The sequence below is a fragment of the Actinoplanes oblitus genome (assembly GCF_030252345.1).
Taxonomy (GTDB): Bacteria; Actinomycetota; Actinomycetes; order Mycobacteriales; family Micromonosporaceae; genus Actinoplanes; species Actinoplanes oblitus.
In genome coordinates, this window is record NZ_CP126980.1 from 5,658,506 (window position 1) to 6,116,306 (window position 457,801).

General features: G+C 72.1%; 412 protein-coding genes, 3 pseudogenes and 3 riboswitches (2 of these 418 cut by a window edge). Of the genes and pseudogenes, 205 read left to right on the forward strand and 210 right to left on the reverse strand.

The annotated features are described in order from the left end of the window. The 4 genes from Actob_RS25555 to Actob_RS25570 form a co-directional block, all read right to left on the reverse strand. Positions 1-3,081, reverse strand: partial view of an AAA family ATPase gene (locus Actob_RS25555; protein WP_284914352.1) — the 5' portion only. Its footprint begins 1,107 nt before the window's first position; 3,081 of the gene's 4,188 nt are visible here — the first part of the coding sequence; its start codon is at positions 3,079-3,081; the stop codon falls past the left edge of the window. A gap of 38 nt (positions 3,082-3,119) precedes the next feature. Then, entirely contained in the window at positions 3,120-3,407 is a 288-nt protein-coding gene (locus Actob_RS25560; protein ID WP_284914353.1) for a putative quinol monooxygenase, read from the reverse strand. A 1-nt stretch (position 3,408) separates the two neighbouring features. Then, positions 3,409-3,882 (reverse strand): SRPBCC domain-containing protein, encoded by a 474-nt coding sequence (locus Actob_RS25565; protein ID WP_284914354.1) that lies wholly within the window; start codon positions 3,880-3,882, stop codon positions 3,409-3,411. Between the two features lie 100 nt (positions 3,883-3,982). Continuing rightward, the gene (locus Actob_RS25570) at positions 3,983-4,336 is read right to left on the reverse strand and encodes an ArsR/SmtB family transcription factor (RefSeq protein ID WP_284914355.1); all 354 of its coding nucleotides are present in this window, start codon (positions 4,334-4,336) and stop codon (positions 3,983-3,985) included. A gap of 444 nt (positions 4,337-4,780) precedes the next feature. On the opposite strand from Actob_RS25570, the gene Actob_RS25575 reads away from it, so the two are divergent. The 4 genes from Actob_RS25575 (at position 4,781) to Actob_RS25590 (ending at position 10,045) form a co-directional block, all read left to right on the forward strand. Then, complete coding sequence (locus Actob_RS25575) at positions 4,781-7,549, forward strand: S8 family serine peptidase (RefSeq protein WP_284914356.1); 2,769 nt, start codon at positions 4,781-4,783, stop codon at positions 7,547-7,549. A 303-nt stretch (positions 7,550-7,852) separates the two neighbouring features. Further along, the gene (locus Actob_RS25580) at positions 7,853-9,055 is read left to right on the forward strand and encodes an MFS transporter (protein WP_284914357.1); all 1,203 of its coding nucleotides are present in this window, start codon (positions 7,853-7,855) and stop codon (positions 9,053-9,055) included. 7 nt (positions 9,056-9,062) lie between these two features. Continuing rightward, positions 9,063-9,200 carry a hypothetical protein gene (locus tag Actob_RS25585; RefSeq protein ID WP_284914358.1) on the forward strand — a complete coding sequence of 46 codons (138 nt, stop codon included), beginning with the start codon at positions 9,063-9,065 and terminating at the stop codon, positions 9,198-9,200. Between the two features lie 311 nt (positions 9,201-9,511). Next, entirely contained in the window at positions 9,512-10,045 is a 534-nt protein-coding gene (locus tag Actob_RS25590) for a putative immunity protein (RefSeq protein ID WP_284914359.1), read from the forward strand. A 49-nt stretch (positions 10,046-10,094) separates the two neighbouring features. Here the strand turns inward: Actob_RS25590 and Actob_RS44105 are convergent, their stop codons facing one another. The 3 genes from Actob_RS44105 to Actob_RS25600 form a co-directional block, all read right to left on the reverse strand. After that, positions 10,095-10,235: an SEC-C metal-binding domain-containing protein gene (locus Actob_RS44105; protein ID WP_407653392.1), complete on the reverse strand. Its 141-nt coding sequence runs from the start codon at positions 10,233-10,235 to the stop codon at positions 10,095-10,097. Between the two features lie 122 nt (positions 10,236-10,357). After that, entirely contained in the window at positions 10,358-11,362 is a 1,005-nt protein-coding gene (locus Actob_RS25595; RefSeq protein ID WP_284914360.1) for an NADP-dependent oxidoreductase, read from the reverse strand. A gap of 25 nt (positions 11,363-11,387) precedes the next feature. Then, positions 11,388-11,540: a hypothetical protein gene (locus Actob_RS25600; RefSeq protein WP_284914361.1), complete on the reverse strand. Its 153-nt coding sequence runs from the start codon at positions 11,538-11,540 to the stop codon at positions 11,388-11,390. A 178-nt stretch (positions 11,541-11,718) separates the two neighbouring features. On the opposite strand from Actob_RS25600, the gene Actob_RS25605 reads away from it, so the two are divergent. The 3 genes from Actob_RS25605 (at position 11,719) to Actob_RS25615 (ending at position 14,222) form a co-directional block, all read left to right on the forward strand. Then, positions 11,719-12,576, forward strand: coding sequence for an aldo/keto reductase (locus Actob_RS25605; RefSeq protein WP_284914362.1), 858 nt, complete (start codon positions 11,719-11,721; stop codon positions 12,574-12,576). A gap of 130 nt (positions 12,577-12,706) precedes the next feature. Next, the gene (locus tag Actob_RS25610; RefSeq protein ID WP_284914363.1) at positions 12,707-13,036 is read left to right on the forward strand and encodes an ArsR/SmtB family transcription factor; all 330 of its coding nucleotides are present in this window, start codon (positions 12,707-12,709) and stop codon (positions 13,034-13,036) included. 157 nt (positions 13,037-13,193) lie between these two features. Beyond that, entirely contained in the window at positions 13,194-14,222 is a 1,029-nt protein-coding gene (locus tag Actob_RS25615; protein ID WP_284914364.1) for a cation diffusion facilitator family transporter, read from the forward strand. Positions 14,223-14,707: 485 nt separating this feature from the next. Here Actob_RS25615 and Actob_RS25620 read toward each other — a convergent pair whose 3' ends face one another. From Actob_RS25620 to Actob_RS25645, 6 genes are all read right to left on the reverse strand, one after another. After that, positions 14,708-15,850: an acyl-CoA dehydrogenase family protein gene (locus Actob_RS25620; RefSeq protein ID WP_284914365.1), complete on the reverse strand. Its 1,143-nt coding sequence runs from the start codon at positions 15,848-15,850 to the stop codon at positions 14,708-14,710. Position 15,851: 1 nt separating this feature from the next. Next, positions 15,852-17,810 carry an acetyl/propionyl/methylcrotonyl-CoA carboxylase subunit alpha gene (locus Actob_RS25625; protein WP_284914366.1) on the reverse strand — a complete coding sequence of 653 codons (1,959 nt, stop codon included), beginning with the start codon at positions 17,808-17,810 and terminating at the stop codon, positions 15,852-15,854. Next, positions 17,807-19,381, reverse strand: a complete 1,575-nt coding sequence (locus Actob_RS25630) for an acyl-CoA carboxylase subunit beta (RefSeq protein WP_284914367.1) — start codon at positions 19,379-19,381, stop codon at positions 17,807-17,809. Before Actob_RS25630 ends, Actob_RS25625 begins: the two co-directional genes overlap by 4 nt. A gap of 73 nt (positions 19,382-19,454) precedes the next feature. Then, positions 19,455-21,260 (reverse strand): acyclic terpene utilization AtuA family protein, encoded by a 1,806-nt coding sequence (locus tag Actob_RS25635; RefSeq protein WP_284922385.1) that lies wholly within the window; start codon positions 21,258-21,260, stop codon positions 19,455-19,457. Between the two features lie 147 nt (positions 21,261-21,407). Next, positions 21,408-22,040: a TetR/AcrR family transcriptional regulator gene (locus tag Actob_RS25640; protein WP_284914368.1), complete on the reverse strand. Its 633-nt coding sequence runs from the start codon at positions 22,038-22,040 to the stop codon at positions 21,408-21,410. 55 nt (positions 22,041-22,095) lie between these two features. Next, a complete protein-coding gene (locus Actob_RS25645) occupies positions 22,096-22,827 on the reverse strand; it encodes a YqjF family protein (protein WP_284914369.1) in 732 nt (243 codons plus the stop codon). A 277-nt stretch (positions 22,828-23,104) separates the two neighbouring features. On the opposite strand from Actob_RS25645, the gene Actob_RS25650 reads away from it, so the two are divergent. After that, on the forward strand, positions 23,105-23,536 hold the full coding sequence (locus tag Actob_RS25650; protein ID WP_284914370.1) for a universal stress protein: 432 nt from the start codon (positions 23,105-23,107) through the stop codon (positions 23,534-23,536). 192 nt (positions 23,537-23,728) lie between these two features. On the opposite strand, the gene Actob_RS25655 is transcribed toward Actob_RS25650, so the two are convergent. Next, positions 23,729-24,715, reverse strand: coding sequence for a phosphotransferase family protein (locus tag Actob_RS25655; protein ID WP_284914371.1), 987 nt, complete (start codon positions 24,713-24,715; stop codon positions 23,729-23,731). A gap of 937 nt (positions 24,716-25,652) precedes the next feature. On the opposite strand from Actob_RS25655, the gene Actob_RS25660 reads away from it, so the two are divergent. Continuing rightward, positions 25,653-26,333: a hemerythrin domain-containing protein gene (locus tag Actob_RS25660; protein ID WP_284914372.1), complete on the forward strand. Its 681-nt coding sequence runs from the start codon at positions 25,653-25,655 to the stop codon at positions 26,331-26,333. A 230-nt stretch (positions 26,334-26,563) separates the two neighbouring features. On the opposite strand, the gene katG is transcribed toward Actob_RS25660, so the two are convergent. The 4 genes from katG to Actob_RS25680 all read right to left on the reverse strand — a co-directional run bounded on the left by katG (position 26,564) and on the right by Actob_RS25680 (position 30,999). After that, positions 26,564-28,801 (reverse strand): catalase/peroxidase HPI, encoded by a 2,238-nt coding sequence (katG, locus tag Actob_RS25665; RefSeq protein WP_284914373.1) that lies wholly within the window; start codon positions 28,799-28,801, stop codon positions 26,564-26,566. Further along, positions 28,798-29,229 carry a Fur family transcriptional regulator gene (locus Actob_RS25670; RefSeq protein ID WP_284914374.1) on the reverse strand — a complete coding sequence of 144 codons (432 nt, stop codon included), beginning with the start codon at positions 29,227-29,229 and terminating at the stop codon, positions 28,798-28,800. Before Actob_RS25670 ends, katG begins: the two co-directional genes overlap by 4 nt. 74 nt (positions 29,230-29,303) lie before the next feature. Then, positions 29,304-30,062 carry a DUF899 domain-containing protein gene (locus Actob_RS25675; RefSeq protein WP_284914375.1) on the reverse strand — a complete coding sequence of 253 codons (759 nt, stop codon included), beginning with the start codon at positions 30,060-30,062 and terminating at the stop codon, positions 29,304-29,306. Between the two features lie 28 nt (positions 30,063-30,090). Then, positions 30,091-30,999, reverse strand: coding sequence for an RNA polymerase subunit sigma-70 (locus Actob_RS25680; RefSeq protein WP_284914376.1), 909 nt, complete (start codon positions 30,997-30,999; stop codon positions 30,091-30,093). A 35-nt stretch (positions 31,000-31,034) separates the two neighbouring features. Between Actob_RS25680 and Actob_RS25685 the strand changes: the two genes are divergently transcribed. The 8 genes from Actob_RS25685 to fxsT all read left to right on the forward strand — a co-directional run bounded on the left by Actob_RS25685 (position 31,035) and on the right by fxsT (position 41,029). Then, complete coding sequence (locus Actob_RS25685) at positions 31,035-32,018, forward strand: BtrH N-terminal domain-containing protein (protein ID WP_284914377.1); 984 nt, start codon at positions 31,035-31,037, stop codon at positions 32,016-32,018. Between the two features lie 60 nt (positions 32,019-32,078). Then, positions 32,079-32,249, forward strand: coding sequence for a hypothetical protein (locus tag Actob_RS25690; protein ID WP_284922552.1), 171 nt, complete (start codon positions 32,079-32,081; stop codon positions 32,247-32,249). Continuing rightward, a complete protein-coding gene (locus Actob_RS25695) occupies positions 32,206-34,380 on the forward strand; it encodes an FxsB family cyclophane-forming radical SAM/SPASM peptide maturase (protein ID WP_407653717.1) in 2,175 nt (724 codons plus the stop codon). Before Actob_RS25690 ends, Actob_RS25695 begins: the two co-directional genes overlap by 44 nt. Before the next feature lie 187 nt (positions 34,381-34,567). Then, the gene (locus tag Actob_RS25700; RefSeq protein ID WP_284914378.1) at positions 34,568-34,969 is read left to right on the forward strand and encodes a hypothetical protein; all 402 of its coding nucleotides are present in this window, start codon (positions 34,568-34,570) and stop codon (positions 34,967-34,969) included. 70 nt (positions 34,970-35,039) lie between these two features. Then, entirely contained in the window at positions 35,040-35,474 is a 435-nt protein-coding gene (locus Actob_RS25705; protein ID WP_284914379.1) for a hypothetical protein, read from the forward strand. An 82-nt stretch (positions 35,475-35,556) separates the two neighbouring features. After that, positions 35,557-36,186, forward strand: coding sequence for a TIR-like protein FxsC (locus tag Actob_RS25710; RefSeq protein ID WP_284914380.1), 630 nt, complete (start codon positions 35,557-35,559; stop codon positions 36,184-36,186). Beyond that, on the forward strand, positions 36,183-37,175 hold the full coding sequence (locus Actob_RS25715) for a TIR-like protein FxsC (RefSeq protein ID WP_284914381.1): 993 nt from the start codon (positions 36,183-36,185) through the stop codon (positions 37,173-37,175). The genes Actob_RS25710 and Actob_RS25715 overlap by 4 nt, the downstream gene beginning before the upstream one ends. Beyond that, positions 37,175-41,029 carry an FxSxx-COOH system tetratricopeptide repeat protein gene (gene fxsT / locus Actob_RS25720; RefSeq protein WP_284914382.1) on the forward strand — a complete coding sequence of 1,285 codons (3,855 nt, stop codon included), beginning with the start codon at positions 37,175-37,177 and terminating at the stop codon, positions 41,027-41,029. The genes Actob_RS25715 and fxsT overlap by 1 nt, the downstream gene beginning before the upstream one ends. Before the next feature lie 248 nt (positions 41,030-41,277). On the opposite strand, the gene Actob_RS25725 is transcribed toward fxsT, so the two are convergent. From Actob_RS25725 to Actob_RS25745, 5 genes are all read right to left on the reverse strand, one after another. After that, a complete protein-coding gene (locus tag Actob_RS25725; RefSeq protein WP_284914383.1) occupies positions 41,278-42,198 on the reverse strand; it encodes an alpha/beta fold hydrolase in 921 nt (306 codons plus the stop codon). 468 nt (positions 42,199-42,666) lie between these two features. After that, positions 42,667-43,443: an LPXTG cell wall anchor domain-containing protein gene (locus Actob_RS25730; protein WP_284922387.1), complete on the reverse strand. Its 777-nt coding sequence runs from the start codon at positions 43,441-43,443 to the stop codon at positions 42,667-42,669. Positions 43,444-43,644: 201 nt separating this feature from the next. Beyond that, positions 43,645-44,040, reverse strand: coding sequence for a GNAT family N-acetyltransferase (locus Actob_RS25735; RefSeq protein ID WP_284914384.1), 396 nt, complete (start codon positions 44,038-44,040; stop codon positions 43,645-43,647). Further along, the gene (locus Actob_RS25740) at positions 44,037-46,856 is read right to left on the reverse strand and encodes an FAD-binding and (Fe-S)-binding domain-containing protein (RefSeq protein WP_284914385.1); all 2,820 of its coding nucleotides are present in this window, start codon (positions 46,854-46,856) and stop codon (positions 44,037-44,039) included. The genes Actob_RS25735 and Actob_RS25740 overlap by 4 nt, the downstream gene beginning before the upstream one ends. A 96-nt stretch (positions 46,857-46,952) precedes the next feature. Next, a complete protein-coding gene (locus tag Actob_RS25745) occupies positions 46,953-50,168 on the reverse strand; it encodes an NACHT domain-containing protein (RefSeq protein ID WP_284914386.1) in 3,216 nt (1,071 codons plus the stop codon). Positions 50,169-50,246: 78 nt separating this feature from the next. Here Actob_RS25745 and Actob_RS25750 point away from each other — a divergent pair, with 78 nt between their 5' ends. Beyond that, positions 50,247-51,287, forward strand: a complete 1,041-nt coding sequence (locus Actob_RS25750; protein WP_284914387.1) for a hypothetical protein — start codon at positions 50,247-50,249, stop codon at positions 51,285-51,287. Positions 51,288-51,376: 89 nt separating this feature from the next. Then, the gene (locus Actob_RS25755) at positions 51,377-52,255 is read left to right on the forward strand and encodes a patatin-like phospholipase family protein (RefSeq protein ID WP_284914388.1); all 879 of its coding nucleotides are present in this window, start codon (positions 51,377-51,379) and stop codon (positions 52,253-52,255) included. 25 nt (positions 52,256-52,280) lie between these two features. Here Actob_RS25755 and Actob_RS25760 read toward each other — a convergent pair whose 3' ends face one another. Together Actob_RS25760 and Actob_RS25765 are read right to left on the reverse strand one after the other, a co-directional pair. Next, a complete protein-coding gene (locus Actob_RS25760) occupies positions 52,281-52,940 on the reverse strand; it encodes a response regulator transcription factor (protein ID WP_284914389.1) in 660 nt (219 codons plus the stop codon). Continuing rightward, positions 52,937-54,208 carry a sensor histidine kinase gene (locus Actob_RS25765; RefSeq protein ID WP_284914390.1) on the reverse strand — a complete coding sequence of 424 codons (1,272 nt, stop codon included), beginning with the start codon at positions 54,206-54,208 and terminating at the stop codon, positions 52,937-52,939. The genes Actob_RS25760 and Actob_RS25765 overlap by 4 nt, the downstream gene beginning before the upstream one ends. A 128-nt stretch (positions 54,209-54,336) precedes the next feature. Between Actob_RS25765 and Actob_RS25770 the strand changes: the two genes are divergently transcribed. From Actob_RS25770 to Actob_RS25795, 6 genes are all read left to right on the forward strand, one after another. Continuing rightward, positions 54,337-54,897 carry a hypothetical protein gene (locus tag Actob_RS25770; protein ID WP_284914391.1) on the forward strand — a complete coding sequence of 187 codons (561 nt, stop codon included), beginning with the start codon at positions 54,337-54,339 and terminating at the stop codon, positions 54,895-54,897. Next, positions 54,894-55,982, forward strand: coding sequence for a hypothetical protein (locus Actob_RS25775; RefSeq protein ID WP_284914392.1), 1,089 nt, complete (start codon positions 54,894-54,896; stop codon positions 55,980-55,982). Before Actob_RS25770 ends, Actob_RS25775 begins: the two co-directional genes overlap by 4 nt. Continuing rightward, on the forward strand, positions 55,979-56,665 hold the full coding sequence (locus Actob_RS25780; RefSeq protein WP_284914393.1) for an ABC transporter ATP-binding protein: 687 nt from the start codon (positions 55,979-55,981) through the stop codon (positions 56,663-56,665). Before Actob_RS25775 ends, Actob_RS25780 begins: the two co-directional genes overlap by 4 nt. After that, entirely contained in the window at positions 56,662-57,846 is a 1,185-nt protein-coding gene (locus tag Actob_RS25785; RefSeq protein ID WP_284914394.1) for an ABC transporter permease, read from the forward strand. The genes Actob_RS25780 and Actob_RS25785 overlap by 4 nt, the downstream gene beginning before the upstream one ends. 105 nt (positions 57,847-57,951) lie before the next feature. Then, positions 57,952-58,641 (forward strand): hypothetical protein, encoded by a 690-nt coding sequence (locus Actob_RS25790; RefSeq protein WP_284914395.1) that lies wholly within the window; start codon positions 57,952-57,954, stop codon positions 58,639-58,641. Positions 58,642-58,684: 43 nt separating this feature from the next. Then, a complete protein-coding gene (locus Actob_RS25795) occupies positions 58,685-59,272 on the forward strand; it encodes a pentapeptide repeat-containing protein (protein WP_284914396.1) in 588 nt (195 codons plus the stop codon). 141 nt (positions 59,273-59,413) lie between these two features. Here the strand turns inward: Actob_RS25795 and Actob_RS25800 are convergent, their stop codons facing one another. Beyond that, positions 59,414-61,627: a hypothetical protein gene (locus Actob_RS25800; RefSeq protein WP_284914397.1), complete on the reverse strand. Its 2,214-nt coding sequence runs from the start codon at positions 61,625-61,627 to the stop codon at positions 59,414-59,416. Between the two features lie 677 nt (positions 61,628-62,304). Between Actob_RS25800 and Actob_RS25805 the strand changes: the two genes are divergently transcribed. The 3 genes from Actob_RS25805 (at position 62,305) to Actob_RS25815 (ending at position 64,638) form a co-directional block, all read left to right on the forward strand. After that, positions 62,305-62,721: a YciI family protein gene (locus Actob_RS25805; protein ID WP_284922388.1), complete on the forward strand. Its 417-nt coding sequence runs from the start codon at positions 62,305-62,307 to the stop codon at positions 62,719-62,721. 12 nt (positions 62,722-62,733) lie between these two features. Continuing rightward, positions 62,734-63,891, forward strand: coding sequence for an RNA polymerase sigma factor (locus tag Actob_RS25810; protein ID WP_284914398.1), 1,158 nt, complete (start codon positions 62,734-62,736; stop codon positions 63,889-63,891). A gap of 93 nt (positions 63,892-63,984) precedes the next feature. Continuing rightward, entirely contained in the window at positions 63,985-64,638 is a 654-nt protein-coding gene (locus tag Actob_RS25815; protein ID WP_284914399.1) for an HAD family hydrolase, read from the forward strand. A gap of 50 nt (positions 64,639-64,688) precedes the next feature. On the opposite strand, the gene Actob_RS25820 is transcribed toward Actob_RS25815, so the two are convergent. Then, entirely contained in the window at positions 64,689-65,057 is a 369-nt protein-coding gene (locus Actob_RS25820; protein ID WP_284914400.1) for a hypothetical protein, read from the reverse strand. Positions 65,058-65,242: 185 nt separating this feature from the next. Between Actob_RS25820 and Actob_RS25825 the strand changes: the two genes are divergently transcribed. Then, the gene (locus Actob_RS25825) at positions 65,243-65,986 is read left to right on the forward strand and encodes a L,D-transpeptidase family protein (protein ID WP_284914401.1); all 744 of its coding nucleotides are present in this window, start codon (positions 65,243-65,245) and stop codon (positions 65,984-65,986) included. Here Actob_RS25825 and Actob_RS25830 read toward each other — a convergent pair. Then, entirely contained in the window at positions 65,973-66,911 is a 939-nt protein-coding gene (locus Actob_RS25830) for an ArsR/SmtB family transcription factor (RefSeq protein WP_284914402.1), read from the reverse strand. The two genes, Actob_RS25825 and Actob_RS25830, sit on opposite strands and share 14 nt — an antisense overlap. 63 nt (positions 66,912-66,974) lie before the next feature. Here Actob_RS25830 and Actob_RS25835 point away from each other — a divergent pair, with 63 nt between their 5' ends. The 7 genes from Actob_RS25835 to Actob_RS25865 all read left to right on the forward strand — a co-directional run bounded on the left by Actob_RS25835 (position 66,975) and on the right by Actob_RS25865 (position 74,975). Next, positions 66,975-68,213: an MFS transporter gene (locus tag Actob_RS25835; protein ID WP_284914403.1), complete on the forward strand. Its 1,239-nt coding sequence runs from the start codon at positions 66,975-66,977 to the stop codon at positions 68,211-68,213. Beyond that, positions 68,210-68,842 (forward strand): TetR/AcrR family transcriptional regulator, encoded by a 633-nt coding sequence (locus Actob_RS25840; RefSeq protein WP_284914404.1) that lies wholly within the window; start codon positions 68,210-68,212, stop codon positions 68,840-68,842. The genes Actob_RS25835 and Actob_RS25840 overlap by 4 nt, the downstream gene beginning before the upstream one ends. An 87-nt stretch (positions 68,843-68,929) precedes the next feature. After that, positions 68,930-70,711: a flavin-containing monooxygenase gene (locus Actob_RS25845; RefSeq protein WP_284914405.1), complete on the forward strand. Its 1,782-nt coding sequence runs from the start codon at positions 68,930-68,932 to the stop codon at positions 70,709-70,711. A gap of 555 nt (positions 70,712-71,266) precedes the next feature. Continuing rightward, positions 71,267-71,797 carry a hypothetical protein gene (locus tag Actob_RS25850; protein ID WP_284914406.1) on the forward strand — a complete coding sequence of 177 codons (531 nt, stop codon included), beginning with the start codon at positions 71,267-71,269 and terminating at the stop codon, positions 71,795-71,797. 437 nt (positions 71,798-72,234) lie between these two features. Then, positions 72,235-72,651 (forward strand): hypothetical protein, encoded by a 417-nt coding sequence (locus Actob_RS25855; protein WP_284914407.1) that lies wholly within the window; start codon positions 72,235-72,237, stop codon positions 72,649-72,651. Positions 72,652-73,145: 494 nt separating this feature from the next. Continuing rightward, the gene (locus Actob_RS25860; RefSeq protein ID WP_284914408.1) at positions 73,146-74,348 is read left to right on the forward strand and encodes a hypothetical protein; all 1,203 of its coding nucleotides are present in this window, start codon (positions 73,146-73,148) and stop codon (positions 74,346-74,348) included. Positions 74,349-74,678: 330 nt separating this feature from the next. Further along, entirely contained in the window at positions 74,679-74,975 is a 297-nt protein-coding gene (locus Actob_RS25865; protein ID WP_284914409.1) for a hypothetical protein, read from the forward strand. 271 nt (positions 74,976-75,246) lie between these two features. Here the strand turns inward: Actob_RS25865 and Actob_RS25870 are convergent, their stop codons facing one another. Together Actob_RS25870 and Actob_RS25875 are read right to left on the reverse strand one after the other, a co-directional pair. Continuing rightward, positions 75,247-75,900 carry a hypothetical protein gene (locus Actob_RS25870; RefSeq protein WP_284914410.1) on the reverse strand — a complete coding sequence of 218 codons (654 nt, stop codon included), beginning with the start codon at positions 75,898-75,900 and terminating at the stop codon, positions 75,247-75,249. Between the two features lie 172 nt (positions 75,901-76,072). After that, entirely contained in the window at positions 76,073-76,945 is an 873-nt protein-coding gene (locus Actob_RS25875; RefSeq protein WP_284914411.1) for an alpha/beta hydrolase fold domain-containing protein, read from the reverse strand. Positions 76,946-77,093: 148 nt separating this feature from the next. Here Actob_RS25875 and Actob_RS25880 point away from each other — a divergent pair, with 148 nt between their 5' ends. Then, the gene (locus Actob_RS25880) at positions 77,094-77,546 is read left to right on the forward strand and encodes a lamin tail domain-containing protein (RefSeq protein ID WP_284914412.1); all 453 of its coding nucleotides are present in this window, start codon (positions 77,094-77,096) and stop codon (positions 77,544-77,546) included. 45 nt (positions 77,547-77,591) lie between these two features. On the opposite strand, the gene Actob_RS25885 is transcribed toward Actob_RS25880, so the two are convergent. The 5 genes from Actob_RS25885 to Actob_RS25905 form a co-directional block, all read right to left on the reverse strand. Beyond that, complete coding sequence (locus Actob_RS25885) at positions 77,592-78,497, reverse strand: carbohydrate ABC transporter permease (protein ID WP_284914413.1); 906 nt, start codon at positions 78,495-78,497, stop codon at positions 77,592-77,594. A gap of 14 nt (positions 78,498-78,511) precedes the next feature. Further along, on the reverse strand, positions 78,512-79,405 hold the full coding sequence (locus Actob_RS25890; protein ID WP_284914414.1) for a carbohydrate ABC transporter permease: 894 nt from the start codon (positions 79,403-79,405) through the stop codon (positions 78,512-78,514). A 31-nt stretch (positions 79,406-79,436) separates the two neighbouring features. Beyond that, complete coding sequence (ngcE, locus tag Actob_RS25895; protein WP_284914415.1) at positions 79,437-80,873, reverse strand: N-acetylglucosamine/diacetylchitobiose ABC transporter substrate-binding protein; 1,437 nt, start codon at positions 80,871-80,873, stop codon at positions 79,437-79,439. Between the two features lie 51 nt (positions 80,874-80,924). After that, positions 80,925-81,929: a MurR/RpiR family transcriptional regulator gene (locus Actob_RS25900; protein ID WP_284914416.1), complete on the reverse strand. Its 1,005-nt coding sequence runs from the start codon at positions 81,927-81,929 to the stop codon at positions 80,925-80,927. 506 nt (positions 81,930-82,435) lie between these two features. Then, positions 82,436-82,780, reverse strand: coding sequence for a hypothetical protein (locus Actob_RS25905; RefSeq protein ID WP_284914417.1), 345 nt, complete (start codon positions 82,778-82,780; stop codon positions 82,436-82,438). Between the two features lie 243 nt (positions 82,781-83,023). Here Actob_RS25905 and Actob_RS25910 point away from each other — a divergent pair, with 243 nt between their 5' ends. The 3 genes from Actob_RS25910 (at position 83,024) to Actob_RS25920 (ending at position 86,855) form a co-directional block, all read left to right on the forward strand. Continuing rightward, positions 83,024-84,220: an FIST signal transduction protein gene (locus Actob_RS25910; protein ID WP_284914418.1), complete on the forward strand. Its 1,197-nt coding sequence runs from the start codon at positions 83,024-83,026 to the stop codon at positions 84,218-84,220. A gap of 82 nt (positions 84,221-84,302) precedes the next feature. Continuing rightward, entirely contained in the window at positions 84,303-86,039 is a 1,737-nt protein-coding gene (locus tag Actob_RS25915) for a putative bifunctional diguanylate cyclase/phosphodiesterase (protein WP_284914419.1), read from the forward strand. A gap of 66 nt (positions 86,040-86,105) precedes the next feature. Beyond that, complete coding sequence (locus Actob_RS25920; RefSeq protein WP_284914420.1) at positions 86,106-86,855, forward strand: discoidin domain-containing protein; 750 nt, start codon at positions 86,106-86,108, stop codon at positions 86,853-86,855. On the opposite strand, the gene Actob_RS25925 is transcribed toward Actob_RS25920, so the two are convergent. Further along, positions 86,812-89,508, reverse strand: coding sequence for an ATP-binding protein (locus tag Actob_RS25925; RefSeq protein ID WP_284914421.1), 2,697 nt, complete (start codon positions 89,506-89,508; stop codon positions 86,812-86,814). The two genes, Actob_RS25920 and Actob_RS25925, sit on opposite strands and share 44 nt — an antisense overlap. A 282-nt stretch (positions 89,509-89,790) precedes the next feature. Here Actob_RS25925 and Actob_RS25930 point away from each other — a divergent pair, with 282 nt between their 5' ends. Together Actob_RS25930 and Actob_RS25935 are read left to right on the forward strand one after the other, a co-directional pair. Beyond that, the gene (locus Actob_RS25930; RefSeq protein WP_284914422.1) at positions 89,791-90,129 is read left to right on the forward strand and encodes a VOC family protein; all 339 of its coding nucleotides are present in this window, start codon (positions 89,791-89,793) and stop codon (positions 90,127-90,129) included. A 228-nt stretch (positions 90,130-90,357) separates the two neighbouring features. Next, positions 90,358-91,203 carry a PHP domain-containing protein gene (locus tag Actob_RS25935; RefSeq protein ID WP_284914423.1) on the forward strand — a complete coding sequence of 282 codons (846 nt, stop codon included), beginning with the start codon at positions 90,358-90,360 and terminating at the stop codon, positions 91,201-91,203. Between the two features lie 188 nt (positions 91,204-91,391). Here Actob_RS25935 and Actob_RS25940 read toward each other — a convergent pair whose 3' ends face one another. Then, positions 91,392-92,351, reverse strand: coding sequence for a helix-turn-helix domain-containing protein (locus tag Actob_RS25940; protein WP_284914424.1), 960 nt, complete (start codon positions 92,349-92,351; stop codon positions 91,392-91,394). A 65-nt stretch (positions 92,352-92,416) separates the two neighbouring features. Between Actob_RS25940 and Actob_RS25945 the strand changes: the two genes are divergently transcribed. After that, the gene (locus Actob_RS25945; RefSeq protein ID WP_284914425.1) at positions 92,417-93,385 is read left to right on the forward strand and encodes an aldo/keto reductase; all 969 of its coding nucleotides are present in this window, start codon (positions 92,417-92,419) and stop codon (positions 93,383-93,385) included. 426 nt (positions 93,386-93,811) lie between these two features. Here Actob_RS25945 and Actob_RS25950 read toward each other — a convergent pair whose 3' ends face one another. Next, positions 93,812-94,432, reverse strand: a complete 621-nt coding sequence (locus Actob_RS25950; RefSeq protein WP_284914426.1) for a hypothetical protein — start codon at positions 94,430-94,432, stop codon at positions 93,812-93,814. 189 nt (positions 94,433-94,621) lie between these two features. Between Actob_RS25950 and Actob_RS25955 the strand changes: the two genes are divergently transcribed. Next, complete coding sequence (locus tag Actob_RS25955; RefSeq protein ID WP_284914427.1) at positions 94,622-95,095, forward strand: SRPBCC family protein; 474 nt, start codon at positions 94,622-94,624, stop codon at positions 95,093-95,095. Here Actob_RS25955 and Actob_RS25960 read toward each other — a convergent pair. Both Actob_RS25960 and Actob_RS25965 read right to left on the reverse strand, forming a co-directional pair. Next, the gene (locus Actob_RS25960; protein ID WP_284914428.1) at positions 95,092-95,754 is read right to left on the reverse strand and encodes a hypothetical protein; all 663 of its coding nucleotides are present in this window, start codon (positions 95,752-95,754) and stop codon (positions 95,092-95,094) included. The two genes, Actob_RS25955 and Actob_RS25960, sit on opposite strands and share 4 nt — an antisense overlap. A gap of 711 nt (positions 95,755-96,465) precedes the next feature. Further along, on the reverse strand, positions 96,466-97,389 hold the full coding sequence (locus tag Actob_RS25965; protein ID WP_284914429.1) for an RDD family protein: 924 nt from the start codon (positions 97,387-97,389) through the stop codon (positions 96,466-96,468). 83 nt (positions 97,390-97,472) lie between these two features. Here Actob_RS25965 and Actob_RS25970 point away from each other — a divergent pair, with 83 nt between their 5' ends. Beyond that, positions 97,473-98,459 carry a stage II sporulation protein M gene (locus Actob_RS25970; protein WP_284914430.1) on the forward strand — a complete coding sequence of 329 codons (987 nt, stop codon included), beginning with the start codon at positions 97,473-97,475 and terminating at the stop codon, positions 98,457-98,459. A 50-nt stretch (positions 98,460-98,509) separates the two neighbouring features. On the opposite strand, the gene Actob_RS25975 is transcribed toward Actob_RS25970, so the two are convergent. From Actob_RS25975 to Actob_RS26000, 6 genes are all read right to left on the reverse strand, one after another. Further along, positions 98,510-99,826, reverse strand: coding sequence for a DUF58 domain-containing protein (locus tag Actob_RS25975; RefSeq protein WP_284914431.1), 1,317 nt, complete (start codon positions 99,824-99,826; stop codon positions 98,510-98,512). Beyond that, entirely contained in the window at positions 99,823-100,785 is a 963-nt protein-coding gene (locus Actob_RS25980; RefSeq protein ID WP_284914432.1) for an AAA family ATPase, read from the reverse strand. Before Actob_RS25980 ends, Actob_RS25975 begins: the two co-directional genes overlap by 4 nt. After that, complete coding sequence (locus tag Actob_RS25985) at positions 100,782-102,086, reverse strand: DUF4350 domain-containing protein (protein WP_284914433.1); 1,305 nt, start codon at positions 102,084-102,086, stop codon at positions 100,782-100,784. Before Actob_RS25985 ends, Actob_RS25980 begins: the two co-directional genes overlap by 4 nt. Continuing rightward, positions 102,083-102,748 (reverse strand): DUF4129 domain-containing protein, encoded by a 666-nt coding sequence (locus tag Actob_RS25990; RefSeq protein WP_284914434.1) that lies wholly within the window; start codon positions 102,746-102,748, stop codon positions 102,083-102,085. The genes Actob_RS25985 and Actob_RS25990 overlap by 4 nt, the downstream gene beginning before the upstream one ends. After that, positions 102,745-103,602, reverse strand: a complete 858-nt coding sequence (locus Actob_RS25995) for a hypothetical protein (protein ID WP_284914435.1) — start codon at positions 103,600-103,602, stop codon at positions 102,745-102,747. The genes Actob_RS25990 and Actob_RS25995 overlap by 4 nt, the downstream gene beginning before the upstream one ends. Positions 103,603-103,724: 122 nt before the next feature. Beyond that, entirely contained in the window at positions 103,725-104,990 is a 1,266-nt protein-coding gene (locus Actob_RS26000; RefSeq protein WP_284914436.1) for a hypothetical protein, read from the reverse strand. Between the two features lie 133 nt (positions 104,991-105,123). Here Actob_RS26000 and Actob_RS26005 point away from each other — a divergent pair, with 133 nt between their 5' ends. The 5 genes from Actob_RS26005 to Actob_RS26025 all read left to right on the forward strand — a co-directional run bounded on the left by Actob_RS26005 (position 105,124) and on the right by Actob_RS26025 (position 108,329). Then, positions 105,124-106,260 carry a sensor histidine kinase gene (locus Actob_RS26005; protein ID WP_284914437.1) on the forward strand — a complete coding sequence of 379 codons (1,137 nt, stop codon included), beginning with the start codon at positions 105,124-105,126 and terminating at the stop codon, positions 106,258-106,260. Further along, entirely contained in the window at positions 106,257-106,913 is a 657-nt protein-coding gene (locus Actob_RS26010; RefSeq protein WP_284914438.1) for a response regulator, read from the forward strand. The genes Actob_RS26005 and Actob_RS26010 overlap by 4 nt, the downstream gene beginning before the upstream one ends. A gap of 9 nt (positions 106,914-106,922) precedes the next feature. After that, positions 106,923-107,240, forward strand: coding sequence for a hypothetical protein (locus Actob_RS26015; protein WP_284914439.1), 318 nt, complete (start codon positions 106,923-106,925; stop codon positions 107,238-107,240). Between the two features lie 379 nt (positions 107,241-107,619). Next, positions 107,620-107,799 (forward strand): hypothetical protein, encoded by a 180-nt coding sequence (locus Actob_RS26020; RefSeq protein ID WP_284914440.1) that lies wholly within the window; start codon positions 107,620-107,622, stop codon positions 107,797-107,799. Next, the gene (locus Actob_RS26025) at positions 107,796-108,329 is read left to right on the forward strand and encodes a flavoprotein (protein ID WP_284914441.1); all 534 of its coding nucleotides are present in this window, start codon (positions 107,796-107,798) and stop codon (positions 108,327-108,329) included. Before Actob_RS26020 ends, Actob_RS26025 begins: the two co-directional genes overlap by 4 nt. A 138-nt stretch (positions 108,330-108,467) precedes the next feature. Here Actob_RS26025 and Actob_RS26030 read toward each other — a convergent pair. Next, positions 108,468-108,945: pseudogene (locus Actob_RS26030) on the reverse strand (NF041680 family putative transposase); the annotation flags it as partial. Between the two features lie 163 nt (positions 108,946-109,108). Here Actob_RS26030 and Actob_RS26035 point away from each other — a divergent pair. Together Actob_RS26035 and Actob_RS26040 are read left to right on the forward strand one after the other, a co-directional pair. After that, entirely contained in the window at positions 109,109-109,747 is a 639-nt protein-coding gene (locus Actob_RS26035) for a hypothetical protein (protein ID WP_284914442.1), read from the forward strand. Positions 109,748-110,246: 499 nt separating this feature from the next. Then, a complete protein-coding gene (locus Actob_RS26040; protein ID WP_284914443.1) occupies positions 110,247-111,011 on the forward strand; it encodes an HAD-IIA family hydrolase in 765 nt (254 codons plus the stop codon). Here Actob_RS26040 and Actob_RS26045 read toward each other — a convergent pair. Further along, entirely contained in the window at positions 110,996-111,652 is a 657-nt protein-coding gene (locus tag Actob_RS26045; protein ID WP_284914444.1) for a response regulator transcription factor, read from the reverse strand. The genes Actob_RS26040 and Actob_RS26045 overlap by 16 nt on opposite strands. Then, positions 111,649-112,683 carry a sensor histidine kinase gene (locus Actob_RS26050; protein WP_284914445.1) on the reverse strand — a complete coding sequence of 345 codons (1,035 nt, stop codon included), beginning with the start codon at positions 112,681-112,683 and terminating at the stop codon, positions 111,649-111,651. Before Actob_RS26050 ends, Actob_RS26045 begins: the two co-directional genes overlap by 4 nt. Before the next feature lie 86 nt (positions 112,684-112,769). Here Actob_RS26050 and Actob_RS26055 point away from each other — a divergent pair, with 86 nt between their 5' ends. The 3 genes from Actob_RS26055 to Actob_RS26065 all read left to right on the forward strand — a co-directional run bounded on the left by Actob_RS26055 (position 112,770) and on the right by Actob_RS26065 (position 115,777). Continuing rightward, positions 112,770-113,489 (forward strand): ABC transporter ATP-binding protein, encoded by a 720-nt coding sequence (locus tag Actob_RS26055; protein ID WP_284914446.1) that lies wholly within the window; start codon positions 112,770-112,772, stop codon positions 113,487-113,489. Beyond that, on the forward strand, positions 113,486-114,979 hold the full coding sequence (locus Actob_RS26060) for a DUF1349 domain-containing protein (protein ID WP_284914447.1): 1,494 nt from the start codon (positions 113,486-113,488) through the stop codon (positions 114,977-114,979). The genes Actob_RS26055 and Actob_RS26060 overlap by 4 nt, the downstream gene beginning before the upstream one ends. 105 nt (positions 114,980-115,084) lie before the next feature. After that, on the forward strand, positions 115,085-115,777 hold the full coding sequence (locus Actob_RS26065; protein ID WP_284914448.1) for an ABC transporter permease subunit: 693 nt from the start codon (positions 115,085-115,087) through the stop codon (positions 115,775-115,777). Positions 115,778-116,296: 519 nt separating this feature from the next. On the opposite strand, the gene Actob_RS26070 is transcribed toward Actob_RS26065, so the two are convergent. Together Actob_RS26070 and Actob_RS26075 are read right to left on the reverse strand one after the other, a co-directional pair. After that, on the reverse strand, positions 116,297-116,701 hold the full coding sequence (locus Actob_RS26070) for a RidA family protein (protein ID WP_284914449.1): 405 nt from the start codon (positions 116,699-116,701) through the stop codon (positions 116,297-116,299). A gap of 276 nt (positions 116,702-116,977) precedes the next feature. Then, entirely contained in the window at positions 116,978-117,646 is a 669-nt protein-coding gene (locus tag Actob_RS26075; RefSeq protein ID WP_284914450.1) for a maleylpyruvate isomerase family mycothiol-dependent enzyme, read from the reverse strand. Between the two features lie 178 nt (positions 117,647-117,824). Here Actob_RS26075 and Actob_RS26080 point away from each other — a divergent pair, with 178 nt between their 5' ends. From Actob_RS26080 to Actob_RS26095, 4 genes are all read left to right on the forward strand, one after another. After that, on the forward strand, positions 117,825-118,958 hold the full coding sequence (locus Actob_RS26080) for an endonuclease (RefSeq protein ID WP_284914451.1): 1,134 nt from the start codon (positions 117,825-117,827) through the stop codon (positions 118,956-118,958). A 106-nt stretch (positions 118,959-119,064) separates the two neighbouring features. Continuing rightward, on the forward strand, positions 119,065-121,938 hold the full coding sequence (locus Actob_RS26085; RefSeq protein WP_284914452.1) for a CHAT domain-containing protein: 2,874 nt from the start codon (positions 119,065-119,067) through the stop codon (positions 121,936-121,938). Beyond that, complete coding sequence (locus tag Actob_RS26090; RefSeq protein WP_284914453.1) at positions 121,883-124,057, forward strand: COG1361 family protein; 2,175 nt, start codon at positions 121,883-121,885, stop codon at positions 124,055-124,057. The genes Actob_RS26085 and Actob_RS26090 overlap by 56 nt, the downstream gene beginning before the upstream one ends. Positions 124,058-124,078: 21 nt before the next feature. Beyond that, positions 124,079-125,947 (forward strand): WD40 repeat domain-containing protein, encoded by a 1,869-nt coding sequence (locus Actob_RS26095; protein ID WP_284914454.1) that lies wholly within the window; start codon positions 124,079-124,081, stop codon positions 125,945-125,947. Between the two features lie 91 nt (positions 125,948-126,038). Here Actob_RS26095 and Actob_RS26100 read toward each other — a convergent pair whose 3' ends face one another. Further along, positions 126,039-127,097, reverse strand: a complete 1,059-nt coding sequence (locus tag Actob_RS26100; RefSeq protein WP_284914455.1) for an adenosine deaminase — start codon at positions 127,095-127,097, stop codon at positions 126,039-126,041. 246 nt (positions 127,098-127,343) lie between these two features. Here Actob_RS26100 and Actob_RS26105 point away from each other — a divergent pair, with 246 nt between their 5' ends. The 3 genes from Actob_RS26105 to Actob_RS26115 all read left to right on the forward strand — a co-directional run bounded on the left by Actob_RS26105 (position 127,344) and on the right by Actob_RS26115 (position 134,528). Beyond that, positions 127,344-127,871 (forward strand): DUF6998 domain-containing protein, encoded by a 528-nt coding sequence (locus Actob_RS26105; RefSeq protein WP_284914456.1) that lies wholly within the window; start codon positions 127,344-127,346, stop codon positions 127,869-127,871. Between the two features lie 334 nt (positions 127,872-128,205). Beyond that, positions 128,206-128,580 carry a VOC family protein gene (locus tag Actob_RS26110; RefSeq protein ID WP_284914457.1) on the forward strand — a complete coding sequence of 125 codons (375 nt, stop codon included), beginning with the start codon at positions 128,206-128,208 and terminating at the stop codon, positions 128,578-128,580. A gap of 155 nt (positions 128,581-128,735) precedes the next feature. Continuing rightward, the gene (locus Actob_RS26115; RefSeq protein ID WP_284914458.1) at positions 128,736-134,528 is read left to right on the forward strand and encodes a trypsin-like peptidase domain-containing protein; all 5,793 of its coding nucleotides are present in this window, start codon (positions 128,736-128,738) and stop codon (positions 134,526-134,528) included. A 3-nt stretch (positions 134,529-134,531) separates the two neighbouring features. Here Actob_RS26115 and Actob_RS26120 read toward each other — a convergent pair whose 3' ends face one another. The 4 genes from Actob_RS26120 to Actob_RS26135 all read right to left on the reverse strand — a co-directional run bounded on the left by Actob_RS26120 (position 134,532) and on the right by Actob_RS26135 (position 137,245). Beyond that, positions 134,532-135,035, reverse strand: coding sequence for a hypothetical protein (locus Actob_RS26120; protein ID WP_284914459.1), 504 nt, complete (start codon positions 135,033-135,035; stop codon positions 134,532-134,534). Between the two features lie 162 nt (positions 135,036-135,197). Then, positions 135,198-135,995: a class I SAM-dependent methyltransferase gene (locus Actob_RS26125; protein WP_284914460.1), complete on the reverse strand. Its 798-nt coding sequence runs from the start codon at positions 135,993-135,995 to the stop codon at positions 135,198-135,200. Beyond that, on the reverse strand, positions 135,992-136,480 hold the full coding sequence (locus Actob_RS26130) for a peptide deformylase (RefSeq protein WP_284914461.1): 489 nt from the start codon (positions 136,478-136,480) through the stop codon (positions 135,992-135,994). The genes Actob_RS26125 and Actob_RS26130 overlap by 4 nt, the downstream gene beginning before the upstream one ends. A 21-nt stretch (positions 136,481-136,501) precedes the next feature. Then, complete coding sequence (locus Actob_RS26135) at positions 136,502-137,245, reverse strand: SDR family oxidoreductase (RefSeq protein WP_284922389.1); 744 nt, start codon at positions 137,243-137,245, stop codon at positions 136,502-136,504. Between the two features lie 82 nt (positions 137,246-137,327). Here Actob_RS26135 and Actob_RS26140 point away from each other — a divergent pair, with 82 nt between their 5' ends. Further along, positions 137,328-137,801, forward strand: a complete 474-nt coding sequence (locus Actob_RS26140) for an RrF2 family transcriptional regulator (protein ID WP_284914462.1) — start codon at positions 137,328-137,330, stop codon at positions 137,799-137,801. A gap of 239 nt (positions 137,802-138,040) precedes the next feature. Here Actob_RS26140 and Actob_RS26145 read toward each other — a convergent pair whose 3' ends face one another. Next, on the reverse strand, positions 138,041-138,367 hold the full coding sequence (locus tag Actob_RS26145) for a DMT family transporter (RefSeq protein WP_284914463.1): 327 nt from the start codon (positions 138,365-138,367) through the stop codon (positions 138,041-138,043). After that, on the reverse strand, positions 138,361-139,026 hold the full coding sequence (locus Actob_RS26150; protein ID WP_284914464.1) for an FMN-dependent NADH-azoreductase: 666 nt from the start codon (positions 139,024-139,026) through the stop codon (positions 138,361-138,363). The genes Actob_RS26145 and Actob_RS26150 overlap by 7 nt, the downstream gene beginning before the upstream one ends. A 109-nt stretch (positions 139,027-139,135) precedes the next feature. Here Actob_RS26150 and Actob_RS26155 point away from each other — a divergent pair, with 109 nt between their 5' ends. Beyond that, positions 139,136-139,693, forward strand: a complete 558-nt coding sequence (locus Actob_RS26155; RefSeq protein WP_284914465.1) for a TetR/AcrR family transcriptional regulator — start codon at positions 139,136-139,138, stop codon at positions 139,691-139,693. 184 nt (positions 139,694-139,877) lie between these two features. Here the strand turns inward: Actob_RS26155 and Actob_RS26160 are convergent, their stop codons facing one another. From Actob_RS26160 to Actob_RS26170, 3 genes are all read right to left on the reverse strand, one after another. Then, positions 139,878-140,657: an AAA family ATPase gene (locus Actob_RS26160; RefSeq protein WP_284914466.1), complete on the reverse strand. Its 780-nt coding sequence runs from the start codon at positions 140,655-140,657 to the stop codon at positions 139,878-139,880. 358 nt (positions 140,658-141,015) lie between these two features. Continuing rightward, a complete protein-coding gene (locus Actob_RS26165) occupies positions 141,016-141,555 on the reverse strand; it encodes a sigma-70 family RNA polymerase sigma factor (RefSeq protein ID WP_284914467.1) in 540 nt (179 codons plus the stop codon). Between the two features lie 156 nt (positions 141,556-141,711). Next, complete coding sequence (locus tag Actob_RS26170) at positions 141,712-142,938, reverse strand: chorismate-binding protein (protein WP_284922390.1); 1,227 nt, start codon at positions 142,936-142,938, stop codon at positions 141,712-141,714. Between the two features lie 122 nt (positions 142,939-143,060). Between Actob_RS26170 and Actob_RS26175 the strand changes: the two genes are divergently transcribed. Beyond that, positions 143,061-143,261 carry a DUF5999 family protein gene (locus tag Actob_RS26175; protein WP_189335706.1) on the forward strand — a complete coding sequence of 67 codons (201 nt, stop codon included), beginning with the start codon at positions 143,061-143,063 and terminating at the stop codon, positions 143,259-143,261. A gap of 89 nt (positions 143,262-143,350) precedes the next feature. Here the strand turns inward: Actob_RS26175 and gcvP are convergent, their stop codons facing one another. Beyond that, positions 143,351-146,158 carry an aminomethyl-transferring glycine dehydrogenase gene (gene gcvP, locus Actob_RS26180; RefSeq protein ID WP_284914468.1) on the reverse strand — a complete coding sequence of 936 codons (2,808 nt, stop codon included), beginning with the start codon at positions 146,156-146,158 and terminating at the stop codon, positions 143,351-143,353. Between the two features lie 77 nt (positions 146,159-146,235). Beyond that, positions 146,236-146,326, reverse strand: a riboswitch (glycine riboswitch). A gap of 51 nt (positions 146,327-146,377) precedes the next feature. Here gcvP and mgrA point away from each other — a divergent pair. Further along, positions 146,378-147,373 carry an L-glyceraldehyde 3-phosphate reductase gene (gene mgrA, locus Actob_RS26185; protein WP_284914469.1) on the forward strand — a complete coding sequence of 332 codons (996 nt, stop codon included), beginning with the start codon at positions 146,378-146,380 and terminating at the stop codon, positions 147,371-147,373. A 26-nt stretch (positions 147,374-147,399) separates the two neighbouring features. Here mgrA and Actob_RS26190 read toward each other — a convergent pair whose 3' ends face one another. Continuing rightward, entirely contained in the window at positions 147,400-147,588 is a 189-nt protein-coding gene (locus tag Actob_RS26190) for a hypothetical protein (protein ID WP_284914470.1), read from the reverse strand. A gap of 897 nt (positions 147,589-148,485) precedes the next feature. On the opposite strand from Actob_RS26190, the gene Actob_RS26195 reads away from it, so the two are divergent. Both Actob_RS26195 and Actob_RS26200 read left to right on the forward strand, forming a co-directional pair. Beyond that, positions 148,486-149,187, forward strand: a complete 702-nt coding sequence (locus Actob_RS26195; protein WP_284914471.1) for a nucleotidyltransferase domain-containing protein — start codon at positions 148,486-148,488, stop codon at positions 149,185-149,187. After that, positions 149,177-149,974, forward strand: coding sequence for a nucleotidyltransferase domain-containing protein (locus Actob_RS26200; RefSeq protein WP_284914472.1), 798 nt, complete (start codon positions 149,177-149,179; stop codon positions 149,972-149,974). Before Actob_RS26195 ends, Actob_RS26200 begins: the two co-directional genes overlap by 11 nt. On the opposite strand, the gene Actob_RS26205 is transcribed toward Actob_RS26200, so the two are convergent. Further along, on the reverse strand, positions 149,929-150,378 hold the full coding sequence (locus tag Actob_RS26205) for a hypothetical protein (RefSeq protein WP_284914473.1): 450 nt from the start codon (positions 150,376-150,378) through the stop codon (positions 149,929-149,931). The two genes, Actob_RS26200 and Actob_RS26205, sit on opposite strands and share 46 nt — an antisense overlap. Before the next feature lie 129 nt (positions 150,379-150,507). Continuing rightward, a complete protein-coding gene (locus tag Actob_RS26210; RefSeq protein WP_284914474.1) occupies positions 150,508-151,362 on the reverse strand; it encodes a class I SAM-dependent methyltransferase in 855 nt (284 codons plus the stop codon). 48 nt (positions 151,363-151,410) lie between these two features. Here Actob_RS26210 and Actob_RS26215 point away from each other — a divergent pair, with 48 nt between their 5' ends. Next, on the forward strand, positions 151,411-151,974 hold the full coding sequence (locus Actob_RS26215) for a helix-turn-helix domain-containing protein (protein ID WP_284914475.1): 564 nt from the start codon (positions 151,411-151,413) through the stop codon (positions 151,972-151,974). A 39-nt stretch (positions 151,975-152,013) separates the two neighbouring features. Here Actob_RS26215 and Actob_RS26220 read toward each other — a convergent pair whose 3' ends face one another. Beyond that, positions 152,014-152,385, reverse strand: coding sequence for a VOC family protein (locus Actob_RS26220; RefSeq protein WP_284914476.1), 372 nt, complete (start codon positions 152,383-152,385; stop codon positions 152,014-152,016). A 252-nt stretch (positions 152,386-152,637) separates the two neighbouring features. Between Actob_RS26220 and Actob_RS26225 the strand changes: the two genes are divergently transcribed. The 4 genes from Actob_RS26225 (at position 152,638) to Actob_RS26240 (ending at position 155,671) form a co-directional block, all read left to right on the forward strand. Continuing rightward, complete coding sequence (locus tag Actob_RS26225) at positions 152,638-153,276, forward strand: hypothetical protein (protein ID WP_284914477.1); 639 nt, start codon at positions 152,638-152,640, stop codon at positions 153,274-153,276. A 529-nt stretch (positions 153,277-153,805) separates the two neighbouring features. Continuing rightward, the gene (locus tag Actob_RS26230) at positions 153,806-154,147 is read left to right on the forward strand and encodes a hypothetical protein (protein WP_284914478.1); all 342 of its coding nucleotides are present in this window, start codon (positions 153,806-153,808) and stop codon (positions 154,145-154,147) included. Positions 154,148-154,165: 18 nt separating this feature from the next. Beyond that, on the forward strand, positions 154,166-154,816 hold the full coding sequence (locus tag Actob_RS26235) for a nucleotidyl transferase AbiEii/AbiGii toxin family protein (RefSeq protein WP_284914479.1): 651 nt from the start codon (positions 154,166-154,168) through the stop codon (positions 154,814-154,816). A gap of 9 nt (positions 154,817-154,825) precedes the next feature. Further along, entirely contained in the window at positions 154,826-155,671 is an 846-nt protein-coding gene (locus tag Actob_RS26240; protein WP_284914480.1) for a hypothetical protein, read from the forward strand. On the opposite strand, the gene Actob_RS26245 is transcribed toward Actob_RS26240, so the two are convergent. Together Actob_RS26245 and Actob_RS26250 are read right to left on the reverse strand one after the other, a co-directional pair. Continuing rightward, entirely contained in the window at positions 155,629-156,876 is a 1,248-nt protein-coding gene (locus Actob_RS26245) for an MFS transporter (protein ID WP_284914481.1), read from the reverse strand. The genes Actob_RS26240 and Actob_RS26245 overlap by 43 nt on opposite strands. Then, positions 156,867-157,361, reverse strand: coding sequence for a MarR family winged helix-turn-helix transcriptional regulator (locus Actob_RS26250; RefSeq protein WP_284914482.1), 495 nt, complete (start codon positions 157,359-157,361; stop codon positions 156,867-156,869). Before Actob_RS26250 ends, Actob_RS26245 begins: the two co-directional genes overlap by 10 nt. A gap of 119 nt (positions 157,362-157,480) precedes the next feature. Here Actob_RS26250 and efeU point away from each other — a divergent pair, with 119 nt between their 5' ends. The 3 genes from efeU to efeB all read left to right on the forward strand — a co-directional run bounded on the left by efeU (position 157,481) and on the right by efeB (position 161,048). After that, positions 157,481-158,314, forward strand: coding sequence for an iron uptake transporter permease EfeU (gene efeU / locus Actob_RS26255; RefSeq protein ID WP_284914483.1), 834 nt, complete (start codon positions 157,481-157,483; stop codon positions 158,312-158,314). Between the two features lie 7 nt (positions 158,315-158,321). After that, positions 158,322-159,461, forward strand: coding sequence for an iron uptake system protein EfeO (gene efeO / locus Actob_RS26260; RefSeq protein WP_284914484.1), 1,140 nt, complete (start codon positions 158,322-158,324; stop codon positions 159,459-159,461). A 312-nt stretch (positions 159,462-159,773) separates the two neighbouring features. Further along, positions 159,774-161,048, forward strand: a complete 1,275-nt coding sequence (gene efeB / locus Actob_RS26265) for an iron uptake transporter deferrochelatase/peroxidase subunit (RefSeq protein ID WP_284914485.1) — start codon at positions 159,774-159,776, stop codon at positions 161,046-161,048. Between the two features lie 180 nt (positions 161,049-161,228). Here the strand turns inward: efeB and Actob_RS26270 are convergent, their stop codons facing one another. After that, on the reverse strand, positions 161,229-162,125 hold the full coding sequence (locus tag Actob_RS26270) for a M56 family metallopeptidase (protein WP_284914486.1): 897 nt from the start codon (positions 162,123-162,125) through the stop codon (positions 161,229-161,231). Positions 162,126-162,150: 25 nt separating this feature from the next. After that, a complete protein-coding gene (locus Actob_RS26275; protein ID WP_284914487.1) occupies positions 162,151-162,735 on the reverse strand; it encodes a PadR family transcriptional regulator in 585 nt (194 codons plus the stop codon). 50 nt (positions 162,736-162,785) lie between these two features. Here Actob_RS26275 and Actob_RS26280 point away from each other — a divergent pair, with 50 nt between their 5' ends. From Actob_RS26280 to Actob_RS26295, 4 genes are all read left to right on the forward strand, one after another. After that, complete coding sequence (locus Actob_RS26280; RefSeq protein WP_284914488.1) at positions 162,786-164,180, forward strand: FAD-dependent monooxygenase; 1,395 nt, start codon at positions 162,786-162,788, stop codon at positions 164,178-164,180. Between the two features lie 140 nt (positions 164,181-164,320). Continuing rightward, on the forward strand, positions 164,321-164,686 hold the full coding sequence (locus Actob_RS26285) for a BlaI/MecI/CopY family transcriptional regulator (RefSeq protein WP_284914489.1): 366 nt from the start codon (positions 164,321-164,323) through the stop codon (positions 164,684-164,686). Positions 164,687-164,740: 54 nt separating this feature from the next. After that, positions 164,741-167,227, forward strand: coding sequence for a DEAD/DEAH box helicase (locus Actob_RS26290; protein ID WP_284914490.1), 2,487 nt, complete (start codon positions 164,741-164,743; stop codon positions 167,225-167,227). Positions 167,228-167,316: 89 nt separating this feature from the next. Continuing rightward, positions 167,317-168,525, forward strand: coding sequence for a helix-turn-helix domain-containing protein (locus tag Actob_RS26295; protein WP_284914491.1), 1,209 nt, complete (start codon positions 167,317-167,319; stop codon positions 168,523-168,525). Positions 168,526-168,736: 211 nt separating this feature from the next. On the opposite strand, the gene Actob_RS26300 is transcribed toward Actob_RS26295, so the two are convergent. From Actob_RS26300 to Actob_RS26315, 4 genes are all read right to left on the reverse strand, one after another. Further along, entirely contained in the window at positions 168,737-169,690 is a 954-nt protein-coding gene (locus Actob_RS26300; RefSeq protein WP_284914492.1) for an S-4TM family putative pore-forming effector, read from the reverse strand. Between the two features lie 171 nt (positions 169,691-169,861). Continuing rightward, complete coding sequence (locus Actob_RS26305) at positions 169,862-170,077, reverse strand: hypothetical protein (protein WP_284914493.1); 216 nt, start codon at positions 170,075-170,077, stop codon at positions 169,862-169,864. A 13-nt stretch (positions 170,078-170,090) separates the two neighbouring features. Next, positions 170,091-170,654, reverse strand: coding sequence for a hypothetical protein (locus Actob_RS26310; RefSeq protein WP_284914494.1), 564 nt, complete (start codon positions 170,652-170,654; stop codon positions 170,091-170,093). Positions 170,655-170,691: 37 nt separating this feature from the next. Next, the gene (locus tag Actob_RS26315; protein ID WP_284914495.1) at positions 170,692-171,837 is read right to left on the reverse strand and encodes an AEC family transporter; all 1,146 of its coding nucleotides are present in this window, start codon (positions 171,835-171,837) and stop codon (positions 170,692-170,694) included. Positions 171,838-171,910: 73 nt separating this feature from the next. Here Actob_RS26315 and Actob_RS26320 point away from each other — a divergent pair, with 73 nt between their 5' ends. Both Actob_RS26320 and Actob_RS26325 read left to right on the forward strand, forming a co-directional pair. Beyond that, entirely contained in the window at positions 171,911-173,827 is a 1,917-nt protein-coding gene (locus Actob_RS26320; RefSeq protein WP_284914496.1) for a DUF6461 domain-containing protein, read from the forward strand. Positions 173,828-174,089: 262 nt separating this feature from the next. Further along, positions 174,090-174,899, forward strand: coding sequence for an SAM-dependent methyltransferase (locus tag Actob_RS26325; protein WP_284914497.1), 810 nt, complete (start codon positions 174,090-174,092; stop codon positions 174,897-174,899). 58 nt (positions 174,900-174,957) lie between these two features. Here the strand turns inward: Actob_RS26325 and Actob_RS26330 are convergent, their stop codons facing one another. Further along, positions 174,958-175,782, reverse strand: a complete 825-nt coding sequence (locus tag Actob_RS26330; protein WP_284914498.1) for a phosphotransferase family protein — start codon at positions 175,780-175,782, stop codon at positions 174,958-174,960. Between the two features lie 148 nt (positions 175,783-175,930). Beyond that, a complete protein-coding gene (locus Actob_RS26335) occupies positions 175,931-176,275 on the reverse strand; it encodes a cupin domain-containing protein (RefSeq protein ID WP_284914499.1) in 345 nt (114 codons plus the stop codon). Positions 176,276-176,322: 47 nt separating this feature from the next. On the opposite strand from Actob_RS26335, the gene Actob_RS26340 reads away from it, so the two are divergent. Further along, a complete protein-coding gene (locus Actob_RS26340; protein ID WP_284914500.1) occupies positions 176,323-177,072 on the forward strand; it encodes a TetR/AcrR family transcriptional regulator in 750 nt (249 codons plus the stop codon). Positions 177,073-177,609: 537 nt separating this feature from the next. On the opposite strand, the gene Actob_RS26345 is transcribed toward Actob_RS26340, so the two are convergent. After that, positions 177,610-178,686, reverse strand: coding sequence for an FAD-dependent oxidoreductase (locus Actob_RS26345; RefSeq protein WP_284914501.1), 1,077 nt, complete (start codon positions 178,684-178,686; stop codon positions 177,610-177,612). Between the two features lie 82 nt (positions 178,687-178,768). Between Actob_RS26345 and Actob_RS26350 the strand changes: the two genes are divergently transcribed. The 3 genes from Actob_RS26350 to rox all read left to right on the forward strand — a co-directional run bounded on the left by Actob_RS26350 (position 178,769) and on the right by rox (position 183,720). After that, positions 178,769-179,410: a TetR/AcrR family transcriptional regulator gene (locus Actob_RS26350; protein ID WP_284914502.1), complete on the forward strand. Its 642-nt coding sequence runs from the start codon at positions 178,769-178,771 to the stop codon at positions 179,408-179,410. A gap of 376 nt (positions 179,411-179,786) precedes the next feature. Next, on the forward strand, positions 179,787-182,063 hold the full coding sequence (locus tag Actob_RS26355; protein WP_284914503.1) for a putative bifunctional diguanylate cyclase/phosphodiesterase: 2,277 nt from the start codon (positions 179,787-179,789) through the stop codon (positions 182,061-182,063). Positions 182,064-182,310: 247 nt separating this feature from the next. After that, the gene (gene rox / locus Actob_RS26360) at positions 182,311-183,720 is read left to right on the forward strand and encodes a rifampin monooxygenase (protein ID WP_284914504.1); all 1,410 of its coding nucleotides are present in this window, start codon (positions 182,311-182,313) and stop codon (positions 183,718-183,720) included. On the opposite strand, the gene Actob_RS26365 is transcribed toward rox, so the two are convergent. After that, positions 183,681-184,379, reverse strand: coding sequence for a TetR/AcrR family transcriptional regulator (locus tag Actob_RS26365; protein ID WP_284914505.1), 699 nt, complete (start codon positions 184,377-184,379; stop codon positions 183,681-183,683). The genes rox and Actob_RS26365 overlap by 40 nt on opposite strands. 161 nt (positions 184,380-184,540) lie before the next feature. On the opposite strand from Actob_RS26365, the gene Actob_RS26370 reads away from it, so the two are divergent. Further along, entirely contained in the window at positions 184,541-185,707 is a 1,167-nt protein-coding gene (locus tag Actob_RS26370) for an alginate lyase family protein (RefSeq protein WP_284914506.1), read from the forward strand. 51 nt (positions 185,708-185,758) lie between these two features. On the opposite strand, the gene Actob_RS26375 is transcribed toward Actob_RS26370, so the two are convergent. Then, entirely contained in the window at positions 185,759-186,001 is a 243-nt protein-coding gene (locus Actob_RS26375) for an aldo/keto reductase (RefSeq protein WP_284914507.1), read from the reverse strand. Between the two features lie 142 nt (positions 186,002-186,143). Continuing rightward, the gene (locus Actob_RS26380) at positions 186,144-187,328 is read right to left on the reverse strand and encodes an MFS transporter (protein WP_284914508.1); all 1,185 of its coding nucleotides are present in this window, start codon (positions 187,326-187,328) and stop codon (positions 186,144-186,146) included. Between the two features lie 279 nt (positions 187,329-187,607). Between Actob_RS26380 and Actob_RS26385 the strand changes: the two genes are divergently transcribed. Next, a complete protein-coding gene (locus tag Actob_RS26385; RefSeq protein ID WP_284914509.1) occupies positions 187,608-188,045 on the forward strand; it encodes a MarR family winged helix-turn-helix transcriptional regulator in 438 nt (145 codons plus the stop codon). Here the strand turns inward: Actob_RS26385 and Actob_RS26390 are convergent. Continuing rightward, positions 188,023-188,190 carry a hypothetical protein gene (locus Actob_RS26390; RefSeq protein ID WP_284914510.1) on the reverse strand — a complete coding sequence of 56 codons (168 nt, stop codon included), beginning with the start codon at positions 188,188-188,190 and terminating at the stop codon, positions 188,023-188,025. The two genes, Actob_RS26385 and Actob_RS26390, sit on opposite strands and share 23 nt — an antisense overlap. A gap of 106 nt (positions 188,191-188,296) precedes the next feature. Beyond that, the gene (locus Actob_RS26395) at positions 188,297-189,094 is read right to left on the reverse strand and encodes a cyclase family protein (RefSeq protein ID WP_284914511.1); all 798 of its coding nucleotides are present in this window, start codon (positions 189,092-189,094) and stop codon (positions 188,297-188,299) included. A 240-nt stretch (positions 189,095-189,334) separates the two neighbouring features. Here Actob_RS26395 and Actob_RS26400 point away from each other — a divergent pair, with 240 nt between their 5' ends. After that, positions 189,335-190,084, forward strand: coding sequence for an SDR family oxidoreductase (locus tag Actob_RS26400; protein WP_284914512.1), 750 nt, complete (start codon positions 189,335-189,337; stop codon positions 190,082-190,084). 1 nt (position 190,085) lies between these two features. Beyond that, on the forward strand, positions 190,086-190,793 hold the full coding sequence (locus tag Actob_RS26405; RefSeq protein ID WP_284914513.1) for a histidine phosphatase family protein: 708 nt from the start codon (positions 190,086-190,088) through the stop codon (positions 190,791-190,793). 405 nt (positions 190,794-191,198) lie between these two features. On the opposite strand, the gene Actob_RS26410 is transcribed toward Actob_RS26405, so the two are convergent. Continuing rightward, positions 191,199-191,522 carry a hypothetical protein gene (locus Actob_RS26410; protein WP_284914514.1) on the reverse strand — a complete coding sequence of 108 codons (324 nt, stop codon included), beginning with the start codon at positions 191,520-191,522 and terminating at the stop codon, positions 191,199-191,201. A 297-nt stretch (positions 191,523-191,819) separates the two neighbouring features. Here Actob_RS26410 and Actob_RS26415 point away from each other — a divergent pair, with 297 nt between their 5' ends. Then, positions 191,820-192,014, forward strand: a complete 195-nt coding sequence (locus Actob_RS26415; RefSeq protein WP_284914515.1) for a hypothetical protein — start codon at positions 191,820-191,822, stop codon at positions 192,012-192,014. A 216-nt stretch (positions 192,015-192,230) separates the two neighbouring features. Next, positions 192,231-192,533: pseudogene (locus Actob_RS26420) on the forward strand (transposase family protein); the annotation flags it as partial. A gap of 69 nt (positions 192,534-192,602) precedes the next feature. Here the strand turns inward: Actob_RS26420 and Actob_RS26425 are convergent. Continuing rightward, positions 192,603-193,871, reverse strand: coding sequence for an MFS transporter (locus tag Actob_RS26425; protein ID WP_284914516.1), 1,269 nt, complete (start codon positions 193,869-193,871; stop codon positions 192,603-192,605). A 445-nt stretch (positions 193,872-194,316) separates the two neighbouring features. Beyond that, positions 194,317-196,086: a serine/threonine-protein kinase gene (locus Actob_RS26430; protein ID WP_284914517.1), complete on the reverse strand. Its 1,770-nt coding sequence runs from the start codon at positions 196,084-196,086 to the stop codon at positions 194,317-194,319. Positions 196,087-196,422: 336 nt separating this feature from the next. Between Actob_RS26430 and Actob_RS26435 the strand changes: the two are divergent. From Actob_RS26435 to Actob_RS26455, 5 genes and pseudogenes are all read left to right on the forward strand, one after another. Next, positions 196,423-196,533, forward strand: a pseudogene (locus Actob_RS26435) (IS5/IS1182 family transposase); the annotation flags it as partial. 321 nt (positions 196,534-196,854) lie between these two features. Further along, positions 196,855-198,060, forward strand: a complete 1,206-nt coding sequence (locus tag Actob_RS26440; RefSeq protein WP_284914518.1) for an FAD-dependent monooxygenase — start codon at positions 196,855-196,857, stop codon at positions 198,058-198,060. A gap of 103 nt (positions 198,061-198,163) precedes the next feature. After that, positions 198,164-199,321 (forward strand): LLM class flavin-dependent oxidoreductase, encoded by a 1,158-nt coding sequence (locus tag Actob_RS26445; protein WP_284914519.1) that lies wholly within the window; start codon positions 198,164-198,166, stop codon positions 199,319-199,321. 29 nt (positions 199,322-199,350) lie between these two features. Then, on the forward strand, positions 199,351-200,988 hold the full coding sequence (locus Actob_RS26450) for an NAD(P)/FAD-dependent oxidoreductase (RefSeq protein WP_284914520.1): 1,638 nt from the start codon (positions 199,351-199,353) through the stop codon (positions 200,986-200,988). A 298-nt stretch (positions 200,989-201,286) separates the two neighbouring features. After that, positions 201,287-201,577 (forward strand): DUF1330 domain-containing protein, encoded by a 291-nt coding sequence (locus tag Actob_RS26455; RefSeq protein WP_284914521.1) that lies wholly within the window; start codon positions 201,287-201,289, stop codon positions 201,575-201,577. Positions 201,578-201,702: 125 nt separating this feature from the next. Here Actob_RS26455 and Actob_RS26460 read toward each other — a convergent pair whose 3' ends face one another. Both Actob_RS26460 and Actob_RS26465 read right to left on the reverse strand, forming a co-directional pair. Next, the gene (locus tag Actob_RS26460) at positions 201,703-202,530 is read right to left on the reverse strand and encodes a MerR family transcriptional regulator (RefSeq protein WP_284914522.1); all 828 of its coding nucleotides are present in this window, start codon (positions 202,528-202,530) and stop codon (positions 201,703-201,705) included. 239 nt (positions 202,531-202,769) lie between these two features. Next, positions 202,770-203,681: a LysR family transcriptional regulator gene (locus Actob_RS26465; protein WP_284914523.1), complete on the reverse strand. Its 912-nt coding sequence runs from the start codon at positions 203,679-203,681 to the stop codon at positions 202,770-202,772. A 78-nt stretch (positions 203,682-203,759) separates the two neighbouring features. Here Actob_RS26465 and Actob_RS26470 point away from each other — a divergent pair, with 78 nt between their 5' ends. Then, positions 203,760-204,539, forward strand: a complete 780-nt coding sequence (locus Actob_RS26470; RefSeq protein WP_284914524.1) for an NAD(P)-dependent oxidoreductase — start codon at positions 203,760-203,762, stop codon at positions 204,537-204,539. Between the two features lie 3 nt (positions 204,540-204,542). On the opposite strand, the gene Actob_RS26475 is transcribed toward Actob_RS26470, so the two are convergent. Continuing rightward, complete coding sequence (locus Actob_RS26475; RefSeq protein WP_284914525.1) at positions 204,543-204,731, reverse strand: hypothetical protein; 189 nt, start codon at positions 204,729-204,731, stop codon at positions 204,543-204,545. Continuing rightward, complete coding sequence (locus Actob_RS26480; RefSeq protein WP_284914526.1) at positions 204,728-205,600, reverse strand: helix-turn-helix transcriptional regulator; 873 nt, start codon at positions 205,598-205,600, stop codon at positions 204,728-204,730. Before Actob_RS26480 ends, Actob_RS26475 begins: the two co-directional genes overlap by 4 nt. Positions 205,601-205,703: 103 nt before the next feature. Between Actob_RS26480 and Actob_RS26485 the strand changes: the two genes are divergently transcribed. Continuing rightward, positions 205,704-206,693 carry an aldo/keto reductase gene (locus Actob_RS26485; protein WP_284914527.1) on the forward strand — a complete coding sequence of 330 codons (990 nt, stop codon included), beginning with the start codon at positions 205,704-205,706 and terminating at the stop codon, positions 206,691-206,693. 34 nt (positions 206,694-206,727) lie between these two features. On the opposite strand, the gene Actob_RS26490 is transcribed toward Actob_RS26485, so the two are convergent. Next, positions 206,728-208,065, reverse strand: a complete 1,338-nt coding sequence (locus Actob_RS26490) for an AI-2E family transporter (RefSeq protein ID WP_284914528.1) — start codon at positions 208,063-208,065, stop codon at positions 206,728-206,730. A 110-nt stretch (positions 208,066-208,175) separates the two neighbouring features. Continuing rightward, a complete protein-coding gene (locus Actob_RS26495; protein WP_284914529.1) occupies positions 208,176-208,847 on the reverse strand; it encodes an alpha/beta hydrolase in 672 nt (223 codons plus the stop codon). Between the two features lie 54 nt (positions 208,848-208,901). Between Actob_RS26495 and Actob_RS26500 the strand changes: the two genes are divergently transcribed. The 4 genes from Actob_RS26500 (at position 208,902) to Actob_RS26515 (ending at position 212,246) form a co-directional block, all read left to right on the forward strand. Continuing rightward, on the forward strand, positions 208,902-209,843 hold the full coding sequence (locus Actob_RS26500; protein WP_284914530.1) for a helix-turn-helix transcriptional regulator: 942 nt from the start codon (positions 208,902-208,904) through the stop codon (positions 209,841-209,843). A 35-nt stretch (positions 209,844-209,878) separates the two neighbouring features. Continuing rightward, a complete protein-coding gene (locus Actob_RS26505; protein WP_284914531.1) occupies positions 209,879-210,601 on the forward strand; it encodes a histidine phosphatase family protein in 723 nt (240 codons plus the stop codon). Further along, positions 210,585-211,427, forward strand: coding sequence for an NAD(P)H-hydrate dehydratase (locus tag Actob_RS26510; protein WP_284914532.1), 843 nt, complete (start codon positions 210,585-210,587; stop codon positions 211,425-211,427). The genes Actob_RS26505 and Actob_RS26510 overlap by 17 nt, the downstream gene beginning before the upstream one ends. An 84-nt stretch (positions 211,428-211,511) precedes the next feature. After that, the gene (locus tag Actob_RS26515; protein WP_284914533.1) at positions 211,512-212,246 is read left to right on the forward strand and encodes an L-type lectin-domain containing protein; all 735 of its coding nucleotides are present in this window, start codon (positions 211,512-211,514) and stop codon (positions 212,244-212,246) included. Between the two features lie 66 nt (positions 212,247-212,312). Here the strand turns inward: Actob_RS26515 and Actob_RS26520 are convergent, their stop codons facing one another. Beyond that, complete coding sequence (locus tag Actob_RS26520; RefSeq protein WP_284914534.1) at positions 212,313-213,482, reverse strand: zinc-dependent alcohol dehydrogenase; 1,170 nt, start codon at positions 213,480-213,482, stop codon at positions 212,313-212,315. Continuing rightward, the gene (locus Actob_RS26525; protein WP_284914535.1) at positions 213,479-213,907 is read right to left on the reverse strand and encodes a hypothetical protein; all 429 of its coding nucleotides are present in this window, start codon (positions 213,905-213,907) and stop codon (positions 213,479-213,481) included. Before Actob_RS26525 ends, Actob_RS26520 begins: the two co-directional genes overlap by 4 nt. A gap of 80 nt (positions 213,908-213,987) precedes the next feature. On the opposite strand from Actob_RS26525, the gene Actob_RS26530 reads away from it, so the two are divergent. Further along, positions 213,988-214,338 carry a hypothetical protein gene (locus tag Actob_RS26530; protein ID WP_284914536.1) on the forward strand — a complete coding sequence of 117 codons (351 nt, stop codon included), beginning with the start codon at positions 213,988-213,990 and terminating at the stop codon, positions 214,336-214,338. A 9-nt stretch (positions 214,339-214,347) separates the two neighbouring features. After that, positions 214,348-215,373 carry an NAD-dependent epimerase/dehydratase family protein gene (locus tag Actob_RS26535; RefSeq protein WP_284914537.1) on the forward strand — a complete coding sequence of 342 codons (1,026 nt, stop codon included), beginning with the start codon at positions 214,348-214,350 and terminating at the stop codon, positions 215,371-215,373. A 64-nt stretch (positions 215,374-215,437) separates the two neighbouring features. On the opposite strand, the gene Actob_RS26540 is transcribed toward Actob_RS26535, so the two are convergent. From Actob_RS26540 to Actob_RS26555, 4 genes are all read right to left on the reverse strand, one after another. After that, a complete protein-coding gene (locus tag Actob_RS26540) occupies positions 215,438-216,649 on the reverse strand; it encodes a JmjC domain-containing protein (RefSeq protein WP_284914538.1) in 1,212 nt (403 codons plus the stop codon). Further along, positions 216,646-216,909, reverse strand: a complete 264-nt coding sequence (locus tag Actob_RS26545) for a BatC protein (RefSeq protein ID WP_284914539.1) — start codon at positions 216,907-216,909, stop codon at positions 216,646-216,648. The genes Actob_RS26540 and Actob_RS26545 overlap by 4 nt, the downstream gene beginning before the upstream one ends. 104 nt (positions 216,910-217,013) lie before the next feature. Continuing rightward, entirely contained in the window at positions 217,014-217,295 is a 282-nt protein-coding gene (locus tag Actob_RS26550) for an STAS domain-containing protein (RefSeq protein ID WP_284914540.1), read from the reverse strand. Between the two features lie 118 nt (positions 217,296-217,413). Beyond that, positions 217,414-218,412 (reverse strand): LacI family DNA-binding transcriptional regulator, encoded by a 999-nt coding sequence (locus Actob_RS26555; protein WP_284914541.1) that lies wholly within the window; start codon positions 218,410-218,412, stop codon positions 217,414-217,416. 113 nt (positions 218,413-218,525) lie between these two features. On the opposite strand from Actob_RS26555, the gene Actob_RS26560 reads away from it, so the two are divergent. The 3 genes from Actob_RS26560 to surE are packed head-to-tail and all read left to right on the forward strand — an operon-like array spanning position 218,526 to position 221,611. Beyond that, positions 218,526-219,749, forward strand: a complete 1,224-nt coding sequence (locus tag Actob_RS26560) for an MFS transporter (protein WP_284914542.1) — start codon at positions 218,526-218,528, stop codon at positions 219,747-219,749. A 21-nt stretch (positions 219,750-219,770) separates the two neighbouring features. After that, positions 219,771-220,463 (forward strand): alpha/beta fold hydrolase, encoded by a 693-nt coding sequence (locus Actob_RS26565; RefSeq protein ID WP_284914543.1) that lies wholly within the window; start codon positions 219,771-219,773, stop codon positions 220,461-220,463. Next, positions 220,463-221,611 carry a 5'/3'-nucleotidase SurE gene (gene surE, locus Actob_RS26570; protein ID WP_284914544.1) on the forward strand — a complete coding sequence of 383 codons (1,149 nt, stop codon included), beginning with the start codon at positions 220,463-220,465 and terminating at the stop codon, positions 221,609-221,611. The genes Actob_RS26565 and surE overlap by 1 nt, the downstream gene beginning before the upstream one ends. 144 nt (positions 221,612-221,755) lie before the next feature. Here surE and Actob_RS26575 read toward each other — a convergent pair whose 3' ends face one another. Beyond that, positions 221,756-222,829 carry a hypothetical protein gene (locus tag Actob_RS26575; protein WP_284914545.1) on the reverse strand — a complete coding sequence of 358 codons (1,074 nt, stop codon included), beginning with the start codon at positions 222,827-222,829 and terminating at the stop codon, positions 221,756-221,758. A 105-nt stretch (positions 222,830-222,934) separates the two neighbouring features. On the opposite strand from Actob_RS26575, the gene Actob_RS26580 reads away from it, so the two are divergent. Further along, positions 222,935-223,891 carry a GlxA family transcriptional regulator gene (locus Actob_RS26580; RefSeq protein ID WP_284914546.1) on the forward strand — a complete coding sequence of 319 codons (957 nt, stop codon included), beginning with the start codon at positions 222,935-222,937 and terminating at the stop codon, positions 223,889-223,891. Between the two features lie 146 nt (positions 223,892-224,037). On the opposite strand, the gene Actob_RS26585 is transcribed toward Actob_RS26580, so the two are convergent. Continuing rightward, positions 224,038-225,492, reverse strand: a complete 1,455-nt coding sequence (locus Actob_RS26585) for a nitrilase-related carbon-nitrogen hydrolase (RefSeq protein WP_284914547.1) — start codon at positions 225,490-225,492, stop codon at positions 224,038-224,040. Between the two features lie 110 nt (positions 225,493-225,602). Between Actob_RS26585 and Actob_RS26590 the strand changes: the two genes are divergently transcribed. The 5 genes from Actob_RS26590 (at position 225,603) to Actob_RS26610 (ending at position 230,225) form a co-directional block, all read left to right on the forward strand. Beyond that, on the forward strand, positions 225,603-226,796 hold the full coding sequence (locus Actob_RS26590; RefSeq protein WP_284914548.1) for a sensor histidine kinase: 1,194 nt from the start codon (positions 225,603-225,605) through the stop codon (positions 226,794-226,796). Beyond that, the gene (locus Actob_RS26595; protein ID WP_284914549.1) at positions 226,796-227,452 is read left to right on the forward strand and encodes a response regulator; all 657 of its coding nucleotides are present in this window, start codon (positions 226,796-226,798) and stop codon (positions 227,450-227,452) included. The genes Actob_RS26590 and Actob_RS26595 overlap by 1 nt, the downstream gene beginning before the upstream one ends. Before the next feature lie 19 nt (positions 227,453-227,471). After that, positions 227,472-228,041, forward strand: coding sequence for a DUF1349 domain-containing protein (locus Actob_RS26600; protein WP_284914550.1), 570 nt, complete (start codon positions 227,472-227,474; stop codon positions 228,039-228,041). A gap of 11 nt (positions 228,042-228,052) precedes the next feature. Continuing rightward, the gene (locus Actob_RS26605; protein WP_284914551.1) at positions 228,053-229,018 is read left to right on the forward strand and encodes a S1 family peptidase; all 966 of its coding nucleotides are present in this window, start codon (positions 228,053-228,055) and stop codon (positions 229,016-229,018) included. Positions 229,019-229,487: 469 nt separating this feature from the next. Then, positions 229,488-230,225: a maleylpyruvate isomerase family mycothiol-dependent enzyme gene (locus tag Actob_RS26610; protein WP_284914552.1), complete on the forward strand. Its 738-nt coding sequence runs from the start codon at positions 229,488-229,490 to the stop codon at positions 230,223-230,225. Between the two features lie 200 nt (positions 230,226-230,425). Here Actob_RS26610 and Actob_RS26615 read toward each other — a convergent pair whose 3' ends face one another. Further along, positions 230,426-230,833, reverse strand: a complete 408-nt coding sequence (locus tag Actob_RS26615) for a DUF6069 family protein (protein ID WP_284914553.1) — start codon at positions 230,831-230,833, stop codon at positions 230,426-230,428. A 132-nt stretch (positions 230,834-230,965) separates the two neighbouring features. Here Actob_RS26615 and Actob_RS26620 point away from each other — a divergent pair, with 132 nt between their 5' ends. The 7 genes from Actob_RS26620 to Actob_RS26650 all read left to right on the forward strand — a co-directional run bounded on the left by Actob_RS26620 (position 230,966) and on the right by Actob_RS26650 (position 237,394). Further along, positions 230,966-232,126 (forward strand): sensor histidine kinase, encoded by a 1,161-nt coding sequence (locus Actob_RS26620; protein ID WP_284914554.1) that lies wholly within the window; start codon positions 230,966-230,968, stop codon positions 232,124-232,126. Between the two features lie 219 nt (positions 232,127-232,345). Next, complete coding sequence (locus Actob_RS26625) at positions 232,346-233,008, forward strand: response regulator transcription factor (protein WP_284914555.1); 663 nt, start codon at positions 232,346-232,348, stop codon at positions 233,006-233,008. Positions 233,009-233,426: 418 nt separating this feature from the next. After that, positions 233,427-233,933: an SRPBCC family protein gene (locus Actob_RS26630; RefSeq protein ID WP_284914556.1), complete on the forward strand. Its 507-nt coding sequence runs from the start codon at positions 233,427-233,429 to the stop codon at positions 233,931-233,933. Continuing rightward, positions 233,930-235,105: a zinc-dependent alcohol dehydrogenase gene (locus Actob_RS26635; RefSeq protein ID WP_284914557.1), complete on the forward strand. Its 1,176-nt coding sequence runs from the start codon at positions 233,930-233,932 to the stop codon at positions 235,103-235,105. Before Actob_RS26630 ends, Actob_RS26635 begins: the two co-directional genes overlap by 4 nt. A 102-nt stretch (positions 235,106-235,207) precedes the next feature. After that, a complete protein-coding gene (locus tag Actob_RS26640) occupies positions 235,208-235,507 on the forward strand; it encodes a hypothetical protein (RefSeq protein WP_284914558.1) in 300 nt (99 codons plus the stop codon). A 212-nt stretch (positions 235,508-235,719) separates the two neighbouring features. Next, complete coding sequence (locus Actob_RS26645; protein ID WP_284914559.1) at positions 235,720-236,295, forward strand: class I SAM-dependent methyltransferase; 576 nt, start codon at positions 235,720-235,722, stop codon at positions 236,293-236,295. An 82-nt stretch (positions 236,296-236,377) separates the two neighbouring features. Next, entirely contained in the window at positions 236,378-237,394 is a 1,017-nt protein-coding gene (locus Actob_RS26650; protein WP_284914560.1) for an enoyl-CoA hydratase/isomerase family protein, read from the forward strand. A gap of 63 nt (positions 237,395-237,457) precedes the next feature. Here Actob_RS26650 and Actob_RS26655 read toward each other — a convergent pair whose 3' ends face one another. Beyond that, complete coding sequence (locus tag Actob_RS26655) at positions 237,458-237,919, reverse strand: nitroreductase family deazaflavin-dependent oxidoreductase (RefSeq protein WP_284914561.1); 462 nt, start codon at positions 237,917-237,919, stop codon at positions 237,458-237,460. 166 nt (positions 237,920-238,085) lie between these two features. Between Actob_RS26655 and Actob_RS26660 the strand changes: the two genes are divergently transcribed. Beyond that, positions 238,086-239,204: a GH12 family glycosyl hydrolase domain-containing protein gene (locus Actob_RS26660; RefSeq protein ID WP_284914562.1), complete on the forward strand. Its 1,119-nt coding sequence runs from the start codon at positions 238,086-238,088 to the stop codon at positions 239,202-239,204. Between the two features lie 38 nt (positions 239,205-239,242). Here the strand turns inward: Actob_RS26660 and Actob_RS26665 are convergent, their stop codons facing one another. The 4 genes from Actob_RS26665 to Actob_RS26680 all read right to left on the reverse strand — a co-directional run bounded on the left by Actob_RS26665 (position 239,243) and on the right by Actob_RS26680 (position 242,712). Then, a complete protein-coding gene (locus Actob_RS26665; protein ID WP_284914563.1) occupies positions 239,243-240,544 on the reverse strand; it encodes an L-serine ammonia-lyase in 1,302 nt (433 codons plus the stop codon). A gap of 27 nt (positions 240,545-240,571) precedes the next feature. Beyond that, positions 240,572-240,931, reverse strand: coding sequence for a glycine cleavage system protein GcvH (gene gcvH / locus Actob_RS26670; protein WP_284914564.1), 360 nt, complete (start codon positions 240,929-240,931; stop codon positions 240,572-240,574). Positions 240,932-240,944: 13 nt separating this feature from the next. Next, entirely contained in the window at positions 240,945-241,979 is a 1,035-nt protein-coding gene (gene gcvT, locus Actob_RS26675; RefSeq protein ID WP_284914565.1) for a glycine cleavage system aminomethyltransferase GcvT, read from the reverse strand. 32 nt (positions 241,980-242,011) lie between these two features. Continuing rightward, a riboswitch (glycine riboswitch) is annotated at positions 242,012-242,091 on the reverse strand. Positions 242,092-242,095: 4 nt separating this feature from the next. Further along, positions 242,096-242,200, reverse strand: a riboswitch (glycine riboswitch). A 53-nt stretch (positions 242,201-242,253) separates the two neighbouring features. Further along, a complete protein-coding gene (locus tag Actob_RS26680; protein ID WP_284914566.1) occupies positions 242,254-242,712 on the reverse strand; it encodes a MarR family winged helix-turn-helix transcriptional regulator in 459 nt (152 codons plus the stop codon). A 319-nt stretch (positions 242,713-243,031) separates the two neighbouring features. On the opposite strand from Actob_RS26680, the gene Actob_RS26685 reads away from it, so the two are divergent. After that, a complete protein-coding gene (locus Actob_RS26685; protein ID WP_407653397.1) occupies positions 243,032-244,459 on the forward strand; it encodes a methyl-accepting chemotaxis protein in 1,428 nt (475 codons plus the stop codon). Positions 244,460-244,503: 44 nt separating this feature from the next. On the opposite strand, the gene Actob_RS26690 is transcribed toward Actob_RS26685, so the two are convergent. The 4 genes from Actob_RS26690 to Actob_RS26705 form a co-directional block, all read right to left on the reverse strand. After that, positions 244,504-245,058 (reverse strand): RICIN domain-containing protein, encoded by a 555-nt coding sequence (locus Actob_RS26690; RefSeq protein ID WP_284914568.1) that lies wholly within the window; start codon positions 245,056-245,058, stop codon positions 244,504-244,506. A 181-nt stretch (positions 245,059-245,239) separates the two neighbouring features. Further along, entirely contained in the window at positions 245,240-245,734 is a 495-nt protein-coding gene (locus Actob_RS26695) for a hypothetical protein (protein ID WP_284914569.1), read from the reverse strand. Between the two features lie 24 nt (positions 245,735-245,758). Then, on the reverse strand, positions 245,759-246,760 hold the full coding sequence (locus Actob_RS26700; RefSeq protein WP_284914570.1) for an alcohol dehydrogenase catalytic domain-containing protein: 1,002 nt from the start codon (positions 246,758-246,760) through the stop codon (positions 245,759-245,761). 205 nt (positions 246,761-246,965) lie between these two features. Continuing rightward, entirely contained in the window at positions 246,966-247,661 is a 696-nt protein-coding gene (locus Actob_RS26705) for a hypothetical protein (protein WP_284914571.1), read from the reverse strand. A gap of 356 nt (positions 247,662-248,017) precedes the next feature. Between Actob_RS26705 and Actob_RS26710 the strand changes: the two genes are divergently transcribed. The 5 genes from Actob_RS26710 to Actob_RS26730 all read left to right on the forward strand — a co-directional run bounded on the left by Actob_RS26710 (position 248,018) and on the right by Actob_RS26730 (position 252,296). Beyond that, a complete protein-coding gene (locus Actob_RS26710) occupies positions 248,018-249,118 on the forward strand; it encodes an alpha/beta fold hydrolase (protein WP_284914572.1) in 1,101 nt (366 codons plus the stop codon). 47 nt (positions 249,119-249,165) lie between these two features. After that, a complete protein-coding gene (locus Actob_RS26715; protein ID WP_284914573.1) occupies positions 249,166-249,897 on the forward strand; it encodes a hypothetical protein in 732 nt (243 codons plus the stop codon). Then, a complete protein-coding gene (locus tag Actob_RS26720; RefSeq protein WP_284914574.1) occupies positions 249,897-250,886 on the forward strand; it encodes an LLM class flavin-dependent oxidoreductase in 990 nt (329 codons plus the stop codon). Before Actob_RS26715 ends, Actob_RS26720 begins: the two co-directional genes overlap by 1 nt. A gap of 9 nt (positions 250,887-250,895) precedes the next feature. Further along, positions 250,896-251,471 (forward strand): Clp protease N-terminal domain-containing protein, encoded by a 576-nt coding sequence (locus Actob_RS26725; RefSeq protein ID WP_284914575.1) that lies wholly within the window; start codon positions 250,896-250,898, stop codon positions 251,469-251,471. Between the two features lie 93 nt (positions 251,472-251,564). Further along, a complete protein-coding gene (locus tag Actob_RS26730; RefSeq protein ID WP_284914576.1) occupies positions 251,565-252,296 on the forward strand; it encodes a DUF7873 family protein in 732 nt (243 codons plus the stop codon). 393 nt (positions 252,297-252,689) lie between these two features. Here Actob_RS26730 and Actob_RS26735 read toward each other — a convergent pair whose 3' ends face one another. Then, positions 252,690-253,049: a VOC family protein gene (locus Actob_RS26735; RefSeq protein ID WP_284914577.1), complete on the reverse strand. Its 360-nt coding sequence runs from the start codon at positions 253,047-253,049 to the stop codon at positions 252,690-252,692. 54 nt (positions 253,050-253,103) lie between these two features. On the opposite strand from Actob_RS26735, the gene Actob_RS26740 reads away from it, so the two are divergent. Further along, positions 253,104-254,102 carry a helix-turn-helix transcriptional regulator gene (locus Actob_RS26740; RefSeq protein WP_284914578.1) on the forward strand — a complete coding sequence of 333 codons (999 nt, stop codon included), beginning with the start codon at positions 253,104-253,106 and terminating at the stop codon, positions 254,100-254,102. Here Actob_RS26740 and Actob_RS26745 read toward each other — a convergent pair. Beyond that, entirely contained in the window at positions 254,008-255,066 is a 1,059-nt protein-coding gene (locus Actob_RS26745; RefSeq protein ID WP_284914579.1) for a lysylphosphatidylglycerol synthase transmembrane domain-containing protein, read from the reverse strand. The two genes, Actob_RS26740 and Actob_RS26745, sit on opposite strands and share 95 nt — an antisense overlap. Positions 255,067-255,144: 78 nt before the next feature. On the opposite strand from Actob_RS26745, the gene Actob_RS26750 reads away from it, so the two are divergent. Next, positions 255,145-255,729, forward strand: a complete 585-nt coding sequence (locus Actob_RS26750; RefSeq protein ID WP_284914580.1) for a TetR/AcrR family transcriptional regulator — start codon at positions 255,145-255,147, stop codon at positions 255,727-255,729. Here the strand turns inward: Actob_RS26750 and Actob_RS26755 are convergent. Continuing rightward, positions 255,713-256,348, reverse strand: a complete 636-nt coding sequence (locus Actob_RS26755) for a YbhB/YbcL family Raf kinase inhibitor-like protein (RefSeq protein ID WP_284914581.1) — start codon at positions 256,346-256,348, stop codon at positions 255,713-255,715. The two genes, Actob_RS26750 and Actob_RS26755, sit on opposite strands and share 17 nt — an antisense overlap. Before the next feature lie 113 nt (positions 256,349-256,461). On the opposite strand from Actob_RS26755, the gene Actob_RS26760 reads away from it, so the two are divergent. The 4 genes from Actob_RS26760 (at position 256,462) to Actob_RS26775 (ending at position 259,800) form a co-directional block, all read left to right on the forward strand. Further along, positions 256,462-257,310 (forward strand): helix-turn-helix transcriptional regulator, encoded by an 849-nt coding sequence (locus tag Actob_RS26760; protein WP_284914582.1) that lies wholly within the window; start codon positions 256,462-256,464, stop codon positions 257,308-257,310. Positions 257,311-257,458: 148 nt separating this feature from the next. After that, positions 257,459-258,526: a hypothetical protein gene (locus Actob_RS26765; RefSeq protein ID WP_284914583.1), complete on the forward strand. Its 1,068-nt coding sequence runs from the start codon at positions 257,459-257,461 to the stop codon at positions 258,524-258,526. Positions 258,527-258,692: 166 nt separating this feature from the next. Next, positions 258,693-259,175 carry a hypothetical protein gene (locus Actob_RS26770; protein WP_284914584.1) on the forward strand — a complete coding sequence of 161 codons (483 nt, stop codon included), beginning with the start codon at positions 258,693-258,695 and terminating at the stop codon, positions 259,173-259,175. Positions 259,176-259,380: 205 nt separating this feature from the next. Continuing rightward, positions 259,381-259,800: a hypothetical protein gene (locus Actob_RS26775; protein ID WP_284914585.1), complete on the forward strand. Its 420-nt coding sequence runs from the start codon at positions 259,381-259,383 to the stop codon at positions 259,798-259,800. A 202-nt stretch (positions 259,801-260,002) separates the two neighbouring features. Here the strand turns inward: Actob_RS26775 and Actob_RS26780 are convergent, their stop codons facing one another. From Actob_RS26780 to Actob_RS26790, 3 genes are all read right to left on the reverse strand, one after another. After that, a complete protein-coding gene (locus tag Actob_RS26780) occupies positions 260,003-260,803 on the reverse strand; it encodes a DUF4352 domain-containing protein (RefSeq protein ID WP_284914586.1) in 801 nt (266 codons plus the stop codon). Further along, positions 260,800-261,897, reverse strand: coding sequence for an SPFH domain-containing protein (locus Actob_RS26785; RefSeq protein ID WP_284914587.1), 1,098 nt, complete (start codon positions 261,895-261,897; stop codon positions 260,800-260,802). Before Actob_RS26785 ends, Actob_RS26780 begins: the two co-directional genes overlap by 4 nt. A gap of 247 nt (positions 261,898-262,144) precedes the next feature. After that, positions 262,145-262,426, reverse strand: a complete 282-nt coding sequence (locus Actob_RS26790; protein WP_284914588.1) for a sulfurtransferase TusA family protein — start codon at positions 262,424-262,426, stop codon at positions 262,145-262,147. A gap of 334 nt (positions 262,427-262,760) precedes the next feature. Between Actob_RS26790 and Actob_RS26795 the strand changes: the two genes are divergently transcribed. Genes Actob_RS26795 through manD form a run of 6 tightly spaced genes read left to right on the forward strand, consistent with a single transcriptional unit; the run spans position 262,761 to position 268,930 of the window. Next, positions 262,761-263,750: a LacI family DNA-binding transcriptional regulator gene (locus tag Actob_RS26795; protein ID WP_284914589.1), complete on the forward strand. Its 990-nt coding sequence runs from the start codon at positions 262,761-262,763 to the stop codon at positions 263,748-263,750. Between the two features lie 12 nt (positions 263,751-263,762). Next, a complete protein-coding gene (locus Actob_RS26800) occupies positions 263,763-264,971 on the forward strand; it encodes an ABC transporter substrate-binding protein (RefSeq protein WP_284914590.1) in 1,209 nt (402 codons plus the stop codon). Next, complete coding sequence (locus Actob_RS26805) at positions 264,968-266,011, forward strand: ABC transporter ATP-binding protein (protein ID WP_284914591.1); 1,044 nt, start codon at positions 264,968-264,970, stop codon at positions 266,009-266,011. The genes Actob_RS26800 and Actob_RS26805 overlap by 4 nt, the downstream gene beginning before the upstream one ends. Further along, positions 266,008-266,895 (forward strand): ABC transporter permease, encoded by an 888-nt coding sequence (locus Actob_RS26810; RefSeq protein WP_284914592.1) that lies wholly within the window; start codon positions 266,008-266,010, stop codon positions 266,893-266,895. Before Actob_RS26805 ends, Actob_RS26810 begins: the two co-directional genes overlap by 4 nt. Further along, positions 266,892-267,725: an ABC transporter permease gene (locus Actob_RS26815; protein WP_284914593.1), complete on the forward strand. Its 834-nt coding sequence runs from the start codon at positions 266,892-266,894 to the stop codon at positions 267,723-267,725. Before Actob_RS26810 ends, Actob_RS26815 begins: the two co-directional genes overlap by 4 nt. Continuing rightward, on the forward strand, positions 267,722-268,930 hold the full coding sequence (gene manD / locus Actob_RS26820) for a D-mannonate dehydratase ManD (protein WP_284914594.1): 1,209 nt from the start codon (positions 267,722-267,724) through the stop codon (positions 268,928-268,930). The genes Actob_RS26815 and manD overlap by 4 nt, the downstream gene beginning before the upstream one ends. A gap of 26 nt (positions 268,931-268,956) precedes the next feature. Here manD and sigJ (Actob_RS26825) read toward each other — a convergent pair whose 3' ends face one another. Continuing rightward, positions 268,957-269,811, reverse strand: coding sequence for an RNA polymerase sigma factor SigJ (sigJ, locus tag Actob_RS26825; protein ID WP_284914595.1), 855 nt, complete (start codon positions 269,809-269,811; stop codon positions 268,957-268,959). 386 nt (positions 269,812-270,197) lie between these two features. Between sigJ (Actob_RS26825) and Actob_RS26830 the strand changes: the two genes are divergently transcribed. Then, positions 270,198-270,728: a hypothetical protein gene (locus tag Actob_RS26830; protein ID WP_284914596.1), complete on the forward strand. Its 531-nt coding sequence runs from the start codon at positions 270,198-270,200 to the stop codon at positions 270,726-270,728. A 36-nt stretch (positions 270,729-270,764) separates the two neighbouring features. On the opposite strand, the gene Actob_RS26835 is transcribed toward Actob_RS26830, so the two are convergent. Continuing rightward, complete coding sequence (locus Actob_RS26835; RefSeq protein WP_284914597.1) at positions 270,765-273,548, reverse strand: ATP-binding protein; 2,784 nt, start codon at positions 273,546-273,548, stop codon at positions 270,765-270,767. An 89-nt stretch (positions 273,549-273,637) separates the two neighbouring features. Here Actob_RS26835 and Actob_RS26840 point away from each other — a divergent pair, with 89 nt between their 5' ends. After that, positions 273,638-274,432 carry a class I SAM-dependent methyltransferase gene (locus tag Actob_RS26840; RefSeq protein WP_284914598.1) on the forward strand — a complete coding sequence of 265 codons (795 nt, stop codon included), beginning with the start codon at positions 273,638-273,640 and terminating at the stop codon, positions 274,430-274,432. 101 nt (positions 274,433-274,533) lie between these two features. On the opposite strand, the gene Actob_RS26845 is transcribed toward Actob_RS26840, so the two are convergent. Further along, complete coding sequence (locus Actob_RS26845; protein WP_284914599.1) at positions 274,534-275,256, reverse strand: MBL fold metallo-hydrolase; 723 nt, start codon at positions 275,254-275,256, stop codon at positions 274,534-274,536. Between the two features lie 46 nt (positions 275,257-275,302). On the opposite strand from Actob_RS26845, the gene Actob_RS26850 reads away from it, so the two are divergent. The 3 genes from Actob_RS26850 to Actob_RS26860 all read left to right on the forward strand — a co-directional run bounded on the left by Actob_RS26850 (position 275,303) and on the right by Actob_RS26860 (position 279,708). Further along, a complete protein-coding gene (locus Actob_RS26850; protein WP_407653398.1) occupies positions 275,303-275,899 on the forward strand; it encodes an ABATE domain-containing protein in 597 nt (198 codons plus the stop codon). 129 nt (positions 275,900-276,028) lie between these two features. Next, positions 276,029-276,829: an ammonia-dependent NAD(+) synthetase gene (nadE, locus tag Actob_RS26855; RefSeq protein WP_284914601.1), complete on the forward strand. Its 801-nt coding sequence runs from the start codon at positions 276,029-276,031 to the stop codon at positions 276,827-276,829. 53 nt (positions 276,830-276,882) lie between these two features. Then, positions 276,883-279,708: a PAS domain S-box protein gene (locus tag Actob_RS26860; RefSeq protein WP_284914602.1), complete on the forward strand. Its 2,826-nt coding sequence runs from the start codon at positions 276,883-276,885 to the stop codon at positions 279,706-279,708. On the opposite strand, the gene Actob_RS26865 is transcribed toward Actob_RS26860, so the two are convergent. Then, on the reverse strand, positions 279,668-281,608 hold the full coding sequence (locus Actob_RS26865; protein ID WP_284914603.1) for a LysM peptidoglycan-binding domain-containing protein: 1,941 nt from the start codon (positions 281,606-281,608) through the stop codon (positions 279,668-279,670). The genes Actob_RS26860 and Actob_RS26865 overlap by 41 nt on opposite strands. Positions 281,609-281,917: 309 nt before the next feature. On the opposite strand from Actob_RS26865, the gene Actob_RS26870 reads away from it, so the two are divergent. From Actob_RS26870 to Actob_RS26880, 3 genes are all read left to right on the forward strand, one after another. Then, positions 281,918-283,723 carry a right-handed parallel beta-helix repeat-containing protein gene (locus tag Actob_RS26870; protein ID WP_284914604.1) on the forward strand — a complete coding sequence of 602 codons (1,806 nt, stop codon included), beginning with the start codon at positions 281,918-281,920 and terminating at the stop codon, positions 283,721-283,723. Between the two features lie 214 nt (positions 283,724-283,937). Then, positions 283,938-284,735, forward strand: a complete 798-nt coding sequence (locus Actob_RS26875) for an SDR family oxidoreductase (RefSeq protein ID WP_284914605.1) — start codon at positions 283,938-283,940, stop codon at positions 284,733-284,735. Between the two features lie 9 nt (positions 284,736-284,744). Beyond that, positions 284,745-285,761 (forward strand): 5'-3' exonuclease, encoded by a 1,017-nt coding sequence (locus tag Actob_RS26880; protein WP_284914606.1) that lies wholly within the window; start codon positions 284,745-284,747, stop codon positions 285,759-285,761. Here Actob_RS26880 and Actob_RS26885 read toward each other — a convergent pair whose 3' ends face one another. Then, positions 285,762-286,871 carry a carboxylate-amine ligase gene (locus tag Actob_RS26885; protein ID WP_284914607.1) on the reverse strand — a complete coding sequence of 370 codons (1,110 nt, stop codon included), beginning with the start codon at positions 286,869-286,871 and terminating at the stop codon, positions 285,762-285,764. Next, positions 286,844-287,122 carry a hypothetical protein gene (locus Actob_RS26890; protein ID WP_284914608.1) on the reverse strand — a complete coding sequence of 93 codons (279 nt, stop codon included), beginning with the start codon at positions 287,120-287,122 and terminating at the stop codon, positions 286,844-286,846. Before Actob_RS26890 ends, Actob_RS26885 begins: the two co-directional genes overlap by 28 nt. A gap of 110 nt (positions 287,123-287,232) precedes the next feature. Between Actob_RS26890 and Actob_RS26895 the strand changes: the two genes are divergently transcribed. Beyond that, positions 287,233-288,066 carry an alpha/beta fold hydrolase gene (locus tag Actob_RS26895; RefSeq protein WP_284914609.1) on the forward strand — a complete coding sequence of 278 codons (834 nt, stop codon included), beginning with the start codon at positions 287,233-287,235 and terminating at the stop codon, positions 288,064-288,066. A 3-nt stretch (positions 288,067-288,069) separates the two neighbouring features. On the opposite strand, the gene Actob_RS26900 is transcribed toward Actob_RS26895, so the two are convergent. Continuing rightward, complete coding sequence (locus Actob_RS26900; protein WP_284914610.1) at positions 288,070-289,593, reverse strand: fatty acyl-CoA synthetase; 1,524 nt, start codon at positions 289,591-289,593, stop codon at positions 288,070-288,072. Between the two features lie 108 nt (positions 289,594-289,701). On the opposite strand from Actob_RS26900, the gene Actob_RS26905 reads away from it, so the two are divergent. Continuing rightward, complete coding sequence (locus Actob_RS26905) at positions 289,702-290,217, forward strand: hypothetical protein (protein ID WP_284914611.1); 516 nt, start codon at positions 289,702-289,704, stop codon at positions 290,215-290,217. A 215-nt stretch (positions 290,218-290,432) separates the two neighbouring features. Next, complete coding sequence (locus Actob_RS26910) at positions 290,433-290,981, forward strand: hypothetical protein (RefSeq protein ID WP_284914612.1); 549 nt, start codon at positions 290,433-290,435, stop codon at positions 290,979-290,981. A 189-nt stretch (positions 290,982-291,170) separates the two neighbouring features. Here the strand turns inward: Actob_RS26910 and Actob_RS26915 are convergent, their stop codons facing one another. Further along, positions 291,171-292,124 (reverse strand): ArsR/SmtB family transcription factor, encoded by a 954-nt coding sequence (locus Actob_RS26915; RefSeq protein ID WP_284914613.1) that lies wholly within the window; start codon positions 292,122-292,124, stop codon positions 291,171-291,173. A 55-nt stretch (positions 292,125-292,179) separates the two neighbouring features. On the opposite strand from Actob_RS26915, the gene Actob_RS26920 reads away from it, so the two are divergent. Beyond that, positions 292,180-293,382, forward strand: a complete 1,203-nt coding sequence (locus tag Actob_RS26920; RefSeq protein ID WP_284914614.1) for an MFS transporter — start codon at positions 292,180-292,182, stop codon at positions 293,380-293,382. On the opposite strand, the gene Actob_RS26925 is transcribed toward Actob_RS26920, so the two are convergent. From Actob_RS26925 to Actob_RS26945, 5 genes are all read right to left on the reverse strand, one after another. Further along, positions 293,371-294,141 (reverse strand): SIMPL domain-containing protein, encoded by a 771-nt coding sequence (locus Actob_RS26925; protein WP_284914615.1) that lies wholly within the window; start codon positions 294,139-294,141, stop codon positions 293,371-293,373. The genes Actob_RS26920 and Actob_RS26925 overlap by 12 nt on opposite strands. Before the next feature lie 78 nt (positions 294,142-294,219). Beyond that, the gene (locus tag Actob_RS26930) at positions 294,220-294,711 is read right to left on the reverse strand and encodes a DUF3253 domain-containing protein (protein WP_284914616.1); all 492 of its coding nucleotides are present in this window, start codon (positions 294,709-294,711) and stop codon (positions 294,220-294,222) included. Between the two features lie 29 nt (positions 294,712-294,740). Then, positions 294,741-295,646: a MerR family transcriptional regulator gene (locus tag Actob_RS26935; RefSeq protein WP_284914617.1), complete on the reverse strand. Its 906-nt coding sequence runs from the start codon at positions 295,644-295,646 to the stop codon at positions 294,741-294,743. Positions 295,647-295,655: 9 nt separating this feature from the next. Next, complete coding sequence (gene eno, locus Actob_RS26940; RefSeq protein ID WP_284914618.1) at positions 295,656-296,915, reverse strand: phosphopyruvate hydratase; 1,260 nt, start codon at positions 296,913-296,915, stop codon at positions 295,656-295,658. Positions 296,916-296,950: 35 nt separating this feature from the next. After that, positions 296,951-297,388: a PPOX class F420-dependent oxidoreductase gene (locus Actob_RS26945; protein WP_284914619.1), complete on the reverse strand. Its 438-nt coding sequence runs from the start codon at positions 297,386-297,388 to the stop codon at positions 296,951-296,953. A gap of 167 nt (positions 297,389-297,555) precedes the next feature. On the opposite strand from Actob_RS26945, the gene Actob_RS26950 reads away from it, so the two are divergent. After that, positions 297,556-298,503, forward strand: coding sequence for a hypothetical protein (locus Actob_RS26950; protein ID WP_284914620.1), 948 nt, complete (start codon positions 297,556-297,558; stop codon positions 298,501-298,503). On the opposite strand, the gene Actob_RS26955 is transcribed toward Actob_RS26950, so the two are convergent. After that, on the reverse strand, positions 298,473-298,967 hold the full coding sequence (locus Actob_RS26955) for a MarR family winged helix-turn-helix transcriptional regulator (RefSeq protein WP_284914621.1): 495 nt from the start codon (positions 298,965-298,967) through the stop codon (positions 298,473-298,475). The genes Actob_RS26950 and Actob_RS26955 overlap by 31 nt on opposite strands. Before the next feature lie 178 nt (positions 298,968-299,145). Between Actob_RS26955 and Actob_RS26960 the strand changes: the two genes are divergently transcribed. The 3 genes from Actob_RS26960 (at position 299,146) to Actob_RS26970 (ending at position 301,772) form a co-directional block, all read left to right on the forward strand. After that, the gene (locus tag Actob_RS26960) at positions 299,146-300,537 is read left to right on the forward strand and encodes an MFS transporter (RefSeq protein ID WP_284914622.1); all 1,392 of its coding nucleotides are present in this window, start codon (positions 299,146-299,148) and stop codon (positions 300,535-300,537) included. 7 nt (positions 300,538-300,544) lie between these two features. Next, on the forward strand, positions 300,545-300,883 hold the full coding sequence (locus Actob_RS26965) for a cyclic-phosphate processing receiver domain-containing protein (protein ID WP_284914623.1): 339 nt from the start codon (positions 300,545-300,547) through the stop codon (positions 300,881-300,883). 745 nt (positions 300,884-301,628) lie between these two features. Next, entirely contained in the window at positions 301,629-301,772 is a 144-nt protein-coding gene (locus Actob_RS26970) for a hypothetical protein (RefSeq protein WP_284914624.1), read from the forward strand. Between the two features lie 42 nt (positions 301,773-301,814). Here Actob_RS26970 and Actob_RS26975 read toward each other — a convergent pair whose 3' ends face one another. After that, positions 301,815-302,474, reverse strand: coding sequence for a VOC family protein (locus Actob_RS26975; RefSeq protein WP_284914625.1), 660 nt, complete (start codon positions 302,472-302,474; stop codon positions 301,815-301,817). A gap of 101 nt (positions 302,475-302,575) precedes the next feature. Between Actob_RS26975 and Actob_RS26980 the strand changes: the two genes are divergently transcribed. The 4 genes from Actob_RS26980 to Actob_RS26995 all read left to right on the forward strand — a co-directional run bounded on the left by Actob_RS26980 (position 302,576) and on the right by Actob_RS26995 (position 309,729). Beyond that, a complete protein-coding gene (locus Actob_RS26980) occupies positions 302,576-303,289 on the forward strand; it encodes an RlpA-like double-psi beta-barrel domain-containing protein (RefSeq protein ID WP_284914626.1) in 714 nt (237 codons plus the stop codon). A gap of 132 nt (positions 303,290-303,421) precedes the next feature. Continuing rightward, positions 303,422-304,918: a hypothetical protein gene (locus Actob_RS26985; protein ID WP_284914627.1), complete on the forward strand. Its 1,497-nt coding sequence runs from the start codon at positions 303,422-303,424 to the stop codon at positions 304,916-304,918. 486 nt (positions 304,919-305,404) lie between these two features. Continuing rightward, positions 305,405-309,433: a SpoIIE family protein phosphatase gene (locus tag Actob_RS26990; protein ID WP_284914628.1), complete on the forward strand. Its 4,029-nt coding sequence runs from the start codon at positions 305,405-305,407 to the stop codon at positions 309,431-309,433. After that, positions 309,430-309,729, forward strand: a complete 300-nt coding sequence (locus tag Actob_RS26995) for an STAS domain-containing protein (RefSeq protein WP_284914629.1) — start codon at positions 309,430-309,432, stop codon at positions 309,727-309,729. Before Actob_RS26990 ends, Actob_RS26995 begins: the two co-directional genes overlap by 4 nt. Positions 309,730-309,839: 110 nt before the next feature. On the opposite strand, the gene Actob_RS27000 is transcribed toward Actob_RS26995, so the two are convergent. From Actob_RS27000 to Actob_RS27020, 5 genes are read right to left on the reverse strand one after another with little or no spacing between them, the layout of a single operon-like run. After that, positions 309,840-311,420: a TRAFAC clade GTPase domain-containing protein gene (locus Actob_RS27000; protein ID WP_284914630.1), complete on the reverse strand. Its 1,581-nt coding sequence runs from the start codon at positions 311,418-311,420 to the stop codon at positions 309,840-309,842. Further along, a complete protein-coding gene (locus tag Actob_RS27005) occupies positions 311,420-313,834 on the reverse strand; it encodes a GTPase-associated protein 1-related protein (protein WP_284914631.1) in 2,415 nt (804 codons plus the stop codon). Before Actob_RS27005 ends, Actob_RS27000 begins: the two co-directional genes overlap by 1 nt. Beyond that, positions 313,834-315,036 carry a TRAFAC clade GTPase domain-containing protein gene (locus Actob_RS27010; RefSeq protein ID WP_284914632.1) on the reverse strand — a complete coding sequence of 401 codons (1,203 nt, stop codon included), beginning with the start codon at positions 315,034-315,036 and terminating at the stop codon, positions 313,834-313,836. Before Actob_RS27010 ends, Actob_RS27005 begins: the two co-directional genes overlap by 1 nt. Before the next feature lie 9 nt (positions 315,037-315,045). Further along, positions 315,046-317,694: a hypothetical protein gene (locus Actob_RS27015; RefSeq protein ID WP_284914633.1), complete on the reverse strand. Its 2,649-nt coding sequence runs from the start codon at positions 317,692-317,694 to the stop codon at positions 315,046-315,048. Positions 317,695-317,708: 14 nt separating this feature from the next. Then, positions 317,709-319,313 carry an Hsp70 family protein gene (locus Actob_RS27020; protein WP_284914634.1) on the reverse strand — a complete coding sequence of 535 codons (1,605 nt, stop codon included), beginning with the start codon at positions 319,311-319,313 and terminating at the stop codon, positions 317,709-317,711. Positions 319,314-319,506: 193 nt separating this feature from the next. On the opposite strand from Actob_RS27020, the gene Actob_RS27025 reads away from it, so the two are divergent. Beyond that, a complete protein-coding gene (locus Actob_RS27025) occupies positions 319,507-324,840 on the forward strand; it encodes a tetratricopeptide repeat protein (protein ID WP_284914635.1) in 5,334 nt (1,777 codons plus the stop codon). Here Actob_RS27025 and Actob_RS27030 read toward each other — a convergent pair. Next, positions 324,835-326,439 carry an Hsp70 family protein gene (locus Actob_RS27030; RefSeq protein WP_284914636.1) on the reverse strand — a complete coding sequence of 535 codons (1,605 nt, stop codon included), beginning with the start codon at positions 326,437-326,439 and terminating at the stop codon, positions 324,835-324,837. The genes Actob_RS27025 and Actob_RS27030 overlap by 6 nt on opposite strands. 60 nt (positions 326,440-326,499) lie before the next feature. Here Actob_RS27030 and Actob_RS27035 point away from each other — a divergent pair, with 60 nt between their 5' ends. The 3 genes from Actob_RS27035 (at position 326,500) to Actob_RS27045 (ending at position 328,441) form a co-directional block, all read left to right on the forward strand. Beyond that, entirely contained in the window at positions 326,500-327,000 is a 501-nt protein-coding gene (locus Actob_RS27035) for a toll/interleukin-1 receptor domain-containing protein (RefSeq protein ID WP_284914637.1), read from the forward strand. Between the two features lie 35 nt (positions 327,001-327,035). After that, positions 327,036-327,518 carry a RipA family octameric membrane protein gene (locus tag Actob_RS27040; RefSeq protein ID WP_284914638.1) on the forward strand — a complete coding sequence of 161 codons (483 nt, stop codon included), beginning with the start codon at positions 327,036-327,038 and terminating at the stop codon, positions 327,516-327,518. A 158-nt stretch (positions 327,519-327,676) separates the two neighbouring features. After that, positions 327,677-328,441 (forward strand): hypothetical protein, encoded by a 765-nt coding sequence (locus Actob_RS27045; RefSeq protein ID WP_284914639.1) that lies wholly within the window; start codon positions 327,677-327,679, stop codon positions 328,439-328,441. Here Actob_RS27045 and Actob_RS27050 read toward each other — a convergent pair. Together Actob_RS27050 and Actob_RS27055 are read right to left on the reverse strand one after the other, a co-directional pair. Continuing rightward, complete coding sequence (locus Actob_RS27050) at positions 328,404-328,574, reverse strand: hypothetical protein (RefSeq protein ID WP_284914640.1); 171 nt, start codon at positions 328,572-328,574, stop codon at positions 328,404-328,406. The two genes, Actob_RS27045 and Actob_RS27050, sit on opposite strands and share 38 nt — an antisense overlap. Positions 328,575-328,757: 183 nt before the next feature. Further along, positions 328,758-328,937, reverse strand: coding sequence for an antitoxin (locus tag Actob_RS27055; protein ID WP_284914641.1), 180 nt, complete (start codon positions 328,935-328,937; stop codon positions 328,758-328,760). Positions 328,938-329,125: 188 nt separating this feature from the next. Here Actob_RS27055 and Actob_RS27060 point away from each other — a divergent pair, with 188 nt between their 5' ends. Continuing rightward, on the forward strand, positions 329,126-329,818 hold the full coding sequence (locus tag Actob_RS27060) for a hypothetical protein (RefSeq protein ID WP_284914642.1): 693 nt from the start codon (positions 329,126-329,128) through the stop codon (positions 329,816-329,818). Positions 329,819-330,070: 252 nt separating this feature from the next. Here Actob_RS27060 and Actob_RS27065 read toward each other — a convergent pair whose 3' ends face one another. After that, on the reverse strand, positions 330,071-331,714 hold the full coding sequence (locus Actob_RS27065; protein WP_284914643.1) for an alkaline phosphatase family protein: 1,644 nt from the start codon (positions 331,712-331,714) through the stop codon (positions 330,071-330,073). A 273-nt stretch (positions 331,715-331,987) separates the two neighbouring features. Here Actob_RS27065 and Actob_RS27070 point away from each other — a divergent pair, with 273 nt between their 5' ends. After that, a complete protein-coding gene (locus tag Actob_RS27070; protein WP_284914644.1) occupies positions 331,988-332,596 on the forward strand; it encodes a hypothetical protein in 609 nt (202 codons plus the stop codon). Between the two features lie 422 nt (positions 332,597-333,018). Here the strand turns inward: Actob_RS27070 and Actob_RS27075 are convergent, their stop codons facing one another. Beyond that, positions 333,019-333,552, reverse strand: a complete 534-nt coding sequence (locus tag Actob_RS27075) for a hypothetical protein (protein ID WP_284914645.1) — start codon at positions 333,550-333,552, stop codon at positions 333,019-333,021. Positions 333,553-334,044: 492 nt separating this feature from the next. Between Actob_RS27075 and Actob_RS27080 the strand changes: the two genes are divergently transcribed. Further along, positions 334,045-335,592: a UxaA family hydrolase gene (locus Actob_RS27080; RefSeq protein WP_284914646.1), complete on the forward strand. Its 1,548-nt coding sequence runs from the start codon at positions 334,045-334,047 to the stop codon at positions 335,590-335,592. A gap of 2 nt (positions 335,593-335,594) precedes the next feature. Here Actob_RS27080 and Actob_RS27085 read toward each other — a convergent pair whose 3' ends face one another. Next, entirely contained in the window at positions 335,595-337,010 is a 1,416-nt protein-coding gene (locus Actob_RS27085) for a class I SAM-dependent methyltransferase (RefSeq protein ID WP_284914647.1), read from the reverse strand. Between the two features lie 115 nt (positions 337,011-337,125). Here Actob_RS27085 and Actob_RS27090 point away from each other — a divergent pair, with 115 nt between their 5' ends. Further along, complete coding sequence (locus Actob_RS27090) at positions 337,126-338,568, forward strand: dolichyl-phosphate-mannose--protein mannosyltransferase (RefSeq protein ID WP_284914648.1); 1,443 nt, start codon at positions 337,126-337,128, stop codon at positions 338,566-338,568. A 633-nt stretch (positions 338,569-339,201) separates the two neighbouring features. Here the strand turns inward: Actob_RS27090 and Actob_RS27095 are convergent. Together Actob_RS27095 and Actob_RS27100 are read right to left on the reverse strand one after the other, a co-directional pair. After that, on the reverse strand, positions 339,202-340,410 hold the full coding sequence (locus Actob_RS27095) for a hypothetical protein (protein ID WP_284922391.1): 1,209 nt from the start codon (positions 340,408-340,410) through the stop codon (positions 339,202-339,204). Between the two features lie 33 nt (positions 340,411-340,443). Continuing rightward, positions 340,444-341,403 (reverse strand): LacI family DNA-binding transcriptional regulator, encoded by a 960-nt coding sequence (locus Actob_RS27100; protein WP_284914649.1) that lies wholly within the window; start codon positions 341,401-341,403, stop codon positions 340,444-340,446. A 64-nt stretch (positions 341,404-341,467) separates the two neighbouring features. On the opposite strand from Actob_RS27100, the gene Actob_RS27105 reads away from it, so the two are divergent. Beyond that, positions 341,468-341,896, forward strand: a complete 429-nt coding sequence (locus tag Actob_RS27105; protein ID WP_284914650.1) for a response regulator — start codon at positions 341,468-341,470, stop codon at positions 341,894-341,896. Positions 341,897-342,109: 213 nt separating this feature from the next. Then, a complete protein-coding gene (locus Actob_RS27110) occupies positions 342,110-343,456 on the forward strand; it encodes an FAD-dependent oxidoreductase (protein WP_284914651.1) in 1,347 nt (448 codons plus the stop codon). 39 nt (positions 343,457-343,495) lie between these two features. On the opposite strand, the gene Actob_RS27115 is transcribed toward Actob_RS27110, so the two are convergent. The 6 genes from Actob_RS27115 to Actob_RS27140 form a co-directional block, all read right to left on the reverse strand. Then, complete coding sequence (locus tag Actob_RS27115) at positions 343,496-344,227, reverse strand: glycoside hydrolase family 25 protein (protein WP_284914652.1); 732 nt, start codon at positions 344,225-344,227, stop codon at positions 343,496-343,498. Positions 344,228-344,402: 175 nt separating this feature from the next. Then, on the reverse strand, positions 344,403-345,311 hold the full coding sequence (locus Actob_RS27120; protein WP_284914653.1) for a GNAT family N-acetyltransferase: 909 nt from the start codon (positions 345,309-345,311) through the stop codon (positions 344,403-344,405). A 284-nt stretch (positions 345,312-345,595) separates the two neighbouring features. Continuing rightward, positions 345,596-345,799, reverse strand: a complete 204-nt coding sequence (locus Actob_RS27125; RefSeq protein WP_284922392.1) for a cold-shock protein — start codon at positions 345,797-345,799, stop codon at positions 345,596-345,598. Between the two features lie 115 nt (positions 345,800-345,914). Beyond that, complete coding sequence (locus Actob_RS27130) at positions 345,915-346,553, reverse strand: class I SAM-dependent methyltransferase (protein WP_407653718.1); 639 nt, start codon at positions 346,551-346,553, stop codon at positions 345,915-345,917. A gap of 145 nt (positions 346,554-346,698) precedes the next feature. After that, complete coding sequence (locus Actob_RS27135; RefSeq protein ID WP_284914655.1) at positions 346,699-347,862, reverse strand: class I SAM-dependent methyltransferase; 1,164 nt, start codon at positions 347,860-347,862, stop codon at positions 346,699-346,701. A gap of 49 nt (positions 347,863-347,911) precedes the next feature. Then, on the reverse strand, positions 347,912-349,150 hold the full coding sequence (locus Actob_RS27140) for a saccharopine dehydrogenase family protein (RefSeq protein ID WP_284914656.1): 1,239 nt from the start codon (positions 349,148-349,150) through the stop codon (positions 347,912-347,914). Between the two features lie 116 nt (positions 349,151-349,266). On the opposite strand from Actob_RS27140, the gene Actob_RS27145 reads away from it, so the two are divergent. From Actob_RS27145 to Actob_RS27170, 6 genes are all read left to right on the forward strand, one after another. After that, positions 349,267-350,028: a TetR/AcrR family transcriptional regulator gene (locus tag Actob_RS27145; protein WP_284914657.1), complete on the forward strand. Its 762-nt coding sequence runs from the start codon at positions 349,267-349,269 to the stop codon at positions 350,026-350,028. 22 nt (positions 350,029-350,050) lie between these two features. Then, positions 350,051-351,025 carry a hypothetical protein gene (locus Actob_RS27150; RefSeq protein WP_284914658.1) on the forward strand — a complete coding sequence of 325 codons (975 nt, stop codon included), beginning with the start codon at positions 350,051-350,053 and terminating at the stop codon, positions 351,023-351,025. A gap of 54 nt (positions 351,026-351,079) precedes the next feature. Then, a complete protein-coding gene (locus tag Actob_RS27155; RefSeq protein WP_284914659.1) occupies positions 351,080-352,978 on the forward strand; it encodes an acyl-CoA dehydrogenase family protein in 1,899 nt (632 codons plus the stop codon). A 66-nt stretch (positions 352,979-353,044) separates the two neighbouring features. Continuing rightward, entirely contained in the window at positions 353,045-353,905 is an 861-nt protein-coding gene (locus tag Actob_RS27160; protein WP_284914660.1) for a CYTH domain-containing protein, read from the forward strand. Between the two features lie 95 nt (positions 353,906-354,000). Then, the gene (locus tag Actob_RS27165) at positions 354,001-355,617 is read left to right on the forward strand and encodes an alpha/beta hydrolase (RefSeq protein WP_284914661.1); all 1,617 of its coding nucleotides are present in this window, start codon (positions 354,001-354,003) and stop codon (positions 355,615-355,617) included. 20 nt (positions 355,618-355,637) lie between these two features. Beyond that, positions 355,638-356,234 (forward strand): hypothetical protein, encoded by a 597-nt coding sequence (locus tag Actob_RS27170; protein ID WP_284914662.1) that lies wholly within the window; start codon positions 355,638-355,640, stop codon positions 356,232-356,234. Positions 356,235-356,421: 187 nt separating this feature from the next. Here Actob_RS27170 and Actob_RS27175 read toward each other — a convergent pair whose 3' ends face one another. The 5 genes from Actob_RS27175 to Actob_RS27195 form a co-directional block, all read right to left on the reverse strand. After that, positions 356,422-357,459, reverse strand: a complete 1,038-nt coding sequence (locus Actob_RS27175; protein ID WP_284914663.1) for a CHASE domain-containing protein — start codon at positions 357,457-357,459, stop codon at positions 356,422-356,424. After that, a complete protein-coding gene (locus Actob_RS43920; protein ID WP_328518390.1) occupies positions 357,444-358,136 on the reverse strand; it encodes a DUF6232 family protein in 693 nt (230 codons plus the stop codon). The genes Actob_RS27175 and Actob_RS43920 overlap by 16 nt, the downstream gene beginning before the upstream one ends. A gap of 564 nt (positions 358,137-358,700) precedes the next feature. Then, a complete protein-coding gene (locus tag Actob_RS27185) occupies positions 358,701-360,050 on the reverse strand; it encodes an MFS transporter (protein ID WP_284914665.1) in 1,350 nt (449 codons plus the stop codon). Between the two features lie 95 nt (positions 360,051-360,145). Further along, a complete protein-coding gene (locus tag Actob_RS27190) occupies positions 360,146-362,071 on the reverse strand; it encodes a helix-turn-helix domain-containing protein (RefSeq protein ID WP_284914666.1) in 1,926 nt (641 codons plus the stop codon). 30 nt (positions 362,072-362,101) lie between these two features. Next, positions 362,102-362,227 carry a hypothetical protein gene (locus tag Actob_RS27195; protein ID WP_284914668.1) on the reverse strand — a complete coding sequence of 42 codons (126 nt, stop codon included), beginning with the start codon at positions 362,225-362,227 and terminating at the stop codon, positions 362,102-362,104. An 84-nt stretch (positions 362,228-362,311) separates the two neighbouring features. On the opposite strand from Actob_RS27195, the gene Actob_RS27200 reads away from it, so the two are divergent. Together Actob_RS27200 and Actob_RS27205 are read left to right on the forward strand one after the other, a co-directional pair. Next, positions 362,312-364,627: a putative bifunctional diguanylate cyclase/phosphodiesterase gene (locus Actob_RS27200; RefSeq protein ID WP_284914669.1), complete on the forward strand. Its 2,316-nt coding sequence runs from the start codon at positions 362,312-362,314 to the stop codon at positions 364,625-364,627. Positions 364,628-364,831: 204 nt separating this feature from the next. Beyond that, a complete protein-coding gene (locus Actob_RS27205) occupies positions 364,832-365,056 on the forward strand; it encodes a hypothetical protein (protein WP_284914670.1) in 225 nt (74 codons plus the stop codon). Between the two features lie 19 nt (positions 365,057-365,075). On the opposite strand, the gene Actob_RS27210 is transcribed toward Actob_RS27205, so the two are convergent. The 3 genes from Actob_RS27210 to Actob_RS27220 are packed head-to-tail and all read right to left on the reverse strand — an operon-like array spanning position 365,076 to position 367,641. Beyond that, a complete protein-coding gene (locus Actob_RS27210) occupies positions 365,076-366,308 on the reverse strand; it encodes a hypothetical protein (protein WP_284914671.1) in 1,233 nt (410 codons plus the stop codon). 16 nt (positions 366,309-366,324) lie between these two features. Continuing rightward, positions 366,325-366,966: a ThuA domain-containing protein gene (locus Actob_RS27215; protein WP_284914672.1), complete on the reverse strand. Its 642-nt coding sequence runs from the start codon at positions 366,964-366,966 to the stop codon at positions 366,325-366,327. Positions 366,967-367,017: 51 nt separating this feature from the next. Beyond that, positions 367,018-367,641, reverse strand: a complete 624-nt coding sequence (locus Actob_RS27220) for a TetR/AcrR family transcriptional regulator (protein ID WP_284914673.1) — start codon at positions 367,639-367,641, stop codon at positions 367,018-367,020. Positions 367,642-367,795: 154 nt separating this feature from the next. Here Actob_RS27220 and Actob_RS27225 point away from each other — a divergent pair, with 154 nt between their 5' ends. Further along, positions 367,796-369,211, forward strand: a complete 1,416-nt coding sequence (locus Actob_RS27225) for an NAD(P)/FAD-dependent oxidoreductase (RefSeq protein WP_284914674.1) — start codon at positions 367,796-367,798, stop codon at positions 369,209-369,211. A gap of 316 nt (positions 369,212-369,527) precedes the next feature. Here the strand turns inward: Actob_RS27225 and Actob_RS27230 are convergent, their stop codons facing one another. The 4 genes from Actob_RS27230 to Actob_RS27245 all read right to left on the reverse strand — a co-directional run bounded on the left by Actob_RS27230 (position 369,528) and on the right by Actob_RS27245 (position 374,827). After that, positions 369,528-369,911 carry a TIGR03668 family PPOX class F420-dependent oxidoreductase gene (locus Actob_RS27230; protein WP_284914675.1) on the reverse strand — a complete coding sequence of 128 codons (384 nt, stop codon included), beginning with the start codon at positions 369,909-369,911 and terminating at the stop codon, positions 369,528-369,530. Then, complete coding sequence (locus Actob_RS27235; protein WP_284914676.1) at positions 369,908-370,738, reverse strand: LLM class F420-dependent oxidoreductase; 831 nt, start codon at positions 370,736-370,738, stop codon at positions 369,908-369,910. Before Actob_RS27235 ends, Actob_RS27230 begins: the two co-directional genes overlap by 4 nt. A gap of 44 nt (positions 370,739-370,782) precedes the next feature. Beyond that, the gene (locus tag Actob_RS27240; RefSeq protein WP_284914677.1) at positions 370,783-373,035 is read right to left on the reverse strand and encodes a putative bifunctional diguanylate cyclase/phosphodiesterase; all 2,253 of its coding nucleotides are present in this window, start codon (positions 373,033-373,035) and stop codon (positions 370,783-370,785) included. A 181-nt stretch (positions 373,036-373,216) separates the two neighbouring features. Beyond that, on the reverse strand, positions 373,217-374,827 hold the full coding sequence (locus tag Actob_RS27245; RefSeq protein WP_284914678.1) for a methyl-accepting chemotaxis protein: 1,611 nt from the start codon (positions 374,825-374,827) through the stop codon (positions 373,217-373,219). 253 nt (positions 374,828-375,080) lie between these two features. On the opposite strand from Actob_RS27245, the gene Actob_RS44110 reads away from it, so the two are divergent. Then, entirely contained in the window at positions 375,081-375,260 is a 180-nt protein-coding gene (locus Actob_RS44110; protein WP_407653400.1) for a DUF6886 family protein, read from the forward strand. 10 nt (positions 375,261-375,270) lie between these two features. Here Actob_RS44110 and Actob_RS27255 read toward each other — a convergent pair whose 3' ends face one another. Next, positions 375,271-376,572 (reverse strand): hypothetical protein, encoded by a 1,302-nt coding sequence (locus Actob_RS27255; protein WP_284914680.1) that lies wholly within the window; start codon positions 376,570-376,572, stop codon positions 375,271-375,273. A 207-nt stretch (positions 376,573-376,779) separates the two neighbouring features. After that, the gene (locus tag Actob_RS27260) at positions 376,780-377,820 is read right to left on the reverse strand and encodes an aldose epimerase family protein (protein WP_284914681.1); all 1,041 of its coding nucleotides are present in this window, start codon (positions 377,818-377,820) and stop codon (positions 376,780-376,782) included. A 49-nt stretch (positions 377,821-377,869) separates the two neighbouring features. Between Actob_RS27260 and Actob_RS27265 the strand changes: the two genes are divergently transcribed. Beyond that, positions 377,870-378,877, forward strand: a complete 1,008-nt coding sequence (locus Actob_RS27265; protein WP_284914682.1) for a zinc-dependent alcohol dehydrogenase — start codon at positions 377,870-377,872, stop codon at positions 378,875-378,877. Here the strand turns inward: Actob_RS27265 and Actob_RS27270 are convergent. From Actob_RS27270 to Actob_RS27305, 8 genes are all read right to left on the reverse strand, one after another. Next, the gene (locus tag Actob_RS27270; RefSeq protein WP_284914683.1) at positions 378,865-379,437 is read right to left on the reverse strand and encodes a hypothetical protein; all 573 of its coding nucleotides are present in this window, start codon (positions 379,435-379,437) and stop codon (positions 378,865-378,867) included. The genes Actob_RS27265 and Actob_RS27270 overlap by 13 nt on opposite strands. 79 nt (positions 379,438-379,516) lie before the next feature. Further along, positions 379,517-384,055: a HAMP domain-containing protein gene (locus tag Actob_RS27275; RefSeq protein ID WP_284914684.1), complete on the reverse strand. Its 4,539-nt coding sequence runs from the start codon at positions 384,053-384,055 to the stop codon at positions 379,517-379,519. Between the two features lie 247 nt (positions 384,056-384,302). Further along, positions 384,303-384,773, reverse strand: coding sequence for a hemerythrin domain-containing protein (locus Actob_RS27280; RefSeq protein ID WP_284914685.1), 471 nt, complete (start codon positions 384,771-384,773; stop codon positions 384,303-384,305). 304 nt (positions 384,774-385,077) lie between these two features. Then, the gene (locus tag Actob_RS27285) at positions 385,078-385,464 is read right to left on the reverse strand and encodes a TipAS antibiotic-recognition domain-containing protein (RefSeq protein WP_284914686.1); all 387 of its coding nucleotides are present in this window, start codon (positions 385,462-385,464) and stop codon (positions 385,078-385,080) included. Positions 385,465-385,613: 149 nt separating this feature from the next. Beyond that, entirely contained in the window at positions 385,614-386,171 is a 558-nt protein-coding gene (locus Actob_RS27290) for a GNAT family N-acetyltransferase (RefSeq protein WP_284914687.1), read from the reverse strand. 168 nt (positions 386,172-386,339) lie between these two features. Continuing rightward, positions 386,340-386,690 (reverse strand): DoxX family protein, encoded by a 351-nt coding sequence (locus tag Actob_RS27295; RefSeq protein ID WP_284914688.1) that lies wholly within the window; start codon positions 386,688-386,690, stop codon positions 386,340-386,342. Between the two features lie 83 nt (positions 386,691-386,773). Beyond that, positions 386,774-387,571 carry an RNA polymerase sigma factor SigJ gene (gene sigJ / locus Actob_RS27300; RefSeq protein ID WP_284922393.1) on the reverse strand — a complete coding sequence of 266 codons (798 nt, stop codon included), beginning with the start codon at positions 387,569-387,571 and terminating at the stop codon, positions 386,774-386,776. 192 nt (positions 387,572-387,763) lie between these two features. Next, positions 387,764-387,976, reverse strand: coding sequence for a hypothetical protein (locus Actob_RS27305; RefSeq protein ID WP_284914689.1), 213 nt, complete (start codon positions 387,974-387,976; stop codon positions 387,764-387,766). Positions 387,977-388,017: 41 nt separating this feature from the next. Here Actob_RS27305 and Actob_RS27310 point away from each other — a divergent pair, with 41 nt between their 5' ends. Continuing rightward, positions 388,018-388,317, forward strand: coding sequence for a YbiU family protein (locus tag Actob_RS27310; RefSeq protein ID WP_284914690.1), 300 nt, complete (start codon positions 388,018-388,020; stop codon positions 388,315-388,317). Positions 388,318-388,378: 61 nt separating this feature from the next. Then, a complete protein-coding gene (locus Actob_RS27315; protein ID WP_284914691.1) occupies positions 388,379-388,702 on the forward strand; it encodes a hypothetical protein in 324 nt (107 codons plus the stop codon). A 69-nt stretch (positions 388,703-388,771) separates the two neighbouring features. Here Actob_RS27315 and Actob_RS27320 read toward each other — a convergent pair whose 3' ends face one another. The 3 genes from Actob_RS27320 to Actob_RS27330 all read right to left on the reverse strand — a co-directional run bounded on the left by Actob_RS27320 (position 388,772) and on the right by Actob_RS27330 (position 391,496). Beyond that, the gene (locus tag Actob_RS27320; protein ID WP_284914692.1) at positions 388,772-389,341 is read right to left on the reverse strand and encodes a DUF305 domain-containing protein; all 570 of its coding nucleotides are present in this window, start codon (positions 389,339-389,341) and stop codon (positions 388,772-388,774) included. Positions 389,342-389,403: 62 nt separating this feature from the next. Then, positions 389,404-390,750, reverse strand: a complete 1,347-nt coding sequence (locus tag Actob_RS27325) for a copper amine oxidase (protein ID WP_284914693.1) — start codon at positions 390,748-390,750, stop codon at positions 389,404-389,406. 17 nt (positions 390,751-390,767) lie between these two features. Then, positions 390,768-391,496, reverse strand: coding sequence for a hypothetical protein (locus Actob_RS27330; protein WP_284914694.1), 729 nt, complete (start codon positions 391,494-391,496; stop codon positions 390,768-390,770). 163 nt (positions 391,497-391,659) lie between these two features. Between Actob_RS27330 and Actob_RS27335 the strand changes: the two genes are divergently transcribed. Next, on the forward strand, positions 391,660-393,087 hold the full coding sequence (locus Actob_RS27335) for a GGDEF domain-containing protein (protein ID WP_284914695.1): 1,428 nt from the start codon (positions 391,660-391,662) through the stop codon (positions 393,085-393,087). 215 nt (positions 393,088-393,302) lie between these two features. After that, entirely contained in the window at positions 393,303-393,464 is a 162-nt protein-coding gene (locus Actob_RS27340; RefSeq protein ID WP_284914696.1) for a hypothetical protein, read from the forward strand. On the opposite strand, the gene Actob_RS27345 is transcribed toward Actob_RS27340, so the two are convergent. Continuing rightward, positions 393,461-393,787 (reverse strand): TraR/DksA family transcriptional regulator, encoded by a 327-nt coding sequence (locus Actob_RS27345; protein WP_284914697.1) that lies wholly within the window; start codon positions 393,785-393,787, stop codon positions 393,461-393,463. The two genes, Actob_RS27340 and Actob_RS27345, sit on opposite strands and share 4 nt — an antisense overlap. Positions 393,788-393,915: 128 nt before the next feature. Here Actob_RS27345 and Actob_RS27350 point away from each other — a divergent pair, with 128 nt between their 5' ends. Beyond that, positions 393,916-394,578 (forward strand): hypothetical protein, encoded by a 663-nt coding sequence (locus Actob_RS27350; protein WP_284914698.1) that lies wholly within the window; start codon positions 393,916-393,918, stop codon positions 394,576-394,578. A 51-nt stretch (positions 394,579-394,629) separates the two neighbouring features. Here the strand turns inward: Actob_RS27350 and Actob_RS27355 are convergent, their stop codons facing one another. Together Actob_RS27355 and Actob_RS27360 are read right to left on the reverse strand one after the other, a co-directional pair. Then, positions 394,630-396,111, reverse strand: a complete 1,482-nt coding sequence (locus Actob_RS27355) for a non-reducing end alpha-L-arabinofuranosidase family hydrolase (protein WP_284914699.1) — start codon at positions 396,109-396,111, stop codon at positions 394,630-394,632. Between the two features lie 35 nt (positions 396,112-396,146). After that, positions 396,147-397,442, reverse strand: coding sequence for an endo-1,4-beta-xylanase (locus tag Actob_RS27360; RefSeq protein WP_284914700.1), 1,296 nt, complete (start codon positions 397,440-397,442; stop codon positions 396,147-396,149). Between the two features lie 384 nt (positions 397,443-397,826). On the opposite strand from Actob_RS27360, the gene Actob_RS27365 reads away from it, so the two are divergent. Together Actob_RS27365 and Actob_RS27370 are read left to right on the forward strand one after the other, a co-directional pair. Further along, positions 397,827-399,350 carry a sigma-70 family RNA polymerase sigma factor gene (locus Actob_RS27365; protein ID WP_284914701.1) on the forward strand — a complete coding sequence of 508 codons (1,524 nt, stop codon included), beginning with the start codon at positions 397,827-397,829 and terminating at the stop codon, positions 399,348-399,350. A gap of 299 nt (positions 399,351-399,649) precedes the next feature. Continuing rightward, a complete protein-coding gene (locus Actob_RS27370) occupies positions 399,650-401,074 on the forward strand; it encodes an FAD-dependent monooxygenase (protein ID WP_284914702.1) in 1,425 nt (474 codons plus the stop codon). 76 nt (positions 401,075-401,150) lie between these two features. Here Actob_RS27370 and Actob_RS27375 read toward each other — a convergent pair whose 3' ends face one another. The 6 genes from Actob_RS27375 to Actob_RS27400 all read right to left on the reverse strand — a co-directional run bounded on the left by Actob_RS27375 (position 401,151) and on the right by Actob_RS27400 (position 409,220). Continuing rightward, positions 401,151-402,041, reverse strand: a complete 891-nt coding sequence (locus tag Actob_RS27375) for a S1 family peptidase (protein ID WP_284914703.1) — start codon at positions 402,039-402,041, stop codon at positions 401,151-401,153. Between the two features lie 136 nt (positions 402,042-402,177). After that, positions 402,178-402,843: a potassium channel family protein gene (locus Actob_RS27380; RefSeq protein WP_284914704.1), complete on the reverse strand. Its 666-nt coding sequence runs from the start codon at positions 402,841-402,843 to the stop codon at positions 402,178-402,180. Beyond that, on the reverse strand, positions 402,836-404,383 hold the full coding sequence (locus tag Actob_RS27385) for a TrkH family potassium uptake protein (RefSeq protein ID WP_284914705.1): 1,548 nt from the start codon (positions 404,381-404,383) through the stop codon (positions 402,836-402,838). The genes Actob_RS27380 and Actob_RS27385 overlap by 8 nt, the downstream gene beginning before the upstream one ends. 134 nt (positions 404,384-404,517) lie before the next feature. Next, positions 404,518-406,065, reverse strand: a complete 1,548-nt coding sequence (locus Actob_RS27390; protein WP_284914706.1) for a helix-turn-helix domain-containing protein — start codon at positions 406,063-406,065, stop codon at positions 404,518-404,520. Positions 406,066-406,510: 445 nt separating this feature from the next. After that, the gene (locus tag Actob_RS27395) at positions 406,511-408,496 is read right to left on the reverse strand and encodes a cellulase family glycosylhydrolase (RefSeq protein ID WP_284914707.1); all 1,986 of its coding nucleotides are present in this window, start codon (positions 408,494-408,496) and stop codon (positions 406,511-406,513) included. A 220-nt stretch (positions 408,497-408,716) separates the two neighbouring features. Beyond that, on the reverse strand, positions 408,717-409,220 hold the full coding sequence (locus Actob_RS27400; RefSeq protein ID WP_284914708.1) for a MarR family winged helix-turn-helix transcriptional regulator: 504 nt from the start codon (positions 409,218-409,220) through the stop codon (positions 408,717-408,719). 59 nt (positions 409,221-409,279) lie between these two features. Here Actob_RS27400 and Actob_RS27405 point away from each other — a divergent pair, with 59 nt between their 5' ends. Next, positions 409,280-410,869: an MFS transporter gene (locus Actob_RS27405; protein WP_284914709.1), complete on the forward strand. Its 1,590-nt coding sequence runs from the start codon at positions 409,280-409,282 to the stop codon at positions 410,867-410,869. Between the two features lie 44 nt (positions 410,870-410,913). Beyond that, positions 410,914-412,059: a polyprenyl synthetase family protein gene (locus Actob_RS27410; RefSeq protein ID WP_284914710.1), complete on the forward strand. Its 1,146-nt coding sequence runs from the start codon at positions 410,914-410,916 to the stop codon at positions 412,057-412,059. Between the two features lie 155 nt (positions 412,060-412,214). Here the strand turns inward: Actob_RS27410 and Actob_RS27415 are convergent, their stop codons facing one another. From Actob_RS27415 to Actob_RS27435, 5 genes are all read right to left on the reverse strand, one after another. Continuing rightward, entirely contained in the window at positions 412,215-412,868 is a 654-nt protein-coding gene (locus tag Actob_RS27415) for a fasciclin domain-containing protein (protein ID WP_284914711.1), read from the reverse strand. Between the two features lie 164 nt (positions 412,869-413,032). Further along, positions 413,033-413,824, reverse strand: a complete 792-nt coding sequence (locus Actob_RS27420; protein WP_284914712.1) for a hypothetical protein — start codon at positions 413,822-413,824, stop codon at positions 413,033-413,035. Then, positions 413,821-414,459, reverse strand: coding sequence for an RNA polymerase sigma factor (locus tag Actob_RS27425; RefSeq protein WP_284914713.1), 639 nt, complete (start codon positions 414,457-414,459; stop codon positions 413,821-413,823). Before Actob_RS27425 ends, Actob_RS27420 begins: the two co-directional genes overlap by 4 nt. Beyond that, positions 414,456-415,613: an acyltransferase family protein gene (locus Actob_RS27430; RefSeq protein WP_284914714.1), complete on the reverse strand. Its 1,158-nt coding sequence runs from the start codon at positions 415,611-415,613 to the stop codon at positions 414,456-414,458. The genes Actob_RS27425 and Actob_RS27430 overlap by 4 nt, the downstream gene beginning before the upstream one ends. A 65-nt stretch (positions 415,614-415,678) precedes the next feature. Next, positions 415,679-416,875 (reverse strand): glycosyltransferase 87 family protein, encoded by a 1,197-nt coding sequence (locus Actob_RS27435; RefSeq protein WP_284914715.1) that lies wholly within the window; start codon positions 416,873-416,875, stop codon positions 415,679-415,681. Between the two features lie 198 nt (positions 416,876-417,073). On the opposite strand from Actob_RS27435, the gene Actob_RS27440 reads away from it, so the two are divergent. Then, entirely contained in the window at positions 417,074-417,430 is a 357-nt protein-coding gene (locus Actob_RS27440; protein WP_284914716.1) for a DUF6578 domain-containing protein, read from the forward strand. A 20-nt stretch (positions 417,431-417,450) separates the two neighbouring features. On the opposite strand, the gene Actob_RS27445 is transcribed toward Actob_RS27440, so the two are convergent. The 4 genes from Actob_RS27445 to Actob_RS27460 all read right to left on the reverse strand — a co-directional run bounded on the left by Actob_RS27445 (position 417,451) and on the right by Actob_RS27460 (position 424,224). After that, complete coding sequence (locus tag Actob_RS27445; protein WP_284914717.1) at positions 417,451-418,695, reverse strand: flavin monoamine oxidase family protein; 1,245 nt, start codon at positions 418,693-418,695, stop codon at positions 417,451-417,453. A 201-nt stretch (positions 418,696-418,896) separates the two neighbouring features. After that, on the reverse strand, positions 418,897-422,154 hold the full coding sequence (locus Actob_RS27450; protein WP_284914718.1) for a TIM-barrel domain-containing protein: 3,258 nt from the start codon (positions 422,152-422,154) through the stop codon (positions 418,897-418,899). Between the two features lie 103 nt (positions 422,155-422,257). Continuing rightward, positions 422,258-423,457: a serine hydrolase domain-containing protein gene (locus Actob_RS27455; RefSeq protein ID WP_284914719.1), complete on the reverse strand. Its 1,200-nt coding sequence runs from the start codon at positions 423,455-423,457 to the stop codon at positions 422,258-422,260. A 197-nt stretch (positions 423,458-423,654) separates the two neighbouring features. After that, positions 423,655-424,224, reverse strand: a complete 570-nt coding sequence (locus tag Actob_RS27460; RefSeq protein WP_284914720.1) for a TetR/AcrR family transcriptional regulator — start codon at positions 424,222-424,224, stop codon at positions 423,655-423,657. Positions 424,225-424,351: 127 nt separating this feature from the next. Between Actob_RS27460 and Actob_RS27465 the strand changes: the two genes are divergently transcribed. After that, positions 424,352-425,845 carry an MDR family MFS transporter gene (locus tag Actob_RS27465; RefSeq protein ID WP_407653719.1) on the forward strand — a complete coding sequence of 498 codons (1,494 nt, stop codon included), beginning with the start codon at positions 424,352-424,354 and terminating at the stop codon, positions 425,843-425,845. Positions 425,846-425,977: 132 nt separating this feature from the next. On the opposite strand, the gene Actob_RS27470 is transcribed toward Actob_RS27465, so the two are convergent. Next, on the reverse strand, positions 425,978-426,361 hold the full coding sequence (locus tag Actob_RS27470; protein WP_284914722.1) for a MerR family transcriptional regulator: 384 nt from the start codon (positions 426,359-426,361) through the stop codon (positions 425,978-425,980). A gap of 93 nt (positions 426,362-426,454) precedes the next feature. Between Actob_RS27470 and Actob_RS27475 the strand changes: the two genes are divergently transcribed. Then, a complete protein-coding gene (locus Actob_RS27475) occupies positions 426,455-427,162 on the forward strand; it encodes an SDR family oxidoreductase (protein ID WP_284914723.1) in 708 nt (235 codons plus the stop codon). Positions 427,163-427,266: 104 nt separating this feature from the next. On the opposite strand, the gene Actob_RS27480 is transcribed toward Actob_RS27475, so the two are convergent. The 3 genes from Actob_RS27480 to Actob_RS27490 all read right to left on the reverse strand — a co-directional run bounded on the left by Actob_RS27480 (position 427,267) and on the right by Actob_RS27490 (position 432,686). Next, complete coding sequence (locus Actob_RS27480) at positions 427,267-428,328, reverse strand: spore photoproduct lyase family protein (RefSeq protein WP_284914724.1); 1,062 nt, start codon at positions 428,326-428,328, stop codon at positions 427,267-427,269. 173 nt (positions 428,329-428,501) lie between these two features. Next, positions 428,502-429,134: a TMEM175 family protein gene (locus Actob_RS27485; RefSeq protein WP_284914725.1), complete on the reverse strand. Its 633-nt coding sequence runs from the start codon at positions 429,132-429,134 to the stop codon at positions 428,502-428,504. A gap of 144 nt (positions 429,135-429,278) precedes the next feature. Next, on the reverse strand, positions 429,279-432,686 hold the full coding sequence (locus Actob_RS27490; RefSeq protein ID WP_284914726.1) for a discoidin domain-containing protein: 3,408 nt from the start codon (positions 432,684-432,686) through the stop codon (positions 429,279-429,281). A 358-nt stretch (positions 432,687-433,044) separates the two neighbouring features. On the opposite strand from Actob_RS27490, the gene Actob_RS27495 reads away from it, so the two are divergent. Next, positions 433,045-433,524 carry a DUF305 domain-containing protein gene (locus Actob_RS27495; RefSeq protein WP_284914727.1) on the forward strand — a complete coding sequence of 160 codons (480 nt, stop codon included), beginning with the start codon at positions 433,045-433,047 and terminating at the stop codon, positions 433,522-433,524. A 617-nt stretch (positions 433,525-434,141) separates the two neighbouring features. Here Actob_RS27495 and Actob_RS27500 read toward each other — a convergent pair. Next, positions 434,142-435,530 carry a DUF1996 domain-containing protein gene (locus tag Actob_RS27500; RefSeq protein WP_284914728.1) on the reverse strand — a complete coding sequence of 463 codons (1,389 nt, stop codon included), beginning with the start codon at positions 435,528-435,530 and terminating at the stop codon, positions 434,142-434,144. 167 nt (positions 435,531-435,697) lie between these two features. Between Actob_RS27500 and Actob_RS27505 the strand changes: the two genes are divergently transcribed. Both Actob_RS27505 and Actob_RS27510 read left to right on the forward strand, forming a co-directional pair. Further along, positions 435,698-436,729: a LacI family DNA-binding transcriptional regulator gene (locus Actob_RS27505; RefSeq protein WP_284914729.1), complete on the forward strand. Its 1,032-nt coding sequence runs from the start codon at positions 435,698-435,700 to the stop codon at positions 436,727-436,729. An 802-nt stretch (positions 436,730-437,531) separates the two neighbouring features. Beyond that, a complete protein-coding gene (locus Actob_RS27510; protein ID WP_284914730.1) occupies positions 437,532-438,062 on the forward strand; it encodes a flavin reductase family protein in 531 nt (176 codons plus the stop codon). 141 nt (positions 438,063-438,203) lie between these two features. Here Actob_RS27510 and Actob_RS27515 read toward each other — a convergent pair whose 3' ends face one another. The 7 genes from Actob_RS27515 to Actob_RS27545 form a co-directional block, all read right to left on the reverse strand. Continuing rightward, on the reverse strand, positions 438,204-439,001 hold the full coding sequence (locus Actob_RS27515) for a DUF2267 domain-containing protein (RefSeq protein ID WP_284914731.1): 798 nt from the start codon (positions 438,999-439,001) through the stop codon (positions 438,204-438,206). A 286-nt stretch (positions 439,002-439,287) separates the two neighbouring features. Next, the gene (locus tag Actob_RS27520) at positions 439,288-439,962 is read right to left on the reverse strand and encodes a DUF6766 family protein (protein WP_284914732.1); all 675 of its coding nucleotides are present in this window, start codon (positions 439,960-439,962) and stop codon (positions 439,288-439,290) included. Between the two features lie 82 nt (positions 439,963-440,044). Beyond that, entirely contained in the window at positions 440,045-440,440 is a 396-nt protein-coding gene (locus Actob_RS27525) for a hypothetical protein (protein ID WP_284914733.1), read from the reverse strand. Between the two features lie 118 nt (positions 440,441-440,558). Next, the gene (locus Actob_RS27530; RefSeq protein ID WP_284914734.1) at positions 440,559-440,975 is read right to left on the reverse strand and encodes a CBS domain-containing protein; all 417 of its coding nucleotides are present in this window, start codon (positions 440,973-440,975) and stop codon (positions 440,559-440,561) included. Between the two features lie 70 nt (positions 440,976-441,045). Continuing rightward, positions 441,046-441,648: a DUF3618 domain-containing protein gene (locus tag Actob_RS27535; RefSeq protein ID WP_284914735.1), complete on the reverse strand. Its 603-nt coding sequence runs from the start codon at positions 441,646-441,648 to the stop codon at positions 441,046-441,048. Next, on the reverse strand, positions 441,624-442,040 hold the full coding sequence (locus tag Actob_RS27540; protein ID WP_284914736.1) for a phage holin family protein: 417 nt from the start codon (positions 442,038-442,040) through the stop codon (positions 441,624-441,626). The genes Actob_RS27535 and Actob_RS27540 overlap by 25 nt, the downstream gene beginning before the upstream one ends. After that, positions 442,037-442,813, reverse strand: coding sequence for a hypothetical protein (locus Actob_RS27545; RefSeq protein ID WP_284914737.1), 777 nt, complete (start codon positions 442,811-442,813; stop codon positions 442,037-442,039). Before Actob_RS27545 ends, Actob_RS27540 begins: the two co-directional genes overlap by 4 nt. Positions 442,814-443,008: 195 nt before the next feature. Here Actob_RS27545 and Actob_RS27550 point away from each other — a divergent pair, with 195 nt between their 5' ends. Further along, entirely contained in the window at positions 443,009-444,424 is a 1,416-nt protein-coding gene (locus tag Actob_RS27550; RefSeq protein ID WP_456319228.1) for an MFS transporter, read from the forward strand. Positions 444,425-444,535: 111 nt separating this feature from the next. On the opposite strand, the gene Actob_RS27555 is transcribed toward Actob_RS27550, so the two are convergent. Next, positions 444,536-445,558 carry a GGDEF domain-containing protein gene (locus Actob_RS27555; RefSeq protein WP_284914738.1) on the reverse strand — a complete coding sequence of 341 codons (1,023 nt, stop codon included), beginning with the start codon at positions 445,556-445,558 and terminating at the stop codon, positions 444,536-444,538. A 91-nt stretch (positions 445,559-445,649) separates the two neighbouring features. Between Actob_RS27555 and Actob_RS27560 the strand changes: the two genes are divergently transcribed. From Actob_RS27560 to Actob_RS27575, 4 genes are all read left to right on the forward strand, one after another. Beyond that, positions 445,650-445,946: a chorismate mutase gene (locus tag Actob_RS27560; protein ID WP_284914739.1), complete on the forward strand. Its 297-nt coding sequence runs from the start codon at positions 445,650-445,652 to the stop codon at positions 445,944-445,946. A 120-nt stretch (positions 445,947-446,066) separates the two neighbouring features. Then, positions 446,067-447,374, forward strand: a complete 1,308-nt coding sequence (locus tag Actob_RS27565; RefSeq protein ID WP_284914740.1) for a radical SAM protein — start codon at positions 446,067-446,069, stop codon at positions 447,372-447,374. A 298-nt stretch (positions 447,375-447,672) separates the two neighbouring features. Further along, positions 447,673-449,163 (forward strand): glycoside hydrolase 5 family protein, encoded by a 1,491-nt coding sequence (locus tag Actob_RS27570; RefSeq protein WP_284914741.1) that lies wholly within the window; start codon positions 447,673-447,675, stop codon positions 449,161-449,163. 27 nt (positions 449,164-449,190) lie between these two features. Continuing rightward, positions 449,191-449,823 (forward strand): class I SAM-dependent methyltransferase, encoded by a 633-nt coding sequence (locus Actob_RS27575; RefSeq protein WP_284914742.1) that lies wholly within the window; start codon positions 449,191-449,193, stop codon positions 449,821-449,823. A 22-nt stretch (positions 449,824-449,845) separates the two neighbouring features. Here the strand turns inward: Actob_RS27575 and Actob_RS27580 are convergent, their stop codons facing one another. Continuing rightward, a complete protein-coding gene (locus Actob_RS27580) occupies positions 449,846-451,111 on the reverse strand; it encodes a PQQ-dependent sugar dehydrogenase (RefSeq protein ID WP_284914743.1) in 1,266 nt (421 codons plus the stop codon). Between the two features lie 219 nt (positions 451,112-451,330). On the opposite strand from Actob_RS27580, the gene Actob_RS27585 reads away from it, so the two are divergent. Continuing rightward, entirely contained in the window at positions 451,331-451,987 is a 657-nt protein-coding gene (locus Actob_RS27585; RefSeq protein WP_284914744.1) for an AbfB domain-containing protein, read from the forward strand. Positions 451,988-452,117: 130 nt separating this feature from the next. On the opposite strand, the gene Actob_RS27590 is transcribed toward Actob_RS27585, so the two are convergent. Then, on the reverse strand, positions 452,118-452,837 hold the full coding sequence (locus Actob_RS27590) for a hypothetical protein (RefSeq protein WP_284914745.1): 720 nt from the start codon (positions 452,835-452,837) through the stop codon (positions 452,118-452,120). Positions 452,838-453,191: 354 nt separating this feature from the next. Then, positions 453,192-453,803 (reverse strand): hypothetical protein, encoded by a 612-nt coding sequence (locus tag Actob_RS27595; protein WP_284914746.1) that lies wholly within the window; start codon positions 453,801-453,803, stop codon positions 453,192-453,194. Between the two features lie 171 nt (positions 453,804-453,974). Between Actob_RS27595 and Actob_RS27600 the strand changes: the two genes are divergently transcribed. The 3 genes from Actob_RS27600 to Actob_RS27610 all read left to right on the forward strand — a co-directional run bounded on the left by Actob_RS27600 (position 453,975) and on the right by Actob_RS27610 (position 457,085). Then, positions 453,975-455,552 carry a sulfatase family protein gene (locus Actob_RS27600; RefSeq protein ID WP_284914747.1) on the forward strand — a complete coding sequence of 526 codons (1,578 nt, stop codon included), beginning with the start codon at positions 453,975-453,977 and terminating at the stop codon, positions 455,550-455,552. 61 nt (positions 455,553-455,613) lie between these two features. After that, positions 455,614-456,036 carry an integrase gene (locus tag Actob_RS27605; RefSeq protein ID WP_284914748.1) on the forward strand — a complete coding sequence of 141 codons (423 nt, stop codon included), beginning with the start codon at positions 455,614-455,616 and terminating at the stop codon, positions 456,034-456,036. 107 nt (positions 456,037-456,143) lie between these two features. Beyond that, entirely contained in the window at positions 456,144-457,085 is a 942-nt protein-coding gene (locus Actob_RS27610; RefSeq protein WP_284914749.1) for a phosphotransferase, read from the forward strand. A gap of 31 nt (positions 457,086-457,116) precedes the next feature. On the opposite strand, the gene Actob_RS27615 is transcribed toward Actob_RS27610, so the two are convergent. Together Actob_RS27615 and Actob_RS27620 are read right to left on the reverse strand one after the other, a co-directional pair. Further along, positions 457,117-457,491, reverse strand: a complete 375-nt coding sequence (locus tag Actob_RS27615) for a hypothetical protein (RefSeq protein WP_284914750.1) — start codon at positions 457,489-457,491, stop codon at positions 457,117-457,119. Between the two features lie 54 nt (positions 457,492-457,545). Beyond that, a protein-coding gene (locus Actob_RS27620) for a nucleoside hydrolase (protein ID WP_284914751.1) crosses the window boundary here: on the reverse strand, positions 457,546-457,801 show its final stretch. The gene runs 620 nt beyond the window's last position; only the last 256 of its 876 coding nucleotides appear in the window; the start codon falls outside the window, past its right edge; the stop codon is at positions 457,546-457,548.

Sequence of the window (457,801 nt, forward strand, 5' to 3'; positions counted from 1 at the left end):
CAGGGTCTCGGCGCCGAGGGTCACGGCGCAGACGCCGTTCACCGGGGAGTCGTGGCCACGCAGGCATCGTCGTTCCCGGCCGGTCGCCGGGTCCCACAGGCGGACGGTGCGGTCGTTGCTGACGGTGGCCAGCAGGTGGCCGACGGGGCAGACGTCGTTCACCGCGGCGGTGTGGCCGGTCAGGCGCAGCAGTTCGGCGCCGGTGGCGGGGTCCCAGATCCGGACGGTCCGGTCCTCACACGCGGTCGCGAGCCGGTCGCCGATCAGGCAGAGCGCCTTTATCGTGCCGGAGTGGCCGGTGCAACGGGTCCTCTCGTCGCCGGTCATCGGGTCGAAGGTGCGCAGGACGCCGTCGTCGCCCGCGACCGCGAGCCGCTGGTCGCCGTCCACGGTGAGGGCGCGGATCGCCTTGACCGCCGCGGTCCGCGCGCTGAACACCCGCTGCTGGGTACCGGTCAGCGGGTCCGAGATCCGCACAGTGCCGTCGTCGGCCACGGTGGCCAGCAGGTTACGGCCGTCCAGGGTCACCGGGCAGAGCGCTGTCACGGCGCCGGTGTGCCCGTGCAGCCGCTGCTCTTCGGTGCCGGTAGCCGGGTCCCAGAGCCGCACCGTGCGATCGTGGCTCGCCGTGGCCAGCACGCTCCGGCCGTCCACCGCCAGCAGGCACACGTCGTTGACCTGGTCGGTGTGCCCCTCGAAACTCATCCGCTCGATCCGGCGCGGCACCGTCGCCCACCGGCCGCGATAGGGCGCCGGCTGCCCGGCGAAGCCCGGCGGCGTCCCCTCGAAGGCCTGGGTCACGCTGAACATCGCGGCCCGCTCGGCCGGACCCGCGCTGATCGCCTGCGGGGTGAGGCGCAGCATCCGGGCACGGGCCGGGCCGGCCGCCGTGGTCGCCGGGATCAGCCGCAGCAGGTCGGCGTGCAGCAGGTACCCGTCGTCGGCGACCAGGTCGTCGACGAGGCCGGCCCGCTGGGCGTGCCCCGGCAGCGACCGCAGCAGGTAGCGCGGCGCGTTCGCCCAGCCGACCGCCCGGCCGTGGGCCAGGAAGGCCCGGGTCAGCTGCCTCTCGTCAAGCGCCACCCCGGCCCCCCGGTCCCGCAGCAGGGCGTCGTTGAGTGCCTGGTGGAACAGCCGGAACGTCGGCTCCTCCCCCGCCGCCGACGTCTCCACCAGGAAATTCGCCGCCGCGGACCGGGCGAACCGGTCGAGCACCGGCTCGCTCACCCGCCCACCGAGCGACTCCACAGCGACCTGCCACAGGGTCGCGGACCAGCCGGGCGCCTCCGCGTAGGCGAGCGCGGCGAGCAGGGTCCGCGCCGGTGTCCCGCCGACGGCCGGGAGCCGGGCCAGGTAGGAGTGCAGCGCGTCGTCGACGCCGGCGCTCAACCGGATCGTCGCCGGATCGGCCGGACGGGTGTCGTAGAGGACGCGCATCCGCGCTTCCAGGCCGGCGACGAGGAAGTTCCCGTCGGCGAGCCGGGCGATCCGATCGGCCACGAGCTCGGTCACCGGGCTGGCGGCGTACGGATTCCCCGGTCGTCGCAGCGTCGCCAGGGTGTAGTCGCGCAGGTCCGCGAACGCGAAGTGGTCCCGGTCGTCCAGGTCGATGATCTCGGCGGCCGCTCCCAGCCGGCCCAGCAGGTCACCCTCCGGGTCGTGTCGCCGGGTGCCGAGCACGACCTGGACGCCGGTGGTGTGCTGGACCAGCGGCAGCGCGATCCGGGCCAGTATCGCGCGGGCCTCGGCCGGGCTGCTCGCCTCGTCGACCGCGTCGATCACCAGGTTGAACCGCTCGGTGCCGGGGGCCAGAGCGGTCACCAAATCGTCCACTTCGTCGGGCAGCGGCGCGGAGACGGCGCGGGCGATCTCCCGGGCGACCTCCAGTGCGGTCTTGCCCTTGGCGTGCACGGCGCAGCCCACCGAGCCGACCGTCGCGGCGACCGCCCGGTCGTCGGCGGGGAGCTCGGCTCGGTAGCCGGCGTCGGCGGTGGTGACCACCCGGGCGAGCACGGCTGACTTGCCGGCGCCGGGTGAGCCGGTCACCACCAGCACCCGGTGGTCGGAGGCCGGGCGGTCCAGCCAGCCGACGATCCGGCGCAGGGCCGTCTCGCGACCGCGGAAACGGTGGCCGGGTTCGGCTTCGGTGGTGACTCCGCGGGAGCGGGGCCGCCAGTGCCGGCCGGCCTCCCGGTCGTCGGCGAGCCGCCAGCCTTCGCGGTTCGCCCGGCTGCGGTCTTCCGGGTCGCGGATCTCTCGACCGCCGGCTCCCTGGCGGCCGCTTTCCCAGTCGCTTCCCCAGCCGTCACTCTCCCAGGCGCTTTCCCGGCCACCGCCTCCCCCGCTCTCGCCTCCCGTGGCGTGGCCTTCTTCGCCGCGGCCTTGTTCGGCGTGAGTTTCTCGGACATGGCCTGGCCGGACCGCGAGTTGCCGGTTCCACGGCTCGGACTCCGGTGCCGACCAGTCGGCGAGCACGCGCAGCCGCTCGTCCGGCAGGAAGGCGTCGATCTGGGCCACGGTCAGCGCCTGCGCGTCACCACGCCGGTCGCCGCGAGCCAGCGCCCGCCCGACGATGCCGACGACCGCCTGGTAGTCGGGCACCCACAGGCCGGCGCCGCTGAACCCCTGCTCCACCGGATAGGGCGAGTCGGTGTCCAGCCGCACGCAGCCGTATCCCAGCTGGGCACCGACCCGGCCGCTCGCCTCGTTGCCGTGCAGCCTGCTGGTGACCGGGAAACCGAACGCCCACCAGCGCAGCCCGGCCAGCGCCTCGGGCGCGGGCCGTTTCAGCCGGGCCGGAACGACCGGCAGATCCTCCGCGAAGTGCAGCACCGCCACATCGGCGATCTCGTGGTCACCGGCGTCGTGAACCACCCGGCGCACCCGGCGCCGGGTCCGCCACGCCGACCCGACCTTGGGAAAGGACACCCACAGCGCGTCGAGCGGCGCACCCTGCCCCAGCACCACGTGCGCGCAGGTCAGCGCCCGGCGCGCGGAGATCGCCACCGCGGTGCCCAGCGGCGCGGTCCCGGTCTCGGCGGCGTGCACCGCCAGCGTCCACGGATCCGCGACGCCCGGCATCGCCACATCGTAACGGCGCTGTCCACCATGGGTGATGCTCAGGCGACCTGCGGGAAGAACTCCAGCGAGTGTTCCCGCCGCTCCCACTCGGCGAACGGCACGTCGGCGATCGCCCCGCCCAGCGTCGCCATCCCGGCCTGCAACGCCTCCAGCGACGACCAGATCGAGACGGCGATGATCCGGCCGCCGTCGGCGTCCTCGAAACCGCCGATCTGCTCCAGCCCGGGCACGCCCGCTGACGCCGCGCGCATCCGGTCCATCGCGGCCACCAGATCGTCCCGGTGCTCCGGCTTCGGATAGTGCACCGCCTGTGCGAGAAAGCGCACGTCAAGCTCCTTCCACAGTTTTCGCGAAGAGTTCCAGAATGGTCTTCCAGCCGGCCGAGTAGCCGCCGGGGACCGACGTAGCGGCGGCCAGCTGCTCCTCGGTGAGCCGCTCCCAGCCGCGGTGTTCCAGGGCCACCCGGGTCAGCGCCGGGCCCAACTCGGTGAACGCCAGCTCGACCTCGGTGACGGCGGGCAGAATCGTCCAGGTCATCGCGAACCGTTCCGGCGGCTGCCAGAGGATGACCTCACCCCAGTCGACCCGGGTGCCGTCCGCCCACGTCTCGAAGACGCGGCCGCCGAGCTCGCGCTCGAAGGTCACCGCGACGACCTTCTCCTGACCCAGGGAGAGCGGGCGGGCCGGCCACCAGGCCCCGATGTCGCGGACGAACACCTCGAAGGTGTGCGCCCGGTCGCTGCGCACGATGGTCTGCTGCCGGATCGGTGGACGCCTCAGCGGGCGAACATTGTCGGACACGGAAGGATCATGGCAGGCCGGCGCCGCGATCAGCCCGACGTCACTGGCGGCATTCCTGCCGTTCATCGGGCCACGTCGCTCCGGGCGGCTCGCCGCCCGGTCAGGCCACGTCCGACGACGCGCCGGGCGCGCCGGCCGCACGCTCGGCCTCGACCAGTCGCCGGCCGACGTCGAGGGCGTCGCCCCACATCTCGTCGAGGAACTCGCGCAACCCGGCCAGCCCCTCCGGTCGTGCCCGGTAGAACCGCCGGGTGCCGGCCCGCCGCTCGCTGACCAGGCCGGCGTCCTTCAGCACGGTCAGGTGCTGGCTGATCGCGGTCCGGGTCACGTCGAAGGCCGCCGCGATCTCCCCGGCCGCCAGCTCGTCGGCCACGACCAGGCGAAGGATCGCCCGCCGGCGCGGCTCGGCCAGCGCTCGCAGCGCGTCGTCGACCTGCGACTCGTCCCCGGCCACCCGGCCACCTCCATCGTCCCGCCCCGCTAGTGCTCACCCCGATGATCTCGGTAAACGCCACCGGACGTCCACGACCGCCTCCTCCCGCCCTCGACCACACCGCATACGTTAGTGATGACTAACGTTAGTGTCAACTGACATTTCAGGAACGGGGCGTGCGCGGGGTGCCCGCCCTCGACGCCTTCGACGGCCGCCTCACCGCAGGCCGCAACCGACCTGCACCATGACCGAGTTACACCGTTTTCTTTCTCGACAGCCCCCGACGAGGCCCCCGCTGGCCGCGCTGCTGGAGGCGCGCGAGCGGATCACCTACCCGAAGTAACCGACCGCAAGGTGTCGATTACTGATCGCAATGCGGCTAGCATCCACAGGCATCGCATCGATGCCTGTCATTGGGGGGCAGTGGCATTGAACAGTCCCAGCAGACGAACACTCCGGCGTGCGGTGACGGTGCTCGCGATCGGCGCGACGGTTACCGCCCTCGCCGCACCGGCCGCGAACGCTCAGGCACCGGCCGGCCCGGACGACCGGTCCTACGCCCAGATCAACGCGCTCCAGCAGCTCAAGAAGTCGCTGACCGCGACGGAACGCAAGCTCGACAGCCGGCTCGCCATCGAGCTGCGTAGACGGGAGAGCAAGGTGGCGGCGGGCGCGCTGCCGAGGCTCACCACCGGTGTCGAGGTCAGCAGGTCCGGCACCACCCAGGTCGAGATCCACGCCGGCCGGGTCGACAGCGGCCTGCTCACCCGGCTGCGCCAGGCCGGCGCGGCCATCCGCTTCTCGTCACCGAGGACCGGCACCGTGCTGGTCGACGCGCCGCTGGCCGCACTGCCGGTGATCGCCGGCTGGTCGGACGTGACCCGGGTCGGCCTCGAACACGGGGCGATCACCGGGCACGAGACCGACCCGGCCACCCGGAACCAGTCGAAGGAGGCGAAGGAGAAGGAGCAGCAGGCGAAGGCCGCCGCGATCGCCGCGGTCGGCGAGGTGGTCTCCGAGGGCGACCGCACCCACGCGGCCGACACCGCCCGCAAGAAGTACAAGGTCACCGGCACCGGCGTGAAGGTCTGCGCGCTCTCCGACGGGGTGAACTCGCTGACCGCGTCGCAGGCCGGCGGCGAGCTGCCGCCCGACGTCGACGTGCTGCCCGGTCAGGAGGGTGACGGCGACGAGGGCACCGCGATGCTGGAGATCATCCACGATCTGGTGCCGAACGCGCAGCTCGGCTTCGCGACAGCGTTCAACGGCGAGGCGAGCTTCGCCGAGAACATCCGGGCGCTGCGCTTCACCGCGCACTGCGACATCATCGTCGACGACGTCGTGTACTACCACGAGAGCCCGTTCCAGGACGGCCTGCCGGCACAGGCGGTGAACGCGGTGACGGCCGACGGCGCGTTCTACTTCAGCTCGGCCGGCAACGAGGGCAACACCCTCGACGGCACCTCCGGCAACTGGGAGGGCGACTTCGTCGACTCCGGCCGGGGCATCGGCAAGTTCGTCGGCCAGGCACACGACTTCGATCCGGGTCCGGGCGTGCAGGTGCTGAACCCGCTGTCGCGCAACAGCAACGGCGTGGTCACCACGCTGTGGTGGGCGGACCCGCTGGGCGGCTCGGCCAACGACTACGACCTCTACCTGCTCGACTCGGCCGGCAACGTCACCGACTTCTCGCAGGACACCCAGGACGGCAATGACGACCCGTTCGAGATCCTCGCCACCGACGACGTGGCGATCAACCAGCGGCTGGCCGTGGTGAAGTACTCCGGCGCGGCACGCTACCTGCAGCTCACCGCGTTCCGGGGCCGGTTCACCGACTCACCGGACGGGCAACTCAAGGGATTCTCCACGCCGGGCGTGCTACGCGGGCACAACGCCGCCGAGCAGGCGTTCGCGGTGGCCGCCGCTCCGGCGCACGACCCGCTGCCGTTCGACCTGGAGGCCGGCGACCCGCCGAACCCGGCCGGGCCGTACCCGAACGTGTTCACCAAGCAGACCAAGCCGGAACGGTTCACCTCGGACGGTCCGCGCCGGATCTTCTACCGGGCGGACGGCACCCCGATCACGCCCGGTGACTTCACCTCGACCGGCGGCGTCGTCCGCGACAAGCCGCAGATCACCGCTGCCGACGGCGTGCTGACCTCGGTGCCGGACTTCGCGCCGTTCTTCGGCACCTCGGCGGCCGCGCCGCACGCCGCCGCGATCGCCGCGCTGGCCCTCTCCGGCAATCCGGGGATGACCAACGCCGAGATCCGCGCCGCGCTGACCGGTACCGCGCTCGACCTGGCGCCGGCCGGCTACGACGTGCGTACCGGTTACGGCGTGATCCGTGCCGACCTGCTGCTGCGCAACACCGGTGCGACACCGCAGCCGCTGGTGAGGGCCGGGACACCGGCGGTCACCGAGACCACCGGCGACGGCGACGGTTACCTGGAGCCGGGCGAGCAGGGCACCGTGGCGCTGCCCGCGGTCAACGTCGGCGACGGCACCGCTACCGGCGTCAGCCAGGTGGTCGACCCGGACGACGCGCGGGTGACGGTGACGCCGCGCGCCGCGTCGTACGGAACCATCGCCGCCGGCGCCGCCAAGACGAAGAACTTCAAGATCAAGCTGGCCGCCGACTATCCGCTCGGCCGCCCGGTGTCGTTGCGGGTGAAGACCACGTTCGCCGGTACCCTGTCGCCCACGACGAGCACGGTGTCGGTGCCGACGGGGCATCCGACGCCGGCGCGCGACTTCGCCTACAGCGGCGCGCCGCTGGCGATCCCGGACAACAACCCGGCCGGCGCCAGCGCCACGGTGGACGTCAGCGGCGTCGGCGTCGCCTCCTCGCTGACCTTCTCCATCGACGGCGGCACCTGCACCACCGACGCCGCGGCGACCACCGTCGGCATCGACCACACCTGGGCCGGTGACCTGATCGGCACGCTGACCGCGCCGGACGGCCGGACCGCGACGCTGTTCAGCCGCCGCGGCGGCAACGGCAACAACCTCTGCCAGGTCGTCTTCGACGACGCCGCGACGACCCCGTTCGCCTCGGTCACCGCGGACAACGCGCCGTTCACCGGCACCTGGAAACCGAACGAACCGCTCTCCTCGCTGCGGGTCTCCCCGGTCGACGGGACCTGGACGTTCAAGGTCGCCGACTACGCCAACGGTGACGTCGGCTCGATCCGCGCCTTCGCCCTGCACATCGCCGGCTTCGAACCGGCCTGACGGATCCGGGCCGGGCTGCGGTTTTCCGCGGTCCGGCCCGGCGGCCGGCCGCACACCCCGGACGGCGGTGCTGCTCATACCCCGTCGGCGCTCACGTCGAGGACGGTGTCATCACGCGGTACTGGATGCGGATCGATCCGGCCGGCCTCGCTCACCAGCAGCCGAGCATGGTGCGACAACGCCACGGCTGTACCGCACTGTAGGCAGTCGGCACGGTGACGACGATTTGACGGCACCGATAATCTGATCCTCCGTACCTCGAGTCGGGAGGGGCCCTGTCCCTCACGACTGGAGGATCCGCGCATGCGCCGGGCCGACGCCCTCTCCTTCCTGCTGTTCACCGTCTTCCTCGACATGCTCGGGCTGGGCCTGATCGTGCCGATCGTGCCCGCCCTGCTGACCGAGCTGACCGCCGATCCGGGCCGGGCGGTCCTCTGGTCCGGGCTGCTCGGCACCACCTTCGGGCTGCTCCAGTTCGGCGCGTCACCGCTGCTCGGCCGGCTCGCCGACCGCTACGGTCGCCGCCCGGTCCTGCTGCTCTCGCTGGCCTGCCTCGGCGTCGACTGGCTGGCCCACGCGCTGGCCGGCAGCCCGTGGACGCTGCTGCTCTTCCACGCCGTGGCCGGGGCCTGCGCCGGCACCGGGACGGTGGTCAACGCGTACCTCGCCGACGTGACGCCGCCGGAGGGGCGGGCCCGGGCCTACGGTCTGGTGGGCGCCGCCTTCGGCCTCGGGTTCGTGGCCGGTCCCACGATCGGTGGCCTGCTCGGCGCTGTCGACGTCCGGCTGCCGTTCTTCGCCGCGGCCGCCCTGTCGTTCGCGAACCTCGCCTACGGCCGCCTGATCCTGCCGGAGTCCCGCCCCGGCGACCGCACCACCCCGCTCACCGCGCGCACCACCAACCCGCTCGGCGCGATCGCCGCGCTCCTGCGCCGCCCGGTGCTCGGCCGCCTCGCCGGTGCCCGGCTCTGCGCCGACCTGGCCCGGATGATCCAGCAGGCCACCTGGGCGTTCTTCCTGACCTATCGGTTCGCCTGGACCACCACGCACGTCGGGCTGGTGATCGCCGCGAGTGCGCTGGCCGGCGCGCTCTTCCAGGCCCGGGCGGTCGGCCCGATCGTCCGCCGGCTCGGCGAGAAGCGGACCGCCGTCGCCGGCGGCCTGCTGAGCGTCACGGTCTTCGCCGGTACGGCCTTCGCGTCCACCCCCTGGCAGCTCTACGTGCTGCTGGTGGTCGGCGTGCCCGCCTCGGCCGGCGGCGCGGCGGCCCAGTCCTGGATCTCGGCCACGGCCGGCGCCGGCGAGCAGGGCACGGTGCAGGGCGCGCTGTCCGCGATCGGGGCGGTGGCCGAGACCGTGGTGCCACTGGCGGCGGGTGCTGCTTTCGGGGCGCTTCTCGCGTACGGAAAACCGGGTTTGATCTTTGTGGTGGCCGCGGCCTGCGCGGCGACAGCGACCTTGCTGCTCGCCACGACCTCGACGGAGCGGCCACCGATCGGCGCATGATGGTGGCATGCGGGACAGCGAAGCCGCCGGCGACGCCGACATGAAAGCCGTGTCGGCGGCCACCTACGCGTCCACCGCCGGCTACTTCGACGCGCCCCCGGTGCTCGGCTTCGACCTCTCGGAGCCGGCACTCGCCAGGGCCTGATCAACGCTGCTCTACGCCCTCGCCGGCTCTCGCCATTCCTTTGGAGATCACCTTCAAGATCTTCATTTGCGCAGGTCCGCTGGGGTACGGATCGCATGCTCCCGCGCGGGCCGAGGGCGGCGATCTGGCCGCTGCGCGTCCACAGCGATCGCCGCCCTCTTCACTGCCCGTGGCCACTGACGGTCAATTCCACAACCCTCGCGGTCCCGGGACAGGGCGTGCTCGCCGTGGCTTCGGGGCGCTCATCCGTCTCGCCGCTCGAACCGCCGTCTCGGGCTCGCGGGTGGAACCGGTATTGAAGGATGGGCGGCATGACGGACGATGCCGCGATCGCACTCAGCCTGTCCGAACTCCGAGAAGTCACCGGCTTCGCTGTCGCCTGCGCGCGCCCGGCCCTGGAGATCTACGAGCGCGAGCACCCGGACGACCCCCGGCCCCGAGCCGCGATCGAGGCCGCGCGGGGTTTCGCCGACGGCGCCAAGCGGACGAAACTCCTGCGCGACTGCGCCTTCGCCGCCCACCGCGCCGCCCAGGAGTCCCGTGACCTCGGCCGTGCCGCCGCCCATGACGCCGCCCGCGCGGCCGGCCACACCTGCGGCGCCGCGTTCCTGCACCCGTTGTCCAAGGCCACCCAGGTGATCCACATCCTGGGCGCCGCGGGCAGTACAGCCCGCGCCTGCGAACTGTCCACCGGCGACCCGGCCGCCGCCCTGGCCCACCTCACCCGGTCCGCCGAACTGGCCTCACCGGCGGTGATCGACGTGCTGAAGCGCTACCCACCCGCCCCGGCCGGCGGCGGCCGAGTCGGCGAGCTGATCCGCCACCTGGACGCCACCCTCCGCTGAGTCCGGCTGCCGGGCGACCCGTTGCCGGATCGCCCGGTTCAGCCGTCAGTCACGGACGTAATAGTGGCCGTTGGTGTCGTCGAATCTGCCGTCGGCGCGGCAGCACCTGCGGAAACCGCCGCCCGGAACCGCACGGACACGGGTCTTTCCCACCGAGTTTCTCGATGAGTTCCTTGCCCTGACCGATCACCCGGTCGCCTCGCTTGACCTGGGTCTCGCTAGAGGGAACCCCCGGCGGCGCTTGCTGGTCGGCTCAAAAGGAAATCTCGTCGCGGTACATGATGGCCTCCTCGTTCGCTGATCGCAGGCACGTTAGGCGATCCCCACGCCGTCCCGCGACCGATTTTCACGATGCCGGCCCGCATCGACGACCAGTGCCACCTTCCCCCGCACATGACCGGTCTCGACCAGCCGATGCGCGTCCGCGGCCCGGCTCAGCGGCACCGTCTCCGCCACCTCGACGCGAAGCTGCCCCGCCGACCACAGCCGGGTCAGCTCGTCCAGCTTCGCCACCGACCGCTGGGTGCCGATCCGGCGGATACCGAGCTCCGCGGACCGAGCCCAGTCAGCGATCGTCACGATCCGCTCCGTCCCGCCAAGCAGCTCCACCGAGGCGTCCAGCGCGTCACCACCGATCGCGTCGAGCACACAGGTGACACCCTGGGGTGCCGCCGCCCGCACCCGGTCGGCCAGTCCCGGCCCGTAGGTGACCGGAACCGCACCCAGCGACAGCAGATATTCATGGTTGCGCTCGCTGGCCGTACCGACCACCCGCGCCCCGCGGGCCACCGCCAACTGGACGGCGAACGATCCCACCCCGCCGGCCGCCGCGTGAATCAGCAGCGTGTCCCGCGGCCCGACGCCCAGCTCGTCAAGCGCCGTGTACGCCGTCTGCCCGGAAGCCGTCAGCACCCCCGCCTCCGCCCACGACATCTTCTCCGGTTTCCGGCCCACCTGGTCGGCGGCGACCACTACCGCGTCGGCGTACCCCTCCAGCGTGAGAAAAGCGATCACCTCGTCCCCCGCCGCGAAGTCGGTCACCCCGTCGCCCACCCGCTCGACAACCCCCGCCACCTCGTTGCCGAGCCGGATCGGAAAGGGCAGCGGCCGATACTTCGCGAACTCGCCCCGCCGGGTGGCGCAGTCGACCGGCTGCACCCCCGCCGACCGCACCCTGATCAGCACCTGCCCGGTACCGGGCACCGGGTCGGGCACCTCCACGAGACGTAGCACCTCCGGTCCCCCGAACTCGTCGAACACCACGATCTTCGCCATCTGCCCTCCACCGGCGCAGCCCTCGTCCACGGTCGGCAGCACCGTAAAACCTCAACGCCGGTTGAGCTCAAGGGACAAATCGCCAGTACCGGTGCGCGTAGAAAACGGTCAGGCCCAGACCCCCGGTGATCGCCACGGCGAGGACCGCGGCGGCCGGCACCCGGCCGCTGATCCGCCCGCCGGCCCAGCCACCGCTCACCGCGCCGATCAGCACCGCCACGATCCCCCGTCCCCACGAACACGGTGACCGCGGCCAGGCCGGCCGCCGACGCGAGGATGTTCTTGCGGGCGTTGACCCGCCGCGCGCCGGTGACCGGCCCGAGCGCGAGTACCGCCACTGCCGCACCATCCGGCCTCCCCTTTAATGACAGATGCGACCATCGACGAAGGGAACCACCATGACCGTCGCTGACAGCGGCAGCATCTCGCTCGGCGGGAAGACGGTGCACCGCCTGGGCTTCGGCGCGATGCGGATCACCGGGACCGGGGTCTGGGGACCGCCGCGGGATCGGGACGAGGCGATCCGGGTGCTGCGGGAGGCGGTCCGGCTCGGGGTCACCTTCATCGACACGGCCGATTCGTACGGGCCGGAGGTCTCCGAGGAGCTGATCCGCGAGGCACTGCACGACGGCCGGGGTTACGGTGCCGTGGTCGTCGCCACCAAGGGCGGTTTCACCCGCCCCGGACCCGGCCAGTGGGTGGCCCGCGGTGACGCCGGCTACCTGCGGCAGTGCCTGGAGGGCTCGCTGCGCCGGCTCGGCGTCGACACCATCGACCTGTGGCAGCTGCACCGGATCGACTCGCGTACGCCCCGCGCCGAGCAGTTCGCGGCACTCCGGTCGTTCCTGGACGAGGGCCTGGTCACCCAGGTCGGGCTCTCCGAGGTGGACATCGAGGACGTACGCGAGGCGCAGGCCGCCGGGGTGCCCATCGCGTCGGTGCAGAACCGGTACAACCTCGGTGACCGGCGCGCCGAGCAGCTGCTGGACTTCTGCACCGAGCAGGGCATCGCCTTCATCCCGTGGGCCCCGGTCGACGCCGGTGCCCTCGCGCGGCCGGGCGGTCCGCTCGACCGGGTGGCCGCGGCGCACCCGGGCGTGACCACCGGCCAGTTGGCCCTGGCCTGGCTGCTGCGCCGTTCGCCGGTGATGGTGCCGATCCCGGGCACGTCGTCGGTGGCACACCTCACCGAGAACCTGAAGGCCGCCGACGTACACCTGACCGACGAGGAGTTCGCCTCGCTCACCGCTGCCTGACAGCTCCGCACCCAGCGGCCGGCCGTCTCTCCGGGCGCCCGTTCGGTACCGGCTCGATCCGCCAGCCCGGCTTCACCCGATCGTGAGTTCAGTCGATGCTGAATACAGACTCTGCTGTACTCTCGGTCGGGTGGAGGCGGTAGCCCATGCCGAGGTACTGGCCAGATTCGGTCACGCGCTGTCGGACGCGACCCGGACCCGGCTGCTGCTCGCGCTGCGCGACGCGCCCGGCTACCCGGCCGAGCTCGCCGACCTGCTCGGCGTGACCCGGCAGAACCTCTCGAACCACCTCGCCTGCCTGCGCGGCTGCGGCCTGGTCGTGGCCGTCCCGCAGGGCCGCCGGACCCGCTACGAGCTGGCCGACCCGCGGATCCGCCACGCGCTCGACGACCTGCTCGGCCTGGCCCTGGCCGTCGATCCGGCCGCCTGCCCGGCCCCCACCGGCCAGGATTACCACTGATGACCACGGCACACGGAACGAAACCGGCTCATCAGCGCGGCACACGGATCGCGACCGACCCGATGAGCACGGCACATGGAGCGAAACCGGCTCATGAGCGCGGCACACGCAACGAGACCGAGCCGACGAGCACGGCACACGGAGGGGAACAGGGCTGATGGGCGGCCAGCACGGGCACGATGGACACGGCCACGGTCAGCACGGGCACGGGCACGGGCACGGGCACGAGCACGGCGGGCATGGTCATGGACACGGCGGGCACGGTCACGGGGTTCGCGCCGACGCCGACCGCCGCTGGCTGGTCGGCGCGCTCGGCCTGATCACCGTCTTCATGGCCGGCGAGGTGGTCGTGGGCCTGATCGCCGGTTCCCTGGCGCTGCTCTCCGACGCCGCGCACATGCTCACCGACGCCGCGGCGATCGTCCTGGCCCTGATCGCGATGCGGCTGGCGGCCCGCCCGCCGCGCGGCGGTTTCACCTACGGCCTGAAGCGCGCCGAAATCCTTTCCGCCCAGGCCAACGGCCTTTCCCTGCTGCTACTCGGCGGCTGGCTGGCCTACGAGGCCGTGCACCGCCTGATCGACCCGCCCGAGGTGGCCGGCGGCCTGGTCCTGGCCACCGCCGCGGTCGGCGTGGTGGTCAACATCGCAGCCGCCTGGTGCCTGTCCCGCGCCAACCGCACCAGCCTCAACGTCGAGGGCGCCTTCCAGCACATCCTCAACGACCTGTTCGCCTTCATCGCCACCCTGATCGCCGGCGTGATCATGGTGCTGACCGGCTTCACCCGCGCCGACGCGATCGCCTCGCTCATCGTCGTGGCCCTGATGGCCGTAGCCGGCGTCCGCCTGCTCCGCGATTCCGGCCGGGTCCTGCTGGAGGCCGCCCCGCCCGGCGTCGACGTGGACGCCATCGGCGCCGAACTCGCCGCCGTCCCGGCCGTCACCGAGATCCACGACCTGCACCTGTGGCAGATCACTTCCGGTCAGACCGCCCTGTCCGCCCACGTCCTGGTAGCCGACCACGCCGACTGCCACCACATCCGCCACACCCTGGAATACCTCCTCCGCGACGGCCACCAGATCCGCCACACCACCCTCCAGGTAGACCACGCCGCCGACGCCTCCCCCCACCCCGAACCCCACTGCGACGAGTCCCACGGCCCGACCCACCGCAGCACCCCCGCTTGACCCCTGCCACGGCCCTGACCAGCAATAGCCAAACCCGGCTGGCCCGCACGGCCCCTTCCCGCACCCCGACACCACCACCACAACCAGCCGCGAACCCCCGGCTGGCACCCACGGTGCTATCCCGGGCCCCGACACCACCACCACGACCAGCCGCAAACCCCCGGCTGGCACCCACGGTGGTATCCCGGGTGCGGATAGGACCGTCAGGACGAGCCGGGCGGTGCGGCGCCGGGCGGGTGGCGTTGGCGGGCGTGGGGCGTACCGGGAATGTCGGACATCGATCGGCAGCGGGCTGCGGACCGTAAGGCATCGGGCACTGGATCTGGCCAGGATGGCGGCGGACCGCGACTGGCGGCCGAGACCGTGACCAGCAGCCCTGTGGCCTGGCAGACAGACCGGAACCAACCACGGACCTCGAGCGACCGACCAGAGCCGCACCCGGCTGCACGGGCGGCGCCGGGCGGGATGGTCCGCCTGAGGTGGGGTCAGTAGGAGCGGGGCAGGCCGAGAGAGAACTGGGCGACGAAGTTGAGGGCCATCTCCCGGCTAACCGGGGCGAGCCGGGTCAGGCGGGACGTCGCGAGAGCCTGGACCAGGCCGTACTCGTTGGCGAGGCCGTTGCCGCCGTGGGTCTGGATGGCCTGGTCGACGGCGGCGCAGACCGCCTCGCCGGCCGCGTACTTCGCCATGTTGGCGGCCTCGCCCGCGGCCTTCAGGTCGCCGGCGGCGTGCAGGGCGGCGGCCTTCTGGGTGAGCAGGCGGGCGGCCTCGATCTCCACGTGCAGCTTGGCGAGCGGGTGGCTGATCGCCTGGTGGGCGCCGATCGGGACGCCCCAAACCTGGCGTTCGCCCGCATAGCCGACGGCCTTGCGCAGGGCCCAGCGAGCCATGCCCGTCGCCGACGACGCGGCCATGATGCGTTCCGGGTTGAGGCCGGCGAAGAGCTGATCGAAACCGGCCTCCTCGCTGCCGATCAGCGCGTCCGCGGGCAGCCGGACCTCGTCGAGGAAGAGGGTGAACTGGTCCTCCGGGGCGACCAGCCCCATGTCGATCTTCTGGTAGCTGAAGCCGGGGGCGTCGACCGGCACCATGAACAGCGAGGGGCGCTTGCCGACCCGGGCCACCACCAGGACGTAGGACGCCTCGTCGACCCCACTGATGTAGGTCTTCCCGCCGGTGAGGATCCAGTCGTCGCCGTCCCGGCGGGCCCGGGTGGCGATCTGGTGGGTGTTCGATCCGGCGTCCGGTTCGGTGATGCCGAAGACGTAGGTGGCCGAGCCGTCGGCGATGCCGGGCAGCCAGCGCCGCTGCTGCGCCTCGGTGCCGAACTGGGCGATCACCGTGCCGACGATGGCCGGCGAGACCACCATGAGCAGCAGCGGACAGCCCGCGGTGGCCAGTTCCTCCAGGACCGCGGCCAGGTCGCCGATCTCCCCGCCGCCACCGCCGTACTGTTCCGGAATGGACACCCCGAGGTAGCCGAGGGCCGCCGCCTCCTGCCACAGCTCGGTGGTCTTCCGGCCCTCCCGGGCAGCCGCGTAGAAATAGGACTCGCCGTATTTCTGGCCCAGCCGGGCGACGGCCTCGCGCAGCTCCCGACGCTCCGCGGACTCGACAAAAGCGGTCATCTCAACTCCTGGACGACGAGGGATCGACGGACGGCGGGGAGGCATCGTCAGCCCGGGACGGGGGCGAATCGGCGACCGGGGAGGACGGCTCGCCGGTGGCGTCGATCACGGCGAGGACGTCACCGGCGGCGACCTGCCGCCCGACGACCGCGCTCAGCGAGGCCACCAGCCCATCCCCCGGAGCGGTCAGCGTCTGCTGCATCTTCATGGCCTCCAGGACCACGACCGGATCCCCTGCCGCCACCGCCTGACCGGGTTCCACGTGCACCGCCACCACCAGCCCCGGCATGGCGGCCAGGAGCGATCCGGCGGCCAGTTTCCCCGCCGGATCGGTGAAGAGCGGTACGTCTCGCAGGTCGAACGACCCGCCCGGCCCGTCCACGTCCACCCCGCCGTCGACCACGCTCACCCGGTAGCTCTCCCGGACCCCGTGATCGTCCAGGACCACCCGGTCCCCGTCGGCGGCGAGCACGCTCACCCCGGGCAGCCAGGACGACTCCAGCCGGCCACCCCGCGACCGGTAGCCGACCGCGTACTCGACAGGCCCGCGCCGATAGGTCCGCACCCGCTGCTGGCTGGGCACGTTGCGCCAGGCCGCCGGGATCCGCGCCTGGACGTTCCCGGACACCGCGGTCCGGACCGCCGATCCCACCGCCGCCGCGAGAGCCGCTTTCCGGACCGCGTGGTCCTCACCGCCGTCGATCCAGTCGGCGAGCCGGCGGTCCAGCAGCGCGGTGTCCACCCGACCGGCCACGAAATCGTCGTCCCGCACTATCGCGCGCAGCAGATCCAGGTTCGTGGTGAGTCCGTGGATCACTCCGCGCCGCAGGGCGTCGCCGAGCAGCCGGATCGCCGACCCCCGGTCGGGCCCATACGCCACGATCTTGGCGAGCATCGCGTCGTACCGGATGCCGACCTCGCTTCCGGCCGCCACGCCGGCATCCACCCGTACGCCGGGGGTGTCGAAGTCGAAGGCGCGGATCCGGCCGGTCTGCGGGGCGAAGTCACTCGCCGGGTCCTCCGCGTAGAGGCGAGCCTCGATGGCGTGGCCGGTCGGAGGCGGCGGCGCGTCGCCCAGTTCCCGGCCCTCGGCGATGGCCAGCTGCCAGGCGACCAGATCGAGACCGGTCACCGCCTCGGTGACCGGGTGCTCCACCTGGAGGCGGGTGTTCATCTCCAGGAAGAAGATCCGATCGCCGTCGACGAGGAACTCGACGGTGCCGGCACCCTGGTAGTCCACCGCCTCGGCGGCGTTGCGCGCGTGCCGGTGCAGCGCCGCCCGGGTCTGGTCGGACAGCCCGAACGCCGGCGCCTCCTCGATGATCTTCTGGTGCCGGCGCTGGACCGAGCAGTCCCGATCGCCGACCACCCAGATGCGGCCGTGCTGGTCGCCGAGCACCTGCACCTCGACGTGCCGGGCCTGCGGCAGGTACGGCTCGGTGAACACGGTCCCGTCGCCGAACGCCGAACGGGCCTCGGCCTCGGCCGCCGCCAGCGCGGCCTCCAGTGCCCCCGCCTCGGTGACCACCCGCATGCCACGCCCTCCGCCACCGGCCGCCGCCTTGATCAACAGCGGGTAGGCGCCCCCTTCGAGGACCGGGACACCGGCCGCGGCGACCAGCTTCTTGGCACGGATCTTGTCGCCCATCGCCTCGATCGCGTCCGGGTCGGGACCGATCCAGATCAGCCCGGCGGCCAGCACGTCGCGGGCGAAGGCGGCGTTCTCGGAGAGGAAGCCGTAGCCGGGGTGGACGGCGTCGGCACCGGCCCGGCGCGCCGCCTCGATGATCTGGGCTCCGTGCAGGAAGGACTCGATCTCGACGGCGACGTCGGCTTGCCCGACATGCAGGTCGGCGAGCTCGGCGTACACACCGACGGTCTCGATGCCGAGCGACCGGCAGGTCCGGAAGATCCGCAGGGCGATCTCCCCGCGGTTGGCAACCAGCAACTTACGGATCACAGCCGGAACACCCCATACCCCTGAGCACCCCGCACGGGCGCGTTGTGGATGACGGACAGGCAGATGCCGAGCACCGTCCGGGTGTCCCGGGGATCGATCACCCCGTCGTCGTAGAGCATCCCGGACGTGACGTACGCCAGCGACTCCCGCTCGATCTGCGCCTCGATCGCCGCCCGGGTCCGCGCGTCCGCCTCCTCGTCGAACGGCCGCCCGCTCGCCGCGGCCGCCTGCCGGGACACGATGGACACCACCCCGGCGAGCTGGGCCGGCCCCATCACCGCCGATTTCGCCCCGGCCCAGCTGAACATGAACCGCGGATCGTAGGCACGCCCGCTCATCCCGTAGTTCCCGGCGCCGTACGACGCGCCCATCACTATCGACAGGTGCGGCACCGCCGAGTTCGACACCGCATTGATCATCTGGGCGCCGTGCTTGATGATCCCGCCCTGCTCGTAGTCCTTGCCGACCATGTAGCCGGTCGTGTTGTGCAGGAACAGCAGCGGTGTGTCGCTCTGGTTGGCCAGCTGGATGAACTGGCCGGCCTTCTGCGCCTCCTCGCTGAACAGCACGCCCTGCGCGTTCGCCAGGATCCCGATCGGGTAGCCGTGCAGCCGCGCCCAGCCGGTCACCAGGCTCGTCCCGTACAGCGGCTTGAACTCGTCGAACTCGCTTCCGTCGACGATCCTCGCGATCACGTCGCGCGGGTCGAACGGGATCTTGAGATCGGCCGGCACGATGCCGAGCAGTTCCTCGACGTCCAGGACCGGCTCCGGGTAATCGGTGGACGGCGCCGGGCCGAGCTTGCGCCAGTTCAGCCGGCGCACGATCTGACGTCCGATCCGGATCGCGTCGTGCTCGTCAACAGCGAGGTAGTCGGCCAGCCCGGAGATCCGCGCGTGCATCTCCGCGCCGCCCAGCGACTCGTCGTCCGACTCCTCGCCGGTCGCCATCTTGACCAGCGGCGGCCCGCCGAGGAACACCTTCGCCCCGCCGGCCACCATCACCACGTAGTCGCTCATCCCGGGCACGTAGGCGCCGCCGGCCGTCGAGTTCCCGAACACCAGGGCGATCGTCGGGCGTCGATCGGCGCTCGCCTCGGTCAATCCCCGGAAATGCCTACCGCCCGGAATGAAGATGTCCTTCTGGGTGGGCAGATCGGCGCCACCGGACTCCACCAGGTTGATCGTCGGCAGCCGGTTCTCCGCGGCGATCTGCGCGGCCCGGAAGCTCTTCTTCAGCGTGACCGGATTGCTGGACCCGCCGCGCACCGTCGGATCGTTCGCGACGATCATGCATTCGACGCCCTCGACTACGCCGAGCCCGGTCACCACCGAACCGCCGACCGCGAAATCGGTGCCCCAGCCGGCCAGGGGGCTCAACTCCAGGAACGCCGAGTCCGGATCGATCAGCAATTCGATCCGCTCGCGCGCCGTCATCTTCCCGCGCCCATGGTGGCGGTCGACGGCCTTCGGCCCGCCTCCGGCCAGGGCCTGGGCATGCTGCCGGTCCAGGTCCGCGACCCGCTCCAGCATCGCTTCCCGATTCTTCTGGTACGCCGGGGGCAGGCTCATTTCCGCATCCCGGCGTCTTTTCGGTACGTCAGCGGCAGGCTCACTCCGGCATTCCCCGCATTCTTTCGGTACGTCATCCGAGCAGTTCCGTGGGTATGTCGGCGGTCCGGGCGCGCAGCCATTCGCCGACCGCCTTGGCCTGGGGGTCGAATCGGGTGGACGCGGCCACCCCGTCACCGAGCAGCCCCTCGATGACGATGTTCAGCGCGGCCAGCCGGGGCAGTCGATGCACTGTCAGGTCGAGCCCGGCCGCCTCCGGGAGCAGCGCCCGCACCCGGTCGGCGTCCAGCCACCCGGCCAGCCATTCATAGGCGTCCCGCCGGTGCGGGTGCTCGGCCGGCACCCAGACTCCGACGTTCGCCGTCCCGCCCTTGTCGCCCGAACGCGCGTACACGAGCCGGCCCAGCGGCACCGCCGTAGTCCCTCGGCTGGCCCGCACGGTGGTATCCGGAGACGGGACACCACCACCAGCACCAGCCGCCGAACCCGAGCTGGACGCCACGGTGGCATCCCCGGGCGGGACACCACCACCAGCACCAGCCGCCGAACCCGAGCTGGCCCTCACGGTGGTGTCCCGGGGCGGGACACCACCATCAGGACCAGCCGCCGAACCCGAGCTGGACGCCACGGTGGTGTCCCGGGGCGGGACACCACCGTCGGGACCAGCCGCCGAAGGTGGGGTGATGTCGAGGCGGGTGCCGTCGGGGAGGACGGCGACGTGCGGCACCTCGGACTGCGGGAGGTAGGCGGCCTCGAAGACGCCGAACGGGGTGGCGGCGCTGGGCGGGGCGGTCACGTGGAAGCCCGGGTAGGAGGCGAGGGCCAGTTCGACGGCGGCGTTGCTGAACGCGCGGCCGACGACCTCCGGGTCCGGGTCCTTGACGTGACAGCGCAGGATCGCGGACGCCTCGGCCTGGGTGGCCGGGTCGGGACGGTCGGTGCGGGCCAGGTCCCAGGTCAGCTCGGCGGGCCGGGTGGTCAGGGCCGCTGCGAGCTGCCGCCGGACCCAGGCCGCCTTCTGCTCGATGTCGAGTCCGGTGAGGACGAACGAGACGGAGTTGCGGTACCCGCCCAGCCGGTTGATCCCCACCTTGGTGGTGCTGGGCGGGGCCGCACCGCGTACGCCGAAGATCTTGACCTGGTCCGGAGCGTCCTGGACCAGGTGGACGGTGTCGAGGCGGGCGGTGACGTCGGGGTGGAGATAGCCCGGCGAGTCGATCTCGTAGACGAGCTGGGCGGTGACCGTGTCGACGGTGACGGCGCCACCGTGGGCGGGGTGCTTGGTGATCCGGACCGTGCCGTCCGCGTCGATCTCGGCGATCGGGAAGCCCAGTGGGCGGCTCAGGTCGAGCCGGGTGAAGCCGCTGAAGTTGCCGCCGGTGGCCTGCGTGCCGCACTCCAGTACGTGGCCGGCGACCACCCCGGCGGCGAGTTCGTCGAGGTCGTCGCGGGTCCAGCCGAACTCGGCGAGGGCCGGTCCGAGGGTGAGCGAGGCGTCGGTGACCCGGCCGGTGACGACGATGTCGGCGCCGGCGCGGAGGGCTTCGGCGATGCCGAAGGCGCCGAGGTACGCGTTGGCCGTGATCGCCCCCGGCCAGGCGAGCTGGTCGCCCTCGACGTGGGCGACGGTGAGGTCGGGGGCGAGGGCGCGGATCGCCCGGGCCAGGGCGGCCGGGTTGAGCCCACCGGCGTTGCTGACGATCCGGACATCGCTCGACCTGATCGTGTCGAGGCAGTCGGCGACCTGGTGCCGGAACGTCTTGGCGTAGCCCAGATCCGGGTCCTTCTGGCGATCCCGGCCCAGGATGAGCATGGTCAGCTCGGCCAGGTAGTCACCGGTCAGATAGTCGAGCGGGCCGCCGTCGAGCATCTCGCGCATGGCCGAGAGCCGGTCGCCGTAGAAACCGGAGCAGTTGCCGACGCGGATCGTTCGCACGCCGCTCTCCCCACTCGCCCGGCCGCCGGCTCGATGCCCTCGCCGGCGGCACATGTGATGGGGGCCACGTTAGGCAATCTGACAAAATTGTCAAGGACGGCCGCGCAGGCCGATCGCCGCGGCCCACAGCTTCGACATGTGGTTGACCACCTCGTCCTCGTCGAGCGGCTCGCGCAGCGAGTAGATGACGTGCGCCATCTGCTCGACCATGGCGCCCAGCACGATCGCGGTCAGCCGGGGGTCGAGCTCCGGGTCGGCCAGGCCCGCCTCCTGCAGGCGGCGCAGGCCCTCGGCGCCCCGCCGCACGTAGAGCTCGCGGACCTCCAGGAGCAGCCGCCGCAGCGTGTCGTCGGAGTCGGCACCCTGCTCGACCAGGCGCAACACCCGGGAGGCGGTGCGCCAGGCCCGCAGGTAGCCCCGGTTCGACTCGACGATCCGGGTGTACGGATCGTCGGCGGTCGCCGGACCCACCAGGCTCTCGGTGAACATCTCCTCGGCGACCGTCCGGACGATCAGGCGCAGCAGATCGTCCTTGGACTCGAAGTAGGTGTAGAACGTCCCGTAGGAGACCCCGGCAGCCTGCGCCACCTGCTCCGGCGTGAAAGCCGGCCAGCCCCGGGTCTCCAGCAGCCGCCGGCCGGCCGCCAGCAGCGCGTCCCGCGTCCGGCGCCCACGGGCGGTGACCGGCGCGGTCGGCGCGGGGTTGGTGCGTGATCGGCCCATGGCGACCATCATCGCTCCCCATCGAGGGCCGGCGCTCCGTACCGCGGTCACGCCGTCATCGAGGGGCGAACGGGCCGAAGACCACCGGGACACCCGGCGAGTAGAGGACGCTTACCGGCGGCGTGTCGATGCCCGGCAGGCAGGCGGCCGCCAGCAGGGAGTCGTCGAGGTCGAGCAGCTCGGCCCGGTGCAACGGCCAGCGCGGGTGGTCGTTGGCCAGGTGCCGGGTCCGGCCCCAGGCGCGGGTGTGCAGACCCCACCGCGCCGTCAGGAAATGCTCCAGCGGCGTCGGCTCGGCGATCGGCTCACCGACCCGGATCCGGATCCGGGTGGCCGCGCCGCGCGGGCCGGGCCAGCGACGCCGGGAGACGTAGGCGAGTTCGTCACCCCGGCGGGTCAGTCGCATCCGGGCCCACATGTACGGCAGGCGCAGACCCGCCCGCGCGACCAGCACCGGGACCAGCCGTTCCGCCTCCAGCGACCGGAACACCACCGCCCGCCGGCCCTCGGCGTCGACGCTGTAGAGCCGGACGTTCGTCTCGCAGAACGTGCCCAGATACGGAACGGCGGGTCCGCCCAGGAACCCGATCCGCTCCATCCGGAACCCGATCAGCCCGGCATAGGTCACGCCGTCGAGCACGTCCGGCACCGTGCCCGGCGGCAGCAGCGGCGCGACCCGCTCCGGGTCCACCGGCCAGTGCAGGAAGGCCAGGTCGGTCCAGCGCTGCCCGAGCACGGCCCGGGCCACCGGCCGCACCGTCTCCGTGGTGATCTCCTCGACGCTCACCCTTCCAGGATCACACCTGGTCGGAAGCGGGCCCGGACCGCCCGGGCCGGCCGGAAGCGGCTCGGCCGGGCCGGGCGACGTCGCCACGAACGGGCCTTTCGGCCCCTACAAGCCGGGCTGTGGTCGGCGGAAGATGGCAATGGGGCGGATTCGTACCGCTTCCCATCGGTCGAGAAACCGTGGGGTGATCACTGTGCGTAGCACGATCTCCGGTAACCAGCTCGATTGTCTTGCCGCGGCGGTCAGCCTCCGGCTGCCGCCAGGGGCGAGACGGGCGATGCGGACAGACGCCTTCCATGGCGCGGTCGACATCATCGGTACGGCGGATCGCCCCGGTCACGTCGTCGCGGCGGCCATCGCCGACGACGACGCCCGGCACACCGTGCTGGAGTACGCCGCCGAGCGGGCCCGCGACCTGGGCCTGCCGCTGCGCGTGGTGCACGTCTGGGACGGCCACCGGAGATATCCCGACCTGCTGCTGGACGCCGCCCTCTACGACGACCTGGACGCTACCACGGCGGCGGGCGCCGAGCGGGAGATCTGCCACGACCGGCATCCCGCGCACGCGCTGTCCGCGGTGAGCCGGGACGCCGCGCTGATGGTGGTGGCGGCGACCGGCGACCCGGGAGCGTCACATCCGCTGGGCGCGACGACGGCCGGATTGATCGGGCACACCGCCTGCCCCCTGACGATTGTGCTGCCCACCTGATCGCGACGGACCGGACGGCCCGCTTCCCCGCGAAGCGGGCCGGCACCGGTCGACAGCCGATCCAGCCCGGGGCGGCCCACCGGGTCCGGCGGGCCGCTCCGGGACGACGGTGGCCACGACGCACCTGATCGCCAGCGGTTGATCACCGCTCCTGGCGGCAACGTAGAACCCGGCGACGGCACGACGAACGATTCAGCGCGGCGCGCGATCAAACAGGGCCATTGTCTCGGCCAGGCGCTCGCGGGCCCAGTCGTAGTTCCCGGTGCCGGGGAAGTTCCGGTACGCCGTCTCGATCGTCATGATCAGCGCGAGGTAGAGGCAGTACAGCCGACGCCGGACGCGCTCGCCGTCGGTGGCCGGGCCGCGGCCGTACCCGCTGATGAACGCGCTGGAGTCCCCGTACGCCGGCACCTCGCTGCCGGTGAACCCGGCCTCGATCAGCGGGTCCCCGAAGAACGCCCGCTCGTGATCGATGATCGCGACGATCCGCCCGTCCCGGACCATCACGTTGTTGTCCCACATGTCCCATTCGACGAACCGGGGCTCGGTCACCTCGTCCAGGCTGCCCGCGTGGTCGGCGATCACCTGGCGCACCGCGGCGTAGTCGTGGCCGAGGTCCACGCCGCGGCGCTCGCCGTCGTCGAGCACCCCGCCGATCATGCGCAGGAAGGCGGCTCGCCAGGTCGGGTCGCCGGGGCCGGCGAGCGGGCCGAAGTGGTCGCCGCGGATGCCGTTCAGCTCGCGGTTGAGCGCGCCGAGTGCCTCGTCGAAGGCGGCCCGTTCGGCGGGCGTCCGCACGCCGCGCAGCATGCCGAGGTTGTCGGCGTCGACGTACTCCATGAAGAAGTAGTCGGCGTCGCACAGCTCACGGCTGGTGTCGGCGAAGTGCACCGCCGGCACCGGCACGCCGGTCCGGCTCCGGATCAGCTCCAGGGCGGCCAGCTCGGTCGCCATCGCCCCGCGCTCGTAGGTCATCACCTCGACGGCCGGCGGGGGCGCGATCTTGAGAACCACCTCCCGGCCGGAGCGCAGCCGGATCCGGTACGCCACGTTGAACCAGCCATGCGCCAGCTCGTGGATCGCGCCGTCCTCGGCGGGCACCTCGGCCGGGCCGTACGCGCGCTCGACCATCGCCCGCAGCTTGGCCGGCGACTGCCGGTTCTTCGTGATGCTCTCCATAGTGGTCCCCCTCGGCGTGAGAGCGCTCTCCACCCGGCAGCCAAGGTAACAGGGCTCAGGTGCGCCGCCGGAGGGCCGCGCCGGCTGACCGGCGCACCGGACGGCCTCCGGACATCGGCGGCGCCCGGCGTTGACCGTGATCACGATCAGGATGCCGAGCCACTCGTGCGGACGTAGCCGCTCGCCGAGCAGGACCCCCGGCCCGGCGTCGCCTACCGCACGCTCCGCCACGCCCCCGATCCCGGTCCGGCTCGCCTGGTGGCGCGACAACCCGCTTGGACGATCTGATCACCCTTGGCGAGGGGTTTATCGGAAACAAATCCATTTTGTACGCCTGGGGCTCCGACAACCGCAGCAGCCCCGTCCCGTGACTAAGCGCGCGGTGGTCCCGGGGCCGGGCCGCGAGGCCGTGCCGGGCTGAGCTCGCGAGGCCCGCTCGCCGGCCGGGCCGCGAGGCCGTGCCGGGCTGAGCTCGCGAGGCCCGCTCGCCGGCCGGGCCGCGAGGCCGTGCCGGGCTGAGCTCGCGAGGCCCGCTCGCCGGCCGGGCCGCGACGCGCGCCCCGGCCGGCGGCGCAGGTGCGGCACGGCCGGGTCGGAGCGCGAGCCGGTCTGAGTGCGAGCCGGGTCAGAGCGGGAGCCGGGGCGTGGGCGAGAACCGGGGCGTGGCTCGGGCGGGCAGTCACGGGACGGGCTGTGGGCGTACCGGAAATCGGGGACAGCGGGCCTCGCGCGGGTCGGCGGACCTGGACGTCGAGCGGTCCGGCGCGGTGCGGGAGCCGGCCGGCGCACTGGCCGACTGGGTGGATCTTGTATCGCTGTGGCGGATGGCCGGGCGCGGTGCCGGGTGGGAGGCTTCTGCGCCGACCGATGACCCGCACGAAGGTCGACCGATGACCCACATGAGGGTCGACCGATGACACGCACGAGGAGAGTGGCAGTGGCGCAGAGCCGCGAACGTCCGGACACCAACGAGATGGTGATCGTGCATCGGGTGTACCGGCGCGAGTTGCGCCTGCTGCCGCCCCTGGTCCTCGGCGTGGCGGCCGGCGATCGGGCCCGGGCCCGCGAGCTGGCCGAGCACTGCCGTTTCCTGACCACCGCGCTGCACCATCACCACAGCGACGAGGACGCGCTGCTCTGGCCGTGGCTCACCGGCGCGGCCGAGGTCAGCGCCGAGGTGACCGAGCGGATGCAGCGTCAGCACGACCGGGCCGCCGCGCTGCTGACCGAGGTCGAGCAGCTGGCCCCGCGCTGGGCCGCCGACGCCGACCCGGCCGTGCGCCACGAGCTGGCGCAGGCTCTCACCGCGCTGCACGCCGTGCTGGTCGAGCACCTGGACGACGAGGAGGCGAACCTGCTTCCCCTGGTCACCGAGTACATCACCGTGGCGCAGTGGAGCGAGCTGAGCCGCCGGGGCCGGCGCAGCATGCCGATGCGTCAGGGCTTCGTCTTTCTCGGCCTGATGCTGCAGGACGCCTCGCCGGCGGAGCGGGCGGGCATCCTCGCCCAGATGCCGGCGCCGGTCCGCTTCCTCTTCGCGCGGATGGGGCTGCCCGCCTACCGGCGCTACGTCAACCGCATCCACCACACTGTGCCCGGGTGGGTGCTGAGCAGCTGAGGCCAGCCGGTCAGCGGCCAGACGCGGGGGCCGGGGCGTCGCGGGCCAGGTAGATCCGGGACCAGTGGCCGGGGAACTGGTGACTGTTCCAGGTGACATGGTCGTAGAGCGACATCAGCTCGTGCTCGCCGCCGTGGCGGTGTCCCGGCGCCGAGCGTGAACCGTACCCCGGGGGACCGTGGACCGGCGACGAGCCCGGCCGCGGTGGCCGGGCTCGTCGACGACACGGATCAGGCGAGGTCGAAGCGGTCCAGCTCCATGACCTTGACCCACGCCGTGACGAAGTCCTTGACGAACTTCTCACGGGCGTCGGTGCTCGCGTAGACCTCGGCCAGGGCCCGCAGCTGCGAGTTGGAACCGAAGATCAGGTCGACCGCGGTGGCGGTGTACTTGACCTGGTCGGTGGCGAGGTCACGGATCTCGTAGACGTGCTCCCGCTGACCCGACGCCTGCCACCGGGTGCCCGGGGAGAGCAGGTTGGTGAAGAAGTCGTTGGTCAGCACGCCCGGCTTGTCGGTGAGCACGCCGAGGTCGCTGCCGCCGACGTTGTTGCCGAGCACGCGCAGGCCACCGAGCAGGACGGTCATCTGCGGCGCGGTCAGGTTCAGCATGTACGCCCGGTCGACCAGGAGCACTTCCGGCTGGGTCTTCTCGCCCGGCCGCAGGTAGTTGCGGAAGCCGTCGGCGCGCGGCTCGAGGACCGCGAACGACTCGACGTCGGTCTGCTCCTGGGTCGCGTCGGTGCGGCCCGGGCGGAACGGCACGGTCACCTCGACGCCGCCGTCCCGGGCCGCCTTCTCCACCGCCGCGGAGCCGGCCAGCACGATCAGGTCGGCGAGCGAGATCTTGGCGGTGCCGGACGCGTTGAACTCCTGCTGGATCGACTCGAGCTTGGCGATCACGTCGCCGACGCCCTGGTTGACCTCCCAGCCGCGCTGCGGCTCCAGCCGGATCCGGGCGCCGTTGGCGCCACCGCGCTTGTCGGTCGACCGGTAGCTGGCGGCCGACGCCCACGCGGCCTGGACCAGCTGCGAGGTGGTCAGGCCGGAGGAGAGCACCTTCTCCTTGAGCGCGGCGATCTCGGCGTCGCCGACCAGCGGGTGGTCGACCGCGGGTACCGGGTCCTGCCACAGCTGCGCCTCCGGCACCCACGGGCCGAGGAAGCGGGAGACCGGGCCCATGTCACGGTGCAGCAGCTTGTACCAGGCCTTGGCGAAGGCCAGGGCGAACTCGTCGGGGTGCTCCAGGAACCGGCGGGAGATCTTCTCGTACGCCGGGTCGACGCGCAGCGACAGGTCGGTCGTCAGCATCGTCGGGCGGTGCTTCTTCGCCGGGTCGAACGGGTCCGGGATGATTTCGTCGGTGGTCTTGGCGACCCACTGCTTCGCGCCGGCCGGGCTGGTGGTCAGCTCCCACTCGTACCCGAAGAGGATCTCGAAGAAGCGGTTGCTCCACTGGGTCGGCTTGTCGGTCCAGGTGACCTCGAGGCCGCTGGTGATGGTGTCGCCGGCCTTGCCGCTGCCGTGCGTGCTCAGCCAGCCCAGGCCCTGCGCCTCGATCGGCGCGCCCTCCGGCTCCGGGCCGACGTGCGCGTCGGCCGGGGCGGCGCCGTGCGTCTTGCCGAACGTGTGACCGCCGGCGATGAGGGCGACGGTCTCCTCGTCGTTCATCGCCATCCGGGCGAACGTCTCGCGGATGAAGTGGGCCGCGGCGGCCGGGTCGGCGTTACCGCCTGGGCCCTCCGGGTTGACGTAGATCAGGCCCATCTCGGTGGCGCCGACGCCCTCGATCATCGTCTTCTCGGACTCGTAACGCCCGGCCAGCCAGGTGTCCTCGGGTCCCCAGAAGATCTCCTCGGGCTCCCAGACGTCCTCCCGGCCGAAACCGAAGCCGAAGGTCTTGAAGCCCATCGACTCCAGGGCCACGTTGCCGGCCAGCACCAGCAGGTCGGCCCAGGAGATGCGCTGGCCGTACTTCTGCTTGACCGGCCAGAGCAGGCGGCGGGCCTTGTCCAGGTTCGCGTTGTCCGGCCAGCTGTTGAGCGGGGCGAAGCGCTGACCGCCGTCACCGGCGCCGCCACGGCCGTCCTGGATCCGGTACGTGCCGGCGGCGTGCCAGCTCATCCGGATCATCAGGCCGCCGTAGTGCCCGAAGTCGGCCGGCCACCAGTCCTGCGAGGTGGTCAGCACCTCGGTGATGTCACGCTTGAGCGCCTCGACGTCGAGCGTCGCGAACTCCTTGGCGTAGCTGAAGTCCGGCGCCAGCGGGCTGACCTTGGACGAGTGGGAGTGCAGCACCGACAGGTCGAGCTGGTTCGGCCACCAGTCGCGATTGGTGTGCGGGCGCTTGGACGCCTTCGGGGTCGGCGAGTCGATAGCCGGGTTCTCGCTCTCGCTGCCTTGCGCGGTCGCCGAGTCGTGTGCCACCGGACAACCACCGGTCGCCTTGGGGTCTTGGATGTCGCTCATGAGATTCCTTCCGGACGGGTCACGCAGTCGGGGCAGGTGCCCCAATAGACGACTTCCGCCTCGTCGATCACGAACCCGTGGTCGTGCGAGGCGGTGAGGCAGGGGGCGTGGCCGACCGCGCAGTCGACGTCGGCGATCGCGCCGCAGGAGCGGCACACGACGTGGTGGTGGTTGTCCCTCACCCGCAGTTCGTAGCGGGCGGTCGCACCGGCGGGCTGGATGCGGCGCACCAGCCCACTGCTGGTGAGCGCACGCAGCACATCGTAAACCGCCTGGTGGGACACCGTGGGGTGATCAGCGCGCACCAGCGCGATCACCCCGTCGGTGTCGACGTGCGGGTGATCGCGCAGCGCGGTGAGCACCGCCAGACGCGGTCGGGTCACGCGCAACGAGACCGCCCGAAGCTGCGCCTCGAAGTCGGCCGTCATGCCGAAGACCTTAGACCCGCTTTCTGGAATCGATCAAGTTTCCGCGTGCTTTTGTGGTGTGTCGCTTCTGACGCTCAGTCGAAGTTCGGCACCGCACCCCGGGACGCGCCGGACCGCCCCTTCGGTTCCTCCCAGTCCTCCTGCCGGCCGAGCGCCGTCATGTCCAGGAACCCGTACGAGCCGCCGGTCTGCTCGGTGCCGCGGGCGAACGTCGAATACGTGTGGAACACCTCGTCGCCGACCCGCAGGAAGCAGCTCATCCCGGGCTGCTCCATCGGCATGCCGGCCGGGTCGAGCAGCCAGTCCTGCCCGGCCGCGCGCAGCTCGTCAGCGGTGCGGTAGTTGAACTCGACGGGGGTCACCGACGCGTCGATGGTGACGTGGAAGTCGTAGTTGAAGTCCGAGCCGAAGGACGAGTGCAGCGGGATCGACCAGCCGCGCTTGGCCCGGTACGCCTGCAGCTTGGCGAGCGGGGCACGGGCGATCACGGCGTACGACGTCTCGCGCGCCGCCAGGTGCCGCAGCAACCCGTCGTTGACCTCGTCGAGCGCCGCCGTGCAGCTGCCGCAGCCGTCCGCCCAGTCCGGGTGGAACATGAAGTGCTGCACGATCAGCTGACGGCGCCCGCCGAACAGCTCGGCCAGGGTGCGCGGGCCGTCCGGCCCGTCGAAGGTGTACTGCTTCTCGATCCGTACGATCGGCAGCTCACGGCGCCGGGTGTTCAGCGCGTCCTTCGCCCGGACCGCTTCCTTCTCGGCGGTCAGCAGCGCGCGTCGGGCGGCCGTCCACTCGTCGCGGGACACGATCGGCGGGAGGTTGTTTGTCGTCGTCATACCCGTTGGACGTCGGCGGCGGCCGGAATCATACGGTCGGCAGGCCGAAAACCGGGAAGAGGCGAACGTCCAGGAACGTGTGCAGCCCGGCGATCCGGTCGCCGCGCACCTCGATCAGCTGGATCGCCCAGGGCCGCCAGCGGTCCCCGTGCCGGCGGTAGTGGCCGTGGCCGGGCATCGCGTTCCCGGTGATCGGCAGCAGCCGGGAGTCGCGGCACTCGTGGCCCGGGCCGAGCAGGAACCGGCCGATCTCGCCGGCGCCTCGGATCCAGGCGGCGATCGGCGGCATGGTCTGCACCGCGTCGTCGTGCAGCAGCGTGACGAGAGCGTCCACGTCGTACCGCTGGAAGGCGTCGGCGTAGCGGGCGACCAGGGCTTGCTCGTCACCGCTCACCGCGCTCCCGGTGGCGGCCCGGGCGGCCAGGGTGGCCCGGGCCCGCAGCAGCATCGCGTTGACAGCGCCGGTGCTGGCGTCGAGCAGCGCCGCGACCTCGGCGGCCGGCCAGGCGAGCACGTCGCGCAGGATCAGCACCGCCCGCTGCCGGGCGGGCAGGTGCTGCAGCGCGGCGACGAAGGCCAGCCGGATCGTGTCCCGGTCGGCGACCACGTCGCCCGGGTCGGTGGGCAGCGGGGTCAGCCACAGCTGGCCGGCCGGCTCGGCCGGGGAGAAGGCCTCGACCGGCGAGGCCGGTCCGAGATCGATCGGGACCGCGCGGCGACCGCGCTCGCGCAACAGGTCGAGGCAGACGTTCGTCGCGATCCGATAGATCCAGGTCCGCAACGTGGAGCGGCCCTCGAAGCTGCCGGCCCGGCGCCACGCCCGCAGCATCGTCTCCTGTGCCGCGTCGTCGGCCTCGAACGCCGACCCGAGCATGCGGTAGCAATACCGGACCAGCTCGGGACGCAGCTCGGCGAGGTGGTCGGCCACCGCGGTCATCCGCCGATCCTATCCGGACCGCTATCGTGGCCCGTGTGATCGTCGACGGGGTGGACTTCCCTGGTGGCCGGCACTGCGAGACGACAGCGCTCGGGGCGCTGCTGGGCCACGCGGGGCTGGTGCTCTCCGAGCCCATGCTGTTCGGGCTCGGCGAGGGGCTCGGCTTCGTCTACTGGGACGCCAAGAACATGGACTTCCCGTTCCTCGGCGGCCGGTCCAAGCCGATGGAGATCACCCGGACCGTCGCCGCCCGGCTCGGCCTGGACCTGCGGGTCGCCGAGACCTCCTCGGCCGGCCGGGCCTGGCGCCAGGTGGCCGACGCGCTCGACGCCGGCCGTCCGGTCGGCCTGCAACTGGACTGCTATCACCTGGACTACTTCACCACGAAAGTCCACTTCGGCGGGCACGTGGTCGCCATGTACGGCTACGACGACACCGTGGCCCACCTGATCGACACCGCCCAGCAGGGCGGCGCGGTCACCACCTCGCTGGCGAGTCTGGAGCTGGCCCGGGCCGAGCGGGGCCCGATGACCGCCCGGCGGCTCTCCTTCACCGTCGGCGCCCCGGCCGGCCCGCCCGACCTGGCCGCCGCGATCCGCACGGCGATCCGGCAGAACGCGCGGACCTTCCTCGACCCGCCGATCGCCAACCTCGGCCACCGCGGCATCGCGAAGACGTCGGCGCAGGTCAAGAAGTGGCTCGACCGGTCCACCGACCCGGCCCGTGACCTGCCGCTGGCAGCCGCCCTGATGGAGCGCGGCGGCACCGGCGGCAGCCTGTTCCGGGCCATGTACCGCGACTTCCTCGCCGAGGCCGCCACCCTGGTCGACGACGACAACCTGCGCCACGGCCAGCGGCTCTATGCCGAGATCGCGCCACTCTGGAGCGAGGTCGCGGCGCACCTCACCACCGCCGGCGAGACGGCCGACCCGGCGTACCTGGCGGAGGCCGCGAAGATCCTCGCCGACCTGGCGATCCGGGAACGCGAGGCCATGGAGACGCTGGCCCGGATCCGCTGACAACGGGTCGACGGGCTTCTATTGTTGGGCTGTCGTCGCCAAGTCCGCTGGGGGCAGCACGTGGATCTCATCGAGGATCGTCGCCGGGACCTTCCACCGTGGGAGGACCTCCGTCGCACGCCGCTGGGCAGCATCGATCCCGCGCGCGCCGCCCGGGTGGCCGAGGGCGAGAGGCGGGAGGAGGCGGATCACGGCCGGATCGACGCGGCGCTCTTCGGCTCCTCCATCTAGCCCGATCAGCCAATACGTTCTGAAGATCGCCAGTCGCTGCGACCTGAAATGCGACTACTGCTACGTCTACGAGCACGCCGACCAGGGCTGGCGCCGGCAACCGTCGTTGATGGACCCGGCCGTGGTGCGCACGGTGGCCCGGCGGATCGCCGACCACGCGGAACGGCACCGGCTGCCCGCGGTCCGGGTGGTGCTGCACGGCGGGGAGCCGCTGCTGGCCGGGGCGGCCCGGCTCGACGAGATCGCCACCGAGTTGCACGGGACCATCGGCCCGCGGCTCGACCTGCGCATGCAGACCAACGGGGTGCTGCTCACCGAGGAGATCTGCGCGGTGCTCCGCGCGCACCGGATCCGGGTGGGCGTGTCGCTGGACGGCGACGTGACGGCGCACGACAGGCATCGCCGTTTCGCGCACGGCGCCGGCAGTCATCGGCACGTCCGGCGGGCATTGGCGCTGCTGCGTGCCGACGAGAACCGGGACTGCTACGCCGGGCTGCTGTGCACCGTCGATCTGCGCAACGATCCAATAGCCGTCTACCGGGCCCTGCTGGCGGAGAGCCCGCCACGGATCGACTTCTTGCTGCCCCACGCGACCTGGGAGACGCCGCCGCCGGCCGGCCCGACGTCGTACGGGAGATGGTTGTCGGCGATCTTCGCGGTCTGGACCGAGGACGGCCGGCGGGTGCCGATCCGCCTGTTCGACGCGCTGCTGGCGCCGGGCGAGGCCCGGACCGAGGCGGTCGGCCTGGGCCCGGCCGACCTCGTGGTGATCGAGACGGACGGCTCCTACGAGCAGGTCGACTCACTCAAGGTGACCTATGACGGAGCGGCAGCGACCGGCCTGGACGTCTTCACGGCGACGGTCAACGAGGTGGCCGCCCACCCGATGATCGCGATGCGGCAGACCGGGCTCGCCGGGCTGAGCGCCACCTGCCGGGCCTGCCCGGTGGTCGACCGCTGCGGCGGTGGCCAGTTCACGCACCGTTTCCGCAGTTCCAACGGGTTCGACAACCCGTCGGTCTACTGCGCCGACCTGCAGGAGCTGATCGGCTTCATCGTTGACCGGGACGGGCTGGCCGGCTGGGTGCGGGACGAGCTGGCGAGCGGGGCGGGCGGCGCGGCGGCGGTAGGGCAGCTGCCGCCGATCCACGAGGCGATCACCCGGGCCCGGGTCGTCACACTGGGTAGCGGCGGGGCGGACGGCTGGGCGGAACTGGTCGCGCTGGACGAGGCGGCGCCGGACGCCGTCCGGGAGGTGCTCACCCATCCGTTCGTGCGGCGCGGCGATGTCGCGTACCTCAAGAATGTCGCGGTGTCGGCCGCGATCCGCGCCGGAGCCGAGATCGAACTGGCCGTCGAGAGCCGCGACGGCCTGCTCTTCCTGCCGACTCTCGGCGCGCTGCGCCGGCCGGGCACCGGCACGGTCCGCACGTTCGCCGGCGGCTTCCGGGCCGGCGACGTGACGGTCCGCCTGGCCGAGCCGCCGCCCGCGTGGCTACCGACGCGCCGGCTGGCGATCGGCTTCGGCATCGAGGTGGTGCTGGAGGACAGCGATCCGCTGCGCGGCAGCGGGCTGGCCCTGGCCGGGCGGCTCGACGACGCCGCGGCGGCGGCCTGGCAGCAACGGCTCGAAGGCGCGCTGGCCGGCCTGAACGCCGACGCGCCGGACTACCTGCCGGGGATCGCCGCCGCCCTGCGCGCGATCGTGCCGCTCGCCCCGGACGGCACCGGCAAGCAGCGGGCCGGCTCGGCGCGCACCGCGTTCGGCGCGGTGGCCGCCACCCCGGAGGAGCCGGACGCGCTCGCGCTGCTGCTGGTCCACGAGGTGCAGCACCTCAAGCTCGGCGCGATCCTGGACGTCTGCCCGCTGTTCGACCCGCGCGACCCGACCCGGATCGCGGTCCGGTGGCGCGCCGACCCGCGCCCGGTCGAGGGCGTGTTGCAGGGCAGCTACGCGTTCCTGGCGGTCGCCGACGTGTGGCGGCGGCGCGGCGACGGCGGCCGCTACGCGGAGATCCGTGGCTGGCTGGATGCGGCGCTCGACGCGCTGCTCGCCGGCTCGTTCCTGACCCCGGCCGGCGTCCGGTTCGTCACCGGCATGCGCGCCACAGTGGATGACTGGTCCATTTGATCTCGTCCGGACTTAACAATCGTTAATTGCGTCCGAATAGTAACTCGAACAACTGTGACAGTGTGCACATCATCCAGTGTGGAATGAATGATATGGTCCCTCTCGCCGGACGGTGACGACCTCTTCCGCCCGGCTTCCACAAATGCCACGGGAGGACCCTCGTGGCCGTTCGCAAAGGAATCATCACATGTTCAAAATCGCTCAGGCCGGTATCGCTGCCGGCGTGGCGGCGGCCGTGCTCGCTCCGGGTGCCGCCCAGGCGGCGACCGCCCGCGACACCACCGCACTGCTGGGTACGTACGGTTTCGGCCGCGCCCAGGTGATCGGTGAGGCCGGCGTGGCCGCCGGCGTGTGGCGCTCCTTCTCGGTCCGCACCGGCTTCGCCGGCGACGATCTGACCGTCACCTACCAGCGCCGATTCACCCCCTCCCCGGTGGAGAGGCAGGTGTACACCGCCGCCTTCGACGCGGTCGCGGACGCGCAGGCCGAGTGCCTCGGTGTCGGCGCGGACGGCGTGGCCCGCAAGGTGTGGGTGTCGTTCCGCTGCCAGACCGGCTTCGTGCCGAGCTACACCCTGTACGTGCGCTGACGCGTCTCGCACGAACCTTTTCCCGGCGCTTCCGCCGCATTTCCGCATACCTTTTTCCAGGAGTACATAAATGAATAAGATCGCCATTGGTGCGCTCGGCGCCCTGGCCGGTGCCGGTAGCGTCCTCGCGATGACCTCGCCGGCCGCGGCGGCCGGTAACACGATCGACCTGGCCGCGGGTGGCGCCACCGCATACGGCAGCTACAACCTCATGATGAGCATTCCCGAGCGGCCGGTTCCGCCGATCAAGGTCGACGGCACGCTGGCCATGAACCAGCGCGGTCAGTGCGCCGTCGTGCAGATCGCCGGCAATGGCCCGGCCGACGGCATCGAGTGGCGCACCCTCACCAGCCTGTGCCACCCGGGCAAGACCAACTTCGCGGCCACCTCCGGCTACCTGTGGGGTGGCTTCCAGCCGGAGCTGCGGTTGTGCGTCGGCGCCACGGTCAAGCGCGCCGAGCGGGGCCACGACTGCGACGTCCACGTGCCCACCGCGGACAGCTGAGCCCGGGCCGGCCATCCACACCACTGTGGATGGCCGGCAACGGCTATGGTGGATCTCCACCGTGACCGTGGGGAGGCGGAGCGTGACGTCGGCCCGCGAACCGGTCTTCTTCATCAGCTACGCACACCGGCCGCGCCGCCGCCGGCGGCCGGAGAACGAGATCGACCCGGTCGAGGAGTTCTACGCGGCGCTGTCCGAGCACATCTACGAGCTGGTCGGGCTGCGGGTCGGCGCCGCCGCCGGGTTCATGGACACCGACATGGACGGCGGCCAGCGCTGGTCGGCCGAGCTGGCCTACGCCATCGGCCACTGCCAGGTGCTGGTCCCGCTGCTCTCGCCGAACTATCTGACCAGCGAATGGTGCGCCAAGGAGTGGCGGGCGTTCCAGCGGCGGCCGCACCGCTCGATCCCGGGCACGCACCCGACGCCGGGCTCGCTGCCGGTGATCCCGGTGCGCTGGGCGCCCGTCGACGTGTCGAGCCTGCCCGCGGAGATGCGCGCGGTGCAGGTCTTCAAACCGGCGAAAGTGCCCGCGCAGATGGCACAGTCGTATGAGGACGAGGGTCTCTACGGCCTGTTGCAGACGGGCGAGCAGGGCCGGGAGGCGTACACAACGGTGGTGTGGCGGCTGGCGCAGCGGATCGCGCTTGCCTACGGCACCCACCATGTCGAACCAGACGAGGACGTCGACTTCGGGGAGGGCGCCCCGTGATCTTCTTCGTGAGTCACGCGCACGCGGTCCGGGTGGCCGGGCTCGCGCGGCCGGACTCCGATCCGTGGGTGAGCCGGTTCTTCGGCGATCTGGCCGCCGCGGTCGGCGAGGACGGTTTCTACGACGGGCTGCTCGACCCGGCCCAAGATCGAAAACAGCAGCTCGGCGCGGCGCTCGGCACCGCCCAGGTGTTCGTCCCGCTGTACTCGCCGCAGTACTTCGGCAACTCGTGGGCGACAGCGGAGCTGGCCTCGTTCCGGCATCGGCTGCGCCGGCTCGGACCGGCGGAGGCGGCCCGGCACGTCGTCCCGGTGGTGTGGACCCCGCTGCCGCCGTGGGAGCACCGCCCCGAGGTCGACGAGGCCTTCACCGTCGTCGGCAAGAACACCGACTACGCCGAGAACGGGCTGCGGGCCCTCTGCATGCTCAGCCTCTACCGCGCCTCCTACCAGACGCTGGTCAGCGCGTTCGCCGAACGGATCGCCCGGGTGGTCCGGGATTCGCCGCTGCGGCCGTCGGCGCCCGGGCCGCTGGATCCGCGGCCGGTCGACACCGGCGAGCCGGCGCTGGTGGTCTCGCTGCTGGGTGTCGCGCCGGAGGTCGGCGACCGGCTGATCGAGGTGGCCGAGCGGCTCGGCGTGCCGGCCCGGATCCTCCCCCTCGACCAGTCCGCGCGCCGGCCCTGCGTGCTGCTGCTCGACGCCGCGACCAGCCCGGAGACGGTCCGCGACACGGTCGCCGGGCTGCCCCGCTGGGTGATCCCGGTGGTGCTCGCGAGCGCCTCGGCGCCGACCCGGGCGATCACCGGTATCCTGCGATCCGCCGGGCTGCCGCAGGTCAGCCCGCTGCGGGCGACGGGCGAGTTCGACCGGAACGCTCCGCTGCTGGTCACCGAGGCCCGCAAGCAATATCTACGGTACGGCCCGGTGGTCACCGCGCCCGGCGGACCCCGGCCCAGCCTGCGCCGGAACAACGACTCGCGGGGGTAATGGTGGATCGCGAAGGCCGGATCGTCACGTTCTACTCGTACAAGGGTGGGACCGGACGGACCATGGCACTGGCCAACGTGGCCTGGATCCTGGCCGCCAACGGCCACCGGGTGCTCGCCGCCGACTGGGACCTGGAGTCGCCGGGCCTGCACCGGTTCTTCGCCCCGTTCACCACGCCCGAGCAGGTGGCCACCACCCGCGGCGTGATCGGGCTGATCACCGAGTACCAGTGGGCGACGCTGCCGCGGGACGAGGGCGGCAACGGCGTACCGGCCGCCGACCGTCCGGACGACTGGTACCGGGAGTACGCCCGCGCCGAACGCTACGCCTTCTCGATCAACTGGACGTTCCCCGGCGGCGGCTCGCTGGACCTGCTGCTGGCCGGGCACTCCAGCCTGGAGTACGAGGCGAGCCTGGCCGGGCTGAACTGGGAGGACTTCTACAACCGGCTGGGCGGTTCGCTGTTCTTCGACGCGCTGCGCGAGGACATGAAGAGCCGCTACGACTACACGCTGCTCGACTCGCGGACCGGCCTGAGCGACGTGGCCGACATCTGCACGATCCACCTGCCCGACGTGATCGTCGACTGCTTCACGCTCAGCGACCAGGGCATCGACGGCGGCGCGTCGGTGGCCGCGCAGATCCGCACCTACGACGACGAGCGCACCCGGCGGATCCTGCCGGTGCCGATGCGGGTCGATCACGGCGAGCAGTCCAAGGCGGACGCCGGGCGGGCGCTGGCCAAACACCGGTTCGCGCGGCTGCCCGCCGGGATGACCGAGGACGAGAGGCGCAATTACTGGTACGAGGTGGAGGTCCCGTACCGGACGTACTACGCGTACGAGGAGACCCTGGCCACCTTCGGTGACGAACCCGGTAATCCGGCCAGCCTGCTCTCCTCGTACGAGCGGCTGACCGGCTACCTCACCGACGGCCGGGTCACCAGGCTGCCGCAGCTCGACCCGGCGCTGCGCCGGCAGGTGGTGTCCCGCTTCGAGCGCAAACCGGCCCTGATCGAGGAGACCCTGGTGCTCCGGTACGCCGCCGAGGACCAGGTCTGGGCCGAATGGGTGCTGGCGGTGTACTCGGCCGCCCGGCTGCGGGTGCTCGACGGCGGCGCGTTCCCGCCCGACCCGGGCGCCCGGGAGGTGGTGCTCTACTCCGACGACTACCGGGGCACCGGCGACCGGTCCGCGGTGGCGCTCTGCGTCGGCGACACCACCCCGGCGCACGACGAGTTCGAGGCCTGGGACTCACTGCGGGGGCACTCCGCCACGTCGGCGATCGAGCGGACGCTGCGGCTGGTCGGCGCGGACCAGCGGGGTGCCGGCGACTGGCAGGCGACCCTGCCGCGCTTCCCCGGCGAACTGCCCGAGGTGCTCAAGGCGCCGGTCAAGAATCCCCGCTTCACCGGCCGGGACCGGGAGCTGCGCCGGGTCCGGGAGGCGCTGAAACGCTCGGCCGGCACCCCGGTGGCGCTGGTCGGCGGCGCCGGCGTCGGCAAGTCGCAGCTGGCCATCGAGTACGCGCACCGGTTCCAGGGCGCCTACGACGTGATCTGGTGGGTGCCGTCCGACCCGCCGCAGTTCGTCGACACGATCATCGCCGACCTGGGCGCCGAGCTGAACTACCCGCGCCGGGCCACCGTCGGCGACAGCGCCGGCCTGGTGGTGCGCCGGCTCAGCCGGGGCGGCACCCGGGAGGGCACCCCGCTGCGCTGGCTGCTGATCTTCGACAACGCCGACCGGTACGCCGAGATCGAGAAGTACCTGCCACGCGGCAGCGGCCACCTGCTCGTCACCAGCCGCAACGCCGAGTGGGGCGATGTCGCGCACGTGCTCCCGGTGGACGCGTTCACCCGCGCCGAGAGCATCCAGCACCTGCGGTTCCGGGTCGGCGAGCAGGCGCTCAGCCGCGGCGACGCGGACCGGATCGCCGAGGCGGTCGGTGACCTGCCGATCCTGATCGTGCTGGCGGCCGCCTGGCTGCACGACACCGGGCGCTCCCCCGAGGCGTACCTGGCCGGCCTGGAGAGCCTCGGCACGGTCCGGCACGACGCCACCGCCGTGTGGGACGTCATCCTGGAACGGCTGCACACCACCTCGCCGGGCGCCTACCGGCTGCTGCAGCTGGCCTCGATGCTGCAACCGGAGATCTCGCTCGGGCTGCTCTACAGCGAGGAGGTGGCCCGGGTCATCGCCCGGCACGACCCGGAGGTGGCGCGGCAGCTCGCCGACCGGATGACCGAGCACGACATCACCTCCGCGCTGATGCAGCCGATCAACCGGCTGTCACTGGTCAAACTGGAACCGGAGCACCAGCGGGTCACCGTGCACCGGCTGTTGCAGAGCGCGCTGCGCGACCGGATGACCCCGGACCAGCTCGCCGAGGTGCGGCACTCGGTGCATCGGGTACTGGCCAAGGCCCGCCCGGCCGGCGAGGTGGAGGATCCGGCGCTGTGGGAGAGGTTCCGGCTGCTCTGGGGTCACCTGGACGGGTCCCGGCCGGAGGAGTGCCCGGACGACGACGTACGCCAGCTGGTGATCGACCGGGTCCGCTACATCTACCTGGTCGGCAGCTTCGAGCAGGGCCTGGACTACGCGGTCCGCGCCGACCAGGCCTGGTCCGAGCGGCTCGCCGCGCTGCCGGAGGACGACCCGGACCGGCACCCGCTGCTGGTCCGGCTGCTGCACCTGCGCTTCCACCGGGGCAACCTGCTGCGCAGCCTCGGCGAGTTCGAGCAGGCCCGCGACCTGGACCGGGAGACCCTGCGAGCGCAGGAGCGGCTGATCGGGGAGAACCACCCGTACACCCTGTTCACCGCGGGCAGTTACGGCGCCGACCTGCGGGCGCTCGGCGAGTACCAGGAGGCCCTCGACCGCGACCTGCGCACCCACGGGCTGTCGGCGGACCGCTTCGGCGAGGACAACCGGCGCACCCTGGCCTTCGCCAACAACCTGGGCACCTCCTACCGGCTGACCGGCGATTTCCAGCGCGCCCTGGAGATGGACCGGACCACCCAGCAGCGGATGGCCCAGGTGCTCGGCGAGGACCACCCACGCACCCTGCTGGCCGGCAACAATCTCGGCCGTGACCTGCGCGAAGCCGGCTCATACCACGAATCGGCGGACCGGCTGCGGGATGTCCGGCTCGGCTTCGAGAAACTTTACGGCCAGCACTCCCGCGACGCCCTGGCCGTGCAGGCCAACCTGGCGGTGTCGCTGCGCTGCGCCGGCCACCTCGACGAGGCCCGCGAGTTGCTCGACGAATCCTACGAGCGGCTCACCACGATCCTCGGCCCGGACGGCGCGGAAACCCTGCTGACCCGGCTGAGCCGGGCCGCGAACATGCTGCTCACCGACGATTTCGCGACGGCCCGGGCCGAGTTCGAGAAAACCGAGGACCTGCTGGTACGCCGGTTCGGCTCGGACCGGCATCCGTACGTCCTGATCGGCCGGGTCAACCTGGCCGTGGCGCTGGGCGAGGCCGGCGCTGTCGAGCTGGCCCTGCCGATCGCGGCGGCCACCGTGGCGGCACTGCGCGTCACGCTCGGCGCGGACCACCCGTCGACGATGGCGGCGGAGAACAACCTCGCGGTCTTCCAGATCGAGTCGGGCGACCGGGAGCCCGGCCGGGAGTTGCTGGCCGCGACGGTGGACCGGATGGTGCCCCGGCTCGGTGAGTCGCACCCGGACACCGCCCTGACCCAGGCCAACCTGGCCCTGGTCGGCGGCACCGACCACCTGCCGGCCCTGCACCGCCTGGCCGAGCGGGTCGGCTCCGACCACCCGACGGTCCGTTCCCTGCAGCGCCGCCGCCTCGTCTACCGCATCCTGGACCCGCACACCTACTGACCTGGAGCGGCTCGGCGGGATCCGGCACGGTCTACCGTGGTCTCGTGAGTGATCTCGAGGAGCTGCTGGCCGTGGTGGGGCGGACATCGCCGAGTTCACCGCGGTCGACGGGACCGGCGTGGTGCTCGGCGTCGCGTCCTACCGCCCGCTCACCGAGCTCGACCGTCGCGACGGTTTCCCGGACGAGTCCTTCTGGACGGACCTGCCCTGACCGGGGACCGGCCGACGCGCGGGGACGCCGGCGGCGGTCAGGGGGTGGCGAGGCTCGGGATCGGGGTGCGGCCGGCCAGCCAGCGCAGCGTGCGCGGCAGCTCGGGCATGGCGTCGAAGTGGGCGGCGCCGGGGCGGACGTCCAGCTCGGCGGTGCCGATCTGCCGGGCCAGGTACTCCGAGTGGACGGCGGGGGCGAAGGTATCCTCTCCCCCGTGCCAGACCCGGACCGGGGCGACGATGGCGCGCAGGTCGACCTTCCAGTCCCGGCGCAGGGCCAGGAGGTCGTCGATCCAGCCGTACGGCCCGTTCTTGATCGCGTCGCGATAGGACAGGCGGAGCTGGCGGCGCAGGGCGGCGTCGCTGACCACCCGCTGGTCGGCGATGGTCATCTGCTCGGCCAGCAGGCCGAGCAGATGATCCGGGTCGGTGCGGATGCCGGAGGCGCGGCGGCGGATCTCCGACTCCAGCTCCACCGGGTCGGTGAGGACGCGGCCCATCTGCTCGCGGTTGTCCTCGTTCATCCCGTCGAACCAGCCGGGGGCGCCGGCCGGGGCGAGGCTGACCAGGACCGCGACCCGGGTGATGCGGTCGCGCAGCTCCGGGTCGGCGGCACAGGCCAGGGCGTGCGGCCCGCCACCGGACCGGCCGACCACGGCGAAGCGCTCCAGGGCCAGCTCGCCGGCGATGGCGCGGACGTCCTGGGCGGCGTGCGCCACGTCGCGGCCCTGGACGCGCTCGGAGTCGCCGTAGCCGGGACGGTCGTAAGTGATCAGGCGGATGCCGAGGCGGTGCAGGACGATGCCGCGCGGGCGAGGGCCGAGCCGGCTGCCGGGGGTGCCGTGCAGCAGGACGACGGGGAAGCCGTGCGCCGGCCCGAGGGTCTCGAAGGCGATCCGCCGGCCGTCCGCGGGACGGGTCACGAACCGGGGCACAGACGCGGCGTCGGCCACCGTCACCCGCCTTCCCTCGGTCTCGACGACCTATGAGCCGGCGACCGGGGCCGCCGCTGACGACGTCTGAGCCTAGACCGCCGGTCCCCGGTGCGCCATGCGGTCCGGCGATCAGGTCGCCGCCGAACCACTCTGACCAGTGGCGATACCACCCGAAAGAGGTTCGGCTCGAAGACGCTGACCGTTCGGCTGGCCGCCCAGTTCAGCGCGGCCGGCGCCACCGGCTCGCCGGCGACCACTTCGGTGCCGAGCCGGCGCAGCGAACTCCCGGGACACCGACCAGCCGCGCGCGGTCGTCCGGGCATGCCGGCCGGTGGCTCGGTCGGCTCCATGATGGTTTTGGCGGCCCCGCGAGGCGCGGCCTGCTGGCGACGCGGGCGAACGACTCGGTCGCGCCGCGCGAAGCCGCCACGGCCTGCGCGGCACGGCGGGCGCCCGGCTCGACGAGGCGTCAAGCCGGGCGTGGCGTGTCCGCTAGGCCACGAAGCGGGAACGGCGGCGGCGGCCGATCAGGTAGCCGGCGCCGCCGAGGAGCAGGAGGGCGCCGCCGATGCCGGCCACGGTCCCGGTCGCGGCACCGGTCACGGGCAGCCCGTCGCCCTCACCGTCCTCGCCGCCGGAGGCGCCCGCGCCGGTGGAGGCGGTGCTGGAGGCGCTCGGGCCGGTGGAGGCGGTGCTGGAGGCACTCGGGCCGGTGGAGGCGGTGGCGACCGGGGTGACGCTCGCCGAGGCGCTCGGGGTGGCGCTCGGCGACGACGTGGGCTGGGCGGCGCAGTCGAGCGCACGCGCGGCGTACAACCCGTCGTTCAGGTAGGTCAGGAAGTCATCGATCGTCCCGGCGTCGAGCGCCTTCTTCGCGGCCGCCTGCACGTTTTCGCCGGCGTCGGTCAGCGTGCGGAGCACCGAGACCCGCAGATCCGTCAGCCAGGCGCTCCGCAGGTCCGTCTTGAGGAACGCCCGCAGGTCATCGGCGGTGCCGTCGAGCCGCTGCTGCATCACTGTCGGCAACACGGGCAACGACTCGGCACGTGCCGCGGCCATGATCTGGTTGGCGCGAAGCCGGACCTCGGTATCGGTGGCGGTATCCAGGTCGATCGTGGTGACGATCGTGCGCAGATCCTTGAACACTTTGCGGTCGGCGGTCTGGCAGGCCTGGTCGAGTCCGGACGGCTCAACCTGCGCCACCGCAGGTGCCGCTGGAATCAGGAAGGCCAGCGCCACCAGGACACCGGCCGACGTCTTCCCTCGCATGTGGATCGTCCTCCCCGTTGCCAGCAAAAGCACGGAGATACTACAGACGGTCAGCGGACGGGTCAGCAAAGGTGATCTTTCCCGCAGGCGCCGGATCGCTGGGGGTCGCGGTCCGATTGCTTTCGGTACGGCGGGAGCGCTCACCGCGTACCGAAAGCAGACGGACCGGACCCGGAGCGGGCCTCGCGCGGACCGGCGGCCTCAGAGGGGTTTGGTGCAGAGCACGTCCGGCATCGGCAGGTAGCCGAGCGCCTGCCAGAAGCGCAGACCGGCCTCGTTGTCCGGCATCACCAGCAGGTTGACGCGCGGACAGCCGAGCGCGCGGAAGCGGCCCTCCAGCTCGCGGACCAGCGCGGCGGCGATGCCCTGCCGGCGGCGGGCCGGGTCGACGGCGAGCCGCAGGATCCAGCCGCGCCGGCCGTCCCAGGTGCCCAGCACCACCCCGGCCACCCGGTCGCCGTCCACCGCGACCAGGAACAACTCGGGGTCACGGGCCAGCTTCAGCTCCAGCTCGGCGCGCGGGACGATCTCGCGGGCGGCCGCCGCCCAGACGGCGGCGACCGCGGCGTAATCGGTCCAGCGGAAGGTGCGGATCATCGGTTCTTCTCGGCGAGGGCGTTCGCCAGCAGCTGGACCAGGTGCACGCCGGAGACGCCGGCCAGGTCGTCGGCCTGGGTGCGACAGGAGAACCCGTCGGCGAGGAAGACGTCACCCTCCTCGGCCTGCTCCAGCGCGGGCAGCAGCTGCTGCTCGGCGACCTGCACGGACACCTCGTAGTGCCCGCGTTCCACACCGAAGTTGCCGGCCAGGCCGCAGCATCCGCCGAGCCGCTTGACCGTGGCGCCGGCGTTCTTCAGCAGCTTGGCGTCGGCCTCCCAGCCCATCACGGCATGGTGGTGGCAGTGCGGCTGGGCGACCACCCGGACCCCGGCCAGCGACGGCGGCGTCCAGTCCGGGGTGGCGGCGAGCAGCTCGGCGACGGTCTTGGTGGCGGCGGCCACCTCGCGGGCCGCCTCGTTGTCGACCAGTTCGACGGCGTCGCCGCGCAGCACACCGGTGCAGGACGGCTCCAGGCCGACGATCGGGATGCCCTTCTTGACCGCCCGGTGCAGCTCGTCGACGGTGACGCCGAGGATCCGGCGGGCCGCGTCGAGCTGGCCGGTGCTGATCCAGGTCAGGCCGCAGCAGGCTTTCCTGCTGGTCACCTGCGGCGCGTAGCCGGCGTCGACGAGCAGGTCGACGGCCGCCTGGGCGATCTCCGGCGCGAAGTGGTCGGTGAAGCTGTCCACGAACAGGATGACCGGCTTACCGGTCCGCACCGGCTGGAAGGTGGACTTGAACGTCTTGCCGGCGAAGGTGGGGATCGATCGCCGCGCGTCGACACCCGCCGCGTACAGCGCCAGGCTGCGGATGCCCGGCAGGCTGGTCATCAGGTTCGCCAGGCGCGGCATCCGGGACGCCAGCCGGGACCAGCGCGGCAGCCAGCCCAGCGAGTAGTGCGAGCGCGGCCGGGCCCGTCCCCGGTAGCTCTGGTGCAGGACCTCGGACTTGTAGGCGGCCATGTCGATCCCGGTCGGACAGTCCGACGCGCAGCCCTTGCAGGACAGACAGAGATCAAGGGCGTCGTGTACGGCCTCCGCCCGCCAGTCCGGCGCCAGGTCCCCGTCGAGCATCTCCTGCAGCACCCGGGCTCGTCCCCGGGTCGAGTCCTTCTCGTTCTTGGTGGCCAGGAACGACGGGCACATCACCCCGCCGAGCACCGTCGTGTCGACCCGGCACTTGCCCACCCCGGTGCACCGGTGCACGGCCTGGTTGAAGTCCCCGCCGTCGTGGTGGTACGCCAGCGCCAGCGGCACCGTCACCTTCCGCGCCTGCGACACCCGGATGTTCGCGTCCACCGGGTCCGGGTCCACCAGGTTGCCCGGGTTCAGCAGGTTGCCCGGGTCGAAGGTGTGCTTGATCTGCCGGAACAGGCTCATCGCGGCGGGCGAGTACATCCGGCCGAGCAGCTCGCTGCGCGCCCGCCCGTCGCCGTGCTCGCCGGAGAGCGACCCGCCGTAACTGACCACCAGGTCGGCGGCGTCCTCCAGGAACGCCCGGAACTTGCCCGGCCCGCCCGGCTTGTCCAGCGGGAAGTCCAGCCGCACGTGCACGCAGCCGTCGCCGAGGTGCCCGTACGGCATCACGGACAGGCCGTGCCGCTCGCACAGCGCGTCGAAGTCCCGCAGGTACGCCCCGATCCTGGCGGGCGGCACCGCGGCGTCCTCCCAGCCGGCGTGCGCGGGCAGCCCGCTCGGCGCGCGCCCGGCCAGCCCGGCGCCGTCCTCGCGGATCTTCCAGAGCGGCGCGGCCCGCGCGGTGTCCTCGACGATCACGTGGTCGATCGCCCCGGCCGCCGCGACGAGGCCGGCCACCCGGTCGCGGACCTCCGCCAGGTCGTCGCCGGCGATCTCCACCAGCAGCCAGGCGGTGCCGCCGGGCAGGGGCGGGACGGCGTCCGGGCCGCGCCGGCTGCGCACCACGTCGCAGATCCGGTGGTCGAGGCCCTCGCAGGCGGTCGGCGTGAACTCCAGGATCGCCGGGATGACGTCGCCGGCGGTGCCGAAGTCGGGGTAGCCGAGCACCACCAGAACCCGGTGCGCCGGGTCGGCGACCAGCCGGACGGTGGCCTCGGTGACGATCGCCAGGGTGCCCTCGCTGCCGACCAGGAACTCGGTGAGGTTGAACCCGTTCTCCGGGAGCAGGTGCTCGACCGCGTAGCCGGAGACCTGGCGGCCGAACGTGGCGAACTCGGTCCGGCCGACAGCGAGGTTCGCCCCGATCAGCTCGCGCAGCGCGTCCACCGTCTTGTCGGCGCCGCGCGGCTCGGGCCCGGTGACCAGCCGCTCGCCGTCGATGGTGAACGCCGTGAGCGCGACAGTGTTGTCCGAGGTCCGGCCGTAGCCCAGGGTCCGCGAGCCGCACGAGTTGTTGCCGATCATCCCGCCGATCGTGCAGCGGGTGTGCGTCGACGGGTCCGGCCCGAACCGCAGACCGTACGGTTTCGCCGCCGCCTGCAGCACCGCCTGCACGGTGCCGGCCTGCACCCGGGCGGTCCGCGTCTCGGCGTCGATCTCGAGGACCTTGTTCATGTGCCGGCTGAAGTCCAGGATCACCCCCGGCCCGATCGCGTTGCCGGCCACCGAGGTGCCCGCGCCCCGCGCGGTGATCGGAATACCCAGCTCGCGGCAGACCCGCAGGGTCGCCGCCACGTCGTCGTCGTGGCGCGGCCGCACGATCGCCTGCGGCACGACCCGGTACAGGGAGGCGTCGCTGGCGTACGCCGAACGGTGCGCCGCGTCGGTGAGCACGTCGGGGACGCCGGCCCGCGCCAGGGCTTGGACGAGGTCGGTCGAGATCGCTGCGGTTGTCACGTATCAGGGCAATCTGTCGGCGGGTAGCGGGGCGGCTCGCACATTACCGACATGCTAGGTCCGGGCGGCGGCGGCTTCCCGCAGCTCGGGACTAGGTCACACCACGATCGCGCGGATCCGGCGGTTGACATCGGGGCGCCGGTTCGCATGCTGCTCCAGGAGCACGCGGGCCTGCTTGGCGTCGATCCGCGGGTGGATCAGCCCGAGCTCGGCGAGCCGGATCGCGGCGTCCAGCTCGACCTCCGCCCACTCCGTGGCGGGGTGGCTCTCCAGATACTGCACCAGCAAGGGAGCCAGCTGAGCGCCTCCGACCGAGTCCAGATGCGCCAGGAGGCAGCTGACCAGTTCGGTCCGATAATGCATCAGATCGACCGGAAGCCGGGAGAGGATCCGAACGATGTCGGTGGCGGTGAGCTCCCGATCGCGTTCGATGCGATGCAGAACGAGGTCGAACCAGCAACTCTCGAAGTCGGCTTCCTGGAGGCAATGCCGATAGCGCTCCGCCCGGTCTGCCACCGGTTCGGAAGACCGGCTGATCAACAGCAGCATGTCGTGCATCAGACTCGTCATCCGACCACGCGCACCCGGCCCGAAAATCATCCCACTGGCGACGCCGAATTGCTTCCGCACGAGCGGTTCCACGGCATGGTGCCGCATGTCGCCGGCCGGGTCGCAGATGAAATGGGCCTCCTGCCCCGCAGGGTGGAGCACATTGCCGGCTACCCAATAATCGTTGACGTCCGGGTCGCCTTCGCCGATGACCCACGCCAGGTCCACCGTAGGGAGGTCAGCCGGGTCGCCGTCGAACGTGAGCTCGATGTCCCGCTCGCCGCCGGAGCCCACGCGTTTCACCACCACCAGGTCGAGCAGCCCGGCCCAGCCACTCGCGGCGTCCTGCGACTTCCAGAGCAGCGCCATGTCCCGCCAACCCCCAATGGCCTCCGCATCCATGGTCTCGAACAGCGATCCGGCCGTCACGTTCTCCCCACACAAGGCCAGGAGCAGTAGGTTCGCGGTATAGGTAGCGATCCGGGAGGGGACCGTCAGCGAGCGCGGCTGATAGCCGCCGAACCCCCGCGGATCCCTCGGCTGCGGCGCCGCCCGGAACAGGTCGACCAGCAGCGCGGTCCACTCCGCCCGGGCAACGGCCGGCTTGGCCAGGACCATGCCGTGCAGGAACACCACCATCTGCCGCCGATCCGCCAGCGGCGCCCAGGAGAGCAGCGCGTGCAGCAGGTCGTCGTCGACCGGTTTGCCGCCGGTGAGGAAGGTGACGCCGCGCCGCGCGGCGACCATCTCGTCGACGATGTTGTGCAGGAGCCGGGCCACCAGGTACTCGCCGAACGTGGCGTGCAGGAACTCGTAGGTGCCGAGCCGCACCCCGTCCCGATCGGCGCCGGCGCGGTGCACGAAGTAGAACGAGCCGAGCGCCTCCTCCACCGCGCTCTGCCGCGCTCGCAAGCCGGCCGGGAGCGGCACCAGCCCGGGAGCGACGGGTGCCGGGAGAGCCTGCAGGTCCTTGGCCAGATCCTCCGCGGTCACCCACTGCGCGCCGCGGTTGAACATCGCGAAGGCCACCACGCTGAGCCGGTACAGCTGGGCCTCGACCAGCTGCGCACGCTCCCGCGGCGGCAGCCCGGCGCCCAGCTTGTCCACCTCCCGGCGGGCGAAGCGCTCCAGCAACCGCTCGTACAGCTCGTCCGGTCGCAGCAGGCCGGCGTCGCGCAGCGCGTTGCCCTCCGCGTCGTAGAGGGCCAGCATCAGCAGCAACAGCGGCTGCTCGGCCAGATGCCGATAGCGCAGCACGGTCGGCAGGTCCAGCGGCGCTTCCCCGCCCGCGAAACGGCCGGCGTTCGTCCGGTTCCAGACGTCGAGCCAGGCGGCGATCCGGTGCTCGTCGAAGGGCTCCAGCCGGACCGCGACGGTGCCCTCGCTGGGCTGCGCCCGGTCCGCGACACTGGTCCGGCTGGTGACGATCACCGCGACCGGCCGGCCCTGGTCCATCTCGCGGCGCTGAAACGCGGTGACCCGGCTCAGATAGTCCGTCTGGCTCACCCCGGTCGCCTGGAGCAACTCGTCGAACCCGTCCAGGAGGACCAGCGGCAGGGCGTCGCCGGACGACCTGCTCAGCGCCGGCCACGCCAGCCGCTCGCCGGTGGCGTCGCGGATCGCCTGCTCGATCTGGTCCTGCAGGTCGGCCGAGGCGGACACCGTCCGCAGCGGCACCAGGACCGGCAGGAACGCGCTGGCCGGCAGCTGCCCGGCCAGCAGCTTGCTGAGCACCGACTTGCCAGAGCCCGGGTGGCCGAGCACCAGGAGCGGCGCGGCGGCCGCCTCCGCCGAGGTGAGGTGCCCGGTCAGAAAGGACAGCAGGTCATCCCGCACCGGCTGCCGCTCCCACCAGGTCTCACTGCTCAGTGGCATGCTCCCGGCGACGACGCAGGCCCGGTACAGCTGCGGCAGGAAGGCCTCCGCCAGCGAGGGCATGCGCAGCCCGGTCGGCATGTCGTCGGACGGCCGGTCGAGCGCCGTCGCGTAGGCGCGGGACAGCTCGGCGCGGCGCTCGTCGGGCACGCGGCCGTCGGCGAGCCGGTCCAGCACGGCGCGCAGGCCGGCCAGCGCGGTGGTCGCCTCGCGCAGCCCGGCGCGGGTCGCGTTGTGCTCGCGCATCCCGGCCCAGAACGCCACCTCCGGGAACTCGGCCGCCAGTCGCCCGAGCAGGCTGTCGTACCGGTCCACGGCGACGCTCGGCACGCTCACCAGCGCCTGCAGCGCCAGCTCCTGCTCGCGGCCGGACAGTCGTTGCCAGACGGCGAGTCCCTTCAGGAAGTCGCCGGCCTTGCCGGTCATCCGGTGGTAGTGGTCGGTCAACTGCCGGCGGAACTCCTCGTGCGGCTCGGCGGCGCCGGGCACCGGCGCCGACCAGCCGGCATGCCACCCGGCGCCGGCGGCAGTACCCAGCGAGCGCTGCTCCTCGGCGGTGAGCTCCAGATCCCGGTACTCGACCACCAGTTCCGTCGCGGCGAGCGCCTCGAAGTAGGCGGTGACCGCCAGCACGGCGTGGGCCGCCCGGAGCCGCTCGGTCCGTTCCCAGCGGGACAGTTTCGAGCGGCGTTCGACGAGTCCGGTCACCAGTCTCTCGGCGACCTTGCTCAGCTCGGCCTTCGCGTCGAACCAGCCGAGCAGGTCCCGGAACGGGCCGATGGCCGCCAGCAGGCCGGCCCCGAGCAGCGTGTCCAGGAGCTTGACCCACCTGTCCCGGTCACCGCCGAGCAGCTTGACGGCGTCGTCGTAGCTCACCTCACGTCCCACCGGCGCAGTATCCCAGCGACTGTCCACCGTGCTCGGCGCGGCCGCGGTGCCCGGGCCGTACGAAAATCGATGTTGGTGATGCGTCAGCCGGTGGGTGGCGGCCGCGTGGTCGAATGGGGCATGCTGCTCGCCCCGATGCTCGCGGCCGCGGTGGCGGCCGGCCCGGTCTGCCAGGTCGACGACAAGCGGTTGGACGAGGTCTCCGGGCTGGTGGCGACCGATGCCGGATATGTGATGGTCAACGACGGCGCCGACGAGGCGTCGCATCGGAAGATCTTCTATCTGCGGCCGGACTGCTCGCTGCGGCGCACGGTGTCCTATCCGTCGCGGCCGCGGGACACCGAGGACCTGCAGCTCGGGCGGGACGGGACGCTGTGGGTGGCGGACATCGGCGACAACGGGCAGAACCGGGACACCGTCGCGCTGTGGAGGCTGGCGCCCGGAGCGTCGAAGCCGAAACTGTTCCGGCTCTCCTACCCGGACGGCGCGCACGACGCGGAGGCGCTGCTGATCGGGGCGGACGGCACACCGGTGGTGGTGACGAAGACGCCGGGTTCGGCCGGGATCTACGTGCCGGAGGGCGCGCTGCGGTCCGGCGGGACCACGCCGCTGCGCGCCGCCGGCAGCGTGTCGGTGCCGATGACCACCACCAGCAATCCGTTCTCGCTGCCCGGCCGCTTGGTGATCACCGGGGCGGCGAGCAGCCCGGACGGGTCGCGGGTGGTGCTGCGGACCTATGCTGACGCTTTCGAGTACGACGTGAGCGGCGGGGACGTCGTCAAGGCGCTCACCACCGGGACGCCCCGGCAGGTGGCGCTGCCGGACGAGCCGCAGGGCGAGTCGGTGGCCTACACGGCCGACGGGACCGCGCTGCTGACCATCTCGGAGGGCTCGAAGCCGACCCTGTTCCGCCATCCGCTGCCGGCCGCCCCGTCGCCCGCCGCCGCGGGCTCGTCCGCGTCGCCGGCCGCCGCGTCGTCCCCGGCCGGCAAGCAGCCGAGGACCGTGGTGAAAGCGGCCGACGACAGGCCGAACCGCCTGCCGATCCTGCTCGTCGTGCTGGCCGGGACGGCCGTGATCCTGGCGGCGGCCGTCCTCCTCCGTCGCCGCCGCCGGTGAGCCGGGCCGCTCGGCGACGTCACGACGAAACGTGCGGCTAGCCCGACGCCCCTTTCCTCCGGCGCGTTCGCTGGCTACCGTTCTGGATCATGACAAGGGCTCTCGTTCTCGGCGGCGGCGGCGTGACCGGCATCGCGTGGCATCTCGGCCTGCTCTGCGGCCTGCAGCGGGCCGGCGTGTCACTGACCAGCGCGGACACGATCATCGGCACGTCGGCCGGCTCGGTCGTCGGCACGCTGGTGGCGGCCGGCATCGACCTGGAGGCGGCGGTGGCCCTCCAGGAGGTCCCGGCTCCGCACCGGTCCGGCGGTGACGGCGGCGCCGGCGGTGACAACCGCGGCGCTACCGGCGGTGACAACCGCAACGGCGGCAGCACCGGGCGGTGGCTGGCCGCGATGGCCGTGCTCGCCGACCCGTCGGTGCCCGCTCAGCAGGCCCGCGCTCAGGTCGGCGCGATGGCCCTGGCCGCCGGCACGCCTCCGGAGCAGTCGTTCCTCGCGCAGATCGAGGCGATCCTGCCGGTGCGCGACTGGCCGGACCGCGACCTGCGGATCACCGTCGTCGACACGGCCGACGGGCGGGACGAGGTGCTGACCGCCGAGTCGGGCGTGCCGCTGCTGAGCGCCGTCGCCGCGAGCTGCGCGGTGCCCGGCCTGATGTCGCCGATCACCATCGGCGACCGGCGTTACATGGACGGCGGGGTCCGGCTCGGGGCCGGCGCCGACCTGGCCGCCGGCGCGGAGCGGGTGGTGGTGATCGCCCCGCTCGCGATGCTCAGCCGCGACCGGATCGTCACCGAGCTGGCCTCGACCGGCGCCGCGAAGACCCTGCTGATCGAGCCGGACGAGGCCACCCTCGAGGCGTTCGGCGGCAACTTCATGGACCCGTCCCGGCGCGCCCCGTCGGTCCGCGCCGGGTTGGCCCAGGCCGAGGCCATCGCCGACGCGGTACGCGCGGTCTGGTCCTGACCGGCCGCGGGACGAGCGGCCGGGCTCACTGGGTCGTGTCGGCCAGGCCGCACTCGTAGCCGAGGATCACCGCCTGCACCCGGTCGCGCAGGTCGAGTTTGCCGAGGATCCGGCCGAGGTGGGTCTTGACGGTGCTCTCCGACAGGACCAGGGTGGCGGCGATCTCGGGGTTGGACAGCCCGCGGGTGACCAGGGTGAGCACCTCCCGCTCGCGGCCGGTGAGCGCGGCGAGCCGCCGGTCGGCGGCGGCTCGCGGCGGCGTGCTGCCGAGGTAGTGCGCGATCAGCCGCCTGGTCACGCTGGGCGCGGCCACCGCCTCGCCGGCCGCCACCACCCGGACCGCGGAGACCAGGTCGGCGGCGAGGGCGTCCTTGAGCAGGAAGCCGCTGGCCCCGGCGCGCAGGCCGGCCAGCACGTACTCGTCCAGGTCGAAGGTGGTCAGGATGAGGACCCGGGCCGGGTGCGGGCCGGTGCGGATCCGGCGGGTGGCCTCGATGCCGTCCAGGCCGGGCATCCGGACGTCCATCAGCACCACGTCGGGCCGGGTGCGGGCGACCACGTCGAGGGCCTGCGCGCCGTCGGCCGCCTCGCCGACCACGTCGATGTCGCCCGTCGCGTCGAGCACCAGCCGGAAACCGGTGCGCACCAGCGTCTGATCGTCGACGAGCACCACCCTGATCCTCATGGGCTCACCGGCAGCGACGCGCCCAGCCGGAACCCGCCGCCCGGCCCGCGCCCGGTCTCCAGCGCCCCGCCCAGCATGCCGACCCGCTCGGCGATCCCGTGCAGCCCGCTGCCGTGCCCGTCGGCGCCGGCCGCCGGCCCGGGGCCGTCGTCGAGCACCTCGACCCGCAGGCAGTCCGGCTCGAAACGCACCCTGACCTCGGCGGCGGCGTCCGGGCCGGCGTGTTTGAGGGTGTTTGTCAGCGCCTCCTGCACGATCCGGTACGCCGACAGGTCGACGGCCGCGGGCACCACCTCGGGCACCCCGTCGATGTGCAGGTCGATCCGCATGCCGGCGAGCCGCAACTGGTCGACGAGCGCCGGCACCGTCCCGATCCCCGGCAGCGGCGCCAGCCCGGCCGGCTCCGCCCGGTTCGCGGCCAGCAGCCGGCGCATCTCGGCGAGCGACGACCGGCCGGTCTCGATCACGTGCCGGAGGGCGGTGGCGGTGCTCTCCGGATGCCGGTCCAGCGCGGCGGCCGCGCCCTGCGCCTGGACCACCATCACCGACATGCCGTGCGCGACCACGTCGTGCAGCTCCCGGGTGATCCGGGCCCGCTCGGTCGCGACCGCGAGGGCGGCCCGCTGCCGCTCCTCCCGGGCCAGGTCGGCGGTGCGCTGCTCGACGGCGGCCAGATGCGCGCGGCGGCTGCGCATCCCGTCGCCGACAGCGAACGCGGCGACCATCAGCAACCACAGCTCCAGCACCGCCTGACTGCTGTCGATCATCGCGTTCGCCCACATCTCGGCGGGGGTCACCGCCATCGTTTTCGCCGCCTTGTCGGGCGCCTCGGTGGTCATCACGACCTTCTGCGCCTTGCCGTTGCGCAGCGCCTCGCTGTCGGTGCGGACCCGCCCGCCCAGCATCGCCGCATAGGTGAGCAGCATGACGACGAGCAGCACGCTGAGCGCCACCCGCCGGCGGCGCACGGTGGCGGCCACCGTGTAGACCACCAGGGGCAGCGCCAGGTCGAGCAGCTGGAACTTGGTCTGCATCAACAGGTGGCCGAACGCGCCCGCCCCGGTGAGGGCCAGTGCCAGGACGGGGCGCGGCTGGCGGATCAGCAGACCGGCCATCACCAGCCCGGCGAGCACCCACCAGGCGGTCCCGCTGGGGCCGCCCCCGCTCGACTTCTGGTCGTCCAGAAATCGGGGCACGTAGGCGGGCCCCAGGGTCAGCAGCAGCAACGCCAGCGCGAGGGCGGCGTCGGTAAGGAATCGACGCGGCACGCTCCCATCGTAGGAAGTCGCGCGGCGGAAAGCGTCAGACCCAGGTCGTACATCAGCGGTACCACCGGCGGCCGAAGCACCGACCGCGGTCCGACGAGATCGATCATCGGGTCGGCCACGGTGAAGCCATGACCAGAACGAAGTCCAGATTGCTTCTGTGCGCCTTGGTCGTGGCCGGGATCGCCGGCTGCGACGCCGGTGGTCCGGCCGTCTCGCCCAGCGCCTCGGCCTCCGGGAACCGGCAGCAGCTGCTCGCGCTCGGCCAGGAGTGGGTGCGGTGCCTGCGCGACCACGGCCTGACCCGGATGCCCGACGTCGAGCTCAGCCAGGAGGGCTACCTCCAGTTCCCGGCCGTCGACGGCTACAACTGGAAGGAGGACCTGCGCACCCACCGGGACATCATCAACGCCTGCCAATCGATCGAGGACCGGTACCCGCCCAACGCGTTCCGCCCGCGCCAGCAGTTCTCCGCCGACGATCTGCGCAAGCTCGCCGCGTATGCGAAGTGCGTCCGGGAGCACGGCGTGCCGGACTTCCCCGACCCGAACGCGGCAGGCGAGTTCGACGTGACCGGCACCTCGCTGGAGCACGGCATCCCGGGGCGGTTGCGGGACCAGGCGGACGCCGCCTGCCACACGATCTGGAGTGGCGACGTCCGGGTCACCGGTGGCACCGGGGGCAGGAAGTGAGCCGCCGGGCTGTCGCCATCGCGATCGCGGTGACCGCTCCGCTGGCGGCCGGGGTGGCCTATGCCGTGCACGCCGGTCCGGGACCGTCCACCCCGGCCGCCGCCGAGGTCGCCACCGGCACCGCCGAGGTCACCCGGGGCACCCTGGAGCAGACCGTGCAGATCGCCGGCGAGCTCGGGTACACCGGGTCGTACCGGGTGGATCATCAGGGCCCGCCAGGCCTGCTCACCGCCTCGGCCGCGCCGGGCGCGACCATCGGCCGCGGCGGCATCCTCTTCCGGGTGTCCGACGATCCGGTTCGCCTGCTGCTCGGCGCGGTGCCGGCCTACCGCGATTTCCGGTACGGCATGAGCGACGGTCCCGACGTGCGCCAACTCGAGCGCAACCTGGTGGCGCTGGGTCTCGACCCGGACCGCGAGATGACCGTCGACAGGCATTTCAGCGCGGCCACCGCGCGGGCCGTCCGCCGCTGGGAGGCGTCCTGGGGGCGCGAGTCGTGGCAGCGCACCGGCCGGCTCACCCTGGGCCAGGTGATCTTCCTGCCCACCCCGCTGCGGGTGCTCACCCAGCCGGCCCGGGTCGGCGCCGCGGTGGGTGCCGGCACCGGCGTGCTGACCGGCACCTCGACCAGCCGGGCGGTGATCGCTCAGCTGCCGGTCGCCGACCGGGGTGGTGTGCACGTCGGCGACCGGGTCGAGGTCGGCCTCCCGGACACCGAGCCGATCCGCGGCCGGGTGACCCAGATCGGTCAGGTGGCGAGCACCCCGCCGGGCACCGCCGGACCGGACCAGCCACCGGACCCGGACGCGGCGACCGTCCCGGTCACCGTCACGCTCGCGCTACCCCGCGACCTGAGCCTGAGCCAGGCCCCGGCGACCGTCGACGTCGTCGGGCGTACCCGGGACCACGTGCTGCTGGCGCCGATCGCCGCGCTGCTCGCCCGGCCCGGCGGCGGGTACCAGGTCCGGCTGGCCGGCGGCGCGCTGACCGAGGTACGGCTCGGCGCGTTCGACGAGAGCAGCGGCCGGGTGGAGATCGAGACCGGTCTCACCGAGGGACAGTCCGTGGAGGTGCCGGCCGCATGACCACCGTGCTGGAACTCCGGGACGTACACAAGGTCTACCCCGGCACGCCGCCGGTGGAGTCGCTGCGCGGGGTCACCTTCGCGGTGCACAGCGGCGAGCTGGTCGCCGTCGCCGGGCCGTCCGGCTCCGGCAAGACCACGCTGCTCAACCTGGCCGCCGGTCTGGACCGGCCGACCACCGGCTCGGTACGCATCGGGGGCGAGCCGGTGGAGAAGCTGCGCGACCGGCAGCTGTCCGGGGTGCGCGCGCACCGGCTGGGCGTCGTCTTCCAGCAGTTCGTGCTGCTGGAACGACTGACCGCCGCCGAGAACGTGGCCACCGGCCTGCTCTATCGCGGGGTGCCGGCCACCGAGCGGCGCCGCGCCGCCGCCACCGCCCTGGACCGGGTCGGGCTCGCGCACCGGGCCTCGTTCCGGGCCGCGCACCTGTCCGGCGGGGAACGCCAGCGGGTGGCCATCGCTCGCGCCCTGGTCGGCCGGCCCGCCGTGGTGCTCGCCGACGAGCCGACCGGCAATCTCGACTCGGCGTCCGGCGCCGGGGTGGTCGAGCTGCTGCACGAGCTCAACGCGGACGGCGTGACGATAGTGGTGATCACTCACGACGAGCGGATCGCGGCGGCCATGCGCCGCCGGGTGGAGATCCAGGACGGCCGGGTGGTTCGCGACTCCGGGGGTGTGTCGTGAGGTCACGGTTGCGGCCGGCGGATCTGCTCCCGGTCGGTACGGTCGGGCTGCGGTCCCGGCCCGGCCGGACGGCGCTGTCGGTCCTCGGGGTGGCGATCGGGATCGCCGCGATGGTGGCGGTGCTGGGCGTGACCCGGTCCAGCCAGGCGGACGTGCTGGCCGAGATCGACCGGGTCGGCACGAACCTGCTGACGGTGGCGAACGGGAAGACGACGCGCGGGGACGAGGCGGAGCTGCCGGCGACGGCGGGGACGGCGGTCGCGCGTACCGAAGGGGTGTCGTCCTCCGCGGCGACCGCGACCCTGCCGGTCCGGGTCTACCGCAACGACCGCATCCCGTCCGGCCGCACCGGCGGCCTGTCCGTCCGGGTGGCCGAGCCGGCGCTGCTGGACACCCTGGACGCGACGCTGACGCGCGGCCGGTTCCTGGATCCGGCGCTGGTCCGCTATCCGGCAGTGGTGCTCGGGCACTACGCGGCGTCGGTGGTGGGGATCCGCGACGTCGGCGGGCAGCCCCGGGTGTGGCTCGGCGAGCGGTGGTTCACGGTGGTCGGCGTGCTGGCGCCGGTCGAGCTGGCACCGGAGCTGGACGCGGCGGCGCTGATCGGGGCGCCGGTGGCCGCCGCCGACTTCGGGTACCGGGGGCACCCGACCCGGATCTTCGTGCGGGCGCAGACCTCGCGGACCACCGAGGTGGCCGGGCTGCTCGGCCGGGCGGCGGATCCGGCGCACCCCGAGGAGGTGGCGGTGAGCCGGCCGTCGGAGGCGCTCACCGCGCGGATCGAGGTGGCCGGCGGGACCACGGTGCTGCTGCTCGGGCTGGGCGCGGTGGCGCTGCTGGTGGGCGGGATCGGGATCGCCAACGTGCTGGTGATCTCGGTGCTGGAGCGGCGTACCGAAATCGGATTGCGCCGGGCTCTCGGAGCCACCCGCGGGCATGTCGGCGCGCAGTTCCTGACCGAGTCGCTGCTGCTCGGGGCGGGTGGCGGCGGCGCCGGGGTGGCGCTCGGGACGCTGATCACGTTCGCCATGGCGTCGGTCCGGGGCTGGCCGACCCTGGTCCCGGCGTGGGCGGTCGGGGCCGGACTGGCCACCGCCGTGCTGATCGGTGGCTGCGCCGGGCTGTACCCGGCGATGCGGGCCGCCCGGCTGTCACCGACCGAGGCGCTGCGCACCATGTGATCGACGTGGCACGGATCGGGGAGGGAGCGCTCCCAAATCTTGCCTAGAGTCTCTGACGAGGCGGTCCGATGGGGACGACCGCCCCTGACAACGACGGGGAATCCTGTGTTGAAACGAGCCGGCCTGTTCATGTCCGTCGCCGTCGGCGCTCTGGCGCTCACCGCGGCGTGCTCCAGCTCCGACTCCACCGCTGCCGGGTCCACTTCCGGCAGCAGCGCCGCCGCGGGAAGCGGCGCGGCCACCACAGCGGCCGCCACCGAGGCGGCCACCGGCGCCACCACCGCGCCGGCCCAGGGCACCCCGGTGAGGACCAAGGCCACGCCGACCAGCGACCCCGGCGACGGGGACATGCTGGCCGGGCTGGGCGCCGACGCCGACTGGAAGAAGTTCATCGAGAAGTGTGACGCCCCGCAGAAGGTCATGATCCAGAAGGTGGTGACGGCCGACGTCAACGGAGACGGCACCTTCGACGCGCTGGTCGCGCACGCGTGCTCGCCGATCACCTCCTACTGGCCGACCGTGGTGGACGTCTTCGACGGCGCGTCCTCCTCGTCGAAGCCGAAGCGGCTCGGCACCCTGCTGCAGGACGTCGGCCCGGACGACATGCCTTACCTGGACACCCTCAAGGTGCGCAAGGGCGTCGTGACGATCGAGGCCTACGGCGTCGACAAGGAAACCGACGCCTCGTGTCCGAGCATCTACTACACCTACGAGTACAAGTACACCGGCGCCAAGTTCGCCCGGATCAGCCGTGGCGCCGGCAACGCCAACCACTGCCCGGACATCAAGAACTGACCTCGTCGCGGTGGTGTCGGACCCCGGCCTTAGGGTCGGGGTCATGGCTTCGAGCACGGTAACCACCGCGGACTGGGACGGCGGCGTCGGTGAGCGCAAGGCGCACGACGGGGTCGCGTTCGTCGATCTCGACTTCTGCGAGATCACCCTGCAGGGCGTCGAGTTCACCGGCTGCACGTTCCGCGACGCGCGGTTCAACTGCGCCGAGCTCACCGACGTCGCGTTCGTCAACTGCACCTTCTCCGGGTGCAACTTCTTCGACGCCACGTTCACCGGGTGCAAGCTCACCGGCAGCGTGTTCGAGCGGTGCGAGTTCGAGCTGCTCACCGCCGACGGCGGGGACTGGTCGTTCGCCGTGCTCCGGCGGGCCGAGCTGGGCGGCGCCACCTTCACCGGGGTGCGGATGCGCGAGACCGACCTGACCGGCGCCCGCTTCATCGGCGGCACGCTGCGGGGCGCCGACCTGTCCGGCGCGCTCCTGGAGGGCGCCGACCTCACCCGGTGCGACCTGCGCGGCAGCGACCTGTCGGCCCTCGACCCGGCGCGGACCCAGATCCGCCGAGCCGTCATCAACGCCGACCAGGCGGTGACCATCGCCATGGCGCTCGGGCTGGAGATCCGCGACGCCTGAGCTGGTCGTGCCGCGGCCGGCTCCGGCCCGTTGTCGTCGGGGCCCGTCCGATCTGGCCGTGACCGGCGCTTGCGGTCGGCGGCAGGTCAGTGCGGCGAGCCCTCTCCGCCGCGAGGTGCCGCCGAGCCCGGTGGCGGAAAGTCAGCGTCCATGGGCGGCCACGGCACCGCACGCGTGCCGTTCGCGCCCGGCTGGTGCGTGCCAGACGTGATCGTCGCTCAACTCGCCGAGACGAGCAGGATGCGATCGGTTCGCACGACGAGGACCCGGCCGTCCTGGCTGACGGCCAACGCCTCGCCCCCGTAGGCCGGATCGAACGAGTCCATCACCAGACGTCGGCAACGTGACTGTTGGCAGCGCCACAGCACCTGTTGCCAGCGTTCGGGTTGCTCCGATGCGGCCTGCTCCGCTCCGGCCTCGGTCCCGATGGTGAGGTGCGCCCCCGGCCGGCGGGTCATCGCCGGTTCGGCCGCCGTGGCGTAGACGCGGTCTCCGGCGACTGCCACCGCCCGACCACCAGGGGATCCCGTTGCTCGACAGCGGCACCAGCTGTTCGCCGATACGCACCGCGTCCGGCTGGAAGGTGACCAGCGGTTCAGCGGAGGCGGCCGGGGCCACCCACGTGCGGCCCGGCTCGCCCGCGAAGACCCAGGTGCTCCGGGCCTGGGCGCAGGTGACCGGATCGCACGTCACCAGCGCTGCCTCGACCCCGGTCCGGATGGTCGCGAGCGGGCGGCCGTCGGCGCCGATCGTCAGCCGTACGCGCCGCCGGCCGTCGGGGTTGTCCTCCACGATGCGTTGCATGGTGCCGCCGTCGAATCGCTGCGGCTTCGGGCACCCCACTTGCGCGCACCGGATGAAGGAGATCCGGTAGGTGGCCTTGCCGGGTTCGTCGTCGTCGGAAGGCGTGGCCAGGACGAACCAGATCGCCTGGTCGGGTGCGATGGCGACGGCGAGTTCCGGCCAGGTGACGGGTTCCTTGGCCGAGGTGCGGGCGGGCAGCCAGGCCTGGCTGCATCCGGCGCGGGTGCAGCGCCCATAGTTGATGAACGGTCCGCCGTCCTCAGCTCCACCGGTGAGGTTCGCCGACACCACGGTGGCGCCGTCGGCGCTGATCGAGGCGTCGCCACGTCCGTCCATCACGAGCGGTGCGCCGTTGTGGGCGATGTAGCTGTCGCACACGTCGTTGTCGCAGAACCGGGCTCCGGTGGTGGTTGCCATCACCGGGTGCTTCCCGGCTGGCCAGGCGATCGCCGCCACGCCGCCCGGGGCGTCGGGGTGTGAGCGCACCGTCGGTGCACCGAACGGGTTCGCCACGGCGATGCCCCACGGGGCGAGCACCGCGATCGCCGTCGCCGTGGCCGCGATCGCCAGCCCCGGCAGGCGCATCGGCCCGCCGGACAACGCTCCCAGCCGGGCGTCGCCGGCCGTCGACCGGCCGGACTCCCGGTCGCCGGTCCGCACCGGGTCGCGTCGCTGCGGGCAGAGGTGCGCCAGGATGCCCGCCTGCATGGCGATCAGTGCGATCAACAGCACGGCGTCGATCGCCTGGCCCACGACGGGCACGCGCACATCGCCGCCGATCCGGTCGGCCAGATGTGCCAGGACCAGCGGAACGGCGACTCCGCCCAGCAGGAACGCTCCGGCAGTGCCCGCCACCCGCCCAGTGGTCACCGCCCCACCGGGACCGCCGATGAGATGCGACAACACGCCGATGAGGATCCGCGCCGCCGCTACGCCCGCCACCGCCAGCGCGCCGACGACCAGGACGAGGCCGGGCAGGCCGCCACCGACCGCCACGGCGACACCGGCGGCCGCCCACAGCAGCGCGAAGGCGAGGACGGCGGCAGCGCACATGCCGGCGGCGAGCGCCGGGAGGTAGCGGACCGCGGCGACGATCGCCTCGAGCGAGCGTACGGTATGTCCGCGCTCCGCCCCGATCAGGGCAAGCGTCGCGGCGGGAAGCGCGAGCAGCCAGAACATCGCGATCAGGCCGAGCCTTGCCCAGGCCAGGCGAGCACCCTCCGAGCTGTCGATCACCAGGAGACCGTTGGTGACCATCGCATGCCCGCGGCCCAGAAGCAGGTCCGCCAGAGCCAGCCCGATCAGGGTGGGCGCCAGCAGTGGCAGCACTACCATGAGTAGCCGCCGCCGATGTTCCGCGGCCCGGCGGTAGCCGGCTCCGGCGTTACTGACCAGCCCTTTCAGAGCACGCGACGATGATGACACAGCGTGCACGATAGCTGCTTTGATCTTGCCAAGACCCTGGCCGACAAGGTGATCATGGGTGGCCGTCAGGGCGTGAGATGGTCGCATCGTCCGGCCGACGCCGCGGCGCTGCCCGCCCCACGTCACCCGGTATCCGGTGCACGACTGGCAGAAGTCCTACCCCGGCGAGACCGCTGTCGTCGCCCCCGAACAGGTGCCGGGTGCCTACCCTCCGACTCCCGGCACTGACTGATCGCGCAGTGAGCTTCGATCGGTTTCATCGCGAGCTGGGCCGGCCGCCAACACCAACGGCCGAGACTGGAGCGTGACGGCGGCCAAGCGAATCGGCGCGCACGATCAGCGGCAGTTAGGTGCGGTGCGCGAGGCGTGCCCGGGTCCGACAGCGCCTATTCAGGTTGCCGTTCGCGCATCACGCGTACGACCGCCCCGTTACACCAGGCCGACCTCGCTGATCAAGCGCTGGCCGACCGACTCCGCGCATGGCTCGCCATCAAGCCGCGCTTGGTGTGAATCCGTCCCGGCACAGCGCGGATGCCGCCGGTCGACGAGGACAACGACTGGTCGCGAGGCATATTCGCAAGCTGCTCCACCGAGTCAGGCGGGCTGCCCCACATCAAGCCGGAGGTCGAAGAACAGACTCAGGTCACTGTCACCCACTTTTGCGTACGCCCGGTGCCGCTCCGGGCGTACGCAAAAAAGGTTGTGGAAGATTGTCGTGGGGATGTCGAGAAGCCGTGGCGGGCTCCGTCCTGGGGGTGAAGGCGGCGACAATGGGTCGCACCGGAACCGAGGAGACGATCATCATGGCGAAGTACCTGCTGCTCAAGCACTACCGCGGCGCTCCGGAGGCGGTCAACTGCGTGCCGATGGAGAAATGGACGCCGGAGGAGATCTCGGCGCACATCACGTACATGAACGACTTCGCCGCGCGGCTGGAGACGACCGGGGAGTATGTCGACGGGCAGGCGCTCGCGCCGGAAGGGACCTGGGTGCGGTTCGACGGCGAGGGGCGCCCGCCGGTGACCGACGGGCCGTTCGCCGAGACGAAGGACCTGATCGCCGGGTGGATGGTGATCGACGTGGACAGCTACGACCGGGCCGTCGAGCTGGCCGGGGAGCTGTCGGCGGCGCCCGGCGCCGGCGGCCAGCCGATCCACGAGTGGCTGGAGCTGCGGCCGTTCCTGTCCGAGACACCGAATGCCGACGCCGACTGCCACTGATCGACCGTCACCGTGGATGACCTCCTGCTCCGGAGCCTCATCCCGGGTGTCCTCGGGATCCTCGTCCGCCGCGGAGCCGACTTCGCGGCGGCCGAGGACGCCGTGCAGGACGCCCTGGTCGAGGCGATCCGGGTGTGGCCGGCCGACCCGCCCCGGGATCCGAAGGGCTGGCTGGTCACCTCCGCCTGGCGCAAGTTCCTCGACGCGACGCGGGCGGACACCGCCCGGCGGCGCCGTGAAGGCCTGGCCGACGAGGAGCCGGCGCCCGGCCCGGTGTCCGGGGTGGACGACACGCTGCAGCTGTACTTCCGGTGTGCGCACCCGTCGCTGACACCCGGGTCCGCTGTGGCGCTCACCCTGCGGGCGGTCGGCGGGCTGACCACCCGGCAGATCGCCGAGGCCTACCTGGTGCCGGAGGCGACGATGGCCCAGCGGATCAGCCGGGCCAAGCGGACCGTCTCCGGGGTGCGCTTCGACCAGCCCGGTGACGTACGGACCGTGCTGCGGGTGCTCTACCTGGTGTTCAACGAGGGGTATTCGGGGGACGTCGACCTGGCCGCCGAGGCGATCCGGCTCACCCGCCAGCTGGCGGCCGCCGTCGACCACCCCGAGGTGGCCGGGCTGCTGGCGCTGATGCTGCTGCACCATGCCCGGCGGGAGGCGCGGATCGGGGCGGACGGGAGTCTGGTGCCGCTGGCCGAGCAGGACCGCGGCCGGTGGGACACCGCGATGATCGCCGCCGGGGTGCGGATCCTGCAGGCGGCGCTGGCCCGGGACCGGCTGGGCGAGTTCCAGGCGCAGGCGGCGATCGCGGCGTTGCACGCGGACGCCCGGACGGTCGCCGAGACCGACTGGGTGCAGATCGTCGAGTGGTACGACGAACTGGCGAAACTGACCGACAGCCCGATCGTGCTGCTCAACCGGGCGGTAGCTGTCGGCGAGGCGGACGGGGCGCGGTCCGGGCTGGCCGCGCTCGCCGCGCTGGACGAGACACTGCCCCGGTACGCGGCGGTGGCGGCGCACCTGCACGAACGCGACGGGGATCTGGCGACGGCGGCCCGGTGGTATGCCGAGGCGGCCCGCAAGGCGTCCAACATCGCCGAGCGCGACCACCTGACCCGGCAGGCCGCCCGGCTCAACTCCCGCGGCGGACAGCCGCCCGGTGCCTGAGCACAGGACGGGCACCCGCCGGGCCGGTGCGCATCTCACCCGGGCCGGGTGCGGCCGGTGCGTCGGTCGCCGGGCGGACCGTAGGCTGGCCGGGTGATCCAAGCAGTGATCGTTGACGTGGACGACACCCTCTGCCTGACCGAGGCGGCCTCCTTCGACCTGGAGAACGAGGTGCTCGCCCAGCTGGGCCGCCCGCCCATGTCACGCGAGGTGCACTTGGCCACCTGGGGCGAGAAGCTGCTGGACGCCATGCCACACCGCTCCCCCGGCCTGGACCTGGACCGGTTCGCCAAGCTGTTCCCGGTCCACCACCGGAAATACCTGGCCGACGGCCGGCTCGACGTGATCCCGCCGGAGAACCTGGCGGCCCTGGACCGGCTGGTCCTCGGCGGCCGCACGATCATGCTGCTCACCTCGCGAACCGGCGAGGAGGTGGCGCACCTGCTCGAACCGGACCACCTCCTGGCCGGGCGGGTCACCAGCGCCTACCACCAGGACAACACCCGCTTCCACAAGCCGGATCCGCGGGTCTTCGACGAGCTGCTGGCCGAGACCGGGCTGCGCCCGGAGCAGTGTGTCTACGTCGGTGACTCGCCGGGCGACGCGCTGGCGGCGGGTGGCGCCGGCATCCGATTCGTCGCCTGCCTGCAGAGCGGCGTCCGGCGCCTCGACGAGTTCGACCCGCGGCACGTCACCGCGGCCGTCGACAGCTTTCCCGAGATCGTCCCGGTGATCGAGGGTCTGTGATCCGGCGGCGACCGCGCCCACCGAGGTGAGCGCGGTCCGCCGGAACTCGGTCAGCCGCAGTTCGAGGCGACGCACACCGTGACGACGTCCAGGTCGAGCGACTTGCCGAGGTTGGTCAGGTAGAACCCGGCGACGGCAGTCTTGATCACCGTGATGTCCACGCCGGCGTTGTTCAGCACGTTCTGCAGCCCGACGAGCTGGCTGCCGCTCAGCACGCTCACGTCACCCACGTTCACCGTGACGTTGTTGCTGTTCACCGTGCCGACGCAGGTGACCTTGTGGTCCTTCCCGCCGCCCTGGTTGGTGCAGGTGTAGTTCTTGTTGCCGTTCCCGCTGGAGGCCAGCGCGGCGGTGGCGGGGGCGGCGAAGCCCATCGCCAGCGTGCCGACGACGAGGGCCAACTTGATCGAGTGCTTCATGGGGGGTCCTTCCGCAGAACGAATATGAAAAAAGTCCGCAAATGCTCGCTTTACGGACGAAACGGAACTATGCCAGCACGGCGCACGGCGTCCGGGACGTGGCGGCGCGCCACGCCGCGGGTCCCGCTTCCGGGTGACGCCGGCCGTCCCCCCACCGGACACGGCGAACAGGTAGCGTGGGCCCGATGAAGCGGGCGGCGATGCTGGCACTGGTGCTGCTGGCCACGCTGCTGCCCGCCGCGCCGGCCGCCGCCTCGGTGCCGGACCAACTGGCGCACGTCGGCAACGCCCGGCAGCTGATCGTGGTGACCGGCGGGAGCTGGTCGTCGACCCACGCGACGCTGCGCGCCTACCAGCGCGGATCGGACGGCAAGTGGCGGCAGGTGTTCGCCGCGATGCCGGCCCGCAGCGGCTACGGCGGCTGGGTGTGGGCGGCGCAGCGCGTGCAGGACACCGGGACGACGCCGGCCGGCACGTTCACCATCACCCGGGCGTTCGGGGTGCGTGCCGATCCGGGGACGCGCCTGCCGTACCGCCGGGTCGACGCGAACGACTACTGGGTCGGCGACCGCCGGGACCCGCAGACGTACAACGTCTTCCAGCCGTCCGCCTCGCCGCACCGCACCTGGCGGATCTCCCAGGCGGAGCGCCTGGCCGCCTACCCCACCCAGTACGCCTACGCTGCGGTGATCAACTTCAACCGGCCGGCCGGCGTGCACTGGAACGCCACGCTCGGCGAGTACGTCACCGGGACGCCGTCGCACGTCGGCCGCGGCTCGGCGGTCTTCCTGCACGCCAGCGGCAAGGGCTCGACAGCGGGCTGCGTGTCGGTGAGCCGGACGAACCTGGTCCGCCTGCTGAAGTGGCTACGCCCGGCCCAGCACCCGCGCATCGTCATGGGCCCCGCCTCGGTGATCAACCAGGCGTGACCAGCGCGTCGCCGCGCGCGGTGCGCAGGTAGTAGACCTGCCGCCCGGACCTCTGCCGGACGGCCAGCCCCGCGGCGACCAGCCGGGCCAGATGGGCGGAGACGCCACCCGGGGCCAGCCCGGTGCGCCGGGCCAGCGAGGTGGTCGTCGACGGCGTCGCCAACTCGGTGAGCAGCGTCGCCCGGGCCCGGCCGAGCACCGCCGCCAGGTCGGCCGCCGGTGGATCGTCGTGCCACATCGCGCCCACCCCACGCGCCGGATAGCGCAGCACCGGCGCCCACGGCTCGGCCGCCTTGACGAAGACGTTCGGCCAGGCGAACAGCGACGGCACGAGCACCAGACCGCGTCCGCCGAGCCGGTACCCCACGTCCAGGGCCGGCCGGTCCACCGACAGCACGTCGTCCGACCAGGAGACCGCCGGGTCCAGCTCGCGGAACATCGCCTGTGGACCGGCGTCGGCCAGCCGCCGGGCGCGGTACATCACGTCGCCCTCGAGGATCCCGCGCATCCTCGGCCAGTACGGCGCGAGCGCGCGCTCCCAGTACCACCGCATCTGGTCGGCGATGGCGTCCGGAGTCACCGCCGGCGCGCGTTCGCCGAACACCGCGGCCAGGTCCTCCCGCACCGTCGCCGCCGGGGTGGCCCGCACCGCCGCGAACTCGGCCGCCGGCTCGGCCACCGGCGACAGCGGCGCCGGTGCCAGGAATCCCGGCAGCTGCCGCCGCGGGGTGATCACCAGATCGCGAAGCTCCCGCAGCTCGGGGGCGGCCAGCACCGCCTCCCGGTGCCGGGTCATCCATGGCAGGTGCACCGCGTGCGCGCCGGGGTCGCGCAGCACCCGCAGGCTCGCCACCACCTCCCAGGCGGGCGAGATCCCGAACCGGACCCCGGCGAGATCGGCCGGCGACAGCGACATGCGCAGCATCGAGGATTCACTCTAGACCGAATCGTTGGGCCCGGCGGGCCGCCGCCCCCGAAGCTGCCCGGCATGTCACGTGACTTCACCCGATTCCTGGTCGCCGCGGTCGCCGCCAAGTGGGGTGTCAACCTCGCCAAGGTGGCCGTCCCGCTGATCGCGATCGCCTCGCTCGGTGCCGGGCCGGGCGAGGCCGGTGCGCTGGCCGCCGCCGGGACCGCGCCGTTCCTGCTGATCGGGCTGCCGGCCGGCGCCTGGCTGGACCGGATCGCCCGCCGCCCGGTGCTGGTCGCCATGGATCTGCTCCGGTTCGGCCTGCTCGGCTCGGTTCCGGTGGCGGCCGCGGCGGGCCTGCTGTCGTTGCCGTACCTCGGGCTGGTGGTGTTCCTCAACGGCGTCGCGACGGTGTTCTTCGATCTGGCCGCGCAGAGCCACCTGGCCGACCTGGTCGACGACCGTGGGCACCTGGTCGCGGCCAACGGCCGGCTGGCCACCGTGGACCAGCTGGCGTTGATCGGCGGCCCGGCGCTGGCCGGCTGGCTGATCGGCCGGTCCACCGCGTCGGTGGTCCTGGCCGCCACCGCACTCGGCTACCTCTGGTCGGCGCTGTGGATCCGGCGGATCCGGCGGCCGGAGCCGCGCCCGGCAGCGGTGGCTCGCCGCTCCCTGGTCGCCGAGGTCCGGACCGGCCTGTCGTTCGTCCGGCGGAACCGCACCCTGCGGGCCATCGCCATCGCCGGCGCCCTGGTGAACTTCGCGACCTCGGGCACCGTGGCGATGCTGCCGCTGCTGCTGACTCCGGAGCGCACGCTGAGCCTCTTCCTGAGCGCCGGCGGCCTCGGTGGCCTGCTCGCGGCCCTGACCGCGAAGCGGTTGTCGAAGGCCTGGGGCCCCGGCCGCTCGGTGCTCGCGATCGGACTGGCCATCGTGCCGGCCGCGCCGCTGCTGCCGCTCGTCGGCCGGCCGGTCCCGTGGCCGCTCGCCGCGCTCGCCTGGGCGGTGGTCATCTTCAAGATCGGTTTCGACGGTGTGGTGCTGACGTCGTTCCGGCAGCTGGTCACCCCGCCCGGGCTGCTGGGCCGGGTGAACGGCACCCTTCGGGTGATCTTCAGCGGCGCGCTGACGCTCGGCGCCGCGACCGCCGGACTGGTCGGCGACCACGCCGGTCCGCGCGCCGCGCTCGCCGTGGCCTGCGCCGCGCTCATGCTGGTCTGGGTGCCGATCCTGCGGTCCCCGATGCGCGCGGCGACCGCCTGGGAGAGCGCCTCTATCCTGGACCGATCACCCATCGCGATTGAAGGCGGACGATGAGCGGCCACGGGGTACGCAGCAGGCAGGTGGAGGAGACCCGTGCCCGCATCCTGCGCACCGCCGAGCGCCTCTTCGCCGAGCACGGCGTCGCCTCGGTGTCCAACCGGCAGATCAGCGAGGCCGCCGGGCAGGGCAACAACGCCGCCGTCAACTACCACTTCGGCACCAAGTCCGACCTGGTCCGGGCGATCGTCCGGCGGCACGCGGGGCCGATGGAGGAGATCCGCCGCGGGCTGCTGGAGCGGCACGCCGGCAGCACCGAGGTGCGCGACTGGGTCACCTGCGTGGTCCGCTCGATCACCGACCACCTGACGGCACTGGGCAGCCCCAGCTGGTACGCCCGGTTCGCCGCCCAGCTGATGACCGAGCCGACCCTGCGCGAGCTGGCCGCCGCCGAGATCGCCGAGGCGCCGATGTTCCTGGCCGTGCTCGACGCGCTGCACCGCTGCCTGCCCGATCTGCCGGACGAGGTGCGCCGCGAGCGGGACGACATGGCACACACGTTGATCCTGCATTTCTGCGCGCAGCGTGAGCGCTCCGGCACCACCGAGTGGTCGTCGACGGCGGCCGCGCTGATCGATGCGGTGGACGGCCTTTATCGCGCTCCCAGCCATCAGTCAGTGCCCTAGATCACAACTTAGGTCAAGCAGTTGCTTTAAATTCGGGCCTTCGGTTGGCTACCCCGTACCGGACGAACCCCGTGAAAGGGCCCACCCATGTCCCCCACCCCCCTTAGCGGTCAGCCCCACCGTTACCGGCCCGCGGAACTCGACGCGCTGCGAGCCCGGTACCAGCACGAACGCGCCCGCCGGATCCGGCCGGAAGGCACCGCGCAGTACCGGCGGGCGGCTGGCGAGTTCGGTTACTTCGCGAAGGATCCGTACACCCCGTGGGCCGAGCGGGAGGCCAAGCACGACCGGGTCGACGCCGTCGTCATCGGCGGCGGCTTCGGCGGCCTGCTCACCGGCGCCCGGCTGCGGCAGGCCGGCGTCCAGGACATCCGGGTGATCGACGAGGCGGGCGATGTCGGCGGCACCTGGTACTGGAACCGCTATCCGGGCATCCACTGCGACATCGAGTCGACGGTCTACATGCCGCTGCTCGAGGAGGTCGGCTACGTCCCCCAGTGGCGCTACGCCCCCGGCGAGGAGATCCGGCAGCACTGCATCGCGATCGCCGAGAAGTTCGACCTCTATACCGGCGCCCTGTTCCACACCAAGGTCATCGAGCTGCGCTGGGACGACGAGACCACCCTGTGGACGGTGAAGACCGACCGCGGCGACGAGTTCCAGACCCGGTACGTGACGGTCTCCTCCGGCACGCTCACCCAGCCGAAGCTGCCCGGGGTCCCCGGCATCGAGAAGTTCGCCGGACACACCTTCCACACCAGCCGCTGGGACCAGCACTACGACCTGACCGGCAAGCGGGTCGCCGTGATCGGCACCGGCGCCACCGGCATCCAGGTGATCCCGCACGTCGCCGAGGCCGCCGAGCATCTCTACGTCTTCCAGCGCACCCCGTCCACCGTCGACGTCCGCGGCAACCGGCCGATCGACCCGGAGTGGGCCGCCACCCTCGAGCCCGGCTGGCAGCAGGAACGCCTGGACAACTTCCTGACCATCGTCACCGGCGGCCACGCCGACCAGGACCTGATCGACGACGGCTGGACCGCCACCGCCAAGCTGCAGCGTCAGCTGCTCACCGGCACCCTGGACAGCACCATCTCCGCCGAGGAGCGCGACTACCTCGACGAGCTCGCCGACTTCCGCAAGATGGACGAGATCCGGGCCCGGGTCGACGAGATCGTCGAGGACCCGGCCACCGCCGAGGCCCTCAAGCCGTGGTACCGCTACATGTGCAAGCGGCCCACCTTCAGCGACTTCTACCTGCAGACCTTCAACCGGCCGAACGTCACCCTGGTCGACACCGCCGACTTCGGCGGCATCACCGCGATGACCGACTCCGCGGTGGTGGTCGGCGAGCAGGAGTACGAGGTGGACTGCGTCATCTTCGCCACCGGCTTCGAGGTGGGCATCTCCGGCGTCGTCTCCGGCACCCTGCCGGTCTACGGCCGCGACGGCCAGCAGCTGCTGCACTACTGGGCGCGCGGCCCGCGTACCCTGCACGGCTTCTACACGCACGGCTTCCCGAACCTGTTCCACCTCGGCTCCCTGCAGAACGCCGCAGCCGTCAACTTCGTCCACGTCCTGCAGGAACAGGCCACCCACATCGCCGCGGTCATCGCCGAGGCGGACCGGCGCGGCGCCCGCCGCGTCGAGCCCACCCTGGAGGCGGAGGAGGGCTGGGTCGCCACGATCCGCGAGACGGCCCCGGACAACTTCACGTTCCAGGCGGAGTGCACGCCGGGCTACTACAACGGCGAGGGCAAGCCACGCCCGGTCAACAACTCCTTCGGCCCCGGCCCGGTCGTCTTCCACGACCTGCTGCGCACCTGGCGCGCCGAAGGCGGCATGGACCAGGTCCTCGCCACCGACTGACCCGCTGCGACCTCCGGCGCCGCCTCCTTCGGCGCCGGAGCCACCCCTTTTCGTACGATCTCGGGCGACCACAAGCGCAGCAGCCCGGTCCCGTGGCTGAGCGCACGGTGATCCCGGCGCACGACCGCGAGGCCGCGCCGGGCTGAGCTCGCCAGGCCCGCTCCAACCCCGGACCCGGCCGCGGCGCCGGCCCATCGCGCGACGGCCGATTCGCCGGCAGGGTGCTATGTCTACGTCGCATCCACGGCGAAGCCCGCACTCCCTGCGATAGGTTCGGAATGCTTCAGCTCGCGCGATTGGGCGTTGGCTGGAGCCATCCTTCATACGCCCATCCCACTCGCATTGATCGGCGTCGTAATGAGCGCTGCGATCGTCGCAGGCGTCGTGGCCACCACCAACCGGCTACGGTGGTCGGCACTGCCGTCGCCTGGACAGCACGGCCGGTGACTGCCGGAATGATCACGCTCCTGCACGCCTACCGCAGACTCCCGTGACGCGACTGCCGCCGTATTCTGACCTGCCGCTGGTATCGCGTGCGAACGATCGGATGCGAGCTTGTCGCTCAAGTTGAGCGCGGACGTAAGCGACGGCTTGGACCTCCTGACGCTTCAGTGTGTGCGTATCACCGGGACGAGTAAGGGGAGCTTCATGGCTGACGACATACCGCAGGAGGACGAGGCGGCCCTCGCCGAACTAGCCGGTGCAGTAGGGAGCTTCCTGTCCCTGGTGGGATTCGACCCCGCGCTGTTATTGGAACCGGCGGACAAGCCGCGACTCGGCGGGCGTCCCGGTCTCTACGTCGAGGTCGACGCGCTCACAGGCGGCGCCGGGGTTTATGTCGGATGGCACAACTCCAAGGACCTGACCGAAGCGGTCATTCAAGCCGCCCGGCGGGGGGATCTTGCCGATCCGGTGCTTCCTGTTCACGGCGACGCGCTCAGGATCATGTTCGAGGCGCTTGTCGAACTGCTGAGCACCGCGGGCTTCGTCGTTTCGGAGGCGGAGGGATACCGCGAATACCAGGTAAGAGTCGAAGGGATCGCTGGCGACATCCTTGAGACGGTAAGGCGGTGCCGCGGGAACTGAGCAACCGCATCGTGACAACGGTTCGGTGGGCGGAGCCATCCGCGATCCGGCGCAGTACGGCCCCTTCGGCAGTGCAAGCTGGAGGCGAGCGACCCGGGCTCGGTTCATCTCTCAGTGGGACCTGGCGGCTTGCGCGGCCTCCGGTATGCGCCGGTATGCCGGGGCCCGGGCGTGCCGCGGACAGCCGGGGCCGTCCCGGAACGCTCCGGTATTGTCCTCGCTCGTTGCGACGAACGGGGACGGCAGTGAATGTGGCACGGTGGAAGTGGGTTCCGGGACTACTGGTCCTGGCGTTGGCCGGATGTTCTTCGAGCACCGCTGCCGCGCGGACCGAATCGGCTCCGGTCCGGGTCTGGCATGACGTCACTGCCGCCTGCCCTACCCTGACGTCTCCGCCGTACGGCATCGATGCGACAGGCAAGCGGTCACCAGCATATGTGGCGCCCGGCGAGCAGCAAGCCATCGATCGGGTGGCTCCCGGTGCGACGTTCGAGCACGCCGTCTGCCGGTATTCGGATCCAGCCTTCGATCGTCCCGGCGCCAAAGCCGACTGGAAGATATTTTCCGGTGGGGCGGGAATGACGCAAGCGAAGGAGTTCTTCGACAGGGAACGGGCGGCGGCAACGGGGTTCGGCGTCGACTACGCCGACGTGCCGGGCCTGAAAAGCGAGGCTTTCGCCTGGTATTACCAGCCGGAATTGTACGTGGCGGCGCGCTCGGGTAACGCGTACGTCGTGGTCCTGACGACGCCGGGCCCGGAGGCCGCCAAGGATTTCGACAAGCTGCAGCCCCTTCAGCAGCAGGTGCCCGCCCTCACCACGATCATGAAGGACGTGCTGACCGCTCTGCGGTGAACGGCTCCGGAGGGTGTCGCCACGATCCGCGAGACGGCCCCGGACAACTTCACGTTCCAGGCGGAGTGCACGCCGGGCTACTACAACGGCGAGGGCAAGCCACGCCCGGTCAACAACTCCTTCGGCCCCGGCCCGGTCGTCTTCCACGACCTGCTGCGCACTTGGCGCGCCGAAGGCGGCATGGACCAGGTCCTCGCCACCGACTGACCCGCTGCGACCTCCGGCGCCGCCTCCTTCGGCGCCGGAGCCACCCCTTTTCGTACGATCTCCGGCTCCCGCGGCCAAGCGCACGGTGCACCGTTGACTCGCCTGTACCGCCGAACTCATCGGGACCGCTACCTCAGGCGTTACTGCGGCCGATCCCACCGCGCGTTGACCTGGCCCGCAGCGTCTTGGGGCCGACGACTCGACTTCGGCCCGGGATCGGCGTGGCCTCGCTAAGGTCGAAAGGTGCGTCGTTCCGAAGCGGCGGGATGCCCGTGACACGATCACGAGTGCTTGTTGCTGTCGTCGTGGGCGTGCTGGCGGTGGCCGGCGTCACTATGCGAGTTCTGACCGCTGCACAGCGGGGCGCCGCGCGTCATGCGATTGGCGAATCCGATACGACGATATCGGGGACCGCCTCCCACGGCGCGGCCGCGAACTCCGATGCGGCGACGCTGTGGGAGGCGATCCCCGGCGCGTTCGGCGCCCCGGACGGCGCGACCGCCCAGGTGATGTCGCTCGTCAGGCACGAAAACTGCTTCACCGCGATGGGCGCCGTGCGTACGGCTCGTTCCTCGAACATCGCATCCTGGACCAGCAGCGACGATTGCCGTTCCTCGCGGCTGGCCGGGTCCGGCACAGCGCTGAAGCCACCGGTCAAGGAAAGGCTGCTCGGCGTGGTGGACGCGAACGGCACTGATCTGTGGCACGGCGAAGCCTTTGCCGTGATCACCGATCGGGAGCGACCCCACGGTTACCTCCTCAAAGGGCACCCCGGTGTCTGGACGGAAGAGGACTTGCCGGCTGACGCGACCGCGGCGCCCACCGCCATGGGGCCGGACAATCCATTCCTTCTGCTCGCCGGCCGCCGGAAGAATGGCTTGGCAACCTGGCTGTACTCCGGTTGGGGCTGGAATTCCACGCCGCTGCCCGCCCCGGCCGGCGCCGTACCGTTGAGCGCCGCCGGCATGCCCCGCCTGGCGGACACCGTGATCCCACCGGCCACCGTCATCGTCGGGCGTGCCGGGCCACATGCGGCCATCTGGCACAGTCCACCCGGCGGTCAAGACTGGCAGTATCACGAACTCACCGAGGCCCGCACTCTCACCAGCGTTGTCTTCAACGGTGTGGAACTCGTTGCCACCGGCACCGCATCAACTGGTGGTCCCGTCGTCCTCACCTCGACCGACGGAGTGTCCTGGAGCCAGGATTCCCATCCGCTCCCGCTCGGTCTGCTGCGACCGTTCGGTTCCTTGTTCACGACCGCCGCGCCCTCGTCGGCTTTCGTTCTGGGCGGACCGGCGGAGCCACCGCCACCCGTCTACGCCGTCAGCGAGACCCAGAGCGGCTGTGGCGCGGTGTACCAGCGCAGCAGCACCGCCTGGATCGAGGAACCGCTCGGGTGTCATGGCGCTCCCACCTCGCTGTTACGGCTCAGCGACGGCCGACTCGCCGCGGCCGGCGCCACGACGCTGTGGCTGCGACACAGCTGAGCCGGGCCAATTCGACGTCGAGATTTGACCGGCATTTGAGCAATGACGCATCGCCCGTTGTCTTCGCCGCCGGCACTGGTGGTACGTCAGATCCGCGCCAGTGGCCGGGGGTAGCTCCGGGCTCCACCAGGAAGATACGCACTGGACGGATCGTTCTCACCGCACGGTGAACGCCACGCGACGTCCGGATCCGCCGCGATCCTCGCTACGTGAACTCGGGTGCCATCCTCTTCCGTCCGCTCGGTGCCAAGAAGTATGAGGACCCGGTAGACAAAGCCTGGCCCGCCGCGACGTTGCCCCAGAGCCGGCAACTCCGCGAGGATTGACCGAGTGACGCAGACGGAGGTTATCGACGCTGTAGCCGCACTTGGCCGTCGGCGACTCGCTGACGGGGCCGATGTCGATGAGGTACTCGCCTTCTTTCAGGCAGAGGGGCTCGGCATCATCGCCGCGATCCGGGCAACCCACCTCGCCCTTGACCTCACCCTGGTGGACGCTCGCGATCTGGTGGAAAGTGCGCAGCCTTATAACAGCAAGTATCCGGCCGCCGCGAACTGGCATCAGGAGGTGCTGCAACGCCTGCAGCATGCAGTTAGTGCGCTCCGCGAAGGGAAACTTGATCAGTAACGACACGGCCAGGCGGCTTCGAAGAATCGGCTGCGCGTCTCCGAAGTTGGTATCCAGGGCACCGAGCCACTACGACGCCGATGCCCTCTACTACCGTTAAGCGAATAAACCGGGCCTACCTTGACGACCCTCGCTAGGGTCTACCGCTATGGGCGCGATCAAGCCGTGGCATCTGCTCTTTTGTCTCATCGTCGTGTTGATGATCGTTGGAGTGACAGCGGCTCTCATCAGCGCGGGACGAAGGAAGTAGCCCCGTTCCGGTCGATGCCGGTCAGAACAACGCGATCTGCCCCGGCATCGGCTCATCCGGGTGGGTCGAGGGCGTCGCTGTCACCGGCGGCTCGGGAACTCTCGGGTGGGCTGCTTCCTCGGCCTCCTCAAGCCAGGCCAGCATCGGCCGCAGACGGTCGCCCTGCTGGTTGAGGGGTCGATAGCCACTGTCCGCGGCGGCGGCTTGCAACGATCGCAGAAGCGCGTCGTCAACTGGAGGCAGTCCGAGGGCGCTACGCAGGCGGTCACGGTCGGCGTCGAGTTCCGGCCGGTATTCGCGGATCTCGTCGTCGGTGCGACCGAGAAAGTCGTTCAGATCCCGGCCGTCGTTCCGCTCGGCGGGAATCGTGGTGGCGTCGTGCAGGCTGGAGACGCCGACAACGAGGGTCAACGCATCCCGGAGACTTCTCGCCACGAGCCCGCCCTCGCCTTCCGAGCCGACATAAAGCACCGGCCGCACTTCTCCCGTGCCGACGAGGAGAAAGGACCCGCCGGTACCGTCGCCGGCGATCGCTTCCCACGGCTCCCCGCTCGCCAGCGTCACCGGCTCGATCGGTCCGTCTGCGGCTCGTGCCACTTCGAAGTCGAACAGAGTGAGCAGATCGGCGATCCACGGAGTGCCATGGATCGTCTCGAGCAGCCTGCGTTCCGTCACGCCACCTTGATATGAGAACATGGCTGAGCTGCTGTTCAACGTAGTCTCACGCCGTGCACAGGGCGCTCCTGATCTCGCGCCGCCTCCGGCACTGTCGTCAACCGCCACGCGCCGTGGCCGTCCCCGGTGACGCCCCGCTCTGGCGGGCGCTGGCACCGGTCCGACCAGAAGCTCAGGAATTGCGCTTGATGTGGGCGACGACGGCGTCCCGGCCGGGGCCCGCCTCGGGGACCGGGAGCAGCGGATAGACGTGCAGCGCGCCGGGCTCCTCGTGGTAGTCGAGAGCGACACCGGACGGCAGCCGCTCCCGCAGCGTCCGGCAGTCGGCGAGGGTGATGTCCCGGGTGCCGACCAGGATCTGCACCGGCGGCAGCACGGACAGGTCGCCGTGCAGCGGGCTGATCCGCGGGTCCTTCAGGTCCAGCCCGTGTGCCCAGGCGGCGGCCATCGGACGCAGCCCGGGCCGGACTAGCCACGGGTCGAAGGGCTGGATCGCGTCGATCCCGGGGTTGTCCATCGCCAGGTCCAGCCAGGGTGCCAGCAGGGTGAGCCCGCTGATCCCGGCACCGCCGGTTGCCTGCGCCACCAGCAGCGCGAGGCCGCCGCCGGCCGAGTCCCCGGCCAGGTAGCAGCGGCGTCCCTCGGCGACGAGACCGGCCACCACCCTGGTCACGAAGTCGAGGGCTTCGAGCCCGTGGTGCGCCGGCGCCAGGCCGTAGATCGGGACGTGCACGTCACAGCCGGTACGCGCGGCGATCTCACCGATCAGCGACCAGTGCTCCCCCACGATCTCACTGGTGTAGGCGCCGCCGTGCAGATAGACCACAGCTGTCGCGCTGGGCGCCGGCCCCGCGTGCACGGTGTGCACGTCGAATCCGTGTTCCCGCGAGCTGGTGACGGTGCATCGTCTCGTCAGCCGGGCCGGTGGGGCGGACGGGCCCTTGGGCCGGGCCAGGGTGCGCCGGCCCGCGGCCTCGGTGGCGAACTTCCGCCGGTACGCCAACCGGGTGAACAGTCCCACGCCGCGCATCTGCCAACTCGACATCGGACGACCGTGCCACCCCGTCCGCCCGTGATCAAGTAGCCGAACGGTCAGCCTGATCCGGCCCGACACACCACTGTTTCCCATTCTTCCCGGCCACGGGTACCACCAGAATGGTGCCGCCACCGACCATTCCGGAAAGGGATTCTTCATGCGCAGAACGCTGGGCACGATCAGTGCGATCGCCGTCGCCCTGGGCGGCAGCCTGTTCGCCGCCGCGCCCGCCGAGGCCGCACCGTCACTGCGGTTCGACTACGCGCGGTACGACTCGCCGGGCACCGACAACCGCAGCAACAAGAGCTTGAACGCGGAGTGGATCTCGCTGGTCAACACCGGCCGGACCGCCGTCAGCCTGAAGGGCTGGAAGATCGTCGACAGGTCGCGGACCTACACGTTCGGCAACGTCACGATCGCCGGCAACGGCGGGAAGGTCACGCTGCACACCGGCAAGGGCACTGACACCAGGACGCAGCTCTACTGGGGTTCCGGCAACTACGTCTGGAACAACACCGGCGACACGGCCACGTTGAAGACCAAGGCCGGCAAGACGCACGACACCTGCACCTGGAAGAAGAAGACCGGGCGCACCGGAGTCGCCTGCTGACCGAGGTGGCCGGCGGCCCGCTGGGGGCCGCCGGCCGATCCGGAGTTACTTGACCGCGCCGGCGGTGAGGCCGGCCTGGATCTGCCGCTGGAAGACCGCGTAAACGGCGATCATCGGCAGGATGGAGAGGGTGAGCGCGGCGAACAGGGTGGACCATTCGGCGTGGTAGCCGGCCTGGGTGCTGATGTTGGCGATGCCCTGGGTCAGGACCCATTTCGAGTCGGCGCCGGCGCCCTGCATGATCACGACGGGGAGCAGGTACTGGTTCCACTGCCCGACGATGTTGAAGATGGTGATGCTGATCAGCCCGGATTTCGCCATCGGCATCATGATCTGGAAGAACCGGCGCAGGTGTCCGGCCCCGTCGACCAGGGCGGCCTCGTCGATCTCGTGGGGCAGCGTCTTGAAGAACGCGACCAGGAAGAACACCGTGAACGACAGCGAGTACGCGATGTAGACCAGGATCAGCCCGGTGAAGCTGTTGAGCAGTCCCAGGCTCTGCACGATGCCGAACAGCGGGGCCAGCGCCATGAACGTCGGGAACGCCAGCCCGGAGACGAACAGGTAGTAGATCGCCCGGTTACCGGGGAACTTGTAGCGGGCCAGCACGTAGGCGGCCATCGCGCCGAGCAGCATCGTCCCGGCGGTGCTGATCGCCACCACGAACACGCTGTTGAGGAAGTACTGCCCGATGTGCGCCTCGCTCCACGCGTCGGCGTACGTGCTGAACGAGAACGACTCGGGTAGCGCGAACGGCTTGCCCAGGAAGATCTCGGTGTTGTTCTTGAACGAGGCCAGCACGACCCAGAGCAACGGCCCGGCCGTGGCCAGAGCCCACAGGAACAACGCGACGTGCGCGACCCCGTTGAGCGGGTTGATCCGGCGCTGCCTGTCGGCAGCCGGGACGGGCTTGGTGGTGGTCGCGGACTTCTCAAAAGCCAAGTTGGTCATCTCAACGTCTCCGCTCAGGCCGCCACGGCGTCGCGGCGGGTGACCCGCAGGGTCAGCGCGGCGAACGTCAGGGTCAGGAAGAACAGCACCACGCCGAGCGCTGACGCGTAGCCGGCCTGCGAGTTCTGGAACGCGTTCAGGTAGATCTGCATGCTCAGCACCTGGGTGCTGTTGTTCGGCCCGCCGTGGTTCACCGACATGATGTTGACCAGGGCGAACGCGTCGAACGCGGCGATACCCAGATAGACCCAGGCGACCTGCAGGGTGTCCCACAGCAACGGCAGCGTGATCTTGAAGAACAGGGTGACCTTGGTGGCCCCGTCCAGCGCGGCGGCCTCGTAGATCTCCTCGGCGATCGAACCCATCCCGGCGGAGAACAACACCACGTAGAACCCGACCGCCTGCCACACCAGGACCACCAGGATGCAGGTCAGCGCCCAGCGTTCGTCGGCCAGGAACAGCCACGGCGTCCACGACTGCGGCAACAACCCGTTGATCATGCCGGACTTGTCCGACCCGAACACCCGCCCGAAGATCACCGCCACGATCGCCAGCGCCAGCAGCTGCGGGAAGAAGAAGATCACCCGGTACACCTTCGAGCCCCACACCCCACCGGCCTTCTTACCACCGGAATTGAGCAGGAACGCGAAGAACAACGCCAGAGCGATCGTCACGATCGGCATCACGATCAACAGGTACAGGTTGTGCCGCAACGCGATCCAGAACACCGAGTCGTCCCACAACTTCTGGAAGTTCTCCACCCCGATGTACGTGAACCCGCCGTAACCCGACCAGTCGGTCAACGACAACTGGAACATCTGCAGATACGCGCCGACCACGAACACCAGGTAGAGCGCCAGCGGCACGACAAGGAAACCGATGATGAAGGGATACTTGCCGTGCCGCATGACGCCTACCTATCTCTTACCGACGGATATTTCAGGAGCGGGTGAACTTGGTGATCGACGAGTCCTTGGCGACGGCCTGCGAGGCGGCCTCCATGGTGTCGCAGAACTTCTGCGCGTCGCCGCCCTTGAACATCAGCTGGTTGGCGGCCTCACGGGAGGCGTCGTCGAGCTTCTTGTACCAGGTGTCGAACAGGTAACCCATGAACACGTCCTGGCCGGCCTTGCCCAGCGCGTCGTTCGCGGAGGTCAGCCCGGGGCTGATGGTCACCCCGTCGGCCGCGCCGGCGACCACGGTCAGCGACTTGGTCAGCTTGGTGAACTCCAGCGCCGCCTTCTTCGACAGCATGGTGCGCAGGTACTCCTTGCCACCCTGCGGGTTCTTGCTCTTGGCCGCCGCGAAGTAGATCTCACCGGCCGCCGCGTTGATCGCCGCCGCCGGCAGCTTGTCCGACGCGGTGACCGACGGGTACGTCATCATCGCGTACTCGAAGCCGGCCGGAGTGCTGGCCGCCTGCTCGTTCTCCAGCCACGAGCCGCACGGGTAGAACGCGACCTTGTCCTGGTTCTGCTGCAGCTGCACCTCGGTGTGCTTCAGACCCAGGAAGGAGGGGTTGATGTACTTCTTGCCGATCTCACCCCACGCGGCGGCGGCCTGCTTGACCGCGTCGTTGGTCCACGCACCCGGCTTCAGGTTGTCGATGTCCTTGAGCACCTGCTCGGTGCCGATCTTCGCCGCCGACGTCATGATCGCCCGGACCATGTAATACGACGCGTTCGCCCCCGCGTACCCGAACGGGGTGATGCCCGCCGCCTTGATCTTGTCGAGCAGCGCGGTGAAGTCCGCCCAGGTCGTCGGGATCGTCCAGTTGTTCTTCGCGAACAGCTTCTTGTTGTACCAGAGCCCGAAGACCGTGAACGAGTAGTTCACCGCGAACGGCTTACCGTCGTAGGTGCCCTGCTGCACCGCACCCGGCACCAGCGTCTCGGCCACCGTCTTACCGGCGATGTCCAGCGACGGCGCCGCGAACAGATCCGACAGGTCAGCGGCCTGCCCGGCCTTCACGATCGCACCGAAGTCCATGATGTCCGAACCCGAGTTGTTGATCATGTCGGGCGCGGTACCGGAGTTCAGCCGCGGCTTGATCGTGGTAGCGACCTGCTGCGTCGCCGAGTAGGTCACCTTCGAGTCCGGCCACTTGCTGTTGTACAGCGGAGTGTCCACATCGGTGGCGTACTTGGTACCGAGACCACCATCGAAGATCACGATCTCGATACCGGCCTTCGGGTCGATACCCAGCGGATTGTCGGCCGACTTGGTGCCGGTCGCCTGCTTGGTGTCGTCACCGTTGTCGTCCGAGCCCGCACACGCGCTCAGAAAGCTCACACCGGGCGCGGCGACCAGACCGACGGCGGCGGCACGGCGCAGCAGGGTACGGCGGTCCAGCTCGGACTTCGTTATCTCAGACATCGGTGTCCTTTCAGGAAGGGTGGGCGAAAAGGGTGCTGAGTTGCGAGGTGGCTATGGCGCGCTGCCCTTGGCCGCCTTGTGGCCCTGCACCGCCTGGGCAGTGCGCTGGAAGGCGGCATGGGAGCGTTCGTGGGTGCGCTGGGCGACGGCGACGTAGACCAGGTCGCAGACGACCAGTTGCGGGTGCCGGGCGGAGAGCGCGTCCGGCCGGAAGGTGGTCGCCTGGGTCGCGGTGACCAGGACGATGTCGGCGAGCTCGGCCAGCGGCGAGCGCGGGAAGCTGGTGAGCGCGATGGTGGTGGCGCCCCGGCTGCTCGCCTCGGCGAGCAGCTCGATCGTCTCGCCGGTCTCGCCGCTGTGCGAGATGCCCAGCGCCACGTCGCCGGGTTTCGACAGGGCGGCGCTGGCCAGGCCGTTGTGGGTGTCGGTCCAGGCCCACACCGGGATACCGATGCGGTGCAGGCTGAACTGCATCTCCTCGCCGACCAGCGCGCTGCCGCTGGCGCCGAAGATGTTCACCCGGCGCGCCCCGGCGATGGCCCCGGCGGCCCGTTCCACCTCGGCCAGGTCGAGCAGGTTCGCGGTGTCGTGCATGGCCTGGGTGTCCGCCGCCATGATCTGCCCGAGCACCCGCTCCAGCGGGTCGTTGGGCTGGATCTCGCGGCCGATGTCGACGGTCCAGCCGGCCGAGCGGGCCCGCCCGGTCTCGGCGGCGATGCCCAGCCGCAGGTCGGCGTAGCCGTCGAAGCCCAGCGCCCGGCAGAAGCGGGTCACCGTCGCCGGTGACGTGCCGCTGCGCTCGGCCAGCTCGACGATCGTCGCCCGGGAGGCGGCCGCCGGGTCGGCGATGACCTGCTCGGCCACCCGCTTCAGCGCGCCGGTGAACTCCGGCAGCAGCGTGCGCAGCCGGACCAGCACGCCGTCCGCCGACGAGTGCTCGAGGTTCATGTTGCCGAGGAGGCTCATAGTCGTCCCGTTGCCTGCGAGGCCCTGATCGCGAACCACCGAGTCGGCGACCGCAGTCGACGCGGTGCCGTCCATCTCCGGCTCAGCCATCAGACACCCCTTCAGGACTGAGTGTTAACTGTCGCGGTAAAAGTTCTTACTGACGGCCCCTACCTGTCAAGACTGCGGGCGAAATTTTCAAACCGTTATCTGTTCCGGCGCTGCACAGCGCGCCAAACACCGCCAGTTCGCCGTAGTTTGCCACGAAACCCGAGTTCCAGCCGGGTCACACCGGTACACGGCCTACCGACCGATATGCCCGGTGACCCGCGTCTCGTCGCGAACGCCCGGTGACCTCGCACTGACCCCGCGCCGCCGGAGACCTCGGCGTAACCTGCGAAACGATCGAGAAAAGAATTCTTATCCGCGCCGAGACACGGACGGCGCGCGGTCCGCTTCTGCCCGATTCAGAGCTATTTGGGTACACCCACCGCGCCCGCCCTCGGCAACCCGCCCGTCCCCACCCGTCCGCGCCGCGGTCCGCTCGGGACCGGACCGCGGCGCGCCACCGGCCCGGCGGGGCGGGCAGCCGGCCCAGGGCGTACCGGAAAGGGGTTTCAGGCGATGGCGACCGTCCAATTCTCGCCGTCGTCGGTGCCGCTGCACGGATTGAAGTCGTGGGCACCGGTGACGCAAACGCGGAATGTGACCCTCCGGCCCGCACCGAAATGGTGTTCGAAGCGCACCGGGATACCGCTCTTCGCGACGCCCTCGTGGGTGCCGGTCTGCACCGTCCCGTTCACCCGCACATAGCGATATTCGACATACGGGCGATCGGTGGTGGCCCGGGCGACCACGGTGAAAGCGTCACTACCAGCGTCGAAGCTCGCCTCGGCGAGCAGTGCGCTGTCCGGGTCGAAGACCTGGGCGGTGGCCGAAACCGCGGACGGCGGGAATCCCATCGCTGCCACGATCGCGGTGAGCGGAACCAGGCTGTTCATTGCTACCTCCGCTGGACGGGCCGGTGCGACGCGGCCTTTCTGCCATGTCGCCCAAATCGGAGGTGACTATTGCGTACCCGCGAGTAGCCGGGAAAAACACGAAAGACGCTCACCAATTTCGGCGACGGCCCGGGAATGCCCGCGCCGGCCGGCGATGCCGGCGCCCGGCTCAACTCGCCGGTCGGGCGGCCGATGTCCAGGGGCATGAAGCACGTCAGCAGCGCCGGGCCGGGAGTCCGCTGGTTCGGCACCGGCTACAGCACCCTCGCCGACCCGGCCGCGGCCGGAGCCCAGGCCGCCACCGAGGCGCTGGCCGGGCGGGACCCGGCGGTGGTGTTCGTGTTCTGCTCGATCGGCTACCAGGTGCCGGAGCTGTTCGACGCCCTGCGCGCGCAGGTCACCGCGGACACGGTGATCGTCGGGTGCAGTACGTCCGGGCAGCTCGCGGACGGGCGGGTGGACCTGGCGGGGGTGGCGATGGCGGCCTGGGGCGGCGAGGGCTTCGCCGTGCGTACCCAAGTCGCCCGAGCCGCGAGCACCCGCCTCCGTGCGGCGGGCGCCGACGCCGCCGCCTGCCTCGCCGGCGTGGACGGCGAGCATCAGGCGCTGCTGTTGATCGGTGACGGGCTGACCGGCAACCAGCACGAATTCGTGCGCGGGGCGTTCTCCGTGGCCGGCGCCGCCGTGCCGCTGGTCGGCGGGTGCGCCGCGTCGAGCTTCACCGCGGTGCGGACCTATCAGTTCCACGGCGGCCGGGACGGCGTGGAGATCATGTCGGACACCGTGGTCGGCGTCGCGATCGGCTCGTCCGCGCCGCTGGGCGTCGGGATCGCGCACGGCTGGCGCAAGGACGGCGACGCCATGGTGATCACCAGCAGCCGCGACGGGCGGGTCCTGGAGTTCGACGGCGAGCCGGCGCTCGACGTCTACCTGCGCCGGCTCGGCCTCGACGAATCGGTGCTCGACGACCGGGACGGCTTCCAGGCGCTGGCCTTCCACCACCCGCTCGGGCTGTCCCGGCGCACCGCCGAGGACATCCGGGTGATCCACGGCGGGGACCGGGCCGAACGCTCGCTCCGCTGCCTGGCCGACGTGCCGCAGGGCGCGCTCGCCTGGCTGATGAGCGGCGATCGGGACGCGCTGCTGGACGGCGCGGCCGAGGCGACCGGGCAGGCGCTGGACGCGCTCGGCGGGCGGCCGGCGCTGGGCATGCTGGTCTTCGACTGCGCGGCCCGATGGATCAAGCTGGGCGACGACGGCGTGCGACAGGAGAACGTCGAGATCGGCAAGCGGCTGGACGGTGTGCCGTTCGCCGGCTTCTACACCAACGGGGAGATCGCCCGGATCCGCGGTGCGCTCGGCATGCACCAGTTCACCGTGGTGACCCTGGCCCTGGGATGAGCCGCGGCCCGCAACCGACGATCCCGGCCCGGCCGGATGACAGCCACCCCCGCACCACCAGTCCAGCCCGAGGAAAGGCGCGATGAACCACTGGTCGACCCACCAGCTCACCGAATTCTTCGCCGCGGTCTGCGCACCGCAGGACGAGCATTCGGCCGTCACCGTCGCGGTGGAGCGCGCTGCCGAAGTGCTGGAGACCGAGGTCGGCGCGGTGCTGCGCGATGGCCGGGTGCAGGTTGCCTGGGGCGCCAACCGCGACCGGCTGGACGGCCTGCTGTCCGGAGAAGGTTGCCCGGCGACACTCACCCTGCCGGGCCTGTCGGCGCTGCACGTGACGAGTGCCGGGTTCGGCACCGAACCGGGCGGCGCGCTGCTGGTCGCCCGGGCGAGTGATCCGCTCGACCCGCAGGAGCGGCAGCTGCTGCAGGCCATGGCGCAGACCCTCGGGCTGGCGCTGGCCAACATCGGGCTGCTCTCGGCGGAGCGCCGGCTGCGCGAGGAGCGCGAGCGGGAGGCGGCCGAGCGGCTGGCCCTGGTGGAGTCGTTGCGCGAGGCCCGGCACGACTCGCTGACCAGCCTGCCGACCCGGGTGCTGTTCCTGGAGATGCTGGCCGAGAAGCTGCACGCCGGGCAGCCGACCAGCGTGCTCTTCATCGACCTGGACCGGTTCAAGGCGGTCAACGACAGCCTCGGGCACCGGGCCGGTGACGACCTGCTCGGGCTGGTGGCCGGCCGGGTGCGCGGCTGCCTGCGCCCGTCGGACACCGCGGCCCGGATCGGCGGCGACGAGTTCGCGGTGCTGCTCGGCGACTGCCGGGCCGAGCAGGCCGTCCCGGTCGCCCAGCGGCTGATCGACGCGATCAAGCAGCCGTTCGTGGTGAGCGGGCAGGAGGTCTTCATCGGGGCCAGCATCGGGATCGCCGCCGGTCCCGGCCCGGCGCCCGGTGACCTGCTCGGCAACGCGGATGTGGCGATGTACCGGGCCAAACAGGAGGGCCCCGGCAAGGTGGTGCTCTTCGAGCCGCGGATGCACGCCGACGCCCTGGCCCGGCTCACCCTCAACGGCGACCTGCAGCGGGCGCTCACGCTCGGCGAGTTCCGGCTGCAGTACCAGCCGCTGATCTCGCTGGACAGCGGCCGGCCGGTCGGCGTGGAGGCCCTGGTGCGCTGGCAGAACCCGGAACGCGGATACGTCTCGCCGGCCGACTTCGTGCCGATGGCCGAGGAGACCGGGCTGATCAGCGACCTCGGCCGGTGGGTGCTGCACACCGCGGGCCGGCAGGCGGCCGCCTGGCGGCGCACCCGGCCCGAGCTGGGGCTGAACGTCAACGTGTCGGGGCGGCAGCTGACCGACCCGCAGTTCGCCGCGGACGTGGAGCGGATGCTCACCGAGTGCCGGCTGCCGCCCGCCGCGGTCACCCTGGAACTGACCGAGTCGGTGCTGATGAGCGACCCGAAGACGGCCATCGCCTGCCTGCGGGACCTGCAGGATCTCGGGGTGGACGTGTCCATCGACGACTTCGGCACCGGTTACTCGTCGCTGTCCTACCTGCAGCGGCTGCCGGTCGACGAGCTGAAGATCGACAGGGCGTTCATCAGCCGGGAGACGCCGACCAAGGCCGATCTCGCGGTGATCCGCACGATCGTCGAGCTGGCCCGGACCCTGGATCTGCGCACGGTGATCGAGGGGATCGAGACCGCCGATCAGCGCGACGCGATGCGCCGGCTCGGCTGTGACCTGGGGCAGGGCTACCACCTGTGCCGGCCGGTGCACCCCGAGGACCTGCTGCGCAGCATCGATCCGCCGCTGGTGGCCTGACCGGGTCCACGAACGGGCGACGCATAGGTCAAGATACTCACCGTCGAGTGAGTACAGGGGGCGTGCGTGACCGAATTCGACAGCCAGCGGCGGGGGCCGTCGCGGGCGGACAACCTGCGGCTGACCAAAATGCCGCAGCGGCCACCCCGGCCGGTGCCGGGATATCAGCCGCCCGTGGCGCCGCCGCCCGTGGTGCAGCCGCCCGCGGTGGCGCCGCCCGCGCCGCCCCCGGCGCCACGCAGGCGCCGGGGCTGGCTGGCCGGGCTCGTGGTGCTGCTGCTGGCGGGCGGCGGCGCGGTGGCGTACCGGAAGCAGTCGGAGGCGGCCGCACGTCCCGCGCCCGCCGTGACCACCGCATCGCCCTTCCCGGCCGGGCCGGAGCCGCGACCGTCGGCGGTCTCCCGGAGCCCCACCGGGAAGATCAACCCGGACGGGGTGAACCTGGCCCTGCACGCGGCCTGCACGGCCTCCGGTATCGAGAGCGACTCCTGGCTGCCCACCTTCGCCTGCGACGGTGACCCGGCCACCCGCTGGTCGAGCGCCTTCGAGGAGAAGCAGTGGCTGCGCGCCGACCTGAAGCGCCGCTGGGAACTCACCACCGTGACGCTGAAGTGGGAGCGGTCCTACGCGGTCGGCTACCGCGTCGAGACCTCGCTGGACGGCAAGAGCTGGGAGAAGCTCTACGCCACCGCCAAGGGCAAGGGCGGCACCGTCAAGATCCGCGCGAAGGGCCGGGTCGCCCGGTTCGTGCGGATGTTCGGCGTCAAGCGGGTCAGCCGGTACGGGTACTCGCTGCTGGAGCTGGAGATCCGCTGAGTCGCCGGGAGCGGGCGGCCTGGTAGGCACACCCGGCCGCCTCGAACGCCGCCGCCGTCGCCCGCACCCCCGCCGGGTCCCCGGCGAGCAGGGCGCCGGCCCGGTCCACCAGGGCCGTCGCGACCGGGTTGCCGGCCACCGTCCGCCGGGCCGCCGCGATCCGCGCCGCCGCCCGCGGGTGCCCGCTCAGCACGGCGGCCTCGGCGCGCAGCGCCACATACCAGTGCAGCCAGATCCAGGTGACCCACTTCCACACCTCGTCCGGCTCCGGCTCGAGGCGGTCCGCGGCCTCGGCGACCCGGTCCCGGTCGAGCAGCACGATCGCGTCGAAGACCGCGCCGTAGCCGTACGTGTACTCCGCGGTCACCCCCATCGCCGCCAGCACGGCGAGCCACCGCTCCCGCTCGTCCCGCTCGCCGCGCAGCCCGTGCACCATGGCGACCGCGGCGGCCGCCGGGGCCAGCGCCGACTTGGCCGGGCGACCGGCCCGCTGCCAGGACTCCAGGAACCGTTCGCCGTACCGCAGCACCGCGCCGGTGTCGCCGGCGAGGGCCTCGGTCACCACCAGCCAGCAGGTGCCCCGGTGCCCGACCTCGCTCATCAGCGGATGCTCGGCGAGCTGCCGGCCGGTACGGCGGGCACCGGGCAGGTCACCGGCGCCGAGCGCGGTCTCGGTGGCCATCCCGAGCGCGTCGAGCAGCTCGTGCGAGGCGGCCGGGGTGTCCGGCGTGGCGGCCAGCAGGACGATCCGCCTGCGGGCGGTGGCAGCGGTGCCGAACGTGTCGCCGGCCCAGCACCGCGCGCCGATCAGCGCGTCCAGCGCCGCCGACTCGGCCAGCGGGTCGCCGAGCTGGTGGGCGAGGTCGACGGCCCGCTCGGCCCGGGCCACCGTCTCCGGTACGGCGTTGTCGGCCGGCCCCTGCGCCGCCCCGAACGCGTCGCTGAGCACCCCGGCCTCGGCCAGCGCCACGGCGGCCCGGGCGGCCGGGTCGTCGCCGGCCAGCCCGCGCGCCCGCTCGACCAGCTCGATCGTCTCCTGGCGGGCCGGCAGGTGGTCGAACTTGCCCCAGAACCGGTGCGTGGTGGTGGCCGCCGTGGCCAGGTCCCGCGCGGCGGCCGCCGGGTCCGGGGTGATCTCGGCGGCGGCCAGCAGGTAGCGGTAGGCGTCGTCACCGCGGATCCGGCAGCCGGCGACCGCGGCGGCCTGCCGGAACATCTCGGCGGCCTCGGCCGGGTCGGTGGCCAGCGCGGCGGCCTGCTCGAACCGGATCTGCGACTCGGCGGCGAGCTTGCGGGCGAAGGTGAGCTCGGCGAGCTTGCGGGTCAGCGGGTAGTCGTCGGACCAGGCCTGGGCGGCGCGCAGGTCGTCGGCGACGGCGTCGAACCGGACGCGCCAGCCCTCCGCGAAACCCCGTAGTTCGTCGGCTTGACGCTCGCACCACCGCAGGTGCCGGGCACGGGCTTCGGCGAGCTCCCCCATCGCTGTCAACTGCTCGGTCCCGTACTGCCGGATGGTCTCCAACAGCCGGAACTCGGTCCCGGACGACGATGGCAGGACCACGAGGAGGCTCTGCTCGGCCAGCCGGGCGAGCCCATCCGCCGTCGCACCGGCCACCTCGGACGCCGCCTCCCGGGTGAACGGCGCGACGAACACCGACAGTCGCCGCAACAGCGCCCGATCCGCCGGGGCGAGCAGCGCGTGACTCCAGTCCAGCGCGGCGCGGACCGACCGGTGCCGCTCGTCGGTGCGCGAGCCGCCCTCCAGCATCCGCAGCGGATCCGCCAGCCCCGCGGTCAGCCCGTCCAGCCCCAGCGTCGGCCAGCGGGCCGCGGCGAGCTCGATCGCCAGGGCCATCCCGTCGAGGCGGGCGCAGAACGCCGCGATCGGGTCGCGCAGCGCGTGGTTGGGCGGCCAGCTCGCGGCGGCGGCCCGGTCCATGAACAGCGCCACCGCGTCCGACTCGCCACCACCGTCCAGCGACAGCGGCGGCACCGGGTAGACCCGCTCGAACGGCACCATCAGCCGGGCCCGGCTGGTCGCCAGCACCGTGACGCGCGGGCAGGTGGACAGCAGTTTCTCCAGGAACGGCGCCACCCCGTCGCGGACCTGCTCGCAGTTGTCCAGCACGAGCAGCACGTCCCGGTCGGCGAGGGCGTCCACCACCGACTCGGTCATCGCCCGGCCCAGTTGCTCGCCGATGCCCATCGCGGCGGCGACGGCGGCCGCCACCACGCACGGGCCGGGGCCGGTTACCGGAACCAGGTCGACGAACCAGACGCCGTCGGGATGATCCCCGCCGATCTCGGCGGCCACCGCCAGCGCGAGCCGCGTCTTGCCCACCCCACCCGGGCCGACCGCGGTGACCTGCCGATGCGTGGCGAGCATCCCGGCGAGCGCGGCACGCTCCGCGGCCCGGCCCACGAACGAGGTCAGCGGCGTCGGCAGCGGGTTTCTCGGCGCCCCGCCCGCACCGGCTCGCCGGGCCAGGGCGCGCCGGTCGGCGACGTCCAGCTTGCGCAGCAGGGCGGAGACGTGGCTCTCCACGGTCCGCACCGAGATGAACAGCTTCGCCGCGATCTCGGCGTTGCTCAGGTGCCGGCCCACCAGGGTCAGCACCTCGGCCTCGCGGGACGAGACGTCTGCGGCAGTCATGGGTGCCATTATCGATGCCGGCCTCCGTGGCCGGTACCGACGACCGCGCCCGGCCGGCACGGCCACCATCGGGGCACACTGCTCGGCGGGCCGCTGGTCGCGGTCCTCGGCGGGCGGCTCACCCCGCTGGTGTCCGGGCTGCTCACGGTGCTGCTCGGGGTGGGCGTCGCGGTCGCCGTCCGTGGGCTCTCCGTACGGCGTTCCGTGGTCACCACTGATGCGCGAGAGGTGCACTGAGCGGGAAGCTGAGTGCACCGGACGACGACGACTCAGGGAGTGACGATGAACAAGGGAATCAAGACCGTACTGCACACGGTGTCCGACCTGGACGCGGCGAAGACGCTCTACACCGCCCTGCTCGGTATCGCCCCGCAGACGGATACCTCGTACTATGTCGGTTTTGACACCGATGCTCAGCACATCGGCCTGCTCCCGGCGAAGGACGGCGTCACCGCGCCGGTCGCCTACTGGGAGGTCGACGACATCGAGGCGAAGCTGACCGAGCTGACCGCCGCCGGCGCCACCGTCAAGGAGAAGGCCCACGACGTCGGCGGCGGCCGCCTGGTGGCCACCGTCACCGACCCGGACGGCAACGTCCTCGGCCTGCTCCAGGACAGCTGACCGCTCCCGGGTGACCCCGCTGCCGGGGTCACCCGGGCCCGGTAGGTCGCCGGTGATCCGGGCTGGGCTCAGACGTCTGGCGTTCCCTGCTCCTGCTGTCCGTTATCGATCAGCTCGTTGAGACCGATCTCGCTTGGGCGGCGGTAATCCCGGCCGCCCGCGTCCACGCCCTCTCCCCGTGCCGCCCACCGCCGCCGCCGAGGGGCCGGTCCGGCTAGCGTGATCGGCATGGCGATGCCGGCGGACAGTCATGTGCACACCGAGTTCTCCTGGGACACGCGGGTCGGTTCGATGGAGCGCACCTGCGAGCGCGCCGTGGCGATCGGGCTGCCGGCGATCGCCTTCACCGAGCACGTCGACCACACCCGGTGGACCGTGCCGGCCACCGGGCCCTACGCCAGCGACGAGTTGCGCGCCGCCGCCGACCCGGACGGCATGATCACGCCGCCGGCCTTCGACGCGCTCGGTTATCTCGAGACGATCGACAGGTGCCGCACCCGGTTCCCGCAGTTGCGCATCCTCACCGGCATGGAGGTCGGCGAACCGCACTGGCACGCCGCGCAGTGCGCGAGAATCCTCGCCACCGGCACCTTCGACCGCGTTCTCGGCTCGCTGCACTGCCTGCCGGACGGCGCCGGTTTCGCCGAGCCGTGGGCGTTGTTCCCGCACCGCGACCCCGCCGACCTCGTCCGCGAATACCTCACCGAGATCCCGGAAATGGTCGCCGGCGACCATCCTTTCACCGTTCTGGCGCACATCGACTATCCGCTGCGCTTCTGGCCCGCCGACCGTTCCGGACCATTCGACCCGATGCCGTTCGAAGAGCATTTCCGGTACGCCCTGCGCGCCACCGCCGCATCCGGTCGCGCCCTGGAAATCAACACCCGGATCCCGCTCGACGCGACGATTCTGCGCTGGTGGCACGAGGAGGGCGGGGAAGCCGTCACGTTCGGCAGCGACGCACACCAGCCCGACCTGATAGCCCACGGCTTTCCCGAGGCCGCCGCGATGGCCGAGGCGCACGGCTTCCGCCCCGGCTCCCGTCCCTACGATTTCTGGCCGCGAACGAACTGATCCCGGTATCGACCGGCGGATCTCACCGGTGCACCCGCCGCGCGCCGGGCGGCCCGGACCGGAGGCGGGCGTCGCGAGCTCAGCCCGGCACGGCGTCGCGGTCCGGCACCGGGACCACCGCGCGGCTGGCCACGGGACCCGGCTGGTGCGGTCGTGGTGGCACGAGAGCGTACGAAAAAAGGTGTCTGTCAGCCTTCGGTGAGCTGGTGGCCCAGGTGGGTGTGCTGGTAGTGCAGGCGGCGGCCGGTGCGGTGCGGGGTGATCAGGCCGGCGTCGCGCAGCGTGGTCAGGTGGTGCGAGGCGGTGGCCGGGGCCAGGCCCAGGAGCGTGGCCACCTCGCCGGTGGTGGCCGGCGTGGCGAGCAGGGTGAGGACGGCCGCGCGGGTCGGGCCCAGCAGGGCGGACAGCGCGGCGGACGGCTGCGGGGGCGGGGACCAGAGGTTGCCGTAACCGGTGGGGGCGTACCAGAGGGAGCGGCCGGTTGTCGCGCCGGTCATGGCGTAGACGTGGGGGCCGGCGAAAGCGGTCGGGAGAAGCGTCATCTCCCGCGTGTCGGCGGACCACTCACCCGACTTGTCTGGATATTTGAGGAGGAGGGCGGAACCGTCCCAGTCCAGCCTCGGGTGCAGACCGTCGAAGATCGCCCGCGGGCTGCGCTCGGCCGCGACCCGCACCCGGGTGGCGATCTCCGCCTCCGCCGTGGCCCGCAACCGGGACCACACCGGGGCGATGGCAGCGGCGTGATACTCGCGGATCTCCCCCAGCAACCCGGTCAGCGCCACCGCCGGCGCCTCCGCGAACCGCCGGACCACCGGCGGCCCCTCCCCCGCCCAGCCGGCCGTCACCTGCTCCGCCACCTGATCGAGCGGTGTCGCGGCGATCACCGCCAGCTCGTCGTCGAGCGACGGCCGGGCGACCGCCGGCACCGGGGTCAGGAAATCCGGGGCGTGACCGCGCGGACCGCACAGCACGGCACGTAACGCCGGCAGCGCCCGCATCGTCGCGGCGGTCCGGACCGACCAGTCCGGGCGCAGCCACCCGGCCGGGCCGCCACGCAGCGCCAACACGCTCGCCACCAGCTCCGCCATCGGCGAGTGCGCGAACCGCAACCCGGCCAGGTCGGCCGCTCCGAACTCCCACGCAATCACCTCACCATTCGAGCACGGTCGAACCAATACCGGCCGGCGGCCCGGCCCGCCTACCGTCCCGGGCCATGGAGTACACCCGTCTCGGCCGGACCGGCCTGACCGTCAGCCGGCTCTGTCTCGGCACCATGAACTTCGGCTGGCAGATCGACGAGGAGGCCGCCCACGAGGTGCTCGACCACGCGTTCGGCGCCGGGATCACGTTCGTCGACACCGCCAACATGTACGGCAGGGAGGACGGCGACGGCCTCAGCGAACGGATCATCGGCAGCTGGCTGGCGAAGACCGGCAACCGGGATCGGACGGTGCTGGCCACCAAGGTCTATGCGCCGATGTCCGACGACCCCAACGACCGCGGCCTGTCCGCCCGCCACCTCATCGCCTCCTGCGAGGCGTCGCTGCGCCGGCTCGGCACCGACTGGATCGACCTGTTCCAGATGCACCACATCGACCGCGGCACGCCGTGGGAGGAGATCTGGCAGGCGATGGAGACCCTCACCAGCCAGGGCAAGATCCGGTACGTCGGCTCGTCGAACTTCGCCGGCTGGCACCTGGCCCGCGCGCAGGCCGCCGCCGATCGGCGCAACTTCCTCGGGATCGTCTCGGAGCAGTGCAAGTACAACCTGCTGACCCGGCATGCCGAGCTGGAGGTGCTGCCGGCCGCCGCGGAGCTGGGCATCGGGGTCCTGCCGTACTCGCCGCTGCACTTCGGGGCCCTCTCCGGCGCGCTGCGCAAACAGCGGGAGGGGGTGCCGGGCCGCAGCGTGCTGCACGCGGCGGACCGTGTCGAGCCGCATCGGGCCGCGATCCGGCGGTTCGAGGAGTTGTGCGCGGAGCTGGGACGGGAACCGGCGGCGGTGGCGATCGGCTGGCTGCTGTCCCGGCCGGAGGTGACCGCACCGGTCCTCGGGCCGCGCACGCCGGCGCAGCTGGACGTCCCGGTGGCGCCGCTGGCGGCGGACGTGCTGGCTCGGTTGGACGAGATCTTCCCGCCGGTGGGGAAGGGTGGGCCCGCCCCGGAGGCGTGGGCTTGGTAGGCGGACGGCTGCACTGATCGGGGGATCGTCGCCCGCCTCGCCGAGCTCCGCCGGGCTGGTGCTCACGGCCCTGTCCCGGGCTGGGAAGGAACCGTGAGCACCAGCCGCACAGCCTGGCTGGCCGTGACGGTGCCATCGCGGGCCCGGAAGCAACCATCAGCACCAGCCCACACAACCCAGCTGGCCGTGACGGTGCCATCCCAGGCCCGGAAGCAACCATCAGCACCAGCCCACACAACCCAGCTGGCCGTGACGGTGCCATCCCAGGCCCGGAAGCAACCATCAGCACCAGCCGCACAACCCGGCTGGCCGTGACGGTGCCATCCCAGGCCCGGAAGCAACCATCAGCACCAGCCGCACAACCCGGCTGGGCGTGACGGTGCCATCCCGGGCGGGGAAGGGGCCGTGGGCGCCAGCCGGGGCCTGTCAGGTGTATTGGGCGGCTGGGCGGCGGGACGGCTCCGCCTCGGTGCTGCCCTCGGGACGCCGGAGCGTGCGCCCGTCGGCCGGCGCCACGACTCCGCTGGTCCAGAGCGCGGGCGAGGCCGGTGCCGGGGGTGCGCTGCCGATCGGCGTCACGACCGCAGGTGCCACGACCGCGGGCGCCACCACTGCGGGCGTCACGACCGCAGGCACCACCACTGCGGGCGTCACGACCGCAGGCACCACCACTGCGGGCACCACGACCGCAGGTGCCACGACCGCAGGTGCCACGACCGCAGGTGCCACGACCGCAGGTGCCACGACGGCGGGTGCCACGACCGCGAGGGCCGAGACCTCGCGTACCGGTGAAACGAGCGGGGCATCGGCGGCGGCGCGTGCCGACCACGTGACGTGCTCACCCTCGACCCCCGCCGACGACCCGCCGTTCTGGTGACGGTGCCCGGACGCCAGCGTGGACCGGGCGGCTGCCGTGCGTACGCCAAGGGTCTCCGAAGCGACAGTGACCCGCGCATCGGTCACGGCCTGGGCCGGCGCCGCCGCCAGGCCGCTCATCGCGAGTCCGGTGGCGGCGGCGACAAGTACGGACAGGGAACGCTGGCGCATCGGGCCCTCCTGGGAACGAACCGGTGAGGAACCCACGATCGCCACGCCACCTGTGTCCCCGCTGTGCCATCCGGAGCGATCCGTTGTGAACCGACGGGGAGCCGCCGGGGCTGCTCAGTGTCCGAATCCGCCCATGCCAGTTCATCATCCTTCGAGGAATGGCGAGCAACGGCGAGGAGAGGGTGGGCCATGGATCTGGTCACGGGTGCCGAGGTGTCGATCGCGCGGGTGGTGGCGGTGCCGCGCGAGCGGATGTGGGAGCTGATCACCGCGGTCGGGCGGATCGGCGAGTGGAGTCCGGAGACGGTCCGGATCGACGGGCCGGCGGCGCTGGTGCCGGGTGCCCGGTTCGTCGGGCACAACCGCTATCCGGACGGCTTCGTGAGCACGGTGACCTGCGAGATCACGGTGGTGGAGCGGCCGGCGACGTTCGCCTACGCGGCGCTGGACGACGACGGGCTGGCGGCCTCGCTGTGGCGGTACGAGCTCACCGACGGCGAGCAGCCGGGGACGACGCTGCTGCACCAGACGTTCCGGCACGGGCCCGGCAACACCGGCATGCGGGTCGGGGCCGAGGCGGACGAGCGGGCACTGGACCGGCGACTGACCGGGCTGTGCGGCAACATGCTGGCCACCATCGCGGCGATGACCGCGATGGGTTAGGGCGCGGCCAGGGCCGCCGTCACCAGACGGAGGTCGTCGTCCGGGAGGCCACCCCTCTTGCGTACGGCGTACTCGCCGTCGCAGACCAGAACGTCACCGTCCGGGCTCCACCGAGCGGGGTTGTCGAGGATCTGCCGGGCCGCCTCGCTCGCCGCCGCCGAAGCGCCGCCGCCGACCGCGAGGAACGCCGCGGCGACCCGCTCGGCGGCCTCCGGCGGGGCGTCCGCGTCACCGAACGCCGGCAGCGCCAGCAGCAGCCGCTCCGGCGTCGTGCCGATCCTGTCGAACTCCGCCCAGGACAGCCCCGGCCCGTAGCCGTGCCCCTCCCGGGCGGCGACCGAGATGGCCCGCCCGGGGGTCAGCACCACGTAGTCGTCGCCGCCCTCGAAGTCGTGCCCGTGCCAGATGACCTGCACGAACCGGTCACTGATCGGGATCACCGGCCAGCGCTCGGCGGCCCGCAGCTCGTCGTCCAGGGCAGCGATGTCGTCGTCCTCGCCGCCGAACAGCTCGGCGATCAGCTCCGACTCGGCGCACCCGTCGAACATCGCGAGCCAGAAGACCCGCCGCCGCACCAGGTCGGTGCCGTCGGTCAGGATCGTCGCGGGGACACCGTCGTATCGCCGGACGTAGTCGGCGGCCTGCTCGTCAGTCAACATCAACCGAAGCCTACGGCCTGCCACACACCCCGGTCGGCAACACATCGCGCGCACCCGGTTTCCGTTCCGGTCCGCGGTCCGCAAACCCCCTTTTCCGGTACGAAGCGGCCCGGTCCCCAAACGCAACAGCCGCGCTCCGCGTCCTCACAACGCGGACTCCGAGCTGTGGTCCGGACCGCCCCGCGCGCCCCGGCCCCGGCCCCGGCCACACCCGCCCCAGACCGTGCCGCGCGTCCCGACCCGCGACCCGGACCGCAAGGCCGCGCCCGCCCCAGACCATGCCGCTACCCACTGTCGCCGACTGACCCGCCACGATCTGTCGTCGGCCGACCGCGACGATCTGTCGCCGACCGGCCCGCCTCGGTCTGTCGTCGGCCAGCCCGCCAGGGTCGGAGCGCGCGCCTCGGACCGCGGCACAAACGGCCTCGCGTGCCGGACCGGGCCGGGGCCGTGGCGCGCGTGGCGGCCCGGACCACAGCTCGGAGTCCGCGTCGCGAGGACACGGGGCATGGCTGTTGCTTTCGGCGACCGGACGCTTCGTACCGAAAAGGGGTTTCCGGCAATGCGATCCGGCCTGTCAGCGGACAGCGGGACGAGGCGGGGTCGGCCCGTCAGCGGGAAGCGAGGCGGATGCGGGAAGCCCGGATGCGGGAAGCCCGGATGCGGGAAGCCTGAACACAGGAAGCCTGGACGCGGAACTCCTGGAGATCGTTAGCGGGCGGGTGAGGCTGGGCGGACCGGTACGCCCGGGAACGGGCTCCGGCCGGACCGGCCGAAGCCCGGCAGGACCCGCTCGGTGACCAGGCGTCCGGCGGCCAGTTGGGCGGCCGAGCGGCGGCGGCGTTCGGCCAGCACCGCGCAGAGGAACAGCCACGGCGGGGTGTTCGGCGGCGGGGGCGGGGTGACCCGGGTGCCGAGTTCGTGCGCGAGCATCCGCAGCAGGCTGCTGTTGTAGGGCTCGCTCAGTTCGGGAGCGCGGGACAGGTACTGCCGGACCTGGGCGGCGAGCTCGTCGTCGACAGCGGACAGGTCGGCGGTCGCCGCCCATCCGGCGAGGGCGGCCGGCATGCCCGGGACGAACCGGAACGGCACCGGGCGGCGCTCGTGCACGACCAGGGTGCCGGCCGCCAGGTCGCCGAGGCGGCGGCCCTTGTCCGAGGCGATCATGGTGATCAGGCTGCCGGCCCAGGTGAGGAACGGCAGGAGCAGGCCGGGCCACTCGACGGTGAGGCCGATCAGCGCACGGGTGAACGCGTGGCGTACCCGGATCGGGCCGCCGTCCTCGCGGATCACCCGCAGCCCCATCGCCATCTTGCCCACGCTGCGCCCGTTGGTCTTGGTCTCGACGAAGGTCGGGAACGCCAGCAGCACCACCACGATCACCATCGTCATGACGGCACCGACCAGCGCGTCGTCGACCAGGCTGTCCGGCAGCACGGCCAGCACCACGCCGGCCACCAGCGACACCATGCCGGAGACCATGCCCAGCATCAGGATGTCGATCCCCAGCGCGATCGCCCGGGAGCCGAGCCGGGCCGGCCGCAGGTCGAGGGCGACGGCCTCGGCGGTGACCAGGCCGGTGCCGGCCGGCGACACGTCCGCGGTGGGCGGCACGGCGGGGAAGTCGGCGTTCACGCGGACAGTCAACACCACCGGGGCCAGGCCGGGAACACCGCGTCCACTACGCTGCCGTCAACGAGAACGGCGGGGGCGGCAGCATGATGGATCTCGACGCTTATGTCACCGAGCGCGGCGGCGAATGGCACCGCCTCGAGGTGCTGTCGACCCGGCGTGACCTGACCGCGGCCGAGGCCGACGAGCTGGTCGTGCTCTACCAGCGGGCGGCCACCCACCTGTCCGTGCTGCGCACCCGCAACCCGGATCCGATCGTGCTGGCCGAGCTGTCCCGCCTGGTGCTGGCCGGCCGCGCCGCGGTCACCGGCAGCGGCGGCCGGGTCTTCTGGCGGCCGGTCGCCGAGTTCTTCGTCTACCGTTTCCCCGGCGCGCTCTACCGGACCCGCCGCTGGTGGGGCACTGTCGCCGTGCTGCTGGTCACCGCCTGCGCCGCACTGGTCTGGTACCTGGCCGCCAACCCGGACGTGCTGGCCCTGTTCGCCAGCGACGCGGAGGTGGACAAGGTCGTCGACCAGGACTTCGTCGGCTACTACAGCGAGTATCACGCGCAGAACTTCGCCCTGCGGGTGTGGACGAACAACGCCCTGCTCACCGCGCAGTGCCTGGCCGCCGGGGTGCTGATCCTGCCGGTGTTCTACCTGCTCGCGTCGAACCTGCTGAACACCGGCGTGGTCGGCGGGATGATGGTCAGCCAGGACGCCGGCGACACCTTCCTGACCTATCTGGCCCCGCACGGCCTGCTGGAGATCACCTGCCTGTTCGTCGGTGCCGGGGTGGGCCTGCGGCTGGGCTGGTCGTGGATCGCGCCGGGCCCGCTGCGCACCCGGCGGGAGTCGCTGGTCGCCTGGGCGCGGGAGGGCATGGTGGTCGCTGTCGGCCTGGTGCCGACCCTGGCGGTGGCCGGCACCCTGGAGGCGTTCGTGACCCCGTCGGGGCTCCCGGCGGCCGCCCGGATCGGCATCGGCGCCGTGGTCTGGCTGGGATTCCTGGGGTACGCCCTGGTGTGGGGCCGCCTCGCCAACGAGCACCGGCCGGCCGGCCCGGACACCGCCGACCTGCCGACCGCCTAGCCCGTGTTTCGGAGTCCGGCCGCAGCCCCGGTCGGACTCCGAAACACGGGCTAGAGTCGCCCGCTCGCCTTCAACAGCAGGTAGACGTCGGCGACCTGGCTGGCGAACGAGTCCGCGTCGGCGTCCACCACCGTCGCGCCGGAGCGGGCCAGCACGTCCCGGACCCGGTCCCGCTCGTGCAGCACCCGCTCGGCGGCCGCGGCGGTGTGCACGTCGGTGGCGGTCACCGTCTCCCCCAGCAGGGCGAGCCGGGCGACCGCCGGGTCCCGGACACCGGCCACGATCACCTTGTGCCGGGCGGCGAGCCGCGGCAGCACCGGCAGCAGCCCCTCGATCATCGGCGCGGTGTCCAGCGCCGTGAAGATCACCACGAGGGAGCGTTTCCGGTCACGGCGCAGCAGTTCCCGGGCGAGCAGGGCGAAGTCGGTCTCGGCCAGCGCCGGTTCCAGCGACGCCATCGCGTCGATCAGCCGGGGCAGCTGGGTGCGGTGCCCACCGCCCTCCACCCGGGTGCGCACCGCGCTGTCCAGGGCGATCAGGTCGACCCGGTCGTCGGCGCGGGCGGCCAGCACGGACAGCAGCAGCGCCGCGTCGATCGAGGCGTCCAGCCGGGGTGCGTCGCCGATCCGGACCGCCGAGGTACGACCGGTGTCCAGCACGCAGATGACCCGGCGGTCGCGTTCCGGCCGCCAGGTGCGCACCACCACGTCGTGGTGCCGGGCGCTGGCCCGCCAGTCGATGGAGCGGACGTCGTCGCCGATCACGTACTCCCGGAGCACGTCGAACTCGGTGCCGTGGCCGCGGCCCCGGGTGACCACTGTCCCGTCCAGCACCCGGATCCGGGCGAGTTTCTCCGGCAGGATCCGCCGGGACGGGAAGCGCGGCAGCACCCGCAGCGTCCACGGTGGCGTGACCCGCTCGTTCCATGCCCGTCGCCGCTGCCGGTAGGCGAAGCCGAGCGGCCCGTACGACCGCAGCGTCACCCGCACCGCCGGCCGGTCACCGTGCCGCGTCGGGGTGAGCGTGGTGGTGACCACGTGCGACGCCCCCGCTGCCAGCTCGACGTCGTGGGCGAGCGGCCCGGCCCCGGCCGACGGCACCCAGCTGTCCCGCAGGCGCAGCCGGATCGACCGGCTGCCGTCGTTCGTCACGGTCAGCGTGGTGGCGGCCGCGTTGCCGAGCCACACCGTCCGGTCACCGTCGCGGCGCAGCCGCACCCCGGTCAGCGAGCCTGCCACGCCCAGGTCGATCAGGGCGAGCCCGATCGCCAGGGCCAGCACCCCGCCGACGGCCAGCCACGGCGCCGGCAGCAACGCGGGCAGCGGCAGGCCGGCCGCCAGCAGGAGCGCGAAACGCCTGGTGATCATCGCGGGGACGGCACCGCGGCGAGCACCGCGGCCAGCACCGACTCGACGGTGACGCCGTCCAGCTCGGCGTCGGCGCGCAGCCGGACCCGGTGGCGCAGGGTCGGCAGCGTGTAGCCCTTGACGTCGTCCGGCACCACGTAGTCGCGCCCGTTCAGCCAGGCGTGTGCCTTCGCGGTGGCCAGCAGCGCTGTCGCGCCGCGCGGGGAGGCGCCCAGCTCCAGGGCCGGCGCCACCCGGGTGGCCCGGCACAGGTCCACGATGTACGCCAGCACCGGGTCGGCCACCTGCACCCGCTGCACCGCGGCCCGCCCGGCGGCCAGGTCGGCGGCGCCGGCCACCGGGGTGACCCCGGCGGCCTTGAGGTCGCGCGGGTCGAAGCCGTGGTGGTGGGCGCGCAGCACGCTCAGCTCGGCGTCCCGTTCGGGCAGCGGGACGACCAGCTTGAGCAGGAACCGGTCCAGCTGGGCCTCGGGCAGCGGGTACGTGCCCTCGTACTCGATCGGGTTCTGGGTGGCGGCGACCAGGAACGGCTGCGGCAGCGGACGCGGGGTGCCGTCCACGCTGACCTGCCGCTCCTCCATCGCCTCCAGCAGCGCCGCCTGGGTCTTCGGCGGCGTCCGGTTGATCTCGTCGGCGAGCAGCAGGTTGGTGAAGACCGGGCCGGCCCGGAAGTTGAACGCCGCGGTCCGCGAGTCGTAGACCAGCGAGCCGGTGACGTCGCCGGGCATCAGGTCGGGGGTGAACTGGACCCGCTTGGTGTCCAGGTCGAGCGCGGTGGCCAGGGTCCGGATCAGCAGGGTCTTGGCGACGCCGGGCACGCCCTCGAGCAGTACGTGGCCACCGCAGAGCAGCGCCACCAGGACACCGCCGACAACCGCGTCCTGGCCGACGACGGCCTTGCCGACCTCGGCGCGCAGCCGGCCCAGGGCGAGGCGGGCTTCTTGGGCATCGGGGGTCACGGCTGGTCTCCTTCAAATCCGGTGATCTCGCGTACCAGGTCCTGCACGGCGATCGCGGCGGCGATCAGCTCGTCGTCATCGTCCGGGTGCAGGCCGGCGAGGATCTCGCGCACGTCGTCCGTCTGCAGCCCGGCGTGCTCGGCGATGTCCGTGATGGTCGCCTCCGGCGGCAGCCCGAGATGCTCGGTGATCCGGCGCCGGGCGGCGGCGCGCAGCACGTCGAGCGACGCGTCGCGGGCCCGGGCCCGCTGGTAGAGGCGGGCGTGGCCGAGCATCGTCTCGTTGGCCGGGACCCGGGACGGCAGCGGCTCGGCGACCGGCGTGCCCAGCCGGCGGGCGGCGGCGATCGCGAAGGCGAGCAGCACCAGCGCGAGCAGCACGAGGGTCGCCCAGAACGCCGGCGGGAACGCCTCGGCCAGCGGGTTCGGCTTCTGCTGCCCGGCCTCGGTGGGCTGCTCGTCCGGGTCGTCGTAATAGTCGTCCGGGTCGAACGTCGCGGTGCGGCTCGCGCTCTCGGACGGCGTCGGCACCTCGGTCGTCCGGCGCGGCGGCGGGCTGAACGTCGGCGGCACCTCGCGCTGGTGCGCGTCCAGCCAGACCACCCGGGCGGACTGCGAGAGCAGGCCGACGGCGAGGGCGTTGTTGCCGTGCTCGGCGATCCGGTCGTTACGGAACGGGTCGGCGGCACCGACCAGGGTGACCAGGACGCCGTGGCTGCTGACGGTGACCAGCGAGTCGTCGTAGCAGTTCGACGCGAGTCGCGGGGCGAACCACACGTGGCGCACGGCGGCCGGGCCGGCCCGGCCGGCGAGCGGATCGGCGCAGCCCGGATCGGTGACCGCCGTGGTCCACCGGCTGCCGGCGACCGCCACCGGCCAGCTGCTCGACCTGAGCGCCTGGCCGGTCGGGGCCACCACGACCACCCGGGTGCCGGTCGGCATGGCGCCGGAGCCGCTGAGCCGGCGCAGGTCGACCAGTCCGGGCGTGCTGACGAAGAGCGTGGCGGGCTGGTCGTCGCTCCACAGTTTCCGCAGCGCGTCGGTGGTGGTGGTGACGCGCTGGACGGTCACGCCGCCGTCGCGCAGCCGGCCGGCGAGCACGGCGGAGCCGATCCCGGCGTCGCTGACCGGGGACAGGAACGTGGCGTCGTCCGGATCCGGCTGCTCGACGGCGTGCACGATCACGGTGCCGGTGAGCAGGACGAGCAGTGCCAGGAACGGAATGGCGAGACGCAGCCAGCGCCGGTCCCGCGGCGGTTTCGCGACGGCCTCCGGGCGTACGTCGCTCGCGGTGGCGGTCATCGGTGCCCTCCCGGCGGTGTCGTGAGGGCGGCCCGCACCTCGGCGGTGAGGGCCCGCATCCGCTCGTCGTGGTCACGGCGCGCGTCGCGGCGGCCGTACCAGATCTCCGAGAAGATCTCCGTGGCGCCGCCGAGCGGCGTCCCGACCACCGGCCGGTTGGTGGCGGCCGTCGCGGCGAGCTCGGCCGCCGTGGTGCCGGGCTGCGGCGTGACCACGCCGGCCCGGGTCAGCTCGGCGACGGTGTCGCGCAGCCGTTCCCGGATCGCCTCGGCATAGCGCCCCTCGGCGGCCAGCCGGTCGGCCAGCGACAGGCCACCGGCCGGCGTCGGCGCCGGCGTCTCGGTCTCCTGCTCGTCGGCCGGCTCGGTGACCACCGGGGCCGGTTTCGCCTTGGCCTTCGGCTTCTTCTCCCCGCGGCGCTGGCGCCACTTCGGCAGTCGCCATTTCGGCAGGCGCAGGCGCGGCAGTCGCCACCGGGGCCACCGCAGGCGCAGCCGGATCCGCGGCCGGCGCAGGCGCGGCATCCGCCGCGGGATCCAGCGGGGGAAGAAATACCAGAGGAGCGCGATCAGGCCGGTGACCGCGATGAGGATCACCAGCACGACCGGGATCGGCACCCTGTCGAACACCCGCCCGAGGAACTCGTCGTAGGACCTGGTCATCGTGCGACCACCAGCAACGCCGCCTCGTCCTCGCCGCGCGACCGGCTGCGGTTCAGCGCGATGTCCAGGCCCTCGGTCCGGATCCGGGCCTCGATCAGCAGCACCGCGTCCAGGCAGGCCAGTGCCGCGTAGGCCACCGTGTTGGCCAGGGCCCAGGCGAACGTGACAGCCCAGCCCAGCCAGGACGGCCGGGAGAACCCGAGGATCAGCCCGGCCACCGCCATCCAGCCCACTCCCAGCGCGAACCGGATGCCCAGCCAGACCAGGAAGCCGAGGATCCGGATCCGGGCGACCCGCATGCCGCGCACGGACAGCCGGACGGAGCGGATCAGCGCCATGACCGGGTTACCCACCCGGTCCATCGTGAGGATCACCGTGGCCAGGCCGAACAGCCCGTAGAGCAGGACAAAACCGATCAAGCCGGCGTACGCCGCGGGCCAGGCGACCGCCGTCAGCAGCACGGCGATCACCAGCGCCCGCCCCGGGCGGCTGCGCCGCAGCACCTGCCGGTGCGACATCGCGCGGCCGAGCAGCGCCGGACCGGCGGCCGCACCCGCGAACGCCCCGAGCAGCGCGATGATGCCGGCCTCCAGGGCCAGGCTGGTCGCGATGCTCGGCCACCACACCCCGGAGCCGGACTCCGTCCAGTTGTAGATCGCCGGAAGATGCTCCCGGGAGCCCACGATGGTCAGCGCCCACTGCTCGCCGGCGGCCAGCACCGCGGCAGCGACCAGCAGCGGCAGCGCCCGCTGCCGCAACAAAGCGACCGCGCCGTCCAGCGACTCCCCCACGGTCGTCGCCCGCAACGGCAGGATCGCCGGTATCCGGCGCGGTCCCGCCGCCTCTCCCCGCATGGCGGGCAGATTAGCCGACCGGTACGACAGACCGCCGCCCGGAGTGAGCAAACCTGTCCATGCCCGGTGCGGCACCGTTCCCGCCGGTGCTGCCCACCCCCCGGAGGGCAGCACCGGCCGTCTCAACCGGCGACCGGGACCGGAACGGCCGGGGCGCGTCCGGGCTCGCGGGCCATCAGGGCGAAGCCGGCGAGCAGCAGCAGCGGGCCGGTCACCCCGATCGGGCCGAGGCCCAGGCCGAGGAAGGCCGCCACGCCGGCGACCACCAGCGCCGCCTGCCACCAGCGGGCGACCCGGCTGACCGCCGCTCCCACCGCCACCGTGACCAGGCCGAGCAGGCTCAGCACCAGGCTCGGCAGCGCCCAGCCGAACGTGAACGACGGGTAGCCGCCGACGGTGTCGGTGACCCGCTTCGCGATGTCCGCGCCGTAGGCCTGGTGCGCGGCCAGGTCGGCGCTGTCGCCCAGCATCAGGCCGCTGAAGTTGATCAGGGCGAGCACGGTGACGCCCGCCGCGAACCGGGTGAAGCGGTTGGCGCGGGCGGCGAGGAACAGCACCGCCGGCACGAACAGCACCCAGCCCAGGTGCAGCAGCAGCGCGCTGACCTGAGTCAACGTCGGGTGGCCGGCGAAATCGCCGCCGGCGTCCGGGACGGTGGCCATGCCGGCCGCGAAGGCGAGCGGGGCGGCGTACACGCAAGTCCTGCCGACCGCGCGCCGGAAGGCGCCGAACGAATCCGGCCCGGCAGCGGCCCGCGGTCGCACGAGGCGCCAGGCCGCCACGCCATAGGCGCCGATCAGCACTGCCGGACCGAGCAGATTGACCGGTACGGGAGAGATCGCGAACGCCAGATACAGCGCGGTCCCGGCCAGCGCGGCCCCGGCGGTCCACCAGTCGATCACCCGTCCCCGGGCGGCCGCGATCGGCGTCAGCACCAGCGCCAGCCCCCAGCCGAGCAGGCCCACCCACTGCCAGCCGGCGGTCGTGACGGTCAGCGCCGCCAGCTTCGGGTCGAAGAGGGCCACCTGGGCGTCCGGCAAGTTCTGCTCCAGCGCGAGCAGCACGAAGTCGTTGGCCATCAGCGCGGCGAACGTGGTCAGCCCGAGAATCGTCGCGACCCAGGCGATCCCGGCGAGCACCGCGCCCCGCTGCCGGACCGGGGCGAGCAGCCCCAGGAAGCCCGGTACGAACAGCACCCACGCCCAGTGCAGCAGAAGCGAGTGCCACTGCACCGCGTCCGGGTGCTGCCGGTAGATCCCGTAACCCTGGTCCTCGCCGAGCGCCGGGTCCACCCCGGTCGCCACGGTCAAGGCGATCGGCGCGGCCACCAGGCACACCGCCGCGGCTTTCCGCCACATGATCGTCATCCCCCTCGTCGTCATGGACATCGGCGGCTGACGTTACGAAGCGGCGGGCGCGGCGTCGTCCGTACCGGCGCCGATCCGGCCTCCGCCGCGCGGCGGACCTGACGTCATCCCGCGGGTGGGTCCGGGCGGACGGCCCGGCCCGTACGGTCGACGCGTGACTGATCGACTGGCCCGGATCCGCCGGAGTGACGTGGCGCTGGCCGCCGGTTTCGCGGCGTTCGCGCTGACCGAGGAACTGCTGATCCGGATGCCCGGCGACTGGTGGCCGTTCGCGCTGGCCGCGGCGGCCCTGCTGATCCTGTTCCGGCGGCAGTTCCCGCTGCTGGTGATGGTGCCGAACGCGATCAGCGTGCTGAACATGTTCTACGTCCCGGCGACCGTCGGCGGGGAGCGGACCGTCAACTTCCGGCTCTGGGAGCTGGTCTCGATGATGATCGCCACCTACACGGTCGGCCGGTGGGTGCCGCCGCCCGGCCGGTCCCGGCGCGGCATCCTCGGTCTCGGACTGGTCCTCGCCACGGCGGTGCTCTACCTGTGGAACAACGACGAGGACCCGATGGCCGGCGTCCTCTTCCCGCTCGCGCCCTACGCACTGGGCGTGGTGGTCGCGGCGCAGTCCCGGCGGCTGGCCGACACCGCGGCGGCCTGGGCCGAGCTGCGCGAGCGGCAGGCCCGCGAGGCGGTCATGGAGGAGCGCGTCCGGATCGCCCGCGAGCTGCACGACATGGTCGCGCACAGCGTGACGGTGATGGTGGTGCAGGCCGGGGTGGTCCGGCGGCGGATGGAGGCCGGGCTGCCCGTCGACCCGGAGCTGCTGCGCGGCGTCGAGTCGGCCGGCCGGGAGGCGGTGGTGGAGCTGCGCCGGACACTCGGGTTGCTGCGCGGCGAGGGTGACGCGCTGGCGCCGGTCGGGCTGGATAACCTGGACGAGCTGATCGGGCAGTTCAGGGAGGCCGGGCTGGCGGTGACCGTCCGCCGGGCCGGGCAGGCGGTGCCGCTGCTGCCCGCGGTGGACCTGTCGGCCTATCGGATCGTCCAGGAGGCGTTGACGAACGTGCTCAAGCACGCCCCGGCGGCCGCCGCCGAGCTGACCGTCGACTATCGGGCGGACGGGCTGCGCCTGACCGTCACCAATCCCGGGCCGGTGGTCGCGGCGCCTCCCGGGGGCACCGGGCACGGGCTGATCGGCATGCGCGAGCGGGCCATGCTGTTCGGCGGCGAGCTCAGCGCCGAGCCCCGCCCGGACGGCGGCTTCGCGGTGCACGCCACGCTGCCGGTGCTCGCCCGATGACGATCAGCGTGGTCATCGCCGACGACCAGCGGATGCTGCGGGCCGGCCTGCGCATGGTGATCGAGACCGAGCCCGACCTGAACGTCGTCGGCGAGGCCAGCGACGGCGCCGAAGCGGTGGCGGTGGCCCGCCGCCTGCGCCCCGACGTGGTGCTGATGGACATCGCGATGCCGCGCCAGGACGGCCTCACCGCCACCCGGACCCTGCTGGCCCAGCCGGACCCGCCGCGGATCATCGTGCTGACCACCTTCGACACCGACGAGAACCTGCACCGGGCGCTGCGGGCCGGTGCGAGCGGCTTCCTGCTCAAGGTCTCCTCGCCGGAGCACCTGATCACCGCGATCCGGGTGGTGGCGGCCGGTGAGGCACTTCTCGACCCGGCGGTCACCACGCGGGTCATCTCGGCCTTCGCGGACCGGCCCGGCCCGACACCGCCACCGGAGCTGGGCGAGCTGACGCCGCGGGAGGTCGACGTGTTGCGGCTGATGGCCCGGGGGATGTCCAACGGGGAGATCGCCGCCGCGCTCACGGTCGGGGAGGCCACGGTGAAAACGCACGTCGCCCGGGTGCTGATGAAGCTCGGGTTGCGGGACCGGGTGCAGGCGGTCGTCTACGCGTACGAGTCCGGGTTGATCCGTGCGGGCCGGTCGTAACCCGTGCCGATGTCACGACTCTTCCACGTCAGCTCGGTCCTCAATCGCGACTCCATCCGCCGGCACGGTCTGGACTGGACCCGGATGGGCGCGGCCCGGAATATCGCCGGCAGCCGGGCGCCGGAGGTCGAGGGCTGTTTCCTTTGCGACGAGGCCACCACGACGTTCTTCATCCGGATCAACAACACCGGTGGGCCGGTCGACGTGTGGGCGGTCGACGGGGTCGGCGAGGAGCAGCTGGTCACGTCGCCGGAGGGCTTCGAGTACTACCCGGGCCGGATTCCCGCCCAGCAGGTCACCCTGCACCGGCCGGACGTCCCGGCGTGATCCGACAGTCCGGCTTGTCGACGTGACGAAGGCACAGGTTGTGATCAGGGAACCGGTGTATCGCCGACGGGCTCCGGCTACCGGACACCGCTCGCATGAGGCTCGGTCTAGCGCCGCGCAGCACCTCGGCCCGGGATTGTTCCGACTCCGACGCGACGGGCGCGGTCAACGCGCCGCGTAGCGTGGAGAGAGATCCGCGGCCGGAGGAGGACAGCGCCGTGCGACGTCGCGAGTTCGTCGGCCTCACCGGGGCCGCCCTCTTCGGCGCCATCCTGGCGGAGACCGAGCCGACCCCTACGCCCGCCGCATCGACCTCGACGCCCTGCCGATCAACGAACGCAAGGCGGTCCTCCTGCTCGACGTCACCCGCGCGTTCCTCATGTGGGGCAAGCACGAACAGGCCCTCCACACCATGCGGGCCGCCGGCCGGATCGCCCCCGAAGAAATCACTGGCTGCCCGCGGATCCACAAACTCGTCGGCGACCTGGTCGCCACCGCACCGATCACGGTCCGCCGCGAGGCTCGCGAGTTCGCCGGCGCCTACGGGATCGCCGCATGAGCACCGATAGCAAGGTCCTCTACATCATCGTCTGCGCCGCCGGCCCCGCCGGCGAAGTCGGCCAGTTGGTCAAGCTCGCTCACGACGACGGCTGGACCGTCCACATCATCGCCACGCCCGCGGCGCTCGGATTCATCGACGTACCGACTCTCGAGAAGCAGACCGGCCATCCCGTGCGTAGTCAATATCGAGCGCCCGGCGAGCCGCGGTCGCCGCGGGCAGACGCTATCATCGTCGCGCCGGCCACCTATAACACGATAAACAAGTTCGCCCAGGGCATCGCCGACACCTACGCCCTGGGAGTACTGGCGGAGGCACCCGGCCTGAATATTCCCGTCGTGATGCTGCCCTTCGTCAATAGCGCCTTGGCAGGACGAGCAGCATTTCGCCGAAATGTCGAGCAACTTCGCTCCGAGAAAATTCGCGTGCTCTTCGGCCCCGGGGAGTTCGAGCCGCACTCCCCCGGATCGGGGGACGGCCACCTGGACACCTATCCCTGGCATCTCGCCTTGCGAAACGTCTGGGATTGACGCCATAGCATCACACCCCTTCGACACCGCGGGTAAGCGTAGATCCCAAGTCTGGGATAATCGATGGCCGACAGCTGGGACTGGACCTTCCCTTACGAGTGGGTCCCAACGTTGAAAAACGTCCTCTAATCTTGTGCTTCAACCCGTCCGGCGAGGCTTGATGTCCTTATTGTGGTGGGCCGGCCGCTGATGTGCCTGGCCGGTGACCAGTATGAGTCCCCCGCAGTAGCCGGTCGCGGCGTGCCGGTTACGGGAGCCGGGCGGCCGTCCGGGACCGGGCCGGCTCGGTTAGATGCACGCGCTGGTGAGCCGCTGGTCGCGCGCAGGTTCGGAAACCCCCGCCGCACCCGGGCCGAGGCCAGCCGCTTCGGCGCCATCGGGCGTTCCCAGGGCCGGCGTAAGTCCTGGGCGAGGGACCCCGGGCCAGGCGCAGCTGAGTATGTGCGGCCAGCACCAGCCAGGTCCAGCGGTCGGCGGCGGCCGGCTCGCGGACTTGTGGTGCGGTCCGGCCGAGGGTCTGTTCGAGCAGGCGGAAGGTGTGCTCGATGTCGAAGCGGCGCAGGAACGCCTGCCAGCACCGGTCGACATCAGCATCGGTGGCGTCAACCTTGGACCACCCGCCAGCACATCGATCGCTTCCGCCTGTCCGTCACGAACGCACCACCGACGATCGATTAGAGCGGATGCGGCCTTACGGACCGACGTGCACTCGCGCCGGTCGCACGCCGGCGAATTGACGCCGGAGCAGCGAGCTTCCCGGATGTGCTCTACTGCCCGATGTGAGAAGACGGGTAAGCCTGGTCCTGAGCGTCGCGTTGCTGCTGGCCGGGGCTGGTGGAGTGGCGAGCTGGCGGTGGTGGCACCACCGTGCGCCGTATGGGCCCGAGGCGCTCGACGCTCAGGCGACGCTTCAACTCGTCGACCAGGCGACCGCCGACGCCGCCCTGCGGCCCAGCAATGCCGAACAGGCCGATGCCGGAGACCAGATCTTCCTCGGACGGGTTACATGGAGTCGGCCGTCTGACCCCCAGAAGGGCGGCTCTCTTCGCATCATTGTGCTCGACAAACGTAGTCACCTGCCGCCCGGCTTCATCGCGGCGACCTCCGCTTTGCCCGACGCCGTCAGTACCGGCTCGGATGGAGCCTTGGACCTCGCCGAGCAGCGCTACGCCTGGTTACGAGGTGCTGGTACGCGGGAAGTCAATGAGCAGTCGTGGAGTTCCGGTAGTGCCATCTACGTGGACTCGGTAGACGCGTCCCCCGTAACCTTCCAGTTCGTTCTCCGCTCGGCGCGACCGGGAACACCGCCTGAGCAGATGGTGGCGACGGGGCCCGCTGAGGTCGAGGACTTATTGGTGGCCCTGATCAGCGTGGGGCCTGACGGGCAAGTCTACTGGGCACAGCGACTGCTGAACTGACGCAAGTCATCCAAGCCGCCGCTACGGCAAGCTCCTGGAAACAACCAATTGCTTCAGTGGGTTGAATGGCAAGCCAATCGGCTGAACAACTTCAAGGAACAAGCTGGACTTGGAGTTCAACCTGGCCGCACGAGCACTTCGAGATAATCAACCAGGATGGTGGCTCGATGTACGGCGGTTACGTGTGCGCTCGCGTAAGCAAGATCCTGCGCAATAACGATGAGCTATCAAGGGATGAAGTACTCCACATTGGGCAGACGTTCGGGCCGTACGTTTCCCACTCAGGCAGACCGGCGGCCTACTTGCCTTAGGTCTCGAGGCCGTATCAATTCGTCGCCGGAAATCTTCCAGCGCGAGGCGAACCCTTGCACCAGCCGCAACGAGACCGCCCATGCGAATAGGCTGTCATGGATCGAGGTGCCGGGCGAGCGCGGCACGGGCCGGCCGCGCTCGGCCTGCTGGCGGCGGATGCCCGCGGCAGGACCGGTACGCTGCGCCGATGAACTCGCTGGTGATCCTGCTCGATCTGGACGGGACGCTGGTGGAGCGCGGCCGTCCGGTCCCCGGCGCCGCCCACGCGATCATGGAGCTGCGCCGGGCCGGCCACACCGTGCGCGTCTTCACCAACACCGACTCGCGGGGCGAGGCCGCCCTGGTCAAGCAGATCCGCCGGATGGGCATCCCGGTGGCGCTCGGCGAGGTCTTCACCCCGGTCGTCGCCGCGCTGCGGGTGCTGACCCTGGCCAGCCGGGTGCTGGTCCTCGCCGACCGGGCCGTGCGCGACGAGTTCCCGGCACAGTCGGACAACAGCAGGCCCACCCACGTCATCGTCGGCGACTGCCGGCAGACGCTGAGCTACCCGGTGCTGGACGCCGCGTTCCGGGCGGTTCGCGACGGTGCCGAGCTGCTGGCCCTGCAGGGCGGGCGCTACTTCCGCGCCGCCGACGGTGACCACCTGGACACCGGCGCGATCGTCGCCGCCATCGAGTACGCCACCGGCAGCAAGGCCCGCCTGCTCGGCAAACCCAGCCCGGACTTCCTGCGCCTGGCGGCCGGTGACGTCCCCGCCGACCGGCTCTGGGTGGTCGGCGACGACCGCACCACCGACATCCTGATGGCCCATCGGGGCGGCGCCACCTCCGTCCAGGTCCGCACCGGCAAGTACCTGGACCAGCAGGCCGCCGAGGGCCTGGCCGAACCCACCCACGTGATCGACTCGATCGCCGGCCTGCCCGCGCTGGTCGAGGCTCAGGCGATCCGGTAACCGACTCCGGGCAGCGTCACGATCGCCACCGGCTCACCGAGTTTGCGCCGCAGCCGCCCGACGGTCACCGTCACGGTGTTCGTGAACGGGTCGGCGTTCTCGTCCCACACCTGCTCCAGCAGATCCTCGCTGCTCAGATAGCCCGGCGCCGCCCGCATCAGCGCTTCGAGAACCGCGAACTCCTTCACCGACAGCGGCAGCCCGACCCCGGATCGCGACGCCGTCCGCCGGATCGGGTCAAGTTCAAGATCATTGACACTCAGCGTACGAGGATGAGCGGCCGGCCGCCGTCGCGCCAGTGATCGCACCCGCAACACCAGCTCGGGAAAGTGGAACGGCTTGGCCAGGTAGTCGTCGGCGCCCAGGGTCAGCCCGCGCACCCGGTCGTCGGCGGACCCGGCAGCGGTCAGCATCAGCACCATCGCCCGCGGCGCCCGGCCGGTGATCATCTCGCAGAGGGTGTCGCCGCTCAGCCCCGGCAGGTCCCGGTCGAGCACCACCACGTCGTACGTGTTGACGTCCAGTTTCGCCGCGGCGGCCAGCCCGTCGAGCGCCACGTCGACGGCCATCCCCTGATCGCGCAGCCCCTCCGCGACCACCTCGGCGAGCGCCACCGCGTCCTCCACCACCAGGATCCTCACGGCAGCCGGATCTCCACCCGCAGCCCGCCCTCCGGCCGCGCCCGCAGGCCGAGCGACCCGCCGTGCGCGGACGCCACCGCCGAGGCGATCGCCAGGCCCAGCCCGGTGCCGCCGCCGGTCCGGTCCGCGCCGAGCCGCCGGAACGGCCGGCCGAGCGTCGCCACCTGCCCCGGGTCGAGAACCGGCCCGTCGTTCTCCACCACCAGCTCCCCGGGGGCCAGGGTCACCCGCATCCACCCGCCGGGCTCGTTGTGCCGCCGCGCGTTGTCCACCACGTTCGACACCATCCGGGCCAGCAGCACCGGGTTGCCGACGGTGCGGAAGTCGGTGCCCTCCACCGGCACCCCGGCCGGGATCAGCGACCGCACCGCCACCGGGGTACGCCCGTCGAGCGCCCCGTGCTGTGCCCTGGCCAGCACCAGCAGCCCCTCCAGCAGCCGTTCCAGCTGGTCCAGCTCGTTTCGCACCCGCCCGGCCAGCCGTACCACCTCGACCGGCGGCGCCGGCTTGGCCTCCGCCACGTCGATCGCCGCCCGTACCGTCGCCAGCGGTGTCCGCAGCTCGTGCGACGCGTCGGCGACGAACCGCCGCTGCGCCGCGAACGCCTCCTCCAGCCGGCCGAGCAACTCGTCGATGGTGTCGGCGAGCGCCTTCACCTCGTCGGCCGGCCCGGTGACGGCGAGCCGCGAGTGCAGGTTGTCGGCGGTGATCCGCCTGGTCGCCGCGGTGATCCGGCGCAGCGGGCGCAGCACCCGCCCGGCCGCGGCCCGGCCCAGCGCCAGCGACACCAGCAGCATGACGGCCAGGGCGACGAGCGCGCCGACCGCGAGCTGGCGGCTCTGCGCCGCCGAGGCGGAGGCCAGCTCCTCCTGCAGCCGGGCGATCTGCTCGGCCGGCGGGACACCGGTGCCCTGCGGCGCCACATGCGTGGTCCGGCTGATGCTGAACGCCGCGGTGATCGCGAGCAGCCCGGCCCCGGAGATCAGGAACAGCACGCCGTACAGAAGGGTGAAACGCAGCCGGACGCCCATCCGCCCAGCATGCCCCGCCCGGCATAACAGCGGGATGACAGCCTTCGTCGCGCCCCGGTTAGGCCCGGCTCCGTAGAACTTCCGGCATGACAGCGACCATCGAAGTGAACGGACTACGCAAGCGGTTCGGCACCGCGCTCGCCCTGGACGGGATGACGTTCGCGGTCCGGGGCGGTCATGTGACCGGGTTCGTCGGCCCGAACGGCGCCGGCAAGTCGACGACGCTGCGGGTGCTCACCGGGCTGGACCGGCCGGATGCCGGGACCGCGACGATCGGCGGCCGGCGGTACGCCACGCTGGCCAGGCCGCTGCGCCACGTCGGCGCGCTGCTCGACCCGCACGCGCCGCACCCGTCCCGGACCGGCCGGAACCACCTGTTGTGGCTGGCCCGTTCGCAGGACCTGCCGGCCGCCCGGGTGGACGAGGTGCTCGCCCTGACCGGTCTGGCCGACGCGGGACGGCGCCGGGCCGGCGGCTACTCACTGGGCATGCGGCAACGCCTCGGGATGGCCGCCGCGCTGCTCGGCGACCCGCCGGTGCTGCTGCTCGACGAGCCGTTCAACGGGCTCGACCCGGCCGGGATCGTGTGGATGCGCGACCTGCTGCGCGAGCTGGCCGGGCAGGGCCGGGCGGTGCTGGTCTCCAGCCACCTGATGAGCGAGCTGCAGGACATCGCCGGGCACGTGATAGTGGTCGGGCACGGCCGGGTGATCGCCGCCGCCGAGGTGGGCGAGCTGCTCCACGCGTACGCAAGCCTCGAAGCGGCCTATCTGACGCTGACCGCGGGCGTGGGAGGCATCCGATGATCCTGCGTGCCGAATGGGTCAAGTTCCGCACCGTGCCGGCCTGGATCGGTGGCATCGCGGCCGCCGGGCTGATCGTGGTGGCGCTCGGCTGCCTGGCCGCCGCCGGCACCCGGATGTCCTGCATGGACGGGACCCGCGAGGTGGCCTGCCCACCGGTGCCGGCCAGCCGGGACGGCATCGCGGTCGAGGACCAGTTCACCTTCACGCACCGCGCGCTCACCGGCGACGGCGCGATCACCGCGAAGGTCGGCGGCCTCGACGGCATCATCACCTACCCGCCGCCGAACCACGACGAGTTGGTCGCCGGGGTGGCGCCCTGGGCCAAGGCCGGCCTGCTGATCAAGAACGGCACCCGGCAGGGCGCCGACTACGCGGCGGTGATGCTCACCGGCGAGCACGGCGTCCGGATGCAGTCCGGTTTCACCGGCGACAAGGCGGCCGCCCACCAGCCGCCCACCCGGGAGGCCTGGCTGCGGCTCACCCGGCACGGCGACGAGATCACCGGCTACGTCTCGGCCGACGGCGTCACCTGGCAGAAGATCGATACGGTACGCCTCGACGACCTGCCCGACACGGTGCGGATCGGCCTGTTCGTCACCTCACCGAGCGGGATCAGCGTCGACGACAGCGCGCGCGGCGGGCACACCGTCGCCGCCCGGTTCACCCAGGCCAGTGCTCAGTTCTCCCACGTCGACCCGGGTGGCGGATGGACCGACACGCTGGTCGGCTACACCTCGTACCGCACCACCTGGCAGCTCACCCACCCGCCCGGCCACACCGAGTCCGGCGGCGTGCTGACGGTCACCGGGACCGGCGACATCGCGCCCGCCAAGGAGGGCGGCATGCCGATCAGCTTCGTCCTCACCGGGGTCTACGCCGGCCTGCTGCCGCTGATCCTGGTGGCCGCGCTCTGCGGAACCGCCGAGTTCCGCCACGGGATGATCCGGACCACGCTCGCCGCGATGCCCCACCCGATCCGGGTCTCCGCCGCCAAGGCCGGCGTGATCGGCGCGGTGTCGCTGCTCGCCGGCCTGCTGGCGGTCGGCGTGACGGTGGCCGTTACGTCGCGCATCCTGCACGCCCACGCCGTGGTGTCCCTGCCCGTACCGTGGCTGACCAGCTTGCGAGTCACCATCGGCACGGCTCTGCTGTTGTCACTGGCCGCCATTTTCGCGTACGCCCTGGGCGCCCTCGTGCGCCGAGCCGTCCCCGTGGTGGTGGCTGTGACCGCTCTGCTGATCGCTCCCCCGATCCTGGCGGTCACCTCGGTGCTTCCGCCCGGCGCCGGAGCCTGGCTGCTGCGCTTGACCCCGGGTGCCGCCTTCGCCATCCAGCAGGAGGTTCCGGCGTATCCGCAGCTGTCCCGCCCCCAGACGGTCTTCGACGGCTACTTCCCGCTGTCGCCTTGGCTCGGGCTGGGCGTCCTGGCCTGCTACGCCGTGGTCGCCCTGGCCGCCGCCACCTGGCGCCTCCGGAGGGCCGTCGCATGAGGGCCGCCCCGACTTTCACCGCAGCCTCCGTCCTCCCCAGCCGGGCCGTCGCATGAAGGCCGCCTCGACCTTCACCGCGGCTTCCCTCCCCAGCCGGACCGTCGCATGAGGGCCGCGCTGCGAGCCGAATGGGCCAAACTGCGCACCGCGCCCGCCCTGCTCATCCCGCTGACCCTCACGATCCTGCTCACCGCCGCCGGCGCGGCGCTCGGCGACCGCGGGATCGACCCGGTCCAGCTACGCCTGCTGGGTGTCCGCCTCGGACAGGCCGCCGTAGCCGCCGCCGGCGTCCAGATCCTCGCCGGCGAATACCGGACCGGCCTGATCCGAGCCACCCTGCTCGCCGTCCCCCGCCGCCTCGCCCTGCTCACCGCCAAGGCCACCCTGCTCACCGCCGCCGTGGCTCCCGCAGCCCTACTCGGCGTGGGCGCTGCCGTGCTGACCCTGCCGCCCACCACGCCGATGCTCCGGGCCGCCGCCGAGTCGGTCCTCTACCTGATCCTGATCGGACTCCTGGGCCTGGGCATAGCCGCCACCGTCCGCAGCTCCGCGGTGGCGGTCAGCATCGTCCTGGCGCTGCTCTATCTCATGCCGATGCTGCTCCAGATCCTTCCCGACCCGGACTGGCAGCGCGCTCTCTACCGGCTGACGCCCGCCACCGCCGTCCAGGCCCTCACCACCACTGTCGACAACGCGTCCCTGTCGCTGTCCCCGTGGTCGGCCCTGGCCGTGGTCGCCACCTGGACCACCGTCGCCCTCGTCACCGGCGCCCTGACCTTCCACCGCCGAGACGCCTGACCCTCCCCCGCGAAGTCCCCCGCGCGGGCCGGTCCCCGGGCGTGGGTGGTCCCCCTCGCGGGGCGGTCCCTCGCGGGGGCGGTCCCTCGCGGGGGGCAATCCTCCGCCCAACCAAGCGCCGCCCGGTCCCGGACCCAGCTGGCGCTCAGAATCGCCTCAACAGTCCCGAGACAACCACCAGCACCAGCCGACTCTCCACGGCTGGTCACCACGGTTGCCTCAAGACACCCGAGACGACCACCAGCACCAGCCAACCCCCACAGCTGGCCACCACGGTTGCCTCAAGACACCCGAGACAACCACCACCACCAGCCGACTCTCCACGGCTGGTCACCACGGTTGTGTCGAGGCACCCGAGACAACCACCACCACCAGCCAACCCCCACAGCTGGCCACCACGGTTGTGTCAGGGCGCTTGAGACAACCACCAGGACCAGCTGGGGCGATGCGACAGCGGGTGCCGGTCTTCCGCACGGGCGCGGAGCAGGGCGTTGCCGGCGTCCAGATCTGGAGTGCTGGCTAGTCGCGCAAGGCGGCGGTGAGGTCGACCTCGACGAGCTGGCCGGTGTAGCCGAGAGCGGCCACGCCGACCAGGGTGCTGGCCGTGGTGAAGGCCGGGGCCAGGTCGGACTCGTTCAGCTGCTGCCAGACCGCGGACAGGACACCGCTGTCCGGGCTGACCACATAGATGACCGAGCGGACCACGTCGGCCGGGGTGGCGCCGGCCGCTGACAGGACAGCCAGCGAGTTCGCGATCACCTGGGCGGTCTGGGCGGCGTAGTCGCCGTCCGCCCCGACCATCCTGCCGGACAGGTCGAGCGGGCACTGGCCGGCCAGATGCGCCAGTCGCCCCGCCTCGGTGATCGTCACATGGCTGTAGCCGGCCGTCTCGTGCACCGATGCCGGATTGATCTTCTTGAGCATCCGGCCAGCATGGCGACCACGCCGCCCACCCGCGACCGATTAAAACCGGCATACCGGCCAACGCCGAGCGGTCACGACGCGCTTGGAAGCACCGCCGGTCACCGCGCAAGCCACCCGACAGCACCGCCGGTCACCGCGCAAGCCACCCGACAGCACCGCCGGTCACCGCGCAAGCCGCTCGACAGCAGAGCCGCTCAACAACAGAGCCGCTCACAGCACAAACCGCCCGACAGCACCGCCACTCACGGCGCAAGCGGGCGGGGAGCGCCGCCCGGGTCAGGGGACGAGCGGACCCGGCAGCGCCGCCCGGGCGGCCGCAGCGTCGCCGGACAGCTCGGACCAGGGCTTCCTGTTCCACAACGCGAGCATCAAGTCAGGCGCCGGACCGCGCAGCTCGACCACCGGCTCCCCCGGCCCGAACACCCACGAACGCCCGAGGTCATCAGCGGTGAACCGGACCGCCGCCGCCGGCTCAGCCATCCGCCCCAACTTCACCTGGCGCGGCGCGAACGTGTCGAACACCTCGGCCACCCCGTCGCCGCAGAGCTCCGGGTCGAGGCGGCTCGGGATGCCCAGCGCGTGCTGCGCGTCCCACCGGTGCACCAGCGTCTCCAGCCACCGGCGCCGCCGCCAGAAGCCCACGGTGCAGGGCGGCCAGAACGTCCACGCCTCGGTCGCCGGGTCCACGCTCAGCGCCTCGACCAGCCGGCGCGACGTCTCCGCCACATGGGGCGCGATGTCCTCGGGCGCGGGCGGGCTCGCATGACGCCCGTGTCGCTCCCGGACGGCCGCGACCACCCACAGGTTGCCCTCGGCGACGTGCGCCGCCAGCTCGCGCAGCGTCCAGTCCCCACAGTGCTCGACCGGCGCGCTCAGCTCACCGCCCAGACACTCCTGGAACAGCTCCAGCTCCTCCCGGAGCAGCGCCAAGTGATCGATCTGCATGGCCGGGACTCTACCGCCACCCCCCGACAGAACCGGGCCTCCCCGGATCAAAGGGCTTTCCGGTACGCGATGTAATCGTCCGACGTCGACGAATATGACTCAGGTGGTATGGCGGTGCCCCACGCCGGGTCACGCAGACTCAGGGCTGTCTAGACAACTCGGTGAACGGAGCACCCCCATGCCCGTACGTCGTCCCCTCCCCATCCTGCTGTCCGTGCTCGCCTGCCTGCTCGCGCTGGTCGCGGTGCCGGCCTCGGCCGCGAGTTCGCTGACCGTGGCGCAGGCGATCGCCGGACAGAGCGGTACCGGCACGGTCCTCGGCTACATCGTCGGCGAGCCGACCGCGACCAGCACGGTCCGGTTCGGTGACTTCACCGGCGACACCGCCCTGGCCATCGCCGACAGCAGGACCGAGAGCAGCACCGCCAGGATGCTCTACGTCCAGCTCACCAGCTCCTACCGGTCGGCGTTCGGCCTGCTCAGCAACCCCTCGCTGATCGGCCGGCAGCTGACCGTGACCGGGACGCTGACCGCGTACTTCTCGCATCCCGGCCTGAAGTCGCCCTCGGCGATGTCGCTGGGCACCACCCCGACGCCCGCGCCCACCCCGTCCGGCAGCACGGACGCCTACTACGCCACCGCCGCCGGCAAGTCCGGGGCGAGCCTCAAGGCCGCGTTGCACACGATCATCTCGACCGGGGTGACGAAGCTGTCCTACGACGCGGTCTGGGACGCGCTCAAGGTCACCGATCAGGACCCGGCCAACTCGTCGAACGTCATCCTCGTCTACTCCGGGCTCAGCCGCGCCAAGTCGCTCAACGGCGGCGACACCGGCGACTGGAACCGCGAGCACGTCTGGGCCAAGTCACACGGCGACTTCGGCACCGCCGCCGGGCCCGGCACCGACCTGCATCACCTGCGACCGGAGGACGTCACGGTCAACGCCCTGCGCGACAACAAGGACTTCGACACCGGGGGCAGCGCGGTCAGCGGCGCCGCCGGCAACTACACCGACGCGGACTCCTGGGAGCCGCGCAACGCGGTGAAGGGCGACGTGGCCCGCATGATCTTCTACATGGCGGTCCGCTACGAGGGCGACGACGGCTGGCCCGATCTGGAGGTCGACGACTCGGTCACCAACGGCACCGATCCCTACCTCGGGCGACTGTCGAAACTGCTGACTTGGAACGCGCAGGACCCGCCGGACACCTTCGAGAAGAACCGCAACCAGGTCATCTACGCGTCCTACCAGCACAACCGCAACCCGTTCATCGACCACCCGGAGTGGGTTTCCGCCATCTTCGGCAGTTGACCGGCCCCTGACCGGATGGCGACAGAACACGTGGGCCGCCGTCCCCGCTTCCTAGCCTGGTGGCTACCGGCGATGGTCCGGTCAGGACCGATGGCGAGGTGACGCCATGGAACTCGAGGTTCCCCGCGTCTGGCTCCGGCTCAGCTTCGAGCTGCAGGTGGATGGGCAGTTCGCGGTCGGCGTCACCGACCACCGCGGCCGGCGTGTCACACCTCCACGGCCGGGTCGCGGGGCGTACGGCTGGGACGACGTCTCGATCCCCGCGACGGAGCTGACGCCGCCACTGGTGCTCCGGCGCCCCACCGCGGTGTGGCGGATATTCCGGGACGCGGTGGGGGCGTTGCCCGACTTCCGTACCGGAAGCTCCTCCCCACCCGCTCTCCCGATCTTCGTGTCGGTCCCCCGGGAACTCGCGCTCATCCGCTCCGACGTGCTGGTGTCGCAGGTTCTGCCGCCGTCGAACGAGCCGCCACGGTGGGTCGCTGTCCACGATCGCCCGGCGTTCGGGCAGGTCGCGCCGTTCGTGCTGCCGCTGACGATCGTCGGTGTTGGCGAGCGAGGCGCCGACGCGCTGCGGCGGGTCGAGCAGACACCCTGGTCCAGTCCGGACGAGTCGCTGCAGGCGCACCTGGCCGACATCACCTGGCTGGACGAGCCCGCCGACGTGATCCGCCGCCAGCCGGAGGGCGACGTCGACGTGCTCGTGCTGGACGCCTACGACGCCCGGGCGCTGACCGCCGCGGGGTCCAGTGCGGGGATACGCGCGGCCATCGTGCTCGGGGCCGGCCCGGCCGCGGCGCACACCGACCCGGAGAGTGTGCTGCCACTGGCCCGCAGCGTGATCACCGTGGCGGGGCCGCCCGACGCCGTCCAGCTCGACATCATCGCTCTGCTGCTGCGAGGCGTGAGCCGCGACCTGCCCCTGCACGAAGCCGTCCGCGAGGCCGCAACCCACCACGACGCGCAGGGTCGCGTGATCGCCCTGTCGGCCTCGCCCGATGCCCTGCACGACCTGCGCCTGACGGCGGCCTGGGACAGTGTCGAGGGCAGCGTCGTGGCCCTGTCCGGGACGATCGGCGCCGGCACCGGAAGCACCACGGTGGCGTCGATGTTCCCGCCCGAGCAGCACGAGCTCGGCAGGTCGCTGATCGCGGACGTCGACGCCGCCCGCCACCTGGAGTTCAGCTTCACCGGGGAGGCGCACGGGCTGATCCCGCTGGCGATCGCGCGCAAGGCCGTGGCCGACGCCGAGCGGGCGGCCCGCGAGCTCGCCTCGGCCTTCGCGCCCGGAACGGATCCGACGGTGACCCGGGACGGTGTCCGGGTGGTGAACCTGGGACTGCGCCGGCGCGGCGATCAGGTCGGCCCGCCCGGCGTGCGCACCAGCTACGTCGAGCACGTGTGTTCCCTCGCGGCGGGGCAACGGTACGACCTGGAGGTGCAGATCGGCGCCGCCTGGCCGCAGAGCCTGGTGGTCGGCGAGCTGCCCTCCGTCGACATGTTGCTGCCCGACGACCGTCGCGGGCACGACCTGCACGTCGCCGTCTTCACCGACACGATGACGGTGGTGGGCGAAGCGACCCGGGTGCTGCGGCTGCCGCCGTCCGGGCCCTCCCCGGTGCTGACCTTCCCGCTGGTGGCCGGGGCGGCCGGCCCGGCGTGGGCCCGGGTGAGCCTCTACCACCGGGACAACCTTCTGCAGACTTTCCGGCTCGACCTGCTCGTCGAGGAGGCGGAGCGGACGCACCCGGGCATGGTGGCCTCGGCCGGCCTGCAGCACAGCGCCACCCGGGACTGGGGGAACCTCGGCGCACTCGGCCGGCGTGCCCTGTCGCTGACCGTCAACAGTGACGGCGCGCGGGGCCATCGGCTGTTCGTCAAGGGCGAGGACCTGGCCGTGACCCTGCCGATCGACCACGACCGCGGCGAGGAGGTCGCCCGGGAGGTACGGCAGATCCTCACCGCCAACGTGAACCGCGCGATCTCCTCCGCGGAGGCCCTCTGGCGCCTCGCCGTGCGGGGCAGCGACTTGTTCACCTTCCTGTTCGACCGCCTCCGGGAGGAGGCCGACGCGCTGGCCGCGGTGTGCCGGCGCGAGGACGAGACGCTGCAGATCATCCGCGCCGACCCGGCCGAGTCGGTGCCGTGGTCGCTGGTCTACGACTGGGATCTGCCGGACTTCCGCTACGGCGACGAGTCGCCGCCGGTCTGCTTCGGCCGCACCGAGGAGGGCCGGCGCTGCACGCACCACTCCACCGACGGCGTGGTCTGCGTGTACGGCTTCTGGGGCATCCGCCACCACGTCGAGGAGCTGCTGGCCGCGCCCCGCGAGACCGACCTGCCCGGTACGCTGCGGATCACCGAGCCGAGCGTGCTGGTGGCCCTCGGGGTGGATCCCGCGGCGACCGGCGACCTCGTCGGCCGGCTGTCGGCGGTCTTCCCGCCACCGAGGGTGCGGCACCTGGGCAGCACCGATCGGCTGCTGGACAGCCTGTTCAGCGCCGATCGCCCGGCGGTGGTGATCGTGCTGGGCCACCACAAGACCACCGATGTGGTGTCGGAACCGGTGGGCTCGCGGATCGCCCTGCGGACGGCGGACGGGTGGCTGCAGGCCAAGGAGATCACCCGGCGGCGCAGGCAGAACGGCTCCTGGCAGCCGCCCCAGTCCATCGTGATGCTGCTGTCCTGCGGGTCCGCGGCGCCGGCGCCGACCGCGATGAGCAGCTTCCTCGCCGCCCTCAACGGGGTGGGCGCCGGTGCGGTGCTGGGGACCGAGTGCGACGTCTATTCCGATCTCGCCGCCGACTTCGCCATCAACGTGCTGGCCGCCCTGGCCGGCGCCGAGCCGATCGGCCGGGCCCTGCCGTTCGCCGGAGCCGTCCGCGCCGCCCGGCACCGCATCGTCATCGACAAAGGGGACGCCCGTGGCCTCGCTTTCGCCGCGTTCGGGCCGGCCGAGCTCGCGCTGGTGCGTCAGTAGGCCCGGCCGGATCACCGGCACGATCCTGCTCGTCCTGGCGCTGGCCGGCGGGCCGCTGCTGGATGTTCCCGCAGCCGCGGCGGCCGACCTGATCGTGGTCAGCGACGGCACGACCGCCACGCTGCCGCCGAGGGCTTCGGCGATCGTCAGTTTCCCGCTGACCGCTGCCCCCGGTGTGCCGCTGGATCCCGCGCCCGAGGTCGCGGTGCAGCGGGTCCTGCTCGACAAGGAGCAGCTCGACGTGGCCGGCGCCGTCGAACCATGGATCACCGCCGCGGTGCCGGCCCTGGAACTCCGGGTCAGCACCGACCGGCTGGCCACACCCGGCGCGTACGAGATCCTGCTCTCGGTGACCCGCGGCGACCAGCGGCAGCTCGTCACGGTGACCCTGACCCGCCCGCCCGGCCGGGTGGTCACCCCGGCGACGGTCACTGTCAAACGGACCCTGCCGTTGCTCCCGGGCGGTACGACCGAGGAGCGACTGCCCCGGCTGACGGTGTTCGCCGCGTCGGGGACCCGGCTCGTCACCATGTCCGCGTTCCAGGTGGAACCGGACGACCCGCAGATCCGGGTCGGCACCGTCGCGGTTCCCGTCGAGCCGGGCGGCCACACCGACGTGCCGTACACCGTCGCCGGGACCGCCGGCCCCGGGACGGTGACCCGTACGGTGCAGATCTCCTCACCTCAGCTGAGCGACCCGGTCCCGGTCACCTTCTCGGTGACCACCCGGCGTCATCCCGGCCTCATCGCGGTGTTCCTGATCCTCGGCGTGCTGCTCGGTCTCGCCGTGCGGACCCTGCTTCCGCGAGCGGCCGCGTGGCGGGCCCGGGAGATCGACCGCAGGCAACTGGAGGCGGATCTGACCAGCCTCGCCGGACAGTACCCGGACGAGGAGTTCGGCGCCTTCCTCGCCGAGCGCCGAGCCGCCCTGCACGCGGCGCGCGGCGCCGGGGTGACGACCACAGCCGCCGCGATCCGCACCGCTGTCGCCCAGCGGCTGGAGGCGTTGCAGGCCGAGCTGACCGGGCTGGACGATCGGTACCGCGCCCCGGCGACGATCCTGCGCTCCGACTGGAGACTGCCGGCGAGCCTGGCCGATGGCGTCGGCGCGGCGCGCGCCGCCCTGGCGCGAGCGGACGCCGCCCTGGACGCCCGCAACCGGGGCGGCGCGCGGGACGCGCTGACGGACGTGGACCGGGCGGTCGACGACCTCGTCCGCGAAGCCGGCGACTGGGGTGCCCTGGCACTCGCCGGGCTCACCGACCTGGCGAACGCCCTCGGCGACCGCGACAAAGGGTCGCTCGGACAGCTGCGGACAGCCGTGCTGCTGGCCCGGAGCGGCGTGCCCGTGTCCGCCGTGGCCAGTCCCGCGACCACGGCGGACCTCGCCCGGCGCCTGCGCGAGGCGGACCAGACCGTGCAGCGCTTCGCGGCCCTGCGGCCCTACCTCAACGGTGTCGCCGAGGAGGCCGACCTGCTGGCGAAGACGCTCGCCGAGCACCAGCAGGACGTCGCGGACCTCACCGCGGCGACGCGGTCGGCTCGCGCCGGGGCCCGCGCCGCCGGCGACGACCCGGCCACGGCGGCGGAACCGCTCGCGCGGGTGATCTCCGAACTCGTCACGGCCGAGCAGGACGCCATCCGGCGTCCGCTGAGGGCCGCCCAGGAGCCAGCCGTGGACGCCATGCTGGCCAGCGGGGACATGGCGGGCGCGCTGCAGGTGGTACTCGGCAAGCTGGGCACCACGACGGCACCGACCAGTCCGGTGCTCCTGGGCGACGAGGCCACCACGATCATGGCGGCGACGCGTACGGTCTCCGAGGCCACGCCGGTGCCCCAGCCGCGGCTGGCGATCCTGCCGAACCGGTCCCCGGCGAGGGACCGGTGGAACGCGGCGAGCCGCGGCATCGTGCTGGCCGTCGCCGGGGCGGGCGTGCTGCTCGTGCACACGCTGGTCGCCGTGGCGATCGTGCTGCTCGTCGGCTACGGGCTGTTCCTGTCCAGCTGGACGGGAACGCTCAACGACGTGACGACGATCCTCGTCTGGGCCTTCGCCGTCGACGTCTCGATCGCCGGCCTCAGCGCTCTGCTGACTCCCACCCCGGCGAGGGCCGGATGACCGGAATGCTTTGATCTATCGATGATCGACGGGGACGGCATCATCGAGTACGGGTCGGCGGCGTTCCGGGCGGAGCACTGGCTGGTGCGATTCGTCGGTACCGACGACGGGCGGACGCTTCTGGCGGTCGACCACGGACGGGTCGACGTGATCGACATGGCAACCGGCGCGGTGACGACCGGGCCCCGGGTCAAGGCGGTGACCACCCACGCCGATGTGGTGGCGGTGGCGCCGGCGGACCGGCCGGACACCGTCACGCTGCTGACCCTGCCGGAGCTGACGCCGCGGGCGGAGTTCGACGCCGGCGGCCCGGTGTACCGGCTGGCGATGAGTGGCGGGACGATCGCGGCGCTCACCGCCGAGCCGTACACACTGGCCCTGATCGTGGACGGCACCACGCACCGGATCGACCTGCCCGACGAGGCGACCTGCCTCGCCCTGTCGCCGGACGGGACGCTGGCCGCGGTCGGGACGAACAAGGGTCGTACCGGGAACGTGCTGCTCGTGGACGTGCCGACCGGGACTGTCCGGCACACGCTGACCGGGCCCCGCGCGCCGGTCACCGCGGTGGCCGTCTCCGCGGCGCACGACGTGGTGGTGGCGGCGGCCGGGCCGCGGGTGCTCGGCTGGACGCCGAGCGCGAAGAAGCCGAAGGCCACGAGCCTGTGGGTGTCGCCGAAGGACGGCGCGTCGCTGGCCGGGATCACCCCGTCCGGGCGGCTGATCGCCTACTCCTGGAAGGGGTCGACAGCGGCCGTCGATCCGTCGACCGGGACCGTCGACTGGGAGATCGACTCGTACGGCCCGGTTCTGGTCCACGGCGAGCGGGTCGTCTCGGTCCGGTTCGGCGACTGCCGCGAGCTCGACCCGTCGACCGGGGCGGTGCGGCACACCTGGACGCACCGCGGATACATGACCCGGTTGTCCGCCGTCGGCGACACTGTCGTCGGAAGTGGCCGGGACTCCCGCCCGATGCTGTTGCGGCCCGGTACGACAGAGGTTCCCGAGTTGGGCGACGGGCACTCCCGGTCCGTCGTCGCCGTGTCGTTCGACGGCGACCGGTTCGCCACGACCGGCGAGGACAACCGGGTCTGCGTGTGGCAGCGGGGCCGGCCGGCACCGCTGTTCACCGCGACGATCGACGTGCCGACCGTCGCCCGTTACCACGGCGTCGCGCTGGACGGCGGGACGCTGTTCGCCGGCGACCGGGAACGCCTGCTGCGGTTCACCGTCGGTGACCCGGAGCCAGCGGCCCGCAGCGAGCGGCTGGACGGCAACGTGGTGGCCGCGGCATCGCTGACCGACCGGGGCGAGGTGCTGGTCGCCTGCTCGAAGGGGTACCGCAACGGCGTGTTCTACCGGCTCGACGCGCTGACCCTGGAGGTCCGCGCGCAGGCCAAGGCGCCGTACGTGCTCGGGACGATCGCGTACACGCCGGGGTCCGCCACCTTCGACCTGCGCTGGGCGACCGGGTTCCGGACCTACGAGATCAAGGGATTCGCCGAGACCGGCGGGTGCGAGCACGGCGGCTACCGCTCGCGGCTCTACGTGACACCCGACCACACGCTGCTGGTCACCCTGGACAGTCGCGAGGAGACCGCGACACTGCGGGTGCTGGACATCGCCGCGCGCACCGAACTGCACGACGCGATCACCATCCCGGCCGTGACCGGCGACGCCTGCATGTCCGCCGCCGGCCTGCTGACGACCGGGCACGCCGACGCGGTCCGCCTGTGGGACGTCCGGTCCGGCACCCTCGCCGGCGTGCTGCCGTTGCGCACGCCGGCCGGCTGGGGCGCCGCCGTGCGCTGGACACCCGGCGAGACCGCGGTGCTGGTCAGCCACTCGTCCGGCGGCCTGCAGGAGGTGCCGGCCTCGGTGATCGGGTAGGCGGCACTGCTCCCGCCGCGATGTCGGCCGCCATGACCAACGAAGACGGATACGGGATCGCGTCCCCTGCCCTTGTCGTGACCGGCGGCAGTCAGCGCGAGCCGCCCGCTGACGCGTCGCGGGAGAAACCGGTGACGTAGGCGTCGATCTCGGCCAGTACCGCCCTCTTGCCCGGGTCGTCGAGGAACGAGTACCGCACGGCCTGGCGGGCCAGTTCGGCGACCCCGCGCTCGTCCAGGCCGAGGAGCTCCGCGGCCACCTGGTACTCGCGGTTCAAGGTGGTGGCGAACATCGGCGGGTCGTCGGAGTTGATGGTCACCGGGACACCCGCCGCCACCAGCCGCGGTAACGGATGCTCGGCCAGCGACGGCACCGAGCGGGTGCGGACGTTGGAGGTCGGGCAGACCTCCAACGCGATGTCGTGCTCGCGCAGGTGTGCCATCAGTTCGGGGTCTCCGGCCGCCGCGATGCCGTGGCCGATACGTTCCGCGCCCAGGTGGCGCACCGCTTCCCAGACGGACTCCGGCCCGGTCGACTCGCCGGCGTGCGGGACGCTGCGCAGCCCGGCTGCCCGGGCGGCGGCGAAGTGGCCGGCGTACCGGGCGCGGGAGATGCCGGCCTCCGGGCCGCCCAGCCCGAAGCTGACCAGCCCGTCCGGGCGCTGCTCGAGTGCCACGTCGAGGGTGACGTCGGCGCCCGTCATGGTCGGCTCGCCGGGGATGTCGAAGCACCAGCGCAGCTGGATGCCGTGGTCGCGGGCGGCCCGCAGCCGGGCGTCCTCCACCGCTTCGCAGTACGCCTCGGCCGGGATGCCGCGCGCGATCGACGAGTACGGGGTCAGCGTCAGCTCGGCGTACCGCACCGACTGGGCGGCGAGCCCGGCGCCGATGTCGTAGGTGAGCGTGGCCACGTCCGCGGCGTCGCGGATCAGGTCCACCACCGACAGGTACACCTCGACGAAGTGCGCGAAGTCGGTGAACGTGAAGTACTCGGCCAGCAGCGCCGGGTCGGCCGGCACCGCTGTGCTCCCGGCGTGCCGCTCGGCCAGGCCGGCCACGGTCCGCGGTGTCGCCGACCCGATGTGGTGGACGTGCAGTTCCACCTTGGGCAGGCCGGCGATGAAGTCGGTCAGGTCCGATGCCACGTGCATGACCCCCAGAACGAACTCGGCCGCCGGGGGCGGACACCTCCCAGCGGGAGGCGCCCTTGCGACAGTGGAACGAGCCGAGCGTGGCGGATCATCATCCGTCGCAGCGCCTCTCGACCCGCCCCGGCACGCTAACAAGACCACTCGGCCCCGACAACCCCGTTCCACCCAGCCCAATCGGGACGACGGGACGCGCGGCCGAGAAATCCGGGACCGCTTCCGCTCTCGGGCTGACGGTACCGTCAGCCGATGGATGACAGGTTGGCGAGCCTGGCCGCTCTGCTCCGGGACCGCGATGACGTCGAGCAGCGGATTGCCGGGATCACCCAGCGGTCCGCACGGCAGGGCGACGTCGGGGAGTTCATCGCGGCGTGTGTCTTCGACATCGAGCTGGCGCCGTCCGCGGTTCAGGCCGGTCACGACGGGTGGTTCCGTTCCGGCCCTCTCGAGGGCCGCACGGTGAACATCAAGACGTACGGCAGCGCGGCCGACGGGATCGACATCAGCTCACACTCTTGCGATTACTACCTCGTCCTGAGCGGACCGCCGAAGCCGGCTGGGGCCGTCTCGCACCGTCGCTGGTCGATCTGGGCGGTGTACCTGTTCGACAGGCAGCGGCTGCTCGCCGAGTTCACCGACCGCGGCGTCAAGGTCGGTGTCGCGACCAGCGTACGGGCCGGGGACCTGACGGCCGCCCGGCTCTATCCCGTGCCAGGCGAGAACGCCCCGTTTCACCTCACCGCCGAGCAGCAAGCGACGCTGGCGTTGTTCACGTGAGGGGCAGGCGCAAATGTCCCCGGCGGCGGGCCCGTCCGCCGAAGGCTCGCTGACCAGGTAGACGAGCGGTTGATCGCGCCCGGTCCCGACAACCCCGTTCCCGATCAACCCCATTTCCGGTACGGGTGGGAGCGCCCCGCCGTACCGGAAATGGGGTTGATCCGGATCGTCGAAATGCTGATAGGGTTCCGGGCGTGAACACCGGACCGGCCTCGAGCCACGCACGGATTGGCGACCCGGTGGATCGCTGACCGCCCCTCGATCGGCACGCGGACCGCCGCGACGACAGGACTCCCCCTGTCGATGTCGATTACGAAGTGCGAGGTCAGCTCCATTGTCAGCCACCTTCAATCACACCATCATCGCGTCCCGGGACCGTGCCGAGTCGGCGCGTTTCTATCGGGAGCTGCTGGAGGCTCCGGCGGCTCCGTCGTGGGGGCCGTTCACCAACATTCAGCTCGACGACGGGGTGCTGTTGCAGTTCGCCGAACCGCCGGTGGACATTCAGATGCAGCATTACGCGTTTCTGCTGGACGACGACCTGTTCGACAGGGCATTGGCCCGGCTGCGGGATTCCGGGATCGAGCACTGGGCGGATCCACAGATGCGCCGGCCCGGGGAGATCAACAATGAGCACGGCGGCCGGGGTGTCTATTTCAAGGATCCCGCCGGTCACGCGGTCGAACTGATCACCCGCCCCTATCTCTGACCGGCCGTCGCCGGGGGCCACGCCGGCGATGGCCGGCGTGGCCCCCGGCGGGTCGGCTCACCGGCCGGGTGTCGGATCAGCGGCCGATGCCTCCAGCAACCCCGCGGCCGGGGATAGCGTCTCCTCGATCGGCCGTCTCGGCGAGGAGGCGCGGCATGAGCAGCACCGGGCATCCGGCCCGCGCCCGGCTCGCCGAAGTGCTGGTGAACCGGGCCGACGGGTTCGCCCGGCGCGGCACCGGATACCTGGTCGCGCCCGGCCTGGTCCTCACCGCGGCGCACGTGGTCGCGGGCGCGCGGACTGTCGCGGTGTGGCTGGGTTCGCCCCGGGAGCTGGAGACCGCCGACGGCATCGGCGTCGACCTCGCCGCGACGCTGCTGGACCCGGAGGCGGACCTGGCGCTGCTGCCGCTGTCCCGCTCACCGGCCGGCGTCGAGCCGGTCCTGCTGGGCCGGCTGGACCGGGAGCTGCCCGAGCCGGTCCCGGCGGTGTTCGCCGGGTTCCCCCGTTTCAAGGTGCGTCCGGCGCCCGGGCGTCCCGGGGTGCTGCTCCGCGAGTTGCGGCTGGCGACCGGCTGGATCAACCCCGGTTCGGACGCCAAGACCGGCACCCTGGAGCTGGCCGTGCGCGAGCCGCCCGCGGAGGACCCCCAGCCCCGGGAACATTCGCCCTGGGAGGGCATGTCCGGCGCGGCCGTCTGGGTCTCCGGCCGGCTGATCGGGGTGGTCGGCCAGCACCATCCGGGCGAGGGGCTGGCGGTGCTGACCGTACGCCCGCTGACCGCGCTGTTCGACGGCCCGGACCCGGACCGCTGGCGGGCGGCGTTGCCCCAGCTCGGCCCGTCCGCCGCGGAACTCTTCCCGGCCACGCCGCCGGCCGCCCGCCACCTGAAGTTGCGCGGCGCCAGCGACCTGATCGCCGAGTTCATGCCGCCGGTGCTGATCGGCCGGCAGGCCGAGCTGGACGAGCTGGCCGGGTTCGCCACGTCCGGGCGGTGGCGGTGGGTGCGGGGCGAGGCCTTCACCGGCAAGAGCGCGCTGCTGTCCTGGTTCGCGCTGCATCCGCCCGAGGGCGTCGACGTGGCGGCGTTCGCGCTGCGCAGCACTACCGCGCAGGCCGACGCGGCCACCGTGCTGAGCCTGCTGAACCCGCAGCTCGCCGCCCTGGCGATGCGGCCGGACCCGAAGGAGTCGGGCGTCGTCTGGGAGCGGACGCGCGAGTTCCTCACTCTGCTGGCCGAGGCCGGCGAGGCCGGCCGGCAGCGTGGGCGGCGGCTGCTGGTCCTGATCGACGGGCTCGACGAGGATCTGACCCGGGAGAGCGGGCTCGCCGTCGCCGCCTGGCTGCCCGACGAGCGGACCCTGCCGGCCGGCGCCTGCCTGCTGGTCTCCAGCCGCAGCGGGGTGGCGGTGCCGGTTCCCGCCGGCCATCCGCTGTGGAACGCGGTCACCGTGCTGGAGCCGTCCGAGGTGGCGGCCGACATCGAGCAGATCGCCGCGCGGGAGATCAGGCAGGTCCGGCAGGGCCGGGACGAGACCACCGCGCTGCTGGGCTTCCTGACCGTCGCGTACGGCGGGTTGAGCCCGGCCGAGCTGGCTCTGCTGGTACGCCGGCGCGGCGGTGGCCCGCTCGACGCCGTCGCCGTGTCCGACCGGCTGGAGGGGCTGCTGGGACGGACCGTGTCGCGCACCCAGGACCCGGACGGGCTGGCCGCGGACCTCCGGGTGTTCAGCCATGCCGCGCTCCGCGGTGGCAGCGCCCGGCAGCTGGCCGGGGTGCTCGACGATTACCGGCACACCATCGACGAGCTGGCCGCCGAGTACCGGGAGCGGGGCTGGCCCGGGGACACGCCACGGTACCTGCTCCGGGCGTACCCCAGGCAGTTGGTTGTCGAGGCCGACGGCCTCCCGCCCGGTGACCAGCGGCGCGCGAGCATCGTGGCGATCCTGACCGCGCTGGTCGACTCGCCGGCGCGGGGCGCGCGGCTGCTGGAACGCATCGGGCATCCGGCCGCCCACAACGACGAGATCACGGCCGTGCAGGAGCTCTTGCTGCGCTCGGCGGAACCGGGCGAGGCGCTGCTCCGGCGGCTGCTGGCGCTGTCGCTGGCCCGGCACCCGATCGCCGGCGGCATGGCGAAGGTGGCGCGCGAGATCGCGCCGATCTGGGTGCGGACCGGGCGGGCGCGGCCGGCGCACGCCTTCGCGCGCGCGGTCCAGGACCGCGTGGAACGGGACTTCGCGCTGCGGGCGGTGGGGGTCGCCGCCGCCGGGCAGCCCGGCGAGCTGGCCCTGGCGCTGGAGGTGGCCGACGAGCTGCGCGGACGCGACGAGGCGTTGCAGGTGCTCGCCGCGGCGGTGGCGGCCGAGGCCCGGCGCGACGTCGGCGCCGCCGTGCTGTTGGCGCAGTCGGCCGGCAGTCCGGTCGCGTGCGTCGATGTGCTGACCCGGGCAGCGGGTGAAAACGACAAAACCGACACAGCTTCGCGTACGGCGTTGTGCACGGCCGCCCGTGGCCACGCGGAGGCCATCCGGTCCACAGCGGACCGCGCTCGGGCGCTCGCCCTGGTCGCCAGAACCGACCGGGCGGCGGCCCGGGAGATCGCGGCGCGGGCGCTGGTGCTGGCACCGGCCGTGCCCGACCCGCACGAACGGCGCGGGCTGGTCGCCCGCCTGATCTCCGCGGTGTTCCCTGGCCCGGGGCATCCGGACCCACCAGAGGTGATCGGCTGGGTCACCGAGCCGGGCGGCGATCCGGCCGGCACCGCGACGTCGCTGGGCCTGGTGCTGAACGCCTGGGCCGAGACGGGTCTCGTCGGGCCGGGCGAGGCGGCCGTCCGGCAACTGCTGGTGCTCGCGCTGCAGTGGGCCGGCACCCAGGAAGATCATCACACTGCCGCGGTGCGGCTCCTGGAAGCGACCGGCGACGACATCGACCCGGCCGTCATGGCGCACACCCTGACGCTGGTGGAGAGGGACCGGGCGCTTCAGGAGGCGGTGACGGCGGTGCTGGCCGAGCCGTCCGGCCCGGCCGTGGCCGAACTCCGCGACCGCGTCGCCGCCGTGACGGCGCACGCCATGGCGCACCCGGATCCGGCCTCCGGGCAGGGCTCCGTCGTCGGCATGGTGCTCAGCCTGCATCTGCGGGGGCTGACCGCCGAGGCCGAGCGCTCACTCGCCGCGCTGCCGCCCGACCTGCGGGCGGTGTGCGCCCACTACCTGGCGGTCCGGCTCGCGGAGGACGGTGACTTCGCCCGGGCCACCGCCGTGGCCGGGCTGGGCGACGACCGGCCGACCCGGGCGGCGACGCTTGCCGAGATCGCGGTCCGGGTGGCCCGTACCGGCGCCGCGGAGGCGGCCGTCGAGCTGCTCGCGCAGGTGCCGGAGCATCGCGCCGCGGCGTTGCTCGCGCTGGTCCCGGAGCTGCCGGACGGTTGCCCGGCGCCGCTGCTGGTGCGCTGCGCCGGCGAGGCCGCCGCCGTACTCGGCGAGATCGCGGACGCCGAGGCCGCCGCGGAACAGCTGGCCCGGCTGGCCGCCCGGCTGGCCCGCGCCGGGCAGGCCGGGGCGGCGATCGACCTGGTGGCCGCCGCCGCTCCCGAGGAGTACGACACCTGGACCCTCGTACTGGCCGGGATGCTCCTGTGCCGGGACGGCCACCGAGATGACATCACCCCGTTCGCCGAGGCGGTGCCCGTCCCCGCCCGCCCGCGCGTGCTCGGCGGTGTGGCCGCTCAGTTCCACAAGGACTACGCGCAGGACGAGGCCAGGGCGTACGCGGCGGCCGCGGCCCGCGCCGCCCTGGCGCTCGGCGACCCGGAGCGGGTCCAGCAGTCGCTCGCCGAGGTCGCCGGCCAGTGGTCGGAGGTGATCCTCGGTGACGACCTGCGGATCGCCGCCGCCGACGTGCTGATCGACGAGCCCGAAGAGCTGTTCTGGGCGTTCCTCGGCGGCATCGCGGAGCCGGAACCGTGTGAGCCGGTGCTGAACCACCTGATGGGTGTGGAACTGCGGCGCGACCAGCACGAGGACGCGCTCGCCACGGCACAGGCCCTGATCGAGGTGGCCGCCGCCGGCGACCGCGCCGCGTCCCGGTGGCACCAGCTGAGCAACCTGGGCGTGCTGGCCCGCGATGGCTGGCTCACCCCGATCCTGGCCATGATCGCCGAGCTCCCCGACCCCGCCGTCCGCGTGACGATCTATGCGCGCCTGGCGGGGTCGGCCCCGCTGGCCGGCGACCGGGACGCACTGCGCGCGATAGCCGCCGCCTATCGCGCGGCGCCGCCGACCGTCGAGACCGACGAGTTCTACGGCAGCCGGTCGCTGGTGCACACCCTGGCCACGCACGGCGCGACGGAGGACGCGCTGGCCGTCGCGCGGGTCTCCGACCGGCCCGGTGAGCTGCTCGCCCTGGTCGCCCGGACACTGCTCGACCAGGATCGGCCCGACGAGTCCGCCGCCGCGGTCGCCGAGGCGGTCCACACCACCGGCCGCAGCCGGAAACCGCAGCGCGAGGCCGACCTGGTGCTGGCGGTGACCGACACCCTGGTCGCGGCGGGCTTCACCGATCGGGCCGGGACGGTGCTGGAACGTCTGCTCACCGACCGGCCGGACTGGTTCGAGGCGCACGACCGGGTGCGACTGCTGGCCCGGGCGGCGGCGCTGCTGGCCGGCCGGGACCGGGCCGAGGCGGCCCGGAGCTACGCCACCGAGGCCGTGACCGCGGCCCGCGACGCCGCCGACACGAGTGGCTTCCTCCGCATGCTCGGCTGCACGGCGGGCGCCGTCGCGCTCTCGTCGGCCGGGCTCGACGGAGCCGAGGACCTGGCGGCCATCGCGGCCGAGGCGGCCGCCGACGCGGGAGACCTGTTGCTCTTCCAGCAACACGTCGCCGGCTGCGTCGCCGAGCTGGCCGGGGCCGGCCTGCTCGGGGCGGCCGCCGCGATGGCCCGGAGCATCCCCGACCTGGACCTGCGCTGCGACGCGTTCGCCGAGGTCGGCACCGGCCTGGCCGGGCGCGGCGACGCCACCGCGCTGGGCTCGCTGATCGCCGAGGTGGCGGCTCTGGGCGACACTGCGGCGGTCACCCTCACTGTCGCCTGGCTGACCGGTGAGAGTGGCGCGGCCGAGGAGGCGATCGCCGTCCTCCGGTCGTGCCCGGCGCCCGCGGACCGGGCCCGTGGACTGGCCGGGTTGCTGCACACCGCCGCCTTCGCCGGCTCGCCGCCGGAGCGCGCCGAGCTGATCACCGCCGAGGCGGACCGGCTGCCCGGGCAGTCCGCGGCGGTCTTGTTCGGACTCGCCCGCCAGCTGGTCCGCAGCGGCATCTCCGCCACCGCGACGGTCGATCGCGCGGTGGAGCTGGCCGGTGCGGACGCCGCGGAGCGGCTCATCGAGTACGCGGACGGACTCGGCGCGGACGGCCGGCGCGCGGCGGCCGCTGACGCCGCGCGGCGGGCCGTCGCTCTCAGCCCGGCGGACCGGCCGGAGGTCCGGGTGCGCGCTCAGCTCTGCCGGGCGATCTGGCGGTCGGCCGGTGGAGCGGACACCGCCGCTCTCGTACCGGAAGTGCACCGCCTGGCGGTCGGCACCCTGCTGGACATCGCCGCCCGGCTGCGGAAACTGGGCCGCGTCGAGGCGTCCGCGCCGTTCGTCGGCGCCGCGCTGGCCGACAGCTTGGTGACACCCGAGCGGCTGTGCGCACACGACCTGCCGGACCTCGCCCTCGACCAGCTCCTGGCCCGGTCCGGCGCCGGGCCGTCCGCCGACGAACTGACGGTGGTCGTGCGCACCGCCCGGGAGATCGGCGACACCGGTACCGCCGGACGGGCGATCGCCCGGCTCGTGGTCTCCCCCGAGTTCCGGGAACATCTGCACCTGCTGCCGGGCGAGATCCTCGCGACGGCGATCGACGACGGGCAGCTGACGTTCGGTCCCGCCGGAGCCTGACGCTCAGGACCGCTCGCGGACCCGGTCGTTCATCTCCGGCTGCAGGGTGGCGGCGTGGTTGTCGTCGAGGATGGCGTCCCGCAGGCGCTCCGGGAAGATCCGCTCGATCTCCGGGCCGTAGAGGGCGCCGTCACCGGGGGCTTCGGCGGTCGGCGGGTCGGTGAGGTGCACGGCGACCGGCAGCAGGCTCGACGACGGGACGTCGCCGCCGTAGGCGCACATGGCCCAGACGTAGACGGCGCGTGCCTGGGCCGCGGCGGTCAGCGTGGGCGGGTCGGCGCCGACGACCCACACGCTGCACGCCCGCTGTTCGCCGGCCGGACCGAGGTTCGGGACGGCGATCCGTTCGACGGTGTCCCGGGCGGTGATGGCCAGATCGGTACGGACGGCCGCCGGGAAGTCGTCCTCGCCGCTTCCCAGTGTCGTGAAGAAGTAGATCCCCGCACCGGCGGCGAGCACCGCGGCCGTCGCCGCCGCCAGCCAGCCGATCCTGATCTTGGTCATCATGAGCGCAGCCTAGAGGGCCGGCTCAACGCCGAAGGCCCGGCATGAGGTCACCCGGCGAGGACGGCCCGCCAGCTGGCGGCTCAACCCCGGGACCCGGCGTGAGATCACCGCGCGAAGACGGCCCGCCAGCTGCCGGCTCAAACCACGGGACCCGGCGTGAGATCACCGCACGAAGACGGCCCGCCAGCGGATCACGAGCCGGGAGTCCGGGGCCGGTAGCTCCTCGACAGCGACCTGGCGCAGGCCGGGGGTGGCGAAGGCGTCGATCTCGGCGCGGGTCAGAGGCCAGGGCGGCCCGTCCCCCGGGCTGTCGGTGGCCGCGGCGGCGAGGATCAGCAGGGTGCCGCCGGGTGCGACGAACTCGCCCACAGTGGCGATCGCCCGGGCGCGGATCCCGGCGGGCAGCGCCTGGACGTTGTTGCTCTCCAGCACCAGGTCGAACGCCCGGTGCCAGTCCGGTGGCGGGTCCAGCAGGTCGGCGACGCGATAGTCGACAGGCGAGGCGGGGTGCCGCTGCCGGGCCAGGGCGATCGCCGTCTCCGAGATGTCGAAACCGGTCACCGCATAGCCCCGGGTGGCGAGGTACTCGGCGTCGCGCCCGGGGCCGCAGCCGACGACCAGCGCCCGCCGCCCCTCGCCCGGTGGCAGCGGGAAGTCGCGCAGGTTGACGCTGGCGGCCGCGACGTCCCACGGCACCCTCGCCCGGCCGTCCCGCGCCTCGGCATAGAGCCGCTCGAACCAGCCGGTCGCATCGCCCGCCGCCAGCGACTGTGCGGCGAACCGCCGGGTGTCGGTCGCCGGGTCCGATCGCGCGGGGACGGGCCGGGCGCTCGCGGACGGGACGGTGACCGGGCCCTCGGCGACAGGCCGGGCGCTCGCGGGCGCGGCGGTGGCCGGGCCCGCGGGTGCCGGGCCGGGCTGCGGTGTGGCCGGCGACCGGCCGGGATCGGCGGTGGTCATCGGGGGACGACTCGGCGGAGCTCGCGGAGGGCCTGGCGGCGGACGTCGCCGGTGAGGGTGTCGATGTAGAGGCGGCCGTCGAGGTGGTCGGTCTCGTGCTGCAGGGCCCGGGCCAGGAAACCGGTCCCGTGGATCACCAGCGGCTCGCCGTGCTGGTCGAAGCCGCGGGCGGTGACCGCCATGGCGCGTTTCGTGGAATAGCCGAGACCGGGCAACGAGAGGCAGCCCTCCTCGTCCTCCTGCTCGCCATCGAAATCGGAGAGCACCGGGTTCACCAGGTGGCCCACCTGGCCCGCCACGTGGTAGGAGAACACCCGCAGGCCGACGCCGATCTGCGGGCCGGCCACTCCGGCGCGGCCCGGCTCCCGGACGGTGTCCTCCAGGTCCCGGACGATCTCGCGCAGGCTGGCGTCGAAGTCGGTGACCGGGTCGGCGGGCGTACGCAGTACCGGATCACCGTAGAGCCGAATCGGCCGAACTGTCATGCCTGAAACCTTATCTGGTCGTTACGCCTGCCGGCTCAGCCACTCGTCGAACGTGGTCGGCATGAGACGCGCGTCCGGCCCGGGGAGCAGCACGTCGCCGGCCATCGACACGTCGAACAGCGACGACCAGGTGGGGATCAGGGTGACCGCCCGCCCGCGAGCGGTGTTGGTGCGCCGGGCCATGTCCACCAGGTCCTGCGTCTGCGGCCCGGCGACGTCGCGGTAGCGCCCCAGCGGTGCGCCGGTGGCGATCTCGGCGAGCACGGCCGCCACGTCCTCGGGCGCGATCGGCTGCACGAGCAGGGGTGCGATGGTGGCCGCGCCGTCCCGCTCGGTCCAGCCGGCCACCATCGCGGCGAAGTCGTGGAACTGCGTCGCCGGGACGATCGTCCACGGCACCGGCCCCTCGCTGACCAGACGCTCCTGCTCGCGCTTGCCGGCGTAGTGCGCGTTGCCCTCGACCCGGTGCACGCCGACGATCGACAGCAGGACGTGGTGCCGCACCCCGGCGCGCCGGGCGGCGGCGAGCAGGTTGCCGGTGGCAGCACCGAAATAGGCGACGGCCTCGTCCCGGTCGCCAGCCGGGCCGTTGGTGACGTCGACGACCGCCTCGACACCGGTCAGGGCGGCGTCCAGGCCGTCGCCGGTGAGCAGGTCCACGCCGAGCGATCGGCTGATCCGGACCACCTGGTGGCCGGCCCGCTCCAGGGCGGCCACGGTGAGGGCTCCGATGTTTCCGGTCGCTCCGGCGACGGCGATGCGCATGCTGGTCATGACGCTCTCCTTTCTCCACCGGTAACCTATCTCGGACAATGCAGATCCGCAATATCTGCGATAGAATCACCTCATGAAACTGCCGGTGAGCACCGAGTGGCTGTTGCACTGCGCCGCGTCGCTGGCGCAGTTGGAGGCGGGCGCCACCGCGTCGGCCACCCAGCTCGCGCAGTATTTCGACGTGCCGGCGGCCTACCTCGCCAAGCAGCTCCAGTCGCTGGTCCGGGGTGGGGTGCTGGCCGCGACGACCGGGCCGCGCGGCGGGTTCCGGCTGGCCCGGGACGCCGCGCGGATCACTCTGCTGGACATCGTCGAGGCGGTGGACGGCGCCTCGGATCCGTATGAGTGCCGGGAGATCCGGCAGCGGGGTCGCGGCGCGTTGAGCCCGGAGGAGTGCCGCAGCCCGTGCATCCTGGCGCGCAAGATGGCCGAGGCCCACGACGCCTGGCGGCAGAGTCTCGCCGCGACCACGCTGGCGGACATCGTCGCCGCGATCCCGGCGTCCGCCCCGGCCCGCACCCGGGCACGGCTGACCGGGGCGCCCTGACACTGCCTCCCGTCCGGGCCACCGTCGCCGCACCGGGCCCGGCCCACCGGCCGTGACACCGCTCCCCGCGCGAGCCACTGTCACGGCACCAGGCCCGGCCCACCGGCCGGAACACCACTCCTCGCGCGAGCCACTGTCACGGCACCGGGCCCGGCCCACCGGCCGAACGAGTGCGAGACGCCGGTACCGCCCGGCCACGTCGCACACCGCTCGACCGGCAGGCCACCCCTGGGGGCCGGTCAGCCCTCCGGGGTGACCGCCCGGGACAGGGCGACCCCCGCCACGATCAGGGCCAGGGCCGCGACCCGCCCGGGCGTCAGCGGGTCCTTGTGGACGATCACGCCCAGGGTGATGGCACCGACCGCGCCGATGCCGGTGAACACCGCGTAGGCCGTACCGACCGGCAGGCCCTTCATCGCGAGCGACAGCAGGTAGACGGCCACGGCGGCGAGCACGAAGCAGACCAGGGTCGGGACCAGGCGGGTGAAGCCGGCCGTCGGTTTGATGCTCTGGGACCAGGCGACCTCGACCAGGCCGGCGACGATCAACAGGAGCCAGCTCACCATTCCCCGCCGATCTTCCGGGCCGCGGTCAGCGCGGCCGAGCGGGACACCTCGTGCGCGTCGCGCCGGCCGGCCAGTGCGGGATCGACGCGGGCGTTGACGAGTTCGGTGCCGAGGAAGGCCATCGCCGCGTCCGGGACGGCGAAGTGCCCGGTGAAGAAGTCGCGCAGGTACCGCTCCTGATGATCCACCGGGTGGCGCGGGGTGCCGGGACCGTACGCCCCGCCGCGCGCGTAGGCCACCACGAATCGGCGCCCGGCCAGCGACATCTTCGGGAACGTGACCTGGTCGATCCACGCCTTGAGCGACGCCGGGATGCCGAAGTTGTACATCGGCGTGGCGATCAGCACCGTGTCGGCGGCGACCAGTTCGGCCAGCAGCGGTTCGACGATCGCCCAGGCCGCTGCCTGCTCCGGGGTGCGCACCGCCTCGGCGTACCGGGCGATGTCGGTGATCTGGTGGGCCAGCACGTAGTCGCACAGCTCGGTCCAGGCCTCGTCGATCTGCGGCACCGGGGTGAGCGCGAGATCCCGGTGCAGATACCGGCCGCCGGGATGGGCCGAGCGCCAGGCTTCGGCGACGGCGTCACCGACCTCCCGGCTGAACGAGCGGCGCCGGGCGCTCGCGTCGAGGTGCAGCAACGTCGGAGTGGCTGAGGGCATGTCGGCTCTCCTGACAGACGGTCGTCTAACCGGACACGGCGTCCAGTTATTTGACCCTAGCAACTGGACGGCGTGTCCGGTTATTCCGGGGGTGCCGTAGGCTGTCGTGGTGGAGACGAGGGAACGCGCGGACGCGGCCCGCAACCGGGCCAAGGTGCTGGCCGCGGCGGCCCAGCTGTTCGCGGCCGGGGATTCCCGGGCGGTCACGATGGAGGACATCGCCCGGGCTGCCGGGGTCGGCCGGGGGACGCTCTACCGGCGCTACCCGGATGTGGCGTCCATCGCGGCGGCCCTGCTCGACGACCACGAGCGCACGGTGCAGCAAGCTCTGATCCGGGGCGAGCCGCCGCTGGGCCCGGGCGCGCCGCCGCACGAGCGGCTCGCCGCCTTCTTCGGGGCCATGGTGGACCTGCTGGAGCAGCACAGCCACCTGGTGCTGGGCGCGGAGGCCGGGCCGCGCCGGTTCGCGGTCGGCGCCTACGGATTCTGGCGGGCCCACGTCGTGGCACTGCTGAGGCAGGGCGGCGTCGCCGATCCGGACGCGCTCGCCGACACCCTGCTCGCGCCGCTCGCGCCGGAGGTCTTCCGCCACCAGCGCGCTCAGGGCATCAGCACCGACCGCCTCAAAGCCGCCCTGACCCACCTCGCGGCCGCCGCCACCCGCTGACCGACATCCCCAGGGCATCAGCACCGACCGCCGCAAGACCGCACTGACCCACCCGCCGAACCATCAAGGCGGAGGCGAACTGAGGCGGCTTAGCCGCCTGGCCGCGATCGACCCGAGGGTACGGGTGAGGCGAGCACAGCCACAAAGGCCGGCTCAGCCACGCAGCGGCAGTGCGCCGAACCGGCTAGGCAGCTGGCCGGGCAGGCTGGGCGGCGGGCCGGGCAGGCTGAGCAGCGGACCGGGCAGGCGAGGCGGAACCGATACCGACGGCGGGCGCGCCGACGAGGCCGGCGAATGAGACGCCCGCGGAAGCCACCGGCTGCAGGCCGTCGAAGCGGATGGCGGTCAGGTCGGAGGCCACGGAGCGGTCGATGACAGTGATGGTGGCGGCCTCGCGGTGGATCCGGTGTGCCGGGTCGGCGACGTCGGTGAGCAGCCGCTGCCAGTTGCGGTAGTGCTGGGCGAACGACGACCGCCGCACCTTGCGCCGGCGGGCTTCCTGTCCGGCGAGGGCCTCCGACGCGGCCACGTCCAGCAGCAGCAGGTGGGTCCGCCGCCCGGCTCGGGTCGCCGCCGCGGTGATCAGTTTGCGGACCCAGGACCGGGTACCGCTCTCGTGCACCACGATCGACTCGTCGCCGCGCAGGGCCCGGAACAGCCGCACGTAGTGGGCGGCGTGCACCAGCGGGCGCCAGTAGCGGTACGGCACCGCCCCGAAGTACGGACTCCACTCGACACGTGCCCGCTCCGAGTCCAGCAGCCGCACGCCGGGCCGCGGGAAGAGCCGCTTGAGCAGCGTGGTCTTGCCCGCTCCGGGAACCCCCGCGACGACCAGCACCGAGCGCGCCGGGTAGTTCAGCTCACCGACCCGCCGGCCACGAAGGTCGCGCGCACCGGCCGGAACGAGGACGCCTCCGGCAACGGCGGCCGGGTCGAGGTGAAGAGGGTCGGCGAGGGCGGTCATCGGTCTCGGTCCAATCCCGCCGCGGCAGGAACCGAACTCCCGACATGGCACCGAGACCCCGGCCCCTGTCCCGGCGACAACGTCACCTGCAGGGCCGAAGGTCTGGTCCACCCCGGGAAACCCCGAGGCCCGGCCGCCGGGTGCCCGAAGGCTCCAGGATGTCGAACGACCGGCGAAGGACTACTCCCCTTCGCCGGAAATACTACCGCTCCCCCGCAAGCCCCCTCATGCTGCTAAAAGAGCGGGCCGCAGGCGCCCGCCCGCACTCCTCACACCGCGAAAAGAGCGGGCCACAGGCGCCCGGCCCGCACTCCTCACGCCACGAAAAGAACGGGCCACACGCGCCCGCCCGCACTCCTCACGCCGCGAAGAGGGCCGTCCGCTCCCGCGACAGCACCTGCTTCAGCTTCATCAGCGACCGCCGGGTCTGACTCTTCACCACAGTGATCGGCACATCCAGCTCCGCCGCCACCTGCTCGACGCTCTGATCGGCGAAGTACCGCAGCAGCACTATCGTCCGGTCCCGGACCGGGAGCCGCCCCAGCGCGTCCAGCATGGTGATCCGCAGGTCCCGGTCCACCGAGTAGGACGGCTCCCGCAACTCCCCCGGCACCACTTCGGTGGAGCTGCGGCGGCGGCGATGGTCGAGGTACGTGCGCAACAGCACCTTCTGGGCGTACGCCGAAAGGTTTTCGCTGCCGGCGGCCCGCTCCCAGCTCAGGAACAGCTTGGTCAGCGTGGCCTGGGTCAGGTCCTGGGCCAGGTGCCAGTCGCGGCAGAGCTGGAACGCGGTGCTGTGCAACCGCGGCGAACTGTCCGACGCGAAACGCGTGAACTCCTCGGTCGTCGCGGGCGCACGGCCGGGGGCCGGGGCCGGTGGGTCGAGGAGTTCAAGCATGACCAGGGTGTCGCCTTCTCTGCAGCCACCGTGGCGGGCATCGCCACAGTGGACCGTCTCTGGTGAAACGCGTGCGCCAAGGTACGCGTTCCTCCCCCGTTGGTGGGGGAGGACGCCGAGAGTGGCACGCAATGGGTAGAGAAGGCTCGGAAGCCACTATGTGCCGGCTGTGTCACCCATCTCCAGCGCCGCGCGCAGCGGCCCGGCCTTCGCCGCCGCCTCCGCCACCTCGGCCTGGGGATCGCTGTCGGCGGTGATCCCGCCGCCGGCCCACGCGTGCACCCGGGTCCCGTCGACCGCCACGGTCCGGATGCTCAGGCCCAGGTCGAGGTGATCGTGACCGATCCAGCCGAGGGCGCCCATGCTCACCCCGCGCCCGACCGGTTCCCGGGCCGCGATCTGGTCGAGCGCGGCGAGCTTGGGCGCGCCGGTGACGCTGCCGCCGGGGCAGACCGCGCGGAGCAGTTCGGCGAGCCCGACGTCGCCGTCCAGGGGCGCCGAGACGACCGATTCGGCCTGCCAGAGACCGCACCATCGGCGGACCGCGAACAGCTCGTCGACGCGCACCGGCCCGGTACCGGGCAGCCGGGCGAGGTCGTTGCGCTCCAGGTCGACGATCATGACATGCTCGGCGCGTTCCTTGGCCGAGGCGAGCAGTTCCCGGCGACCGGCCGCGGTGGCCGGGCGGGTGCCCTTGATCGGCCGGGTCAGCACCCGCCCGTCGCGCACCTCGACCAGGGTCTCCGGGGAGGCGGTGGCGAGCGCCCAGCGCCCCGCGGCGTCGCCGAGGACCCCGCCATACTTCGCGCCGGGCAGGGCCGCGACGCGGCGCAGGGCCGCGGTCGGATTTCCGACGTACGGCGCGCAGGCGTGCCCGACGACGTTGACCTGGTACACGTCGCCCCGCCCGATCGCCTCGCGCACCTGCTCAACGGCGTCGGCGTGCTGCTCCGGCGTCCAGCTCGCCCGCCACGGGCCGAGTTGCCAGCCGGTTTCATGCTGGGGTGAACCGGGAGCACCCCGGCCGGCGTGTACCCAGACGACGGCGTACACGTCCGGGACCACCGGGACCGGACTGGCGGCGCCGGACGTGGCGTTGATCATCACGCATCCGGCATCGGCGGATACGTAGAGCGACGCTCCACAGATATCGGAATGGCCATCCGGCCGAGATTTGTCAGCCGAACGGCCGAGGTTTCGCACCGCGAGTCCGTTGGCGGCCAGGAACCCGGTCAGAAGCTCGGCAGGGTCACCGGAATCACTCCGGTACCACTGGAAGACACGTAACGCATGGTGACGGGCACGGCAGGCGGTCGGAGCCGCCGGCGGAGCACCGAGAGGAGGTACCGGAGAGTGGTCACCGGACCCCTGCGCGTGGACCATCGATACGGCGAAACCGCGGGCCGACGCCGTCACCGCTGTGAACCGTTTTCGTTCGATCTGAGGTAACGTTCGAGCCCGACTTTGTGAACCTTCACACAGCCCCCGACCGGAGTAAACCCAAGATGTGCCAGCACCGAACCCCCTGCCCTCCAGCCGACGCGATCGATCGTGAGGCCGCCCGCACCGTGGCGACCTTCTGCGAACAGGGCTGGAGCCTGCTCTGCAACGGCGTCATCGTCTTCGAGGACACCGGAGAGCTGCTTCCGGACGGTACGACGATCGAGCCGCACCGCGGCCCGGCGGTCCACGCCCTCGCCGCGTAATTACTCAGCGTAACAAAACGACCGCCCGGTTGGCCAACGACGGCGCAGGCCGCGATCCGAAGACCGCGACCTGCGCAAGACCACCGGCGTCAGCTCTCGAACGCCTCCGGTGAGGGGCAGGAGCAGACGAGGTTCCGGTCCCCGTACGCCCCGTCGATGCGGCGCACCGGCGGCCAGTACTTCGCCGTCCGGTCGACGCCCTCCGGGAACCCGGCCACCGAGCGCGGGTACGGGTGCGACCACTCGTCAGCGCTGACCGCCGAGGCGGTGTGCGGCGCGTTCGCCAGCGGGTTGTCGTCCCGGGGCCAGACACCAGCCGCCACCTGGTCGATCTCCCCCTTGATCGCGATCATCGCGGCGCAGAACCGGTCCAGCTCGGCGAGGTCCTCGCTCTCGGTCGGCTCCACCATCAGGGTGCCGGCCACCGGGAACGACATGGTCGGCGCGTGGAAGCCGTAATCGATCAGCCGTTTCGCCACGTCGTCCACGCTGACGCCGGTGGCCTTGGTGATCGGCCGCAGGTCGAGGATGCACTCGTGGGCCACCAGGCCGTGCTCCCCCGCGTAGAGGACCGGGTAGTGCTCACGCAGCCGGGACGCCACGTAGTTGGCGGCGAGCACCGCTGTCGCGGTGGCCTGGGCCAGGCCGTCCGGGCCCATCATCCGCACGTAGGCCCAGGAGATCGGCAGGATGCCCGCCGAGCCGTGCGCGGCGGCCGAGACGGCGTGGTGGTCGCCCGGCTCCAGCGGGTTGCCGGGCAGGAACTCGGCGAGGTGGGCACGGACCGCGACCGGGCCGACGCCGGGGCCACCGCCGCCGTGCGGGATGCAGAACGTCTTGTGCAGGTTCAGGTGCGACACGTCGGCACCGAACTTGCCCGGCTTGGCGAAGCCGACCAGGGCGTTCAGGTTGGCCCCGTCGACGTACACCTGGCCGCCGGCCTCGTGCACCCGCTCGCACAGCTCGGCGATGCCGGTCTCGTAGACGCCGTGGGTCGACGGGTAGGTCACCATGATCGCGGCCAGCGAGGACGCGTGCTTCTCGATCTTGGCGGCCAGGTCGGTGAGGTCGACGTTGCCGTTCTCGTCGCAGGCCACCACCACCACCCGCATGCCGGCCATCACGGCGCTGGCCGCGTTGGTGCCGTGCGCCGAGGACGGGATCAGGCAGACGTCCCGGTCCGCCGCGCCGCGCGAGCGGTGGTAGCCGCGGATCGCCAGCAGCCCGGCCAGCTCGCCCTGGGAGCCGGCGTTGGGCTGGACGCTCACCGCGTCGTACCCGGTGATCTCGGCGAGCCAGCCCTCCAGCTGGGCGACCAGCCGCTCGTAGCCCTGCACCTGGCCGACCGGCGCGAACGGGTGGATGTTCGCGAACTCCGGCCAGGTGACCGCCTCCATCTCGGTGGTGGCGTTCAGCTTCATCGTGCACGAGCCCAGCGGGATCATGCCGCGGTCCAGCGCGTAGTCCCGGTCGGAGAGCTTGCGCAGGTAGCGCAGCATGCCGGTCTCGGAGTGGTGGGTGTTGAACACCGGGTGGTGCAGGTAGTCGCTGGTCCGGGCGAGCGGCTTGGCACCGCAGGCGGCCGGCTCGGCGACGGTGGCACCGAAGGCGGCGAGCACCGTCGCGACGTGCGCCGCGGTGGTGGTCTCGTCGCAGGCGATCGAGACCCGGTCCGCGTCGACCAGGCGCAGGTCCACGCCGTCTGCCGCGGCAGCCGCCACGATCGACTCGGCACGGCCCGGCACGACGGCGGTGACGGTGTCGAAGAACGCCTGGTGGGCGACCTCGACGCCGGCCGCGGCGAGGCTGCCGGCCAGGGTCAGGGCGTGCTCGTGCACCCGCTTGGCGATCGCCCGCAGGCCGGCCGGGCCGTGGTAGACCGCGTACATGCTGGCCATCACGGCGAGCAGGACCTGCGCGGTGCAGATGTTGCTGGTCGCCTTCTCCCGGCGGATGTGCTGCTCACGGGTCTGCAGCGCGAGCCGGTAGGCGGGCGCGCCGTCGGCGTCCTTGGACACCCCGACCAGCCGGCCGGGCAGGCTGCGCTCCAGGCCGCCGCGCACCGCGAGATAGCCCGCGTGCGGGCCACCGAAGCCCAGCGGTACGCCGAACCGCTGCGTCGTGCCCGCCGCGATGTCCGCCCCGATCTCCCCCGGTGCCCGCAGCAGCGTCAGGGCGAGCAGGTCCGCGGCGACGGTGACCAGGGCGCCCTTGGCGTGCGCGGCCTCGATCAGGGCGGCGTGGTCACGCACCGCGCCGGACGCGCCCGGGTACTGCAGGTGCAGGCCGAAGTACTCCTCCGGCAGCTCCCCGGTGTCCAGGTCGACCAGCTCGACCTCGATGCCCAGCGGTTCGGCACGGGTCCGCAGCACGGCCAGGGTCTGCGGGAAGGTGTCGGCGTCCACCGCGTACACCAAGCTCTTGACCTTGGAAGCGCGGCGCGCGAGCGTCATGGCCTCCGCGACCGCGGTGGCCTCGTCGAGCATCGACGCGTTCGCCGTGGTGAGCCCGGTCAGGTCGGTGACCATGGTCTGGAAGTTGAGCAGCGCCTCGAGCCGGCCCTGGCTGATCTCCGGCTGGTACGGCGTGTACGCGGTGTACCAGGCCGGGTTCTCCAGCACGTTCCGCTTGATCACCGCGGGCGTGTGGGTGCCGTAGTAGCCGAGCCCGATCATCGGAGTGACCAGCGAGTTCCGCGCGGCGATCGCGCGCAGCTCGGCGATCGTCTCCTCCTCGGAGGCGCCGGCCGGCAGATCGAGCACGCCACGGAACCGGATCGACTCCGGGACCGCGGCGTCCATCAGCTGATCGAGAGACTCGTACCCAACCGCTTTCAGCATCTCCGCCTGCTCATCGGCCTGCGGGCCGATGTGCCGGTGGGTGAACGACGACGTCATGGGCGACTCCAAGGCTCGAGAAGGCTGACAAAGCCCTCCCCCTCTGTCATACCCACGAACGGGGCACTTCAGAGTCGCCTGCCCGCGCGGTCCGTTTGCCTGTAGAGATTCCGGGGAGGAGTTGCCCCTTCGGCGCCTGGATGTGCAGGTCTCTCCCGCGCGGCTGGCCCCCAACCTACCAGTGGCACTGGTCAAGATCGGAATGCCTAGGCTGGGCGTGTGACGTATTCCGCTGCTCTTGATCGTTACGAGTCCATGACCTATCGCCGCGCCGGGCGCAGCGGGCTCAAGCTGCCCGCGATCTCGCTGGGCCTGTGGCACAACTTCGGCGACACCCGGCCCGCCGACCGCCAGCGCGACATCGTCCGCCGCGCCTTCGACCTCGGGGTCACCCACTTCGACCTGGCCAACAACTACGGCCCGCCGCCCGGCAGCGCGGAGACCAACTTCGGCCGGATCCTGGCCACCGACCTCAGGCACCACCGCGACGAGCTGATCATCTCCAGCAAGGCCGGATACACCATGTGGGACGGCCCCTACGGCGACTTCGGCTCGCGGAAATACCTGGTCAGCTCGCTGGACCAGTCGCTGAAGCGGCTCGGCGTCGACTACGTCGACATCTTCTACCACCACCGGCCCGACCCGGACACCCCGCTCGAGGAGACGATGGCCGCACTGGACCACGTGGTGCGGTCCGGGAAAGCGCTCTACGTCGGCCTGAGCAACTACCGGGCCGAACAGACCGCGCGGGCCGCCGCGATCCTGCGCGAACTGGGCACGCCGCTGCTGATCCACCAGCCGTCCTACTCGATCCTGAACCGCTGGATCGAGCACGACAACCTGCTCGACACCCTGCAGGAGGCGGGCGCCGGCTGCATCGCGTTCAGCCCGCTGCAGCAGGGCCTGCTCACCGACCGCTACCTCGACGGCATCCCGGACGACTCGCGGATCCGCACCAGCGTCTTCCTCAACGAGGAGGCCCTGGACGCCAAGACACTCGGCCGGCTGCACGCGCTCAACGACATCGCCAAGCGGCGCGGGCAGTCCCTCGCGCAGCTGGCCCTGGCCTGGGCGCTGCGCGACCAGCGGATGACCAGCCTGATCATCGGCGCGTCCAGCGTCCAGCAGCTGGAGAACAACATCGCCGCCCTGGACAACCTGTCGCTCTCCGACGCCGAACTCGGCGACATCGACGGCACCGTCCTGGACCTCTAGCCCGACGTCACCGGCCAGGATCACCGTCAACAGAGGGCATTGTCCTCGGCCTCCAGCACGACCGGGATCACGTCCAACAGACGGCACCGTCCCTCCACCACGACCCGGATCACCTGCAACAGACAGCGCCGTCCCTCCACCACGACCCGGATCACCTGCAACAGACAGCGCCGTCCCTCCACCACGACCGGCGCCAGTGTTGTCCGGGGTCGCATTCAAGAGATTGCCGACTCGGGCCGCGCTGATCACTGATCGTCGCTCCCGCCAGGGACCCTTCCGGGCCGGGCTGGCCGCTGCGCGTCCAGAACGCCCGGCCCGGAAGGGCGACGCCCGCGGGTGGTCCCGGAAAACCCACCCCAGCTCCCCCTGACCGCGTCCTCCCGAGATCGAACCGGAGCGCACCCGACCTCGCGGCCGACCGGGTCACGGTCCGCGATCCAGGTCGCGGCCGGCGGCTGGCACCCACGGTGGTGTCCGGGCTCGTGACACCACCGTGAGGACCAGCCACACCCACCAGCTGGCGCTCACGGTGGTCTCACCAGCCCGCACACCACCACCACGACCAGCCGGGAACCCGGGGCTGGCACCCACGGTGGCCTCAACAGCCCGGACACCACCACCACAACCAGCCGCGAACCGGAGGCTGGCACCCACGGTGGCCTCAACGGCCCGGAGACCACCACCACAACCAGCCGCGAACCGGAGGCTGGCACCCACGGTGGCCTCAACAACCCGCACACCACCACCACGACCAGCCGCGAACCGGAGGCTGGCACCCACGGTGGCCTCAACAACCCGCACACCACCACCACAACCAGCCGCGAACCGGAGGCTGGCACCCACGGTGGCCTCAACAACCCGGAGACCACCACCACAACCAGCCGGGAACCCGGGGCTGGCGCTCACGGTGGTCTCAGCGCGCTGGACGGGACTGGACACCACCGCTCGGAGCAGCTGGGAGTGGATTTGGCGGCTGGGTCGGTTGTGGTCGGGCGAATCTGGAGGTGGAGCGCAGGCGGGAACGGGTCGTGACTCGGCGCCAGGCATCGAGGGCGATCTCCGGCCCGGAAATGAGGCGCGGGTGGCGGGCCGGTTCAGTAGCGTTCCCGGGCATGAGCGAGCTGGTCGAGAAGCACACCATCCTGGGTGTGGTGGTCGGGTCGCGGGCCTACGGGCTGGACGGGCCGGACAGTGACCACGACCGGCGCGGGGTGTTCGCGGCGCCGACCCGCGACTTCTGGCGGCTGGACAAGCCGCCGACACACGTCGACGGACCCGCCGAGGAGCAGTTCTCCTGGGAGGTCGAGCGGTTCTGCACGCTCGCGCTGCAGGCCAACCCGACGGTGCTCGAGGTGCTCTGGTCGCCGATCGTCGAGCGGATCACCCCGGACGGCGAGGAGCTGCGCGGCATCCGGGCGGCGTTCCTGTCCCGGCGGGTGGCGGCGACCTACGGCAACTACGCGCGGGACCAGCTCGACAGGGTCGCCGCGCGGCGGGCACGGACCGGGCAGACCAACCACAAGCAGGCCATGCATATGATCCGGCTGCTCATGGCGGGGGCGCACGTGCTGCGTACCGGGGAGGTGCTGGTCGACGTGCGGCACCTGCGGGACCGGCTGCTCGCCGTCCGGCAGGGGCTGGTGCCGTGGGACGAGGTGACCGCCTGGGCCGGCACGCTGCTCGCCGACCTGGCCGCCGCGGAGACCGCCACCGGGCTGCCGGAACGGCCGGATCGGGACCGGGTGGACGAGCTGCTGGCCGGTATCCGGGAACGCGGGCTCATGGCGTACGGAAAGAGGATCGATGACCACTGAGGTGCCGGACTGGGCGGCGGACGCCGCGCGACAGCTGCCCTATCCCCTGATCTTCTGCACCGTGAGCGGCGCCCACCTGTACGGTTTCGCCTCCGTCGACTCGGACCTCGACCTGCGCGGCGCGCACGTGCTGCCGGTGGCCGAGGTCGTCGGCCTGCGCACCGGCCCGGACACGCTGCGGCGCGGCGGTGTCCGGGACGGCGTCGAGCTGGACGTGGTCTCGCACGACCTGCTGAAATTCGCCAAGCTGCTGAACAGCCGCAACGGGTACGTCCTGGAGCAGCTGCTGTCGCCGCTGGTGGTGGTCACCTCGCCGCTGCACGCCGAGCTGGTCGCGCTGGCCCCCGAGCTGATCACCCGCAACCACACCTACCACTACCTGGGCTTCTCGCACAGCCAGGAGAAGCTGTACGCCAGGACCGGGCAGCTCAAGCCGGCGCTGTACACGCTGCGGGTGCTGCTCACCGGGATCCACCTGATGCGCACCGGCCGGCTGGAGACCGACCTGCGGATCCTGGGCGCGGACCTCGACTACGTCCCGGACCTGATCGCGGCGAAGCGGGCGGCCGAGCACGGCCCGTTCCCGGCGGGTGCGGCCGACCGGCTCGCCGCCGACATCCCCCGGCTGCGCGCCGAGCTGGAGGCCGCCCGGGACGACTCGCCGCTGCCCGAGCGCCCGTCGTACGCCGCTGTCGACGCCCTGCACGACCTGGTGGTCCGCACCCGCCTGGGCGGGCCGGCTCAGACCCGGGTGAACTCCATCACCCAGTTGGACTCCCAGGTCTGACCGCCGTCGGCGGAGAACTCCTGCTCCCACCGCGCGGAGGTGGGCGTGATGCCGGACCAGACGAAGTGCGCCTTGATCGGCTTGCCCTCGTGGGTGTCGTCACCGTAGAAGTCCCCGCGGCCGTCGGCGAATCGGCCGGTGACCGGCGGGTACTGCCGGCCGGTGCGGCTGCTGGACCAGTACAACGACCACTCCTCGCGCTCGACGTCGAACAGCCGCAGGGTGAACCCGCTGCTGCCCAGCGTCGGGAAGACGATCTCGTCGATGTTGCCGCCACCACCGAAGATCGACTGACTGGTCGAGGTGCCGGGGAAGGTGATCCAGTCGGTACTGCCGGCGAAGAGGGTGGTCAGCCGCCGGTTGAGCACTGTCCAGGAGCCGATGAGGAAGTCGAAGTCGTTCATGCCAATGATCATGAAGCGCTATCCCTGACATCCTCTGTCAGTAACTGTCTCAGTGATTAGGCCGGTAGCCGGGGTGCTGCCTTGGCCGCCAACTCGGTGCGCGCCAGGCCCTGGAGATCGGCTGCCGGGTCAGGGACGGCGGCCGATCCAGACGTCCCGGGTGGCGCGGACCACCAGGTCGTCACGGCCGGGCAGGCCGGCCACTATGTCGTCGAGGGCGGCCACGTCAGCGGCGCTCAGGCGGTCGGCGAGGCGGTCGCGGGTGCGTTCCAGGGTGACCTGCCCGTACCGCCTCGCCGTGGCGGACAGCGGAGCGGGCAGCTCGATGGCGAACCGCCGCTCACCGACCAGCTCGAAACCCGCGTCCTTGAGCCGGGCGCCCCAGTCCAGGCCCATGTGCATCCCGGCCTCCAGCCGCAGCCGGCCGAGCTCGGCCTGGCAGCGCTCCTCCAGCGCCGCCCCGGCCGGGTCGGTCAGGAACCGCGGGAACCCCTCCAGCTCGGTGATCATGAAGACGCCGCCCGGGCGGAGCACCTCGCGGACCTGCCCGAGCGTGCGCGCCGGGTCGGCCAGGTGGTGCATGGCGGCGGACGCCCACACCAGGTCGGCCGGGCCCAGCTCGGGCCAGTCGCCGTCGAGGTCGGCCCGCACCGTGCGGACCCGGTCGGCGACGCCCGCCTCGGCGGCCCGCTCGCGCAGCCGGGCCTGCATCGCCTCGTCGACGTCGACGGCGGTCAGTGTGGCACCCGGCAGCTGCCGGGCCAGGGCGATGGTGCCGGTCCCGGTGCCCGCCCCGAGGTCGACGACGCTGGCGCCGGCCGGGACGAGCCGGCCGGCCCAGCCGATGACCTCGCGGTAGTAATCCGCCAGCACCTCGGCGTCGAGATCGAGCATCTCGGCCATCTGCCCGCCGTCGCCGTGCCCGTGCCCGTGCCCGTGCCCGTGCCCGTGCTGGATGTTCCCGTGACCGTGTTCGTGTGCCATGACCCGAACGCTAGCGCGTTCTTGCGCTACCGGCATACCATCTTGCGTATGACGCAAGACGGCGAACTCGACGCCCTGGTCCGCCAGCGGATCCGCAGTCTCCGGGTCGCCCGCGGCTGGTCCCTGGACGAGCTGGCCTCCCGCGCCTACCTCACCCCGTCCACCCTGAGCCGCATCGAGACCGGCCACCGCCGGATCGCCCTCGACCAGCTCACCGCCATCGCCCGGGCCCTCAGCACCACCCTCGACCAGCTCGTCGAGTCCGGCCGCGACGAGGACGTGGTGATCCGCCCGCACCACGACGAGCAGCGCGGCATGACCACCTGGCTGCTCACCCGCGACACCGCCCCGGCCGGCATGACCGTCGCCAAGCTGCGCGTCGACCGCCCGGCCCCCGCCGACCTGCGCGTGCACCCCGGCCGCGACTGGTTCGTGGTCCTCTCCGGCACCATCGTCCTGCGCCTGGCCGAGCGCACCATCACGGTCCGCGCCGGCGAGGCCGCCGAGTTCTCCACGATGGTCCCGCACGCCTTCGGCTCGGCCGGCGGACCCGCCGAAGTCCTCTGCATCCTCGACCAGGAGGGCGAGCGCTCCCACCTAGGCCCGAGATGACCCGCTTTCGGTACGCCCACAGCCCGCCCCGCCGTCCCCTCAGTCGATCGGCGGCGCCCAGCCGGGCCGCCGGATCAGGCAGAACGGATGCCCCGCCGGATCGGCGAACACGTCCTCCCCGGCCAGCCGCACCGCACCGAGCGCGACCACCGCCGCCCCCGCCACCTCGACGTCGTCCACCATCACGTCCACGTGCATCTGCTGCGGCACCGCCGGATCCGGCCAGGTCGCCGCCCGCTGGTCCGGCGCCCGCTGGAACGCCATCCCGGACGTGGTGGTGTCCGCCGACACCACCACGAAGTCCCCGTCGTCGTGGGTGATCGGCTCCCCGAGCACCGCACTCCAGAACCGCGCCAGCCGCCGCGGATCCGGGCAGTCGACGATCAGATGGTGCCGGCGTCCGACAGGCATGACAAACCACCCCTCACCCGGCTCCACCGGTGTTCCGGATCATCCGCCGCAACACCTCGAGCGCTGTCCCGTAGCCAGCATCCTCGATCCCGCCGTGGATCCGCGCGTCTGTCCGCCTCGGTCGGCCACAGCCGGCCCGCACCGTCCAGCCCGCTCGATCAGGGTCTCCGCCTTCGCCGCCAGATCATCCGCCGTCGCGTAGGTCAACAACACGACAGCCGCCAGGCGCGGCGCCGGGTTCAATCGACCGTCATGGACTACTACCTGCTTGCCGGGGACGGGATCCTGGTCGAGGAGTTCGCCTACGGCGAGGACCACGTGACGGTCGGGCTCGGCGGCGCGATGTGGACCGCCGGGAGCGGTGGCTGGCGCGGCGCCGGATCGTTCGGCACGGCCTTGCGTACGGACGAGCACCTGCTCGCCACGGTCACCCCGGTGGACCGCGACCGCGCCGCGCAGGTGTACCGGGGCCTCGCCGGCCGGCCGCTGCCCGCCGAGGACTCGCTGCGCGGGCACTTCGGCGACTGGGTGCGCTTCGCGACGACGGCCCCGTTGCGGTTGAGCCTGGACGACACCCCGCCCGGATTCGCCGAGAAGCGCGTCTATCGCGTGCTGTTCGCCAAGGAACCGCGCGACGCCCACCTCGCCGACCTGAACGCCACCTGGCCCGGCACCACCGACGGCGGCATCCCGGGCGGCCGCGGCCGGGCCGGCAACGACCTGTTCGCCTGGCACCTGCGCCGCGTCGGCAGCGGCATCGCCTGGGGCCTCGACGTCACCGTGCTGCTGGCCGGCGACAGCCCCGCGGTGGTCGGCGAGGTCCTGCGCAAACTGACCGCCGACGTACGCCGCCGCGGCCTGGTCCCGCTGGCCACCGAACGATTCGCCTGACTACGGCACCGTTCCCGAGGCCGCCACCGGGTGCACGGCGGCTCGCAGCCACAACGGCGAGTGGTGCGACAGACTCCGCAGTCGCCTCCGGACCGGCCACCTCCGGGCCGCTGGCCGGCCCTCGGTGCCAGGCTCGGTGCTGGAGCGGCAGTGGGCGGCGAGGCCGGACTCGGCCCTCGAAGCGGGCACCTCCTCGCGAAATCGTGTCACATCGGCGGCACGTTGACTTCGGGGGTATCAATGGTCGCGAATGCGATTCCTGCCGGGAACGGTGCCTTACTGAACGCGCGTCCGGCGACCACGGATGCGCCACCGGTGAAACCGGCATCCGGTGACCACCGCCTCAGCCCGGCGGCGGCGAGTCGGTAGTGACCGGCGGCGGTCCGGGCTTGCTCGGCGGGGCGCTTGCCAGGGCGTACAAAAAATCGACCGGAAGAACGGCGTTCCGTGAGTTTTCGCACGCGCTCTTTTGCATCCTAGGAATCTAGGAGCTTGCTTTCCTGCCGGTATGACGGTTTAGGCTGGGCGCATGTCCGCGAGCGCCGCCCCCGTCGTCCACCTGGCCCGGCCGCACCGGCCGGTCGTCGTGGCCGGCACGCTCGCCGAATTGCGCGGGCCCACCTGCGGGCTGGTGGAGTTGCCGTTGCGATTGTGGTGGCATCCGCAGCGCGCGTTCGATCTGGGGCAGCACACGATGCTCCTGTGGATGTATGAGAATGTGCTCCGGGAATCGATCCGGGTCGACGAGTTGCGCGCCTTTCTGGACGGCGCGACGCTGGTCCGGGTCTGGTCCGAGCTGAATCTTCCGCGCGCTGTCCGGGCGGCGTGGGAGGCCCGGCATCCGCGGCTGCGCGCCCGCCTCGCCGCGTGAATAGCCGGCCGGATTGAGGTGACCAGTTCCAGCGTCGACGACTTCTACCGCGATGTCGCGCGGATCGCCCTGGCTGTCGCCGACAAGCACCGGTTCGTCCTCGGTGGCGGCGTCGCCTGGCTGGTCAACGGCCTGGTCGCCCGCCCCACCGAGGACATCGACCTGTTCACCGACACCGAGGGCGCGGTGCTCGCGGCGGCCGGCGAGGTGGTCGCGGCCCTGACCGAGGCCGGCTATCGGGTGGTCCGCGAGGAGGGCGACGAGTTGTTCGCCGGGATGGACGCGGACATCCAGGAGTTCCTGGTGGCCGGCGAGCACCGGGCCCTGCGGCTGACGCTGTGCCGGCTGGACCGGCGGCGCACCCCGGTGGTGATGGACCTCGGTCCGGTGATGCACCTGGACGACCTGGTCGCGACGAAGGTGGCGGCGCTGGTCACCCGGCGCGAGGTCCGTGACTACATCGACGTGGCGGCGGCGCTGGAACGCTATCCGCTGGAGCGGGTGCTGGAGCTGGCCTACGCGGCGGATCCGGCACTGGAACCGGAGGAGATCGCCGACGCCGGCCGCTACCTGGATCGGCTCGACGACGTCCGGTTCACCCTGTACGGCCTCGATGCCGGAATGATCGCCCAGCTACGAGAGCGCCTCGCGGGCTGGCCGCGGGCATAGTGTGGCCGGGTGCCCGCGAACACCTGGAACTTCCGCTCGCTGCGCGGCATCCGCCGCCCGCCGAGCGAGTCCGGCACTGCCGAGTTCGACTTCGGTGACGGCCCGCGCCGGGTGGTGCCGTGGACCGCGACCCTGGACCTGCGCGGCCTGACGCCGGCGTCCGGGCCGGTCGACTGGACCGCCCTGGACCACCTGCCCCAGTTGCGCGGGGTCACCTGGTCCGGCCCGGATCGCGGCCTCGCCGGCGCCCTGGCCGGCCGCCCGCGGATCACCTACCTGGACTGGTTCGACGCGCGGGGCGAGGTGGACCTGCGGGCGACGGCGGTGGCCCGGCTCCGGATCACCGGCCGCGAGCTGGGCGCCGTCCGGCTGCCCGCCTCGGCGACCAGTCTGCTGCTCCAGGAGCTGCGGCCGGACCTCGAGGTGGCGGCTCACGACGACGGGCACGGGCTCGCGCTGAACCTGACGAGCGCCGCGGAGCTGGTCGTGCCGCCCGGCGTGCGGCGGGCGCCGGAGGTCCGGCTCAACGTCGGCGGCGAGTTGTCGGTGCGGCAGCTGGAGCAGTTCACCGACCTGCGGCAGTTGACCGTCGACTTCGAGGCCCCGCCGGGCCGCCTGACCGGCCTGCCGCTGCTCGCCCGGCATCCGGGGCTGCAGCGGCTGTGCCTGATCAACGCCTGCCGTCTGGACCCGGCGACGTTTCCGGACCTGCCGGCGCTCCTCGAGCTCGAGGTGATCGGCACGCGCGCCGAGGTCGCCGCCGGCCTGGGCGAGCGGTTCCACGGCGCGACGCTTCCCGAGTTGACGATCCGCTACGCCCGGTCCGGCGAGAGCCGCTCGGCGCCGGAGGCCTGACGCCGGCCGCCACCCGCGGCCAGCGCCGTGACCGCCAGCACGCACAGCACGCCCCCGCTGGCCAGCGCCACCGGCCCGGACGTCAGCCGGGCCACCAGCCCGGCCCGCATGTTGCCCAGATCCGGCCCGGCCTGCCCGACGATCTGCTCCGCCGCCGCCACCCGCCCGAGCAACCCCGCCGGCGTGTGCAGCTGCACCACGGTCCCGCGCGAGACCACCGCCACGGTGTCCGCCGCCCCGGCCACCACCAGGCAGCCGAGGCCCAGCCACGGACCGCCGGCCAGCCCGAACAGGGCGAGCGCCGCACCCCACACCGCCGACGCGCCGAGCATCACCGGCTGCGGCCGGGCCAGCCCGGAGTACGTCCCGGACAGCGCCGACGCGATCAGCCCGCCCACCGCGATCGCCGTCAGGAACAGCCCGAACGTCCGCGGATCGCCGTCGAACCAGGTCGTGTTCATCAGCGCGAACAGGCTGATCGGCATCGCCAGCACGGTGGCCGCCAGGTCGGTGAGCAGCGCGGTGCGCACCACCCGGTGCCCGGCCAGGAACCGCAGCCCGTCCGCCACCGCGCGGGCCCCGGAGACCGCCGGCCCGCCGGCCGGTGGCAGCGCCGGGAGCCCGCGCACGCCGACGAACGCCAGCCCGAAGCTCACCGTGTCCACCAGGTAGCACCCGCTCACCCCGGACCAGCCCAGGACCAGCCCGCCCACCGCCGGCCCGACCAGCATCGACGCCTGGAACGACAGGTGGTTCAGCGCGAGCCCGGCACCCAGCTGCTCCCGGCGCAACAGGTGCGGCAGATAGCTGCGCGCGACCGGTCCCCCGGCCGCCCCGACGCAGGACTGCACCGCGACCAGCACCAGGACGACCATCACCGGCGCCGGTCCGAGGAGGCCCTGCACGGCGAGCAGCCCGGTGCAGGCCGCGCAGCCGGCGGTGGTGAGCAGGGCGAGCCGGCGACGCTCGGCGCGATCCGCGAGGGCACCGGCGAACAGGCCGAACACCACGACCGGCAGCGCCTGGGCGAGCCCGACCGCGCCGGTCCAGACGGTGCTGCCGGTCTGCTGCCACACCTGGTACATCACCGCGACCAGCGTCATCTGGCTGCCGAACCCGGAGAGCGTCGTCCCGATCCAGAGCCGCCGGAAGGCCGGCGAGGAGCGCAGCGGCCGCAGGTCGAGCAGTGCGCCGGTCACCGCCACGCCGGGTCACCGGCCAGTTTCCCGGCGATCCGGTCCCGGAAGCTCCGGCGCCGCAGCACCTCCTCGATGTCCCGCACCACCCGGGTCATCGGGTACGGCAGTTCCGCCTCGATCTCGGCCACCGCCGCCTCGGTGGCCCGCCACTCCGCCGCCAGCCGCCCGACCACACCCGCCGCCTTCTCGGTCAGAGCCACTTTCTTGGTACGCCCGTCCGCCCCCGCCGCGGTCCGCACCCATCCGGCCGCGCGCATCGCCGACACCTTCTGGCTCAGCGCCGAGTGGGTCCGCCCGACCGCCGCGGCCAGCTCGCTGATCGTCATGGGCCCGTGCACGTGCAGCTTGATCAGCTCTTTCACCCAGACGGGTTTGAGTCCGTCGAGGTTCGCCTCGGCGTACAGACTCGCGATGTCCGCGTCCAGCGCCGCCTGCAGGTCCCACAGCGAGCGCCAGACGGCGTGCTCGGTCGGGTCAGCGAATTCGGTCATGGCCAGACTGTAACAGCGCTTATATAAGTGCTGTTACGACCAACTGCGATTTGACATCTACAAGTCAGTAGAAGAATGATGCGGGTACGAACTTAGGTTTGGCTAACCTTTGGAGCTCCATGACCGCCATCTACCTCATCGGCCTCCGCGAGGGCTTGGAGATCACTCTAGTGGTTTCCATCCTCGTGGCCTTCCTGGTCAAGAGCGACCGCAAGCCGATGCTCCGCCTGGTGTGGGCCGGCGTCGCGTTGGCGGCCGCCCTCTCGGTCGGCTTCGCCGTGCTGCTGCAGCAGGGCATCACCAAGCTCAGCTCGACGCACCAGGAGCTGTTCGAGGCGATCGCCTCGTTCGTGGCGGTGGCCTTCGTCACCTGGATGATCTTCTGGATGCGCCGGATGGCCCGCTTCATGGGCCGGGAGCTGCGCGGCAGGATGGAGGCGGCGATCGAGGTCGGCCCGGCCGCCGTCGCCGGGGTGGCCTTCCTCGCGGTGATCCGTGAGGGCCTGGAGACCTCCATCCTGTTCTACGCGGCCGCCCAGGGGGCCGCGGACAGCGCCCGCCCGCTGATCGGTATCAGTCTCGGCCTGCTCACCGCGGTGGTCCTCGGCTGGCTGCTCTACATCAGCGCGGTCCGGATCAACCTGTCCACGTTCTTCACCTGGACCGGCGCGCTGCTGGTGCTCGTCGCCGCCGGCATCTTCAAGTACGGCTTCCACGACCTGCAGGAGTCCAACGTCCTGGGCGGCCTGGACCACCACGCGTTCGACGTGACGAGCGCCTTCCCGCCCGCGGCGTGGTACTCCGAGCTGCTCCGCGGCATGGTCAACTTCACGCCGGCGCCGACCGTCGTCGAGACGGTCGCCTGGCTCGCCTACGGGATCCCGGTCCTCGTGCTCTTCCTCTGGCCGGCTCGCAAGCCGGCGCCCGCCCCCGCTCCCACCACCGCCTCCTAGGAGACCGATGCACCCCGCACGCCTTATCACCGCCGGAGCGGCCGCCGCACTGCTCCTCACCGCCTGCGGCGACAAGGAAGCCGACACTCCGGCCGGCAGCGACAACGCCTCCGGCAAGATCACTGTCGCCGCCTCGGACACCGACTGCAAGGTGGAGCGGACCAGCTCCGACGCGGGCACGGTCACGTTCAGCATCACCAACAAGGGCTCCAAGATCAACGAGTTCTACGTCTACGCCGCCGGTGACCGGATCATGGGCGAGATCGAGAACATCGCACCCGGCCTGTCCCGTGACCTGATCGTCGAGCTGCCGGCCGGCACCTACGAGACCGCGTGCAAGCCCGGCATGATCGGCAAGGGCATCCGCGGCGCGTTCCAGGTGGCCGGCTCCGCCGCGCCGCTCACCGAGGACGCCAAGCTGGCCCAGGCCGCCAAGGACTACCAGCGCTACGTGAAGAGCCAGACCGGCGCGCTGATCGAGCAGACCACCGCGTTCGTCACCGCGGTCAAGGCCGGCGACGTGGCGAAGGCCAAGTCGCTCTTCCCGATCGCCCGCACCTACTGGGAGCGGATCGAGCCGGTCGCGGAGAGCTTCGGCGACCTGGACCCGAAGATCGACGCCCGCGACGGCGACCTGGAGCCGGGTCAGCAGTGGACCGGCTTCCACAAGATCGAGAAGGACCTCTGGGTCACCAAGGACATCAGCAAGGACGGCCCGGTCGCCGACCAGCTGCTCAAGGACGTGCAGACCATCGTCACCAAGGCCGAGTCGGTGACGTTCTCCCCGGTCGAGCTCGCCAACGGCGCCAAGGGCCTGCTCGACGAGGTCGCCACCGGCAAGATCACCGGCGAGGAGGACCGCTACTCGCACACCGACCTGTGGGACTTCGCCGCCAACATCGAGGGATCGCAGGGTGCCATCCAGGCGCTGCGCCCGGCCCTCGAGGAGCGGGACCCGGCGCTGGTCAAGACCCTGGACGCGAACTTCGCCAAGGTCGAGGCGTCGCTCGCGAAGCACCGCGCCGGCGACGGCTGGAAGCTGCACAACCAGCTCACCCAGGCGGACCTCAAGGAGCTGAGCGACAACATCAACGCGCTCGCCGAGCCGATCAGTAGGGTGGCTGCTCTTGTTGCCGCCAAGAAGTAGTAGCGGCGGTCTTCAGGCATGAGGTAGCTGGGAGCGGGGCGTCTCGCCCCCAGCTTGCCCCAAGATCAAATTCAAGAGAACGATGACTCGGATCCGCGCTGATCACAGATCGTCGCTCCCGCCAGGGACCCTTCCGGTCTGAGCTGGCCGCTGGCGCGTCCAGAACGCTCAGCCCGCAAGGGCGACGCCCGCGGGTGGTTGCGACGGGCCAGATCAGGACCCAGCGGCTGGGCGTGCCGGGTCAGCCGCGAGGCACCGCGGGTGATCACGACAGCTACCTCCGAACCCCCCACTGCACGAAAGGCTTGTGAGATGGAACGGCGCAAAGTCCTCGGACTGGCCGGCGCGGGCGTCGCCGGCGTGGCCGCCGCCGGCGCGGGCGCGCTGGCCCTGACCCACAACGACGCGGCACCCACCGCCGGTTCCCTCGACCTGGTGTCCGAGACCGGCGGGGCGATCCCGTTCTACGGGGCGCGGCAGGCCGGGATCGTCACGCCGGCGCAGGACCGGCTGCACTTCTGCGCGTTCGACGTGATCACCGACGACCGGGCGGCCCTGGTCGAGATGCTCCAGGACTGGACCGCGGCGGCGGCCCGGATGACACAGGGGCGGGATGCCGGCACGTTCGGCGCGGTCGGCGGCTCGCTGGAGGCGCCGCCGGACGACACCGGCGAGGCGCTGGGACTGCCCGCCTCCGGGCTCACCCTGACCATCGGGTTCGGGCCGACGCTGTTCCGCAACGCCCAGGGCAAGGACCGGTTCGGGATCGCCGCGAAGCGCCCGGCCGCCCTCGCCGACCTGCCGAAGTTCCCCCGGGACACCCTGGACGCGGCGATCTCCGGCGGCGACATCGGCGTGCAGGCCTGCGCCCACGACCCGCAGGTCGCCGTGCACGCCATCCGCAACCTGGCCCGGATCGGCATGGGCAAGGTCAGCGTCCGCTGGTCCCAGCTCGGTTTCGGCCGCACCTCGTCGACCTCCACGACCCAGGCCACCCCGCGCAACCTGTTCGGCTTCAAGGACGGCACCCGCAACCTCAAGGCCGAGGAGCCCGCGCTGCTCGACGAGCACCTGTGGGTCCAGCCCGGCGACGGGCCGGAGTGGATGACCGGCGGCTCCTACCTGGTCACCCGCAAGATCCGGATGCTGGTCGAGACCTGGGACCGCTCACCGCTGGCCGAGCAGCAGACCATCATCGGCCGGGACAAGGGCGAGGGCGCCCCGCTGACCGGCAAGCAGGAGCACGACGAGCCGGACTTCGCCGCCCAGGACGGCAAGGGTCAGCCGGTCATCCCGATGGACTCCCACCTGCGCCTGGCCCACCCGGACCAGAACGGCGGCGCCCGTCTGCTGCGCCGCGGCTACAACTTCGTCGACGGCTCGGACGGTCTCGGTCGCCTGAACGCCGGCCTGTTCTTCATGGCCTACCAGCGCAACCCGCACAAGCAGTTCGTCCCGGTCCAGAACAGGCTGGCCAAGCAGGACGCCCTCAACGAGTACATCCGCCACGTCTCCAGCGGCCTGTTCGCGTGTCCTCCCGGGCTCCCCGCCGCCGACGACTACTGGGGCCGCTCCCTCTTCGCCTGATCTCCGCGAAGCCGCCCGATCGCCGTCGCCGTCGCCAAACCCGCCGCCCCGGCGCCGTCGCCGGACCCGCCGCCCGATCGCCGTCGAGCGGCTGGCCGCCGCGCGCGGGTGGCCGCCGCAGCCGGGTGCGCGGGACGGCCGGGTGCGCGGGACCGCTGTTGGCGTACCGGAAAATGGGGTTCAGCGGAGCGCGGCGTGGAGGAGTTCGACGAGGTCGAGGGCGGCTTCGCCGGTCCAGATCACCGAGCTGACCGCGACGGCGGCGGGGAGCAGGAGGAACAGCGGCGGAGCGGGGCGCGGCTGGGGGCGGAGCAGGTGCGCGACCCGTTTCGGCACGACGCCACCGGGGACGGCGGCGTGCAGGGCCGCGGCGAACGGGCTGCCGGCGCCGCCCAGGGCCGCCACGCCGATGGCGTGGGCCAGGGTCCGGCGGCTGCCCAGGGAGGCGGCGGCGCACTCGTCGGCGGCGCGCTCGATCAGGTAGTCGACGTGCTTGCCGACCCACCAGAGGGCGGGATGGGCGGCGACGGCCAGCTCGGCGAGGCGGGCCAGGCGGTGGTGGTGCTCGGCGAGGTGCGCGTTCTCGTGGGCCAGCAGGGCCTCGAACTGCGGCTCGGTGAGCAGCCCGCGCATGCCGGTGGTGACCACCACGTGCCCGGGGTTGCCCGGGACGGCGAAGGCGCGCGGGGCGTCGTCGGGGAGCATGACCAGGCCGCCCGGACCCGCGGCGGGGACCATGGCCAGCACCCTCCGCTGCCGGCGCCAGCGGAGGGTGACCGCCACGGTGACGGCGACCAGCAGGGTCAGGCTCAGCCACGGGACCCACTCGACGCCGGCGGTGTCGGCGGCGACGACCGCCGCGGACCAGCCGAGACGGTGGCCCACCGCGGGGACCTGGGCCAGGGCGTGCGCGGCGAGCAGGAGCAGGTTCACGGTGCTGGTCGCGGCGACGGTCACGGCGGACCAGGCGACCACCGACGCGGCCCGGCCCGGCGGGAGCCGGTCGGCCAGCAGGCGCACCACCAGCACGGCCAGCGGCGGGACGACCACCACCGACCACAGGAAATGATCGAACACCTCGCTACCTCCCCCGCCGATCGTCTCACCCGGGCGCGGACCCCTGGTGCGCACCCGGGCCGGCATCGACGATCACCTCCGCGGACTCACCGCCGAGCTGACGCAGCGCCCAGCGCGCCCACTCCCGCTGCGCCTCCGCCTGGTACCGGCCCAGCTCCATCGCCAGCCGGCCGAACCGCAGGCCGCCGCGCGGATGCCGATCGGCGTCGGCCGCCTCGGCCAGCGCCCGCAGCTCCGCGGCCAGCCGCTCCGCCTCGGCCAGCTGATCGAGCACCATCGCGCGGGCCTGGGCCGGCTCCAGCGCCGAGATCAGGCACAGCCGCAACGCCTGCTCGTCCCGGACCGCCCGCTCCTTCGGCGGGGCCAGCAGCCACTCCCGCAGCGCGGCCCGGCCGGCGTCGGTGATCGCGTAGGTCCGCCGGCCGCGGGCACCCTCCTCCACCACCTCGACCAGGCCGTCCTCGGCGAGCCGGGCCAGCTCGGGATAGATGTGGCTCTGCCGGGCCGTCCACGCGTAGCGCTGCAGCGACCGCTCGAACCGCAGCGTCAGCGTGTATCCACTGGCCGGCCCGTCCTCGAGCAGGCCGAGCATCGCGAATCGCAGTGACACAGTTGCGCTCCCCTCTAGACACCTACAAATGTACAGGTACGTTTGAAGGCATGGATAACGTGGACGTACTCATCGTGGGTGCCGGTCCCACCGGCCTGACCCTGGCATGCGACCTGGCCCGGCAGGGTGTCGCGAGCCGCGTCGTCGACCAGTCCGCGCAGCCGGGCGCCGGCGGCCGGGGGTTCAGTCTCAAGCCGCTGTCGCTGGCGGCCCTCGACGACCTGGGCCTGACCCGGGCGATCACCACGGCCGGGTTCGTCGAGCGACGGACGCGTTTCCATCGGGGCACCCGGCGCCTGTTCGAGCTGGACACGCCGCCGGCGCCGGTGACCGTCGAGCAGCCGTACCCCAATGTGGTGGCCCTTCCGCAGTGGCGGACCGAGGCCATCCTGCGGGAGCGGCTGGGCGAGCTGGGCGGCAAGGTGGAGTTCGGGATGCGGGTGACCGGGCTGGCCGGCGGCGAGGTGACCTTCGCGGGCGGTGAGCGGGTGCGGGCGCGGTTCGTGGTCGGCGCGGACGGCGGGCGCAGCACGATCCGCCGGGAGCTGGGCATCCCCTTCACCGGGCGGACCGACGAGGACACCCGGGCGATGATCAGTGACGTCCGGCTGGACGGGCTCGACCCGGCCGGCGGGGTGCGCATGTGGCTCTCGCCGGACCGGGGCGTCGCCCTGCTCCGGCCGGTTCCGGAGACCGGCGTCTGGCAGGCGGTGGTGTCGCTCGGGCGGGATCTCGCCGGCGACGAGGACACCCTGCGGCGGCTGCTGACCGAGCGCACCGGGCTGCCCGGACTGCGCGTCACCGAGGTGCTCTGGCACTCGGTGTGGCGGTACAACCTGCGGATCGCCGACCGGTTCCGGGCCGGCCCGGTGTTCCTGGCCGGGGACGCGGCGCACGTGCACAGCCCGTTCGGCGGGCACGGGATGAACACCGGGATCCAGGACGCGTACAACCTGGGGTGGAAGCTCGGGATGGTGGTGCGGGGGCTGGCTCCGCAGGGGCTGCTCGACACGTACGAGAGCGAGCGGATGCCGGTGGCCCGGGCCGTCCTCGCGGACAGCGATCGGCGGATGGGCGGCATGATGAGCTGGCGGTTCGCCCGGCCGCTGGCCGGGCCGCTGCTCAGGGCCGGGTTCGTCAGGCAGCAGCGGAAGACCCGGCGGGACCACCCGGTCTATCCGGCCGGTCCGCTGATCGGCGAGGGCGGCGGGGCACCGGCGCCGGACGGGGCGCTGCCGACCGGTGCCCGGCTGTTCGACCTGTTCCGCGGGTCGCACTTCACCGTGCTCGGGCCCGGGCCGGTGCCGGGGCTCGACCCCGCGCTGGTCCACGTGCACCGGGTGGCCGGGGACTTCCGGGTGGTGCGGCCGGACGGGTATGTCGCGCTGACCTCGCCGACGGCCGGGCCGGTCCGCGCGTATTTCGCTCGGTTCGCCGCCGGGTGAGCGCGACGGGCGCACCGGACGCCGGGCCCGCGCCCGGCCGGCTCGGCGATGACCGGCCGCAGCAAAGGCACGGGCCCGGCCATCGCATGCGGAACGAATACGGAATCGGGTCGCACGGCACCACTCGATATTGTCGGGACGTGAGCGAGACGCGCGGCCGCCGCCGGCCCGGCCAGCTGGAGACCGAGATCATGACCGTGCTGGGCCGGGCCGACCGTCCGCTCACCCCCGGCGAGGTGCGTGACCTGCTCGATCCGACCGGCGAGCTGTCGTACAGCACGGTGGTCACCACGCTCACCCGGCTCTACGAGAAGGGCTCGGCGTCCCGGCACCGTGACGGCCGCGCGTTCCGGTACGGCGCGCCGGACGGCCCGGCCGGGCTGGTCGCCGACCGGATGTCCCGGCTGCTGGCCGTCGAGGCGGATCGGGCGTCGGTGCTGCGGCGCTTCGTCGGCAACCTGGACGCGCGGGACGAGCAGCTGCTCCGCGATCTGCTCGGTGAGTGACGGCAACCTCCCCTTGACGCGGGCTCGCCGGGGAAATGACAAACTTGCAGGATCATGACGCTGACCGATCGCCTTCCCGGCACCGCCGAACCCGACGCCGTCTTCGAAGCCTTCCAGGCCTGGGTGCGGGAGCAGGGCCTGACCCTGTACCCGCACCAGGAGGAGTCGCTGATCGAGATCGCGACCGGATCCAACGTCATCCTGAACACCCCGACCGGCTCCGGTAAGAGCCTGGTCGCCGCCGGCGCGCACTTCGCCGCCCTGGCCGACGGCCGCACCACCTTCTACACCGCGCCGATCAAGGCGCTGGTGAGTGAGAAGTTCTTCGCGCTCTGCGAGATCTTCGGCGCGCACAACGTCGGCATGCTGACCGGCGACGCCAGCGTCAACGCGGACGCCCCGATCATCTGCTGCACCGCCGAGATCCTGGCGAACCTGGCGCTGCGCGAGGGCGCCCGGGCCGACATCGGCCAGGTGGTGATGGACGAGTTCCACTTCTACGCGGAACCGGACCGCGGCTGGGCCTGGCAGGTGCCGCTGATCGAGCTGCCGCAGGCCCAGTTCCTGCTGATGTCGGCCACCCTCGGCGACACCACCCGGTTCGTCGACGACCTGAGCCGGCGTACCGGGCGGGAGACGGCGGTGGTCAGCAACGCCGAGCGTCCGGTGCCGCTGATCTTCTCGTACGCGATGACCCCGCTGCACGAGACGATCGAGGAGCTGCTCTCCACCAAGCAGGCGCCGGTCTACATCGTGCACTTCACCCAGGCGGCCGCGCTGGAACGCGCCCAGTCGCTGATGAGCATCAACATGAGCACCCGCGAGGAGAAGGACAGGATCGCGGCGGCGATCGGCGGGTTCCGGTTCACCGCCGGGTTCGGGCGCACCCTGTCCCGGCTGGTGCGGCACGGCATCGGCGTGCACCATGCCGGCATGCTGCCGAAATACCGCCGGCTGGTGGAGACCCTGGCGCAGGCCGGCCTGCTCAAGGTGATCTGCGGGACGGACACTCTCGGCGTCGGGATCAACGTGCCGATCCGCACGGTGCTGTTCACCGGCCTGTCGAAGTACGACGGCGTGAAGACCCGGCTGCTCAAGGCCCGCGAGTTCCACCAGATCGCCGGCCGGGCCGGCCGCGCCGGGTACGACACCATCGGCACCGTCATCGTGCAGGCCCCGGAACACGTGATCGACAACGAGCGTGCCCTGGCCAAGGCCGGCGACGACCCGAAGAAGCGGCGCAAGGTGGTCCGCAAGAAACCGCCGGAGGGGCAGATCGGCTGGGGCCGGCCCACCTTCGACCGCCTAGTCGAGGCCGAGCCGGAGCCGCTGACCTCGTCCTTCCAGGTCTCGCACGCCATGCTGCTGAACGTGCTGGCCCGCGGCGACGACCCGTTCGAGGCGATGCGGCACCTGCTCACCGACAACCATGAGGACCCGGTGGCGCAGCGCCGGCACATCCGCCGGGCCATCGCGATCGCCCGCGCGCTGATCGCCGGCGGTGTCATCGAGCGAACCGACGCCGGCGCCTACAAGCTGGTCGACGACCTGCAGCTGGACTTCGCGCTGAACCAGGCGCTGTCCCCGTTCGCCCTCGCCTGCCTCGAACTGCTGGACAAGGAGGCGCCGGAGTACCCGCTGGACGTCGTCTCGGTGATCGAGTCGACGCTCGAGGACCCGCGCCAGGTGGTCTCGGCGCAGCGGCAGAAGGCGCGCGGCGAGGCGGTCAACGCGATGAAGTCCGAGGGCATCGAGTACGAGCAGCGGATGGAGCTGCTCGAGGACGTCACCTGGCCGCAGCCGCTGCGCGAGCTGCTCGAGGCGGCCTACGAGACGTACCGTCGCGGCCATCCGTGGGTCGGCGACTACGAGATCAAGCCGAAGTCCGTGGTCCGCGACATGTTCGAGCGGGCCATGACGTTCACCGAGTACATCTCGTTCTACGGCCTGTCCCGCTCCGAGGGGCTGGTGCTGCGCTACCTGGCCGACGCGTTCCGCGCGCTGCGCCAGACCGTCCCCGAGGACGCCCGCACCGAGGAGCTCGGCGACCTGATCGAGTGGCTAGGCGAGCTGGTCCGCCAGGTCGACTCCAGCCTGCTCGACGAGTGGGAGCGGCTGCGCAACCCGGGCGCCGTGGTCGAGGAGGTCCGGATCGACGACAAGCCGCCCGCGGTGACCCGCAACGTGCGCGCGTTCAAGGTGCTGGTCCGCAACGCGATGTTCCGCCGGGTCGAGCTGGCCGCCCTGGGCCGCTACGACGAGCTGGGCGAGCTGGACGGCGAGTCCGGCTGGACCGCGGAGCGCTGGCGCAAGGCCATCGAGGAGTACTTCGACGAGTACGACGAGATGGGCACCGGCCCGTCCGCGCGCGGCCCGGCGTTCCTGCACCTCGACGCCGGTCCGGCGGTGTGGACGGTCCGTCAGGTCTTCGAGGACCCGGACGGCGACCACGACTGGGGCATCGACGCCACCGTCGACCTGGCCGCCTCCGACGAGGCCGGCAGCGCCGCCATCACCATCCTCGCGGTCGGCCCGCACTAGGCTTGCGGTCCGCCGCTTGCCGGTACGGCCGGCGCGCGCTGGTACCGGCATGTACCAGTGGTGGCGCCCGCCGGTCGTACCGTCGTCGCATGACGCCACGACCGACGCCGGACCCGAGCATCGGGGAACGCATCCGGGATCGCCGCCTGCGCCGCGGCTGGAGTATCCGCTACGCCGCCAGCCGGGCCGGCGTCTCGCACGCCACCTGGAGCCGGATCGAACGGGGGCGGCAGGCGGCGGACAACCGGTTCGTGCTGGCCGACCTGGCCACCGCCCTGGAGTGCTCGCCGGCCGAGCTCGCCGGGACCTCGGTCCCGGCCGGTGACCGGGCGGCGGTGGCAGCGCACGCCGCCGTGCACGGCATCCGGCAGGCCCTGGTCGACCTCGACCTGTCGGCGCCCGGGCCGTCCGCGCCGCCGCCGGACCTGGCCGCGCTGGCCCGGACCGCCGAGCTGGTCGACGACCTGCGCCGGTCCTGCGACTACGCGGGCGCCGGCCGGTTGATCCCGGACCTGCTGCGCGGCCTGCACGCCGCCACCGCCCTGGACGACCGCGCCCGGGCCCTGCGCCTGCTCTGCGAGGTCACCTTCATCGCCTCGTCGGTGCTGCGCAACCTCGGGCATCCGGCGGAGGCCTGGCTGGGCGCGGAACGCTGCCGTGACGCCGCCGACGCCACTCGCGACCCGATCCTGCGGGGCTACGCGGCGTACGCCCGGGCCAGCGCCGCCAACGCCTGCGGCTCGTACGACCGCGGGCTCGCCCTGGCCGAGCAGGCCGTCGAGGCGTTGCGTCCGGACACCGCCCGGCCCGGCGGCGCCGCGATGCTCGGCTCGCTGCAGCTGATCTGCGCCTACGCCAGCCGGGGACGCAGGCGCCTGGACGACAGCCGCGCCTGGTGCGCCGAGGCCGCCGAGCTGGCCCGGCGGACCGGCGAGACCACCACGCTGGGCCTCTACTTCGGTCCGACGAACGTCGGCATCTGGCGGATCGGCATCGAGACCGACGGCGACGACCCGGTCCGGGCCGCCCGGATCGCCCGGGACACCGACCCGGCGGCGCTGCCGGTCGGTTTCCGGCAGGTGTTCTACTACGCCGACACCGCCCGCGCCCTGGCCCGGCTGTGCGGGCGCGACCGCGAGGCGATCCGCTTCCTGCTCACCGCCGAGCGGGTGGCCCCGCAGCACGTGCACACGTCGTCACTGGTCCAGGAGACGGCACGCGCCCTGCTGGACCGCTCCCGCCGCCTGGCCGGCGGCACCGAGCTACGGGCCTTCTGCGAACGCCTCCAGATCGGCTGACCCGGCTTGCCGCCACCCGGGTTCCGGTTTTCGTGACCACCCGCGGACGTCGCCCTGGCGGGCCGGGCGTTCGGGACGCGCCAGCGTCCTGCCCGGCCCGTCAGGGTCCCTGGCGGGAGCGACGATCGGTGATCAGCGCGGATCCGAGTCATCGATCCTCCGAAGGTGATCTCGGCAGGAATCCGGGTGAGCCGGAGCGGGACGCCGGCGGTCACGACTTGTCGGGTGTGCGGGGGCGGGCGCGGACCTGCAGGCCGGCCGCGAGCAGGGTGTTGCGGGCCTCGGCGAGGCCGGCCGAGAAGTCGCTGCAGTCCTGGGCGTAGTAGCGCTGGAAGAACCAGCGCGGAACCCGTGGAGCGCGGCGGCGGGAGAGGAAGAGCTGGTCCTGGACCTGGCGGGCCATCCGGCAGAGGTCGCGGGCGACTTCCGGGTCCAGGCCGGCGTGGGCCAGCTGGGCGCAGCGGGCGCGGGAGTAGGCACAGACCCGCTTGCGGTCGGCGGCGACCGTGCGCTGTTCCCGGAAGGTGTCCCAGCCGAGCATGAACATGCCCAGCGACGGCACGCACCACTGGACGAACAGGTCGGTGATCGTGGAGTTGCGCAGCATCCCGGTGATCAGCCCGAGCAGCGCCCAGCCGATTATCGCGAGCATCACCATCTGGGCGTACCGGCGGCGGACCCGGCTGCCCCAGGCGAGGTTCTGCTGCTGGCGGGCGAGCACGTCGAAGGGCCGGGGCAGGTTCGGCATCTCGTGGTGGTCGCGGGGCGGGTCGCCGCGGTACCGGCTGCTCAGGTGCCGGACGTCCTCCGGGGAGATCTGGTCGCCGGCCAGGATGCAGTTCCACGGCAGGTGGAAGAAGCGCACCTCGAACGCCTCCTGCAGCAGCGCGGACCGCAGCAGCTCACGGTCCGCCCAGGAGGCGAGGCCCAGCGAGTACGCGAGAGCCCAGAGCACCCCGATGACGGAGAGGACGACGCTCAGCGGCTTCCCGGTGACCGCGCCGACGAAGACGGCGAACAGGCCGGTGGCGGCCAGCCCGGCGGAGATGACGACGCGCAGCGCGGCGAGGCGTCTGACCCGGGCGTGCGAGACGGCTGTCGCGCGCAGGAGGTGACTCAGCGTGGGGTCGATCGGGCGCTGGCGCACCGGTCGGCGATCGGTCATGACTGTCACCGCCTCGGACAGTGACGTCGGGTAGGGAGTTCCCTGGGGAACGATGCCCAATGTTATCGCGAAATGGACCGACGATTGTCTATACCAGCAGCTCACGTGCGATATACGGATATTTAGCGCACGGTTGTCAACCAGCTACGCACGGTGAGCGTCGCGCGTACGTCATCCTCGTTGTAGCGAAGCAGCCGCACGGTCGCCGACGCGGGCCCGCTGGTGCCATTCCTGGCACTGACGGCCGACCGGATCGTCGTCCCGCCAGCGGAAACCGGCGCCGTGCACGGCGACCGTCTTCAGCCCCACGCCGGCACGTGACTCGACGGCGGCGCGCACGGCACGCGCCGCGTAGCCGCCGAGCAGCACCGGCCGACCGTTGATCATGCGCGATGCCGGATCACTCGCCGTCGTCCGGCTCGTCGACCCCGGTGATCGACACCAGACTGACCGGTACGCCGGCGCGGGTGGCCCGGTTGACCAGCTCCTGGCCCAGCGGGGCGTCCTCGCCGGCCGGGCAGCGCCACCAGCCGCTGACCTGGTCGGTGCCGGGGAACAGCATGCCGCAGGTGGTCCAGCCGCCGGCGAACGGGAACGAGCGCAGCGCCCGGGCCAGCCGGTCGACCGCACCGGAACTCAGCCCCGGGACCTTGAGGGTGGCCAGGACCAGGCGTTTCTCCGGCAGGTCGGCCTCCGAGTCGGTGAGATCGAGGGCGTCGTGCTCGTTCAGCACGGCGGCGGCGATCCGGTGCATGCCGTCCAGGATCTCCCGCGCCGCCGGGTCGACCAGGATCGGCTCGGCGAACCCGCCGTGCAGCACCAGCTCGGCCCGCAGCAGCTCGACGACCTGGGCGCTGTCCGGGTCGGCGAGGAGGCCGGGAACCGCCCGTTTCCAGGTCACGCCACCGAAGGCGGGCCGGAACGCGGCCAGCACCTCGGTGAGCGGCATCCGGCGTACGGTCACTGGCGAAATGGTGCCACGCGCGGATTGACCTGCCTATTCACCGAAGGGTGAACAACAGTGTCGCCAATAGGACCACCGGTGCGCAGAGCATCGTGGTGAGCAGGATGGTGTCCCGGGCCAGGACCAGGCCGGTGCCGGACCGCTGGCCGTACAGGTAGACGTTCTGGGCGGTGGGCAGGCAGGCGAGAACGGTCACCGCGTACGTCTCCTCCGGCGACAACCGCAGGCCGGCGGCGAGCAGGACAGCGAACAGCGGCATGGCTGCGGATTTGAGCAGGACGGCGGTGACTGTCGCGGCGCGGTCCGGGCCGGGGGCCAGCACGCGGCGGCCGGAGAGCGACATACCGAAGGCGATCAACACCATCGGTACGGCGGCGTTGCCGATGGTGATCAGGGGGTTGAGGAGCGAAGCGGGGAGGTGCAGGCCGGTCAGGGAGACGATGGCGCCCAGGAGCACCGCGACGATCATCGGGTTGCGCAGTGGGGTGGTCACGGCGTCCCGGAGGGAGGCCCGGCCGGTGCTGGAGAGGTCCAGGAGGGTCAGGGCGATCGGGGTGATCACCAGGAGTTGCAGCATGATGATCGGGACCACCAGGGCGGCGTTGCCGAGGATGTAGGTGGCGATCGGGATGCCGATGTAGTTGGCGTTGACGTATCCGGCGGACAGCGCGCCGATGATGCGCGTGCCCTGCGCGGTTTTTTCACCTTTTCCGCCGTCGCTCGCGCCCCCTCCGCCCTTCTCACCGTCCCTCGCGTCTTCCGCGCCGCCGCTTGCGGGCTGGCCGCCGCCTCTCGCGGGCCGGCCGCCGCCCTCGCCGCCCCTCGCGGTCCGCCCGCCTTCCCCGCCGCGCCTCGCGGCCTGGCCGCCTTCCCCGCCGCGCCTCGCGTTCTGTCCTTGGTCCCGGCTGTCACTTGGGTTCCTTTTGGCGGCCTTGATCGACAGCGGGTGGAGGACGAAACAGATCAGGGCGGCGCCGGCCGAGACCAGCAGCGGCCCGCTGAACAGCGCGGTCAGGTCGGCGCCGGCCACCCCGGTGAAGAGCAGGCACGGATTGAGCACCAGCCAGACCACCCGGGCCAGCACGGTCTCGGCGTTCGCCGGCAGGTCCGCCCAGCGGCGCAGCCCCCAGCCGGCCGCCACGATCACCCCGATCAGCAGGAATCCGGAGAGCGCCGCCAACATGATCAGCGACGCTATCGGGCGACCGCTGGCCGAATCGACTTCGGGGTACGGCGCTCGGTCGTACGGTGACCGGGTGGGGGACGAGGCGGCGGAGTACTACGACCGGATGCTGGTGGACGCGGAGTGGGGTGAGGCGTTCTGCCTGACCTTCGTCCGGGGGCTCGACGACGCCGCGCTGGTCACCGCGTTCGGTGGCGACCCGTCGACGATGCTGTCGCAGGCGGAGCTGGCGCAGATTCTGGACACTTTTCCGTACGGCGAGGAGCCGGCCACCCTGGTGGTCGCCACCCTGGGCGAGTGGCGGATCGGCATCGAGATCAACGGCTGCCAGGGCAACCGCTCGGAGGTGCTGCGCCGGGCGGCCGCCGCCGGTGACGGGGTCGCGCTCAGCGTGTACCGCAACGTCAACGGGCGTTCCGAGTTCTCCTATGTCCGGCACGACAGCACCCAGGTGGTGATCGACCAGATCCGGCCGGAACGGCGTACCGGCGAGAATCCGGGGCTGCTCGACGAATACCTGGACGGGCTGCCCTTCGGGTACGAGGACGACCTGATCCCGGAGGCCGCCGGGCTGGCCCTGGCGGAACGGCTCACCGGCGTCCGGCTGCCGTTCGACCTGATGGAACGGGACCTGCCCGGGGCGGTGCTGGCTCTCGTACCGGACGACCTGGTGCCCGAGGGCGGCCGCGGGCTGGCCGCTCTCGAGCACCCCTTCGTGCAGCGGATGCTGGCCGCGCCGACGTGCGAGAACGTCCCGGCGATGGTCGCGTTCCGGGCCCGGCTGATCGCCGAGGACGCCGGGCTGCTCGGCGAACCGGTGATCAGTGAGGTGCTGGCCGCCCTGGACGCGAACCGGGAGGTCGGGCCGGAACTCCGAGCCCGCCTGCGTGAACTGCACGAACGGGTCGGCGACGAACTGGGGGCGATGAAAGCGGTCCAGGACATCGCGGCCGCCGCGATGCCGGCCGAGGATCCGCGGGACCGCTTCGGTACGACGTATGCGCTGCGGGACAGCGATCGCAGCCTGCAGGCCGTGGTCCTGAGGCGCTGCGCACTGCGGGCTCTGCGGGAGAGGCCGCCTGTCCCAGCGTTCTTCGCGACGTCCGCCTCTGTTCACGGCACCGCCGTCGGTCACGGCACACCCTCCCACGCCACACCACCACACCCGGCCGGCCGCAGCACGCCCTCCCCTGCACCCGCACACAGCACCTCGACGCACCCGACCGGTCAGGGGACCGCCTCCCCGGCGCCGGCCCACAGCACCTCGACACACCGCACACCTTCACCCACACCGGCCGACAGCACCTCGACACACCGCACACCTTCACCCACACCGGCCGACAGCACCTCGACACACCCGACCGGGCGCGACGCACCCGGCCACGCCGCATCATCGAGCCCGACCGGCCGCAGCATGCCCTCCCCTGCACCCGCACACGGCACCTCGACGCACCCGACCGGTCTGGGCACGCCCGCGCCTGCGCCGGCGCACAGCACGTCGAGGCACTCGGCCGGTCCCGGGCTCGGCTCGACCGCGGCCTACGGGGTGATGGCGAAGGAATTCGCCAGCTGGGACGCGGAGAAGCAGCGGGCCGCGGCACGCTGGCTGGCACGGCGGGCGTTCGAGGCGGCGGGCTTGGACAAGCTGGACTGGGCGCGGCCGGCCCTGGAAGCTCTCGACCGCGGAGACCCGCTGCCGTTCCCGGACAGGCACGCGGTGTTCCGGCTGATCTCGGCAGCCGCGCTGGTGACCGCGACCACCGGCCTGCCGCTGGACCAGGTGGGCGACCGCTTGACCGAGACGCAGCGCGCCGAGCTGCGCGAACGCATCGATCGCGCCCCCATGGCGGTGATCACCATCTTCAACACCGTGCACCCCGACCCCGCCAAGGCTCTGACCGACACCTTCACCACCGCCCTGGAAACCTTCGACGGCCGTGACGAAGACCTGACAACCGAACTCCGCACCCGCTTCGGCGCCACCACCTGATCACTTCCCGAACCCCTCCACACCACATCCCCGCCGCAGTCCTCTCGCCGCCGTCGACAGCTCCGCGGACGTCACCTCTGCCGTACCTCTTCTTCTCGGCCGGCTGGCCTTCGTTGAGCCCTGCCCTGCGCCCCCAGCTGGGCCTTCTTCTGCTGTGATCGATCTGTCCATTCCGGATTGAAGATCGAGTACTACGATGCGGACAGATCCCGGCCGAGCGCGGCCCGGATCGGCACGTTTCGCTCGCCCGAAGGAGGCGTCGGTGGCTGACCGGCGACACGCACTGGACCGGATCGACACGACCGTGGCGCATCCGGCCCGGCGCTACAACTACCTGCTGGGCGGGAAGGACAACTTCGCAGCGGACCGGGCCTCGGCCGAGGCGATCGAGGCCGCGATGCCGACGATCCGCTTGGCGGCCCTGGAGAACCGGGCCTTCCTGCAGCGTGCCGTGCAGTTCCTGGCCGAGCGCGGCATCCGGCAGTTCCTGGACATCGGCACCGGAATCCCGAGCGCGAACAACACTCACGAGGTGGCCCAGCGCATCGACCCGGCGGCCCGGATCGTCTACGTCGACAACGACCCGATCGTCCTCACCCACGCCCGTGCCCTCCTGACCAGCACCTCGGAGGGCACGACCGCCTACATCGACGCGGACCTGCGCGAGCCGCAGAGCATCCTCGACGACCCGGAGTTGCAGGCGACTCTCGACTTCACCCGGCCGATGGCGGTGATGCTGGTAGCCGTCCTGCACTTCATCCGCGACGACGAGGACCCCCAGGGCATCGTGGACACTCTCATCGACGCCCTGCCCGCCGGCAGTTACGTAGTCGCCTCCCATTCCACCTGGGAATACCTCCCGTCTGAAGCAATCGAGCAGCTCGAAGCCGCCAACCCCGACGGCCGCTTCCGTGCCCGCACCGGCGAACAGCTGGAGAAACTCTTCTCCCGCCTGGACCTCATCGAGCCCGGTGTCCAGTCGGTGTCCCAGTGGTGGTCCGAGCAGGCCACCCAGCCCCGCCCTCCGATCGAGGACGTAGCCTTCAACGCCATCGTCGGCCAAGTCCGCTGAGCCGAAATCCCGACCACAGTCAAGCCGAGATCGGCGCGCCCCATCCAGCGGCCAGAACTCAACTCGGGAAAAGCCACTCCAGGGCCGTGAGGGACTTCTCGACATAGCGAAACTTTTCGGTCTCGACGCCGTAGGCGAGGTCTTCGAGAACCCCGCACCGCGCGTAGAAAACGGCCCGCTCCGTCAACCTCCGATCCGTCGCGCACAGTGCGGCCGGCCCGAGGTCCCGATAGAGCCGACCGTGATCACAGGCCGGATCGACCAGGGCGGCGTCAGCCCAGTCGATGACGCCGGTGACCTTGCCGGAGTCGTCGGCCAGGACGTGCTCGATGCCGAGGTCGTTGTGGGAGAACACGAGCTGATGATCGTCAATCGGTGGCTCGGCACGCAGAAACACCTCGATCCTCTCGCGGTAGACCTCCGGCACATGCGCGGCGACGGCTGGATAGAGCGCAGCCGCCTCCCGTAACCACTCCCCCAGCGGCTCCTCGTCGGGGAGGGCCCCGGCCGGCCGGACGGCATGCAGTGCGGCGAGCAACTCACCGAGCACGGCGACGATCGGTTCGGCGTGCGCCATGCGGAACCCCTGTGGCAGCTCCAACAACGGCACACCGGGAAGCTTGTAGTAGGCCAGGCAGCTGCGCTCCGGCAGTACAAAGGCTGGACTCGGCACCGCAACGGTTGCGACCGCCGCGACCGCAGCCAGGATGCCTGCCTCGCGCGCCGTCCCCTCCGGGTCGTGGGACCTGCGAACGCGTACGATCAGGTGGCCGTTGATCTCGAAGGCATAGTTGTCCAGCCCGTCGCCGAGCGGCACCACCGAGTCGATCTCGTAGTCGGGCATCCCTAAGCCGACGATATCGCGAACCTCCGCCTCGTCCATGGACTCATCGTGGCAGGACCAACCCGCCGAAGCGGTGCCTAGTGGTCCCGCCTGCGAGACGGTCCACCGCGCGACTTGTCGTGCACACCGACAGCGCTCCATGGCCTTCCCGTGCGACCGGCTCGACCGCAGCGGCCGGGCGAGGCACTCAGGTGGCCTGTGGCCCCAGCACGCTGGGGCCGGGAACAGGTGCCGGCTCTTTGAGCTCGACGAAGATCGAATGGGTCGCCGTGTCGCCGATGTTGAGCCCGGCATGCTCCTGCGCGCCGAGCCAGCGCACCACCCCCGCCGGCAGCTCCACCTCGACCTCCTGGTCACCGTTGCTGATCCGCCGGCGGAAGGAACTCAACGTGAACATCACGCTGTCGGGATGGCGATGCGGGTGGGTCTGATCGCCGGGAGCGTCCCGGTACTCCAGGACTCGGACCCGCTCATTTTCGAAGACCACCTTGTAGAACTCCGGGTCGGTGACGGCCGGGTCTTCGGCGCTCATGGCATCCTCCTTGGCTTCGTTCGTGGGATTACGGTACCATCATGGGCATGGCGATGCCATATGAGACGACCGGCCGGACCCGGCAGAAATCACGCACCCGACAGGCACTGATCGACGCGACCCGCGAGCTGCTGGCCGGCGGACAGACACCCCGGGTGGAGGACGCGGCTGCTCACTCGGGCATCTCCCGCACCACCGCTTATCGCTATTTCGCCAACCAGCGCGCACTGCTGCTGGCCACCCAGCCGGAAATCCATCCGGACACGCTGCTCGGCCCGGAGGCGCCCACCGATCCGCGCGACCGGCTGGACGCCTTCATGGCCGCCTTCAGCCAATACAACTTGCAGTGGCAACCCCAGCTCCGATCCGCCCTGCGCCTCTCCCTGGAGCCCACCTTTCGTGGAGCCAGCCATGAGCCATCGACAGCACCATCACCCCCGAGCCAACCGGCCCCTCCGGCGCACGACGCCGCGGCCACCGAGCCCGGGCGACCGCTTCTCCGGCAGGGCCGGGCCGTCGCCTGGATCGAGGACGCGCTCGCCCCACTGGAGCACAGCCACCCGCGCGTCGACCGCCATCGGCTCGCCATCGCCATCCGGTCGGCCACCGGCATCGAGTCGTTGATCTGGCTGCAGGACGTCGCCGGCCAGAGCCCGGCCGAGGCCGCCGAAACGGTCCGCCACACCGCCCGGGCGCTCCTCGACGCCGCGTTGCGCCAGAGCCTCGATCACGCGGACCCAACACCCGAAGCCGCTGATGCCGCAGGCAAAGGCGCTCCCTCTTCACGAAGCAGGTGAAGGCGCTTCCTCATGACAAGATCTGTCGGTGTAGCTGGGGTTTCCCGGGGCGATGTCCGAGCGGCGGGTGCGGCACCTGGGCGGTGAAGGCGGCTGGCACGCCTGTGGGTTTCGCGCGGCGCGCTGTCGGCCGGCTGATCCTGCCGGTGGGCCGACCTCACGCCACGGGGCCGGTCGCCGGAGGACAGCCGACACACACCCGGACCGCGCACGGCACGCTGCCAACCGGCCGATCCTGCCGGTAGGCCGACCTCACGCCACGGGGCCGGTCGCCGGAGGACAGCCGACACACACCCGGACCGCGCACGGCACACTGCCAACCGGCCGATCCTGCCGGTAGGCCGACCTCACATTACGAGGCGGCCATCGGAGGACGGCCGACACCGCATCCGGACCGCGCGGCGTGCTGCCGACCGGCCGATCCTGCCCGTGGGGCGCTCACACAACGAGACGGTCGCCGGAGGACGGCCGACACACACCCGGACCGCGCGCGGCACGCTGCGAGCCGGCCGAGCCTGCCGATGGGCCGACCGCACGCTACGGAGCGGTCATCTGGGCGATCATGCGGACCGACTGCTCGACGGTGTCGAAGCCGCGCGGGAGCATCACCTTCTCGTAAGCGGCCACGGCTTCGAGCAGTGGCTTTCCGGCGAGCAGCTCGCCGGCGAGGGTGGCGGCGTCCTGCAGCGCGGTGTTGGCACCGACCCCGCCGGCCGGCGGCATGGTGTGCACGGCGTCGCCGAGCAGGGTCACCGGGCCGGTGGGCCAGGCGTCGACACGGTCACTGGCTCGGATGGCGATCGGGAAGAAGGAGGTGCTGTCGGCGTACGCAATGATCTTCTGAATCTCCGGGTGCCAGTCGGCGGTCGCGTCGGCAACGGTCCGCCAGAGTTCCGCCGAGTCGTGCTGTCGCCGGTCGAAACGGTCCGCGGCCGCGACGAGGGCGATCATCAAGTAGCCGGGGCGGCCGTCGCGGAAACGCATCGGTGCGAAGCCGGCGCCGAAGCCCTTCCGGTCGGCGACCCAGCAGAAGCCGCGCTCGAAGTCCGGCGGAAGCGGCGCCCCGGGCAGCGGCATCCGGCCATAGACGCAGCGGATGCCGAGGTCCCGCGGCGCCACCCCGGGCAGAAGTCGCCGGCGCACCGCGGAACCGACACCGTCCGCGCCGACCAGCAGGTCTCCCTCGTCGAAGCCGATGCTCACCCGGCCGGCCGGAGTGATCTCATAGCCGGTCACCGGCCGGCCGAAGAACACCACTTCCTCCAGGCCGGTGAGCAGGCCCTGCCGGAACGCGTCCCGGTCCACGTTGGTGAGTTCGCTGTCCGGAACGCCGGGGAACTCCTGAGCGTGCACCTGGCGCAACTCGTGCGTGAAGGAGGCGACCAGGTCGCCGTTGACGCCGCCGGTGTCACGCACCCGGTCGAGCACCGCGGTCGGCAGGCAGGCCCGCAGACCCGCGTTCCCGTTCGGGTCGACGTGCAGCCGATAGCCCTGGTTGCGGCTGCGCGGGCTGGGCTCCCGCTCGTAGACGGCGACGTCGAGGCCGCCCTGTCGTAGTGCCTGGGCGAGTGCGAGACCACCGATCCCGGCGCCGCTGATGAGGATGCGCGTCATGCCGGGCACGGTATCAACCAGATGCATGATTCTGTCAATCAGATGATTACTTGACTGTCTCAAGCGGCTGTATGATCAGCGCGTGCCGTCATCAAGTCCGCGCAGGTCACCCGGCGCGCAGGAGCGTCAGCGCGATCCCGAGCGCACCCGGCAGCGGATTCTCGAGGCCGCCTCCGCCGAGTTCGCCGAGCATGGCTACGCCGGCGCGCGCACCCGGGCGATCGCCGCCCGCGCCGGGGTCAACCAGCAGCTGGTGTCGTATTACTTCGGGGGCAAGGAAGGCCTGTACCGGGCCATGTCCGAGCAGTGGGAGCGGCGGCGGGCGGAGCTGTCCCCGCCGGGCGTCTCGCTGCCGGAGCAACTGCGCGCCTACGCCCTGGAGGCGCTGCGCAGCCCGGAGGGTGTCCGGATGTTCGCCTGGAGCGGCTTGCAGTATTCCGGGCCGGAGCAGGACCCGGACCGCGAGTCGCGGACCCGGATGCTGCAGGGCGGCGTCGACCATCTGCGCGCCATGCGGGCGGCGGGGCGGTTGCCGGCCGAGGTGGATCCGGCCTGCCTGCAGGTGATGCTGATGGCCGCGTGCATGGCGACCACCACGCTGCCGCACGTGATCGAGGGGCTGTGCGGGACGGATCCGCGGTCGCCGGAGTTCGTCGAGCACTTCGCCGATCAGGTGGCGGTGATGGCTCGCCTGCTGGGACTGGACGAGGCTCCGGCGGGCTGAGTCCGGCCGAATCGCCGCCAACCCGGCCAAACCTGGGCACTTCACGCCCATAATCGAACGCGGGACGAAGATCACTGGCGGCCTGAGGGAGAGACGCGCGGAAGAGGCGACGCCCGAAGAAGCCGCACAGAGGAAACGGCACAGAAGAAGCAGCACGGACGAAAGGGCACGGAAGGGACCGCGCCCAAGAAGCGGCTGGCCAGAAGCGGCACGGGAGGAACCGCGCGGACGGCAGCCGCGAGAGAGGACGCGGAAGCAGGCGAGGACCGGCTGCCGAGACCGGCAAGGTTTCCGGAACGGTGCGGAATCAGGGCGAGTCCTCAGCACGGTCGGCGGCTGACCGATCACCGAGCATGGTGGCGAAGTGAGGAGGACGATGATCAGCCGCTCGGCGATTGCTCGTCTGGCCCGCTCGGCCGGCTTCCTCATCGGTCTCCTGGTGCTCGTGACGAGCGTGGTGACCAGCGTGCTCGCGGCCCGCGACAAGCAGGCCACGGCGCAGGACCATACCCTCGACCTCACCCTGGAGCAGCAGACAGCGGCGGTCCGCAACTACTTCGACCAGTCCCGGGCGATCGCCCAGATGCTCGCGGACAGCCCGGTCTTCATCGACTTCTACCAGGCCCCGGGCACCAACCAGCAGAAGATCGCGGCCGGCGGCCCGCTGCTCGACCGGGTCAACGACACGCTCGCCTACCTGGAGGAGCTGTATCCGGGGCGGATCAGCGAGGCCTGCTTCGTCGACCGGGACGGCACCCAGATCGCCCGGGTCGTCGACGGCTATCCGACCGATGCCAAGAATCTGCGGAAGAACGAGCAGAAGGCGTCGTACTTCGCGCCGACGATGGCGCTGGGCCCGGCCCGGGTGTACCAGACCCGGGCGTACCAGTCGCCGGACACCGGGCGAGCGGTGATCTCGAACTCGATCCTGCTGACCGCGTACGGCCACACCGGCATCGTGCACTTCGAGACCAGCCTGGACAGCTTCCGGATGCCGGCCACCACCGGCGACCGGACGGCGTCGATCGTGGACGCCGAGTCCGGGCAGGTGTTCGTCGACTCCCGGGCCGCGTCCACGATCACCGGGAACGCCGACCAGACGTTCGTGCCGCTGGCCAGGGCGGGCAAGCTGAAGGGCACCACCACGCTGGACGGGCGGCGGGTGGCGTACCAGCGGATGCCGGCGACGCTGAACAACGCGAACGACTGGTACGTGGCGGTCTCCGCCCCGGCGGCCGGCGGCGGCTGGACCCGGGGCTTCAGCGTCTGGTCGCTCTCGCTGCTGCTCGGCGCGCTGCTGACAATCCTGGTGTCCGGGCTGAGCTGGCGCAGCCACTCGCTGTCGGTACGCCGGGCCGCCTCCCACGACGCGCTGACCGGCCTGCCGAACCGGGAGAAGTTCACCGAACGTACCCGGAACGCGTTGCGCGGCGGCCGGCCCGCCGCCGCCCTGATCATCAACCTGCAGGGCTTCCGCAACGTCAACGACGTCCTCGGGCACCGGCACGGCGATCTGCTGCTCACCCAGGTGGCGCAGCGGCTCACCGACGCCGCGCCGGCCGGCGCCGCGGTGGCCCGGATCGGCGCCGACGACTTCGCGGTGCTGCTGCCCGGCGACGACCTGGCCACCGCCCGGGGTACCGCCGAGAAGCTGCTCGCCGCGCTGCACCGGACGTTCCTGATCGACGACTTCCAGCTGGACGTGGAGGCGAACGCCGGGCTGGCCGCCGCCCCGGAGCACGGCACCGACGCGGAGACCCTGCTGCGGCACGCCGACGCGGCCCTGCACCTGGCCCGCGAGCAGGCGGCGACAGTGCAGGAGTACGACGCCGCGCACGACACCGGCGCCGACCACCGCCTGGAGCTGCTCGGCGACCTGCGCCGGGCGATCGGCGACGACGATCAACTGTCGCTGCACTACCAGCCCAAGGTGTGCCTGGCCACCGGCCGGGTCACCGGGGTGGAGGCGCTGATCCGCTGGCAGCACCCGAAGCTGGGCCGGATGGCGCCGGACCGCTTCATCCCGATGGCCGAGTCGACCAGCCTGATCCGGCCGCTCACCGCCCACGTCCTGGACATGGCGGTCCGCCAGGCGAGACTCTGGGCTGACCGGGGCACGCCGCTGCCGATCGCCGTCAACCTGTCCACCCGCTGCCTGCTCGACCCGGGCTTCGCCGGGCAGGTGTTCGGCCTGCTGTACCGGACCGGGCTGTCCGCCGCACTGCTCAAGCTGGAGATCACCGAGAGCGTGGCGATGGCTGATCCGGATCGGGCGCTGACGGTGCTGCGCGCCCTGCACGACGCGGGCATCAGCCTGTCCCTGGACGACTTCGGCACCGGGCACTCGTCGATGGCGTACCTGCAGCGCCTGCCGGTCGACGAGCTGAAGATCGACAAGTCGTTCGTGCAGGCCATGGCGGGCAGCCGGGCCGACGAGGTGCTGGTCCGGACCGCGATCACTCTCGGCCACAACCTGGGGCTGTCGGTGGTCGCGGAAGGCGTCGAGGACGAGGCTGCGGTGGTGGCGCTGCGCGCGCTGGGCTGCGACATCGCCCAGGGTTACCACTACGCCAGGCCGATGCCGCCGGGCGAGTTCGACAACTGGCTGACCACTTACACCGAGTCGCTCTCGGCGCTGACCGCGGGCGGCTGACGGGCCGCTTCCCGCCCCGCTCACCCCGATTTCCGGTACGCCACGCGCATCCGCCGGGCGGCGCTCCGAGGTGGCGCGCGGCTCGTCACGTCGTACCGTGAAAGGGCGGACCGCCGGAAACGCGGCCATTTGGTTTCCCGCCACCTTAACCGTAGCTCGGGAATGGGGGCTTGCGGCAAGGCCCCCTCGGTGGCGGAGAATCGCCGGCTGTACGGCAATTACGGCGAAACAGCGATGGGGGTTCTTCGTGATTGACGTGATCATCGCCGGCGGTGGTCCGACCGGCATGATGCTCGCGAGTGAGCTGCGACTGCACGGCGTGCGGGTGGTCGTGGTGGAGAAGGAGATCGAGCGGCCGCCGCACGTCCGCTCGCTCGGGCTGCACATTCGCAGCATCGAGATAATGGATCAGCGGGGCCTGTTGGAACGATTTCTGGCGGCCGGGCGGCAATATCCGCCGGGAACCGGATTCGGTGGCGTGCACAAACCGGCGCCGGAACGGCCGGACACCGCGCACGCCTTCACTCTCGGCATCCCGCAGCCGGTGACGGACCGGCTGCTGGCCGAGCACGCGGCCGAGTCCGGTGCGGAGATCCGGCCCGGCTGCGCGCTGACCGGGCTGCGCCAGGACGACTACGGGGTGACCGCCGAGCTCGCCGACGGCACCGAGCTGCGCGGTTCCTTCCTGGTCGGCTGCGACGGCGGCCGCAGCACGGTGCGCAAGCTGCTCGGCGTCGAGTTCCCCGGCGAGCCGTCGCAGACCGACGCGCTGCTCGGCGAGATGGAGCTGACCGCGCCGGCCGACGAGGTGCTCGCGGTGATGACCGAGGTCCGCAAGACCGAGTTGCGGTTCGGCGCCGGGCCGAGCCGGGACGGGCTGTACCGGGTGGTGGTCCCGGCCGCCGAGGTGGGTGCGGCGCAGCCGACGATGGAGGAGTTCCGGCGGCAGCTGCGGGCCTATGCCGGTACCGACTTCGGGGCACACTCGCCGCGCTGGCTGTCCCGGTTCGGCGACGCGACCCGGCTGGCCGCGGCGTACCGGACCGGCCGGGTGCTGCTCGCCGGCGACGCGGCGCACGTGCACCCGCCGCTCGGCGGGCAGGGGCTCAACCTGGGCGTGCAGGACGCGGTGAACCTGGGGTGGAAGCTGGCCGCCGAGGTGGGCGGGTGGGCGCCGGCCGGGCTGCTGGACACGTACCACGCCGAGCGGCATCCGGTGGCGGCCCAGGTGCTGGACAACACCCGGGTGCAGTCCGAGATGCTCAACAGCGCGGCGGTTCGCCGGTTGATCGGCCGGTTGATGGACTTCGACGACGTCCGGCGATACCTGTTCGGACAGGTCAACGCGATCGACATCAGGTACGACCTCGGCTCCGATCACGACCTGGTCGGGCGGCGGCTGAAGGACGTACGGCTCAAGCACGGCCGGCTGTTCGAGCTGATGCGGACCGGCCGGGGTCTGCTGCTCGACCAGACCGGACAGTTGTCGGCAGCGGGGTGGACCGACCGGGTGGATCACGTGGTGGAGGTCAGCGAGGAGCTGGACGTACCCGCCGTCCTGTTGCGACCGGACGGGCACGTCGCCTGGCTCGGCACCGAGCAGGACGAGCTGGCGGCTCAGCTGGCTCGGTGGTTCGGCAGCGCCGGTACCCCCTGAACGCCCTCCACCAGCACGTTGAACGCCCAGGCCAGCCGCTGCTCCCCGGTCCCGGAGAACAGCTCGTCGCGGGCCTGGGCGATGTGCGGGAACTCTTGCTCGGACGCCTCCCGCAGCTCGGTCACCAGCATCCGGTGCTCGTCGTCGGCGTCCGCCGCCTCGCCACGCGTGCCCTGCTCGGCGGCGGTCGCGGTGCCGAGCTGGAGCAGCAGGTCGACGCCCCAGGCGGCCTGGCCGACCGGCACCCCGCCGGCCCGCAGCAGCCCGAGCAGGGTCTCGATGAGCCGCACGTAATGCGGGCCGGACGGGCGCAGGGCCAGCACCGAACGGGCCAGGCTCGGCCACGCGATCAGCAGCCGGGTGTAGGCGGTCATCAGCTCGACCAGCTGGTCACGCCAGCGAGCCGGGTCGGGAGGCGGCAGGGTGAGGTCGGCGAGCAGCTCGTCGAGGATCGCGCCGTGCAGCTCGGCGGTGTTCCGCACGTAGACGTAGAGTGACGCCGGGCCGGTGTCCAGCTCGGTCGCCAGGCGGCGCATGGTGAGCCGTTCCAGGCCCTCCTCGCGCATGATCCGCAGCGCCACGGCGACCGCGCCGGCCCGGCTGAGTGGGGGTTTCGCGGGCCGGTCACGCCGGCTGACCGGTTCACGCCGTGGACTCATAACGCGATCGTACCGAACACGTTCGTACGCCGCCAGCTGGTTACTCTTCGGGTAGTTGACAATTCCGTCGCGCCCGGCGACAGTCTTCCGGCACCCCGGAAGATCACACAGCTTGGAGCACCTGGATGGCACGCCGCCCGATCGCTGTTCTCGCAGGTGCGGTGGCAGCCACGCTCCTCGCCGCCGGGATCGGCACCGCTGACGCGGCGACCACCACCGGCATCGCCGCACCGGCCGCCGGGACCGGCTTCCACCACCCGGGGGTCCTGGTCAGCCAGGCTCAGCTCGACTTCGTGAAGGGCAAGGTCAAGGCCGGCGCCCAGCCGTGGAAGAAGGCCTATGACGCGATGATGGCGAGCCCGTCCGCGTCTCTGGACTACACGCCGACGCCGGTCAAGGTGGTGGAGTGCGGGCCGTACTCGCAACCGGACGTCGGCTGCGGCGCCGAGCGCCGCGACGCCTTCGCGGCCTACACCCTCGCGCTGGTCTGGTCGCTGACCGGCGACGATCGGTACGCCAAACGCGCGATCACCGTCATGGACGCCTGGTCGGGGACCATCACCGCGCACACGAACAGCAACGACGCGCTGCAGTCCTCGTGGAGCGCGTCGGTCTGGCCCCGGGCCGCCGAGATCATCAAGTACCGGTACCGGGCCTGGCCGAACGCGGCCCGCTTCGCCACCATGCTGCGCGCGGTCTACCTGCCGATGGCGCAGGCCGACCGCTCGTCCTGGAACGGCAACTGGGAGCTGACCCAGCTGGAAGCCACCGTCGGGATCGCTGTCCACCTCGACGACCGGGCGCTCTACGACCGGGCGATCGCCCGGTTCCGCAAGCGGGTCCCCGCCTACATCTACCTGACCTCGGACGGCGCCCTCCCGAAGCCGCCGCCGACGACCACCATCGACACCCGCGCCGAGATCGTCAAGTACTGGTACGACCAGACGACGTTCGTGGACGGGATCGCGCAGGAGACGTGCCGCGACTTCACCCACACCGGTTACGGGGTGGCCGCGATCAGTCACATCGCGGAGACCAGCCGGATCCAGGGCCGCGACCTCTACCCCGAGGTGAAGGACCGGCTGCGCCACGCCATGGGATTCCTGTCCCGCTACGCGACCGGCGACCTGCCGGCCTGGCTGTGCGGCGGCAAGGTGGCGAACCGCTGGGTGGGTCCGGTGACCGAGGTCGGCTTCAACGCCCTGCACAACCGGATGGGCGTCCAGATGCCGGCCACCGAGAAGCTGACGTTGTCGCAGCGCCCGGCCGGCGACAACAACCTGATGTCCGCCTGGGAAACCCTCACCCACGCGAACAACCCGGCGTGACGTCCGGGCACCGGCACCCGCCGCCGGCTCGGCCGGCGACGGGTGGGTGGGTCAGCCGTTGAACCTGGCGGGGTGCGGGCCGGTGCGGCCGTCTCGCTCCAGGGCGTCCAGGGCGTCGAGTTCGGCGCCGGTGAGAGTGAAGCCGAAGACGTCGGCATTGGCGGCGATGCGCGCCGGGGTGACGGACTTCGGGATGACGATGCGGCCCTGCTGGAGGTGCCAGCGCAGGACCACCTGGGCCGGGGTGACGCTGTGCGCCCCGGCGGCGGTCACCACCGCCGGCTCGGTCAGCACGGCGCCCTGTCGGCGTCCGGGATCTGGAAGACGCCGAAGCCCAGCTGCGGGATCTCGACGCCGTTGTTGAGCGTGACGGTGGGGATGTCGGTCATTGTTGTCCTTCGACGCTGGATCGGGGGGTACGGGAACGAGTCGCGGATCAGTGGGACGTGGAGAGGAGTTCCCGCGGAGCGCTGTTGAATTCACCGCCGGGGAGGCGGGTTGCCAGGGTGTAGACGAGCAGGGCCGCCAGGGTGACGGCGGCACCGGCCCACAGCGGGGAGCGGTAGCCCAGGCCCGCGGTGATGGTCAGGCCGCCCAGCCAGGCGCCGAAGGCGTTGCCCACGTTGAAGGCGGCGATGTTCGCCCCGGAGGCCAGCGCCGGGGCGTGCGCGGCGTGCCCCAGGATGCGCATCTGCAGGCCGGGGACGGTGGCGAAGCCGAAGCCGCCCATCAGCAACAGGCCGGCCACGGCGGCGACCGGGCTGCCGGCGGTGAGGGCGAACAGGGCCAGGACCGCGGTGAGGCCGGCCAGCAGGACCAGCAGGGTGACCGGAAGGTTGCGGTCGGCCGCGCGGCCACCGGCGATGTTGCCGGCGAACAGGCCCACCCCGAAGACGATCAACAGCCACGGTACGGCGGCGGCCCCGAACCCGCTCACCCCGGTGAGCGTGTAGGCCAGGTAACTGAAGGCACCGAACATGCCACCGAAGCCGAGGACGGTCACCAGGATCGACAGCCAGACCTGGACGCCGGCGAAGATCCGGAACTCGCCGAGCAGGCTGCCGCCGCGCGGGGCGGGGGTGGCCGGGGTCAGCGCGGCGATGCCGATCAGGGCGAACACCCCGACGCCCGCGATCGCCCAGAACGTGGCGCGCCAGCCGGCGGCCTGGCCGAGGAAGGTGCCGAGGGGCACGCCGAGCACGTTGGCGACGGTCAGGCCGGTGAACATCATCGAGATGGCGGCCGCCTTGCGGTCGGCGGCGACCAGGTCGGCGGCGACCACCGAGCCGATACCGAAGAACGCGCCGTGGCAGAGGGCCGCGAGGATCCGGCCGAGCAGCATCAGACCGTAGGTCGGCGCGATCGCGGAGAGCAGATTCCCGGCGATGAACAGGACCATCAGGGCCAGCAGCGCGCGGCGGCGGTCGATCCGGCCGAGGGCCGCGGTGAGCACTATCGCTCCGACGGCCACCGACAGGGCGTACCCGGAGATGAGGCCACCGGCGACCGCCTCGGAGACCCGGAAGTCGGCAGCCACCTCGGGTAGCAGACCCGCGATGACGAATTCGGTCAGGCCGATGCCGAAGCCGCCGATGGCGAGGGCATACAGGGCGATGGGCACGAGGACTCCTCCAGCGCGGGTCGAGATAGGCCGCTCACGCAATAACCAGCGCGTGCATTAGTTGCAAACGCAACGGTGTTGATAGTTGCAGGCGCGGTATATCGGCGCAAGGCGGTGTAGGGTGAGGAGCGTCTCGGCGGGCCGGAACCGACGGCTCGGACTCGATGGTGAGACGGCTTCGACCGGTCAGCGAGACGGCCCGGATCGACGGCGAACGGGAGTCACCCGGGGCGTCGACGGGCGGCCGGGACGCGGCCGAGGAATGCGCGGGGAGCGACGATGGGCATCGGTAACGACGCGGTGGAGATCCGCGCGCAGGGCTGGCGCCGGCTCGCCGCGCTGCACGGCCTCATCGAGACAGCGCTGGAGAAGGAGTTGCAGGCCACTCACCGGTTGTCGGTGGTGGAGTTCACGGTGCTGGACGCGCTCAGCCGGCAGGACGGCTGGCACATGCGGATGCAGCAGCTGGCCCGCGCCGCCGCCCTGTCCAGCAGCGCGACCACCCGCCTGGTGACCCGCCTCGAGGACCGGGGGCTGCTCACCCGGATCCTGTGCGCCGACGACCGCCGCGGCATCTACACCGAGCTGACCCCGGCCGGGCAGCGGCTGCTCGCCGAGGCGCGACCGGCCCACGACCGGGCGCTCGAGGAGTCACTCGCCCAGGCGGAGCGACTCCCCGAGCTGGAAACCTTGGTCACCGCGTTGCATCAGGCCTGAAGGGCGACGCCGGGTCCGGCTCCTCCTCGTCGGGCCGGTGTCCCGGGGCCGGGACGCTCTCGGGCTTCTCGTGGGCGGGCAGGTCTTGCAGGTCGATCGGGCGTTCGATGCCCGGCCGGCCGGCGGGTTCCGGAACGGTGGTCATGACAGCCTCCTGATCATCACCGGTCGGGTACCCGCCGGACCGGCCGGCTATGCCAGGCGCGGCGCGCGACTTCCGGGCCGCCCGGCCCGGGACGCTCCGGGCGCGATCACCAGGTGGCCAGGACGCGCGCCTGCCCGCCGGACCCGCCCTCGTACGGAATGAGGCCGACGAAGATGGTGGCGCCGCGGCGCGGCAGGTGCCGCAGGTTGGCGAGGTTCTCGATGCCGTAGCGGTCGGCGCCGGTCAGCGCCAGGTGGGTGTCGAAGGTGGTGGAGACACCGGGGTCGATGCTCAGCGTGTCGACACCCAGCGAGCGGATCCGCCGGTGCCGCAGCAGCCACTCGCACGCGTCCACGCCGAAGCCGGGGAAGTGCAGGGTGCCGGCCGCGTCGGTGCCGCGGTAGGCGTCCGGGTCGCCGACCTTGGCGCCCCAGCCGGAGTACATCAGCACGGCGGCGTCGTCCGGGATCCGGCCGTACCGGCGTTCGAAGGTGCGCAGGTCGTCGACGGTGACGACGGTGTCCGGGTGCCGTGCGGCGCGGGCCGCGATGTCGATCACGACCGCCGGCAGGACCAGCTCGGCCGGGCGCAACTCGGTGGAGGTACGGCCACCGGCGGTGAAGTGCGCGGGCGCGTCGACATGGGTGCCGATGTGCTCGATGAGCCGCCACTCCTGCATGTAGTAGCCGTCGGCCGGGATGGTGGTGACGGTCCGGCGGACCGCCTCCTCCCCCGGGCTGAACGCCGGGAAGGCCGGGCCCAGCGGGTAGGTGAGGTCGTGCGGGCCGCGCCCAGCGGCGGCGGCCGGGGCGGGCTCCCCGACGGCGACCGCCGCCGCGACGCCCGCCCCGCCGAACAGCGCCGCTCGGCGGGTCAGTCCGTGTTTGCCCGGCTCGGTGCACATGTGTCAGCTCCCTCGACTCGGCGTCAGGTCCGCCCCTCATCGTGCACATCGGACGGCCGCCGCGGGAGCCCACGGCGGAAACCGGTCACTACCGGGCGACCGGCCTGGGCCTGTTCCCGCTGCTCGGTTACGGCAGCTGAGCGTGTCGGTGGTCCCGGTCCGGCGGGTGCTGGTCGTCATCCCGCGCCCGGAGTGCCACCCGGATCTTGCGTTTTCCGAGGCAGCCCCTACGGTGTCGGCATGCCACAAGGAGTTGTGCTGATCACCGGGGCCAGCGCCGGCCTCGGCGAGGAGATGGCCCGGCAGTTCGCCGCGCTCGGCTACGACCTCGCGCTCTGCGCCCGCCGGACCGACCGCCTGGAACGGCTGCGCGACGAGGTGACCGCCGCGTACCCCGGACGGCGGGTGAGCGTGCGGGCGCTGGACGTGACCGAAGACGACGCGGTGTTCACCGTGTTCCAGCAGTTCGCCGACGAGTTCGGGACGATCGACCGGGTGGTCGTCAACGCCGGGCTGGGCAAGGGCGCGCCGCTGGGCACCGGCCGCTTCGACGCGAACCGGGCGACGGCGATGGTCAACTTCGTGGGCGCGCTCGCCCAGACCGAGGCGGCGCTGCGGATCTTCCGTAGCCAGCAGCGGGGCCATCTGGTGTTGATCTCGTCGATGTCCGCGCTCCGCGGCATGCGCAGGTCGATGACCACCTACGCCGCGACCAAGGCGGGCGTGGCCGCGATCGCCGAGGGCGTCCGGTCCGAGCGGGTGCCCGGCGTGGACGTGTCGGTGATCTACCCGGGCTACATCCGCTCGGAGATGAACGAGCACGTCACGCAGAAGACCCGGTTCATGGTGGACACCGTGACGGGCGTGCGGGCGATGGTCGCCGCCATCGAGAAGCGCAAGGTCAAGGCGTACGTGCCGGCCTGGCCCTGGGTGCCGATCGGGGTGGCGATGCGGTTGTTGCCGCTGTCCGTCGTACGGAAAATGGTGTGAAATGGGTCGTCTCCTCCTGATCCGGCATGGTCAGGCGTCCTTCGGCGCCGACGACTACGACGCGCTCTCCGATCTCGGGCACGAGCAGGCGCGCACACTGGGGCGGGCACTCGCGGCCCGGGGCGCCAAGCCGGCCCTGGTGCTGCACGGCACGATGCGGCGGCACGCGGAGACCGCGGCCGGGGTGCTCGACGGGCTCGGCGCGGCGGTGCCGATCACTACCGACCCGGGGTGGAACGAGTTCGACTTCCAGCACGTCGTGGAGATCCACCGGCCACTTTACCGGGACCGGGCCGCCATGATGGCCGAGCTCGGCCTCGCCGAGCGGCCCGACCGGGCGTTCCAGGAGGTGTTCGACGCGGCGACCGCGCGGTGGTCGTCGGGCCAGTTCGACATCGAGTACGCGGAGTCGTTCACCGGCTTCCGCAACCGGGTCGCGGGCGCGCTGACGGCGGCCGCGGACCTGTTGCGGCAGCACCGCGACATGGTCGTGGTGAGCTCCGGCGGACCGATCGCGATGGTGTCCGCGCTGCTCACCGCGGGGCTGGACGCCCCGGCGGGCACCCTCGCCACGGTGTGGGCGGCGCTGAACCGGGTGTCGGTGAACACCGGGATGACCAAGGTGATCTCGGGCCGGAGCGGGTTGTCGCTGTCCACCTTCAACGAGCACACCCACGTCGAGTTGCCGGGTCTGCTCACCTACCGCTGACCGGCACTCTCCAACCCGGTTACGCGAGTTCGATTCGCGTCGCCCGCTCCAAGTACACCCTGCTCAGCTACGGCGTGCATCCCTGGCGGAAATCTGAAGACACCAGCTTGGCGTCCAGCGCCTTCGTCATCTCTACGAGGCGGTCAGCGTTGCACCGGCGACAGCGCGGCGTCGGGCGCGACTGCGCTGGCCGACTCGCTCGGCCCTCGTCATGGGCCGGGCGTCTGTGGCCGCCTGAAGCTTCTCTTAGGTCGCCGGTGCCCTGGTGTCGTCCGGGTGCCGTCAGTGCATAGGTGGCCCCATCCGTGACGGCCGCAGAACGCGCGTGCGGCAGCGGTCTTGACGAGGTTGATCGCCATAGCCATCTCAATCTGCGGCTTCACCTCAACCAGGACGCAACGGTCCTCATCCGAGCGCCTGCAGGGTTCGAGCGGCGTCGCCGTGCAGGCCGAGCCGTTCGGTGACGATGCGTCGGCTGCGCGCGGTGCCAAGCCCGCCAATGGCCGCGGCGATCAGGTCCCGGACAGCGATGACAGCATCGGGTTCTGCGCTGGCCAACGGGATCCAGGTGAGAGCGGCTGTGCCGCCTCCGTCCCACGCGCATTCGCGCACCCACCGGGCGAGGAGCAGTTCCCGGTACGTCGGTACCGCTCCTCGCCTGCGGCGTGCAACCACGGTTCGGCATCGGAGGACGAGCGGAAGGTCTTGAAAATCGAGATGGGCGTCCACGTGTTCGCATGATCGAACGACGCGTGAGCTGAGAACCCGCATCGTCATCATCGGCGGCAGACGAACGAATCTCATCCTCGACCTCATACCGATAGGGCGACCACCGTTCATTCTGATAGGCGACCACCCCTCAGAATGAACGGTTACTTGCAAGTAATGCCAAAAAGCCGAACCGTTACCTGCGGGAGCTCCAGGCGCTATTGACGCTCGCTCGCCGTTACGCGATCCTGCGGAGCAGGGCGGAGTAACCAAGATGGATCTCTCTAAAGGAAAGATCCATCTGGGAAGGGTGTCCGTATGAACTCCGCCATTCGCACACTGTGGTTCGCGCTCATGATTCTGGCAAGCGTGGTGATCGGCTCAGCGGCCGGCCTGCTAGCCTGGGTCGGCGGTGACACCGTCGCAACGGCCATCCTCAAGGGTGGCGGCAGTACCGGAGGCTCACTTGCTTTGATGCTCGCATTATTCCGTTTCCTCGAAGCCGGAAAATAGGGAGCGCTGCCCGGCTTCCGATGGCACTTGGATCCGCCGATCCACTCAGGCTTAGCGAGGCTGGCTGATCCAAAACGGCAGTTCGGGGCCATTGCCGACTATGGGGTTTCTGCACGTGCAACTTGCAGCCCATACCGGCGCACGAGCGGCAGGCGGGGCGGAGGCGGCAGGAACGGCCATGGGGACAGGCTGTGTCCAAACCGCCCCGGAACCCGGCGGGTCGCCGACCAGAAGCCGTACTACTCCGGAAAACACCAGCGTCACGGTGTCAACGTGCAGGTCATCGCCGACGCGGCCGGGCGCCTGGTATGGGCCTCGGCCGCGCTGCCCGGCGCGACCCACGACCTTACCGCTGCCCGCACCCACGGCATCATCGAGGCGCTGACCAGCGCCGACGTGATGACCTTCGCCGACAAGGGCGATCCTGGCCAAGCTCGCTGCTGCCCGCGCCGAACGACCGCGATCGCGCGGGCCATCCTCGTTCTGCACCACGTCGAAGCCAACCGATACGCAAGATAAAGGGCTCAATGTCGACGCAGCAGCTCACCACCCGCTTCTCTGCAAGGCTCGGGGCTGCAGTGCAGGCCGTCACCGACTCTCATTTGCGACAGCGCTCCATGTATCTGGCGGTCCCAGTGAACGGACAACGGGACTCACCAAGAGCGGGACAGTGCTGAGAAGGATCAGCACAACCCCGAAAAGTGTTGCGGCCCGACCGCCGGCAGATCCGACCAGCACTCCAGCTATGACCGGAGCTACGGGTGATGCGACGTTGCTGATGAATCCGGCGGCTGAGTTCATCCTCCCTTGGAAGCCGTCAGGTGTCGTGGCAGCCAGGAAAGACGAGACCCCCGCGTTGTTTGCCGGGAGCAGAACCATCCCGCCTGCCAAGAGAGCTCCGATGATGACTACGTTGTGCGCCCATGCCATGGGGGCGATAACGGCCGCGATGACCAGCGTCGCTGCGATGGTCATCGCACCGGTAGGGACGCGGCGTATGAGTATCGGTGCCAGCATCGCGCCCAGCAGACCCGCCGTGGCGGCGATCGCTTCCACCGTACCGATCGCAGCCGGGTGGACCCCGGCTCGGACCAGGCGCAGCGTCACACTGACGAAGACGAACGTAACCGCGAAGTTGAAGATCGCACCCCAGATCATCAGGGTTCGTATGCCGATGTTGCGCCACACGAAGCTCAGGCCTTTGCCTAGTTCGCGGGCGAACGAGCTGTCGCCGGCGTTCGCCGGCGCCGGCAGCGCCGACCGGAGCTGGGAGATGGCTAGCGCCATCAGGCAGTAGGAAGCTGCGTCTACGAGAAACGGCAGTCCACGTGCAATCGAGAACAGGGCACCACCCAGGGGCGGCCCACCGAGACTGACGGCATGTTGCCGCGCTTGCAAACGCGTATAGGCTAGCGGGAGCTGTTCCGACGGAACCACCGCCCGAATCGCAGCCGATGCCGCCGGGTCGAGGAATGCGCTGACAACCCCGCTGGCAAACCCACCTACGACCAGGTGAGGCATCGTCAGGGCATGCGAGAGCGTCGTTATGGCCAGACTGCTGAAGACGGCGAACCCGGCAAGATTTCCGACGACGAGCACGCGTCGACGCGGCCAGCGGTCCACCAGAGCTCCGGCAGGAAGGCCAGCTACTACCTGTCCCAGCAGCATCGCTGCGCTAGCGAGGCCCGCCTGCGCCGCCGAACCGCTGATGGCATATCCCACCAGAGGGAAGACCAACAGGCTCATCGACGACCCGAGATCTGATACAGCCTGGCCGCACCAGAGGATCGTGAAGTCGCGGTTGCGTCGTAGCTGTGACCCGCCCTCTGTCCCTCGCTCGCCGCTACCCGACTCCACGTTTTGCGCTCCCATCTCCCGCGAACAGCCGGATCAGCCGTTCGACGACCTGCCCAGCGGAAACGCGTCTTCACCACCACCCCGCGGAATCTCGCCACGGGTTACAGACAGTCGCTCCAAGCCGACTTTGCAGATCAGCTTGCCTGAATAGAAGACGTCGGTCGATGAGTGTATGGCTTCGGGGAAACGCGACTGAACCCATGCCAACCCGCGCCTGGGTGCGAGGGAGTGACCGCCACCCTCACGACCTGGAAAGTACTGGTTAACCCCTGCCGCTATATGGCCCCGCGGCCGCGATCGTGCTGGCGTCCCTCGCTCTGCACGACTTCGAGGCCAACCGCTACCCAGGTTGAAGATGGCTCACTGAACCTCTTTCATCCTGCGAGCGGCCTGCCCGGTGACCCCACCAGGTTGATCGGCGTGATGGATGTCGTGGCCGGGCCGTTCACCTCACCCGGATGATCTCCAGGTTTCGCAGGGCGACCTGGTAGGGCGCCTCGCCGCCGGCCGCGTCACCGAAACCACCGATCACCACGTTCCCGCCGCCCGGGGGTACGCCCTTCGACAAGTCGACGACGGTGACCTCGTGAGCGTCCTGAAAGAGGGTCGCCGTGTCCCCCTGGATCTCGACGGCGAGACGGTGTGGCTCGCCCAGCCGTGTGCGCTCGGGCAACAGATAGGTGCCCAGCTCCTCGACGCTGTCGCCCTCATACCAGGAGAAAACGTATCCGTGGGCGCACACGTTCACCCCATAGGCGCCGGGCCCGGTGTCGAGGAAGTGCACCGCGGCGCAGCTCCCCGCCGTGCGCAGGACCACCTCCACCGAGATCCGGTGCGCTCCGGCGAAGGCCTGCGGCGTCCATCCGCATTCGAAGGTGCCTTCTCGTTGCACGGTGACCACCAGCGCGCCGGCGTATCGGCACGAGGTCCTGCCGTCGCTGCGCGTGGGGATCATCTTCGGCCGGGTCAGCGGATCCGCCACGGCGGCGTCCGGCGCGAACCGGAACGGTCGTGCGCTGGGCGGTGCCGATGCCGCTCCGCCCGATGCGGTGCTGATCGGGCCGGATGGCCGCGGCGGCAGCGGAGAGGCGCTGGCGCCCGGGGAAGGAGAGAGCGCGGTCGCCGCGGTGCGGTCGTCGAGGCGCGCGCGCAACGTGAACCCGAGCGCCGCCATGCCGACCACGGCGGCCAGCAGGGCAGCGAGCAGCTTGCCCCGGCGATGGCGGGACGCCGGCGCGGGGCCGGGATCGGCAACCGGCCGGGGGCTGATCACCGGAGGCAGCACGTCGGTACAGGTGGTCTGCACCTCCTGGGCCGCGTCGCGCAGGGCCGGTTGTGCCACCATGGCGGACTCGGCGACCGTGGCGATGCTCAACAACAGGTCCAGCAGTTGCCGAGCGTCCGGCCGGTCGGCCGCCCGCTTCTGCAGCGCCGCCTCCACGAGTTCACGGAGCGGCCGGTCAAGGCCGGTCAGGTCGGGCGGCCCAGTCATGATCCGGGTCGCCGTCGCCAGTGGCGTCCCCCCGTCGAACGGGCTGCGTCCGGTGCCGGCGTACGCCACCACCGCACCCCAGGCGAAGATGTCCGCGGCCGCCGTCAGCGACTCGCCGGGTGCGTTCTCGAACCGTTCCGGCGCCATGTACGCCACCGTGCCGACCATCTGATCGGTCAGCGTGTGCTGCGTGGAGGCCTGCATCGCCCGAGCGATGCCGAAGTCGATGACCTTCGGCGTGCCGGGCGGCAACAGCACGTTGGCCGGTTTCAGGTCCCGGTGGATCACTCCGGCGGCATGGATCGCGGTCAGCGCGGTGGCCACCCCGATCGCGACCCCGTGCAGGTTCGCCGAAGTCAACGGCCCGTGACGGCGAACCACGTCGGCGAGGCTCGGCCCGTCCACATACTCGATCACCAGGTACGGCGGCTCGTGGTCCGGGTCGGCGTCGAGCACCTCCGCGGTGCAGAACGGCGGCACCTGCCGCGCCCGTTGCACCTCAGTGCGGAATCGGCGACGGAACACCTCGTCGGATGCCAGCGCGGGACGCACCACCTTCACCGCCACCAGCCGGCCCTGACCGCTCTCGGCAAGGTAGACGGTGCCCATGCCACCGGCCCCGAGACGGCCGATGATGCGGTAGGCACCCACGCGCTGCGGGTCGCCGACGCCGACCGGTTCGGCTCGGGGGGTGGACGCCCCACCGGAGTCCTTTCTGGCCATCAAACTACAGACACCCCGCTCGATCGCTTGCCGACAATGCGCCCGGACGCGAGCAACGCACCCCGCCCGGCTGGCGGCGGTGTGCTCGCGTCGCGCTGCCACGCCTCTGGAGACGGGCAGACTGCCATGATCGGCTACTCCCGAATCGGCCCTCGCACTGGCCGGGGTGTCACGGTGCCCGGCTCCGCCACTTCGTGAGTCAGTTGACGGCGAGGGGTCGGGTCTGCCGCACCGATAGGTGACATCTGAGATGGCTTGCCGGTGACGGCAAGCTGGAAGGATGTTGCTGTGCCCAGGCCCTATCCTCGTGAATGCCGCGACGCGGGGCGGTAATCGATGAGGGCGATGCTCAAGGTAAGACAGCAAATCGACCAAAAGAGGCGGCTGAACCCGGGCCGCCAGGCCCTGCTCGCCCTGGCCCACCTGCGCAACGGCGACACCTACACGGCGGTCCAGCATTCCAGCAGGCGATCCGTTGCGGGGTTCCGGGAGAGTTCGCCGGGCGTAGTGGCTGGTTCTGGCGGCGGAAGGTGGAGGTGTGGAAGCGCCGGCGGTGACCGCGATCAGATCGTCCGGGCTGGGCACCGGCGCACCGCTCCGCCGGCGTGCGGGGTTGCGGCCGGGGCACTGGCGACGGCCGCGCGAAACTCGTCCCCGGCGTAGCGATCAGTTCCTGGCCGCGCTCGAGTCTGAATGTTCGTATGGGGCGGATCGGGGGCCCGGGCCGTCCCGGCATCATCGACTCACATCGGACCGGTAGGGGGCGTCATGAGCGATATCAGGGTGTTGGTGGCGGGGGCGAGCATCGCGGGGCCGGCGCTGGCCCACTGGCTACGCAGGCGCGGGGCCGAGGTGACCGTGGTGGAGCGGGCTCCCGAGTTGCGTCCCGGCGGACAGGCGGTGGACGCCCGCGGGGTGGCCAAGGAGGTCATCCGGCGTATGGGGCTGGACGCGCCGGTGCGCGCGGCCCGCACCGAGACCGCCGGCGCGCACACGGTCGACGTCGACGGGACCGTGCTGGAGACCTTCCGCGCCGAGGACAACGGCGGCGACGGGTACATCTCGGAGATCGAGATCCTGCGCGGGGATCTGTCCCAGGTGCTCTACGACGACACCCGGGACGGTGTCGAATACCTGTTCGGCGACCGGATCGCCCAGCTCACCCAGGACGCGGACGGGGTTGAGGTCACCCTGGCCGGCGGCGACCGGCGGCGCTTCGACCTGGTGATCGGGGCCGACGGGCTGCACTCGTCGCTACGGGCGACGGTCTTCGGGCCGCACGAGCGGTTCGTCCGTCACCTCGGCCTGGTGCTGGCCTTCTACAGCGTGCCCAACGAGTTCGGGCTGGACCGCTGGCTGATCGACTACCAGGACCGGGGGTCCGGGCGCTCCGCCGGGCTGCGGCCCGTCCCGGACGCCACCCGGGCGATGGCCATGCTCTCCTTCCCCGCGCCCGGCTTCGACATCGACTACCGCGACGTCGCGGCCCAGAAGGACCTGCTGCGTGAGCGGATGGCCGGCCTGGGCTGGCTGACCCCGCGCATCCTCGCGCACCTCGACGACACCCCGGACTTCTATCTCGACCAGGTCGCCCAGGTGGTGATGGACCGCTGGTCCAGCGGTCGGGTGGGACTGCTCGGGGACGCGGCGTTCTGCTCGTCGCCGTTCTCCGGCGGAGGGACGGGGCTGGCCCTGGTCGGGGCCTACCTGCTGGCCGGCGAGCTGGCCGCCGCCGGGTGGGACCCGGCAGCCGGGTTCGCCGGCTACGAGCGGCGGATGCGCCCGTTCGTCGAGGCCAACCAGGAGATCGGCCGGCTGCACGTGCAGAGCCGCGCGATCCCCGAGCCGGACGCCGAACCCGCCCCGGAGCCGGACATGGAGGCGATCATGGCGCTCGCCGAACGCGCGATCGGCGGCGTCGACCTGCCCGATTACGCGGGGGTCCCGGACTCCGGAGCCCACGCCCGGCCGTAGGACGTCCGCGGTACCGCATCCACCCTCGTCAGCGTCTACAGTGGGCGTGTCCGTGCAGGCCGGAGCGCACTGGTGGCGGGGGCGAGGCATGAGATTCGGGGCGTTGCTGTTTCCGTTCCACCACCCGATGGAGGATCCCACCCTGCAACTGGAGGGTGATCTGGAGCTGGCCGAGCACTGCGACCGGCTCGGGTTCGACGAGTTCTGGTTCGGCGAGCATCACTCCGGCGGCTGGCAGATCATCGCCTCGCCGGAGCTGATGATCGCGGCGGCGGCCCAGCGGACCCGCCGGATCCGGCTCGGGACCGGGGTCGCGACGCTCTCCTACCATCACCCGTTCCTGTTGCTGGACCGGATCGTGCAGCTCGACCATCTGACCCGGGGGCGGCTGATCTTCGGGGTCGGCTCGGGCGCGCTGCCGCTGGACGCCACGATGATCGGGCACGACCCGATGCAGGCCCGGCGGATGATGGCGGAATCGCTGGAGGCCATCACCGCCCTGCTCCGGTACGACGGCCCGGTCACCCGCAAGACCGACTGGTTCGAGCTCGACCAGGCGACGTTGCACCTGCGGCCGTACCAGTGGCCGCTGGACATCCGGGTCGCCGCGTTCAAGTCGCCGGCCGGCCCGCGGCTGGCCGGGCGGTTCGGGGCCGGCCTGGTCTCGTTCGGCGCGTCCGCCGCGATCGGTACCGGCTCGGAGAACCCGTTGCGGACCGCCGCCGAGATCGCCGACACCGAGGCGCGGCAGGCCGGGCTGCGGTTCGACCGGAGCCGCTGGTCGGTGATGAGCCTGATGCACGTGGCCGAGACCGAGGCGCAGGCCCGGGCCGAGGTGCGGTACGGCCTGACCGAGTACATCAAGTACATCCGGCAGATCCTCCCGGTGAACGTACCCGTCGACCTGGACGACCCGGACGCGGTCGCCGACGTGCTGATGACCACCGGCACCGCGGTGATCGGCACGCCGGAGCATGCGATCCGGCACATCGAGAGGATGTGGGAGCTCAGCGGCGGCTTCGGCACCTTCCTCATCGAGCAGTCCGACATCGCCGACCCGGCGGCCACCCGCCGGTCGTACGAGCTGTTCGCCCGCCGGGTGATCCCCTATTTCACCGCCTCGACCTGGCCGCGGCTGCGGGCCTACCAGGCCGAGCTGCAGTCCGGCGGGCTGACCCGCCGGACCATGGCGGCCGCCCAGGCCAAGGCCGGCGTGGAGTACTCGCACGAGGTCGCCGAGCGCCGGGAGCCGCCGGCATGAGCAGCAGCCAACCGGAAGGTGGAGCAGGCATGGACAGGCGCGTCGACGTGACGGTTCTCGGCAGCGGGATCGGTGGCAGCACGGTGGCCGCCGTCCTGGCCCGGCTCGGCGTCTCGGTGGCGATCGTGGACGCGGCGCGGCACCCGCGGTTCGCGCTCGGCGAGTCCACCATCGGCGAGACGTCGTTCCTGCTCCGGCTGCTCGCCGCCCGCTACGACGTGCCGGAGCTAGCGCACGTGTCGACCAGCGGCGGGATCGCCGAGCACGCCAGCCGCCGGTGCGGGATCAAGACCAACTTCGGGTTCGTCTACCACCGCGAGGGGCGGCTGCAGGAGCCGTTCGAGGTGACCCAGTGCAGCGTGTCCGAGGGACCGTTCGGGCCGGAGTCGCACCTGATGCGCGCCGACATCGACCAGTACCTGTTCGAGGCGTCGCAGCGGTACGGCGCGCTCGCCCGGGAGGGCGTCCGGGTCCGGTCGGTGGACATCCGGCCGGACGAGGCGGTGGTGGCGCTGGACAACGGGGAGACGCTGCACAGCGACTACGTGATCGACGCGACCGGGCGCACGTCGGTGCTGGCCGAGGCGTTCGGGCTGCGCGAGGAGCCGTGCCGGTTCCGGACGAACTCGCGGACCATCTTCACCCACCTGCGCGGGGTGGCGCCCTACGACGCGGTGACCGAGTCCAGCGGCCAGCCGAACCGGTGGCACGAGGGCACCCTGCACCACCTGTTCGACGGCGGCTGGATGTGGGTGATCCCGTTCGACAACCGGCCGGGCAGCGAGTCCGACCTGGTCAGCGTGGGCCTCAACCTGGACGCCGACCGCTGGCCGCGACGCGAGGGCGTGACCGCCGAGCAGGAGTGGGCGGAGTTCCTGGCGCGCTACCCGTCGATCGGCAGGCAGTTCGCCGGCGCCACGCCGGCGTTCCCGTGGATCTCCACGGGGCGCACCCAGTTCTCCTCGTCCCGCACGGTCGGCGACCGCTGGGTGCTGATGAGCCACGCGGCCGGGGCGATCGACGCGCTGTTCAGCCGGGGCATGGGCAACACCATGGCGGTGATCGAGGCGTTCGTGCCGCGGTTCCTGGAGGCGCGGGCGGCCGGGGACTACTCGGCGGCCCGGTTCGAGTACCTGGAGACACTGAACCAGAGCATCCTGGACAACAACGACAAGCTGATCGCCGGGTCGTACATCGCCTTCCGCGACTTCGACCTGTGGCGCGCCTGGTCGAAGATGTGGTACCTGGCGTGGAACCTGGGCGTGCTGCGGGTCGCCGGGACCTATTACCGATTCCTGGAGACGGCCGACCCGGCGCTGCTGGAGCGGCTGCACCAGGGGCCGGTGCCCGGCTCGTTCTGCCCAGAGCTGCCGAGTGCGCAGGAGCAGTTCGACGCCTGCTTCGACGTGCTGAGCCGGGTCCGGGACGGGGTGCTCGCGCCCGTCGACGCGGTGCCGGAGCTGGCCTTCATCCTCGGCGACGGCGAGGCGTCGCCCTCCCCGCTCAACCTGCACGACGTGCTGCGGCGCTGGCACGACGGGTCGATGGAGACCCAGCGGCTGATCTACCAGTGGGGACGGACGGCCGCGCCGCTGCCGCTGCGCCAGTACTTCGACTACGACCGCGCCACCATCGCCAAGGCCGCCGACCTGGTCCGCACCTTGTGACGGGCCGCTTTCCCGCACGGTCCGCGCCCACCTCCCGGCCCCGCCGCCGATTTCCGGTACGCCATCAGCACCCGTCCCCCGGCAGCGTGGTCGTGTCGCCCGGTGGCGGCTCGTACAGCGCGGCGGGTGCGGCCGAGTCAGGAGACCCCACCCGCCTGCACAGTCGCTCCAGCGAAACGACACCGGTGCCACTGACGCCGTGCCGGCCGGTCTCGAGCTCGCCGCCGCCCCGCAGGTCCGATGTGACTCGCGAGATGAGCACTCCCGCGAATAGCTACCGGCCGGTAACATAGGCCGGGTGACGGTATACGCGATCGCCCAGCTCACCATCCACGACCGCGACGGCTACGGCCGCTATGTCGCGGCCTTCATGCCGATACTGCAGCAGTACGGTGGTCGGCTGCTCGTCGCCGATGAGCATCCCGAGATCGTCGAGGGGCAGTGGGACGGCGACAAGGTCGTCGTCGTGGCGTTCCCGGATCGCAACGCGCTCGACGCCTGGGCGAACTCTGCGGAGTACCGGCAGATCTCGAAGGATCGGCTCGCCGCCACCGACGGCGTCGTGCTGGCCGTGCGCGGCACGAGCTGAGCCAGCGCGCCCCGGTGCTGGTGGAGGGTGGCTGCCGTGCACCTGATCACCGGCGGTTGCTGCCGGACACCGGCGAGCAGGAGGTGGCGGCACGAGCGGATGACGGCACCGCGTCGAGGCGTGGTTCAGGGGATGGGAAGCGTGTCGATGTCGGCGACGACGATCTTCCGGTCCTCGGCGTCACCGACGGTCTCGGCGAGGGCGATCGCTCGGCCGCGCGCGTCACGCGCCGCCTCGAAGTCGCCCGCGACGGCCTGCGCCCGGGCCAGGCCCTCGTAGGCGCTGGCCACGAGCCACACCTCCATCCCGGGGCGGTCGGCGTACTCCAGGCACCGGCGGGCGTGGTAGAGCGCCGGCTCCGCCCGTCCGAGCGTGGCGTAGACACGGGCGCACTGCCACTCGCCGATGGCCCGGTTCTGGTCGTCGCCGACGTTGTCCCAGTGGAATCGCGACGCGTGCGCCATGTGGATCATTCGCTCGTCCTCGTCGGCCGAGCGGGACTCCTTCGCCAGCAGCGTCCAGGTGTGATTGAACAGCGTCCGGGCCAGCTCACGCTCGTCGGGGATGCTCGGCGGCTGGGGCTCTGTCATCGCCATGATGACTCCTCGTTCGTAGTGGAGTAGGTGGTCGAGGGAGTGCAGGGCCCGCCGGATCCGGTCGTCGCGAGCCTGCAACGCGGCACGGTGCCGGGTCAGCAGACGTCGCGCCTCGTCCTCGCCCGCCCCCGCCAGCAGAGCCCGGATCGCTTCCAGCGGTACGTCGAGGGCGCGCAGCCGGGCGATGGTGACGGCCGTCGCGAGCTGATCCTCGGCGTACCACCGATAGCCGTCCGCCGAGACCACCCGCGGCGCGAACAAGCCCAGATGGTCGTAGTGCCGTAGCGCCTTCGTGGTGAGCCCCGTCCGGCGGGCGACCTCTCCGACCGACAGCATCCCGGCCTTCCGCTCTCCCATGCCGTTCAAGGTACGAGATTGCCGCGTGGCAAGGTCAACACCGCGGTTCCCGGAGCCGGCTTCCGCCATCGCGCTGCCGCTGGGTCGAGGGCGGCCACGCAGCCGCGGGCCGAAGTCGTTCGCACCGACCGACACGCTGTCGCGCACCGGCGGGCCGGTGAAGACCCTGGTCGGACTGTCGCGGGCTCCGGAGCGGCGCGGGCACGCCGGACACCCGGCCAGCGGGGCCACGTCGATGATCAGTTGCCGGCCGGCCGGTGCAGGTCGCGGGCGGCATCGTCCAGGTGGGACAGGAAATGCGTCACGGCGGGCGGGCGGGTCCGGCCCGCCGGCGTGGCGGCGTAGATCTTCCGCACCGGCTCGTCGTCCGGGTGCAGGCGCAGCAGCACGAGGTCGGCCGGGGCCATGCGGGCGGCCAGCGCCGGGACCAGGGTCACGCCGAGGCCGGCCGCGACGCAGCCGAACTTGCCCGTCCACTCCCCCACGACGATGTCGATCCGGGGGTCGAAGCCGGCCGCGGCGCTGCCACCCAGCAGCGTCTCCGCGGCCCGCGGGGAACTGGCCACGAACGACTCGCCGGCCAGCTCGGCGAGCCGGATCGTGCCGCGGCCGGCCAGCCGGTGCTCGCGGGAGACCGCGACCAGCATGCCCTCGTCGAGCAGGTGGTGCAGGTCGAACCGGCCCGGGTCGGGCAGCCCGGCCGGGGCGGTGCTGACGATCGCGAGGTCGGCGTCACCGGTGGCCAGCCGCTCCAGCAGCGCCGGGGAGAAGCCCTCCACCAGGGAGACCGTCACACCGGGGAACGCGGCTCGGAACGACGTGACGGCCCGGGGCACGACCGCGGCGACGGCGGTGGCGAACGCGCCGACCCGCAACCGCCCGGCCGCCAGGCTCTCCAGGTCGCCGACCGCCTGCCGGGCCACGGCGAGCCGGTCGAGGACCGCCTCGGCGTGCGGCAGCAGCGCGCGGCCCGGCTCGGTGAGCGCGATACCGCGCGGCAGCCGGTCCAGCAGGCGGGCGCCGACCTCGGCCTCCAGCGCCGCGATCTGCCGGGACACCGCCGACTGGGTGAACCGGAGGCGGCGGGCGGCAGCGGTGATCGAGCCCAGGTGCGCGACAGTCCGGAACACCTCGAGCAGTTGCGTCTCCACAGAGGCATGCTAGTTGAGCATGGCAGCCATGCGAGACAGTCGTTTGTCGCATGGCTGCGGCGCTCCTAGGTTCGAGGCATGGAAAACATCGCGGTGCTGGGCACCGGGCGGATGGGGAGCGCGACGGTGCGCCGGCTGAGCGCGGCGGGATATCCGGTGACGGCCTGGAACCGGGACCCGGCGCGGGCCGAGGCGACCGGCGCGAAGGTGGCGCGGACGCCGGCCGAGGCGATCGCGGGTGCCGATGTGGTGATCACGATGCTCACCGACGGGGCGGCCGTCTCGGCCGTGCTCTTCGATTCCGGGGCGACGCTCCGCCCCGGGACGGTGCTGGTGCAGATGTCCACGATCGGGCCGACGGCCACGGGGACGATCGTGGACCGGCTGCCGGCCGGCGTGTCGTTCGTGGACGCGCCGGTGATGGGCAGCGTCGACGCGGGCGCGGCCGGCACGCTCGTCATCCTCGCCGGTGGCGCCGTCGACGCGGCCGAGCCGGTGCTGCGGCACCTGGGCACGGTCCAGCGGTGCGGTCCGGCGGGGGCGGCGAGCGCGATCAAGGTGATGCAGATGACGGCGGCGCTGACCGCCATCGGGGCGCTGCACGACACCCTGGAGGTGGCCGCCGGGCTCGGCATCGACCGGGCGGCGGCGCTGGACCTGCTGGCCGCCGGGCCGCTCGCCGGTGCGCTGCGGCGGGCGACGAGCACCACCGCCGACTTCCCGGTCGCGCTCGCCGCCAAGGATCTGCGCTTCGCGTACGGAAAGACGCCTGTCGTCGAGGCCACCCTGAACCTGCTCGCGGCGGTGCCGGACCAGCGGGCCGACGTGTCCGCACTGATCAACCCGGGGCCAGGGTGAGGCTCACTCTCGACAACCGTCAGACGACAGCGGCGAAAGGCCGCACCAGCCGGTCGCGGACGGCCTGCTCGCGCGGGTCCGCAGCCGGGATCCGGCGGGAAACTCCGGCGTGACGGTGACCGCCGCCCGCACCGGGATGTCGTCGTCGCCAAGCCGCTCGTCGTGGTGACAGGGCACCAGGATCGCCGTCACCCGGACAGCTGAGCAAAAGCGGCGGACGCCGGCTGCCCCGGAAACTCCTCGACGCCCAGGACGCGGAGCAGGTCCAGGCGCTCCCGGGCGTCGTCGTCCGCCGGGGTCAGCACCACGAGCTGCTGGCCCAGGTCGGGCGTCACCAGGGTCTCGCAGTCCATCAGCATGCCGCCCACGCGTGGATGCACCAGGGTCTTGCGGTCGGCGCGGCGGACACCCACCTCGTGCGCGTCCCAGCGCGTACGGAAATCCGCACTGGCCTCGCGCAAGCGGGCCAGCAACCCGGTGACCAGCGGATCCTTCGATCGCCGGCCGACGACGGCCCGCAGGTCGGCGACCAGCTGCCGGCTGTGCCGCTCCTGCTCGGCGGGCGGGTGGACGGCACGCACCCCGGGCTCGGTGAACCAGCGGTAGATCAGGTAGCGCCGGTCGCCGGTGAGCCCGGTGTGGTCGCCGGTGAGCAGGATCGACATGCGGCTCTGGGCGAGCACCTCGCCCAGGTCGGAGATGACCATGGCCGGGGTGTCGCCGAGCAGGTCGAGCATCCGGACCAGGCCGGCGCGGGCCAGGCGAGCCACCCCGTCGGCGGGCGGCGGCTGATGGCCGGCCAGGTGGAACAGGTGAGCACGCTCGTCCTCGGACAGGCGCAGGGCCCGGGCCAGGGCGGTGAGCAACTGGATCGACGGCTGGCTGCTGCGGCCCTGCTCCAGGCGCACCACGTAGTCGACGGACATACCGGCCAGCATCGCCACCTCCTCGCGGCGCAGGCCCACGGCGCGGCGCCGGGGCCCGGCCGCGATGCCCGCCTCGGCCGGGCGGATCGCCTCGCGGCGGCGGCGCAGGAAGTCGGCGAGTTGCTCACGCTGCATGCGGTCCATCCTGCCCCGGCCCCGGGCGCGGGGACAGGGAGCGGCGCTCCCACGACAGGCGCTCCGCTCCCGCCCGAGCGGCGACCGGCGCAGGGTGATGGCCATGCAGACACGAACTCTGGGCACCACCGGACCGGCCGTCTCCGCGCTGGGTCTGGGCACCATGGGCATGTCCGGCGGGGCCTACGGCGCCGCCGACCGCACCGAGGCGATCGCGACGGTGCACGCCGCCCTGGACCGGGGCGTCACTCTGATCGACACCGGCGACCACTACGGCGCCGGGCACAACGAGATGCTGCTCGCCGAGGCGCTGCGCGGCCGGGACCGGGACGACTACGTGCTGAGCGTCAAGTTCGGCGCGCTGCTCGGCCCGGGCGGCGGCTTCCACGGCCAGGACAGCCGGCCGGTGGCGGTGAAGAACTTCCTGATCCACTCGCTGACCCGGCTCGGGGTCGACCACATCGACATCTATCGGCCGGCGCGGCTCGACCCGGCGGTGCCGATCGAGGACACCATCGGGGCGATCAAGGAGATGATCGACGCGGGCTACGTGCGGCACGCCGGGCTCTCCGAGGTGGGTGCCGAGACGATCCGCCGGGCACACGCGGTACACCCGATCGCCGACCTGCAGATCGAGTATTCGCTGGTGTCGCGCGCGGTGGAGACCGAGGTGCTGGGCACGCTGCGGGAGCTGGGGATCGGGATGACCGCCTACGGCGTGCTGAGCCGCGGGCTGATCTCCGGGCACTGGACAGCGGCCGGCCCGGGCGACCACCGGGGCCGGATGCCGCGTTTCTCCGGTGCGAACGCGGCACACAACCTCGCCCTGGTGGAGGCGTTGCGACAGGTCGCCGAGGCGACCGGCCGCACGGTCGCCCAGCTGGCCATCGCCTGGGTGGCGGCGCAGGGCGACGACATCGTGCCGCTGGTCGGCGCGCGGACCCGGGAGCGTCTGACCGAGGCGCTGCCCGCCCTCGACCTGGGGCTGACAGCGGCGGACCTGGCCGCGATCGAGCGGGCCGTCCCGAAGGGCGCGGCCCGCGGCGATCGCTATCCGGCGGCTCTCATGACAGCCGTCGGCGTCGGCAACTGAGGATCCGGCCCGCTTTCCGGTACGCCCACCCGGGTCAGCCCCGCGCCGGGGCGACCGAGGTGTCGGCCGGCGGCGGGGTGGCCGGATCCACGCTGCGCTCGGTCGCCTCCACGGCGTCCTTCGCCTCCGCCGCGTCGTCGTCGGTGGGTTCGGTGCCCGGCGGCTCCCGGTCGGGTGTCGGTTCGCCGGACGGGTGCTGGGCGAGGTAGCGGATCGCGGTGTTCAGCACGGCCAGCAGCGGCACCGCGATCAGCCCGCCGACGATGCCGGCCACCACCACGCCGGCCGCGATCGCCAGGATCACCGCGAGCGGGTGCAGCGCCACCGCCCGCCCCATGATCAGCGGCTGCAGGACGTGGCCCTCCAGCTGCTGGACCGCGATCACCACGGCCAGGATGCTGATCGCGGTGACCGGGCCGTTCGCGACCAGCGCGACCAGCACCGCTACCGCGCCGGTGACCGTCGCGCCGACCACCGGGATGAACGCGCCCAGGAAGATCAGGGCGGCCAGCGGGACGGCCAGCGGGACGCGGAAGACCAGCAGGCCGATGCCGATGCCCACCGCGTCGATGAAGGCGACCAGGACGGTTCCGCGGGCGTACGAGATCAGCGTGTGCCACGCGTAGTGCCCGGCACGTGCGGTCGGCACCCGGGCGTCGCGCGGCAGCAACCGGCACAGGAACGACCAGATCTGGCCGCCGTCGCGCAGGAAGAAGAAGAGCGTGAACAGCACCAGGAAGAAGCCGGTGAGCACCTCCCCGAGGGTGGTGGCGGTGCTCAGCGCGCCGGTGGTGAACGAGCCCTGGTGCGCGCTGAACTGCTCGCGGGCCTTCTCCAGGTATTGGTCCAGCTGGGCGTCGCTGATGTGCAGCGGGCCGCGCTGCAGCCAGCGCTGCACCTCGGCGAGGCCGCCCTCGACCCGGGTGGAGAGGTCGTCGAGCTGGCTGATGAAGGTCCGCACGATCAGGCCGAGCCCGCCGAAGACCAGCACCAGCGCGGCGATCAGCACCAGGCCGGCGGCCAGCGACCGCTTCATGCCGTTGCGCATCAGTGTCGCGCTGAGCGGCTGGAACAGGGCGGCCAACAGCAGGGCGACGGCCACCGGGATGAGCATCACGTGCAGCAGCGCGACGACCCGCAGGAACAGGTAGGAGGCGACGACGAAGAGGATGAAGCGCCAGGCCCAGGCGCCTGCCGTACGCACCCCGCGGGGCAGCACGTCGGCGCTGCTCGTCTGGTGGTTGACCACCACGACGGGTGTGGTGGTGTCCTGCAGTTCCGGGCCGACCGTGAACGGCGGCGGAACGTTGCGACTGGCCGCCGAGGCCAGTTTCGCCCGGGCGCGTTCCCGGACGGTGCTTGTCCAGCTCATCGACTTCCCCTTCGGTTGCTGCTCGGATGCCCGGGGGAGCGTCGTTTCATGCATGATCAACCACTTCGAGGCCGGTGCGCCGGCGGGCACCGGCCTCGCGTGGTGCCGGGTCAGAGGGTGGCGAGCAGGGCGGCCAGTTCGGCGGGGCGGGTGAGCATCGGCCAGTGACCGGAGGCGATGTCGAGCATGTCCAGGTGCTTGACCCGGGCCAGCTCGGCGACGTCGCCGGCGTCGATCCACTCGCGAGCCTGGGCGGGGGTGTACTCCGGGCAGATCAGGGTGACCGGTACGTCGTACCGTCGCTCGTCGGCATAGCGCACCGTGCCGCGCGCCACCGCCTCGGGCACCGGGACGGCCGCGTCGGCGAAGGCCCGGCGGCCTTGCTCGTCCAGGTCGGCGGCGTCGGCGCCGTCGAACGGGGCCCAGCCCGGGAACGGCATGACGCCGTCGGCGATCGGGAAGAAGTCGGCGTAGGCAGCGCCGTCCGCGCCCGGAAAACCGCCGATCATGGCGACCCGTGCCACCCGGCCGGGGCGGGCGTCGGCGGCCAGCCAGGCCAGGCCGCAGGCTGCGGAATGCCCCACCACGGTCACCGGGCCGGGGGCCGCGTCGACCGCCGCCAGCACCGCGGCGAGCTGGTCGGCCAGGGTGGCCTCCCGGCCGGTCGGCAGGTGCACCGGCACCGCCTCGCGGCCCCGCGCGTCCAGCCCGGCGATCACCTCGGTCCACACCGACGGGTCCAGCCACAGGCCACCGACGAGAACGATTCGTTCAGCACTCATGGGAAGCCAACCTAGAGGCTGTTCCGGACGATCGGCTTCCGGTACGTTCGGCGCGTGCCGACCGGATCCAGCCCCACCGCGCGGGCGCTGCGCACCCTGGAGATCCTCCGGGCGCGGCCCGGGACGACGGCGGAGCAGCTGGCCGCCTCGCTGGCGGTGACCGAGCGGGCGGCCCGGCGCTACGTCGAGATCCTGCGGGAGGCCGGCATCCCGGTGGAGTCGGTGCGCGGGCCGCACGGCGGCTACCGGCTGGGGCGCGGGACCCGGCTGCCACCCGTGGTGTTCACCGAGGAGCAGGCGCTCGGCCTGGTCATGGCGGTGCTCGACGCCAGCAACGCCGACGAGCTGGTCGGCGCGGCGCTCGGGAAGGTGATCCGGGCGTTGCCGGAGGGGATCGGGCGGCAGGCGGCGGCGCTGCGGGCGTACGCCGCGGTGGCACCCGATCCGCGAGCGGCCCGGACCGATCCGGCGACCGCGAGCGCCCTGGTCTCGGCAGTCGCCGAACGGCGGCGCGTGCTGGTCACCTACCGCCGGGAGAGCGGCGGTGAGTTCGACGCCGAGGTCGACCCGTGGGCGGTGGTGGTCCGCTTCGGCAGGTGGTACCTGCTGGGCCACTCGCATCGGGCGGACGCCGTCCGGACCTACCGCGTCGACCGGATCCGCACGGTCCACCGGACACCGCACCGCTTCACCCCGCCGGACCCCCTGGATCCGGTGGCCACGTGTGAGGAGAACCTCGGCAAGGGCTGGCGGTACCCGACCCGGGTGCTGTTCCACGCACCGGTCGAGCGGGTCGCGCCCTGGATCCGGCCGCCGATGGGCACCTTGGCCGCCGACGGTGCCCGCTGCCTGCTGACCGGCAGCACCCGCAACCCGGCGATGTACGCGCAGGAGTGGCTGGCCGCCGTCCCGTGCGAGTTCACCGTCGAGGACGGCCCGGAGCTGCGCGCGGCGGTGGCCGCCGTGGCCGCCCGCTTCGCCCGCGCGATCCGGTAGGTTGCCCGGCGCGCAGCTGGGTATAGGCGGGTGCCATGGGGCAGTTCGCGTGGCTGGGCATCGTGCGGCACGGGCAGAGCGTCGGCAACATCGCCGCGGCGCAGGCGGAACGCGCCGGCGCCGAGGTGATCGACCTGGCGGATCGGGACGCGGACGTGCCGCTCTCCCCCACCGGGCGGCACCAGGCGCAGGCGGTCGGCGCGTTCCTCGCCAAGCAGGACCGGCCGCCCGAGCTGGCGCTGGTCTCGCCCTACCTGCGCGCCCGGCAGACCGCCGAGCTGGCCCTGGCCGACACCCGGATCCCGATGGTCGTCGACGAGCGGCTACGCGACCGCGAGCTGGGCGTCCTCGACCTGCTCACCAACGCCGGGGTGCGCGCCCGCTTCCCGGACGAGGCGGTGCGGCGGGCGCATCTGGGCAAGTACTACTACCGGCCGCCGGGCGGGGAGAACTGGGCCGACGTCCAGCTGCGCCTGCGCGTCCTGCTGCGGGAGCTGCGCGAGGACCATCCGGGCGGCCGCATCCTGCTCTTCGCCCACGAGGCCACCGTCTGGCTGGTCCGTGCCCTGGCCGAGGAGCTGGCCGAGCCGGAACTGATGGCGCTGACCCGCAACGAGGCGATCGCCAACTGCTCGGTCAGCTCCTGGTGCGGTGACGGGGTCAGCCTGTCACCGGAACGCTTCAACGACGTCGCGCACCTGGAGGACCACGGCGCGCCGCCGACCGAACAGGAGGAAGTCCGTGCCGAGCCGGCCTGAGATCATCACTCCGCGGCTGCTGCGGGAGTGGCCGCTGCCCGATCCGGACGGCGGCAAGGAGGCCCGCGGCACAGTGCTGGTGGTCGGCGGTTCCCGGTTCAACCCGGGTGCGGTCCTGCTGGCCGGTGAGGCGGCGCTGCGGGCCGGCGCCGGGCGGCTGCAACTGGCGGTCACCGACGAGACCGCGATCCCGCTGAGCATCGCCGTACCGGAGGCCAAGGTGGTCGGCTTCCCGTCCGGCGGCCGGTCGCTGCCCGAGCAGGTGACCGAGCTGGCGGCGAAGGCCGACGTGATCCTGATCGGTCCGGGGCTGGACGACATCGAGCAGACCGACGCGCTGATGCGGCAGGTGCTGGGCGCGGCGGGCCCGGAGACCGGGGTGACGCTCGACGCGTACGCCCTGGGCGCGCTCAGCAAGGATCCGTCCCTGCTGCGCCAGCGTCGCGCGGTGCTCACCCCGAACCTGACCGAGGCCGCTCACCTGCTGGGCCGGGAGCCGGGCGACGACCTGGCCGCCGCGAGCCGCGCGCTGGCCGACCGGTACCGCGCGGTGGTCTCGCTGTTCGGGCACATCGCCGAGCCGGACGGCCGGGTCTGGCGGGAGGAGAGCGCCGACGCCGGCCTGGGCACCTCGGGCAGCGGCGACGTGCGCGCCGGGATCGTCGCCGGGCTGCTCGGGCGGGGCGCGGAGCCGGCCCAGGCGGCGTGCTGGGCCGCTTTCGCCCACGCGGTCAGCGGGCAGCGGCTGGCGCCACGCCACGGCCGTACCGGGTTCCTGGCCCGCGAGCTGGTCGACGAGGTGGCCTTCACGCTTGCCACGATCTGACCAAACAAAACGTCCGGAAAAAACACAGCGGATTATCGTACGTTCGTCCGGAACCCGATTATCCCCGGTGTTCTACTCGACTCCATGCGACGCACTTGGAAGATCTGTGGCGGCGGGGCGTTGTCCGCCGCTTTCCTGTTGATGACCGCGACGCCGGCGATGGCCGATTTCGAGTACCCGACGTTCGGCGACACCGGCTCGCTGAGCGTGAACGGCAGCGCCGCGGTGGTCCGGGCCGGTCCCGGGCGGGTGCCGGTGCTGCGCCTCACCGACGGCGGGTACGAGCAGATGGGTTCGGCCTGGGTCAACGACAAGGTCGACGTCACGAAGTCGTTCGACACGACGTTCGAGGTGCTGCTGGACGGTCGTGGCATCGGCGCGGACGGCATCGCGTTCGTGCTGCAGGCGTCCGGGCCACGGGCGCTCGGCGGCTGGGGCGGCGGTCTCGGATATCGCGGCCTGAAACGCAGTGTCGCTATTGAATTCGACGATTATCAGAATGGTCCGGACCCGAGCGACAATCACGTCGGACTGGTCGTGAACAACAATCCCGATCATCACCTCGCCACCGCCGCGGCACCGGTTCCGCTGTTCGGGGCGCCGTTCCGGGCCCGGGTCGTCTACGACTCGCCGGCGCGGAACCTGCGGGTGTACCTGGGCGGGCCGGGCGGCGAGGCGGAACCGCACCTGATCCTCGACCGGGCCGTGGACCTGAGCCGGTATGTCGGCTCGCCGACGGCCTGGGCCGGGTTCACCGGCGCCACCGGCAACGTCGGGTCCACCCAGGACATCCTGTCCTGGTCGTTCAGCACCCGATAGCCGTCGTTCAGCACCCGAGGGACACCGCGGGCCCCGGCCGCCGGTCGCGGCCGGGGCCCGCGAGGCTCAGGGCAGGAAGACGGCGCGGACGCAGTCGTCCTCCTTCTCCTTGAAGATCCGGTAACCCTCCGGTGCCCGGTCCAGTGGCAGCACGTGAGTGGCCAGGTGCTCGGTCACCAGCTCACCCTTGGCCATCCGGTCCAGCAGCATCGGGATGTACCGCTGCCCGTGCATCTGCGCACCGCGTACCGTAAGGCCCTTGTTCATCAGGGCGCCGAGCGGGAACTTGTCGACGAATCCGGCGTAGACCCCGAGGACGAACACCGAGCCGCCCTTGCGGCAGGCGTGGATCGCCTCGCGGACCGCGATCGGCCGGTCGGTCTGCAGCCGCAGCTGCTGCTTGATCTGGTCGTAACCGAAGTGCGGGCCGGGCGCGTGCGCCTCCATGCCGACCGCCTCGATGCAGACGTCCGGGCCCCGGCCGCCGCTGCGCTCCCGCAACTCCCCGGCGACGTCGGTCCTCTCGTAGTTCAGCGTCTCCGCGCCGACGTGCTGCTCCACCTGCCGCAGCCGGTTGTCCAGGCGGTCGATGACGATCACCCGGTCGGCACCGAGCAGCACCGCGGCCCGGGCGGCCATCTGCCCGACCGCGCCGGCTCCCCAGACGGCCACCACGTCACCCGGCTTGACCCCGGACAGGTCGGCGCCCATCCAGCCGGTCGCCGCCGAGTCGGAGGCGAACAGCGCCCGTTCGTCGCTCACGCCGTCCGGCACGGTGAACGCGCCGACGTCGGCGAACGGCACCCGGATGAACTCGGCGTGGCTGCCCGCGTTGCCGCCCATCGCGTGCGAGTAGCCGAAGCAGCCGCTGGGCGCGTGGCCCCACAGCGTCTCGGTGATCGCCGGGTTGGTGTTGCCGTTGTCGCAGAGCGAGTAGAGCTTCTGGTCGCAGTACCAGCAGCTGCCGCAGGCGATGAACGACGAGACCACCACCCGGTCGCCGACCCGGTGGTTGCGCACGTCCGGCCCGGTCTCCACCACCTCGCCGAGGAACTCGTGCCCGAGCACGTCGCCCTTCTGCATGAACGGGATGTACCCGCCGAGCAGGTGCAGGTCGGAACCGCAGGTCACGGTGCGGGTCACCTTGACGATGATGTCGCCGGGGTTGCGCAGCTCCGGATCCGGGACGGTACCGACGGCCAGCTTGTTGACGCCCTGCCACTGCAACGCCTTCACAGCAGTCCTCCCTCGCGGCCGTGCCGGGTGGCGGCCTGCAGCGGCCGGTTCAGCGGCGTGGTCTCGGTGGTCGCCGGGCCGGAGGGCAGCAGCACGTCACCGGCTTCCAGCAGCGACCGCGTCTCGCGCAGGGCGCGGCGCACCTCGCCGTCGGTGACCGGCGAGCCGTCCGGCACCCGCACCGAGATCTCGGTGCCCCGGTCCCCCGGCGCGGCGGCCAGGCTGATCTCCACCTGGTGCGCGATCTCGCGCAGCGAACCCGGCAGCTGCGTCGCCTCCAGCTCCGGCAGTGGCTTGTAGACGGTCACCACGTGCCGGCGGCGTGCCCCGGACGCGGGACCGCGCCGGCGACGGGCCGCGACCACCGTCGCGGCTCCGGCCGCGAGCGGCCCGATGATCAAGAACGCTTTTCGTGTACGACCCATGGGTCCCGCTTACCTCAGGAGCCCCGCGCTAAACCGGCGACCGGTTTGCGCCGGCCGATACGTGGTAAACGGGGAGTGCCATGCCGAACCTGACACACATCGCCGCCGCGGCTCGCGCCGGCTGGGGCTGCGCCCTGCTGCTCGCACCGGAAACCCTGCTACGGCTGGGCGGGCGGCCGGCGCCGGCCCCGGCGCTGACCGCGCTCGCCCGGGTGCTCGGCGCCCGCCAGATCGTCCAGGCGGCCGTCCTCACCGCCTGGCCGGCCGGGGCGGTGGCCCGGTGCGGCGCCGCCGTGGACGTCCTGCACGCGACGAGCGATCTCGGGTACGCCGCGGCGTCACCGCGCCACCGGCCGGTCGTCCTGCTCGACGCGGCCATCGGAGCCGGTCTCGCGGCCGCCGGACGCCGGCTCGCGGCCCGCACCGGGTAGGCGGCGGGCATGCGGATCGTGGTGACCGGCGCGAGCGGGAACATCGGCACCGCCCTGCTGGGCTGGCTGGCCGCCCGCCCCGAGATCACCGCGATCGCCGGCATCGCGCGCCGGGTGCCGCCGGCCGGGGCCGGGCCACCCTACGACCGGGTCAGCTGGCACCCGGTCGACGTGGCCGGGCCGGCCGCCGCCGGCGAACTGGCCGGCATCTTCCGGGGCGCCGCCGCCGTCGTGCATCTGGCCTGGCACATCGTCGGCGGCCACGATCGCCGGGCGCAGGCGCGCACCAACCGGGTGGGCTCCGCCGCGGTGCTGGCCGCCTGCCTCACGGCCGGGGTGCCGCACCTGGTGCACCTCTCGTCGGCGGCCGTCTACTCGCCGCGGACCGGGGACCTCGCGGTACCGGAGAGCTGGCCGCGGCGGGGCTGCGAACGCTCCGCCTACAGCCGGGACAAGGTGGCCGTGGAGGACCTGCTGGACCGGGTGCGGGCGGAACGGCGCGACCTGCGGATCACCCGGATCCGGCCGCCGGCGGTGCTGCAACCGGCCGCGGCGGGTGATCTGGCACGGCTCGCGCTGGGGCGGCTCGCCCCGCTGGCCGAGCCACTCGGCGCGCGGGCGGTGGTGCTGCCGTTGCCGGGCTCGGCGACGCTGCAGGTGGTGGCGGCGGCCGACGTCGCGGACCTGATCGGGCGGGCGGTGCTGGCTCGGGCGGCCGGCGCGTTCAACGTGGCCGGCGAGCCGGTGCTGAGCGCGCGGGTGCTGGCGCGGCTGCTCGGCGGCCGGCATCTGCCGACGCCGCGTGCGGTGGTGCGCGGGCTGCTCGGCGCCGCGTGGTGGCTGCGGGTGCAGCCGCTCGACGCGTCCTGGGCCGACCTGCTGCTGGACACCCCGTTGCTGGACTGCGCGCGGGCCGGGGTGGAGCTGGGCTGGCGGCCCCGGCACGACGCCCGGCTGACGGTGGTCGCGACGCGGCGGGCGATCGCCGGGGGTGCGGGGACGGCGAGCCCGCGGCTGCGCCGGGCCGGCGGATGAGCGGCGCGTCCCGCCGCGGGGGGCTCGCCGGCGCGTACCGGCCTCGGGCTTGTCCTGTCCTCCGTCACTCACCGGGGACGGTTATGCCCTCCTTGAGCAGGCGGCGGACCAGGACCAGACGGTCGTCGTCGTCGGCCAGCGGCAACTCGCCGACCCGGTGCGGCCGGCCGTCGAGGACCAGGCGCAGGGCCGGCTCGCAGTAGGCGGGAAGGCGCAGGCTCCGCCCGGTCAGCCGGAGGATCACCTCGTCACCCGCCTGTTCCAGATCCCAGCGCAGCCCGGGCCGGACCCGGACCTCGTCGTGCGGACCGAGCGCCGCGGCGAAGTCGAGCTGGGCGAGCGGACTGAGCGGCGCCGGGCGCGCCTGCGGCCAGGACCGCTCGCGGAGACGTCCGGCGATCGCCACCGGGTCCGCGGTGGGCAGCCAGGCGCGCAGCGCGTCGACGGTCGCGGTGAGCTCGGCGGCGACGGTTTCCGGGTCGGTGAGATCTTTCCCGTACGGCAGGCTCGCCCGCAGCCGCGGATCGCCGGCCGCCGCCGTGAGCAGCTCCTCGACCAGCGCGTACCTGGTCAGCCCGCGAATACCGACGGTCAGGTGCAGCGACCGGGAACCCTGCGCCCGCGCCGAGTGCAGCCACCCGCGCGGCAGGTAGAGCGCGTCACCGGGACGCAGCACCACGTCGAGAGCCGGTTCGCCCTCGGCGGTGGCGGCCACCTCGTCGGCGCGCCCGCCCCACGGCTGCTCCTCCAGCGGATCGGGGAGCACCGGCGGGTGCACGCACCAGCGCTTCTCCCCCTCGGCCTGGAGGACGAACACGTCGTGGGTGTCGTAGTGGGTGGCGAAGCCCTGGCTGTCCGGGGGCGTCAGGTACGCGTTGACCTGCAGGGGGCGGCGGAGTTCGGCGCCGAGGCCGGCGGCCAGGTCGACGATCGGCGGCCAGAGGCGGTGCAGGCCCTGCAGGACCAGGGTGGCTCCGTCGGCGTACAGGCGCATCACCTGCTCGTCGTGGACCTGGTCGGAGATCTCGGCGCCGGCGCCGCCGGAGCCGGTGTAGCGGGCGGCGGGCAGCACCTTGCCCTGCCGGGCCACTCGCAGGAAGGGGGTACGCAGGCCGCGCCGGCTCAGCAGTTCGTCCACCGCCGCCGCGGAGAGCAGGCCGCGGAAACCATCCGGGCCGCCGAGGTCGGCGGCCCGGGACAGCAGGGGCTGACGACCCCAGTAGGTCGCCGCGAACGCATCCCGGCCGACCGCGACGACCTGGCTGAGGACCGTCATCCGGCCGCCGGGCCGTCGGCGGCTCCGTCGTGGCCGGCCGGGTTGGCGCCGCCGTCGGCCGGGCCCTCGCCGGCCGCACCGCCGTCCGCGCCACCGTCGACCGCGTTGGGGTTCGCACCGCCGTCGGCCGGGCCCTCGTTACCCGCGCCGCCGTCCGCGCCGCCGTCGCGGCCGACCGGGTTGGCGCCGCCGTCCGCCGGACCCTCGCCGTTCAGGCCGTCCGGGTCCGAGCTGATGATTTCCTGATCACTGAGTCCCATGACCGGTCGATGTACCCCGGAAGATCGCTGTTAATCCATCACTTCCGGGCCGCCGAAGGTTTCCAGAACGCGGCTGATCCGGAGCAGCTGGTGCACGAGCGGGCTCACGTGGTGATGGTGAACCGGCAACCCGCCGCCCCCGCCCACTCGTGACACACCAGCAGGGCCCGGATCCCCGCCGCGTCGAGAAAGCGCAGCCCCCGGGCATCGCACGTGATCGCCCGCCCGGGATGCTCGCGGACCGTCGCGCGGATCGCGTCGGAGAACCCGCCGACCTCCTCACGGTCCAGCTCACCGTGCAGAGTCAGCCGCACCGCACCGCCGTCGTCGTCGAGCGCCCGCACCCGCAGGGTGTGAACCGACTCGCCCAGGCCGGAAGAGTTCATCACCGCTCCTACCGCGTCGGTTCGTCCGGTGCCCCGCGTCGCTGACGGCGCGACCGAATTATCCGCCGGGACGGAGATCCACGGGCCCGTTACGCCGGATCGCCGCGGCGCGGGCCCGTCAGGTGGACTCGCGGACGATCAGCCGCATCCGTACGGCGCCCACCACCCCGGGCTCGGCCGGCTCCTCGACCAGCCGATGCACCAGCGCGGCCAGCTCGTCGGCGGAGCCGGGCTCGATCCGCACGGAGGTGAGGGCGGGCCTGGCGATCCGGGCCGGCAGCAGGTCGTCGGCGCCGGCCACGGCCACCGACCCGGGCACCTCGAGGCCGACCTCCTGCAGGGCCCGGACCAGCAACAACGCGTACTCGTCGTTGTAGGCGAAGACGCCGTCGAAGCCGGGCCAGGCGCGGGCCAGGGCGAGCGCGTCGTCCCAGTCGTAGCGCAGCGGCACCGGCGTCACCTCGGCCCCCGGTCCCCCGGCGGCCTGGCGTACGCCGGCCAGCCGCTCCGCGGCGAACACGTCGAGGCCGCGCTCGCCGGGCATCAGCACGGCCAGGCGGCGACGACCGCGCTCGATCAGATGGGCGGCGGCGAGCCGGCCGAGCTCGTCCTGCCGGAAGATCATCGTGTGCGCGCCGGGCACCGGCTCGCCCCCGGTCGCGATGACGGCACGCACCCCGGCGGTGCGCAGCAGCTCGACCGCGGCCGGGGTGAGCCCGGGAACCGGCGCGAGCACCGCGGCCGGCCGCATCTCCGCCCAGACGCGCGCCACCTCGACCGGGTCGGCGCCGCGCCCGCCGTGCAGGACCAGCGTGTAACCGTGCTCGTGCAGCGCCAGCTGCAGCTCGTCGAGCCAGTCGCTGACCAGCCGGCCGATCGCGGCCTGGCTGGCCGGCATCAGCACCAGGTTGCTGCGGCCGGCGCGCAGGGCGCGGGCGGCGGCGTGGCTGACATAGCCCAGCTGCTCGGCGGCGGCGCGGACCCGGGCGCGGGTGGCGTCGCTGACCCGGCCGGGCTCGGTGTCGTTGAGGACGAACGAGACGGTGGCGCGGGAGACCCCGGCCAGGCGTGCGACGTCGGCGCTGGTCGCGCGTGCGGGATGGGGGCGTCCGGGCATCGTCCGACATCGTGTCACGCCGAATCCCCTCTAGCGCCGCGGGGGCAAGCTGTGTGAACATTCGCGTTACACGAGTAACGTTACACGTGTAACCACGATGGGTGGTCGCTTCCATGAACCTCACCGCAACCGCAACCGCAACCACATCCGGCATCCGCCGCGGCCTGCTGCCGCTGCTGCTGCTCGGCAACGTCGCCATGTACACCGTCTACCTGGGCATCGGCGGCGTGCTGGTGCCCGCCCAGGTGGCGGCCATCGACCCGGTGCACAAGGTGACCAGCCTGGGCCTGGTCGCCGGCGTCAGCGCCGTCTTCGCCACGCTGTTCAACCCGATCGCCGGGGCGCTCTCCGACCGCACCGGCCGGCGCAACCCGTGGATCCTCGGCGGCGGCCTGGCCGCGCTGGGCGTCTTCGTCCTGCTCGGCCACGCCGGCACCGTGCTGCTGGTGACCATCGGCTGGTGCCTGGGCCAGGCCGCGATGAACGTCTACCAGGCGGCGCTCACCGCGGTGGTGCCCGACCGGGTGCCGGCCGCCCGGCGCGGCGTCGCCTCGGCAGTCGTCGGGCTCGGCGTGCCGATCGGCGGCACCGTCGGGGTGGCGATCGCCTCGGCCACCGTCGGCACCCCGAGCACCGGATACCTCGTCCTCGGCGTGGTCGTCGCCGGCGCCGCGCTGGCCTTCACGCTGTTCGCCAGGGAGCGGCGCGCCGAGCCGGCCCCGGTGGCCGGCCTGGGCGAGCAGGTCCGGGTCTTCCTGTCCTGTCTGGCCCACCACGACTTCCGCTGGGCGTTCATCGGGCGGGCGCTGCTGGTGCTCGGCTACTTCACGGTCAGCGCGTACCAGCTCTACATCCTCACCGACCACATCCGGCTGCCGGCCGGGCTGACCCCGGCCGGGGCGGTCGCCGTGCTCACCCCGATCGCGATGGGTGCCATGGCGCTCGCCACCGTCGCCGGCGGGGTGCTCTCCGACCGGCTCGACCGCCGGAAGATCTTCATCGGGGTCTCGGCGGTGCTGGCCGGGCTGGTCATGCTGATCCCGCTGGCCAGTCCCACCTGGACCGGCATGCTGCTGTTCGGCGCGCTGAACGGGCTCGCCTTCGGCTGCTTCATGGCTGTCGACACCGCCCTGGTCACGCTGGTCCTCCCCCGGGCCGAGGACGCCGCCCGCGACCTGGGTGTCCTGAACATCGCCAACGCCGGTCCGCAGATCATCGCGCCGTTCGTCGCCTCGATGATCGTCACGGCGGCCGGTTACGGCGAGCTGTTCCTGATCGGCGGCGTGCTCTCGGTGCTCGGCGCACTCGCCATCATCCCCGTCCGCAGCGTCCGCTGAACCACGCACAAGGAGATCGTCTTGCAGCTCAACACACGCACCTGGGGTGACGGCGGGAAGACCGCCGTCCTGGTGCACGGCATCATGTCCGACTCGCGCGCCTGGCACCGGGCCGGCCCCCGCCTCGCCGCGCTCGGCTACCGGGTGACCGCTGTCGACCTGCGCGGCCACGGCGCCAGCCCGCGCGGCTCGTACCACCCGAAGGACTGGGCCGACGACCTGGCCGACACCCTGCCCGGCCACATCGACCTGGCGATCGGCCACTCGCTGGGCGCGGTGTCGCTGAGCCTGGCGGCGGACCGGCTCGACTGCGACCGGATCGTCTACAGCGACCCGGCGTGGCTGGCCGACCAGCTGGACCCACCCCTCGACCCCGCCGTCTTTCGCCGGTTCAAGCACGCGACCCGGGAGCAGATCGCGGCGCTCAACCCGCGCTGGGACGACACCGACATCGACATCGAGCTGGCCACCCTGGCCGTCTGGGACGACACCACGGTGGACACGGTCGGCGAGGCCACCGGGATCGGGGCGCCGGCCCATCCGCGGGTCCCGTCCCTGGTGCAGGTCGCCGAGCAGGGTTTCGGCAACCGGCCGGAGCCGATCGCCGCGATGCGCGAGGGCGGCCTGACCGTCCGCGTCGTCCCCGGCGTCGGGCACACCATCCACCGCGACGATCTGGACGCCTTCTTCGACTCGATGCGGGGCTGGCTGTGATGCGCGCGGCCGCGGCCGTGCTCACGGCCACCCTCACCCTGGCCACCGCGGCACCCGCCGAAGCGGCAGGCCCGGCACCGCTGCGGATCCCGGACACCGGCATCCGGGCCGCAGACACCACTGGAACAGCCCACCCCGCACCACCGCGCATCCCCGACACCGGCATCCGGGCCGCGGCCACCACCAGAACAGCCCACCCCACACCGCGCACCCCCGACACCGGCATCCGCGCCGCGGCCACCACCGGAACAGCCCACCCCACACCGCGCACCCCCGACACTGGCATCCACACCGCAGCCACCGCCGCACCGGCGGGGACAGCCCGTCGCGCACCGCTGCGGATCCTGGTCACCGACGACGACGGCTACACCGCACCAGGCATCCGCGCCGTCGCCGCCGCTCTGACCGCGGCCGGTCACGACGTCACCATCGTGGCCCCGGCCGCGAACAACAGCGGGGTCGGGACCAAGCAGGGCTACGGCCCGGCGATCCGTGCCTGGCAGGCCGAACCGAAGGTCTGGGCGGTCGACGGCACCCCGGGTGAGGCCGTGCTGTTCGGCCTGCACCAGGTCTTCGGCACCAACCCGCCGGACCTGGTCGTCTCCGGCGCCAACTTCGGGCCCAACGTCGCGGCAGTCGCCAATCACTCCGGCACGGTCGGCGCGGCGATCACCGCCCTCGACTACGGCATCCCGGCCATCGCGGTCTCCACCGACCTGGACCTGAGCGGCGACCCGCAGCCCACGCTGCGCGCGATGCCGTTGGCCGCCGCCTTCACCGTCCGGCTCGCCGACCATCTGCGGTCCCGCTCCGGTCGCGGCCCGCTGCTCCCCGCCGGCCTGGGCCTGAACGTGAACTACCCACTGGTCGGCGACGGTTCCCGTCCCGCCCGTGGCGTCGAACTGACCCGCCAGGACCACCAGCCGGTGTTCCGCCCGGCCTACACCCCGGACGGCGCCGGCCAGTGGAAGGTCACGGTCACCATCGACGCCGCCGCGGCACCCCGCGGCACCGACCTGCACGCCCTCCTCGCCGACCACATCTCGATCGCCCCGATCACCGCGGACTGGGATGCCTCCCCGTCCCGCTCGACTCTCGACCTGAAGCCGCCGGCAGCTCTAAGGTCGCTGGCGGGACTCACGAGCTGAGCCGGATGAGTCGCACGGCCCTCCGGTCTCCACCGGAGGGCCGGTGCCCCACCCACCTCCCCGAGGTTCGCGGCCCGCTCACGGTCCGCCCCCACACCGGCCCGCCATTTCCCGGTACGCCCACCGCCCCGCCATGACCGGTCCTCAGCTGAACCATCCGTGGGTGAACAGCCGAAACAGGCTGGGCCAGAAGGTCCAGAACTCGGGGTACGGCCCGTCGCCGCCGCCGGAGGCGAGGGCGGCCAGCAGCAGGAGCGTGATGGGAAGGAGAACCACCAAGGGCAGGCCCACGACGCCGATGACGAGCCCGGCACGACGGCGGCCCAGGACAGCGCCGGTCGCCGCGCCGACAATCGCACCGAGCCCGGCGCCGAGCAGGGCACCGTAGCCGGCGGCGGTCGTCGACCGGTAGATCGTGAGCGTCGGCCCGAGGTCGTGGGTGTAGGCGATCACCAGGTCACCGCGCCGGGCGTTCCAGTTGTCGCAGAGGTAGCCGTCGACACGGGAGAAGTCGGTCCAGCCGTGCGCCTCGGCACCGGCCCGGGCGGCCTGGTCGTGATCGCACTTGACCTCGCTCTCGAAGCCGGTCTCCGCGTAGGGAATCTCCACATAACCTGAACCCGATTCGTCGTCGCCGAGGGGCGAGCCGTAGCGGTAGTCGCGGCGGTCGATCTCGCCCGCCGGCGCCACTCCAGGAATGATCTCCTGGGCCAGGCGCACGGCCGCGGCGTCGTCAGGCAGCGGCCCGTAATCGCGCCCGGCGATCCACGATCCCCCCACCGCCCCGAGGATCGCGGCCAGCAGCGCACACATCACCATCGCGCTGATGCGCAGCCCTCGACCCGCACCCTCGCTAGCACCGCCCGCCGAACCACCACCCTCCGCATCGCCGCGCTCGGACTCGCCACGCCCCGAATCACCGCGCTCGGCATCGCCGCCCTGGGAACCACCGCGCTCGGCATCGCCACCCTGAGAACCACCGCGCTCGGCATCGCCGCCCTGGGAACCACCGCGCTCGGCATCGCCGCCCTGGGAACCACCGCGCTCGGCATCGCCGCCCCGAAAACCACCGCGCTCGGCATCGCCACCCTGGGAACCACCGCGCTCGGCATTGCCGCTCTCAGGGCCACCGCTCTCAGAACCACCGCGTTCCGCGTCGCTCGTCGTGTCGCCGGCGCCCGCACTGTCCTCGGCGTCGCCGTGGCCCGCATCGCTCATGGCGTCAGAATGTAGACGATCTTGAGCGCGGCGGAGGACCGTGAAGCTGGCTCGATCGCCCATCTCCGCCCGGTTCTGGCCGTCCGGCGGCATAGGGTGACCGCCATGCACATCGTCGCCGTGCTCGCGCTGGACCGGGTGATCCCGTTCGACCTGGCCACGCCGCTCGAGGTGTTCAGCCGGGTGCGGCTCCCGGACGGAAGCACACCCTATGAGGTGCGCATCTGCGCGGACGCCGAGACGGTGGACACCGGAGCCTTCACCCTGCGCGCCCCGTGGCCACTGGACACGCTGCTCCACGCCGACACGATCATGCTGCCCGGGTGTGCCGACGGCGCCGCCGCCGTACCGGAAAGGGTGGTGTCCCATCTCCGCAAGGCGGCCGAAGGGGGTGCCCGGCTCGCGTCCATCTGCGCAGGCGCCTTCATCCTGGCCGCGACCGGGCTGCTCGACGGGCTGCGCGCCACGACCCACTGGCGGGCCGCACCGCTCCTGGCCGCGAGGCATCCGCGGATCGAGGTCGATCCCGGGGTGCTCTACGTGGACAACGGTCGGTTCCTCACCTCGGCGGGCGCGGCGGCCGGCCTCGACCTGTGTCTGCATCTGATCAGGCAGGATCACGGCTCGGCGGTCGCGGCGGACGCCGCCCGCCTGTCCGTGATGCCGCTCGAACGCGAGGGCGGCCAGGCCCAGTTCATCGTGCCGGAGCAGCCCCCGACGCCGCGCGGCTCCACCCTGGAACCGCTGCTCCGGTGGATGCAAGAGAACACCGACGTCGAGCTCACCCTGGGCGACGTCGCGGCACAGGGCGGGATGAGCGTCCGCACGCTCAACCGCAGGTTTCGTGAGCAGACCGGCACCACCCCTCTGCAATGGCTGCTGCGCGCCCGGATCCGCCGCGCCCAGCACCTGCTGGAGGCAACCGACGAGCCGGTCGAACTGATCGCGGGCCGGGTCGGGTTCGGATCGCCGACCGCCTTCCGCGACCGTTTCAAACGCATCGTCGGCACCAGCCCGCAGACCTATCGCGCCGCGTTCCGCCGCAGCGATCCGCAGACCTGAGACGCCACGCCCCGACGGCGTACGGTAAGTCATGGGTCGCAGATCGATGCTCATCGCGCTGGGCGCGGTCATCGCGCTCTGGCTCGTCGCGGTGATCGCCCAGGCACTCACCGGCTCGGCGACGCGGACGCAGGCAGCCCTGGCAGTCATCTTCCCCGGCCTGTACCTTGGCCTACTCGCGGGTCCTCGCCCATCGCCCCGGGGAAAAGTCGTCCTCGGCGCGGCAGTCCTGCTGATCGCCGCCGGCGCTCTGATCCTCCTCGCCGGAACCGATCTCTGACCGGCCACAGTGCCACCGGGAACAGAACCAGGGCCAGCATCACGAACCAATCTCCGGTACGCCCATAGACCGTCCCCACCACCCCCGGCGTAACCGTCACCAGCAGCTCCGCGTCCCCGGTCGTGACCTCGCCGAGCACCCGCCCGGTGGCGTCGCTGACCGTGAGCCGCCCGAAATCGGCAGCCCGCACCACGGTCATCCCGCTCTCCACCCCGCGAACCACCGCCATCCGGCTGTGCAACCACCCGTCCCCGCCGAAGTCGAGCGCCGGGACGAGCAGCATCGTCGCGCCCCGCGCCCGATAGCGCCGGACCAGCCCGGGAAAGTCGAGGTCCTTGCAGACGGCCACGCCGCGCCGGCCGACGACCAGGTCCTGGTCACCGGCCGTGAACCAGTCTTCCAACCCGCGGATCAGATGCTGTTTCGTGTACGTCCGACCCGTCCCGCCCAGCACGAAAGCGACGTTGCGCCGAGTGTCCCCCTCGGTGAGCACCGCCCCGACGATCACCTGGACACCGCGGTCGGTGACCGGCCGGAAAGCGTCCTCCAGCTCCTTCCGTGAGCCGACGCCGAAGACCTTTTCGGGCAGCACGACGATCGTCGCGCCCCGGGCGGCCAGGCTCTCGGCACGCGCCAGGTACCGGGTGAGCAGGTCGGGCGCCGCATCGAGAGCCATCCCGTCCTCGGGTTGCTCCAGCGCGACCAGCCCGACCGCCAACCTCTCCCCCGCGCCGGGACGCCGGTTCAGCGACCAGGTGGCCCACCCGCCGGCGCTGACCGCGAGGACGAGCAGACAGGCGACGGCGGCCTTCGGCCGGGTGAGCAGCGCGGCCAGCGCGATCGGCACCGCTATCAGTAAGTAGGAGACACCCCAGACGCCGGTCAGCGAGGTCAGCTGGATGACCGGGCGGACGCCGGCCTGGGTGTAGGCGAGACTCCACCAGGCCCCGTTCGGCATCAGGACCGACACCAGGTATTCGCCGAGGACCCACAGGGCCGGGACGGCGAGGACGGCGGTCACCGTCCGGCCACGACGGAGCAGCCCACCGGCCAGCAGCACGGTCCCGGCGGCCAGCGCGGTCCCGTAGATCACGAACCCGATCACCACCGGCAACGGGATCCGCAGCGTGCGCAGGTAATAACCGGCCATCGCCAGCTGGCCGATCGGCCACGCGACAAGGGTCGCGGTCAGGGCCTTTTTCGGTACGCCGAGCAGGAGCAGCGGCACCGGCGCCAGCCAGGTCAGCACCGGAATGGGGTGCAGCCCGAACCCACCGAGCCACAGCAGGCCGCTCAGCGCGGCGGCAGTCATCGTCACCATGGCACCGAGCCTCCGGCGGATCGCGGGCCGGCGGATCGCCGTACGGGATGGGTTCGATCTGGTCCCGTGGAGGGAGGCGCGGCGACCGCGCCGCGGACGATACTGCCGACGTGAAGCGATACCTCGATCTCGCCGGCACCGATCTAGCGGGCACCGATCTAGCGGGCACCGATCTGGGCGGCACCGATCTGACCGGCACCGATCTCGCCGTCACCGTGGCCGCGGTCGCCGCGACAGTGCTCCCCGCCCTGGCCGGCGGTCCCCACGCCTGGTGGGTGCTGCCGCTCGCACTCGCCTCGTCGGTGCCGGTGCTGTGGCGCGGCCGCGCGCTCGTCCCGGTCAGCCTGGCCGTGGGCGTGGCGACCACGCTCTCCGCCTCGCTCGGCGCTCCCCCACTGCTGCCGGTCGGGCCACTGGTCTGTCTCTACACGTTCGCGGCGCGGGCGTCGCTGCCGCTGCGGCTGCTCGGCATCGGCGTCACCGCCGTGGGCCTGCTGATCTCGGTGCTCTTCCCGAAGCCGGACGTCGAGGTGCTCCGTTACCTCGCTGTCGCCTTCATTTTCGCGTACGCCCTGGGCACGAGCGCCCGCGCGCGGCGGCACCAGGAGTTCGCGCTGGTGGAGCGGGAAAGACGGCTCGCCGGGGAGCGGACGGCGGCGGTGGAGCGGGAGCGCCGGCTGGCCGGCGAGCGGGAGGCGGCAGTGCTGCGGGAGCGCACCCGGATCGCGCGGGACCTGCACGACATCGTGACGCACGCGCTCGGCGTGATGGTGGTGCAGGCCGAGGCGGGACCGGTGGTCATGCGCAGGGATCCCGATCGGGCCGAAGCGGCCTTCGCGGCGATCGCGGCGACCGGCAGAGACGCCGTCGGGCAGCTGCGACGGGCGGTCGGTGGCCTGCGTGAGCCCGCCGACCGGCCGCTCGACCAGCCCGGGCTCGCGCAGTTGCCGACCCTGGTGGATCGGGTCCGGGCAGCCGGGATCGTCGTCGAGCTGAACGTCGTCGGGATGCCCGTCGTGCCGCCCGCCGATGTCGGCGTGGCCGCCTACCGGATCGTGCAGGAGTCGCTGACCAACGTCGTGCGCCACGCGAACGCCCGGTCGGTGCGCGTCGCCCTGCAATATCTGGCCAGTTCGCTGAGGGTGTCGGTGACCGACGACGGATACGGATCGGACACGGTGGACCCGCCCGGTTATGGGATCGTCGGGATGCGGGAGCGCGCCCAGGCGTGCGGCGGCTCGCTGCACGCCAGGATGATCGAGGGTGGCTTCGAGGTGGCGGCAACCCTGCCGGTGGACGCCTGATGCCGCGCGTGCTGATCGCCGACGATCAGGACCTGTTCCGGTCCGGGTTCGCCATGATTCTCAACAATGAGCCGGACATCGAGGTGGTCGCCGAGGCCGCGGACGGTGCGGCGGCGGTGCGGGCCGCGGTCGAGCACGCGCCGGACGTGGTGCTGATGGACATGCGGATGCCGATCCTCGACGGTGTCGCGGCGACCCGGCAGGTGTGCGAGCTGACCGCCAGCCGGGTGGTGGCGCTGACCATGTTCGACACCGACGAGTACCTGTACTCGGTGCTGCGCGCCGGCGCCAGCGGGTTCCTGCTCAAGGACACGCCGCGAGCCGAGCTGGTCCAGGCGGTGCGGGTGGTCGCCGGCGGGGAGTCACTGCTCGCACCGGCGGTGACCGCGCGGGTGCTCGGCCAGCTGCACCGGCGCGGCACCCCGGATCCGGGCCTCGCCGCCGCGGTGACCGGGCTGACCCCGCGCGAGACCGACGTGCTGCGGCTGATCGCCGGTGGCCTGTCCAACGCGGAGATCGCCGCGCACCACCACCTCAGCGAGCACACCGTGAAGACCCATATCGGAAACCTGTTCGCGAAACTGAGCCTGCGTGACCGCGCACAGGCAGTGATGGTCGCCTATGAGTCAGGTCTGGTGACCCCCGGCTCGGCATGATCACGCATAGAGTGACGTGATGCCGAACGGGATGTCCTGGCTCAACGAGCCGCCACAGTGGTCCGATCGGGACGGCGTGGTCCGGGTGGTCACCGGGCGCGAGACGGACTTCTGGCGCAAGACGTTCTATGGGTACGTGACCGACAACGGTCACTTCTACCACCGGCCGGTCAGCGGCGACTTCACCGCCGAGGTGACGGTGGCGGCCGGGCACTCGGCACGCTTCGACCAGGCCGGGCTGATGCTGCGGGCCGACGAGCGGACCTGGCTCAAGTCCGGGCTGGAGGTGACCTCCGGGGCGGTGCAGCTGAGCACCGTGCTGACCCGCGACAGCTCCGACCTGTCGGTGGTGCCGCTGCCCGGTCACCACGGTGAGCTGACGCTGCGGCTGACCCGCTTCGGCGACGCGGTCTGCGTGCACCGCCGCGACGGCGCCCGCGGCTGGGAGCTGGTCCGGCTCGGTCACCTGGACCTGCCGGAGACCGTCGAGGTGGGCTTGATGTGCTGTTCGCCGGAGCGGGCGGGGCTGGAGGTGGCCTTCCGGGACTTCCGGGTCGGGGAGCCGATCCCGAGGGACGGGCTCGAATAGGGCGCGGCCTCATGCGGCAGTGGACCCTCGTCCTGTTCTCGCTGATCGCGTGGCTCACGCTGAGCTGCCCGGCACAGCCGGCGCACGCCATCGCGAACGGCACCGCCGTATCGCCCGGGAAGTACGGGTTCGCGGTCAAGCTCACCGACTACGACATCCCGGTGAAGGGTGGCGGCACCCGGGACAGCTCGTGCTCGGGCGGCCTGATCGCGCCGCACTGGGTGCTGACCGCCGCGCACTGCTTCCGGGACGTCAACGGCAAGCGGGTCTCCCGGCCGGTGGCCCGCAAGACGGTGGTGACGCTCGCCGGAAGCAAACAAACCGCCCAGGTCATCGCGGTACGCCAGAGCGGGACGGCGGACGTGGCGCTGGCCGAGCTCGACGTCGCGATCACCGACGTGCGGCCGTTGCGGCTGGGCCGACACGCACCGGAGGTGGGATCGAGCGTGCGGCTGGTGGGGTACGGGTTGCTCCGGGCCGGGACCACGAAGACCCCGGACCGGCCGCGGACCGGGGTGTTCCGGGTCAGCTCGGTCAGTGAGCTGGAGATCGGGATGTCCGGGGTGCGGCCGGAGCGGACCACCAGCCCGTGCGAGCACGACTCGGGTGGCCCGTACTTCACTGTCGCCGAGGACGGGACGGCCACCGTCGTCGGGGTGGTGAGTCACGGGCCGGACTGCCCGCATACCGGGGCCGACCAGGCGGGACGGGTGGACGCGGTGGCCGGCTGGATCCAGTCGGTGATCGGGAAGGACAAGGCGGCCACGACGAAGCCACGCCCGGACGCCCGGTCGGCGAAGCCCGTGGCGGGACCGCCGGAGCCGGTCGCGGACGGGATCCCGGCGTCCTGGAAGTTCGTCGGGGCGGGGGTGGTGACGCTGCTGATCGTGGTGGGGTTCGGGCGGCTGGCAGCGGGGGATGGCAGCTGGCGGCGAGGGACCCGGCGGCGGCGCGGGACCCGGCGTCGGCGCGGGTAGAGGTTTTGGCCGCTTCGACCTCGGTTCACCCGGTATCGGGCCGGCGCCTCGCCCGGTGCGGGGTTCGTCCTCGCCCGGTGCGGGGTTCGTCCCCGCCCGGTATCGAGGTCGCGCCTCCCCGGTAGCGAAGTCGCGCCTGGCTCGATATGGGGCGGCGCCTGGCCCGGTCTCGCGGTCGGCGCTTCACGGCGTGCCGGAAAGCATCTTCGGGTTATGCAGGTGGCGTGCCGCGGCCTGCCGGAAAACAAGCCCGGTTATGCAGGGTGGCGTGCCGCGGCGTACCGGAAAGCAACTACGGTTTCGCGGGGCGGCGTGCCACGGCGTACCGGAAAGCAACTCCGGTATTGCGGGGCGGCGTGCCGTGGCGTACCGGAAATCGGTGACCGGATGGCGAGGCGGTCTCGCGCCGGTCGATGGGTTTGCCCGGTGCGAGGTGCGTTTTCGCTGGAAGGCCGTAGCGTCAGGTGACATGGCGGATGTCATTGACGATCTTGAGGCGGAGCAGGAGACGCTGGCGGCCGTGCTGAGCGGCCTCTCGGCGGCGGACTGGCATCGGGCGTCGGCGGCTTCCGGGTGGACCGTGGCGGATGTGGTGCTGCACCTGGCGCAGACCGAGGAGGCGGTGGCGGCCAGCGCGGACGGTGACGCGCGGGCGATCGACTGGCGGCGATTCGGCTCGACCGTCGACTCGGCGATGGGTGCGATGGTCCGGGCGCAGGCGGGTCCCGGGCCGGAGATCTTCGCGCGGTGGCAGGCCGCGCGGCAGGAGTCGGTCCGGGCGTTGCGGGCGGCGGATCCTCGGCGGCCGCTGCGGTGGGTGTCGGCCTCGCTGAAACCGCGGACGCTGGCCACGACGCGGCTCGCCGAGCACTGGGCGCACGCGCTGGACATCGCCGGGCCACTGCGGATCGATTATCCGGACACCGGCCGGTTGCGGCACGTCGCATGGCTCGGGTTCAGCACTTTACCGTACGCGTTTCACCTGGCCGGACGGCCCGCGGTGCCGATCTTCTGCGATCTGCGGGGGCCGGACGGGGCGCGCTGGGTCTACGGGGATCCGGCGGCGGAGTCGTCGATCGCCGGGGCGGCGGGGGCGTTCTGCCGGGTGGGGGCGCAGCGGCTGGCGCCGGGGGCGTCCGGGTTGCAGACTCGGGGGCCGCATGGGGCTGAGGCGTTGCGGTTGCTGCGGAACTACGCGGTCGTGTGAGCCGGGCGGGCGTCTTCTGCGCTGCTGACCTGTCTGATCAGGCCCGGCCGATCGTCCTTCCGCTCGCGCCATTCCTTTCCTTTGCCGGCTGCTCTTTTCCGCGGCCGGTCACTCCCGTCCTGGGCCCGCCGCTCCGTCCTGGGGCAGGCCACTCCGTCCTCGGCCGGCCGCGCTTTCGCTGCGGCCGGCTGCGCGGGTCATCAGCAGTGGCGGCGGCCGGGGAGGCCGAGGATCAGGGCCAGGCCGACGGTGAGGTGCATGGCGGTCAGTGCCAGGCGGGTGCCGATGCCGATACCCGCGAGCGGACCGGCCAGGGACAGCACCAGCAGGATCGACGTGATGATGCGGTAGGTCCGGGTGGGGTGGCGGACCGTACGCTCCAGGACGGCGAGCAGCGCCCAGGCGGCCAAGCCGGCGAACAAGGCGGTCACCGCGACGGCGACCGGGCCGACGTGCTGGACCGTGCCGCCCTGGCGGACCAGGAGGTCGTGACCGGCCCACGGGTCGTTGACGGCCCAGAGGAGCAGGGCCCCGGCGGTGCCCGCCGCGACGGTGATCAGGCGGCCGGTGCGACGGTTGGTGGCGGTCTGCTGCGTGTTCGATGTCATGCCGATGAGGTTCGCGGATCGGACCGGGTGCCCACATCGGACCGCCGATGTGCTGAGCTCTACCTTTCGATAGAGCGGACCACCAACTTTTGATGGTGTCGGCGGCCGACCGGCGGCCGATAGCCTCGCCGAGTGACCAGCCTTTCCCCTGCCGAGCGACCACCACGGGCCGCCGCTGCCGCCGCGCTCCTCGGATCCTCCGGGGTGCTGATCGCGGTGTCGATGCTCGCCTGGTGGGCGGGCCGGCCGGCCGGCCCACTGCTCGGGCTCGACCTGGCGGCCGGGGTGCTGGGCTGCCTGCTCACGCCGCTGGTGCTGTGGCGGCCGGTCGGCGCCACCGCGGTGCTCTCGCTGCTGGCCGCCGTCTCGCCGATGGCCACTCCCCCGGCCACCATCGGGATGCTCCAGGTGGCCCGGCGGCGGCGCTTCCCGGTGGCCGCCTCGGTGGCCGTGGGCGGCGTGGCCGCGCACGCGATCCAGGGCCTGTGGCGTTCCAACGGCGGGATGGCCTACGGCTGGTGGCTGGCGCTGATCACGTTCGCCTATGGTGCCCTGCTCGGCTGGGGCCAGTGGGCGCGGGCCCGGGCCGCTCTCATCGGCTCGCTGCGGGAGCGGGCCCGGCGCGCCGAGGCGGAGCAGGGTCGCCGGGTGGCCGAGGCGCGGATGCTGGAGCGCCGCAAGATCGCCCGGGAGATGCACGACGTGCTCGCCCACCGGTTGTCGCTGCTGGCCACGTTCGCCGGCGCGATGGAGTACCGGCCGGACTCCTCTCCCGAGCAGCTCTCCCGCGCCGCCGGCGTGGTGCGGGACGGGGTGCACCAGGCGCTGGAGGAGCTGCGCGAGGTGATCTCCCTGCTCCGCGACGACGTGCCGGACGGCGACGGCGTTCATCCGCAGCCGGTGCTCGCCGACGTGCCGCGGCTGGTCGCGGAGTCCCGGGAGGCGGGGACCGAGGTGCTGCTGCACGACGTGGTGGACAAGCCGGGAGCGGCGCCGCCCGCGGTGGCCCGGACCGCCTACCGGGTGATCCAGGAGGGCTTGACCAATGCCCGCAAGCACGCCGCCGGCCAGCCGGTCCAGGTCGATCTGCGGGGCGGTCCCGGCGCCGGCCTGGAGGTCGAGATCCGCAACGCCCTGACCCCGGACCGCCCCGCGCCACCCGGCTGGTCGGGCGGCGCCGGCCTGGTCGGCCTCACCGAGCGCGTCCAGCTCGCCGGCGGCCGGCTCGACCACCAGGCGGCCGCCGGCGAGTTCCGCCTGCACGCGGCTCTCCCCTGGCCGCTCACCAGCTGACCGGCGATCCGGTCCGCGGAGCGATCCAGCCACACTGGCTGACCGGCGATCCCGGTCCGCGAAGCGATCCAGCCACACTGGCTGACCGGCGGTCGCCGGGCTGGTCGTTGATGGTGGATCCGGGCAGCGCCGGCTCGGACCGGGCAGCGGGACCGACTCTGGCGCTTGTCCTTCCGCGTGACCCCGGGCCGGGTGGAGCGGGATGGCCCGGTGGATAGCATGACGGGCGTGGATCGACCGGTGCGGGTGTTGGTGGTGGACGATGACGCGCTGGTGCGGGCCGGGCTGACCATGATGCTCGACGGGGCGCCGGGGATCTCGGTGGTCGGCGAGGCGGACGACGGGGACCGGGTGCAGGCGGCGGCTGACGCGCACGCTCCCGACGTCGTACTGATGGATCTGCGCATGCCGCGCGTCGACGGGATCACCGCGACCCGGCGGTTGCGTTCGCGGCAGCGGCCGCCGGAGGTGATCGTGCTGACCACGTTCGACACCGACGAGAACATTCTGCACGCACTGCGGGCCGGCGCCAGCGGCTTCCTGCTCAAGGACACCCCGCCGGCCCGGATCGCGGAGGCGGTTCGTCAGGTGGCGGCCGGTGAGCCGATCCTGTCGCCGCGGATCACCCGCCGGCTGATGGACCGCGCGGCGACGCAGGCCGGGGCGTACGCCCGGGCGCGGGCCACCTTGGCGGCGCTCAGCCCGCGCGAGCACGACGTGGTCGTCGCGGTCGGCCAGGGCTACAACAACGCCGAGATCGCCACCGAACTCGACATGACCCTGGCGACGGTGAAAACCCACGTCTCCCACATCCTGACCAAACTCGACCTGGACAACCGCACCCAGCTGGCCCTCCTGGTCCACGACGCCGGCCTCGTCTGACCGAGGCCGCGGCCGGTCGGCGCCACCGGGCGTGCCCAACCACGACACCGGCCCAGTCGTCGGCAGCCCAGCCCCGACCCCGATGCCGGGATCGGCTATGCCCGCAGGGTGTCGCGGGGCGAGGTGCCGTATCGGGAGCGGTATTCGGCGGCGAAGCGGCCCATGACGGTCACTCCTCCACATCTCGCGGGCTGCCGGCGGTTTGGACGGATTCTCGGGGGTATCCGCCCGTGTACAGGGCCGCGCGGTCACGGGCACTGCTCGCCTTGACCGGCGCCGTCGCAGGATCACCATGACCGACCTGCTGACCGCGGTGCGGGTCGCCCGAACCGAGGACATCGGTTCCATGCCGGCGGTGCCGGGCGCACGTAACGGAGGATCTATGGAATTGACAGCAACGACCACCATTCGCAAACCCGTGTCGGAGGTGTACGCGTTCTGGCGCGATCTGGAGAACCTTCCGACGTTCATGGCGCATCTCGAGCAGGTCCGTGCCACCGGTGACCGGACGAGTCGGTGGACCGCCGAGGCTCCGTTCGGCAAGGACGTCGGCTGGGACGCGGAGATCCTCGAAGAGGTGCCCGGCGAGAAGCTCGCGTGGCGGTCGACCGGAGACGCCGACGTGCCGAACGCCGGCACCGTCCGCTTCCTGCCCGCCCCCGACGGGGTGAGCACCGAGGTACACGTCGTCCTGGTCTACGACATCCCGGGCGGCACGATCGGCAAGGCGGTCGCCAAGTACTTCGGTGAGGAACCGCACCAGCAGCTCGACGATGACCTGCGCCGGCTCAAGCAGGTCCTGGAGACCGGCGAGGTGGTCCGGTCCGACGGCGCCCCCTGGGGCAAACGGGCCCGTAAGGAGTTCCCGCAACGCCCGGCGCAGCCGCTGTCGGACGCCGAGCTGGCGAAGGGAGCGGACGCGTGAGGGCGAACACCTGGGCGGGCCGCAACAAGGTCGAGGTCCGTGACGTGCCGGACCCGAAGATCCTGAACAAGCGTGATGCCATCGTGCGGATCACCTCCACCGCGATCTGTGGCTCGGACCTGCACCTGGTCGACGGGTATGTGCCGACGATGCAGGACGGCGACATCATGGGTCACGAGTTCATGGGTGAAGTGATCGAGGTCGGCCCGGGCGTCGACCCCGGCCGGCTGCGTGTCGGGGACCGGGTCGTCGTGCCCTTCCCGATTGCCTGCGGCGCGTGCGCGGCCTGCGCCGCGGAACTGTACTCCTGCTGCGAGAACTCCAACCCCAACACCGGGATCGCGGAGAAGATGTTCGGTCACCCGACCGCCGGGATCTTCGGCTACTCGCATCTGACCGGCGGCTTCGCCGGCGGCCAGGCGCAGTACGCGCGGGTGCCGTTCGCCGACATCGGCCCGCTGAAGATCGAGTCCGATCTGACCGACGAGCAGGTGCTGTTCCTCTCCGACATCCTGCCCACCGGCTACATGGGCGCCGAGATGTGCGACATCCAGTCCAGTGACGTGGTGGCGGTGTGGGGAGCCGGCCCGGTCGGCCAGTTCGCCATGGACAGCGCCCGGGTGCTGGGCGCCGCGAAGGTCATCGCCATCGACAAGGAGCCGTATCGGCTGCGGATGGCCGAACAGGCCGGCCACATCCCGGTCAACTTCGACGAGGTCGACGTACGGTCGCGGCTGCTGGAACTGACCGGCGGGCGCGGACCGGACAAGTGCATCGACGCGGTGGGCCTGGAAGCCACCCACGGCAGCGCGCACATCGCCGCCTACGACCGGATCAAACAGGCCGTCCGGTCGGAGACCGAGCGCCCGCACGCGCTACGCCAGGCGATCATGTCCTGCCGCAGCGGCGGCGTGGTCTCCGTCATCGGCGTGTACGGCGGCCTGCTGGACAAGTTCCCCGCCGGCGCCTGGATGAACCGGTCCCTGACCCTGCGCACCGGCCAATGCCACGTGCAGCGCTACATGAAGCCGCTGCTGCGGCGCATCGAACGCGGCGAGCTCGACCCGACCCGGATCATCACCCACACCCTGCCGCTCGACGAGGCGGAACGCGGCTTCGACATGTTCAAGAACAAGCAGGACGACTGCGAGAAAGTAGTCCTCAAACCCTGACGGTCACCCGCACCCGGCCGGCTGGCGGCACGGTGGGTCCGCGTGTCCCTCTCGTCCTGCCAGTCGCCGGGTCCGGGATGCCGGGCGTTCTAGAGTGAGGGGATGCCGGAGGAGGCGCGGCGCCGGTTCCGGGTGCGGCTGGCGGTGAGGTACGTGGGCGGTTCGCTGCCCACGGACGATCTCGCGGCCTTCGAGGCGGCGCTCTCGAGGTCCCTCGAGGGCTTCACCCTGCGGGTCGCGGACGGACTCTTCGACTCGGTCGAGATCTTCGCTGAGGTCCGTGCTCCCACCTCTGTCGATGCCGCCGCGAGACTGGACCGGGCCGTCGACGCCGCCCTGTTGCGGACCGGCTTGTTCGAGCGGTTCGACGTCTCCGGCAAGTCTCTGCACGTCCACGCGTAGCGGGCGGAGCTGCCGGTGCCCAACGAACGTCAGATCACCCGCTGGAACGGCGACACCGCCCGCCGCTGGCTGGCCGAACGGGAGCGCCACGCCACCCTCCGCGAGCCCCTGCTGCCGCACCTGCTGACAACGGTCCGTCCGGGTGAGCGGGTGCTCGACGTGGCTGCGGCTGCGGGGACACCACTGTCGCCCTGGCCGGGACCGCCGCGGAGGTGCTCGGGCTGGACGTCTCCGAGCCGCTGCTGGCGATGGCGCCGGTCCGGGACGGCGCGCGCTACGAACTCGGCGACGCGCAGGTCCATCCGCTGCCGCCGGGCCATTTCGACGTGGTGATCAGCAGTTTCGGGGTGATGTTCTTCGAGGATCCGGTGGCCGCTTTCGGCAACCTGCGCTCCGCGCTGCGCGCCGGTGGGCGGCTCGCCTTCCTCTGCTGGCAGGACGCTCTGGTGAACGAGGTGTTCGCGATTCCGCTGCGGGCCTTCCCGGCAGGCGAGGTGACCGTCGCGGACCCGTTCGCCGATCCGGCGTGGATCACCGGGATGCTGCGCGAGGCCGGGTTCGCCGGGGTACGGGTGACCGACGTCCGGGAATCCGTCCGGCTGGGCGACGACGTGCGCGACGTTCTGGCGTACGCGAAACGGGCCACCATGCTCCGGGATCTCCTGGACGTGACAGCGGACCGGGACCACATTCTCGCCGCGGCCGCGGCGGGGTTCGCCGCCCGCGAGCGTCCGGACGGCGTCTGGGTGGAGGCCGCCGCCTACCTGGTCACCGCCACCGCCGACTAGCTGTGCCCGTGTTTCGGAGTCCGGCCGAGTGCGCGGCGGTGGAGGTGGCATCGGCCGGCGACTGATTTGAGATGATCACCGGATGAGCAGCTCACCCGTGATCGCCGAGGTCCGCGGCCACCTGGGCCACCTGATCCTGAACCGGCCGCGGGCGATCAACGCCCTCACCCCGGAGATGGTCGCGATCATGCGGCGGTCGCTGGCCGCGTGGGCGACCGACGAGCGCGTGCGGACCGTGCTGATCAGCGGGGCGGGCGAGCGCGGGCTGTGCGCGGGCGGCGACATCCGGGCGATCCACGCCGACGCGGTCTCCGGCGGTACCGGGTCGCTGGATTTCTGGGCTGACGAGTATCGGCTGAACGCGACGATCGCGGCGTACCCGAAACCGATCGTCGCCTGGATGGACGGCCTGGTGATGGGCGGCGGCATCGGGGTGTCGGCGCACGCCTCCACGCGTCTGGTCACCGAGCGGTCCCGGCTGGCGATGCCGGAGGTCGGTATCGGCATGCACCCGGACGTCGGCGGCTCGTGGCTGCTCTCGCACGCGCCGGGCGAGCTCGGCACGCACCTGGCGCTGACCGGTTCGCCGGTGGGCGCGGCGGACGGGATCGCTGCCGGTCTCGCCGACCACTTCGTGCCGTCGGCACGGTTCGCCGAGCTGGCCGAGGCGCTCACCACGCGGCCGGTCGACCAGGTGCTCGCGGCGTTCGCCGAGATGGCGCCGGCCGGCGAGTTCGCGGGCGCCCGCGGCTGGATCGACGCCTGCTACCGCGGCGACTCGGTGAGCGCTGTCGTCGAGCGGCTGGCCCGGCACCCCGAGCCGGGCGCGCAGGCCGCCGCCAAGGAGATCGGCACGCGCTCGCCGACCGCTTTGACGATCACGCTGCGGTCGTTGCGCAGTGCCGCCGGGCTGCCGGATCTGCGGGCCGCGCTCGATCAGGAGCTGCGGCTGTCGGCGGCGATGCTGCGGCTGCCGGACCTGGCCGAGGGGATCCGGGCGCAGATCATCGACAAGGATCGCCGGCCGCGCTGGCAGCCGCCGACCCTGGCAGAGGTGCGGCCGGAGTCGATCGACGCGATCTTCGAGCAGCGGGACTAGCGGCCGGCCGGCGCGGAGAGGCCAGCGGCGGGACGACACGGCCGGCAGACGCGGCGGGACGACCTAGCGCGGGATCAGGCGGAAGACCCGGATCGTCCGGTGCGAGGCGGTCTCCCGGTAGCGCCGATACCCCGGCCACTGGTCGACGAACGCCTGCCACAGCCGCTCCCGATCCTCCCCGGACGCCTCCCGCGCCTCGACGGCGATGTCCCGCCCGCCCAGGGTCACCGTCGCGTGCGGCTGGGCGGTCAGGTTGTGCACCCAGCCCGGCGCCTTCTCGCCACCCCAGTTGGAGCCGACGACGACGTACGCCTCCCCGTCGGCCACGAACTGCAGCGGACTCTGCCGCGGCTCCCCGCTGCGCCGCCCCACCGTGGTCAGCAACAGCCCGGGCGCCATCCCGAGCGCCACCACGCGCCCCCGGGTCGCCCGGCTCAGCCACCGGTCCATCGTCACCACACGCCGCGCGACAGGCGTGAAAAAGGGCGCGTCGCCGACCGCCCGCCAGAACTTCCGCCACACCACGCGGAAAGCCTATGCAATCGCCCCGTGGCCTCGGCGGCGGCCCGGCGGAAACCCGCTCCGGGGTTCCGGAACCAACAGCAAGGACAGTTCAACTTTCGACACAGGTCAATGTGTTGTAACGTCCGCTGGGAGCGCTCCCACCTTCGCTCACAGAAGGAGTTCCCCCATGTCCCGTTCCCTGCGCGGCCTGATCGCCGCGGGCCTGCTGGCCACCGCGGCCATCGCCGGAGTCGTGGCCGCCGGTCCGGCCCAGGCCGACACCCAGATCTGCGACCAGTACGGCTCCACCACCATCGGCGGTCGCTACGTCGTGATGAACAACCGCTGGGGTACCAGCGCCCAGCAGTGCATCAACGTCACCAGCACCGGCTTCGCCATCACCAGCCAGCAGGGCGTCGGCAGCACCAGCGGCGCCCCGGTCTCCTACCCGGCGGTCTTCTACGGCTGCCACTACACCAACTGCTCGCCGGGCACCAACCTGCCGATGCAGGTCAGCCAGATCAGCAGCGCGACCAGCAGCATCAGCTACAACTACGTCTCCGGCGCCACCTACGACGCGGCGTACGACATCTGGCTCGACCCGTCGCCGAGGAAGGACGGCGTGAACGCCCAGGAGATCATGATCTGGTTCAACCGGCAGGGCTCGATCCAGCCGATCGGTTCCCGGACCGCCACCGCCACCATCGGCGGCCGCACCTGGGAGGTGTGGACCGGCAGCAACGGTTCCAACGCCGTCGTCTCGTACGTCGCGCCGTCACCGATCACCAGCTGGAGCTTCAGCGTCCTGGACTTCATCAACGACACCAAGACGCGCAGCTCGGTCACCAACTCGTGGTACCTGACCAGCATCCAGGCCGGCTTCGAGCCGTGGATCGGCGGTACCGGCCTGGCCGTCACGAACTTCTCCGCAGCGGTCAACGGGGGCGGCAACCCGTCCACCCCACCGTCCAGCCCGGCGCCCGGTTCGGCGGCCTGCCGGGTCACCTACGCCACCAACGTCTGGAACACCGGCTTCACCGCCGACGTCACGGTGGCCAACACCGGGAACAGCGCGATCAACGGCTGGTCCCTCGGCTTCACGCTGCCCGGCGGACAGTCCATCACCGGCTCCTGGAACGCCACGCTGAGCGGCTCGTCCGGCGCGATCACCGCGCGCAACGCGAGCCACAACGGCAGCATCCCGGCCGGCGGCAGCACCTCGTTCGGCTTCCAGGGCACCTACAGCGGCTCGTTCGCCAGCCCGTCCGCGTTCACCCTGAACGGGACGGCCTGCTCCCGGGCCTGATCCGGGTCACCCGGTCCGGCAGCGATGCCGGACCGGGTTCAGCACTCGATGACGTTGACCGCGAGCCCGCCGCGCGACGTCTCCTTGTACTTGATCTTCATGTCGGCGCCGGTCTCCTTCATGGTCTTGATGACCTTGTCGAGCGACACGTGATGCCGGCCGTCCCCGCGCAGCGCCATCCGGGCCGCGGTGACCGCCTTGACCGCCGCCATCCCGTTCCGCTCGATACACGGGATCTGCACCAACCCGCCCACCGGGTCGCAGGTCAGCCCCAGGTTGTGCTCCATGCCGATCTCGGCGGCGTTCTCCACCTGCTCCGGCGTCCCGCCGAGCACCTCGGCCAGCCCGGCCGCCGCCATCGCGCACGCCGAGCCGACCTCGCCCTGGCAGCCGACCTCGGCACCGGAGATCGACCCGTTCTCCTTGAAGAGCAGCCCGATCGCCCCCGCCGTCAGCAGGAACCGGACCACGCCCTCGGGCGAGGCACCGGGCACGAAGTCCATGTAGTAGCTGAGCACCGCCGGGATGATCCCCGCGGCGCCGTTGGTGGGCGCGGTCACCACGCGACCTCCGGCGGCGTTCTCCTCGTTGACCGCCATCGCGTACGCCGTCAGCCACTCCATCGCGTGCACCTGCGGATCACCGGCGGCACGCAGCTGGCGCGCGGTCGCCGCGGCCCGGCGCCGCACCTTGAGGCCGCCGGGCAGCACCCCCTCGGCGTCCAGTCCCGCGGTGACGCACTCGCGCATCACCGCCCAGATGCCGAGCAGCCCCTCGTGCACCTGGTCGGCGGACCGCCAGGCCTCCTCGTTGGCCAGCATGATCCGGGAGATCGACAGTCCGGTCGTCCGGGTCAGCTCCAGCAGCTCCGCGCCGGAGGCGAAGGGATGCCGCACCACCGTCGCGTCCGGAGTCGTCATCGACGACACGACGAACCCGCCGCCGACCGAGAAGTACTTCTTGCTGAACAGCTCGGCACCGGCGGCGTCCAGCGCCGTGAAGATCATCCCGTTGGGGTGCTCCGGCAACGCCCGCCGGCGGTGCAGGACCAGGTCGACGTCGAGCGACCCGATCCGGCCGTCGGACGGCGGTTCCAGGGCGGTGTCGACGGTTTCCGGGTCGTGCCCCATCAGGCCGAGCAGCACCGCCCGGGGCGTACCGTGCCCGTGCCCGGTGGCGCCGAGCGACCCGAACAGCTCGGCCCGCACCGCCGCCACCCGCGGGTCGAGATGCGCGGTGAACATCCGGGCCGCGCGCATCGGTCCCACGGTGTGCGAGCTCGACGGCCCGATCCCGATCGAGAAGAGGTCAAAGACGGAGACAGCCACGGCCCCGCCCATCGGCGCGCGACCCGGCGAGCTGAGGCATCACGACGCCTCCCCCGCGACCAGCGCCTCGTACTCGGTGTCGGAGAGCGTCTCCGGCGTCCCGCTGACCCGCAACCGGTAGAGCCAGCCCTTGCCGTACGGGTCCGAGTTGATCAGTGCCGGGTCGTCGACGACCGCCTGGTTGATCTCGACGATCTCGCCGTCGGCGGGCGCGTAGACCTCGCTCACCGATTTCGTCGACTCGATCTCGCCGGCCGGGTCGCCGGCGCTCACCACGGTGCCCACCTCGGGCAGCTCGACGAAGACGACGTCACCGAGCGCGTCCGCGGCGAACGAGGTGATGCCGACGGTGGCGATCTCCTCCTCGGTCAGCCATTCGTGATCCTTGGTGAACCGCATCAGTACGCCCCCGTCACCGCTTGTAGAAGGGAAGTTTGACGATCTCGGCGTCCTCGCGGGTGCCGCGGACGTCGACCACCACCGCCGTCGTGCCGGTGGCGACGTAGGCCATCGCGATCGGGTGGCCGAGCGTCGGCGACGGCGCCCCGCTGGTCACCTCGCCGACCTTCGCCCCGGTCACCGCGTCCAGCACGGCGTGCCCGGCCCGCGGCGACCGCCGGCCCCGGGTGACCAGCCCGACCAGCTCGGTGTCGGGGACCACCGCCCGCAACGCCGCCGCGCCGACGAAGTCCGACTTGTCCAGCGCGACGATCCGGCCCAGCCCGGCGTGGAACGGCGTGGTGCGTACCGTCAGCTCGTGACCGTAGAGCGGCATCCCGGCCTCCAGCCGCAGCGTGTCCCGGCAGGCCAGCCCGGCGGGCTGGGCACCGGCGGCCGCCGCCCACGCCCAGATCGCCTCGGCGTCCTCGTTGGCGCAGTAGATCTCGAACCCGTCCTCGCCGGTGTACCCGGTCCGCGCCAGCAGCACGTCCTTCCCGGCCAGCCGCTCCGCCTCGATCCCGTAGTAGCGCAGCTCGGGGTGCTCCCCGACGATCTTCACGGCGTCCGGGCCCTGCACCGCGAGCAGCGCCCGGTCGAGCGCGGTGATCGTCACCGCGTACCCACCGGAGTACTCGCCGAGCATGGCCAGCACGATCGGCGCGTTGGCGGCGTTCGCCACCACCAGGAACCGCTGCGCCTCCAGCCGGTAGACGACCAGGTCGTCGAGCACTCCACCGTTGGTGTGGCACAGCATCGTGTACTTGGCGCGCCCCACGGCGATCGCCGACAGCCGGCCGACCAGCGCGTAATCCAGGAAGGCGGCGGCTTCCGGCCCGCTGACCTCGATCTGTCCCATGTGGCCGAGATCGAAGAGACCAACCGATTGGCGTACGGCGTGGTGCTCGGCGACGTCACTGCCGTACCGGACCGGCATCTCCCAGCCGGCGAACTCGGTGAACGAGGCGCCGAGGCGCTGGTGAACGTGGTGAAGCGCGGTGCGTCGCAACGGGGAGGCTCCTCGGCAGTCGGCCTCCCTCGCTCTGTCATGGGGCCTGAGAGGTTCACCGCCGGGGCGGCTTGCACCTTGGGCGCAGCTCACGGGAGCTGACTTTCCAGAGTCGCCTGACCGTTGCGGTACGTGGGCCTGAGAGATTCTTGAGGGAGATTTGCTCCTTCGGCGACCCGCCCGCCGGTGATGGCGAGCGAGTGCTCTCCCGCAGCGGTGTCGCGGCGAAGTCTTCTTTTGTGTCTGACGAAGCTATCAGGCCCGGCCGGGGCCATCAAGATCCACTGATCGTGTCGCCCTTCTCCGCCGCCGCGGCCAGCCGGCCCAGGGCCGGCAGCGCCGAGAGGATCGTCTCGCAGTCGGCCGGGTCCAGCCGATCGAAGAGCCGGTCCAGGGTCTGCGCGTAGTGCGTGTAGGTGCGGGCCACCACGTCCCGCCCCGCCTGCGTCACCCCGACCAGGACGCCGCGCCCGTCGTTCGGGTCCGGCACCCGCTGGACCAGCCCGGACTTCTCCATCCGCCCGATCAGCTGGGTCATGCCGGGCTGTGACGCCCGGGTCAGCTTGGCCAGGTCGGTGACCCGCCCCGGGCCGGCGTCGGCGAGCCGGCGCAGCACCGAGAGGGCGATCGAGCTGGGGTTGTCCGGGCTCTCCAACTGCCGCAGGAACCGGACCAGCTGCGCGAGCACCGGCAACAACTGTGATCCACGACTCTCGTCGCCCACCATCTGCATAACCTCATTATGGAACTACTGTCGACACCCTCCCCATCCTTTCCTACGCGGAGCCGGACCGGCGAACACGGCTCCCGGCCTGTCGCCGTCCCGCCGGCCGGCGCCGGCGGTTGCGTCCGGGCGCCGGGGACGACCGCCCGGGCCAGCCGAGCGGCCGGCGCGCCGGCCGCCGAAACGCCCACTCCACACGCCGGTGATTCCCGGTCGTTCCGGGGTCAGGGCGGGACGACGGCTGCCGATAGGGACGGTGGATCCCGTGTGCGGGCGGTCACGACGGTGTTGCCGCCGGCCGGGAGCATGGGGGTTAACGGTGCGCTGGTTGAACGATCTGTCGGTACGCCTGAAGTTCTACGCGGCGGTGCTGGTCGCAGCGCTGGCCGCGGTCGCGGTGGGCGTGCTGGGCCTGTCCCGGCTGAGCGCGACAGCCGACGCGGCGGAGTATCTGTACAGCCAGAACCTGGTACCGATCGCCCAGCTCGGCGAAGTCGGCCAGGGGGTGCAACGCTCCTGGAGCGGCCTGATGCAACTCCTGGTCAGCCACGACGCGGCCGCGATGGCCGAGGACAAGCAGGCGATCGCCGAGGCGGACACGGCGACCGACAAGGCCTTCGCCGACTACACCGCCACCGACATGACCGGCCGGGAGGAGGCGGTCGGACGGTTCCGCACCGCGCTGGCCGCGCTGCGCAAGGCGCGGGACGAGCAGATGGCGCCGCTGGCCATCGCCAGCGACCTCCGCGGGTTCGAGAAGGTCCGCGACGCGGCGGGACGGCCGGCGCTGGACGCCGCGGAGGGCGCCCTGTCCGATCTGGTGGCCATCGAGACCCGGGTGGCGCGGGAGAAACGCGCCGAGACGGCAGCCTCGTACCGGAGCGCGCGTACCCAAATGATGGTGTTTCTGGTCATCGGGGTCGGCCTGTCCCTGACGCTGGCGACGCTGGTGATCCGCGGGATCATGAGCACGCTGAGCGCGGTGGGCCGGGTCAGCCGGGCCCTGGCCACCGGTGACCTGACCGTCGCCGCGGCGGTCACCGGCCGCGACGAGGTGGGCCGGATGGCCACCGAACTGGACACCGGCATCGCCTCGGTGCGGAGCAGCGTGGACCGGATGGGGCAGCTGGCGGTCACCCTGTCCTCCGCCTCCGACCAGCTGTCCTCGATCAGCGTGCAGTTGCAGTCCGGCGCGGCCGACGCGGCCGAGCGGGCCAACACCGCGATGGCCGCCTCCGAGGAGATCAACACCGGGGTACAGACGATCGCCGCCGGGGCGGAGCAGATGAGCGCGTCGATCGCCGAGATCGCCTCCAGCGCGGCCCAGGCGGCCGAGGTGTCCCAGCAGGGCACGTCGGTCGCGCAGCGGACCACCGCCCAGGTGGCTGAGCTGGGCGAGGCCAGCGCGGAGATCGGCGACGTGGTCCGCCTGATCACCACGATCGCCGAGCAGACCAACCTGCTGGCACTGAACGCGACGATCGAGGCGGCCCGGGCCGGCGAACTCGGCAAGGGCTTCGCCGTCGTGGCCGGCGAGGTGAAGGACCTGGCCCAGCAGACCGCCACCACCGCCGAGATGAGCCGTTCGGTGGCGGAGGCCGCGACCAGCAGCGGCGAGGTCGCCCGGACCGTCTCCGGCGTGGCGGAGGTCGCCTCCTCCACCGCCGAGGCGGCCCGCTCCACCCAGCAGGCGGCGGCGAGCCTCACCGGCATGGCCACCGACCTGACCGGCCTGGTCGGCGCGTTCCGCTACTGACGGGGACGGCCCGGCCGACCTGGCCGGGCCGTCGTTCGCAACGGTCAGCCGAGGCCGATCCGCCAGCTCTGGGCAAGGGTGCCGTTGCAGGTGAACAACTGCACCGCCAGACCGGGCGACCCGGACGCGCCGGGCACGTCCAGGCAGAAGTTGTTGGTGGTCCGGCCCACCCAGGTGCGCAGGACGACGTTGCCGGGCACGGCACCGGTCGCCACCCACTGGGCGTTGCTGGCGGTGCGCCCGCTGCCGTCGGTGATGGCGCAGTTGCCGGCCACCACGATCCCGTGATCGATCGGTATGTCACCGACCGAGATGCAGCCGGCGCCGGCGCCGTTGACGAACCAGTACCGGCCGCCGCCGTTGCCGAGCAGCGTCCAGGCCTGGTCCGGCTTGCCGGTGCAGGTCATCTGGAGGATCCGGCTGTCGAAGCCGGCCTCCGGCTGCAGGCACAGGCCGTTGCCGGCGTTCTTGACGGGATGCTGTTCGCCGGCGAACTGGGCACTGGCGCCACCCGAGACCACGAGCAGCCCCACCGACGCCATCACCAGCACCAGCACCAGACGAACCGTTCCCCGCAGGCTTGCCACCATGGATGTCACTACCTCTCCGAGTCGGGAATGCCCTCGAAGGTAGGCGCGGATCCGCGGTCCCCGGATCGGTGAAGTCACGGACTTTTCCCGGTGCCGGCACCTATGTTCCGGTCCGGCTCGCCCGGCAGGAACAGCACACCGCTCCCGGTGAGCCCGGCGACGGTGGGCGTGTGGCAGCCTTGCCGCCCGCTCAGCGGGGACTGATCGTGGTCCGCCCGCCCGGCGCCCCGTACAACCACAGGGTGCCCGGCGGCGGCGCCGGCAGCGTGCCCCGCAGCAGCGCGGCGAGCGCCTGGCCCAGCTCGGCGACCGGCCCCACGTCGTACGCGTGGTCCCCGCGGAAGACCAGATGCCAGTCGTCGGCCTGGCCCGGCGTGCGCGGCAGCCGCTCCAGCAGCCGGCTCGCGGTCTCGTCGAGCAGCTCGGCGAACTCCTCCCACTGCCCGGTGTCCAGCCCCAGCGCCACGTCGAAGAAGAGGTCACTGACCATCGCCTGCGTGCGGATCTCCTCCACACGGGCGTCCCACCAGCCGGGGCGGCGCTCGGGCGGGATGCCCTCGACGTCGCGCAGGAGCTGACCGAGCAGGATCGCGAGGGCGCCGTCGTACGCCCAGATCTCCCGCCGCGGATCCGGTTGATCCGGCGGCGGCGCACCATAGCAGCCGATCGACCTGGTTTTGCTCACCTATTCATGGTCGCTTATTCCCGGTCACGGCACGAGGATCAACCGGATCGGATTACCCTCCTTCTCGTCCAGTTGACGCACCGCGTCGGCGGCCTGGGCCAGCGGCACCATGCCGCTCACCGACCGGGAGAACTCCACCCGGTTGAGGGCGAACAGCGACAGCAGCTCCAGCACGTGCTCCGGCCCGGAGCCGTAGTGCCCGCGGATCTCCTGCTCCAGGTAGCTGAACCGGGTGCCGTCCGGGATGGTCAGCGGCTGGTCGGTGAGCCCGACCAGGGTGAGCCGGCCACCCTTGGAGAGCGTCCGGGCGGCCTGCGCCCGGACCGCCCCGACCCCGGCGAAGTCGAACGCGTGCGCCAGCCCCACCCCGCCGGTGGCCTCGGCGACCAGCGGGCCGAACTCCGGGTCGCCCGGGTCGAGGGCCAGGTCGGCGCCGAACTGCAGGGCCCGCTCCCGGGCGCCGGGCAGCGGGTCGACCGCGATGATCGGCGCCGCGCCGATCACCCGGAGCAGCTGCACGGCGTGCGCGCCCAGCCCGCCGACGCCCCACACCCCGACCGCCCGGGCCGGCTGGACCGCGGCGGTGGTGGTGATCGCCGCCCACGGGGTGGAGACCGCGTCCGGGATGAAGCAGGCCTGCTCGAACGAGAGCGTGTCCGGGATCGGCACCACGGTGCCGGCGGTGGCCACCGCGTACTGCGCCCAGCCGCCGTCGTAGTCGACGCCGCGGGTCAGCACGGTCCCGCCGCTGAGCTCGCCGGCCTGCAACAGCACCCGCTCCCCCACGGTCAGCCCGGTCACCCCGGCACCGACCTCGTCGATCACCCCGGCCGTCTCGTGCCCGAGGGTGACGCTGTCCCCGGCGAGGTGCAGCGGCTTGAGCATGCCCTGGATCAGGTGCACGTCGGAGAGGCACACCCCGGCCGCCCGTACCGCGATCCGGACCTGCCCGGGCCCGGCGTGCGGCTCGGCCACCTCCTCGACGGCGAACTTCCCGGTCGACACGTTCAGACGGCCAGCCAGCATTCCGATTCCTCCACCTTTCGGCATTCAGTGCTCCAAGGCGTATCACGAAACGCACCGATTCCGGGTGCGGACCGCCCGGCGACACCATGGATCATCCACGACGAGGGCGAGCTTCTCGCCGTGCGGGCATGCCGGGCGATCCGCGAGGACGGCTACGCCGCTGTCGAGCCGTTCCCCGACGACCCCGGCCACCTTCCGCCCACGGTCATCCGCCCCGCAGCCGCCACCGTCTCCCGGCGGTTGTCGCCGCCACGGTCGCCGCCGCGGCCCAGGCGAGCAGGATCGCCGGCATCACCAGGGCGGTCCGGCCGCCGTCGGCGATCAGCGACACCGCCACCGGATGGCTCGACGGCGGCGCGACCACCCCCACCCCGAGCAGGGCCGTGGCCGGCTGGCAGAGGAATGCCGCAACGACGGCGAGCAGTGCCCGTCGCCGCGTCAGCCCGACGATCGCCGCCCCGATCAGCGCCCACAACGGGAAACAGACCACGCTCGCCAGCAGGCACCAGCGCACCGCGGGTTCGGAGAGCATCGTCGGGTCGGGCGCCACGCTGGGGTACCCGTGCGTCCGCAGCTGTCGCAGCCCGGCCGCGATCGCCACCACACCGGTGGCGAGGCCGAGCAGCACTCCGGCCAGGACCGCCCGGGCGACCGCCGCCGGACGGTACGTCCCCGAGCGTGCGACCAGCCAGGCCCCGCCGAGCGCGGCGAGGAACTGCCCGAGCCAGTGACCGGCCGTGTAGACGTGCGCCGCCAGGTCCCGGTGATACTCCAGGCGTTCCGCATCGGACTGCGGATCGTAGTAGGCGAAATACTCCCCGATCGCGACACTCAGCGGCGTCACCAGGGCCGTCCACACGAGCAGTCCTCCGGCGGCCGCCAGCGGAACCCATCGACGCATGCCGACCAGCCTGCCGCACCGCCACCAGCCGCCGCCACGGCTCCCGGCGGCCTCGTGACACCTGACCTGAGGCGGGTGTCATCCACGGGAAGGCACCGGCATCGGGACGCAGACGACGTCCGGCCCCAAGACCCCATCGTCACTCTCGACGACTCGCGGCACGGAAGGAGGCGGGCCGCAGGGCGGCCGAGCTGCCCTCGGACGGAAGCACCGTAACCGCGAGCGCAAGTGACACCATCAGGACAGGCGAGTCGCCTCGCCCTGCTACCGACGGGCTCGGTCGGTGGATCCGGACCTCGCCGATCGCCTGTGGAAGCCGGCCGAGCCGGTGCTCCGAGGTGTGCCATGCTGGGCGGGTGAGGCAGGTGGTCCGGTTCGCCGCCACGCCCGCCGGCCGGGTCGCCTACGCGGTCACCGGCAGCGGGCCTCCCCTGCTGTGCCTGCCCGGCTGGGTCTCGCACCTCGGCCTGATGTGGGAGGTCCCCGAGCACCGCCGGTTCGTCGAGGCGCTCTCGCGGCACCACACGGTGATCCGGTTCGACCGGATCGGCTGCGGCCTGTCCGACCGCGAGCGCACCGACTTCAGCCTGGAGTTCGAGCTGGCCACGCTGAAGGCGCTGACCGGGCACCTCGGGCTGGACCGGTTCGCGCTGTTCGGCACGTGCGAGAGCGGACCGGTGGCGGCGGCCTTCGCGGCCGCGCAGCCGGACACGCTCACCTCGCTGATCCTTTACGGGACCTGCGCGCGCGGCAGTGACCTGGCGCCCGGCGACGTCCGGCGGTCGGTGCTCGGCATGGTCCGGGCGCACTGGGGGCTCGGTTCCCGGGTGCTCGCCGACATCTGGTTCCCGGCGGCGACGCCCGAGCTGAGCGACATGTTCGCCAGGATGCAGCGGGCCGCCGCGACGGCGGAGACGGCGGCGGCGCTGCTGGAGATGTTCTATCGGTTCGACGTCACCGACGTGCTGCCCGAGGTCCGGGTGCCGACCCTTGTCGCGCACCGCCGGGGCAGCCGGGCGGTGCGCTTCGAGCTGGGCCGGGAGCTGGCCGCGCTGATCCCGGAGGCCCAACTGGCCGCGCTCGACGGCCGGATGCAGCCGATCTACGCGCAGGACCCGGAGGCCGGCGCCGCCACGATCGCCGAGTTCCTGGGCGTGCCCACCACGCCGCTGACTCCCCCGGCGCCCGCCACCACCCCGCTCACTCCATCGCCGACTCCGCCGGCATCCGAGACCACACCGCGGGCGGCAGTGGGCACCCGGCCGGGGAGAGTGCCGCTGACCGCCCGGGAGTTCCAGGTCGCCGACCTGATCGCGGACGGCCTCACCAACGCCGAGATCGGCCGCCAGCTGGGCGTCTCGGCGCGGACCGTCGACGCGCACGTCGAGCACGTCCGCACCAAGCTCGGTGTCCGCGCCCGCGCCCAGATCGCCGTCTGGGCCCGGCAAAACGCCTAGGTGTTATCGCCGATTCGCACACCGCCGCGCGCGCCTAGCGTCGGCGCATGCCCACTTACGACATCGTCATCGACCCGGCTTTCCAGGGGCCGCCCGGGTCCGCGCACGGCGGCTACGCCTGCGGCATCCTCGCCGCTCACCTGCCGTCCGACGTGGAGATCACGCTACGCCGCCCGGTTCCGGTCGGCGCACCCCTGCGGTTGACCGTTCACGATCAAACCCTTGACCTGTACGACGGGAGCGCGCTCCTGGCGGAGGGCCGCACCACACAGGCCGATTTCGGTACGCCGGAACCGCCCACGTACGCCGAGGCGCTCGGCGCGAGCGTGGCGTTCCCCGGATTCGGTGCTCACCCGTACCCCGGATGTGTCGGTTGTGGGACCGCCCGCACCGATCCCACGGCCTTGCGGATCTTCCCCGGGCCGGTCCCGGGCCGCGATCTCGTCGCCGCCGTCTGGCATCCGGCGGAGGTCCGGCCGCCGCTGCTCTGGGCCGCCCTGGACTGTCCGGGCGGCTGGGCGGCGGCCCACCTCGGGCAGCTCACCGGCCCCGCGGTGCTCGGCCGGATGACCGCCCGGCTGGCCGCGCCGCTGGTGCCGCAGCCGGCCTACATCGTGGTCGGCTGGCTGGCGGCGGCGCAGGGGCGCAAGGTGATCGCCGGCACCGCCCTGTTCTCCCGCGACGGCGTCCTGCACGGCGCCGCCCGGCAGACCTGGATCAGGCTCGCCGGGCAGCTGCCGGCTCCCGGTCCGGCCCGGACCGGGGCGCGGGCGGCGTGATGCGGCGCGGGATCGGCTTCACGCCGATGGAGGTCCGGCGGGACGTGCTGCTGCGGGCCGCGGCGCTCGCCGACGAGCTGGGGTTCGAGGTGTTCTCGGTGGCCGAGGGGTGGGGGCTGGACGCGGCGGTGCTGCTGGCCGAGCTGGCCGTCCGAACCCGGCGGATCACGCTGGTCGCGGGGGTGCTGTCGGTGTGGAGCCGGTCGCCCGGTCAGCTCGCGATGACCGCCGCCACGCTGCACCGGCTGTCCGGCGGCCGGTTCGTCCTGGGCCTGGGGGCCAGCAGCCCGCAGCTGGTCGAGGGCTGGCACGACGTGCGCTACGCGCGGCCCGCCGCGAAGTTGCGGGAGGTCACCACGCGGGTGCGCGCCCTGCTCGGCGGCGAGCGCGCGACGGTGTCGGCAGTGCCGGCCGCCCGGCCGTTGCGGCTGGGCCAGCGGCCGGTGCCGGAGCTGCCGATCTGGCTCGCCGCGAGCGGACCACGGACCATCGCGATCGCCGCGGAGCTCGCCGACGGCTGGTTCCCGCTCTACCTGCGCCGGGATCGGATCCGCGCGTTCGCGCCGGATCGGCCGGTGACCGTGGCGGCCGGACCGTTCGCTGTCGTCGACCCGGACGTCGCCGTGGCCCGGGAGGCGGTCGCCACCTGTACCGCGACCTACCTGTCGGCGATGGGCGACATCTATCCACGGCTGGTCGCCTCGCAGGGGCTGGCCGACGAGGTGGACACGGTCCGGTCGACACGGACCGTCCCGCCGGCGCTGCTCGACGAGTTCACCGCCTACGGCCCGGCGAAGGAGGTCCGGGAGCGGCTCGCCGACTGGGACGCCCTGGCCGGCGTGACGATCGTGGTGCTGCCGCCGGGCCTGCCGTGGCCGCTGATCGAGGCCACCATCCGGGCCGCCGCACCGGACGCCGGAACCCCCGCGGCGTGCCGAACCTCAGGCGCCGGGGCCGGCTGCCGTGCCGGTGGGGCGGACATGTGCTAGACCGGTCCCATGCCGCCGCATCCAGAGTGGACCGGACTCGCCCGCCGGGTCGCGGACCGTGCCGGGCAGGAGGCGGCGTCGCGCGGGCACCGGGCCGTGCGCTCGGAGCACTACCTGTTCGCCCTGCTGGACGTGGACCGCACCGCGGGGATCCTGCCGGCGCTGATCCTCGAGGATCTCGACGTGCCGGTCGACCGGCTGCGGCGGCGGCTCGACGAGGTGCTGCGCACCCGGCTGCCGGACGGATCGGACCTGCCCGGGATGCTGCTCGCCGCCACCGCCGAGGCCGAGTTGCTCGCCAGCGACTATCTGGGCGCCGAGCATCTGCTGCTGGGCGTGGCGGTGGTCGGTAACGGCGTCCTGGCCGAGTTCGGCGGCACGCCGGAGCGCATCCGCGACGGGCTCGACCGGGTCCTGCGGTCCTATGGTGGCGGGCCCCGGCTGGTCACTCCGCCGCCGGAGATCCGGGACCTGGACGAGTTGCGCGCGCCCCGGACGGAGGCGGCGACCGGCGAGGTGGAACGGCTACGGGGCGAGGTGCGGCGGCTGACCGAGCTGCTGCGCGCGCACGGCATCGAGCCGTGAGAGCGGTGCTCCGGGCGGACCGCCAGGCGAGCGGAAAACGGGTCGGAGAAAGGAAAGGGGGCTGCTAGGGTTCGCGGCGGAAAGGGGAACACCGTGCCCAGACTCAATCAGATAATCGCCGTGGAGAAGGGCGTCAAGAGCAAGGCGTTCGCCGATCTGAGCGACGCGCACCACGCGGTGCAGAAGACCGCGCCGCTCGCCGGTATCTCGCGGACCTATCAGCCGAAGGACGAGGAGGGCGAGCAGCTGCCCGCCGAGTCGACCCGGGTGCAGATCAAGGCCGAGGAGATCCTCCGGGATGTGGCGACCACGCTGACCCGGCTCTTCGACGTGACAGCGACGAAGGACTGGACGAACTGCGTGGCCCGCGCCGATGTGGTCGTCGACGGGCGCACCATCGCCAGTCAGGTGCCGGTGACCTATCTGCTGTTCCTCGAGAAGCAGCTCGTGGACCTGCACACCTTCGTGAAGAAACTGCCGGTGCTGGACGCCGCCGAGCACTGGGTGCGCGACGATTCCACGGACAGCTGGCGGACCGATCCGGTGCGTACCAACCGCACCAAGAAGGTGCCGCGCAACCACGTGAAGGCCGAGGCCACCGAGAAGCACCCGGCGCAGGTCGAGGTGTATTACGAGGACGTGACCGTCGGTTACTGGACGACGGTGAAGTTCTCCGGGGCGCTGCCGGCCAAGCGGGTCAACGAGATCCTGGACCGGGTGATCGCCCTGCAGACCGCTGTCAAGTTCGCGCGCGAGGAGGCGAACAACACCGAGGCGACCGACCAGCGGATCGGCGCGGCCGTCTTCGGTTATCTCTTCGGATGACACAGACTCCCCCGTGGGAGCGCGGGGGTGCGCCACAGAAAGGCGCGAAAGCTGACAGCTGAAGCTGAAGCTGATGACGCCGGTGACAGTGCGGGTTCAAATCCCGCCTCCCGCATTCGCGCGGGGGTAGCCCAATCTGGCAGAGGCAGCCGGCCTGAGACTCAGATTCTCGCTCCAACGTCAGCATTCTCCACTGATCACCAGATCGACCGGGCAGGGACGACGACACCGGATGCCGGTTCAACTCCGGCCCGCCACGCTTCGAGTGGCGGTAGTTTAAAGGCAAAACCCGGTGTCCTGACGAATGATCCACGCCCTTAAACGTGCTGGTGTGTGCAATTCAGTGGTACTCGGAGTCCCGGCGGATGGCCATTCCGCCGGGACTCGCCACATCTACGCGAACCGTGCCCGGGCGGCCGGGGTGACCGGGGTGAAGACGTTCACCAGGTGGCCGGCCGGGTCACGCAGCAGCATCGACCGGTTACCCCACGGCATGGTGGTGGGCGGCATGAGCAGGCCCTCCCGGTGCTCGACGGCGTCGACGTCGGCCACCAGGAACTCCAGGATCTTCTCGTCCGGCTCGACGAAGGCCGGCACGGTGCCGGCTCCGGCGATGGCGAGCCGGGCGGCCCCGGTGCCGAGCTCGGCGAACTCGGGGGTGAGGCGGGTGGCCTCGATGCCGGTGAGCCGCTCGTAGAAGCCGATCAGCAGGTTGACGTCGGTGGTGATCACGCGGGTGGAGACGAAGTTCATGCGGTGCACGCTAGAAGCGATACCGGACAGGATCCGCCCGGTATTTTGGCCGATGTGACCAGGCCTACCGCTCGCGTGCTGACCCTGCTGGAGCTGCTGCAGTCCGGCGGGCTCCGGACCGTCGGCGATCTGGCGTCCCGGCTCGGCGTCGACGAGCGGACCGTCCGGCGGTACGCGGCGCATCTGATCGACCTGGACATCCCGGTGGAGGCGGTCCGCGGCCGCCACGGCGGATATCGTCTGGCCCGCGGCCACCGGCTGCCGCCGCTGATGCTCTCCGACGACGAGGCCCTCGCCGTCCTGCTCGGCCTGACCAGCCAGGCCGGTGGCACCGCCGGCGAGACCGCGGCCGCCAAGCTGCGGCGGGTGCTGCCGGTCCGGCTGGCCCGGCGACTCGACGCGGTGCCGGCGTCGCTCGCCTTCACCGGCCCGCGGCCGGCCGCGCCGGACGGGGCCGTCCTGCTGCCGCTGGCCGCCGCGGTCCGCGACCGCCAGCCGGTCCGGCTGACCTACGCCGATCGCGGCGAGCGGATCTTCCACCCGTACGGCCTGGTCGTCCACTCCGGCCGGTGGTATGCGGTCGGCCTCGACCCGGCCGCCGCCGAGGAGCGCACGCTGCGCCTGGACCGGATCGCCGACGTGCGTGGCCTGCCCGGCACGTTCGACAGGCCGGCCGAGGTGGACCCGGTCGATCGCCTGCTGACCGGTTTCGCCACCGCGGCCTACCGCCACCGGGTCCGGCTGCGGATCCGGGCCACCGTGGCGGAGATCCGCGCGGCCTTCCCGGCCGGCGTGGCCGTCATCCACGAGGAGACCGCGCCCTGGCTCCGGGTCGAGCTGCGCGCGGAGAACCTGGACTGGATCCCCGCGCGGCTGGCCGGTGTGGATCGCCCGTTCGTCGTCGATCATCCGGCCGAGCTGCGTGACCTGGTCGTCGCCCTCGCCGACCGGCTGGCGGTCAGCGCACGACGGTCAGCTGCCGAGGCCGAGCCGGTACCGGGGCCGGGAGGTACCGCGGATCGGCCGGAGCACGACGCAGGCCCAGGTAGGTGAGCAGGCCGATCGGGAGGATCAGCCAGAAGGAGACCAGGCGATAGGCCAGGACGGCGGCGGCCGCGGCGGCCGGGGTGGCGCCCAGGCTCAGTGCGGTGACCAGGCTGGCCTCGACGAAGCCCAGACCGCCGGGGCTGAGCGGGATCTGCCGGACCACCTGGGCGACCAGGTAGGCGGCGCCGATCGCCCGCCAGCCGGCCGGCAGGCCGCAGGCCTGGGCGGCGGCGATCAGGCAGCAGGCGTCGGCGGCCCAGTTGAGGGCGGACCAGAGCAGTGCCGCGAGCCCGTCGCCGGGGCCGATCGAGCGGGCCGCGACCACCGCCGACGCCCATTCGCGCCGGAGGCGGGCGACCAGAGGCGGGCCGGTGACGGGCCGCGGACGGTCCAGGTTCGCCGACGGCCCGGTACGCACACCCGCCCGCACCGCCGTGACCAGCGCGGAGACCAGGACCGCCGCGGCCGCCAGCGCCTCGTAGGAGGCGGAGTGCCACCAGCTCACGACGGCGGCCGGCCCGAACGCCAGCGCGCAGACGGCGAGCAGCCCGGCCATCGAGGCGAGCAGGGACAGCACGGTGACCGTGGCCGCGGTGGTGCCGGTGGCGCCGCGTCGGCGGTACTGCTGGACGGCGTAGGCGGCGGACACCGCCGAGCCGGCGGGCAGCGCCAGGCTGATCGCGGAGCGGCTGTAGGTGATCGCCACGGCGGCCCGGCGGGAGACGTCCACGCCGGCCGCCCGGAGCAGGTGGCGCTGCTGCATCGCGAAGGCGGCCTGGGAGATCAGCTGGGCGGCCAGGGCGGCCGTCGCCCAGCGCCAGTCCGCCGTACGCAAGATGTCCCAGATGGTGGCCGGGTCCGGAAGGTGGCCGCGGACCGTGAGCCAGGCGGCGGCCCCGGCGGCCGGCAGCACGGCGAACCGGAACAGCCACCGCCGACGCCGGTCCACCGGCTCCCCTGCCACGCTCACGCACCCAGCTTCGCCTAAACCTGCACAACAGGCAAGTTTGCACTTTGAGAAGTGGATCACCGCGATTAGGGTTGCGGTGTGGAGGAGAACCTCGGGTTGCGCGAACGCAAGAAGATGGCCACTCGGATGGCGCTGCACGAGGCGGCGGTCCGGCTGGCCGCCGAGCGTGGGGCGGACAACGTCACCATCGACGCCATCGCGGAGGCGGCCGGCGTGTCCCGGCGCACGTTCACGAACTACTTCGCGAACAAGGAAGAGGTCTTCTACTACCGGGACGCCTACCGGATGAGGCGGCTCTGCGAGTCGATCCGCCGGCAGCCGTCGGCCGATCCGTGGACGGTGCTGACCGGCGCCGCCCTGGAACTGCTGACCGAGGCGTCGGCGGAGACCGACACGTCGTGGATCACCGAGCGGCGCCGGCTGTACCAGGACCCGAACCACCTGGCGCACCAGATCGCCGCCTACACGGCTATCGAGCGGGAGCTGGCCGCGGAGATCGCCGAGCGGCTCGGCGGGACCGACGCGGAGCTGCGCGGGCGGGTGTTCGCCGCGAGCTTCATGACCGCGCTGCGGACCAGCGTCCAGTACTGGACCGACCATCCGGAGACGTCCCTGCCGGAGACGTTCCGGAAGGTCGTGGCGCTGGTCAGCGTTTCGCGGTGACGGTCATCCGGCCGAACGCCAGGATGTGCTCCCGCATCGTGAACGCGGTCACCACCGGCGGGGTGGCGGCGGGCAGGTTCAGGGTGGGCACGTCCAGGGCGTACACGGTGATCTCGTAGCGATGCGCGATGTCGCCGACCGGCGGGCACGGGCCCAGGTAACCGGTGATGCCCGCGTCGCCGGTCCCGGCCACCGCGCCGGCCGGGACCGTGGTGTCCAGGCCGCGGCTGGTGGCCGGGACGTCCCACTCCAGCCAGTGCCAGAAGCCGCTGCCGGTGGGCGCGTCCGGGTCGTACATGGTGACCGCGAAGCTGCGGGTGCCGGCCGGCGCCCCGGACCAGGCCAGCCTCGGCTGCGCGTTGCTGCCGCCGCAGCCGAAGACGTTGGCCAGGTCCCCCGCCGGGAAGCGGGTACGCAGGTCGGGGCTGGTCACCCGGAAACGCCCGGCACCGGCCGGGATGCCGTCGCGGACGCGGTGGTAGCCGAACTCCGTCCGGGCGTCGTCCCGGACCTGGTGGTGGGCGGCCGCCGCCGGGGCGTCGTCCCGGACGTGGTGGTAACCGAAGGTGCCGGCGGCCAGGGCCGCGGCGCTGACGATGGTTGCTGCCGTTCGCATCATGGTGTCGACGATCGGCGCGCCGGGCGGCCGGTGGGAGGCCGTCGCGAGCCTGGTGTTCCGAGTACCAGGATCAGCCGTCGACATCGGCCGGCCGCGCGCCGAGGATGGACGGCATGACGGTGGGTGAGCGGCGGATCGAGCTGGCCGGGTTCCTGCGGGCCCGGCGCGAGCAGCTGACCCCGGGCGATGTCGGGTTGCCGGTGGGACCGCGGCGGCGGACCCCGGGACTGCGCCGGCAGGAGGTCGCCCAGCTCGCCGCGGTGAGCGTGGAGTGGTACACCCGGCTGGAGCAGGGCCGGGTGGGCGTTCCGGGCGTCACGGTCCTCGACTCGCTGGCCGGGGCGCTGCGGCTGACCGACGCGCAACGCCGGCACCTGCACCTGATCGCCCGGGGCGAGGCGCCGGCCCGGCGTCACGAACCCGCCCCGGTCCGCCCCTCGCTGCGGGCGGTGCTGGACGGGATGCCGCTGCTCCCGGCGTACGTGGTCGACTTCCGGTTCGACGTGCTGGCCCACAACGCCGCGGCGGCCGCGCTGTTCGGCGCGGAGTTCGGCACCGGCCCGACGGCGAACACGGCGCGCGCGCTGTTCCTGGACGAGCCGATGCGTGCTACCCAGCTGGACTGGCGGCGGATCGCCCGGGAGATGGTCGGCAACCTGCGCGCCAACCTGGCCCGGCACCCCGGCGACGCCCGCCTGCGGGAGGTGATCGACGAGCTGGGCCGGGCCAGCGCCGACTTCGCCGGCTGGTGGCGCGACCAGACGGTGAGCGAGCGCACCCACGGCCGCAAGCGGATCCAGCATCCGGAGGCCGGGCTGCTGACCGTCTGCTACGACGTGCTGGGCAGCCCCGACGGCAGCGACCAGCACCTGTTCACCATCACTCCCGAGGGAGCCGCGGACGAGCTGAAGCTGCGCGGGTTGATCACGCGTTACAGCCGTTTCCGGCTGGCCGCAATGTAGGCCGGTACAACGGAAAATGAGAGGTGCGAGGCCGCCGGGTTAACGGCGAAAACCGTTCCGGAAATAGCGATCTTGAGGGTCTCCCGGCCATTTGCGCCGGGCCGTTCTTGTGCCACCCTGATGGGCCGGAACAGGGGCAGGGAGAAGCATGACCAGACGCGTCTTCGTACATGTCGGAGCGCCGAAGACCGGCAGCACGTTCGTCCAGAATGTGCTGTGGAACAACCGGGAGACCCTCAAGCGCGCCGGAATTCTGCTCCCGGCGACCCGCGGCCAGCAGGATCAGGCGATGACCGACCTGCGCGAGGTCCCCTGGCGGGACAAGGACGCCACCTGGACCTGGGACATGCTGGTGGAGAAGGCCGCCAAGTGGTCCGGCGACGTGATCATCACGAACGAGGGGCTGGGCGGGGCGACCCCGGCGCAGGCCGCCCGGGCGGTCCGCAGCCTGGCACCGGCCGAGGTGCACGTCGTAGTGGTCGGCCGGGACCTGTGGCGGACCCTGCCGTCGATGTGGCAGGAGAACGTCAAGTCGCGCAGCGTCGGCAGCTTCGAGAACTTCCTCAGCGCCATCCAGCGAGGCAAGAACGACGCGTTCTGGAACCACACGGCGAACCGGATGCTGCGGCACTGGGGCGATCAGGTGCCGCCGGAGCGCCGTCATCTGATCACCGTGCCGCCGCCCGGTTCGCCGTACATGCTGCTCTGGGAGCGGTTCGCCGGCGTGGTCGGCATCCCGGACGGGCTCTGCCGGATAGAGCAGGAGCCGGCGAACCAGTCGCTGGGGGCCGCCGAGATCGAGCTGCTGCGCCGGCTCAATCGGCAGCTCGGGGACCGGTTTCCGTACCGTACGCCGTACCGCCGGTTCGTCCTGCGGCATCTGGTCGGGCCGGTGCTCAAGCAGGGGCGCAACGAGCTGCGCTTCGGCATCGGGATGGACCGTGCCGAGTGGATCCTGGACCTGACCGAGGAGCGGATCAAGGAGCTCGAGGAGTACCCCTGCGACGTCGTCGGCGACCTCGGCGAGCTGCGGCCAGTCGACCTCAAGGAGACGGTCTCGCCGGACGACGTGACCGAGGCGCAGATGCTGGACGCCGCGATCGAGGCGCTGATCGGGATGATCGAGTATTCCGACGGGCTCTACGAGCGCGCGCACCGCGACCTGGTCACCCGGATCAAGGGGCGGGTGGCGCGGCAGGTCGGCTTCAGACGGTGATCGCAGTGCGATGACGATGAGTAGCCGGCCACCGGGTTATAAAAATGCGGTGGCCTGCGAAAAGCACGCATGCCGACGTCCAGCCGCGCAGATCGGGCGTTCTGTGCATCACAGTCAGCTACCCCGGACCGGCAGTTGCCACCAGCAGCCGGTAGCCTCCGGCACCATGCGTGGATCCACCATCGCAGCTGTCGCCACGTGCACCCTACTGGCGATCACCGGCTGCGCTAAATCCGAAGACAACGCTCCCGTCGCCACCGCGGCCGGCGCTGCGAACACGGCCGGCCTCGACCAGGGCACCGCCGCCGCCTGCACCCTGGCCGACCAGGCCACCAAGGGTCAGGACGGACGGGACCTGGACCTGGCCACCGCCAAGGACATCGTGACTCTGGGCAACACCTCGAAGAGCACGATCATCACGGCGGCCACCGACGTGCTGAGCGCCAGCCTGTCGAAGGCGCAGGCGGCGGCCGGGAACCCGGACGAGGCGGTGCTGGTCGCCGAGGTCAGTTCGTCGATCCTGAAGTTCCAGACGGCCTGCCAGGACACCGACGCGGTCAAGGCCAGCATCACCAAGGAAAGCAAGAACGCCGGCGGTACCGGCGCGACCAGCGACAGCACGTCGGTCACCAACGACAAGGGCAAGTGACCGGTTCCCGCCCGCCGGGCCGGGGCGCCGTTCGCTCGGCGATCCCCGGCCTGCCTCATCTCCGCTCCCACCTTCCGGCGGCCTGACCGACCCGACAGGCATCGACATCCGCCGATCATTGCCGACTTTCCGCCAGCAGGGGGATTCCCGGCGGGACGGCGCGGCTTAACGTCACCGCCAGAGCTCCCGTGCGGAAGGACGAGCCATGCCACTGTTCGGCAGGCGGAAGCCGGCGGCGGAGCCCGCGCCGCGGCAGCAGACCGTCGACCATCGGGCTCTCGACGAGGCGCAGGACGACTTCTCGGCCCGGTTCCGGGCGTGGCTGGAGTCGGCGGCTCAGGCCCAGCTGGCCACCGGGGCGGACGCGCTGACCGACGAGATCATCGGGCGGGTGGGCGAGGTACCGCAGCCCGGCGGCGCGGCGCCCCTCAACCGCCTGCAACAGATCTCGCTGCGGTCGTTCGCCCGCACCTACGCCACGCGCCTGGTGGAGAACCGGCGGATGACGGCCATCGTGGCAGCCGCCGACACCGAAGGCGACGACCCGGCGACGGGCCGGCTGCTCGACGCCGCGGCGGACTTCTGGGACGCCGTGGAGGCGAAGGTCGACCAGAGCCTGAGCTGACCCGGCCGGCCGGTGGCCGGCGTGGTGCCCGGTACGAGCGCGAGGCTTCCCGGCCTCCTCGGATTCCGCGCCTGGCTTGCGCTGTCATCTGCTACCGCCGCGCCGTCGAGCCGAACCTGTCGACCAGCAACAACCCCGAATGAGACGCGGCTGTTCGCCACGGCTCCGCCCTGCTGGGGGCAGCAGGGCGGAGCCGCGCCGACTACTTGTCGATCTTCACCTTGACGATGGCGTCGGACAGAATCCCGTCGGAAAGTTGCAGGTAGGCGAATTTCGAGTCGGTCGGAACGTCGTAGACGAGGAAGCTGTCGACAATCTTCCCCGGATCGATCGGCTTGCTGAGGTCGTCGGTGTCCTTGTTCAGGTACCACTCGGCGCTGGTGTTCCTGCTGAAAATTCGTTCGGTGGGGCTGGAGGCCTCGAGGTCGAACGTGGGATAGGTGTCGGTCTTGTCCCCGACGTTCCTCACCGAGAAGCCGAGTACGCAGAACTTGCCCTCGGCCTTGATGACGTCGCTCTCGTCCCAGCTGGTCGCCGGGTCGTCGGCCTTTCTCGTCATCGACTGCTTCGTGCAGTCGACGCTGCGGACCGTCGCCTCGAATCCCTTGACCCGTGCGGTGGCTCCGACCTCCACCTCCCGAACTTCCTTCGCGGCGGGCTCAGACGAGTAATCCGAGGACGAGCTCGCGAAGACGGAGAAGATCGGGATCATAACGGCCAGCATGAACGCCAGGATTGCCCCGCCGACGATCAACGCGATCCTCTTCTGGCGGCGGGCCATCTCCGGCGTGACTTCGATGAGCGGCCGGTTGCTGGTGATGGTGACGCGCGGCAGGCCGGTGGCGCCCGCACCGAGGGGCCAGCCGGTCTGCGAGCCCGGCATGGGCGTCTCCCGCCGGCAGTAGGGGCACCGCATGACACCCGCGTCGTAGTCGACCTCCATCGCCGCGCCGCAGGACGGACAGGTGGAGGACACGTCGGCGGTCTTTCCCGGGGCGGTCATCGCGGCATCGGGGGCGGCGTGGTGGCGAACAGGGCGGCGAGCTCGGGCTGGTCCCCGGCCGGTGCCCAGTGGGCCATCCCGGCCCGCCACACCAGCGTTTCCCGCGCGATCGCGCCGGCGCCCACCCGCACTCCGAGGGTGCCGAGCTCGAACGGCCCCTGCTGGCTGCCGTCCAGAGCCACGTACCACTGCGTGGTCACCGGCAGCGGCGGTGGTTGCACGGGCATGGCGGGTTGAGCGACGGCGCCGGCCGCCCCGCCCAGACGCTGGCCGAAGAGCATCCCGACACCCATTCCGGTGCCCATCCCGGCGGCACCGGGGTTGCGGGCGGCGTCCTCGATCGCGTTGGCGGTCTGGAACGTCGTGTATCGCTGCAGGTCGCCAAGGATGCCCATCTGGGTACGCCGGTCGAGTGCCTGCTCCACTTCGGGCGGCACCGAGATGTTCCGGACGATCACGGCCGGGATCCCCAGTCCCATCGGGGCGACCTGCCCGGCGAGCGCATCGGTGAGTTGCGCGCCGATGGCCTCCTGCTGGGCCGCCATGTCGAGCAGGGACACGTTCGCGGCGGCGAGAGCGGAGGTCAACCGGCTCAGGATCATCTGCTGGAGATAACCGGCGACCTCTTCGGTACGGAATTCCGGATCGGTGCCCACCAGTTCGGTGAGGAGCAGGCGCGGGTCGGTGATGCGCAATGCGTACGCGCCGTGGGCCCGCAGCCGCACCATGCCGAATTCGGGGTCCCGGACGATGACCGGGTTCTGGGTGCCCCATTTCAGGTCGGTGAACTGCCGGGTGTTGACGAAGTACACCTCGGCTTTGAACGGCGACTCGAATCCGTGCTTCCAGCCCTTGAGGGTGGACAGCACGGGGAGGTTCTGGGTGGTCAGAGTGTGCGTGCCGGGGCCGAAGGCGTCCGCGATGGTGCCCTCGTTGACAAGGACCGCCACCTGCGATTCGCGCACTACGAGGCGGGCATTCATCTTGATCTCGTTGTGGTACCGCGGGAATCGCCACACGAGCGTGTCGCGGCTGTCATTCAGCCACTCGACGATATCGATGAATTCGCCGCGTATCTTGTCTACCATCGACATTCCGGACCTACCCGACATCCCTCAAGCCGGCCGGTGCTCGGCCCGCATCATCCGGGCCGGATGGTATCAATCCAGATCAACATACTTACTTTCGTCCCCGCGCAGCGCGGGAGGACGGGTGGGCGGAGACCCTAGCCCGTCTCGCCGGAGAGGTCGTCGAGCCGCAAGGCCCCATCGAGACCGAAGCAGCCCGACGCCTCACCGACGAACTGAACCAGGAGTAGCCACCCGGTCACCCAAACACGCCTCAAGTGACCGGTCGCCAGGGCCGGCGGGCGTCGGTGGCCCGGGCGGTCGCCGAGACCTCGACCGCGTAGGTGGGGCGGTCGCCGGGCACCGGGCCGAGATAGCCGTGCCCGGTCAGGTGGCACCAGGCCGGCAGGTCCAGGGACGCGGCCGGATCGGTGGCGATCAGGTGCACTGTGGCGCCCGGCGGCAGCGTCGCGATCAGCTTGCGCAGCTCGATCAGAAGGACCACGCAGCGCCGGTCCCCGCCGTCCAGCACCACCGGATTCACCTGGGCATCCACCCGACAACCTCCCTCGACTCCACCCGATCATCCCGGACCGCCGCGCCGCTGGCTCGCACTCCGGCGCGAGCGGCGCGGACCACGCGCGGCAGCGGTTTCCCGGTGGCCGGCTCACGGATCGAGGACATCGGCGAAGTATCCCGGACACCGGGCGACGGTCGGCGGCCGGATCCGGCGGATCGGTGCGCGCCCGACGCCCCGGCCGAGCGCGCACCGGGCGGCCGGCTGCCGCCGGTCCGCGCGAACCCGTGGCGCTACGTCTTGACAATTTTCTGGAAACGTTTTCAGACTGAGCTTCATTGATCGATCGTCGTCGAAAGATCAGGGGTCTGGCGTGGCGGTGACCATCAAGGACGTCGCACGGCTCGCCGGGGTGTCACAGTCCTCGGTGTGCCGGGCGCTGGCCGATCCCGCACGGGTGCGGCCGGAGACCCGCGACCGGGTGCAGAGCGCCGCGAAACAGCTCGGCTACCACCCGAACCGGGTGGCCCGCAGCCTGATCACCGGGCGCACCGCGAACCTCGGCGTGGTGCTGCCGGACCTGGCCAACCCGTTCTTCCCGACCGTGGTGAAGGCGATCCAGACGCGGGCGCGCCGGTTCGACTACGCGGTCTTCCTCAGCGACACCGACGAGGACCCGGCAGTCGAGGTGCCGGCCATCCGGGCCCTGGCGATGCAGGTCGACGGGTTCCTGCTCTGCTCGCCGCGGGCGCCCGACGACGACCTGCGGCCGTTCGCCCGGGAGAAGCCGATGGTGGTGCTGAACCGGCGGATCACCCCGCTCCCGTCGGTCACCGCGGACAGCGCCGACGGGATGCGGCAGGCGGTCGCGCATCTGGCCGCGCTGGGGCACCGGACCCTGGCGTACGTCGCCGGCCCGCGCACCTCCTGGTCCAACCGCGACCGGCAGCGGGGCCTGCGCGCCGCCACCACCGCCCACGGCATCCGGCTGGTCGAGGTCGGCAACGTCGCACCCACCGTGGACGGCGGGGCGGCCGCCGCCGACCTGGTCCTCGCCGCCACCGGGGTCACCGCGGTCCTGGCCTACAACGACCTGGTCGCGCTCGGCCTGCTGCGACGGTGCCACGCCCGGGGTGTCCGCGTCCCGGAGCAGCTCAGCGTCGTCGGCTTCGACGACATCCTGATCGCCGGGCTGCTCGCCCCGCCGCTGACCACCGTCGCGATCGGCAAGGAGCGGATCGGCCGGGTCGGGGTGGACCTGCTCCTGGAGTTGATGACCGACCCGGATCACCGCGGCACCGCCAAGCGGGTGCTGCCCACCCAGCTCATCGTGCGTGGTTCGACGGGCCCCGCCGTCTCGTGAAGGAGAACCCCGATGTCTCCCAGCCGCCGCCAACTGCTCACCCTCGGCGCCGCCGCCGTGACCGTCGCCGCCTGCAGCCCGCCGGGCAGCGACACCCCGTCCGCCGGCGCCAGCGGCCCGATCCCGGACAAGCCGTCCAAGGCGGTCACCCTCAACATCCTGGACGTGGCCGGCAACCTGCAGCTGACCCAGGGCATGATCGACGACTTCGTGGCCCGGAACGGCGCCGTGGTCGAGCGGGTCACCTATCAGAAGGCGACCGCCCCGGAGCTGGTCGGCAAGATCAAGGCGCAGCAGGCCGCCGGCCGGGTGGACGTCGACCTGGTGCTGACCGGCGTGGACGGCCTGGCCGGCGGCATCGACCAGCAGCTCTGGGTGCCGCTGCTGCCGGATTACGCGAGCCGCCTGCCGGCCATGAAGGACTACCTGGCCGGCGCGGCCGCCATGCAGAAACTCGCCGGCCAGTACGGGGTGACCGTCACCTACTACCCGTCCGGCCCACTGATCGAGTACCTGCCGGCCAAGGTCGCCACCCCGCCGAGGACCGCGCCGGATCTGCTCGCCTACGCCAAGGCCAATCCGGGCGCGGTCCAGTACGCCCGCCCGTCCAACTCCGGCCCGGGCCGCACCCTGCTGATGGGCCTGCCCTACCTGCTCGGCGACGCCAACCCGAAGGACCCGATCAACGGCTGGAACAAGACCTGGGACTACCTCCGGCAGCTCGGCGAGTCGATCACCCTCTACCCGTCCACCACCAGCGAGACGATGAAGAACCTGGCCAACGGATCCGCGAAGATCATCGCGTCGACCACCGGCTGGGACATCAACCCCCGGGTCCTCGGCACGGTGCCCAGGGAGGCGGCGATCGGCACCCTCACCGGCTTCCACTGGGTCACCGACGCGCACTACGCGGCCATCCCGAAGGGCGTCGGCACCGACAAGCAGGCCGCCGTGCTCGCCCTGCTCGCCTGGATGCTCACCCCGGAACAGCAGGCCAAGGCGTACGACAAGGGGTACTTCTATCCCGGCCCGGCGATCGCTGACGTGCCGATCACCATGGCCCCGCCGGAGAGCCAGCAGGCCATCAGGGACTACGGCCGCCCGGAGTACGCCGGGCTGATCGCGAAGAACCCGATCGAGGTCCCGCTCGGCGCCGCCGCACTGGTCGCCGCGTTCGACCGCTGGGACCGCGAAATCGGCGGCTCCAAGGTGAAGAAATGACGGGTTTCGCGACGCTGCGGCTGGACGGGGTGACCCGGCGGTTCGCCGGTACCGACGCCCTGGCGGGCCTGGATCTGGAGATCGAGCGGGGCGAGTTCGTGGCGCTGCTCGGACCGTCCGGCTGCGGCAAGTCGACAGCGCTGAACTGCCTGGCCGGGCTGCTGCCGCTCAGCGACGGGAGCATCTGGCGGGACGGGACCCGGCTGGACACGCTGCCCCCGGAACGCCGCGGGTTCGGCATGGTGTTCCAGAACTACGCGCTCTTCCCGCACCTGTCCGTACAGAAGAATGTCGCCTTCGGTCTCCGGATGCGCGGCGTGCCGCGCGCCGAGACGCGCCGCCGCACCGACGCGGCGATCCGGCTGGTGCACCTCGAGGAACACGCCCGGAAACTGCCCGGCCAGCTCTCCGGCGGGCAGCAGCAGCGGGTCGCCATCGCCCGGGCCGTGGTGATCGAGCCGGCGCTGGTGCTGATGGACGAGCCGTTGAGCAACCTCGACGCGAAACTGCGGCTCGACATGCGCTCGGAGATTCGCAAACTGCACCAGGATCTCGGCCTGACCACCGTCTATGTCACCCACGACCAGGAGGAGGCGCTCTCCATGGCGGATCGCCTGGTGGTGCTCCGGGCCGGCCGCGTGCAGCAGATCGGCACCCCGGAGGAGGTGCACGACCATCCGGCGAATCGGCACGTCGCCGATTTCATCGGCTTCCGCAATCTGCTGCCCGGCACGTTCCGGGCGGGCACCGCCGAGATCAACGGCTTGACGGTACGCGCCCCCGGCAGTCCCGTCGGCCCGCTCCGCGACGGCGACCCGATCGTGGCGGCGATCCGTCCCGAGGACATCGCCCTCGGCAGCGGCGTCGAGGCGACCGTCGAGGTGGCCGAGTACCACGGCCGGGAGATCGCCGCCGAGGTCCGCACCGCCGGCGGCCTCGCCCTGCATCTGCGCACCCCGCGACGGCTGGCCCCGGGCGACAAGGTGGCCGTCACGCTGCCCGCGGAGAAACTGCTGATCTTCCCGGGCGAGGACCAGTGACCGCCTCGACGCTCGCGGTCCGGCACCGGCTCGCCGAGCGGGGCGTCGACCGGCAGCTACTGCTCCTGGTCCCGGCCACGGTGTTCGTGGTGGCGCTCTTCGTCTACCCGTTCTGCTACGGCATCGCGGTGTCGCTGCAGCCGGCCCAGGGTGGCGCGCTCGCCGCCTACCGCACCTTCTTCACCGACGCCTACCAGCGCGACACGATCGGCACGACGCTCGCCATCGCGCTGCCGGCCGCGCTGATCAACGTCCTGGCCGCGGTGCCGATCGCCTACCGGATGCGCGGGCGCTTCCGCGGCAAGCGGCTGCTCACCACGGCGCTGGTGGTGCCGATCACGCTCGGCACCGTGCTCACCGCCGAGGGCCTGCTCAATTTCCTCGGCCCGACCGGCTGGTTCAACCGGCTGCTGCTCGGTGCCGGACTGGTCGACCAGCCGGTGACGCTCACCCACAACTACTGGGGGGTGTTCTTCTCGCTGGTGATCACCGGGTTCCCGTTCGCGTTCCTGCTGGTGCTCTCCTACCTGTCCGGCATCGATCCGAGCCTGGAACGGGCCGCCGCCACCCTCGGCGCCGGCTGGGCGCAGCGGTTCTTCCGGATCACCCTGCCGCTGCTCGCGCCGGGCCTGGCCACCACGTTCTGCCTGACCTTCGTGCTCGCCTTCAGCGTCTTCCCGTCGGCGATCCTGGTCGGCGATCCGGCCGGCAGCACCCGGGTGATCAGCATCGCCGCCTACGAGGCCGCCTACGTGCACTACGACTACGCCGCCGCGTCGGCCGCCGCGATCGTGATGGGCGCTGTCGAACTCGTCGTGATCACCGTCGTGCTCGGGCTGCGCAGCCTGCTTTACACCGGTTCGACGGCGGGAGGCAAGGGATGAGACGCCGCATCGTGGCCAGCCCGGGCGCCTGGGTGGTCTGGGGCCTGGTGGCGATCTTCTTCGCCGCCCTGGCCGGGGTGATCGGGTCGGTGGTGGTCAACTCGTTCGGGGTGCGCTGGTTCGACACCTGGCTGCCGCCGGACTACACCACCCGGTGGTACGGCCAGGCCTGGACCGACTTCACCCTGCTGCCGGTGCTGACCGTCACGCTCGTCGTCTGCCTGCTGGTCGCCGGGATCTCCGTGCTGGTCGGCGTGCCGGCCGCCTACGTGCTGGCCCGCCGCCGGTTCCCCGGCAGCCGGCTGATGTACCTGCTGTTCCTGCTGCCCATCCTGATGCCGCCGATCACCTACGGGATTCCGCTGGCCACGGTGCTCTACAAGTACGGGCTCGCCGGTCACCTGTCCGGCGTGGTGCTGGCGAACCTGGTGCCGTCGGTACCGTTCGTGATCCTGACGATGACGCCGTTCATCGAGCAGATCGACCCGGCCGTCGAACGGGCGGCCCGGATGTGCGGGGCACGCACCCGGCACGTGTTCGCCTCGATCCTCGCGCCGCTGCTGGTGCCGGGCATCCTGGCGGCGTCGATCCTGGTGGTGGTCCGCACCGTCGGAATGTTCGAGCTGACCTTCCTGACCGCCGGACCGGACTCGCAGACCCTGGTGGTGGCGCTGTTCTACTCGATGTCGGCGGCCGGGATCCGGGCGCAGCAGTCGGTGGACGCGATGGCCGTCATCTACTGCGTGATGATGCTGGTCCTGCTCGTCGTGGCGTTGCGGTTCGTGAATCCGACGCAGCTGGTGGCCCGGGTCAAGGAGGACCCGGAGTGAGGATCACCGAGGCCCGGGTGATCGTGACCTGCCCCGGGCGCAACTTCGTCACCCTCAAGGTCGTCACCGACGACGGGGTGACCGGGGTCGGGGACGCCACGCTGAACGGGCGGGAGCTGGCGGTGGCGGCGTACCTGCGGGAGCACGTCGTCCCCGCGCTGATCGGGCGGGACCCGGCACGGATCGAGGACACCTGGCAGTACCTGTACCGCGGGGCCTACTGGCGGCGCGGACCGGTGACGATGACCGCCATCGCCGCGGTGGACACGGCACTGTGGGACATCAAGGGGAAGGTGGCCGGATTGCCGGTCTACCAGCTGCTCGGCGGGCGGTGCCGGGACGGGGTGACCGTCTACGGCCACGCCAACGCGGCCACCGCCGAGGACCTGATGCCGGAGATAGCGCGCTATCTGGGCCTGGGATATCGGGCGGTCCGGGTGCAGACCGGGGTGCCGGGGCTGGCCGGGGTCTACGGGGTGGGCCGGCCGGGTGCTGTCTACGAGCCCGCCGAGCCGGGCGTTCCGGCGGAGACGGTCTGGGACACCGCGCGGTATCTCGACCACGTCCCGCGGGTCCTCGCCGACGTGCGCGCCGAGTTCGGGCCGCACCTGCGGCTGCTGCACGACGTGCACCACCGGCTCACCCCGATCGAGGCGGCCCGGCTGGGCAGGAGCCTCGAACCGTTCGGGCTCACCTGGCTGGAGGACCCGGTCCCGGCCGAGCTGCCGGACGGCTTCCGGCTGATCCGGCAGCACACCACCACCCCGCTCGCGGTCGGCGAGGTGTTCACCTCCATCTGGGACTGCCGGGAGCTGATCACCGGACAGTTGATCGACTACATCCGCACCACGGTGGTGCACGCCGGCGGGATCACCCACCTGCGGCGGATCTTCGACCTGGCCGCGCTGCACCACGTCCGCAGCGGCTCGCACGGCGCCACCGACCTGTCCCCGATCTGCCTGGCCGCCGCGCTGCACGTGGACCTCGCCATCCCGAACTTCGGGCTCCAGGAGTACATGCCGCACAGCCCGGAGACCGACGCGGTGTTTCCGCACGGATACCACTTCGCGGACGGCTACCTGCATCCGGCCGAGACTCCGGGGCTGGGCGTGGACATCGACGAGGAGCTGGCGGCACGCCATCCGTACCGGCCGGCCTCGCTACCGGTGAACCGGCTGGCCGACGGGACGCTGCACGACTGGTGAGGCGTACCGGAAACCGGTCTTGATCCTCAGAGCCAGCGGCGCAGCTTCTCCGGGTTGCGGACCGACCAGATGCGCCTGATCCGGTCGCCGTCGACCTCGAAGGCGATAACGCCGGTGGTCACGCCGTCGTGCTGGGTGATCAGGCCGGGCTCGCCGTTGACGGTGCCCTCCAGCAGCCGCAGGGCCGGCGCGCGCTCGGCCAGCCCCGCCGCGAACCGGGCGATCTGCTCGCCGCCCTCGATCGGGCGCAGTGCCGCCGTGACCAGGCCGCCGCCGTCCGCGACCAGCACCGCGCCCGGGTCGAGCAGCCCGAGCAGGGCCTCGATGTCCTTGGCCTGCCAGGCCCGCTTGAAATCACGGACCACCCGAGCCTGCCCGGCCGCCGGGGAAACGGCCGGACCGGCCGCGGCGATCCGGCGGCGGGCGGACGAGGCCAGCTGGCGGCACGCCGCCGGACTTCGCCCGGCCACCTCGGCCACCTCGGCGAACGAGTAGCGGAACACGTCGTGCAGGATGAACGCGACCCGCTCGGCCGGGGTCATCGCGTCCAGGACCACCAGGAACGCCATGCTGACCGACTCGTCCAGGGTGATCCGGTCGGCCGGGTCGCTGCCGTCCGGCTCGGGCACCGGCTCCGGGATCCACTCGCCGACGTACCGCTCCCGGCGGACGCGCGCCGAGCGCAGCTGATCCAGGCAGATCCGGCTGGCGACCTTGGTCAGCCAGGCGCCCGGTACGCCGATCGCCGCCTGATCCGCCGCGGACATGGCGTACCAGCGGGCGTACGTCTCCTGGACCACGTCCTCGGCGTCGGCCAGGGAGCCGAGCATCCGGTAGGCCACGTTGATCAGCTGGCCGCGTTCGTTCTCCGGGTCGCGCATGCCGTTACGACGAGACAGGCGGCGACGATGTGAGGCCGGACGTTCCGGCGTGCTGTCTCGCCGGGGCGCACATGGAGATCACCGCACACCTGCCGGAGCCCGCCGTGCTCCTCCCGGGGCGGGGCGGGCGGACCATCCCGGCGATCACCATCGGGCTGGTGCGTCCGCGGGTGGGGAAGCTGGTCGGCACCACGGATCACACCCTGCGGCAGACCGGAAGGCCGCGCAAGGCCCGGAGATGCCGGTGGCGCCGATCGACACGCCGATGCCCCGGGAAACGACCGCGTTGGCATGTTTCCGTGATTCGCCGATCCGGCCGGGTCAGCATGCTGTTGATCGTCCGGCACGACACGGGAGGCCGGATCGCCATTCGGGGGAGAAGAATCGTGAACGTTCGTACGCCGCTCGTCGTCGCCGCTGTGGCCGCCGCTGCCCTCGCGGGCTGCTCGAGCACCGAGAGCGGCGGCAGCGCGGCCCCGGCCGGCACCGCCTCCGCCGCGGGAGCGGCCAGCACCGCGCCGAGCCCGCTGGCGAGCAGCCCGCCGGCCGGTGGCACCGCCGTGGGGTCCTCGGCCGCGCCGGTGCACAGCACCCGCACCGCTGCCGCGCCGGTCCACAGCACCCGCACCGCTACCGCGAAGCCGGCCGCCGGCGGCTGCCCGCCGTCGGAGGCGACGCTGCTCAAGGCGCTGCGCTCGAGCAAGGTCGGTGACGCGCTCGCGCCCACCGACACTCTCACCGACATCACCTGCTACCAGGGATACGCGCTCGGCCAGACCCATCCGAAGCAGGCCGACGACGCCGAGGTGGTCTTCCACTACACCGGCGGCGCCTGGCACGCGGTCAACGGCGGCACCTCCGACTACTGCGACGGTGTCGTCCCGGCGGCCGTCCGCCCCCACCTCGAGCACTGCTGACCCGGTCGGGCGATGTCCGGCGCGGGGACCGATGCGTCAGTCCGAGCCGGGCAGGGAGGTGGCCAACTGGGCTCGGCTGCTCACCGACAGCTTCTGGAAGATGTGGGTGAGGTGGGTCTCCACGGTGCGCCGGGTCACGTAGAGCTGGTCGGCGATCTCCCGGTTGCTGTGGCCCAGGGCGGCGAGCACCGCCACCCGGTGCTCGGCCGGGGTGAGCGCGCCCGGCCCGGTCGCGACGCTGCGCCGCGGGCGGCCGCCGGCGGCGAGCAGCTCCTGCCGGGCGCGGGCCGCGATCAGCCGCATGCCGCCGCGGTCGGCCAGGTCCAGGGCCCGGACCAGCGGTTCCCGGGCGGCGACCCGCTGGTTGGCACGGCGTAGCGCGCCACCGAGCTCGACCAGGACGCGGGCGTGTTCCAGCCGGGCCGGAGAGCCGGCGAGCAGGTGCGCGGCCTGGGTGAGCAGCGGCACCGCGTCGGCCGGCGAGACGGTACGGGCCAGGGCGCGCAGGCCGGCACCGCGGGCGCCGGGCAGGCCGGCACCGGCGGCCAGGTCCAGATGCTCCTCGGCGAGGCGGCGGGCCGCGGCGAGATCGCCGAGGGCGGCCAGGGCGGCGCTGTCGTCGACCCGCCAGGCGGCCAGGCCCGGATGGCGCGCGTCCAGCGCCCGCCACGTCTCGGCGGCCGCCAGCAGATCGCTGTGCGCCTCGGCCGGGCGGTGCCGGGCCAGCCACAGTCGTGCCCGGCGCTCCAGCAGCATGCCGGTCCGCAGCTTGCCCGGCACCGGCTCGCCCGCCCCGAACCGGGCGGCGGCCGCCAGCGCCGCCTCGGCGCCGTCCAGGTCGTCCGCCTCGACGAGCGCCTCCAGCAGCGGGAACAGCGTCCACACCAGGCCGGGCGCGGGCGGGTTGGCCAGTTTGAACTCGAACGCGAACCGGGCGTCGGTGACCGCCTCGCGGACCCGGCCGGCCTGCACCAGCACGTGTGCCCGGACGAAGCTGCCGTGCGCCAGCGCGGTCATCCACCCGCGCGGCCGGGCCACGTCGATCAGCTCGTCGCACAGGGCGCGTACGGTGTCCAGCTCCTCCACCGCGACCAGGTCGAACTTCAGCACCGTCGCGAGCAGCGAGTCGGTCTCGGCGTCCAGCGCGGTCCGCAGCATGGCGATCACCTCGCCGGCCGGCCGGCCCCGCAGGATCGCCAGGTGCCCGCGGTGCACGGCCCACAGCGGCAACCCGCCACCCCGGGCGGTACGCTCCCGCGCGTCACCCACCTCGGCGGCGTCCAGCCACGCGTTGCAGACCAGCTCCGCCGCCAGCCGTTCGAGCAGTTCCGGATCGGCGCCGCCGGCCCGGTCCAGCACCTGCCGGGACAGCTTCAACGCCTCGTCGGAGTACCCGGCCAGCCCCAGCGCCCGGGTACCGGCCAGCGCGATCCGGGCCCGCTGATCCGGGTCGTCGGCCAGCGCGACGGCGTCGGCCAGCAGGTCGTACGCCTGGGGTTTGACCTGCTCGGCGGTGACCAGGCCGAGCTCGCTGAGCAGCTCCGCCTCGTCGTAGGTGGCGATCGGCGGCTCCGCCAGCGCCCGCCGCAGGAACGTCGCGGCACTCTGTGGCGCGCCCCGCCGCCACGCGCGGCCGGCCGCCGTGCGCAGCGCGGTGACCGTCGCCGGCTCCCCCGCCGGTTCGGTGCGCAGCAGGTGCAGCGCCACCGTCTCCGGGTCGGTCCGCTCCCCGGCCAGCAGCCGCGCCGCCCGGCCGTGCCACAGCGCGCGTTCCCCGGGCGGCAACCCGGTGTAGAGGGCCGCCTCGACCAGCGGATGCACCAGGGCGTACCCGTCCGCGCCGCCCTCGACCAGGCCGGCGTCGCGCAGCCGGTCGGCCAGCCGGCAGGCCCGCGCCTGGTCCAGCTCGGCGAGGTCGCGGGCGTGCCGCAGCTTCGCGCCGCGGCCGAGCACGGCGAACGCCCGGGCCAGGTCGGCGGTGCCGGCCGGCAGCCGGGCCAGTTGGCGGTCCACGGCCCGCGCCACCTGGTCCGGGCCGAAGCCGCTGAGCCCGGCGGCCACGTCCGCGGTGGGTTCGACGCGCTCGGCGGCCAGGTGGTCGAGCAGCGCCCCGAGCAGGAAGGGGTTGCCGGCCGTCGCGGCGTGGCAGGCCTTGGCGAACGCGACGCCGGCGGTGGGCAACCGCCCCTGGACGATCGCCTGGACGGTGGCCGGCTCCAGCGGGCTGGGCCGCACCGGCGCCCCGCCGGCGGCGAGCAGCTCGGCGAGCAGGTCCGGTTCGGCCGGCGGCTCGCCGGAGCGGACCGCGCACAGGATGCCCAGCGGCAGCCCGGCCAGCCGCCGGGTGAGCTGGCCGAGCCAGCGCAGCGACGGCGCGTCCGCCCAGTGCACGTCGTCGACCAGCAGCAGGGTGGCGGCACGGGCGGCGAGGCCGCAGGTCAGCCAGGTCAGCCCGTGCGCGGCGGCGTGCATGGCGTCGCCGGTCGGCGCCGGGGTGGCCGCGTCCTCGTCGAGGGCCCGGCGGGCCGGGGCGGCGGCGCCGACGGCCAGCGCGTCCCACTCCGGGCTCTGCCGGACCGGGGCGAACAGCTGCCTGGCGATCCCCCAGCCGGCGTCGTGGTCCAGCGGGCCGCCCCACGCGGACAGCACGCGCAGGCCGGCGGCGGCCGCGCCGGAACCGGCGGCGGCCAGCAGACTCGACTTGCCGATCCCGGCTGGGCCCTCCACGACGATCACGGCGCCGGTCCCGGAGCGCACTTGGGCGAGCCGGTGGTCGAGCATCGCCAGCTCCGCATCGCGTTGCAACAGCACGCGCGGCATCCGCCGACCGTACGTCGTGGTGCCGCCACGCGAAACCTCGTGGTCGGATCCACGATTCAACGCACCAGGTGAATCCGCAGCATGAGGACATGGAAACCACCGAGTACGCACTGGGGCGCACGCCCGCGGAATACGAACGGGTCCGGGCGCAGGCCCGGCTCTGGGAGCCGGACACCGCCCGGCTGCTCGACCGGCTCGGCGTCGGCGCCGGGGCCCGCTGCCTGGACGCCGGCTGCGGTCCGGGCGAGACAATGCGCCGGCTGGCCGAGCGGGTCGGCCCGACCGGCGAGGTGACCGGGATCGACCTGGACCCGGGGATGGCGGCGGCCGCCGAGTCCTACACCGGCTGCCGGGTGCTGCGGCACGACGTCACCAAGGACGAGCCACTGCCCGGCGGACCGTACGACCTGGTCTACGCGCGGTTGCTGCTGTTCCACACGCCGGATCGGGAGGCCGCGCTGGCCCGGTTGTGGGCGGCGGTGGCGCCCGGCGGGCATCTGCTGGTGCAGGACTACGACATGCGTACCGCGGGCGTCGTCCCGTCGCTGGGGATCGTCGAGCGGATGACCGGCCTGGTGATCGAGGCGTTCGGGGCGGCCGGGTGTGACGTGCGGGCCGGCAGCCGGTTGCCGTACCTGATGGCGCGCGCCGGGGTGGGCGCGCCGGACGGCACCGACGTGGCCGGCCGGCTCGTGCCGATGGCGGTCGGCACGCCGGTGCTGGAGAGCGTCTTCCGCAGCCTGCTGCCGGTCGCCGTCGCCAACGGGCTGATCACCCGGGCCGAGGCCGAGCGGTCGATCGAGGCCCTGCACGCCGAGGCCGCCGCGCACCCGGACCGTTCGGTGCTGCTGCCGCTGCTCAACGGGGCCTGGAAACGGCGATGAGCGAGGCTCGGGACGGGCCGGGGTCCGCGCCCTCCGAGGCCGCGACACCACCGAGGCGATCAACCCGGACGTCGATCGCCCGGCCGGCGCGCCGCCCCCGGTCAGCCGAGCTGGACGCGGTCCGCCAGCCCGGCCGCGGTGAACGCCTCGGCCAGCGCGTCCCGGCCCTCGGTGAAGTGCGCCCAGCTGTCGAAGTGCACCAGCACGATCTGCTCGGCGCCGAGGATCCGGGCGGCCTCGGCGGCCTGCTCGCTGTCCAGGGTGAGCAGCGCACCGTCGAACAGGCCGGTGCGCACCGCGCCCGCGAAGATCAGCGCGGTGCCGATCGGGCCGAACCGCCCGGCGATCTCCCGGACCCGCTCCAGCGACGCGTTGTCGCCGCTGACGTAAACCGAGGGCAGGCCTTCCCCGGTGAGAACGAAACCGGTCACCTCGCCGGTGATGGGCTCGCAGCCCTCGGGGCCGTGCCGGGCCGGGACGGCGGTCACCGTCACCGCGCCCAGCTTGATCGACTCCCACGGGGCCAGGCCGCGGGCGGTGCCGCCGAGCCGCTGGGCGCCGTCCGGCGTGGTCAGCGTCAGCGGGACCTCGGCGAGCAGGGCGCGGCCGGCGTCGTCGAGGTTGTCGGCGTGCTGATCGTGCGAGAGCAGGACCACGTCGATCGGCTCCGCCGGGCGGCCCGACGGCGGGGCGAGCTTGGTCAGCTTGGTGCCGCTCGGCGAGACGTAGTCGCCGGGCTGGTCGAACGTCGGGTCGGTGAGGAAGCGGAGGCCGCCGTACTCGAAAAGGGCTGTCGGGCCGCCGAACGTCTGCACAGTGATCATCGTCAACCTCACGGATAGATGTGTTGTCATTCGTGAGGCTAGGCGTTTGTCACGGATAAAAGCAAGCGGTAACGTGAGGTCCGTGATCGACGCCGCTCCGGGAGCCGACCGGCACCCCGGCCTGGACCTGGCCAACAGCCGCCTGGTCGCGCCCGGAAACCAGGTCACCGATCTGCTCGACGGTCCCGAGGCGGCCACCCGATGGCTGATCGATCGCGGACTCGCGCCGGCAGACGCCGTGCTCCAGGAGATCTGTGCGGGCCGGTTGCGCGCGATGCGGTCGCAGATCCGGGCGCTGCTCACCGCGCGGGTCGCCGGGGCCGCGCCGCCGGCCGAGGCGCTCGCGGCGGTCAACGCGGCGATGACCCGGGTGCCGACCGCCGCCGAGCTGCGCTGGGACCCGGTCCGCGGCCTGCACCGCGCCACCCCGCACCCGACCGACCAGGTGGTCGACCGGGCGCTCGGCACGCTCGCCGCCGACATCGCCGACCTGCTCACCGGCGCCGACGCGGACCGCCTGACGGCGTGCGACTCGCCGCCCTGCCGGCGCTTCCTGCTGCGCAGCGGCCGCCGGCAGTTCTGCTCGATCCGCTGCGGCGACCGCGCCCGGGCGGCCCGCGCCTACGCTCGCCGCCCCCGCTGACTCGCCGACGGTGTGTTGCCGGGGACGGCGTGCGCCGCCCGGGTCCCGATGGCACGCTGATCGGGAGGCCGCCGCCCGCCGCGGACCGGCCCGCCATCAACCGTTCATCACCTTCGACGGAGCCCGCCGATGATCGCTCAGGAACTGCACGTCAACCCCGTCTTCGACGCCGCCCAGGAGATCGAGCGCCGGGTCGCGTTCCTGGCCGAGGCGCTGACCAGCACCGGCACCCGCGCGCTGGTCCTCGGGATCAGCGGCGGCGTCGACTCGTCCACCGCCGGCCGGCTCTGCCAGCTGGCCGTCGACCGGGTCCGGGCGAGCGGGCACGACGCGGAGTTCATCGCGATGCGCCTCCCGTACGGCGTGCAGCACGACGAGCAGGACGCGCAGACCGCCCTCGCGTTCATCAAGCCGGACCGGGTGCTCACCGTCGACGTCAAGCCGGCCGCCGACGCCGCGCTGCGCAGCCTGCTCGACGCCGGGCTGACCACCCGGGACGAGGCCGAGCAGGACTTCATCCTGGGCAACATCAAGGCCCGGGAGCGGATGATCGCCCAGTACGCCGTCGCCTCCGCCACCCGGGGCCTGGTGATCGGCACGGACCACGCGGCCGAGGCGGTGACCGGCTTCTTCACCAAGCACGGGGACGGCGCGGCGGACCTGGTACCCCTGGAGGGTCTGACGAAGCGGCGGGTCCGCGCCGTCGCCGCGGCCCTGGGCGCGCCGGACTCGCTGGTCAAGAAGATGCCGACGGCGGACCTGGAGACGCTGCGGCCCGGCATCGCCGACGAGGAGGTGCTCGGCTTCTCCTACGACCAGATCGACGATTTCCTGGAGGGCGAGCCGGTGCCGTCGGCGGTGGTCCGCGCGATCGAGGAGCGTTTCCGGCTGACCGCCCACAAGCGTGCCCTCCCCCGCGGCCCGCACTGAGCCCAACGGCGGATCGGGCTCACGGTTCGCGGGAAGCGGCCGATGGGTGCGATATGAGTGTGGGGTTCCGGGAGCGGCTGGACAGCCAGTCTCTGGAGCTGCTCGCGGACGCCTTCGGCCGCAGCCCGGTGCCCAAGCTCGTGCTCGGTCTGGACCCGCGGCAGTACTGCCGGTTCCATACCGTCAACGACGCCTTCTGCGAGCTGGCCGGTTACCGCGCTGACGAGCTGATCGGCCGGTCCTTCCTGATGGTGCTGGACGAGGGGCCCGGTCCGGTGCTGGCCGCGTTCGCGTCGATGGTGCGCGGCGAGCGGGACGTGGTCGCGATGGAGCGGGTGCTGGTCCGCAAGGACGGCGCGCGGGTCCGGGTGGTCACCCAGAACGTGCTGGTCCGGGACCGGGCCGGCCGGCCGTTCCTGGTGGCCGAGGTGGTGGCGGGCGGCAGCCGCCCGGCCCCGGCCGCCGGTGCGGCTCCGGACCGGGAGATGGCCCGGCTGCGCCGGATCCTGGCGGTGCAGCGCGCGGTCACCGCGGCGGCCACCGACCGGGACTCGGCGGTGCGGGCGGTCGCCGATCAGGTGGTCGAGTTGTTCCCGGCGGCCGACGGGGCAGCGGTGGAACTGGTCGAGGGCGATCAACTGACCTACGTCGCGACCGCCGGGACGCTGGCCCCGTTCGCCGGCACCCGGATCCCGCGCACCGGGTCGCTGAGCGGCATCGCGCTGAGCACCGACGCCCCGGCGCACTGCCCGGACACCGGTCACGACCCGCGGGTCGACCGGGGCATGTGCGAGCGGCTCGGGATCGGCGCCATGCTGCTCGCCCCGCTGCACGCGGAGAACCACGTGGTCGGTGTGCTCAAGGTGTCGGCCGGCACCGCGCACGTCTTCGACGACACCGACGAGCAGCAGCTCGCCCTGCTCGCCGAGAGCCTCAGCGCGGCTCTGCAGCACGCCGACGACGCCACCCGCAACGCCGAGCTGCTCGCCGAGCGCACCCGGGCGCTCACCGAGCTGTCGATCAGCGAGCAGCGGTTCCGGCTGGCCTTCGACAACTCGCCGCTCGGCCTCACGCTGTGCAGCCTGCGGCCCGCCGACTTCGGACGGTATCTGCAGGCCAGCCCGGCGATGACGACGATCACCGGGTACACCCCGGCCGAGCTGACCGGGATGACCTTCGCCGACCTCACCCACCCGGACGACCTGCCGGGCACCCGCGATCACGCCCGCCGGTTGCTCGCCGGCGAGCTCGACGCGGTCAGCCTGGAGCGCCGCTACCTGCACAAGGACGGGCACGTCATCTGGGTGACGCTGCGCGTCGCGGTGGTCCGCGACGAGCGCGGCGAGGCCCAGTACGCGGTGGTCCAGGTCGAAGACGTCACAGCGGCCCGCGAGGCGGACGCCCAGCTGCGCCGCTCGGCCCGGTTGTTCGAGCTGATCCCGGCCGCTGTCATCGTCCGCGACCTGGACGGCACGATCCGCTGGTGGAACGACGGCGCGACCCACCTGTACGGCTGGCCGCTGACCGCGGCGGCCGGCAAGTCCGCCCACCGGTTGCTGCACACCACTTTCCCGTACGCGGGGGGCGCCGCCGAGCAGGAGGAGGCGCTGCGCCGCGACGGCTACTGGAACGGCCACCTGGACCACATCACGGCGGACGGGCGTACCGTCAATGTCCTGAGCCGACAGGTGCTGCACCACCCGGACCCGGACCACGCGCAGGTCCTCGAGGTGAACTCGGACGTGACGGCGGCCCGGGTCGCGGAGCAGGCGCTCGCCGAGAGCGAGGCGCGGTTGCGCGCGCAGTTCGCCAACACCGGCGTCGGCCAGGTCATCTCGGCGCTGGACGGCACCCTGATCAGCGCGAACCGGGCGTACGCCGCGATGATCGGCCGCACCCCGGAGGAACTGGTCGGGCGGCACGACCACGACCTGGTGCACCCGGACGACCTGGTCGTGCGGCGGCGGCTGCTGGCCGGCCTGTTCGCCGGGGACAGCGACGCGTACACCACCGAGGTGCGGCTGGCGCACGCCGACGGGCACTGGGTGCCTGTCGAGTGGACGATCTCACTGGTCCGCGACCCGGGCGGGCATCCGAAGCTGATGGTCGGGGTGCTCACCGACATCACCGCGCGGCGCGCCGCCGAGCAGGCCCGGGACGCGGCAGCCGCCGCCCTCGCCGAGCGCAACACCCAGCTGGAGGCCGCCAACCAGCTGAAGCTCGACATCATCGGGATGCTCGGGCACGAGATCGGCAACCCGCTCACCTCGATCCGCGGCAACGCCGAGATCCTCACCGACGACTGGGCGGCACTCTCCGACGAGCGCCGCGGCCGGGCCATCGACGCGATCGCCAGGCAGGCCGGCCGGCTGGACGAGATCGTCCGGGAGGTGCTCGCCATGGTGACCATCGAGACCGGCACGATTCGCGCGGACCGGCGGCTGCTGCGCGTACGCGAGGAGATCGGCCGGGCGCTGTGGGCTGTCGACGGCGCCGAGTCGGTACCGGTCGACGGCCCGGACGCGCCGGTGCTCTGCCACCCCGGGCACCTGCAGCAGATCCTGGTCAACCTGCTCTCCAACGCCCGCAAGTACGGCGGCGGCGCCACCGCGGTCCGGGTGTCACACCCACCGGGCCTGGTGGAGATCACGGTCGAGGACGACGGTCCCGGTGTCCCGGAGGAGTTCCGGGACCGTCTCTTCGAGCGGCTGGCCCGCGCCGACCGGGACGCCGCCGCTGTCAACGGCACCGGCCTGGGCCTGTACATCGTGCGCGGGCTGGCCCAGGCCAATCACGGCGACATCCGCCACGAGCCGAATCCGGCCGGTGGCTCCCGGTTCATCCTTTCGCTGGAATCACCAGGGTCTGCCCCGGAGTGATGCGGTCCGGGTCGTCGATCACGTCCCGGTTCGCCTTGAAGATCGCCGGCCACTTCGCGGCGCTGCCCAGCTGCGCCTTCGCGATGCCGCTCAGGGTGTCGCCCTTCTTCACGGTGTAGAGCTTCGGGATCGTGCCGACCGGCTTGGTGGGCGGCAGGACGAGCACCTGACCGGGAACGATCTGGTTGGGGTTGCGGATGGTCGCCCGGTTCAGCAGGTAGATCTGCGGCCACCGGTCGGCGTCCCCGAGCTGCGCCTTGGCGATGCCGCTGAGCGTGTCGCCCTTCTTCACCTTGTAGGTGCGCGGCGGCGGCACCTTGCCGGGCAGCACGCCGGCGAAGCGCAGCAGGTCGGCCAGCTCGAAGGTGCCCTCCTTGGCGGCCGGCAGGTGCGGTTTCCACCCGGCCTGCCGCAGGATCGAGTCCTGGCTGCGCCGGACCAGGCCGATCAGCACCTCGGCGACCAGCGTGCTGCCGACCGGGCCGAGCCGCTGCCCGTTGTGGAAGTGCGCCGCCTCGGCCAGCACGTAGTACCAGAGCGGGGTCCGCGACTCGAAGCCGCCGGCGGTCACCGCGGCGGCCTGCGCCGGGCCCACCGCCGCGATGATCTCGTCCTTGCTGAGCACCGGCAGGTCGAGCAGCTGGGCCACGGCCTGGCCGGTGGGCAGCCGCATCCGGTAACCGCGCAGCAGGTTGCGCACCGGCAGCCGGGCCGCGTCGGGCGGCGTCTCGGTCGTCCCGGCCAGCGTCTGCAGCGCGAACAGCGCCTGGTCGTCCTTGGTGGCGATGTTGGTGTCGAGCCGGCGGGCGTTCGACACGTTCGGCCCGGTGCCGGTGAGGTTCTCCCACTCGATGATCCAGTTCTCCGGGACCGTCTTGTTGGCCGGGCCGCCCACCTCGCCGCTGAGCGCGGTGAAGGTGAACAGCAGCTGCAGGCTGGCCGGCACCCCGCCGTGCAGGTTGAAGTTGAGGTTGAAGTTGTAGGCGGCGCGGACCATCGTGTGCCCGATCCGGTAACCGGCGAAGGAGAACTCCAGCGGCATCCGGAACGGCTCGGCGGCCGGGTTGAACCAGCGGTTGCCGTGGTTGACGATGTCGTCCACGACGGCCGGCTCGGCGATCCGCTTGAGGAAGTCGTGCACCACGATGTGCTGGTAGTGCTGGCGCAACGTGCGGCTCGCGTCGTTGAACGACAGCCCCTGGGCGACCAGCGCGTTGTGCGCCTTGAGGAAGGCGACGTGCAGCTGGGCGACGATCAGGTTCTCGTCGTTGCGCGGGTCGCCGATCAGGGCGGCCCGGTCGTGCTCGATGTCGCCGGGCGCGGCGGGCTCGCGGGGTAGGTCGTTGTCGTCGGTCTTGCCCGGCGGCCGCTTGAACGGCGGCTGCGAGTTGTTCTTGAGCGTGGTGACGGTGCCCAGCTTCATCTTCGCGGCGTTCTTCGGATCGCGGGGAGCGGGCGCGCCGTAGACGCTGTCCAGGTCCAGGTTGCCGGTCCGGATGTTGCGGACGGCGCCGCGGATGTCGGCCAGCGACAGCGGCGTCATGCTGTCGGCGAGCAGCTCGGCCACCGTCGCGGAGCCGGACTCCAGGGTGATGTCGTGGTCGACGAACTGCCCGAAGTAGGTGTACGCCGCCGGGATCGGGCTGTCCGCGCCGGGCGTGTCGACGTCGACCATGCTGGCGCCGAGCTTCTTGAGCAGGTCGGGCATGGTGGCGGTCTGCGGCAGCAGGTTCGCGTCGTCCTCCTGCAACGTGGGGAACAGGAAGTCGAAGCTGTGCGTGTCGATCGGTGTGGTGAGCGCGAATCGGGCCGGCGACTGCGCGGTGAACTGGGCGAGGTCGCCAGCGGCCTGGTTGAGTTCCTCTTCGGTGACCATCCGTCCGTGCAGGAGACGTGGCATGGGGCCGTTCCCCTTCCCCGTGAGAAGTAGTGGCATTGACCTGCGACGATCCTGGCCACCATAGGCCCGGTCACCCGGGCGAGTGAGTCGGAAACCAGACAAAAATCGTGATCAGGATATTCACGACGATCCGCCGGGCCGCCGATTCTGCAACAAACCTGCAAATGAGAATCGTTGACGCGCGTCTCGTGACGGTGAGAGATTCGAATGCGTCCCCGAAACCGCCGGCTCGCCATCCCCATTTGTTGCCGCAAATAAAGCGACCCGCGAATTGCCGGCGGCATCTCTTTGTGCAAGGAGATAAATCGCATGGCACCATCCGTACGCGCACGCCGGTTGGCCGGTGCGAGCGCGCTGATCACCCTGGTCATGGCGGGTCTCGCGGTGGCCGTGGGCACCGCCGAGGCGGCCACCCTGTTCAGTGCCGACTTCGAGTCCGGATCGGCGAGTGGCTGGTCGAAATCGGGCGGCACCTGGTCGATCGTCACCGACGGCAGCAAGGTGTTGCAGCAGTCCGACACCGGTAGTGAGCGGGCCCGCGAATTCGGTGGCACCACCTCCTGGACGAATTATTCGGTGCAGGCGCGGGTCAAGGCGACGGCGTTCGGCTCCAGCAGCGGGGTGGTGGCGCTCACCGCCCGGGCGGCCGGAGCCACCAAGATGTACCGGCTGTCGCTGACCGCCGCCGGCCGGGTGCAGCTGGAGGCGATGAACGGCAGCAGCGTCACGGTGCTCGCCGGCCGCGCACAGACCGTCTCGACCAGCACGTTCTACACGCTGCGGCTGACCGTCGACGGCAGCACGATCAGTGGCTCGATCGACGGCACCAGCGTCGGATCGGCCACCGACTCGACGATCACCGCCGGGCGGATCGGGCTGCTCACCGAGTACGCGTCCGGCCGCTTCGACGACGTCGTGGTGGACGACGGCGGCAGCACCACGCCGACCAGCTCGCCGACGGCGGGACCCAGCTCGCCCAGCCCGTCCACATCGCCCAGCCCGTCCACGTCGACCAGCACCCCGCCGGTCACCGGGGCGCTCTACGTGTCGCCGAGCGGCACCGACGGCGCGGCCGGCACCCCGTCGGCGCCCACCACGCTCCCCTCGGCGATCAGCCGGATCGGCGCGGGCGGCACCATCTACCTGCGCGGCGGGACCTACTCGTACGCGCAGACGGTGAGCATCGCGCCCGGCAACAACGGAACGTCGGGCGCGCCGAAGACGATCTCGGCGTACCCCGGCGAGGTTCCGGTGCTGAACTTCTCGGCGCAGAGCGAGGACCCGGCGGCCCGCGGGCTCGTGGTGAACGGCAACTACTGGCACCTGTACGGCATCGTGGTCGAACGCGCCGGCGACAACGGCATCTTCGTCGGTGGCAGCAACAACGTCATCGAGCGCGCGGTGACCCGGTTCAACCGGGACAGCGGCCTGCAGATCTCCCGGATCGCGTCGGACACGCCGAAGGCGCAGTGGCCGTCGAACAACCTGATCCTCACCTCGGAATCGCACGACAACGCCGACTCGGACGGGGAGGACGCCGACGGGTTCGCCGCGAAACTGACCGTCGGCACCGGCAACGTGTTCCGCTACACGGTGTCGCACCACAACATCGACGACGGCTGGGACCTGTACACCAAGACCGACACCGGGGCGATCGGGCCGGTCACCATCGAGGACTCGCTCTCCTACGACAACGGCACGCTGACCGACGGCTCGCAGGCCGGCGCCGGTGACCGCAACGGCTACAAGCTGGGTGGCGAGGACATCGCGGTGAACCACGTGGTGCGGCGCAGCATCGCCTACCACAACGGCAAGCACGGGTTCACCTACAACAGCAACCCGGGCTCGCTGACCGTCTCGAACAACCTGAGCATCGACAACGGACAGCGCAACTTCAACTTCGACGCCGGCACCTCGGTGTTCCGCAACAACACGTCCTGCCGGTTCAGCAGCGGCACCAACGACCGGATCGTCGGCGACGCGGACAGCTCCAACCAGTTCTGGTCCGGTACCAACGGCTCCCGCTGCGCCACCTACAGCGGGGCCCTGGCCTGGTCGTTCTCCTCCAGCGGCGCGCTGCTGGTGACGATCGGCGGCCGGCCGGTGTCGCTGTAGTCCGACGCGACGGCCGGGCCGGCGCGAGCCTCGCGCCGGCCCGGCCGGTCAGCCCGTCCTCGCCGGCAGGTCGACGACCTGGCCGGCCGGCGGCGCCCCGATCTCCGGGAAGTCCGCGCCGAACCCGGTGAACATCACGGTGTCGGCGCCCTGGCCGCCCATCTTCACGCGTGGATCTTTCCATGCGTGCCGTGACACCCGTTATCTTGCTCGGATGGAACGCACCGCCCTCGTCACCGGAGCATCCTCGGGCATCGGCCTGGCCACCGCGGCCGCCCTGGTCGCCCGGGGCTATCGCGTGCTCGGCACCAGCCGGCACCCCGACGCGATCGAGAAGAAGGTGGCCGGGGTCGAGTACCTGCCGCTGGACCTGACCTCCGACGAGTCGATCGAGGCGCTCGCGGAACCGCTGCGGGGCGTCGACGTGCTGGTCAACAACGCCGGGGAGAGCCAGTCCGGGCCGTTCGAGGAGCTGCCGATGGACGCGCTGCGCCGGCTCTTCCAGGTGAACGTGCTGGGTCCGGTGCGGCTGGCCCAGCTGGCGCTGCCCGGCATGCGGGAGCGGCGGTACGGCCGGGTGGTGATGGTCGGCTCGATGCTGGCGTCGTTCCCGCTCGCCTACCGCTCCTCCTACGTCGCCACCAAGGCCGCGATCAAGGGTTTCGCGAACGGCGCCCGGCACGAGTACTCGCCGTACGGGGTGTGGCTGACCACCGTCGAACCCGGCTCGATCAACACCGGCATCAGCGAGCGCCGCACCAGGTATCTCGCCGAGGACTCGCCGCACCGGGCCGACTTCCAGCGGATGCTCGCCGCGCTCGACCGCAACGAGAAGGCGGGCGTGTCCGCCGACCGGGTCGCGGCCACCGTCGTCACCGCTGTCGAGGCCGGCCGGCCCCGCCAACGGTACGCGGTGGGCAGCAACGCCCCGTTCGTCTTCGCCCTGCGCCGGGTGGTACCCGCCGGGCTGGTGGAGAAGATCACTCACCGTAAGCACGACCTGAGCCGGTAAGCTTCTCGGGTGCTGCGTACGGGTGGGTTGTTGCTGGTCCTCGACGGGAACAGCCTGCTGCACCGGGCGTACCACGCCAGTGACGGCTCGCCGGAGCCGGCGCCCGCGCTGCGCGGCCTCGTCGGCTACCTGGCGCGCGCCGCCGCCCACCTGCGCCCGGACGCGGTGCTGGTCGGCTTCGACTGCCCGCTGGACTCGGCCCGGCGCACCGATCACCCGGACTACAAGGCGCACCGCCCGGCGAAACCGGCCGAGCTGACCCGCCAGCTGGCGATCGCCCCCGACCTGTTGCGGGCCGCCGGGGTCGGCACTGTCGTCCCGCCGGCCTACGAGGCGGACGACGTGCTGGCCAGCAGCGCGACGCTGGCCCGGGAGCGGGGCTGGCGCTCGGTGCTGATGACCAGCGACCGGGACGCGTTCGCGCTGATCGACGAGAACACCTCGGTGCTGCGGGTCCGCAACGGTGGCTTCGACCGGTCGGTGCTGGTCGACCACGAGTCGCTGCCCGCGATGTACGGGGTGCATCCGTGGCAGTACACGGATTTCGCGGCGCTGCGCGGGGACCCGTCCGACAACCTGCCCGGGGTGCGGCGGTTCGGGGCACGGACGGCGGCCCGGTTGCTCGCGGCGTTCGGGTCGGTGGACGCGGCGTTCGAGGCGGGTGCCGATGCCGTACGCGAAGTCGTCGGCGAGCTCGCCGCGGCGGCCCTGAGCGAACCCGCGGCCCGGGTGATCGTCGATCGCAACCGCGGCCTGATGCGGATGCGGCGGGACCTGCCGGTCCCCAGCCCGGACTCGGCCCGGCTGCCGCTGGACTACCTGGTGCTCCGCCGCGCCCTGCGCGAACACGGCATCAATCTGGGGCCGTCGCTGTGGGCGCTGACCGGCGGCGACGCGCCGAGCATCCCGGCCCAGGCGGAACCGGAGCCGGAGCCCGCCTGGGCCGCCGTGCTGCAGCCGCGCGTCCTGCGCGGGTCGATGTCCGGTCGTCGCGATCCGACGCCGGGCCAGACCGCCCTCTTCTGATCAGTCGGTGGCCGCGGCCGCCAGCCGGTCCAGCATCCCGGACAGGCCGGCCCCGGCCAGCAGGCGGCGCTGCCGCGCGGCGCCGGTGCCCTCCCGGGCGACCCGGTCCAGCCCGGCCGTGACCAGGTCGAGGTCACCGTGCCGGCGCAGCGCCGGGCCGATCCGGTCGACCAGCTCGGCGACCGCGTCCCAGGCCGGCCGTGCCCGGCCGGTGACCGGATCCAGCAGGGTGCCGTCCAGCCCGGTCCGGGCCGCGTTCCAGTGCGCCGCGCCGAGCAGCACGTCCGGCACCACCGGTGCCGGGGTGCCCCGCTCCGCCGCCCGCGCCGCGGTGTCCACCAGGCCCCGGACCAGCGCCGCGACCAGCACGGTGTCGGCCGCCTGCGGGCAGACGTCGGCGATCCGGACCTCCACCGTCGGGAACGACGCCGACGGGCGGGCCCACCAGAGCACCATGGTGTCGTCCATCATCGCGCCGGAGGCGATGAGCGCCTCGACCGTCCGGCGATAGTCCGCGGCCGACCGCAGGTGCGGCCACGGCCCCAGGCTCGGCCAGCGTTCCAGCTGCACGCATCGCCAGCTCGCGCAGCCGGTGTCGGCGCCCTCGAAGACCGGCGAGTTCGCCGCCAGGGCCTGGATGATCGGCAGGTCGCCGCGCAGCCGGGTGCAGACCTCCACCGCGAGGTCCTCGTCCGGCACGCCGACGTGCACGTGGCAGCCGCACACCGAGGGGTCACCGGCGATCGGCCCGTAGTGCCCGGTGATCGCCCGGAACCGGGGGTCGTCGGCCGGCTCCGGGAACCGCTCGGCGACCGGGGTGGCGCCGATCGGCACCAGCACCGCGCCGGCCCCGTGCGCCGCCTCGGCCACGCTGCGCCGGTTCGCCAGCAACTGGCCGGTGAGCTCGGTGGTGGCGGTGCAGACGCCGGTGACCATCTCGACCATGCTGGGCCGGAACTCGCGCCGGCTGCGCCGCCGGACCGGCTCGGGCAGGCCGGCCAGCACCTTCTCGGCGACCGGCAGGTTCTCCCCGGTGTTCGGGTCGAGCAGCAGGAACTCCTCCTCGACGCCGACGGTGAGCGCTACGGCCGCGGCGCGGTCCGGGTCCACGAGCGCTCCCCCCGTCGAGTGGTCGCCGCCACGCAGCGCGGGCAGATGTGGCGCACCTGGTCCGCAGCGGTCACCTGGTCGGTCCGCCGGAAGTCGAACCGCACGTGCGGGAACCGCCGCAGCCGGGTCCGGCTGAGCGCCAGCCCGCACAGCGTCTGGTTGAGCCCGGGCGTCCACGCGTGCACCTCGCCACCCGGTTGCCGGACGCCGTCGTCGTCGACCCACTCACTCGATGCCGCCACCGATGCCATGGTGGCCGCTTGCCCACCGTGGCCCGGGATACACCTGTTCCGCACCGGCCGGGCGCTGGCGACGGCGCGGACCGATTGCTAGCCTCGCGGTGACGAACGGGGGCTCGCCCATGCGCAACGTCACGCTCTCCGCCGGCACCGTCGAGTACGACGACACCGGCGGCGACGGCCCGGTACTCGTCTTCCTCACCGGCATCTTCGTCGGCGTGACCCTCTGGCGCCACGTCGTGGCCGACCTGCGGACCGGCCACCGCTGCCTCGCCCTGGAGCTGCCGCTCGGCGCGCACCGCGTCCCGATGAACCCGGACGCCGACCTCAGCGCCCCCGGCCTGGCCCGGCTGGTCGCCGAGTTCCTCGACCGGCTCGACCTGCGCGACGTCACGCTGGTCGGCTGCGACTGGGGCGGCGCGCAACTGGTCGCCGCGCACGGCCTCGGCAAACGCCTGGCCCGCCTGGTGCTGCTGCCGCAGGAGTCGTTCGAGAACTATCCGCCCGGCCTGCCCGGCCGCACCCTGTACCTGTCGTCGAAGGTGCCGGGCGCGACCTTCCTGGCCTTGCAGGCGCTGCGGATCCGCGGCCTGCGCCGCGCGCCGACGAACTTCGGTCTGATGTCGAAACGCCCGGTCCCGCACGACGTCATGGACGCCTGGTTGCGGCCGTCCCTGACGTCCGGCGCGATCCGGCGAGACCTGCGCGGCTATTTGCGTACGACGCGGCGCGCCGAATACACGGATGCTGCCGCCCGGTTGTCCACCTTCGACCGCCCAGCGCTCGTGCTCTGGGCGCCGGAGTCGACGATGATGGTCCCGGCGAACGGGGCCCGGCTGGCGCAGGCGCTTCCGCGGGGCCGCCTGATCGAGGTCCCGGACAGTTACACCCTGATGCCGGAGGACCAGCCGCGGGCCTGCGCCACCCACATCCGGGAGTTCGTCGCCGGCACCTGACAGTCACACCTCGGGCCGGCCGACCGCCGAGGCGGTACCGCCGAACCGCTGGCGCAGTTCCCGTTTGAGCAGCTTGCCGGAGGGATTCTTGGGCAGGGCCGGGACCAGGTGCACCGCCTTGGGCACCTTGTGCGCGGAGAGCCGCTGCCTGGCGAAAGCGATCAACTCGGCTTCGGTCACCTCGCCGCGCGGCACCACCACCGCGGTGATCGCCTCGATCCAGCGCGGGTCGGGCAGCCCCACCACCGCTACCTCGGCGACCCCGGGATGGGTGTAGAAGACGTCCTCGACCTCGCGCGAGGCGACCAGGACACCGCCGGTGTTCACCACGTCCTTGATCCGGTCGACGACGAACAGATAACCCTCCTCGTCGACCCGCACCAGGTCGCCGGAGTGGAACCAGCCGCCGGTGAACGCCTCGGCGGACTCCGCCGGCTTGCCCCAGTAGCCCCGGCACAGCTGCGGCGACCGGTAGACGACCTCGCCCAGCGCCACGTCGTTCATCTCGGTGTCGACGACACGCGCCTCGACGAAGAGCACCGGCCGGCCGATCGAATCCGGTCGTTCGGCGTGCTCGTCCGGCCGCAGCACGGTGGCCAGCGGGCCGATCTCGGACTGACCGAAGCAGTTGTAGAAGCCCACCTCGGGCAGCAGCTCCTGCCATTTCCGCAGGACCGGCACCGGCATGATGGAGGCGCCGTAGTACGCCTTGCGCAGGCTGCTCAGGTCGGCCTCGGCCACCGCCGGATTATTGCCGAGCCCGACCCAGACGGTGGGCGGCAGGAACAGCGAGGTGATCCCGTCGCGCGGCACCCGGCGCAGGATCTCGTCGGCGACCGGCGCCTCGATCAGGTGGTTGGTCATCCCGACGGCCAGGCCCGGCATCAGGAACACGTGCATCTGCGCCGAGTGGTACAGCGGCAGCGCGTGCAGCGGCACGTCGTCCGGCCGCAGGTCGAGGGCCGCGACACAGGACGCGTACTCGTGGACCAGCGCCCGGTGGGTCAGCATCGCGCCCTTCGGCTGCGAGGTGGTCCCGCTCGTGTAGAGCAGCTGCACCAGGTCGTCGTCGGCGACCCCGTCCTCGTGATGCACCGGGCCGTCCGGATCTCCCGCCCAGGCCAGCACGTCGTGCAGGGTCCGGCGCGGCAGCCCGGCGAGTTCCTCCTCGATCGCGTCGAGCACGGCGGCGAGCGCCACGTCACCGAAGACGGCGGCGGGCTCCGACTGGGTGAGCAGGTACGCCAGCTCACCACCGGTGGTGTTGAAGTTGACCGGCACGTGCACCAGGCCGGCCCGGGCGCAGCCGAGGAAGAGCAGCAGGTAGGCGTCGGAGTTCTTGCCGTACGCCGCCACCCGGTCGCCGTGGGACAGCCCGAGCGCGAGCAGCCCGGCGGCCACCCGGCCGGCCGCGGTGTCCAGCTCGGCGTAGGTCCACGACCGGTCACCGAAGGTCAGCGCCACCCGGGCCGGGGTGCGTCGCGCGCTGCGCTCGATGATCCGTCCGACGGTGCTGGGTTGATCCATGACTCACCCTGCCCCGCGATCGGGCGCCCGCACAAGCCCTCGGCCGGCGGCCCGGGACCATCGGTGATCGCGTATGCTCCGGCGAACTTGATCTTGAGGGCGGGGCGCGTGCATCCGGTGCTGGCATTCCTGATCCGTTACGGCCTCGCCGCGACGGCCGCCTGGGCGACCTTCGTCGCCGAGGCGGTGCTGCTGCTCGCCGGCCTGCTCGCCTGGTCGTTAGGGACCGATCAGGGCATCGGCAGCCCACTGGGCGGGCCGCTGCTGGTGCTCGGGGCGGCGGTCCTCGGGGCCGGCGCGGCAGCCGCCGTCTGCGTGCCGGCCACCATCGCGGGCGAGCTCACCGCGCGCGGCCGGCACTGGGTGCTGCTGCCGCTGACCGCGGTGGGCGCTGTCGCGGTGCTGCTCGCGCTGATCGAGACCGCCATCGTGGCGCTCGCCGGGCCGGCCCCGGCACCGGTCCTGGTGAGCTGGCTGGCCGGGTGGGGTCTGCTGCTGGCCGGGGTGGCGCCGGCGACGCTGGTCTGCGCCGGCGCGAGCGCCGGCGTGGGGCGGCTGCTCGCCCGGCGGGAGCGGCGACGCGCCGCCCGGGCCGCCCTGCTCCCCGCCGTCCACTGGCGATAGGCATCCCGACCCAGCCGGATCGACCTCAGTCGAGGTGGCCGGTGAGGTAGGTCAGGGCGGCCGCGGCGTCGCCACCCTCGCCCTGCCGCCGGCGGAAATCGGCGGCAAAACCGGCCAGGGCGGCGAGGGGTCGTGAATGCGGCGGTCGTGCGGGGTGACCGGGTCGGCACCGATAACCGCTGGCGCGCGGACGGGCCGGCACGCCAGGGTAAGCCGTGATCACCATTCAGCGGATCCGGGTGCGGTGGAGCGCGGCGGCCCGTGGCGCGCCGCAGGCGAACGCCCGCCGGGGCCGGTGTGGCCCGGCGCCGCTTCCGGCGTCCACGCCCGCCGATCGCCTGATCGTCCACGATGTGCTCGCCGATGAGGCTGACCACTACGTGGCTCGTCACCGCGTGGTCGGCGGTGACCTCGATCGGGCCGGCGACCTCGATCTCTGGCTGTCCGGCCGGGATGCGACGCTGATCGTCGACCGGTTGCCGGGCAGAGCCGCCCATCCGAGGCAGAGCGGCCCCGCTCGTCTCTTCGTGCTCGGGCCGGGCGAGGTCGGCCGCTACCGGGCGAACTTCCGGTTCACCCACACCACCTGCCCGTGCGATCCGAGCTGGTATTACGAGGACTGGCTGGTGCTCGTCGCCAACGGCGAGATGCCCGCCGACGGGTTCCTCGCCCGCCGCCCCGACCACGACGTGGACCACCGCGTCCACCTTTACGGCGGATCGAGACGGCCGGGCCGGCGGCGATCCGGTCACCGCACCGGCTGACCGGTCCGCACGGGCCGGCCCGCCCGGTCAGGCGCGGCGGGTCATGGACCGCACCGGCTGACCGGTCCGCACGGGCCGGCCCGCCGGGTCAGGCGCGGCGGGTCCAACCCGGCGGGTCATGGGTGGCTATTCCGGGCGCGCTGCCGGGCCGCGTCGACTGCCGCTGGTGTCCGCACGGTCCCGATCCTCTCAGCCGGCCAGGAGGCGGTCGGCGAGGTCCGAACGCCGATAGAGGACGGACCGCCCGTGCCGCGCGCTGACCAGCAGCCCACCGGCCCGCAACGCCCGCAGGTGCTGGTTGACAGCGGTCACCGTCACGCCGAGCCGGGCGGCCAGCTCGGTGGACGACGCCGGGGTGGCCAGCTGCACCAGCAGGCCCGCCCGATGCGTGCCGAGCAGGCCGGCCAGCGCGCCCGGCGCGGGCAGCGGCTGCGGCTCCCACAGCGTGCCCAGCCCGCGCGCCAGGTAGATGACCATCGGGGGCTCGGCGGGCAGGATCGGGGCCGAGGCGCTGCTGGTCCACATCGACGGGACCAGTGTCAGCCCGCCGGCCGCCGGCCGCGTGTAGTGCACCTGCGACCGGACGTGCACCTCCACCGTGTCCCCGCGCAGCCGCACCCGGCCGGCCAGCCCGGCGAACATCGCGGCCAGCCCGTGCTGCGCGATCTCCCGCCCGCGGAAGGTGACGTCGCCTTCGAGCAGCGCCCGCATCCGCGACCAGTGCGGTGCGAAACACGCCTCCCAGTATCCGGTCAACGCGTCCAGGATGCGGTCCAGGACATCAGCGCCGCGCAGCGGCGCCGGCAGTCTCCCGGGTCCGTGCAGCAGCCGCAGGTCACGATCGACAACCCCGTTTCCGGTACGCCGGATCGCCGCCAGCTCGTCCGCCAGTCGCGTCAGCGGCGACCACGGCCGGGGTGTCAGGAAGTCGGGCGTCCACAGGTCGTCGTTGACCAGGCAGTCCAGCAGCTCGGCGTCGAGCCGCCCGCGCACCCGCCGCATCTCGCGGATCCACGGCAGGTGCAGCGGGTACCGGCCCGGATCCCGCCACGCGTGCAGCGACAGCACCAGCTCGTTGAGCGGCGAGATCGCGAACCGCACGCCGCCCAGGTCCGGCCCGTCGAGCCGATAGCGCACCACCATGAAGCAGAACGCTACATCGCTGGTGACCGCCGCCCGCGGCTGACAGAACTGGCGGGTGACCCTCACTGCCACACGACTCACCGGCCGCAGCCCGGTGGAGCGTGCCCTGACCCTGTCCATCGCCGCGGCCTCGCTGGCCAAGGGCGTGCTGTTCGGGGTCAGCGCGCTCTTCTTCACCACCGTGATCGGGCTGTCCCCGGCCATCGTCGGCATCGGCCTGACGGTCGCCGGGGTGGCCGGGATGGCCGCCGCCTTCGGGTCCGGCCACCTCGCCGACCGGGTCGGGGCGCAGCCGGTTCTGGTCGCCGCCACCGTCGTCCAGTCGGTGGCCCTGGCGGCGTACTGCTCGGCCGGCTCGGCGCTCACCTTCACGCTGATCGCCGGCGCCGCGGCCGGCGCGCAGGGCGCCCAGCGCACCGCCCAGGCCACCCTGCTCGCGGTGCACTTCACCGGCCCGGACCGGGTCACCGTGCGGGCCCGGCTGCGGGTGGTCACCAACGTGTTCGTCGGCGTCGGCTCGGCGCTCGCGGCCACCGCCCTGGCCGCCGGCACCCCGGCCGCCTACGTGATCGCCATGCTCGCCGCGTCCGCCCTGGTCCTGGGCTCGGCCATGCCACTGCGCGGCCGCTTCGCGCCGCCCGCCCCGGCTCCGGCACGGCCCGCCGCGACGCCGCCGGGCCGCTCCCCGCTGCGCGATCTCCGGTACGTCGGCATCGCCGCCCTCTACGGCGTGCTCACCATCCAGTTCGGGCTGCTCACCGTCGGGATGCCACTGTGGGTCACACTGCACACGCGGGCGCCGGCCACCGTCGTCGCGCTGCTGCTGGTGCTGAACACGGTGCTGGTCGCGGTGTTCCAGGTGCCGGCGGCGCGCCTGGTCAGCGGCGTGCGGGCGGCCGGGCGTACGGTAGTCGTGTCCTCCGGTTTCCTGGTGTTGACCTGCCTTTTCTACGCCGGCGCGGGACCGGTGCCGAGGCTCGCCGCGATCGGGCTGCTGCTGCTCGCGGTGGTGGCGGCCAGCGTCGCGGAAGTGCTCTCCGAGGCGGGCGCCTGGTCGCTGGCCTTCGACCTCGCCGACGCGCGCCAGCCGGGCGCCTACCAGGGCATCAGCCAGACCGGTTTCGCGGCCGGCGGCATGCTCGCGCCCGCGGTGGTCACCTCGACGGCGATCGCCCACGGCACGCCGGGCTGGCTGCTGCTCGCCGCCGTGTTCCTGGCGGCCGGCGCCGGCACCTACGGGCTGGCGTCACACCGCTGACCGGGCCGGCTGCGGGCCGAGCGCCCATTCGACGGTGACGGTCACCGCGAGCTGCTGCCGGCCCGGCTCGACGGGCATCGCCGCGTCCGCCGCCGGCACGCTGTACTGCACCGCCGAGCCTCGGTAGCTGGGCGTCTCCTCGCTGACCCGGAGGACCCGGCCGAGCGGGCGACCGGCCTCGCGGGCGTACAGGTCGGCTTTGGCGCGGGCGTCGGCGAACGCCTTGCGGCGCGCCTCGACGAGCAGCGCGGTGTCGTTCTCGATGGCGAACGACATCCCGTTCAGCCGTGCCGCGTCACCGCCCGCCGTGACGGCAGCGGAGATCGTCGCGCCGGCCGCCCCCAGGTTCCGGATCTTCGCGGTGAGCCCGTGGGTCACCGTGTAACCGGTGATCTCGTTGTGCTCGTTGCGCTTCACGCTCACGCTGACGTCCGAGGTCTGCATGTCGGCCTTGGCCACCCCGCCGCGGACGAGCGCGTCGCGCATCCGGGTGGCCGCCGCGGCGGCGCGGTCCAGGGCCTCGGCGACCGTGCCGGCGGTCGCCTCGACAGCCAGGTTGGCGGTCAGCGTGTCGGGCTCGCCGAACACCTCGCCCGTGCCGGTGACCAGCACGCTCTCCCAGGCGGGACGGTCGGCCGCCACGGTTGCCGCGGTACCGGCCGAGGCGGCTGCCGGGCCGGCCGGCAGGAGCGAGGACGAGGGCACCGCCAGAGCCAGCAGAGCGACGACGGCCGGTACGGTGACGCGTGATTTGCTCATTTTCCTACCCTTTGCAGCGCTCCGTTTCCTCCCATCTAATGCGGAATCACCGGGCCTTGCCCCATAATCCGGGGAATCTCACCAGCCGGCGCCGCGAGCGAGGCGGACCGGCCCGGTCGCGGTGGCCACGTCGACGTCGGCGCCGCGCTGCCGGACGACGATGGTCCCCTCCCCCGCGAGTTCGGCGGCCACCTCCCGGACGACGCCCATCAGGTCACGCCACGAGGCACCGCCGACGACCCGGGCCGCCTCGCTCGGGCAGATGCTGCTGTCGGCGTGGCGGTGCCGCAGCAGCGCCCTGATGGTCGCGGCCAGCCGCACCCGCCGGCCCTCGGGGGTCGGCTCCCACCACGGTTCGCCGCGCTCGCCCAGCGCCACCTTGGCGTCCCGCACCCGCGGACGGGCCGCGCCCGGGTCGCCGCGGACCAGCCGGCGGGCCGCCATCAGCTCGTCGACCAGTTCCTGACGCAGCGGCTCCGGGATGGTCGGATCGGTGGCCCGCCATCGCCGCCCGGCAACGATCAGGTAGCGGCCGTCCGCCGTCAGCGTGCCGTCGTCTCGCGAGCCCATGCGGCAATCGTTCCCGCGATCGGCCCGGATCAGTCCCGGTTTCCGTCCCTGACCGCCTTCCTGGTGAGCCAGGACATCACGTCCATGGCGTGCGACGGCGGGTCCGGGATCGGGTGGAAGACGTGCTCGACCACGTCGTCCGACACGATGAGCGTGAGGCGGTCGTAGAGCACCAGGTCGCCCGAGGCCAGGGTGGGCAGGCCGGTGGCGGCGGCCAGGGTCAGCTTCGGGTCGGGGATCAAGGGGTACGGCAACCGCAGCCGATGCGCCAGCTCCCGCTGGTACCCGGTCGACTGCGCCGACAGCCCGTAGACCCGGGAGGCGCCGGCGGCCAGCAGCTCCGCGTGGTGGTCGCGCAGCCAGATCGCCTGGTCGGTGCTGCCCCGGGCGCCGTGCACCTCGAGCAGCCCGCGGGGCAGGTCGACGCCGGGCCGGCCGGTGAGCGGGTAGACGAAGATGACCGTCCGGCCCGGCCCGAGCGCGGCCAGGTCCACCGGCCGCCCGTCGCTGGCGTAGAACCGCAATGCCGGCAGCCCCGTGCCGACCAGGCCGGCCAGGCCGGCGCCACCGGACGGGACGCCGGTCACCACCGACCGGGCCGCCTCGTCGATCCGGGCGTTGAGCGCGTCCCGCTGCGCGGTCAGCTCCCCGATCCGCCGCTGCAGCCCGGTCACCGTGCTCCGGAACGTCGCCAGGGTCGCGGCACACACGTCCTCGGTGCCGTCGGCGATCGACTCGACGAACGGGCGGGTCTCCTCGACGGCCAGCCCGAGCGCCATCAGCTCACGGATCTGGGCGACCTGGCGCTCGGCGATCGGGTCGTACTCCCGGTAACCGTTGCTCAGGCGCCGGGGCACCACCAGGCCCACCGACTCGTAATACCGCAGCGCCCGGATCGTCGTCCCGGTCCGGCGCGCCAGCTCACCCACCCGCATGCGCAGACCCTAAACCCGGACCCTCAGGTACGGGTCAAGCGTGGCCCGCTCCCCCAGCTCCTCCTCGATCCGGATCAGCTGGTTGTACTTGGCCGTCCGGTCACTGCGGGACAGCGAGCCGGTCTTGATCTGCCCGCACCCGGTGGCCACCGCCAGGTCGGCGATCGTGGTGTCCTCGGTCTCCCCGGAGCGGTGCGACATCACCACCCGGTAACCGGCGGCCCGCGCGGTGCCTACCGTGGCCAGGGTCTCGGTCAGCGTGCCGATCTGGTTCACCTTGATCAGGATGGCGTTGCCGACGCCGTCCGCGATGCCCTGCCGGAGCAGCGCCTCGTTGGTGCAGAACACGTCGTCGCCGACCAGCTGGCAGCGCCCGCCGATGGCCCGGGTGAGCGCGACCCAGCCGGCGTGGTCGTCCTGCGCCACCCCGTCCTCGATCGACACGATCGGGAACGCGTCGACCAGCCCGGCCAGGTAGGCGACGTGCTCGCCCGGATCCCGGTGCAGGTAGCGCCCGCCCTGGTAGAACTCCGAGGCGGCCGGGTCGAGCGCGATCGCCACGTCGGCGCCGGGCCGGTACCCGGTCGCCGCGATCGCCTCGGTCACGAACGTCAGCGCCTCCTCGGCGGTCCGCAGGTCCGGGGCGAAGCCGCCCTCGTCGCCCACGTTGGTGTTCTGCCCGGCCGCACGCAGCGCGCCGCGCAGCGCGTGGAAAACCTCCGACCCCATGCGTACGGCCTCGGCGAACGTCCCCGCGCCCACCGGGACGATCATGAACTCCTGGAAGTCGAGCGGATTGTCGGCGTGCGCCCCGCCGTTCACGATGTTCATCAGCGGCATCGGCAGCAGGGTGGCGTCCGCTCCGCCGAGGTATCGATACAGCGGTTGCCCGGCACTGCCGGCCGCGGCCCGGACCAGCGCCAGCGAGACGCCGAGCGTGGCGTTGGCGCCGAGCCGCGACTTGTCAGCGGTCCCGTCCAGCTCGATCAGCACCCGGTCGGCACCGGCCTGGTCGGTGGCGTCGTGTCCCTTCAGCGCCGCGGCGATCTCGGTGTTGACCGCCTCGACCGCCCGCCGCACCCCCTTGCCGTGGTACCGCCCGGGATCGCCGTCCCGCAGCTCGACCGCCTCCCGGGTACCGGTCGAGGCCCCGGACGGCACTGCCGCCCGCCCCCTGGTCCCGTCCGCCAGCACCACGTCGACCTCGACGGTCGGGTTTCCGCGGCTGTCGATGATTTCCCGGGCGTGCACACTGCTGATCGCGTTCATGCGACGGACGCTAAACCCGTACCTCCGGGTACAGGTCAATCGAACTGGAGCGACTGTCCGTAGACGTGCGTCACCTTGAGGGCCAGCAGCACCCGGCGGTCGGCGACCATCACCGCGCGGTACTCGTCCCAGTCCGAGTGCTCCCCGGCGGCCCGCCGGTAGTAGTCGACCAGCGCCTCGACCTCCGGGCCGTGCGGGTCGTCGCCGGGCCCGATGAGCGTGGCGTCACCGTCAGCGGTGGCCCAGGCCCGGCCGTCGGCGCTGGTCACCTGGATCGAGGCGCGCGGGTCGCGGCGCAGGTTCGCGGTCTTGGCCCGGCCCTCGGTCATCGAGACGTAGATCGTCCCCTCGGCCCGGTCGTAGAACGGCAGGATCGGGGACAACTGCGGACGCCCGTCCCGCCGGATCGTGGCGAGAATGCCGAGCCGGCTCTCCGCGATCAGGGCGTGCGGGTCGAATGCGGTGGTCGTCATGACTGTCGCCAAGTCCCTTCCGGTCACCGGTATTCCGGAATCCGACCGGTCGCCGCGCGCTCGCGGCACCGGTTCGACACGGCATCCTGACCGTCTTGCGCCGCGGGGACCGCGGCTGAACCGCGAATCCGGCGCCGCCGCGGCATCGGCGCGGATAGCCTCGGGCGGTGTATTTCGTCTATCGGTCGCACTACGAGGGGCCGCTGAGCAAGCTGGTGCGGCGCCTGCCCGATGCCACGGTGCTCGACTGGTTCCGGCGGCACTGGGCGCGGAACGAGCACTCCGGAATGATCGCGGCCGAGCTGGGCGCCGACGTCCACGGCCTGCGCACCATCTTCGACGCGGCCCGTGAGCACCGGCTGCCGCGCCCGGAGACGACTGATCAGTTACGGGCGCTGCTGCACCGGCACCTGCACGTCGAGGGCGACACCGACTACATCCGGATGGACGAGCACAGCCTGCGGGTGCGTACCGACGACGGCGTGGTGGAGCTGGCCTACTACTTCCTGGACGACCGGGTCGTGGCCACCGCCGCGGACCGGCTCGCCTACCTGCTGCACGAGTCCTGGCCGCTGCCCGACGACGCGGAGAAGGAGCCGCCGGGCCCGCCGACGACGTACGCCACCTTCCTCACCTACTACGACGGCGCCAGCCTGGAGTGCGCCGACCAGGTGGTCTTCCCCGGCATCGAGCTGGCCGAGCTGGCCGCCCACCTGCCGGGCGCGGCGCGCCGGAGCTGGCCGCCGGAGCTGCGGGTGCTCGCCGCCCTGCGCGCGCCGGGCGAGACGGCCCTGCTGCCCGCCCTGCGCCGGGCGAACCTGTGGCCGGGCTTCGGCCGCGGCGCCGGCGATCCCTGGCCCGACGACCTGGACGCCCTGGACGACCCACACCGGGCGGCCCTGTCCCGGATCGGCGACCCGGTGTTCGATGCCGGTCGCCGCCCGGACGCCTCGCTAATCCAGGTCGGTGGTCACCTGGCCCAGATGGCGATGCACTGCAGCGACACTCTCGGCTTCCAGCAGTGGTACCTGTTCGACAGCCTGTGGGTCGCCTCGCACCCCGACCTGGCCGCCTCGCTCACCCATTACGCCACCGACTGGGATCCCCTGTCCTGATCCGGCTCCCGGCGTCCGCCCCGGCGACGGGCGCCGCGGGCGTCGACGTTGTCCGCCATCGCGGTCAGCAGGCCGGGCAGCCCGGCCAGGGCCGGGGCGGGCAGGCCGGCCACGGTCTCCTCGGCCAGCTCACACCACAGTCGCCTGACCTGCTCGGCCAGGGCTCGCCCGCGGTCGGTCAGCTCCACGACGCTGGCTCGCTTGTCGGCGGGCGCGGCGGTGCGACGCAGGTGGCCGGAGGCTTCCAGCTTGCGGGTCATCAGCGTGACGCTCGGCGGCTCGACGTTGAGCGCCTGGCTGAGCTGCGCCTGGATCATCGGACCGGTACGGGCCAGTTCGAGCACCACCGCCTCCTGGCCCGGGTGCAGGCCGAGCGGCACCAGCAGCTCCGCGATCCGGGCTCGGTGACGCAGGCTCAGCAGGCGGATCGCCTGGTTGACGGCGTCGGCTTGGTCGAAGTCCACTGCCGCTCCTCCCTTGACGGGATTCGTTATGCGGATAACGTTATGCGCGTAACCAATTCTACGGCATGCCCGGGAGGCATCCCATGCCAGTGACCGTCGACGTCGTCCACTTCAGGCCCCCCATCGCTGGCGCCCGGGAGCGGCCGCAGCCGGGGCCCGCGGCGACAGTGCGCGGCGCATGATCACCGACAGCGCTGTGGCCGGGCCGCCCGGCACGCGGAACGGCCGGCTCGTCCTGGCGCTCGCCTGCGCCTGCCAGTTCATGGTCATCCTGGACGCGTCCATCGTGAACGTCGCGCTGCCCGCCGTCGATCGCGACCTGGGCTTCGCCGGCACCGGCCTGACCTGGGTGGTCGACGGTTACCTGCTCGCCTTCGCCGGGCTGATGCTGCCCGGTGGCCGCGCCGCCGACCTGTTCGGCCCGCGCCGGATGCTGACCACCGGCCTGCTGCTGTTCGCCGGCGCGAGCCTGGCGGGCGGGCTGGCCGCCACCCCGGCCGTCCTGGTGACGGCCCGCATCGCGCAGGGTGCCGGAGCCGCCCTGCTGGCCCCGGCCATCCTGGTCGTGATCAACACGCGCTTCCCCGCGGGGCACGCCCGGGCCCGGGCGTTCGGCGCCTGGTCCGCCGCCGGCGGGGTGGGTGGCCTGGCCGGCGCGTCGACCGGCGGCCTGCTGACCAGCGGGCTGTCCTGGCGCTGGGTGTTCCTGATCAACGTGCCGATCGGGGCGGCGCTGATCGCGCTGGCCCTGACCGCGCTGGCCGGTACCGCCGTCCGGCGGGAACCGCTCGACCTGATCGGCGCGCTCTGCGGCACGGCGGGCCTGGCCGCGCTCATCCACGGGGTGATGTCCGCCGCCGGCCACGGCTGGACGGCCCGCCCGGTCGCCGGGCCGATCGCGGCCGGCCTGCTCCTGCTGGGCCTGTTCGTCGTCGTCGAGGCGCGCGTCGCCACCCGTCCAGTCCTGCCCCTGCGGCTGCTGCGGATCCGCGGGGTGGCGGTCGGTGCCGTCCTGCTCCTGCTCTTCGGCACCGTCGCGATCGCCATGTGGTACTTCACCGCCCTGTTCCTCCAGGACGTGCTGGGCTACCGCCCGCTCGCCGCCGGCCTCAGCCAGACACCGGCCGCGCTGGCCTTCCCGCTCGTCGCCCGGCAGGCCGCCGGGCTGCTGCCCCGCCTCGGCTCCCGGGCCATGGTGCTGGCCGGCTGCGGCCTCTTCCTGGCCGGGTTCGGCTGGCTGTCCCGGGCCGGCACCGGGACCGGTTACCTCGCCGGCGCACTGGGCCCGACACTGTTGATCGCGGCCGGCATCGGGCTGGTCTTCCCGGCCCTGATGGCCACCGCCACTACCGGCGTCCCGGACGGCGACACCGGGATCGCCGGCGGGATCGCGGCCACCGCCCAGCAGGCCGGCGCGGCCATCGGCCTGGCGGCCCTGGCCACCGCCGCCGGGTCTGCCGCCCCCTCGGCGTACCACCGGGTCTTCCTCATCGCGGCCGGGGTGTCGGTGGTCATCGCGCTGGTGAGCCTGCTGCTGCCGGGCAGGCGCCGAGCGCGGGCCGCCCGATAATCGTCGGATGATGGTGTTGATCGACGACCTGCGGTCGTTCGCTGACGGCAGGACCGCCGAGGTCGCCCGGACCAGCGCGGCCGGCGTGGCCCTGCTCGACCGGCTCCGGGAGCAGCGGATCGACGAGCTGTGGCTGGACCACGACCTCGGCGACGACGACACGATCTGGCCGGTGGTGGCGGTGCTGGAACGGGCGGCCTTCGAGGAACGGCCCTTCGACATCGGGCTCATCCTGATCCACTCGGCGAACCCGGGCGGCGCGGCGAAGATGATCCAGTCGCTGCGCCGGTGGGCGTACCCGGTACGGCTGGCCACCGGCTCCGCCGCGGTCGGTTACCTGGGCTGATCGTGCCGGCCGCCAGGTTCCGTCTCTCGAATCATGGGCGCCGGTCGTTGAGCTGGTGTGGTGCTCCGACGAGGCAGGAATGGGCCGGCGGTGGTGGCGTGATCACCGGCAGGCCGTCCGCGACCTGCCGAGTCCAGTACACCACCACCCATTGTCGCGCGACAGCTGACGTGCGTACAGTTGTCGCATGCCATCCAGCACATCGGGGAACGCGCGGACAACGAAGGACACGGCCCGCACTCCGGCTGACAACCGCCCCGAGATACCGCGACCACGAGAAGCCACCCGGGACTACGACGGCCTGTACAAAGGAGCCGCACCACCGGATCCACCAAACCGTGGTATGGCCCGCCGGCGGCGGCTACCCCGGCTCCTTCCAGCGCGATCACCTGCGCCTGGAATACCACTCGGTGAACGTCCCCGACGACCTCGACCCGGACACGCTACTGCGCAGCCCCCCTGGCCCCGCTCGCCCTCTGGTCGAGCCGGCGCCCACCCGACGTAGCCGACCGGGTCGCCGACCGGATCGCTGAACTGACCAACCCCGAAGAACGACTCGTCCTGATCGACTTGAGCATGCTCGCCGAGCACACCATCGCAGCTCAAGTAGTCAACGCGTTGAGGAGCAAGAGTATGAAATTCAACCTGGCAGAAACCGAAACCGGCCGCGAGATCGCCCAGGAAAACCGAGAACGCGGACGCGAGGAGGGACGCGAGGAAGGACGGGAGCAAGGACTGCCGTTCGATGGAACTCTTCCTCCAGACCCGCTTCGGCGACTTCCCCGGCCTGGACGACCTGGCGCGAAAACTCGTGACCGACGACCACACGACAAACGTGGCACGCATCCTGAACGGCGCCTCCCTGGAGGAACTCCAGCAGTCCCGATGACCCACCATGCCAGCACGTGATCCGGGACCCAGCCTGGATCAGCTAGTGGATGAGGCAGAACGGGTGGCCGGCCGGGTCGGCGAAGACCTTGAAGTGCTCGGCGCCGGCGTCGAGGGAGCGCGCGCCCAGAGCGATCGCCCGGGCCTGCGCGACGGCCAGGTCGGTGGTGAGCAGGTCGAGGTGAGCCTGCTGGGGATGCGCCGGGTCCGGCCATCGCGGCGCCTGGTACCCGGTGACCTGCTGGAACCGGAGGATGGCGGGCACCTCACCGAGCAGCCCGGCATAGAAGCTGGCCAGCGCCCCGGCGTCGGGCGCGTCGACGGTCACCGTGAACGGGACGGTGGTGTCCGCGGCGCACAGGTCGAACGGGTGGCCGGCCGGGTCCACCAGGGTGATCGCCCCCGGCACGTCGGCGAGCAACCGGGCACCGAGGCGGATCGCCCGCTCGGCCGTCGCGCGCGGGTCGCCCAGCCGCAGGTCCAGGTGGAACTGCTGCGGCCGGTCCTGCCCCGGCCAGCGCGGCTGCACGTGATCGGGGGCACGCTGGAACTCGAACTCCTGCCCGCTCGGGTCGCGGATCCCGAACCGGTCGGCGTCCTGCCGCACCACGTCCCACCCGGTCAGCCCGGCATAGAAGGCCCCGACCGCGTCGATGTCCACCGCGTCGAAGATCACCAGGTCGAGCCGGGCCACCGCATCCATCGGTCCATCCTGCTCCTGGGCCGCCGTGCGGGTGACACCGCACCGGCGGTGATCGGCCGTTCCGGCGGTCCGGGCGCGGCGGGCTTGGCATGCTGGACGGGATGCGGGCCTGTCTGATTCTCGCCGTCGCGGCGCTGGCCGGCTGCGGCACGGCGCCGCCGCCCGTCCCGCCGGCGACGAGCGCCGCGTCACCGGTCCCGTCGGCCCCACCGGCCCCACCGGCGACGACGGCCGTCCCAGGCCGGACCGCGAGCACACCGGTCAGTCCGGGCACCCGGGTCAGCACCGGCTGGGAGATCACCGTCTACTACACGGCCGTCGAGCGGTTCCACACCGGCGAGCCGACCGAGGTCGTCGGCTGCCCGGAGCTGGAATGCGCGCACGGCAACACCCGGCTCGGCGCGTTCCCGGCCGACTTCGTCCAGGCGGTCAAGGACGAGGGGACCGGGCGGACCACCGCGGGGCAGTACCTGAACTGGTCCTATGACGTCGGCTTCTGGTTGGACTCGGCGCCGCGCGACACCGACGGGGACCGCCTGACGCCGTTCGTCTCGGCGGCCGCCGACCCGAACGTGCTGCCGCCCGGAACCCGGTTCGGCATCAGCGCCTGCGGCCGCCAGGACGACGGCTCGGCGCCACCGGCCGCGATCTGCGCCGCCCTGCGCGCGGCGGCCTGGGAGATCACCGACGAGTTCACCCCGGGGCTGGGCGGCTCGCACCACATCGACGCCTACATCGGCCCGGAGACCGGCCCCGGCTTCACCGACTCCCCCTGGTACCTCACGCTCACCGGCGCCCAGCTGACGATCGATTGAGAAGGACCGGAGACCCGCTTACGGTACGCCGTGAGCAGCCGTCCGCTGAAGGTGTCAATTCGAGGACCGCCCGGTATCTGCCGGGCGGGGAACCGCTCCGTACCTGGTAGCTACCAGCACAGAGGAGCGACCATGACCGAACTCGTTGACGCCCGCCTGGTGTCCGGCGCGAACCCGAACGCCGGGAGCGACGACGCCGCCAAGGGCACCCAGCAGGACATCTACTTCTTCACCTCGATCGAGGACTTCCCACCCGGGATCGGCGACCTGAGCCTCACCCACGACGACGCGCAGGGCTTCTACGACTACGTCAAGCAGTTCAACACGCCGAACGGCTGGTACCGGGACGGCAACGTCGGGCAGTGGATCTACGAGGAGACGTACGACAACTGGCAGGACGACTACGGTTTCGACGCCGCGAAGGTGGTCTACCACTCCGGGCACGGCGGGATGGCGAGCGACGGCGTCTTCTCCATCCCGGTCGGCAACGACTGGGGTGGCGACCATTGGACCAGCTCCACCGACATGCGGCTGGGCAACGAGTACGCCCGCTACGTCTTCTGGTCCACCTGCGAGTCGGTGCGGGTCAAGGCCGGGCACAGCCCGATGCGCACCTGGTCGGCCGCGAACCTCGGCCTGCGGATGATCTTCGGGTACGAGACGACCAGCGTGGACAACGGCAACTACGGCCGGTTCCTGTGGGAGGAGTGGAACAAGAACAACAAGTCGTTCAGCACCGCGTTCCTGGACGCCTCCTGGCGGATCAGCCACCACCAGGAGCCGGCCGTGACCGCGTGCGGCGCGACCCAGGCCGAGGCCACCGACCGGCTGTTCAACGAGCGCCTGTTCGACGCCGGCCGGGCGAACACGTCCTGGTGGTGGTGGCGCTGGTACGACATGACCACGCTGCGCGCCCGCACCCTGGACGTGCCGACCGGCACCAGGTCGGCGAAGCTGGGGCCGGCCGGGGCGCACGACCTGGCCGCCGCCTGGACCGACCGGTTCGGCGGCTCGGCCAAGGTGGTGCTCGGCGCCAACGGCGCCCGGGAGATCACCCTGGCCGCGCCGGCGGACACCGACCGGGAGCTCACCGACGACGAGGCGGTGGCGGTGGCTCGCCGGGCCATCGAGCAGTACCGGCTCGCCGAGCACGCCGACCTGGCGGTCGACCACATCCGTTACGACAGGCACGCCGGCGGCTCCGCGTCCGAGCAGGTCGCGCCGCGGATCCGGGAGCGTTCGGTGGGCTTCGTCCAGTTGATCGACGGGACCCCGGTGGTCAGCCCGGACCGGGGCCGGCTGCAGGTGCGGGTGGACAACGAACGCACCGTGACGGGCGTCGTCGACTCCACCCGGCCGGTCGCCGACCTGCGCGACGCACCGGCCGCCCCGCCCGGCGGCACCGGCCGGGACGTCGAGGAGCTGTTCGGCGCGGCGCTGCAGCGACGGCTGCGCCGGGCCGCGTCGAGCGGACGGGTGCCGAGCGCGGTCCGCCCGGTGCCGGAGTCGTCGGAGGTCGGTTACGCGGTCCGCGGCGACAACGCGGTGCTGGTGGCGCGCCGGGAGGTCGAGGTCGACTTCGGCGGCGGGCTGAGCAAGCGCTACGTCCTCGAGGAGCCGATCTCCTGACCTGATCAGTCGGGCACGTCGACGGGTTCGACGATGTCCCCGGTGTCGGGCATGCCGGTTCTCACGATGCCCTCGGTGCCGGTCCGGTGCCACCCGCGGTGGTCGCGGAACCGGATCGGCACCCCGCCGTGCGGGGCGGCTGCTCATGGCGTACCGGAAATCGCACCGAGCCGGACCGGCAGCGGTCCGCGAGCTGCCGGACGGGTCGGGTTCGGTGATGCCCAGCGGCGGAACGTCGCGGACGCCACATCGATAGGATCGGTCCGTGCGCGGTCGCGCACGTCGACGGTGGCGCGCCGCACGGTTCGGCCGGCCGCCGGCGGGGGTATGAGGACGCCATGCAGCGGCACGGGCTCACGTGATCACGCCGGAAGCGGTCACCCGTGCGATGGACCGGATCGAGGCCAGGGTGATCGCGGAACGGGATGTCGTGGTGTCCCCACGACGGGTCGCCCGCGGCACGACGGGTAGGGGGAGACAGCAGAGGTGAGCGACGTCTTCGCCGCGGACGCCGAAGTCGGACGGGATCTCGCCGCGGTCGATTGGGCCCGCACCCCGGTCGGAGCACCTGACGAGTGGCCGCAGAGCCTGCGGACCGCTGTCAGCATTCTGCTGTCGTCGCGGTTCCCGATGTGGATGGCGTGGGGTCCCGAGCTGACTTTCTTCTGCAACGCCGCCTATCGCCGGGACACGCTGGGCCGCAAGTACCCGTGGGCGCTGGGCCGGCCGGCCAGCCAGGTGTGGGCGGAGATCTGGGGCGACATCGGCCCGCGCATCCAGAACGTGCTGGACACCGGCCACGCCACCTGGGATGCCAGCCTGCTGCTGTTCCTGGAGCGCTCCGGCTACCCGGAGGAGAGCTACCACACCTTCTCCTACAGCCCGCTGCACGACGACGACGGCGTGCTGGCCGGTTTCCTCTGCGTGGTCAGCGAGGACACCGACCGGGTGATCGCCGAGCGGCGGATGGCGACGTTGCGTGACCTCGGCTCGGACCCGAGCGTGATCCGCACCGAGCACGAGACCCTGGCTTTCGCCAGCCAGCAGCTGGAGCGGAACCTGCGCGACCTGCCGTTCACCCTGACCTACCTGTACGACGAGGACGGCCGCCCGCAGCTGCGCTCGGTGTCCGGCATCGCGGCGGACCACCCGGCGGCGCTCGCGATCGGCCAGGCGGCACCGGAGCCGGGCCTGCTCACCCTCGATCACCCGGACCTGCCGGCCGGCGACTGGGCCGACCCGCCCCGGCAGGCGCTGCTGGTGCCGTTGGTGCGGCAGGGCGACGCGCCGTACGGCTTCTTCGTCGCCGCCCTGAACCGCTACCGCCCGGCCGACGACGCCTACCGGGGTTTCGTCGAGCTGGCCGCCGGTCACGTGGCCGCCGGGATCGCCGGTGCCCGCAGTTACCAGGCGCAGCAGCGGCGCGCCGAGGAGCTGGCCGAGCTGGACCGGGCGAAGACCACGTTCTTCTCCAACATCAGCCACGAGTTCCGCACCCCGCTCACCCTGATCATGGGGCCGCTGGACGAGCTGCGGAGCCGGCTTGCCGGCGCCGACCAGCAGATCCTCGACGAGCTGGACGTGATGCACCGCAACGGGCTGCGGCTCGGCAAGCTGGTCAACGCGCTGCTCGACTTCTCCCGCCTGGAAGCCGGCCGGATGCGGGCGCACTTCGAGGCGGTCGACCTGTCCGCCACCACCGCCGAGCTGGCCAGTGTCTTCCGCTCGGCGATCGAGCGGGCCGGCCTGATCTTCGAGGTGGACTGCCCGCCGCTGCCCGAGCCGGTGCTGGTCGACCGGGGCATGTGGGAGAAGGTGGTCCTCAACCTGCTCAGCAACGCGCTGAAGTTCACCTTCGAGGGTGCCATCCGGATCACCGTGCGCGCCTCGGCGGACCACCGGGCGGTGATCACCGTCGCCGACACCGGCATCGGGGTGGCGCCGGAGGAGATGCCCAGGCTGTTCGAGCGCTTCCACCGCATCGACAACGCCCGGTCCCGCTCGCACGAGGGCAGCGGCATCGGGCTGGCCCTGGTCAAGGAGCTGGTCAGCCTGCACGACGGCACGATCACCGCGGACAGCACGCCGGACAAGGGCACCACGTTCACCGTGCGGCTGCCGTTCGGCTCCGGCGCGGTGGTGGAGCCCGGCGCGGCGACCGCTGTCTCGGCCACCGCCGAGCCGTTCCTGCAGGAGGCGAACCGCTGGCTGCCCGGCGACCCGCCCCTGGAGGCACCCGTCCCGAGCGGGGCCGGCGGTGCCGCGGCCGACGTCGTGGTGGCCGACGACAACGCCGACATGCGGGACTACCTGGGCCGGCTGCTGCGCTCGGCGGGCCACCGGGTCACCGCCGTCGCCGACGGCCGGGCCGCCCTCGACGCGATCCGCGCCGAGGCGCCGGACCTGGTGGTCAGCGACGTGATGATGCCCCGGATGGGCGGCCTGGAGCTGGTCACGGCGCTGCGCGCGGAGAGCCGTACGGCGGGCGTCCCGGTACTGCTGCTCTCCGCCCGGGCCGGCGAGGAGGCGTCCATCGAGGGTCTCGAGGCCGGCGCCGACGACTACCTGTTCAAGCCGTTCTCGGCGGCCGAGCTGCTGGCCCGGGTGCGCGCCAACATCGAACTGGCCCGGCTGCGCAACCACCACTCCCGGTGGCGGACCGCGCTCGTCGACTCGTTGCAGGAGGCGTTCTTCGTCTGCGACGAGGACGGGGCGGTCATCGAGATCAACACCGCCTTCACCGACAAGCTCGGCTTCGGCCCGGAGGGTCTGCCCTACGCCCCGGTGCATCCGTGGTGGCCCGACCCGGTCACCGACGCGGACGCGTACGCGCAGGTCCAGGAGTCGTTCGAGCTGCTCCTGCAACAGCGCCACGGCGACTACACCATCCCGGTACGGCACCGGGACGGTCACACCCTGTGGGTGGCGGCCGCGTTCAACCACGTGCGCGACCCGGAGAGCGGGCGCGGGGTGATCGTCGGGACCTTCCGTGACGTCACCGACGAGCACTACGCGATTCAGCGGGAGACCGCCCTGGCGTCGCTGAGCGTGCGGCTCTCCGCGGCGGACCACCTGACCGACGCGGTGACCGGGGCGCTCGACCAGCTGCGGGAACTGTGGCAGGCGTCGTACGTGCTGGCCGCGGTCTTCGGTGAGGCCGACGAACCCACCGTGACCAGCACCGACCCGGACCTGACCTGGGCCGGCCTGCCGCAGGACCGGCTGCTGAACCTGAAGGACAAGCCGCTGCTCACCCCGGTCACCGAGGACAACTCGGGTGCCGGGATCACCCTGGAGCACCCGCGGGGCACGATGGTCGTCTGGGTCCAGCTGAGCCGGCGCCGGCCGTTCACCGAGCAGGACCAGACGCTGCTCGCGCTGCTCGCCGGGCACCTGGCCCAGGGGCTGCGCCGGGTGCACCAGATCGACCAGCAGCGGGAGACCGCCCTGGCGCTGCAACGTGCCATCCTCGGCCCGGCCCAGCTGCCGGCCGGGTTCGCGGTCCGCTACGAGCCGGCCACCCGCCCGCTCAAGGTGGGCGGCGACTGGTACGACACCATCCCGCTGCCGGACGGCCGGATCGGTCTCGTGGTCGGCGACTGCGTCGGGCACGGCCTGCAGGCGGCCACCGTGATGGGCCAGCTACGCTCCGCCTGCCGTGCCCTGCTGCTGCAGAACGGCAGCCCGGCGCAGACCCTCACCGCGCTCGACCGGTTCGCCGCTCTGCTGCCCGGGGCCAGTTGCGCCACAGTGTTCTGCGGCGTGCTCGACCCGGCCAGCGGTCACCTGCGCTACTCGGCCGCCGCGCACCCGCCACCGATCGTGGCGCTCGCCGACGGCACCATCCACCTGCTCGACCAGGGCCGGTCCCGGCCGATCGCGATCCGTCCGGACCAGCCCCGGCACGAGGCCGAATACGATCTGCCGCCGCGGACCACGCTGCTGCTCTACACCGACGGCCTGGTGGAACGCCGCCGGCAGCCGCTGACCACCGGGATCGAGCGGGCGGCCGAGGCGGTCCAGCTGGGGCGGCGTACCCCGATCGAGGATCTGGCCACCGAGGTGATGGAACGCCTCGCCCCGGCCGGTGGCTTCGACGACGACGTGGCGCTGCTGCTCTACCGCCAGCCCGGCCCGTTGGAGATCGAGTTCCCGGCCGAGTCGTCCCGGCTCGCCTCGATCCGCACGGCGCTGCGCGGCTGGCTGGACCGCTGCGGGGTGGACGGGGTGACAGCGCAGAACGTCCTGGTGGCGGCCGGCGAGGCGTGCGCCAACGCGATCGAGCACGGGCACCGCGACCTGGCCGGTGGACTGATCAGGTTGCGTGCCGCGGCGACCGCCGACGCGCTGCGGCTGATCGTCACGGACACCGGCCGCTGGCGGCTCCCCCAACCGGACGACAGTCCGCACCGCGGGCGCGGCATCATGCTGATGCGGGCATTCATGGGTGAGGTCACCATCACCACCGGAGCCGCCGGGACCATCATCGACATGCAGACGAGGATCGCGTCATGACCACCGCGCTCACGCTGACCACGGGCCAGGACGCTGCCGGTGCACTCGTGCTCACGGCGGTCGGGGAGATCGACATGAGCAACGCGGAGACGTTCGCGGCGGCGCTCGGCGAGGCGGTCACCGACGACGGCCGGCCGGTGCTGGTCGATCTCACGGCGGTGGAGTACCTGGACAGCGCCGGTCTCGCCACGCTCTTCCAGCACGCCGGGCGGATCGAGGTGGTCACCGGTCCGCTGCTGGCGCCGCTGCTGACCGTTTCCGGTCTCGGCGACCTCACCACGGTCCGCGGTAGCTAGCCCGGCTCAGAACCTGCGATACACCAGGAAGCCGGCGAACAGGACGACCAGCAGGCCGAGCAGGGCCCAGACCACGAGGAGGGCGAGTCGCCAGCGCCGGTACACGTCGTTCACAGCCGCACCTTCCGTTCGGCGAGCAGCCATTTCACGAACGTCTCGACGCTCGGCGACACCGCGGGCTGGTCCAGGCGCGCGTCGGTGAGGAAGTAGCGGGCGCTGTGGAACTCGTGGCCGATCGCGCGCACCAGGTTGCCCTGTTCCAGCGGGCCGGCCAGCCAGTCGCGGATGGAGTCGTTGGCTCCGACCCGCGCCGCCTTGATCTGCTCCTCGATGAGGTCCGCCTTGGTCACCACCACGGCGACGCGGGCCTTCTCCGTCTCGGCGCGCATGCCGTGCAGCGCCGGCACGGTGCCCTCGAAGACCGACATCGGTGAGGTGGCCGCCCGCATCGGCTCCAGTGCACGACGCTGCTCCTCGCCGAGGGACTCCCACAGCTTCGGTATCGACAGGGGGTCGACGACGAACACGATCACCGGCCGGTCCTCCCGCCGGCGCAGGTAGGCCAACTCCTGGACCCGGTTCGTGCTCCGGAACCGCTCGCCGGCCGCGTCGAACATCTTGAGGTGCCGGGTCGCCGACGCCGTTCTCAGCGTCAAGGCGATCCCCGGTTGCGGCGTCACCGGGGTCTTGGTCACCCTGGTCCCGCGCTTGCGGATGTCGTGGACCTGCCGGTACCAGGCACGGGCGTACTCGTCGGACGCCTCCACCGTGCCGCCGGAACGGGACAGCACGGCTTCGGCGGCGAGCGTCACCGCCGCCAGCAACTGGGTCTTGCCGGCCACGGTCGCCCCGAATACCGGCAGGACCACCTCCGGCGCGTGGCCCGCCGACTCCTCCAGGTCCTGATCGCACGACGGGCAGACGGCCTGGAGCCGGTGGCTGCCGAGCATCAGCAGGGTCGGCAGCCGCATGCCGCACCGGCAGATCCGGTGCAGCATGCCGAACCGTCCGGGGCGGATGTCGCGATGCAGGGCCGGACATTCCGAGCACCGGTAGCCCGGGTACGGCACGTGGCAGTAGCAATGCGGGCAGGTGATCCGGATGCCGCGGATCAGCAGCAGCGCCGAGTCGGCGCCGCGCAGCGTGTAGATGACCACGATGCCGCCCACCCACAGCAGGCCCATCAGCGCCGCCTGGGCCAGGAGAGTCACCACCACGAGCAGGTCGGCGACGAGGAACCCGAGTGCCCCGCCGGCGACCAGCGCCATCCCCTTGATCACGTTGCGGCGGCCGGCCGCGCTCTCGTCCTGCGGGGTGTGGAAATGCAGTTTGGCCACGCGACCGAACTCCACCTTGATCGCGTCCTGCTGGTTGCGCAGGGCGACCGCGACCGTGTGTGTCACGTCGCGCCAGGCCTGCCCGAACAGGTACTGCGTGTACGCCGGCTCGCCGAGTCCCTCGACCGGGCGGCGGGCCGGCAGCGGCTCGGGGTTCGCGCCGAAGCCCAGGCCGGCGGTGACTCCGGAGGTGTAGGCGACGGCTGCCGTCCCGGCCTGCCACACCGCGTTGATGACCACCACGAACGGGAAGGCCAGGATCCAGCCGGCGATCCACCAGTAGTTCGGGTCGTCCTGCGTGGTGATGTAGGTGTAGTACTGATGCGGCCGTTTGCGGCCCATCGGCGAGGACATCAGAACGACCGCCTTCGCGATCCGGACGGGTCGGGCGCCTGCGGCCGGCGCCGCAGCAGGCGGTCCAGCAACCGTGGCGGTGCCTGCTGGAACCAGTGCCGGGCGAACCCGCTCGGCTCACTCTTGCCGTTGGCCGCGAGCATCTGCACGAGCCGCTGCTGCTGGCGGGCATCCCACCGCCCGAGGGTGCGCCGCAGCACCCGGTCGAGCTCGATCGAGGCGTCACCGACCTGCGGGGACGGCCTCAGCCTGGCCAACTGGTCCAGGGTTCGCAGCGCGGTCGCCGCGGCCGCGAGGTCACCCCGGTCCTTGCGGAGCGACTCGGCGAGCCCGGCGCAATAGGCGCGGCGCAACGCGGGCCGCACGATGATCAGCTCGGCACGTGCCACGACCGACCTGTCGCCGACCTTGATCAGCAGCAACGCGTCGGCCAGCTCCCGTTCCGCCTCGTTGAGGCGGCCGAACCACTCGCGCAGGTCGGCGCGCACCGCCGCGCGCTGGGCGCCGCGGGCGCCGCGGAGGCGTCCGGGCCACTCGTCGGCGTCCGCCACCAGGCCGATCCGCAGCTCCGCCGGCCGGCTCACCCGGGTGCCGGAGAGCCGCAGGCAGAGGTCGGCGTAGTCGGTCAGCTCGGCGGTGGCGGGCCAGGCCAGCACGGTCTGTTCCAGTTCGTCCAGCACCGGCGGCACCAGCGCCCGGTCGCCGAGCACCGACAGGATCCGCAGGGCGAGCCCGGCCGGCCAGGGGCCGGTGGGCAGCAGCATCGCCAGCAGACGCTCGTCGATGCCGGCGCCGGCGGAGCGCAGCGCAGCGACCGGGTCCAGGCGTCCGGTGCGCACCGCCACCACGGCGAGGGCCTGCTGGACGGCCGGGCCGCTGTCGTCGAGTTCCGGCCGCAACCGGTCGGCGAGGCCGGCGCCGAACGCGGTGACCATCCGATCGAGCTCGGCCAGGCCCACCTCGTCGAGGTAGGCGACGACGCCGGCGCGTACCCGTGGAGCGGTGCTCAGCACCTGGTCCACGGCCGGGTCGTCGCCCGCGGTCAACAGGGCCGGGCCGATCTGGCGGCCGGCTCGGAAGAGCACCTCGCCCGGCAGCCGGATGCCGGCGGAGCCGGCCCATCGCAGTGCGGCGAGCGCCGCGGGCGCCGGGAGGCCCGGCAGCGACGCGGCGAGCGCCGTCTCCGCATACCGGCGAGCCGATGCGGTCCGGATCGGGACGGCCGGCGCCGCGGGCGAGGCCGCGGCGTCCCGGACCCGCGCGAGGAATCCCTCGACGATGGCTGACTCCACGCGCTCCAGCAGTCCCGGCAGGTCGGCTTGGTCAGCGGCGCGGGCCAGGAATCCGAGGCTGGTCACGGCGTCGTCGCCGGCGGTGGCGGCCAATGCGGCCAGCACCCGGTCGGCGATCCGTTCGACCGGCCGGGGGTCGAGGCGAGCGGCGTGCTCGGCGAGCCAGGGCGCGACCTCGTCACCGAACCCGGTCGCGGCGGAGGCCTCCGGCGAGTACGCCAGCAGCGCCGCCGCGAACACCGGCAGCCAGTCGTCGAGGGACTCCTCGGCGCCGGTGGCCAACTGCTCGGCCTGGCCCCAGGCCCGCCGCGCGGAGACGATGCCGAGCTCGCCGAGCAGCACGGCGAGCCGCGGGACCGGGACGTCGCTCATCCGTTCCTCGTCGCTGTCGAAGACGTGGTGTGCCGAGACGTCGGAGCCCACCACCTCGTCGCTGGAGGTGCCCACGACGTGGACCGTGCTGTACCGGACGTCCTGCTGGTAGGTCGCGAACGACATCCGGTACGCCGTGGCCGGCGGCAGCAGGCGGCTGAGCAGCCCGAGCCAGCCGGCCACGTCGTCGGAGTCCGGTGCGACGATCACCAGTTTGCGCTGCTCGTGGTGCACCGCGTCGGCGGCCGCGGCGATCAGCGCGGGCAGCAGGCGTTGGCGCCCGGAGCGGCCGGCGAGGAACCGGTGCAGGGCGTCGTCGTCGAGCGGGCCGGCCGCCGGTGGCGCCGGCAACGCGGCGAGCCGCGTGGTGCCGGCCGGGGTGGCCGTCCAGCACGGCGCGCGCCACAGGTCGATCGGCAGCAACCCGCCGAGGTCGGCCCGGAGGTCGCCGGTGACCAGGGTGTGCGCGAAGAAGTTGCCGGGGCGCCGCGAGTAGTCCACGCCGGTGTAGACCACGTTGGCGATCAGCGCCGGCGGTCCCGGCCGGAAGCAGAGGTTGCGGGGTGCGCTCCGGACCGCCTCCGCGTCGGACAGCAGGGTGATCCCCCGCGGCGGCCGGTACGTGGTCAGCGCCTCGGCGTCGCGCATCACCTCCGCGGTGACACCGGGACTGACCGCGTTGTACTGGAAGCCGGGTGCCCCGGCCAACCCGGTCAGGCACGAGGTGTAGTACAGCTGCCCGAACGCCATCACCGCTCCTGGGCCTTCTTCTTGGAGATCGTGCCGAACTGCTGGAGCAGCCAGAGGAACGGGTCCTGCACCCGGCGCGACTGGACGCCGTAGCCGGAGACCCGGGTGCCCTTGTCGTCGCGGACCGGGCTGCTGCCCAGCGCGGTGACGCCGAAGAACCGGAAGGTCTCGTAGTTGCGGGCCAGCACCGTCTCCATGCCGCTGCCGTGCCAGTGCGCCAGCAGGCCGCGGACCTCCCGGTCGACCGCCGCGCTGTCCGCCTCGTCGAAGAGCGGCTCCCGGTCCGGGCTGTCGCGGAGCAGCACGCTGTCCTCCGGCAGGGTGCCGTCGAGCGCGTCCAGTTTGGAGAACACGACAGCGATCGGTTTGCCGATCAGCCCGCGGCGCCCGGTCCGCAACGCCCCGTGCAGCAGCTCGGTGATCCGCGCTAGGACGTTGGCCGGGTTGTCCGGTGCCCGGGGCTCGGTCGGCAGCTGCGCGCCCGGCTCGGCCAGTGACCGCGCGGCGCGCATCTGCAGCGGATCGAGCATGAGCACGATGCCGTCGGCCGCGGTGAGGTAGCGGACGTTGCGCTCGACGCTCTCCTTGGTCCGCAGATCCTCGCCGGCCGTGTCGAAGAACGAGAACAGGCTGCGATCGAGCCGCTCGACGCCCCACTTGCGCTGGGTGAGGGAGATGCCGAAGACGAACGGTCGGCGGTTGAGGTCGGCGCGGGCCGGGGCGGTCGCCTCCACCAGTACGCCCTGGTCGTAGAGCCGTTTCTCGTACTCCTCCTGGAACATGTCCTTGGTGTGATCGTCCGCGCCCATCACGGACAGCCCGAACTGCTCGCCGACCCGGTTCTGCAGCTCGTGCAGCAGCACGGTCATGTAGACGGTCTTGCCGCTCTCCTTCGCGCCGACCAGCGCGATCAGCCGGGTGTCCGCCTCGCCGAAGAGGGCCGGCAACTCGTTGTGGCAACGCCCGCAGATCCGCTGGAAGCTCACCTCGCCGCACTGCGGGCAGGCCGGATGGCCCCGCCGGCGCCCCCGGGCGCTGAACGCGGGGAACTTGGGCGTGGTGTCGCCGGTGTACGCGGCCAGCAGTGGATCGATCGCTGTCTCGCATCGCTGGCCGCCACGGCCGATCCGGCCGGAGCAGCGATACATGACCGACTGCGCGGGCAGCTCGTGATAGCAGTACGGGCAGTACGGAGTCCGCATGGCCGCCGCTCACCTCCCACCGTTGATCAGCAGCAGGCCGGCCGTCTCCGGGTCGGCCGGCACGCAGGTCGTCACGCCGGCTCGATCGGGTGCCACGCTCCGGCTCACGTCAACCTCGACGACCCGGTCCGCCGGCAGCCGCCGAGCCGGGAGCCGGACCAGTTCGGCACCGGCCGAGCCGTCCGGGGCGCCCGCCACCAGGATCAGCTCCGGCGCCTCGCAGAACTGGTCGGCGCGCAGCCGGAGCAGAGTGCGCCGGAAACCCGGCAGGCCGGTGACGTCCAGCCACCAGGTGACCCGGGGCACCCGGGCCGGCACCTCCGCGACCACCGGTGGCGAACGGAACTGGCGGTGACGCTGTCGCACCAGGCCGTACACCGCCACGGTGACCGCTTGCGGCCCGACCTGCAGGCGTACCCCGCCGTCGTCCTGGACCTCGCGGCGGTTGCAGATCAGCTCGTCGCCGGAGGTGGCGGTGCTCCACCGCAGGACGGCCTCCTGGACGCCCTCCGGCCAGAGCCAGTTGACCCGCACGGTGTCCCACCGGCGGCGGACCACAAGCCCGGTGAGCATGGCGGACAGCTCGAGCGACACGGTGCTGCCGAGTACCGCCCGCCCCTGGCCGCGGGTCACGGCCGTCAGCACGACGCGACCCTGCGAGGCCGCGATCGTCGCCTCGGCCCGGCCGTCGGGGCCGGTCCGGGGGACCACCGGCACGGTGTCGCCGTACCCGTCGAGAGCGGATTCCGGTACGTCGGTGCCGGACGGCCACGGCGGTGCGGTACCGGCGCTGCGGATCTCGACACGGCCGCCGTCCGGGACGGTCCAGCACAGCCGCAGCCGCTGCCGATCCGCCGCGGGCAGGATCTCCGCGGTCAGATCGGTGACCGGCGCCGGGGGGCGTTCGACGACGACGTGCCCGGCCGTGCCCGGTCCCTCGTGACGCACCCCGGCCCGGCTCAGATAGACCGGCACGACCCGATAGTCGTACGCCGCGCCGAGCACCACCTCGTCGTCGGCGAAGCCGGTGAGCGCACCCGGCCGGGCGGGGATCCGGAGCTCCCGATCGCCGGTGCCGGCCTGCGCCCGGGTCACGATCACGTCCACGACGCCCGGCGGGACCGTCCAGCTCCCGGTGACCCGGACCCCGTCGGCGGCCAGGTGGAGCCCGGTGACCGGTGGCAGCAGGGTCAGCGGGGGCGCGACGGCGCCGGCCGAGACGGCTGTCCCGCGGATGGCGAAGACGGCGTACGTGAGCTCTTCGGCGACCGGTGGCGCCGGGTCGGTCGCGGTGTCGGCAGCGGTCTCCGCCACCAGGTCGCCGTCGTCCGGGCCGACCGCCGCCCGGCCGGCGTTGCGGAGCACCCGGTAGCGGATCTCCCCGACGGTCGCCGGGCTCGCGGTCCACCGCACGGTGACCTGGGCGTCGCCGGCGGCGATCCGCGGGAGGCCCGGCGGTGGCGGTGCGATCCGGCCGAGCCGCGCCGCCAGGTCGGTGTCGTCCTGGGCCAGCGCGAGCGCCCGGGTCAGCCGCTCGGCGGCCAGTTCGGTACGGCCGTCGCGCTCGGCGGTGTCGGCGTCGGCGACCTCCCGGGCGACCTCGGCGGCCAGCCGTCGCACCCGGTCACGCAGGTCCGGCTCGATCGTGTCCTCGCCCAGGCCGGCCAGCAGGACCTGCGCCTCCCGGAGCCGCCGAGCCGCCAGGGCCGCCACGATCGGGGCGTTCTCGTCGGCGGTGACCGGTGCGGCCGGCGCTCCCCCGGCCAGCAGGGTGACGGTCAGCTCGAGCGCCTCGGTGCGGTCCAGGCCGAACCCGGCCGCGAGGTCCGCGGCGAGCTGGGCCGGCATGCCTTTCGCCAGGGCCGCGTGGACGATCTGCGCCGCCTCCCAGCGCACCAACCGGTCCACGGTTCCGCCCTCGGCCGCGGTGAGCAGGATGGTGAGAACGTTCGTCTCGGCGGTCTGCCGGGAGTCACGGGCGCGCCGGGCGACCGCCGCCTTGGCCTCCTCGATCCGGTCCGGGGTGAGCCGGCTGCCATCGCCGTCGAGCCGGAAGCCGTCCTTGAGCCGAAAGCCGGCAGCCACCCGCTCCGCGCCGAACACCACCTGCGGCGAGATCCGGTAGCCGAGCAGGCGCAGGTCGGTGGCGAGCGCGACGGCGTTGCCGACCGGCGGCGCGGCCGGTACGTCCCAGTCCGGGTCGATCGGCCGGACTCCCGCCTCGCGGAGTTTCGCTCGCACCTCGTCCTCGGTGAACAGGCCACCCGTCAGGTCGGCCAGGTGCGCCACCGCGGCGCGGGTGACGTACGGAATGCCGGCGGCCACCGTGGCGATCCACGCGTCCAGCCGTTCCGCCGCCCCGGCGCGTACCGCGGCGCGGCGCCGGGTGAACTCCGCGTGGTTGAGCGCCTCCTCCCGGGCCAGCGTGGCGTGCGCCGCGAGCAGGGCGTCGGCGAGTCCCTTGAAGAGCTTGGTGCTGATCGAGAGCTTCTTCCAGTACCGGACCGTCTCGGCGACCCGCGCGTCGAAGCGCTCGCCGTCCCGGTGGGCGCCGTTGATGCCGTAGCGGACGAAGAGGTCCTCCGGCAGCACGTTGCCGGCTTCCCGGGCCGGGACGAGCACGGTGGCCTTGTAGTCCTTCTCCCAGTCGGTCGGCACGGCCGCGTCGGCTCTCAGGCGCTCACGTCGTACTTCGCGACGGCGGTCCGCGCGTCGTCGAGTTGCTCGCTGCTCAGACCGGCGATGGCCAGCTCGACGGAGACCTCCTGCCGGGTCACTCCCTCCACGCCGTGCATCCGGAGCGTGCCCATCTCGTCCATGGTGAACGTCACCCGTACCGGGGAGTTCATCGGCAGCGGTGGCAGATTGTCGATCCGGCCGGCGCCGATCTTCGCGTTGTCGGCGAGGCGGGACGACTCGGTGGCCCCGGCCTGCTCCCAGATCTCCAGCTCGATGGTGACCATGTCGGCGAAGGCCGTGCCGTACGTCTGGGTGGGCGGCGCGGCCGGCAGCGCCGCGTTGGCGTGCAGGAGGTGGTCGACGATGAAGCCCTCGCCGTCGGCCTCCGGATGGCCCTCGGAGAGCACCTTGACGCCGAACGCGCGGGGGACGACCGCGGTGACCCGCTTGCCGACCACCGCCTTCACGCTCTCCGCGGCGATGCCCAGCTCGGCTGCCACCTGCTCCAGCCCGTCGTCGTCCTCGTCCGGCAGCTGAACCTTGACCGACTCGATCAGGGCGTAGAGGGCCGCGCCCTTGGCGACCGCCAGGTCCGGATCGTGCAGCAGCGGCTCGAAGCCGAACCGGCGGCGCAACATCTCCTGCACGGCGGGCATCCGGGTCGAACCGCCGACCAGCAGGACCGCGTCGAAGTCGTCGACGCCCTTGGCCTTGGCCGCCTCGACGGTGCGCCGGGTGATCTCGGCCGTCCGGTCCAGCAGATGCGCGGTGGCCTCCTCGAACTCCTCCCGGGTCACCTCGACGCGGGCCGACTCGCCGTCCCAGCGCAGTGTGAACGGACGCTTCCGCAGACTGCTCAGGGCGCGTTTGACCTCCTCGGCGCCGGTCGCCACCTCCTGCAAGAACTCCTCGCTGTCGGCGGCATCGCTGTCCGGGTGCTCGGCGAGGAACCGGTTCACCAGCAGGGTGGTGATCCGCTCGTCCCAGTCCGCGCCGCCGAGGTGGTGGTCGCCGTCGGTGCACACCACCCGGATCTCCGAGCCGGAGATCCGGATGACCGTGGTGTCGAACGTGCCGCCGCCCAGGTCGTAGACGAGGATGTTGCGTTCCTGATCGGTGCCGCCCATCACCTCGTAGTGCAGCGCGGCGGCCACCGGTTCCGGTACCACGTTGAGCACGGTGAGGCCGGCGGCCACGCCCGCGGCCCGGGTCGCCTCCCGCTCCCTGATGCCGAAGTAGGCGGGGACGGTGATGACCACGTCCCGCACCGGCAGGTGCACCGACTCCTCGGCGGCACGGGCCAGCTCGCGCAGGATGAGCGCGGAGACCGTGACCGGCGTGTGCCGCTGACCGTGGAACTCCAGCTCGACGTCCTCACCCATCCGGCGCTTGATCAGCGAGACGACCAGGTCCGGGCTGAGCTTGGCGGAGTTCTTCGCCTCCCGGCCGACCACCACGTTGCCCTCGGTCTCGAAGAAGACCACCGAGGGCGTGGTGTCCTCGCCGATCGCATTCTTGATCACGACGGGACGACCGCTGTCGTCCACCTGAGCGATGCACGAGTACGTGGTTCCGAGATCGATTCCGAAGACCGCCATGCACGCGCTCCCGCCTTGTTCCACTAAACCGGACCGGGATTCCACCAAAATGAACAGGGGTTGACCAGGGGAGATCACTGAACGCTGTCACAATATCCCGGAGAGCTACCAACGACCATCCCTGATATGGAGATCGGACAATATTGGCTCTAGGCTCGTTGCCGACGGCTCCGTACGCGGATGGGCGGGTGCGATGTCCGATGCAGCCGAGGTGTACGTGGCCCACGGTCCGGCCGACGCGGACTGGACCGCGCTGCTGGCCCACGCCCTGGAGAGCCGCGGCGCGCCGGTCTTCCTGCAGCAGTGGGACGTGGTCCCGGGCAACGTACGGGTCAACCGGATCGATCAGGGCCTGCACGGCTGCCGCAGCGCGGTGATCGTGGTGGGCGCGGCCGACCTGGCCGGCGAGTACCCGGCTCTGCTGGAGATGGCGGACCGCGGCCGGATCCAGCTGGTGCCCGTGCTGCGCGAGCGCGCCGCCACCCCTCCCCTGCTCAGCGCCTACCTGCCGGTGACCTTCTCCGGAGCGGACAGCAGGCCGGACTTCGACGAACGGGTGGACGCGCTGCTCCGCGCGCTGCGCGCCGCACCCGTCGTCCGGCGCGGCTTCGCCGCCCCGGACTTCGGCATCGTCGCCGAGGGCCCGGTCACCGTCCGGCTGCGGATCACCGAGCGGCGCACCGTCCTCATCGCACCCGACGGCGCCGAGACCGTCGCGGAACATCCCGGTCCGCAGCCCGCGCTGGAGCAGCTCGGCTGGGACGTCACGCGCGCACAGCGGACCGCACGCGGCGCGAGTGCCGCGCTGGCCCGGCTGGGCGACGGGCTGGGCCGCACCTTCCTGCCCGGCCCGGTCGGCACCACGCTCGCCGGGCTGCTCGACACCGCCGTCCGGCTGAACAGATCCCTGACGGTCAGCCTGGAGATCGATCCGCGGCACCCCGGGTTGCACGCGCTGCACTGGGAGTGCCTGAGCCTGCCGGGCACCGGGACGATCCTCGCCATGCAGCCGGTGGTACGCCTGCGGCGGTTCACCGACCTGGGCGCCACCACCCGTCCCGACATTCCCGGCCCGCTGCGGATCCTCGCCGTCGTCGCCGGGCCCGACGCCGAGGGTCACGAACTGGTCGACCACGAGCACGAACTCGGCATGATCCTGCGCCGGGTGCAGTCGGCCCGGGCCGGTGGTGGCGCTCGGGTCCGGGTCCTCAACTGGGGATCCGCCAGGGCGATCAGGGCCGCGCTGCAAGACGGCGAGCGGTTCCACATCCTGCACCTGTCCTGCCCCGCCGAACCCGGGGTGCTGCTGCTCGAGACCGCCGACGGTGCCACCGACCGGATGGACGCCGCGCGTTTCGCCGATGAGGTGCTGCCACCGGACGGCCTGGTTCCGCTGATCGTGCTGGCCGGTTGCTCCGCCGTGAAACAGGCCACCGGCCTGTCCGGATTCGCACAGGCGCTGCTGTCCTACGGCGTGCCCACCGTCCTGGCGATGACGGCGCCGGTCACCGATCACTACGCGACCGAGCTGCTCGCCCGCGCGTACGGCCGGCTGGCCGCGGCGACCGCACCGGTCTCGCCGCTGACGGTCCTCGCCGACCTGCGGCGCGCCATCGAGCAGGAGCGGCCCGGGCGGCCCGCGGGGGATCCGCTGGCCCGGTTGCCCGAGTGGCACGCCCCGGCCGTGTTCACCCGGGTCCGCGACAGCACGCTGTACGACCCCCGGCTACCGGCCGGCGCCGCCGCCGGCCACCCGGAGCCGGACCGCGGTGACTTCGTCGGTCGTCGTACCGACCTACGGGGCCTGCTCCGTGCGCTGCGCCCGGGCGGCAGCCACAGCGGCGTCCTGATCCACGGCATCGGCGGTATCGGCAAGAGCACGCTGGCCGGGCAACTCGCCGGCATGCTGGCCGACGCCGGCGACCCGCTGCTGGTCGCGCCGCGGGCGCCGCACACCGCGGAGCGGATCCTCCGGGCCGTGGCCTTCCAGCTGCGCTCCCGGCTGCCGGACGCCGAGGGCCGAGCCCTGCGGGGCCGGCTGACCGACACCGAGGACGACTGGATCGACCGGCTCGACCTGCTGACCGACGAGTTGACCGCCCGGCACCTGACGGTGCTGCTGCTGCTCGACGATCCGCTCGGTGATCCGCTGGACGGTGCCGATCCGGAGGCCGCGCTCGACACCGACCTGCGCGACTTCCTGCGCCGGTGGCTGCGGCTGGAGTGCGGTGCCCGGCTGCTGGTCACCGCCCGGCGGGCCGACGCGCTGGGCTTCGCCGACCGCCGGCTGCTCACCTGGCAGCTGGGCCCGCTGTCCCGGGCCGAGACCGGCAAGCTGATCTGGCGGCTGCCCGGCGTCCACGCCCTGTCCCCGCCCGACCAGGACCGCGCCTACCAGGATCTGGGCGGCCACCCCCGGGCCCTGGAGTACCTCAACGGTCTCCTGCAGGCCGGCCGGCCGGCCACCGGGCAGCCGACCGGCGCCCGATCCGACGGTAAACGCTTCGACGACGTCGCCGACCGGATGGAGACGAACCTGCGCGGTCGCGGCATCGCCGATCCGGAGCGCTGGATGGGTGAGGCCGGGAAGTCCGTCGACACCGCGCTGGCCGCGACGGTCGCCGGGATCTCCGCCGAGGTCCTGCTCGACCGGCTGCTCGACCAGCTGCGGGACAGTGCCCCACGGGCTCGGGAGCTGCTGCTGGCCGCCGCGGTGTACCGCCGCCCGGTCGACCGGACCGGCCTGCTGTGGGCGGTGGCCGAGCCGGCCGCTCCCGACCCGGACCGGTCCGCCCGGCTGCGCCGCTGGTACGACGCCCTGATCGAGCTCCGCGCCGTCGATGCCGACGCCACGCTCGCCGATGTCGCCCTGCCCGGGCGCGACCAGCTGCACCGCGATCTGGCCGCCGGCACCCGCCCACCGGAGGTGCCCTGGCTCGACCCGGCACGCGACGAACTCGTCCGCCTCGGCCTGCTCACCCCGGTGCCCGGCCGCGACGGTGTGCGGCGGTGGATGGTGCACCGCTGGACGGCGGGGTCGCTGGCCGGACGCGAGCCGGACGAGACCCGGCACGCGCACCGGCGAGCCGCCGCCTATCACCGGTGGTGGGCCGCGCTGAACGCGCGGGACCCCGGGTACGACCACCACGACCTCGAGGAGGCCCGCCACCACTGCACCGCCGTCGACGACCTCGATCAGCTGCTCTCGGTCGCCTCGCAGTGGTGCGTGATCCTGCACGAGGCCGGCGCGTTCCGCCAGGAGGAGATCGTCTGCGCCGAGACGGTCGCACGGCTCGAACGGCTCGCCCCCGACCATCCGGAGATCTGGTACTTCACCCACCAGCTCGGTGTCATCGCGATGCGGCAGGGCCGGTACCCGGAGGCCGAGACGCATCATCGGCGCTGCCGCGAACTGGCGGCCGCGAGCGGGGATCTGCTGGCGGAGGCCACCAGCTTCCGGGAGCTCGGCTCGCTCGCCCAGCTGAGCGGCGATCGCGCCGCGGCGGTGGAGTACTACCAGAAGGCGATCGGGTGCTGCGGCGCGCAGGCGACGAGCGCGGCACTGGCCGTGCTCGCCTCCTGCTACCAGCTGCGCGGCGCCATGGATCTGGCCAGGGAGGACGGCGAGGCCTGGCGCTGGAGCATCGGCGCCTACCAGATCGCGAGGGAGCTCCGCGAACGCACCGGGCCGGCCGGCGGGGAACGTGAGCTCGGCCAGCTGGCCCGCGCTTTCGGCGACCTCACGCTCGCCGACGAGCACGAGTTCCGCACGCACGAGAGCGCCGGGTACGCCGCGGACCTCAGGCGGCTCATCGCGACCTCGGCGCTGCAGACCGGCACGGTCGAGCTGCTGCACGGCATGCCGCTGATGGCGCTGACGTTCCTGCGGCACGCGCAGGACGCGGCGGCCGGAACCGGGGACCGCCTGCTGCTCGCCCAGTGCCATCGCCTGCTCGGCGACGTGCTGTTCCAGGTGGGCCGGCACGAGGAGGCCACCACGGCCTACCGGGAACTGGCCGAGCTCGCCGACCAGCTCGACGACCCGCTGTTGCAGGCCGTCGCCGAGCAGCAGCTCGCCCGGGTCACGGGTGACCGCCATCCGGACGACGCGACCGGGGTCGCCGAGGCGCACTTCGCCGAGGCCGACCGGATCGCCCGCCGGCTCGGCAGTCTCCCGCTGCTCGCCGCGGGCCGGCTCTACCGCGGCGAGCTGGCCGAGCTCGCGGGCCGGGCCGACCAGGCGCGCGCCGCGTTCCAGGCGGCCGTCACCGCCGCCGACGAGTGCCAGGACCTGGCCGTCTGGACCAGTGCGGCGCTGCGCCTGGGCAGCCTGGACGCCGGGGCCGGGAACGCCGGGGCCGCGGCGGACTGGTTCCACCGGGCGGTCGCCCGCTCACACGAGTCGGGCAACAGCCGGGCGGAAGCGCTCGGGCGGGTCGCGCTCGGCATGCTGGCCTGGGAGAACGGCGACCGGGACGCCGCCGACGAGGCGCTCGCCGTGGCCGAACGGGTCGCCACCACCGGGGGGCACCGGCCGCTGGCCGTATCGTGCCAGCTGCACCGCGCGACCCTGGCCGGCGACCGGAGCCGGTTCGGCGCGGCGGAGCGACACTACGCGCACGCGCTGGCCCTGCTCGACGAGCGGACCCATCCCGGACTGGTCGCCGAGACGCACCGGCGGCGCGGCCGGGACCGCGTCCAGCGTGGGCAGTGGACCGAGGCGGCCGAGGACCTGACGGCAGCCCTGCGGATCTTCGGACGCTACGCCATACCGGAGGCCGTGGCCTGGTGCCGGCTGCATCTCTGGCGGGCGCTGATCGAGATCGGTGACATGGAGCAGGCGGCACACCTGGCTCTGCGCTGCGCGGCCCCCACCGAGACGCTGCTGCCCTCGCCCCTGCGGATCGCCGCGCTGATCGCGACCGGCGAGGAGCTGTGCACGACCGGCGACCGGTCCGGATTCGCGCTGCTGGAAGCGGCCCTGGCCGACGCGGAGACGGTGGAGCCCGAACCCGGATCGCTGGTCGCCGGCTGCCGGCGGGCGCTCGCCCACGCGCTGCGTGCCCACGGTGCACCGGCAGCCGCGATCACCCAGCTCCGCGAGGCACACCGGATCGCCGGGCTGATCAACGATCCGCTGGCGGCCGTGCACGACGAGCGGGATCTCGGCCGGGCCCTGCTGGCCTCCGGCGATCGCGACCAGGGCCGGACCTGGCTCGCCGCCTCGGCTCGCCACGCCGCGCGGATGCGTCAGGAGCGGGAGCTGGCAGCGGCCACCGAACTGCTCGACGGCGTACTCGCCAGCGCCACCCTCACCGGCGTCGAGTCGCAGTGGCGGGACCTGCAATGGGTACGCCGGTTGCGAGCCGCCGACGGGGAGCGCGGATTCACCGGCACCCCGCGCGCGCACGTCGGGCCCTCGGTGAACGAGGTGCTGCGCACGATGGGTACCCGGCACTCCCCCGCCGCCGGGGTCCCGTTCGCCGTCGGCCCGCACCGGATGACCCGGCGCTCCCACCGCTCATGACAGGCGGGCGACGGCGGCCCGCAGCTCGTCGACCCGTTTGTCGTCCAGGCCGCCGATCTGCACCTTGACGTGCTCCATCGCCTTGCCCGTGACCAGTTCGACGGCGGAGACCGTGAGCAGGCCGACCTCGTCGAGGGCGAAGGTGATGTCGATCGGTGAGTTCTTCGGCAGGGGCGGGAGCCGCTCGATGCGGCCCTCGCCGATCTGCCGATTGGAATCCAGCTCGTGCGACACCGTCGGCCCGGCCTGCTCCCAGATGCTGATCCGGATCGACGTCTGGTTGCTCAGCGGGGTGTAGAACTGCTTGGTCGGTGCGGCCGGCAGCGGGTCGTTGGGCAGCAGCAGGTGGCTGACCTCGCGCTTGCCCTCCTCGGGTTCGGTGTCGCGAGCCACCACGCCCACCCCGAACGCGCGCGGGACGACGTTGACGATCTCCCGGTCCTTCCAGGTCCGCACCGCCGTCTCGGAGACCCCGACGGTACGGGCGACCTTCCGGATCGCGGCGTCGCCCGGCTCGTCCCGCTCGTGGGCCAGCCGGATCCGGATCGACTCCCGCAGCGCGAACATGGCCGCGCCCTTGGCCACCGCCAGATGCGGGTCGTGCAGCCGCGGGTCGAAACCGAATCGCTCCCGCAACGCCCGCGCCACGGCGGGCATGTACGTCGACCCGCCCACCAGCAACACGCTGTCCGGGGTGCCCGCACCGGCTCGGTCGGCGACCGCGAGCGCCCGGCCGGTGATGTCCACGGTCTGGTCCAGCAGGTCGGCGGTGAGGGCCTCGAACGTCTCCCGCGACACGTCCACCGCCGCGGTACGCCCCTCGAAGCGCAGCGTCTGCCGGTACGACGTGCGTACCGAGAGCGCCTTCTTCACCTTCTCGGCGACCAGCGTCACCTCCTGCAGGAACTCCTCGCTGTCGCCGGCGCCGGAGTCCGGGTGCTCGGCGACGAAGCAGTCGCGCAGATGCGCCACGATCCGCTCGTCCCAGTCGGCCCCGCCGAGCCGGTGGTCGCCGTCGGTGCACACCACTGTCACGTCGCCGCCGCTGAGCCGGATCACCGTGGTGTCGAAGGTGCCGCCACCGAGGTCGTACACCAGAATGGTCTGATCCTCGCCCTCGTTGAGCGCTCCGTAATGCAGGGCGGCGGCCACCGGCTCGGGCACCACGTTCACCACGGTGAGGCCGGCGATCTCACCGGCCTGCTCGGTGGCCCGCCGCTCGGCGACCCCGAAGTAGGCGGGCACCGTGATCACCACATCCCGCACGGTCTCCCCGGTCGCCGCCGCCGCGCCCCGGGCCAGCGCCCGGACGATCAGCGCCGAGATGCTCTCCGGCGTGTGCGTGATCCCATCGATCTCCAGTTCCGTCCCGGACTGCCCGATGTGCCGCTTGATCAGGGACACCACCCGCTCCGCGTCCCTTTTCGCGGCGTCCTTGGCCTCGTCGCCGACGACGACCCGGTGCGGTGAGACGAAGTGCACGACCGACGGCGTGATCTCCGCACCGGCCTCGTTCGGGATGATCACGGGGACGCCGGTGTCGTCGACCCGGGCGATGCACGAGTAGGTCGTTCCGAGATCGATGCCGAACGTGGTCATGCGTCGTCGCTCCGCTCTTCGCAGCAGGCTGTCCCGGCTCGTCGAGAATATGCTGAGCGTATGTGCGAGACCACACCCAGTGACAACGACGCTCGCCCCGACTTCTTCATCAGCTTCACCAAGCCCGACCAGGAGTGGGCGAGGTGGATCGTGGACCTGATCAAAGAGGTGGTCAACGAGGACGGGCAGCCCTGCCGCGCGCTGTACCAGGAAGACGACTTCGTACCCGGCACCAACTGGATCCACCTGATCGACAAGGGGCTGCGACAGTGCCGCCGCGTCCTGCCGATCCTGTCCCCGGCCTACCTGGAGGACTCCCAGTACGGCGCCGCCGAGTGGCAGGCGGCGTGGTCGAAGGATCCGAACGGGTTGCTGCGCCACCTGGTGCCGGTGCGGGTGCTCAGCTGTCAGCCGGCCGGCCTGCTCGGTGCGATCGTCCACATCGACCTGGTCGGGCTCCGTAAGGACGCCGCCCGAGCCGCCCTGCTGCTCGGCCTGGACGCGGCCATCCGCGGCCCACGGCGACGCCGGGCGGCGGCACCCTTCCCCGGCCCCCATTGATGGCGGCTCGCAAGCCCTCCCCGGCCGGCTCCGCGATGCGGCGCGTGCTGTGGACCAGGGAGGTGGCCGCCGCCGACTACGCCGGGCCCGGCGAGAAATACCACGGCGCGATCCTCGAGCAGTACAAGATCTACGTCGAGATGGCGGACCGGGTGAGCGCCCGGCGCGGCCTGACGAACACCTACTTCGTCACGCTCAACACGCTCATCCCGACGGTCATCGGGCTGTTCTGGCGAGGCCGCGCCGAACTGGCCGCCTGGCAGCTGACCATCCCGCTGGCCGCGCTGCTGCTGCAGTGCACCGCGTGGTTCCTCCTGCTGCGCTCCTACCGCCGGCTCAACACGATCAAGTACGCGGTGATCGGCGCGCTCGAGGAACGGCTGCCGGCGTCGCCGTACTGGCGCGCCGAGTGGAGCGACCCGTCGCGGCACCGGCCGCTCACCAGCTTCGAACAGTGGATCCCGGTCTCGTTCGCGCTGCTGTACCTGGCCGCGTTCCTGGCCGAACTGCTCCGCTGAATGTGCGTTCATGTTCGATTACCAACAGTGACGCCGCCGCATAGTCCGTTACTCACCTGTTAACGCCCGTCGGCTTGACGCTGGCCGCCCAGGGAAGGTTGACTCTGCTAGTTCGTGAGCGAAAGCGTCAGAATATGTTCGAGCTTAGAGGAGGCCGGATGCGCGCGGCCCTCACCGCCGACCGCTCGATCACCGTCTCGGCAGACGGCGACCCGCTCTTCGTCTACTCCTACGGCGCCCCGCGCCCGGGCCTGGCCGGCGGCTCGTTCCCCACCCCGATCACCTGGCTGCCGCCGCTCGCCGACCCGGGGACCGCCACCCATCGCACGCTCACCGAGCTGTCCAGCGCCCCGGACGCCGCCATCCTCGCGCACCGCCTGCGCTGGCCGGCCGTCGACGAGTGGCGCTCGCTCACCACCGCGCGGGCCGGCGACGGCTGGCTGCTGCTCTTCGAGAACACGATCACCAACGTCACGGACCACCCGCTGCCGCTGACCGGCCCGTCGCTGACCCTGCCGGCGATCACCGCCCCGCCCGCGGCCCGCACCGAGTGGCAGGCCGCCCGGACCGCCGCGGCCGCCGTCGTGGTCGTCGACGACGCCGCCAACCTGGCGCATCCGCCCCGCTGGTCGGCCGGGCTGAGCCCGGCGCCGTTCGGCTCCGGCGGGCTCCCGCTCGGACCGCAACGCACTGTCGCCTTCCGGTACGCCGTGCTCGTCGCCCCCGCGGACCGCGACGCGGCGTACCTGGCCGGCCTGGGCCGCGCCGCCCTCACCGGCCCGCTGCCGGCCCGCTCCCCGGTCTGCCCGGGTGAGCACCCGCCCGGCAGGCGCGCCCACTCACCCGGCGGCGGCACCCGGGTCGCCGCCGCGCACCGCGGCACGCCTACCGCGCGATCGCGGTGCGCGCCTCGATGGCCTTGAACCTGCGGTGCGGCGCCTTGCCCAGCGCGCCGCCCTTGAGATTCTTGCCGTCGCGCACCACCACCGCGTCCAGCCGGTCGTGCCGTCCGGCAGCGGGGTCGGCGTGTACGTGGGACCGGAGCCGCCACCCCACAGGTTCGAGTCGGTGGTCATGACGATGCGGCGCGGATCCGACCGGTCGTAGCGCAGCCGCTCCCAGCACCGCCGGCGCCCTCGGTGACGTCGGCCAGTCCGGGCCCCAACCGTGCCCACCCCGCTTCGAGCCCGGGCCGGCCCCTGGTCGGCCCCGGGGCCGCACCCTGGCGCCCCGGCGCCGTCACGGGCGGGTGTCGCCGTCGCCGGTGCGGCGCTGCGCCTCGTCGACAGCCTTGCCGATCTGCTGCCGGTACTTGCCACCGGTACGGTCGTCGATCTGCTCGCCGACCTTCTCCAGGGCCTGGTCGACCTGCTTGTCGTGCTTGTCGATGAAGTCTTTCGCCTTGTCCAGGAAACTCATGATCGCAACCCCTCGACGCTCTGACCGGCAGGTATGCCCCGTGCGGGCACACCCAAACCGCCACGCCGCGTGGCGGCGTCCGGACGCGCCGCACATGGCGTACGCAATAAGAAGGGTGACAGAAACACGTGCCACGCCGCCCTCTAGAGTTTGCGGCGGTTCGGCACGCGGTGTGGAAACGAGGCGACATGCGCTGGCTCCGGGGGCTCGGAAAGAAGCGGATCGAGCAGGATCCGATGCGGCAGCAGCAGCTGCTCGGCGAGCTCCGGCAGCGGTTCGGCCCGCACGCCCCGGGCAAGCTGGCCGACCAGGCCGCGCAGGCCGCCTCCCTGCTGACCGGCGTCGACGGCGTGGTGGTCGCCGCGATGGTGCTGCGCGAGTTCGCCGACAGCGCACATGCGAGCGTCGCCGCCCAGAGCGCCGCCCTCGGCCTGCCCGTCGACCGGCGCAACTACCGGCCGCTCTGGGAGTCGGCCGGCAAGCGCCTCAAGAGTCCGTTGTTCACCGCCGCGCACGGCTTGCACCCCTACGTGCACGTCGCCGCCGCGGTCCAGGCGGTCGGCGCCCAGCCGGCCGACACGGTCCGCGGCACCGCACCGGTCCCGCTGCTCACCCACATGTTCGAGGTGCTGGACCTGACCCTGGCCGGCTGGGAGTTCGGCCGCATCCTGGTCGACGTCGACGGCGCCACCCTCGCCGTCAACCTGATCACCGCGGCCACCGCGATCCGCAACGAGATGTCCGACCCGCCGCCGCTGCCCGCCCCGGCCCGCACCCAGATGCGCAGCAACAAGAGCGTCAACGTCCTCGACCCCGCGGTCAGCCGCATCGTCGGCCAGTGGAACCCCGGCAAACAGATGCGCGAGTGCCTCCTGGCTTAGGCCGTGTTGCGGAGTCCGGACGCTGCCAGGCGCGCTCTGGGCCACGCCGCGGCCCCGGTCGGACTCCGAAAACACGGCCTAAGGCAAAACCCTTCTTCGATACGCTCTGGGGCCATCACGACAGCACAGCCCGGTCCCGTGGCTAAGCGCACGGTGGTCCCGGTGCCGGGCCGCGAGGCCGCCGGGCTGGGCTCGCGAGGTCCGCTCCACCCCGGACTCTCGCGCGACCTCGGGACACCATCAACTCAACCCTCAGCGCGGTTTCCGGACACCGCCGACCCGGAGCGCCGGGCTCAGGTCGTGCACCCGGGCGTCCCGATGGAACCGGTCGTCGAGCGGCGCCAGCCCGTACTGCCGCTCGATGGTGCGCAGGATCGACGTGGTGTCGTACGACGTGTGGTCCACTCCGGACTCGCGCAGCGACCGGGAGATCAGCACCGCCGGGATCCGGGTGCCCGGCCCGTACTCGTCGGACGGCCCGGCGGTGGCGTGGCGTCCCTGGCCGGGCGGCACGACGTGGTCCCACTGGCCGCCGAACTCGTCGTAGGTCACCAGGACCAGGGTGCTGGCCGCCTGCGGCCCGTTCATCACCGCCGTGATCAGGTCGACGAGGTGCCGTTCGCCGTTGTCGGTGCTGGCGTACCCGGGGTGCTCGTTCTCCGCGCCGTACGGCTTGACGAAACTGACCGCCGGCAACGTCCCCTGCCGGGCCGCCGCGAAGAACGCTGTCTCGTCACGCAGATGGTCGCGCGGGTGCTCGCCGGTGCGCGGGTCGACGTAGCCGGGCGCGTACCGGGCGAAGTAGTTCAGCGGCTGGTGGTGGTACTGGAACAGCGGCCCGGGATGCCCGGCCGCCGCGTCGTCCCAGCCGCCCGCGTACCACGCCCAGGGCACGTTTTTGGCGGACAGCTCGTCCCCGATGGTCCGCCGGTAGTCCGGCGCGGCCGGGTCGACGTCGTTGATCAGCGGCAGTGTGTTCGCGCCGCCGGCGCTGGGCGGGTTGGCCGGCTGGACGGTGTTGACCGCGTAGTCGCCGCAGGCGAAGCCGGGCCGTCCCGGGCAGGCCTGGGTGAGCGGCCCGTCGTTGAGCGCCGGATCGCTGGTGCGCAGCGGGTACGGCCGCACCCCGGTTCCGGCGGCCGGCGGGTTCGGGTTCGGGAAGCCCTCCGCGTCGAGCACCGAGTGCGCGCTGGCCGGCGCGCCCCGCCACGGCGGCGCCTGCGCGGCCACCAGGTACTGATGGTTGAGGAACGAGCCGCCGAACGCCGCCTGGAAGAACCGGTCGGCGATCACGTACCGGGGTGCCCCGGCGGCGTGCAGGTACGCGTAGATCGGCAGCTGCCGGGTGTCGTAGTAGCCCTGGGTCAGGCCCGCCGCGTCGCTGCCCGTGGTGTACCTGTCCATCCGGCCGCCGTCCAGCTGGTACTGCTCCTGGTAGAAGCGGTGCACCAGGTCCCGGGTGCACCCGCCGGGCGTGCCACCAGGGCAGGTCGGACTCTCCGGGGTGAGGTAGTCGTTGATCGGGAACGGCCGGTTCGCGAAGTGGCTCGGGAAGCTGAAGCCGTTGCTCGCCGTGTCGGTGCCGCACGCCGCGTCGAGCGGTGGCGTCGCCAGGCTGGGGTCGTTCTGATAGAGGCACCGGTACGGCGTGTGGTCCTGTCGCACCTGCACGCTGCGGCGCGCGTACCCAGGCCCGGCGCGCCCGTCGACCCACTGCCGCCCGGCGCGTCCCCACCCGGCGTACAGATTGTCGAAGCTGTGGTTCTCCTGGTAGATCACCACGAACTGGGTGAAGGGCCCGAGCGGACCGGGCCGCCGGGGGACCGCCTGCGCCGGCGCGACCGCCGCCACGAGCACCAGCAGGACCGCACCGAGCACCGCGTCGACACGTCTCATCACCGCAAGGTAACCCGGCACCGCGGCGGGCGGGCGTTGTCGCTCGTGGCACCAATCATCGATTAAGAAGATCTGGGCAGGACGCCCGGGGACGGGACATGCCGGTCCACCCGGCGACGTCCTCCGCACGACCGGGGACGGGACATGCCGGTCCACCCGGCGACGTCCTGCGCCTGTCCGCGCCCGGGCGCGTGCCGTCTGACATCTGTCGCGGATTCCTCAACCCGGACCGCCGGGAGCCGATGTTCGCGGCAGTCCACGGAAGGAGACGACATGGCGCAGGACGCACCACGGGGCGTGCCGGCGCGCGCCGACGGCTGGCGACCCCAGGACCCGGTGCTCAACGGCCTCATTCACAAATCGATCGAGCAGGCGTACCGTCGCAACGCGGAGACCGGCAGCATGACAGCCGTCTTCGGCGGCGGGATCGTGCTGCTCATCCTCGGGGTGATCCTCGGGGCCGGCACCGGCAGCCCCGGTCTCGCCCTGATCGTCGTGGTCCTGCTGGCGGCCGGCGGCCTGTTCTACGCCGGGATGAACTCGCCCGCCCCCAAGGTGGACCCGCTCCGGATCCTCGACGTGCTCGGCGGCCCGGGCAACCTGCCGGCCGGCTACCTGGTCCACCCGGCGGCGTGGCGGGCCGGCCTGGCCGAGTACCTCGCCAGGATCAGCGACCGTGACCTGTCGATCGCCGTCCGGCTGTGCCGCGAGCACCCCGGCTCGATCGCCGACCTGATCCGCCTGGTGATGGCCGCCGAGGCGCACGCGCACGAGAACGCCTTCGGCCGCTCGATCACCGAGTCGGACGTCTTCCGGTACGCGCACCGCGCCACCCTGGAGTGGGCCCGGGTGGCCCCCGCCCCCATGCTGGCGGAACGGTAACAGCATCGAACCCGCGAACGATCGGCCGCCGGCTGTTGCCGGCGGCCGTTTCGCCGCCCCCGCCCGTCAAGCCGCCAAAACAACCGTCACCACCAGCCCACTCCACCCGGCTGGTCCTCAGGACCCTCTCAACCCCGCCGAGACAACCCTCACCACCAGCCCACTTACCGGGGCTGGTCCTCACGGTCCCCTCAAAGCCACCGAGACAACCGCCACCACCAGCCCGCCCTACCCGGCTTGGGCTTGGGGATCGCTTCGAGACCACCGAGACACCGCGGCCGGTGAGACGACGGCGGGCGCAATGGCATGGATGGGGACAAACGGCTCGGACGGACGGCGGGCAGGACGACGATCGCCGGACGGGGCCAGGACGAAAGGACGGCGACTATCCGAGGTGCGACAGGCGGTGTGCGAGACGCGGGTTATTTGCCGATCGGGATCGTGGCCTGGAGCAGGAGGGGCTCGGTGGTGGCCCAGGCGCAGTCGGACATCGGGACGCCGGCCGGTTGGTACATGACGCGCAGCTGGTAGGCGTCGTCCTCGGCGCGCACCAGGAACCACCATGGGCACCCGCCGGTCTCCTTCGTCGCCGAGTACAGGTAGTTGCTGTACTCGAACGGTTTCCAGCCGGACCGCGCGGCCAGGCCGGCGTAGAACTTCGCGACGTCGGTGCCGGTCGGCGGGGTGGTGAGGCGCCGGCTGACCGAGCCGAAGGAACCCGGCGACCCGCAGGTCAGCCCCTCGGCCACCGGATCGAGGCGGGTCAGCCGTGGGTTCTGGTTGAGGATGGCCTCGGCGCGGATGGCCTTGACGGCCGCCGGGTCGGCGCGGCATCCGCTCGCCTCGGCGGCGTCGTCGCCCGATCGCAGGTAGACCCCGCCCAGCACGGCCCCGACCAGCAGGGTGCTGACCACGACCGGTCCGGCATAGACCCGGATCCATTTCGGAACGCTCACTCGGTTATGTCTCCCGCGCTGCGATCATCGACAGCGCAGATGATATGGCGCCGCTCCACTGAGGAACACCGTCCGTCCGGTTCACGTCACGACCCGACGGCGTGGACCCGCAACCACCGCACCTTTCCATCCGAGGTTTTCGCCTGCCGGAGCTATTTGGGTACGCCGTGAGCCGGTCACTGACGCGGCGTGCGGCCGAGCCCCGCCACGGGGCGGCAACGGCGGGCGGCAACAGCGGGCGGCAACCGGCGGGCGGCAACCGGCGGGCGGCAACCGGCGGGCGGCAACCGGCGGGCGGCAACCGGCGGGCGGCAACCGGCGGGCGGTAACGGCGGGCCGGGCGCCGCGACCGTACCGGAAAGCGGCGGCCGCGGGCATCGGCGGCCTCGCGCCGGACAGCGGACCGAAGCCTCTCGACGCGGCGCGCGGCGGCATGCCAGGATGTCGATGCAAACGTTTCCAGCAATTCTCATGGACCGCAGGAAGGCACCCATGCCCGACCACGCCGAGCCCGCTGACCTGCGGGACGTCGCCCTGCTGCTGCGCACCGGGGACGATGTCGCTGTCGCCACCCGGGACCTGGCCGAGGGCCGCGTGCTGCGGCACGACGGCGGCGACCTCACCGTGGTGACGCCGGTGCCGCGCGGGCACAAGATCGCCCTGCGGGATCTGGCCGAGGGTGCGCGGGTGCACAAGTACGGGCAGGTCATCGGCCGGGCGACGACCTCGATCCGGGCCGGCGAGCAGGTGCACGCGCACAACCTGGGGATGGACGCCGTCGAGCGCGACTACGAGTTCGGGACCGGACGCGTGACGATCGCCCCGGCGACCGAGGAGCGGACCTTCGAGGGCTTCCCGAGGGCGAACGGCACCGTCGGCACCCGCAACTACGTCGGCATCGTGACCTCGGTGAACTGCTCCGCCGCCACGGCCCGGATGATCGCCGACCAGTTCCGTGGCCCGGTCATGGACGCCTGGCCGCACGTCGACGGCGTCGTGGCGCTGGCCCACGACTCCGGCTGCGGCCTGGTCCCGGCCAGCGAGGGCGGCCGGATCCTGCGGCGCACGCTGCGCGGCTACGCCACCCATCCGAACATCGGCGGCCTGATCGTTCTCGGCCTCGGCTGCGAGATGCTCGGCGTGCAGACGCTGCTCGCCGACCTCAACGCGCCGGCCGACACCCTGATCGAGCGGATGACGATCCAGGAGACCGGCGGTGTCCGGGCCACCGTCCGAGCGGGGACCGACGTGGTCCGCGCCATGCTGGACCGGCTGAACGAGCGCCGCCGCCAGACCGTCCCGGCCTCGAAACTGGTGCTCGGGCTGAACTGCGGCGGCTCCGACGGCTACTCCGGGATCACCGCGAACCCGGCCCTCGGCCACGCCTCCGACCTGCTCGTCGCCCAGGGCGCGACCACGGTGCTGGCCGAGACGCCCGAGGTCTTCGGCGCGGAGCACCTGCTCACCCGGCGTGCGGTCAACCGCGAGGTCGGGCAGCGGCTGCTCGACCGGATCGCCTGGTGGCACGCCTACGTGGAGGCCGGCGGCGGCACCCTCGACAACAACCCGTCACCGGGCAACAAGGCCGGCGGCCTCACCACGATCCTGGAGAAGTCCCTGGGCGCGGTCGCGAAGGGCGGCTCCGCGCCGCTGACAGCCGTCTACGAGTACGCCGAACCCGTCACCGAACCGGGCTTCACCTTCATGGACACTCCCGGCTACGACCCGGTCTCGGTCACCGGCCTGGTCGCCGGCGGGGCCACCGTCGTCTGCTTCACCACCGGCCGCGGTTCGGTCCTCGGCGGCAAGCCCGCCCCGGTCATCAAGATCGCCACGAACTCGGAGGTCTTCGAGCGGATGCGCGACGACATGGACCTGGACACCGGCGGCATCGTCACCGGCGCCACCACCATCGAGGCGGCCGGCGCGGAGATCTTCGAGACCATCCTGGCGGTCGCCTCCGGCAGACTCACCGCCAGCGAGGACCTGGATCTGGGCCGCGACGAGTTTGTGCCGTGGCAACTGGGCGCCGTGACGTAGGGTCAGGCCGGCTTCCGGTACACCTGCGTCTGGATCTCCACGCTCAACTCGCAGTCCGGGCGGAAGAACCGGTTCCGCACGTCCACGAACTCGTCGGCGATCTCCTTCCGCGCGCCGAGGAAGGACAGCAGCCCCCATCCCTGCTGCCACCCGATCCGGATCTCGTCCGGATGGAACTCCGGTTCCGGCCCACCGGTGTTCCGGACCGTCGTGGCGAACCGGCACAGCTGCTCGAATCCGAGCTGCTCGGCACGCCCGGGCAGGTCGGACATGATCGTCCGGTCGCCCTCGTAGCAGCTGTCGTGCGTGCGGATCAGCCGGAGGACCTCCACCGGGCCGCGGAAGGTCTCGTCGTTCACGTCGACCACGTACAGGATCCCGCCGGGCCGCAGCACCCGGTACATCTCGAGCAAGGCGGCGTCGGGGTTCCGCAGGTGGATGAACACGAAGTTCACCGTGATCACATCGTGCGAGGACGATTCCTCGCCCGTCGCGTACGCGCCGGCCTGGCCGAGGTCCAGCGCCGGGTGGGACGCCCTGGCCTGGCACAGCAGCTCCGCCGACGGCTCGATGCCCCGGACGGCGTAGCCGGCGAACCGCGGAAGGCCGCGCAGCGACGCGAGGTACCCACCGGCTCCCGAACCGACGTCCAGCAGGCTGGCCGGGGCGGCCGGGAACGGCGCTGCCGCGATCCTGGGTAGCTGCTCCGCCAGTACCAGGCGCCCCTGCTCCGCGAGCCGGGGAATCTCCTCGGCCAGCGACAGCGGCTGCGTGTAGATGTTCTCCGCGACCAGCGCCTCGGTCGCGACCAGGTCCAGGCGTCCGTGATCGGCGAGGAACCGCACCAGCGACGGCGCGGTCAGTCCCTGCTCGGCGGCACCCTTGTCGATGCGCCGGTGCTCGAGGTGGAAGGCCCGCAGGTCTTCGGCGCCCTCGACCTTCATGACGAGCATCCGCTCACCGAGCAGCTCCACCTCGCCGTGCCGCCGGAAGCTGAAGCCCCGATACACCCGCTCCAGGACCCGGTGCCTGCCCCGCAGCAGCAGGATGATCCGCGCCGGGCGCAGCACCTCATGGAACTGCCGAGACATCGCGCTGACCAGCCACGCGGTGATGCCGCGCCCCCGGAACCCGGGCAGTTCGACGCGTTTGGCCCCCTGGACGGTCACCCCACCCACCCGGGCGAGGCCCATGGCGGACAGCTCGGGCGCGTCATCCGGGTACAGGTAGGCCGACACGACGGCGATCAGGCGTCCGCCAGAGAGGACGCCGAGGTGCAGCCCGTCCCGGTCGCGCGGATCGTGCACCATGTCCGGGCCGAAGCCCTGCTCGGTGACGAACACCCGGCGGCGGATCTCCTGGATGTCCTCCCCGTACTCCGCCCAGGACAGCCACGTGACCCGCAACTCCACGTCCATGTCGTCCCTCCGGTCGGGTCGGCCACCGGCCGGCACAGGGCAGGATCCCGGGTCGGCCGGGGAAGGCTACCAGCGCGAGTTCACGCCGCCCGGTGTCGCTCTTTAGGATCGCCGGATGATCACGGCGGTTCCCGACATCGTCCGGCGCCGGTTGTCGGCCCTGGACACCCGGCTCGATCCGTACTCGTGGCTGGTCACCGGCGTGATCGTCACGGTTGCCGCGATCCTGCGACTGAGCGGTGTGACGTACCCCAAGAAGTTGATCTTTGATGAGATCTACTACCCGACCGACGCCTGGGACATGCTGCGGCACGGCGTCGAGTGGGACGAGAAGACCGACGGCCCGGGCTACGTCGTGCACCCGCCGCTGGGCAAGTGGCTGATCGCGCTCGGCGAGAAGGCCTTCGGCAACACCGAGCTGGGCTGGCGGTTCCCGGCCGCGGTCGCCGGCACCCTGATGATCCTGATCCTGATCCGGGTCGCCTACCGGCTGTTCCACTCGACGGTGCTGGCCGGGCTGGCCGGCCTGCTGATGACGCTCGACGGATTCCAGCTGGTGCTGTCCCGCACGTCGCTGCTGGACATCTTCCTCGGCCTGTTCGTGCTGGCCACGTTCGCGGCGATGGTGCTGGACCGGGACCATTACCGGCGAAGTCTGCTGCGCGGGCGGGAGACCGGGACGAAGCGGCCGATCGTAACGTGGTGGCTGCTGGTCGCCGGGGTGCTCTACGGCCTGGCCTGCGGGGTGAAGTGGAGCGCCCTGTTCTTCCTGCCGGTCTTCGCGGTGCTGATCGTCGTGTGGCGGGTGCGGGCCCGTCACTCGGCCGGCGCGCCGTTCACCCTCCTCGCCGACCTCGGCTGGGGTCTGACCAGCTTCGCCCTGGCCGGCATCTGCTATCTGGCCACCTGGACCGGCTGGCTGGTCACCGACACCGGCTTCTACCGGCACTGGCGGGCCGACAACGGGATGAGCGAACCGCCGGTCCTGGGCGCGCTGCTGAACCTGTGGCACTACCACTCGGCGGCGTACACCTTCCACAGTGGCCTGACCAAGCCGCACCGCTACCAGTCCTGGCCGTGGCAGTGGCTGCTGCTCGGGCGTCCGGTGCCGTTCGATTTCGCCACCCCGAGCGGCTGCGGCGCCCCCAAGTGCGCCCAGGAGATCGTGCTGCTCGGCACGCCGATCCTCTGGTGGTCGTTCCTGCCGGCCCTGGTGGCCCTGGTCTGGCTCGGCGTCGCCCGCCGAGACTGGCGCGCCTACGCGATCGTCGCGAGTGCGATGGCGGGCCTGCTCCCCTGGTTCTACTACGCGGTCGAGGACGGGCGGACGATGTTCTCGTTCTACGTGCTGCCCGCGCTGCCGTTCCTGATCCTCGCCGTCGTCTACGTCCTCGGCGCGATCATCGCCGAGTTCCGGGCCACCGGGGTCGTGGTCACCGCGGTCTATGTGGTCGCTGTCGCGCTCTGCTTCGCCTACTTCTATCCGATCTTCGTGGACTGGGTGATCCCCTACGACAGCTGGTGGGCACGGATGTGGCTCGGCACCCGCTGGGTCTGAGAAAACCGCTTTACGGTACGGCGCGAGCACGCTCGTGGTCCGGGCCGCAGCCGCGGCCCGCGGTTGCCGCCGGTCACCACCCGAAGCACGAGCGGCCCGCGTCGTCACCCGTCCTCAACCACCCACGACCACGACTTCTCGGCTGGCACTCACGGTGGTCTCACCGCCCCGCACACCACCACCACAACCAGCCACCACCTCGCGGCTGGCACTCACGGTGGCCTCAACGGACCGCACACCACCACCACGACCAGCCACGACCTCGCGGCTGGCGCTCACGGTGGTCTCAACGGACCGGAGACCACCACGACGACCAGCCACGACCTCGCGGCTGGCGCTCACGGTGGTCTCAGCGGACCGGAGACCACCATCACGACCAGCCGTGACTGGTCTTGGCGGGTCGGGGGCTGCGTGAACCCGCGCAGGCAACGAACCGCCCTGCTCTGTGGGGGCGCCGGGCGGGTTCGGGCCGGACCGCCGCCGCACGGTTCTGGGAGGGGGCGGGGAGGGGTGGAGGAGGTGCGGCTTCGCGGCCCGGAGTGGCTTCGGCGGTGAGCCGCATCGGGGCCTTGGGACGGGACCTCCTCGCGCGGGCGGGGGCGAGGCGGTGCGGAAAGCGTACGAAAAAGGGGTTCAGGAGAGCTTGGAATTCGTGATCTTGGGGTTGCCGGTGCCCAGGTAGAAAATGCCGGGGAGGCCGTCGGTCTGGAAGCCGGCGCTGGGGTTACCGCGCAGCCGGGAGTTGCGGATGATCAGGGTGCCGGTGCGGTCGTTGCTGACGAAGAAGATCGCGCCGCCGCCCTCGACCGCCTTGTTGTGCTCGATCAGCGTGCCGTCGAGGGTGAGGGTGAACCTGTCGCCGTCGAGGTAGATGGCGCCGCCGCTGCCGCCGCCCGGGGTGCCGGGGCGGGCCGGGTTGGCGCCCTTCCCGATGGCGTTGTTGCCGGTGAAGTAGCTGTTCAGCACGGTCCAGGAGACGCCGATGCTGGACAGCGCGGAGCCGTTGGAGCACCTGCCGCCGGTGAAGGTGCTGCCCACCACGTAGACCGGGGTGTCGCCGCCCTGCTCGAGCACCCGGATCGCGGCGCCGCCCAGGTCCGGACCGGTGCTGTCGCAGCGGTTGCCGGTGAACCGCGAGTTGATCACCTTGAGGTGACCGCCGCGGACGAAGATCGCGCCGCCGCCGCCCTGCGTGCCGTCGGAGTCGTCGCCGGTGCTGTTGCCCTTGGTGAACGCCAGGTTCTGCACGGTCAGGCGCGGGGTGTCCTGGTCCTGGCAGTGCGAGGTGGTCCAGCCCTGCGCCTTGTCACAGGTGTTCAGGTAGAGGATCCGGCGCTTACCGCCGCCGCTGAGGGTGACCTTGTCGCCGCCGTCGATGACCACTGTCGTCTTCGCGTTGACCACCTTGGCGGTGCTGGTCATCGTGATGGTGACCGGGGCGGGGCCGCAGTCGAAGGTGATGATGCCGCCGGCCGCGACGGCCTTGACGACGGCGGCCGAGGTGCAGCTCGCCGGGGTGCCCTTGCCGACCGTGCGGTCCGGCTTGCTGGTGTCGACCGGTCTCGCGGCGGCCGGGATGCTCGCCGTGCCGCCCGGGTTGCCGGGCCGGGGCAGAGTGGACTCCTTGACCGGCTTCTTGGCCGGTGCCGCGGAGGCGGACGGGGACGCGCTCGCGGTCGGGGCGATCGACACCGGCACGCCGGTCGAGGCGTCGGCGATCACCGGCGCCTCGGTGGCGGCCGCGAGGCCGGTCGGCGCGTCCTCGCCGTCGTCCTTCCCGCAGGCGCCCAGGGCGGCAACGGTGAGCAGGCTCAGCGCCCCGGCAGTCAGTCCACGTCGCATTCGCACGGGCGAGATGCTAGCGGTTATCGCTGATCAAGAGGGGGGCACGTCCGACGAAGCGCGCACCACGAGGCTGGTCGGCAGGATCATCTGGTCGCCGGGGGCGCCGGTGCGGCCGAGCAGCAGGTCGAGCCCGACCGATCCGGATCGGTGCTTGGGCACCGCCACGCTGGTCAGTGGCGGATGGCTCATCGCGGCCAGGCTCACGTCGTCGAACCCGACCACGCTGATCCGCTCCGGCACCGCAACCCCGCGCGCCGCCAGCCGGTGCAGCAGGCCGAGCGCGACCAGGTCGTTGTAGGCCAGCACGGCGGTGGCCGGGGTGGCCAGCACCGGGTCCCCGGCGCCCAGGCCGCCCTCGAAGGTGGGCGCGACCGCGTCGAGCAGCAGCACCTCGGGCACCCCGGACAGGACGGCGAGCCGCTGGCGGGCGGCCCACGAGTCCTCCGGACCGCCGACGTACGCGATCCGCCGATGACCCAGAGCGATCAAATGCCGGACCGCTTGCCGGATCCCGTCGGAGATGTCGGCCACCACCGAGGACAGGCCGGGCACCCGGCGGTGCAGCAGCACCGTCGTCGCCGGGTCGGCCGCCTTCAGCAGGTCGGCGTCGGGCGACCGGGGCGAGCAGAGAAGCACCCCGTCGGTGTTGCGCCCGAGCGACGCGAGCGCCTCCCGCTCGGCGACCGGGTCCTCGTCGGTGTCCGCGATGAACACCCCGTAGTCGACGGCCCGGGCCCGGGCCGTCACGCCCTTCGCCACCTCGGCGAAGAACGGATTGCGCAGGTCGGGGACGATCAACCCCAGGTTTCCGGTACGCCCGGTGATCAGTCCCCGGGCGGCCCGGTTCGGCTGGTATCCGAGTCGCGCCGCGATCGCCTGCACCGCCTCGCGGGTGCTCGCGCTGACCGTGCCGCCGGTCAGCGCCCGGGACACTGTCGACACGGAGACGCCCGCCTCCCGCGCGACGTCCTGCACGGTGGTACGCCCCACGTCAACCCCTTGTCCCCGGCTGGCGAGCAGCATAACGAGAACGGCATCCCCTAGTATTTGCCGCATGGCAAACAAGGCGCTGGATGTGCTGATCGTCGACGACGACGACGCCGACACCCTGATGATCGAGGAGGCGCTGCTCACCGCCGAGCCACCACCCGCCGTGCATCGCGTGGCCGACGGCAGCGAGGCGATGGACTACCTGTTCCAGCGCGGGCAGTACGCGGACGCCGCGCGCCCCGACCTGATCCTGCTGGACCTCAACATGCCCCGGATGAACGGGCACGAGGTGCTGGCGCAGGTGAAGAGCGACGACACGCTGAAGAGCATCCCGGTCGTGGTGCTGACCACGTCCACGGCGCTGCCGGACATCACCGCGAGCTACACCCGGCACGCCAACGCCTTCGTCACGAAGCCGATGGATCTCGACGGGTTCGAGGACGCGGTCGGCAAGATCCGGCGCTTCTACAGCGAGGTCGCCATCCTTCCGTAAAGCAGTGAATCAGGTCACGCACGGTAAAGGTTAGGTCCCCCTTACGAGCCCACTAGCTGCGGAAACGCTCTTCGCGCAGGGCGGCTGCGCGAACGGTCGGTCAGACGAAACTTGATCTGAACCTAGGTTGAAGTTTTAGAGTTCCCTTTCGCCCGGCGGCCGATCTTGGCAGGGCGGCTGTTGCACGCGACGAGTGAGTGAGGGAACGCGACCATGGACCGCCCCCTGAGGGTTGCTGTCATCGGAGCCGGCCCGGCCGGCATCTATGCCGCCGACCACCTCATCAAAGCCCACCCGGACGTCACCGTCGACATCCTCGACAAGCTGCCCACGCCGTACGGCCTGATCCGCTACGGCGTGGCACCGGACCACCCGCGGATCAAAGAGATCATCACCGCGCTGTTCAAGGTCCTGGACAACCCGCGGATCCGGTTCATCGGCAACGTGGCGTACGGGGTCGACGTCAAGCCGGAGGAGCTGAGCCGCTTCTACGACGCGACGATCATCGCGACCGGCGCCGAGAAGGACCGGGCCCTGGACATCCCGGGCATCGACCTGCAGGGCAGCTTCGGCGCCGCCGACTTCGCCTCCTGGTACAACGGCCACCCGGACGTGTCCCGCGAGTGGCCGCTGGAGGCCAAGGAGGTCGCCGTCATCGGCGCCGGCAACGTCGCCATCGACGTGGCCCGGATCCTCGCCAAGACCGCCGACGAGCTGCTGGTCACCGAGATCCCGGACAACGTCTACCAGGCGCTCAAGCAGAGCCCGGTCACCGACGTGCACCTGTTCTCCCGGCGTGGCCCGGCGCAGGTCAAGTTCACTCCGCAGGAGCTGCGCGAACTCGACCACTCGCCGAACGTCGAGGTGATCATCCACCCGGAGGGCATCGAGTTCGACGAGGGCAGCCTCGAGGCGATGCGCAAGACCCGGCACGTCAAGATGTGCGTGGACATCCTGCAGAACTGGGCGGTCCGCGACCCGCGGGACCGGCCGCGCCGCCTGCACCTGTACTTCCTGCAGGCGCCGGTCGAGGTGCTCGGCGAGGACGGCAAGGTGGTCGGCCTGCGTACCGAGACCCAGGAGCTGACCGGTGACGGCTGGGTCCGGGGCACCGGCGAGTTCACCGACTGGCCGGTGCAGGCGGTATACCGCGCGGTCGGCTACCTGAGCAGCGCGCTGCCGGACCTGCCGTTCGACACCAGTACCGGCACCATCCCGCACGCCGCCGGCCGGGTCCTCGACCTGGACGGCGAGCCGATCCCCGGCATGTACGTGGCCGGCTGGATCAAGCGGGGCCCGGTCGGCCTGATCGGCCACACCAAGGGCTGCTCCGGCGAGACGGTGACCAGCCTGCTGGAGGACCTGGACAAGCTGGAGCAGGCGCCGCGGCACGACCCGGCCGAGGTGATCACCTACCTCGAGCAGCGCGGCCTGCCGTACACCACCTGGCACGGCTGGCAGAAGCTGGACGCGCACGAGATCGCGCTCGGCGAGGAGCAGGGCCGCAAGCGGGTCAAGGTCGTCGCCCGCGAGGAGATGACCAGCATCTGCAACGACTGATCGTCGTTGGTGAGAAGGGGGCCCCGTGGGCCCCCTTCCTCAGCTCTCGATCTCGATGATCTGGCCGCAGACCTTCTCCCGGAAGTCGGCCAGGGTCGGGAACAGCACCACGCTGATGTCGACGGCGCCGAAGCCGTCGAACCGCGTCGGGTAGTCGGCGAGGAAGCCGGTGCCGTCCCCGCAGTACTGCCACATCGCCACCGAGTCGAGGTCCCAGCCGGCCCGCTCGTAGATGCTGCGGGGCAGCTGGGCCGTGTAGCGCGGCACCCACAGCCAGTCGCAGCCCATCCGGTCGCTGATGCCCTTGTCGCGCATCGCCCCGTTGCCGTACAGCATGGTCTGCTGGTTGGCCCGCTCCTGGATCCGCTGGGCGAACGCCGTGGTGCACTCGATGATCTGGTCGGCGGTCGCGGCCTGGTTGCTGTTGCTCTCGCCGCCCAGCTCGACGTCGACGATCGGGATGATGTCGCCCACGTCGAACCCGCCGGCGTCCTCGACGGCCCGCAGGTAGAAGTCCGCCTGCGCCGCGCCGTCCTGATCGAATTTCAGGAAGTGGTAGGCGCCGCGCAGCCACGTGTCGCCGTAGCGGTCCGGGACGAGGTCGTGCACCGCCCGCCAGTTGTCGCCGAACCACGACGTGCTGAACGTGGTCCCCTCGGTGGCCTTGAGGATCGCGCCCACCACGTTCGGCGCGTCGACAAGCGCTTCCCAGTTGGGTTTCCCGCCGAGGTCACCGGAGTAGACGTCGACGAGCAGGTTGCGTTCCGACATGGCATCGAGGCTAGCCCGTGTTTCGGAGTCCGGCCGAGTGCGAGGCGAGGTCCAGAGTGTGGCTGGCAACGGCCGCGAAGCACCCGCATACCGGTGTTGTATGTGGGTGTTTCGCGGACGCTGCCAGGCGCGCTCTGGGCCACGCCGCAGCCCCGGTCGGACTCCGAAACACGGGCTAAGCCTGGAAGCCACGGGCGGTGCGGGTCAGAAGGGTGAAGCCGCACGCGGTGAGGAAACCGGCGTAGTCGTCCTCCCCCTCGCCGGCGTAGTCGAGCAGCCGGGTCACTCCCGCCAGCTCCAGCCAGGTGGCCGCCCGGCCGAGCAGCCAGCGCCCGATCCCCCGGCGGCGATGTGCCGGCTCCACCCACAGGTTGCCGACGTCCGCCCAGGTGCCCACCCGGGAGACCCGCGGCCCGGCGTCGAGGTTGGTGTCCACTTCGACATATCCCACGTCGGCCCCGTCCCGCACCGCGGTGAACCGGGTGCCGTTGATGCCCATCGTCCGGCGAGCGGTCAGCCCGGGCACCGGGTCCGCCGGCCGGTCCAGGCCGCCGACCCGGACCACGAACACCATTTCGGTACGCCCGGAGTGCCGGAATCCGACGCGCTCGTAGATCGCCCTGACGTGCGGCCACTGCTCCGGCACGCCGTAGACGCCCGGAGCCGGCAGCGCCCCGTCGGCCAGCCGGCGGGTCACGCCCCAGCGCCGCAGTTGTGCGTGGCAGGCCACCGCGAGCGCGTCACCGGCTCGGCCCGCGTCCGGCCAGATCGGCTCGTCCAGCGCGCACACCAGCCACCGGATCTCCCCGGCGTCCCGCAGGTGCTCCCCGGTCCGCTCCCCGCCGGAGTACCGCACCAGGTGGGCCGCGGCCACCACCCGCCCGCGCTGCTCGGCGACCAGCGTGACCCGCTCACGCACCCACCGGTCGACGAGGAAGTCCCCCGGCTCCGCCTCCAGTTGGCTGAGCAGCGCCTGCACGGACACCGACACTCCCGGCACCACCGCCGCGATGTGCGCGTTGACCAGAGAGGTGACCTGCTCCCGGTCGGCACGGCCGAACGGCCGGATCAGGATCTCGGACATGGGCGGACCTTCCACGCGGGCGCTGCACAGCGCGCAACCAGGGAACGACCCGCTACCGAGCGGTACGCGACCACGATACAACTCCGCGCGCTGACAGGTGGTCACCGATGCGGCCGGCGACGACGTCGTCGTCCGCTGGTGGGTCCCGTTCCGGCGCGGTCCGGGAAACGGAAAAGAGAGCGGCCGACCGCCCCGGGAGCTCACGCGACGAGCGCGGATCTCAACCGAGGGCGGCCGGCCGCCATCTCACCCGGGGACCCGAACCGGGCCTCCGGGCAGCATCCTCAGAGCGGGCGGATGTTCTCCGCCTGGGGGCCCTTGGCTCCCTGGGTGACCTCGAACTCGACGCGCTGGTTCTCGTCGAGGCTCCGGAAACCGGAGGCCGCGATGTTGGAGAAGTGCGCGAACACGTCCGGGCCGCCGTCATCCTGGGTGATGAAGCCGAAACCCTTGTCGCTGTTGAACCATTTGACGGTGCCGGTGGCCATGATCTCTCCTGGTAATGAGCTGACTTCAAACAAAAACGCCTGACGGGCCGAAATACCCATCAGGCGTTCAAGAAAGTCTGTGAGATACAACGTGGTCAGACTAGCACGGCATCGGCTATCGGACGGTACCAAGCACGGTGACCTCGGTGATGGCGGCGTCCTGGGCGGCGCCGAGGCCGGAGATGCGGTAACTGGTCAGCACCGGCAGCCACCAGTCCGGCAGGTGGCCGCGGCCCGGGTCGCCGACCAGGATCCGGCCGCCGCGGGCGGTCACCCGCAGCAGGAAGGTCAGCATCCGGGCGGCCAGGTCGCGGTCGTAGAGGCCGTCGCCGACCAGGACCACCTCGGCGTCACCGCCGTCGCCGTCGAGCAGATCGCCCTCGACCAGCCGCAGGGGCACCGCGTTGGCGTCGGCGTTCATCGCGGCGGCGGCCAGCGCGTACGGATCGATGTCGTTGGCCGTCACCTCGGCGGCGCCGGCCTTGGCCGCGGCGATCGCCGCCACCCCGCCGCCGCAGGCCACGTCGAGCACCCGCAGGCCGCGCACCGACTGCGGATGGTCCAGCAGGTACCGGGCGAGGGCCTGGCCGCCGGCCCAGGCACTGGTCCAGAACGGGGTCAGCCCGGCGCCCGTCTGCGACTCCAGGCGCGCCTGCAGGACGATGGCGTCGTCGGCCAGGTGCAGGCGGAGCTCCGGAAGAAACGGTGGCGTCACCAGCCGCAGGCCGTCGTAGCCGTCGGCGCACGAGGCCATGAATGGGGTCAGCGAACTCGCGTCCAACGTCGGCACGGCATGCTCCGATCAGGCAGGGTCGCCCGATCCGACCAGTTGCCCACGACCCTACAGGGTGGGTGGACGCGCGCCGCACGATGCGTCGAAAATCCACCCCCCGGGCTGGTCAGGCCGTGATCGGGTTGTACTGCAGCGTCCAGCGGTAGGCCTGCACGAGACGGGTGTCGAAGCCGGACGCCGAACCCCACAGGAAGATCCGGAAGCGGCGGTAGAGCTCCTCGCCCCAGCGGGCCACGATCTCCTCCCGCCGGGCGTCCAGCCGCTGCGCCCAGGCCCGGCAGGTGAGGTAGTAGTTGTGCCTGTCGTCCTCGACGTTGAGCAGGTCGAACGGCGAGTGCGCCACCTGTCGCAGGTACTGGTGCAGCAGCAGCGGGGCGGACCGGCCGGGGTAGACGTACTGCTTGAAGAACGTCGACGCGGTGTGCTTGCGGCGCATCGCGAGCGCGTCCAGGTAGACCCGGCCGCCGGGTTTCAGCAGCCGGGCGTAGGTCCGCAGGGTGGCCCGGTAATCGGGCAGATGCTCGGTGACGCCCATGTTGACTATCGCGTCGAACGGCTCCGGCGACTCGTACTTCAGGATGTGCTGCCGGACCACCGTGACCGGCAGCCTCTCCCTGGTGAACAGGTCGTTGAGGAATTTCTCCGACTCGGCGGCCAGGGTGACGGTGGTGACGTCGATGCCGCGCCGGGCGGCGTGCTCGGCGAAGGCGCCCCAGCCGCCGCCGACCTCGAGGACCCGGTCGCCCGGTTTGACGGCGATGCCGCCCAGGGCGATGTCGAGCTTGCGGGTGATCGCGTCCTCCAGGACCTCGTCGTCGCCCGAGAAGACGCCCTGGGTGTAACAGCGGTGCCGGGTGTCGAGGAAGGTCAGGAAGAAGTCCGAGTCCTCGTCGTAGTGCTGCGAGATGGTGCGCCGGTCGTGACCGGTGCGGCCGTGCCACAGCGACGGCGCCCAGCGGCCGAGGAACGCGATCGGGTGGATGTCGGAGAAGAACCTGCGCATGTTCAGCAGCGCGCCGAGGTCGCCCTCGCAGTCGAGGTGCCCGCGCAGGTAGGCCACGGCGACCCGCAACTGGTCGAGCGACGCGAGGGCGTCGTGGCCGGCGTCGTCCCGGACCACGATGCGGAACCGGGACGGGGTGGGCCCGCTGGCGCCGAACGCGAGGACGGCGCCGTCGCGGGCCTGGATCTCGAAGGGAATCGGTGAGCGGTCACGGAAGAACTCGTCGTAACGCCGGCTGAAGACGTCGGCCAGGTTTCGCCGCCTCATGCCGTGATCCTCTCACCGATATCCACGTCTATCCAGGTTTCGCCGGTCCCTATGCGACGGTGACGGCGAGCGCGGACTGCTCACGCATGGCCCACGGTGACCCGTACGCGGTGAGCAGCTCCAGGAACGGCTTCGGCGCGAACGCCTCCGGGCCGAGCACCCCGGCGCCCCGCCACTCGCCGGTGGCGAGCAGCTCCAGCGCCACCACCGGGTTGATGGCGGTCTGCCAGACCACCGCCTGCGACCCGTACTCGGCCATCGACCACTCGTTGTCGACCACGTGGTAGAGGTAGACCTCGCGGGGCGCGCCGTCCTTGACCCCGCGCACCCAGGTGCCGGCGCAGGTCTTGCCGCGCATCCGCTCACCCAGGGTCGCCGGGTCGGGCAGGCTGGCCGCCACCACGTCGCGCGGCGACACGGTGACCGGTCCGTGCGGTCCGGGGACGATCACCCCCTCGGTGGAGTCGAGCCCGATCTGGTGCAGGGTGCGCAGCGTACGGATGAAGTCCTCGCCCAGCCCGTACTTGAAGGTGACCCGCCGCGCCCGCACCCACCGCGGGATGAGCAGCACCTCCTCGTGCTCCACGTTGACGCACTGCACCGGCCCGATGCCGGCCGGGAAGTCGAACACCTCGGGCTCGCTGAACGGCGCCGTGGTGAACCAGCCGCGGTCCCTCTCCCACACCACCGGCGGGTTCAGGCACTCCTCGATGGTGGTCCAGATGTTGAACGACGGGGCGAACTCGTAGCCGTCGACGGTCAGGTTCGCGCCGTCCCGTACGCCGATCTCGTCGATCTCGTCGAACAGCTCGTCGGCGGCGTACCGGGCGAAGACGTCGGACAGGCCCGGCTCCACGCCCATCCCGACCAGCGCCAGCCGATCCGCGGCCAGCCACTCGTCGTGCTTGGCGAACTGCGCGTCACCGAGCATGACGCCGGGTTTCTCGTAGGGCTGCGACGGGTGCGGCCGGGACAGCGACATCGCCATGTCCAGATAGGTGACTCCGGCCTCGCCGGCCGCCGTGAACAACGACACCACGAAACGCGGGTCGGTGGCGTTGAGCAGCACGTCACATCCGGTCCGGCGGAGCAGGTCGACGACCGCCACCGGGTCGGAGGCGTCCACCCGCGCGGCCCGGAACCGGGGATCGCCGGCCGCGGTCACCGCGGCGTGCGCCCGGGCCAGGTCGTAGTCGGCCACCACCATCTCGTCGAAGAACGGCCGCCGCGCCGCGATCCTGGTGATCGCCGTGCCGACGCCGCCCGCTCCTACCAGCAGGACACGCATGACCTGCTCCTTTCCTTGCCTTTCGAGGTAAAAGATCGTGGGGCCCCGCCACAGATCAAACTTTCCGGGTACGCGTAAGGTCAACTGTGTTGGCATAAGAAGGTCGAGGTTCCACCATGCCGAAGGCAGTGGTCAGCGAGGGCGACAGGCGCCGACGCAGACCCACCCGCTCGGGCACCGTGCTGTCCGAGACGCTGATCATCGATACCGCGTTACGCCTGCTCAGGGAGCACGGCAGCACCGGTCTGAGCGCCCGCCGGCTGGGCCTCGCGCTGGACTGCGACCCGAGCGCGCTGTACCGGTATTTCCGGGGCATGGACGACCTCACCCTGGCGATCGGCGACACCCTGATCGGGCAGGCGTTGCACGGCTGGTCACCCACCGGTGAGTGGCGTGCGGACCTGCGGACGCTCGGGTTGCGGTTCCACAGCGCGTACGTCGCCCACCCGCAGGCCGCGGTGCTGACCACCAGCCGGGTCACCGGCCGGGCCAACGAGCTGGCCGCCGACGAGGCGGTGCTCGGCGTGCTGCGCCGGGCCGGTCTCCCGGTCGCCGAGGCGGTCCGGATCTACCACGCGTTCATCGACCAGACGCTGGCGTTCGCGGCCCTCGACGCCGCCTCGCTGGCCCTGCCGAGGGCGGCGTTGCGGGCCGAGGACGAGGTGTGGCGTTCGACGTACGGCCGGCTGCCGGCCACCACCCACCCGCACGTCGCCGAGGCCGCCCCGCTGCTCGCCGCCGAGATGGTCGAGAGCGCCTACCCGGCCGCGCTCGACCTGCTCCTGGACGCGATCGCCGCCCGGCTGGCGGCCAGGCTCGCGGGCCCGGCCGCACCGGCCGGCAGCGGTGCGGGCCGGGGGCGGCTCCGCCGGTCGTGACCCCGCTGGCACCATGACCGGCATGACAGCCGCACCACGGGTCTGGTTCGACACCCCGCACCCCCGGCTGCGTCCGGTGCTGGCCGCGATGATCGGCGCCGGCGTGCTGCTCGCCGGCCTCGGGGTGGCCGGTGACGTGGCCGGGTTCTGGGCGAGCCTCCCGTTCCTGACCAACCTCGTGTCGTCGCTGACCGGCGCGCTGTTCGGCATCCCGGTGGGGATAGTGGTGGTGCAACGGCTGCTGCAGGCGCAGACCGACGCCAACGACCGGGCCGCCGCCTGGCGTCTGGCCCTGCGGTCGGCGCACCACATGCGCACCGCGGCCGGCGCGCTGACCGGCCCGGCGGGCACCGGTGAGGAACTGGCCCGGCTCCTGGCCCGGTGCGACAGCGCGGTGGCCGAGGCCCGGGAGTGGGCGGAGCTGGCGCACCACGCCCGGCCCCGGCCGCGGCGGCTCCGGGCCAGCATGTACCAGCGCACCTACCTGCGGCAGGTGCTCGAGTTGCACGACGCGGCCCGGCAGGCCCTGGCGGTGTACACGCGGACGAGCCACGCCGCCGCGACCGCCATCGAACGGATCCGGTCCGAGGCCGGGTTCCTGCACGATCAGGTACGGCCGATGGTGCTCCGGCTGGACGGCGCGTGGCTCCCACCCCCGCAGGCCCGGGCGCTGGAACACCTCGACGAGAGTTTCCCCGCCGACCTGCCGCGCGCCGCCGCCGCCCAGGCGCGCGCCGTCGAACTGCTGCTCGACGCGATGGCCGCACCGCAACTCGCGGCGCTGCTGCCCGAGGACGACGCGGCCCGGGCCGGCCTCGGCGATCCGAAGCTGCCGCTGCCGATGCCCCCGATGGAGCAGCTGACGAAGGTACGCGCGGAACTCGGCCGGCTGATCGCCCAGCTCGACCGGGCACGGCGGGCCGGCGCGCTGGCCGGCGAGATCCAGGATGCCGTCGACGACAGTTGTCGATCAATGCCGAGGGCTACCGTTGGGTAACCCCGCGGCGTAGCGTGACGGCCAGGCACCGTCCGACGTCGGAGGGAAACACCGATGACCACGACGAATGGGAAACCGGCAGACGTCTCGGAGAAGCAGGCCCGGCAGGTTGCCGAGGCGGCCCGGGAGTCCGAGTGGCGCAAGCCCAGCTTCGGTAAGGAGCTGTTTCTCGGCAAGTTCCAGCTGGACCTGATCGACCCCTGGCCGAGCCCGCCGGACAGTCCCGACGCCGACGACTTCCTGCGCAAACTCGACGCCTACGTGCGCACCGAGCTGGACGGCGAGCGGATCGAACGGGACGCCCGGATCCCCGACGAGGCGTTCCAGGAGCTGGCCCGGCTCGGCGCGTTCGGCATGAAGATCGACAAGGAGTACGGCGGGCTCGGCCTGTCGAACCTGCACTACTGCAAGGCGCTGACGCTGATCGGTTCGGTGAGCGCCTCCACGGCGGCGCTGCTGTCGGCACATCAGTCGATCGGGGTGCCGCAGCCGCTGAAACTGTTCGGCTCCGCCGCACAGAAGGAGGCCTTCCTGCCGCGCCTGGCCGCCGGCGAGGTGTCGGCCTTCCTGCTCACCGAGCCGGATGTCGGTTCCGACCCGGCGCGGCTCGGCACCGTCGCCGAGCCGGTCGAGGGCGGGTACCGGCTGAACGGGATGAAGCTGTGGGCGACCAACGGCACGGTGGCGACGCTGCTGGTGGTGATGGCGCGCGTCCCGGAGAAAGGGATCACCGCGTTCGTGGTCGAGGGCGACGCGCCGGGCATCACCGTGGAGCGGCGCAACGCGTTCCTCGGCCTGCGCGGCCTGGAGAACAGCGTCACCCGGTTCCACGACGTCTTCGTACCGGAGGAGAACGTGATCGGCGGCCTGGGCAAGGGCCTGCGGATCGCCCTGACCACGCTGAACACCGGCCGCCTGTCGCTGCCCGCGATGTGCGTCGGCGCCGGCAAGCGGTCACTCACGATCGCCCGTGAGTGGGCCGCGGACCGGGTGCAGTGGGGCCGGTCGGTCGGCACCCACGAGGCGGTGGCCAAGAAGATCGCGTTCATCGCCGCCACCACCTACGCGATGGAGTCGATGCTCGACCTCTGCTGCCTGATCGCCGACGACGCGCGCAACGACATCCGGATCGAGGCCGCGCTGGTCAAGCTGTTCGCCAGCGAGATGGGCTGGCTGATCGCCGACGAGCTGATCCAGATCCGCGGCGGCCGCGGCTACGAGACGGCGGAGTCGCTGCGGGCCCGCGGCGAACGCCCGGCCGAGGCCGAGCAGATCCTGCGCGACATGCGGATCAACCGGATCTTCGAGGGCTCCACCGAGATCATGCACCTGCTGATCGCGCGGGAGGCGGTCGACGCGCACCTCACGGTGGCCGGCGACATCATCGACCCGGACGCCGATCTCGGCCGCAAGGCCCGCGCCGGTGCCCGCGCCGGTGGCTTCTACGCGCGGTGGCTGCCCACCCTCGCGGTCGGCAAGGGTCAAAATCCTTTGGAGTACGCCCGGTTCGGCCCCCTGGCGGCCCATCTGCGGTACGTCGAACGCGCCTCCCGCAAACTCGCCCGCTCGACGTTCTACGCGATGTCCCGCTGGCAGGGAAAGCTGGAGCGCAAGCAGGGCTTCCTCGGGCGGATCGTGGACATCGGCGCCGAGCTGTTCGCGATGTCGGCGGCCTGCGTGCGGGCCAACGCCTCGGGGCAGCCGGCCGAGTTGGAGCTGGCCGACCTGTTCTGCCGGCAGGCCCGGCTCCGGACCGAGGCGCTGTTCACGGCGCTCTGGGACAACACCGACGCACTCGACGCGAAAGCCGCCGACCGGGTCCTGCACGGCCGGTACGCCTTCCTCGAGGAGGGTGTGGTGCATCCGGCGTCGGATGCCGCCTGGGTCGCGCCGTGGCAGGCCGGGGCGGCCACCGTCGAGGACGTGCGACGACGCATTCCGCCAGCTCAATGAGGCCGCAGCCGGTGTCGGGTACGGTTTGGGAGGTATAGCGGCGAGGAAAACGGGGAGCCGTCCGGGGTGGGAAAGACTGATCAGGTCGCCGTGGCGCACGCCCGGCGGATCCGCCGCCCTGAGCCCGACCCGCACGACACGGTCCGCCCGCCCGGCCGGCACCCCTGGCGCACCGGCACCAAGTGGGGGTTCTGGTCGCCGCCGGTGGACCGGTCCGGGCGTACCGTGAAACTCGCCGGCGAGGCGGAGCGGGTCGAGCTGAAGGTGGTCTCCTCGGAGCGGCAGTGCCGCTCCCTCGGCCTGGAGCGACACGCGGTCCAGACCCGCCGGGTCTACTTCCTGGACACCCCGGACCTGGCGCTGGACCGGCGCGGCCTGATCGTCCGGGTCCGCGACATGGGCGCCCGCCCGGACGACGCCGTCGTCAAGCTGCGCCCGATGACCTCGCACACGCTGCCGAAATGGCTGCGCCGGAAGAACTACCTGGAGGTGGAGATCGACGCGATGCCGGGTCGCCGGGTCTGCTCCGGCTCGCTCAAGGCCCGGCTGGGCCGCGGCGTGGTGGCCCGCACCGTCGCCGCCGGGCGCCCGCTGACCAAGCTGCTGCCGCAGCCGCACCGCCGGCTGCTGGCCGCCTGCGGCCCGGCCGGCCTGTCCCTGGGCGACCTGGTGGTGTTCGGCCCGGTCGAGGTGCACAAGTACAAGTTCCAGCCGGCCGGCTTCGACCGGCGGCTGGCCGCCGAGCGCTGGACCTACCCGGACGGCTCGACGATCCTGGAGCTCTCCACCCGCTGCCCGGTCGGCAAGGCGCCGGAGGTGGCCGCCCACCTGACCGAGGTCCTCGCCGCGCACGGCGTCACCCCGTCCGAGCAGCAACTCACCAAGAGCGACCGGACGCTGTCGTACTTCGCGGGGACCTCGGCGTAGCCCTCGAGTACTACCCGGGAACTAGCTCGCCGGGGTGATGTCCACTCCGTACTCCTCCCCCCACACTCCTCCGGACCGACCTCCGGAGGAGCACGATGGCCGATGTCCGCGCCACCCCGTTCATCCCGCAGCCGGCGCGCCTCGACCTGATCGGCTCGGTGCTGGCGACAGTGTTCGGCTGCCTGTCGCTCACCCCGTCGCTGCTGCCCCGCACCTGGCTGGTCCAGGGACTGGTCAGCGGCCTCTGCGCGGTGACCGGGTACGCCCTCGGCTGCCTGGCGAGCCGGCCGCTGCGGGCAGTGTTGCGCCGGTCCCGGCCGCGCCGGTCCCAGCCGCGCTGGGCGTGGCCCGCGTTCGCCGTGGTCGCGGTGCCCGCCACGCTGCTCTGCGCCTACCAGGGCTGGCGCTGGCAGCAGGAGATCAGCCGGCTCGTCGGGGTACCGGCGCCGCCGGCGGTGAGCTGGCCGGCGTTCCTGATGGTGGCCGCCGCCGTGTTCGCCGGGCTGCTCGGGCTCGCGCGACTGCTGCGGCGCGGCGTCGCGACGCTCCAGCACCGGGAGCACCGGCACCGCACCGCGGCCGCCGTGGTGGTGCTGTGCGCGCTGGGCCCCGCCGGAGCGGCCGCGCCGGCGGGGACGCTCGACGCCTTCTCGCAGGCGCTGGACCGCCGGGTCACCGGGGTGCCGGCACCGGTCGCGGCGACCCGGTCGGGCGGCCCCGGCTCGCTCGCGCCGTGGGCGACGCTGGGCCGCGAGGGCCGGTCCTTCGTCACGGATGGACTGTCCACCCCGCACCGCACCGCGCCGATCCGGGTCTACGCCGGCCTGCGCAGCGCACCGACCAGCCGGGACCGGGCCCGGCTGGCCGTCGCGGAGCTCGAACGTACCGGCGCCTTCCACCGGGCGGTGCTCTGCCTGGTCATCCCCACCGGCACCGGCTGGATCGACGAGCCCACCGTGCGGGCCCTGGAGGACCAGTACGACGGCGACACAGCGGTGGCCGTCATCCAATACGGCGCCCTGCCCAGCTGGCTCTCCCTGCTCACCGAGCCGGACCGGGCCGAGGACGCCGCGCGGGCCCTGCTCGACGAGGTGCACCGGGCGTGGGTACGGCTGCCCGCCGCCGCCCGGCCCAAGCTCCTGCTCTACGGGCACAGCCAGGGCGCCCTCGCCGCGCAGTCCCCGTTCGGCACGGCCGGCAGTCTGCTCGGCGAGGTCGACGGCGCCCTGATCAGCGGGCCGCCGAACGCCAGCCCGCTCTGGTCGGGCCTGGTCGCCGGGCGGAGCCGGACGTCGACGGAGGTCTCGCCGGAGCTGCCCGAGGAGCCTGGCGTCCGGTTCGCGGACGGGGCGGCGGATCTGGTCGCGGCGGGGCGTCCGCGGGTGGTGTTCCTTCAGCACCCCACCGACCCGGTGGTCTGGTGGTCGCCGGAGCTGATTCTGCACCGGCCGGACTGGCTGCGCGAAGCTCGCGGGGACGCGGTGCTGCCGTCGGTGCGGTGGATTCCGTTCGTCACTTTCTGGCAGCTGTCCGGGGACATGCTGAAGGCGCTGGACGTACCGGCGGGGTATGGCCATGGTTACGGTGAGGAGGCGGGCGCCGCCTGGCGGCTGATCACCGGGTCCTCGTCAGACGGCCATGAACAGGGAAACTGGCGTGTTGGTCGGTCGGACATTCCGGACAGTGCCTACTCTCCGATTACTGACAGGTGATCGGAGAGGGGACGCGGGCGATGCGGTATCTGGGGCGCCTGGCGGGGGCGGCGATGGCGGCCGGCGCTCTCCTCGCGGGACCGGCGTGGGCTGGGGGAAGCCGCCAGGGCGGACCGGTCTCGGCCGGCTTTCCGGACATTCAGGTGCCGGTGGGTGGCGTCGCCGTCGATCCGCTGGGGCCCAGCCTCTGGTCGACGGTGGGGCCGACGACGCTCAGCGGGGTGCGGGTCAGCTATGACCTGCGCGGGGTGGCCGGGGTGCGGCTGACGCCGAGCCGGGACGGGGGTGGTGAGTGCGACCAGCCGTCACCGACTCGGGTGGTCTGCTCCGATCCCCGCGTTCTGTCGTTCGAGGGGGAGACGATCGAGCAGTATCTGCCGGTGGTGGTGGGAGCCTCCCGTGCGGCGAGGCCGGGGAGCTCGGGGACGGTGCGGATCAGGTTCGCGGCTGACGGGGTGGCGCCGATCGTCGGCAGCAGTGAGGTGCAGGTCGTGGACGGTCGCGGGAACCTGCCGGTCACCGGGCCCGCGTGGAGTGGCGGGATCGGGCTGCTGTTGCTTGGCGTCGGTGCGGTGCTGGCTGCCGGCCGCCGCACACGGTCCGTCGCTGGCCTATAGTCCGTCGCTGGCCCGCGGTCCGTCGCTGGCCCGCGGTCCGTCGCTGGTCACGGTGCGGCGCGCCAAGCCCGGCGGCTGTTGGTCACCGTGGCGGCCGTCGTCCCCGGTAGGTCGGTAGCGAAGCCGACCCACGGCCCAGGTGCGGACCCGGAACGCCCTGTGGTCCGGCTCCACCGAGTACACACCGCTACGCGGGAGGAAAGGTCCGGCGACCATTGCGGACGACGATTGCCGACAAGAGCGTCAGAAATACCCCACTGCACAGTACGACCACGGGAAGCATGGTGTTGAGGCCGGGAAACCGTGCGGTGTCGAATCCGAGGAACAGCGTCCAGTCGCTGTCCGCGACCAGGAAGGTCGCAGTACGCCACACGTTCGGGTTGCCGGGCGCGCCCCAGGCAGCCAGGTCGATGCGGGTCCCGGAGGACGTGGTGGCAGCCAGCTCGATCCACACCTGCCCGCGACTGACGTCCGCCATGACTCCGTCGAAGAAGGCTTCACCCCTCAGCGGAAGCGTCAGCCAACCCAGGAATCGCGGATCGGCGGTGCGTGTGTACACGGGGGCCGCGAAGACGACCGACCTCTGTTGCTCTGATAGAGGCAGAGCCCGGTCAGCCTGCAGTACGTAGGGGGCCGATACCGTCGAGCCGCCGGTCTGGCGGGCCAGCCGTAATGCCGCCACGATCTCGGTTGTCGTGGCCGGGCTGATCGGGGAGTCGGGGTTTGTCTCCGTGCCGTCCAGCGCCCGGCTGAACACCGGGAACAGTTGCTCCTCAGCGCCCCGCGCGGCCCGGAGAACCAAGCCCTCCGCACCTCGGCCGCGCCACAGCCGCTGCGTGGCAGGTGTCTGCGCGACCGTACTCGGCACGACGAGCGCGACTCTCCCCACGCCCACCAGCCCGACGGCGCCGAGGAGAGAGGTGGCTCGATCGAAATCGTCCCTGGTCACTCCATCGCGAGTGGCAAGGTCAGCCGCGGCGGCTTCCAGGAGCGCCTGGCATCGTCGGGTTTCCGCCGCCACGGCCTGGCGTACCATCTGGGATCGCCGATCCACCGCCCGGGTGCTGTAGTCGTCTTGCCGAGAATGTATTTCACCGGCGACCACACCGGTGGCACCCAAGCCGAGCACCAGCACCGCACCCGCCAGCATCAACCCGACGAAGCCGCCTGGCGGCTTCCGGGAATCTGCGAGGCTGCCGCGCATCACCTTCAGCTCCCGACGCACGCGTCCTCATCGATGAGGCGCATCGCGCGGTCGATTGCCTCACCTACGCGCCGCTGGCGGGCGCGGCTACGCGTCGAGAAGATCAAGAGCCTTCTCCCACTGCAGGAAACCGAGATGTGCCATCGACGCGAGCGCGCAAAAAACATGAAGGTGGCGAGATACGACAATGCGAGGACGGCGCCCAGCGCGAGAGACGCTCCGGGTGTTGTGGAGATCAATTGAAGGAAAGTGAACATGAAGGCATAGAGTGCAACCGTTATCGCGATGTCGACAAGTGTCATCAATCCCCACCGATAGGGCGCGCGGTAGAGTTCCATGTCGCTCATGCTAGCGACACGAAATATCTGACTTCCTACCGTGACTTCGCGCGCTGTGACAGTTATGCCGGCCTCACTGAGCAGGACATCGCCATCCCGGCCAGTTACCTCCCCGGCATCTTTGTCATTCGGCGACGAGTCAGTTTCTCCGATGTCGTGGAGACTGGCTCGCAGAATAGCCTCGAACGTTCGGTCATACTGCTCCGACGACGACTTTCCTCCGAATGCAGGCGTGATCCGCCGGACAGCCGTTCCAATGGCGCGAGATCGACTCCGGGAATCGACCTCGGATTCCCCGCGGAACGCCGGAGTGTCTCTGGCCAGAGCCGAGAGGACTTGGGCGAGAAATTTATCCCTCATCGGCTCCTCCGAGCGCACCCGGCAACGGGGAGCCGCCAAGGCCACGATCGGAGGGCTCCGCCGGGACCTTTTTCGCAGGCGCCGAGCGTCGCCTTTTCCCGGCCGGCCGAACGACCTGGGGAGCCGCCTGTCCGGGATCGCTGATGGCTGCCTGCTGGGCGAGCTGCTCCACGATGTAGGGCGCGGCGATACCGACCGCCACCGCCGCGAAGGGTCCCGCGAGCTGGCCCCCAGCCGCACACGCCGCCGCTAATCCGCCGCCGATCGCGAGCCTTATCACGACGGAGACCACAAACGGCCAGAGGCCCGGCTCGCCACGTTTGCGCCAGGGCCATCCACCCACCCGGCGGATGGCACCGCTGAACTGGAGCCCCTCCACGGAGAAGCCGCCAAGGACTCCCCAGAGCACGGCTCCCCCTATCGTCATGGCAGCATACTAACTACTCAGAGTGATCATAATCGCCGAATCCAGCCGCTCGACGTGGCGGGCTGACCAGAAACAATGAAAGCGGGCTGCCAGACACTCGCGGACCGCCGCCGCGGCCCGCGAGCTTCTGCCGGCACTCAGCGAAGAGTGGCGTGTTCGGGCTCGGCCTCCAGGGTGCGGTCGTGACGAAGCGACGACCGTGCGGTTTCTCGAGCCGCCAGTACGGAGAGAACGGTGAGGACGGTGGCGACGGTCATGTAGATCGCGACCGCCGTAGTGTTCGGGGTCTTCACGTCTCCCAGCAGCTCGAGGGCGATGATCGGGGCGAGGGCACCGGCCAGGATGGAGGCGAGCTGGTAGCCGACCGAGGCGCCGGTGTAGCGCACCGAGGTGCCGAACAGCTCGGAGAAGAACGCGGCCTGCGGGGCGTACATCAGGGCGTGCAGGAGCAGGCCGACCAGGATCGCCAGGATGATCTTCGGCTCCGACTTGCTCTCCAGCAGGCCGAAGAAGACGTACATCCAGAGGGCGAGGCCGATCGCGCCGGTCAGGTAGAGCGGGCGGCGGCCGACCCGGTCGGAGAGCGCGCCGAACAGCGGCACCACCACGAACTGCACGGCGGAGCCGATCAGCAGCGCGGTCAGGATCTTGCCCTTGTCCGAGGCGGTGCCGGCGAACGTGGTCAGATAGGTGATCGAGATGACGGTGACCAGGTAGTACCCGATGTTCTCGGCGAGCCGCATGCCCATCGCGAGGACGACCTCCCGCGGGTAGCGGCGGAGCACCTCGAGCAGCGGCTGGTGCTCCTTCCGCCGCTCGGCCAGGGAGGCACGTGCCTCCCGGAAGACCGGGGACTCCTCGATGCTCAGCCGCACCCACAGGCCGACCATCACCAGGACGGCGCTGAGCAGGAACGGGATCCGCCAGCCCCAGGAGCGGAACGCGTCGTCCGACTGCACCAGGGCGAGCAGCCACAGGACGCCGGTGGCGAGCAGGTTGCCGAGGGCGACGCCGGCCTGCGGCCAGGAGGACCAGAAACCGCGGTTCGCGTCGTCGCCGTGCTCGGCGGCCATCAGCACCGCGCCGCCCCACTCGCCGCCGACCGCGAAGCCCTGGGCGAGCCGGCAGGCCAGCAGCAGGATCGGGGCGGCGACGCCGATGCTGGCGTACGTCGGGAGCAGACCGATCGCGACGGTCGCGACGCCCATCATCATCAGCGAGACGACGAGCATCCTCTTGCGGCCGACCCGGTCACCGAAGTGCCCGAAGATCACGCCGCCGAGGGGCCGGGCGGCGAAACCGAGCGCGTAGGTGCCGAAGGCCAGCAGGGTGCCGGTGACCGGGTCGGACTTGGGGAAGAACAGGGTGCCGAAGACCAGGGCGGCCGCCGAGCCGTAGAGAAAGAAGTCGTACCACTCGACGGCGGTGCCGACCAGGGAGGCGAAGACGACCTTGACTATCGGGGCACGTGTCGCGGTGGCTGACATGTGGATCCTCTCGAACAGGTGTGACGTAGGTAACGGGACGCTACGTCCCCGCAGGCCGGGAAGCCCATGGATGGGATCCACACATCCGCATACCTCTAGGTGTGGTCCGGCTCCAGTGGCGCGCGGAGCCGGTGCAACCGCAGGGCCAGCTGCACGTCGAGGACCCGGCGCGGGTGCTGCCAGTCGTCGCCGAGCAGCTGGGCGACCCGGTCCAGGCGCTGGGTGACCGTGTTGACGTGCACGTGCAGCGCCTCGGCCGCCTTGGCCAGCCCGCCGCCCTGGTCGAAGTACACCTCCAGGGTGGCGATCAGGGCGGTGCCACGGCGGTGGTCGTAGTCGATGACCGGACCCAGGACGCCGTGCACGAACCCCGGGACGTCGCGGCGTTCGCCGAGCAGCAGGCCGACGTACCCCAGGTCCCTGGTGCCCGCCCCGGACCCGGCGCGACCGAGAGTGATCAGCGCACTCAGACACTGGTCCGCCTCGCGGAAGGCCGGCGCGACGCCGGTGGCACCGCGCGCCGGGCCCGCGCCGCCGGCGGTGACCGGCCGGCCCAGCGCGCGACCGAGCTCCCGGGCCACCTGCTTCGCGGTGCCGGCCGGATCCTCGCCGGGCAGCAGCAGCGTCACCCGGCCGTCGCGGGTCATCGCCAGGCCCCGCCGGTTCGCCACGAAGGTCCGGGCCCAGGAGACCGCGCGTTGCCGCAGGCCCTCGCCGGGGTCGTCGCCGGCCGCCACGATCACGTAGGGCGCGTCCAGGTCCAGGCCGAGCCGCGCGGCCCGGTCCCGGACCGCCTCCGGGTCCCGCACCGGGCGGCTGATCAGATCGTCGAGCAGGTCGCCACGGACCTGGGCCTCGGCCTCGGCCACGGTCCGGCGGAACAGCAGCAGCAGCGCGGTGACCTGCGCGGCCCGTTCCAGGATGCGCTGGTCGGCGGGTTCCAGCGGCTCGGCCGGCCGGAACACCAGCGCGCCGAGGTTGTCCGCACCGGCCACGATCGCCGCGATGACCAGGTCGTTGCGGCGTACGCTGCGCCCCTCCCCCCGGGACGCCGCCACCGCCTCACCCACCGTCGTCTCGTCCGGTTCCGGCATCGGCACCTCCCGGCCCGCCGTCCGGGCGGTGGCCAGCGTCCGGCCCTGCGCGTCGATCACCAGGAGCGCGCCCTGCAACACGTCGACCAGGTCGGCCGCCACGTCGTCGACGCCACCGCCGCGCAGCACCACCGAGGTCATCCGGTCGTGGGCGGCGGCGGCCCGTTCCACCGACTGGCTGTGCGCCCGGATCGTCGAGTTGGCCGCGGACAGCTCGCCGAGCGCGGTCTGCGTCTCGCTGAGCAGCCGGGCGGTGTCCAGCGCCACCGCCGCGTGCGCGGCCAGCGACAGCAGCAGCGCCACCTCCTCGCGGGCGAACGGCCGCTCGGCCCGGTTCGCCGCGAAGAGCACGCCGATCACCGTGGAGCCGAGCCGCATCGGCACGCCGAGGATGGCGATCAGGCCCTCGTCGCCGACGCCCATGTCGATGTCGGTGGTGTGCGCGAACCGGGCGTCGCGCGGGTAGTTCGCCGTCGCGTACGGCGTGCCGGACTGCGCCACCAGGCCGCCGAGCCCGGCGCCGGGCGGCAGCCGCAGCTGCTGGAAGCTGGCCGCCACCGAGCCGTCGGTGATCCGCATGTAGGTGTCGCCGCGCTCGGCGTCGTTCAGCGTCATGTACGAGACGTCGACGTTGAGCAGCGTCCTGACCCGGTGCACGATGGCCCGCAGCACGGCGTCCACGTCGCGCAACCCGGCCAGGTCCCCGGCCGTGTCGTAGAGCGCGGACAGCTCCTCCTCGCGACGCCGCCGGCGTTCGAGCAGCGCCCGCACCCGCAGGGCGAGCAGCTTCTCCTGCTCCAGCTCGGCCAGCTCGTCGGGGGACGCGCCGGCCGCCCGGGCGGCGATCAGCGGCCGCTCGAACTCCACCAGGGCGGCCTCGCGGGCCAGCAGATCCAGATACTCGAGGCCACCCGCCCGCGCGTTCATGGCGACACCCTACGAGGCGGGTGCCCGGCGTCACATGGACGTCCCGCCCATGCGGCGACGGTGGATCATGGCTGCCAGCCACATGTCGACGAAGTCGAGGATCGCCGCGGCCACCTCGCCGACGTCCACCCGGTCGCATCGGAATCCGTCGAACACGCACCGCGCCCTACCCGGGATCGGGGTGACCGATGCCGCATCCGGATCTCTTCCGTGGCGGCCGGGCCTGCCGATAGGCATGCCATGCGTCTCCCGTCCCGGCCCGTCCGCACGGCCGGCCTGCTCGCCGTCACCGCCGGTGGCTGGCTGGCGGCCAGCGTGCTGATCGGCGTGCTCGGCACGCTCGTCACCGTTCCGGCCTGGGCGCTCTGGCCGCTGACCGTCGGCGCTGCGGCCACCACTGTCGCCGCCTGCTGGCTGGCCGCCGCCTCCGGGTTCGGCGCGGGCCGGACCTTCTGGTGGCGGCTGGGCAGCGCGGTCGGGCTGCTCGGCATCGGCACCGTCAGCCAGGCGGCCGACACGCTGAACCGGCCGGACGAGCTGGTCGCGATGAGCCCGCCGACCGGGCTGCTGTACCTGGCCGCGGTCAGCGTCGCGGTGCTCGCCATGCTGCGCCTGCCCGGGCAGCGCCGCACCTGGCGGGCCCGGATCGCGCTGTGGCTGGACATCGCCATCGTCGCTGTCGCGTCCGGCCTGGTGATGTTGCGGGCCACCGCCCTGCTGCCGGTGCCGGTGACCAGCGGGGTGATGGCCACCGCGCTGCGGATCATCGTGCTCGCCACCGCGTGCGCCGCGGTCACCGCGATCGTCAAGGTCGGCATGGGCGGCACCGGCCCGATCTACGGCCGGGCGCTCTGGATCCTGAGCCCGGCCGGCCTGCTCGGCCCGGCCTCGATGCTGCTGGCCCCGGCCCTCCAACGCTGGCCGCACCTGAACGCCACGGTGGCCGTGCTGCCGCCGCTCGCGGTGTTGCTGACGCTGTCGGCGCGAGCGCAGACCCGGGCGAACGTGGCCGGCCTGGTGCCCGCCCAGGTGGTACCCGACGACGCCGCCCAGCCGGGGATCAGCCGGATCCCGTACGTCGCGGTCGGGGTGACCGCGGCCATGCTGCTCGCCGAGACGCTGCGGGCCGGCTCCCTGCCGGCCGGGCTCGCGGCCGGTGCCGTGGTGCTGATCGTGCTGGTCCTGGTGCGGCAGCACGCCGCGCTGCGGGACAACAGCACGCTCGCCGAGCGGCTCGCCGACCAGGCCCGCCACGACGACCTGACCGGCCTGCCGAACCGCCGCTCGTTCACCGGCACGCTGCAGCGGCACGGTGGCGGCGCGACGGTGGCGGTCTGCGACCTGGACTCGTTCGCGGCGCTCAACGACCGGCTCGGCGACGACACCGGCGACGAGATCCTGCGCCAGGCCGCCGCCCGGATCGCGCTGACCGTCGGCGGTACGGCGCTGGTCGCGCGGCTGCTCGGCGACGAGTTCGGCGTGCTGCTGCCGGCCGAGCACCCGCTCGCCTGCGACGACCGGCTGGCGGTCGCGCTGGTGCAGGCGTTCCAGGCGCCGCTGCCGGTGGGCGAGCACGACCTGCTGGTCACCGTGACCGTCGGGTCGGCGGCCGGGGAGGGCCAGGCCGTACCGGATCTGCTGCGCCGGGCCGAACTCGCCCTGCAGGCGGCGCAGCGCGTCGGCGCGAACCGCCAGCAGCTGTACACCGCCGACCTGGACGCCTCCGCGAAGCACCACGCCGACCTCGCCGCGGCCCTGCGCCGCGGTCTGGACCAGGGCGAGTTCCGGCTGTTCTACCAGCCCATCGTGGAGCTGCCGCTGGGCCGGATCAGCGCCGTGGAGGCCCTGATCCGCTGGTTCCCGCAGAGCGGCAGCCCGGATGCGCCCGCCTCGCCGGCCTCGCCGGCCTCGGCGGCCTCGGCGGTCTCGCCGGTCTCGCCGGCCGAGTTCATCCCGGTCGCCGAGCAGACCGGCATGATCGTCGATCTGGGTGCCTGGATCCTGGACCAGGCCTGCGCCGACGCGGCCGCCTGGCGGGCTCGCTTCGGCGACGCCGCCCCGCGGATCAGCGTCAACGTCTCGGCCCGCCAGCTGCTCGACCCGGAGCTGCCGGCCCTGGTCGCCGACCTGCTGCGCCGCCACGACCTGCCACCGCAGCAGGTCACCCTGGAGATCACCGAGACCGCGGTGTTCGCCGGCGGTCCCGCCCTGCAGACCGTCCACGCGCTGCGCGGCCTCGGCGTCGGCATCGCGCTCGACGACTTCGGCACCGGCCACTCCTCGCTCACCCTGCTGCGCACCTGCCCGGTGACGACGCTGAAGGTCGACAAGTCGTTCATCGACGAGCTCAACGGCAGCCCGCAGCAGGAGGCGATCGCGGCGTCGCTCAGCGGCATCGCGTCGACGCTCGGCCTGCGCGCGGTCGCGGAGGGCGTGGAGACCCAGGACCAGGCCGACCGCCTGCACGTGCTCGGTTACCGCTTCGCCCAGGGCTACCACTTCGCCCGCCCGCAGCCGGCCACCGAGATCGACGCCTCGCTGCTCGCCGCCGTCTGACCAGAACCCGGTTTTCGGTACGCCGGCGGCGCTCCCCGCCGAACGTATCGGCGGGGAGCGTTGTGGCCGCACCGGCGCCGCTGACTGGCGGCTCTCCGGGCGGCCCCTGGTCGGCCTGCTCAACCGGCAGACGCCGCTGGACCCGAAGCAATTCGCCGACCCGGGCAGCCAGGTGCTGTCGGCCTGGCGGCGGCCCTGCTGCGGGTGAGCACCGACCCGCAGGCGTTCGACTACTACTGGCTGCCGGTGTCGGTCGGAACGGTGCTGCTGGTAGCGCTCGCGCCGGCCACATTCCCGCCATGGCGGCAAGCGCTGATCGTGGCGGTGGGCTACCTGACGATGCTGGCGGCCACCACCGATCAGGCGGCGCCCGGTGCCGGATTCCTGGTCGTCGCCGTCCCGCTCCGCCGGCGATCACGCACCGGGTGACGCTCGCCGCGCGGCGACGTCAGCGCAGCGCGCGGTCGATGCGCTCGTGGAAGCCGAAGACGCCGAACTTGACCACGCCGGCGAAGAACATCCGCAGGCCCGCGCTGGAGTGGTAACCGCGGCTCGGCTCGACCAGCTCGGCGGCCAGCTGGGACCAGCGCAGGAAGTCCCAGCCCTGGAACTCGTAGTCCTGCCGCGGCCGGTGGGCCAGGATCGACTCCAGTTCCTCACGGTCGATGGGCAGGTGGACCAGGGCGATCAGGCCGATGTTGAGGCGGTGCGCCTCCAGGAAGACGGCCAGCGCCCGGGACTGGCTGCGCCTGGCCTCGTGCGCGGACAGGCCCAGCTCCTCGATCAGTGCCCGCCGCACCCAGCGGTCCAGCACCTCGGCGTCGGCCGCGTCGAGGTCGTCCTTGGCCAGCTGTTCCTCCAGCGAGCAGGACCAGGTGCCGGGTTCGTAGGCGACCTTGTGGCTGCGGTGGGTCAGCAGGATCCAGCCGTCCGCGGTGACCACCGTGGCGTGCAGGGCGAAGATGTGTGGGTACCGCAGCCGGCCGTGCAGCGTCTCGTCGACCAGCCGCTGCCGGTGCTCGTCGTCGGCGGCCACGCCACGGTTGACGTAGACCGCCTCGGCGTACGCCGTCTCCTGCACCCGCAGCCGCAGTCCCGGATCGTCGACGAACGAGTCCGGGTTCTCCATCAGCCGGAACTTCTGGCCCCGGGCGATCCGGTCGTCGTCCGTCGCGGCCAGCCACCGCTCGCAAGCCGTGGCGTCGTCCTCGGTGGCGAAGGCGAACACGGTCGGGTCCAGGGTGATCCGCACCTCGGCGGACCGCCAGCCCTCGGTGATCTTCGGACAGCTCTGCAGGACGAGCATGGTGCCCCAGGCGATCCGGCCGTGGCTGAACCGCCGGACGGACGGGTGGATGTGCGCCGGCAGCCGGCGGGACAGGCGCACCGCCTGCGAGGTGTTGCCGGTGACCGTGCGCAGCGTGACGTAGAGCAGCGGGACCAGCACCAGCAGCGCGGTGGCCACGATGTCGACCCACACGATGGGGCCGCGATCCAGGCCGTACAGGCCGGCGAAGACGTCACCGAAATCGCGCTTGCCGGGGTCCGAGACCTCGTTCACCACCAGGCCGAGCAGGAACGCGGAGACCAGCGGAATCGTGGTGATCATGCGGCCGGAGAACCGCGTCAGGGCCTCGAGGATCCGATAGACGGTCCGATACTCGTCGATGCGTCGCGCCACCCGCCCATTCTGGCGGTCAGTCGCCACCCGTGGCGGCCCACAGCAGGCCGCGTTCGATCATCGTGCGGGTCTGCGGCACGAGCAGGTCGGCGGGGCTGTGCCCGAGCGTGTGCACGAAGACCCGCCCGGCACCGAAGCGCCGCGTCCAGGCCACCGGCATCACCGCACCGGCGGTCTCCGGCGCGCCGTGGTCCCCGGTGAAGGTCGTGGTCGCGAGCACGTCAAGCGTCGGGTCGACGTGCAGGAAGTACTGCTCGGTGTGCACGTCGTAGTCGCTCAGCCCCGCGGTGATCGGATGCCGCCCGGTGATCGCGACGGTGTGGTCGACGAAGTCGCCCGGATGACAGACGAAGCGCCCGCCCACCATGAACTGGTAGTCCGGCGCCTCGTAGCCGGTCGCCACGATGCCGCCGTGCCACCCGGCGAATCCGGCACCGGCGCGCACCCGCCCGACCAGGCCTCGCTCCTGCTCCGGAGTGAACCGCGCCCCGGTCCAGCACTGCACGATCAGCTCGTAGTCGCCGGGCTCGGCATAGGCGTCCACAGTGTCCGCCACGCGCAGCTCGAAACCGTTCCCCTCGAGGAAGTCCCGGAACAACTCGGTAGCGGCCACCGGCTCATGCCCGGCCCAGCCACCCCGCACGATCAGCGCTCTCACCCCACGAACCTATGGCACACCCGGGCTCCGCGCCGGGCGGGACGTCCGGCGTCAGCCGTCGTGCCGGGCCGGAGCCAGGTGGGCCAGCGCGAAGATGAGCTTGTCCAGCACCCCGGGGAACGGTGACTCGGTCACCGAGGGCAGGTGATCACGGACCGCTGCCAGGTGCGGGTACTCCCCCGCCGGCAACGACGAGTACGCCCGCCGCAACCCCTCCCGCTCGGCCTGCTCCTGGGCCGGGGTCAGCTCGACCGCGTCGATCGCCGCCAGGGCCAGCACCGCGTCGATGAAGTCGGCGAAGTGCCGGACCGCCTCGGCCGGTGGGAAGCCGGCGCTGAGCAGCAGGCCGACGCCGATGTTGTCGGCCCGCAACTCGTTCGGCCCGGTGGTGAAGCGGCTGGCCCGCATGGTGGCCAGGCGCGGGTGCCGGACGATCGAGTCGTGCACCCGCTCGCCCATCTCACGCAGTGAGGCCGCCCAGTCCGGGCCGGGATCGAAACCGGACAGGCTCTCGCTGATCAGCCGGTCGGAGATGGCGATCAGCAGCGCGTCCAGGTCCCGGAAGTACCGGTAGATGGCCGACGGGTGGGCGCCCAGCTCGACGCCGAGACGACGGACGGTGAGCGCGTTGCCGCCCGGCGCCTCGATCAGCCGCAGCGCGGCATCGATGATCATGTCTGGATCGAGGATCACGCCGCTGCGTGTCGGGCGCCGCCGCACCCTGATTGAACTGCCCCGCGTCGTCGCCACTGCCGGACTCCTTATGTCAACGCATTGACCTAAGCATAGCGGGTTCGCTTTCCTAGAGCCCTGACCAGGGAGGATCAGCATGCGGGCGGACACACCGGCCTACGATCTCGACATCCGGACCGACGAGAAGCGCATTCGTGCGGCTCTCGCTGACGCGGCCCACACGCCGTTCTGGCTGGAGGATCCCGGTCGGCCCACCCCGCAGCCGTCCCTCATCGGCAACGTCGAGACCGATCTGCTGATCATCGGCGGCGGTTACTGCGGGTTGTGGACGGCACTGCAGGCCAAGGAGGCCGACCCGGGCCGCGACGTGATCCTGGTCGAGGGTTCCGAGATCGGCTGGGCGGCCAGCGGCCGCAACGGCGGCTTCGTCGACGACAGCCTCACCCACGGCCGGCAGAACGGCCAGCGTTACTTCGCCGAGGACCTGGACGTCCTCGACACCCTCGCCCAGGAGAACTTCGCCGGCTTCCGCGAGTCGCTGACCAGGCACGACATCGACGCGGAGTGGGAGGAGGAGGGTTCGCTGGAGGTCGCCACCGAGCGGCACCAGCTCGCCGAGCTGCGCGAGATGCCGGGTCGTTTCTTCGACCGGGAGGAGCTGGCCGGGCTGGTCCGCTCGCCGCTGTACCGGGCCGGCGTGCTGAAGGAGTCCGGCGCCGCGCTGGTGCACCCGGCGAAGCTGGCCTGGGGTCTCAAGGCGGCCTGCCTGCGGCTCGGGGTGCGCGTCTTCGAGCACACCCCGGTGACCAAGCTCACCGATCGGGGCCGCACGGTCCGCGCCACCACCGGCATGGGCACGGTCCGCGCCCGCCAGGTGGTGCTGGCCACCAACGGATTCCCGTCGCTGCTGCGCCGCAACCGGTTCCTGACCATTCCGATCTACGACTACGTGCTGATGACCGAACCGCTCACGCCCGCGCAGCTGGACGCGATCGGCTGGCACGGCCGGTTCGGCATCGGCGATGCCTCGCGGCAGTTCCACTACTATCGGAAAACCGCCGACAATCGCATTCTCTGGGGCGGTTACGACGCGATCTACCACCGCGGCGGCGACATCCGGCCGGAATTCGACAAGCGCCCGGAAACGTTCGCCCGGCTGGCCGACCACTTCCTGCGCACCTTCCCGCAGCTCGGCGACATCAAGTTCACCCACGCCTGGGGCGGCATGATCGACATGTCCACCCAGCTGGCCGCGTTCCAGGGCCTGGCGATGGGTGACAAGGTCGCCTACGCCGGCGGTTTCACCGGGCTCGGCGTGGCCGCCACCCGATTCGCCGGCACCGTCATGCTGGAGCTGCTGGCCGGCGCCGACACCCCGCGCACCCGGCTGCGGATGGCGACGAAACGCCCGTTACCGATCCCGCCCGAACCGATCGCCTATCCCGCCGTCCAGGTGATCCGGCGGGCCATCGCGCGCGCCGACCGCAACGGCGGACGCGACGGCCTCATCCTCAAAACCGCCAACCTCCTGGGCTTCTCCTTCGACTCCTGACCGTCGTTCCGGTCACGACCCGCTTTCCCGGGAAACCATTTCTTCGGTACGACTCGGTGTCCCGTGGCAGTCGGCTTCGCGAGGCGGCTGCCACTCCGGACCGCCACGCGTGTCGTGCGGGCCCGCTGGTGGCCGGGGTTACCGCACCGGCGGTGACCACCGTGCGGGACAGCGAACCCGCACGACACGCGTAGCGGTCGTACGGGGGCCGGGCCTCGCGAGCCGGCTGTCACGGGGCTGCGAGTCGTACCGGAAAATGAACCGGAAGCCGGCCGGCGGTGTCGCGGCAGCGTGGGTGGTTCTGGTCAGCTTTCGGTCACGATGCTGACCAGGCGGTCCACTTGGTGACCTCGATGCGGACGAACGGGCCGGGCGGCGGCTCGATCGCATACCGCGGGTATCGGGCGAGCAGGGCCGGCTCCGGGACGTCGGTGATGGTGGCCAGGCCGTCGGCGCGGACCCACCACAGCTGATCCCAGTCGTCGGCGTAGTGGTCGGCGAGCACGCTGACCCGTGGCTCGTGCTCGATGCCGGCCAGCCGCCGCAACCGCCGATGCCGTTTCGGCTTGCCGTCGACAGCGAAGTGGATCACGCCGCCGACCAGGGCGAACACGATCGGCACCAGATGCGGCGCGCCGTCCGGGGAGACGGTGGCCAGCCGGGCCACCCGGACGGACGCGAACCGCTGCGCCGGAGTCATCGGCGGGTGTACTCGCCGATCGCCAGCTCCCACTTCTCCAGGCCGGCCTCGATGACGCTCCACGGCCCGGACGGCAGCCACGCCGAGGCCCGGTGCACGCCCGCCTGCTCCAGCTGCTCCAGCACCTTGGCGTCGGCGGGGACGCCCATCACCTGCACCTGGATCGGCCGGTCGGCGCGGGCCCGCAGCTCCGCGATCCGGGTCAGCAGGTCCCGGTCGTTGTAGTTCGGGAACCAGCCGTCGCCCCAGGCCAGCACCCGGTCGAGAACCGTCGGCCCGTAACCGCCCACCAGCACCGGCGGCCACGGCTTCTGGGCCGGCTTGGGCCATGACCAGATCCGGTCGAAACTCACGAACTCGCCGCTGAACGACGCCTCGTCAGCGGTCCAGATCGCCTGCATGGCCCGGACCCGCTCGGCGAACAACCGCATCCGGGTCCGCGGGTCGGTCCCGTGGTTGGCCATCTCCTCCCGGTTCCACCCGGCGCCGACCCCGAACTCCAGCCGGCCACCGGACAGGTGGTCGACCGAGGCGACCTCCTTGGCCGTGGTGATCGGATCCCGCTCGACCACCAGGCACACCCCGCTGCCGACCCGCAGCCGCCGGGTGGCGGCGGCCGCGTCGGTCAGCGCCACGAACAGGTCGTAGGTGTGCCAGTACTTGCGGGGCAGCCGCGGACCGCCCTCCCACGGGCTCTCCCGGCTGGCCGGGATGTGCGTGTGCTCGGCGAAGAACAGCGCGTCCTGGCCCCGCTCCTCCACCCGGCGCGCCACCTCACCGGGCCGGACCGCGTCGTGGGTGGGAAAGTAGCCGACACCGAATTCCATGCCGCCACCCTATGGCCATCGCGCCCCGCGCACACCCGGACGGCTCACGCCGCGGCGGCGGCCTTCGCCTGCTCGGCGAGCAGTGCCGTGATCTGCGCGGCCTCCATCGGCCGCCCCAGGTGGTACCCCTGCCCGACGGTGTAGCCGAGCCGCCGCAACTGCCGCACCTGGTCCTCGTTCTCGATGCCCTCGGCGACCGTCTCCAGGCGCAGGGCGTCCGCGAGATGGCCCACCGCGCGGGCGACCGCCTGCCGGGCGTCGGTCTCGACGGTGCCCGGTTCGCCCAGCTCGATGCCGTCGACGAACGACTTGTCCAGCTTGACCATGGCGACCGGGAACGCCCGGAGCAGGCTCAGCGACGACTCGCCGGTGCCGAAGTCGTCCAGCGCCAGCCGTACGCCCAGCCCGTGCACCTCGTGCAGCACCTGGGAGACCCGCGGGCCGCGCAGCACCGCGGACTCGGTGAGCTCCAGGACCAGCCGATCCGGCGGCAGGCCGCTGTCGGCGAGCGCCGCCCGGACGTCGTCGACGAAGTCGGGGTCGTGCAGTTGGCGTACCGAGACGTTGGGGGACGCCTTCTGGAGGGCGCCGGTGCCGAACTCGGCGAGCCAGGCGGCGGCCTGCCGGCAGGTCTCGCGCAGGACGAACCGGCCCAGCGGCACGATCAGGCCGGTGCGCTCGGCGGCCGGGATGAAGGCGAGCGGCGGCACCAGGCCGCGCTCCGGGTGATGCCAGCGCACCAGCGCCTCGACGCCGATCAGCCGCCGGTCGGCCAGCCGGACGATGGGCTGGTAGAGCAGGCGGAACTCGCCGGCGTCCAGGGCCCGGCGGAGGTCACCGCCGAGCTGGGCGTCGGCGAACACCGGCCGGTCCATGCCGGGGGTGTACCTGACCCAGTTGCCCTTGCCACGCTGCTTGGCGGTGAGCAGGGCGATGTCGGCGTCGCGCAGCAGGCTGCCGACCGCGCTGCCGGCCGGTGCCGTGGCGAGCCCCATGCTGGCGTGCACCAGCAGCCGGTTCGCGCTGATCGGGCGTTCCAGGGTGCTCATGATCCGCTGCGCGATGGCGTCGCCGCCGCCCGGCCCGGTCATCAGCACGGCGAATTCGTCGCCGCCGAGGCGTACCACCCGGCCGGCGTCGCCGACCGCGCCGCGCAGCGACTCGGCGAACGCGACCAGCAGCTCGTCGCCGATGTGGTGGCCGAGCGAGTCGTTGACCGTCTTGAAGTCGTCGAGGTCGACCAGCAGCATGGTGGCGTCACCCCGGCCGAGCGCCGACGCCAGCCACTCGTGGCAGAAGGCGCGGTTCGCCAGGCCGGTGAGCGGGTCGTGGGTGGCCTCGTAACGTAGCCGCCGCTCGGACTCCTGCCGTTCGAGCAGCAGGCGGGTGTTCTCCCGGATCACCACGTACTGGCGGACGGTGACCAGGGCGATGACCGTGACGGACACCGCGGCCACCGCCCGGGCCGGCGTGCTCGCCGGGCGCAGCAGCACGTCCACGACCGGCACCTGCACGGCGGCCACCGCGAGGTAGGGCAGCCAGGTGTTGGGCCGGCGCGGCGGGGCGCCGGTGGAGATCCGCTGGCGATGGGCGGCCAGCGCGGTGAGGGCCGGCACGACCGGCAGTACCGCGGCCTGCACCACGGCGGACCAGTCCGGGCTCCGCTTGACGGCGATCACCGCCACCACGGCGCCGACCATCCCCATCGCCGCGAGCAGCCGCACCGCGACCCGGTCGACCGGGCCACCGACGATGTAGGAGACCTTGGTGATGCTGCCGGCCGCCAGCAGGAAGGCCAGCAGGATCGTCACCGTGAGCGGCACGTCCCGCACGCCCCGCGCGTCGATCAGCGGGGCGAGCCCGAAGTGGTACAGGACCGCCGCGCAGCCGAGGAACGCGATGGACCGGTCCAGCCACTGGCGGCCGAGCTCGTACCGGCTGGTGACGCCGAGCGGCACCCGGACGACGGCGAAGATCGCGGCGAGCACGCCGGCGGAGACACAGACGGTCGCGACTATCGGCATCTCCGGGTAGGCCGGGCTGCTGCGGAACGCGGCGACGCTCAGCGCCAGGTACCCGATGCTCAGCAGCAGGGAACCGATCAGCAGCCACCGCCAGAACCGGCGGGCCGCCGGTGCCAATCGGACGTGACGGGTCATGTCCACGATCGCGAAGGCGGCCACCACGCCGCCCGCGGGCATGAAGACGTACGCCACGGCCGCCGGGCCGACCCTGGTGGCGGACCACCAGAACCACCACAGAACGCCCAGCAACGCGATACCGGCCGTGCCGGCCATGAAACGCCACGGCCCTCGGACGACGTTCCCCACATGGGGTGAATCGGCCGCGGACGGAGCAGCCGTAGTGGTTGTCACGAAGTGCCCACACCCGCGCACCATTCTGATCGACGACTCGCCGCCCCCGGTGAGCCGATCCGGCCGTCACGTTCCGGCGGCCGGCACATCGGCGGGGACGCTCTCACACCCGGAACTGGCCGACCAGGTCGTGCAGTTCGTGTGACATGCCGGACAGTTGCTCGGCGGTCTGCCGGGATTGCACCACACCGTGCGACGTTTCCTGGCTCGCGGTGGCGACACCGGTGATCCCGGCGGCGATCTCGCTCGAGCCGGTGGCGGCCTCGACGATGTTGCGGCCCATCTCGGCGGTGGTCGCGGTCTGCTCCTCGACGGCCGCCGCGATGGTCGTGGAGTGCTCGTTGACCTCGCCGATGATCTCAGCGATCCGATCGATGGCGGCGATGGCCGACCCGGTGTCGTTCTGGATCGCCTGCACGCGGTCGCTGATGTCGACGGTGGCCCGGGCGGTGGCCTGCGCCAGGTCCTTCACCTCACCGGCGACGACCGCGAAACCCTTGCCCAGCTCGCCGGCCCGGGCCGCTTCGATCGTCGCGTTGAGTGCCAGCAGGTTGGTCTGCTCGGCGATCGAGGTGATCAGCTGGACCACACCGCTGATCTCCTCGCTCGACTTGCCGAGCCGGGCGATGGTCTCGGAGGCGGCCCGGACGCTGTCCACGCCGGCGCTGGCCACACCGGCGGCACGTCCGGCGCCGTCGGCGATCTCGCGGATCGCGGCGTTCATCTGCTCGGTGCCGGCGGCGACGGTCTGCACGCTGCGGGACACCTCCTCGGCGGAGGAGGCGATCATGTCGGATTGGCCGGACGCGGAGTCGGCCGCCTCCGCGATCAGGGTGGAGGTGGCCGTGAGCTCGGCGGCGGCGGCGGACAGCGTCCGGCTGTTCTCGGTGATCGTGGCGAACGCGCCGCGCAGCACGTCGAGGGTCTGGTTCGTCGCGCGGCCCATCGAGGCGAGTTCGTCGCGGCCGTCGTCCGGGACCCGGACGGTGAGGTCCTTGCTGGCCACGGTACGCAGCGCGGTGACGGTCGCCGCCAGCGGCCGGGTGATGCTGCGGGTCACCATCGCGGCGATGATGGCGGCGAGCAGCAGGCAGAAGGCGCCCACCGCGATCATGGAGGTCTTGGCGGTCGCGGCCGCGTCCTCGGCGTCCCGTTCCGCCGCCGCCGACCGGTCCTTCGTCTGGTCCACCAAGTGGTCGACCGACTCGAAGATCTTTGCCATCAGGTTCAGGGCTTCGCCGGAGACCAGCGCGTTAGAGGCACGTGCGCCGGCCCGGGTACCGGCGCGGTACCCGGCGATGACGCGGTCGTCGACGGCCATGAACTGCTGGAACGACGCCTCGGCGGCATCGGCCGACGCGGTCTCCTGGTCGTTGAGATCGAGCGAGCGCAGCCGGGCGAGGTCGTCGCGGAAGGCGGCGGTGGAGGCGAGGAAGGAGGCGCGCTGTCCGACGGTGTCGCTGGTGGCGCCCTCGACGCCGCGGAGGGTGTCGAACGCGTACCCGGTCTGCCAGCCGTTGAAGTCGGCGGTGCGGAACTTCGCCACCATGGCAGCCTGACTGATGGTGGCCGCCTCGGCGAGATCCCGGGTGGCACTGCGCGCCCGGCCCTGTCCCCACAGGCCGATACCGATGGCGGCGAACATGCACAGGCAGACGCAGGTGAAGGCGACTCCCAGCCGCATACCGATCTTGAGGTTGCGGAGTAGACCCATAGTCACCACCCCATGGCTTGTGCGATCCGCAGGCTGACGATACGCCCAGATTGTCCGCCGCGAGGGCAACCTGACCACCCTCGCTCTCGGGCCTCCTCAGCGCACCGCCGACGAACAGGGTCCCCACGCGGGATCTCTGGCGCTGGCGGCTTCTCGCTCCGCGATCTCGGCCTGCCTCAGGAGCATCATGTCGATCAGCGGCTCGGCCCCCGCCGAACCGTAGCCGTCGCGCAGATGCTCCTCCTGCCGCTCGATGGGAACGCCGTGGAGAAGGCGTCGATCGGTGGACGACTGCCGCGCCGCGCTTGCCGAACGCCGTGTTGAGTTGCGCCTCGTCCCGTCGTTGTGGCCGTATCTCGATGCGGTGGTGGCGGCGGAGGCACCGTTCAGTGCCATCCGGATGAGAAACGCCGGACGGCGCGCGTCCGCCTGAGCCGACGGGGTCAGGTTGGCTGCGGGGACGCGTGGAACGACCCCGGGGCGGGTTCGTGGTCCTGCTGTCCGGCCGTCCGCCGGGTCTGCGCGGGAATCGCGGGCAACTCGCCGCGGGGCGTGGCGAAGCTGTGCAGCAGAAGCGGCACGCCGCAGACGGCGAGCAGCCAGGCGGCGAGGTAGATGCGGTCGCCCTGGCTGAGGTTCGGGTGACCGACCTGGTTGGCCAGTCCGGCGAGGAGGGTGGCCAGGATCAGGTATCCGGCGGGCTTGCCGTAGCGGACCACGCCCCACGCTCCGGCGGCCCAGGCGACCAGCAGGAACGGCTCCTGCAGCTGGTCGGTGAGCCAGGTGTGCCAGAAGGTCAGGTTGGCGTGCAGCCAGCCGCCGAGCGGGTCGGCCACGTCGGGGCGGCGGAAGTGGTCGGTGAGCAGGTCCTGCATGGTGTCCGCGGTGCCCGGCCAGTGGAGCAGTCTGGCCAGCACGAAGTTCGCCACGACGGCGGCCACCGCGACGCCGAGCAGCAGCAGCGATCCCGGTTCGTTCCCGGCGGCCGGCCGGCGCCCGCCGAGGCGCCGGACCAGCAGGACCATTGCCAGTACGCCCGCCATGGCGGCGGCCAGGAGCAGGAACTGGGAGTACTTGACGAACGCGCCGACGCCGAACCCGGCCGCCAGCAGGAGCAGTCCGCGCCGGCGTTCGCCGGTCAGCAGGTAGGTCGCGCCGAGCAGGCAGACCATCAGCAGGCCCAGGGTGATGCCCTCGGAGAGCGGGGCCATCGCCCACTTGCGGATCGGCAGGATCAGGTAGAGCACCTGACCGAGAACGGCCACCGCCGGCGACGTGCCGAGCCGGCGCAGGAGCAGGAACACCAGGACGGCGCCGAGCAGGGTCCACGCCAGCGTGGTCAGCCACATGCCGGCCCGTGGCCCGAAGGCCGCCACCCCGGGCAGGTAGAGCACCGCCACGCCGGGCCGGGACCGGAAGATGTCCTCGTACCGGGTGGCCGGAATCGACGCGCCGCGGGTGATGGCCGGGCCGTACCGGGTGTCCGGGCCCTGGGCGTCCTGGGCGTGCAGGCGTTTGACGCAGTTCTGGGCGTTCTTCTCGGCGGTCTTCGCATGGAAGCCGGCCGGCTCCAGCACCAGGCTCTTGTGCCGGTACTGGTCGCAGAACGCGTCGATGGCCTTGTCCCGGCCGTCGGCTCGGCTCTCCCCCAGCATGCCGTACACCTGGGTCAGGTACTCGGTGGAGTCCGGATAGAAGTTGCCGGGCGCGTACGGCAGCTGGACCAGGGAAAACAGGGCGGCCACGGCGAGCACCCACACCCAGGGCGTACGCCGTGGGGTGCGAGTCCGCGCGTTTGTCTCTCGGTGGTTTCTCATCCGTCCACTTGCCAGTCACCGGCCGGCGGGGGCCGAGAGTATCGAAGCTTTGACGGACGCGGATCCTACTCGATGGCTGTCGGGCCCACCGGCGCGCGGACCGCCGCCTCCCGGCCGGCGGCCCGCGGCGGGCCGTCAGGCGAACGTGGTGAACGTGTGGATGGTGGTGGAGCCGTAGGTGTCGCCGGGACGCAGCACTGTGGACGGGAAGTCGGGCCGGTTCGGACTGTCCGGGAAGTGCTGGGTCTCCAGGGCGAAGGCGTCGCCCTGCCGGTACTGGCGGCCGGAGACGCCACGGAGCTTGCCGTCGAGGAAGTTGCCCGAGTAGAACTGCAGCCCCGGCTCGGTGGTCTCGATGGTGAGCTGGCGGCCGGAGCGCGGGTCACGGACCACCGCGGCCTCCCGGCCGGCCAGCACGTAGTTGTGGTCGTAACCGAGGCCGTAACCGAGCTGCTGGTCGGCGTCGCGCAGCCGGGCGCCGATCGGGTGGAAGTCGCGGAAGTCGAACGGGGTGCCGGCCACCGGGGTCACCGCCCCGGTGGGGATCAGGTCCTCGTCGATCGGGGTGTAGTGCTCGGCGTTGATCCGCAGCAGGTGGTCGTTGATCGTGCCGGTGCCCTCGCCGGTCAGGTTCCAGTACGCGTGGTTGGTCAGGCTGACGACGGTGGCCCGGTCGGTGGTGGCGCGGTAGTCGATCCGCAGGCGGTGCTCGTCGTCGAAGGTGAAGGTCACCGACGTCTCGAGGGTGCCGGGGAAACCCTCCTCGCCGTCCGGCGAGGTGTAGCTCATCCGGACCCCGCCGTCGGCCCGCGCGGCGGACCAGACCCGCTTGTCGAAGCCCCGCACGCCGCCGTGCAGCGCCGTCTGCCCCTCGTTCTGCGAGATCTTGTGGGTCTGACCGTCCAGGGTGAACGTGCCGCCGGCGATCCGGTTGCCGTACCGGCCGATGGTGGAGCCGAAGTACGGGTTCGCCGGGTCGAGATAACCGGCCAAGCCGGCGAAGCCGAGCGTGACGTTGCCCAGGGTGCCGTCGCGGTCCGGGACCAGCACCGACTGGATGGTGGCGCCCCAGGTGAGGATCGACACGGCCGCTCCGCTCGCGGCGGTCAGCGTCCACTTCTCGATCACGGTGCCGTCGGGGAGTTCGCCGAACGGAGTGCTGTCGATACTCGTCATGATCCCGTTCTACGCTGAGGCCGGAACCGCTGACAACGGAGGGCCCCTGATGCGTGCGCTGGTGTTCACCGGGCCCGGGGTGGCCGAGGTGCGGGACGTGCCGGAGCCGCAGGCCGGCCCCGGCCAGGTGCTCGTCGAGGTGGAGCGGGTCGGGGTGTGCGGCACCGACGTGGAGCTGTTCACCGGGGCGATGAGCTATCTGCACACCGGGGTGGCGTCCTACCCGCTGCGGCCCGGGCACGAGTGGGCCGGGACGGTCCTCGCTGCCGGACCGGGCGTGGACGCCGGCTGGGTCGGCCGGCGGGTCACCGGTGACACCATGATCGGCTGCGGGGAGTGCGGGCGCTGCCGGGCCGGACGGCACCACGTCTGCCCGCGACGGCACGAGCTGGGCTGCCGGGACGGGCTGCCGGGGGCGCTCGCCGAGCGGCTCGCCTTCCCGGCGGCGTACCTGTACGAGCTGCCGGACGCGGTGGACGCCACCCTCGGGGCACTCGTCGAGCCGGGCGGTAACGCGCTGCGGGCGGTACGGGCCGCGGCGGTCGCGCCGGGCGAGCGGCTGCTCGTCATCGGGACCGGGACGATCGGGCTGCTGGCGGCGATGTTCGGGCGGGCCCGGGGTGCCGAGGTGCACCTGCTCGGCGAGCAGCCGACGACGCTGAGCGAGGCGCCGGTGTGGACCCGGGCGACGTTGCCCGAGCTGGCCTGGGACGGGGTGATCGACGCGACGAACGGGGCCGGGATCCCGAAGCTCGCGGTGGACCTCGTCGAGCCGGGGGGGACGGTCGTCTACATCGGACTGGCCGGGGCACCCAGCCTGGTGGACACCCGGGAGATCGTGCTCAAGGACGTGACGACGGTGGGGCTGCTCGGTGCCTCGGCCGGGCTGGGCGGGGCGATCACGGCGTACGCGGAGAAGGACGCCGATCCGCGCACCCTGGTCGCCGCCACGGTGAGCCTGGCGGAGATCGTCGACGTGCTGGCCGGGAAGCGCCCGGAGGGCGCCGGCCCCGGCCCGAAATTCCACGTCGATCCGCGCCGGGATCAGGGCAGGTAGATCTGCTCCAGCCGGATGATCTGCCCCTTGTCGATCCAGAACTGGATGGTGCTGTCCTCCGGGACCTCCTTGAGGAACGTGGCCAGTGTCGTCTTCTTCAGGCCGCTGCCGCTGAACATGGCGACCGGTGCGTCGGAGGTGACCGGCAGGGTCCGCAGCTTCTTGTTGTTGTTCCGGATGTAGTAACCGGTGCAGTAGTCGTTGTCCTGCGCCGTCTCGCCGTCCTCGGCGCAGGCCTTCACCGCCTGCTTGCCCTCGTACCACTCGACCAGGTCGTAGGTGATCTGCCGGGTGGCGGCGTCACCGGACCTCAGCAACGCGTACTGGTGACCGGCGGCCGGATCGCTGGATCCGGACTGCTGGGCCTTGGTCGATTTCGGCGCGGGCTTGGTGGCAGTGCTCGCCGGCGCGGCCCCCGCGGCCTCGGTCGGGGCCGCTGTCGCGGTAGCTGTCGCGGTCGCGGTCGCGGTGGCCGCCGGTGCGGCGGTACCGCCGCTCTTGTCGCAGGCGGCGAGCGGTAGCAGGAACAGGATCGGAATCAGGGCAAGCCCGCGGCTCATGTTTTCTCCGGAAGACGAGGTGATCTGCTCCGCAAGATAGGCCGTGCCCGCCACTCGCGCGGCGGACACGGCGCGGCGCTCACTCGGCTGACGCTCGCCGGTCGGACCGAGCGCTCTGGACCAGCCACCGCTCGATGCAGGCGAGCAGATCCTCGGCATCGACCGGTTTGGTCACGTAGTCGCTGGCGCCCGACGAGATGCTCTTCTCCCGGTCGCCGTGCATCGCCTTCGCGGTGACCGCGATGATGGGCAGGTTCGCGTACTTGGGCATGGTCCGGATGGCGGCGGTGGCGGCGTAACCGTCCATCTCCGGCATCATCACGTCCATCAGGATCAGGTCGATGTCGTCGTGCTGGGCGAGCACGTCGATGCCCTTACGGCCGTTCTCGGCGTAGACGACCTCCATCCCGTGCAGCTCCAGGATGTTGGTCAGCGCGAAGACGTTACGGGCGTCGTCGTCGACCACCAGCACCTTGCGCCCGGCCAGGTTCTGCGCGAAGCCGGAGACGCCGGCGATCGTGTCGACGTGCATGGCTGGTGGCATGACCGGCTGGCCGGCCTCGGTCGACAGGTGCAGGGTGATGCGCTCGCGCAGCTCGTCCAGGCTGGACAGCGACTCCAGCGGCCGGGTCTGAGCCAGTACCTGCAGCAACGTGTCGTTGCCCAGCGGCGCGTGCTGGCTGCGGAACACCAGCACCGGCAGCTCCCGCAGATCCGCCTCGTCGTGCAGCGCCTTCAGGAAGTCCGGCCCCTCGTCGGCGGACATGCTCAGGTCGAGCACCACCGCGTGGAACGGCTGCGCGCGCAGCTGTTCGATGGCCGCGTCCGCGGCGACCGCCGTCAGCACGTCGATCGGCCCGTGCGTTTCGGCCACCGCCGCCGCGGCACCACGGGAGATCAAGGTCAGCAGGCCGTCGGCGTTGCTCTCCACCACCAGCAGCCGTCGCGGCGCCGCCGGTCCGGCCGGCGGCAACGGCATCACCAGCTCCGACAGCACCGCTGCCGGCGCACCCGGGGCGACCGGCACGGTGGCCCGCTGGACCGGCATGTACAACGTGAAGGTGCTGCCCTGGCCGAGGACGCTCTGGGCGCTGATCTCGCCGCCGAGCAACCAGGCGATCTCCCGGCTGATCGACAGGCCGAGGCCGGTGCCGCCGTACCGCCGGCTGGTGGTGCCGTCGGCCTGCTGGAAGGCGTCGAAGATCGCGGTGAGCTGCTGCTCGGCGATGCCGATGCCGGTGTCGGTCACCCGGAAGGCGATCACCGTCTCCTGCTCGGCCAGCGCCGGGGAGAGCTCGTCGGGCCGGGCCCGGTCGATGCGCAGCTGGACCCCGCCCTGCTCGGTGAACTTGACGGCGTTGGAGAGCAGGTTGCGCAGCACCTGCCGCAGCCGCTGCTCGTCGGTGAACAACCCGGCCGGTACGTCGGCGGCGGTGGACACCTCGAAGTCCAGGCCGCGGGAGCTGGTCAGCGGCCGGAACGTCGCCTCCACGTACCCGAGCAGGTTGCGCAGCTCGAAGGCTTCCGGGGCGATGTCCATCTTGCCGGCCTCGACCTTCGACAGGTCCAGGATGTCGTTGATCAGCTGCAACAGGTCGGTGCCGGCCGAGTGGATCACCGTCGCGTACTCGACCTGCTTGGCGGTCAGGTTCCGGTTCGGGTTCTGTGCCAGCAGCTGCGCCAGGATCAGCAGCGAGTTCAGCGGCGTACGCAGCTCGTGGCTCATGTTGGCCAGGAACTCCGACTTGTACTTCGAGGCCAGCGCGAGCTGCTGGGCACGCGCTTCGAGCTCCTGGCGCGCCTGCTCGATCTCGGAGTTCTTCGTCTCGATGTCGCGGTTCTGCCGGGCCAGCAGCGACGCCTTGTCCTCCAGCTCCGCGTTCGAGCGCTGCAGCTCCTCCGAGCGGGCCTGCAGCTCCTCGGAACGGGCCTGCAGCTCGGCGGCGAGCCGCTGGGACTCGGTGAGCAGCACATCGGTGCGGGCGTTGGCGACCATCGTGTTCACGTTGACGCCGATGGTCTCCATCAGCTGGTCCAGGAAGTCGTGGTGCACCTGAGTGAACGGCGTCATGCCGGCCAGCTCGATGACGCCCAGCGACTGGTCCTCGACCAGAATCGGCAGCACCACCACCTGCATCGGCGCGACGGAACCCAGGCTGGACGAGACGGTGAAGTAATCGGCCGGCAGCTCGTCGACCACGATCCGTCGTTTCGCCACGGCGGCCTGGCCGACCAGGGACTCGCCGAGGGCGTACCGGCGACCGATGCCGTTGTGGCCGTAACTGCCCACCACCCGCAGGTCCGCTCCGGCGATCGAGTCCTCGACCAGCAGGAACGTGCCCAGCTGGGCGCCGACGAGCGGGACCAGCTCGTTCATCACCAGGGAGGCGACCACCTCGAGGTCGCGGTGGCCCTGCATGAGCGAGGAGATCCGGGCCAGGTTGGTCTTGAGCCAGTCCTGTTCCTGATTGGCCCGGGTGGTCTCGCGCAGCGACTCCACCATGAAGTTGATGTTGTCCTTGAGCTCGGCGACCTCACCGGAGGCGTCGACGGTGATCGAGCGGGTCAGGTCACCGGTGGCCACCGCACTGGTCACCTCCGCGATGGCCCGCACCTGGCGGGTCAGGTTCCCGGCGAGCTCGTTCACGTTCTCGGTGAGCCGCTTCCACGTACCGGAAACGCCCTCGACCTCGGCCTGCCCGCCGAGCCGGCCCTCGCTGCCCACCTCGCGGGCCACCCGGGTGACCTCGGCCGCGAAGCTGGACAGCTGGTCGACCATCGTGTTGATGGTGGTCTTGAGCTCGAGGATCTCGCCGCGGGCGTCGACGTCGATCTTCTTGGTCAGATCGCCCTGTGCGACCGCGGTGGTCACCTGCGCGATGTTGCGCACCTGGCCGGTCAGGTTGTTCGCCATCGAGTTGACGTTGTCGGTCAGGTCCTTCCAGGTCCCGGCCACGTTCGGCACCCGGGCCTGGCCGCCGAGGCGTCCCTCGGTGCCCACCTCGCGGGCCACCCGGGTCACCTCGTCGGCGAACGCGCTGAGCGTGTCGACCATCGTGTTGATCGTCTGCGCGAGGACGGCGACCTCGCCCTTGGCCTCGACGGTGATCTTGCGACTCAGGTCGCCCTGGGCCACCGCTGTCGCGACCAGTGCGATCGAACGCACCTGGTTGGTCAGGTTGGAGGCCATCACGTTGACGTTGTCGGTCAGGTCCTTCCAGGTACCGCCGACGTTGAGCACCCGGGCCTGCCCGCCGAGGCGTCCCTCGGTGCCCACCTCGCGGGCCACCCGGGTCACCTCGTCGGCGAACGCGGACAGCTGGTCGACCATCGTGTTGATGGTCTCCTTCAGCTCGGCGATCTCACCACGGGCGTCCACCCGGATCTTCTGCGTCAGGTCACCGCGGGCGACCGCGGTGGTCACCTCGGCGATGCTGCGTACCTGGGCGGTCAGGTTGTCGCCCATGACGTTCACCGACTCGGTGAGGTCCTTCCAGGTGCCGGAGACCCCCTTGACGTCGGCCTGCCCGCCGAGCCGGCCCTCGGTGCCCACCTCGCGGGCCACCCGGGTCACCTCGTCGGCGAAGCTGGACAGCTGGTCCACCATCGTGTTGATGGTGTTCTTCAGCTCCAGGATCTCGCCCCGGGCGGTGACGGTGATCTTCTGCGACAGGTCACCGCGCGCCACCGCGGTGGCCACCTGGGCGATGCTGCGCACCTGGTCGGTCAGGTTGCCGGCCATCGAGTTCACCGAGTCGGTCAGGTCCCGCCAGGTGCCGGCGACACCGCTGACCTGCGCCTGCCCGCCCAGGCGCCCGTCGGTGCCGACCTCCCGGGCGACCCGGGTGACCTCGTCGGCGAACGACGACAGCTGGTCCACCATCGTGTTGATGGTGCTCTTGAGCTCCAGGATCTCGCCACGGGCGTCGACGGTGATCTTCTGCGACAGGTCACCACGCGCCACCGCGGTGGTCACCTGGGCGATGTTGCGGACCTGGTTGGTCAGGTTGCCCGCCATGAAGTTCACCGAGTCGGTCAGGTCCCGCCAGGTGCCGGCCACCCCGGGCACCTCGGCCTGCCCGCCGAGCCGGCCCTCGCTGCCCACCTCGCGGGCCACCCGGGTCACCTCGTCGGCGAAGCTGGACAGCTCGTCGACCATCGTGTTGATGGTGTTCTTCAGCTCCAGGATCTCGCCGCGCACGTCGACGGTGATCTTCTGCGACAGGTCGCCCCGGGCCACCGCCGTGGCCACCTGGGCGATGTCGCGGACCTGGTCGGTGAGGTTGCCGGCCATCGCGTTCACCGAGTCGGTGAGATCCTTCCAGGTACCGGACACCCCCGGCACCTCGGCCTGCCCGCCGAGCTGGCCCTCGGTGCCGACCTCCCGGGCCACCCGGGTCACCTCCGAGGTGAACAGCGACAGCTGATCGACCATGCCGTTGAAGACGGTGGCGATCTCGCCGAGCAGGCCGTCCCCGTCGTCGGGTAGCCGGGTGCCGAAGTCACCGTCGCGCACGGCCGTCAATCCGGCCAGCAGCTGCCGCAGGTCGCGGTCGGCCACCGCCGGACCCGCCGCCGCACCGACCGTGGAATCGTGCAGGGTCACGTCGTCGCCCACTGGCTGTTCTCCACCGCTCGCCGTATCCCATCGCGCCCGAGTGAAGCACGATGGTCGGCGGTAAGTATGCACTGATCGTTTTCGGTAGTCGTCCCGGTGTTCGCGCCGATCGGTCGGCTACCTGCGGCTTCCCCACGGCACCCCACGCCCCAGTGTGACGTGCCCGGCTCCGGACTCCGGTGTCAATCCCTCCCCGGGATGTCCGGGCGGGAGACCGCTCGGGTACCGGCCGCCGACCCGATGCTTCTCACCCGGCGCCGGGCAGCAGCGTGCCGACCCGGGCGCGGACCGCGTCGACGGTGTCCCAGCCGGTGCCGTCGAGGGTGGTCAGCGCGGCGGGAAAGACGCCGTCCTGCTCCTTGAGGATGTGCTCGCGCAGCACCTCCAGCGTGTCCAGCAACCGCTGGGGCCAGGCCGGATCGCCCGGGGTCCCGGCGGCGGCCGCGCCGAGCACCGCCTCGATCCGGCGATGCTCCTCCTCCAGCGCGGCGATCTGGCCGGGGAAGTCGCCGGCCAGCAGCGGGAACAGGCCGCCCTCCTCGACAGCGGTGTGCGGGCGCAGGACCTCGGCGATCCGCCGGGCCAGCGCCGCCATCCCGGCCACGTCACCGGCCGCGTGCGCCGCGCGAACGTCGCCGACCAGGTTGACCACGTGCTCGTGTTCCCTGGTCAGCAGGTCGATCGCCGCGACCTCCTGGCAGCCGCAGTACTCACACATCACGCCGTCCTCCCGTGTCGCCCACCCTCCCAGGGTCGGCCGGGAGAGCCGCGAGACGCAGGGACCATGGTCCTGTCCGGCCGTGCCGCAGGTCCGCGGTTCGCGCGAGGTGCGCTTCGGGTGCGCTCCGCCGCTTTCCGGTACGGCCTCGCGTACCGGAAAGCGGCGGCCGCAAGCCCGGCGGACCGGGCGGCGGCGGACGGTCCGGGGCCGACGATCTCGCCGAGCCCCGGCCGCCGTCCTCAACCGCCCGGGGCGCGTCCCTGCTGAGCTGGGCGATGCCGCCGGTGGTGGTCGCCGCCCGTCAGAGCCGGGTCTCGGCGTACCGCATCATCGCCGCGCCGAGGAACTCGACCATGTCCGGGTGGTAGGAGTTGTGCCAGTCCCGCATGGCGTCGTCCTCGGCATAGAGCAGCGCCATGCCGAGGTAGGCGTCCCGGCTCGGGGCGTAGAACCGGCTGGCGATGGCGTAGTGCCTGTCGACCAGTTCCTGGACGGCCTCGTCCCGCGGCTGGGCACCGGCGGTGATGGCAGCGGCGATCTCGCCGTACAGCTCGTGCCAGTCGCGGTGGACCCGATCCTTGTCGACATGGGCCCAGTCGTTGGTCGCGGCGAGGCTGGCGGCCTGCTCTGCGGCGAGTGCGCGGCGGGACCGGTCGGCGGTCTCGGGGTTCATCGTGGAGGTGCTCATCTGCGGTGTCATTGCCTGTCGCTAGGGGTCGCTGACGATCGCCGACCGGCGCTTCGTGAACGCCGGCGGCAGCGAACGGTCACACGCCGGCGACCGCCTCGCAAGCCGATTTCCGATGGCGCCGTCCCCGGCGCCATTCCTCGGCTCTCCTATCGCGTCCCCCGGCGCCATTCCTCGGCCAGCAGGGCGTAGGTGTAGCCGTCCACCCAGCCCAGCTCCGCGTGCCACGAGTCGCCGACGCCGTGCTGCTCACGACGCATGCCGACCTTCTCGAGGATCCGCACCGAGGCCAGGTTGTCAGCGAAGCAGCCGGCGGTGATCCGCCGAACGGACAGCCGGCCGAACGCGTGTGCCACCATCGCGGTGACCGCCTCGGTCGCGTAGCCGCGGCCGCCGTACGCGGGGTCGAAGATGTAGCCGAGATCGGCCTCCGTCAGCTGTGGCATGCCGGGCTGACCCATGCCGTCGAGCACGTCGAGCGAGACCGTCCCGATCACCAGGCCGTCGAGGGTCACCGCCACGCTGTGGTCGTCGGGATCCTCCGCCGCGCGGCGCCAGGCCGCCCGGAAGGCGTCCGGGTCGACCTCGGTGCGCAGCAGCCAGCGAGTGACGGCGGGCAGGTTGCGGTACTCCAGGATCCGGTCGATGTCCTCGTCACGCACTGGGCGGAGCTCGAGGCGTTCGGTGCGTAGGGTTCCGCTCTGCATGGGGCAGAACCCTAGTGGACGCGCGACGATCGATCTCCCGGTTTATCCGGCCATGTCCGAGCCGCGGCGCCACCGCACCCGGTGGCTCGGCACCGGCGGCCGGGTCGGTGCCCTCGGTGAGCCGCCGCCACGGACGGCCCTGTGCCGGAGCCCGACAACCGTCCGCTGCTAACAGGTGCCGGGAAGGTTGACCGCGAGGGCGGCGACGGCCGCGGTGCAGAACACGGCCCAGCCGCCCAGCCGGTAGTTGCCCGCCCGGACGTGCGCTCCCAGCGCGACGAGGAAGTACAGCACCAGTCCGGTGGCGGCCGCCGTACCCACCGCGGGCACCACGAAGCCGGCCAGCAGTCCGAGTGCTCCCGCACCCAGCAGCGCGCCCAAGGGGCGTACCCAGGAACGGGGCACCCGGTTCAGGTCCGCCTGCTTCTTCGGGTAGTCGTGGCCGGCGAGGTTGGCCACAGCGGCGGCGGCGTTGAGGGCCGAGGCGAGCAGCGTCACGGTGACATGCGGGATGGACATCAGGATCTCCCTGTCCGGGCCTGGCGGATCGGTCGCCACACGGACGTGGCAGCCGCGCGTTCTGTCACGCGATGTGGCGTTGGTCACCCGACGACGCCGGCCAGTTTCGCCGGATTGCTGACCACATGCAGCGTCCGCACGTCGCCGTCGACCAGGTGCGGGGTCATCGCGAGCACGACCCTGGCGTCCGTGCGCACGACCAGACCGGGTCCGCCGTTGAGCGGCGCGATCCGGAAGACGGATCCGGCGGGGCGCTGCCGGGACAGCACGACGATCGCGCGGGCCACACGTTCGCGCCCGCTGATCGGCCGGCGCGGCGCGCCGGTCGCGCCCCCGCCGTCGCTGATCATCGTCACGTCGGGTGCGAGGACCGCCATCAGCGCGGCGATGTCACCACCGGCACAGGCGGCCAGGAACCGTTCGGTGACCTGCCGCCGGGTCACCGGATCGCTGTCATAGCGCCGCCGGCCGGCCTCGACGGCCTTCCTGGCCCGGTATCCGAGTTGCCGCACCGCATGCTCCTCGTGCCCGATCAGCCGCGCGATGTCGGCGGGCCGGTACCCGAAGACCTCGCCCAGGACGAACACCGCCCGCTCCCGTGGCGACAGCCGCTCCAGGACCAGCAGCAGTGCGGTGGACACGGACTCGGCGAGGACCACGTCCTCGGCCACATCGGATCGGGTGAGGATCGGCTCGGGCAGCCACGGCCCCAAGTACGACTCCCGGCGTCGGCGGGCGCCGCGTAGCCGGTCGATCGCCAACCGGATGGTCACCCGGACCAGGAAGCCCTCGGCGTCCTCGACCGCGGTGAGGTCGACGCGGTGCCAGCGCAGCCAGGCATCCTGCACGACGTCCTCGGCCTCGGTGAAGCTCCCCAGCATGCGGTATGCCACAGCGGACAACAGCCCGCGGTGCTCGGCGAAGAGCCGCTCATGCGCTGCCACGACCGCGTCCTCCGCCACCTGGCCATAATCCAGGACCGCCGGCCGACACGACCGGGACGGGCTCAGGTCTCACCCATGACCAGGCCTCGATGGTGTGCTTCTGCCACGTCGGCCCCACCGCCCGGCGGCCTATCGGGAGGCGACGTCCTCCCGCAGGCGGCCGAGCGCCGCGGCCCGGACTCCGGTCAGGACCGGGTCGGTGGTCAGCGTGGTGGTCCGGACCGGGACCTCGCGCGGCGCCCAGGTGGCCGCCGCCAGGATGTCGTCGAGCAGGGCCGGGCCCCAGGAGCCGCCGACCACCACCTCCTGCGGGTCGGCGAGGGCGATCAGGTCGGCGATCACCCCGCCGGCCGGGGCACCGAGCGCCCGGTGAGGCGCCGCTGATGGAGGCCCTGTCCGGCATCCCCGACGTGCGGGCGGGCGACTCGGTCTGGTGGCACTGCGACATGATCCACAGCGTGGCGCCGGTCGCGGACCAGCGCGGCTGGGGCAACGTCATGTACATCCCGGCCGCTCCGTGGTGCCCGCGCAACGAGCGGTACGCGGCATCCGTACGCGAAGCCTTCCTGTCGGGTGAGAGCCCGAGCGACTTCCCGGCGGAACACTACGAGCGCGACTGGCCCAACCGGTTCCGGGCCGCCGACCTCAACGCGATCGGCCGCCGCGGCCTGGGCCTGGACTGACCCGGCCGGGGTCCGGCGAAGTGTCGCTTCTGGACAGGGTGCCCCTGCTAGATTCTCCGGCGTGACACTGCCCGAGCATCCCTTGCTCGCTCTGGACGGCCTGTTCCTGTCCGTCGCCGCCCTGGCCCTGGCTCTCGCCTACGTCCTGCTGCGCCGGCGGCGCCGCGGCCGCGGCGTCCGGCTCTTCGGCCGCCCGGTGCGACGGCCGCTGCTCACCGCCTCGGTGCTGCTGTCGACGGGGGCGATCGCGCTGCTCCGGGTCGGTGGCCGGTACCTGCCGGCGGCGTGGGACGAGGGCAGGTCGGTGGCCGAGGTCTTCTTCACCCTGATGTTCGTGGTGCTCATGCTGATCGTGCTCGCGCTGAACGCCCGCCGGCCGGGTTGACGGGCGTCCGCGCGACGCTCAGCCGAGCGGGCCCGCGAGAGCTGTCCGGATGCCGTCCGGGTTGCCGGATCAGAGCAGCGCGGCCATCGCGTCGTTCTCGGCGGTCTGCTCGTTGACGACGTGTTTGGCCAGGCTGCGGACGTAGGGGTTGCCGTCCGGGCCGTCCAGCAGCGACCGCGACATGGTGATGGCGCCCCGGTGGTGCTCGATCATGAGGCGGAGGAACACGGCGGGTGCCGCGCGCGGGTCGGCGCGGTCCAGCTCGCCCAGCTGGGCGGCGCTCAGCATGCCGTGCTCGGCGCCGCCGGTCGCCGGATCGGCGGCCGGCTCGTCCCACGCGGTCAGCCACTCGTTGGTCTGATCGATCTCGACCTGCTGGTCCTGGATGATGAACTCGGCGATCAGGCGGATCCGCTCCGGCACGCCGCCCTTGGCGATCAGCGTGCGGCTCATCGCCACAGCCTGCTCGTGATGGCGCACCATCATCTGCGCGAAGTGCACGTCGATGCCGGACGGCCGCACCACCGACTCGGCGGCGACGGCCTGCTGCCGTTCCGGCGCGTGGCCGGTGCGCAGCAGGACGGCCGCCACGCCGGCGATCAGCAGGACCAGTGCCGCGGCCAGGCGACGGAGATTCACGATCAAACCCTTCTTCGGGTACGGCACCGGCCCGGTGACGTGGTCACCGGGCCGGGCTCGGTTCAGTTGCCGCTCGGGCTGACGCTCGGGGCGCCACTCGGGTTGTCGCCCGGGTTGTCGCTCTGGTTGCCGTTCTGGCCGGCGCGTCCGGCCGGGGTCAGCGGGTTCATCTCGGTGAAGTCCCGCGGCACCAGCTCGAAGCCCTGCCAGTGCATCGGCATCGGGCTCTGGTCCTCGTCGCGCGGCACGTGGTGGAAGCCGACCCGCACCCAGGCCACCGGGTCGGACAGCTTCTCCTTGTTCTTCACGAAGTCCACGACTGTCTTGTCGTTCAGCGGGCACTCCGGGTCGGAGGCGTTGTCGCTGGCCCACTTCTCGCAGGCGTTCTTCTGGCTGAAGGTCACGTCCGGCTTGGTCTCCGGGTGCCCCTCGTACCGGTCGCCGCCGGTGGTCACCAGCTCGTAGGAGCGCTGGTGCCCGTCGGCGTTCTTGCTGGTCGGGCTGACCATCCGCCACCAGCGCTGGTTCACCTTGGTGAAGGTGCCCTCCTTGGCGATCGCGGTGCGGGTGGTCTTCAGCTTGGTGGCCACGGTGCCCCGGCCCGCCGTCGTGGTGTCGTACTGCTCGACCTTCTCACCGCCCTTGCCGGCGATGTTGAAGTCGACCCGCCAGAACGCGTTGTGGTAGTGCATCGTCGAGTAGTCACGGGCGGCCTTGCCGATCGGCCAGCCGTTGCTGCTCGTCGAGTACTCGCTCGGGGCGAGGTCGCCGGTGGCGCCCAGGCGCGCGGTGATCTGGCCGTCGTCGTGCAGGCGGTACTCGGTGACGTACTCGTACCAGCCGAGCTTGCTGATCGTCCGCAGGACCAGGTCGTGTCCCTGCTGCGAGTAGACCTTCTCGACGTCCTGGTCGGTGTTCGGGTCGTACTGGTAGTCGTGCAGGCGGTAGGCCAGGCCGCGCGGCTCGGCGCTGACGCACAGCACCTTGCGCTGCTCGGGCTCGCCGCCACCGTCGGAGCCCAGCCGGATCGAGCCGCCCTTGCAGTCGTCGCCGGTGAGCGTCTCCATGCCGTAACCGCCCATGCCGATGGCGGTGAGGTCGTTGTACTCGGTGTCACCGGTGTCGTAGGGCACGTTCAGCTGCGCGAGCCGGATCGAGTCCAGCACCTGCACCGGCTTCGGGTAACGCTTGGTGGCCACGAAGACGTGGTCCAGGACCAGGCCGGCCTTGTCGTTGATCCGCCAGCACATCTGCCAGGTGGTCCCGTTCGGCAGGGTCTCCTTGACCATCGCCGAGGCACCGCACGGCGTCGCCGCCGCCGGAGCCGCCTGGGCGGCGGCGGGCGCGGTCACCGCCAGCGTGGCCGCGGTCAGGACCGCGGCGGCCCCGGCGATCATTCGGTACGTCATGCTGCTGCGAACCCCGTTCACTTGAGCCGGGCGACCTTGCGCCCGGACAGGTCGACGACGACGTCGGTGACGTTGATGTAGTGGCCGTCCGCGCTCTTGACGATCAGCTGCACGCACCGGTCCTTGCCGCACTGGCTCGCGCCCCGGTCGGCGGGCTTGGCGGTGTAGATGTGCGCGATCGGCTCGGCGCCGGCCGCCGCGTCGAATGCCTTGCCCGTGGCCTTCTGATAGGCCGTCTTGAAGTCGGCGCCCAGCGGGTCGGCGGCCAGCAGGTCGAGCGCGACCTTGGCCTCCTGCGGGGACGCCGGCGGCTGCATGCCGGCCGCCGTGAACGACTTGGCGATCTTGCCGGACTTCAGGTCGACGACCTGCTTGACCAGCCTCTCCGTCTGGTAGTCGTAGAAGTAGACCTCGGCCTGCCGGCCGCCGTCCTCGTCCAGCTCGGTGGCCAGGTACTCCGGGCCGGCCTTGCCCGTCACGTCCCGGGCGTTCGCCGCCAGTTGCGGCGTGAGCGCGGCGGCACGCGCCTTGTCGACCTCGGTACCGGTCAGCGGGTCACTGCCGGTGCCGGTGGCGGCCTCCGGCAGCGGGCTCGGGTCGGAGACCCGGGCCTGCTCGGCCGGCGCGGCCGAGGTGGGCGATGTGGTGGGCGCGGCGTGCGCCTGCCAGGAGGCGAGGCCGAAGGCGCTCACCGCGGACACCGTGGCCAGGCCCAGACCCCAGCCCCATTTTCGGTATCGATCCACTGTTGGCATTCCTCCCCGTCGCTTTGGTGATGCGCCAGGGACCCTCCCAAGTAGAGGGTAAAATTCACGTAAGGTGATTTAATCGCCATCTTTGTCAACAATGGCAACCGGACTGCTCCCGAATACGACCCGGCTGGAAACCGTCACCGGGTGTCATCACGATGTGAGTAACCGGTTGATGCGGTGTTACCTGGCTGTCGCGGCGGCCGGGCTGGCCGGGTTCCTGGTCGTGCCCGACGGCGGCACGCTCCAGCTGATCTGGCAGGTCGGTTGCGGCTGGTTCGCCGCCGCCGCGATCATCGTCGGGGTACGCCGCAGCCGGCCCGCCATGGCCGTGTCGTGGTGGCTGTTCGCGCTCGGGGTGGCCGGGAACTCCGGCGGGATCCTGGTGGAGTACGTGCTCACGCGTACGCAGCTCAGTCCTGGTTTTCCGTCCTGGGCCGACGCCGCCTACCTGTCGCTGTATCCCGCCGTGGCGGCGGGGATGTTCCTGCTGATCCGCCGCCGCACCGCGCACCGGGACTGGTCGAGCCTCGTCGACGCGACCACGCTGACCACCGGGATCGGCCTGCTGGCCTGGGTCTTCATGGTCAAGCCGGCCGCCGCCGACCCGACGATCGGGTTGCTCGGGCACATCGTCAGCGTCGCCTACCCGCTGGGCGACGTGGTGCTGCTGGCCATGACGGTGCGGCTGATGCTCAGCGGCAGCGGCCAGAACACCTCGTTCCGGCTGGTGTCGGCCGCGCTGATCTGCTTCCTGGCCGGTGACGGCACGTGGGCGTTGATCAACCAGATGGCATGGGAGCCGGGCCCCGTCGCGCACCGAGTGCTCGCCGACATCTTCCTCGCCGGTTACCTGCTGTTCGGCGCCGCCGCCGTGCACCAGGACGCCCGGTCGCTGGCCCGGACCGTGGCGCCGCGACCGGCCCGGATCAGCCGGCCGTTGCTGCTCGCGCTCACCTTCGCCTCGCTGATCGGTCCGGGCCTGCTGATCGTGCAGGCGACCCAGAACCGGGTGACCGATGTGCTGTCGATAGCGGTGGGCTGCGCCGCGCTGTTCCTGCTCGTGGTCACCCGCATGTCGCAGCTGCTCACCCAGCTCGACGTGCAGACCGAGAAGGCTCGCGAGCTGGCCGTCACCGACGAGCTGACCGGCCTGCCGAACCGCCGCGCCTGGAACACCGAACTGCCGCGGGGCATCGAGCGGGCGCGGCGCAGCGGCGCTCCGCTGACCGTCGCGGTGATCGACATCGACCACTTCAAGAAGTTCAACGACGCGTACGGGCATCCGGCCGGTGACCGCCTGCTCAAGGAGTCCGCGGCAGCATGGTCGTCGCAGTCCCGCGAGGTCGACCACCTGGCCCGGTACGGCGGCGAGGAGTTCGTGCTGATGCTGCCGGACGCGACGGTGGAGCAGGCTCGCGAGATCGTCGACCGGATGCGGCTGGCCACCCCGCTGGGGCAGTCGTTCTCGGCCGGGGTCGCGCAGTGGGACGGCACCGAGACGTCCGAGGAGCTGACGGCCCGCGCGGACGCGGCGCTCTACCAGGCCAAGGCCGGTGGCCGGAACCGGGTCGCGGTGCCCGCCTGACCGTTCGCCGGCGCGCGTCTCAGCGGCGGCCGTTCCGTTTGCGCAGCATGACGATGATGCCCGCGACCACCAGGAGCAGCGGGAGGACGAGCCCCCACATCAGCCAACCGTTCATGCGAGCCTCTCCCCTGCGGCGATTCCGGCCCGGCCAGGGTCGCAGGCGCCGGGGGCGCGGCGGATCATCCCTGCCGGGTGACCTCGCGTACAGTGCGGTCGTGTTCGACTTCGAGGCCGACCCGCCGCCCAGCCAGCCGCCCCGGAGGCGCTTCGCCGCGCTGTCCCGGACGTTCGCCGTGATGGTGGGACTGGCCCTCGCCGCGCTGGCGGCTCTCGCCTTCCTGCTGTTCTGGACACTCAAGGTGATGCAGAACACCTAGGAGCACTCGACGCAGCAGCGGGCGAATGGGCGCGCGGCGAGCCGTGCCGGGGCGATCGGCCGCCCGCATCGCTCGCAGATGCCGTAACCGCCGGCGTCCACCCGGCGCAGCGCGTCGTCGAGCTCGGCGATCCGGTCCCGGGCGGCGGCCAGCAGCGCGGTCAGCTGGGCGCGTTCGAACCCGATGGTGGCGCCTTCCGGATCGTGCTCGTCGTCGGCGTTCGAGTCCCGCGACGCCGCGAACAGCGCCTGCAGGTCGCGGGCCAGGGTGGCGGCCTCGGACTCCGCGTCCGCCCGCCGGCGCAGCAGCTCGTCGCGCACCATGGTCCGAGACTAACCACGTCACCCCGGACCGGACTTGTGAAGGGTTCGGGGAGAAGTCGTGGGGAAGCTCCTCGACGACGTGGCGCGACCCTACGATCGGCGCCGGACGCCGACCGTGGAGAAGCCGAATGACATTCTTGTGGGATCTGGCCGATCGGGACGCCGAGGATCCGGGGCCGGCCCCGGCGCGCAGGACGGCTCCCTGGAGTCGCCGCGGCCTGGTGCACCTGGCCCTGGGCTGTTCCGGCTGGCTGCTTCTCGTGCCGGTGTTGCGGCTCGCCCTGTCGCCGTCGTTCGGCGGGTCGTACCTGGCGCTGGCGCTCTGGTTCGCCACCCTGCTGCTCGCGGCCTCGGTATCGATCACGGCCGTCCTGATCGCCTGCCTGCGACGGTCGTGGGCGGTCGCCGCCCTGAGCCTGGTCCTGGCCGCCGCCGGGGTAATCGCCACTACCCGGCAGCCGTCGCCGCTGGACTACGTCGACTACCAGTACCGCACCCATCGCGCCGCGTTCGCCGGGCTGGCCGAGGACTACCGGGCCGGGCGTCTCGACCGCGAGGGTGACCTGGTGCTGCCGGCCGAGCTGCGCCCGCTGTGCCCGACCGGGTTCGCCTACGCCGGCCCCACGGCGGTGTTCATCCAAATCTGGCAGGACTGGCGGGCGGAGGCGGGGACCGGTCTCGCGTACTACCCGGGCCCGCCCGACATGGCGAACTACATCAACACCGCACCGGGCGGTCAGGGCCTGCCGCGGCGGGAGGTGGGCGACGGGTGGTGGTGGGTGACGGCGTAGGTCCGCCGAAGGGCGCCCACCGGCCTGCGGTGGGCGCCCGTCGCGAACCGATCAGCGGACCAGCGTCAGCAGGCCCGGCCGGTACGGCAGCAGCCCGTAGTCGCCGCCGGAGCTCGGCGAGCGGCCCTGGTAGAGCAGCTGCAGGTGGCACGGGTCGACGGTCATGGTCTGATCGGCGCTGACCCGGACCAGTTCGCCGTGGCTGATGTCGTTGGTCCAGGTGGCGCCGCTGTTCGCCTTGCCCGCGAACGGGTTGCCCTCGGTCGCGGCCTGCGGGGTCCACGACCCGGCGAGGCTGGTGGCGGTGAAGGAACGGAAGTACCTGCCGTTCGCGCCGACCGCCTCCACGGTCATCAGGTACTGGTTCTGGCCCTGCACCTTGTACACCTGGGGCGCCTCGAACAGGTTGTTCGTCGTGTCGCTCATGACCACCGTCGAGGTGCTGCCGAAGCTGCCCGGGAAGTTCCCGATCGGCATGCTGGCCCGGTAGATCTTGCCGTTGTCCCCGGCGAAGAACAGGTACATGTTCGTGCCGTCACCGATGATCGTCTGGTCGATCGGCCCGGTGCCGGAGCCGGAGATGGTTCCGGTGAACAGCGGCTGCGCCGCGGACCAGCCGTTGGCGTTGGTCGGGTCGCTCGAGGTCCGGTAGGAGAACGCCGAGCCGCCCCACTGGTAGGTGAGCACCCAGATGTTCTTCGGCGCGAAGTAGAACAGCGACGGCGCGACAGCCGCCGACGTCATCTTGTTCTGGGTCGCCGAGCCCAGGTCCGACCAGTTGGTGATCGGGCCGAAGTTCATCGAGCCCCACGACGACCCGGTGTCGTGCGTGGTGGCGTAGACCAGTTGCTTGCCGTTGTACGGCGCGGTGGTGAAGTCCTTGAGCGAGGCCCAGCCCGACCTCGGGGTGGCCAGCGCGCCCGTCGAGGACCACTTGTACGTCGACGGCAGCGCGCAGGTGCCGGTCGACGTGGCCGTCGGCGTCGACGACCCGACCTGGACGAGCTGCCACTGCTGGTTGGCGCCGTTCCAGTCGGCGTACTGCGCGACGGCGCCGCCGTCGGCGGTGGAGGCGCCCTGCACCTCGACGGCCTTGCCGCTGTTGCGGTTGATCAGCTGGATGTAGCCGTCCACGTCCTGGACGCTGAACTGCTGATTCGTGGTGTTGTTGTCGGTCCACTGCACGATCGCGCCGCCGTCGGCCGTCGACAGGTTGTAGACGTCCAGCACCTTGCCGGACAACTTCGACTTGAGCCGGTAGAAACCACCACCGGAGTCGACGAACTGCCACTGCTGCTGCGCCTGGTCGTTGCGCGCCCACTGAACGATCTTGGCCCCGTCATTGGTGGCCAGGTTGTACACGTCCAGCGCCTTGCCACTGTTGCGGTTGACCAGCACGTACGAAGCGCTGGTGTTGATCGTCGAGGCGGAGGCCTGGGAGGCGGTGATCGCCACGGCGGCACCACCGGCGGCGAGGGTCACCGCGGCGAGGGCGACACGCCACCAGCGGCGCCGTCCCGGTCGGGTTGTCATCATGTGCTCCTCGGGGATGGTTCGGGAACTGGCGGTCAGCCGGCGGTGCAGGACCTGACCTGCGGCCGGGCGGTGCTGTTGCCGTTGAAGGCGGTGGTGAACCCGAAGGTGTTGCCGGAGCCGTTGGACTTCACGGTCATCACGTTTCCGCTGGTGTCCCAGGTGGCCGTGCCGCTCCAGGTGGCGGTGATCTTCTGCGGCGCGGTGATGGCCACGACCACCGTCCAATTGCCGGCGCCGCTCACGGTCACCGAGGTGTTGTACCGGTCGCCCCAGACGGTGCCGGTGGTCATCGCCGCGGTGCAGCCGCCCGCGGTGCCCCCGGCGTTGAGGGCGTTCAGCACCGAGGTGTACGCGGCCTTCTTCTTCCCCGAGGAGTCGAACAGCAGCGGGTTCGTCCCGGTACGCCACGAGTCGCTGTCCCGGATGCCCCAGACGGTGATCCCGGTGCACCGGGACACGGCCAGGCAGGCCTTGGTGACGGCGGCGTACGCGGCGGCCTGGCCGCTGCCGGAGATGTCCAGCTCGGTGATCTGGACGTCGACGCCCAGGTCGGCGAAGCGCTGCAGGTTGGCCTGGTAGTCGCTGGGCGCGGTGTTGGTCAGGTGGGACTGGAAGCCGACGCAGTCGATCGGCACGCCGCGAGCCTTGAAGTCCTTGACCAGGTTGTAGACGGCGGTGCTCTTCGCGTTCACGCCGTCGGTGTTGTAGTCGTTGTAGCAGAGCTTGGCGTTCGGGTCGGCGGCGCGGGCCGCCTTGAACGCCGCCTCGATCCAGTCGTTGCCGGTCTGCTGCAGCGTCGAGTTGCGGCGCGAGCCCCGGCCGTCGTCGGCGAACGCCTCGTTCACCACGTCCCAGGCGTAGACCTTGCCCCGGTAGTGGGTGGCGACCTGGGTGACGTGGTTGAGCATCGCCGAGCGCAGCGTGCTGCCGGACAGCGCCTGCGCCCAGGACGGCATCTGCGAGTGCCAGGCCAGCGTGTGCCCGCGTACCTTCTGGCCGTTGGCCTGCGCGGTGCTGAGGATCTTGTCACCGGCGGCGTAGGTGAACGTGCCGCGGGACGGCTCGGTGGCGTCCCACTTCATCTCGTTCTCCGGGGTGACCGAGGTGAACTCGGTCTTGAGGATGTTCGCGTAGGTGCCGTCGCCGAGCTTCGACGCGGCGATCGCGGCACCGAAGTAGCGGCCCTTGGCGGCCGCGGACGCGCCAAGCGTGCTCGCGGCGTCCGAGGTGCCGGCGAAGGCGATCGCGGTGCCCGCCGCGATCGTGCCGGCCAGCACGACCGGCAGGTACTTGCGCCACCGGCGCCGCGGGGATGGGGAGCTTGCCATGGTGGAGCCTTTCGGGGAGGGGAATCACCGAGGTGCGGCCATTTCCGGATGGCCATTGATGGGAGCGATCCCAAGCTGCTGACGGATATTGCCAGAACATTTTCTAGGACTCAAGTTCGCATCGAGAAATGGCCGCCGCCGCGCCGAGGCGGCAACATATCAGCAGGTCAGCAGCGCATAAGTCGCGACCCGGCAACCCGCGGCCACATAACAACTTTTCGGGGATGCAATTCTGAAATCTCGCTGAAATTACCCTCGCGGAGGAAAGGGATAGCTGGTTGTAGCCGACGTGAGAGGGACCGCAAGGCGTTCCGGGAAAGCCCGGGCCGGGTTACCATTCCCCGCTGGCGGGGCGGCCCGCCGACCGGACAGAGGTATGCGTTGATGACGATGGTGGACGACGAGGTGGCGACGCTGGTCACCGCGGCGCAGCGGGGCGACCGGGCGGCACTCGACCGGCTGGTGGCCCGGCACCTGCCACTGATCTACGACCTCGTCGGCCGCGCCCTCGGCCGCCGGGAGGACACCGACGACGTGGTCCAGGAGACCATGCTGCGGGCCGTCCGGAAACTTCCCGCACTCCGCCGGCCGGCCAGCTTCCGGCCGTGGCTGACCGCCATCGCGGTCCGGCAGGTGGGAACACACCAGGAGCGGCGGGCCGGCGCACACCAGCAGGCCGCCCTGCTGGACGAGGCAGCCGACCGGCCCGACCCGGGCGCGGAGCTGGAAGACGTGACGGCGGTGCGCCTGGCCCTGTCCGGGCAACGGCGCGAGGTGGCCGAGGCCACCCGCTGGCTCGACCCGGGCGACCGGGCGTTGCTCGCGCTCTGGTGGCAGGAGGTCGCCGGCCGGATGACCCGGCCCGAGATCGCCGCGACCCTGGGCATCAGCGTCGCCCACTGCGGCGTCCGCATCCAGCGGATGCGCGAGGAGCTCGACCTGGCGCGCGGCGTCGTCGGCGCGCTGGCCGCCGCGCCACGCTGCCCGGAGCTGACCGCGCTCGTCGCCGGTTGGGACGCCGTGCCGAGCCCGCTGTGGCGCAAGCGGGTCGCCCGGCACACCCGGGCCTGCCGCCGATGCGGTGCCGCCGCCGGCATCCGGGTGCCGGCCGAGCGGCTGCTGGCCGGGCTGCCCGCCCTCGCGGTGCCGGCCGGCTTCGCCGAGGCGACCCTGGCGAAGGCCGTCACCCTCGGCGTCGCCGGGGCCGCGCCGGTCACCGGCGTGGCCGCCACCGTCACCAAGGTCATCGCCGCGCACCCGTTCGCCGCTGCCGTCGCGGCGGTCACCGCGGCCACCGCTGTCGCCATCCCGATCGTCCACCGGCCCGCCCCGGACCGGCCGGACACGATCACCGCGCCGCCGGTCGCCCGGCCGTCCAGGACGCCGCCGGCGGCCGCACCCTCGATCGGCACGCCGCCCACCACCGCCGCGTCGCCGTCCACCGTCGCGTCGCCGTCCGCCGGCGGCATCGCGCTCGGACGCGTGTCGCTCGCCTGGGCCGGAGGCGGCTACCTCACCGCCGGCGACCGGACCGACGAGGCGGCGGTGGCCGGCGTCGACGCGACCAGCGACGGGCCGAGCCGGCGGCGTGCCACCTTCGTCGCGGTGGCCGGCCTCGCCGATCCGGCCTGCCTCTCCTTCCGCACCCTCGACGGCCGCTACCTGCGCCACTACGAGCTGCGGGAACGCACCAGCGCCCCGGAGCGCACGGCGGTCTTCCGCGGTGACGCCACCTACTGCCCGAAGCCCGGCCCGACCGCCGGGACGGTGCTGCTGCGGTCGGCCAACTATCCCGACTTCTGCCTGCGCTGGACCGGCACCGAACTCGGCATCGGCTACCTCAAGGACACCCCCGAGTTCCGGACCGCGAGCGCCTTCCGGGTCCGCCCGCCGCTGGCCGCGTCCTGAGGCCCTCGAGCCGCGAAGCCGGGTGTCTCGCCGGTCATCGCGCGTCATCCACACCTGCCCGGTGACGCCGGCCCGGATGACGGTGAGCGGCGGTACCGGGCACCACCTCCGTCCGGAGACGGGCACCCGGACTGGACGGGACGGTGCCGGGGCTTGTAACTTGCTGTCGACCGTGACACCGCCCGAGGAGGTGAGACCCATGACCGTCGTATCGAAGTGGGTGCTCCCCCTTGCTGTCACGGCTGGGCGATTGACGTAGGTGTCGCCGGGAGCGCCTCGCCACTCCCGAAAGGCACCACATGTTTGACGTGATCATTGCCGGGTGCGGACCGACCGGTGCGATGCTGGCCGCCGAACTCCGGCTGCACGAGGTACGGGTTCTCGTGCTGGACAGCGAGACCGAGCCGGTATCGTTCGTCCGCATCGTCGGCCTGCACGTTCGCAGCATCGAACTGCTGGCCATGCGCGGGCTGCTGGAACGCGTTCGCGACCACGCGCGGCAACGGCCGGCTGCCGGGTTCTTCGCCGCGATCAGCAAACCGGCTCCGGCGGATCTGGATTCCGCGCACGCCTACCTGCTGGGCATTCCGCAGCCGGTCGTCGTTCGTCTGCTCGAGGAGCACGCTGTCGCGCTGGGCGCGCAGGTCCGGCGCGGTTGCACGGTCGCCGCCGTCGATCAGGACGACGACGGGGTGACGGTCGGACTGGCCGACGGGACACGGCTGCGGTCGCGTTTCCTGGTCGGCTGCGACGGGGCGCGCAGCACCGTCCGCAAACTGCTGGGCATCGGTTTCCCCGGCGAGCCGGCCCGGTCCGACACGCTGATGGGCGAGCTGGAGGTGGGCGTGCCGGCGGCGGAGCTCGCCGCCCAGGTCGCCGGCATGCAGCGGACCGATCCACGATTCAGTCTGACGCCGTTCGGTGCGGGCCTCTACCGGGTGGTGCTTCCGGGCGCGGCGGTCAGCGAGCGCACCGCGCCGCCCACCATCGAGGAATTCAAAGAGCATGCGCGGACGCTCGCCGGCACCGATTTCGGCATGCACTCCCCGCGCTGGCTGTCCCGTTTCGGCGATGCCACCCGGCTGGCCGACCGCTATCGGGTCGGCCGGGTGCTGCTGGCCGGCGATGCCGCGCACATCCATCCGCCGATCGGCGGGCAGGGGCTCAACCTGGGTGTGCAGGACGCCGTCAACCTCGGCTGGAAGCTGGCGGCCGAGGTGCGCGGGTGGGCGCCGGCCACCCTGCTGGACAGTTATCAGGCGGAGCGGCAGCCGGTGGCGGCGGACGTACTGGAGAACACCCGTGCCCAGACGGCACTGCTGGCGGACGAGCCGGGGGCGCGGGCGATGCGCCGGCTGCTCGACCGGCTGATGGACTTCGACGTGGTCAACCGCTATTTGCTCAGACAGATCACGGCTGTCGACATCAGGTACGACTTCGGCGACGGGCCCGATCTGCTCGGCCGGCGGATGCGGGACATCGAGGTGCGGGGTGGCTGCCTCTACGATCTGCTGCACGCCGGTCGCGGGCTGCTGCTGGACCGCACCGAGCGGCTGACCGCGGCCGGCTGGTCGGACCGGGTCGACCGGGTCGCTGATCCGGCAGCGGCGCTGGACGCTCCGGCGGTGCTGCTGCGCCCGGACGGGCATGTCGCCTGGGTCGGCGACGACCAGCGCGACCTGGACGAGCAGCTCACCCGCTGGTTCGGCGGGCCGGTCGGCTGACCGGGTCGCATGCCGGCCGTCGTCGGCCGGCATGCGATCGCCGGCGTCCGGCGGACGCCCAGCGGCACACCCGGCGTCAGGTCCAGCTGGGGGCGCGGTGTTTCGGGCGGCCGGCGTCGTCGCGGTTGCGCTGCGCGCGGGCCGCGGCCACGGCGGCCACCAGCATCAGCAGCAGCACCGCGCCGCCGGCCACCCGGATCCGCGGATCGTCGAGCAGGCCGGTCCGGCCCTGAATCGTCCCGGTGATCCAGCCGGCCAGGTTGTCGGTGCGGGCGCTCAGGTCGGCGCCCTCGTGCGGGCAGGACGGGCCGCTGCTGACCACGGCCACCAGCACCGGCGGGCTCTCCCGGAAGTAGGCGCCGCCGGAGTCGTGCGGGCAGGCGCTGGTGTACCGGTGCGGTGCGCGGCCGGAGATCTCCAGCACCGTGTCACCGACCCGGTCGACGACGAACGTACCGGTCTGCAGCCGGTCCGGGACCTCGGAGCCGGTGCCGGCCAGGCCGTACCCGGTCAGGCGGACCCGCTCCCCGGCCCGCGGCGCGGTGTCGCCGACCGCGAGCGGCGTCACGTCGGTGATCGGCTCGGCCAGCTCGGCGAGGGCCACGTCGGCGGTCTCCGACTGCCGGACCCCGATGACGTCGACCTGGTGGCCGCCGGAAGCGCTCAGCACGGTCCGCCCGACGGTCGCGGTGGTCCTCTTCGCGACGGTACGAGCGACCCGCTCGCCGTTCGCCTCGCGGAAACAGTGCCCGGCGGTGATCACCCACCGCGGCGCGACCAGCGCACCCGAGCACCAGCTGTCCCGGCTGCCCTGGTCCTCGGCCGGGATGCCGGTCATGGTGAGCCGCACCGCGAAGGACCAGTCACCGTCGGGGACGTCGGCGCCGTAGGCGATCGCGTGGGCCGGCTGCGCGGTGGTCAGGACGATCACCACGGTCGTGAACAGGTACGTCAGCAGACGGAACAAGTGGGCACCATCGCAACGCTCGGCGGGACAGGACACCGCCATCTTGCGGAACCGGGTATATCACCGTCGTTAGGCCGGCACTTATGGAACTTTTATCCACCGGCCGGCGCCGCGTCGCTCCCGGACCGCCCGGCTGTCACGCGAGGTCGGCGAACGCCTCCACCTGCTGGGTCCGACCGGCGATGATGAGGATGTCGCCGGCGTAGACCAGGGTGTCCGCGGTGGCGTAGGTGAACGGCTCCCCGGGGCGTTTGACGGAGACCACCGTGACGCCGTATTTGGACCGCAGCCCGGAGGCGGCGAGCGTCCTGTTTATCGCCTCCTGCGGGGCTCGGGTCTTCACGATGGCGTAGTCGTCCTCGAACTCGATGAAGTTGAGGATGTGGCCGGTGACCAGGTGGGCGACGCGTTCGCCCATCTCGTGCTCGGGCAGCACGACGTGATGGGCGCCGACGCGTTCGAGGATGCGGGCGTGCTGGCGGCTGACCGCTTTCGCCCAGATGGTGGGTATCCCGAAATCGGCCAGCAGCGAGGTGGTCAGGATGCTCACCTCCAGGAAGGTGCCGACCCCGACGACGGCGTGGGTCATCTCGGCCACCCCCAGCTGGCGCAGTGCCTCCTCGTCGGTGGTGTCGGCGACAGCGGTGTGCGACAGCCGGTCGGCGTAGGCCTGCACGGCCTGGGCGCCGGCGTCGATGCCGGTGACCTCCCAGCCCCGGCGGACCATCTCGACGGCGAGCGAGCCGCCGAATCGGCCGAGCCCGAGCACGGCGATGCGGCGGTCGGTGGATGTTCTAGCCAACGATGGGTCGCTCCTCAGCTCTCTCGTAGCGGCGGGTCCGCTCGCGCAGCGCGAGCGCGGTCACCGCGGTGATGGGTCCGAGCCGGCCGATGAACATCAGCAGGATCAGGATGCTCTGCCCGGCGACGCCGACCCGCGCGGTGATCCCTGTCGACAGGCCCACGGTGGCGAACGCCGACGTGGTCTCGAGCAGCACGGCGTCCAGGGTGAACGGGGTCAGCGCGAGCAGGACGACCGTGGACACGCCGACAGCGGCGATCCCGAGCAGCGCGATCGTCAGGGCTTGACGCTGGACGGCGGAGGGCAGTCTGCGGCCCAGCGCGTGTACCGAGGGCTCACCCCGGATCTCCGCGACGATCACGAACCCGAGGACCGCGAAGGTGGTGACCTTGATGCCGCCCGCGGTGCCGGCGCTGCCACCTCCGATGAACATGAGCACGTCCTGGACCAGCAGCGTGACGTCGCGCATGCCGGCGATGTCGACGCTGTTGAAGCCGGCGGTGCGGGGCATCACCGCGGTGGTGAGGCTGGCCAGGAATTTGTCGGCGAGTCCGAGCCGGCCGAGGGTGGCGGCGTTGGTCCACTCGGTCGCGGCGATCGCGAGCCAGCCGCCGGCGAGGAGCAGAGCCGACATTCCCACAGTGATCTTGGTGTGCAGTGACCAGCGTCGCGGGGTGCGGAATTCCCGGCGCAGTTCGGCCAGTACCGGGAAGCCCAGGGCGCCCACCATGATGGCGACGTCGATCGGCAGGCAGATCAGCGGATCACCGGCGAAGCGCACCAGCGAGTCCGGGTAGAGGCCGAAGCCGGCGTTGTTGAATGCCGACACGGCGTGGAAGAACCCGAGGTAGGCGCCGTGCCGCAGGCCGGTGTGGTAACCCTGCACGAAGCGCAGCGTCAGCACGGCGGCGACCGCCAGTTCGACGAGCAGGCTGATCCGCAGCACGTTGAGCACGACCTGGCGTACCTCACCGACGCCCAGCGCCCGGGTCTCCGCCTGGGCGCCCAGTCGCAGGCGCATCCGGAGCCGGCGGGCGACCAGCAGCCCCAGCAGGGAGGCCAGCGTCATGATGCCCACGCCGCCGATCTGGACCAGCAGCAGGATGGTCAGCTGCCCGAAGGCGGACCAGTAGGTTCCGGTGTCCACGACGGCCAGGCCGGTCACGCAGACCGCCGAGGTCGAGGTGAACAGGGCGGTCATCACGGAGGCGCCGTGGCCGGACTCGGTGGCGAACGGCAACCGCAACAGCAGCGCCCCGCCGACCACCGCGCCGGCGAATCCGAGCATCACCAGCCGTGCCGGATGCGCCACCGCCCGGGACAGCCAGGCGCTCGCCAGGGTGAGCGACCGGCCGGTGCGGGCTCGCCGCCAGCCCCGGGCCGCCGCGGCGAGCAGCCGCGCGCGCAGCGCCGCCGTGTCGCCGCGGGCCGGCCCCGGCCGGGGAACCACCAGCGGCGTCCAGAGCAGGACCGCGATGCCTATCCCGGATGCCAGGAAGACGGCTGCCAGCAGGAGCAGGCCCAGCAGGAGTTGCCCCACCGCCGACTCCGTCACCGCGCGATCAGCCCGTCACTCATCGTCATGATCGTCGCATGCGTGGACGGCCCGTATCCGAGGAGCGCCGGAACCTGAGGTCGCCGCCGGCCCGCGCCGGCCCGCCGGCCGGCGGGCCGTCAGCAGGTCTCGAAGAGCCGTTCCAGCCGGGTCGCCATGGCCGGTGCCCGCACCCGGGCCTGCCGGAGCACGTCGGCGGTGATCACCCGGCCGAACGGGGAGCGGATCTCGTCACCGGCGTGGTGGGCACTGGTCAGCAACGCCCGCCCGGCCCGGTCGAGATCACTGATCTGCAGGTAGGCCCGGGCCAGCGCGAGATGGTGAGCCGCGCGTCGCCCGGCCGGCAGCGCCGCCAGGTCCGACGGGTCGAACCGCCGGTGCCCTTCGACAGCCCGCGCGCCGTCACCCAGCTCGACCGCCGTCGCCACCCGGCACAGCTGGACGGTCACCGGGTTGAAGCAGGTCCGGTAGTGGTCGGTGGCGAGACCGAACGGCTCGGCGACCCGGTCGGCGGCGGCCAGCAGGAGACGGACCGCCGCCGGCCGGCCGAGCCGGGCGGCGGCGGTCGCGGTCCGCAACAGCAGCGAGCCGTACACCGCACGCGCCGCGGGACTGGTCAGGCCCGCCTCGGCGAGACGCGTCGCGGCCAGCCGGCTCAGCCGCACGGACTGCACGTCGCGGCCCATCACCATCAGCAGCTGGGCGCACCGGCCCGCCGCGGCGGCCACCAGCAGCACGTCCTCCCCCCGGATCGCGGCCTCGACCGCCCGGTCGGCGGCGAGCCGCCCGAGGGCGGGCAGGCCGATCTTCCGCAGTACGGCCGCCGTCACCTGGTAAACCTGACTGAGCTGGCGTGCCGCCTCCGCGGCGTCCCGCCCGCCGGTCCGGCTGCTGTCCGAGATGTCGACCATCCGCAGCAGCCGCGGCAGGACTCCCAGCAGCGCGCGGTACTCGGCGTCCTCGTACGCCTGCCACGCGTCGCGAACCGCGACCGCCAGTTCGGCCAGCGACCGGGCCGCGACCTCGGGCGGCACGAAGGCGCGCAACGGATCGTTGCCGTGCTCCAGCGCGGTGTGCACCTGCTCGACGACCGCGTCGTCGATGAAGGCGGTGTCCGGCGGGCCCTGCGGATCCCGGCCCATCAGCAGCGGTACGTCGACCTGCAGCACATCGGCGATCTGCCGGGCCACCTCGATCGTGTCGAGCCGGTCGAAATCCTGTTCGACAGCGATCACCCAGGCCAGCGGCCGGTTCATCCGGTAGGCGAAGGTCAGCTGCGACAGCCCGCGGAGCACCCGCCACCGGGCGATCCGGGAACCCGGCGGCAGCGTGTCCTCGCTGTCACCGGCGGTGCTCAGATGCTGATCCACGGCCGGCGGCGGCACGGTGAGCCCGTCGAGCAGCGCCTGGTGCGGGAAGGTGCCGCCATCCCCACCGAAGGGGTGTGATCGGCCGTTTCCCGGCTCCGGCGGCCGCAGCGCGAACTGCTCGACCCGGGCGCACTCCCCCGCGTCGTGCCGCAGCCCGAGGAACTGCTCGGCCATCTCGTCCTGCAGGTCCCACCAGGTCGCCGCCTCGGCCATGCCGGCCGGCCGGTCGCCGCTCGCGTCACCACGGCCGGCCGGCGGCACCGCGGCTCCGGGCGCCGGCTCGCCGGGGTCCGGCATCGCGGCCCCGCCCGAATCGGCCCTGCCTGACACGTCGCCCGTGGGGCGCATAGCCGCCTCTGCCTCTCGTGTCACGGTCGCCCCCGGGTTGCGGTCGCACCCCTGCGGGGTACGGCCGACGTCCCGTGTACGACCCCGATCGGTGACATTCGGCGCTCCAGCCGACGCCGATGACGATGGTGAGTCGTTGTCAGCTTGTCGCATGACGCGCGACTAGCCGCCGCACAGCCAGTGCGACAACCATCGACTCCGATGCATCGGTCGCGAGCCGCCGCGGCGCGTGGAGTCCCGCCACCCCGTCGGACCACGGTGCGGGGGGATGCCGTCGAGGGCGAAGGCGGCCGGTTGCGCGGCGTTGCCCGTGTGGCGGCGGCGCCCGGGCACGCCTGCCGAGCAGACGCACCCGGGCCGGCGCCGGCGCAACGGGCGGATCGGATCGCCGCGGTCAGCTGACGGTCACGGCGTCGATGTCCTGGGTCTGGTTGCCACCGATGTAGAGGTTGACGGTCCGCACGTCGGACAGGCCGGGACAGCCGGGCGCGACGGCTGTCAGGTCGAGGACGAAGACACCGGCGCGGCCCGGGTCCGGCCGGGCGTCGCCCTGGCACCACACGCTGTCCGGGCCGGTCTGGAAGGAGACCGCGAACGATCCGTTGGCCGACGGGGAGGCGAAGCTCAGCGCGGCCCGGGTGCCCAGGTCGGCAGGCTCCGGCAGTGGCGCACCGAACCAGCCGCCCGCGGTGCCGGTCAGGCGCAGGCCCTGCCCGCCGTCGGCGTGGAAAGCGGTGGTGACGGCGGTGGTGCCGGCTCCCGGATCGAAGGCGGCCGGCGCCCAGCCCTGTACCCCGGTCTCGAAGTCGAAGAGGGTCTCGGCCGGGCGCGGCAGCGGTTTGACGGTCACCGTGACGGCGGCCCGGTTCGAGGTACGGCCCAGGTCGTCCCGCACGGTGTACGCCACCACCGCCCGTCCCGCGAAGCCGGGCGCCGGCGAGAAGCCGACCGTCCCGTCCGGGCGTGCGGTGAACGTTCCGCCGGGGACGGTGATCGTCACCTGGCGGCCACCCCGGCCGGGGTCGAGGTCGACGGTGCGCGGATTCACCCGGCGCGCCGGCAGGTAGGCGATGTCGTTGGCGGTCGCGGGGACGCTCACGTCCGTACCGAAATCGGTGGTGCCGGTGTCGTCGTCGGCGACCGGGGCGAAGGTGCGTCCGGTGCCGCGCATCCGGCGGGCGAAGTTCCCGATCGTGGTGCACACCGGGCTGGGGCAGTAGACGGTGAAGCCGTCGTAGTCGCCGTAGAGGCTGCCGTCGTCGAGCCGGTCGGACAGGATCCAGTAGAGGGCGCCGTTGGTGCCCGAGGCCCAGGCGGCGTCGGTCCAGCGCTGGTAGACGGTGTTGCGGGTGGCCTTGTCGCGGTAGCCGAACTCGCCGAGCATGACCGGCTTGCCGAGCTGCCGGGCCGCCCTGGCGTGCTCGATGATCCACTGGGTGCCCCAGTCGGCGGTCTTGCCCCAGCCGTCGGGGTACAGGTGGTAGCTGAGCACGTCGATGTTCTTGAGCCGGCCCAGGCGTACGGTGTCGACGCCCTCTCCCCCGTTGCGGGTCCAGTCGTCACCGCCGGGCCGATCGGCGAAGAAGCCTTCGTCGCCGACGCTGATCAGGTGCCGGCTGTCGACCGACCGGATGAAGGTGGACATCTCGTCGGCCCAGGCGGTGATCGTGCCGGTGTCGCAGCCGGACGATCGCGGGTACCCGCCGGAGCCGACGCAGCGCGGCTCGTTGGCCAGCTCCCACGTCATGATCGTCGGGTCGTTCTTGTACTTGACGCCGGTGATGGTGTTGGTCCGTTCGAGCAGGTGCGCGAGGTAGTCGCGGTACCAGCCCCGGATCCGGGCGTCGGTGTAGAAGTCGTCGTGGTGACCGAGGCCGGCCCAGGCGACGTACCTGTCCATGCCGCCGAAGTCGGCCCAGTTGTTGGTGAACGGGATGACCAGCTTGAGGCCGTCGTGGGCGGCGCGGGCGATCACCGCGTCGAGGCGCTCGAGGCCGTCCGCGCCGTCGTTGTACTTCGGATGCCCGGAGCCGTCCCAGTACTGCAGGTAGACGCCGTTCTGGCTGCCCGCTGTGGGATCGCTGCCGTCCGCCGCGCCGGTGTCGAACCAGCCCCAGGTGCGCACCACCGCGAACCCGGACGCGGCCGCCTTGTCGAGCACGTTGTCGCGGGCCACGGCGGACTGGTAGTGCAGGTAGTAGTTGTTCGTCCCGGCGAAACGGAACGGTTTGCCGTGCAGGGTCAGGGCGCCGCCGGACCGGGTCACGAACGGCGACGCGGCAGCGGTGGCGGGCTCGGGGACCGTCGCGGCGCCCAGAGCTGCCAACAGCAGCGCGAGAAGGGCGGTGCATCGTTGTCGCACCGTTGCCGGCATCTTCATATCGCCTCCGCACGAGGGGTGACACATCGATGTTTCTGCAGCGCTACGCAATCTAAAGCGGCTTAATTAAGCCGTCAAACAGCGGCAACGCGCAGTACGGCGGAGGCACGCGCAAACAGGCGGATGGAGGCGATTCGGCCCGGAACGCTTGCCCGGACACGGCGCGCAGCCTTATCTTAAGCGGCTTAACTTGAGGGACGGCGCGGCACCGGCCGGTGCCTCACGACCCGGACTGACGGCCGGCCATCGAGGCCGGCTCCCCGGGCGCGAGCGGGTGCCCGGCGGCGTAATCGCGCAGCGCCGCGGTGACCTGGCGCAGGAACGCGGTGGTGGTCGCGGCCTGCTCGGGGCTCAGCCGCGCGACCTCCTCCTCGACCCGGTCCAGCAGGGGCTTGAGGGCGGCGAACGCTTCGTCCCGCGCGTGATCGGTGGCCACCACGGACTGCCGGCGCCGGTCCGAGGGGTGCGGCACCCGCCGGACATGGCCGGCGGCGTGCAGCCGGTCGACGAGGGTCGTCGCCGACGCGGAGCGGATACCCAGACGCCGTCCGAGGTCCGAGGGGCCCAGTCCGCCCTCGCTGCTGAGCAGGTGGTCCAGAGCGGCGGCGTCGGTGAGGCCGATGCCCAGCCGCTCGGCGAGGCGGTGCGTCGCCTCGCTGTTGGCCTGCAACATCTCTCGGATGGCCAGGGCCAGCTGGCTGGGACCGTGCCGCTCGGCGCTCATGCCCTTATCATAAGACAGCCAGGTAGCAAGTTTTTCTAAATACTTGTATAACGAGATTCATGACAGCAGAGACGAATACCCGGCGCCGCTGGCTCGGTCTGCTCGTGGTCAGCCTGGGGGTCGCGATGATCATCGTGGACGCCACGATCGTGAACGTCGCTGTTCCCTCGATCATCGAGGACCTCGACGCGACCTCCAGCGACGCGCAGTGGATCCAGGAGTCCTACACGGTCGTGCTGGCGGCACTGCTGCTGGTGGCCGGCCGGGCAGCGGACCGTACGGGCCGGCGCAAACTCTTCATGGCAGGCGTCGCCGTCTTCGTGCTCGGCAGCGTCGGCTGCGCGGCAGCGCCCACCCCGCCGGCTCTGATCGCCTGCCGCCTGGTGCAGGGCATCGGCGGCGCCATGCTGCTACCGACGTCGTTGTCGCTGCTCAACGCCACGTTTACCGGCCGCGACCGCGGTATCGCGTTTGCCGTCTGGGGCTCCACCATCGGCGGCACCGCGGCGCTCGGGCCACTGCTCGGCGGCTGGCTGACCACCGAGCTGTCCTGGCGCTGGGCCTTCGGCATCAACATCCCGCTCGGCGTGCTGCTGCTGGCCGCCGCGCCGCTGGCGCTGGCCGAGTTCCGTGATCCGGATCGCCGGCGCGGCAACGACTGGGCCGGCGCGACACTCTCCGTGATCACCCTCGCCTGCCTGGTGTTCGCCTTGATCGAGGGCCGCACCTACGGCTGGTTCATCCGCATCGCCACCGTGGACGTCGCGGGCCTGCCCTGGACCGCCCGGCTCTCGCCGGTGCCGGTGGCCCTCGCGGTGGCCGCCGCCGGACTGCTCTGCTTCCTCCGGCTGGAGCGCCGGCGCGGCGCCGCCGGCAAACCGGTCCTGCTCGACCTGACGCTGTTCGCCATCCCGTCGTTCCGCAACGGGAACCTGGTGGCCGCGGTCGTCAGCCTCGGCGAGTTCGGGCTGCTGTTCGCGCTGCCGCTGTGGCTGCAGAACGCGCACGGCTACAGCGCGTTCGAGACCGGGCTGGCGCTGCTGCCGCTGGCCGCCGGCAGCTTCCTGGCCAGCGGGCTGGCGACCAAGCTGACCGCCGCGAAAGGACCGATCTTCGTGGTACGCCTGGGCATCCTCCTGGAGATCGCCGGCATCGCCGGCGTCGGGCTCGTCGCCGCGCCCGGCACCGCCTGGTGGAACACGACGGTCACGCTGCTGCTCTACGGCCTGGGCGTCGGCCTGGCCACCGCCCAGATCACCGGAGTGGTGCTGGCCGACGTGCCGGTGCGGATGAGCGGCCAGGCCTCCGGCACGCAGAGCACCACCCGGCAGCTCGGCTCGGCATTGGGCATCGCGGTGCTGGGTACCGTGTTGTTCAGCACCCTGGCCGGTCACCTCGACACCGCGCCCGGCGAGCGTGAGCTGAGCGGGCAGCAGCGAGCCGCCGTCGTCAGCGCCGTGCAGGACAGCGCGGGCGCGGCGATCCCCGCGCTGGCCGCCGACCCGCGCAGCGCGCCGCTGGCCGCGGACGCCCGGCAGGCGCTGTCCACCGCGACCCGATGGACGGCGTTCACCGCCGCCGGCTTCCTGCTGGTCGGACTGCTCGCCTCGGCCCGCCTGACCCGCGGCGAGCAGCGCGGCACCCCGTGACAGTCAGCGCCGACGCATCCCTCCCCACGGAAGGCCCGCGCCCCATGCACCCACCCTCTCCCGAAGCACCGGCCGGCGACCCGGCACTGCCCGGCGACGGCGTCCGCGACCACCACGACTCGCCCCTGGAGTCCGAGCGACTGCGCAGCCGGATCCACGCCACCGTCGAGCGGTTCCTCGACGAGCAGGCGCGGGTGCTCGCCGAGGTCAGCGACGACTGCGCAACGCTCGTGCGGTACGTGGCGGAGCTGATGGCCGGCGGCAAACGCCTGCGCGCCGCCTTCTGCTACTGGGGCTGGCGGGCGGCCGGCTCACCCGACGCCACCGCCGTCGTGACCGCCGCGACGGCGCTGGAGTTCCTGCAGGCGGCCGCCCTGATTCACGACGACATCATGGACGGTTCGGACACCCGCCGGGGCGCTCCGTCGATGCACCGCCGGTTCGCCGGCCTGCATCGCGGCAACGGCTGGAGCACCGACGCCGAGCACTTCGGGACCTCCGCCGCCGTGCTCGCCGGCGACCTGTGCCTGACCTGGAGTGACGCGCTCTACGCGGGCAGCGGGCTGGACCCGGCGGCGCTCGCCCGCGGGCGCGGCGTCTTCGACCGGATGCGCACCCAGCTGATGGGCGGGCAGTACCTCGACGTCCTGGACCAGGCGGGTGCGGGCCGGCATCACCCGGGCGCTCTCGAACGCGCCCGCCGGGTGGTGCGCTACAAGAGCGCCAAGTACACCGTCGAGCACCCGTTGCTGCTCGGCGGCCGGCTCGCCGGGGCCGACGAGCGGCTGCTGGCCTGCTTCTCGGCGTTCGGCCTGCCGCTCGGCGAGGCGTTCCAGCTGCGCGACGACATGCTCGGAGTCTTCGGCGACACCGAGCGCACCGGCAAGCCCGCCGGCGACGATCTGCGCGAGGGCAAGCGCACGGTGCTCGTGGCGCTGGCCTTCGACCGGGCCGACGCCGTACAGGAAAAGGTGTTGTCGTCGCTGCTCGGCAACAGCGACCTCGACGTCGCCGGCATCGACGTTCTGCGGGAGGTCATCACCGAGACGGGTGCCGCGGCGGCGGTCGAGGACCTGATCCAGGAACTGCTAGGCCGGTCGCTGACCGCGCTGGACAGCACCGAGTGCGACGAGCGGAGCCGCGCCATGCTGCTCGCACTGGGCCGGGCGGCCATCGACCGGGTCCGCTGACCCTGCTGGTCACCCCGTCGCGGGTGCTCGACAGCAGCGCTCCGGCGTTGACGTCACCGGGCCGGGGTTGCCGCTGTCCGCTTTCGCCCGGTCCGCGCGCACAGCGGCCCGGGCGTGAGCCGCGGCTCACGCCCGGGCCGGGCCGGCGGTACCGATCAGGGCAGGTTGATCGGCCGCAGGACGCGGTCGATGCCGTGCGCGATCTGGCGGTTGCCCTTGTTGATGTCGAAGCGGTTGATGCGCGGGTTGCGGTCGCTGCGGTCGGCGTCGATCAGGCTGATCCGCTTGTGCCACCGGGGCCCGTAGACGTTCACCTTGATCGTCGCGCCGGCCGCGGTGGCCAGCTTGGCGTTGTCGGACTTGAGCGCGGCCTTCTTGGTGATCGTGGCGCCCGGCACCACGTGGTACAGAAGCACCGCCTCCACCGTGTCGATGCCGAGGCCGGCGACCGCCGTGAACGCCTTCTTCTCGCCCGGCAGCCGCTTGGCCTTGGTGATGTCCTTGACGAGCAGCTCGAACGCCCGGTCGTTGGGCAGGAAGGCGGTCAGGGCGGTCTTGCCGTCGGCCAGGACGGCGACCTTGCTGCCCGGCTTGGCCTTGAGCACGGCCCGCACCGCGGCGGTGAGGATGTCGTAGTCGTGGCCGTTGTGGTCGAAGCCGCTCTTGTCGGCGGTCAGCACCGCGGCGAGGGACCTGGTCTTGAGCGGCTTCGTGCCGGTCGCCTGCGCGGGCGCCGCGGCCAGGGCGGAGGCGACGATCGCGGCGCCGGCGACGGCGACGGCCTGCTTACCGAGACGGGTGAACCTCATCTTCAAGCCTCTTTCCGATCGAAGTACGGGTGGTGGCTCCAACAGCCACACCCGTACTTCGCGCCGGTCCCGCCGGATGGATGCACTCAGTGGACGAGAATTCCACGCGGCAATCTCTTGTCGATCCGGCGTCTGCGGCAACGCGGCCGGCCGCGCCGTCGCGGTCAGTCCAATTTCGGCTCGTCCATGAGGTCGCTGGCGCTCAGGCCGCCGACGGTGCCGCCGTCGCCGAGCCGGAGCGTCAGCGACGTGGTGTCCGTGTCGGCCTGCGCGAGCGGCTCCGGATACCAGGCGGCGAAGAATCCACCGTGGACCGTCGCCTGGACCGTGCGCACGACGTCGCCGCTCGCCCCCCGGACGGTGATCTCGACGGCGGTGACCTGGGAGCCGAGGCGTCCGGCCATCAGCCGGGCGTAACCCTCCGCGGTGTGCAGCTGCGGCCACGCGTAGAGCTCGACGCCCTTGGCGCCGAGACGGGCGGCGTCGACCGGGCTGGCGAGGACGCTGGTGTCGCGCACCCGGCCGTCGTGGTCGCGGAAGCAGGTGATGCTGCCCTCGGCGGTCAGCACGTTGACGTACGCGTAGTCCCCGCGCCGCTCACCGATGACCACGCGCGAGCCCGCCGAGCCCGGCGCGGGGAGGCACCGGTCGACGATCAGCTGAGCCTCAGCGGCGGGCAGCGGGCTCGGCTCCGGGGTCCAGGAGGCGTACGCGCTGTCGGCCTGGATGCCGTTCACGGTCACCACGGCGGCGGCGGTCAGGGCGAGCGCCGCGCCCGCCGTCACCAGGAGCGGCCGGCGGCGCGCGGCTCGCATCGCGACGGGTGCGGCCGGCACGGCCGGATCGCTGCGGACGATCTCGTCGAGCAGTTTCCGGGCGGACGGCGCCTGCACCCGGGCCGCGACCGGCTGGGCGGCGTCGCGCAGCGCCTCATCGAGCTGACGGTCGTGCATCATGCGGATGCTCCTGCGGTGGTGGGCCGGGTGGACGGCGTGGGACCGGCGGACCGGGCCGGCGGCGTGGAATCAGCGAGCGCGGCCGACCGGGCCGGCGGCGCGGGATCGGCGACCGCGGTGTCCGGCTCGGACCGCGGGCGCAGCAGGTGCTGCAGGCGCCGGCGCGCCCGGAGCAGCCGCAGGCTGAACGCCGGCCGGGAGATGTTCAGCAGCCGGGCCGCCTGCGCTCCGGTGAGTCCCTCGAAAACGGTCAGTGTGAGCGCTTCCTGGTCCTTGCCCGGCAGCCGGTCCCACGCCCGGCGCAGGTCGACCCGGGCGGCGACCGCGTCGGCCTCGAGGCGCCCGGGGTGCTCCGGCTCCCGCAGGATCCGCAGCGTGAGGTTCTGCTGCCGCTGGTCGCTGCGCAGCCGGTTGCGCAGCATGTTGTGCGCGGTGGTGAACAGCCAGGCGCGAGCCTCGTCGAGCGGGCGCGGCACGTCGTCGAAGCGCCGCCACGCGGTGAGGAAGACCTCGGCCACCACGTCGTCGGCGACGGCTGGATGCAGGCGGCGCTCGACGAAGCACAGGAGGTCGTCGTACGCCGCCTCGAACAGCTCCCGGTAGGCGGCCTCGGTGTCCGCGGGTGGTGGTCTCATAGTCCCCTCATGTTCGGCAGGGCCGCGACTGCTACATCTTTTTCCGGCCGGCCGCCCAGGATCCTCCGGAGCCGGGGAGCCAGCGGGCGCTCGACGAGACGATGGACCACCCAGGCCGTGCCCAGCAGTATCCCCACGACGCAGCCGATGACCAGACTCGGCCGCCATCCCGTCTCGGTGTGCAGGGTGCGGATCAGGCTGTATCCGGCCCGCTGGTGCAGCAGGTAGAACGGATACGTCAGGGCGCCCGCCGTACCGAGGCCGCGCAGTGTCAGCCGGTCGGTGGCGCCCAGCGCGACGGCGAGCAGGATGAGGAACACCACGGTGAGCGCCAGCGGCGCGGGCCAGGCCGGCACGGGGAAACCGGGTTTGAGGTCGAGCGCCCGCTGGTGCACCAGGTGCAGGGCGAACAGCCAGCAGGCGGCCAGCAGTCCCCACAGCCACGGGTCCCGCCGGTTGCGGCGGAGCAGGAACATCGTCATCCCGGCGATGAAGTAGGGCGCGAAGTCCGGCATGACCACCTGGGCCAGCACGGCGCCCGGGAAGGCGGGCAGCACGAGCGCGGCCAGCAGCCATCCGGTGGCGAACACCTTCACCCGCCGGTCGGTGAGCCCACCGGCGATCAGGCACGCGACGATCAGGTAGAAGCGCAACTCGCACCAGAGGGTCCAGTACACGGTGTCGACCAGCGGCGTGTTCAGCGGTTCCGCCAGCATGGTGAGGTTGACCAGTACGTCGCCGCGGCCGGGCAGGCGGGCGAACGGCAGCCCGCCGTCGATCGGGAGCACCGCCGTCACCACTGTGGTGATCAGCACACCGGCCCAGAAGGCCGGGTAGAGCCGCGCCGCCCGGGACGCGGCGAACTGGCGGACCGTGCGACCCCACCCGCTCATCAGGATCACGAACCCGCTGATCAGGAAGAACGCCTCGACGCCGAGGAAGCCGTAGATCAGCACCGGCGCCGCCGCCGGAAGGTGGTACGCCGGCGGATGCACCCCGTCCAGCCACCACGAGTCGCCGAAGTGGTACCCCGCCACGGCCAGCGCGCACAGCAGGCGCAGGCCGTCCAGCGCGACCAGTCGCGGTGCCCGCCGGCCCGGTCTGGCGCCGTCCGGCGCGAGTGGGGCCGGGCGGGCACGGGTGACTGTGGTCATGGGCTGCTCCTCACGGTCGGGATGCGGGTGCATCCGGACCTACATGTGCGGCACAACCCCCGGTGCTACGCGCCGACCGCCGGAATGTCGCGGCGGCGCGCGTCCCGATCACGCGGGACGCCGCCCGCGCTGGGCCCCTGCCGCCCGGAGGGGACGAGCCACGCCGGGCGGGCGATCCGCACCGCCACCCACGCGGTGAGGAGGAGCGCGGCGAGCAGGTAGGCGTTGCCCGGCACGTGCTCGATCGGACGCCAGCCGTACTCGCGACGGTCGCCCCACGGCGGCCAGACGAACGGCCGGGCCACGAAGACCGCCGTCCACAGGATGGCCGCCCACCGGTTGCGCTGCCACAGCGCCAGCCCGACGGGCACGGCCCAGACCCAGTGGTGGGACCACGAGACCGGCGAGGCGAGCAGCATGGCGAGCCCGGCCAGTCCGGTGCCGAGCACCCGGTCGCCACGGCGCCAGCACACGGCGGCCACGCCCACCACCGCCAGGGCGATCGGTCCGGCGACGGCGAGCCACAGCACCGTCGGCGGTGGATGGTCGAGCAGCCGGGTGAGCGCGCCGAACACCGACTGGTTGTGGGTCAACTCCGGAGGACCGACCCGGCCGGCCCGGACCAGATCGTCGGTCCAGTAGGTGCGCGCCGCGCCGGGCACCACCGCGAATCCGATCGCGACGGTGCCGGCGAAGCCCAGCAGCGCCCGCGCCGCCGTCCCGCGCCGGCCGGCCAGCACCAGCAGCACGACGAACACCAGCGGTGTCAGTTTCACCCCGGCCGCGACGCCCACCAGCACGCCGGACCAGCGCCGGTCGGGACGCACCAGATCGACGAGGACGGCGAGCATCAGCAACAGGTTGATCTGGCCGAAGGTGAGGTTCTGCCAGACCGGCTCCAGCGCGAGCGCGCCGACGGTCAGCAGGGCGACCGACCGGCCCGCGACGCGACGGCCGAGTGCTCGCCCGGCCACCGCGACGGTCCCGGCCAGCGCGCCCACCGACGCCCCGGTCCACAGCGCCGTGGCCAGCCAGCCCGGCAGCCCGGCGAGCGGCACCATCGCCACCGCCGCGAACGGCGGGTAGGTGAAGCGCAGGTGCGTGGCCGGGTCCCGGGAGCCGTAGACAGGCAGGCCGTCGAGCACCAGCCGGCCGCCGTACCGATAGACGGAGAGGTCGACGAAGCCGCCGTGGAAGCTCAGCTTCGCCGGAACGCGCGCCCAGTCCGCCAGCCCGGCCAGGACAGCCGCGACAACGACCACGACCAGGACCGGAGCGGCCTGCCGGAGTCCGCGGGACACCCTCACCGGTGCGCGTGCCGGCGGGACACCACGCCAGCCTCTGGCGGATTCCGCGCGATCGACGCCATACCGGACAACATGATCGCATCGTAGTGCCCGGGCCGCGATCACCGCGTGACGTATCGGGGGGGCGGGACGAGCACCTGCCAGAATCGCCGGGTGGAGATCAACATCTGGATGCCCGGCTGGGAGATGGACTGCTGCGGCGAGCCGTTCGAGGCCGGGTCCCCGGTCGCCTGGTCGCTGCGCTGGCCGGCCACCGGCCTGGACTGGCTGCCACCCGTGCTGCCCCGCGCCACGCCGCCGATCGACGCCGCCGAGGGCCACCACGGCACCGGCGGCCCGCTGGTGCGCGGCGTCGTCCGGGCCATCGACACCCTGCACTGCCGGCACGACCCGGCTCCGGTTCCCGGATCCGGGCTGATCCGGCGGGTCGCCGCGGCACGCCCCTTCGTCGAGGAACACGGCGACCGTTCGTTCGCCGGCTTCCTCGTCCGCCTGCGAGTCGTCTGCTGATCACCGCCGGACGGCGGCGGCTACTCGCCGCGGCGATCTCTCCCGTGCCGCGCCGTCGCCTCCCGGATGATGCCGGCCGCCCGCTCGGCGATCTCGTCGTCCGTGCCGGTCCACAGCGTGCCGAGCCAGTGCCCGGCGAACAACCCCACCAGCGTCGGGGTGCCGTCGGCGGCGGTGGCGTCCAGCCACTCACTGATCGAGGTCCGCTCCGGCCCGTGCACCCGGTAGTAGCCGTGCTCGGGCCAGAAACGCTCGTCGAAGCGCAGGATCACCTTTTCCACCCGGCCCGCGCCGAGGCGGGTCAGGGCCGCCCGGTGCGGCGCCGGCAGCGGCGGCGCGAAGGTGACGGCGCCGGCCGCGAGCACCGGCAGCGGCGCGGTCACGATCACCGCGTCGGCGGCGAACTCGCCGTTGAGCAGCACCCCGCCGGCCTCCACACGGATGTCGTGCACCGGGTGGCCGAGCCGGATGTCGAGGCCCTCGGCCAGGTGCCCGGTCAGCAGCCGATAGCCGCCGGCGATCCACCGATCCCCCTCGCCCACCCCCGGCTCGAAGCCGTGCCGGGCGCTGAGCCAGGACAGCGGCGCGCCCGAGTCCATCACGATCTCGGCGTCGATGAACCGGTGGATCTGCTCCGTCGTCCACGGTGCCGGGTCACCCAGCCAGTCGTCGAGCACCTCCGCGAGCCCGGCGTCCGGTGCCGCCCCGGCCAGCCGTTTGCGCAGGTCGTCCTCGATGCCCTCGGGTATCGACGGGCCGCCCAGCACCAGCGGGTCCGCGAAATCGGTGACCACGGTGCGCAGCCCCAGTCGCTCCGCCAGCCGCGCCAGCACGTTCTCGTCGTACTGCTGCAGCCAGTTCGCCCCCAGGTCGAAGGCGCCGCCGGCCACGTCCACCCCGGCGGTCCGCCCGCCGATCCGGTCCCGTGCCTCGAAGACGCACACCTGGACGCCACGCTCCGCGAGCGTCCGGCCGGCGCCGAGACCGGCCATCCCGGCACCCACCACGGCCACCCGCGCATGCCCCAGGTCCGCTGCCCAGACGGCCGCCTCGACACCCTTCTCGTACGCCCCGTGCGTCATCCCCGCCCGGGTCGGATGCGTCGCCTCCCCGGCGATCCGCAGCCGCTGCCCGACCGGTGTGCCGAGCGCGATCCGGTCCTGCGGGGTCGCGTGCCTGCCGATCAGGCTCCACGAGCCCCGGGCCCACGGGTCGCGCGCCCAGTGCGAGACCGCGGAACCGAGCAGACGAGCCGTGTCAGACATGCGCGGCAGGGTATCAGCGCCCGGCCGGGTCCCTCGCGCCGATTTGCGCCCCGCCGCCGAGTGCGCCCAAAGACCGATCCGGATCGCTGTCCGGCGCATCGCACGCTGCGGCTTGCGACAGCCGCTTTCCGGTACGGCTGGAGCACCCACCCAGGAGACGGTGGTGTTCCAGCCGTACCGGAAAGCGGTCTTGATCTTGACTTAGGGGATGGTGAACGTGCTGGTGTAGGGCTTGCGGATCGGGACGCCGCCGGGACCGGTGCTGCTCACCTGGTCAACGGTGAGGGTGTAGCCACCGGCCGGCAGCGCCGTGGCGGGCGTCCAGACCAGGGCGCCGGGTGCCGGTTCGGCGGTGGTTCCGGCGACCGGGCCGGACGGACCGGTGACCGTTATTGACGAGCCGTAGCCGGTCCCGGTGGGCTGGATGTCGCGCTGGAAGGTGACGGTCACCGCGGTAGGGGCCGCGGCGGTGCCGACGACCAGGGGGTCGCGCCAGTACTGGATGGCCAGGTGGCTGTCGGGCACCCCGGGCACGCCCCACCGGGTGTCGGTGTCGTCGACCAGCATGGTCCGGGTGATGCCGCCGTCGACGGTGACGGCGCGGTTGTTCGTGCCGGTGATCGAGCCCCAGTCCTCGACCGTCTCCCACGTGCCGCGGGTGTACTTGTACTGGATGTCGGTGCCGTCGAGGACCGTGACGGTGGCCTCCCAGATGCCGTTGCCACGGTTGGTCATGGCGACCTTGCCGGGATCCCACGGGCCGAGCTCGGTGATGTTGCCGGGGAGGTACAGGGTGGCGTCCGGTGGGGTGCCGGGTGGCGCGAGCACCCGGAAGGTGACGGCTACCGGGCGGACCGGCACGGTGAGCGCCGCGGGCAGGTCCGCCGCGCTGCCGTCCGGGTTGCGGTAGGCGAGGTGCCCGGTCACCGCCGCGGTGCGCGGCGACGGCCCGGCCGGGGTCACGTCGTAGGTGACGGTGAAGTCGGCGCCGGGCGCGAGCGACCCCGCGGTGGTAGCGGTACGCGGCCTGATCACCCAGCCGTCCGGCGCGGTGATCGAGCCGGTCAGCCCGGTGACGGTCCCCGGCCCGGCGTTGTGCGCCGCCAGGACCAGCCGGCTGGTGGCGCCGGACTGCAGGCCGTCGGGGGCGGTCAGGGTCAGGTCGACGGCCGGCTGCCGGCCGACGGTCAGCGGTACGCCGTCGTGCCGCACGGTGATCGCCCGGCCCCCGGCGACCTCGACGCCGAGCAGGTGTTTCGCCGCGTCGTAGGTGAACGGGGCGGGCCGGCCGGCGACCGTGACCAGGTGCGGGCGGGACACCCCGGCGAACCGGACCGTGTAGTGGCGGACGCGGCCGGCCGGGCCGACGGTGAGCGCGGCGCCGCGCCGGCCCTCGTCGTAGCGGACCGGGGTGCTGGTGTACCCGCCGGTGCGGTAACCGAGGCCGTCGCCGGCGTCGTCGTAGAGCACGGTGCTGCCGGACGCGTGCGGGTAGGCGGTCAGGGTGAGCCGGTCCGCGGGCTGGGCGGCGACGTTCGCGGCCGGTGCGGCGGTGGGCAGGATGCCGCCGGCCCGCACGTAGACCGGCATGTGGTCGGGGGTGGCGGCGACGGTCCGGGTGCCCGGCCCGCGGAAGGTGGCCCCGGTGAAGAAGTCGGTCCAGGTGCCGGGCGGGAACCAGACCGGGGTGGTGGTGCTCAGCCCCGGCGTGGTCACCGGCGCGACCAGCAGCGAGTCGCCGAGCAGGTATTGCGTGTCGTGCCGGTAGGCCTCGTCCAGTTCCGGCCAGCGCAGGTAGAGCGCGCGGGCCATCGGCATGCCGGTGTCGTAGGTCTGCCGGGCCGCGGTGTAGAGGTAGGGCACCAGCGACTCGCGCAGGCGGAGGAAGTCGGCGGCCGGCTTGCCGACCGTGTCGGCGTACTCCCAGGGCAGCCGGTCGCCGTGGTCGGAGTGCAGGCGCAGGATCGGCTGGAACGCGCCGAGCTGCACCCAGCGCAGGTAGAGGTCGTCGGGCAGGTGCTTGCCGGCGAAGCTGCCGATGTCGTGGCTGACGTAGGACATCCCGATGCTCGCCTCGGCCGGGGTCATCGCCGCGGCGAACGCCAGGGTGGCCCAGTCCGGGCGGGTGTCGCCGGTGAAGTGAACGGTGCTGCGGTGCTCGGCCCACGGACCGGACGGGCCGGGCGTGGTGTAGTCCGGGAACGACGCCCCGATCCGGGACAGCGAGAAGCCCCGCCGGTCACCGGCCTCGCCGGCGCGCCGGTACAGCTCGTTGACCCAGCTGTCGGCGGTGAGGCCGGGCACCGTGACCCGGCTGTCGTCGCAGCAGTAGTCCAGCCACCACTGGCGTACGCCCTGGTCCTCGAAGGTCTTGTGCAGCCCGGCCCAGGCCGCCGCCTGATCCCGGTCGCTCCAGTCGAAGCGGTACGGGTCCGGCGCGAAGCTGCTGGCCGCCGGGGTCAGCTTGCCCTTCGCCACGGCCTGCGCCGCGGCGAAGCGCGGGTCGGCGCCGGAGATCGCGGCGTGCACGTTGAGGGTGCTGGTGACGCCCTTCGCGCGCAGCTCGTCGAGGAACTCGTCGGGCTTGGGGAACAGCGTGGTGTTCCAGTTCCAGCCGGCCCACTGGTTCGGCGCCTTCCAGTCGGTGTCGATCACCAGCGAGTCGAGCGGGACCTGGTGCTCGGCGAACGCGGGCAGCAGCCGGGTGCGGTAGTCGTCGGCGCTGTAGGCCTGGTACTTGGAGAACCAGGTGCCGAACGCCCACTTCGGCGGGAGCACCGACGGGCCGGTGAGCGCGCGCAGGTCGGCCAGGCCGCGCGGGTAGTCGTGGCCGTAGCCGAAGAGGTACCCGTCCTGGTAGGCACCGGTGCGGGCGGGCCGGGCGGCGATCCAGCCGTCGCCGGTGCGCAGGGCGGTGGCGGTGTCGTCGAGCAGGTACCAGCCGTCCCGGTTGAGCATCCCGGGGTGCAGGTCCAGTTGCTCGACCGGTCCGGCCTGCCCGGCGTAGTAGTCCAGGCCGCGGTACCAGCCGCCGAGGGCGCCGGACCGGGCCGGCTCGCCGAAGGCCGGGTGCACGGTGGCCGGGCGGCCGCCGACGCGCAGCTCCAGGCTGGTGTTGGCGGCGGTGACCGGGCCGCTGTCCAGCCGATAGCGCAGGGTCACGGCGCTGGTGGTGACCCGCAGCTCGCCGCCGTGGGTGGACGCGGTGAACCACGTCCGGGGCGGGTCTCGGTCGACGGCGTTGAAGGTGGCCCGGTCCTCGAAGGTGTCGTCGGCGGCGTATTCCAGGCGCAGCAGGGTCGGGCTGAGGACCTGGACGCGCAGGTGACCGGCGCGGACGGTCTGACTGTGGGTATGCGGGGCCCGGGGCGCGGCGAGCGCCGCACCCGGGGTCATCACGAGAAGCAGCAGGAGGGCGAGCCAGGCCGCCGTCCGGGAGACGAATCCTCGGGTCGACACGCAGCGAGCCTCCCGCCGCGGCGGGACCGTGTCAATGGACGGTTGTCGATTTCAGGTTCCGGAACCGGGGGCGGCCGCTCACGTCGTACCCAAACCGGGTTGTTCAAATCGCCTGGTAGAGGGTCGTCCAGAAGTCGTGGAAGGCGCGGGTCGAGTCCGGACTGGAGGCGCCCACCTGGGTGAGCAGGATGCCGACGAGGTCGTTGGCCGGGTCGGCGTAGGTGGAGGTGCCGGCGCCGCCGTCCCAGCCGAACTGGCCGACCGGCGCGTAGTCACCGCGGTACGTGCGGACCGCCATCCCGAAGCCCCACCCGCCGTGCTGCCCCTGGCCGAACGAGATGTGCACGTTGTCCCGGGCCATGGCGGTCCGGGCGGCCTGCTGCTCGGGGGTGAGCCGGTTGGTGGTCATCAGCTCGACGGCGGGCCGGGACAGGATCCGCTCGCCGCGGTGCCGGCCGTGGTCGAGCAGCATCCGGAAGTAGGCGAGGTAGTCGTCGGCGGTGGAGTTCAGGCCACCGCCGCCGCCCGGGAAGGCCGGCGGTGTGCTGTGCCGGCCACCCTCGGCCGGGTCCCAGACGTGGAACTCGCCGGTCCGCGGGTCGGGGGCGTACAGCGGCGGCAGCCGGTGCAGCTGGTCGGCCGGCACGTGGAACCCGGTGTCGGCCATCCCCAGCGGCTCGAAGATCCGCTCCCGCAGGAACGCCTCGAACGGCCGGCCGGAGACCCGGGCGACCAGCACCCCGAGCAGGTCGCTGGCGATCTGGTACTGCCAGCGCTCACCGGGCTGGTGCATCAGCGGCAGGGTGCCGAGCCGGCGCATCCACTCGTCCGGCTCCGGCATCGGCACCGGCAGGTTGGGCGTGATGCCCTGCTCGAAGATCGCGGCCATGATCGGGGTGCCGAGCACCGTCATGTCCATCCCGAGACCGAACGTGGAGGTCAGCACGTCCCGGACGGTGATCGGCCGGTGCGCCGGCACGGTGTCGTCCAGCGGGCTGTCGATGCGCTTGAGTACCCGCCGGTCGGCGAGCTCGGGCAGCCACTGCTCCACGGTGTCGTCCAGGCGCAGCCGGCACTCGTCGAGCAGCACCATCGCCGCCGCGACGGTGACCGGCTTGGACGTCGAGGCCATCCGGAAGATGGTGTCCCGGCGCATCGGCGGGCCGCCGTCGTGGCGCATCGTGCCGATCGCCTCGACGTGGGTCCGGTCGCCCTGGCTGACCAGGGCGACCAGCCCGGGGATCCGGCCGGAGTCGACGTGGCGCCGCAGGACGTCGCGCAGTTTCGCTGTCGGAAAATTCATGATCCTCAGGATGGTGTGCCGCCGGGACACCATCAACGACGAGCCGCGCAACGCCGGATAACCCGACGGTTATCGAGCCGCATGATCCGTCCGGTGCGGCTTCGCGACGCGGGCGCCGGCGCGGCAGGCCGCGCGAGCGCCTCCGGGACGCCTGGATGATCGACGATGTCCGGACGGGCCGATCCGCGCCGCCGCGGTCAGGCCAGCAGACTGTGGGCGATGTCGCGGGCGACCGCGCCCAGCTCCTCCTCGCTCACTGTGAGGCCGCGGGAGGCCATCAGCACGATGTTGACGCTGAGCAGGGCGGACCGGATCCGCAGCGTCTCGGCGACGGACGCGTCGGGCCCGGTCACGATGTCGAACAGCTCGGTCATCTTGCCGAACGCGTTCTCCCGGCCCTGCTGCTGGTTCAGGTCGCGGACCACGTGCTGGTTGGCCATGGCGAACTTCATGGCGGGCATGCCGCTGCCCAGGCCGAGGTCGACCATCCGGTCGACGACCTGGGCGCGCAGCTCCGGCCCGGGCGGCTGCTCGCGGGCCCAGGCGACCAGCGCGTCCAGCGCGTCCAGGTGCGCCTGGAAGATCGACAGGACGATGCTCTCCTTGCTGCTGAAGTGGTAGTACAGCGCCGCCTTGGTGATGCCCAGCCGCTCGGCGATCTCGCGCAGTGAGGTGGCCTCGTAACCGCGCTCGGTGAACAGCTCGATGGCCACCCCGCGGATCTTCGCCTTCGTGTCGACGCCTCGCCGCTGTCCTGCCGCACCCATCGCCGCTCACTCTTTTCTCGTTTGCCAACTTACCGTGCGGCAAGTAGGCTACTAACCGGCCGGTAAGTAGACTACCGAAGGATGCCCTGCCGTGACCACACCGACCCGCTTCACTCACCGCGAGATCATGGTGACGATGAGCGGCCTCGTCATCGCGATGCTGCTCGCCATGCTGGACAACATGATCGTGGCGCCCGCCCTGCCCACCATCGTCGGCGATCTCGACGGCCTGAACCATCTGGCCTGGGTGACCACCGGCTACATCCTGGCCTCCACCGTCGCCACCCCGATCTGGGGCAAGCTCGGCGACCTGCTCGGCCGGCGGATCACCTTCCTCTCCTCGATCGCGATCTTCCTGATCGGCTCGGCGCTCTGCGGCATGTCGCAGAACATGGGCGAGCTGATCGCGTTCCGGGCGGTCCAGGGCCTGGGCGCCGGCGGCCTGATGGTCGGCGTGATGGCGGTGCTGGCCGACATCGTGCCGCCTCGCGAGCGCGGCAAGTACCAGGGCGTGATGATGGCCGTCATGCCGGTCGCCATGATCGGTGGTCCGCTGGTCGGCGGTTTCATCACCGACAACCTGAACTGGCGCTGGGCGTTCTACGTCAACCTGCCGCTCGGCGTGGTCGCCCTGGCGGTCTGCTGGTTCGTGCTGGCCAAGCTGCCCCGCGGCAAGGGTCAGGTGCGCATCGACTGGCTGGGCGCCGGGCTGCTCAGCGCCTGGATCACCACCCTGGTCCTGATCACCACCTGGGGCGGCAGCGAGTACGACTGGGCCTCCCCGCAGATCCTCGGCCTGGCCGCGGTCACCCTGCTGGCATTCGCCGCCTTCGTCCTGGTCGAGCGCCGCGCCACCGAGCCGATCATGCCGCTCTCGGTCTTCGCCAACCGCAACTTCACCCTGGCCGGCGTGCTCAGCCTGATCGTCGGGTTCGCGATGTTCGGCGGCATCACCCTGCTCCCGCAGTTCCAGCAGTACGTGCAGGGTTCCTCGGCCACCAACAGCGGCCTGCTGCTGATGCCGATGATGCTCGCCGCCATGGTGGTCTCGCTCGTCGGCGGCCAGGTGATCACCCGGACCGGCAGGTACCGGGCGCTGCCGATCGCCGGCACCGTGCTGATGACCACCGGCCTGGCCCTGTTCGCCACCATGGACACCGGCACCTCGCGCCTCACCACCGGCGTGTTCATGGCGATCCTCGGCGCCGGGATGGGCTGCCTCATGCAGACCACCATGCTGATCGCGCAGAACAGCTCGCCGGTGCACGCCATCGGCGCGGCGACCGGCGCGGCCACCTTCCTGCGCAACATGGGCGGCTCGCTCGGCGTCTCGCTGCTCACCACGCTCTACACCAACCACCTGATCGACTCGCTGGGCGGCAGCGGGCAGGCCGCCTCCTCGGCGGGCAGCATGACCCCGGCCATGCTGCGCGGCCTGCCGGAGAACGTCCGGCACGCCTTTTCCGTCGCCGTCAGCGACGGCGTCAGCGCCGCCTTCACCTGGGGCGCCGCGGCGGCCGCGGCCGGCATCGTCATCGCGCTCCTCATCCGGCACGTGCCGCTGCGCGGGTTCGCCGATGCGCCGAAACCCGAGCCGGCCGCCGAGTTGCAGAGTGCGTGACCGGCGGCGCCCGCCTGGGCGCTGATCCGGGCAGCCGTGGTCACGGCTGCCCGGATCGCGGCGATGACGTGGCCGGATGACCGGACCTGTCGCCCCGTTCGCCAGGCCGCCCGGTGCCGAACCGACCCTTCGTCAGCTGCCGGCCCGGCGCGGTGCGGCGCCGCTCGGCACCGCACGGCAGTCGCCGGTCGAGGCGATCACCGCGTCCAGGCGGTCACGGGTCGCGATCAGGCCGGCGATCTGCTCGTCGATCCGGTCGCGTTCGGCGACCAGGCGGGCGGCCGACTCCGGCGTGCTGACGCCCGCGTCGACGCACGGCAGCAGGTCGTGGATCGTTCTGCTGGACAGGCCGGCCGCGTACAGCTGCTGGATCAGGTGGACACGCTCCACGGCGGTGTCCGGGTAGTGGCGCTGGCCGCTCGGGCTGCGAACCGCGTACAGCAGCTGTTGCTCCTCGTAGTACCGCAGAGCGCGCACGCTCACGCCGGTCCGGTCGGCCAGCTCCCCGATACGCATACCGCACCCCTCCCCGGTGACCCGGGCCACCCGCTCTTGCCTCTGACGTCAACGTCAGGTTTTAGCGTATCGGCACGTTCCCGAGGAGGAGAAATGAAGATCACTGACTCCGTCGCCCTGGTGACCGGTGCCAACCGCGGCCTCGGCCGGCAGTTCGCCCGGCAGCTGCTGGAGCGCGGCGCACGCAAGGTGTACGCCACCGCGCGCACCCCAGAGAAGATCGACATCCCGGGCGTCGAGACGCTGCGGCTGGACATCACCGACCCCGCGTCGGTCGCGGCGGTGGCGTCCGCCGCCACCGACGTCGACCTGCTGATCAACAACGCCGGCGTCTCGACCTACACCAACCTGGTCACCGGCGATCTGGACCGGATCCGGCTGGAGCTGGACACCCACTTCTACGGCACCCTGGCCATGATCAGGGCGTTCGCCCCGCTGCTCGCGGCGAACGGCGGCGGCGCGATCCTCAACGTGCTCTCCGCGCTGTCCTGGTTTTCCTACGACGGCGCCAACGCCTACGCCGTGGCCAAAGCCGCCGAATGGAGCCTGACCAACGGGGTGCGCCTGGAACTGGCCAAGCAGAGGACCCTGGTGACCGGCGTACACCTGGGAGCGGCCGACACCGACATGATGGCCGGGTACGACGGGCCGCTGCTCGACCCGGCGCAGGTGGTCCGCGCGGCGCTGGACGGCGTCGAGGCCGGCCGCCTGGAGGTGGTCGTCGACGAGTGGAGCGCCACCGTCAAGGCGGCGCTCTCCCGTGACCCGCACGAGTTCTATCGGTCGTCGCTGACCGCCTGAGCCGTCAAGGGCTCGTCGGCGGCCACGCCGGCATCGCCGACCTCACGCGGGTCCTCGCGGTGGCGTCCGGGAACGGGCGTCACCGCGAGCGCTGATCCTCGCCGTCAGAACGCGTAGCGGATGCGCAGGTAGGGCGCGCGCTCGGCGATCAGACCGGTGAGCGCCGCGACGTGCCGGCCCTTCTCGCCGGTCCGGTACCGCACGTTCCACGAGCCGTTCTGCGAGCGTTTCGGCTGCTGCAGGTCCGGGCGCCAGAGCAGCTCCTCGGCCCGGGGATGCCAGCCCAGGTTGACGTCGTGCAGATCCCGATTGTGGGTCAGGAAGATCACCTCGGCCGCGAGCTGCTTCTTCGCCGCCGTCCCGAGGCCGGCGTCGAGCTCGTCGAGCAGCTCCGCCCAGTCGCCGAGCCAGCCGTCCCGGACCACCACCGGGCTGAAGTTGACGTGCACCTCGTAGCCGGCCGCGACGAATTCGTCGATCGCGGCGATCCGCTCCGCGATCGGCGAGGTCCGGATGTCCAGGATCTTGGCATCGCGCGGCGGCATCAACGAGAACCTGATCCGGGTACGACCGCCCGGCGCCCAGTCGAGCAGGTCCCGATTCACGTGCTTGGTGGCGAACGACGCCTTCGCGTTGGGCAGCCGGCGGAACAGCTCGACCAGATCGCGGACGTTGTCACTGATCCGGGCGTCGACGGAGCAGTCCGAGTTCTCCCCGATGTCGTAGACCCAGGCGAACGGATCGCACTCGTTGGGCGCGGGCTTGCTTCCCTGCCGCCCGGCGTGCCGCTGCAGATAGCCGGCAATCTTGTCGATGTTGGCGAACACCGTGATCGGGTTGCTGTAGCCCTTGTGCCGCGGGACGTAACAGTAGGCGCAGGCCATCGCGCACCCGTTCGCGGTGGACGGCGCGATGAAGTCGGCGGACCGCCCGTTCGGCCGTGCGGTCAGCGTCTTCTTGACCCCGAGCACCAGGGCTTCCCGCTTGATCCGCACCCACCGCCGCACGTTGGTCTCGGCGCCGTACAGCTCCGGGATCCGGTGGTGCGACTCGACCTCGACCCGCTGCGCGTCCGGAAAGCGTGCCAGGATCTCCTTGCCACGCGGCAGCTCGGCGGCGGCCGGCTCGACGTAGATCCGGCGGATGTCCAGCAACTCCCCAGTCATGGCCTGTCGAGAATACCGTTGATGGCCGGATTTCCGGGGAATCGCGGCACGGTCACGACGTCCTTCCACGAGGAGAGCCGGCCCGGCTCACCGCGACACCCGTCGCGGATGCACCAGCGGCACGGCGTCGTGGTCGAGGTTGCGGCACCCGCCGGCAGCCATCCGGCGAGCCGTCAGACGCTCTGCCGGACGCGGCGGCGGCGCGACCGCAACAGCTTCTCCACCGGCCCGGTGAGGAACAGCAGGAAGAACGCCCAATAGTTGATCTGCGGGAAGGCGACGCCGATCACCCCGGCGAGCAGCAGCGCACCGAAGGTCACCAGCGAACCGGTCACCACCGGGAACGGGAGCGGAGTCCGGCCGGCACTCAGTTCCGGGTGCCGGTACGCGTAGGCCGACAACGTGGCGAGTGCCCCGACGGCCAGCAGCATGGTGCCGCAGTACAGCGCCACGGTGCCGCTGGACGGCGGGAAGTCGGTGATGATCGCGGTCTGGATCGGCAGCATCACGATGGACAGGGTCCACAGCCCACTGAGGATCACGATCGGCCCGCTCAACCGGGACAGATGGCCGAACACCCGGTGATGGCCCCACCAGAACCGGAAGATCACGGCGAAACCCAGCAGGAAGGCGCCGAATCCGGGAAGGTTCTCCCGGATCAGCTCGCTCAGGTCCGTGTGTTCCTCGACGTCGGCGAGGGTCTCCAGGAGCGGCAGGATGAGCAGGGTGATCGCGATCGCGGCTACCGCATCGGTGAAGAGGACGAGACGCTCCGTCGAGGCGGCCGGCTGTTCAGGTTCGATCATGCGCGACAGTATGCCCGGGACCCATGTGCCTGGTCTCTCCCGTCCCGGCGGGTTCCCGCGGCACCGCACCGGCCATCACCGAACTCCGCCGGACCGGGTGCTGGAGCGCACCCGGCGTGCGGCCGGGTGCGCTCCAGCGGTCCGTCAGGACTTGTAGACACCGAATTCGTAGAGCGAATATCCGTACGCCGTGGCCCGTGCCGTGTTGTTCACCCGGACGTAGCGGGCGGAGCCGGTGACCGCCAGGTTGTCGAACCCGCCGTCACCGGCCGCCGTCGCGTACACCGTGGTCCAGTTGGTGCCATCGCTCGACGTCTGGACCTGGTACGACGTCGCGTACGCCGCCTCCCACGCCAGCGCCACGTGGTCGAACGACTGCACCGAGCCCAGGTCGACCCGCAGCCACGCGGTGTCGACCCACTCGCTCGCCCAGCGGGTGCCGTAGTCGCCGTCGACGGCGTAGGACGGCAGCTGCGGCCCGTTGGTGCCGGTCGGCTGGTAGGTGGACGCGGTCGCCGCCCTGCCCTTGGCCAGGTTGGTGCCGGGCAGGACGGGCGGGACCACCTTCACCGAGCGCTGCTCGATCCCGACGTTGCCCTGACCGTCGTACGCGTAGACGTACACCTTCCACACGCCGAGGGTCTCCGGCGCGCGTACGGTGAACTTGCCGTCGGCGGTCTGGGTGTAGGTCAGGTACCGCAACCCCTTGTTGCCGTTGATGTGCTTGTCGCTGGCCATCAGGTTGTAGCGGATCGCGTCACCCTGCGGGTCGGAGGCGCTGACGCCCACGGTGAAGGTACCGCCGGCCGGGACCGCCGTGCTCGAGGAGACAGTCATCGCGGAGATCTCCGGAGCGGTGTTCGGCACCGGCTGACCGGTGTACGCCTCCCGCAGCGCCGCGTAGCCGAGCCGTCGCCAGCCACCGGTGGTGGTGTTCAGCCACACGCCGCCGAAGTCGTTCTCCAGGCCGTAGTGGAACTCGGTGGCGCCGAGCGCGACACCCGCATGCCCCTTGATCGCATTCCAGCTGTACGCGTAACCGGCCTTCTTCGCCAGATCGGACGGCTCGTTCGGCACCCCGTTCGCGTCGTTGGGCACCTCCCACTCGCCGGCCGGGCCGCCCTCGGTGAGGAGGTACGGCCTGGTGTAGCCGCCGGCGATCCAGTCCCGCTTGACCGTGTCGATCGCCCCGTACGAGTTGACCGCCAGCAGATCCAGCGCCGGGGCGTACCGCTTGTAGTACGTCCACGCGTACGTGTAGGCGTCCGTCGAGGTCACCGGGTGGTTCGTGTCGGCCGCGTGGATCGCCTCGGCCAGCTCGTCGACGAACTTGGCGTAACCGACCCGCCGTGCCTCGACCTCGGCAGCGGACAGCCCGTAGTTCTGCATCTCCAGGATGACCTCGTTGCCGACGTCCCACAGCAGCACGCCCTGCCGCCCCTTGAGCTGGTTCACCCAGTTCAGCACGTCGGTCTTGGCCGACGTCTTGTACGCGGTGTCGTTCACGTAGTCGGCGCCGTGGTTGAGCCACAGCCCGACGATCACCTTGATCCCGAACCGGGCCGCGGTGTCGAGCAGGAGCGGCGTGTTGGCGTCCGGTCCCCAGATCCGGATCGTGTTCACGCCCATGTTCTTCAGGTCCCGCATGTACCCGTCCGCGGCGGCCTGCGGCGGCCCGTACGTCATGCCCTTGACCTGCCACGGCGTGCCGTTGACGGTCAGTGTCCAGTTGCCCTGCGTACCGGTGACCTTGACGACGCTGGGCCCGGCCAGCACCGCCGGATCGGTCATCGCGGCCGGCGTCGTGCCGGTCTGCCGGGCCACGGTGACCGAGTCGACGCTGAGCACGCCGCCGCTGGTGGTCTCCGCCGTCGGCGTGGTGGAGCCGGCCACCGCGTTCGGCAGCGAGCCGCCGATCGCCAGGTCGAGGCGCAGGTAGAAGCCGTGGTGCACGGCCGCGTTCCAGGCGGTGACGCCGACCTGGGACTCGCGGACCACCCAGGTCTGCTTGCCGTCGAGGTAGAAGCGGATCTCCTCGTCGGTCTTGGTCCGGTCGATGACCTGCGAGTACTCGTGGTATCCGGCCTGGCAGCCGACGCATGACGCGAACCCGGAGGAACGCCCGGTGTACTCGGCGCACGGGCCGTCCGGTGCGGTGCCGCAGTGCAGCGTCTGGGCGAGCTGGTCGCGGCCGTTGACGTCGGTCATGATGTCGGTCTCGCCGACCGACGGCCAGTTGGTGTAGTTGCCGCGGTAGGCGGCGCCGGTCGCCCGGAAGCCCGGCCAGTAACCGGCGGCGTTGGCGACACCCGGCTGCTTGAGCACGGCGCTGAACTTGAGCATCTCGCCGGGCTGCGGGGTGAAGTCGGCGCGCTGCGTCTCCAGCCGGCCCGAGGTCCACTTGCCGGCGCCGTCGCGGATCGCCTTGATGCTCAGCTTGCCGCTGCCGTCGAGCGCGACGTTGGCGGTGGCGTCACTGGCGGTCTCGACCGAGCCGGTGCCCCAGTTCGCGGCGCCGCCGGGGTACTGGGTGCCGGTGCGCAGCAGCCAGTTGGCGGGATTCGGGGAGGTGCCCGCCGTACCGTCGAAGTCGTCCTGCCAGACGGTGGTGAAGTTCGGGTCCGGGGTGGGCGGGGTGGTCGGCGTGGTGGTGGATCCGCCGCCGGTCAGGACCTTGAACTCCCACAGCGAGTAGCCGTAGCCCGAGGCGCGTGCGGTTCCGTACAGCCGGACATATCTGCCGTTCGCCGAAACCGTGAGGTTTTCCGTGCCGCCGGCACCGGTCGTCGTCGCGTAGGCGTCGGTCCAGGTGGTCCCGTCCGGACTGGTCTGGATTCGGTACGCCTTTCCGTACGCCCCCTCCCAGTTCAGCACCACGCCGCAGATCGCCCTGGTGGCGCCCAGGTCGACACGGATCCACTGCGGGTCGGCGAACTGGCTGGACCACCGGGTGCCGGTGTTCCCGTCGAACGCCTTGTCGGCGCTCACGTCCGCGCCCTCCTGCGAGGAGGCCGTGGCGGGCTGCCCCTGAGCCGCGTTGGTGGTGCACTCGCCGCCCGGGGTGCCGCCGGTCGAGCCGTAGACCTTGAATTCGTAGAGCGAGTAGCCGTAACCGCCGCTGCGGGCCGTCCCGTAGAGCCGGACATAGCGCCCGCTGCCGCTGACGGTCAGCTCCTCGGTGCCGCCGGCGCCGCTGGTCGTCGCGTAGACGTCGGTCCAGGCAGTCCCATCCGGACTGGTCTGGATTTTGTACGCCTTTCCGTACGCCCCCTCCCACTGCAGCGTGACCTTGCTGATCGTGGCGGTGGCGCCCAGGTCCACCCGGATCCACTGCGGGTCGGCGAACTGGCTGGACCACCGGGTGCCGGCGTCGCCGTCGAAAGCCTTGTCGGCGGAGACGTCGGCGCCCTCGACCGACGAGGCGAGGGCCGGCCTGCCCTGGGAGAGCAGCGCGTCGGCGGCGCTGGCCACGCTGGTCACCGCGACCGTGGCGAGGCCGAGCAGCATGGCGAGGACACCCGCCAGCAGGGCCGGTCTGGGTCTCTGTTTCATGATCACACCCCAAGGGGGAAAGCAGTGCGGACGGGGGGCCTGTCCCGGAAACCGGAGGCAGGGAAAGCGCTCTCCAAGCGAACGCGATTGTTTCGCTCATGTTGCCGGAGGTCAATACTTCCCATTGACATGACCGGTTCCGGAACTGCAAGCTCCGGCCGTGAAACCGAATCCCCGGCTCCTTGTCGCAGCCCTGCTGCTGGGCGTGGGCGCATGCGGCTCCCCCGGTGCGGCGCCCGCCTCCGCCACGTCTTTCGGGGCGTCCAGCTCGTCTTTCCCGGCGTCCGCCTCGCCGTTTGGAGCGGCCTCGCCTTTCGGAGCCGCCTCGGCCTCGCCGCCGCAGAGCGTCCCCGCCTCCGTGCCGCCTTCCGGCACCGGACCGGGCGCTCCGGCCGCGTTCGGCGGCACTGACCTTGCCTGGCTCGAGATCAACATCGCGATGGACGAGGAGTTGCTGCCGCTGCTCGCCCTGGCCCCCGCGAACGGCGCCTCGCCAGCCCTGAAAGACCTGGCCGCCCAGGTCACGGCGTTCACCGAGGAGGAGCTGGGTACGCTGCGACAGCTGCACGACGAGGCCCGGCTGCCGGCGGAGAACCCGCACGAGGGCATGCCGATGCCCGGGATGGTGACGCCGTCACTGCTCGCCTCGGCCACCGGGACGCGGGGCGCGGGCTTCGACGCGCTGCTCGCCAAGGCGCTGCGGGAGCACCTGGAGCAGGGCAAGCAGTTGGCCACCAGCGAGCGGAGCGCCGGCTCGGAATCTCGCACCAAAGCCCTCGCGGCGCGCATTCTGAAATCCCGGGAGTCGGCGCTCACCAAGTTACAAAAATATCCCTGAAATAATCCGCCATAAAGTTGTTATCCGATCCCGCCGATCCCGTCCCCCGGTTCCGCAACCACATATCCCCGGCCCGCACCGACCAGGCCCCTGCTTTCGTCAATATCCCCTTGTTCGCGGCCCCGAGCTGGCCGTGAGGGTGGCATCCGGACTCGGGACACCACCCCCACCACCAGCCACCCGCACCGGCTGGCCGTGACGGTGCCATCCGGGCCCGGGACACCACCCCCACCACCAGCCACCCGCACCGGCTGGCCGTGACGGTGGTGTCCGAGCTCGGGACACCACCCTCAGCGCCAGCCGCCAGGTCCGAGCTGGCCGTGACGGTGGCATCCGGGCCCGGGACACCACCGTCAGCGCCAGCCGCCAGGTCCGGGCTGGCCGTGACGGTGGTGTTCGGGCTCGGGACACCACCGTCAACGCCAGCTGGGGGCGGCCGTGCGGCGTACCGGGAACTGGCATCGCTCCGGGCGACCCGCGGACCGCGTCCTCTGCAGCGGTCCGGACGGCGGCCGGCCCATTGGCCGGCGAGCCGAGCCGCCACACGCACCTGAACAGGGAAAAGCCGCCTGCCCGGAGGAGTCCCCACAACCTCCGGGCAGGCAGCGATCGAGGAACTACGGCAGCTCGTAGTTCTCGTTCAGCGCCGCCCCACGCTCCGGCTTGTACTGGTCGAACCCGCGCGGGTTGCACTGCAGCCCGCCGTTGATGCAGTGGCTGACCAGGGCGGCCAGCACCGCCGGATCCCAGGCGTTGTACACGTCGTAGTGGAACGAGTACCCTCGCCCGCTGGCGAAGTGGACGTTGGCCAGGTTGCCGCTGACCGGCCAGGCCATCTTGAACTCGATCATCGGGACGGCGACCGGGTGATCGGCCGGGCAGACGCCGACGATCGGGTACGCCATGTGGCTCTTGTGGTCCGGGGTGTCCAGGTGAATGCCGTCCCAGCAGCTCGGGGCCTGGAAGCGGACGTTGAGCTGGGAGCCGGCCACGCAGTTCGCCGGGATGTCCCAGTTGCGGGTGGAGTCGCCGCACTCGAAGCCCTCGACAGCGCCCGGGTGGTTGCGGAACTCGTCGAGCGTCGAGTTCGGGCTGCCGACCACGTAGCGCAGGCCGGGCGGGAACGGGCGGACGCTGGTGTAGTCGATCACGCCGCTCTTGTAGTAGATGACCTGCGGGCCGTCCGGCTGCACGGCGGTGGTGCCGTTGAACAGGGTCGGCATCCAGTAGCCGGTCTTGTCGCCCGGGGTGATGCAGGACGTGGTGCCGGACTGCAGCGAGGCGAGGGTGGTGCTGGCGTTGGTGGTGCGGTTGCCCATGAAGGTGTGCGAGTGCGAGGCACCGGGCAGGTTCGGGAAGACGATCGGGTCGTCGCCGAGGTTGGTCCGGCTGACCGAGCAGTTCGCCTGGAACTCGCGGTGGGTGACCGGCGGGTTCTGCGCGGGTGGCGTCGCGGTGGACGGGACCACGCCGGTGACCGGCGGATTCGCGTAGACGTAGCCCGGCCCGTCGGTGGGCGGCGGGGTGGCCGTCGACGTTCCGTAGACCTGGAACTCGTACAGCGAGTAGCCGTATCCGGTGCCGCGCTGGGTGCCGTACATCCGCACGTAGCGGCCGGAGCCGTTGACCGTGAGGGCCTGCTTGCCACCGGTCGCGGTGGTGGTGCTGTAGATGGTGGTCCAGGCGTTGCCGTCCGGCGAGGTCTGGATCTGGAAGGCCTTCGCGTACGCGGCCTCCCACTCCAGCTTGACCTGCGTGATCGTGGCGGTGGCGCCGAGATCCACGCGCAGCCATTGCGGGTCGGCCCACTGGCTGCCCCAGCGGGTGTCGGAGCGGCCGTCGACGGCGGCGATCGCCGGCGACTCGCCGTTCTCGGTGGACGAGGCGAGCGCCGGACGACCCTGGGACAGCAGCGAGTCGGCGGCATAGGCGGACTGGGTGACGGTCAGCACGGCGCTGAGCAGAGCGAGCGCCGCTAACGGCGCCAGCAGCTTCGTTTTGTGCACGGGGGATCTCCCAAGGTTCGGAGGACGGTACGTACGCTTGGAGAGCGCTTTCCAGTCAACGAGCAGGACCGGACTCCCGTCAATGGTTTGAGGTTCCGGAACGTGCCGAACCACCCATCGCACGCCACGGACGGAAAGCGCTCTCCTCCACGTGCTATAAACACCGCATGCAGAGCCAGCGGCTACCCACGCTCGAGGACGTAGCCCGCGTGGCGGGTGTCTCGCGGGCCACCGTCTCCCGTGTCGTCAACGGCATCCGCAACGTCGACCCGCAACTGCACGAGCTGGTCTGGAGCGCCGTCGAGCAGACCGGTTACGTGCCCAACCGGATGGCCCGCTCGCTGGTCACCCGCCGCACCGGCACGGTGGCCCTGGTCGTCTCCGACTCCGAGACGCACGACGACGACCCGTTCATGAGCCGGTTCTTCGCCGACCCCTACTTCGGCCGGATCGTCGGCGGCCTGATGAGCGTGCTGCGCCCGTCCACCACCCAGCTGGCTCTGCAGATGGTCGGCGCCGACGGCCACAAACGCCTGGTCGGCGACCTGCGCAACGGTCAGGCCGACGGCGCCGTGGTGCTCTCGTTGCCGGCCCGCGACCGGTTGCCCGGCCTGCTCGCCGAGGCCGGCATCCCGGCCGTACTGATCGGCCGGCCGGCCGAGCCGGTCCCGATCAGCTACGTCGACCTGGCCAACGAGACCGGCGCCGCGCTCGCCGCGGACCGCCTGGTCGCCCGCGGCTGCCAGCGGATCGGCATGATCTCCGGCCCCGCCGACGTGCCGGCCAGCCAGGACCGGATCACCGGTTTCCGGCGCGCGCTCGCCCGGCACGGGCACGCCTGGGTCCCCACGGTCAGCGGCAACTTCACCCAGGAGAGCGGTGAGCAGGCGATGCGCGCGCTGCTCGGCGCCCACCCCCAGCTCGACGGCGTCTTCGTGGCCAACGACCTGATGGCCCTCGGCGCCCTCCTCGTCCTGCGCGACGCCGGAAAGCGCGCGCCGGAGGACGTCGCGGTGGTGGGCTTCGACGACAGCAGCGCGGCCCTCGCGGCCCGCCCGGCCCTCACCACGGTCCGGCACCCGCTGGAGGACATGGCCGCCGAAGCCGCGAAACTCCTGCTCACCCGCATCGAGGAACCGTCGTCCCGGGTCAGCTCGGTGATCTACGAGCCGTCCCTGGTGGTCCGCCAGTCCGCCTGACCTCTCACGACCGCTCTCCGCGGCCGCCATTCGCAACGGTCCACTCGTCGAACACGCCCACACCGTTATCAGGGATGGCTCCCCTCGTCAGGCGTGCTCCCTCGTCGGGCACCGGCACCGCCTTGTCGGCACGGCCCCCTTGTCGGGCACGAGCACTCTTGTCGGGCACGGGCACCTTGTTGGGCACGGGCACCCCGAAGATCAAATTCTTTCTTTACGCAGGTCCGCTGGGGTGCGGATCGCATGCTCCCGCGCGGGCCGAGGGCGGCGATCTGGCCGCTGCGCGTCCAAAGCGATCGCCGCCCTCTTCGTTGTCCGCGGGTGGTTCCGCAAACCCACGCGAATCCCGCCTCGTTTCCGGTCCGCAACGCGCCCCAAGGCCGCGACCTGCGGCCGCCACGAGGCTCACCGACGAGGACGGCCCGCGTGCCGGAGCGGCGCGGTCGCGACCCGAGGCGGACCGGGCGGATGCTAGCGGCCCGCGTACCGGAAAGCAGCGGTCGTAACCCGAAGCGGGCCGCGCGGATGCCGGCGGCCCGCGTACCGGAAAGCAGCGGTTGTGAGTCCGGGCGGACCGGGCGGGCCTGGAGTGGGATGCATACGGGAGGGTAGGTGGCGGCGAGGACTTCCCGGCCTGCGGACTGTGACGTCACAGATACTTTCTAAAACCTATAGGGTCGATATAGATTAGGGGTGGTTGTCGGGAGAGACGGGCAGGCCAGCGCTTGTTCCGCCCGTCTTCGTGGCCGCCTGACCTGACTGTTTAGCCTTCAAGCGCACGCCCGACGGTAAGGAACCGCGCATGACCATCTCGCAGACGCCCGCGACGTTCGCCACCAACCAGGACCTGGATCCGATCCGGCTGCGGCAGGCGTTCGGCGTCTTTCCCAGCGGGGTCGTGGCCGTCGCGGCAGCTGTCGACGGGCGGCTCGTCGGGCTCGCGGCCAGCTCCTTCACGTCGGTGAGCATCGATCCCCCGCTGGTGTCGTTCTCCATCGCGAACACCTCGAAGACCTGGCCGGACCTGCGCCGTGCGGACCATCTCGGGGTGACCGTGCTGGCCGCGCACCACGACCAGATCTGCCGGCAGCTCGCCGGCACGGTGGAGCACCGGTTCGACGGCGTGCCCGTGTCGGTGAGCGACGACGGCGCGGTGACCATCGACGACGGGCTGGCCCGGTTCGACACCACGATCTACCGCGAGGTGGAGGCCGGCGACCACACCATCGTGCTGCTGAGCCTGCACGCCGTCGACCACCCGGTGGAGCGGGAGAGCCTGCAGTCCCCACTGGTGTTCCACAGATCCGCGTTCGGCCGCGTCGCCGCCGGCTGACCCCGCTCGCCCCGAGCCCTTTGGCTGGTCGTCAGGGTTGTCTCAACGCCGTTGAGACAACCCTGACGACCAGCCGGAACCACGACCGACGCCGGCCTGGGTCCAAGCGGACCAGGCCGTCAGGCGCTTGGCAGCCCGGTCCTAGACGAGGACAGGCTGAGGCTGCGCGGCAACGGGCTGGAGCTGCGCGGCAACGGGCTGAGCCAGCACAGCGGCGGGCTGAGGCTGAACGGCAACCGGCTGCAACTGCGCGGCAACAGGTTGAGGCAACACCGCAGCGGGCTGAGGCTGGACGGCAACCGGCTGCAACTGCGCGGCAGCGGGCTGAGGCTGAACGGCAGCGGGAGTCGGCAGCACCGCAGCAGGAGCCGGCAGCACCGCAGCAGGAACAGGCAGCACGGGAGCGGGAGGCGGCAGCACGGCGGCGGGAGGCGGCAGCACGGCGGCGGGTCCGGGGTGGGCGGGGACGGGCTGGGGGTGGGCGGCGGTCGCGGGCCAGGTGTGGGTGGCGGGGACCGACCAGGGCTGGGTGGCCGGGGCGAACCAGGGCTCGGCGGGACGGGAACGGAACAGCGGGCGCAGGTCGGTCGGGACCAGGTGGGCGAGCTGGGCCGGGCGGATGCCGCGGTCGGCGGTGTTGAGCTCGGCCAGTACGACACGGACCAGGAAGGCGGCGTCCGTGCTGTCCGCGTAGAGCCGCTCGGCGATCCGGGCCAGGAATCGGCGGACGTCGAGGATCTCGACGATCCGGCCGGGCTCCGGATGCGGCAGTCGTTCGCGCAACTCCTCCGGCAGCGCCGCGGTGAGCCGGCGGTAGGCCGGCGCCGGGAGCAGCTCACTCAGCACGCCGAGCACGGTCGTGACGACCCGGCGACTCTCGTTGCGCCCGTGCAGGCGCCCGTTCTGCTGGATCCGGGTGAGGAGATCGTCGTTGGTCATCTGGCGCCTCCCTGTGTCCCGCACGGCGCGCCCGTGCCGGGGGCGCCCTGTCTACCCGGCAGGATCCGATCCAAACGGGACTGTCAGCTAGTTAACCGATCAGCCAGGACAGATCAGGCGCACGATCCGCCCGGGTTAAGGTCAGAGCATTTTTCGGTACGCCCGGAGCAGCCGCCACCAGGCCGCCGGCCGCACCACTCGCGCCGCGGCCGGGGCGGGTGGCCGCTCGACGACGGCCGCGGCGGGACCGCTCCGGGCGTACCGAAAACTGGTCTTGATGGTGGATTCAGCCTTCGATGCCGGTGGCCGTGTGGGCGGCGCCGACCGGCTTGGACTGGGAGGAGCCGCGCTGGCGCAGGTAGATGGCGAGGATGGCCATGGAGGCGACGGCCAGGAGCTCGGACTGCCAGTTCTGCAGGGTGCGGTTCCAGAAGTCCGGGCTGGCCAGATAGTCCGTCCAGCTGACCGGGTCCGCCAGGTTGCCGAGCTGCTCCTCGTTGAACGCGGCGCGGCCGGCGATCGACTGGCCGGCCCAGGAGAGCACGAAGATCAGTCCCATCACCAGGCCGAGCGAGTTGGAGAACAGCCACAGGCGCAGGCCGCGGGCCCGGGCCCACTTCGGTGAGTCGGCGTCCGCGAACGCACCGATCTTCTGTTCGCGCTCGGTTTCCCGGCCCGGCTTGTCGAGTTCCTTGGACTCCGGGGACCCCTTCTGCAGAAGCCAGACGGTGAACCAGATGTACAGGAAGAACTGCAGGTATTCGGACTGCCAGTTCTCCAGGACGTCGACGCCGAAGCTGGCCGAGGTGAGGTAACGGCCCAGGCTGACCGGCGGCAGGCCCTCGGTGAGCTGCTGCTGGTTGAAGTCGGCGTGCCCGGCGAACGCCTGGCCGACCAGCACGATCAGGAACAGCAGGCCGAAGACCAGGCCGAGCGAGTTCTGCCGCAGGAACTGTCTCATCGCTGCAGCACCCCCAGAGCGGTGAAGTAGATCAGGCCGGCCGCGACGACCAGCAGGAGAAGGACGAAAAGGGCGCGCATGGTCAGCTCCCCTGCAGCGTGCAGTCGTAGGGCCGGTCGCCGCGCGGGGTGCAGCCGGCCGCCACCACCCGCCAGCCGTCGCGGAAGACCGCCAGGAACAGGGTGTCGTCGGCGAGCCGTACCTGAGCCCACTGGCCGTAAACGGCGGTGCCGATCAGCCTGCCCGGCTCGGGCAGGTCTTCGTCGAGGATCGCTTCCGGACACGGCTTGCCGGCCGACTCCTCCAGCTCCGCGGTGGTGTCCGGGGCGAGGGTGGCACAGGCCCGCACGCCGTCCTGGCTGGCGGCGGCGGCGAGCAAGCGGGTCGCCACGGCGGATGCCGCCTCCTCACGGTCCCCGACTGACCCGCAGGCCGCCAGCGGCAGGAGCGCGGCGGCGATGATCAAGGTCCGTTTCATGGTGCGCTGCATGCCCGGAAACGACCATTCTCAATCGCACGACGGCGCCGGACCAGCCTCGCGTGTGCGGGACTGATCCGGCGCCGTCGGGTGTGTCAGCTGCCGGAGATGACGCGCGTCAACTCTTGGAGATGGCGTCCATCAGGTCGCCGACCGGGCGGTCCGGCAGGGCCCGGGCCACGTCGGCCAGGGCTACCATGCCGACCAGGTCGTGGCCGTCGATGACCGGAAGCCGGCGCACCTGGTGCTGGCCCATGGTGCGCAGGATCTCCGCGGCGTCGTCGTCGGCTCCGATGGTGACCGGCTTGCCCTCCGCCAGCTCGCCGGCCGGGATGTCGGCCGGGTTGCGGCCCTTGGCGATCGCTTTCACCACGATGTCGCGGTCCGTGACAACGCCCTTGAGGCGATTGTCGTCGCCGCAGATCGGCAATGAACCGACATCCAAATCGGCCATTTTCCGCGCGGCGTCGGCCAATGTCTCGCGCTCGCTCACACAGACCGCGCCAGGAGTCATGATCTCACGTGCGGTGGGCATTTCTCCTCCTCTGGTTCAGTGGCACGGATATGGTTTCGGATACTCGGCACCGACCCGATCAGCCGGCCCGTCAGGAGCCGTCGCGGGCGGCCTGCCGGGTGTGCTCGGTGGCGTGCTGGGCGGAGTCGCGCGCCTGCTCCTTGGTGGTCTGGACCGCCTCCTGCGCGGTGCCCTTGACCTGCTCGGCGGCGTGCTGGACGGTGCCGGTCAGCTCGTCCTTCACCTCGCTGGCCAGGTCCTTGACCTGGTCGGTGAGGCCACCGCTGTTCTCCTTGAGCTGCTGCCCGGCGCGGCGCTCGGCCTCGGTGACCGGGATCAGCCCGGCGGCGAGCAGCCCGACGCCGAACGCGATCACGCCGGCGGCGAGGGGGTTGCCCTGGGTCTGCTGGGCGACCGCCCGGGGCGCTTCGCGCACCGTGCCGACCGCCTCGTGCGCCTTCTCGCCGGCCACGTCGCTCAACCGGGACGCCTTGTCCTGCACCGTGCTCACCGCTGACGAGGTGGAGTCACCCACCTGGGAAGCGCTACCCATGACCTTCTCCTTCACCGTGGTCCACCGCCGCTTCGCGACCCTGGTCGGGCTGGTCTTCTCGGCGAGCAGGTCGACGTCCCGGGTCAGCGACGCGCGGGTCTGCTCGATGTCCTGCCTCAGCCGGTCGGGTTCTTCAGCCATTGCGCGTCCTCCTTGAGGGTGTCGACGGTGCGCCGCGGCATCGGGTCCACGGTCTTGAGACGGTTCTTGCCGGTCACGTAGAGGACGGCCGCGACGACCGCCCAGATCGCGGCGACGATGAGGGCGGCCCAGCCGGCCGGCATGACGGCGTCCAGCCCGAACACCGCCGCGAGGCTGAGCAGCAGCACGGCCAGGTAGCCGGCGAATCCGGCACCGCCGAGCATGCCGGCCGCTTTGCCGGCCTTGGTGGCCTCCTGCTTGAGCTCCGCCTTGGCGAGTTCGACCTCCTGGCGGAACAGTTGCGACAGGTCGTCGCTGATGTTGCCGATCAGCTCACCGATCGACGTCTGCGCGACCCGATCCGAGTGGTCCGGGGGGACTGGGGTGGTCACGGCCGCGGCTCCCGGGTGCCGAGCGGGTACTCCTCGGGCAGCACGACAGGGGTTCCGGTGCCGGTCGAGGCGTACTCGGTGCCGGTCGCCGGGTAGTCAGTGCCGGTCGGCGTGTAGCCGGTGCCGGTGGACGCGTACTCGTTGCCGGTCGGCGCGTAGTCGGCGCCGGCGCCGGTCGTGGTGGCGTAGTCGCCGGCCGGCGGCACCGCCGGGGTCGCCGTGCTGTAGCTGTCCGAGAGCGGCTTGCGGTCGATCCCGCTCGCCGGTCCCGAGTCGGCCTTGGCCACGCTCTTGCCGAGCCGGCCGACCACGAAGCCGGCCGCGAGCGCCGTCGCCAGGAACGCGCCGGGGCGGCGCCGGGCGAAGTCCTGCACCTCGGCGAGGACGCCCTCGGGCCCGTGGTGGTCGAGGTAGTCGGCCAGCTGCCGGCCACCGTCGGCGACCCGGGACACCACGGTCGCGGCCGGGCTGCCGGAGCGGTCGCCACGCATCTCGTCGAGGTGGTCGGCGGTCTCCCGGATGGTGCCGACCAGCCGGTCGTTCTGGGCCCGGGCCTGCTCGCTGAGCTTGTCGCGCAGCTCGCCGGCGACGTTGCGGGCCTGCGCCCCGGCCTCGTGGCCGACACGCCGCACCTGCTCGGCCGCGGTGTCCTTCACTTCGGACACGGCCTGGCCGGCCGCCTGCTTTCCTTCCACGGCGACGTGCTTGGCCTGCGCCGACTTGTCACCGGAGGAATCATCCGGCGCATAGGCGCCGGTCGGTATCTGGCTCATGTCGCCTCCTGTAAACGGGTCATTCGCCAAACCAGATGCCCATCTACCGGAAAGTAAATCCAGCTATTTCTGGGGCATGATCTGGAAATCGTCGGGTATCCACGTTCTTTCGTTGCAAGAATTGCGCCGCCGGCGCCACCCGGCGCCATCGAGCAAGACTCATGTCTAAGCGCGCACGTCCGAGGGAACAGGCGCGTGGTGACCACCGATTCCGCACCGGGCAACCGCTGGCACGCGATGAGCGTCGCGCTGGTGGCCGGCTTCATGACCCTGCTCGACATCAGCATCGTGAACGTGGCGCTGCCGTCGATCCGCGCCGACCTGAACCTGGGCTCCGGCGAGCTGCAGTGGGTGCTCTCCGGGTACGCCCTCACCTTCGGCCTCCTGCTGGTCCCGGCCGGCCGGTACGGCGACGCCCGCGGCCGCCGCAACGTGTTCATCCTCGGCGTCGCCCTGTTCACCCTGGCCAGCGCCGCCGCCGGGCTGGCCACCAGCGCGCTCTGGCTGGTGATCGCCCGGCTGGTGCAGGGCGCCGCCGGTGGCATCGTCAACCCGCAGGTCTCCGGCCTGATCCAGGAGCTGTTCGAGCCGGCTGAGCGGGGCAAGCCGTTCGGGCTGCTGGGCGCCACGATCGGGGTGTCCACGGCGATCGGCCCCCTGCTGGGTGGCCTCCTCATCCAGGTGTTCGGGACGGCCGACGGCTGGCGGTGGATCTTCTACATCAACGTGCCGATCGGCCTGGTCGCCATCGCGCTGGCCACCCGCTGGATCCCGGCCCGGGCGCGCAAGGAACGCGAGACGCTGGACCCGGTCGGCGTGGTGCTGCTCGGGATCGGCGTGTTCCTGCTGCTGTTGCCGCTGGTGCAGGAACGGGAGTGGAGCGGCTCGGGCAAGTGGCTGCTGCTGGTGCCCGCCATCGCGGTGCTGGCCGGGTTCTGGGCCTGGGAGCGGCGGTTCAGCCGGCACGCCACGTCGGTGATCGACCTGGAGCTGTTCCGGGTCCGGTCGTACTCGCTCGGCACCCTGGTCGGGGTGCTCTACTTCGGCGGCTTCACCTCGATCTTCTTCACCTACACGCTGTTTTTGCAGAACGGGCTGCACTACTCCGCGCTGCAGGCCGGGCTGGCCATCACGCCGTTCGCGCTCGGGTCGGCGGTGACCTCCGCGCTGGGCGGGCGCAAGGTGGGCCAGATCGGCCGTACGCTGGTGGTCGCCGGCCTGGCCACGGTCGCCGCCGGTCTGGCCGGCACGATCGTGGCGCTGCAGGTGGTGACCGGTTCCGCGGCCGGCTGGGCCACCGTCTTCCCGCTGCTGATCGCCGGTCTGGGCAGCGGCCTGGTGATCAGTCCGAACCAGACGATCACGTTGTCCGAGGTGCCGGTGCGGCGGGCCGGCAGCGCGGCGGCGGTGCTGCAGACCGGGCAGCGGATCGGCACCGCCGTCGGGATCGCCGGGGTGGGCGCGGTGTTCTTCAACCGGCTCGCCCACCACCAGGGGGACTGGGGGCTGGCGTTCCGTACGTCGCTCGCGGTGACGATCGCCTTCGTGGCGGCGGCGTTGATCGCGGCGCTGGCCGACGTGCGGGCCTCCCGCGTGGACGCTCGCGTATGAATCGCGCTGAGCGCCGCGTTCAAGCGGGAGCGCGGGCGGAGCCCGCAGGACTGTCGGCGCGAGGCCGCGGCCGGCTACCCCTGAGCCACGGCGTCGCCGGGTGGTGATCCGTCAGGCGGCGGGCACGGTGACGGCCACCGTGCCGGAGCGCGTGTTCTTGGCCTGGTACATCGCCTCGTCCGCCGCCGCGACGATGCCGTGGCAATTCACCGCCGAGCTGCAGGCGATACCCACGCTGCCCCTGATCGGCGTGCCGTCCGGAGCCCGCAACAGTGCCATCCGGTCCAGCAGGCGCTGGGCGACGCCCTCGGCGGTGCCGAGGTCCGTGTCGACGAGCAGGATGACGAACTCGTCGCCGGCCAGGCGGCAGGGCAGGTCGCCGGGCCGGGCCGCCTCGCGCAGCGCCCCGGCGACGTTCACCAGCACCTCGTCGCCGGCCGCGTGGCCCAGCCGGTCGTTGATCCGCTTGAAGCCGTCGAGGTCCAGGAAGATCACGGCGGTCTCGGAGGCCCGGCCACTCGACGCTTCCAGCCGGGCGGTGAACATCGCCCGGTTCGGCAGGCCGGTGAGGGAATCGTGCTCGGCGAGGTACTGCAGCCGGTCCTTCAGCGCGTGCAGCCGGGCGCTACGCCAGGCGAGCACCTCACCGACGGTCAGGTACAGCGGAATCGTGTAGCTGATCGAGGCCAGGTCGGAGGAGGAGGCGCCGTCGGCGAGCAACGGCGCGATGTAGGCGACCAGCAGGAACGGGGCCATCTTGAGGCTGGTGCCGCGCGGTTCGCACAGGCCGAGCCAGATGAACACCACGAAGAAGAACATCCCGTACCGGAAGGCGTCCATGCCCGCGGTGATGTTGTGCAGCGCGATGAGCGCCATCGCACCCGGGGCGATGGCCAGCCGCGCCCCGTCGGGTATCCGGGCCCACGGCAGCCGCATCCCGATCAGCCCGAAGGCAACGGCGGCCACCGCCACGAGCATGACGAGCCCGGGCCGGAACTGCGGGGGCGTCGGGAACAGCACGGTGATGAAGGTGTAGAGCCCACAGAGCAGGAACAGCATGCTCACGGTGTATCCGCTGACGACAGCGGGCAGCACGTCGTCGGTGAGGCCGATCGACCGCCACGCTCGTTTCACCCGATCCGCTACCCGGTGCTGAGGCATACGGGTCCTATCGGCACCGTCCAGGCCGAATCAAGCAGGACCACGCCGTCCGTAGGGTGGGGAGATGAGTGCTGGGGAGTCCCCGCTGGCCGGGGTGCGGCGGGAGATCGACGCGATCGACGGGGAGCTGGTCCGGCTGCTGGCGGCACGGGAGGTGCTGGTGCGGCGGGCCGGGGCGTTGAAGCGGGACGAGCAGGCGGTGCGGGCTCCGGGGCGCGTCGAGGAAGTGATCGCCAAGGTGCGCGGGCTGGCCGCGGAGTCCGGGGCCTCACCGGAGGTGGTCGAGCGGGTCTACCGGGCGATGATCGGGGCGTTCGTCGACCTGGAGCTGGCCCAGCATCGCGCCGACCGGCGCCCCTGACGATCGGACGGCCGCGTCCGACCCGCGCGGGAGGGGGCCGCGGGCTGGTTGGTCACACCCGATGGGCAGCGGGATCGAGCCCGGCATAGCCTGGCGGGGTACCGACCAGCAGGAGGAAAGATGCAGCGCAGGACCGACCTCATCGAGGACTTGATGAGCCGTTTCCCGCATGTTCCGCGGGAAGCGGTGATCAAGGAGGATCTGCTGCGTGGTGGCCTGGCGTTCGACGACGCGGCGCTGACCGACAACGAGAACGGGGACGTCAAGCCGAAGTCGTACTTCATCTTCTCGTTCGATCACCGGACGCTGCCTGAGCTGGGTGAGGCGGCGCTGCGGCGGCCGCCGGAGGAGATCGTGCTCACCGGCGGGCCCTATGATCTGCGTCGCACCGTGGTCTCGGTGCGGACGAACCCGTCGTCGCCGTACCGGGTCAAGCCGGACGCCGACGGGCGGCTGAAGCTCTTCCTGGACGACCGGCCGATCGCCGAGGTGGGCCTCCCGCCGATGCCCGACTACTACCGGCACACCCTCGCCAACGGCAAGCAGGTGATGGAGGTGGCGCCGACGATCCAGTGGGGCTACCTCGTCTACCTGACCGTCTTCCGGGTGTGTCAGTACTTCGGCGCCAAGGAGGAGTGCCAGTACTGCGACATCAACCACAACTGGCGGCAGCACAAGGCGGCCGGGCGGCCCTACACCGGGGTGAAGCCGGTGGACGAGGTGCTCGAGGCGCTCGCGATCATCGACGAGCACGACACGCTCAAGACGTCGCACGCCTACACGCTGACCGGTGGCAGTGTCACCTCCCAGGTGGGCGGCAAGACCGAGGCGGACTTCTACGGGCAGTACGCGCAGGCCATCGAGGAGCGGTTCCCCGGCCGCTGGATCGGCAAGGTGGTCGCGCAGGCACTCCCGAAAGCGGACGTGCAGCGCTTCAAGGACTACGGGATCCAGATCTACCACCCGAACTACGAGGTGTGGGACAAGCGGCTCTTCGAGCTGTACTGCCCGGGCAAGGAGCGCTATGTCGGCCGCGAGGAGTGGCACCGGCGCATCCTCGACTCCGCCGAGGTGTTCGGCCCGCGCAACGTGATCCCCAACTTCGTGGCCGGCATCGAGATGGCCGAGCCGTTCGGCTTCACCAGCGTCGACGAGGCGATCGACTCGACCACCGAGGGCCTGGAGTACTTCATGTCCCGGGGCATCACGCCACGCTTCACCACCTGGTGCCCGGAGCCGACCACGCCGCTGGGCAAGACCAACCCGAACGGCGCGCCGCTGGAGTACCACATCCGGCTGCTGGAGGCGTACCGGGCGACCATGGAGGCCAACGGCCTGACCAGCCCGCCGGGGTACGGTCCGGCCGGCGCCGGGCGAGCGGTCTTCTCGGTCAGCTCGTTCATGGACAGCCTGCCCGCCGAGGACTGAGCCCGACCACGCCTTCCGGGGTGGCCGCCCGCACGGGTGGCCACCCCGTTCGCGTACCGGAAAGCTCTGTGGACTGTCGCAACCGGCCGGCAACCGCGCGCCAACCGCCGTACGGAATCCGCAGGCGGTCGCAACCCGGCCGCAACCCGGCGGCGAAATCGCGCGCCGGATGTCCGGTTCCGCCGGAACCACGCTCCTGATCCGCAACCCTGCTGCCCTCAGCCAAGCCCTGCAACCCGGGCGAAACCCGCCGATCGAAGCGGGCGTCCCCGAGAAGCAACCTGGCGAGAGGCACCTCATGAGCATCCGGAACCGCGCGACGGCCCTGGCCTCCACGATTCTCGCTTCCTCGCTGCTGTTCGGCTCGGTGCTCGCGGCCTCCCCGGCGCGGGCCGCCGACGCGACAACGGTCACGACCGTCGCCCCCACCCTGGCCAGCCGGCTGGCCGCGGTGAAGGTCGCCAAGACCATCAACTACTACCCGTCGGACGCCGGCTGGTCGGCCATGTGGACCGGCTTCGACCCGGTCGCCATCGACGCGGACCTGGCGACGGCCGCCACGCTCGGTGCCGACAACGTGCGGGTCATCGTCTTCCCGGACACCTTCGGTTACCCGGCGCCGCAGGTCGAGTACACCGAGAAGCTGCGCAAGTTCATCAGCATCGCCGAGTCCCACGGCATGACTGTCAAGATCACCCTCTTCGACTGGTGGGCGGGCTACAGCGACGCGGCCCGCAGCATCGGCTGGGCGAAGGCGATCCTGGACCCCTACAAGGACGACCCGCGCGTCCTCGCGGTCGAGCTGAAGAACGAGTTCCAGCCGTCCGACGCCGACGCGATCGCCTGGGTCCGCCAGGTCATCCCGGCCGTCCGGGCCGCCGCCCCGGCCATGCCGCTGACCCTCTCGGTCGACGGCGGCACCGGCGCCACCGGCATGGCCAGCATCAAGGCCGCGCTGGTCAGCACCCCGCTCGACTACTACGACTTCCACTTCTACGGCAACTCGGAGCGCTCGCTCGCCGAGATCCGCAAGGCGCAGGCGGCGGTCTCCCCGGCCCCGATCGTGATCGGCGAGACCGGCATCAGCAGCGGCGCCACCAGCGAGGGCGAGCAGGCGCTGTACCTGGCCCGGGTGTTCCGCGCGGCGACCGAGGCGGGCGTCGGCTCGGTCGCCCCGTGGACGCTCAACGACTTCTCGGCCGGCGCCATCCCGTCGAACTCGACCGTCTCGACGATCCCGGCGCAGTACACCTTCGGCCTGTACCGCGCCGACGGGTCGGCCAAGCTCGCCGCCTCCGTGGTCCGCACCGCCTGGACGACCGGCACCGTGCCGAACACCTTCCTCAACCTCGGCTTCGAGGCCGCCGACATCGACTCGCCGTGGAAGCAGAACCTGCCGCAGGCCGGCGCCGGCGTGGTCACCAGCGAGATGCCGCGCCTCGGCGCCCGCTCCCTCAAGTTCTCCGGCACCACCCGGACCAGCGCGGGCCTGCCCTCGATGCGCGTCGCGCCGATCACCCCGGTGCAGCCGGGCTACAAGTGGCGCGCCGAGGCGTTCGCCCGCGGCTTCAACGCGACCGGGATCACCGAGATCTCGCTGAGCTGGTTCGACGCGACCGGCAAGTGGATCAGCGAGAGCACCTCGAACCGGCTGCCGGTCGGGAACACCACCTGGACGAAGCTGGTGGTGGACACCGTGGCGCCGGCGGGTGCGGCAGCGGTCCAGCTGCACCTGAAGAACGCCGACAACACCGGCACCGTCTACTTCGACGACGTCGCGATCTCCTGATCTCCCCCGGCCGCTTAGGGTGCGTCAGTGGATGCCAAGACGGACGAACTGCGGGACGCGCACGACGCACTCGCCGACTTCTACGTGACGTATCTGGACGGGCAGCTCGCGGGCGATCCGATCGAACGCTCGATGCTCGACCTGTTCAGCGAGCTGACTCTGGCCGGCGGGAAGGACGTCGCCGACATCGGCTGCGGGACCGGTCGTCTCCTGCCCTACCTGCGGGATCGCGGCCTGACGCCGCGCGGGGTCGACCTCTCCCCCGGCATGATCGAAACGGCCCGGCGGGATCACCCGGAGTTCCCCAGCGAGGTGGCCGACCTGCGTGACCTGCCCTTTCCGGACGCCTCGCTGGACGGCGCCGTCTGCTGGTACTCGCTGATCTTTCTGGCCCCGGAGGCGCGGGAGGCCGCGTTCAGCGAGCTGGCCAGGGTGGTCAAGCCCGGCGGGTTCCTGGTCACCGCGTTCAAGGACGGTGACGGCACCCGGCGGCGCGGCGGGCGCGCCACCGGCACCGGGGTCGAGTTCGACACCTACTGGCTGTCCGCTCGGGAGATGGCGGAACGGTTCACGGCGGCGGGCTTCACCAAGGTCTTCCTGGGCAGCCGGCCGTTCGAACCGGTCCCGGCCGGATACCTACTGGTCCAGCGGAACGGGTAGCCGCCTGTTCGGGCGGCGCCGTTCAGGTGGCCGGCCAGGAAACTCGGTAGATGGCGCCGGCCAGGTCGTCACTGACGTAGATGGCCTGGTCGGGGCCCTGCACCGCCATCACCGGGCGGCCCCAGCGGTTGCCGTTCTCGTCCTGGAAACCGGACAGCAGCGTCTGCTGCGGTCCGAGCCCCCCGTCCTTCCAGGCGAAGAACGACACCTCGGGCGCCCGCGGCGGCTTGCGGTTCCACGAGCCGTGAATGCCGACGAGGGCGCCTTTGCCATAGGGCGCCGGCAGCCCCGGCTCGGTCGCGAAGCTCAGCCCGAGCGGGGCCGAGTGCGCACCCATCGCCTGCTCCACCGGCGGCAACGAAGCGCAGTCCAGCCGCTTGCCATCCGCGTTGAGCTGGACGTCCCGGTCGAACGCCAGGTCGGTGTCCGGGTTGCAGAACGGCCACCCCAGATCCCGTCCCTGGGTCAGTCTCGCCAGCGGCTCCACCGGGTGATCGTTCACGTACTTGGTCTTGACCTTGCCGTCGGCCGGATCGGCGATGTTGTCCCGGTTGTTGACAGCGGTCCAGACGGCGCCGTCCGGGGCGATCGCCAGCCCGGTGCCGTTGCGCACGCCGTGGGCGAAGGTGACCGGCGTGCCGCCACCGGGCGGCGCCTTCAGGATGGTGGCGCGCTCCGGCCTGGCGTCCCGGTCCTCCACCGAGACGTTGCCGGTCGAGCCGACCGAGACGTAGATGGACCCGTCCGGCCCGACAGCGACGCTCTTGAGCGCGTGCGCGTAGGCGCCGCCGAGCTCGGGGCTCTTCGCATCGGGCAGGCCGGCGACGACCACCTTCTTGCGGAGGACCTTGCCGTCCGCGTACGGGAAAGTGTCGACCTGATCGCTCTCGGCCAAGTACAGGGTGTCGCCGACGAAGTCCAGGCCGTGCGGCTGGTTCAGCCCTTCGACCAGCGTCTGTTGCGCCGGGGCGCCGCCGGTCGGGGCCGGGGTCAGCTCCAGCACGTCACCGAACTTGGGCCGGGACACCAGCAGCCGCCGGTCCGGGGTCCAGGCCAGCAGCCGGGCGCCGGGGATCCGGGCGAACAGCGAGACCGACCAGCCGGCCGGCACCCTCATCCGGTGCCCGTCGGAGCCCACTGTGGTCTCGACCAGGCCGCCGGCCTCGACGGGTTCCTCCGTCGGCTTCCCGGTGGGCTGGTCCGCCGGTTTCTCCGCCTCTGTGGACGAACACGCGACAAGGGTCAACCCCAGGACACCGGCCACCAGCGCACGCATCGCTCTCGTCACCCCCGCGACCCTACCCGGTGAGCGCGGCCGGTCCCGGTCACCGCACCGCCGCCGCCTCCACCCGCGCCGTTCCGCGCCGCCACCTCCACCGCGGGTCCGTGTGCCCGCGCCGCACCGCCGTCCCCGGTCGCCGTTCGGCGGGCTGACCTCGGGTTCCGCGGGCTGGGAAGGGTGATCGCGTAAGCTTGGCGGTTGCGCCCGCACCAGGAGGAACACTCGATGACCATCTACGGCCCCGGCGGTGTCGACGTCCGGGATCGCCGCCGCCTGCACCCCGGCGTGCTAGCGCTCGTCGCCGTCGCCGGCGTCATCGTGGTGGCGGCGGTGGGATACTTCGTGTTCCGCTCGCCCTCGGACCCGGCGGCGCACCTCCCGGCGGCGGCATCACCGCCCGCCGCACCGGCGACCACCACGCCCGCGCCGTCGCCGTCCGAGTCGCCGAGCCCGACGGCACCCGCCGGCGTCGCCACCGGCACCTGGCTGGTCACCCTCGCCGACGACGAGGACAGTTACCTGGTCACCGACGGTGAATACGCCGAGATGTCCGACGAACCCGCACCGCTGACCGTGGTCCCCGGCCTCGCCGACGACACGTGCGTCTCCTTCCGGAACGACAGCGGCGCCTACCTGCGGCACTACGATTACCGGCTGCGTTTCGACCAGCGGGACGACGCCGACCTGTTCCGCAAGGACGCCACCTTCTGCCCGGAGGACGACCAGCCCGCCGGCACGTTCCGGCTGCGGTCCAAGAACTACCCGGACTACTTCCTCCACCAGCGGGACGACGACTCCCTCTACATCGACAAACCGGACGGCGACGCCGACGACTTCGTGGAGGAGAGCTCCTTCAGCCTTCGCTCGCCCGCGACCCCGTGACCCCGGCGGGGCGGCGGATCTCGCCGGCGAATCGCGGAAGACCGGCCTTGGCCTCGACTCGCCGCGGGAAGGGCCGGGGCACCGGTGGACCACTCCCGTCATCGCTGGCCGCTGGGGATCTGTTGCTGGATCACTCGCCCTCCGGTGAGCACTTCACCGAGGCGGGCGCGCAGATCGACAAGTGGCTGGGAATGACGAAGCGCCTCGTCCTCCCGTCGTACCGGTAGACGACTTCGACACCTCTCTTGCTCGTCTTACCATTGCCGACGACATCGAACCCGATCTGGAATTCGACAGCCACGTCGTCGCTGTGCCGGGAGTTCTGCACCACCAGGTCACGGGGGTCGCGGCCACCAGAGTTGTCATGGCTCGCCGGCGGGAACCCGTTGTCCTGCTGGAACCATCCCGTCTGATGACCCGCGGGGAGCATGTCGGGCACCACCCTGGCCAGCACTCCGACGACGCGCAGGGTCGTCCCGTTGTCCAGCAGCGGCGTAACCGAGACAATCGTGATAGGTCCCGCAATCTTCGGCGAGATCCGCAGGTAGTTGAGCCCGTCGGTGAATCGCGTACCTACCGATTTTGATCCCGACCAGCCATACGGTTGCATTTCCGCCGTGTCCAACTCGTCACCGGGTGGAGCGTATGCGGCCTCGCCGGGAGGCTGCTGGCGGTGCCGCACCACGATGGCAAACGCCGCAGCAGTGGCGACAGTCGCCACAAGGATCACCGCCGGCGCGCGTTTGATTTTGGGTGCCAACGTCAGCTCCGTATGTATTTCCCGCCCCGATGCGGTAGGCGAGTCACCGTCGAAGATGCCGGTCGGCGTCCGGAAGCCCGGCACGCCCACCCGGCGACAAGGCGAATCGGCTGTGGTTTCAGGGTCGTGGTGCTGACCTCGGACAGCAGTCGACTCACGAAGGCACCCCTCTCGGCTGAGTGGAAACCGGCCGCGCCATGCCGCGGATTTCCATGAACCTAAGCAGGCGATACCCGCGCGTGGAGCCACTTCGGCGAATCAGCCAGACGCGGCACCCCGCCTTACCGCAGGTTCCACTGCGCGCTGAGCGTGCTGCCGCCGACGGGAAGCGCGATGTACAACCGGGTCAGCCCGCCGTCAGGTCGACCTCCCAGCCCGGTTCGAGCCGCGGCGGGCCAGCGGACGGTGGCAAGCCGGTCGCGGCCGGTACGCCAAGACCGGAGATCAGGACGGGTACGGCAGGGAACGCGCGCGGTCCTCGGCGAGGCTAGCGAGCCGGACCAGCTCGGCCGTCCCGATCACCGGGTCCGCGCTGGACAGCCAGATCACCGCACGCGGCGTCAGGTAGACGATCTCGCTGCTCCCGCCCCGGGTGCGTTGCATGGTGACCGGCCGCCCGTTCAGCACGGTGAGCGTGGCGAACCCGCAGCCGCCGGCGGCTCGCTCGTAGGTGGCCGGGAAGGAACTGTCCGGCGCGTAGAGCACCAGTTGCTCCCGCACCCTGCCCAGCGTGACCGAGAGCCAGGCGCGGCCGCCGAGAGCGTACAGCCCGTTCTCCGCGATCCAGGGGAAGGCCTCGCACCGGTCCGGCCGCGTCGCGACGCCACCGCACCGCTCGGCGGGCAGCACCACGAATCGGCTGACGGTGGTGCCGGCGGCCGGCCCGAGGTCGGCGGCGCGCAACGTGACGCCGGGCGGCGGGGACGTCTCCAGGCCGCAGAAGGTGGCCGGTGAGGCGGCGGCGGTGACCGGCGCGGCCGGCCGCGCCGGCTGGTCAGCGCACCCGGTGAGCAGCAGGGCGACGGCCGTCGCGACGGCCGCGCGGTTGGCTGACATCCGTTGTCCTGACCCCGGTCCGGTGAACCAGCAGAGCGTACCGGGAAGCGCCGTGACCACCCTCACCCCGGCGGCGGGCATCGGGACGGCCCGACGGCACCTGCTGTTCATCCACGGCGGCTAACCTCGCGCGAATCGCCTCATATCCCGACGGAGTCGCGCGTACCCGCCATGCCATCACGCCCGCACCGCACCCTCAGCCACCTCGCCGCCGTCCTGCTCCTGCTGGTCACCACGAGCTGCGCGGCGGCGAAGACCCCGGCCGGCAGCCCGAGCGCGAGCGGCTCCGCAGCCGTCCCGAGCGCTCCCGTCCTGCCGGCCGCGCCGGACACCGAGTCGGCACCACGGCGGAAGCCGAACATCGTCTTCGTCCTCACCGACGACCTGTCGACCGATCTGGTGCAGTACATGCCCAGCGTGCTCGCCCTGCGGCAGGAGGGCACCACGTTCACCAACTACACGGTCACCGACTCGCTCTGCTGCCCGTCCCGCGCGTCGATCCTCAGCGGCGACTACCCGCACAACACCGGCATCGTGAAGAACAACGGCTCCGACGGCGGGTTCAAGCTCTTCCACGCTCGCGGCGAGGAGAACTCCACGCTCGCCACCGACCTGAAGTCGGCCGGTTACCGGACGGCGTTCTACGGCAAGTACATGAACGAGTACTGGCCACGGGCGACGTTCGACGGCGGCAAGTCGTTCTACGTGCCGCCGGGCTGGGACGAGTGGGCCGTCGGCGGTGACGCGTACCGGGGCTTCGACTACGAGCTGAACGAGAACGGAAAGGTCCGCGAGTACGGCAGCCGGCCGCAGGACTACCTCACCGACGTGCTCTCGGCGAAGGCGCAGAACTTCATCACCACCTCGGCGGCCGCCGGGCAGCCGTTCATGCTCGAGGTGGCCACGTTCACGCCGCACCTGCCGTACACCCCCGCGCCGCGGGACGCCCACGCGTTCCCGGGCCTGACCGCGCCGCGAGGCCCGGCCTGGGACACCGTGCCGTCCGACGCGCCGCCCTGGCTGCTCCACCACTCCCCGATGCCGGCGTGGGAGAAGAAGATGATCGACAGCAGTTTCCGCAAGCGGGTCCAGTCGGTCCAGGCGATCGACCGGATGCTGGCCGCGCTGCGGGCGACGCTCACCACCGCCGGGGTGGCCGGCGACACGACGGTGATCTTCAGTTCGGACAACGGCTACCACCTGGGCGAGCACCGGCTGAACCCGGGCAAGATGACAGCCTTCGAGACCGACGTCAAGGTGCCGCTGATCGCCGCCGGGGCCGGGGTGAAGCCCGGGCACACCGTCGAGGCGCCGGCGGAGAACGTCGATCTGCGCCCCACCTTCGCCGACCTGGCCGGCCTCCCGGCGAACCCGAAGGTCGACGGCCGCAGCCTCAAGCCGCTGCTCGCCGGGACGACCCCGCACCAGTGGCGGACCACCGCCCTGATCGAGCACAGCGACCCGGCCACCGACCCGAAAGACCCCGACTACAACCGCTACTCGGAGAACATCCCGCCCTCCTACGACGCGCTGCGCACCCCGGCGTTCACCTACGTCGAATACGTGGACGGCAGCCGGGAGTTCTACGACCTGCGCGCCGACCCGGACCAGATGCACAACCTGGCGGGTGGCCTGGATCCGGGACGCCTCACCGAGTTGCACCGGGCCCTGCACGCGCTGAACACCTGCGCCGGCGCCGCCTCCTGCTGGGCCGCCGGCCGGCTGCTCGAGGAGGGCCCGGCCAACTGACGAACCGGGGCACGCCGGGGGGTGACGGCCTGTGGGAGGATCGATCGAAGAGGTGATGAACATGCGAACTCGGCTGCGGCGTCTACGACTCGGCCCGCGGATCTTCACCTGGTGCGCCGAGATCCACCACCTTCAGGGCAGCGCCGACTGTCACCGCTGTGTCCGGGTGCGGGCGTGGGGCTCGGGCAAGACCGGTCAGGCGTTGCAGGCCGATCTGATGTCGACATTTCTCGGGCCGTGGGGTGCGTGCACCACCGATGGGTCGTACCCCACCTCGGGCGCCGTTCGAGGACTGGTCACCTACGGGCTGCGGCACGGTTGGCAGCCGGAGCGACGGGGCGGCGTCTTCGCGCTGACCGAGGCGCGGCACGCCGGCACCTTGCCCCTCACGGGCTTCCTGCTCACCGATCGCTTGCGGACACCGCACGGCGCCGATCCGTCCGAGCGGCTGTTCGCCGCCTTCCAGCTCCGGCAGGACACCTGAGTCGCGGGAGGTGGCCTACGTCGTATCCCACGAAGCCACTGCCCACTGACGCGCTGGGCAGGATCGCGGAGCATTTCCGGCTGGGGCGGGTGGCGGCGTGCCGGCCGGTGGCCACCGGGGTGATGAACCTCAACTGGCGGGTGACCACCGACCGCGGGGACTTCGCCGTCAAGCGGGTCACCGATCGCTCGCCGGAGGCATACCGGGCCGCTCAGGAGATGCTCCCGCGGCTGGCCGGGCTGGGCTTTCCGGTCCCGGTTCCGCGCTGGACCGGAGAGGGCTCCGCCCTCCTGCAGATCAATGGCTTTCGGTACGGCGTGAGCGAATGGCTGCCCGGCGCGCACCCGTCCGGCAGCGAACTGGACGCGGCGGCGTGCGTGTCCCTGGGCGACCTGGTCGGACGCCTGCACCTGGCGCTGACCGGGCTCTGCCCGCCCGCCCCGGCCAGTCAGCCCGACGTGCCGGCGGACGCCTGCCGGACGCGTGCCGAGCTGCGACGATACGCCGCGATGGCGGCTCGGCGGCACGGCGAGTTCGACAGGCTCGCGGCCGCCGAGATCGACCGGCGCCTGGCGCTGCTGGACACCGTCGCCGCCCGGCGCCCGCCGGAAGCGGACCTGGCGCCGTGCGGCTGGACCCACGGCGACCTGCAACCGCTGAACCTGCTGATGGACCGCGGCCGGGTCACCGGGGTGCTCGACTGGGACCGGCTCGGCGTACGGCCGTACGGGCTGGAGGTGCTCCGGACCGTGACGATCATGTTCAGTGGCGGCGGGCGGACGGCGCTGGACCTGGAGCGGGCGGCCGCGTTCGTGCGGGGCTACCGGGCTCGGGTGCCGATCACCGCCGGGCAGCTCGCCGACGCCGCCGATCGCCGGTGGTGGACCCTGGCGACCGAGACCTGGCAGCTCAGACGGCACTACGAGGACGGGGACGACCGGTGCGACCGGCTGTTCACCACGCGCGGCACGTTCCTGCACTGGTGGTCACGGCACCGCGCCGACCTACGGGAAATGCTGTCGGCATCGGCGGCCTGGCCGGCGCGGTGACCCCGGCGGGCCGCGGATCGGCCGGATCGGGTCAGCGGGACGCTGTCGCGGCCACCGGGTCGAAGTCGTCGCGGGCCTCCGGGTAGTGCGCCTCGAAGGCGGCCGGGATCATCAGGCCGTCCGGATCGAGGTCGCGGAATTCGTCGTCGAGGCGCTGCTCGTCCTGGCGGGAGATGGCCGCCGCCGGGATGTCCCGCAGCAGCCGGCCCAGCCCGTGCAGGCCGAAGTACTCGGCGGACGCCGCGGCGGCCAGCAACTCGGCGGGCGCGAAGCGGCCCGCCGTGACCGCCGCGCCGCTGTGCAGCAGCACCCCGTGGACCTGCAGCAGCCTGCTCAGGTGCCGGTCACCGACGCCGGTGCCGTCGTCGGCGCAGGCCCGGTTCCACACCTTGTCGACGTCCCGCATCTCCCGATGATCGCGCGCCGGGCAGGCCGAGGTGGCCGATTCCCGGAGGCCGGGTCAGAGGGTACGGATCCGGGACAGCAGGGCCGGGCCGGCCGGAGCGGTCAGCGACAGGACCGTGCGGACGTTGCCGGGACCTTTCTCGACGGTACGCCCGTCCGCCTCCACCCCGATCGACAGCAGCGGCGCCTCCCCCGGCACCGCCTCGCCCACCATGACCGCCGCCGCCAGCGGATCGTGCAGCGGAATCTCCCGGGCACCGAGCCGATCCTGGTAGCCGTCGAAGTACGCCGGCAGCATGTCCGCCAGCGCC

Excerpts from the sequence above, each read along its gene's own strand:
- Actob_RS26010 (WP_284914438.1), top strand. The coding sequence starts at position 106,257 with ATGACGATCAGCGTGGTCATCGCCGACGACCAGCGGATGCTGCGGGCC.
- Actob_RS25905 (WP_284914417.1), bottom strand. The coding sequence starts at position 82,780 with ATGGGATTCCCGCCGTCCGCGGTTTCGGCCACCGCCCAGGTCTTCGAC.
- Actob_RS26665 (WP_284914563.1), bottom strand. The coding sequence starts at position 240,544 with ATGGGCGGGGCCGTGGCTGTCTCCGTCTTTGACCTCTTCTCGATCGGG.
- Actob_RS25950 (WP_284914426.1), bottom strand. The coding sequence starts at position 94,432 with ATGCGCCAGCGTTCCCTGTCCGTACTTGTCGCCGCCGCCACCGGACTC.
- Actob_RS26365 (WP_284914505.1), bottom strand. The coding sequence starts at position 184,379 with ATGAGTCCACGGCGTGAACCGGTCAGCCGGCGTGACCGGCCCGCGAAA.
- Actob_RS27520 (WP_284914732.1), bottom strand. The coding sequence starts at position 439,962 with ATGAGACAGTTCCTGCGGCAGAACTCGCTCGGCCTGGTCTTCGGCCTG.
- Actob_RS27105 (WP_284914650.1), top strand. The coding sequence starts at position 341,468 with ATGGCAAACAAGGCGCTGGATGTGCTGATCGTCGACGACGACGACGCC.
- Actob_RS27185 (WP_284914665.1), bottom strand. The coding sequence starts at position 360,050 with ATGTCAGCCACCGCGACACGTGCCCCGATAGTCAAGGTCGTCTTCGCC.
- Actob_RS26400 (WP_284914512.1), top strand. The coding sequence starts at position 189,335 with ATGCCACAAGGAGTTGTGCTGATCACCGGGGCCAGCGCCGGCCTCGGC.
- Actob_RS26995 (WP_284914629.1), top strand. The coding sequence starts at position 309,430 with ATGACCACCGCGCTCACGCTGACCACGGGCCAGGACGCTGCCGGTGCA.
- Actob_RS27135 (WP_284914655.1), bottom strand. The coding sequence starts at position 347,862 with ATGAGGCGGCGAAACCTGGCCGACGTCTTCAGCCGGCGTTACGACGAG.
- Actob_RS27365 (WP_284914701.1), top strand. The coding sequence starts at position 397,827 with ATGACGATGGTGGACGACGAGGTGGCGACGCTGGTCACCGCGGCGCAG.
- Actob_RS26450 (WP_284914520.1), top strand. The coding sequence starts at position 199,351 with ATGGACAGGCGCGTCGACGTGACGGTTCTCGGCAGCGGGATCGGTGGC.
- Actob_RS27595 (WP_284914746.1), bottom strand. The coding sequence starts at position 453,803 with ATGTCAGCCAACCGCGCGGCCGTCGCGACGGCCGTCGCCCTGCTGCTC.
- Actob_RS25635 (WP_284922385.1), bottom strand. The coding sequence starts at position 21,260 with ATGCGCGAGATGCTCGACGGCGGCCCGCTCGACTATCTGACCGGTGAC.
- Actob_RS26200 (WP_284914472.1), top strand. The coding sequence starts at position 149,177 with ATGACCACTGAGGTGCCGGACTGGGCGGCGGACGCCGCGCGACAGCTG.
- nadE (WP_284914601.1), top strand. The coding sequence starts at position 276,029 with ATGATCGCTCAGGAACTGCACGTCAACCCCGTCTTCGACGCCGCCCAG.
- Actob_RS26150 (WP_284914464.1), bottom strand. The coding sequence starts at position 139,026 with ATGCCCTCAGCCACTCCGACGTTGCTGCACCTCGACGCGAGCGCCCGG.
- Actob_RS27290 (WP_284914687.1), bottom strand. The coding sequence starts at position 386,171 with ATGCAGAGCGGAACCCTACGCACCGAACGCCTCGAGCTCCGCCCAGTG.
- Actob_RS26250 (WP_284914482.1), bottom strand. The coding sequence starts at position 157,361 with ATGACCGAATTCGCTGACCCGACCGAGCACGCCGTCTGGCGCTCGCTG.
- Actob_RS26225 (WP_284914477.1), top strand. The coding sequence starts at position 152,638 with ATGGACTACTACCTGCTTGCCGGGGACGGGATCCTGGTCGAGGAGTTC.
- Actob_RS25880 (WP_284914412.1), top strand. The coding sequence starts at position 77,094 with ATGCGCAGAACGCTGGGCACGATCAGTGCGATCGCCGTCGCCCTGGGC.
- Actob_RS27535 (WP_284914735.1), bottom strand. The coding sequence starts at position 441,648 with ATGGCTGAAGAACCCGACCGGCTGAGGCAGGACATCGAGCAGACCCGC.
- Actob_RS27480 (WP_284914724.1), bottom strand. The coding sequence starts at position 428,328 with ATGACTGGGGAGTTGCTGGACATCCGCCGGATCTACGTCGAGCCGGCC.
- Actob_RS26835 (WP_284914597.1), bottom strand. The coding sequence starts at position 273,548 with ATGCCGCGCGTGCTGTTGCAACGCGATGCGGAGCTGGCGATGCTCGAC.
- Actob_RS25680 (WP_284914376.1), bottom strand. The coding sequence starts at position 30,999 with ATGACCGCGGTGGCCGACCACCTCGCCGAGCTGCGTCCCGAGCTGGTC.
- Actob_RS27605 (WP_284914748.1), top strand. The coding sequence starts at position 455,614 with ATGCGAACTCGGCTGCGGCGTCTACGACTCGGCCCGCGGATCTTCACC.
- Actob_RS27615 (WP_284914750.1), bottom strand. The coding sequence starts at position 457,491 with ATGCGGGACGTCGACAAGGTGTGGAACCGGGCCTGCGCCGACGACGGC.
- Actob_RS27560 (WP_284914739.1), top strand. The coding sequence starts at position 445,650 with ATGAGTGCTGGGGAGTCCCCGCTGGCCGGGGTGCGGCGGGAGATCGAC.
- gcvH (WP_284914564.1), bottom strand. The coding sequence starts at position 240,931 with ATGCGGTTCACCAAGGATCACGAATGGCTGACCGAGGAGGAGATCGCC.
- Actob_RS26120 (WP_284914459.1), bottom strand. The coding sequence starts at position 135,035 with ATGATGACCAAGATCAGGATCGGCTGGCTGGCGGCGGCGACGGCCGCG.
- Actob_RS26440 (WP_284914518.1), top strand. The coding sequence starts at position 196,855 with ATGAGCGATATCAGGGTGTTGGTGGCGGGGGCGAGCATCGCGGGGCCG.
- Actob_RS26555 (WP_284914541.1), bottom strand. The coding sequence starts at position 218,412 with ATGCCCGGACGCCCCCATCCCGCACGCGCGACCAGCGCCGACGTCGCA.
- Actob_RS27465 (WP_407653719.1), top strand. The coding sequence starts at position 424,352 with ATGGTGACGATGAGCGGCCTCGTCATCGCGATGCTGCTCGCCATGCTG.
- Actob_RS27005 (WP_284914631.1), bottom strand. The coding sequence starts at position 313,834 with ATGGCGTTCGGGCAGCTGTACTACACCTCGTGCCTGACCGGGTTGGCC.
- Actob_RS26130 (WP_284914461.1), bottom strand. The coding sequence starts at position 136,480 with ATGACAGTTCGGCCGATTCGGCTCTACGGTGATCCGGTACTGCGTACG.
- Actob_RS26595 (WP_284914549.1), top strand. The coding sequence starts at position 226,796 with ATGCCGCGCGTGCTGATCGCCGACGATCAGGACCTGTTCCGGTCCGGG.
- Actob_RS25825 (WP_284914401.1), top strand. The coding sequence starts at position 65,243 with ATGAAGCGGGCGGCGATGCTGGCACTGGTGCTGCTGGCCACGCTGCTG.
- Actob_RS26640 (WP_284914558.1), top strand. The coding sequence starts at position 235,208 with ATGCCGGAGGAGGCGCGGCGCCGGTTCCGGGTGCGGCTGGCGGTGAGG.
- Actob_RS27000 (WP_284914630.1), bottom strand. The coding sequence starts at position 311,420 with ATGTCCTCGCCGATGGGCCGCAAACGGCCGCATCAGTACTACACCTAC.
- Actob_RS26385 (WP_284914509.1), top strand. The coding sequence starts at position 187,608 with ATGGGCATCGGTAACGACGCGGTGGAGATCCGCGCGCAGGGCTGGCGC.
- Actob_RS26085 (WP_284914452.1), top strand. The coding sequence starts at position 119,065 with ATGGAACTCGAGGTTCCCCGCGTCTGGCTCCGGCTCAGCTTCGAGCTG.
- Actob_RS27240 (WP_284914677.1), bottom strand. The coding sequence starts at position 373,035 with ATGGCCGGCACGGCCGGTATCGCGTTGCTGGGCGTTCTGTGGTGGTTC.
- Actob_RS27080 (WP_284914646.1), top strand. The coding sequence starts at position 334,045 with ATGCCCGACCACGCCGAGCCCGCTGACCTGCGGGACGTCGCCCTGCTG.
- Actob_RS27125 (WP_284922392.1), bottom strand. The coding sequence starts at position 345,799 with ATGGCCACCGGCACCGTCAAATGGTTCAACAGCGACAAGGGTTTCGGC.
- Actob_RS26295 (WP_284914491.1), top strand. The coding sequence starts at position 167,317 with ATGACGCCACGACCGACGCCGGACCCGAGCATCGGGGAACGCATCCGG.
- Actob_RS27070 (WP_284914644.1), top strand. The coding sequence starts at position 331,988 with ATGGCGCAGGACGCACCACGGGGCGTGCCGGCGCGCGCCGACGGCTGG.
- Actob_RS27510 (WP_284914730.1), top strand. The coding sequence starts at position 437,532 with ATGACCATCTCGCAGACGCCCGCGACGTTCGCCACCAACCAGGACCTG.
- Actob_RS26340 (WP_284914500.1), top strand. The coding sequence starts at position 176,323 with ATGGCGATGCCATATGAGACGACCGGCCGGACCCGGCAGAAATCACGC.
- Actob_RS27415 (WP_284914711.1), bottom strand. The coding sequence starts at position 412,868 with ATGAGGTTCACCCGTCTCGGTAAGCAGGCCGTCGCCGTCGCCGGCGCC.
- Actob_RS25955 (WP_284914427.1), top strand. The coding sequence starts at position 94,622 with ATGGATCTGGTCACGGGTGCCGAGGTGTCGATCGCGCGGGTGGTGGCG.
- Actob_RS26335 (WP_284914499.1), bottom strand. The coding sequence starts at position 176,275 with ATGAGCGCCGAAGACCCGGCCGTCACCGACCCGGAGTTCTACAAGGTG.
- Actob_RS26865 (WP_284914603.1), bottom strand. The coding sequence starts at position 281,608 with ATGCCACGTCTCCTGCACGGACGGATGGTCACCGAAGAGGAACTCAAC.
- Actob_RS25615 (WP_284914364.1), top strand. The coding sequence starts at position 13,194 with ATGGGCGGCCAGCACGGGCACGATGGACACGGCCACGGTCAGCACGGG.
- Actob_RS27030 (WP_284914636.1), bottom strand. The coding sequence starts at position 326,439 with ATGACCACGTTCGGCATCGATCTCGGAACGACCTACTCGTGCATCGCC.
- Actob_RS27025 (WP_284914635.1), top strand. The coding sequence starts at position 319,507 with ATGTCCGATGCAGCCGAGGTGTACGTGGCCCACGGTCCGGCCGACGCG.
- Actob_RS26405 (WP_284914513.1), top strand. The coding sequence starts at position 190,086 with ATGGGTCGTCTCCTCCTGATCCGGCATGGTCAGGCGTCCTTCGGCGCC.
- Actob_RS26585 (WP_284914547.1), bottom strand. The coding sequence starts at position 225,492 with ATGGTGACGATGACTGCCGCCGCGCTGAGCGGCCTGCTGTGGCTCGGT.
- Actob_RS26785 (WP_284914587.1), bottom strand. The coding sequence starts at position 261,897 with ATGTCGATGGTAGACAAGATACGCGGCGAATTCATCGATATCGTCGAG.
- Actob_RS25885 (WP_284914413.1), bottom strand. The coding sequence starts at position 78,497 with ATGACCAACTTGGCTTTTGAGAAGTCCGCGACCACCACCAAGCCCGTC.
- Actob_RS26700 (WP_284914570.1), bottom strand. The coding sequence starts at position 246,760 with ATGCTGGCTGGCCGTCTGAACGTGTCGACCGGGAAGTTCGCCGTCGAG.
- Actob_RS26190 (WP_284914470.1), bottom strand. The coding sequence starts at position 147,588 with ATGCGACCCCGGACAACACTGGCGCCGGTCGTGGTGGAGGGACGGCGC.
- Actob_RS26660 (WP_284914562.1), top strand. The coding sequence starts at position 238,086 with ATGTCCCGTTCCCTGCGCGGCCTGATCGCCGCGGGCCTGCTGGCCACC.
- gcvP (WP_284914468.1), bottom strand. The coding sequence starts at position 146,158 with ATGACGTCGTCGTTCACCCACCGGCACATCGGCCCGCAGGCCGATGAG.
- Actob_RS26615 (WP_284914553.1), bottom strand. The coding sequence starts at position 230,833 with ATGACATCGAACACGCAGCAGACCGCCACCAACCGTCGCACCGGCCGC.
- Actob_RS26100 (WP_284914455.1), bottom strand. The coding sequence starts at position 127,097 with ATGCACGTGGCATCGGACCTGACCGACTTCATCGCCGGCCTGCCCAAG.
- Actob_RS26330 (WP_284914498.1), bottom strand. The coding sequence starts at position 175,782 with ATGGACGAGGCGGAGGTTCGCGATATCGTCGGCTTAGGGATGCCCGAC.
- Actob_RS26495 (WP_284914529.1), bottom strand. The coding sequence starts at position 208,847 with ATGAGTGCTGAACGAATCGTTCTCGTCGGTGGCCTGTGGCTGGACCCG.
- Actob_RS26300 (WP_284914492.1), bottom strand. The coding sequence starts at position 169,690 with ATGACCGATCGCCGACCGGTGCGCCAGCGCCCGATCGACCCCACGCTG.
- Actob_RS26725 (WP_284914575.1), top strand. The coding sequence starts at position 250,896 with ATGCCGCCGCATCCAGAGTGGACCGGACTCGCCCGCCGGGTCGCGGAC.
- Actob_RS27325 (WP_284914693.1), bottom strand. The coding sequence starts at position 390,750 with ATGACGTACCGAATGATCGCCGGGGCCGCCGCGGTCCTGACCGCGGCC.
- Actob_RS27485 (WP_284914725.1), bottom strand. The coding sequence starts at position 429,134 with ATGATCGAACCTGAACAGCCGGCCGCCTCGACGGAGCGTCTCGTCCTC.
- Actob_RS27145 (WP_284914657.1), top strand. The coding sequence starts at position 349,267 with ATGCCGAAGGCAGTGGTCAGCGAGGGCGACAGGCGCCGACGCAGACCC.
- Actob_RS25900 (WP_284914416.1), bottom strand. The coding sequence starts at position 81,929 with ATGGCTGAGCCGGAGATGGACGGCACCGCGTCGACTGCGGTCGCCGAC.
- Actob_RS26680 (WP_284914566.1), bottom strand. The coding sequence starts at position 242,712 with ATGCAGATGGTGGGCGACGAGAGTCGTGGATCACAGTTGTTGCCGGTG.
- Actob_RS26290 (WP_284914490.1), top strand. The coding sequence starts at position 164,741 with ATGACGCTGACCGATCGCCTTCCCGGCACCGCCGAACCCGACGCCGTC.
- Actob_RS26840 (WP_284914598.1), top strand. The coding sequence starts at position 273,638 with ATGGAAACCACCGAGTACGCACTGGGGCGCACGCCCGCGGAATACGAA.
- Actob_RS27405 (WP_284914709.1), top strand. The coding sequence starts at position 409,280 with ATGACAGCAGAGACGAATACCCGGCGCCGCTGGCTCGGTCTGCTCGTG.
- Actob_RS26560 (WP_284914542.1), top strand. The coding sequence starts at position 218,526 with ATGAACCTCACCGCAACCGCAACCGCAACCACATCCGGCATCCGCCGC.
- Actob_RS25875 (WP_284914411.1), bottom strand. The coding sequence starts at position 76,945 with ATGTCGAGTTGGCAGATGCGCGGCGTGGGACTGTTCACCCGGTTGGCG.
- Actob_RS26050 (WP_284914445.1), bottom strand. The coding sequence starts at position 112,683 with ATGGGCGTCCGGCTGCGTTTCACCCTTCTGTACGGCGTGCTGTTCCTG.
- Actob_RS26845 (WP_284914599.1), bottom strand. The coding sequence starts at position 275,256 with ATGATCACTGTGCAGACGTTCGGCGGCCCGACAGCCCTTTTCGAGTAC.
- Actob_RS26205 (WP_284914473.1), bottom strand. The coding sequence starts at position 150,378 with ATGAACGACTTCGACTTCCTCATCGGCTCCTGGACAGTGCTCAACCGG.
- Actob_RS25995 (WP_284914435.1), bottom strand. The coding sequence starts at position 103,602 with ATGCGGGGAGAGGCGGCGGGACCGCGCCGGATACCGGCGATCCTGCCG.
- Actob_RS25985 (WP_284914433.1), bottom strand. The coding sequence starts at position 102,086 with ATGACCGCCACCGCGAGCGACGTACGCCCGGAGGCCGTCGCGAAACCG.
- Actob_RS27425 (WP_284914713.1), bottom strand. The coding sequence starts at position 414,459 with ATGAGACCACCACCCGCGGACACCGAGGCCGCCTACCGGGAGCTGTTC.
- Actob_RS26060 (WP_284914447.1), top strand. The coding sequence starts at position 113,486 with ATGATCCTGCGTGCCGAATGGGTCAAGTTCCGCACCGTGCCGGCCTGG.
- Actob_RS26125 (WP_284914460.1), bottom strand. The coding sequence starts at position 135,995 with ATGACCACCGCCGATCCCGGCCGGTCGCCGGCCACACCGCAGCCCGGC.
- surE (WP_284914544.1), top strand. The coding sequence starts at position 220,463 with ATGCGCGCGGCCGCGGCCGTGCTCACGGCCACCCTCACCCTGGCCACC.
- Actob_RS26770 (WP_284914584.1), top strand. The coding sequence starts at position 258,693 with ATGCGTGGATCCACCATCGCAGCTGTCGCCACGTGCACCCTACTGGCG.
- Actob_RS27360 (WP_284914700.1), bottom strand. The coding sequence starts at position 397,442 with ATGGCAAGCTCCCCATCCCCGCGGCGCCGGTGGCGCAAGTACCTGCCG.
- Actob_RS25675 (WP_284914375.1), bottom strand. The coding sequence starts at position 30,062 with ATGACGACGACAAACAACCTCCCGCCGATCGTGTCCCGCGACGAGTGG.
- Actob_RS25805 (WP_284922388.1), top strand. The coding sequence starts at position 62,305 with ATGGCGAAGTACCTGCTGCTCAAGCACTACCGCGGCGCTCCGGAGGCG.
- Actob_RS26900 (WP_284914610.1), bottom strand. The coding sequence starts at position 289,593 with ATGGATCAACCCAGCACCGTCGGACGGATCATCGAGCGCAGCGCGCGA.
- Actob_RS27200 (WP_284914669.1), top strand. The coding sequence starts at position 362,312 with ATGCGTCTCCCGTCCCGGCCCGTCCGCACGGCCGGCCTGCTCGCCGTC.
- Actob_RS26575 (WP_284914545.1), bottom strand. The coding sequence starts at position 222,829 with ATGAGCGATGCGGGCCACGGCGACGCCGAGGACAGTGCGGGCGCCGGC.
- Actob_RS25840 (WP_284914404.1), top strand. The coding sequence starts at position 68,210 with ATGAGCGGCCACGGGGTACGCAGCAGGCAGGTGGAGGAGACCCGTGCC.
- Actob_RS27055 (WP_284914641.1), bottom strand. The coding sequence starts at position 328,937 with ATGAGTTTCCTGGACAAGGCGAAAGACTTCATCGACAAGCACGACAAG.
- Actob_RS25630 (WP_284914367.1), bottom strand. The coding sequence starts at position 19,381 with ATGAGCCTGCCCCCGGCGTACCAGAAGAATCGGGAAGCGATGCTGGAG.
- Actob_RS27095 (WP_284922391.1), bottom strand. The coding sequence starts at position 340,410 with ATGCGACGTGGACTGACTGCCGGGGCGCTGAGCCTGCTCACCGTTGCC.
- Actob_RS27600 (WP_284914747.1), top strand. The coding sequence starts at position 453,975 with ATGCCATCACGCCCGCACCGCACCCTCAGCCACCTCGCCGCCGTCCTG.
- Actob_RS26355 (WP_284914503.1), top strand. The coding sequence starts at position 179,787 with ATGATCAGCCGCTCGGCGATTGCTCGTCTGGCCCGCTCGGCCGGCTTC.
- Actob_RS26530 (WP_284914536.1), top strand. The coding sequence starts at position 213,988 with ATGCCGAACCTGACACACATCGCCGCCGCGGCTCGCGCCGGCTGGGGC.
- ngcE (WP_284914415.1), bottom strand. The coding sequence starts at position 80,873 with ATGTCTGAGATAACGAAGTCCGAGCTGGACCGCCGTACCCTGCTGCGC.
- efeB (WP_284914485.1), top strand. The coding sequence starts at position 159,774 with ATGGAACGGCGCAAAGTCCTCGGACTGGCCGGCGCGGGCGTCGCCGGC.
- Actob_RS26165 (WP_284914467.1), bottom strand. The coding sequence starts at position 141,555 with ATGCTTGAACTCCTCGACCCACCGGCCCCGGCCCCCGGCCGTGCGCCC.
- Actob_RS26705 (WP_284914571.1), bottom strand. The coding sequence starts at position 247,661 with ATGCGTCGATGGGTTCCGCTGGCGGCCGCCGGAGGACTGCTCGTGTGG.
- Actob_RS25795 (WP_284914396.1), top strand. The coding sequence starts at position 58,685 with ATGGCTTCGAGCACGGTAACCACCGCGGACTGGGACGGCGGCGTCGGT.
- Actob_RS26305 (WP_284914493.1), bottom strand. The coding sequence starts at position 170,077 with ATGATCAACGGTCGGCCGGTGCTGCTCGGCGGCTACGCGGCGCGTGCC.
- Actob_RS26800 (WP_284914590.1), top strand. The coding sequence starts at position 263,763 with ATGTCTCCCAGCCGCCGCCAACTGCTCACCCTCGGCGCCGCCGCCGTG.
- Actob_RS26650 (WP_284914560.1), top strand. The coding sequence starts at position 236,378 with ATGAGCAGCTCACCCGTGATCGCCGAGGTCCGCGGCCACCTGGGCCAC.
- Actob_RS25990 (WP_284914434.1), bottom strand. The coding sequence starts at position 102,748 with ATGACCAGGTCCTACGACGAGTTCCTCGGGCGGGTGTTCGACAGGGTG.
- Actob_RS27410 (WP_284914710.1), top strand. The coding sequence starts at position 410,914 with ATGCACCCACCCTCTCCCGAAGCACCGGCCGGCGACCCGGCACTGCCC.
- Actob_RS26480 (WP_284914526.1), bottom strand. The coding sequence starts at position 205,600 with ATGCAGCGTGAGCAACTCGCCGACTTCCTGCGCCGCCGCCGCGAGGCG.
- Actob_RS26115 (WP_284914458.1), top strand. The coding sequence starts at position 128,736 with ATGAGCAGCACCGGGCATCCGGCCCGCGCCCGGCTCGCCGAAGTGCTG.
- Actob_RS25750 (WP_284914387.1), top strand. The coding sequence starts at position 50,247 with ATGCGTCAGCCGGTGGGTGGCGGCCGCGTGGTCGAATGGGGCATGCTG.
- Actob_RS27020 (WP_284914634.1), bottom strand. The coding sequence starts at position 319,313 with ATGGCGGTCTTCGGAATCGATCTCGGAACCACGTACTCGTGCATCGCT.
- Actob_RS27490 (WP_284914726.1), bottom strand. The coding sequence starts at position 432,686 with ATGAAACAGAGACCCAGACCGGCCCTGCTGGCGGGTGTCCTCGCCATG.
- Actob_RS26760 (WP_284914582.1), top strand. The coding sequence starts at position 256,462 with ATGACGGTGGGTGAGCGGCGGATCGAGCTGGCCGGGTTCCTGCGGGCC.
- Actob_RS27390 (WP_284914706.1), bottom strand. The coding sequence starts at position 406,065 with ATGCCGGACCCCGGCGAGCCGGCGCCCGGAGCCGCGGTGCCGCCGGCC.
- Actob_RS27270 (WP_284914683.1), bottom strand. The coding sequence starts at position 379,437 with ATGAGCCGCGGGCTTGCCCTGATTCCGATCCTGTTCCTGCTACCGCTC.
- Actob_RS25830 (WP_284914402.1), bottom strand. The coding sequence starts at position 66,911 with ATGCTGCGCATGTCGCTGTCGCCGGCCGATCTCGCCGGGGTCCGGTTC.
- Actob_RS27370 (WP_284914702.1), top strand. The coding sequence starts at position 399,650 with ATGTTTGACGTGATCATTGCCGGGTGCGGACCGACCGGTGCGATGCTG.
- Actob_RS26390 (WP_284914510.1), bottom strand. The coding sequence starts at position 188,190 with ATGACCACCGTTCCGGAACCCGCCGGCCGGCCGGGCATCGAACGCCCG.
- Actob_RS26605 (WP_284914551.1), top strand. The coding sequence starts at position 228,053 with ATGCGGCAGTGGACCCTCGTCCTGTTCTCGCTGATCGCGTGGCTCACG.
- Actob_RS27155 (WP_284914659.1), top strand. The coding sequence starts at position 351,080 with ATGACCACGACGAATGGGAAACCGGCAGACGTCTCGGAGAAGCAGGCC.
- Actob_RS27150 (WP_284914658.1), top strand. The coding sequence starts at position 350,051 with ATGACAGCCGCACCACGGGTCTGGTTCGACACCCCGCACCCCCGGCTG.
- Actob_RS44110 (WP_407653400.1), top strand. The coding sequence starts at position 375,081 with ATGGGAACGCCGTGGAGAAGGCGTCGATCGGTGGACGACTGCCGCGCC.
- Actob_RS27515 (WP_284914731.1), bottom strand. The coding sequence starts at position 439,001 with ATGACCAACGACGATCTCCTCACCCGGATCCAGCAGAACGGGCGCCTG.
- Actob_RS27445 (WP_284914717.1), bottom strand. The coding sequence starts at position 418,695 with ATGTCTGACACGGCTCGTCTGCTCGGTTCCGCGGTCTCGCACTGGGCG.
- Actob_RS26870 (WP_284914604.1), top strand. The coding sequence starts at position 281,918 with ATGGCACCATCCGTACGCGCACGCCGGTTGGCCGGTGCGAGCGCGCTG.
- sigJ (WP_284922393.1), bottom strand. The coding sequence starts at position 387,571 with ATGCTGGGGAGCTTCACCGAGGCCGAGGACGTCGTGCAGGATGCCTGG.
- Actob_RS26070 (WP_284914449.1), bottom strand. The coding sequence starts at position 116,701 with ATGCTCAAGAAGATCAATCCGGCATCGGTGCACGAGACGGCCGGCTAC.
- Actob_RS26315 (WP_284914495.1), bottom strand. The coding sequence starts at position 171,837 with ATGTTGGCGGCGCTCTCCGGATTCCTGCTGATCGGGGTGATCGTGGCG.
- Actob_RS26210 (WP_284914474.1), bottom strand. The coding sequence starts at position 151,362 with ATGGCACACGAACACGGTCACGGGAACATCCAGCACGGGCACGGGCAC.
- Actob_RS27165 (WP_284914661.1), top strand. The coding sequence starts at position 354,001 with ATGGCCGATGTCCGCGCCACCCCGTTCATCCCGCAGCCGGCGCGCCTC.
- Actob_RS26220 (WP_284914476.1), bottom strand. The coding sequence starts at position 152,385 with ATGCCTGTCGGACGCCGGCACCATCTGATCGTCGACTGCCCGGATCCG.
- Actob_RS25760 (WP_284914389.1), bottom strand. The coding sequence starts at position 52,940 with ATGAGGATCAGGGTGGTGCTCGTCGACGATCAGACGCTGGTGCGCACC.
- eno (WP_284914618.1), bottom strand. The coding sequence starts at position 296,915 with ATGAACGCGATCAGCAGTGTGCACGCCCGGGAAATCATCGACAGCCGC.
- Actob_RS26105 (WP_284914456.1), top strand. The coding sequence starts at position 127,344 with ATGGATGACAGGTTGGCGAGCCTGGCCGCTCTGCTCCGGGACCGCGAT.
- Actob_RS27235 (WP_284914676.1), bottom strand. The coding sequence starts at position 370,738 with ATGGAATTCGGTGTCGGCTACTTTCCCACCCACGACGCGGTCCGGCCC.
- Actob_RS26735 (WP_284914577.1), bottom strand. The coding sequence starts at position 253,049 with ATGAACTTCGTCTCCACCCGCGTGATCACCACCGACGTCAACCTGCTG.
- Actob_RS26215 (WP_284914475.1), top strand. The coding sequence starts at position 151,411 with ATGACGCAAGACGGCGAACTCGACGCCCTGGTCCGCCAGCGGATCCGC.
- Actob_RS26490 (WP_284914528.1), bottom strand. The coding sequence starts at position 208,065 with ATGAGCTGGACAAGCACCGTCCGGGAACGCGCCCGGGCGAAACTGGCC.
- Actob_RS25670 (WP_284914374.1), bottom strand. The coding sequence starts at position 29,229 with ATGACGGCCGACTTCGAGGCGCAGCTTCGGGCGGTCTCGTTGCGCGTG.
- Actob_RS26065 (WP_284914448.1), top strand. The coding sequence starts at position 115,085 with ATGAGGGCCGCGCTGCGAGCCGAATGGGCCAAACTGCGCACCGCGCCC.
- Actob_RS26930 (WP_284914616.1), bottom strand. The coding sequence starts at position 294,711 with ATGGGCTCGCGAGACGACGGCACGCTGACGGCGGACGGCCGCTACCTG.
- Actob_RS26230 (WP_284914478.1), top strand. The coding sequence starts at position 153,806 with ATGTCCGCGAGCGCCGCCCCCGTCGTCCACCTGGCCCGGCCGCACCGG.
- Actob_RS27265 (WP_284914682.1), top strand. The coding sequence starts at position 377,870 with ATGCGTGCGCTGGTGTTCACCGGGCCCGGGGTGGCCGAGGTGCGGGAC.
- Actob_RS26170 (WP_284922390.1), bottom strand. The coding sequence starts at position 142,938 with ATGGTCCACGCGCAGGGGTCCGGTGACCACTCTCCGGTACCTCCTCTC.
- Actob_RS26915 (WP_284914613.1), bottom strand. The coding sequence starts at position 292,124 with ATGGTGGTGCGCTATCGGCTCGACGGGCCGGACCTGGGCGGCGTGCGG.
- Actob_RS25650 (WP_284914370.1), top strand. The coding sequence starts at position 23,105 with ATGCGGACAGACGCCTTCCATGGCGCGGTCGACATCATCGGTACGGCG.
- Actob_RS26460 (WP_284914522.1), bottom strand. The coding sequence starts at position 202,530 with ATGGGAGAGCGGAAGGCCGGGATGCTGTCGGTCGGAGAGGTCGCCCGC.
- Actob_RS25915 (WP_284914419.1), top strand. The coding sequence starts at position 84,303 with ATGAACCACTGGTCGACCCACCAGCTCACCGAATTCTTCGCCGCGGTC.
- Actob_RS27565 (WP_284914740.1), top strand. The coding sequence starts at position 446,067 with ATGCAGCGCAGGACCGACCTCATCGAGGACTTGATGAGCCGTTTCCCG.
- Actob_RS26075 (WP_284914450.1), bottom strand. The coding sequence starts at position 117,646 with ATGCAGATCGATCACTTGGCGCTGCTCCGGGAGGAGCTGGAGCTGTTC.
- Actob_RS26095 (WP_284914454.1), top strand. The coding sequence starts at position 124,079 with ATGATCGACGGGGACGGCATCATCGAGTACGGGTCGGCGGCGTTCCGG.
- Actob_RS25780 (WP_284914393.1), top strand. The coding sequence starts at position 55,979 with ATGACCACCGTGCTGGAACTCCGGGACGTACACAAGGTCTACCCCGGC.
- Actob_RS27455 (WP_284914719.1), bottom strand. The coding sequence starts at position 423,457 with ATGAATTTTCCGACAGCGAAACTGCGCGACGTCCTGCGGCGCCACGTC.
- Actob_RS26525 (WP_284914535.1), bottom strand. The coding sequence starts at position 213,907 with ATGGGTCGTACACGAAAAGCGTTCTTGATCATCGGGCCGCTCGCGGCC.
- Actob_RS26625 (WP_284914555.1), top strand. The coding sequence starts at position 232,346 with ATGACGGGCGTGGATCGACCGGTGCGGGTGTTGGTGGTGGACGATGAC.
- Actob_RS27090 (WP_284914648.1), top strand. The coding sequence starts at position 337,126 with ATGATCACGGCGGTTCCCGACATCGTCCGGCGCCGGTTGTCGGCCCTG.
- Actob_RS26975 (WP_284914625.1), bottom strand. The coding sequence starts at position 302,474 with ATGGATGCGGTGGCCCGGCTCGACCTGGTGATCTTCGACGCGGTGGAC.
- Actob_RS25705 (WP_284914379.1), top strand. The coding sequence starts at position 35,040 with ATGAATAAGATCGCCATTGGTGCGCTCGGCGCCCTGGCCGGTGCCGGT.
- Actob_RS27345 (WP_284914697.1), bottom strand. The coding sequence starts at position 393,787 with ATGGTGCGCGACGAGCTGCTGCGCCGGCGGGCGGACGCGGAGTCCGAG.
- Actob_RS26430 (WP_284914517.1), bottom strand. The coding sequence starts at position 196,086 with ATGGCCAGAAAGGACTCCGGTGGGGCGTCCACCCCCCGAGCCGAACCG.
- Actob_RS27585 (WP_284914744.1), top strand. The coding sequence starts at position 451,331 with ATGACCATCTACGGCCCCGGCGGTGTCGACGTCCGGGATCGCCGCCGC.
- Actob_RS26960 (WP_284914622.1), top strand. The coding sequence starts at position 299,146 with ATGATCACCGACAGCGCTGTGGCCGGGCCGCCCGGCACGCGGAACGGC.
- Actob_RS26015 (WP_284914439.1), top strand. The coding sequence starts at position 106,923 with ATGTCACGACTCTTCCACGTCAGCTCGGTCCTCAATCGCGACTCCATC.
- Actob_RS26195 (WP_284914471.1), top strand. The coding sequence starts at position 148,486 with ATGAGCGAGCTGGTCGAGAAGCACACCATCCTGGGTGTGGTGGTCGGG.
- Actob_RS27110 (WP_284914651.1), top strand. The coding sequence starts at position 342,110 with ATGGACCGCCCCCTGAGGGTTGCTGTCATCGGAGCCGGCCCGGCCGGC.
- Actob_RS27170 (WP_284914662.1), top strand. The coding sequence starts at position 355,638 with ATGCGGTATCTGGGGCGCCTGGCGGGGGCGGCGATGGCGGCCGGCGCT.
- Actob_RS26160 (WP_284914466.1), bottom strand. The coding sequence starts at position 140,657 with ATGACCGCCCTCGCCGACCCTCTTCACCTCGACCCGGCCGCCGTTGCC.
- Actob_RS27285 (WP_284914686.1), bottom strand. The coding sequence starts at position 385,464 with ATGAGCACCTCCACGATGAACCCCGAGACCGCCGACCGGTCCCGCCGC.
- Actob_RS27530 (WP_284914734.1), bottom strand. The coding sequence starts at position 440,975 with ATGCCCACCGCACGTGAGATCATGACTCCTGGCGCGGTCTGTGTGAGC.
- Actob_RS27570 (WP_284914741.1), top strand. The coding sequence starts at position 447,673 with ATGAGCATCCGGAACCGCGCGACGGCCCTGGCCTCCACGATTCTCGCT.
- Actob_RS25730 (WP_284922387.1), bottom strand. The coding sequence starts at position 43,443 with ATGCGAGGGAAGACGTCGGCCGGTGTCCTGGTGGCGCTGGCCTTCCTG.
- Actob_RS26935 (WP_284914617.1), bottom strand. The coding sequence starts at position 295,646 with ATGCGGGTGGGTGAGCTGGCGCGCCGGACCGGGACGACGATCCGGGCG.
- Actob_RS27280 (WP_284914685.1), bottom strand. The coding sequence starts at position 384,773 with ATGTGTGAGTACTGCGGCTGCCAGGAGGTCGCGGCGATCGACCTGCTG.
- Actob_RS25970 (WP_284914430.1), top strand. The coding sequence starts at position 97,473 with ATGATGGATCTCGACGCTTATGTCACCGAGCGCGGCGGCGAATGGCAC.
- Actob_RS27115 (WP_284914652.1), bottom strand. The coding sequence starts at position 344,227 with ATGTCGGAACGCAACCTGCTCGTCGACGTCTACTCCGGTGACCTCGGC.
- Actob_RS25820 (WP_284914400.1), bottom strand. The coding sequence starts at position 65,057 with ATGAAGCACTCGATCAAGTTGGCCCTCGTCGTCGGCACGCTGGCGATG.
- Actob_RS27545 (WP_284914737.1), bottom strand. The coding sequence starts at position 442,813 with ATGAGCCAGATACCGACCGGCGCCTATGCGCCGGATGATTCCTCCGGT.
- Actob_RS27140 (WP_284914656.1), bottom strand. The coding sequence starts at position 349,150 with ATGCGTGTCCTGCTGGTAGGAGCGGGCGGCGTCGGCACGGCGATCACC.
- Actob_RS27035 (WP_284914637.1), top strand. The coding sequence starts at position 326,500 with ATGTGCGAGACCACACCCAGTGACAACGACGCTCGCCCCGACTTCTTC.
- Actob_RS27400 (WP_284914708.1), bottom strand. The coding sequence starts at position 409,220 with ATGAGCGCCGAGCGGCACGGTCCCAGCCAGCTGGCCCTGGCCATCCGA.
- Actob_RS26965 (WP_284914623.1), top strand. The coding sequence starts at position 300,545 with ATGATGGTGTTGATCGACGACCTGCGGTCGTTCGCTGACGGCAGGACC.
- Actob_RS26765 (WP_284914583.1), top strand. The coding sequence starts at position 257,459 with ATGACCAGACGCGTCTTCGTACATGTCGGAGCGCCGAAGACCGGCAGC.
- Actob_RS26055 (WP_284914446.1), top strand. The coding sequence starts at position 112,770 with ATGACAGCGACCATCGAAGTGAACGGACTACGCAAGCGGTTCGGCACC.
- Actob_RS27295 (WP_284914688.1), bottom strand. The coding sequence starts at position 386,690 with ATGTCCATCCCGCATGTCACCGTGACGCTGCTCGCCTCGGCCCTCAAC.
- Actob_RS26875 (WP_284914605.1), top strand. The coding sequence starts at position 283,938 with ATGGAACGCACCGCCCTCGTCACCGGAGCATCCTCGGGCATCGGCCTG.
- Actob_RS26780 (WP_284914586.1), bottom strand. The coding sequence starts at position 260,803 with ATGACCGCCCCGGGAAAGACCGCCGACGTGTCCTCCACCTGTCCGTCC.
- Actob_RS27430 (WP_284914714.1), bottom strand. The coding sequence starts at position 415,613 with ATGACCACAGTCACCCGTGCCCGCCCGGCCCCACTCGCGCCGGACGGC.
- Actob_RS25975 (WP_284914431.1), bottom strand. The coding sequence starts at position 99,826 with ATGATCACCAGGCGTTTCGCGCTCCTGCTGGCGGCCGGCCTGCCGCTG.
- Actob_RS26925 (WP_284914615.1), bottom strand. The coding sequence starts at position 294,141 with ATGAGCAAATCACGCGTCACCGTACCGGCCGTCGTCGCTCTGCTGGCT.
- Actob_RS26080 (WP_284914451.1), top strand. The coding sequence starts at position 117,825 with ATGCCCGTACGTCGTCCCCTCCCCATCCTGCTGTCCGTGCTCGCCTGC.
- Actob_RS25930 (WP_284914422.1), top strand. The coding sequence starts at position 89,791 with ATGAACAAGGGAATCAAGACCGTACTGCACACGGTGTCCGACCTGGAC.
- Actob_RS26135 (WP_284922389.1), bottom strand. The coding sequence starts at position 137,245 with ATGCGCATCGCCGTCGCCGGAGCGACCGGAAACATCGGAGCCCTCACC.
- Actob_RS26175 (WP_189335706.1), top strand. The coding sequence starts at position 143,061 with ATGTGCCAGCACCGAACCCCCTGCCCTCCAGCCGACGCGATCGATCGT.
- Actob_RS26140 (WP_284914462.1), top strand. The coding sequence starts at position 137,328 with ATGAAACTGCCGGTGAGCACCGAGTGGCTGTTGCACTGCGCCGCGTCG.
- Actob_RS26345 (WP_284914501.1), bottom strand. The coding sequence starts at position 178,686 with ATGACGCGCATCCTCATCAGCGGCGCCGGGATCGGTGGTCTCGCACTC.
- Actob_RS27130 (WP_407653718.1), bottom strand. The coding sequence starts at position 346,553 with ATGGCCTCGTGCGCCGACGGCTACGACGGCCTGCGGCTGGTGACGCCA.
- Actob_RS26970 (WP_284914624.1), top strand. The coding sequence starts at position 301,629 with ATGGAACTCTTCCTCCAGACCCGCTTCGGCGACTTCCCCGGCCTGGAC.
- Actob_RS27525 (WP_284914733.1), bottom strand. The coding sequence starts at position 440,440 with ATGAAACGGACCTTGATCATCGCCGCCGCGCTCCTGCCGCTGGCGGCC.
- Actob_RS26980 (WP_284914626.1), top strand. The coding sequence starts at position 302,576 with ATGCGGGCCTGTCTGATTCTCGCCGTCGCGGCGCTGGCCGGCTGCGGC.
- Actob_RS26895 (WP_284914609.1), top strand. The coding sequence starts at position 287,233 with ATGCGCAACGTCACGCTCTCCGCCGGCACCGTCGAGTACGACGACACC.
- Actob_RS27220 (WP_284914673.1), bottom strand. The coding sequence starts at position 367,641 with ATGATCATCGATGCCGCGCTGCGGCTGATCGAGGCGCCGGGCGGCAAC.
- Actob_RS27040 (WP_284914638.1), top strand. The coding sequence starts at position 327,036 with ATGCGGCGCGTGCTGTGGACCAGGGAGGTGGCCGCCGCCGACTACGCC.
- Actob_RS25590 (WP_284914359.1), top strand. The coding sequence starts at position 9,512 with ATGACGGACGATGCCGCGATCGCACTCAGCCTGTCCGAACTCCGAGAA.
- Actob_RS26860 (WP_284914602.1), top strand. The coding sequence starts at position 276,883 with ATGAGTGTGGGGTTCCGGGAGCGGCTGGACAGCCAGTCTCTGGAGCTG.
- Actob_RS26485 (WP_284914527.1), top strand. The coding sequence starts at position 205,704 with ATGCAGACACGAACTCTGGGCACCACCGGACCGGCCGTCTCCGCGCTG.
- sigJ (WP_284914595.1), bottom strand. The coding sequence starts at position 269,811 with ATGCGCGACCCGGAGAACGAACGCGGCCAGCTGATCAACGTGGCCTAC.
- Actob_RS26415 (WP_284914515.1), top strand. The coding sequence starts at position 191,820 with ATGAACTCCGCCATTCGCACACTGTGGTTCGCGCTCATGATTCTGGCA.
- Actob_RS26535 (WP_284914537.1), top strand. The coding sequence starts at position 214,348 with ATGCGGATCGTGGTGACCGGCGCGAGCGGGAACATCGGCACCGCCCTG.
- Actob_RS25935 (WP_284914423.1), top strand. The coding sequence starts at position 90,358 with ATGGCGATGCCGGCGGACAGTCATGTGCACACCGAGTTCTCCTGGGAC.
- Actob_RS26815 (WP_284914593.1), top strand. The coding sequence starts at position 266,892 with ATGAGACGCCGCATCGTGGCCAGCCCGGGCGCCTGGGTGGTCTGGGGC.
- Actob_RS26545 (WP_284914539.1), bottom strand. The coding sequence starts at position 216,909 with ATGGGACTCAGTGATCAGGAAATCATCAGCTCGGACCCGGACGGCCTG.
- Actob_RS26610 (WP_284914552.1), top strand. The coding sequence starts at position 229,488 with ATGGCGGATGTCATTGACGATCTTGAGGCGGAGCAGGAGACGCTGGCG.
- Actob_RS26720 (WP_284914574.1), top strand. The coding sequence starts at position 249,897 with ATGCGGCGCGGGATCGGCTTCACGCCGATGGAGGTCCGGCGGGACGTG.
- Actob_RS26505 (WP_284914531.1), top strand. The coding sequence starts at position 209,879 with ATGGGGCAGTTCGCGTGGCTGGGCATCGTGCGGCACGGGCAGAGCGTC.
- Actob_RS27355 (WP_284914699.1), bottom strand. The coding sequence starts at position 396,111 with ATGACAACCCGACCGGGACGGCGCCGCTGGTGGCGTGTCGCCCTCGCC.
- Actob_RS27475 (WP_284914723.1), top strand. The coding sequence starts at position 426,455 with ATGAAGATCACTGACTCCGTCGCCCTGGTGACCGGTGCCAACCGCGGC.
- Actob_RS25620 (WP_284914365.1), bottom strand. The coding sequence starts at position 15,850 with ATGACCGCTTTTGTCGAGTCCGCGGAGCGTCGGGAGCTGCGCGAGGCC.
- Actob_RS26000 (WP_284914436.1), bottom strand. The coding sequence starts at position 104,990 with ATGTCCATGACGACGAGGGGGATGACGATCATGTGGCGGAAAGCCGCG.
- Actob_RS27310 (WP_284914690.1), top strand. The coding sequence starts at position 388,018 with ATGGAGGCCCTGTCCGGCATCCCCGACGTGCGGGCGGGCGACTCGGTC.
- Actob_RS26775 (WP_284914585.1), top strand. The coding sequence starts at position 259,381 with ATGCCACTGTTCGGCAGGCGGAAGCCGGCGGCGGAGCCCGCGCCGCGG.
- Actob_RS26580 (WP_284914546.1), top strand. The coding sequence starts at position 222,935 with ATGCACATCGTCGCCGTGCTCGCGCTGGACCGGGTGATCCCGTTCGAC.
- Actob_RS27460 (WP_284914720.1), bottom strand. The coding sequence starts at position 424,224 with ATGGGTGCGGCAGGACAGCGGCGAGGCGTCGACACGAAGGCGAAGATC.
- Actob_RS27225 (WP_284914674.1), top strand. The coding sequence starts at position 367,796 with ATGCGGGCGGACACACCGGCCTACGATCTCGACATCCGGACCGACGAG.
- Actob_RS25735 (WP_284914384.1), bottom strand. The coding sequence starts at position 44,040 with ATGATCCGCACCTTCCGCTGGACCGATTACGCCGCGGTCGCCGCCGTC.
- Actob_RS26025 (WP_284914441.1), top strand. The coding sequence starts at position 107,796 with ATGAGCACCGATAGCAAGGTCCTCTACATCATCGTCTGCGCCGCCGGC.
- Actob_RS26805 (WP_284914591.1), top strand. The coding sequence starts at position 264,968 with ATGACGGGTTTCGCGACGCTGCGGCTGGACGGGGTGACCCGGCGGTTC.
- Actob_RS25585 (WP_284914358.1), top strand. The coding sequence starts at position 9,063 with ATGCGGGACAGCGAAGCCGCCGGCGACGCCGACATGAAAGCCGTGTCG.
- Actob_RS27420 (WP_284914712.1), bottom strand. The coding sequence starts at position 413,824 with ATGATGCACGACCGTCAGCTCGATGAGGCGCTGCGCGACGCCGCCCAG.
- Actob_RS25845 (WP_284914405.1), top strand. The coding sequence starts at position 68,930 with ATGTCCCCCACCCCCCTTAGCGGTCAGCCCCACCGTTACCGGCCCGCG.
- Actob_RS25605 (WP_284914362.1), top strand. The coding sequence starts at position 11,719 with ATGACCGTCGCTGACAGCGGCAGCATCTCGCTCGGCGGGAAGACGGTG.
- Actob_RS26600 (WP_284914550.1), top strand. The coding sequence starts at position 227,472 with ATGCCGAACGGGATGTCCTGGCTCAACGAGCCGCCACAGTGGTCCGAT.
- efeO (WP_284914484.1), top strand. The coding sequence starts at position 158,322 with ATGCACCCCGCACGCCTTATCACCGCCGGAGCGGCCGCCGCACTGCTC.
- Actob_RS26470 (WP_284914524.1), top strand. The coding sequence starts at position 203,760 with ATGGAAAACATCGCGGTGCTGGGCACCGGGCGGATGGGGAGCGCGACG.
- Actob_RS25580 (WP_284914357.1), top strand. The coding sequence starts at position 7,853 with ATGCGCCGGGCCGACGCCCTCTCCTTCCTGCTGTTCACCGTCTTCCTC.
- Actob_RS27010 (WP_284914632.1), bottom strand. The coding sequence starts at position 315,036 with ATGCGGACTCCGTACTGCCCGTACTGCTATCACGAGCTGCCCGCGCAG.
- Actob_RS26715 (WP_284914573.1), top strand. The coding sequence starts at position 249,166 with ATGCCCACTTACGACATCGTCATCGACCCGGCTTTCCAGGGGCCGCCC.
- Actob_RS25910 (WP_284914418.1), top strand. The coding sequence starts at position 83,024 with ATGAAGCACGTCAGCAGCGCCGGGCCGGGAGTCCGCTGGTTCGGCACC.
- Actob_RS27260 (WP_284914681.1), bottom strand. The coding sequence starts at position 377,820 with ATGACGAGTATCGACAGCACTCCGTTCGGCGAACTCCCCGACGGCACC.
- Actob_RS27120 (WP_284914653.1), bottom strand. The coding sequence starts at position 345,311 with ATGTCCGAGATCCTGATCCGGCCGTTCGGCCGTGCCGACCGGGAGCAG.
- Actob_RS25755 (WP_284914388.1), top strand. The coding sequence starts at position 51,377 with ATGACAAGGGCTCTCGTTCTCGGCGGCGGCGGCGTGACCGGCATCGCG.
- fxsT (WP_284914382.1), top strand. The coding sequence starts at position 37,175 with ATGGTGGATCGCGAAGGCCGGATCGTCACGTTCTACTCGTACAAGGGT.
- Actob_RS26755 (WP_284914581.1), bottom strand. The coding sequence starts at position 256,348 with ATGATGCGAACGGCAGCAACCATCGTCAGCGCCGCGGCCCTGGCCGCC.
- Actob_RS27395 (WP_284914707.1), bottom strand. The coding sequence starts at position 408,496 with ATGAAGATGCCGGCAACGGTGCGACAACGATGCACCGCCCTTCTCGCG.
- Actob_RS26985 (WP_284914627.1), top strand. The coding sequence starts at position 303,422 with ATGACCGAACTCGTTGACGCCCGCCTGGTGTCCGGCGCGAACCCGAAC.
- Actob_RS27470 (WP_284914722.1), bottom strand. The coding sequence starts at position 426,361 with ATGCGTATCGGGGAGCTGGCCGACCGGACCGGCGTGAGCGTGCGCGCT.
- Actob_RS27045 (WP_284914639.1), top strand. The coding sequence starts at position 327,677 with ATGCGCGCGGCCCTCACCGCCGACCGCTCGATCACCGTCTCGGCAGAC.
- Actob_RS26145 (WP_284914463.1), bottom strand. The coding sequence starts at position 138,367 with ATGGTGAGCTGGCTCCTGTTGATCGTCGCCGGCCTGGTCGAGGTCGCC.
- Actob_RS25925 (WP_284914421.1), bottom strand. The coding sequence starts at position 89,508 with ATGACTGCCGCAGACGTCTCGTCCCGCGAGGCCGAGGTGCTGACCCTG.
- Actob_RS27085 (WP_284914647.1), bottom strand. The coding sequence starts at position 337,010 with ATGGACGTGGAGTTGCGGGTCACGTGGCTGTCCTGGGCGGAGTACGGG.
- katG (WP_284914373.1), bottom strand. The coding sequence starts at position 28,801 with ATGAGCGACATCCAAGACCCCAAGGCGACCGGTGGTTGTCCGGTGGCA.
- Actob_RS26540 (WP_284914538.1), bottom strand. The coding sequence starts at position 216,649 with ATGACGGTCCTCAGCCAGGTCGTCGCGGTCGGCCGGGATGCGTTCGCG.
- Actob_RS27350 (WP_284914698.1), top strand. The coding sequence starts at position 393,916 with ATGACATTCTTGTGGGATCTGGCCGATCGGGACGCCGAGGATCCGGGG.
- Actob_RS25655 (WP_284914371.1), bottom strand. The coding sequence starts at position 24,715 with ATGGAGAGCATCACGAAGAACCGGCAGTCGCCGGCCAAGCTGCGGGCG.
- Actob_RS26515 (WP_284914533.1), top strand. The coding sequence starts at position 211,512 with ATGCGACGCACTTGGAAGATCTGTGGCGGCGGGGCGTTGTCCGCCGCT.
- Actob_RS25700 (WP_284914378.1), top strand. The coding sequence starts at position 34,568 with ATGTTCAAAATCGCTCAGGCCGGTATCGCTGCCGGCGTGGCGGCGGCC.
- Actob_RS27505 (WP_284914729.1), top strand. The coding sequence starts at position 435,698 with ATGCAGAGCCAGCGGCTACCCACGCTCGAGGACGTAGCCCGCGTGGCG.
- Actob_RS27060 (WP_284914642.1), top strand. The coding sequence starts at position 329,126 with ATGCGCTGGCTCCGGGGGCTCGGAAAGAAGCGGATCGAGCAGGATCCG.
- Actob_RS26395 (WP_284914511.1), bottom strand. The coding sequence starts at position 189,094 with ATGTGCACCGAGCCGGGCAAACACGGACTGACCCGCCGAGCGGCGCTG.
- Actob_RS26945 (WP_284914619.1), bottom strand. The coding sequence starts at position 297,388 with ATGACGACCACCGCATTCGACCCGCACGCCCTGATCGCGGAGAGCCGG.
- Actob_RS27245 (WP_284914678.1), bottom strand. The coding sequence starts at position 374,827 with ATGGGTCTACTCCGCAACCTCAAGATCGGTATGCGGCTGGGAGTCGCC.
- Actob_RS25835 (WP_284914403.1), top strand. The coding sequence starts at position 66,975 with ATGTCACGTGACTTCACCCGATTCCTGGTCGCCGCGGTCGCCGCCAAG.
- efeU (WP_284914483.1), top strand. The coding sequence starts at position 157,481 with ATGACCGCCATCTACCTCATCGGCCTCCGCGAGGGCTTGGAGATCACT.
- Actob_RS26890 (WP_284914608.1), bottom strand. The coding sequence starts at position 287,122 with ATGGCATCGGTGGCGGCATCGAGTGAGTGGGTCGACGACGACGGCGTC.
- Actob_RS26040 (WP_284914443.1), top strand. The coding sequence starts at position 110,247 with ATGAACTCGCTGGTGATCCTGCTCGATCTGGACGGGACGCTGGTGGAG.
- Actob_RS25640 (WP_284914368.1), bottom strand. The coding sequence starts at position 22,040 with ATGGGCCGATCACGCACCAACCCCGCGCCGACCGCGCCGGTCACCGCC.
- Actob_RS43920 (WP_328518390.1), bottom strand. The coding sequence starts at position 358,136 with ATGAGGGATAAATTTCTCGCCCAAGTCCTCTCGGCTCTGGCCAGAGAC.
- Actob_RS26550 (WP_284914540.1), bottom strand. The coding sequence starts at position 217,295 with ATGAACTCTTCCGGCCTGGGCGAGTCGGTTCACACCCTGCGGGTGCGG.
- Actob_RS27230 (WP_284914675.1), bottom strand. The coding sequence starts at position 369,911 with ATGACTCCGGCGCAGCGGTTCGCGTCCGTCCGGGTGGCCCGGCTGGCC.
- Actob_RS26020 (WP_284914440.1), top strand. The coding sequence starts at position 107,620 with ATGTGGGGCAAGCACGAACAGGCCCTCCACACCATGCGGGCCGCCGGC.
- Actob_RS27190 (WP_284914666.1), bottom strand. The coding sequence starts at position 362,071 with ATGAACGCGCGGGCGGGTGGCCTCGAGTATCTGGATCTGCTGGCCCGC.
- Actob_RS25890 (WP_284914414.1), bottom strand. The coding sequence starts at position 79,405 with ATGCGGCACGGCAAGTATCCCTTCATCATCGGTTTCCTTGTCGTGCCG.
- Actob_RS26280 (WP_284914488.1), top strand. The coding sequence starts at position 162,786 with ATGGATAACGTGGACGTACTCATCGTGGGTGCCGGTCCCACCGGCCTG.
- Actob_RS25770 (WP_284914391.1), top strand. The coding sequence starts at position 54,337 with ATGACCAGAACGAAGTCCAGATTGCTTCTGTGCGCCTTGGTCGTGGCC.
- Actob_RS25945 (WP_284914425.1), top strand. The coding sequence starts at position 92,417 with ATGGAGTACACCCGTCTCGGCCGGACCGGCCTGACCGTCAGCCGGCTC.
- Actob_RS27065 (WP_284914643.1), bottom strand. The coding sequence starts at position 331,714 with ATGAGACGTGTCGACGCGGTGCTCGGTGCGGTCCTGCTGGTGCTCGTG.
- Actob_RS25960 (WP_284914428.1), bottom strand. The coding sequence starts at position 95,754 with ATGTTGACTGACGAGCAGGCCGCCGACTACGTCCGGCGATACGACGGT.